A 461,373-nucleotide genomic window follows, 5' to 3' on the forward strand; every position below is an offset into this window, starting at 1 on the left:
CCGCTTCCGGGCAGGTCACGAACGCCGTGTTCGGCTTCACCTCGATGTTGATCAACCTGATCAAGGACCACCAGCCTGACCACATCGGCGTGGCCTTCGATCGTCCCGAGCCGACCTTCCGTCACGAAATGACGCCGACCTACAAGGCGCAGCGGGACTCGGCGCCCGACATCCTGCGCCAGCAGATGGGTCTGGTCCGTGAGGTACTCGACTCGCTGAAGATCCCGTCGATCGACATGGTCGGGTTCGAGGCCGACGACATCATCGCCACCCTGGCCACACAGGGCCGGGACCGTGGCGACGACGTCATCGTCGTGACCGGCGACCGCGACAGCTACCAACTGGTCGAGGACCCACACATCAAGGTCCTCTACAACAAGCGCGGCGTCTCGGACTACGCCCTCTACGACGAGGCCGGCATTCTCGAGCGGACCGGTGTCAAGCCGGTCGACTACGTCCAATACGCCGCACTCCGGGGCGACAACTCCGACAATCTCCCGGGAGTCCCCGGCGTCGGCGAGAAGACTGCGGCGAAGCTGATCAACGAGCGGGGCGGTATCGATGGCATCTATGCCGCGATCGACGAGTTGACCCCGAAACTCCGCGAGAGCCTGGCCGCCAACGAGGCCAATGTCCGCAACAACGTCGAGATGATGATCCTGGTGCGCGACGTCGACCTCGACGTCGGGATCGACGACCTGAACAAGGGCGAACACGACAGCGACGAAGTCCGCAAGCTCTTCGACTTCCTGGAGTTCCGCACGCTGCACGAACGACTCGTCGCCGCGGTCGGTGGCGAAGCGGGACCGGCCGCTGAGGTGCTCGAAGCAGAGATCACCACGTTCCCGACGGCCGACGAGGCAGCGGCGGCGCTCACGGCGGCCGGCGGTGGAAGCGGCGTGCTGGCGCTGGCCGTGCCCGAAGAGGGGATCGATGCCGGACTGGCGTTCGTGATCGACGGGAAGGCGGCCGAAGTGGGCTTCGTGCCCGGCAACGTGATCACCGACGAGAAGGTCCTCGACGCGTTGCGCGACCTCCTCGGTGCCGATGGCCGTCCGGTGGCGATGCACGGGGCGAAGGCGACCGCTCGCCGCCTGCTCGATTTCGACGTGGACATGCGGGATCTCCGGGTCGACACGCGGCTCGCCGCCTATCTGCTCAATCCGGCCGACAACCGTTATGACCTGGGCGAACTCCTCTATCAGTACGCCGGTCTCGAGCTGCCTGCGTCGGGTCCCCCCGACGGCCAGCTCGACCTCGGCGGCGACCAGGAGGACGTGGCGGCCGAGCCCTGTCGCGCCGCGCTGGCGGTCGACCGGCTCGTCGGGCCGATCACCGAGGCCATGACGGCGCAGGGGTCGGTGGCGCTGCACGACGACCTCGAGGTTCCTCTGGTGCGGGTGTTGGCCCGCATGGAACACCGGGGCATCGGTGTCGACCCCGAGGTCCTGAAGCGGATCCGCGACGAACTCACGGCGGAGACCGAAGGGCTGCGCGCAGCGGTGATCGCCGAGGCCGGTCACGACTTCAACGTCAACTCGACCAAGCAGCTCAGAGAAGTGCTCTTCGACGAACTCGGCCTCACGCCGGGAAAGAAGACGAAGACGGGCTACAGCACCGATGCGCAGTCGCTCGAGAAGATGCGCGGCGAGCACCCGATCGTCGATCATCTGCTCGCCTATCGCGAGATCGAGAAGCTCCGCTCGACCTACGGCGAAGGCCTCGTCGCCGAGGTGGGGGAGGGCAATCGGATTCGGGCGACATTCCAGCAGACCGTCGCCCGCACCGGCCGCCTGAGCTCGGATCAACCCAATCTCCACAACATTCCGGTCAGGTCCGAACGCGGACGCGTGTTCCGCACCGCCTTCGTCGCGCCCGAGGGGCACAAGCTCCTCATCGCCGACTACGACCAGATCGAGCTCCGTTGTATCGCCCATCTGGCCGAGGATCCGGGGCTGATCGAGGCCTTCGAGGCGGGCGACGACATCCACACGGCAACGGCAGCGAGAGTATTCGGGATCGACCCCGCCGATGTCCACGTCGAGGAACGTTCGAAGGCGAAGATGGTCTCCTACGGCCTCGCCTACGGCATGGAGGCCTACGGGCTGGCCCAGCGGCTCAACATCGCGGTGTCGGAAGCCTCGGAGATCCTCGAGTCCTACTTCCAGGCGTTCCCGTCGGTGAAGCAGTACATGGACGACACCGTCGAGGAGGCGCGAGCGCGGGGCTACACCGAGACGCTGTTCGGCCGCCGCCGTCAGATCCCCGAACTGTCGTCGGGGAACCGTCAGATCCGCCAGGCGGGCGAACGCCAGGCGATGAACGCCGGGATCCAGGGTCTCGCGGCCGACATCTTCAAGGTCGCGCTCGTCCGGCTCGACAAGGCCATCGACGACGAGGGGCTCGCCACGCGCATCGTGCTCCAGGTGCACGACGAGATCATCCTCGAGACACCCGATGCCGAAGTCGAGCGTGCGTCGGCGCTCACCCGAGAGATCATGCGCGATGCCTTCGACCTGCGGGTTCCTCTCGAAATCGACCTGAAGGTCGCCGACACCTGGGCTGACGCGAAGGCCTGAGCGGTCGTGGGTGATGCGCCGATGACGCCACCGGTCGACAGTGGCCGGATGAACATCACGCGCACGCGATCGGTGGGAACGGCGATCCTGGCCCTGTTCGTGGCGGTCTCGGCCGTCGCCGCCCCGGCTCGGGGCGGCGTCGCCGCTCCGATCGAGCAGACGATGCAGGGCTTCGACTTCGGGCAGAGCTTCACCGCGGAGCCCGTCGAGTCGGGGCTGTTCGACAACTTCACGAACTCGCCCACCGACATCGGCAATCCGATCATCGGGTACGGCGGCGTTCGCATCCCCGTCGACGCGTTGGCGGCCGACGGGCCCGCCATCGCCCGAGTGGCCGGACTCGACCTGGCGCTGACCCCGATCGACGGACTGAGCGAGGAGGCGACCCGGGAGGTCTACCTCGCCGGGTTGGCCGGGAACGTGCCGTACTCCGATCCGGGTGAGGTGCTGCCGTACTTCACGGAGCGGTCTGGCGGCGGTCCGTGGACCTACGGCGATCTCGTCGACCCGGCCCAGCCGTTGACGTCGGACGATGCCGAACTGCATGCCGTCTTCGATCGGTTCGCCGACCACCTCGTTCTCTCGGGCGACCCGACGGGCGGGGCTCCTCGCAGCGGTCGGCCGATCTTCGGTTTCGATTCACCCACCGCCTTCGAGGGCGACCTCGACGGCTACCTCCTGGTCGGCGACGGCGACATCGACCGCACCTTCCTGCCGGACGACTACGCGCAGGGCGCCGACGTGGTGGTCGTGCAACAGGCCGACCCCTTCCTTCCCGGCGGCGACGGCGGCCGGGCCGAGAACATCCTCCGCCTCCAGATCCCCGAGGCCGTCGTGCTGCCATCGGGTCAGACGATCGGGGGCGGGCCGATCTACAACGGCAGCTTCGCGGGCGACATCTTCAACGGCGCGAACACCATCCTCGGGATCCGTGCCCAGGCCGACCCGGCCACGGCCGAAGTGCGACACGAGACGTTCGGCTTCTCGTTCCAGAACGGCTTCTGGAGTGAGATTCCTCCGTTCGGCAACGTTGCCGTCGCGGATTCCGTGACCCTCTTCGAGCTGCCCCACCAGGTGCTCGATGGCGGATCGTTCGGGTTCGCCTCGTTCGTGCAGGAAGGCCCGCAGCAGGTCGAGGGCGCAGTGGGCAGCAGCGCCTTCCCGTCCTTGCCGGGCACCGTGCCGGTCGACGACCTCGCGACCTTCGTCCCGCGCCCGTTCGCCATCGACGCGCCGGCGCTGGCCCAGACGATCGACGACGCGTTCACGGTCGAGACGCCGCCCGACTCGACCCCGGTCGACGAGTCGCCGACGAGCGACGCCGTCGATTCGGTGGATGACGCGCCAACCGCAGATGACCAGACGGGGGCCCCGCCCGACACAGCGGATTCCGGCGACGACTCCTCGGTGCTCCCGTTGCTGCTGATCCTTCTCGGCGGAGGAGCGATCGCCGTCGGGTCGTGGCTGTGGGTCTCCAACCGTTCGGGTGGTGATCCCTGTGAGAAGCTCCGCAAGAAGATGGTCGCGGCCAAGGCAGCCGGCGATGCGGCGACCGGTGCGGCCGACAAGGCCCGGGCGGACTGTGCCGAGGCACGCCGCGCGACGACGGCGATCGAGGGCAAGCTCGCCTCCCTGAAGCGCTCGTGGCCGCCCGCGTTCGAGCAGGACGCGGGTGCCTGGGTCGAAGACGCCCAGGGCAACCGGGTCACGAGCACCGATCTCCATGCTCGGCGCCAGGCGCTCGGTCCGGTCTGGGACAAGTACCGTGCCGGCGAGCTGACAGCGGGGGAAGTCGAGGCGGAGTGGCAACGGGCCGACACGCCGGAGTTCCGGAGCGAACTGCGGGCCCGCACCGAGCGCAAGCGGACCGAAGCGACCGGGTTGGAAGCCGACCTGACGACCGCGCGGCGCGACGAGCAGACCACCTGCGCCGCGGTCGAGTCGGCCGAGGAGGCGGCGACGGCGGCTTGGCGAGCCCACGACGCGGCCAGGAAGGCGTATGAGGAATGCATCGGCCGGGCCGTGGCCGACGCCATCGCCTCGGCTGCGCAGGAGGCCGAGGATGCGGCCTCGCTCGCCTCCGCGGCGGCCGCCGCCGCAGCGGTCCCCGCCCCACCGGCCGTCACCCCCGAGCCCGCCCCCTCCCGGTTCATCGGGTCTCGCACGATGGAGATCGACAAGGCCGGCCTGTCGGGCGACGAACTGCGACGGGCCGAGTACCTCGACGAGATCTTCGCGAAGTGGCGGGGAACCGGCGATCTCGCCGGAGTCGCGGAGGCACTCCACGAGTTCCAGGCGTGGCATCTGGCCACGTTCGACGAGCCCTGGTTCGAATGGACGACGGCGACCGGCGCCGAGACGCCGACCAGCACCGCCGGACACATCGACGACTTCATGCAGACGCGCAAGATGGCGTGCTACGAGTTCGTGCACTTCTGCGCCTACATCGCCAGCGACCAGATCGTCCGCCAGCGCATCGGCGGCGACGACGGGGAGGAGTTCCTGGTGGACGACTACAGCGCCTCGTGGAACTTCGTCGACGAGATCAACACCGACACTTCGGCGTTCGACAGCGACACTGCCGTTCGCGGCGAGGTCATCACCGGCTCGAGCCGCGTCGACTCGTGGAACAACTCGGCCGGCTACTACCACACCGGCATCTACCTCGGTGACGGCAAGGTGCTCAGCCTCGGCGGGGGAGGGCTGCTCCTGGAAGACGCCACGGGCCTCGTCGACGCGACCTTCCACCGGTTCGGCTATGACGACGTGCAGAGCGGCGCCTACCGCTACGGATCGCTCAACGCCCCGCCGAGTGGACGCTGATGGACCACTGGTTCGAGGAGTTGGCCGACCACATGGGTCCCACCTATCTCCGCTACTCGTTCACCAAGGGGACGGCGCGGGAGATCGACACGTTGATCGCCCGGCTGGGCCTGGAGCCCGGTATCCGGATCCTCGACGTGGGCTGCGGGCCGGGGCGTCACGCCAACGAACTCGGCCGCCGGGGCTACGAGGTCCACGGCGTCGACATCAGCGACACGTTTCTCGACGTGGCCCGCGCCGACGCCCCTGACGGGGTGACCTACGGTCGCGAGGATGCCCGTGACCTGCCCTTTCACGCCGAATTCGACCTCGTACTGTCGATCTGTCAGGGCGCCTTCGGCCTCGCCGGTGGACCGGCCGCGGGGGATCGGCTCGACCCCGATCGCGAGATCCTTGCCGGCATGGCCCGAGCCCTACGGCCAGGCGGGACGCTCGTGTTCACCGCCTTCAGCGCCTATCTCCAGGTCGCCAACCTGCACGACGGCAACGAATTCGATGCCGTCCGGGGTGTGCACCGCGAAACAACGGAGATCCGCGATGGCGAGGGCACGGTGGCGGTCACCGACCTGTGGACGACGTGCTTCACGCCCCGCGAACTCCGCCTGCTGTGCGAGGCCGAGGGGCTCGACGTCCGCTCGATCGACGCCGTCGAGCCGGGCAGGTGGGAGCCCCGGGATCCCGATGTGTCATCACCGGAGTTTCTCGTGATCGCCACGGCTAGCCTTGCGGGGCTGTCTCCCTGACAGGGCACTGCGGTCCGATATCGCAGCGTCAGCTCGATTCCCGAGAAAAAGTACATGACCGACACCTCCCTCGAAGAGACCCAGTTCGGGACCTTCGATTCCGAAGGCAACTACACCCCTCGCCAGATCATCGACACCGACCTCGGTGGCGTCGACATCGAGGAGGCCTACACGAGCACCATGGTGCTGGTGGAAGACGGGCAGCTCGTCACGGGCACCGTCGTGCGGGTCGACCAGGACGAGGTCCTGCTCGACATCGGCTACAAGTCCGAAGGCGTGATCCCGAGCCGTGAGCTCTCGATTCGCAACGACGTCGACCCCAGCGAGGTCGTGTCGATGGGCGATTCGATCGAAGCCCTCGTCATCACCAAGGAAGACAAGGAAGGGCGTCTCGTCCTCTCCAAGAAGCGCGCCCAGTACGAGCGTGCCTGGGGCAAGATCGAAGAGATCAAGGAAGCCGAAGGCATGGTCAAGGGCCCGGTGATCGAAGTCGTCAAGGGCGGCCTGATCATCGACATCGGCCTGCGCGGCTTCCTCCCGGCCTCGCTCGTCGAGCTCCGCCGAGTTCGCGACCTCCAGCCCTACGTCGGCAAGGAGCTCGAGGCGAAGATCATCGAGCTCGACAAGAACCGCAACAACGTGGTCCTCTCCCGCCGGGCGTGGCTCGAGGAGACCCAGAAGGAACAGCGCGACGCGTTCCTCGACGATCTCAAGCCCGGCGAGCGCCGGACCGGTGTCGTCTCCTCGGTCGTCAACTTCGGTGCGTTCGTCGATCTCGGCGGCATGGACGGCCTCGTCCACGTCTCGGAGCTGTCGTGGAAGCATGTCGACCATCCCTCGTCCGTCGTCACCGTCGGTGACGAGATCGAGGTGGAGGTGCTCGAGGTCGATCTCGATCGTGAGCGCATCAGCCTGTCGCTGAAGGCAACGCAGCAGGATCCCTGGCAGGAGTTCGCCGGATCGCATCGCGTCGGCGAGCTCGTCTACGGCCGGGTCACCAAGCTCGTGCCGTTCGGCTCGTTCGTCCAGGTGGGCGACGGCATCGAGGGTCTCGTGCACATCTCCGAGATGTCGGCGCACCATGTCGACCTTCCCGAGCAAGTCGTCACGCCGGGCGAGGAGCTGTGGGTCAAGATCATCGATCTCGACCTCCAGCGTCGCCGCATCAGCCTGTCGATCAAGCAGGCCGCCGAGGGCGGTCAGGTGGCGGCCGAGTACCAGGAGCACTTCGGCGACCATGCCTACGACGCCGAGGGCAACTACATGGGCGACGAGAGCTCCGAAGGCCAGCAGGCCTGGGAGGAGTACTACGCCACCGCCGGTGAGGACGCACCCGTGCCGGGGACGACCGAGGTCGACGAGGACGGCAACGAGTACGAGTACGACTACGTCGAGGAAGAGGTCGAGGTCGAGGTGACCGACGAAGCCGCTGACGAGACGGTCGACGCGACCACCGACGAAGTGGCGGACGAGGAAGCCGAACAGGGCTGACCCCGTTCCGTCCGGGCCTTCGGGCCCGGTAGCACGTGCAGAAACGGGCGCCCCCCACCGGGGCGCCCGTTTCGCGTTCCCGGTCAAGAACCGGGGGCGAGACGCCGTTGATGGGGAAGTCCTCCGGACTTCGCACGCGCATCGGGACCCAAGTCCCGGGCCAAACGCCTCAACTACGAGGCGGTGCTTCCGACAGGGGGACCGCAGAAGGTCACTCTCTCACCAACGAGGTTCCCGTGAGTTCCCGGAAGACACTCATCCTTATCGCTGCGATCGGCGTCGGCATCTTTGCCGGCATCGCGTTGCTCAACTACGTACGAGGCATCGAACGCGATGTCTACGAGGACGCTCAGCCGGTCGAAGTGCTGATCGCAACGGCGGACATCCCCAAGGGGACCCCCGTTGCACAGGCCCTCGAACTGGTCGAGCGCAGCGAAGTGCCGCTGAAGATCCGCCCGTCGACGTTCATCTCGCCGGACAACACGGATCCGATCACCGGTCTCGTCGCCGGTGGCGACATTCCTCGCAACCAGATCATCGTCGCCGGTCTCTTCATCGACCCGACGGTGCTCACCCAGTCGCTGCGCGACCAGATCCCGTCCGGCAATGTCGCCTTCTCGATGGAGGTCGACACGACCCGAGCGGTCGGCGGCTACCTCCAGCCCGGCGACGAGGTCAACCTCATGGTCAACCACGCCGGTGGCTGCGACGACGCCGGCGACGCCGGCGACGCGCTGGCCGACGAGCTCGCCCAGGAGATCGAGTCCGCCGCACAGGGCGAGAACAACTCGTTCGGCGGCATCGTCACCGCAGAGGTCTACTGCACCTACACGCAGCCGGCCCGGTACGTCTACCAACGGGTCGAGATCCTCGCCATCGGTGCCCGCCAGCAGCTCCAGACCGGAGCCGACGGCACGACCACGGCACTCACCCCGCAGGGCGGCACGATCACCTTCATGGTCCCCAACGAGGCCGCGCAGATCCTCGCCTCGGTCGCTCCGGAGGACGTCTACCTGACACTGCTCCCGGACGACTACGAGCTCGAGCCGCTGCCCGCCCTCACCCAGGAACTCATGTTCAACCGCACGCCCGCCGAGATCTCCGGCTGTGGCACCCCGTACGGCCCCAACGGCTTCATCGAGGGTGACGCCGAGACGGTTGCCGACGACGCGGTCGATCCGTTCACGGACTTCATCCGTAACCACTGCGCCCCGATCTGGGCCGAAAGCGGAGAGTGACCCAAATGTCGAGCTTCTTCACCGACGACACCAGCGCCGACGCGGCCCCCGCGTTCGGCGGTGAGGGCGAATCGTTGGTCCCGGATGCCTCCACCTCGGTGGACGGACTCCTGGGCTCGACACCAACCCCACCCGTCAATCTCGTCGTCATCGATCCCGACGACGTCGCCCGCAGCCGCATCGTCGAGACGCTCGGCAGCGACATCTCCAGCTTTCCGATGGTCGAGGACCTGATCCCGTACCTCAACGGTGAGCCCATCGTGATGGTGCTCGGTCCGAGCTGTGCCGTCGACGGCACCCTCAGCTCGGTCGAGCGAGTCACCCACGCCCACCGAGAGATCGGGGCCATCCTCGTCACCGAGGAGCTGACCACGAACCTTCTGCAGCAGGCGCTGCGCTCGGGCGTCAAGGACGTCCTCGCGTCGCCGGCGGATGCACATCAGCTCAACGAAGCCATCGGGCGGGTCGCCTCGTCGCTGTCGGCATCGCCCTCCGCTCCGGCGGGCGCCGACGACATCTTCGAAGACGACGGAGAGCTCGGCAAAGTCATCACGGTCTTCTCGACCAAGGGTGGCGCCGGCAAGTCGATGATCGCCACGAACCTCGGCGTCACGCTGGCCGGACGTTCCGACAAGCCCGTGTGCCTCGTCGACGCCGATCTCCAGTTCGGCGACATCGCCGTGATGCTGAAGCTCTCGCCTCAGCACACGATCGTCGATGCCGTCAGCTCTCTCGACCGTCTCGACGCGAGCCTCCTGCAGAACCTGCTGGTGACGCACGAGTCATCGGGTCTGCTGATCCTCCCCGCACCGCTCGAGCCGGCGTTCGCCGACCAGATCGGGGCGACCGAGATGATGCAGATCATCGAGGTGCTCCGGCGCTTCTGCTCGTTCGTCATCGTCGACACGCCGGCCTACTTCAACGACGTGGTGCTCGGAATGATCGAGGTCAGCGACGAGGTGCTCCTCGTGGCCGGCATGGACATTCCGAACATCAAGAACGTCAAGATCGGCCTGCAGACGCTTCGCCTGCTCAACACCCCGATGGAGAAGCTCCATCTGGTGCTGAACCGGGCGAACTCGAAGGTGAAGCTCGACGTCACCGAGGTGGAGCGCACGCTCCAGGTGAGCGCCGACATCCTGATCCCGAGCGACATCGTCGTGCCGCAGTCGGTGAACCGCGGCGTGCCGGTGGTGCAGAGCGCACCTCGCTCGGGTGTCGCCAAGTCGTTGGAGGACCTCGCGTCGATGTTCACACCGGCGACGAGCGGCAAGGGACGCAAGAAGTAGCAGCACTATCTGGACCGGCGGACGGCGCCGGATCCACCTGAACATCGCAACACACGTTCACGGACGAAACCGTTCATGACCACAAGGTCCGGGGCTGCCCGGGAGGAATGCACACACCATGAGTCTCTACAAGCGTCTCCATGAGGTCCAGCAGGGAGCGGACGACAAGGCCGCCGCCACCCCTGCGGCGGCGGGCAGCCTCGCCGCAGCCACTGCGGCCGCCAAGGCCGGCGGTCCGGCTCGCCGCGACCCCGTGCTCGACGAGCTCCGTCAGCGCATCCACCACAGCCTGATCGAAGAGCTCGGCCCGATCCTCTACGACAGCCGCCTCTCCGAAGAGGACCTTCGCAAGAAGGTGCACGAGCAGCTGCACCAGGCGCTCGCCCTCGAGCGGGCACCGCTGTCGGCCTCCGACAAGGCGCAGCTGATCCAGGACGTCTCCGACGACATTCTCGGCTACGGCCCGATCGATCCGCTGCTGCGCGACGACGACGTCTCGGAAATCATGGTCAACGGCCCCGACTCGGTCTACGTCGAACGCAACGGCAAGCTGACGAAGGATCCCGTGACCTTCGTCGACGAGGCGCATCTGCGCCGCATCATCGACAAGATCGTCGGCCAGGTCGGCCGTCGTATCGACGAGTCCACGCCGATGTGTGACGCCCGCCTTCCCGATGGCTCCCGTGTGAACGCCATCATCCACCCGCTGACCATCGGTGGACCCTTCCTCACCATCCGGAAGTTCAAGGCCGATCCGCTCCAGGTCGACGACCTGATCCGCTTCGGCACGCTCGACGCCAACGCAGCCCGCTTCCTGCAGGCCTGCGTCGTCGGTCGCCTCAACATGATCGTCTCCGGCGGTACCGGTACCGGTAAGACGACGACCCTCAACGTGATGTCGTCGTTCATTCCCGAGACCGAGCGCATCGTGACGGTCGAGGATGCCAAGGAACTGCAGCTCCACCAGGACCACGTCCTGTGTCTGGAGACCCGCCCGCCGAACATCGAGGGACGAGGCGCCGTCACCATCCGTGACCTCGTCAAGAACTCGCTCCGCATGCGCCCCGACCGCATCGTGGTCGGTGAGTGTCGTGCCGGCGAGGCCCTCGACATGCTCCAGGCCATGAACACGGGCCACGACGGCTCGCTGACCACGGTCCACGCGAACACGCCGCGAGACACGCTCAGCCGTCTCGAGACCCTGACCCTGATGGCCGGCTTCGACCTGCCGGTGCGAGCGATCCGGGAGCAGATGGCCTCCGCCATCGACGTGATCGTGCAGATCGCCCGCCTCCGTGACGGTTCGCGCCGCATCACCCACATCACCGAGGTGCAGGGCATGGAAGGTGACGTGATCACCCTCCAGGACGTCTTCCTCTTCGACTTCAGCGCAGGTGTCGACGACAACGGCCGCTACCGCGGTGTGCTGAAGCCGACCGGAATCCGGCCCAAGTTCGCCGAGAAGCTCACCGCCGAGGGCATCCGCCTCGGTCCGGAGACCTTCCAGCCGAACGGCGGGGGCATGGTCGCACAGTGAGCCTCCTGCGGAATTCCTCATCGGGCCGGGCCCGGACCCGCGGTGTGGCGGCGCTCCTCTCGAGCATGCTCCTCGTCGCCGGGGTCCTCCAGGTTTCGGTCGCTGCTGCCCAGGACGACACCGAAGCGGTGCCGACCGCGCCGCCCGAGCTGCTGCTGGTCAACACCGTCGCCGATCCGTTCGTGATCGTACGGTCCGCCGCCGAGCCGACCGACGTCGCCATCACCATCGGTGGCACCGACGCCGAGGCCGGGCGACCCACTCCCGTCACCGACACGGACCTGCCGATCCAGACGGCCATCGTCATCGACAACAGCGCCGCTGCCGAGGGCAACCTCCCGGCGTTTCTCGACGCCGCCACCGCCTACATCAGCGCGGCCGGCGACAACGAGCAGATCCAGGTGTGGACGAGCGGCGGCGCGCCCCGTCTGCGCGTGGGTCTCAACAACGACCACGAGCGCACCGAAGGCATCGTCGACGGCATCGTGGCCGGCGCAGGCGCCAGCTTGATCTACGACTCGATCCGCAACGCGGCCCTCGACTTCGACGGCAGCGGACCCGGCACGACGAACATGATCGTCTTCGCGGGCGCCGTCGACGGCGGCTCCGCCGCGACGGCCGGCGAAGCACGCGGCGCGGTGCAGGCCGCCGACGCATCGGCGTTCGCAGTCGCCACGAGCGACTCCGTGGTCGGAACGATGCAGTCGTTGGTCAGCTCGACCTTCGGCGGCGCGTTCGCAGCCACCGAGGACCCGGCCGAGATCGCCGGCTACGGCGGTTCGGTGTCGCAGGTGGTCAACCACACCTGGGTCATCCCGTTCGCATCCGAGGAACTCGGCGTCAACAACCAGATCACCCTGGCGATCGACGGCACGACGATCCGCGCCACGTACACGCCCGGATCGACGTCGGCCGGCCGGGCGCTGGCACCGTTCGCCGATCTCGGTGCCACCGGTGTCCCCGGCTTCGGCTTCCTCTCCGGTGACACGGGCCGCCTGCTCGGGCTCCTCCTCGGTGCCATCGCCGCGGGGCTCGGCGCCTACTCGATCGTTCTCCTGTTGCAAAAGGACGAGTCCGAACTCAACAGCGTGCTCCAGGCGTACAACGATCCGTACGCGAATGCGGCCGCCGCCGAAGCCGACGAAGCATCCGCCCTGTCGAAGAACGCGATCCTGAAGCGGGCCGTGCAGCTCACGGAGGACCTGGCCGAACGCCGGGGCTTCCTGACCCGCCTCGAAGCGACGCTCGAGCGAGCCGATCTCCCGCTGCGCGGCGGCGAGGCGCTCACCGCCGCCGCAGCCATCACAGCCGGTTTCGCCCTGCTGGGTCTCCTGCTGATGGGTTCGATCCCTGGCATGCTGGTGTTCGCCCTGATGGGTGGGCTCCTGCCCGGCTTCCTCGTCCGGATGAAGGCAAGTCGCCGTCGCAAGGCGTTCATGACCCAGCTGCCCGACACGCTCAATCTGCTGTCGTCGACGCTGAAGGCCGGCTACTCGTTCATGCAGGGCGTCGAAGCCGTTTCCCAGGAGATCGACGATCCGATGGGCAGCGAGCTCCGTCGCATCGTGACGGAGGCCCAGCTCGGTCGCCCGCTCGAGGACGCGATGGATGCATCGGCCGAGCGCATGGACTCGCCGGACTTCGCGTGGGCCGTCATGGCCGTGAAGATCCAGCGGGAGGTCGGCGGCAACCTCTCCGAGCTGCTGCTCACCGTTGCGGAGACGATGACCGAACGCGAGCGCCTGCGCCGGGACGTCTCGACGCTCACCGCCGAAGGAAAGATGAGCGCCATCGTGCTCGGCGCCCTGCCGATCCTGCTGGGCATGGCCATGTGGGCCATCAACCCCGAATACATCGACACCCTGTTCACCGACAGCTTCGGCAAGGTGCTCCTGGGTATGTCCATCTTCGCCGCACTCGCGGGGTTCGCATGGATGAAGAAGATCATTTCCATCGACATCTGAGGGCATCGTGTTCGAACTGTCACCCCAAATTGCAGCCGCACTCCTCGGTGGCGGCGTCGCACTCGCCATCTGGGCGATCGCGTCGCAGGCCCACGAGAAGTCGGTCGTTCGCGAGTCGCTGCGAGCGCTCGACGACTACGAGGTCGAGTCCGTCCGGGACCAGGAGCTCCTGAACCCGCTGACGGAGCGAGCCCTTCTGCCGATCCTCGGCGCTCTCACCAGCATCGGTCGCCGGCTGACCCCGGTCGGCTATGTCGACGGCGTCCGCCACAAGTACGTCCTTTCCGGGCGGCCGTCGCAGCAGCAGATCGATCGATTCCTCGCCGTGCGCGTGGTCACCGTCGTGCTCGTCCCGGTCTCGATCTGGTTCTGGTACATCTGGAACCCGTTGGCCCGGCACGGCATGACCCAGCTCGGCGGCAACGCACTGTTCTGCCTGGCGCTCCTGGTCGGGCCCGACGCCCGTCTGAACCGGGCTGTGGAAGACCGGCAGAAGTCGGTCCTGCGAGGTCTGCCCGACATCATCGACCTCCTCGTCATCAGCGTCGAGGCCGGTCTCGGTTTCGAGCAGGCCCTCCAGCGCACGATCGCCTCGGTTCCCGGCGCGCTGAGCGACGAGTTCGCTCGCATGCTCGGTGAGGTTCGCGCCGGTTCGACCCGTTCGGAGGCCATGCGAGCGATGGACGCCCGTATCGAGGTCCCCGAGATTCGCAGCTTCGTGCTGGCGATCCTGCAGGCCGACACCTTCGGCGTCTCCATCGGTCGTGTTCTGCGCGGTCAGGCCGAGGAGATGCGCATCAAGCGCCGTCAGCTGGCCCAGGAGAAGGCCCAGAAGGCGCCGGTCAAGATGCTCATCCCGATGGTGTTCTGCATCTTCCCCGCGCTCTTCACCGTGGTGCTCGGTCCGGCGATCATCCGGATCATGAACAACTTCTGAGCCGGGTGCGTCTCGTCGAGAGCGTCTGGCAGTCGGGGCGAACATGACCATCACGGAATCCATCGACACCTCGCCGGGCGATGAGGTCGACGGCGACTCGTCGCATCGCGAACCGCGGCCGGCGCTCCGGCTCGATCTCGGCGTGTTCACGGGGCTCGCAGTCACCCTCGTGGGTCTCGGGTTCGGCGCCAGCCGGATCTCCGACAACAGCTTCCTGACCCATCTCGCGACGGGCCGGGAGATGCTCGACAGCGGCGTGGTCCGCAACGACGTCTTCACCTGGACCTCCGGCGGCGAGGGCGTGGTGGTCCAGTCGTGGCTCGCGTCGTTCGTCTACGCGGTGATCGACGACCTTGCCGGGTTCCACGGACTCCGGATCTTCACCGCGCTGTTGGCGGCGCTGTTGGCGGCGATGGCCTGGCATCTCACCCGGGCGTCCGACTCGATCGTCACCCGCGTCGCCATCATGGTGCCGTTCCTCGCCGTCGGCCACGTCAACTGGACCGAGCGCCCGCTCCTCATCGCGTTCGCCCTCTTCGCCGCGATGATGCTCGTGGTCGAAGGCGAGGGGCGACCCCGGTGGCTCCTGGTGGCCGGTGCGGCGTGGGTCAACATCCACGGAAGCTGGCCGTTGGCGCTGGTGTATCTCGCGTCGCGCGCCCTCGGCGGCGCGCTCGACCGCGACGACGTGCGCACCGAGGTGCGCACCTTCGGCTATCTCGGTGTCGGAATGCTCGTCGGTGGGGTCGTGAACCCGTACGGCCCCTCGATGCTGCTGTTCCCGCTGGATCTCCTGGGTCGCCAGGAGGTGCTGTCGAACATCGTCGAGTGGCAGTCGCCCTCGTTCGACAGCATGTGGACGAGGGCGTTCCTCGTGCTCGTGCTCGGTTCGGTGGCGGCGCTCATGCGCAGCGGGCGCTGGCGCGACGCCCTGCCGGCGATCGTCTTCATCGCCGCGGCACTCGTCGGCCGGCGCAACATCGCCTTGGCGAGCCTGGTGCTGCTGCCGGTTCTGGCCCACGGACTCCCGTCGATCGGGCGACTGACGGCGGCGCGGACCAGCGATGCGATCCGACTCGGATGCGCGGCCGTCGCCGTCATGTTGTTCGTCATCCCGATCGCTGCGATCAGCGGCCCCCACGTCGACGTCGAGCGCTATCCCGAGAACGCGTTCACGGCGATGGAGGACGAACTCGGACTCGTGCCGGGCAACACCCGGATCATCCACCAGGACTTCGTCGGCAACTATCTCGACATCCGCTACGGCGATGCCGGGGCGACATGGATCGACGACCGCTTCGAACTCCACGACGCGTCGCTGGTCGAGGACTACCTCACCCTGCTCGACGGCGGACCGGAATGGAACGAGGTCCTCGAACGATACGACGCGGAGGCGATCGTCTGGCCCCGCGAGGGCGTGCTGACCGAGCTCGCGACCGGAATCGCCGGTTGGAGTGAGGTGTGGAGCGACGACGACTGGGTCGTCCTGTGCGCGCCGGGTCACCCGTCCTGCTGACAGTTCGACCGCGACAACTCCTTGCCAATCCCGTGATGCTGCCGATGGGAGACCAGTGGACATCATGAGCGACCTGCAGACGCCCAACGAGGCGTCCGTGGCCGATGCGGAACGCCTGCGTCAGCCATCGCCTCACCGCTCCAACTCGTGGTTGCGGCCGCTGGCTCGCATGGGTCGGGCCAGCGACGGCTACGACGTCGCGAATCCCGGGCCGGGGATGACCGATCGCGTCGACCGCGTCGCCGCGTTCGCCCCCGCGATCCTCGCGATCCGGTGGGGCATGACCGCGGTTTCGCTGGCGCTCTCCGCCTCGGCGTTCGTGAACTCCGACTGGGAGATCGTGCTGTGGTGCATGACGCTCGTCAGCTACACGGTCATCCGTACCGTCAGTCCGCTTCGCTACACCGGTGACGTCCGCTCGCTGCTCCAGGTGGTGCTCGAGATCGCGCTCCACGTCGGCGCGGTCGCTGCGACCGACTATTGGGAGTCGCCGTTCGTCTTCTCTCTGATGACGGCGATCATCGTCGCGGGCTTCGCCCGTGGCTTCGGATTCGGTCTGCGTATCGCGATCGGCGCTGCGCTCGCGATCAGTCTCGGCGACGCAGCCCGTCCCAGCTACGAGTTGCAGGACCTCCGCATCACGCTCCAGTGGTCGGCGGTGCTGCTCCTGGTCGGCGTGGTCGCAGGCTACGCACGCCGCATCAGCGGCGAGGCGGACCGTCAACACTCCCTCGCGCTGGACCGCCTCGACCGACTGTCCGACGCCAACGCGCTGCTCTTCTCCCTGCATCGCGTCGCCCAGACCCTGCCGGCCTCGCTGGATCTCGGCGACGTCCTCGACACCACGGTCGCTCGTCTGCGCGGTCTCGTCGACTTCGATGCCGTCGCCATCCTGGTGTTCGACGACACCGATGCCAGCTGGCAGGTCATCCGGCGGGAGGGCGCGGTGCTGCCGGCTCGTCTCGGGCCGACCGAACTCCCGCGGCCGCTGATGGACGCGATGTCCAGCAACCGCCTGATCGAGGAGCCCGACCTGTCGCAGCCGCGCGGCCCGGGGATCTCACCGACGTCGTCGTCGGGCCTCTACACCGTCCTGCCTGCCCGCGGCTCCATCATCGGCCTTCTCGCCGTCGAGTCGCGCCAGCCGAATGCGTTCGGTCGCCGAGACGTCGAGTTGCTCAACGGGTTTGTCGAACCCGTCGCCCTCGCGATCGACAACGCTCGCTGGTTCAGCCGCCTGCGCACGGTGGGCGCCGACGAAGAGCGGACGCGTATCGCCCGAGATCTCCACGACAACATCGGCCAGTCGCTGGCCTACCTCGCCTTCGAGATCGACCGCCTGGTCAAGAAGGAGAGCGAGGGCGAGGAACTCGGAGGATCGCTCGAGCAGCTGCGCAGTGACCTCCGTGGTGTCATCGGCGAGGTGCGCGACACGCTCTACGACCTGCGCACCGACGTGTCGGACCAGCTCGAGATCGGCGAGGTGCTCGAACAGTTCAGCGCCCGGGTCATGGATCGCACCGAGCTCGACATCCGGGTCTACGCCGATCGGAGCGGATCTCGACTTCCGTTGCTGCAAGAGCGCGAGATGTGGCGCATCGCCCAGGAGGCGCTCGTCAACGTCGAACGCCATGCGGAGGCCCGCGGCGTCGCGGTTCGCTGGCGCTGCGACGGAGAGGCGGCAGCGCTCGAGATCGCCGACGACGGCAAGGGATTCCCGGTCGGGAAGGCCGGTCGTCTGGACTCGTACGGGATCATGGGAATGCGGGAGCGGGCGTCGTCGATCGGTGCCAGGCTGGAGCTGCATTCCGAGGAAGGCCGCGGCACCGTGGTGCGCTGCTTCCTCCCCGCCGATCGCAACGCCGGACGGCGTTCGTGACCGCGACGCGCCGGATCGGGGGCGCCCTTCGAGGGTCGATGCCTAATGAACTGGGCCGTTCGACCGATGGAATCCCGGGCCGGAGAGGGCCCTTTGCCAAACGGCGGTCATCCCGACCGCCGCAGTATCGAGGAAATCAGGCACGATGACCATTCGATTGATGCTCGCTGACGACCACCGGATGCTCCGGGAAGGCCTCAGCCGTTCCATGTCGGAGCACGGCTTCGACGTCGTGGGGGAGGCCCGCGACGGTGTGGAAGCGGTCAACATGGCCTACGCCCTGACGCCGGATGTCGTGCTCATGGACGTCTCCATGCCGGAGATGGATGGCGTGGAGGCCTGCCGCCAGGTTCGTCTCGCCGTCCCGGGCACCAAGGTCGTCATGTTGACGATGCACGCCGACCAGGACGTGCTCGCCAACGCCATCCGCGCCGGCGCCTGCGGCTATCTCGTCAAGGACTGTTCGACCGAGGAGATCGCCGGTGCGGTCCGCATGGCCTCCAACGGCGACACCGCCCTCTCCCCCCAGCTCGCCGCCTCGATGCTCAACGAGGTGCGCAAGCTCGACATGGCACCGACCCGTGAGGATCGTGTCGTCACCAAGCGCGAAGAAGAAGTCCTCCAGCTCATCGCCGACGGATGCTCGACGTCCGAGGTCGCCGAGCAGATGTACATCAGCCAGAAGACGGTGAAGAACCACCTCGCGTCGATCTACCAGAAGCTCGATGCCCGCGATCGCACCCAGGCGGTCCTCCAAGCCGTGCGGATGGGCATCGTGTCGCTCGAGTAGTCGCCGGCGCCTCCTCTCCAGAACGCCACGAGTGCCGCCCTCCGGGGCGGCACTCGATGTTTTGGGGGTCCGACGCCGGTGGTGGGTCGTACGGCTCAGGGCCCGGGACTGTGATGTGTCATGACATCGGAAACCCTCGAACCCTCAGGTTCGGGGGTTTCTCGGTTTTCCGGTGGGTTGGTAGGTGCGGTTTGGGTCGAGTTCGAGGTGGCGGAGGAGTTCGCCGGTGGCGGTGGTGATGATGCGGATGTCGCGGTCGGCGATCAGCATCGTGATGGCGGTGCCGGCGTGTTCGCGGCCGATGCCGATCTTGTAGAGCTTGGAGTTGTAGCGGAGGGTGACTTTGCCGTAGTTGTCGACGCGGTCTTGGCGGATCCGGTAGTCGATCTTGGGGCCGGTGGCGGGTCCGGTTTTGGGGAGCCGGGTGTAGGCGGCGGCGGGGGTGGCGCGGCCGAGGCTGGCGTGGGGTCGGTGGTGGTTGTAGTGGTCCACGAACTCGTCGAGCAGCGCCTGGAGCTCGTTGATCGTGGCGGCGGTGCGGCGGACTCGGAGCCATTTCTTCATGGTCTGTTGGAAGCGTTCGACCTTTCCGCATGTGGTGGGGTGGTTCGGTCGGGAGTGTTTCTGATCGATGCCGAGGTCGGTGAGCAGCGTTTCGAAACGGTTCAACCCCGAACGGCCGCCGCGGGCGAATCGGGCGGTGTAGTACATGCCGTTGTCGGAGAGCACCGATGCCGGATGACCGTGCTGGCCTGCGGTTACGCGGAACGAGGCGATCACCGCGGGGGTGGTGACGACCGAGAACGCGGTGACGGAGAGGGCGTAGCGGGAGTGGTCATCGAGCCAGGTCAGTACCTCGATGTCGGTGTTGTCGGCGAGACGGATGTGGGTCATGTCGGTCTGCCATGTTTCGTTGGGGAGATCAGCCTGGAATCGGATGTAGGAAGATTTCGGTCGTTTACGTGGTGCCGGCGTGACGAGACCGGCCGCGACCAGATGACGGCGGATCGTGGAGACCGACACGGTCTCGCCGTGATGTTGTTGCAGATGCCAGCGGATCGTTTCGGGGCCGGCATCGAGACCTTGTTTGGTGAGGGTTCGCCGCAACTCGACGATGAGTTCGATCGTGTCCGTTGGTGTCGCGTTCGGCGACGATTTCGGTCGACGCGAGGCCGGCTCGAACGCGGTGTCGCCCTCGGCTTGATACCGGGCGACGAGTTTCGAGACCCAGCCCCGTGACACGCCATACAGACGAGCGACGTCAGCCTGGCTCAGGCCCTCGAGCTCCACCGCCAAGATGATCGACCTGCGCTTCGACATCCACCACGATCACCCCCGCAGTGTTTCCGATGTCGCGACACATGTGTTTCCGATGTGCTGAACTCACACACTCAGGGCCCGGGACCTCTGCCGGAAGAGTTGAGGCGAACGGTCCATCTAGGCCGAACGCCTCAGCTGCCGAAATAGAAGGGGCCAGACACACTTCGGGAGTCCACCCATGAACCGTCATCACGGAAGTGACGACAAGCTCGACGCATTCCACACCTTCGACACCAGGGGCGCGGCACGCGGTGCCTCGCTCGTCGAATACGTCCTGATGCTCTCCCTCATCCTCCTCGTCGCACTCGCCGGCGTCTCGGCCTTCGGGACGAGCATCGGTGACAGCGTCGACGATTCCGCGAGCCGTGTCGTCACGGCCGGCGGAGGCACGTTCGGCGGCTGAGTCGCCGAGCCGCGTTCACGAGGCGGGGTGCCCTGTGACGCGACAGGGGCAGGATCGCCGACCGGCGGTCCTGCCCCGACGCTCGGGTCCTTACCCGTGCGGGTTCTCCAGAGACGCCGACGCGCGGTACCGTCGCCGCCGTGATCGAGATCGGACTGACAGGTGGCATCGGCAGCGGGAAGTCGACCGTGGCCGACGAGCTCGTCGCCCGCGGTGCGGTGCTGATCGATGCCGACCGCATCGTGCGTGAGCTCCAGGAGCCGGGCGCCCCGGTCTTCGAGGCGATGGTGCAGCGCTGGGGCGACGGGATCGTCGCGGCGGACGGCACCCTCGACAGAGCGGCGGTCGCCGCCATCGCCTTCGGCGACGAAGCCGAACTCACGGCCCTCAACGAGATCGTGCATCCCGCAGTGGGCAAGGAGATGGTCCGTCGACGCGCCGAGGTGGAGGGGACCGACGCGGTCGTCATCCTCGACATTCCGCTGCTGGTGCGGGCCGACGGGGAGTCGATCGCCGATCAGTACGCGAACCTGTCCGGCATCATCGTCGTCGATGTCGACCCGGAACTCGCGGTGAAACGGCTCGTGCAGTACCGGGGGTTCACCGCGAAGGACGCCCGTGCCCGGATCAGGAACCAGGCGAGCCGCGAGGCCCGAAAGGCCGTGGCCGATCGGGTGATCGACAACTCCGGCACCCTCGACGAGCTGCGCCCGCAGATCGACTTCGTGTGGTCCTGGATCAGGACCCTGCCGCATCCGAAATCGTGATCGACGCGTCGAGTGGCTGCGTGCGCTACTCGCAGATGTCGGCGTTGCGATAGCCCACGTAGTCGAACGGCGTGGTGCCGTCGAGCCCCTCGGCCCGATAGTCGGCTCCGTCGGTGATGATGAAGGTGATGCCGAAGATTCCGTCGTAGGTCTCCATGTCGACCCCGAGGACGGCGGCGACTTCCGCGCCGGTCTGGTTCCACGACACGCCGGGATGCAGGACGATGTCGTCCGGGCTCGGGCCGTCGGGGTCGAACGACCCGGCGGCGCCGCGCTGGTAGCGCCAACCGGCGAGCTGCGCGGGCTGCTCCCATCGATCGAAGCGCAACGACAGGTTCCCGAAGGAGATCCGGCGCTCGTGATCATCCGGCCCGCCGTCGAGCGGGCAACCGCCGTTCCAGCCGGTGTCGCTGTCGGGGGCGCCGTAGACAGCGGTCATCGCGTCGAGTACCTGCTCGAAGGGGCTGCCGATCTCGAGGCCGAGGACCTCGCCGCTGTCGGCGTCGGCGACCGGGGGAGGAGGCGCCTCGGTCGTGGTCGTCGGTGCCGCCGTGGTCGATGTGGTGCTCGAGGGCGTGGTCGAGGTCGACGTGCTGGTCGTCGAGGAGGCCACGGTCGTGGTGGAGTCGGCCGCCGAGGTCGTCGTCGATGGGGCACCGGCTTGGGTGTCGGGGTCGTCGTCATCGCCGGTGACGAGCACCAGAAGCACGCCGGCCACGATTCCGGCCAGAACCAGCACCGCTGCGGCCAGGATCTGTTCTCGACGCGTCATGTGCGCAGCCTGTCACACCCCCTCGGTAGGTTGGCGCGATGGCGCCCGTCACCGTTCCTTCGAATCGCACCCCGCTCAAGGTCGTCTCCGGGTTCCAACCCGCCGGCGACCAGCCGCAGGCGATCAAGCTCCTGTCCGAAGGCATCGAGCGGGGCGACCGGTTCCAGACCCTCCTGGGTATCACCGGTTCGGGAAAGAGCGCGACGATCGCGTGGACCATCGAGCAGGTGCAGCGACCGACGCTGGTTCTGGCCCCCAACAAGTCCCTGGCGGCGCAGCTGGCCAACGAGTTGAAGGAGTTCTTCCCCGACAATCGGGTCGAGTACTTCGTGAGCTACTACGACTACTACCAGCCCGAGGCCTACATGGCGGCGAGCGACACCTACATCGAGAAGGATTCGTCGGTCAACGACGAGATCGATCGGTTGCGCCACTCGGCGACCTCGTCGCTGCTGACCCGACGCGACACGATCGTGGTCGCGTCGGTGTCGTGCATCTACGGTCTCGGATCGCCCGAGGAGTACGAGACCCAGCTCCTGGTGCTGCGCACGGGTGAGGAACACGATCAGCGTTCGATTCTGCGCCGGCTGGTCGACCTCCAGTACGAGCGCAACGACATGAACCTCGTCCGGGGAAAGTTCCGCGTTCGGGGCGACACCATCGAGATCCATCCGGCCTACGACGAGACGGCGGTGCGGGTCGAGTTGTTCGGCGACGAGATCGAGCAGATCACGGTGGTCGACCCGCTCACGGGTGAGCGGCTCGAGACCCTCGAAGAACTCGTGCTGTTCCCCGCGACCCACTACGCCACCAGCGAGGAGCGGATGCAGGCGGCCATCGCCCGCATCCAGAGCGAGCTGACCGACCGGCTCCAGCACTTCGAGTCCGAGGGCAAGCTCTTGGAGGCGCAACGGCTGCGGATGCGCACCGAGTACGACCTCGAGATGATGCAGGAGGTCGGCTACTGCAACGGCATCGAGAACTACTCGGGTCCGATCGACGGTCGTGGTCCCGGCGAGCCGCCCTACACGCTGATCGACTACTTCCCCGACGACTTCCTCATGGTGATCGACGAGTCCCATGTCGCGGTGCCGCAGCTCCACGGGCAGTACGAGGGCGACCGTAGTCGCAAGCTCAACCTCATCGAACACGGGTTCCGGCTTCCGTCGGCGGCCGACAACCGGCCGCTGCGCTTCGAGGAGGTCATGGATCGGCTCAACCAGGTCGTGTTCCTGTCGGCCACCCCCGGGGCCTACGAGCTGGAGCGATCGAGCCAGGTCGTGGAGCAGATCGTGCGGCCGACGGGCCTGATCGACCCCGAGGTCATCGTCAAACCGACGAAGGGCCAGATCGACGACATCCAGGAGCTCATCCAGGGCCGGGTCGAGCGCAACGAACGGGTGCTCATCACCACGCTCACGAAGAAGATGGCCGAGGACCTGACCGACTATCTGCTCGAACTCGGGATCAAGGTCCGCTACCTCCACAGCGAGGTCGACACCATCCAGCGCATCGAGATCCTTCGCGACCTGCGCTTGGGCGAGTTCGACGTGCTCGTCGGTATCAATCTCCTCCGCGAGGGGCTCGACCTTCCCGAGGTCTCGCTCGTGGCGATCCTCGACGCCGACAAGGAGGGGTTCCTGCGCAGCGAGACCTCGCTCATCCAGATGATCGGCCGCGCCGCCCGCAACGTCGCCGGCCAGGTCGTGATGTACGCCGATCAGATGACCGACTCGATGCAGCGAGCCATCTCGGAGACGAATCGCCGACGGGGCGTGCAGGAGGCCTACAACGCCGAGCACGGGATCGATCCCACCTCGGTGCGCAAGGAGATCACCGACATCTTGTCGATGATCCGGCCCGCGGCCGATCGTGCCCCCGTGCCCGAGGCGCTCTCCGAACTCGGGGCCAAGCGCCGCGCCACCGAAGACCTCAGCGATCTGCCCGAAGACGAGTTGGAGCGCCTGATTCGCACCCTCGAGGGGGAGATGCGTGATGCCGCGATCGACCTCCGGTTCGAATACGCGGCGCGCCTGCGCGACGAGATCAAGGACCTCCGCCGCGAACTGCGCGAGATGCGCTGACTTCGCTCCACAACCCCCAGCCGTTGCCGATAGTCACGGGTGGGACAGACCATCGATCAGGCGTTCACAGGCGATCCGCTGCTCGGGACCGAAGCGGAGTCGAGCGACGACGTTCACTGGTGGCAGCGGACCCTGCCGTCGATCCTGGCCCTGACGATCGTGCTCTTCCTTCTCGCCCAGCTCACCGATCCGGCCGGATACCTGAGTACCGACGTCGGCGGGAAGACGGCGACCATCGAGGTCATCATCGAAGACGGCCCTCGAGCGCCCGATCTCGGCTACTGGGCCGAGGAGTTCGACGAGGACGGCAGCCTCTATCCCATGTGGTCGACCGGGAAGGTCGGCGACAGCTGGGTCAATGTGACGACGCTGCCGATGCTCTACGTGGCGGTGCCGCTCTGGAAGCTCGGAGGGCCCCGACTCGCAGTTCTGATTCCGGTGCTCGGCACCGTGCTCGCCGCAGCCGGGGCCGCAGCGCTGGCAGCCCGCATCGGTGGCGACCGACGTCAGCGAAGCATGGCGTTCTGGTTGGTCGGATTGGCGTCGCCCGCGACGATCTATGCCCTCGACTTCTGGGAACACAGCCTGGGGCTGGCGCTCATCACTTGGGGCATGGTCCTCGCGCTCGACGCCGGGAGCGACCAGCGCATCCGTTGGTGGGTGCCGCTGGCCGCAGGCCTGGCGTTCTCCGGCGCCGCATCCATGCGTCAGGAAGCCCTGATCTACGGCGTGGTCGCCGGCGTCGTGCTCGTGGGGCGGCTCACTGTCGGCGCAAAGCCGCTCACCGCAGTGCTGCGCGGTGGCGCGATGATCATCGGAACCGGTCTCGGGTTGGCGGCCAACGCCGCCTTCGAGTGGTGGGTGTTCGACACGACGCTGCGGGCCGGGCGTGGGGGCAGCACGGCGGCGGCGGCCGGCACCGATCTGATGGTGCGTCTCGAAGAGGCCGTGGTCACCGGCGTCGCCCCGATGGCGGGCACGAACGGTTCGGCGTTGCTCGTGGCCGGCCTGCTCTTCGCCCTTCTCGTCGCGCTCGGAGTCAAGGCGGACGCACCCGCGACGGAACAACGGATGATCTGGGCGGGCCTCGCTGCGGTCGCCGCGTTGACCGTCCTCGACCTGCTCATCGACGGTCTCCGCTTCGTTCCCGGCATGGCCGCGACCACGCCGCTTGCGGTGTTCGGGCTGGCACGGGGTCTGCGACGGGGGCCGGCACGCGCCGTCACCGCGATGGCGCTGGCTGCGTTGCCGGTGGTCTGGATGACACAGTTCGCCGGTGGGGCCTCCGCCCAATGGGGAGGCCGCTACATCCTGCCGTCGGGTCTGCTGCTCCTGGTGGTCGCGGTGGTCACCTACGACACGGGGCGAGCCCACGAGACCATGCGCAAGGTAGCGGTGGCGGGTCTCGCGATCACCATCGTCGGTCTGGCCTGGGCGATCGTGCGAACCCACGGTGTCGCCGATGCGGGTCGGGTCCTGGCCGACCGCCCCGAGGACGCGCTGCTGTTCCACGACCCGTTCCTGGCTCGCGAGCCGGGACCACTCGGGCTCGACGAGCGGTGGCTCGCGGCGCCCACAGCCGCTCTCGTCGCCGAGGCGGGCGAGGTACTCGCTGCCGCCGGTGTCGAACGGGTCGGCTACGTCGACTACGACATCGGTCGCGAGGTGCCGGACATCCCCGGCTACGTTCCGGTGGGGGAGTCGACGATCGGCCTGGTCAACGACCTCCGGCTGCGGATCGTCACGTTCGAACGGACCTCCTGACGAACACGTGTTCGAACGGTCGGCGCCGATAGAGTGCCGCGGTGGCTGATCGACTCATCATCCAGGGCGCCCGAGAACACAACCTCCGCAATGTCGATCTCGAGTTGCCTCGCGACAAGCTCATCGTGTTCACCGGGTTGTCCGGCAGCGGGAAGTCGTCGCTCGCGTTCGACACGATCTACGCCGAGGGCCAGCGCCGCTATGTCGAGTCGCTGAGTGCCTACGCCCGCCAGTTCCTCGGCCAGATGGACAAGCCCGATGTCGACTTCATCGAAGGTCTGTCGCCGGCGATCTCGATCGACCAGAAGAGCGCGTCGCGCAATCCGCGTTCGACGGTCGGCACCGTCACCGAGGTCTACGACTACCTCCGCCTGCTGTTCGCCCGCATCGGCGTACCGCATGATCCCGAGACGGGTGAGGAACTCGTCCGTCAGACGCCGCAGCAGATCGTCGACAAGATCCTGCAGATGGAGGAGGGCACCCGCTTCCAGGTCCTCGCTCCGGTCGTCCGCGGCCGCAAGGGCACCTACGACACGATGCTGCAGGACCTCGCGAGCCAGGGATTCGCCCGGGCCATCGTCGACGGCGAGCAGGTCGAGCTCGCCGAGGAACTCGAACTCGAACTGGAGCGCTACGAGACCCACGACGTCTCGGTCGTCGTCGACCGGCTCGTGCTGCGCGACGGCATCGAACGCCGCCTGACCGACTCGATCGAGACCGCGCTCACCCTCACCGGCGGTCTCGCCGAGATGCAGATCGTCCACAAGAACGGCCCCGACGAGACGATCGTCTTCAGCCAGCATCTCTCGCGGCCCTCCGACGGCAAGTCGTTCGAGGAGCTGGCTCCCCGCAACTTCTCGTTCAACTCGCCCTATGGCGCGTGCACGCATTGCGACGGCCTCGGCACGGTGTTCGAGGTCGACCCGCAACTCGTGGTCCCCGACCCAGAGCAGACGGTCGAAGGCGGCGCGATCAGCCCCTGGGCCGGCGGTCGCAGTCGCTACTTCTCGCGCCTCGTCGAGTCGGTGTGCGAGGAGTACTCGATCCCGCTCGACGCGCCGTGGGAGAAGCTCACCACCAAGCAGAAAGACCTCCTGCTCTACGGCAAGGGCGCCAAGGGGCGTATCGAGGTGCGCTACAAGAATCGCTACGGACGCACCCGTACCTACCAGGCGAAGTACGAGGGCGTGCTGCCGTACTTGATGCGTCGACACCAGGAAGCCGAGTCCGACGCCGCCCGCGAGGCCATCGAGGGCTACATGCGCCTGGTCCACTGCCATGAGTGCGAAGGGTCCCGGCTCAATCCGCTGTCGATGGCCGTCACGATCGACGGGCACACGATCCACGACCTGTGTTCGATGTCGATCGCCGACGCGGCGAAGACGCTCGGCGAGATGGAACTCGACGACCGTGACGCGATCATCGCCGAGCAGGTCCTCAAGGAGATCAACGCACGACTCGGGTTCCTGCTCGATGTCGGGCTCGACTACCTCAACATGAGCCGCAACGCGGCAACCCTGGCGGGCGGCGAAGCACAGCGCATCCGGCTGGCGTCGCAGGTCGGCTCGGGGCTGGTCGGCGTGCTCTACGTCCTCGACGAACCGTCGATCGGGCTGCATCAGCGCGACAACCAGCGCCTCATCGAGACCCTGTTGCGCATGCGCGACCTCGGCAACACCGTCCTCGTCGTCGAGCACGACGAGGACACCATGAAGGTGGCCGATCACGTGGTCGACATCGGACCGGGGGCAGGGGAGCACGGGGGCGACATCGTCCACTCGGGGACCTACAAGCAGCTCCTGAAGAACCCCAAGTCGATCACCGGCCAGTACCTGTCGGGCAAGCGCCGCATCGAGGTCCCCGGCGTCCGCCGGCTGGGCGACGGCAACACCGTCGTGGTGAAGGGTGCGCGGGAGAACAACCTGAAGAACATCGACGTCGAATTCCCGCTGGGCAAGTTCGTGTGCGTCAGCGGGGTGTCGGGTTCGGGCAAGTCGACGCTGGTCAACGACATCCTCCACCGATCGTTGATGCAACGGATCTACTCGTCGAAGGTCCCGCCGGGCCTGCACACCCGGGTCGAAGGAATCGAACACCTCGACAAGGTGATCGCCATCGACCAGTCGCCGATCGGGCGCACCCCTCGCTCGAATCCGGCCACCTACACCGGCGTGTTCGACCACGTCCGCAAACTGTTCGCCCAGACCCAGGAAGCCAAGGTGCGGGGCTACCTGCCCGGGCGCTTCTCGTTCAACGTGAAGGGCGGTCGCTGCGAGGCCTGCCAGGGCGACGGCACGATCAAGATCGAGATGCACTTCCTGCCCGACGTGTATGTGCCCTGTGAGGTCTGCAAGGGGAAGCGCTACAACCGCGACACCCTCGAGATCGACTTCAAGGGAAAGAACATCGCGGAGGTCCTCCAACTGCCGTGCGCGGACGCGCTCGAGTTCTTCGCGAACCAGCCGGTGATCGCTCGTCACATGCAGACACTGGTCGATGTGGGGCTCGGCTACGTGCGGCTCGGGCAGCCCGCCCCGACCCTGTCGGGGGGCGAGGCGCAGCGGGTGAAGCTCGCCAGCGAGCTCGCGAAGCGGTCGACCGGGCACACCATCTACATCCTCGACGAGCCGACCACCGGCCTGCATTTCGAAGACATCCGCAAGCTCCTGGGGGTGCTCGGCCGCCTCGTCGACCAGGGCAACACCGTGCTCGTGATCGAACACAACCTCGACGTGATCAAGACCGCCGACTGGGTGATCGATCTCGGCCCCGAAGGTGGCTCCGGCGGCGGTCAGGTGATCGTCACGGGCACGCCGGAAGACGTGGCGGCGACGCCCGAGAGTCACACCGGGCGATTCCTGGCCCCACTGCTCTGACCGCCTGACCTGCCGCGACGGGCCCGTTCGGCCCCTGAAACGGCGGCATATGGGCCTTGAGAATCATCCATGGATGCCGATGGGACTCCATGGAACGATGCCATACGGCCCGTGGGTCGTCGGAGCGCGGTGAGGCCGGCGTGTGCTGACCCGCCGTTTCGCGTTCCTCCTGTGCTACGCGGGCATCGCCGGGGTCGTCCTGGGCCTGTCCAAGGCCCACGCGACCTGGATCGCCGATCCGGCCTACGACTTCACCCGTACCCTCCGCCTGCCCTGGGCCCTGGTGTTCGTCGCCTACCTGTCGGCCGCCGCCTACTCGGTCGGACTGCCCGACGTGCCCCGCCGCGGTCGGCAGATCGTCGCGGCCGCGATCGCCGCCGTGACCGCTGCCGTCGGGGCCGTCTCGGCCTCACAGTTGATCGTGGGCAGCGCGCTCACGCCCCGGTTCGTGATCGTCGGCAGCGCGGTGGCGCTGGTGCCGTGGTTCGCGATGAGCGCCCTCCTCGCCAGCCGCGGCCATCAGCGGGCCCGGCGACTGGACCGGGCGCTCGTCATCGGGGCCCAGGAGGACAGCACCTCGCTGGTCCACGAGTTGGGCGAGTCGAGCGAACGGCCGGGTCGCGTGGTGGCCGTCCTGCACCCCGACGACGCGATCCCGACGAAGGAGAACCGGTTCCCGGTGCGCAGCCTCGTCGAGGCCCACGAGGCCACCGTGGTGGTGCTCGACCGCGATGCCCAGGCGAGCCAGGTGATCGTCGACCAGGTCGCGCTCCTGCACGAGCAGGGCATCCGCGTGCGGACGCTGTCGCTGTTCTACGAGCAGTGGCTCGGAAAGCTGCCGATCGGTGAGCTCGAACGGGTGTCGCTCATGTTCGACATCGGCGAGATCCACCGGCTGCGCTACGGCCGCCTGAAGCGCCTCGTCGACCTGTGCGTCGCCCTCGCGTTCCTGCCCCTGCTCGGCCTCGCGATCCCACTGGTCGTCGTCGGAAACCTGATCGGCAACCGGGGTCCGCTCTTCTACCATCAGGACCGGGTCGGCAAGGGCGGCAAGGTCTTTCGGATCCGCAAGTTCCGGACCATGCGGGCCTCCGTCGAACCGGCGGCACCGACGCCGTGGACCGACGTCGACGACGACCGGGTGACCCGGTTCGGTGCGGTGCTGCGGGCGACCCACCTGGACGAACTGCCCCAGCTGGTGAACATCATCCGGGGCGACCTCTCGCTCGTCGGCCCTCGGCCCGAGCAGCCGCACTATGTCGAGCAGCTGCGGGCCAAGCTGCCGTACTACGACCTCCGCCACCTGGTGCAGCCTGGGCTCACCGGCTGGGCCCAGGTCAAGTTCCGCTACGCCCGCTCCGAGGCCGACGCGCTGGAGAAGCTCCAGTACGAGTTCTACTACCTGAGGCGACAGGCGCTGGCCGTCGACCTCCGGATCCTCGTGCGCACGTTGCGCACGATCGTCCCCATGGGAGGCCACTGATGGCTGTCACCGACCAGGCCGTCGCACCGACCGCTCCGCGTTCGGCCGAGAACCGGGGGGACCGTCCGGCCGAACCCGTCGTCACGGTCGCGCTGCCGATGCTGAACGAGGCGAAGTACATCGTCGCCTGTCTCGACAGCTTCGCCGCCCAGGACTATCCGCTGCACCTCCTCGACGTGATGGTGATCGACGGCGGTTCCGAGGACGGCTGTCGCCTCGTGGTCGAGGCCTACGCCGATCGACATCCCTGGGTCCGTATCGTCGACAACCCGATCGGGACGGCCTCGGCCGCCTTCAACGTCGGCATGCGCGAAGCCAACGGGGAGGTCGTCTGCCTCTTCTCCTCGCACGGCGTCGCCGACCCGGACTACGTGTCTCGCAGTGTTGCCGCCCTGCACCGCTCCGGCGCGGCCGGGGTGGGCGGTTCGTACCGCCATGAAGGCCTCGACGCCGTCTCGAACGCGATCGGCGCGGCGATGGTCTCGCGGGTCGGGATGGCCTCGCCGCACCGGTTCGCCGACACGCCCCGAGATGTCGACACGATCTCCCATCCCGCCTACTGGCGCGACGCAATGCTCGACGTCGGCGGGTTCGACCAGGGCCTGATGCGCAACTCCGACTACGAGTTCAACTTCCGGATGCGCGAGGCGGGCCACCGACTGCACTTCGACCCCGCCATCGGGTCGGTCTATCGGCCCCGCCCGAACCTCAACAGCCTCTTTCGGCAGTTCTGGTACTACGGCAAGTGGAAGGCCAGGGTGGCCGAACGCCACCCGGCGTCGCTGCGCCCACGCCATCTGGTCGCTCCGGCCGCCGCCGCCGGAGCGCTCATGACCCCACTGTTGCTCGCCAACCGCCGGACACGGGGAATCGTCGGACTCGCGTGGGCTGCGTATACCGCGGTGATTGCCTTTGGAGTCGCCTCCGTCGACCGAAAGGAACGGGAGGTGTCCGTTCCGGCTCTCGCCGCTGCGTTCCCCGTCATGCACATGGCGTGGGGGGCCGGCTTCATCAAGTCCGTCGTCGAACGGATCCTGGGAGGGAAGCAGCAATGACCATCGGCGTCATCGTCGTCGGCTACGGGTACTGGGGAGTCAACCTCACCCGCAATGTCGCCGTCGCCTCCACCACGGAACTCATCGGGGTCGTCGATCCCGGCGCCGATCGGCGCCGACTCGCCCACGAGAACCACGCGGGCATCAGCACCTGGGAGACGATCGACGACGCCCTCGACGACGATCGCGTGCACGCGGTGGTCATCGCCACGCCGGCGAGCACCCATGTCGACCTGGCCCTCGCCGCGATGGCCCGCGGTCGCGACGTCCTCGTCGAGAAGCCCCTGGCCGAGACGAGTGCAGATGCCGAGAAGCTGCGCGACGTCGCCGCCGACAACGGCCTCGTGCTCATGGTGGGGCACACGTTCCTGTACTCGCCGCCGGTGCTGCGGCTCAAGGAGCTCGTCGATCGAGGCGACCTCGGCGCCCTGCAGTACCTGTACTCGCAGCGCCTGAGCCTCGGCCGGATCCGGCGCGACTGCAACGCCCTGTGGAACTTCGCTCCCCACGACGTGTCGATCATGCTCCACCTGCTCGAGGAGCCGGTCGTGGAGGTCACGGCGAAGGGATTCTCCTTCATCGAGGCGGGCATCGACGACATCTGCTTCGCCAGCCTGACCTTCGAGAGCGGCATCGGGGCCAACCTCCACGTCAGCTGGATCGATCCCCGCAAGACGCGGCTCATGACGGTCGTGGGCGACGAGAAGATGGCGATCTACAACGACGTGTCGGTGGACCAACCCCTGTGGCTCGTCGACTCGGGCGTGGCCAAGGACCGCGATCTCGGCGAGTACGAGAGCATGAGCGACTTCCAGTGGCGGACCCGCTCGGGTGACATCGTCATTCCCCGGATCGAGATGTCGGAACCGCTGAGGAACGAGATCACCGCGTTCGGCGACGCCTGCTTGACCCGCGACACCCCACTCACCGACGGCGCGCACGGCCTGGAGGTCGTGCGTGTGTTGGAGACGATCGATCGCTCGGCTCAGGCCAACGGCCGACCCATGGAGGTACAGCGATGAACGCCGCGATGCGTACTGCCGAACTGACGGGAGCGGTGCCGTTCCAGGACCTCGGCCGTCTGCACGAATCGATCGGCGACGAGCTCGACGAGGCGATCCGGGGGGTCATCCGCAGCTCCGGCTTCGTGGGCGCCGCCGCAGCCCGCTCGTTCGAGGAAGCCTTCGCCGCCGCGCACCACGTCGACCACGCGATCGGCGTGGGTTCGGGCACCGACGCGCTCGCCCTCGCCCTGAGGGGACTGGGAGTTGGCCCGGGCGACGAGGTGATCGTGCCCTCGATGACGTTCGTCGCTACCGCCGAAGCCGTCGTGCACGTCGGAGCCACGCCGGTGATCGTCGACGTCGACCCCACGACGCTGCTGATCGATCCGATCTCCGTCGCCGCGGCGACGACCGAGCGCACCGTTGCCGTCGTGCCGGTGCACCTCTACGGCCACGTCGTCCCGTTCGACGTGATCCGCGGCTGGCAGGCCCAGGGCCTCAGGGTCGTCGAGGACGCGGCGCAGGCCCACCTCGCCACCTGGCGGGGCCAGGGTGTCGGAACGGTCGGTGATGCCGCCTGCTTCAGCTTCTACCCGGGCAAGAACCTCGGCGCCTTCGGCGACGGTGGAGCGGTCGTCACCAACGACCGGGTCCTCGCGGCGCGTATCGCGAAGCTGCGCGACCACGGGCGCGAATCCAAGTACCTGCACGACGAGATCGGCTGGTGCTCTCGCCTGGACGGTCTCCAGGCTGCGGTGCTCGAGGTCAAGTTGCGCCACCTGGCGGACTGGACCGAGAACCGTCGGGTGCTGGCCGAGCGCTACCTCGAGCGCCTGGGAGACCGCTTGGTCCCGTGGGATCCCGGCGCCGTGCATCATCTCCTCGTGGCCCGGCCGGGGGCCGAGCGCCGCGACGCCCTGCAGACCGCTCTGGCCGAGCGCGGGGTCGGTGTCGGCGTGCACTACCCGGTCGCGCTCAGCCGTCAACCCTCGGTGGCCGGGTACGCGATGCCGTCGCCGTGCGCCGAGGCAGCGGCCGCCGACGTGCTCTCGCTGCCGATGGATCCGCTGATGAAGCTGTCAGAGGTCGAACTCGTGTGCGACCTGGTCGATGCCCTGTGGTGACCGCCCTCGGACTCCAACGCGGTCAGGCCCCGACCGGAGGCGACAGCCGCGCCTTCGTGCACGAATCCTCGTACGTCGACGATGGTGCCCTGATCGGCGACGGCACCCGCATCTGGCACTTCTCCCACGTCCTGCGAGACGCTCGGATCGGACACGACTGCAACATCGGGCAGAACGTGATGATCGGCGCCGGCGTCGTCGTCGGTGATCGCTGCAAGATCCAGAACAACGTGAGCGTCTACGAGAACGTCACGCTGGAGGACGGGGTGTTCTGCGGGCCGAGCTGCGTGTTCACCAACGTCATCAATCCCCGGGCCGAGATCGAGCGCAAGGACGAGCTCCGCCCGACCCGGGTCGGGCGCGGCGCCTCGATCGGTGCCAACGCGACGATCGTGTGCGGCAACGACATCGGCGACTACGCGTTCATCGCCGCCGGGGCCGTCGTCACCGAACCGGTAGCGGCCCATGCGCTGATCGTCGGTGTCCCCGGGCGCCGGGTCGGTTGGGTCAGTCGCGCCGGTCACCGGCTCGACGAGTCGTTCGTCTGTCCGGTCACCGGGGAGCGCTACGAGCTCACCGACGGCGGGTTGGTCCCGAGAGTCGCCAGGTGAACCTCCGCACCCTCCTCGACCGCCTCCCCGTCGGCACGCTGGTACGACGGGCGGCCACACTCGGCAGCGGCGCCGCGATCGGCCAGATCGCCGTGGTCGGCGCCACGCCGCTGCTCGCCCGGATGTACGAGAAGTCGGACTTCGGCGTGCTCTCGGTGGTCCTCGCCGTGACCGGTGTCGCCATCGTCGTGTCATCGCTGCGCTACGAGCAGGCGATCGTGGTTGCCGAATCCGACGAGGAGGCCAGCGCGGTCGCACAGACCTCAGCCGCCCTGGTCGTCGTCGTCGTGACGCTCACCTCGGTGCTCGCACTGGCGGGCGGTCACGCCCTCGCGAGCTTCACCAACAGCGAGGACCTGCAGCACGTCCTGTGGCTCGTGCCACCCACCATTGCCGCCGGCGGGATCAACCAGATCCTCGTCTCGTGGGCCACGCGGCGGGGCGACTTCGAAGCCCTGTCCCGCAGCAAGGCCGCCCAGGGCATCGGCATGGCGGCGACCCAACTCCTGTCAGGGTGGCTCTTCAACGGCCCGATCGGCCTCGTGGCCGGCATCACGGTCGGCTGGATCGTCGGCACGATCATGCTGCTCCCCTCGGCCGGCGACCTGCACCTGACCAGCCTCCGCCTGAGCTGGGCGGCCGCCGTGCGCTACCGGCGGTTCCCCCAGCTGGGCCTGCTCGCCTCGCTGCTCAATCGGGGCGCCCTCGAGATCCCTGCGGTGGCGCTCGCCGCGCTCCACGGACCCGAGGTCGCCGGGGCATTCCTCATCGCCAACCGTGTGGTCGCGACACCGACCCGGCTCGTCACTGAAGCCGCATATCAGGTCTACGTCAACGAGGCGTCGCGGCTGCAGCGGGAGACCCCCGGCGAACTCGGGGTGCTCTTCAACCGTTCGTTGCGGCGGCTCGCGCTGCTGTCCATCCCGCCGGCCCTGCTGCTGTCGACCATCGGCCCCTGGTCGTTCGGCCTGGTCTTCGGCGGCGATTGGAGCGATGCCGGTGACTATGTACGTCTCCTGTCGCTCGTGCTCGTCGCGATGCTCGTCACACAGCCGGTCGCGGCGACGCTGTGGATCCTGGACCGGCAGGACCTCCAACTGGTCCGCGAGATCGCCAGAGTGGTGCTCGTCGCCCTCGCTTTCGTCATCGCCGGTTGGTTCGATCTCACCCCGACGGCGGCGGTCTTCGCCTACGTGATCGCCATGAGCGCCGGCTACGGCCTGCTCCTGGCCATGTGTCGCACCGTCGTGCACGGAGTCGATTCGGCACCGGCCCGACCCGAACTGGCCGTCGCATGACCAGGGTCGCCGTCGTCGGGAGCAGCCCGCAGTTGCTGGTTTCGGCCATTCGGCGGGCCCGCGCCGGCGCGTCGGTCGTGGTCTTCGAGGGTCGTGACCGGCCCGGCGGCGCCTGGACCGTCACCGACTTCGCCGGCTACGAGCGGGTCGAGGTGGCCTGCCACCTCCTCGAACGTGACGCCGACGGCTATCGCGTGCTGCGCGAGTTGGGTGTGTCGCTCGCCCCGATGGACCCGCAACCGCGCACCGTGTTGCGGCCCGGCCTCAGCCGCCCCTACACCTCGCCGGTCACGGCGACGGCACAGCTGGCGTTCTACCCGGTGGCCCGAACCCTGCACCGCACCGAACTGACGCCGGGAGCGTGGCGGCGTCGTCGCCGTCTTGCCATGAGGGAACTCGTGGACGCGGTGACCGACCGCAGCCCGGTGCTCGGGCTCGTGGGCGGCGCCGGCGATCTCGTGGACCGTCTGGTGGCCACCGCCGAGGCGACGGACGTGGAGTTCCGCCTGCTGACCAAGGTCGACCGCGTGGCGGTCGACAGGGGAGAGACCGTCGTGGAAGCGGACGGCGCACTGGAGGTCTTCGACGAGGTGATCCTGTCGGCGGCGTTCGACCCCGGGGCGCTCGTGGTCGACGGCCATCCGACCACCGGCCCCGTGCGGCGCCGGTCCTACGCCCACCGGCTCCTGGCCATGCCGGCGGCGTCGATCACCCCGCACTCGTACCTGCGGTTTCCCCGCGATCCGGTCTTGCAGCGCTGCAGCGACGTCACCCACGCAGCGGTCGCCGCCGCACCCGAGGCCGATGCCGCCCTCCTGCTGGTGAGCGTGCGCTGCGACGACGACGGCACGCCGCTGCACGACACCGACGAGACCCTCGCCCGACTCCGGCGCCACGGCGTGATCGGGGCCGGCGAACCCTCGGCTCAGCGCCTGTTCCGCTATCAGGGCCGAGACGGCGCGGCGACACTCCGTGCCGCGGCCGGTCCCGCGTCCCCGGTGGTGGTGCTCGATTCGTTCGGCGACCTCACGCGGGCGTTGGCCGCCACGCCGGCCGGCGCGGTCGCACCGACCGGGGCCCACGCGTGAACGAGCCCTTCCTCTTCGTCGTCGGGTCGGGCCGCAGCGGGACCACCCTGCTGCGGGCCATGCTCGACGCGCATCCTGATCTCACCATCCCGGGGGAGAGCTACTTCATCGAGCAGATGGCGCGCCGTCGCGACGGCTTCCGGGTCGAAGGGCGATTCGACCGGGAGGCATTCGAGGCCGAGCTGTTCGCCGACCTTCGCTTCCAGGCCTGGAACCTGGCCCCCGACGCCGTGCGGGCCGAGCTCGACCGGCAGCCACCGGCCGACCTGGCCGACGCCATCCGAGGCACGTACCGGGCCGCGGCCCGGCGCATGGGGACGACGCGCTGGGGCGACAAGACCCCCAGCTACGCACTCTGCGTGCCGACCATCGCGGCGCTCCTGCCCGAGTCGGTCTTCGTGCACCTGGTGCGCGACCCGCGGGATGTTGCTGCGTCGTACGCGCGCGCCGGCTGGGGTCCGCGGTCGATGACCGCAGCCGGTCACGCATGGCGCAGTCGGGTGGCCGCGGCGACGGCGGCCGGCCGCGCGCTCGGCCCGAGCCGCTACCTGGAGGTGCGCTACGAGGACCTCGTGGCCGAACCCCGGACTCAACTCGAGGCGATCTGTCGTCTCGTCGAACTCGCCTTCGACCCCCGGATGCTCGACTATCGCGATGGGCCGGTCGTGCGCCGATCGCTGGGCATGGAGGCCGGGGCCCACACCGCGTTGATCGCGCCGCCCACGGTCGGGCTGCGGGACTGGCGGACGGATCTCACCGACGCCGAGGCGGCCCGCGTCGGCGCCATCACCGACCGCACCGCGACCGGGTTCGGCTACCCGCCGAGCCCCGCCGTGCGAGGGATGAACCGGTGGCGCTCCGGGGTCGAGCGGGCCGCCGGCACCGTCGAACGGGCGAGCCTGGCGTTTCGGCGGACCCGTCTCGCGAACCGTCTCCGCGGACCATGGCGCCGCCTGCGTGGCCGAGCGACCCTTGAACAGTTGGGCATCCCGGCCGAAGGAGTCACATGACAACGACCGAGACCGCCCCGAGCCGCTGGGCCGACTTCTGGGCCGCCCAGTCGAGCGCCCTGAACTCGGACCTCGCGACGACCCGCGCCGATCGGTACGGCGGGGAGCTGCGGCTCCTGTTCGGCGACGCGCCCGCGCGGCGGGTCCTGGAACTCGGCTGCGGGGACGGTGCGCTCTTCGATTCGCTCGGGTTCGGCCAGGCCGAGCGGTATCTCGGGGTCGACTTCTCGGCTCGGATGCTCGCCGAGATGCGTGATCGTCACCCCGACGTCGACGTGCGTGAGGCGGCCGGCCACACGTTCGAGACCGACGAGCAATTCGACCTGGTCTTCTCGGCCGCGACCGTGCAGTACTTCGACCGTGAGATGCTCGCCGCGCACCTCGAGCGAGCGGCGCGGATGCTTGCGCCGGGCGGACGGATCGTGTGCGCGTCGACACCGTGGCGCCGGATGCGCTGGGCGTACGCCCGCGGGGACGTGGCGCGGCGGGCCCGACGGCCGTTGGTACTCGCCCTCGCCGCCCACCTCAAGCGACTCGCCCGCGACAACATGGGCTACTGGCACGACATCCCCGAGGTCCGCGAGATGGCCGCGGCCCTCGGTCTCGATGTGGAGTTCTACGGGTCGCTTCACTACCCGTACCGGTTCCACTTCGTGCTGCAGCGTCCGTCGACGCCGGCCTGATCCTCAGCCGACCACGAACCCGGCCGCCTGCCAAGCCGGCAGGTCTCGACGGACCGCGGCTGCGCTTGTCGACCACTCGTCGCCGCGGGCCAGGAGTCGCTCGTAGAGCGGACCGACACCCCGCCTGATCTGCGTGTCCGACACGGTGGTGTCGTGCCACAGGATCGAGACGGTGCCGCCGTGGGCGGCAGCCTGGTCGAGGATGCCACTCGACCGCGACGCGCCGTCGGCCCCGCGCCCCACCTCTTCGCTCAGCGCGACGTCCATGATCACCAGCGGGACTTCGACCACCGTGGCGGGGGCACCGGTGGACGTGTCGAACGGGACGAACGGACGGGCGAGCCCGTGGCGGAACCCACAGCCGTCGGACCAGCCGAAGCTGGAGTCGTAGAGCGCGCCCGCCTTGGCGACCTCCTGGTAGAGCTCGGCACCGCCGTGCCGGAGCCAGTGCTGACGTGTGCCCGTGGCCGGATGTCCGGCGTTGCGAAGCTCCGTCATCTCCTCGGCGATCGCCCCGGGGGTCGATGCGCTCGTGTAGCTGGCGTGGAGGCCGATCTCGTGGCCGGCGCGGGCGAGCCCGTCCAAGGCGCGCCGGACCACGGGGTCTTCGAACGAGTACTCGGCGTCGCGGGCGTGGCGCCGGCGCACGATCACGTTCCAGGTCGACACGATCCCGTGCCGGCGCTCCATCTCGGCCACGGCGGCGATGCCCCCGAGGACCGGCAGGCGGGTGATCAGGTGGGATGCCGCGGCGGCGATGATCGAGCCGGCGAGACGAGGGTCGTGCTGCCCGAGCGTCGCGACCCCGACGTTGCGGAAGAGGCGGCGGGCGATCTCGGGCCTGCGGGTGGGGAGGAAGTCGATGTCGTGGCTGCCGAGCACGGTGACGCTCCGCGCCCGACGGTCGAGGGCGGCGGCGAGGCCCGGATGGCGGGCGAGGACGACGCGGTCGAACGCGTCGAGGTGGCGCTCGGCCCACGGCACGGCGGGATCGACACCGAGCACGGCAGCCATCGAGCCGTTCCGGCAGACCCGGCCGAGGTCGTCACGAGCGGCGTGGACTTCCGAGAGAGCGGCCGCCCACGCATGGATCTCGGCGAGATGGTCCTCGTTGTCACCGCCGAAGTACCAGGGCAGACCGCCGTGTCGCGAGGGCCGGGCGGTACGGCGGTTCGTGGCCGGCAACGCGTCGAGCGCGTCGCCGCCGTAGACGAACGCGGCGTCGGTGGCATGGGCGGGATCGACGACCCGTAGCTCCCTCGTCGCCGCCCACAGCCGGAACGCATGCTCGATCGGGGCCGTCCAGGCGAGGTCGACCGACGCGTCGAAGCGGATCGAGACGGACGGGCTCATCGGCCCCGGATCGCCTCGAGCAGCTGGTACGCCGCCCAGCCGATCCGCCCCCGACGGGAGAAGCGCATCGCGCCCAGATAGGTGTATTGCGTACCCCCGAAGCCACGGAAGAACCGTTCGACCCCAGGCACCATCGAACCCTCGAAGTCGAATCGTCGGGTGTGCGCGGCCGACATCTTGATCGCCTCCCACATCAGCAGTGAGAGTCCGGCCGACTCGCGACGGGTGGGATCGGCGCCTCCCACGAGGTAGTAGGCCCGGTCGTCGTCCCACACCACCAGCATCGAGGCGTGGACCATGTCGTCCTCGTCGACCGCGGTGAGCACACGACCCCGATCCCGGCCGATGGCGGCCTCGGCAGCCCGTTCGAGCACGTCGGGGGAGTAGGGGAGTCCGAGCGCCTGTCGCTCGAACGTCGCGGCCGCCATCGGCAGCAGCGACGCGACGCCTGGGTCGGTCCGCACGGCCAGCCGTTTCTCGGCCTTGCGCACGGCCCGACGGGTGCTGTCGCCGAATCCGTTCCAGACCTGCTCGACGTCGTCGAGCGCGTCGAGGACGTAGGTCACCCGCGGTGTACCGACGAATCCGTGTTCGGCCAGCACCGGCCAGTTCCGATGATCGAGCGGGAGCGTCGTCTTGTAGACGTCGTGGCGGGGGAGCTGCTCGACCAGCGCCGCCTGGAGTTCCCGGTCGCGCTTGAGCCGGGTGGCGGGTTTGCCGTCGCCGGGGTCGGTCAGCGGTCCGAGGTACGGCGTGAGCGGTGGCGCGCCGAGCACGACGATCCCGGGGCCGATCCGTCGGGTCGAGTAGGGCAGCACGGCCCGCGCCTGCCCGTCGACCTCGACCGTCACCTCGGCCCAGGACCGGGGCGCCACGGCGTCGAGCCACCAGGGCTCGTGGAAGATCGGTCGCTGCATCGTCTCCCATCGGCAGGAGGGCGCGAACCAGTAGGCCTTTCGCCCTAGTGTCGGACACAATGGTTCAGCGCCCTCCGGCGGGGTCGATTCCCGACGCCCCCGGCTCCTATCAGTTCAAAGATGCCGAGGGTCGGGTGATCTATGTCGGCAAGGCGAAGAGCCTCCGCTCGCGCCTGTCGAACTACTTCCAGAACCCACGCAATCTCCACAGCCGCACCCGTCAGATGGTGGAGACGGCCGAGACCGTCGAGTGGATCCAGGTGGCCAACGAGGTCGAGGCGCTGATGCTCGAGTTCTCGTTGATCCAGCGTCACAAGCCGCGGTTCAACGTTCGCTACACCGACGACAAGTCGTATCCGTTCCTCTGCCTCACCATGGTCGACGAATGGCCCCGGGCGATGGTGATGCGGGGGAAGCGCAAGAAGGGCAATCGCTATTTCGGCCCCTACGGCCAGGCCTACGCCATCCGCGACACGCTCGACCTGTTGTTGCGGACGTTCCCGATCCGCACCTGCACCGACAACAAGTTCCGTCACCACGAGAAGCTGGGCAAGCCCTGCCTCCTCTTCCACATCGAGAAGTGCGCGGGACCGTGTGTCGGCGAGGTGAGCAGCGACGACTACGCCGGCATGGTCGCCGACCTGGTCTCGTTCCTCGAGGGCGACACCGACGAGATCGTTGCGAAGCTCGAGGCGCAGATGCAGGCGGCGTCGGCCGAACTCGAGTTCGAGCTGGCCGCCCACCTGCGCGACCGCCTGTCGGCGGTGCGCAAGGCGGTCGAGAAGCAGCAGATGGTCTTCAACCACAACGAGGACGTCGACGTGATCGGTATCCACGACGACGAGCTCGAGGCCGCGGTGCAGGTCTTCTACGTCCGCAAGGGGCGCGTCATGGGACGACGCGGCTTCGTCGTCGACAAGGCGGAGGACCTCGATCGACCGGAGCTCGTGAGCCGGGTCCTCGAACGCCTGTACTTCGAGGACAACCCGGTCGGCTCGCCGAAAGAAGTGCTGGTTCCCGATCTCCCGGCCGACCCCGACCTCTACGAGGAGTGGCTCAGCGAGGCCCGCGAGTCGAAGGTGACGATCCGGGTGCCGCAACGCGGCGACAAGCGCTCGCTGCAGGCGACGGTCACGCAGAACGCCCAGGAGACCTTCAACCGTCACCGGCTCAAGCGCACCAGCGACCACAACAGTCGGGCCCGCGCCCTTCGTGAGCTGCAGGAACACCTCGAGCTGCCGATCGCGCCCCTGCGCATCGAGTGCTACGACATGAGCCACATCCAGGGGACCGACTATGTCGGTTCCATGGTGGTGGTGGAGGACGGCCTGCCGAAGAAGTCCGACTACCGCCGCTTCAAGATCCAGAGTGTGCCCGGCAACGACGACTTCGCCGCGATGGAAGAGGTGCTGACTCGTCGCTTCAGCGCCTACCTCAAGGAGCGCGACCTCCCGGTCGAGGAGCGCGAGGGTCGGTTCTCGTATCCGCCGCAACTGCTCGTGGTCGATGGCGGCAAGGGGCAGTTGAGCGTCGCCACCCGGGTCCTCGACGACCTGGGGCTGCGCGACGAGATCCCGGTCGTGTCCCTCGCCAAGCAGTTCGAGGAGGTCTTCATCCCCGGTCGCAGCGAGTCGATCAGGCTGCCGCGCCAGTCCGAGGCCCTCTATCTGCTGCAACGGATCCGCGACGAGAGCCACCGTTTCGCGATCACCTTCCACCGTCAGTTGCGTGACAAACGCATGACGAAGTCGGCCCTCGACGGGATCGAAGGGCTCGGTCCGGCCCGCAAGAAGCGGCTCACGAAGGAACTCGGCGGCGTGAACGCCGTGAAGCGGGCCGACCTCGACACCCTCAAGAACCTGACCTGGTTGCCCGACGAGGTAGCGGAGAACGTTTTTCGCAATTTGCACCGGGTCGAGGCCCGGGGTCGGCGTCCCCCACCCGCGGAGGACGCTGAGTAGTTTGGGTGTTCGCGGGTCGAGGAGTCTCCATGAACGACGAAACGCACGACAGCGAACCCGCCAACGAGACGGCCGGGAGCGTGCTCCGTCCCTTCGAGGCGCCTGCACCTCCTCCCTTGCCGCCGGTCGAGGCCTCCAAGGTGGTGCCCGAGCCGCCGGCGGCCACCGACGAGGTCGAGCCAGAACCCCCGGTCGAGCCGATCGCCGAGGATCTCTGGACCCACGACACCGCCCACCATGACGAGTCCGACGACGACGTCGACGATTTCGCTGATCTGCGTGATCACGACGAATCGACCGGTCCGGACGAGCCCGTTGTCGCCGCCCCGGTCGCCGCCGTTTCGGGCGCCGACACGGTCACCCTTCCGCGCAAGCCCTTCCTCGTCGGCGTCGGCGTGCTCCTGGCCGCGATCGCGGTGTTGGCGGCGCTGTGGCAGACCGGTGGCGACGACGGCGACACCGTCATCGACGCCACGCCGGTCTCACGAGATGTCGGCGACGAGCCGGCCGACGACGCGCCTGGCGACCGCGGCGATGTCGACGACACGGTCACTGCCGACAACACGTCGACCGCCGCGCTGGCCGACGCCCGCGCCGAGATCGCCAGCCTCGAGTCGGTCGTCGAGAGCCTGGAAGAACGGCCGCCGCCGGCCCTCGACGGCACGGCCCTGCGCCGCATCATCGTGGGTGCCGACGCGAAGTTCGTGAGCGCCCGCTCCGATTCGGTCGCCGTGGTCGGCGCCTTCGGCGGCGTCTCGCTGATCGATCCGGACAACAATCGCGTCGTCGCCAACGGCAACGTGGCCGACGCGGCGACGCGGGTCATGCGCACGTCGAGTTCGGTCTGGCTGACCAACTACGCCGACAGCCAGGTGCTTCGATTCGACCCGGCGACCAACGCCGTTGCGGCGACCTTCTCGTTCCCCGGACCCGACGGGATCGACAAGGACGGCGACACGATCGTCGTCGCGTCCTTCGACGGCGAGTTCGTCGCCCGGCTCGACCCCAACACCGGCGAGATCCTTCAGCGGGTCGACGTCGGCGGCACCCCGACCGCCGTCATCTCCCACCCCGACCACGGGCTGTGGGCCGCGGTGTTCGACACCGGTGAACTCGTCGAGATCGACCGCGACTCGTTCGAGGTCATCCAGCGTGTCGTTGTCGGCCAGGGCCCGGTCGGTATCACCGGTGCGTCGTCGCATCTGTGGGTGGCCAACCACGACGAGGGCACGATCGCGAAGGTCGATCCCGAAACCGGCGAGGTCGTGCGCACGGTCGTCGTCGGCGACGGCCCGACGGAGCTGGTCGTCAACAACGGCTCGGCCTGGGTCACGGTGACCGACGAGGGCACGCTCGTGCAGGTCAACGCCAACAACGGCGACATCGTGTCTCGTACCCCGCTCGGCGGTGCCACCGCCGGGGGTGGCCCGACCGGCATCTCCTTCGCCGACGGCACGCTGTGGATCGCCATGCAGGGCGAACAGTCCGTGGTGCGCGTCGACATCCGCTGAACCGCGGGACCGGGCCCGAAACCGGGCATCCTTCCGGGGTGACCGAACCGAAATGGGACGAACACGCCGACTGGTGGCAACGGGAGTTCACCGACGGCGTCGACCCGGAATACGTCGAGCAGATCATCCCGCTCGCCCGCGAGCACCTGGCCGGGTACCGCCGGGTCCTCGATGTCGGCACCGGCGAGGGCCAGATCGCCCGTGCGCTGGTCGCCGACGGCGCCGACGTCATCGGCCTCGACCCGACACGGTCACAGATCGAGGTGGCCGTCGGGCGGGGCGGCGGGCCCGTCTACGCGTTGTCGGGTGCCGACAGCTTGCCAATCGGTGACGGCAGCGTCGACGCGGTCGTCGTGTGTCTGGTCTTCGAGCACGTCGACGCGCTCGACGAGTCGTTGGCCGAGGTGGCGCGGGTGCTGCGCCCGGGCGGCCGCTTCGTACTGTTCCTCAACCACCCGCTCCTGCAGACCCCCGACAGCGGCATGATCGTCGATCACATGATCGAACCGCCGGAGACCTACTGGCGCATCGGCCCCTATCTGCGTGAAGCCGTGACGATCGAGGAGGTGCAGAAGAACGTGTTCGTGCGCTTCGTGCACCGCCCCCTGAGCCGCTATGTGAACGGCATGATCCGGGCCGGCATCGACCTCGCCGAGATGGTCGAACCGGCGCCGCCGCCGGGATTCCTGGCCAAGGCGCCCGAATACGAAGAGGACGTGGTCGTCACGACGCCGCGTCTGCTCGCCCTGATCGGCGACCGGCGCGGCTCAGACAGCTGACCGACCGGCCGATTGGGTGGACGGGAGCATCGTCGATGCCCCACTACGATCGGAAGTCTCGTGAGTGAACTGGTGGTGATCGCAGGGATGTCGGGCGCGGGGCGAACCGTCGCGGCCGACAACCTCGAGGACATGGGCTGGTTCGTCATGGACAACCTGCCACCGGCGCTCATCCCGAAGGTGGCGGAGTTGGCCGACGGCTCGTCGAGCGCCGGCGACCGACTCGCACTCGTCGTCGGGTCCGGTCGCTATCACGAGGAGATGGCACCTCTCGTCGCGGTGCTGCGCTCCAAGTTCAGCCGGGTCCAGTTGGTGTTCCTCGACGCCTCGACCGAGGTTCTGGTGCGCCGCTACGACTCGAGCCGCCGGGTGCACCCGTTCGCGACCCCCGGCTCGGGCACGATGGTCGAGGTGATCGAGGCCGAGCGCGTCGCCCTCGAGCCGCTCCGGGCCGAAGCCGATCTCGTGCTCGACACCACCGATCTCAACGTCCATCAGCTGCGTGACCGGATGGTCGACGTGTTCAGCGCCGGTGGCAGCGGTCATGTGATGCAGACGACGGTCACCTCGTTCGGTTACAAGCACGGCTTGCCGCTCGACGTCGACATGGTTTTCGACTGCCGATTCCTGCCCAACCCGCACTGGGTGGAGGAGTTGCGTCCGCTCACCGGTCTCGACGAATCGGTGGCGGACTACGTCCTCTCACAGCCCGTCACCGGCGCGTTCCTGGCCCGTCTCGAACGGCTCCTCGCGCTGATCCTCCCGTTCTACGTGCAGGAAGGGAAGTCGTATCTGACGATCGCGTTCGGTTGCACCGGCGGACGGCACCGTTCGGTGGCGATCGCCGAACGCATGGCCACGGTGCTCGAACAGCTCGGTCATGCGCCGGCCGTGGTCCATCGGGACGTGACGAAGTGAGCGCCCCGCGAGTGGTCGCGATCGGCGGGGGGCACGGCCTCGCCATGTCGCTCGAAGCGATGCGCGACCTCGCCGGCCATCTGACCGCAGTGGTCTCCGTGGCCGACGACGGCGGGTCGAGTGGTCGACTTCGCCGCGAACTCGGCATCATGGCGCCGGGAGACATGCGTCGCTGCCTCACCGCCCTCACACCCCCCGGGCTCGTGCGCGACGCCCTGGACCATCGATTCGAGGACGGCGCGCTCACCGGCCATCCGGCCGGCAACCTCCTGCTCGCCGCGTTGCTCGAGAACGCCGACGACCCGGTGGTCGCGATGGACGCGGCGGTGGCGATGGTGGGCGCGCGGGGGCGGATTCTCCCGGCCTGTCGGACCCGGGTCGACCTGTTGGCCGAGACGGGGCGGGGGGTCGTTCGCGGTCAGGTCGCCGTGTCGCGGTCGGGCGACATCAGGCGCCTCTACACTTCGCCGGCCGACCCTGCGGTGCCGCTCGAGGTCCAGGCCGAGATCGGCTCGGCCGATGTCGTGTTGATCGGGCCGGGCTCGCTCTACACCTCGGTCCTCGCCGCAGCGGTCCCCGGTGTGAGGCGGGCGATCGATGCGTCCGACGCGCTGGTGATCTATGTCGCGAACCTGGGTGGCGAGCCGGGGGAGACCGACGGCTACACGCTGGCCGACCATGTCGATGCGCTCACACGGCACGGCGTGCAGCCCGACATCGTGCTGGCCGACGTATCGCTCGAGGTCGACGACCGTATGCGCGACCTCGTCGTCAGCCGTCCGCTCTACTCCCACGAAGGCCTGGCCCACTCTCCGGAACTGCTCGCAGCAGCCGTCTCCGAGTTGGTCACCGGCGTCTGCGCCTGATCCTCTACAATCCTGCGTGGCCCGAGGGCCGAGAACTCAACCAGGGGAGACCCCAGCATGACCGTACGCGTTGGCATCAACGGCTTTGGCCGCATCGGCCGCAACTTCTTCCGGGCCGCGAAGGCCTCGGGGGCCGACATCGACTTCGTCGCCGTCAACGACCTCGGTTCACGCGAGACGATGGCCCATCTGCTGGCCAACGACTCCGTGCACGGCAAGTTCGGCGGCAAGATCAAGGCCACCCGAGACGGGATCAATGTCGATGGCGACGTCTTGAAGGTCCTGTCGGAGCGCAACCCCGCAGACCTGCCGTGGGGCGACCTGGGTGTGGATGTCGTGATCGAGTCGACCGGCTTCTTCACCAGCAAGGACGCCGCCTCGGGGCACCGCAAGGCCGGCGCACCCAAGGTCATCATCTCGGCACCGTCGGGCGACTGCGATGCGACCTTCGTGATGGGTGTCAACGAGGACACCTACAACGCGGCACGCCACCACGTCATCTCCAACGCGTCGTGCACCACCAACTGCTTCGTCCCGATGATCAAGGTGCTCGACGACGCGTTCGGTGTCCAGCAGGGCCTGATGACGACGACCCACGCCTACACCGGCGATCAGGCGCTCGTCGACGGGCCCCACAGCGATCTGCGGCGGGCCCGCGCGGCGGCGGTCAACATCGTGCCGACCTCGACCGGCGCCGCCCGCGCCACCGGGCTCGTGATGAAGAAGATGCAGGGCAAGCTCGACGGCACCTCGCTGCGGGTCCCGATTCCCGATGGATCGATCACCGACTTCACCGGCATCCTCAAGAAGGAAGCCTCCGTCGACGAGATCAACGCGGCGTTCAAGAAGGCGGCGTCGTCGGGTCGGCTCAAGGGCATCCTCCACTACAGCGAGGAGCCCCTGGTCTCGTCCGACATCGTCGGTTCGCCGGCCAGCTGCACCTTCGATTCGGGCCTGACGATGGCCCAGGGCTCCCTGGTGAAGATCTTCGGTTGGTACGACAACGAGATGGGCTACTCCAACCGCCTCGTCGACCTTGCGTTGCTCGTCGGCAAGAAGAAGGCACCGGCCGCGAAGCGTCCTGCCGCGAAGCGCACGGCGAAGAAGCCCGCCAAGAAGGCTGTTGCCAAGAAGTGAGCTCCGTTCCCCGGCTCGAGGACCTGGGCGATCTCAACGGGAAGTCGGTCCTGCTGAGGGCCGACTTCAACGTGCCGATCGTCGACGGTGAGATCACCGACGACCTGCGCATTCGTGCGGCGTTGCCGACCATTCGGTGGCTGCTCGAGCAGGGTGCGTCGGTCACTGCGTGCACCCACCTGGGCCGTCCGAAGGGCGCGCCCGACCCGGCGTATTCCGTCGAGCCCGTGCGCGCCAGGCTCGCCGAGCTCGTGCCGGGGGTCGAGCTGCTCGAGAATCTCCGCTTCGACCCGGGGGAGACCGCCAACGACCCGGCCTTCGTCGCCCGACTCATCGAGGGGCACGACGCCTACGTCAACGACGCGTTCGGCGCGTCGCATCGTGCCCACGCATCGATCGTCGGTCCGCCGCAGTTCCTGCCGTCGGCGGCCGGGCGGCTGCTGGAGCGCGAGGTCGAGGTCCTCGGTGGTCTGCGCGACAACCCTCGTCGGCCGTTCGTGGCCGTCATGGGCGGCTCGAAGGTGAGCGACAAACTCGCCGTGATCGAGGCGCTGCTCGAGTCGGTCGACTCGCTCATCGTCGGCGGCGGTATGTGCTTCACCTTCCTGAAGGCGAAGGGTCACGCGATCGGATCGTCGTTGTGCGAGGACGACATGGTCGACACCTGCGCCCGCCTGCTCGATCAGCCGAAACCGATCCACCTGCCCTACGACATCACGGCGCTGGGCCCGGGCGGCAAGCTGTTCGACCCCGAGGCCGGGGGAGAGGTCCGCCAGATGGGCGCCAACCTGCCCGACGGCTGGATGGGTGTCGACATCGGGCCGGGTTCGGCCGCACAGTTCGGCGATGTCATCCACGAGGCCGGTACGGTGCTGTGGAACGGCCCGATGGGCGTGTTCGAGGATCCCCGGTTCGGCGGCGGCACGGGCGCGGTCGCCCGGGCAATGGCCGAGACCAGGGCGTTCACGGTGGTCGGGGGCGGCGACAGCGCTGCTGCGGCCAAGCAGTTCGGTGTAGAGAAGGACATGGATCACGTCTCCACCGGAGGGGGCGCCTCGCTCGAGTTGATCGAGAAGGGCGACCTGCCGGGCCTGGAGGCGCTACGAGGAGCTCCCAATGCCAGCTAGTCGCAAGCCACTCATCTCCGGCAACTGGAAGATGCACCACAACCACTTCGAGGCGATCCAGACCGTCCAGAAGCTGGCATATGCGCTGACCAGCGACGACTACGACGAAGTCGATGTGTCGATCCATCCGCCGTTCACCGACATCCGGTCGATCCAGACGGTGCTGCAGGCCGACGACGTGCCCATCGCGCTCGGTGCCCAGAACGTCCACCAGGAGCCGAAGGGCGCCTTCACCGGTGAGATCGCCGCGGGGATGCTGGCGAAGCTCGACGTCACATACGTGATCGTCGGGCACTCGGAGCGGCGCGAGCTGTTCGGCGAGACCGACGAGATCGTCAACGCCAAGGCGATCGCGGTGCTCAAGGAGAACATGACCCCGATCGTGTGCTGTGGCGAGACGCTCGCCGAGCGTCAGGCCGGTCAGGCCGAGGCGCGGGTCGCGTCGCAGATCGCCGGTTCGCTCGCGAACCTCACCGCCGAGGTGGTCGGCGAGCTCGTGATCGCCTACGAGCCGATCTGGGCGATCGGCACAGGCGAGACCGCGTCGTCCGACGATGCGCAACAGATGTGCGCCCACATCCGTTCGCTCGTGAAGGACCAGTGGGGGACCGACGCCGCTGCGTCGGTGCGAATCCAATACGGCGGCTCCGTGAAGCCCGGAAACGCGCCCGAGCTCATGGCCCAGCCCGACATCGACGGTGCGCTGGTCGGCGGGGCGTCGCTCGACGCCGACGACTTCGCCCGCATCGTCAACTATCGCCTCTACCAGGCCTGACGGTTCCGCTCGCGGTCGCTGGTAGCCTGTCCGACGTGGTTTGGATCGTTGCACCTCTCTGGCTCGTCTCGGCGCTGATGCTGATCTTCCTCGTGCTGCTGCACAGCGGCAAGGGCGGCGGCCTGTCCGACATGTTCGGTGGCGGCGCCGGCGCCGCAGCGGCGGGCTCGACCGTGGTCGAGAAGAACCTCTCCCGGATCACGGTGGTCGCGGCAATCGTCTTCGGCTTCAGCTCCGTCGCCTACGCCCTCATCTTCTGACCCGCCACAGCGGTGTCAGACACCCGCTACAACGGCGAAGGCTGAATCAGGGCGGCATTCGGCCGATGGGGACAGATGCGCCGTGTCTGCCTTGCGTTCCTTGCCGTTCTCCTGCTGACGACTGCGTGCTCCGGCGAGCGCCCGACCCTGGACGACAGCGCCGCTCGTGAGGTCGAACCGCTCGATTCCGGCACGCCCGCGCCTGGCTCCGCCGCGGTGGCCGAAGCGGTCACCGTGCGCCTCGCAGTGCCGGACGGCTGGTCGCTCGATCCCGCTGACGCCGGCGCGGCCTCGCTGACCAACCGTGTTGTCGCCGACCTGCTCTACGAGGGTTTGACGACCACCACTGACGACGGCCTGCCCGGGCCCGGTCTCGCCGAGCGCTGGTTCGTCAGCGACGACCGACTGACCTGGACCTTCGTGCTCCCGGCGTCGTTGACCGACGGGGCCGGCGAAACCATCACCGCCCGCCACGTGAAGGCATCGCTCGAGCGGGTGGCGGCCCGCGGCCCCGCCGATCAGGCGGCGACGGCGCTGACCTCGATCAGCGGATGGACCGACCAGATGACGGGAAACGCAGGGGGAGTGGCGGGGATCGCTGCGCCCGACGACTTGACGGTGGTCATCCAGCTCGATGCGCCCTACGAGCTCCTGCTCGACGTGTTGGCCTCGCCGGCATTCGGCATCACGGGGCCCGACGACCAGGGTGGCCTGCGCACCACCGGCGCCTTCGCCGGCACCGACGAGCCGGACGTGTTCGTCGCCGTCGACCCCGCGGCGACCGTGAACCGCCTCGAGTTCGTCCACGACGGCGACAGTCCCGCCGCCGCAGTCGCAGCAGGAGATGCGGACTGGGCGGTTCTGGCCACCGGCGAGGATGCCGAGGGCCTCGATGCAGACGTCATTCGGCATCCACTCGAGCTCGACGTCGCCATCGTGGCGCGGAGCCCGATCGAGGCCGTCCGTCTCGGACTGCTCGGGTCGCTCGATCCGCTGACGCTGGCCGGTGCCGTCGACGGTCTCACTGCGCGCACGAACGCGAACCGGCCCGCCTTCGAGACGGCGCCCGAAGCGGCCCTCGTCGATGTGCCGGCCGGTGAACTGCAGGGCCTGGGCGAGGCCGTGGTCGATCAGCTGGAGACAGCTGGAATCACGGTCCTCCCGATCGCGTCGACGCCAGAAGAGTTCGCCGCCCGCGTCGCCGCCGGCGACGCGCTCCTCTTCCCGATCGTGGTGGCCGGCGGCACGGGTCCGGCCAGCGCCGTGCTCCGTTTCGGTGTTCCCGGCGCGACCGACGACATGTTCGGCCCGCAGAGCTCGGCCCGCGCCGAGCTCGCCGAGGCCGTCGTGACCGAGCTCGATGTCCAGCAGCGGGCGCTCTTCATCGAGGCGCTCGAGCGGACGCTCGTTGACGAAGGCCTGCTGTTGCCCGTCGGCCAGTTCGAGGTCAGAGTCGCCCTCAGCCACCGCCTCGACGGACTCCGGCACCGGAGTGACGGCACGCTCGATCTGTCGACAGTCGGCATCGCTGATCAGCCCTGAAAGAGGGTGTGGCTTGGCACCACGCCCGCTACGCTGGCGCTCTCATTCGGCTTGTCCGGATGGCCACGTCGGAGTGGCGGAATTGGCAGACGCGCCAGCTTGAGGGGCTGGTGCCCGAAAGGGTGTGGGGGTTCAAGTCCCCCCTCCGACACCACGTTTCCCCAGGCCAGAGGCCTGGGGATTCGCCGTTTTGTGTCGCTTGTCAGCGATTTGTCATCAGTTCTCCCGGATGCTCCTGGGCTGGCGTGGCGAAGGCCGGTTCGCACCTGACGTCCCGCCCCCCCTGGGGGGCTAACGCTCCGCTGCGGGCGACCTGCCTCTAGCAGCTTGACTTGATGCTCGCTCGTTGCGGCGCGGCGTGAAGAGGTTGCGCGGTCTTCGCCACCCTGCGCTCCGCCGCCTGCGAGTGATCTAGTGCGGACGTCGCCCCGCAATCCGGTCGAGCCCGTCACCAGGTGGCGCTACGGTGGTGTTGTTCGGCGAGCCCTGAGGAACCCAATGGCTGACTACCCCCCATACATGAATGCCTACGGGAACGTGACCAAGATCCTGAACAAGATCAAGGAGGCAAAAACGCCGGATCGCTTCTCCCAGGACTACCTGGAAACGGTTCTCGGCTTTTCGGGTGGGGGCGCTCGACCGTTTATCTCTCTCGCAAAGCGCATCGGGCTCCTCGGCACCGACGGATCGCCCACGGCGTACTACGGGCAGTTCCGAAACCCGGCTCAGTCGGAGCAGGCCATGGCGGCGATGATTCGGAAGGGCTACCCCGAGCTCTACAAGCGAAACGAGTACGCCCACGCGCTAGATGAATCGGGATTGACGGGGCTCGTCGTGGAAGTCACTGGCCTTGAGGACGGCTCGACACTTCGAGCCATCGTGAAGACCTTTCTCGCGCTCAAGGAGTTTGCCAACTTCGAACTAGACCCGACCCCGCCGGTGGTGGAGGAACCCCGCAGTGCGTTCGAGACGCCCGGGGTTCCGTCGGCTGCGGGTGTACCGAGTTCTGTGGGGGACGGTCTCACAGCTTCCGCACAGTTGGGCCAGGTACGCTTCAGCCACAACATCTACATCAATCTTCCCGACACCGACGATGTTGAGGTGTTCAACGCAATCTTCAAGGCTCTTAAGGAGAATCTGCTCTCGTGAGTTGGTTCGACGATTTGAAGCTCTTTCACATGAATCGAAGTCTCGTCAACGCCGAGCTACGTTCCCTTGCCGCCAGTCTGGATTTGGAGCTGATCCCGGCGAGTGGCGAGAAGTCGGACCGGGACCGTACCTTCTACCCTCAGTTCCCTGAGGTTCTTCGTGCTTCAGCTACTTCCATGGCGGAGCACTACGAGATCTTCTACTGTCTTGAGAACTTCATTCGCGAGATGGTCGCCGAGAGACTCGAGGAGGTATTTGGCATCGACTGGTGGGAAGCGGATGAACCCAAGGTTGTCGTCCCGATGTCAGTAAAGGAAAACGTCAAGCGGAATGTCGATCGCGAGCACGATGCTGCAGTCACCGCCCGGTCGTCGGCGCCGATTGACTACACGACTTTTGGTGAGCTGAGTACGATCATCGACTCGAACTGGGAGACCTTTGGCGATCTGTTCAACAGCAGGAAGGGCACGATCGGTGTACTCGCCCGATTGAATTTGCTGCGGGGACCGATTGCCCACTGCTCGGAGCTCTCCGAGGACGAGGTGCTTCGCCTGCGACTCACGCTCGCCGATTGGTTTCGCCTCATGGGTTGACATCCTCGCTCGCCGGGTGGCCCAAGGCGTCACCCTTCAGGATCAGTCCGCCGACGAGGTCGGCGGCGTCTCGTGCGATGGGCGGGGTGACGTGGCTGTAGACCTCGGCAGTGATGTGCGTGGTCGAGTGGTTGAGGCGGTCGCTGACGACCTTGAGCGGCACGTTGTTGGCGAGAGCGATCGTTGCCCAGGTGTGGCGAAGTCCGTGGAGGGTTAGCCGGGGTAGCTGGCCGTCGGGCTCGGCGGTGTTGTTGTGCTGTTGCTGCTTACGGAGGAATTCACGGCTGAACCGCTCGGGGTGGTAGGGGCGCCCGTCCTCGAGGCAGAACACGAGGCCGTGGTCCTGGTAGGCGCCTCCGATCTCGGTCCTCTCGTCGTTCTGTCGTGCTCGCCACTCGGCGAGGAGCTGGACAGTCGCGGGATCGAGGTGGATGACGAAGCTGTCGTGGGTCTTGGTCATGTCCTTGTGGACGATGCTGTGGTCTCGGTCGGTGGTGATCTGGTTAGCGATGGTGGCGGTTGCGCGCTCGAGATCGACGTCGGTCCAGCGGAGGCCGAGGATCTCGCCTCGGCGGCAGCCGCTGGTGGCGGCGAAGGCGAAGGGGTACCGGTAGCGGTTGTCGCCGAGCCAGTCGAAGAAGCGGTGGAGTTCGTCGGGTGTCCAGGTCTTGCGGGCGAGGTTGCGGACCTGCTTGGAGCTGGGCCGGGTCGCGGCCTTGGCGACGTTGCGGTAGACCCGGTTCCATCGGAGGGCGTCGGCGAGTGCCTTGGCGAGGATGCCGTGCACCATGAGGACGGTTCGGGCGGAGAGCCCGGCTCTGGGGTCGGGGGTGTCTCGGACCGAGGCGGCTTGGCGGCGGAGGATGCCGGCGACGGCGTGGCGGGTGAGGTCCTGAGCGCTCGGGTGGCCCTCGGAGCGGAGGAGGTCGGCGATGCCGGCGGCGGTGAGGCCTTCGGCTTTGAGGGTGAGCATGCGGTCGACGAGTTCGGGTGGGTGGCGTCGGCTGGTGACGGGGCCGTGGCGGCCGCCGGTGAGCAGCTGTTGGTAGAGGGTGTTGAGGTCGGTGGGGGTGAGCTGTTGGAGGCCGATGGCGCCGATGTGGGGGATGACGTGGAGGCGGATCTTCTGTTCGTAGCTCTGCCAGGTGGAGGGTTCGAGGTCGGTGCGTCGGGCGGGGAGCCATTCGTGGAGGAGGAAGTCGGCGACGGTGATGCGGTCGGGGGTGACGTAGTTGCCTTGGCCGATGTCGGTGAGGTGGCGGATGCGGTCGGCCTCGGCTTCGGCGATGGTGCGGAAGCCTCCTCGGCTGATCTGGCGTCGGGTGCCGTCGCCGGCGGTGATGTAGGCGTACCAGGTGTAGGTGTCGCCCCGTCTACGGATGTTGGGCTTGCTGGTCTTGCGGCTGCCGGCCATGGCGTGGTCCTCCTCGATGGTGATGGTCGTGTCGCCCTGTGACACGAACGGGCCGGGGTCCCGGCCCGTTGGCTGCCCAAGGGCCAGCGGCGGAGGCGGGGGCAAGTTGGAGCTGTCCCGGGGCGAACTCTTCGAGTTCGGGGACGAACGAGCTTGCGGTCGCTGAGCAGCGGGCCACTCAGTGGTGGCGGTCGGGTCAGTGGCTGCTGGGTGCGAGGTAGTCGGCGAGGCGGTCACGGACGATGAAGGTCCGGCCGCCGATCTTCACGGCGGGAAGCGTCCTGCCGTTCGGGCGCATGCTCGTGAGCAGGTAGCAGGTGCTCAGCGCGATGCGGAGGTACTGCGCCGTCTCGGCGACGGTCATCAGCTCGGGGTACTCCGCGAGCGGTAGTGGCGTGTTGGGTTCCATGCCCTCATCTGTGGCCCCGGCGGTTCGCCGATCGGGACATCTCTCCGTGGTTTCCGCCGAGGATTCTCGATGGAGAGATGGAAGAGAGATGAACGAGAGGTCCGAGCAGTCGGGTCCGAGTTCAGAGCTGGACCGAGACCTGCCAGGTGGTCGATCGGGAGCGAGTTGCGATCTCGCCGACGCTCGTCTGCAAAAGCTTGCCGGTGACGAGGTTCTGGAGGATGACGATGTGCCGGTCGCCGAGTTGGCGAGCGGCTTCGATCTCCTTCTCGGTGAGCGAGAAGAAGAACCCACCGAAGTCCTCACGAACGGACGGCTTCTTCGTCGACTTGATCTCGACGAAGGTGATCGACGGGAGGAGTCGCCTGACGTTGTCGGCGTCGAGGAAGTCGATCGTCGATCCGCTCGGGAGGAGGATTGCGTCGAACGACGTGCCGGCGATCGAGATGCCTGATCGTTCGAGTTCGCCGAGGAGGACTCGTAGCGCTGCGCCGCGTGGGCGTGGGATGAGGTCCTCGGTACTGGAGATCAGCGTCTGCTCGCCGCTCGACCCAGTCTGATTGGAGAGCCGCTCGAGATGGACCCGCCGGAAGGCTGCTTCGCCGACGAGACGTGCGATGCCTTCGTCGTCAGTGTTCGTGTCGCCGACCGCCACGTGAGCAGCCTGCCACGGCGCAGAGCGAAGGTGGTGGCTTGCCGGCGAGCGTTGCGGAGAGATGGTAGGCCATCTCTCCGCGGCGTCATCATCTGCAGGTCCGGCAGGACCTGCAGATGTGTCCGATGTTTGTCCGTTCCGACACATCAGCAGCGTGTCCCTGAGAGCGCTCTCTGGGCGGTTCCGCTGCGAGGGGATCGAGCCGCTTGGGGTGCGACGGAAACGGGCCTCGAATCGGAGAGGCGGGTCAGTCTTGGGAGTTCCACTCGGCAAGAAGTTGCTCGCCGCCTGCGTCCAGCCATCGCTGTTTGACAACGGGGTTGAAGAAGTCCGGGAGGTCAACTCGCGGCACTTCGCCGCCGGATGAGGGCTCGATCGTGATCGCTGGCTCGTTGAGCTTCTCCCTCGTCGGGGGAACGGTAGAGGGTTCCTCTGCGAGCTCGAGCGGCAGGATCAACTGTTCGAAGAAGCCGCGAAGCGTCAAGCTACGAGTAGTGAGCGCCAAATCAGAAGTGCATTCGATGATCGTCGGACCGAAGGGATCCTGTGATCCAACCAGGACATGGCGAGGGTCGAGGGGCAGGAGGACCATGCTTCCTCGAGGCGGGACGAATGCCGAGAAGCCCTGGGGAACCCGTCCCTCGGGATCGAACAGGGAAACCGGATTGTCGCTCGTGAAGAACGTGGGTTCCTCGGCGACGGCAATCTGCCATCCGAACCCAGCCAGATGACGTTCCAGAACGTCGGCATGCCACAGCATCGTGCGCAGGAGACTGTTCTTCTCCGACCGTCCCAGATCCATTCTGGCAAGTGCCTGGTGAACGCGACGGACCTCGGCTGCGCCGACGGCTTCCCCCACGACCTGCTCGCTCTCTCGCTGCGGATGGCAGGTACTCCCTGCGGGCCGCTTCGCAAGAGCACCGGCTTCCCCGACCTCGAGGTGGCGGCCGTTGTCGACGAGGTGCTCGGTCGCAGCAATTGATTGCCCGCACCCGCTCGTCAGGTTATCCTGACAGCCATGGGTGTGATCGTCACCGATGAGCTGCCGGCAGATCCGCTGGATGCGTTGCGGGCGTTGGCGCGCACTGAAGCCGAGCTCGACGAACTCCGCCGCCAGCAAGTCGCTGCAGCACGTGATGCCGGAGCGACCTGGGAGCAAGTCGGGGAGGCGCTCGGGATGAGTCGCCAGTCGGCGTGGGAGTACTACGCCGCCCGAGCACGTGCTGAGATCGCGGCGAATGTGGCCGCCAACGCCGATCTGTCCGACGATGACGCCACGGATCTCGCAGTCGAAGAGGTTCGAGCGGTGCGGCGTCGTCGACGCTCTCGCTGATCCGGCAACGGCATGAGGGTGGTGCTCGATGCCAACGTGTGGGTGTCGGCTGCGATCCGTAGCGGGCCGGCCCATCGGATCGTGCAGTCCTGGCTTGCCGGAGCGGCCGCGTTCGACGTCGTGATCTGCCCGGAACTCGTCGCAGAGGTTGAAGACGTCCTCACCCAGCGACCGAGGATGCGCAAGTGGATTCCGCTCGACGTCGCCGAGCGGTTCGTCGAAACGCTCCGGGTTCTTGCCGACGTCGTCCCAGACCCGATCGAGATCGAGGCAATCACCCGAGACATCGACGACGACTACCTTGTCGCCCTCGCCCGCGAGCACGGCGCCGACTACATCGTGACCGGTGACAAGGATCTGCTCGAGTGGCCCGACCAGCGCCCGGCGGTGCTGACGCCCGCTGCGTTCGCCGAGCTGGTGGGGGAGTAGGGCTGAGTATTGCTCGGCGGGCGGAATGCTCGCCGGAGCCAAGGGCGGCGAGCGGCTCCGGGGCGTCGACGCGACTTGTGTCGCTTGTCATCACCGTGTCATCAGAATCCTCGGAAATGGGCCTGAATCGACGATTTCAGCTGGAGTGGCTGGACGGCGAGAGTGGCTCTGAGCTGGAGAGACAGCGAATGCTCGACACGCAGCGGAGCCGCCGATGAGGGGTTCAAGTCCCCCCTCCGACATGTTTCGCGAAAGCCCTGGTCAGAGCGTCGTGCGCTCGGCGGCCGGGGCTTTGTCGCGTCCTCCTGAGGTCGGCTGCAGGGCTGTGACCTGCGGTTTTGTCTCCGTGTCGGAGCTGGGAGTCGAAGTCTCCCGTCCAAGATAGGAGAGCGGTGAAAGCCCAGGTCAGCCGGCTCCACCATGAGGTGTCGTCCTGCATATTTGGAACGAGGGCGAGGAGCATAGCTCCCGGTGCCGTGTCAACTGGGCGGAGCGACGAGCTCCGCAGAGAGGTCCCACAGCCTCCGTGCGGCTGCCTGGTCGAGAGCGGGGTCGCTGGGTTGTTTCGGCTTGCCGGACGCCCAATAGACGGAGGCTTCGAGTTCGTCGGGTTGGGCGGTGGCGAGCAGAACGCTGGTCGTAGCGCCCTTCTCGGGCGTGGCCAAGAGCGGCTTGAGCAGGGTCATCGCCAGACCCATCCAACGCGGACTGCCGGCTCCCTTGCCGAAGTTGGTGGCGACGACGCCGGGGTGAAGCGCACGAGCGATGACGCCGTCGGGCCCGAGGCGGCGGTCGAGCTCGACGGTGAACAAGATGTTGGCGAGTTTGGAGGCGGCATAGGCGCTCGATGGCGAGTAGCCGTGGGTCATCTGCAGGTCGTCGAAGGCGAGGCCACGCTTGGGGCCCCGGTGGTTCTCGCTGCTGACGGTGATCACGCGGGCGGGCGCACTGTGGATGAGGAGCGGGGTGAGGAGGTTGGTGAGGAGGTTGGTGAGAAGGAAGGGGCCAAGGTGGTTCACGGCGAGCGTCCATTCGAAGCCATCTTCTGTGGTGCGTCGCTTGCCTGCCATGGTCCCCGCGTTGTTGACGAGGATGTCGAGCCGGTCGTGGCGGTCGGCGTAGGTGCCGGCGAAGGTGCGCACGGCATCGAGGGACGCCAGGTCGAGTCTCGCTGGCTCGACCTGGGTGCCGGTGGCTGCGGTGAGTTCGTCGGCGATGCGCTGGGCGGAGGAGAGCGTTCGTGAGGTGATGGTCACTCGTGCGCCGCGGCTGGCGAGCTGGGCGGCGGTGGCGCGCCCGATGCCGGAGGTGCCGCCGGTGACGAGGACGTGTTTGCCGTTGATGTTCCAGGTCATTGCGGGTCCTCCCGTTTGGTGGTTACGGCGGCGAGAAGGGTGACGGTGACGTCATCGACGATGCGGGCGGCACGTTCAGGGGTTGCGGCGACGAGTTCGGAGACGCCGGTCAGCACGTGGCGCAGCAGGAGAGCAGTGATGTCGGGGTCGAGGTCGGGGCGGAAGTCTCCGTTGGCGATGCCATCGGTGAGGATCGAGCGGATTCGTTGCTCGAGTTCGGTGTCGAACGCCGAGAGCTGGTCTCGAAGTTCGGGCGGGAAGTCGTGGTGGGTCGCGAGGGTGTGTCCGTGGCTGGAGATGGCAGCGATGTGGCGGACGAGTTGTTCGATGGCCTTGGCCGGGGTGGAAATGACGCTCAGGGCCTGGGTCAGGCCGTCGATGGCGTGCTGGTTGTGGGCGGTGGCGGCGTCGGCCAGGATGCTGGGGATGTCGGGGTAGTGGTTGTAGAGGGTGGCTCGGGCCACGCCGGCGGACTTGGCGACGGCGACCATGGTGACGCCGGCGAGGCCGTGCTCGGAGACGAGCGTCAGGGCAGCGTCGATGATGCGCTCGCGAGCCGAGGTCATGACGCGTCCTGCGTGTACAGCCGTCTCGACAGGGGCGCGAAGATGGCGAGCACGCCGATCGTCCGGGCGCCGGTCAAGAACAGGTCGGTGTTGTTGGCCGTGTCCACGCACAGGCCCCGATCACCAGTGGTCATACTGTCCACCGTAGCATACGCTATGTCTCCCGCCGACGGCGATTGCTCGTCACTCCTGCACGAGGGTCGGCTCCGCCGCGTGACCGGGAATGTGCGCGTCGGCTGTGGGTTGCTCGCGCCCGGAACTCGTCGGTGAGGTGGTGGGCGCCGACGGGGTCGCCGATCATGTCGCGTTGGCCCATGAGGGCGAACATCTGGAGGTTGGCGCCGGCGTTGGGGTTGATGGGGCTGATCAGCCGTCCGAACGCACGGACCAGTCGGCTCGGCACCCGCGAGACGCGAGCGAGTCGGCCGGCGGCGTCGAAGGCAGCGGCGGTGAGGCCGTTGTCGTTACGAACGGCGAGGACGAGCGAATGCACGTGACGCGCGCTGACGGCTCGCTCGACGAGACGGTCGATCTCGAGCTGAAGGTCGTCGGTTCGTGGGGTGTGGGAGGTGGTCATGAGGTGGTCCTGACTCGGTCGTTGCGGCGGAAGAGGCTGGTCTGGTCGTCGGTCTCGTCGCCGTTGCGGATGTGGGTGATGTCGTCGAACCGGAACGGCAGGGATTCGCCGTCGCCGCGGCTGTAATCGTTGTTCGATTGCGGGGTGTCCTGGACCTGCAAGTGCAGGTGAGGTTCGAGGCTGAAGCCGGAGTTGCCGCAGGTCCCGACGAGGTCGCCGACCTCGACCTGGTCGCCGACCTCGACGGCGACCGAGCCGGAGCGGAGGTGGGAGAGCTGGACGTAGAGATCGGGTCCGAACTCGATGACCACGGTGTTGCCGGCGAGGTTCTCGCCCTCCTGAGAGCCGATGGGCTGGTCGGGGTGGATGTCCTCGGCAGCCACGACGGTCCCTGCGGCCGGGGCCAGCAGTGGCTGGTCCCAGCAGTAGTAGGAGGTGAGGTCGTCGGTGTCGCCGTCGTAGGTGCGTCCGTCGCGTTCGATGAAGAAGTCGACGGCGTAGTGCTGATCAGCTAGCGGGGTCCAGTGGTGGGTGACGAGCGAGCTCTTCCCGGCCGAGGGCACGTGCCACTCACCGTCGAACGGCGCCTGGATCGTGACGGCGTCCTCGGCGCTGGAGTTGTAGTGCACCTGGTAGAGCTGGAAGGCCAAGAACGCCGCGACGACACCAACGACTCCGTTGAGCGACCGCGACACCGTGCTCGTAGGAATCAGCTGGAGCGGAACGAAGACGAACAGCGGTCCCACGACGAGGAGCCACTGGGTGGTGGGGCTGGGGAAGCCACCGGCCTCGATGTCGAGCAGCGCGATGTCGGCAGCGGCGACCACGAGCACGGCGAGCGTGATGCGCAGGACGAGCTGTGCGATGGCCGGCCGGTTCGCCGGCTTCAGCGACGACGACAACAACGAGGTGTTGAGCCGACCCTGCTTGGCGGCGACGCCACGGTGCACGACGCTGCCGACCGCGATCGCGGCGGGTGCGAACAACAGCAGTTGGTAGACCTGGGCGATTGCCCAGGCGCCGACTGCGATGACCAGCATCGCAGCGGCGAGCACTCGTCGAGGCCAGGCCCGCCCTGCCTGCTTCACCGGCTCGTGCCGGGTCTCGCTTGTCGGCGAGGAGAGCGGTACGCCGGTTGGCGCCGGGGGAGTGGGGGTGTCGGTGGTTTCGGGGTCGAGCATGGCTCGGGTCCTTTCGTGGTGAGGTGGTGGTCGGTGCGCCGGCGGTCAGGTGGCGGCGAGGTGATCGATGGCGGCGGCGATGGCCTGGTCGAAGGGCGCTGGGACGTCGACGGGGATGCCGGTGGCCTCGTGATTGGCGCCGTCGAGGTCGGTGTAGTTCTCCATCGAGAGGGTGAACTCGGTGCCGTCGGGCAGGACCCAGTCGATGGCGTCGGAGAACTCACCGAACGAGGGGCTACCGACGACGGCAGCGTCGGCGACCTCGGTCATGGCGAGGGTGAAGACTTCGGCAGCGCTGGCGGTGATCGGTGACGTGACGACCGCAACCGCGCCCTCGAAGAAGGCTGCTTCGGGTTCGATGACGACGGTCTGGACGAAGGCGTCGGGCTGGGCGTGGGCCCACTTGCGATAGGCCGGGGTCGGATCGTCGACGAAGTAGCCGGCCGCGACGGCGGCGAGATCGTCGTAGCCGCCACCGTTGAACCGCATGTCCACGACCAATCGGTCGACGTCGTCGAGGTCGGCGATGGCCTCGTCGAGTGCGGTGCGCAGCGCAGCGAGATCGGCCGCGGCGTCGTCGTCCGCGCTGATGCCGTGGAAGGCGACCATCATCAGGTAGCCGGTGCCGGCGTCGAGGTGGCCCCAGGCCACCGAACCGGTTGCGTCGGCGGTGATGTCGTCGACCGATGCCACTGTGCGATCGAACTCGGTGCCGATGCCAGCCTCGAGTTCGCCGAGCGTCGTGACGCCCGTCAGGCCGAACGCGTCGACGTCGGGATCGATGTCGACGCCCTCGACGGTGGTGTGTCCGTCGCCCAGTTCGATCAGCAGTTCGGCAAACGCCGTTTCGAACGCGTCGGGGTCGCCCTCGACGGCGGTCCGGAGCTCGCTCATGGCGGCCGGCCAGTCGAAGCCGCGTTCGTCGAAGAAGGGATAGTGGGCGGTGAAGAGCTCGTCGAGGGCGAGGAGGGTGTCCGCTTCGCTGCTGTCGCAGTCGAGCGGCCCGGTGAGCGGCAGTAGCCGATAGTCGGTCGTCTGGCCGATGAGGTTCAGGGTGATGACTCCGTCGTCCTCTGCGTGATCGACGGGAAGTTCGTTTTCGACGGTACCGCCGACAACGCAGGTCGAGGTGGTGACGTAGTGCGAGGTGATGTCGTCGCCGTCGACGTGGAGCACCGTGCCGTAGCCGTCCATCTCGTACCAGCCGTCGGGGAGCCTGATGCTTTCGTCGGTGACCGAGTCGAGCGTGTCTCGATCGTCGGCGACGCTCGCGACCGAGACCGAAGGCGCCTCGATGTCGGGTTGGTCACCGATGGTGATCTCGGTGCCATCGCCACACGCAGCAGCGAGGAGGGCGGAGCTGATGCTCGCCGCGATGAACAGGTTGGTGGTGCGTTTCATGAGGTTGTCTCCTGGTGAAGGGGGATCGGGACGGGTCGAGTCGGGACCATGAGCAGCGCAGGAGCGGTGGTCATGGTGACGATCGTTCCGGTCGGCGATGGGCACGAAGCCACCGTCGCTGCCGGTGGTGTGACGCGTCATCGCACGCGGGGTGATCTCACCCGGGTGAGGTCAGCGTCCCCGACGCCCGGTGAGGGCGTGGTCACGCCCCCGCTGTTGCGACGCGCTCGTTAGAGCAGGCCGGCGTCGCGGGCGGCCTGCACCGCGGCTTTGCGATCGCCGGCTCCGAGCTTGCGATAGATCGCTCGGCAGTGCGTCTTCACCGTGTTGAGCGAGACGAAGAGCTCGCTCGCGATGTCGCGTTGTGACATCGGCGATGGGAGGTAGCGAAGGACCGCCATCTCGCGGTCCGTGAGGTCGTCGACCACGGTCGGTGTCGTGGTGGCCTCGTGGTCCAGCCGATGCCGAGCCTGGACGCGTGCGAGGTACGGGGCGACGATGCCCGGGTCGGGCAACCGCTGGAGCATCGACTGCGCCCGATCTACGAGGTCCGCTCCGTCGGCGACGTCGTGCAGGGAGAGGACGTCGCCCGCACTGGCGAGGGCGTAGGCGGCGGCGATCGGCATCACCGATGTGGCAGTGAGTGTTCTGCACGTCTCCGCGGCGACGAGCGCCTCGGCGGGATCGGTCGCGGTACGGGCCAGCACGGCGTGGGCAAGGGCGCCGTGGGTGCCCGCCGGGGCGCCTCGCTCGTCGATGACCGTGACCGTCTCGGTGGCGTAGCGACGGGCGTCTTCGAGGTTGTTGCGTTCCAACGCCACGATGGATTGCAGCGCCGGCACCCCGGAAAGACCGTACTGATCGCCGTGCTCGTCGGCGAGCGAAGCGGCTCGGTCGAGAAGCGGCTCGGCATCGTCGAAGCGGCCACCCCAGACGAACGCCTGGCCGAGGAGCAGCGTCTGGGTCGCGTCGGCGATCGGTGGAGCTGCCGACGCAGCCGCGATGGCTCGGCCGACGTTGCCCTCGTTGAGTCGGAGCATGACATCGAGGCCGGCGATGAGGCCGGACGCGAACGGATCCGGCGGATGTGACGCCTCGAGGACGCGGGCCTGGCGGAGCGAGCGGGCGGCCTCGTGCGCGTGGCCTCTCACTGCGTGGATCCAGCCCTGCGTGACCGAGCACAGCAGGTGGGTGTCGACAGTCGGCCCGAGGCGGGCGAAGTAGCCGCTCACGGTGTCGATCTGGCCGAGGTTGAGCAGGTCCATCGAGTGGGCGGCGATCACATCGGCCGCCTCGTCGAGATCGCCGGCGGCCAGGAGATGTTCGGCGGAGCGGTCGAGATCGCCATGCTTCCGGTGCCAGGCACCGGCGCGACGATGCCACTCGTCGATCGGTCCCGAGGCCTCGGCCTTCAGCCGAAGCATGTCGCGGAGAAGGTGGTGGTATCGGTACCACTCGTTCGAACGCCCGAGCCCCACCACGAGCTGGTTCCGATTGGCGAGGTCCGTCAGCCAGCTCGCTCCGTCATTGCTCCCACACACGGCGTCGACCAGCGGCCCCGACATCTCGTCGAGGACCGACGTGGCCAGGAGGCGGCGAAGCTCTTCGGGCTCGGTTTGGGCGAAGAGCTCGTCGCTGAGGTAGTCGACGACCAGCCGGTCGTCACCGCGGAAGGCTTCCACGAAGGCGGCGCGGTCGTGTGCTGCGGTCAACGACAGGCGCGCCAGCACCAGGCCGGCCGCCCAGCCCTCGGTGCGATCGCACAGCACACGGATCTGGTCGGCGAGCGCCTCGGCCTCGGTTGATGCGTGGCCGAGGAGGTGGGCGGCCTCGGATTCGAGGAAGCGCAGGTCTGTCGCCCTGACCTCGACCATTCGCCCCCCAACGCGCAGGCGCGAGAGACGAAGCGACGGATCCCAACGTGTCAGGAGCACCAGTGTGAAGTTGTCGGGAGCGAGCTCGATGAGCCGCTCGACGCCATCATCGACCGCCGGACTGGCGACGAGGTGGTAGTCGTCGATCACCATGGCGACCGGTTGGCCTTCGGCGAGGGCGTTGACGAGACCGTCGATCAAAGGCCCCGGGGCCGACGCAGAGTCGGCGATCAGCGATTCGATCTTGCCTTCGAGGGTCGGAGTGACCGTGGTCAGTGCGGCCACGACGTGGGCCCAGAACCGAGCGGCGTCACGATCGGCTGCATCGACCTGGAGCCAAGCGGTGTCCGAACGGTCTTGCTGCCAGGCCGCCGCCAGGATCGACTTACCGGATCCTGCCGGCGCACTGACCAGGACCACGCGAACCAATGGATCCGCCACGGCGGCGTCGAGCGTCTCGTCGAGACGGGAGCGGTCGACCAGCAGGCCCGGCAGGGTCGGCGGCGCCAGCTTCGTCGCCACCAGAGCCGTCTCACCGCCGGATCCCATGACCGGATACTAGGGCCGGTTCACCGTCGTCGTCGGCTCCGTACCGCGCGGTATCACCCGGGTGAGATCCGGCCGTAGGCGAGGACGAACCACACGGAAGTTTCGGATGGTGAGGGCATGAACGAGCCGATCACCTACCAGATCGTCATCCGCGGCCACGCCAGCGAGCGCCTCCTCGCCCGGCTCAGCGACGACTTCTCGATCGACACCATCGCTGGTCGCAATACCCGACTGATCGGCGAGATCCGCGACGCCGCCCACCTGCACGGCGTGATCAACCAGCTCGCGTCCCTCGCCATCGAGATCGTGAGCGTCATGCCCGCGGCCCCCGAATCCCCTGACCACCCAACCCAAGCAAAGGAAACACCATGACCACCGTGACGACCAACAACGCTGTGACCACACGGGCGACGACTCGAGCGGGCGCCATCGGCGGCCTGATCGCCGCCGCGACGTTCCTGTTCGGCATCGCCCTGTTCGTCACCAGCCTGAGCGACTACACCGAAGACGACGCGACCCCGGCCGAGTCCGTCGAGTTCCTCGTCGGCCACCAGTCGACACTCTTCGCGTGGTACCTGGTCATCTTCCTCGTATTCGGCGCGGCGATCATCCCGCTCGCCCGGGCGATGCGTCAGCGTCTCACCGACGTCAGCCCGCAACTCGCCGACATCGGCGCCATCTTCGCCTACATCTGGGCCGGCCTCATGTTCGCCACCGGCATGATCTCCAACATCGGCATCACTGCCGTCGCTGACCTCGACGAAAGCGATCCCGATGCCGCCGCAGCGCTCTGGTCGAGCATCGACACCGTCACCAACGGCCTCGGCGGCGGCAACGAGCTCGTCGGTGGCATGTGGATCCTGCTGGTGAGCCTCGCCGCCTGGGGCTCGGGACGTCTCCCCACCGGACTCAACGTGTTGGGCATCGTCAGCGCAGCCGCCGGCCTAATCACGCTCATCCCCGGCCTCTCCGACGTCGGGATGATCTTCGGACTCGGATCCATCGCCTGGTTTGCCTGGGCCGGCGTCGTCCTCCTCCGCAGCAAGACGACCGGCGAGGTTGCTCGCTGATCACCGCCGACGCCCTCATCGGCATCGACGTACTCGAAGGTGAACCGTCTTCACCCGGGTCCCGTTCGGCGGACCGGCCGGCTTCGAGCCGACTAGCGTAGGCGCATGGTGAACTCGACGAGATTGCGGTTGGTTGTCGCAGTGGCGCTCGCCCTGCTGCTCACCTCGTGCGGTGGCGACGACGGCGGTGGAGACGGGCCCGTCGGTGCTGCATCCGGCGAGAACGGGCCCGACGCGGCAGCCCCCGGCGACGGGGGCGGTGGCGCCGTGACGGGGGACTCTTCCCAGCTCGAGGCCACGGCCGAGGAGATGTTCGAGGCGTTCGTCGCGGGTGACGACGATGCCTGGTTCGACACCCTCTCGGCGGCGTGCCGGGACCGGCTCGGCTTCGGCGCGGTGCAGAGCCACCTCGACGGCCGCCGGTTCCGGATCGAGGCCGGTGGGATCGACCTCTCGGCCATGAGCGTGTCGGCGAGCACGGTGTCGTCGTTCGACGGTACGCAGGGCGAGGTGCTCCTCCTGCTGTCCGGCGCCGATGCGCCCTTCGTCGAGGAGCTCGCACAGACCTGGGTGCTCGAGAGCGATGGCTGGCACCTCGACGAGTGCGACGACATCGAGCCCGCCGACGGCCTCGATGGCTTCGGCGCCGATCGGTCCGATCCGGCCGACGTGGGGTTCGTCATCGACGCCGACGGGCTCCTCGTCGCCTTGCGCGATGTCAATCTCGACAACGCCGACATCGTCGCCGAGCTGGGCGGCGCCGGCCCCGTGAACGGTGGCGCGCTCGCGACCGCCCAGGTGACCGTTGATCACGTCGGTGCCGAGCCCTCGATCGTGCTGGGCGAACGGCTGACGTTCAGCTTCGTGGCGGGCGACACCGTCTACGGCGAGGAGAGCGATTGCGCAGGTTCCGGCGACGGCTTCCTCGATCCGGCGTTGGAGATCGAACGGGGCGGAAGCTCACCGTTCGCCTACCTCTGTCGCGAGATCGACCCGGCCGACGGTCCGGGTCTGCTCCTCCGCATCGAGTCTTCGGTGTCGGGCGACGACTGGTGGTTCACACTCGGCTGAAGCGTGGGCGGGCTCGGTCGGTCGTCTCCGTCGGCAACAGTGGACGGCCCTGCTCACCTGGGACGACGCGACCGGGCCGCCGGTCCTTCACGGGCGCTGCGGTGATCGGGTGTCGTGGTCTTCGTGGATGTGGGCGCGGTGGCCGTCGCGGTCGAAGATCATGATGACCTCGGCGTCGTCGTGGATGGCGGTGATGGCATGCGGGGTCATCGTGGTGAACTGGGCCGCTTCGCCCTGTTCGACGACGATGTCTCGGTCGCCGAGGGAGAGTCGAACGCGCCCCTCGAGGACGAAGAACCAATCGTGGCCGGGATGGACCTGCTGCTGCGGTCGGCGGGCGCTCGGACGGATGCGTTGTTTGAGGGCGATGGTCGAGCCGGTGGGCCGGCTCAGCATCCAGGTCGTGCGGTCACCGGACTGACTCGGTTGCGGCCGGATGACGACATCGTCGTCGTTGCTGAGATCGAGCAGGGAGTCGAGGTCGATCTGCAGCGCCGCGGCGAGGGGGATGAGGACGTCGAGGCTGATCGTGCGTTTGCCGGTTTCGATGCGGCTGATGGTGGATGCGCTGAGGTTGGTGCGTTCAGCGAGAATGTCGAGTGAGAGCCCCATCGAGGTGCGGAGGCTGCGCAACCGGGACCGTACGAGGTGCTCGATCTTGTCGAGATCAGTGATCATCAGCTCACTGCCGTCGACACGATCTTGCGAATACTGCAAGCCGACATCCTCTTCATGACATCCAGCGTACTGTCCGTGGCATGAGTGGTCATCACAACCGTGTCATCGAACGTCACTGCGATGTTCTCGTGGTCGGCGGTTCCGCCGCGGGATTGGCCGCTGCGCTGCAGCTGGGGCGACAACGTCGATCGGTGATCGTGGTCGACGCCGGGGAGCCTCGGAATGCGCCGGCCGCGGTCATGCACAGCTTTCTGGGTCGCGACGGAACCCCACCATCGGAGCTCACCGACCTCGGACGCGAAGAAGTGCGCAGCTACGGCGGCGAGGTGCTCGACGGACGGGTTGTCGACGTCACCCGCCACGGCGAGGCGTTCACGGCAGAGCTGGCGGGTGGGCATGCCGTGGTGGCCCGCCGGTTGTTGGTGGCGACCGGCTTGGTGGATGTGCTGCCCGACATCGACGGTGTGGCCGAGCACTGGGGGAGAGGTGTGATCCACTGCCCCTTCTGCCATGGCTACGAGGTCCGCGATCGCCGGATCGTGCAGATCGTCAGCCATCCGATGGGCCTCCACCCCGCCGCGCTGTTTCGCCAACTCACCGACGCATTCACCGTCGTCGTGCACGACGACGACGGGATCGGACCCGATCAACTCGACGCACTGGTGTCGGCTGGTGTGAGGGTTGAGCGAACGCGGGCGGCGAGGTTGACCACCGGCTCCGATGGCACCCTCGTCGGAGTCGAACTCGAGTCGGGGGATGTGGTGGGCGCAGACGCCGTGGTGGTCGGTCCGCGCTTCGAGGTGGCGACGGCCCCCTTCGCCTCACTCGGGCTCACGTCGGTGCCTCACCCGACGGGACTGGGCACGATCATCGAGACCGACGGGACGGGTGCGACGGCGGTGCCGGGGGTATGGGCCGCCGGGAACGTGACCGACCCGACCCAGCAGGTTCTCCAAGCCGCCGCCGACGGCAGCCGGGTCGGCGGGATGATCGCCGTCGGTCTCGCCCACGATGACCTGCGCGCCGGCGGGCGGCACTCGTCGAACCAGGCCGACTGGGACCGTCGCTACGCCGGGGACAGGATCTGGAGCGGCAACCCCAACGGAGCCCTGGTCGCCGAGTTCGACGGTGCCGCGCCCGGGACAGTGCTCGACGTCGGAGCGGGTGAAGGCGGCGACGCGATCTGGCTGGCCGAACGGGGCTGGGCCGTCACCGCATCCGACATCTCCACCACCGCACTCGCGGTCATCGCTGCCGAGGCCGAACGCCGCGAGCTGCACGTGGAGTGCCTCCACGCCGACGCCAATGCCCTCGACCCCTACGGCGGACGCCAGTTCGATCTGGTCACGGCCCACTACGCATCGATCCCGCGAACCGGCGACGGGCGCGCCATCCGTAACCTGCTCGGGGCCGTCGCTCCCGGCGGCACCCTGCTCATGGTCAGCCACGACACCGAACCCATGCGCCACCCGATCGACACCCGCACGACGAGCCGGGCCTTCGACCCCGACGCCTACGTCCGGGTCGACGACGTCGAAGTCGCACTCCGCAACGATCCGGCCTGGACGATCGACGTCGCCGAGAAGCGACCACGGCCACCCGGCGCCGCATCGGCATCTCTTCATGTCGACGACATCGTCATCCGCGCCCGACGCTCCACCACGAGTTCGGCGCGCTAGCGCCACGGACCCTGGCCGCTCGCACGGACCAGGGAGCGGCGTGAGGTCCGACCAACCTGCGGCCCGGCAGGCTCACGGGTCATCTCGGGATCGGTGCCGATGCAGCGAAAGGGGGCCGAGTGCAGTGGCAATCCACATCGCGAGGGGCCACGCGATCTGGCCGGTGTCGATCATGACGGCGGCCCAGATGATCGAGGCGGCGACGAACCCGACCGTGTGGCGATGGCGACGGAAGACCCGGTCCGCGGCGAGCCGGTAGGTGCCGGCGGTCATTGCCGGACCGTGATGACGGCCTTGCCGGTGAGCTCGCCGGCTGCCATGGCGGCGATCGCGGCCGGGACCTGGGCAAGGTCGAAGCGCCGACCGATGGTGGGGGTGATGGTGCCATCGGCGAGGTGGGCCGCGAGGGATTCGATGAACTCGAGTGATTCAGTGCTGATGAAGAACGCGAGACGTTGCTTGACGAAGGGGGAGAGGAGGGCGGCGCGGAGCTGGCGGCCGATGCCACCGGTGAACCGATCACCACCCTCGCCACCGACGATGACGAGGGTGCCGGTGGGGGTGAGGGCGCGGCGGAGTCGGGACAGGGGGTTGCGGCCGCCGATGTCGATGATGAGGTCGTAGCGCTCGTCCCCCTCGTCGATGTGTTGGGTCGTGTAGTCGATGACCCGGTCGGCGCCGAGGGATCGGACGGTGTCGAGCTTGGCGCCGCTGGCGACGCCGGTGACGGTGGCGCCGAGCGCCTTGGCCAGCTGAACCGTGAACGAGCCGACACCGCCGGAGGCACCGATCACGAGCACGTGCTGGCCCGATTCGAGCCGGCCGACCTTCGTCAGGGCCTGGAGTGCGGTGATCCCAGAGATCGTGGAGACGGCGGCTTGTTCGAAGCTGACCGAGTCGGGCTTGTGGGCCAGCTTGGCCTCCTTCGCGACGGCGAACTCGGCAAAGGTGCCGCGGCCGATACCGAACACCGCGTCTCCGACGACGAAGCGGCTGACTTCGTCGCCGACCTCGACGACGCGGCCGGCGACGTCCATGCCGAGCACCGGGTTCTCCGGTTTGGTGAAGCCGAAGCCCATGATCCGCATCAGGTAGGGCGTGCCGGTCATGAGATGCCAGACGCCGCGGTCGAGACCGGCGGCTTCGACTTGGATGAGAACCTCGTCTGCGCCGATGCCGGGCCGCTCCATGTTCGCCACGTGCAGCACCTCGGCGGAGCCGTACGTGCGTTGGGTGACGGCGCGCATCGTCGTGGGAGTGGTGGCGGACGACGGTGTGGCGGCCGGACTGCCTGGTGTGTGCTCGGTCGAGCGGTGCATGTCATTCTCCGTGTTCGTACTTAGTACTGGTATGTTGCGTACCCTAGTCGTACTTAGTACTGTTGGCAACCGGAACCCCGAATGGAGGAGCAATGGCAGCGTCCAGCACGCAGGAGCGGCCTCAATCGAAGCGGCCAAGGCTGAGTGCTGACCGCGTGCTCGACGGCGCGGTCGCGCTCGCCGACGAGATCGGGGTCGACGCGTTCACGATCCGCAAACTCGCCGATGCACTCGACACCAAGCCGATGACGATCTATCACCACCTCGACAGCAAGGACGCGATCGTCGACGGCATGGTCGATCGCGTCTTCGCCGAGATCGAACGGCCGCCGGCCGAACTGGGTTGGAAGGACGCGATGCGCCATCGCTGCGTGTCGGCCCGGGAAGTGCTGAGTCGGCACTGGTGGGCTGCGCCGCTGATGGAGTCCCGGACCAACCCCGGGCCCGAAACACTCGGCCACCACGACGCCGTGCTCGGCTGCCTACGGCGCGGCGGACTGTCGCTGGAGATGACCGCGCACGCCTACGCCTTGCTCGACAGCTACGTCTACGGGTTCGCCCTCCAGGAGGCGAACCTCCCTGCGACCGGCGGCGCCGAGATGGCCGACCTCGCCGGCGACATCATCGAGCCGCTCTCCGCCGAGACCTACCCCCACCTCACCGAGTTCACCACCGGCCATGTCCTCCAGCCCGGCTACGACTTCCGCGCCGAGTTCGACTTCGGGCTCGACCTCATCCTCGATGCACTCGAACGGATGACCTGACACCGCTCGACGGGCGCCGGTCACAGGATGAGGGCCGCGACGACGGCGAACCCCATCGGGGGTGGACTCGGCGGCGTGGCCGGCGTGGGTCGGTTGCCTAGTGCTCGAGGACGACTCGGTATCGGGCTTTGCCGTCCCTCAGATGGTCGACGGCTTCGTTGATTCGGTCGAAGGAGAAGGTCTCGGTCACGGGTCGGATGCCGTGACGACCGGCGAAGTCGAGCATCTTGGCGATGTCGGAGGGGCGGCCGGCCGGCGAGCTGCCGACCGAGCGCTGGGTCATCATCAACGACTGCATCGGGAAGGTGAGCGGTTCGGGCACGGCTCCGAGGACGTGAAGTCGGCCGCGACGCCTGAGTGTTGCGAGGAGTGCATCCCAGTCCAACGGGACGTTGACGGTGGAGATGAGGAGGTCGAGGGAGTCGGCGGCGCCGGCGATGGCCTCGGGGTCACGGGAATTCAGGACGTGGTGGGCGCCGAGTTCGTGCGCCTCCTCCAACTTGGCTTCGGTTGATGTGAACGCCGTGACCTCACAGCCCCACGCCCGGGCGAACTTGACGGCGAGGTGCCCGAGGCCGCCGATGCCGATGACGCCGACTCTGGCAGTAGGGGAGATGCCGAGCTGTGAGAAGGGGGTGAAGACGGTGATGCCCCCGCACATGAGCGGTCCCGCGGTTGCCGGATCGACTGTGTCGGGGAGCTTGAACGCCGCTGCGGCATCGGCGCGGACGACGTCGGCATAGCCGCCCGCACGGCCGATGAAGGTGCTCTGGGCAGTGGCGCACATGTTGTGGTCGCCCGTCATGCACTGGTCACATGACATGCAATAGCTGGAGTGCCAGCCGATCCCCACGACGTCGCCGGGCGAGAGATGCGTCACGTGTTCGCCGACGGCGCGAACCGTACCGACGATCTCATGGCCGGGGATCATCGGGTAGGGCGAGAAACCCCAGTCGTTGTCGATCATGCTGACGTCGCTGTAGCAGATACCGCAGTTCATGACGTCGACGTCGACTTCGACGGCGCCGAGCTCGCCGAGCTCGAACTCGACGGGTTCGAGTCGTCCTCCGGGTTCCTGAACGGCGTAGGCGTGCACAGTGGTCGTCATCGAAAGTTCCTCTCGGCGTGGCGGGAGACCCATCGTGCTCGTCGGGCCACACCGCCAGATGCCGAATCCTGCGGAACACCTGCCCAATCCTCCGATGCTTTGGCGGATCCGGGCAGTCCCGGCGCATCCCGCACCTATGCTCGGGAAATGACCGATGCGACTCGACCGATGATCGACCTCATCTCTCGGGTGCGCCGATTCGCAGACCTGGCGGTCGAAGTGGGAGGAGTCGTTCCGACCGGCGTCGAGGGTCTCGTCGTCACCCAGAGCAGGGCTCCGACCCGACTCGACGGGACCGTCTACGACCCGGTCGTCTGCCTGATCCTCCAAGGGGCCAAAGAACTCGTCCTCACCGAACGTCGGGTCAGCTGCCGACAAGGCCAGTCGGTCATCGTCAGCCACGACACCCCGGTCGCATCGCGGATCACCGACGCGTCGCACGACGCCCCCTACCTGGCACTGATCCTGCGCATCGATCCCACTGTCCTCCGCAGCCTGATCGACGACCTCGGCGACCCCGACACCGACGAACCGAGTTCGGCCTCGATCCAGGTCGGCGAATCCGACGCCGACCTCATCGATGCGATGTCCCGACTCTTCGCCCTTCGGGGTCGCGCCCGCGATTCGGCAACGCTCGCCCCGCTCATCAGCCGCGAGATCCACTACCGGTTGTTGGAAGCCGAACACGGAGCGTCCCTTCGTCGACTCGTGCGCCGCAACGGTCAGTCCGCCCGGATCTCGACCGCCATCGCCACGATCCGCAACGATCTGGCCCAGCCGCTGTCGGTCACCGAATTGGCTCGGCAGGCGAACATGAGTGCATCGACGTTTCATCACCACTTCAAGGCGATCACCGAGACGACACCACTCCAGTACCAGAAACAGCTCCGGTTGCTCGAAGCCCGGCGGCTCTTGTCCGAGGGGGAGCAGTCCGTCGCCGATGCTGCCCATGCGGTCGGCTACCGCAGCGCCACACAATTCAGCCGCGAGTACGCACGCACGTTCGGCGCGCCGCCACGAGACACCGCGAGACTCATCTCATCCCAGGCCTGAGCGGCGACGGTCGCCACTGCGTCGTCCCGACTGGCGGCGACGTGCCACACCACATTCGCCTTCATGGGCCGGACCGCCGCTGGGTAGGGTCGTGGCGTGAAGGGACTCGCAGGGCGCAGCATCGTGGTGACCGGAGGAGCCTCAGGCATCGGTTTGGCAACGGTCCGATTTCTCCAGGACGAAGGTGCGGCCGTGGCGATCATCGATCGCGACGCAGAGGGGGCCGAGGCCGTGGGCGTGCCCTGGGTCGAGGCCGACTTGGCCGACGCCGACGGCTGGCGCGCGGCGGTCCTCGATGCGGCCGGTGAGCTCGGCGGCATCGACGGCTTGGTGAACAATGCGGTGTCGGTCGTCGGGGGCCCCGCCTCCCTTTCCGAACAGAACCTCGACGACTTCTCGGCGACCCTGGCCAGGAACAGCACCAGTGTGCTGGCTGCCACCCAGGCAGCGGCCCAACTGATGCTCGGGCCCGGCGCCATCGTCAACATCGCGTCCCTTCAGGGAACGAACGCCTCGCCCGGTCTCTATCAGTACGGCGCAGCCAAGGCAGCCGTGATCCATCTCACCAAGTCCTTGGCCCTCGAGCTCGCCCCACGCCACATTCGGGTGAACGCCGTGGCGCCGGCCATGACACTGACCCCGGCGGTCATGCGCGGGGTGAGCAGCGAGCGCCGGGCCGCGAGCATCGCGGCCATCCCGCTCGGCTACGCGGGCGAGCCCGAAGACATCGCCGGCACGGTCGGCTTTCTGCTCAGCGACCTGGCCCGGTTCATCACGGGCCAGCTGCTGATCGCCGATGGGGGCCTCGGTCTCACGACAGCCCGTCCTCATCGAGGCGAGTTGCCGTAGAACTGGTCGCGCACCAGCGCGGTCGAGCGACGTTGAGCAGTGGGTCCAGATCTCGAGCCGCCACGTGGCCTCCCGCGGTTTCAGAGGTTCGTCGCGGTGTTGGGTCGAGTCGACCAGACGCCGGACACGGTTGGAACTCGGAGGATCTGACCAAGATCGAGCGGCGAGTCCGGGCCGACGTCGAACCGGGGACACATCAGAGTTCCACGAGCCTCGCGGAGGCTCAGAAGCGCACCCGAACCGATGTAGGATTTGGCGGTGCAGGGTCCCCATTCGACTGGCCGCCGGACCCAGCTGCAGGCGATCGCGGATCGTGAGCGGGCGTCTGGCCGCATCGTGCGAATGGACCGACATACTCCATGACCAATCGGCGCAGTGTATGGCGAGCTGCCAAGGTGTTGACGTTCCTAGGCGCGACCTACTGGCTGGCGCTGCCCCAAGTGGGCCGCGCGTGGAGTGGCGTGCGCTTGATGAACGATCGGGGCCTGTTCCTTCCCATTCTCGGTGGTCTTTTCGCTCTCGGGGCAGTCTGGGCGTACGCGCAGGTCACCCGGATGCTCTTCGAGAAGGACGAGAGGCCCGGCCCCTGGTTGACGCTGGGAATCGTCGTCGCCGGCCTGGGCGTCAACCGGCTGGTGCCGGCCGGCACCGCGGCGGGCAGCATCGTGGCGTTTCGGCTCTATCGCAGGTTCGGCGTCGGGCGGCAACGTACCGGATTCGTCATGGCAGCCCAAGGGCTGGGGTCGAATCTGCTGCTCGTCTTTCTCGTTGCCGTCGCGATGGTCATCGCGTTGCCGGTGCACGGAATCGCGCCGGGCTACGTCACCGCGGCCGTTGTGGGCTCCGGTCTGCTCGGGTCGGTGATTCTGGTGACTGATGGCGTCTGGCACGATCGCCAATGGCTGCACCGGCTGGTTCGCCGCGTCGGCCGGGGGCTGGAGCACTTCTGGTCAGGGCTCGGTCCCAACCGGCTCGACGAGCTCCTGAACTCGATCCGGCTCCAGGCCGGGCAACTGGCCGCGAGGCCGAGCGATGCCCGGTCGGCTCTCGCGTGGGGTACGGCAAACTGGTTGCTCGATGCCGCTTCGCTCTGGGTGTTCCTGTCGATCGCCGGGACAGACGTTGCGCCGCAGACGGCCGTGGTGGTCTTCGGTCTGGCGAACCTGGCCGGCTTGTTGCCGATGACACCCGGCGGGCTCGGAGTCGTGGACCTGACGATGACCGCCGCGCTCGCGGGTCTCGGCGCCCCTGCGGAGGCCGCAGTGATCGGTGTGGCCGGTTATCGGCTGAGTCACTACTGGTTGCCGATCCCTGCTGCGGCGTGCGCCTACCTGCTGGTGCGGCGACACCTGGCCCGACGCGTGCGAACAAGCCCGTGCCTCGCATGACCTCAGCAAGCCGATCCGTCGAGCGGGATGCCGTGCCGGAGACGCCCGAGGCGTGAGTGACGGGATGGGGAACGCGGTGCCCCCGGTGTCGATCGATCGGTCGGGCCGGTCGCAGCGATCGCCCCGAGCGCTCCTTCACACCGTTATCTTCCTTGCATGCTCGATCTTCTCGCCGTCGCTGCCAACCCAGGCGATGGTGGGGGATCGGGATCGCTCACCTTGCTGGTCGTCTACGTCGTCCTCGCCATCGGCGTCTCGTTCCTGTGCTCGATCATGGAGGCCGTGCTGCTCAGCGTCTCGCCCGCCTACATCGGCGCGCTCGAGGCGACGAAGCCGGCGGTGGCCGGACGACTCCGGGAGCTCAAGAACGACGTGGACCGGCCCCTGGCCGCGATTCTCACCCTGAACACCGTTGCCCACACGATCGGGGCCGCGGGCGCCGGCGCAGAGGCGGCCGGCTACTTCGGGAGCGGTGCGATCGGCGTCTTCTCGGCGCTCCTGACATTGGGCATCCTGGTGCTCAGCGAGATCATTCCGAAGACGTTGGGCGCGGTCTACTGGCGGGGCCTCGCTCCGATCGTGGCTCGCATGCTGAAGCCGCTCATCTATCTGCTGTATCCCCTCGTCGTGATGTCGCAGTGGTTCGCCAAGCTCCTCACCCGCGGTGAGCGCGAGGGCGATGTCAGCCGCGAAGAGCTTGCCGCCCTGGCCGACATCGGTGCCGAAGAAGGCGTGCTGGGCGACGGCGAGGTTCGTCTCTTCAAGAGCCTGCTTCGTTTCGAGAGTCTCAAGGTGTCCGATGTCATGACCCCGCGCACCGTGGTCGTCGCGTTCCCGGAGACGGCAACCGTCCAAGAACTGGTGGAAGCGAAGCGACCGTTCTCCCGGTACCCGGTCTATGCCGAGAACCGCGACGAGATCACCGGCTACGTCCTGCTGAGCGATGCGTTGGCAGAGGTCGCCGACGACGTCCACGGCACCCCGCTGCTCACGCTGCGGCGCGACCTCGTCGCGGTGCCGGCCGGGCGCTCGCTCCTGGCCGTCTTCGAAGACCTGGTGGAGGAACGAGTGCACATCGCCCTGGTGCTGGACGACTACGGCGGCACGGCAGGGATCGTCACCATGGAGGATGTGATCGAGACATTGATCGGTCTCGAGATCACCGATGAGACCGATCGGGACGAGGACATGCAGGTTCTCGCCAGGGAGCGCTGGCAGGCCCGCGCCGAGCGACTCGGCTTGCTCGACGACACCGAACGGGATGCCACCATCCGGTGGGGACTCACCGGCGGCGAACCGCCTCATCGCCACACCTGATCGCGAGACGATCCACTCGTCCTGCATGATCGCCCACGACCATGATCGCCCACGACGTCGCGCCGGGCCGGTCAGTAGCGTTCGATGACCCCGGTGTCGTAGGCCCGCTCGATGATCTCCAGACCGAGGAGCGAGAAGGCGAAGTAGACGATCGCGCCGCCGACGAGCGCCCACCCCCAGGTGAAGCCGAAGACGACCGCGACCACGCCGAACACACCGAACACCGGGGCGGCTAGGCCGCCGAACCCGAGGCTGATCTTCACGAACGACGTCGTGACCGGCGACCGTCGCCAGAGCCCCAACGACCACGCCAGCGTCGACAGGACCGACAGGCCGACGGCGAGCCAACTCATCGTGCCGACCCAGCGGTTGACGAGGCCGAACGAGGCGCTACCGAGCAGCATCAGGATCGCCAGCACGTTGAGATCGCCGGCTGCCGCGTCTCGCCGCTGCTCGTCGCTCAGATCCCCGACCACGATCGGCAACCTACCCATCGGGTGCGATGCCGGAAACCGTCACCGAGAACCCCGACGTGTGGGGCATGCCGGTGAGCGGATCGACGTCGTGGCTGGCGCTCGTGAGGCGACCGACCGGCGAGGCGGCACGGCCATGGGGGAGCGAGACGACTCCCTCGACGATGGCGTCGTCGATCCGCACCGTTGCGGCAACTCTGCCGTGTCGGCTCTTCACCTCGACCCGGTCGCCATCGGCCAGTGATGCGGTGAGGGCGTCGGCTGGACTCATCAGCAGCTCGGGCGGGGCCTCCGACTCGCCGAAGCGAACGGAGTTGCTCCACTCCATCTCTCGGCGCGGGACCAGTAGCAGGCCCGAGGACGACTCCGACCGGGCCGCCAGCCGTTCGATCAACTCGGGCGGAGCGATCCGCCACCTCCCGCCGGGCAACATGGTGGCCTTGACCCACCCGAAGTCGACGTCGACATCGGTGCCATGCGCACCGTTCGCCCACACCGCGGCTGGATCGAGCGGGCCTCGGGCCAACATCGAGGAGAGGAAGCTCGTCTCGGTCACGGCATCGGGATCGCTCCCGCCGAGGAGATCGACTCCACATCGTTGCCCGAGCGAAGCCATGATCCACCACGTCGGGCGACGATGGCCGACGGGAGGCACCACAGCGGCGGTCGCCTGGATCCCGGAGCGAAGCGACACGTTCTCGGCCAACGACAGGTCGGCTCGCTCGAGCTGACCGGTCGCGGGCAACACGTGTGTCGCCATATCGACGAGCTCGCTGTCGGCCACGTCGACGACGGCGAGCACCTGCAGCGTGGCGAGTGCGTCTCGCAGCCGATCGGGTTCGGGAAAGGCGTGCAGCGGATTGCCGCCCGTGACGACGAGGGCACGAACCTCCCCGGCCTCGATCTCGTCGGCCAGGGCCACCGCCGGCATCTGGCCGGCGACCCTCCGGAGTTCGGGTCGCGACCGCGGACCCGGGCCGGGCGCCCCGCCCTTCCGCGGCCGCAGGAGATTCACCGCTCCCCGGTTGAACCGCATCCCGTCCGACCGGTCGAGCGAGCCGGAGAGAATCAGCAGGACCCAGCGAAGCCACTCCACGAGCACGCCGTCGCGAGCCATGGTCGTCCCGGTCCCGCAGAACGCCGCGACACGGCCGTGATGCTGCCGGATGTCGTCGAGGAGTTCCACGAGGTCGCCTTCCTCGATCCCCGCGGCGGCCGCTGCCCGCTCGAAGGAGAAGGGCTCCAGTGCGCGCCGCAGGGCGAGAACCTCAGCCGGGTCACAGTGCTGCGTCAGCTCCGCCTCGTCGGCTCCCGACTCGAGCAGGGCCCCGCACAGGGCAGCCAGGATCTGCACGTCCGCCCCCGGCCGCACGCTGAGGTGGCGATCGGCGAGGGCGGCGGTTTCCGTCGTCCGCGGGTCGATCACCCACAATCGGCCGCCCCCTCGTCGATGGTCTCGGAGGTAGCGGACCGGATCGGGAAGCGTGGTGCCGTAGCCGTGGGAGACCACCGGGTTGCAGCCCACCACGAGCAGCAGACCATGACGATCGGGCTGCCAGACGGGGTTGAGCATCGGGTGTCCGGCGACGAGCTCGGCCGCCACGAGTACGGGAGCGTTGTCGACGGTCGCGGCGGAGTAGAAGGCGCTGCTCCCCAGCCCACCGAGCCACATCCCTGCGGCGACCTGGCCGGCGGAGTCGTAGGCCAGCCCGGTGGCGAGATAGAGCGCCACGGCGTCGGGTCCCTCTGCCTCGACGACCGAGGAGATACCGGTACCCAGGTCGTCGAGGATCTCGTCCCACTCGACGTCGACCCCCCGCAGCCGTGGGTTGTTCAACCGACCACCGGCGTGGTGCCACCTCGGCAGTGCCCGGCCCTTGGTGCAGGTGTACCCGCGCGAAACCGGATGGTCTCGGTCGCCGCGCACCCGCACGACAGTCTCCCCATCCGTGGTCACCACGATGCCGCACGCGGCCGCACAGATTCGGCAGAAGGTCTGGTGGTCGATCTCGCTCGAGGGCCGGTCCACCGACAGGTCGCCCTCAGTAGCGGTCGTTCGACTTCTTCTTCGGTGGAGCCTTGAACGGCGCCTCGATCAGCGATTCGAAGCGCGCATCGTCGGGCTGCCTCGGCTCGTTGAGCCGACGAAGATAATCCTTGAGCGCGGAGCGGGCCCCGGCCACGTGGTCGCCCTTCATCCCGACCGACCGGTTCAGGGCATCCTTCGCCTTCTCGACGCGCTCCTTGCGGGTGGCCTTCTCCTCGTCCGACCGGGTGACCGTCGTGCGGTTGTTCTTGGCCTCCTCAGCCGCCTTCCGGCGAGCCTCCGACTCCTGCAGTGGGGTGAGCTTCTTTGCGGCCACGACGGCTGATCTCCTGACAAGGGTGAACGGCAGAGCTTATCGGTTCACCGCGGGCGACCAGGAAGGTGCTCACGAGATGCGATCCACCTGCCAGATCCAGTCGCGGCCGTCGGCCGAGACCTCGAGCTCCCAACGCATCTCGTCGCCGGCAACGACCGCGATCGGCTCCGCCAGCGGCAAGAAGCCCTGGGACCAGCTCGAGTCGGTCCGCGGGGGCGAGTTGTCGACGGTGACCCCTGCGCACAGGAGCGCGTCGAACCAGCACGCCAGCCCGTGGAGCGTGCCATCCCGATCGATCCGCAGGGTCCCGGCCGAGACGGTCGTGGCATCGAGTGCCGTCATCAGGTCGATGTCGGCGGCCAGTTCCGGCTGACCGAGGAGGTGCGTCGGTGTGATGTCGGCGAACCAGAGGGTTCGAGCCGCCCGGCGATGCGCGGCGCCGTAGTCATACGGAAGATCCGGAGCCAGCCAGTCCGAGACCAGTGCGTGGTCGTCGAACGACTCGGCCGCGGCGACCCACAGGCGCAGCCGCTGGGGCAACATCGCCGCGCCGGGACGGAGCAACCGCTGCCGCGCATCGGACGTCCAGGCGATGATCCCCTCGTCGAGCCCGGCATTGCCGATGGTCTCGGTGATCAACACGTCGGCCGGTTCGGGGAGGCCGAGATCGACCGACCATCCGCCGAGGAACTCGATGCGGTCGGCGAACCCGTTGTCGGTGGCCAGCTCGCGGGCGGCAGCGATGACCGGGCCGCCCTCGATCGCATAGACCCGACTCGCGCCTGCTTCGCAGGCCATGAACGACAGCACCCCGGTCCCGCACCCGATGTCGACCACCACGTCGCCGGGCCGCACCGACGCCTGAATGGCCCGCCGGTAGGAATCCATGCGGGCGGCATCGAGCAACATGCTCAGGTGGTAGTCGAGCACCTGAGAGTGGGAGCCGTCACGCTGCCACACGGGGCTTCCGGGCAGGTGGAGCATGGCCCCGAACCTAGTGCTGTGATCTGCGCCAGTCGCGATCAGCGGCGCGGGCGGTCGGCCACACCGTCGGGCGAGCTGCGCTCCCCGCGCCGGAAACCTTCGACGCCGTGGAACACCTCACCCTCGCGCCCGTGCTCGAGGCAGTACCGGATCTCGACCTCGAGGCCGTCGGCGAGGGGGAGTTCCTCGGCGAGCCGCGCCAGCTCCTTCATCCGCCGCATCGCCGGCCAGTTGCGCCCGGCGAGCTCCCGAGCCAGGTCACCGACCACCGCGAGAAGATCGTCGTCGTCGGTCACCCGGCTCACCAGGCCCATCGCGAGCGCGTCGTCGCCCGTCAGCCATCGCCCGCTGAACAGAAGATCCCGCGCCTGCGGGCGGGGGAGCCAACGGGGCACGCGTTGGCTGCTGCCTCCACCCGGAACGAAGCCGCGCTGGGCGTGCTGGTCGCCGATCATCGCCGAGCGGGCGGCGACGATGATGTCGCAACCGGACATGAGCTCGAAGCCTCCGGCCAGGGCGACCCCGTGCACCGCCGCGATCACTGGTTGGGGCAACTGTTCGAAGCCGACGATGACATCTCGCAGTGCATGCAGGAAACCGCGATAGGCGAGTGGGTCACGGGCAATGGCCTCGATGTGGGCGAGATCCGCCCCAGCGCAGAATGCCCGACCCGAACCGGAGAACACGACGGCTCGCGCCTGCTCGGCATCGTCCATGAGCCGCAGCTGCTCGGCCCGGATCGTCCGCAACATGTCGGTGTCGACGGCATTGAGCCGCTCCGGCCGGGCGAGCGTGATCCAGCACACACCGTCGCGGTACTCGATCTCGACACCCGTGTCGGCCCCTGCTTCGTCGTCGGTTCCCGCGGTCATGTCGGTCTCGTCTCCGTCGTCGGCTCGTGCGGCACAACTATGTCGCAGGCACCGGTCGAGTGCGGACCCGTGGTGGTAGACCGATGTCATGGGGGAGAACCGGAGAGGGCTGATCCGCATGACGGCGGCCGAGATCGACGAGTACCTGTCGGCACCACGCACGGTCACCATGGCCACGATCGGATCCGACGGGCTGATCCACCAGGTGGCCATGTTCTATGCATGGATCGACGGCGAGATGTGGATCGAAACGAAGACCAAGTCACAGAAGGTGCAGAACCTGCGGCGCGACGCCCGCATGTCCATGCACGTCGAGGACGGCTCGGACTACCACGAACTGCGCGGTGTGAACCTCCAGGGGAGGGGCGAGATCGTCGAGGACGCAGACCAGTTGCGCCGGGTCGGGGTGAACCTCATCGATCGCTACCACGGCGGCTACGACGAGTCTCGCGAGCCGTTCCTCGAGAGCATCATCAACAATCGCGTCGCGGTGCGCATACTCCCGTCGAGGACCACATCGTGGGACCACCGCAAGCTGCCGGCCGACGTGCGCTGACCGGAGCGTGTCGGGCTCGGGATTCTGATCGACCCGTCGCGGCCGTCAGTTGCCCGAGCCCAGCATCGACCCGGTCGTCGCGATCGGCGCGCCTTGGCCGTCTCGGACGAAGCCGTAGCAGATGACCGTCCGTCTCCCGTCTCGCCAGCTCTCGGCATCGGGCCAGAAGCCCGCCACGTAGTAGGCGGAGAAGTTGTAGGGGATGCCGACGGCCTCGTCGAAGCGGGCAACACAGCCGGCGAGCAGTTCCTCGTCCGCCGGCAGCGTCGCCGTGAACGAGTTCCAGATCGCGTAGACCTCGTTCGCATGAAGACCGGCGCAGTCGAGCGGCTCGACGGTGGCGACCAGCGTGCTCTCGACCGGTCCGAAGCAGTCGCCGACTTCGAGGCTGAAGACGTCGACGCCCGTCGGGTCGGTGGCGGTTCCATCGGGAACCGAGACGGACAAGGGCTCGGATGCGGGTGGATCGCCACCGCCATCGTCGCCGGAAAAGGCCACCGCCAGCCCGATGATCGCGAGCACGACGACGACCGCGCCCGCAGCCAGGAGCCGCCGATCCGGACCGGGGCGACCCGGTTCGCCGGTTTCGGCCGGTTCGACAGCTTCGGCCGGTTCGACAGGCTCGACCGGTTCGACCGGGGTCTCCGCAGACATCACCGCCGCAGGCACGGGGGGCGCTGCCGGCACGGAGGCTTCGGGCTCGACCACCGCGGCCGGTGGCTCGTCCGCCGCACCCGTCGGTTCAGCAGCGACGACGCCACGGATCAGCTCGGCGAGATACGACGCGTCCGCCGCGAAACGGCGGACCGACACTTCAGCGGCGTGGAGATAGGCAAGCTCGCGGATCGACTCCGGAAGGTCACCCGGCCCCGGCATCGCCGCTCCCTCGACCAGCACCGGGATGGTCGTGGCCGACGACGCGAGAGCGGATTCGACCTCCATACGGTGAAGGTCGGCCTCGTCGGTGAGGCGGAGATTGCCCTCGTCGTCGGTGACATCGAGCCAGCGCGGGCCGATCATCACGAGCGTGACATCACACTGCGCGAGCGTGTGGGAGATGACCTCGCGAAAGTCCTGTCCGGGCCGGATCGAGTCGATATCGAGGAACAGCGGGATCTCGTCGCCGAGTAGTTCATGGAGACGGTCGGCAATTCGGCCGGTTGACCCCTGGGAGTCGTCGCGTCGGTAGCTGATGAACACGCCGCCCATGGCGGCAATGTTGCCAGACCCGACGCGGGAACGCCCAGTGGCTCAGGCCGACGATTCCTGACGAGTCGGCGTCAGACTGCCTGACCGAGCGTCTCGTGCATCGGGATTGCACAGGGCTCGGGTTGCCCCGATCAGGGATCGATGATGCTGCGGATCCGTTGGGTGAGCTCCGGGTCGATCACCGAGTCGGGATCCCGCAGCCGGCCGAGTTCGGCGTGGACACCCACGAGCGCGGCGTAGAGCGGCGGGCAGGTGGGACAGCTCTCGAGGTGCGTCTCGACGACGGTTGCGGTCGACGCGTCGAGGTCGCCGTTGAGGTAATCGCTGACGTGTTGACGAGCGTCCCAGCAGCGCATCGGGACCCCTTTCGTGGCGACACGGCGCTCGTGACCGCTTGCGAGCGCCGTGACGGTGGCCATACGGCCCCGGCGGAGGCGTTGCTTGGCGGCGGGCAACGAGATCTCGTGGATGGTTGCGATGTCGGCGACGCGAAGGCCCTCGATGTCGTGCAGCACGACCGCGGATCGATAGATGAAGGGCAGCCGCACGAGGGCATCGAGCAGCTCGTCTCTGGTGGTGGCCCGTTCGACGATCGCTTCGGCATCGACGCTGTAGGAGTCGTCGCGCCAGTTCTCCTCGACGTCGTCGACGGCGATCTCATGATGCGCTCGGCGGGCGCGGTCGACGATCAGGTTGTGCGCGATACGGATGAGCCAATGGCCCAGCGGCGCCTCTCGTCGGTACTGATCGGCGCGCTCGAGCGCGCGCACCACGGTGTCCTGGACGATGTCGGCGGCGAGATCGGGATCCCGGGTCACGCCCAGCGCATACCGCTGCAGCATCTCGAGCTGGTCGGCGAGGTCGTCTGCTTCGAGGTCCATCGTCACAGTCAACGCCCTGATCGAACCCTTGATCGCCCGACCGCGCCGACCGTTGCGGCGAGGGTCAGTGGGCGCCGGCGTCGGTGCGGGACTTGTCGGTGCGCACGCCGAGCAGCGAGTACAGCGGGCACCAGCCCGACAGACCCGTCAGCAAAGGCACAAGGGCGACGACGCCGACGATCGTGCCGCCGGTTCCGCCCATCACGCCGAACCCGACGATCAGCAACACGACTCCGACGACAATGCGAGCGATGCGATCCCAGCCTGCTTCGTTCCTCATGACGTTTCACCTTTCGGAAGGGGTCCTCCGATACGGGACCCGACACCGAGAAGACGGTCGAGGACGGCTGAGGGATACAAGAAATCGCGAAGCGGCCGAGTATTGCGCGAACACGCGTGCTGTTGCTCGCCGGTCCGTCCACCCTCCGGGTCTCGAACGTCATCGCATCGTGGCCAGGCTCCGGAAGCACCCCGAGAACGCCGCCACGACCACCGCGACCGACGATCCGGCAAGCACCGCCAGACCCATGGTCCGCGCATCGCCGGCGGCGGCTGTGTCCGTTGCCGAGACGATCATCGCGATCGCGGCGGCAAGCCACCCGAGCGCGGCGATCCGCAGCGAGACCCGTTCGACATGGGTCAGGTCGGGATCGTCGGCCACTGCGGTCGACGGGGCGCCGTCGTCACGCATCAGCGTCTCGATCCAACGAACCGGCGAGGTCACGGCAAGCACCACGATCGGTGCCCAGAACAGCACGACGGCGGCGAGGGCGACACTTCCCGTGACCGTCATGCCTTGGCCGGCGGCGAGGCCCGCGATGATCGCGTCGCCGGCATACACGGCCAGAGCGGTCGTCAACAGCGCCAGGAGCGCCTTCACGTAGCGCAGGACGAGTCCCCGCAGCCGCAGCACATGGCGGACCATGCCGTGTTCGACCTTCGCGACCTCTTCGAGCAGGGGGCGACTCGTCGACGCCGCCAGCGCGAACAGCCCCCGGGCCCGGGTGACGTCGTCATGACCCGAGTCGAGACCGGTGTAGACCTGCAGCTGCCGATCGACTCGCCGCCGCGACCGGTCGTTGGTCGGCACCAGCAGCTCGACGATCCGGGGATCGGTTCGACTCGCCGCGAGCTGCTCGCTCGCCGCGTCACCCAGTTCATCGGACGGGAGCCGGAGTGAGGTCAGCGTGAACCGGGGGGTGAAGACGTCGCGGCCGTCGCCGCCCAGGTGGTTCGCGTGGAAGTAGAAGCGGGTGAGGTCGGCGAACAGCAGCCACAGCGCGACCATCGGAACCGCGAGCATCGCGACGACCGCCACGACCAGCGCGAGGTCGGCGACGCCGATCCCGTCGATCAACAACGACCGCAGGACCCCGGACACCGAATCCCGGGCAACCACCGGCAACACCACCAGCAGCCCGGCCCCTGACAGCATTCCCACTGCGATGCGATGAAAGGTCGACAGTCGTACCTCGCAACGAGCCACGAAGGCGCGAGCCGCCGCGCGCTCGTCCGCCGTCAGGATCGGACCATCTTCGCGGGATTCGTTCATGGGCCAAGTATCACCACCCTGCGACACCACTCGGAGGATGGCTCGATGCTGGCGCTCAGTTGCAGGCCGCGCAGGTGCCGACGAGATCGAGGCGGTGGGTGTCGGCATCGAACCCGGCCCGACGGGCGGCCCGCTGGAGCGCCTTGTCGAGGGTGGTTTCCGTGCGGGGGTCGAGGGAGAAGTCGGCGACGTCGCCACAGCGAGAACAGATCAGGTGATGGTGGTGCTCGGTGAGGTGCTCGGCGAGTTCGTAGCGGCTGAAGTCGTCGCTCGTGACGATGCGTGTCACGGCACCCACCTCTTCGAGGATGGTGAGATTCCGGTAGACGGTCGACTGCGGGAGGCTCTCGTCGGCGGCGACGATCTGGGCGATGGTCATGGGTCCGCCGCCGGCCTCGAGCGCAGCGATGAGACGTCGTCGACCGCTCGTGTAGCGCTGGTCGGCCCGCCGAAGAAGGTCGGCGACCTCGTCGTCGATTTCATTGGCGGCCATCGGTTGTCACGGTAGCCGGAAACGAGAACCGCCGAGAACCGCTTCCGACGGCGCACCGTGATGCAAACCGGAGGTTTCAGGCGGATGGCTGCGGGGAACAACGCAGCCGACGACCCACCGGAGGTGCAGACGTGCTCGACATCATTGCCACTGAGGATGTTCGGAATCTGGTGGAGGTCGCGTCGCCGACGTGCCTTTCGTTCTACCTCTCGACCCACGCCTCGGGCCCCGGCGTCGCCGAGGGGCCGATTCGACTCAAGAACCTGATCGCTGAAGCCGGCCACGAACTCGACCGCCTCGGAGTGCGGTCCAACGACGCGGCCGAACTCCTCGGACCCGTCGATGCCCTGCTGGATGACGACGACCTGTGGGCCCACGCCGAATCCGGCCTCGCCGTGTTCCGCGACGAGCACGGGTTGCGGCGATTCCGACTCCCCGGCCCGGTCGAGAAGGCGGTCCTGGTCTCGGATCGGTTCTGGATCGCACCGCTCCTGCCGTTCGTCGCGCCGGGCGTCGACTTCTTCGTGCTGGCGCTCAGCGACAACGAGGTTCGGGTGCTGCGGTGTGACCGGTACGGCGCCGACGAGCTCGCCTTGGACGACATCCCGGCCAGTTCGGCCGAGGCACTCCGCTTCGACGACCGCGAACCACAGCTGCAATCCCACAGCGCCCGGCGCGGAGGTCACGGTCGCACATCGGCGGCGTTCCACGGTCATGATGTGAACGACCTCGACGATGTCGACAAGACCCGCTTCCTGCGACTGGTCGATCACGGCCTCCGCGAGGTGCTGGGGGACCGCTCGGAACCGCTGGTGCTCGCCGGTGTGGAAGACGTCGTGACCAGGTTTCGCAGCCTGAGCGACCAGCGCAACATCGCCGACGCGTCGATTCTCGGGAATCCGGAGCATCTCTCGCCGAAGGAACTCCATGAACGCGCTCTGCCACTGGTGGCATCGCTCGTGAACGCCGAACGTGCGCCCACCCACCATGCGGTCGGGTCGCCGGCGACAACGATCACGGACTCCATCGCCGCTGCGATCGCCGCCGCGACGACTGGGCGTGTGGAACGGCTGTTCATCCTCGCCGGCCGACGGATGTGGGGCTCAGTAGGTGCAGGCGACCAGCAGGTCGAACACCACGCCGATCGCCGCCCCGGCGATGTCGACCTGCTCGACGTCGCCGCTCGGGAGACCCTCGGCAACGGCGGAGACGTCGTTGCGCTGGACGCCGAAGACATGCCCACCGACGGGCCTTTCGCCGCCATCCTGCGGTACTGACCGGATCGGCCGCCGGCTCCCCGACGGCCCATTCGCTGGGCCATGAACGCACAAGTGATCACCAACATGAAGGAGGCCAACATGGCCGACGCAACCTATGCAGTGACCGAGATCGTGGGAACATCGCCCGATGGGGTCGACACCGCGATCAAGAACGGTTTGAAGAAGGCAGCCGAGTCGCTCCGGCATCTCGACTGGTTCGAGGTCATCGACATTCGCGGCCGACTGGGCACCGATGACGGAACAGTGCAGCACTTCCAGGTCACGCTCAAGGTGGGGTTCCGCTACGACGACTGAGCGAGGCGGCCTGCCGGCGGCGATCAGCCCTCGTTGCGAGCCTCGGCTTCCATCGCTGCGAGCCGCGTGTAGTAGTCGGGGATCTCGTTGAGGTGCGCGAGCGCGATCTTGCCGGTGGTGACGAGGTCATCGTTGGTGATGTTGGTGTCGGGATCACCGGCGCCGTGTTGCAACTCGACCCGCATGCCCCGGTGGAACTGGTCCAGGTCGTACTCGACGGCGGCGAAGTCGATTCGGAGGACGTCGGCGACGTCGGCCGCTTCCGCACGCGTGATGTCGGTTCTGGGCCTCATGGGATCTCCCTGCGGCCGTTCGGCCGGCGTGTTGGCGGGTCGGAGGTGGCGTTGGACGGCATAGACGGCGACGCCGCTGGTTGCGACGGCAGTGCCGAGGAGCACCGCCGTCGGTTCGAGCGAGGGAACGAGAACCGCAATCGTCGCCAGCGCCAGCACCGGGGCGACGGGGACCTTCCCGACCGTCCCCCGGATGGCGAAGGGTCGCCGACGCTTCGGCTGCCAGAACCGCAACAAGATGACGGTCACGTTGACGGCGACGAACACGAGATAGACGGAGAAGTCCCTGACGCTGGCGACCAACGACAGATCGCCGAGGCTCACGAACCCGGCCGCGACGACCGCCGACAACAGGACGGCCACCCAGGGCGCTCTCCGGCCGCTGGTTCGAGCGAGGACCGGCGCAAGCGCACCGGTGTCGGCCATGCCGTATTGAAGCCGGGACGACGCAGTGATCGCGAGCAGCGTGGTGTTCGTCGTCGCCAGCATCGCCACCACTGCGACGACGTCGGCACTGCGAGACCCGATGGCCGCTCCCATCACATCGGCCAGCGGTTGTTCCGATGCCGCCAGCGCGGTCGGCCCCAGGACGCTGATCCCGGCAATCGCCACCGCCACATAGAGGGCAGTGGAGATGCCGAGCGCAGCCAGGAGGGCGCGGGGTACGGTTCGAGCAGGGGCTGTCGTCTCCTCGGCCAGGGTGATCACCTCGTCGAACCCGACGAAGGCGAAGAACACCAGGGCCGCCGCGGAGACGACGCCGGCCGTCGACACCCCGCCGGTGAGACTCTCATCGCCGATGTGCGGCACTCCGATGGCCACGATGGACAGCAGACCGGCGACCTGCACCGTGCTCAACGCCACCGTGAGCCGGGCCGACTGCTCGATCCCGGCCAGAGCGATCACCGTCACCACTCCCAGGAGCAGCCACGCCCCCAGACGCTGGGGGACGTCGAAGAAGTACCGCAGGTAGCTGGCGAAACCCAGCGAGACCGCAGCGGCCGCGATCACCAGACCCAGGATCATGACCCAGCCGACGACGAAGGCCGCCCACTCCGGGGCGACGCGTCGGGTGTACTCGTACTCGGCACCGGCACTGGGATACATCGACGCCAACTCCGCGTAGCTCAATGCCGTCAGCGCGCTCAGAACCCCGGCGACCAGGAACGCGATCCAGACCCCCGAGCCGGCTTCGGCGGTCGCCGCGCCGAGCAACACGTAGATCCCGGCCCCGATGATGATGCCGACACCGCTGGCGGTGACCTGCCCGAAGCCGAGTGTGCGGGCCAGACCCGGCGGCGGAGTCCCTGGTTCGAGTGTCGCCATCGCGGCCGAGGCTAGCCCTGAGGGCTCAGTGCCGGTGGTGGGGGTCGTCGAGCACCAGGTCGTCTCCGACGCGGATGAAGTGTCCCCGGAAGGCGCGGCGCAAGTGTTCCGCGGTGAGCACCATCTGCGGCGGACCGGCTGCGATCGCAACCGTGTCGAGCAGGAGCACCTGGTCACACCGCCGAGCATCGTCGAAGTCGTGGGTGGTCATCACGACGGTCCGCCCTCCGGCGACCTCCTGGTCGACGACCTCGAGGATGATCGAACGTGAAACGATGTCGAGACCGTTGACCGGTTCGTCGAGCAGGAGAACGTCGGCGTCCTGGGCCAGACCCTGCGCCACCAGCACGCGCTGGCGTTGACCGCCCGAGAGATCGTGGAGTTGACGTCCGGCGAGATCGGCGATCTCCATCCTGACCAGAGCTCCTCGGACCGCATCGCGGTCGAGAGGGCGAAAGCGGCGGAACAGGCCGAGGGCGGCGTAGCGCGCCAGCGACACCGCTTCGTGCACCGTGATGGGCAGGCTCTCGTCGACGGCGGTCGACTGGAGAACCAGCGCCGGACCAGCCCCAGCGACGAACGTCGACCCGGACGATGGTTCGATCGTTCCGGCGAGCGCGCCGAGCAACGTGGACTTGCCGGATCCGTTGGGCCCGATCACGGCAAGCGACGATCCAGCGGGCACTTCCAGGTCGACGCCGGACAGCGCAACCGAGTCGCCGAAGCGAACCTCGAGGTCCTCGGTGGTGATGGCCGTCGTCACCCCCTCAGCCTACGCTAGGGATGAGAATCATTCCTATTCGGGGTTGTCCTGCCGGCGGGCGCCCCATAGGGTCGTCGAATGATAGTGATTCTCAATATGGACGGCTGCAGATGACTCTCTCGACGACCAGACTCCTCGCCTCGTCGGTAGTCGGTCTGGCGCTCGTGCTCGCCGGGTGCGGCGACGACGAGGGGGCTGCGGACACCGACGGCCGTGATCGGCCCACGGTGGTCGTCACGACGAACATCCTCGGCGATGTCGTCGAGAACCTCGTGGGCGACGCGATCGACGTGGTCACGATCATGCCGATCGGGTCGGATCCCCACGACTTCCAGGCGTCGGCGCAGCAGGTCGCCCAGATGGGCGGAGCCGCGGCGCTCATCGTCAACGGGGCGGGCTTCGAGGAGGGCCTCCTCGACGTCATCGAGTCAGCCGAGGCAGACGGTGTCCCCGTCTTCGAAGCGATGTCGGCCATCGAGGCGATCGAACACAGCGACGACGCCCATGCCGACGACGAAGACACCGACGACGAGCACGGCCACGACCATGACGGCATCGATCCCCACTTCTTCACCGACCCGGCTCGCATGGCTCGTGTCGCAGAAGGGATCGTGGGCTTCCTGCGCACCACCATCGAGGGCATCGACGCCACGACCCTGAACGCCGATGCCGCGGCCTACATCGCGGAGCTCGAGGCCCTCGACGACGAGGTCGAGACGCTGCTCGCGCAGATCTCCGCCGAGCGACGGGTCATGGTGACCAATCACGAGGTCTTCGGCTACTTCGCCGAACGCTACGGCTTCGTCATCGTCGGCGCCGTCGTGCCGTCGGGCAGCACCATCGACGGTACGAGCGCCCGAGACCTGGCCGAACTGGCCGAGGTGATCGAGCAGGAAGGTGTGACGGCGATCTTCGCCGACACGTCCTCGTCCGACGAACTCGCCCGCACACTCGCTGCGGAGGTGGGCGACGTCGACGTGATCGCGTTGTACTCCGAATCTCTCGGGGCCGACGGCTCCGACGGCGCGAACTATGTCGCGATGGTGCGCAGCAACGCCCAACGCATCGCCGATGCCCTCACACGCTGACGACGGGCCGAGACGATGGACTACCTCCTCGAGCCGTTCGAACCCGCGTTCATGCAACGTGCGCTCATCGGGAGTGTCATCGCCGTCGTCGCGACGTCGCTCATCGGGACCTGGGTGGTGCTGCGCGGCCTCTCGTTCCTCGGTGACGCGCTCGCGCACGGGGTGATCCCCGGGATCGCCCTCGCCATTCTGCTCGGCTTCAGTCCGATCATCGGGGCGTTGGGTGCGGCACTCGTGATGAGCGGACTCGTGAGTGCGGTATCGAACCGCACGGTGGTGCGCGAAGACACTGCGATCGGAGTGCTGTTCGTCGGGATGCTGTCGTTGGGCATCGTGATCGTCTCGCAGGCCGACTCGTTCTCCACCGAGGTCACATCGTTGCTCTTCGGCGATGTACTCGGCGTCACCCGAGGCGACATCCTCCGTCAGACCCTCGCAACCGCCGTGGTCGCCATCACGAGCGCGGTCCTGTATCGCCCGTTCCTCGCCCTCACGTTCAACCGGACCAAGGCCCAGACGCTGGGCATGCGCCCAGGGCTCGCCCACACGGCCATGCTGGCCCTCCTCGCGCTGAGCATCGTCGCGAGTTTCCAATCCATCGGCACGCTCCTGGTGTTCGGGCTGCTCGTCGGGCCGCCGGCCACCGCGTCGCTGCTGGTGCAACGGGTTTCGGCGATCATGGCGCTTTCCGCCCTGCTGGGGACGTTGGCCGTCGCCGCCGGGCTGGTGGTCAGCTTTCATCACGGCACCGCAGGCGGCGCCACCATCGCCGGGTTCAGTGTGCTGCAGTTCTTCCTCGTGCTCACCGCCCGCGAGACCACGCTGGCGACTCGCTGACCATCGTCACCGAGCGTCTCGCACACACGCAGCTGACGCGCTTCCCGACTGACTCGCACCGGGATTCATGCGCCCGGCGTCGGTCCGAAATCCTCCCAGCGCGGCTCGATCGGGCCGTCGTCGCCGGTCGCCGCAGGTCGAAGCACTGCTGCGGCGAGCGCCGTCGTGATCGGCACAGCCGCCACGAGGCCGATCGATCCGCACAGGGTGCGGACGATCTCGACGGCGATGAGCTCGGAGTTGGCGACCATGTCGAGGGACTGGTCCGACACCGCGAACAGAAGGATCAGCGGCATGCTCGCGCCGGCATAGGCCAACAGCAACGTGTTGACCGTCGACGCGATGTGGTCGCGACCGACCCGGATCCCCGAGGCCACGAGCTCCGAGGTCGGCAAGTAGGGGCTCCGGTGCCGAAGCTCGGCGACCGTCGCAACCTGCGTCACGGTCACGTCGTCGAGGGCGCCGAGCGCCCCGATCATCGCTCCACCCAGGAGAAGTGCACTGACGTCGAGGTTCTCCGCGATGAACGGCAACAGCAGCGCCTCTTCCGTCGCGAGGCCGGTGAACGCGGCGAGCTCGAAGAACAGCCACGACAATGCGAGCGTCAGTCCGAGCGCGGCGAGCGTGCCGGCCAGCGCGACCGTCGTCGTGGGTGTGAACCCGTGCGTGAGGTAGAGGCTGATGAACGCGATCGCTGACGCCGCTGTCACGGCAACGACGAGCGGATCGTTGCCATCCAGCACCGACGGAGCGACGAAGGCGACCAATACCACCAACGTGGCCGCCATCGCCACCAGGGCGAGCGCACCTCGGATCCGACCGAGAGCGATCACGACCACTGCGAAGAGGCCTGCGAGCCACAGGAGCGACGCGCGTCGGTCCTGGTCCGCGTAGAAGTAGAAGTTCGTCCGATCCTCATAGCCCAGGACGACCTGATCACCGACACCGAAATCGGGTATGGAGCGATCGAACGTCAGATTGATCTCCGGGAGCACCACGAGCGACCCGGCCTCCGGTCCCTCGTGGACAGTGACCGTCACGGTCCGACAGTCCTGCGGATCATCGCTGGTGGAGTAGCTGCAGCGGCGGTCGACCACCTCCTCCACCGTCGCGGTCAAGCGATCGGTGACCAGGCCGAGCTCGTCGGCGTTGGCGATCGCCGTGCGCCGTCCCTCTCCACTGGGCCAGAGCGCGACGACGCAGACGGCCGTCGCCACCGCAGCCAGAACGACCCCCGCCAGCACCACACGCAGGGTCGAATCGCCGGCCCACTCCTGCCAACCGCCCACGAGACCGTGCCCATGGCTGTGGGAGTGCCCGGAACCGGGCTCCGACGTGCTCAACGGCGAACGTCGCCGCGAATCGAGTCCGACCCTGGTCGTCGGCGCGCCCGTGGTGCCATCAGCCGAGGCTACGACAGCGCTCCTTCCGGCAGGTGGAGGACGGCTCCCGCCGTCGTGGCCGACCGACGCGACCGTCACCTCGAACCGAGCAGTGCCGCGGATCGGTGCCACAATGCGCCCGTGGATGAACTCGGACCAGCGAGAGCGGCCGTGGACCGGGGGGAGTGGCAACTCGCGATCGATCTTCTCGACGCGGTCGGTACGCAATCGGAGAGCGCGGCCGGACTCGAGCTGCTGGCCACCGCCGCCTACGGCAACGGCGACTTCGAGGCATCGGTCTCCGCATGGGAACGCCAGCATGCGCTCCTGCTCACCCACGGCGACGAAGGCGGGGCGGCGATGGCCGCCGCGATGGTCGCCATGTACCTGATGATGGACACCGGCTTGATGGCCCCGGTCCGCGGATGGCTGCGACGCGCCGAGCGCCTGCTCGAAAGCCACGGCGAGGCGCCGGCATCCGCCATCGTCGCGATGACCCGCGGCTACGAGCGATTCATGTGCGGCGACATGAAGGCAGCCGGCGAGAACGCCGCATCGGCGATCGAGCTGGGTTCCCGACTCGGGGTCCCGCCCGCAGTCGTGATCGGTCGCGTCTGCACCGCACGGGTGACGATCTTCGAAGGACGAATCGAGGACGGACTCGAGCTACTCGACGAGATCGCCATCGACCTGATGTCGGGCGAGATCGATCCGCTCACGACCGGCATGATGTACTGCGAGCTGATCTGCGCCGCCCAGGGGATGGCACTCCAGGATCGGGCGAGCGAGTGGACCGAGGTCATGGACCGCTGGCGACACGACGCCGCGATCGGAGGAATCAGCGGCCGATGCCGGGTGCACCGCGCCGAGATCCTGAGGATCTCGGGGACCTGCGAGGAGGCGGAGGCCGAAGCGCTCGCCGCATGCGATGAGCTACGGCCGTGGATGCGCCGTGAGTTCGGCTGGCCCCTCGTCGAACTGGGCAACATCCGGCTGCGCAGCGGCGATCTGGAGGGTGCGGAAGAGGCGTTCCTGGCCGCCCACGAACGCGCCTGGTCGCCCTATCCCGGACTTGCGCTGCTCCGGCTGGCCCAAGGCGATGTCGAATCGGCCACCAGGATGATCGCCGACGCGATCGCTCACCCGATGGACGTGCCGTCGAAGGAGCAGCCGCCCTTCGGCGACCTCCGGCTCGCACCGCTGTTCGATGCCCAAGCCGAGATCGCGTCTGTGGCCGGCGATGTCGACACCGTACGCGTCGCCGCCACACAGCTCTCGGCGATCGCCGGCTCCTACCCGAGTCGGTCCCTCGACGCGGGAGCCGCACTCGCGAACGCTCGCCTCGCGTTGATCGACGGCGACCTCGAGTCGGCGATGCACCAGGCGGCATCGGCGACTGCGGCGTGGGCCGACATCGGCGCACCGTTCGAGGCGGCCGCAGCCCGTATGGTCCTCGGCGACGCGCGACAGCGGTCGGGCGACGCCGCCGGGGCGCGGATGGAGTGGGAGGCCGCCCGATCCGCGTTCGACGTGTTCGGTGCGGCGCTGTGGGCGGAACGGGCCGAGCGCTTGGTGGCGGAACTCCCTTCCGTGGCCACCTCGAGTCGGGCCGACACGGGACCGACGGCATCGTTTCGCCGCGACGGCGACACACGGACGATCTCGTTCGGGGACCTCACGGTCCTGATGCGCGATCTCAAGGGCTTTCGCTACGTCGAGCAACTGCTGGATCAACCGGGCCGGGAGTTCCATGTGCTCGATCTCGTGGCGATCGACCGAGGCTCGCTTCCTCCCGGTCCCGACGCGATCCACGAGTACGACATGGCGGCCGTTGGAACCGGCGAGGGTCTCCCAGTCCTCGACGACGAAGCCCGTGCCGCGTATCGACGGAGGCTGGCCGAGGTCGACGACGACATCGAGGAAGCCACGCAGATGAACGATCTCGGTCGCATCGAGCTCGCCCGACGCGATCGGGAGTACCTGGTCGCCGAGTTGGCGAGCGCCGTCGGCCTCGGTGGTCGTCTCCGGTCGACCGGCGGCGCATCGGAGCGAGCCCGCACCAGCGTGACCCGTTCGCTCCGATACGCCCTCAGCCGATTGGGCGAGCATCATCCGGCCGTCGCGGCGCACCTCGACCAGAGCGTGCGCACCGGGACCTATTGCGCCTACGCCCCCGACTCGCTCGCCCCGATCGCGTGGGAGCTCTGATCCTCAGCCCTGCATCTTCTCGAGCATGTGGTCGAGAACCTGCGTGTGCTCGTGTTGCGGGCTGAAGAGGATCACCTCGGCGTCGTCGGTGACCCGGACGCTGTGCCCGGGAGGCCAGTAGAAGAGATCGCCGCCGGTGCAGGTGTCACTGGTCCCGTCGGTGTAGTCGACCACCAGGTCGCCGGAGATGATGTAGCCCCAGTGCGGCGCCTGGCACGCGTCCCCCTCGAGGCCCTGGAGCAACGGAGCGATGTCGGTCCCGGCACCCAGCGAGAAGTACTCGCCGGCCATGCCACCGAACCCGGTTGCGTCACCGAAGTCGGGGAGTTGGCGAGCGGTCGCGCCGGGAACGGCGAACTTGACCGGGATATCGGCCTTGGTGATGTGCATTGCGGTCAGCTTTCTGTTGGTTGAAGAGATGAAACTGTCGGAGTGGGTGCGGGCCGCGCGGGATCAGACGGTCCGACCGGTGAAGGCGACCAGCTGCAGCAGTTCGGTCGCGCCTGCGGGGGCGACGGTCGCAGCAGCGAACGTGTCGCCGTCGCGCATGTCGGCGCCGACGGCGTCTCTGGCGAACGCGTCGACCGCGGCGACGACATCAGCCGGAGGGTCGTAGGACAAGCCGGCCGACGTCGCCATGTCGTAGCCGTGGATGAGCCCGTCGAAGGCCACGAAGCGGGCGAACACCGAGCCGGGGACGTCGCCGAAGGGAGCGGACACCGTTCGCTCCATGGCCCCGGGACTGCGCACCGCGTCCAGCAGGTCGTCCATCGCCCGGCGGAACTCCGAGACGGGGACCGCTCCGGCGACACCAGGAGACGCTTCGGCTCCCGAGGGCTGCTCGCCCCGGAACGCCGGAGCGAAGCTCGTGGCGCCCCCGATCATGTGCTCCAGCACGTCGCGAAGCGTGAAGTTCGCGCACGGCGTCGGGTTGGCGAGATCGCCGGGCTCGAGTTGATCGACGAGTGCCGTGAGGCTGGGAAGAATGACGGCGAGTTGTTCGCTGGGATCCATTGTGGGCCTTTCGCTCAGATGACTGTGGGTGTCTGAACTCGAGGCGTGACAATCGTTGTCACAATGGAACACTTCGGGGGTCGGCGGGCGGCCGACGGCTACTTGGTGATTCGTGGCTCCGCGAAGACGGCTCGCAGCCGTTCCTCGAAGTGGGCGAGAGGCGGCGTCGGGAAGGCGGGGTCGAACGACATCTGGTCCCAGTCGTCGGCGAACGTCACGGCCAGGTCGAACCATGGTTCGTCTCGATGGGCCTCGCGTGCGTCGGGGTCCCAACCGAAGTGATGGTTGTACGCCGCGCCCTGGAAGACCTGATGATGCTGGACCAGTTGGTAGAGCTCGGGCCGTACGTAGGGCGCGAGAACCTCCGCCGACATCGACGCATGGTTCGCCGTCGACACGAACTTGCCGATGTCGTGACACAAGGCGGTGATGACCAGCTCGTCGTCAGCGCCGTCGGCTTCGGCGCGGGCTGCGGTCTGCAGCGAATGCGTCAGCTGATCGACGGCGTAGCCGTCGACGCTGTGACGGAGCCATTCGAGCATCGGGATGATCCGATCCGCGACCTGCTTCTGGCTCGCCAGCGTCAGCTCACGGATCTCCAGCCATTCCTCGGTCGAGCCCTCATCCATCCGCGTGAACATTGCGCCAGTATCGCCCATCCGTTGAGCAGCCGCAGTCCGTTCATTCGCGATAGTGGTCGACGACGAAGTTCTGTTCCTGGTGAGGAGGGCGCACGTAGGTCGCCTCCTGGCGAGGCGGGAGGACGAGCTCCTCGCCGACGTGATCGTCGTAGGGGACGGCCGCCAGGACGTGCTGGATGCAGTTGAGCCGAGCCTTGCGCTTGTCGTCGGCATTGATCACCCACCACGGCGACGCGCGCGTGTCGGTGTGCTCGAACATCACGTCCTTCGCCCGGCTGTAGTCGACCCAGTGGGCGCGAGACTCGAGATCGATCTTGCTGAGCTTCCACCGCTTGGCCGGGTGGGCGATCCGGTCGGCGAAGCGACGCTCCTGCTCGTCGTCACTCACCGAGAACCAGAACTTGATCAGGACGACGCCCGAGCGGATCAACATCCGCTCGAAGTCGGGACACGACACGAGGAATCGGTCGTACTCCTCGTCGGTGCAGTACCCCATGACCCGCTCGACTCCGGCGCGGTTGTACCAGCTCCGGTCGAAGAGGACGATCTCACCGGCCGAGGGCAGATGGGCGACGTACCGCTGGAAGTACCACTGGGTCCGTTCCCGCTCCGTCGGCTTGTCGAGCGCCACGACGCGCACGATCCGAGGATTGGTGCGTTCCACGATCCGCTTGATCGCACCGCCCTTCCCGGCGGCATCGCGACCCTCGAAGATCACGCAGACCTTGAGCCCGTTGCGTTTGACGTGATCCTGCAGCTTGACGAGTTCACGCTGAAGGCGGACGAGTTCCGGTTCGTAGACGGACCTCTTGAGCCGCTTCGGTCGCTTCCCGACCGGTGGGGAGTCGAGGCCGTCGGTCGTCACTGGGTGAACTTCCCTCGTCGGATGCGTTCGGCTTCCATCAGCTCGACCTCCCGCGCCCCGGACACGACGATCTCGGTGTCGGGCACGAAGTCGAGCGAGAGGTCACGATCCTCGTAGTCGACCGCGTCGAGCATGACCCTCATCGCGTTGATGCGGGCCAGGTGCTTGTTGCCGGACCGGATGATCGTCCATGGAGCGACGTGGGTGTGGGTACGGTCGAGCATCTCGAACTTCCGCTCCGTGAACTCGTCCCAGAGGTCTTGCGCCTGCATGTCGATCTCGCTGAGTTTCCAGCGTCGGAGCGGGTCGTCGCGTCGGCGATCGAAACGGCGCTTCTGCTCCTTCTTGGTGACCGAGAAGTAGAGCTTCACCAGGATGGTCCCTTGGCGGACGAGGTCCTTCTCGAATCCGACCACACCGCGGAGGAAGTCCTCGTGTTCCTTCGGCGTGCAGAAGCCGAACACCGGTTCCACCATCGCCCGGTTGTACCAACTGCGATCGAACAACACGATCTCGCCGGCGCGTGGGAACTGGGCGACGTATTTCTGCAGGTACCACTGGCCGCGTTGCTCCTCGGTCGGTTTGCCGAGCGCGACGACCCGATAGTGCTTTTCGTTCATGTAGCGGGTCACACGCCGGATCGTGCCGCCCTTGCCCGCTGCGTCGCGCCCCTCGAAGACGACGATCATCTTCTTGCCGTGGCGCTCCAGATGGCTCTGGAGTTTCAACAGCTCCACCTGGTACGGCTGCAGCTCGCGATCCCGGTCCTGCTGCTTGCGCAACCGTCGATACCGCTTGTTGACGGCACGAATCTGCCGTTCGAGCTCCTCGAGCGTCGCTCCCTGCCGGTCGTCTCGGTCCGCGTCCGAGCGAGACGTCGTCACTTCGTCGTCAGCGCTCTCGTCCACCGGGTCTCCTTGGTCACGACGAGCCACCAGTCTGCAACACGTCGGGCCGGCCGAACAGGGGCGAACGGCCCCCGAACCGGACCCGCTGCACGGGCGCGCCGACGGAGGCTCTCGCGCTTCGACGATGTCAGAGCGAACAGGTGACCGTGGCGATGAAGTCGATCGGGTCGCCCACGGCCCTGAGGCCGTCGCGGTACATCCCGAGGGTCATGGTCATGGTGGTGCCGTCGGAGACGGCCTCGCCCTCGACGATGGGGAAGAGGATGTCGTTGGCATCGTCGATGAACACGCCCGACAGCAGGTTCTCGGTCTTGGCCGGGTCCGCCGGCGTCGCCATGAGGACGGAGAAATCACCGCCGGTCGGCACCGTCGCGCCCGCACCCCACAGCTCGACGAACGCGCCCTCGTTGTCGGGCGAGTAGTTGCACTTGTACTGCTCGAAGCTCCACGACCGGCCGTCGTCGAGCACGATCTCGAGCGTGCCGCCACCGGCCGGCTCGGTCGGGGCGTCGACCTCGTCGTCGGGAGCCGTCGTGGGATCGGGATCGGTGGTGTCCGGTTGGCTCGAGTCGTCGACGACGGGCGAATCGCTGCCATCGGACTCGGTGTCGTCGCCTCCGCCGCACGAGGCGAACAGGACCGCCATGGTCAGCAACAACGCAATGGTGCGCAGGGTGTTCTTCACGTCGACTCCTCGGGTACTGCCCGGCCGCCGTTCCGCCGTGCCGTGGCTGCGTCCCCCGGGGTCGGTGACGCGACCCTCACGTTAGCTTGTCGAACGTCACCACCTGCCGCATCTCCGGCCACACCCGATGGACCCCATGACCCCCGATGATCGACATCCCTGCCTGATCGGCACGTCCCACCGCACCTGGCAGTCGGATGCCGACGCTCCCGAGCCGCTCGAGATGATGGCGGTGGTGTCGAGAGCGGCGGCCGAAGATGCGGCGGCGACCGTCGACCCTCTCGCCCACCTCGACGACCTCAGCGTCGTCCACTGCCAGTCGTGGACCTACGACGACCTACCCGGCCGACTGGCGGACCGGTTGGGAGCGGTCGGCGCGGCGAGGCACGAGTCGATCCTCGCCGGGACGTCGCCGCAACGCCTGATCGACGCCGCCGCCGAGCGAATGCTGGCCGGCGAGACCGAGGTCGCGCTCGTCGTCGGCGGTGAGGCGTTGCACACCCGCCGCCGCTACGCCCGCGCCGGTGCGACACCCCCGTGGAGCCACGCCCATTCTTCGCCTCCGGCGATACCCATCGACCTCCGCGAGTGGCATCTCCCGACCGAGATGGCGCACGGGCTCCTGCCGGCCTGGCTCACGTTCGCCCTGCTCGAGCAGGCCCGATGGGCAGCCCAGGGCGGGACAGCCGAGGGACGGGAGCGTCTCTTCGCAACGATGGCCCGCCTGAACGAGACCGCCGTCGTCAACCCCGACGCCTGGTTCCGCACTGCTCGCTCGGCACAGGAACTGGCGACGGCATCGCCCGACAACCGGATGGTTGCGCTGCCCTATACCAAGCACATGACGGCCTTCCCCGATGTCGACATGGCGGCGGCGAATCTCTTGGTGACCAAGGCCGTTGCCGATCGGTGGAAGATCCCCGACGACCGTCGGGTGTACCTCCGTGGGTGGGGGTTCGCCCGTGACTCGGTGCACATCGGCGCCCGTGCCGACCTCGCATCGTCGCCGGCGATGCGGGCCGCATCGTCGGAGGCGCTGGCCATGGCCGGGCTCGATACCGCCCAGATCGACGTCTTCGACTTCTACAGCTGCTTCGGCTCAGCGGTGCAGTTCGCCCAGGACGCGTTCGGGCTCGCGGCAGACGACCCTCGACCCATCACCCTGACCGGCGGACTGCCGTACCACGGCGGACCGAGTAGCAACTTCATGGGCCACTCGATCAGTCACACCGCCCAGTACCTCCGAGCGAACCCCGGCCATGTCGGACTCGTCACCGGCGTGGGGATGCACATGACCAAGCACGTCGCCGCGATCTGGTCGACGGCGCCCGGTGAGATCCGCCATTCGGGCGGGCGGCACGGGACCCAGCAATGGGACGCGCCGCCCCTCGTCCCCGACGTCGCCATCGTCGACGGCACCGATGGCCCGGCCACCGCGGTGGCCGCAACCGTGGTCCACCGTGGCGACGGTTCGGCGAGTCACGTCGTGGCCATCTGCGAACTCCCCGACGGCACGCGTTGCTATGCCCGCTCCGACCATCCCGACTCGATCGACGTGGTGGCAACCGGCGCCTGGGTCGACGAGAAGGCGCACGTCGAACCGGCCGGCGAGGGCCGCAACGAGATCCGCTGGTAGCCGTGCCCGCACGGCACGCCGTCAGCTGATCGTGCCGTCCGCCTTGCCGAGGGCCTCGGGGGGGGATGTCGCCCCCACCGTCGTGTTGGCGTGTGAGGAGTGCTTTGACGTCGGCGCGGAATGCCGCGGTATGGCGGGGTGATGGCTCGTGTACTTGAGTGGTGTGCACGTCGAGCCAGAGTGACGAGAACAAGGCAACCGTCGAGACGATGTGGGCGGCGCTCAGCCGGTTCGATTTCGACACCCTGAGGAGCTGTCTCCACCCCGAGATCCACTACGAGGACGTGCCGACCCCCGATGCGGGCGCCAACGGTCCCGACAACGTGGTCGCCCGCCTCTCCGTGGCGTGGGACCACATCACCGAACAGATCCAGACCACGCACCACATCGCCGCCGAGGGCGACGTCGTGTTCCTCGACCACACCGAGAAGTGGATCTTCACGACCGGGGAGACGGTCGAACACCGCTTCGCGACGATGCACGAGATGAAGGACGGCAAGATCGTGAAGTGGAGTGATTTCTGGGACATGAACAACTTCGTCGGCCAGTTCCCCCAGTGGTTCCTCGAGATCATGGCCGAGAGCCACGGCGCCGACTTCACGAGCTGAGGACGCCAGATGACACAGCGCGAGGTCGACTTCACGTCGAGCGACGGCACCACCTTGCGGGGCGTGCTCCACCTTCCGGCCGCGTCGGCGTCGGTACCCGGCGTCGTCATGACGCACGGCTTCTCTGCGGTCAAGGAGATGGGCCTACCACCCTTCGCCGAAGCCATCTGCGACGCAGGCATCGCGGTGCTGCTCTACGACCATCGGGGCCTCGGGGCGAGCGACGGCGAGCCGCGCGGGCAGATCAATCCCTGGGCCCAGATGCACGACATGCAGCAGGCCCTCACCTGGCTGGGGACCCGACCCGAGGTCGATGCCGGACGCCTGGGGCTCTGGGGGAGCAGCTTCAGCGGGGGAGAGGTACTGGTCCTGGGAGCGGTCGACGAGCGGGTGCGGGCGGTCGTCGCCAACGTTCCGTTCGCCGGCCTCCCCGGGGCGGACTACGAGACCGGCACCGACACCGTGGTCGCAGCGATCGCCGCGGCCCTCGACGACGGCTCTCTCGCCGACGGCACCGCCGCGACCGTGTTCGGCCCCATGGCGGTCGTCAACGAGGAGGGCACCGAGTTGTCGGCGTTCCTGGGCCAGCCCGAGTCGTCGGAATGGTTCCTCGCCGCCGGCGCCAGCACCTCGTGGCGCAACGAGGTCACCCTGGCGAACGCGTTCGGCACCGAGCCGCCGTTCGATCCGGGAGCATGTGCCGCGCATCTGCGCTGTCCGACACTGTTCGTGGTCGCATCCGAGGACCATGTCGCCGAGGCCGCGATCGCCCTCGCTGCCTACGAACGGGCGCCCGAACCGAAGGAGCTGCTCGTGATCGACGGCCACCACTTCACGCCCTACGCGGGTGCACCCCAGCGGGAGGCTTCAGCCGCCGCCGTCGCGTGGTTCGGAAGCCACCTCTTCGACTGATCACGCGATCGCCGGTCAGCGCGTCGGTCCATCCAGAACGCTTCGGTGGGCTTCGCGCAGCACGTTCTTCTGCACCTTGCCCATGGTGTTGCGAGGCAGATCCGTCGCGAACAGCACGCGTTTCGGCTGCTTGAAGCGCGCCAGGCGATCCGCCAGCGAGCCGAGGACGGCCGTTTCGTCGAGCTCGACCTCCGGCTCGAGCACCACCACGGCGACGACGCCCTCGCCGAAGTCGGCGTGCGGCACGCCGATGACCGCCGATTCGACGACCCCGTCGATCTCGTCGATCACGGACTCGACCTCCTTCGGGTACACGTTGAACCCGCCAGAGATGATCAGGTCCTTCCCGCGACCGACGATCGAGACGTACCCATCGGCGTCGAGCTGCGCCAGGTCCCCCGTCACGAACCAGCCGTCGGACCGGAACTCCTCGGCCGTCTTCTCTGGCATTCGCCAGTACCCGGCGAACACGTTGGGCCCCTGCACCTCGATGACGCCGACCTCGCCGCGCCGCACCTCGGCACCGCTGTCGGGATCACAGATCCGGAGGGCGACGCCCGGGAGAGGGAACCCGACCGTGCCGGCTCGGCGATCTCCCTCGTAGGGGTTCGAGGTGATCATGCTCGTCTCGGTCATGCCGTAGCGCTCGAGGATGTGTTGGCCGGTGCGAGCCGCGAACTCCCGGTGCGTCTCGGCAAGCAGGGGAGCGCTCCCGGAGACGAAGACCCGCATGTGCTCGGCGACCTCATGGGTGAAGCCGGGATGCGCCAGCAGACGCGTGTAGTACGTCGGTACACCCATCATCGACGTGGCCTCCGGCAAGCGGTCGACGACGGCGTCGGCGTCGAACGCCGGCAGGAAGATCATCGAGCCACCCGCCAACAGGGTCACGTTGACAGCCACGAACAGACCGTGCGTGTGGAAGATCGGAAGCGCATGCAGCAGCACGTCGGTGTCGGTGAACTGCCATGCCTCGACGAGCGCCCGGGCGTTGCTCAGAAGATTCTCGTGGCTGAGCATGGCGCCCTTCGAGCGTCCGGTCGTGCCCGAGGTGTAGAGAATCGCCGCCAGATCGTCGGCCGCCCGATCGACGGGTGCGAGTTCGGGAGCATCACGGGCCCGGTCGGTGAGGGTGCCCGACCCGTCGGCGTTCAACGTGAGCAGGATGGCGCCGTGGCGATGGGCGATCGACGCCAGTTCGGCCGCTCGTCCGCCGTCGCCGACGAGCGCCACCGGCTCTGCATCGCCGACGAAGTAGTCGACCTCGGCCGGGGTGTACGCCGTGTTGAGCGGAACCAGGGCGACACCGGCGACCACACAGGCGAAGTACAGCGCGAGCGCCTCGGGCGACTTCTCCACCTGGACGACGACCCGGTCGCCGGGCCTGGCGCCGAGATCGGCGAGGACGCCCGCCATCCGGCGGGCCAGCGACAGCGTTGCCCGGTAGGTCCACCGATCGCCGTCGGCGAGCAAGAGGAACGAGCGGTCGTCATCGGCCCCATGGGCCAGCAGCGCGTCGAAGAGGTGATTGCCCGCCAACGCCGTGGGCCGCGTCAGGGGGCCGCTTGCGCAGCCGCCAGGCGCCCGGAGATGTCGGCGCAGCTCTCGCAGACCGCCTCGGGGATGAGGCCGACGGACATCAGCCGGGCGAACACCCAGCAGCCGAGGCAGAACCCGATGAACGCCTCGAGGGAGGCGGCGGCGAGGATCGCGGCCACGAGGACGGTGGCGAGTCCGGTGGCCCCGAACCCGAAGTGGGCGACGGCCGCTGCGACCGACAGCGTGGCCCCGATTCCCTGGGCGAAGCGCTTGGGCGGGCCGGCGACGAGCCGCTCCTCGAAGGGCAGTGCCGGGGTGATGATCCGAGTGACCAGCTGCCCGAGCGGGCTGAGCGTGGGGCCCGTGAGCACACGGGCGACGAACCCGTAGGCCAGAACGGCGATGAGCCAGTGCTGGCCGCCCACGACCACCGCCGCGGTCATCGCAACGACACCACCGGCCACCAGGCGGGCCGAGATCTCGTTGACCGGATCGGGGAAGTCGAAGAGCGTCGATGTCTGCACGGCGAAACCCTATCTCGACAATCCCGATCAAACTACTCGGGTATCAACCCGTTCTTCAGGACGCTCCCGGAAGCACTCCGCCGGCGGCGATCCAGCGGGTGAAGACCGCCTGACCCGCAGCCGGGTTGTAGACGTCTTCCTGATACGACCACTGGCCGTCGCCTGCGTAGTCGAGGATCGTGACGCAACCGAAGCGGAACTCCTCGTCGCCACCGGTCGGATCCGGAAGACACTGCGCCGGGTAGAACACGACCCGGTTGCCCTGGATCATCGACCAGTCGACGGGGAAGTACATCTCGGACGGCGCCTGCGCCATCACCGAGGTGATCGCCTCGCGAATCGCCTCGCGACCCTCGAATCGACCGAGGTGGCACTCGTTCCAGATGCCGTCGACCGAGTGCAGGTCGGCCCATGCGTTCCAGTCGCCGCTGTCGCCGACGGCCACGAAGTGTTCGAACGCCTCTCGTACCTCACCGGAAGCAAAGGTCATCACCGCAACGTAGCCGACCGTCGCGTCGCGGCCGAGACGAGAAGGTGCGAGAGTGCGCCGATGGAATTCGACCTGACCCAGACCGACGCCCTGCTGTCCACCACCCGAGCCGTGCGCAAGCGCCTCGACTTCGATCGCGAGGTACCCGACGACATCCTGCTCGAATGTCTCCAGCTCGCCGTGCAGGCGCCGACCGGCTCCAATCAGCAGGGGTGGCGCTGGATGGTCGTGCGTGACCCCGCGAAGAAGGCGGCGCTCGCCGAGATCTACCGGCGGGCGGGGGGCGACTACCTCGCCGCTGCAGCCGAGGCCGCCGACCCCGCCACCCAGGGCGGCCGGGTGATGGACTCCGCGAACTATCTCGCTCAGCACCTCCAGGACGTCCCCGTGATGGTGATCCCGATGATCATCGGACGCCTCGACGAGATCGACGCAGGCAGCATCACCAACGCAGCGGCGGGCCTTCTCGGATCGGTGATTCCGGCGATGTGGAGCTTCCAGCTCGCGCTGCGCAGCCGCGGGCTCGGCAGCTGCTACACGACGCTGCACCTCGGCCTCGAAGCCGAGGCCGCGGAGCTCCTCGGCATCCCACCGCACATGACGCAGGCAGGCCTGCTGCCCGTGGCCTACACCAAGGGGACCGACTTTAAACCGGCCTCCCGCGGACCGGTCGAGACGATCACCTACCTCGACACCTACAAGAACCCCATTCGGTAGACGGCCCTGCGTTCACGCCATGTCGGTGGGGCCGAGCGGATCGCCGAGTTCGACTCGCCCGGCCAACTCGGCGGCGCGGTCCCAGTCGAAGATGGCGTGGCCCTTCAGCACCTCGACGTCGCGCTGGACGCGTTGCAGGGGCTGGTCCGAGAAGTAGGGGCGGGCACCCGCCCCTTCGCAGATGTCGTGGATGACCCGCCGCGAGTCGCGCACCGTTGCCGCGCCGACCAGCCGCATGCGCACCCGCAGCCGGTCATCGACCGCACCGGCATCGGCGGCCGCCTGCAGGTCGACGGTCGCCCGCGCCCAACGCGCACTGATCGCGTCCGCCGCGGTGATTGCCGCCGCGAGCCGGATCTGCCCGGCCGGTTGGTCCCTGGCACGATCGCCGAGCGTGTACGCCAGGGTGCGTTCTGCCAGTTGGGCCCGATAGATCTCGACGGCACGCTCGGCCGCACCGAGCGCGGGCGTCGCTGCCATCAGGGCGAGCACACCGACGGTCGGCATCCCGGCGAGTCCGTCGCCCTCGATCGGTACGCAGCCGCGCAGGAAGAGGCCCGAATCGAGCGTCAGCCCCTCCGGGACGAACACGTCGTCGACCCGCACGGTGTTGCTGCCGGTCGTCGCCATCCCCGATGTGTGCCACACATCGTCGACGGCGACGTCGTCCCTGCGCATGAGGGCGAAGCGCATCGAGAACTCCGGACCGTCCAGCAACCCGTGGACCAGCACCCACTCGGCGTGGGAGACGCCGGTCGCCCATTCCCAGGCGCCGTTCACGACGTAGCCGCCCTCGACCGGGCGGAGCGTGCCGGTCGGCGCGAGGGGAGCCGGGCACAGTGCGACCGGCCGCTCGGGACGCAGCACGCCGGCGGAGACCGCGTCGGGCAACTTGGCGACGAGCCAGCTGTGCATGATGAGGAAGCTGATGGTCCACGCGGAGGCCGGACACCCCCGCGCGAGGCGGCGCGTCACCTCGAGGAGGGTGCCGAGGTCGGCACCCTGACCGCCGAGCGAGGTCGGGACGACGAGGGGCCACAGCGGCTCGCACTCGGCGATGGTCTCGTCGTGGAGTCGGCGATGCGCTTCCGCGTCGGCCGCCCGCTCGTCGAGTCTCGGCGCCAGTTCGTCGGCGAGGGCCAGCGCCTGCGCCCCGTGGACCGTCGGGTCATCAGCCAAGGTCGTCGACCACCTTCATCGCGTCGAGCGACGCGCCCTCGGGAGCAGGGACCTCGGTGATCGGGTCGTCGACATCGTCGAACTCGAGCCGCAGCGCCCGGCTCATCGTCGCGTGCATGTCGTAGGTGCAGGTGATGTAGGTGAGCTCGAGGATCTCCTCGTCGGAGAGGTCCTGTCGGAGCGCGTCGAACACCGCATCGGGGACCCGGCCCCCCTGGAGGACCAGGGCATCGGCATAGGCGAGCACTGCCCGCTCGACCGGCGAGAAGCACGTCGCCACGGACCACCCCGGGATCGCCGCGATCTGTTCCTCGGTGAGGCCGACATCTCGGCACGCCTTGACGTGCTGGGAGAAGACGAAGCGGCTGCCGCGGGCGTAGCCGGCCCGGGTCTGCGCAAGCTCTCGGAGCGGCGCTGCCAGCTTGCGCTTCGGATCGCGATAGAAGGCGAAGCCACCCACGATGTGATCGAAGAGGTCGGGAACCAGGGCGGTGACGGTCCACCAGTTCCCCGGGCTCCCCGTCTCCGTCCCCGGGTCGACCACCGGATCGCGCTCGCCGAAGACCAGGTCGTACATGACCGTCGCCAACCCGTGGGCGTCGTCGCGCCCCACCTCGCCGAGGCGGGGCATCAGACCGACTCCGGTTCGTGGAAGCGAATCGTCGGTTCGTCGGCGCTGAGCGGTGGATCGTCGGCCTGGAGCAGGTCGAATGCCTCGGCCGCGTCGTCGTCGGTGAACGGCCGGGTCACGACGGCGAACTCGACGGCGATCCCGTCGGGGTCCTCGGTGTAGATCGACGAGATCCATCCGTGGTCGATCTCGACCACGGTGAGCCCCATGGCGAGCCAGTGATTCCGGCGTCGATCGAGGTCGTCGAGATCGTCAGCGGTGAAGGCCAGATGGTTGGTCAGCACGTCCAACCCCAGGTCACGGCATATGTCGGTAGCGAACTCACCGGCGTTCGGGTCATTCGAGAGATCCCAGAACGCCATCAGTTGATCGGTGTCGGAACCCGTCGAATAGAAGACGTGACGGACGAAACCGCCCTGCTTCGGGATGACCTCGGTCTTCACCAGCTCGAACCCCATGGCCTCGGTGTAGAAGCGGTGGGTCGCTCGGATGTCCTTGACGGCGATGGCGATGTGGCTCACACCCATACGTCAGTCCTCCTCCTGTTGCTCGTAGCGCTCCAGCCGGTCGTCGTAGTCATTCCAACCCACGGCCCGACGCATCTCGTCGAACGCGAGACGGTCACCCTCGCTGCGACCACCACGGAGCAGGACCGCAGCGTTCTCCATCGCACGGCCGGCGTGGAGGAGGAGCGACACCGGATAGAGAGCGACCGAGTAGCCGATCTCGCCCAACTCGGTGGGGTCGAGCCAGGGCGTTCGACCGTCCTCCACGAGGTTGGCCACCTTGTGCCCGGGCACCTCCGCGCAATACCGCGACATCTGATCGATCGACTGCGGCGCCTCGAGAAAGGTCAGATCCGCACCGACCGCAGCAAAGGCCGTGGCCCGGTGCAGCGCCTCGTCGAAGCCGACCGCGCCGGCGGCATCGGTGCGGGCCATGACCAACACGTCGAGACCGTGCTCGTCGCGCATCTCGACCGCGGCACGCACACGGGCCACCGCCTCCGTTCTCTCGATCACCCGCTTCCCGGTGGTGTGTCCGCACTGCTTCGGCCATTCCTGGTCTTCGATCATCACGCAGGCCGCGCCGGCGCGGGCGAAGCCGAGCAGGGAGCGTTGCGCGTTGATGGCGTTTCCGTAGCCGGTGTCGGCGTCGGCGATGACCGGGACTGCGGTGGCCGCAGTCACCGTCGTGAGTTGATCGACCATCTCCCCATAGCTCAGCAGTCCGACGTCGGGGAGCCCGAGGCGGGTGGCGGCCACCGAGAACCCTCCGCAGAACGCCGCCTCGTGCCCGGCGGCCTCGACCAGCCGGGCCGAGAGGGCGTCGAAGCAACCGGGGACGACGAGCACCTCGGGGCGATCGAGCAATGCTCGTAGGTCACCGGCGGCGCTTCGGGCGTGGGGAAAGAGATCGGCCATGGCGACCACAGCTTGGCCCATCGCGGCGGCGAGGGTCATCTCGCCGCGCCCACCGCCGGTGGTTGGCACTCGCGACGCCGGACGACCAAGCTCACACCATGACCGAGACACCCAATGGCGCCCAGGCCCTCATCCGCACGCTGGTCGATTCCGGCGTGGAGGTGTGCTTCACCAATCCCGGCACCTCCGAGATGCACTTCGTGGCGGCGCTCGACGCGGTGCCCGAGATGCGCGGCATCCTCGGCCTGTTCGAGGGTGTCGTGACCGGTGCAGCCGACGGCTACGCCCGGATCGCCGGCAAGCCCGCGGCGACGCTGCTCCATCTCGGCCCCGGGCTCGGCAACGGTCTCGCCAACCTGCACAACGCCCGCCGCGGGCACACACCGATCGTCAACATCGTCGGAGACCACGCGACCTTCCACAAGCAGTACGACGCCCCGCTGGAGAGCGACATCGACTCGATCGCCGCCGGCGTGCCGGGTTGGTTCCGCCGTTCGACGGCAGCCGACGAGGTGGCCGGCGACGCAGCCGCCGCGGTCGCCGCGTCGATGTCGGCCCCCGGTCGGGTCGCGACGCTCGTGCTTCCCGCCGACACCTGCTGGCTCCCGGCCCCCGAGGGTGCCGCCGAACCCGTCCCGCCCGTCGCCGCCGTCCCTGTGCCCTCCGATCGACTCGAGGAGATCGCGTCGCTCCTGCGTTCCGATGCCTCGTGTGCCGTGCTGCTCGGCGGTCGCGCCCTGACCGAGGAGATGACCAGGTCGGCGGCTCGGGTGGCGGCGGCGGTCGGCGCCAAGCTGTTGTGCGAGACGTTCCCCGCCCGGCAGCGACGCGGGGCGGGCATCCCCGGCGTGGAACGGCTCATCTACCTGGCGGAGTTCGCCCAGATGCAACTGCAGGGGATCGAACACCTGATCCTCGTGGATGCCGTCGCGCCGGTCTCCTTCTTCGCCTATCCCGACAAGCCGTCCCTGATCGCGGCAGACGGCTGCGAGATCCACACGCTGGTCGCCGGGTCCGACGATCCGCTGCAGGCGCTGACCGACCTCGCGGAGATCCTGGGCGCCGGCGATGTCGACGGCGTGGCCCCCCACATCCCCGAACGACCCTCGGGGCCACTCGACCTCAACTCGTTCGCCCAGGCCATCGCCGCGACGCTTCCGGCCGACGTCATCGTCGTCGACGAGTCGAACACCTCCGGTCTCGCACTGCAGCCGGCCACCGCCGGATGCGCCCCGCACGACTGGTTGTATCTGACCGGAGGATCGATCGGCATCGGGCTGCCGCTCGCGACGGGAGCCGCCGTCGCCGCGCCCGACCGGAAGGTCCTCGCGATCGATTCCGACGGTTCGGCGATGTACACCTTCCAGGCGCTGTGGACCATGGCGCACGAGGCGCTCGACGTCACCGTCGTCATCGCCGACAACGGCCGCTACGCCGTCCTCGACATGGAACTCGATCGGGTGGGCGCCGAGGCCGGTGGCCCCCGCGCCCGGGCGATGTTCGACCTCACCGGCCCCGACATCGACTTCGTGGCGCTCGCCGCCGGCCTGGGTGTCCCCGGCGTGCGCGTCGAAACCGCGGAGGACCTCGCCGCCGCGCTCGATCGGGCCTATGCCGAGCCGGGCCCGCACCTGGTCGCCGCCGTCATCCCGCCGATGGCGTTCTGAGGACGACATGCGTCTGGCCCACCCTGAACCGTTCACGCCCAAGTGGCGGGGCCGGTGGATCTGGTTCGAGCGTCCACGGATCGTCGCCGAGACCGCCACCCGGCCGGTCCTCGCCGATCCGTCCGGGAGCGTCGGACTGTTCCGCCGCGACGTCGACCTCGACCGCATTCCCCAGGCTGCGCCGTGTCGGCTGTGGGTCGACGGACGCTACGTGCTCCGGGTCAACGGTGCGGAGGCGGCGCGAGGCCCGGTGCGCAGCGACCCGCGACGGAGCCACTACGACGTCGTGGATCTCGCGCCGTTCCTCCGGCCCGGTCCCAACGTGTTCACATTGACCGTGCGCCACTTCGGCACCGCGACCTCCTGGTGGATGCCGGCGCCGCCGACCTACACGCTCGGCGCAGGGTCCGTCGCGTTCGAAGCGCTCATCGGTGACGAATGGGTGGTGAGTGACCGCTCGTGGCGAAGCGCGCGGGGAGAGGCGTGGTCGAATGTGCCGGTGCCGGGCGATGTGGCCTGCCTGCCGCTCGAATCGTTCGATGCCCGCAGTCACCCGCACGGCTGGGAAACCCCGGCGTTCGACACAGCGGGCTGGGGCCGCGCCATCGAGATCACGCCGATGCACACGGGTGCGAACAGCGAGCCCCGACCGTCGAGCGATCCCTTCGGCATGTTGCGCCCGCCGGTGCGCACGGCGTTCCCCGGCGGGGAGAAGCACTCGGCAGTCCATCGGGTGATCGGCTCACGCGTCGGCGCAGCGCCGACGGACGATCCCGTCGCCCAGGTCATCGCCGACGAGACCAGTGCCATCGGGCCGGGGGTCGATCTCCATTCCTTCGATCTCGGTTGCATCGCCGCGGGCAATGTCGAGCTCCGAGTGACCGGCGCGACACCCGGAACGATCATCGACCTCGCCGCATCCGAACACCTCGACGCCGACGGACACCTGGCGCCGCTCGGCCAGCACGCCGGTTTGCGCTATGTGTGCAGCGGCGCTGATGTCGAGCACTTCGACGGGCTGGACATCATCGGGACGCAACACTTCCATGCCTCGATCCGGGTTCCCGGAGGCGGACCGGCGCCCGATGTCGCACTCTGGCTGCACGACCGCCTCCGCCCTCGTCCCCTCGGAGCATCGTTCGAGTGCTCCGATCCCGACCTGCAGAAGATCTTCGAGATCGGCCTGCGAACCGTCGACCTCTGCGCGCTCGACGCCTATGTCGACTGCCCGACCCGTGAGCAGCGGGCCTGGACCGGCGACTCGGTGGTCCACCAGTCCGTCGACCTCGTGACGAACCCCGACTGGTCGATGGCCCGATGGCACCCCGAACTCGCCGCAGCTGCCCGCACCGACGGAATGCTGGCCATGGCCGCAGCGTCCGACTTCGCCCAGGACGACCGCTTCTTCGTGCCGGACTGGTCGCTCCACTGGATCCGGTCCGTCCACAATCTGTACCGCTACACCGGCGACCGGGAACTGGTGGCGGAACTGCTGCCGGTGGCAGAACGCACCCTGCGCTGGTTCGAGTCGTACCTGGCCGACGACGGCCTGCTCGAATGGGTCGACGGATGGCTGCTGCTCGACTGGGCCAGCGTCTACTCCCACGGCAAGTCGTCGATCCTCAACGCCCTCTGGGCCCGTGCGCTCGAGGACTTCGCCGAGATGTCCGACTGGCTCGGGAACCACGGCAACGCCGACCGGGCCCGCGCGCATCTCGACGTCGTGCGCGGTGCCTTCGACGTGTTCTGGGACGAGCGGCGGGGGGTCTACGTGGATCACGTGCTCGACGGAGCACCGCAGCCGGCGGCCTCCCAACCGGCGAACGCAGCGGCGTTGGCGGCCGGGCTCGTGCCGCCCGAACGTGTCGATCGGATCGTGGATGCCATCACCGACCGTTCACGGCTGCTCCAGCACGCGTGGTTCATGGACACGGTCACGGTCGAGGGACAGTCGTCGGGAGCGCTCTACATGGCGATCGGCTACCCGCCGCCGGACTGGGACACCGAGACCCGCATGGTCGAGTCGGAACCGTTCTTCCGCTATGTCGTGCACGACGCCCTGGCCCGCGCCGGCCGAGCCGACCTCGTCGCCGACATGTGCCGGGACTGGCAGCGCTTCGTCGAGCGAGGCGAGACGTCCTGGCCCGAGAACTGGGCCGGCGGCACCCGCTGCCACGGCTGGTCGTCGACCCCGACGCGCGACCTCATCGTCCACACGCTCGGCATCTCTCCCGCAGAGCCGGGCTATGGCGCGGTTCGTGTCGACCCTCGGCTCGGGGGACTCGACTGGGCGACGGCAACGGTCCCGACGCCGCACGGCTTCGTCACCGTGTCGGCGTGGGCCGACGGGCGTGTCGAGGTCGACAGTCCGGTGCCCGTCGTTCGGCCCTAGCGGGCGAACACCTGGCCATCGTCGGCGAACGCCTTGAACTCGAGCGCGTTGCCGCTCGGGTCGAGGAAGAACATCGTCGACTGCTCGCCCACCTCGCCTTCGAAACGCACGTGGGGCTCGATGACGAACTCGATGCCGGCAGCCGTCAGCCGATCGGCCAACCCTCGCCATTCGTCGGGGGAGAGCAGCACCCCGAAGTGGGGGACCGGTACGGCATCGCCGTCGACCGGATTCGTCCCGGCCACGCCCACATGACCCTCGACACGGTGGATCACCAGTTGGTGCCCGTACATGTCGAAGTCGACCCAGTGTTCGGCCGAACGTCCCTCCGAGAAGCCCAGAACCGCACCGTAGAACTCGCGCGCGGGGCCGATTTCGGCGACCGGAACGGCGAGATGGAATCGTGAGTCGGGCACCGGCGTTCACCTCACCGTGGATCGGATCGTCGAGAGAGTCTCGCAGCTCGGCGTCGCTAGGATGCGGCACTCATGACCGCCATCGCGATCGCCGCTGTGCTGCTCGGCACCTCTCTCGCCGCGGGACTCGCGCCACGGACATTCGCCCATCGCCTTTCCACCGGGCAGCTCGGAGATCTGACCGGCGCGGCGTCCGGGCTGCTCCTTGCCTCCGCGCTCCTCGTCGTCATCCCGGAGGGGTTCCACACGGCGGCTGAGGCCGCCCACGAGTCCGGCTCCGACGAAGCCTTCGCCTACAGCCCCGTCGTACTCGGCGCGGCGATCCTCGCCGGATTCGTGCTGATGCTCCTGCTGGAGGGCTTCGGCGTCGGCCATGCGGTCCACGAAGAGCATCACGACCACGCCGAAGGTCACGGACACGACCATGTCCATCACCCGACCTCGTCGACGGTGCTCGCCTTGGGCCTCTCGGTGCACGCGTTGGCCGACGGCCTGGCCATCGGTGCCGCCGCGGCCGCCGGCGACGCCGCATTCTCGCTGCTCGTCGCGGCCGGGGTGATCGTGCACCGCATCCCAGCAGCCCTGAGCCTCGGACTGTTCTCGCTGCACCAGAGCAATCGGCGATTCGGCGGGACCGACGGGGTGATCCTCTTCGCGATCGCGACACCGCTCGCGATCCTCGTCTCCTTCGCCGCACTCGACGGCGCCGACGAATCGCTGGTCGCCCTCGCGCTGCTGTTCAGCGCCGGCACGTTCCTCTATGTCGCGACGGTCGACACCCTCCCGCAGGTCCACAACCCCGAAACGGGCCGCCGGGCCGTGCGCAACATCGTCGTGACCGCAGGGCTGTTCACCCTCGCGCTGCTCGTCATCGAGAGTCAGGGCCTGCTCGACCACGGCCACTGAACCGGCGGCATCAGGCGCGCCGGTTTGAGTCTCGTGCCGTGCGGTGTGACGCTGTGCGGGTGAACCCCTCACGCGAGATCGACCGGGACGCCGTCCACGCCCGGTACCGGGCCGAACGCGACAAGCGCCTCCGCCCCGACGGCAACGACCAGTACCTCGAGGTCACCGGCGTCTTCGCCCACTATGTCGACGACCCCTACACCGAGCGGGTACCTCGGGAACCGCTGACCGACGAGGTCGAGTTCGCCTTCGTCGGCGGTGGGTTCGCCGGGCTGGTCACCGGCGCGGCGCTGGTGAAGGCGGGCCGCACCGACGTGCGGATCATCGAGAAGGGCGGCGACTTCGGCGGCACCTGGTACTGGAACCGCTACCCCGGCGCCCAGTGCGACACGGCCGCGTTCGTCTATCTGCCGCTGCTCGAAGAGACCGGCCACATGCCGTCGGAGAAGTACACCCACGCGCCCGAGATCTTCGAACACTGCCGCCGGATCGGGCGTCACTTCGGCCTCTACGACAACGCGGTCTTCTCCACGGAGGTCACCGACGTCCGGTGGGACGAAGCGTCCGAGCGTTGGATCATCCGCACCGACCGCGGCGACGAGATGCGGGCCAAGTACGTCGCGATGGGCACCGGGCCCCTGCATCGCCCGAAGCTGCCCGGCATTCCCGGGATCGAGACGTTCGAGGGGCACAGCTTCCACACGACCAGGTGGGACTACGACTACACGGGCGGTGATCCGGCCGGGGCACCGCTCACCGGGCTGCGCGACAAGCGTGTGGCGATCATCGGCACCGGCGCCACAGCCGTGCAGTGCGTGCCCCACCTGGCCCGCGACAGTGGCGAGTTGTTCGTCTTCCAGCGGACTCCTTCGTCGATCGACGAGCGCAACAACGTTCCGGTCGATCCCGAGTGGTTCGCGACCCTCGAACCGGGGTGGCAGCGCGAGTGGATGATGAACTTCACCACGCTGCAAACCGGGGGATTCGCCGACGAAGACCTGGTCATGGACGGCTGGACCGACATCGCGCAACGCATCCGCGACCGCGTGCTCGCCGACGGGGGCGATTTCAGCCCGGCGGCGATGCTGAAGGCGTTCCACGACTCCGACGACGACAAGATGGACGAGATCCGTGACCGGGTCGACGCGATCGTGAACGATCCGGAGACCGCCGAGGCGCTCAAGCCCTGGTATCGCCAGCTCTGCAAGCGTCCGTGCTTCCACGACGAGTACCTCGACGCGTACAACCGTCCCAACGCCCATCTGATCGACACCGACGGACGCGGCGTCGACGAGATCACCCCCCGCGGCGTCGTCGTGGGTGACACCGAGTACGAGGTGGACTGCATCATCTACGCGAGCGGGTTCGAGGTCGGGACCGAATGGACGCGACGAAGCGGCTTCGATGTCACCGGACGCGACGGCCTCACGTTGTCAGCCCACTGGCACGACGGCATGCGGAGTCTGCACGGTCTCCAGATGCACGGGTTTCCGAATGCCTTCATGGTCAGCCCCGCCCAAGGGGCGAACCTGATCTCCAACGTCCCGCACAACCTGGTCGAAGCCGCGGCGACCATTGCGGAGATCGTCCGTCATGCCGAAGCGGTCGGCGCCACACAGGTCGAAGCGACGGCCGAAGCGGAGCAGGGATGGATCGATCTGCTCCTCGGTGGGATGCGTCGCTTCGGCGGCGCCGCCGATTGCACGCCCGGCTACTACAACAACGAAGGCAAGCCCGAGGAACGGGCGGTGCTGGGCTCACTGGCGTATCCCGCGGGTCCGGTCGCCTACTTCGAGTACATCGAGCAATGGCGGTCGTCGGGCGATTTCGAAGGCGTGGAGTTCAGATGAGCGGGACCGAACACTTCGACGTGCTGATCGTGGGGGCCGGGATCTCCGGGGTCGGCGGCGCCTACCACCTGCGTGACCAACGCCCCGACACTTCATTCGTCGTGCTCGAGTCGAAGAACACCTTCGGGGGCACGTGGGAAACCCACCGGTACCCGGGCATCCGTTCCGACAGCGATCTCTACACCTTCGGCTATCGGTTCAAGCCCTGGACCGGCGCTCCGATCGCGACGGCCGACGAGATCCTTCGCTACATGTCAGAGGTCATCGAGGACAACGACCTCGATCGCCACATCCGCTACGGCCACACCATCTCGTCCGCCGTCTGGTCGACAGAGGATCGGCGTTGGACCATCACCGCCACCGGTCCGGACGGCGCGACGGTGGAGATCACCGCCGGATTCCTCTGGATGTGTCAGGGCTACTACCGCCACGCCGAGGGCTACACGCCCGAATGGCCGGGCATGGACCGCTTCGCCGGCCGGATCGTGCATCCCCAGACCTGGCCCGAAGACCTCGACTACCGGGGCAAGCGGGTGGTCGTCATCGGTTCCGGGGCGACCGCGGCGACGGTCGTCCCCGCGATGGCCGACGACGTCGAGCACATCACGATGCTCCAGCGCTCGCCCACCTTCTTCATCACCGGCCGGAACTCGAACGAGGTGGCCGACATGCTGCGCGGGCTCGACATCCCCGACGAGTGGACCCACGAGATCGTGCGCCGCAAGATCCTGCAGGACCAGGAGGCACTCACGGTTGCGGCGAAGGACCATCCCGAGTTCGTGCGGGCGGAACTCCTCAACGCGATCCGCGGTGTTTTCGGCGACGACTACGACGTCGACACCCACTTCAACCCCCGATATCGGCCATGGCAGCAGCGCCTCGCGTTCGTCCCCGACGCCGACCTCTTCGAGGGGATCAAGGCCGGAAAGGCATCGGTCGTCACCGACGAGATCGAGACGTTCACCGAGACCGGCATCGCGCTGAAGTCCGGCGTCGAACTCGAGGCCGACATCATCGTGACGGCGACCGGATTCTCGCTCAGCGTCCTCGGCGACATCGAGTTCACGATCGACGGGGAACCCCTCGACTTCGCCTCGACGGTCACCTACCTGGGCGCCATGTTCACCGGCGTTCCGAACATGGCGTGGGTGTTCGGCTACTTCCGCGCCAGCTGGACGCTCCGCGCCGACCTGCTGGCCGATCTCGTGTGTCGTCTCCTCGCCGAGATGGAGGCGCGCGGCGCCACGATGGTCGTGCCGCGCCTGCGACCCGACGAGACCGACATGGCCCTTCGCCCCTGGGTCGAGCCCGACGACTTCAACCCCGGCTACCTGACCCGGTCGATGCACCTCATGCCGAAGCAGGGCGACCACCAACCCTGGATCCACACACAGGACTACTGGATCGACAAGGACCTGCTGCCGTCGATCGACCTGGGCGACGGTGCGCTCGTCTTCGATTGAGCGCTTCCGTGTGGCGCGCAGCGACGGCTACCGTGTCGCCATGACCGATCTGCAGAGCCGTCCCGACGCCGGAGGATTCGTACCCGAGTTCAAGGATGTGAGCTTCCCCTTCCCCTCCACCCGCGACACCATCGAAGAGGAGCGGCTCTACCGCAAGCAGCGGCTCGCCGGCGGCCTGCGGATCCTCGGCCGGCTCCGTCTGGCCGAAGGCGTCGCCGGTCACGTGACCGTGCGCGACCCCGAGCACCTCGACCACTTCTGGGTCAATCCGTTCGGCAAGAACTTCAAGTACATGACGGTGAGTGACCTCATCTGTGTGAACCACCAGGGCCAGGTCGTCATCGGTGATCGGCCGGTCAACACCGCAGCGTTCGCCATCCACTCGGGCCTGCACGGCGCGCGCGACGACGTGATCGCTGCCGCCCACTGCCATTCGATGTACGGCCGGACCTTCTCCTCGCTGGGCAAGCCGCTGCGGATGCTCACCCAGGACCACACGATGTTCTACAACGACGTCGCCCTGCACGCCGACGGCGGGGGAGCGGTGGTCCTCGACCCGGCCGACGGGGCCAAGATGGCCGAATCGCTCGGAGACAAGAAGGCGCTGATCCACCAGAACCACGGTCTGGTCACGGTCGGCGGATCGGTCGATGCCGCCATCTGGTGGTTCGTCGCTCTCGAACGCTGTTGCCAGACCCAACTCGTGGCCGAGGCCGCCGGCGACCCGATCGACATCTCGGACGAGCTGGCGCAGGCCGGGTTCGAGCAGCAGGGCAACGACTTCGCCGGCTGGTTCCAGTTCCAGCCCTGGTGGGAAGAGCTCTTGCGCGAGGAACCGGACTTCCTCGACTGAGGTGACGATCGACGTCTCGACCGTCCGGGGCGTCGGCTGGCTCGTCTTCGATCGGCCCGACGCGGGCAACGCCATCGACGCGCAGATGTTCGTCGATCTGGAGAGCGCATGGACCCGGCTCGAGGCCGACCCCGGTGTTCGCGTCATCGTCAACACGGGCAACGGTCCCGCCTTCCAGACCGGGCTCGACGTCGTGCAACTGGCCCGCGACAAGGATGCGCTGCGGGCGAGTTCCCGCCAGACCCGAGACTTCGAGCTGCGGATGACGGGCTGGCACTGTGGCGTCACCAAGCCGATCATCGCGGCCGTCAACGGCACGTGCGCAGGAGGCGGGCTCCACTTCGTGGCCGATGCCGACATCGTCATCGCGAGCAGCGAAGCCACCTTTCTCGACCCACACGTGTCGGTCGGCCAGGTGTCGGCCTTCGAGACGATCGGCCTGCTGAAGAAGGCGCCCATGGAGGCCGTGACCCGGATGGCGTTGATGGGCCGACACGAACGAATCGACGCACGACGGGCGCGCCAGCTCGGGATCGTCGGAGAGGTCGTCGAGCCAGCGGCCCTGCGGGATCGGGCCCAGGAGTTGGCCGAGGTGATCGCCGGCAGCGATCCCGAGTCCCTCGCGAGGGCCAAGGCCGCGGCCTGGACTGCGCTCGAACACCCCTGACATCGAGGGTCAGGTCGGGATGTCCTTCCACGGGATCGCCTTGTCGACGCGAGGCTCCCCCGGGAGGCCGAGCACCCGCTCGCCGAGGATGTTGCGCATGATGTCGGACGTGCCACCCTCGATGGTGTTCGCCTGGCTGCGCAGGAACGACTTCGAGATCGAGTGGGCGCCACGCCCGAGACCTTCCTCGCGGCTGAGCGGATAGCCCGGTTCGTGCATCATGCCGTCGGCGCCGAGCAGATCCATGCAGGCGATCCAGATGCGCTGGTTCAGCTCGGCACTGGCGAGCTTGCCGACCGAGCCCTCCGGTCCGGGGTTGCCCACGGTGGCGTTGGAACGGGCGCGCAACGTCGTGAGCCGTCCGACCTCGGCTTCGATCCAGAGCCGGCTGACCCGGTCACGCATGACGGCGCGCTCCGCTGTGGGGAGATCGCCGCCGCGCTGTTGCCAGAGGTCCACGAGGGTCGCGATGTTGCCCGAACCGCGCGGCGAAGTGCTGCCGCCGAGTGCAACACGCTCGTTCATCAACGTGGTCGTCGCGACCCGCCACCCGTCGCCGACCTCACCGAGCAGGTCCGAGTGGGGGATGCGCACATCGGTGAAGAAGACCTCGTTGAACTCGGCGTCGCCGGTGATCTGGTACAGCGGCCGGATCTCGACGCCGGGGGCGTGCATGTCGAGGATGAAGTACGACAGGCCCTTGTGCTTCGGCTGGTCGGGATCGGTTCGGACGAGCAGCATGCCGTAGCGGGAGATGTGGGCGACGCTGGTCCACACCTTCTGGCCGTTCACCACCCATTCGTCGCCGTCGCGGACCGCCCGGCTGGAGAGGCCGGCGACGTCGGAGCCGTGGCTCGGCTCGGAGAACATCTGGCACCACCAGTCCTCGCCGGTGAAGATGCGCTTCAGGTACTTCTCGTGGTGCGCTTCGGACCCGTAGGTGAGGACCGTCGGAAGCCCCATGCCGATGCCGATCGTGTTGACCGCCAGCGGGTGGAAGGCCCGGCCGGCGCCACGGATCGTCTCCTCGACGGCACCCTGGAGTTTCGGCGAGAGGCCGAGACCTCCCTTTCCCTCGGGGAACTGCACCATCGCCAGCCCGGCATCCCACAGCGCGCCGCGGAAGGTGACTTCGTCAGCGTCGACGCCGACGTCGTCGATCACGGCCTGGGTGCGGTCCCGGATGTCCTGCTCGCTCAGCGTCATGGCGCGGACAGTAGCGAAGGAGCCCCTCGCCGGGCACATCCGGTTGCGCCCCAGGTGGCCTACTCGCGGGGGTCGTCGATCACGACCGCAGCAAGGCCGGGCAACTCGGCCCGCATCATGTCGAGGGCCACCGTCTCGAGGAACCGGCGGGGCATGACGCACTCTGCACAGGACGCGGTCTCGAGCACGAGCGTGAGCCGGACGGCATCGTCGGATGTCGAGGCGACGACGATGTCGCCGCCGTCGGCCGCGACCAGCTCCCGTACACCGGCGAGCGCCGCCTCGGCGCGTGCGTGGTCGATCATCGGGCGTTGGCCCCCTTCAGTTCGCCGGTGAGTCCCTCGTCGTTGGCCGGACGGCTGCGGGAAAGGAAAGCCCCGGCGTCGGCGAGGATGAACTGTCCGGTGATGCAGCGGGCGAGATCGCTCGTGAGGAAGGTCGCGAGCCGGGCCAGCTCGTCGTGCTCGACCCCCCGACGCAACGGCGTCGACCGGGCGATCTGCTCCATCCGCTCCTCGGTGAACGCCGCAGCCACCGTCTCGGTGAGGGTCGTACCGGGGGCCATCGCGTTGACGCGGATGCCCGACGGCCCCAACTCGACCGCCATCGAGGTGACGAGATGGTTGATCGCCGCCTTCGCCGCCGCGTAGATCGAGTTGTAGGGCGACGGGCGGGTCGTCTCCCCGGAGGTGACGAAGAGGATCACGCCACCGTCCGCGGCCAGCATCGCCTCGGCCTCGGCCCGGCCGCACAGCGCGGCGAGGGTCAGGTTCTGGTCGACGATGTCGCGCCAGTCGTCGCCCCGGTACTGCACGAACGGTTTCGGGGTGCGCCCGGGAGGGATCATGCCGATGTTGTTGATCGCGATGTGGAGACCGCCGGCCTCGTCGACGACCGTTGCCACCATCGCGTCGACCGCCTCGTCGTCTCGGCAGTCGGCCACGACGGGGAACGCCCGACCGCCCTCGGCCCCGATCTCGGCGACGACCGCCTCGGCGTGGCCGGCGCGGAGGTCGTTGACGGCCACGGTCGCGCCGGCTCGGGCCAGCCAGCGGGCGATCTCCCGCCCGATGCCCGCACCGGCTCCGGTGACGAGCGCCACCCGGTCGGCATGGTCGATCGTGATCGTCATGTCAGCGTCCTCCGGTGAGCAGTCGCAAGGCTTCCTCGACGGCGGCATCCGCCCAGGCCTCGACCGTCGCCTCGTCGGTACCGCCGAGCGGGTGGTCGACCTCGAGGATGCGGGCGTCGGGCTGACCGAGCGACGCCGCGACCTGATCGGTCAGGGCGCGGAACTTCGTGGTGGTCACCACCACGGTCGGTCGACCGGCCGCTTCGAGCTGTACGGAGTCGTGGACACTCCACGACGTGCAGCTGCCTCAATCGGCCGAGCCGGTCAGGACCAGCTCGACCTCCTTCGAGAGACGTTCGAGCACATCGTCGGGCGCGGCCAGCGCCGCGTTCTTCGTCTCGACCAACGTCACCGACGCTCCGGTGCGCTCGGCCAGTCGGATCGCCATGCGATTGAGCAGGACACCGGCGTTGGGCTTCGTGTTGTCGAGCACACCGATGCGGGCACCGGCCAGCAAGGGGAGCGGCGGCGCGAGGCTCACGGGCGCCGGCCCGGTCTCGCCGGCCGGGGAGTAGATCTTCACCATTCTGGGCTCCTTCGATTGCTCAGATCGCTTCAGGACGTTTCGACCGGGACGGTCGCACTCTTGGTCATCCCCCAGCTGGGGATGACGCTGCTGTGTTTGCCGGGCCCGCCGACGACGAACACCTTGATGTTGTCGGGGTGTTCGGTCATGGGCATCGGTTCGTCGTCGTCGAGCGTCTGGAGCCATGGCGCCCAGGCCCGGAGTTCGAAGGCCCGACGGAGGACGCCGGCCGGCAGTCGTGCCCGCTGGTGGAGATACGAGGCCACGTGCCGGCGAGTCCAGCCCGCGGCCGCGCACGCGGCAGCGTGCTCGGGGCAGAGGGCGACGAAGTACTCGCCCTGGCTGATCGGGGCGTTGTTCTGCCCGGTCGAGGTCATCGCCGAGGCCAGCTTGTCGAGGATCGCGGCGGGATCGCTCGACTCCATGTCGTGGGCGTTGTGCGGTGCTTCGCCACAGTGCACCGTCACCGCCGAGGGCGCATCGACGCCGGCGTCGATCGCGTAGCTGCCCCACGGCGACTCGTCGAGGTTCTCGGCGACGCAGAAGCTGTACTTCGCCGGCCCGCCCTGGGTCGCGACATCACCCGGGCCGGGTGTGGCCCCCGCGATGTGGAGCAGGATGAGCCGGAGGGCTCGCCCGGTCGCCGCGTTCGCCCGGTTGCCGGGCCCGAACGCCCCCACGCCGCTGTTGTAGCCACCCTCGACGGCGATCCGACCGTGCACGATGAGCAGGGGAGCGACCGGGTGGGTCGTGGCGTTGACACCTCGCAGGTTCACTTCCGGGCGAGCCAATGCCCGCACGGCGGCGACCAGCACCGGCAGGTGGACGGGCTCGCAGCCGGCCAGCACCGCGTTGACGGCGATCATGCGCCGGGTGGCCAGCCCCGAACGGGGCGGCAGCACCGCGATCACCTCGTCGGGGTCGGTACCCGATCGACCGAGCATCGCGTCGACCCGGGCTTCGGTGGGCGGAATCATCGGCAGACCGTCGCCCCAGCCCCGCGCGGCATACGCCTCCATCAACGCGACCGGGTCGTCGTCGACGTCGAACATGGCCGGCGCCACGGGTGCAGTGTCTGTTGCCATCAGTCTCCAGTCTGATACTGTTCGACACGCAACGCAAGTGAAGGGGTCGCGCATGGCCGCCCGAGCCGGACTCACCAGACATGACGTCGTCGGCGAAGCGCTCCGGATGCTCGACGAGGGCGGCCGGCTCGCCGACATCACCCTCGGGGAGCTCGCCCGCCGCCTCGGCATCCGCCCGCAATCGCTGTATGCCCATGTCGACGGCACCGACGGCCTCGCCAGAGCGGTTGCCGTTGCCGGCCTCCACGCACTCGCTTCCGACGTCACCGAGGCCGCCATCGGCGCCAGCGGGACGGATGCAGCGGCCGCAGTCGTGCGGGCCCATCTCTCCTTTGCCCGACGACGTCCCGGTCTCTACGAGGCCGCCATCCATCCGCCGGGCGACGACCCCGACCTGCTCCTCGCCATCGACGCCGCCGGTTCACCGCTCGAGCGGATCCTCACCTCCATGGGCATCGAGCCGGACGAGCGTGTCCACTGGACGCGGGTCTTCCTCGCGTCGGTGTACGGCTTCGCGGTCCTGCAGCAGGCGGGGCGATTCGCACTTCCCGTCGCCACCAGCGTCAGCGAAGACCGCCTGGTCGAGATGCTCACCGACTCCCTGCTGACCCGCACGGCCTGAGGCCGACGCTCCTCAGACGAAGCGCCCCGGTGGCGGTCCGTCGGTCGGGGGCCCGGCGAAGGCCTGGGCTTTCGCGAGCCAATCGACGGCGACGGCTCCCTCGACGACCAGCGAGACGTCGTCGAGATGGCGCCGCTGTGTGACCACGAGGCAGAAGTCCTCGGCCGGACCGTGCACGCGTGCCCCCGCGTCGTCGGGGCCCCACGTCCAGACGTCGCCCGAGGGACCGGTCAGGCGGACCTGCACCTCGCCGGGCGGTGCCGACTCGCCACGATTGAGATATGTCCAGCCCCGGGTGGCGTAGCCCATCTGGGCCACGTGGCGCAGACGGTCGGAGGGGGGCCGGGATGCCCCGACCGCGTCGATCACATCCTGGCCGTGGGCCCAACATTCCATCAGGCGCGCGGTCAGAAACGACTTCGCGCCCATCGACGGGCCGTACCACGGCACCCGGGTGTCGTCGGCGAGTTCCTTCGCCGCGTGCTCGAGGGCCGCACGGCCGCGAACCCAGGCCGCGTGACGCTCGCCCGGCGGGAGTTCCCTCACAGCCGTGAGCGTGAGCTCGTCGACACCGACATCGCCCCCGGCGCCGAAGAGCCGGTTCCGCTCCTCGTCCCACCGCTCGGGCGACGCGATGGCCACCGCGGCCTTCGCGTCGAAGAACGTCAGATGCGCGATCTGGTCGGTGACCGTCCAGCGCGGGCTCGCCGTGGGCGTGGCCCAATCCGCGTCGGACAGCGCCCGCACGATCGGATCGAGGGCGGCCTGCTCGTCGAGAAGATCGGCGAGGATGTCGCTGACGTGCACGGGGTGGCCCGAAGACGCCCGGTGCCGCGCTCGATCAGCGCTTCGCCAGGCGCCACGCCGCAGGCAGCAGCGCGCCGGCCAGGACCGCCTTCAGGATGTCGCCGACCACGAACGGGGTGACGCCGTAGGCGATCGCGCTCGGCTCGCCGAACTCGGCGGTGATCGGGATGTCCAGGTCGTAGGAGAGCCAGGCGACACCGAGGACGTAGATGATGACGCTGCCGGCGACGAACGCCGTGATCGACGTGGCGAGCTGACGATCCTGGCCCCGCTCGGCCAGCCAGCCGACCGCATAGGCGGCGACGATGAAGCCGACGAGATACCCGGCGGTCGACCCGGTGGCGACATCCCATCCGCCCTGGGCGTCGGTGTAGAAGGGCAGGCCGATGGCGCCCATCGCGACATAGAGCAACTGCGAGGCCGCTCCGAGCTGGGAACCGAGCGCGCCGCCGGCGAGCAGCACCGCGAACGTCTGCCCGCTGATCGGAACCGGGGTGAAGCCGAGGCTGAAGGAGACCTGCGCGGCGCCCGCGGTGAGGAGGGCGAAGCCGACAACCGCCACCACGTCGCGCACGACGGAACGGGGGATCGTGTCGATGAGCGTGGTCCGTGTGGGGATTGCCCCGATTGCAGTCACTGGTTGGCCTCCGAATGCGCCGAGTCGTGGTGAAGTTCGAAGGGACTCTAGTGAGAAAGCCCGCGACGCACGAAGTCGACGTTCAGTCGAACGGAAGATCCAGCAGCGTGATGGCGTTGCCCCGGGCGATCTTGTAGACGCTCTCGTCGTCGAGGTGGCCGAACAGGCGATGCGCGGTCTCCTTCGAGTGGGGGAAGGTCCCGTCGCTGTGCGGGTAGTCCGTCTCGAAGAGGACGTTGTCGACACCCACCTCGTCGAGCAGCTTCATCCCGGCCGCGTCCTTGAAGAAGCAGCTGTAGATCTGGCGGCGGTAGTAGTACGACGGCGGCTCCGGAAGCCGCTCCTCGCCCTGCGCCCATCGGTGCGTGTGGTAGTTGTCGTCGGCCCGCTCGAGGTAGTACGGGATCCATCCGATCTGACTCTCGGCGTACATCAGCTTGAGATCCGGATAGCGCACGAGCACGCCTGAGAAGAGGAAGTCGATCATCGACGCCGCACTGTTCGCCGAGATGAGCGCAGCCGTGACCAGCGTGGGGGCATCGTCGGACGGCTTGACGGTGCGCGTGCCGGAGCCGATGTGCATGCAGATGACCGTGCCGGTCTCCTGGCAGGCGGCGAAGAACGGGTCCCAGTAACCCGAATGGATCGACGGGAGGCCCAGCCAGGCCGGAAGCTCCGACCAGGCAACGGCCTTCACGCCGCGGGCGGCGTTGCGCCGGATCTCGGCCGCGGCCAGCTCCACGTCCCACAGCGGGACCAGACACAGCGGTAGGAGGCGACCGTCGGAGTCGCCGCACCACTCGTCGACCATCCAGTCGTTGTAGGCCTCGACACAGAGCTTGGACAGCTCCATGTCCTTGCGTTCGGCGAACAATTGACCGCAGAAGCGGGGATAGTTCGGGAAGCACAGCGACGCCTCGACATGATTCGCGTCCATGTCGGCGAGACGGGCCTTGGGGTCGTAGCAGCCGGGGCGGATGTCGTCGTAGGTGACGCCCTGCATCGTGACTTCCTCCGGCGGTGTGCCGGCGCAGGCGATCATCTCCTTGATCTGGTAGCGGTGATCCTCGTAGTGCCACCAAGCCGCCATCTTGTCGCCGTCGCCGGGCCGCTCGACCCAGGCGCCATCGACGAGGGACATCTCGCCCTGCGGCGCGATCACGATCCGCGGGCCGACGTCCTTGTACTTCTCGGGCAGTCGGTCCTGCCACACGTTGGCGGGTTCGACGACATGGTCGTCGACGCTGATGATCTTGGGGAACGAAGCCAGATCGGTCATGCCGACACCGTATCTGACGGTGTGTCAGGTTTCGGTACCGGCCGTCAGCTCGTGAGGTCGAACAGCAGGTGCTGGGAGAGATCGCCCACCTGGCGGACGAACATCACCCGCGTGTCGAACCACCACTCGCCGTCGATCTTCGCGAAGCTGTCGCGGTAGTGCCCGGTGATGATCGCCTGCAGGGGCAAGACATCGGTCGCCTGCATCACGCAGTAGTAGGTGCGGGCCGTCGCGCTGAGGCCGTCGTCGGCCACCTCGATCCGGGCGTTGGTCGTGATGTGGTGCGTCTTCGGCGTGCCGTCGTCGTAGCGCCGGGTGGTCGACTCATACAACTTCTTGACGCCGTCACGACCCTCGAAAACGGCCTCGGGCGGCGGGTCGTCCATCCCCCAGATCCGCCCGTGGGCGAAGAGGTCGGCGACGCCGTCGAAGTCGCCGGCATCGATGCGCGCCGCGTAGGTGTAGAGGAGGTTCTCGATCAGCCTGGCATCGTCCATCGCGCCGACGATAGGCGCCGACGCACTACTCGGCCATCAGCCCGGCAGCGACCGCCGCCCCGAGTTCCCACGCCTGTTCGACCATGCCGTCGTCGACCGGTCCGATCATCTCGAGCACCGGCTGGGCGGCCCGCCACTCGAGCCCGGTGGTGATCTTCTCGAGCGCCAGCGCCGCGCCGGTGGTGTCGGACTCGCCGTGGATCCACGCGCCGTAGGGACGACCCCTGGTCACACCGAGGCTCGGGTTGTAGACGACGTCGAAGAAGTGCTTGAGTGCGCCGCTGATGTAGCCGAGGTTGGCCGGCGTACCGAGCAGGTAGCCGTCGGCCCGGGCGACGTCGTCGGCGGTGGCACCGAGTGCATCGACCGCGACCACTTCGACACCGACGATGCCGTCCGCGGCTGCGCCCGACAGGACCGCATCGACCAGCCGACGCAGGCCGTCGCTGGGGGAGTGGTGCACCACGAGGAGCCGGGCCATCCCCGCAGCCTTGCAGACTCCGGGACGCGTTGACCTCCGTGCGGTGATCGAGCTCGTGCCCGAGCACGTGCGCGAGAAGTAGGGTCGCGGAATGGAGCTCGAGACGCACGAAGTCGGTTGGACCCGGATGGAAGAGGGGTCGGCGGAGGACTACCGGCGCCTGATCGCCCTCTACGACGAGCACGCACTCGGCGCCGTCGTCGACAACATCCTGACGATCCTCGAGAAGCTGAGGGGCCCGAATCTCGGCTACCAGGTCGACCGCTACGAGCACTCGCTCCAGTCCGCAACGCGGGCGGCGCGGGCGAACGAGTCCGACGACCTCGTGGTCGGCGCCCTGCTCCACGACATCGGCGACGTATTCGCGCCGCGCAACCACAGTGCCGCGGCCGCGTCGCTCCTCGCCCCCTATGTCGACGAGCAAACCGAGTGGATCGTCCGTCACCACGGCGTGTTCCAGGGCTACTACTACTTCCACCACATGGGCGCCGACCGCAACGCCCGCGATGCCTATCGATCGTCACCGTACTTCGACGCCTGCGCGGCCTTCTGCGCCGAGTACGACCAGAACTGCTTCGACCCGAAGTACGACAGTCTCCCGATCGAGGAGTTCGAACCCCTCGTTCGCGACGTCTTCGGTCGCCCGTCGCGTCTGCAGGGTGTCGCCCCGCGGCTCGCGTGAGCTGCAACACTGCCGACATGCTGACGCTCTACTACAACGCCAATTGAAGCAAGGCCCGCGGGGCGGTCGCCCTGCTCGACGAACGTGGTGTCGACTACACGATCCACGACTACATCGCCGATCCGCTCGACGAGCCCATGCTTCGAGAGCTCGTCACCATGGTCGGCGGTGACCCGGCCGCCATGGTGCGGGTCGAGCTCGACGACACGTCGGTCGAGGCCGTGGTCGCGCACCTGCTCGAGCATCCCGCCGACATGCAGCGACCCATCGCCGTCCTCGGCAGCCGAGCGATCATCGGCCGGCCGTCCGAGCTCGTCCTCGAACTCCTCGCCTGACTTCAGCCGATCCGGTCGAGCGCGGTTTCCAGACGGCCGACTGCGGCATCGACGTCGACGAGCTTGTCGAGGCCGAATAGGCCGAGGCGGAAGGTGGAGAAGTCGTCGCCCTCGTCGCACATGAGCGGCACGCCGCCGGCGATCTGTAGGCCCACTGCGCCGAACTTGCTGCCGTTCTTGATCTCCGGGTCGTCGGTGTACGACACGACCACGCCGGGCGCCCCGAATCCCGGCGCAGCCACGCTGACGAAGCCTCGATCGGCGAGCATCGCCCGCACGCGGTCGCCGAGTTCCTGCTGCGCTCGCTTCACGGTGTCGAACCCGATCGCCTCGGTCTCGGCCATCACCGCCCGAAACGACGTGATGGCATCGGTCGGCATCGTTGCGTGGTACGCGTGGCCGCCGGCCTCGTAGGCCGCCATGATCTGACGCCACTTGCCCAGGTCGCAGGCAAAGCTGGTGCTCTGCGTCTCGCCCAACCGCACTCCGGCCGCCTCGTTGAGCATCACCAACGCACCGAAGGGCGAGCCCGACCAGCCCTTCTGCGGGGCGCTCACGAGCACGTCGACGCCCAGCGCCTCCATGTCGACCCAGATCGTGCCCGACGCAATGCAGTCGAGCACGAAGAGTCCGCCCACCGCGTGCGTTGCCGCGGCGACCGTGCGCACATAGTCGTCGGGCAGGATCATCCCCGACGACGTCTCGACGTGGGGCGCGAAGACCACCGCCGGGCGTTCGGTCTCGATGGCGGCGACGACCTCGTCGATCGGCGCCGGCGAGAACGGCTCCGTCGACCCGGCCTCGGCCCGGCGGGCCATCAACACCGTGTGCGACGACGGGATCGACCCCATGTCGAAGATCTGCGTCCATCGGTACGAGAAGAAGCCGTTGCGCAGTACGAGACAGTGGCGGTCGGTGGCGAACTGACGGGCCACGGCCTCCATCCCGAAGGTCCCGCTGCCGGGGACGATCGTCGCGGTGGCTGCGTTGTACACCGTCGTCAGGGTCCGGCTCACGTCGGTCATCACCGACTGGAAGCTCTGGCTCATGTGGTTGAGGGCGCGGTCGGTGTAGACGACGGAGTATTCGAGCAGTCCGTCGGGATCGACGTCGGGGCGGAGACCGGGCATCAGGTTGCTCGCTTCGCGTGCGGGTGAGACCGGGCCACCATCGCAGATCGGCGCTGCTCCTGCCATCGCGAGAATTGTCCGTACATTCGTGGCAAGCTCTCCGGTCTGACGAGGGACTCAGGAAGGGGACAGGTGACCAGGCTTGGATTCCTACTCGACAGCGACTCGTGCATCGGCTGTCACGCGTGCACGGTTGCGTGCAAGAGCGAGCACGACGTGCCGCTCGGCGTCAACCGCACGTGGGTCAAGTACATCGAGACGGGCACCTTCCCGAATGTCAGCCGCCACTTCTCGGTCATGCGCTGCAACCAGTGCGACGACGCGCCGTGCATGTCGATCTGTCCGACCAACGCCCTCTTCCGGGCCGACAACGGCGTCGTCGACTTCAACGACGACAACTGCATCGGCTGCAAGGGTTGTATGAACGCCTGCCCCTATGACGCGCTCTACATCAATCCGGCGACCAACACCGCCCACAAGTGCAACTTCTGCAACCACCGCATCGAGCAGAACCTGGAGCCCTCCTGCGTGGTGGTGTGCCCGACCAACGCGATCAAGGTCGCCGACCTCGACGACCCACTCGATCTCGCGACGAGCATCATCGCCCGGGAGGATGTCGCCGTTCGGGCCCCCGAACAGGGCACGAACCCGAAGGTGTTCTACAAGGGCGCCGACCAGGCCTCGCTCAACCCGCTGCGCACCGCCATCGCCGCCGACGGCATGATCTGGGCCGACACCACACCGGCCCACCCGACCGTGCCGACCGCCAGCCCCGGGGTGGTCGCCCGAACCGCCTACACGACTGCGCACCAGATGACGTGGAAGGAGAAGGTCTCGGGCTATCTCGTCACCAAGGCCATCGCGTCCGGCGTGATGCTGATCACCGCCCTGTTCGTCCTCATGGGGTACAGCAACGAGCAGGCGGCCGTCGGGGTCGTGCCCCCGATGGTGGCCGGAGCATTCCTGGCGCTCACCGGCGTGCTCCTCGTGGCCGACCTGAAACAGCCCAAGCGCTTCCACTACCTGATCACGAAGGGAAGCTGGGAGTCGTGGCTGGTGAAGGGCGCCTACATCCTCGCCGGCTTCGCCGTCCTCCTCGCCGCGTGGTGGGTCGCCGGCCTCGCCGACATGCACCGCACCATCGAGGTGCTGGCGATCCCGACCGCGCTGCTCGCCGCGGGAACCGCCGGCTACACCGCCTTCCTGTTCGGCCAGTGCGAAGGCCGCGATCTGTGGCAGACACCGCTGCTCCTCCCGACCCTGCTCGCTCAGACCGTGGCCGCCGGCGGTGCCACCTATTCGATCATCGATCTCTTCATGGAGATCCCCTCGGCCGACGCGGTCCACTGGGCGTTCCTCGGCGGGACGCTCGCCACCCTCGCACTCATCTGGATCGAGGCCACCTCGAGGGCCACGCCCCACGTCGAGGCCGCCCTGCACCAGATGATGCACGGCGACCATGCCCGGCGCTTCTCCTTCGGCGTCGTGGGCCTCATGGCCGGCGGCGGCGCCGCGATCACGGCGCTGCTGTCCGACGACCCCGCCCCCGGCCCCGCGGCGGTCGGCGGAGCCATCGCCCTGCTCGCCCTCTGGGCCTACGAAGACGCCTTCGTCCGCGCCGGCCAGTCCGTGCCCCTCTCCTAGGAGCCGTTGATGCCCGATCTCCAGCCGTACCCGCCGCACGAGGACTGGCACGACGTCACCTCCCTCGACGCCAAGGCCTGGCCCGCCAAGGTCGAGCAACACCACTCGCTCGTCCCGACCACCTGTTTCAACTGTGAGGCCGCCTGCGGGCTGCTGGCCCACGTCAATCACGAGACCGGCGAGATCGACAAGATCGAGGGCAACCCGCTGCACCCGGCATCCCGGGGCCGCAATTGCGCCAAGGGTCCGGCCACCCTCAACCAGATCGACGACACCGAGCGGATCCTCCATCCGATGCGACGCGTCGGAGAACGCGGTTCGGGCCAGTGGGAACGCGTCACCTGGGACGAAGCCCTCACCGACATCGGCGCGCGCATCGCCACCGCCATGGATGAGGGCCGTCGAGACGGCGTGATGTACCACGTCGGACGGCCCGGCGAGGACGGCTACGCCGACCGTGTGCTCAAGTCGTGGGGTATCGACGGCCACAACAGCCACACCAACATCTGCTCGTCCAACGCCCGCATCGGCTACCAGAGCTGGATGGGCCACGACCGGCCCTCATCGGACTTTGCCAACGCCGAGGTGATCTTCTTGATCTCGGCCCACCTCGAGGCCGGGCACTACTTCAACCCCCACGCCCAGCGGATCATGGAAGCGCAGGGAAAGGGGGCGACGGTCATCTGCGTCGACCCCCGGCTGTCCAACACCGGATCGAAGGCCGATCACTGGTTGCCGGCGTGGCCCGGCACCGAACCGTTCCTTCTCCTCACCATCGCCAAGCTACTCATCGAGCGCGGCGACTGGCAGAAGGACTTCGTGCGTCGCTGGGTGAACTGGGAGACCTACCTCTCCGAGACCCGACCCGACCTGCCGCTCGAGTTCGAGTCGCTCGAGACGGCCCTGCTCGACGCGTATGCGGACTACACGCCGGAAGCCGCCGAGGAGATCTGTGGGGTGTCGGGCGACCAGCTTCGGGAGATCGCCGAGATCATCGGGGCCCATCCCACGAAGTTCGCGTCGCACAACTGGCGGGCCGCCGGTGCCGGCAACCTCGGCGGTTGGCAGACGGCCCGGTGCCTGTTCTTCCTGAACGTGTTGACCGGTTCGGTCGCCACGGTCGGCGGCACGAGCGGCAACGGGTGGAACAAGTTCAAGCCGGCCCAGCCGAAGGGCGCGCCCCCGCTCCACGAGTGGAACGAACTCTCCTGGCCGAAGGAGTTCCCGCTCTCGTACCACGAGATGTCGATCCTGCTCCCGCACTTCCTCAACGAGGGACGCGGCACCCTCGACGTCTACTTCAGCCGGGTCTACAACCCGATCTGGACCAACCCCGACGGGTTCTCGTGGATGGAGGCACTCACCGACGAGTCGAAGGTGAAGTGTCACGTCGCCCTCACCCCGACCTGGTCGGAGACGGCATGGTTCGCCGACTACGTGCTCCCGATGGGCGTCGGCACCGAGCGCCACGACGTCGCCTCGTTCGAGACCCACAACGGCCGTTGGATCGGGTTCCGCCAGCCCGTGATGCGTCGCTATGCCGAGATCCGGGGCGAGGAGCTCGGCCCCGACACCCGCACCCACGAGTTCAACAAGGGCGAGGTGTGGGAGGAGAACGAGTTCTGGATCGATCTCTCGTGGAAGATCGACCCCGACGGGTCCCGCGGCATCCGGCAATGGTTCGAGTCCGACGAGCGACCGGGCACCCCCATCACCGTCGACGAGTACTACGGCACGATGTTCTCCCAATCGGTCCCCGGTCTCGCCGAGGCCGCCGAGGCGGCCGGGAAGACACCGCTCGAGTACATGCGCGACGTCGGTTCCTTCGCCGTCCCCGGCGACATGGTCACCCCCTACGAGCGCATCATCGGCGCCGACGTCGTGGCCGATTGCGACAAGGGCGACGACGGCGTGTTCCGCAAGCCCGGCACCATCGCCACCTGGGACGGCACCAGGGAAGGCCTCGCCGACATCTCGCTGGCCGATCTCGGCGAGGGCTCACCGGCCGTCGAGGTCGACGGTGAGATCAAGGAGGGCTTCCCGACGCCCTCCAAGAAGCTCGAGCTGTTCTCGACCACGCTCAAGGATTGGGGCTGGCCGGAATACGCGACGCCCACCTGGATCAAGAGCCACGTCCACCACCAGGACCTCGACCTCGCCGGCAACGAGCGCATTCTTCTGCCGACATTTCGTATCCCGACACTGATCCACACCCGCTCGGCCAACTCGAAGTGGCTCAACGAGATCAGCCACCGCCATCCGCTGTGGATCCATCCGTCCGACGCCGAAGCGCTCGAGATCGAGGAGAACGGCCTCGTCCGCATCACCACCCGCATCGGCCACTTCGTGATCCACGCCTGGCGGACGGAAGGCGTGCGTCCCGGCGTCGTCGCCGCGTCGCACCACATGGGTCGCTGGCGCATCGAGGAGGACGAGGCCCGTTCGTGGGGCGCCGGCAAGGCGACGATCGACCGGACCGCCGACGGCAAGTGGAAGCTCACGCGCGACCACGGCATGCGCACCTACGACTCCGATGACCCCGACACCAACCGCATCTGGTGGAACGACACCGGTGTCCACCAGAACCTGACGTTCTCGGTGCAGCCCGACCCGATCTCGGGAATGCAGTGCTGGCACCAGAAGGTGACCGTCGGTCCGGCCGAGGCCGATGACCAGTACGGCGATGTGGTGGTCGACACGGCGAAGTCCCGCGAGGCGTACCTCGACTGGATGGCCAAGACCCGCCCGGCACCCGGCCCGGGAGGCCTGCGCCGGCCCCTGTGGTATGCACGACCGTTGAAGCCGGCTGCGCCGATGTATCACCTGGGCGACTGATCGATCGGATCGACCCGAGGCCGACAGAGCGGCCCGCACGGGCGCCGTCGCGTATGCTTCGCGCCATGCGCATCGGCTGCCCGAGCGAGATCAAGACCGCCGAACGCCGCGTCGGCCTCACCCCCTCCAGCGTTCGCGAGCTCGTCGTGCATGGTCACGAGGTGGTCGTGCAGAAGGGGGCGGGCGCCGGGATCGGGGCGTCCGACCTCGACTACACGACCGCGGGAGCCTCGATCGAGCCCGATGTCGAACGCCTCTGGGCGACCACCGACATGATCGTGAAGGTGAAGGAGCCACAGGCCGAGGAGCGGGCCCGGTTGCACCCCGACCAGATCCTGTTCACCTACCTGCACCTCGCACCCGACCCGGCCCAGACGGAGGATCTCCTCACCAGCGGGGCGACCTGCATCGCCTACGAGACCGTCACCGACCCCCACGGCGGTCTGCCGCTGCTCGCGCCGATGTCACAGGTCGCAGGACGCATGTCGATCCAGGCCGGCGCGTCCGCGCTCGAATCGCCCCACGGCGGCGCCGGACTGCTGCTCGGGGGCGTCCCCGGTGTTCCTTCCGCCCGCGTCGTGGTCATCGGCGGGGGAGTGGTGGGCGAGAACGCGATCGAGATGGCGATCGGGCTCGGCGCCCAGGTCAATGTCCTCGATCGAGATCTCGACGTACTCGGCCGCCTCGCCCGCCGCTTCGGCGCCGAACTGGAAACGGTGTACTCGACGACCGCCGCACTCGAGCACCTGGTCACCAACGCCGATCTGGTCATCGGTGCCGTGCTGCTGCGCGGGGCGCGCGCGCCCAAGCTCGTCACCGCCGAGATGGTGAAACAGATGCGTCCCGGCTCGGTCCTCGTCGACGTCGCCATCGACCAGGGCGGTTGTTTCGAGACCTCACGGCCGACGACCCATGCAGAACCGACGTTCGTCGTCGACGGCGTCGTCCACTATTGCGTCGCCAACATGCCGGGTGCGGTGCCGAAGACCTCGACCTACGCACTCAACAACGCGACCCTGCCGTTCACGCTCGCCATCGCCGACAAGGGCGCCCGCCAGGCGCTGGTCGACGACGAACACCTGCGCAACGGACTCAACGTCCACCGCGGCATGCTGACCGAGCGCGAGGTCGCCGACGCCCAGGGACTCGACTACACCGACCCGCTCGTCGCGCTCGCCTGACCGGACGGCCGCTCAGTCGGAGTACTGGTACTCGCACCGCACGCCGGTGACCGTTCCCGTATCGGTGTCGACCACCGCCCAGTGGTACAACCCGGGCTCGGTGAAGAACCCCGCGTCATCGAGTGGCGGGCAATCGCTGCTCAGCGCCGGATCCGCGAGCCCGGGGAGCACGTAGCGGATGGACCCCGTGTCGATGGTGTACTCGCCGCCGCCGACACCGACGAGTCTCCCGGCGATCAGTGTCTCGTCGACCGCGTCGACCGGAACCCAGAGTCCGTCGGGGTCCGGTTCCCAGGCCCCGTCGCTCCAGAGCTCGACCATCCACGCGGCGGAGCCGTCGGCGGCGAGTCCCACGAAGACGTAGCAGCCCCGCGAGTAGCCCGGGCGGCGGGTTCCCGGAGGAGACCGCACGGTGTCGACGATGACGAGGCAGTTGTCGCTGTACTCGGTGTCGGCGTCGACCACGACCTCGCGGTCGCCGACGGTGATCACACCGGGCGCGAAGTCGGGGGACACGGTCACCACGGGGTACTGGGTCGAGGTGGAGACGTCGAGGGTGTAGCGCACCAACCAACCCCGGACGTCCGGGGCGCGAGCCCGATCCACCGGCGGGGCTGCGGTGGTTGTCGTCTCCTCGGCCGGTGGCGCCGACGTGACCGGCACCGACGACTCGGACACGACGTTGACGTCGTCCGCGCATGCTGCGGCCGCCGTCGAGAGGGCGAGGAGGAGAACCAGGACGCGCATGGATCTCAGACGCCGACGGGCGGCGCGGGGTTCCCGGCGACTACTCGGTGATGCCGAAGCGCTGGAGACCGTAGGCCTCGATGGCGTTGCCGCGCAGCACCTTGTAGCACTCGTCGGCGTTCATGCCGACGGCCGCGAACATCGAGTGGGCGACCTTGCGCGAGTGCGGGAAGGTGCCGTCGCTGTGCGGGTAGTCGGTCTCGAAGAGGATCTGATCGATGCCGACGTCCTCACGCTGCTTGAGGCCGACGAGGTCGTCGAAGATGCAGCCGTAGATGCGGCCCTTCGCGATCTCGCTCGGCAGCGGCCCGGAGCCGCCGACGCCGCCGCGCCCCTCACGGAACACGGAATCCATGCGCTCGAGCTGGAACGGCATCCAGCCGACCTGACTCTCGGCGTAGGCGATCTTGATCTTCGGGAAACGCTGGAGCGTGCCCGAGAAGACCCAGTCGACGAACGAGCCCTCGGCGTTCTGCGCGTACAGCGACATCGACGTGGCCAGCGGTGCGTCCGGAGAAGTGGTCGGCATCGACGACGACGAGCCGATGTGCATCGACACCGTGACGTCGGCCTCTTCGCACGCCTGCCACAGCACGTCCCAGTCGCCGCTGTACATCGTGGCGCAGCCGAGTTTCGACGGGTTCTCCGAGAAGGCGATGGCGTAGCTGCCCTTGTCGGCGCAGCGACGCACTTCCTCGGCGGCCAGGGCCGGGTCCCACAGCGGAACGAGCGTCAACGGGATCAGGCGGCCCTTGCCTGCCCCGCCACCCCAGTCGTCGATGATCCAGTCGTTGTAGATCTTCAGGCACTGCAGCGCGAGGTCCTTGTCGTCTCGCTCGAGGAAGCCCTGACCGCAGAAGCGGGGGAAGATGTTGGGATAGTTGATCGCCGCCTCCACATGGTTGAGGTCCATGTCCTCGAGGCGTTCCTTCTGGGAGTACGTGCCGGGTCGGAGATCCTCGTAGACGGCGGCGACGTTGCGCTGCTCCTCGCGGGGCACCCCGGCAGGCCCGTGGAGGAAACCGGTGGGTGTGACACTGTCCTCGTAGAGCCAGACGTCGCACATCTGCCCGTCGGGGTCGTTGCGCTCGAAGCCGTAGTGGCCGCCCTCGAACTTCAGCCGGACCTTCTCCTGCACGACCCGGGGACCCCGATCCCGAAGGCTCGGTGGCAACTGCTGTTGCCACAGATCCTTCGGCTCCATCACGTGATCATCCACGGAGATCATCAGGGGGAGGTCTTCTTCGGCTGGTGTGACGTTCTCGATCGACCCGGTGCTCATGTCCCCAATCTAGCGACACCACTCCCATGAGCCAGAATGCGGGCATGACATTCGACGAACCCCGCCCGCTCCGCACCGCCGGGGATCCCGACACGATCACGATCTCCGGTGCCGTCGAGAAGACGTTCACCGTCGGACGACGACCGGGCCCCCTGGCGACGCTGCTCGGCGACGCTCACCCGCAGGGCGACCACGCGACCGTTCGCTCCGGCGACGGGCTCTTCCACGCGTCGATTCCGCTGAAGATCCTGCGCCACGGCCTGGTCACCGACGACGGCCGACTCGATCTGCCCAACCCACCGACCAAGTGCTGGCTGGTGAAGGACGTCCGCGTCATCGAGGTGACCGAAGGTCGCATGGCCGACAGCCTCCCGGACGAGGAGCGAGCCAAGACCTGACCCGCTACATCGGTGTCAGACACCCGCTACACGTGTAGCGGGTGTCTGACACCGATGTGGCGGGGGTCAGACGAGGGCGCCGGCGCCCTTCAGGAGGGCCTCGTTGGGTTCGGGCGGGAGCTCGGTCAGCGGCTCGGAGATCTCGGCGTGGGTCGGGCCGTACTTCTCCGCGATCGGGGCGAGCGCGTCCAGGTCGAACCCGTAGAGCTCGGCGCAGTTGGTGCCGACGACCTTCTGGATCTCGTCAGGGGTCATGCCGGCGAAAACCTGGCGCATGTGCTCGCGTGTGAACGGGAACGTGCCCTCGCGGTGCGGATAGTCGGAGCCCCACATGAACTTGTCGATGCCGAGCTCGAGCGCGGCCGCCGCGTCCTCCGGGCCGGGCTGGCTGACACCGAGCCAACAGTTCCGCTGGAAGTACTCCGTCGCCGACCTCGGCAGGATGTGGCTCTCGTCGTACTTCAGCTCGCCGGTCCGCCCGGTCTTGCGGATCTGTTCGAGCACGGAGTCCATCCGCCGCAACATCGGCGGCAGCCACGCCGCACCCTGCTCGGTCATCACGAACTTCATGCCGGGGAAACGCTCGAACACGCCACTGAGCAGGAACTGTCCGAACGGACGGTGTGAGTAGTGGCTCACGTCCATGATGAAGAGCAGGTCGGCCGCCGGATACGGGCCGTAGTCCGGTGCGCCGGTGCCGCCGTGGAGGTTGACGATGACATCGCGCTCCTCGCACGCGGCCCAGATCGGGTCGTAGACGGGGTCGTGGAGCGGCGCGAGCCAGTCGCAGTCGGGCGGCAGGTTGGGCAGGAGCATGCCGCCCCGTAGCCCGTTGTCGGCGATCCAGTGGATGTCCTCGACCGCATCGTCGATGTCGTTGAGGAAGATCTGGCCGATCCCGGCCCGCTGCTCCGGGAACCGCTCGCAGAAGTCCTTCATCCAGCGGTTGTGGGCTCGCACGCCGGCGAGCCGCTTGGGATAATCGTCCTCCCGTGGCGGCTTCGCGAAGAGCACGAAGCTCGGGAAGAAGGGCGGAATCGTGTTGGGGAACACGACCTCGCCGATGACGCCGTCGTCCCAGAGGTCCTTGTTGCGAGCCTCGTCATCCCAGTTGCGGATCCGCCAACCGTCCTGGAGGTCGCGCCACGCGTTCTTGTAGCCGCCCCGCCACTCGTCGAACTCGTCGTGCCAGACGGGGTCGAGATACTCCCGGTACTGGGCGTGGCTTCCCCCGGCATGACAATCGGCGGAGATGATCGTGTAGTGCTCGCTCATGCCTGCCATTTTCGCCGAACCGGCCAACGCGCACCATTCGGCGCCACGGATCAGGCCGCGGCGCGGGTGCGACGCAGAAGTGGATCGGCCAACGCCAGAGTGCGGTCGGCCACGCGAAGGACACGACCTGCCGCCCCGGGCGAGTCCGCGTCGACCAGGTTGCCCATCACCTGCAGGGTGATGTCGGCGATCTTCTGGGTGCCGACTGCGACCCGCAGCCCACTGCGCAACACGAACGGGTGGCCGATCAGGAAGCTGAACCGACGACCGGTGCGCAGGAAGGCATCGAAGCGCTCTCCGATCTGGCGGTCGTACTCCGACGCCGCCGTCGCCGGGTCGGCGAGGAAGAGATCCGCTGCCAGCATCCCCGACTCGAGGCCGTAGTCGATGCCCTCGCCGTTCATCGGGTTGACGAGGCCGGCCGCGTCGCCGATCGCAACCCACCCCGGACCGTGGCGTCGCTGCACACTCATCGGGAGGCGCCAGGCCCGCGGTCGCTCGAGGTTCTCGCCGAGATCCCAGTCGTCGCGGACCAGGTCGCGATAGTTGTCGAGCAGGTTGTTGAGGTTGAGCTTCTTGAAGCCCTTCATGGTCGACAAGGCACCGACGCCGATGTTGACCGTGCCGTCGCCGGCCGGGAACATCCAGCCGTAGCCCGGCACCGGGGTGCCGTGGTCGTCCTTCAGGGTGAGGCACGCCTCGAGATTGCGGTCGGTGTGGCGGGGCGATTCGGCGTAGGTGCGGATCGCGAGCCCGAACGGCTCGTCGTCGATGCGCTGCGCGCCGAGGAGGCGAGCGACGCTGCCCGGTGCGCCGGTCGCGACGACGGTCATGTCGGCGGCCCACTTGCGTCCACCCGCCTCGACGCCGACGACACGGTCGCCGTCCATCAGCGGCATCGCCTCGGCTTCCCATTCGACCTCGGCGCCGGCCAGCTGGGCAGCGGTCATCAGATGGGCATCGAGGTGACGGCGGGGCCACACCGCTCCGTTGGGAGCGAAGCGACCGTTGTCGGGCCAGGGCAGTTCCCGGCGTGTCCTTCCCGCGATCATGCGCAGGCCGTCGATCCGATGCGAGCCGCTCATGTCGATCTCGAGCTGGTTGAGCGCATGGACCGCCCGCGGTGTGAGTCCGTCGCCGCACACCTTGTCGCGGCCGGGCGCGGCCTTCTCGAACACGCGGACCGTGGCGCCCGCCCGTGCCGCGCGGATCGCTGCTGCTGCGCCCGCAGGCCCGGCACCGATGACGACGATGTCGCGGTGTTCCATGGGCGCCAGTCTCGCCGACCGCGGGGGAGAACCCTCTACGGGAGCTGACAAACGTGCGCGAGCGCCAGGCGCAGGAGTCGGTCGTGGCCGCCCGTCATCTCCTCGCGCACCTCGGGGCTCGCGGCCTCGGCCGGCGTGACCCAGGTCAGGTCGAGCGAATCTCTCGACGGCTGTGCTTCGCCCTCGATGGGCACCACATAGGCGAGACTCACGGCGTGCTGGCGAGGGTCGTGGTAGCCCGACACCGTCGGATCGGGGAAGTACTCGGCGACCGTGAACGGCGTCGGATTCGCCGGGATACGCGGGAATGCCATGGCCCCGAGATCCTTCTCCAGATGCCGCATCAACGCGTTGCGGATCCGCTCGCCGAACCGGATGCGACCGGTGACCAGCGCACGGCTCACGGTCCCGTCGGGCATGGCTCGCAGCAACAGGCCGATGTGGGTGACCTCGCCCAGGTCGTCGACGCGCACCGGTACCGCGTCGACATAGACCATGGGGACGCGGCCGCGGACGGTCTCGAGATCCTCGTCGGACAGCCAGGCGTTTGCAGTCTCAGTGATGTCGCTCACGGCGAGAGTCTCGCGCTCGCGAGGCGCCCGTACGGGGACCGATACCGGAGCGGCTACGCGTCGCGTTCCCGCACGCCGGTCGACCGTTGGTGACCGACCACATGGCCCCAGAATCCTCTCGGCGCCACCAGTTCGTCGATCAGGTATTCCATGCGGGGGGCATAGAGATTCCGCAGCGCCGCCGTGCGTTGTCGGGCCTCGGCGAACGGCACGAGGGCGAACCCGTGGTCGGCGAGTTCGCGGTACATGAGCGCGAACAGGCCGTCGCCGGTGCCATCGCCATCGTCGGGGTCCGTCTCCGCGGACACGAGCGCCGACTCGTAGCCCGTCAGGTCGTGGCCCTCGGTGAGTTCCTCGAAGAGCCGGGCGGACCGCCGCAGACACCAGTAGGGCTCCCGGTCGTCGGCCCCCTCGATGACCTGACAGACGAGCGCGGCGTCGCTGATGAGTCCGAGCGCGGTGATCCAGTTCTGCCCGGCGTGTTTGGAGCGGAACAGCATCAGCATGGGGAAGGCCGTGTGGGTCTCGATCACTCCTGCGATCCAGTCCTCCCACTCCTGGAAGTACGACCGCAGGGTGGCGACGTCGGCGTCGGGGGATCGAGCGATGATCAGGCTCTGCGGCGTGATCCGACCCTCGTTGCCGTCATCGAGCGTCATCAGCTTGCGCTCATGCTCGCTGTAGGCGCTGTAGAGCGCAGGCAGATAGCCGATGACCAGCGCCGTGGTGAGCACCCCGCTGAACGCCTCGATCAGTGCACCGAACCGGGGGATCTCCTCGGTGGGGACGACCTCGCCGAAGCCCAGCGTGAAGTAGACGACACCGGAGTAGTACATGTCGTCCACCAGCGTCTCGGCTCCGCTGATGCCTCCGAGACCCCACCAGATCAGACCGAAGCCGATGATCTGTTGCACGACCCACAGGGTCAGCAGCAGGAGTACCGACACCGGGGCGTAGACGCCGAGGAACTGTTCACGTCGGCGCTCGGTCTCGATCCGGAGCGCGATCGCCCGCACGATCTTCCACGAGCGCCCGTAGAGCTGCATCGTCAACCAGAAGCGCCGCCGGTTCGTCTGGGTCGCGACCAGGGTGTTGACGAGATCGGCAAGCACCGTGATGACAAGGATGATGCCGAGGACGATGGCGAGCGTGTGCATCCGGTCGCGATCCTAGAGCGTCTTGACCGCCGCCGAATATACGGCGTATATTGACGCCGGATGTCGACGACGACCGCACCGGCGACCGGCCTACAACCGGAGGAGATCGTCGAGGTCGCGCGCCGGCTGATCTCCGAGCACGGTCTGGAATGGTTCTCCATGCGCAAGCTCGCTGCCGCGCTCGATGTCAACCCGATGACCGTCTACCTGCGCTTCGACAGCAAGGACGATCTGCTCGACGCCGTGGCCCGCCAGAGCCTGACCGCCGTCGATCTGCCCGAGCTCGGCGACGGACCGTGGGAGGACCGGGCGACGGCATTGTGCGTCACGCTCCGGGCGCACCTCCTGGCCGACCGGAATCTGCTGTCCCTCTACGCCACCGCGAACCGGATGTCGGGCGCGGTGCTGCAGACGGTCGAGCGAGGACTCCTCCTCGTGGAGGAGATCGGGTACCGCGGCGACGACGCCGTGACCGCATTCCGTGCGCTGTTCTGGCACACGGTCGGGTTCACGCTCGTCCACCACAACCACGAGTCCTTCCCGGCCGACCGACCCGGCGGACTCGGCGACGTGATCGAATCCCTCGATGCGGCGACACACCCCGCGTTCGCCCGCCACCTGCTGTCGTTCACGGCCGTCGACGGTGATGCCCTGTTCGCCCATACCACCCGACTGGTGGTCGCCGGTCTGCGCGGCGCCGCCCAGCAATCAACGGAGAAGCCATGACCACGACGGAAAACCACGACACGGTCGAGGCCGGAACCTCCGATCCGGCCGGCAACGTCACCCCCGGACGGATCCACATCGAACGGTTCGGGATGTCGCTGGGTCCGTGGCTGCACCTCGCCGACGAACGCCATCGCCTCGCCAACCCGCAGTTCGACCACATCTCGGTCATCCCGCGGGGCGCAACCCTCGGGGCCGAGATCGGAGGCGTCGACCTCACCACCGACCTGTCCGACGCCCAGATCGCCGACATCGTCCGGGCTCTCGCCGACTACAAGGTCGTCTACTTCCGCGACCAGCCGATCACGTCGGCACAACACGTCGCCTTCGCCCGCCGCTTCGGCGATCTGGAGATCCACCCGTTCATCACCGGCAACCAGGACCACCCGGAGCTGGTCCGCTTCGAAAAGGGTGCCGACACCGGTGGCTTCGAGAACGGCTGGCACCACGACGTCACCTGGCGCGAGGTGCCCTCGATGGGTGCGATCCTCCACGCGATCCAGGTCCCGCCGACCGGAGGCGACACGCTGTTCTCCGACATGGGCGCGGCCTACGACGGCCTCACCGACGAGTGGAAGCAGCGCATCGAGGGGATGCACGCCATCCACGACTACATGCTCGCCTTCTCGGCCCAGGTGCCCGACGACAAGAAGGACGAGATGCGCGCCCGGTACCCACTCGTGCGCCATCCGGTCGTGCGGACGCATCCCGTCACCGGGCGCAAGCTGATCTTCGTCAACGGCTACTTCACGTCGCACATCGAGGGCCTCGACGACGCAGAGAGCCGCGAGGTCATCACCCACCTGATCGCGCAGGCCGGCGTGCTCGAGTACCAGTTCCGCCTGACCTGGGAACCCGACACCGTCGTCTTCTGGGACAACGCCGCCGTTCAGCACTATGCGGCAAGCGACTACTACCCCGACATCCGCATCATGGAGCGCGCGAGCGTCGTCGGTTCCCGTCCCGTCTAGCGTCGTCCGAATGGCGGCGACCACCGACTGGAACCCCGTCCTGCGAGGCGAGTTCGACAAGCCCTACTGGAGCCGACTCATGGAGTTCGTCGCGCGGGAACGGGCGAGCCACGAGGTGTACCCGCCCCACGACGATGTGTTCGCCGCGCTGCACCTGACCCCGTTGGCCGACGTCAAGGCGGTCATCCTCGGCCAGGACCCCTACCACGGTCCGGGGCAGGCCCACGGCCTCTGCTTCAGCGTGCGGCCCGGAGTCCGTGTGCCGCCCTCGCTGCAGAACATCCACAAGGAGCTCCACGACGACCTCGGCGTGCCGATACCCGACCACGGCAATCTCGAGGTCTGGGCCCGTCAAGGTGTCCTGCTGCTCAACACGACGCTCACCGTCCGTGCCCACGAAGCCGCCAGCCATCAACGCCAGGGATGGGAGACGTTCACGGACGAGGTCATCAACGCCGTCAACGCGAAGACCGACCGCGTGGTCTTCATCCTGTGGGGCTCGGCGGCGCGCAAGAAGGCGGCGCTCGTCGATCGCCGCCACCATGTGATCGAGTCACCGCATCCGTCACCGCTGTCGGCACATCGCGGCTTCTTCGGGAGCCGGCCGTTCAGCCGCGCGAACGCCGCCCTCGTGGAGGCCGGGCGGACCCCCGTCGACTGGATGATCCCGACGCGCTGAGCGACGCACGGAGCGCATCGCGTTCGCCGTCGGTCAGGGGCTGCCATTCGCCGGGGGAGAGGCCGTCGAGCCCGATCGGACCGATCCGCTCCCGCACCAGCCGCAGCGTCGGATGGCCGACCGCCGCCGTCATCCTTCGAACCTGGCGATTCCTTCCCTCGGTCAGCGTGAGCCGGATCCACCGGTCCGGAACGGTCTGACGAACCCTGATCGGGGGGACGCGTTCGGGCAGGTCAGGGGCATCGTCGAGCAGCTCTACGGTCGCCGGTCGGCTCCGTCCGTCCTTGAGATCGACGCCCCGTGCCAGCCGATCGAGCGCGGCGGCCGTCGGGATGCCCTCGACCTGGACCAGATAGGTGCGGGGATGCCCGATGTCGGGCCGCATCAACTGTGTCCGGAGGGCCTTTCCCCTGGTCAGGAGCAACATGCCTTCGCTGTCGCGGTCGAGTCGACCTGCCGCATAGACGTCGGGCACGTCGATGTGATCGGCCAGGGTCGCTCGTCCGTCGCGATCGGTGAACGCCGTCATCACCCCGTACGGCTTCCAGAACCGCAGCACGAGATCGGGGTCGACGGAGGTCACACGCCTCCTAGAAGTACCAGGGGAAGGCCGACCAGTCCGGCGGTCGCTTCTCCAGGAAGGCATCGCGACCCTCGATCGCCTCGTCGGTCATGTAGGCCAGCCGAGTGGCCTCGCCGGCGAACACCTGCTGACCCACCAGCCCGTCGTCGATGAGGTTCATGGCGAACTTCGCCATTCGCTGACCCGTGGGGGACTTGGCGTTGATCTCCGCGGCCCATTCGAGCGCGGTCGCCTCGAGCTCGGCGTGGGGGATCGCGGCGTTGCACATTCCCATCGCAACCGCCTCGTCGGCGGAGTAATCGCGCCCGAGGAAGAAGATCTCCCGCGCCCGTTTCTGGCCGATCTGGCGAGCGAGGTAGGCCGAACCGAAGCCGCCGTCGAAGCTGGCGACATCGGTGTCGGTCTGCTTGAAGATCGCGTGCTCGGCGCTGGCGAGGGTGAGATCGCAGGTCACATGCAGGCTGTGGCCACCGCCGACGGCCCAGCCGGGAACCACCGCGATCACGATCTTCGGCATGGTGCGGATCAGCCGCTGGACCTCGAGGATGTGGAGCCGGGCCGCCCTGGCGGGGTCGACCGTGTCGGCGGTCTCGCCCTCCGCGTACTGGTAGCCGGCCCTGCCACGGATGCGCTGGTCGCCGCCGGAGCAGAAGGCCCACCCGCCGTCCCTGGGCGACGGGCCGTTGCCGGTGAGCAGCACACACCCGACATCGCTGGTCATCCGGGCGTGGTCGAGGCAGCGATAGAGCTCGTCGACCGTGTGGGGACGGAAGGCGTTGCGGACCTCCGGACGGTGGAACGCGATCCGCACCGTCCCCTGGTCGACGGCCCGGTGATAGGTGATGTCGGTCAGATCGTCGAATCCGACGACATCACGCCACCGGCTCGGGTCGAAGGTCTCGGAAACGTCGTTCGCCGTCATGCGTGGTGCACCGTCATGGGGGTCGCCCTTCCTGCAGGTCGACACGGATGGCGTGCCGACTGCCGCCGCACGTTAGCGACGCTCAGGCGGCGATGCGCCCGAGGCGGCCGTCGAGGCGAGTGACCATCTTGTCCACGAGATCCCGCCCCCGAGCATCGCCCATGTCGAGCAACTCCACCGCGGTGAGCGAGCCGAGCACGACCATCAGGCCGTCCTCGTAGTCGACGAGGAACCGGTCGTACGGGTAGTCGTCGACGCCCGCGGCGACGAGTGCCGTGTGGTAGCGAGCCAGCAGCGCATCGACCTCGGACTCGGTGACCTCGGGCTCGACCGAGCCGGCGATGAAGTACGCCACGTCGACCACGGCCGGACCGATGCGGGTCAGCTGCCAGTCGATCAACGCCGTCACGTCGTCGCCGGCGAAGAAGATGTTGTCGAGCCGAAGATCGCCGTGCACGAGGCATTGCGGCAGGTCACGATGGATCCGGCGACCTCGCTCGATGCCGTCGATCCCCATCCGATCGAGCAGCGTCTTCATGTGCGGGCTCACGTGTTTGCCCTCGCTCTTCAGGAACTTCTTGCGGGTACCCAGGAAGCTCGCCTGGAAGATCTTCGGTGCCACGCCGCCCGAGACGAGCCACGGGCCCGGATCGGGCGCCTTGTCGCCCCATGTCGCGGCATGGACACCGGCGGCGGCTTCGAGCACCCGCCCGACTCGTTCCAGCGACGCGCCGGCGACCTGGTCACCGATCTCGGCGGGAGCCAGATCCTCGAGGAGCAGCACGCTGGCCCGTGGTGTGGGGGTCACGAACCGCTGGAGCACCCAGGTGACGAAACGCAGGAACCAGACGGGCAGCCGCTCGAGCTTCTCGATCGCGTCCATCTGCTTCTCCCAATCGGGATTCGCGTCGACGTCGGCGTAGTAGAGCGACGGCACCGGCGCGCCGAGGGCCGGCAGGACCTCCTGGTACATGCGGACCTCCCGTTCGTACACGCCGAGCAACTCCGAACCGCTGCGGTTGTCGTTGGCCGACGTGGGGATCTTGGCCACCATCGTCGCCGGACCATCGCCGCCTTCGTAGCGCACGGTGAGGCGGGCCAGATCCCCGGTGAAGCCTTCCCCGGTGCCGAGTACCACGGCCTCGCATGCGACCACCCTGGTTGCCGCGTCGATCACGGCGCCGGCCCGGAGCGCTCCCGTCAGCCAGTCGGGATGGATGTCGTCGAGACTCTTCGGAATCGTCCTGTCCATGCCGAGACCGTAGCCCCGAGTCGTTCCACGGGAAGAAGAGGCGCCAAGGCGATCCCGAGCAGGTGATAGGGGAACAGGATGGCCATGAACACCAAGATGGCGACATGGAAGGCCCAGGCCGCGCCACTCCAGACCAGCGCCACACGTCCCCGCATGAGGGCGAGCGGTGCCCCGAGCTCGACGAGCATCGTCATGACCGCCGCCGGGGCGAGCAACCACCCCTGCCGAAGGATCCATCCGGCGAAGGGCGACGCGGTGTCGCCCAGCACCTCCTTGCGCGCGTTGTCGAACGCGATCTGGTGCCGCAGCACATCGCCGTCGATCCACGCCGACCCGCTGATGCGCAGCTTTGCCACTCCCGCGAGGAAGTAGGTACCGACCGTGAGCACCGCCATTGCGTCGACCGCCCATGTGCGGTCGCGGTCGCGGCCAACGGCCCGCACGCGTGCGACGAACGGCGCCGCGGCAAGCACGGCGAGGTGCAACGCGACCAGGTTCTCGGTGTGGAGGAGGTGACCCCACGAGTTGCGGTAAGTCGTGAGGAACAAGAAGCCGGCCGCCGCGATCGGGCCGCTCACCATCTCCCGTCGACCCAACGCGAGCAGTGTCGCGGCAACAGGAGTGACGAGCACCGCGACGACCACGATCGGGTCGGCCACCGGGCCGTCGAGGAACGCCAGCGGACCGACCGGATCGAAGCGCCGCGGCGCGAAGTCGAACGTGTCGAACGCCGCCGGCCCCCGCACCAGCGCCCAGATCGCCGCATAGCCGGCGATCAGCACCCGCAGCACCGAGTAGCGCGTGAACTCACGCACCGCCACACTCCGCGTGGACCTCGATGGCGATCGGCGGTGCACCATCGGCGACGAGATCGATCACGTCGTGCAACTCCGTCTGCACCCGGGCCCGCCGACCTGCGCCCAGACGGTCGGCAACCTCCGCGCAGAGCGCATCGACCTGGCCGTCGCGCACCGCACGACTCACGGTGACCGCCGTGAGCACGAGCTCGTCGGTTCCGGCGATCAGCTCCGGCGAGAGGCGCGCCGTGGTCCCGTCGCCGAGAACCTCGACCACCGTCGGGATCCGGTGCTCGTCGCCACGATCCGTCGCGAACATCGGGTAGGTCGACAGGGGATAGGTGTCGCTCTGAGGAGACCGGACGAGCGGCGAGAGGACGACCATCGCGGCGAGGCCGAGGAGCAGCAGGCGAACGGACCGGGGCACGCCAGCATCGTAGGAGGTGGAACGCGGGCGCTAGGTTTCGGCCGTGCACGGGTTGGGGATGCGTCTCGCGAGAGCGGCGGCCGGGTGGATACTCGTCGCCGGCGTCGTCGCCGTTGCGGTCCACCCCGAACGCTGTCGGCGACCGACCGACGAGGAACTCCGCACCGCCGCCGGGCTCGCCGTCGACTGGTTCGCGGACAACATCGGAGCCGATGGACGCTTCGTGTACCGCTACGACCGCGATCGCGCCGTGGAGGAGCCCGGCTACAACGACACGCGCCACGCGGGCGTGATGTGGTCGCTGTGGCAGGCCGAGGCCGACGGCATCCCCGGCGCCGGCGACGTGGCCGAGAAGGCGTTCGACTACGTGTCGTCCCGTATCCAGGACACCGTCATCGGGCCGGTGTTCGGTGTCGGGAGTCGCCCCGGGAGCGGGTCGACCGGTCTGCTCGTCGCTGCCCTCGACGAGCGCCGCGTGGCGACCGGACGCACCGACCTCGACGAACTGCTCGTCGACCTCGGCCACACGCTGGTCGGTGTCGTCAACGACGACGGCAGCGTGAGCGCCGACATCGGCGTCGAGTCGGGGCCCGGCCCCACCCGGTCGCCCTTCTTCACCGGTGAGGTGATGTGGGCCCTCGCCCGGCTCCATCTGGGGTTCCCCGACGAGGGTTTCGACGAGCCGGCCCTTCGGGTCCGCCGCTATCTCGTGGCCGATCGCGACCGGGTCGAGTCGCCCTGGCCGCCGGTGTCGGACCACTGGGGCGCCTATGCCTTCGAGACCATGGACCGCTGGCCCGACCCGCCCGCGATCACCGCGGCGGAGGAGGAGTGGCGGTCGCGTCAACTCGGACTGTTCAGCCTCCAGGTCCGCTACGAGTCCCAACGCCAGGGGGGGATCACCCGGATGACGCGTGGGCCGATCGCACTCGCCGCCGGCGTCGGGACGCTGGGGGAGGGGCTCGGCAACCACATCCTGCAACTCCAGCGCAACGGTACGCGCACAGCCGACCTCAGCGCCTTGAGGGAGCGAGCCGATTGCGCCGCCGGGCTTCTCGTCGATCGCCAGGTGAGCCCACTCGACGGCGAGGACGACACCCACCCCGAGCGCACGACCGGTGCCTGGTTCCGGCTCGGCGACACACAGATGGACGACCAGCAGCACGCGCTCAGTGCGCTACTCCTGCTGCTCGACACCCGACATGGAGCCGACCCATGACCCTCACCCTGCTCGTTCTGGCGATGATCGCGGCGGCCAACCCGTTCCGAGCGTTGGCGGCCCGCCCTGCCGCCCCGAGGTACGAGGTCGTGGTCGCCGCAATGGCGACCACCGGCGCGCTCGCCCTCTTCAGCGCGGCTGTGTCCGACCCGCTCCTCGATCTCGTCGACGTGACGGGACCGAGTGCGCGCATCGCGGCCGGCATCGCGCTGTTGGTCGTCGCGCTCAAGGACGTCTTCGTGGCACCGCCGCAGGCCGAACCCGGCCTCCGGGGGAGGCGGGGCGGCGTGATCCCCCTCGCGTTCCCGGTCATCTTCAGCCCGGCACTGGCCCTTCTGGTGCTGGCCGGAACGGCCGAACGCGGGGTGGCGGTCGCCCTCGCAGCGGTAGCGATCGCGATGGTGCCGGTCGCACTGGTGCTCGTGTTCGGGTCCGCCCCGACCCGAGTACGGGCGATGACATCGTTCACCGGCGCACTCGGAGCCGGGGTCGCCGCGCTGGTCGTCCTCGACGGTGTCTACGCGATCTGAACGCCGCCGGAGTCAGCCGAACTCGGCGAGCAATGGCGCAGCCGCCGCCTGGTCCAACAGGAGCACGTCGGCGCCGCCGTCGGTGAAGAAGCGCGTGGTGGGAAGCGTCGCCGTTGCCGGGTCGGCGCCCCGGATCGTCAGACCCAGCGACATCACCGTCCGGATACCGAGATCGTCGTCGACTCGCACAGTCCCTGCGACACCGTCGAGCGCACCGAGCAACGTGAACGGATTGCGGGTGTCGCCGAGCTCGGCGAACACCGCCGACAGGAATGCCTGCTGCCGGGCGACCCGGCCCAGGTCGGCCGTCGGATCGCGCCGTTCGACCCCGTCGATGATCTCGGTGTAGGCGCGGGAACGGACATAGGCGAGCGCCTGGGAGGCATCGAGTTCGTTGATGCCCGCAGTCGGCAACGAGAGGCCCGACTTCGGATCGTACGCGGGATACGGCACGTCGATCGCGACCGTGCCCAGCGCATCGACGAGGGAGAGGAACCCTGCGAAGTCCACCTCGAGGTAGTGGTCGATGCCGATTCCCAACTGGTCCTGGACGGTGCGGATCAACAGCTCCGGACCGCCGACAGCGAACGCTGAGTTGATCCGGCGGTTGGTGCCGTCGACGGGTACCCACAGATCCCGGGGAATCGCGAGCAGGCGAACGTCGTCGCCGTCGACCCTGAGCACGGCGATCGTGTCGGTCCGTTCGCCCTCGGCACCGAAGATGACGCCGGCGTTCTCCACATCGGCATCGACACCCTCGCGGGAGTCGGTCCCGACCACGAGGTAGTTCGTCGCGCCGGTGCTCCCGACCATCACGTCCGACAGCTCGAGCTTCTCGACCCCGGCCCAGGTCCACCATGCGGACCCGGCGAGGTAGAGCGGCACGAGCGCCACCACGGCCAGCAGGCCCACGACCCACGGCCAGCGACGCCGCCGTGGGCGCGGGCGCGGTGGCGGGCCGGTCGGCGCGCCGCCGTCGGCGATCTGTGCGGGGGCGACGGATGCCGCGTCGGCGGGAACGTGGAACGACCGAGGGTCGAGCGCTGGGCCTTCCATCCCCACAGTCCACCACGAGCGGGCGCCGGATACGCCGCATGACGGTGACACTTCTGTCACAACGTGGGCGGGTACCCTTGCGTTCGCGTGCCGATCGGGCCAGGCCGCACGACTTTGCCATGCACCGACACCAGCCTTTCTCCTCCGCCCCACGATTCCGAGCCGGCCTCGTGGCCCTCGCCGTGGTGGCCACGATCGCGGTCGTGGCGCCGGTCGCCGCCCAGGACGACGAATCCATCGGCGACATCCGGCGGGAGCGGGAAGAAGCGCGCGACGCCGAGGCCGCGGCGCTGGAGGAACTCGAACTCCTCGAGCTGGAGGACGAACGCGTCGCGGAGATCCTCGCCGAGATCCAGGCCGCGGTCGACAACCAGGCCGCCCAGGTCCAGGCCGCTCGTCTGCAGCTGAGCGATGCCGAGGCCGAGGTCGAGGCCCGTACCACCGCTGCGTTGGACGCCGCCGATGCCATCGTCGTGACCCGAGCCGCCATCGAGGACCGAGCGGTCGACGCCTTCGTGGGCACGAATCGCGAGGCCGAGCCGTGGCTCACCTCGTCGGACCTGAACCGCACCGCCATCCGCCTGTCGATGCTCGACTTCGCCGCCGGCTCCGATCGGGATCTCCTCGACGAGCTGCGCACCATCCAGGCAGCCCGCGAAGACCACCTGAAGGCCGGTGAAGAGGCCCGGGCCGAAGCGGACCGGCTCCGTCTCGTTCTCGAGAGCGAGCTCGCCGAGCTCGAGGCCCGCCGCGAGATCCAGGCCGACATCCAGGCCGAGCTCCAGACGCGGATCGACGAGTGGCAGCGCGAAGCCGATCAGCGAGCCATCGAAGCCGAGGAGCTCACCGAACTCATCAAGGAGAAGCAGGCGGAGGCGCTCGGCTTCGAACCCGGCGACCCGGGGGCGGCCTCACTAGAGGGCTTCATCATGCCGACCCAGGGTTCACCGGGATCCGGCTTCGGCCTGCGCGTCCATCCGATCTTCAACACGACCCGCATGCACTCCGGTGTCGACATCGGTGCACCATCCGGGCAAGCGGTATGGGCGGCGAAGGAAGGCCGGGTGATCTTCGCCGGCCGCAAGGGCGGCTACGGCAACGCCGTGATCGTGCAGCACGAGGGCAACGTCGCCACCCTCTATGCCCACCTGAGTGCGTTCGAGACCAGCGAAGGCGACTGGGTCGACACCGGCGAAGTCATCGGTCTCGTCGGCTCGACGGGGTGGAGCACCGGACCCCACCTCCATTTCGAGACCCGGGTCGACGGCGTACCCAAGGACCCGTTGCTCTTCCTTCCGGGCTGACCCGGCGGCCGGGGTCGTCGCGATCCCAGCGTGCGAGGCGGGGCGGGCTCCCGGCTATGTTGCCGTCGTGCTTGTCTGCGTCGGCGATCTGCTCGAGGAGGTGCTCGTACGTCTCCGCGACGACCCCGTCCGAGGCGGCGACCGCGTCGTTCGCGCCGCTCGGGTCCGGGGCGGCAGCGCGAGCAATGTCGCCGCGCTGACCGCTGAGCTCGGGGGACGACCGCGTTTCGTGGGCCAGGTCGGCGACGACCACGTCGGCCACACCCTCGTCGAGGACCTCCGACGGCGCGGCGTCGCCGTCCATGCGTCGTTCGCCGGTGGCACCGGGGTGATCATCACGATGGTCGGACGCGGCGGACGGAGTCGGCTGATCGACCGGGGCGCCAGCCGTCGACTGTCGATCATCGAGCCCGAGTGTCTCGACGAGGCGAGCCAGCTGTACATCGCCGGGTCGGCCTTCACCGAGGATCCGTTCGCGAGCGCGATCGATCAACTCCTCGGCGAGGCCGCCGACGCCAGCGTCCCTGTCACGATCGGCGGCCCGTCCGTCACCGATCTCGAGAGTCTCGGTGCCGACGGCTTCCTGGCCCTGTGCGCCGCCGTCGAACCCGTGCACGTGGTGCTCGACCGCGCCGAACACTCGGCCCTCGGGCTCTCACCTCGAGAGGGCATCGTCGGTGCTGCGACCACGGTGGTCACGAACGGTCGCCGCCCGACCCTCGTGATCGACCGCGACGGCGCCCGCGCCGTCGAGGTCACGCCCGTCGACGATCTCCTCGACCGCACCGGTGTGGGCGACGGCTTCCTCGCCGGGTTCCTCCGGTCGCGTGCGTCCGGAGCGGATCCGGTCGCCGCGACCCACGCCGGCCACCGCTGTGCCGCCATGGTGCTCCGACACCTCGGCCCGACCACCGGGAGCGACACGTGACCCACGAACCCACCGCCCGCGAGGCGATACGCGATGTCCTCGCCGCGTACTGCCGCGGCATCGATCGCCGCGACCGGCCACTCGTGCGGGGGTGCTTCCTCGACAATGCGACCGACGACCACGGAACGGGACCGCGCTCGGTCGACGACTTCCTCGACTGGTGTTTCGATCTCCTCGACGGCTACGACTCGACATTCCACTTCCTCGGCCAGTCGTCGTTCGACTTCCGATCCGCGGACGAGGCGATCGTCGAGACCTACGGCATCGCGTCGCACCGGACCGAGGGCGGCCCCGACCATCGCAACCTCGTGACCGGGTTTCGCTACCTCGACACGTTCACCACCGACCCGCACACCACCGACGGCGCTCCGCGTTGGCGGATCCAGCGTCGCGTGTCGGTCACCGACTGGTCGCGCATCGACCGGGCGGGAGACTGGTGGCGCGTGCCGGACTCGATGTTGGCCGGCCGCGCCGGAACTGACGATCCGAGCTACCACCACTAGGTTCTCGCAGATGCGCGGCGCACTGCTCACCGGTCCGAATGCTCCACTCGAGATCGTCGACGATCTCGACATCGAGGAACCCCGAGCCGGTGAGGTGCTCGTCGGCGTGTCCAACTGCGGGATCTGCCACAGCGACGTGACCGTGCAGGAAGGCGGCTACGCCGTGCCCGCGGTGCTGGGCCACGAAGCCGCAGGAATCGTCGAGGCGGTCGGGCCCGGCGTGACCCATCTCCGGGTCGGCGACCATGTGATGCTCACCCCCCTCGCTCCCTGCGGCCACTGCCCGGCGTGTGCCCGTCACGAGGCGACCGCGTGCCCCGACGCCCTTTCGTTCTCCGCCAACACGCGACCCGACGGCTCCACACCGTTCTCGCGCAACGGTTCGCCCGTCTACCGAGGTCTCGGTGTCGGGGGCTTCGCCGAGCAGACCGTGATCAGCGCGAGCGGCGCGGTGAAGATCCCCGACGACATCCCACTCGACATCGCCTGCGTCATCGGCTGTGCCATGCAGACCGGCGTCGGTGCCGTGTTCAACACGGCGAAGGTCGAACGGGGGAGTTCCGTACTGGTCATGGGGCTCGGCGGCATCGGCCAGGCGATCGTGCAGGGGGCCCGCATCGCCGGCGCCACGACCATCATCGTGTCCGACCCGGTCGAGGCACGACGAGAGGCTGCGTCCGGGTTCGGCGCGACCCATCTCGTGGATCCGACCAGCGGCGAGCTCACGGCCGCGGTCGCCGATGCGACGTCGGGTGCCGGTGTCGACTACGCGTTCGAGGCCGCGGGCCGGGCTGCGCTCGTCGAGGAGGGCATCGCGAGCACGCGGGTGGGCGGAACAACCGTCATGGTGGGAGCGTCGCCCATCGAGGAGAACGTCACCATCAACGCAGCGGTGCTGTTCATGACGTTGCAGAAGCGACTCATCGGCAGCCTCCTCGGCCACTGCTGGCCCGACCGCGACATCCCGCTGCTGCTCGACCTCTACCGCAACGGCAGTCTCGACCTCGCCGGCATGGTCAGCCATCGACTCGGGTTGTCGCAGGTCAACGAGGGCATCGGCCTGCTCCACGCCGCCGACGGCATCCGCACCGTCCTCGACATCAGCGCCTGACCGCGGCCATCAGCGCGTCGACGATCGGCCCGATCGGCGGCGCCGGCGTGACGCCCAACGGTTCGAGAGTGAACGCGACCTCCGTCCCCGCGCCGGAGGTCGCCCCGACGGTTGCCGCGAGCTGCCCGACCGCCGGCGCCTCGCCGACGACGATCTCGAGGATGCCGCCGTGCGGATCGACGAAGACCACCTCACCCACGGCATGGCCGGCCTCGGCGAGACGAGCGAGGAGTTCGCCCGGCTCGACGTCGACTCGGTAGTAGCCGTCGACATCGGGTGGCCGTTCGGCCGACACCGGTGTCGGCCTCGGGGCGCGGGGACCGGCATCCGCGGGCGGAGGGGCAGCCGGATCATGGTCACGCAGCAGCGCCCACGCGGCGTTGACGCCGGCTGCGGCGGCCGCCGAGCCTCCGGCATCGGGGTGGGCGCGACGGATCTGGCGTCGGTGGGCGGCGCGCAGCGTCTGCTCGTCGGCGGTCGCGTCGACGCCGAGGATTCGCCGTGCCTCGTCGATCTCCACCTCGACAGTCTGGCCCACCCGGGCCAGACCGCCGCAGGCGGACGGCAGGGGAGCGTCAGATCTTTCCGCCGGCCCGTCGGGCGAGGGCGGTGTCGAGCGCGGCATCGGCACGGGCCGCCGCGGACGCAAGCCCTCCGGCACGCCGACGGATGCTGTAGGCGACGTCGACGTCGAGACCACACGACCGAAGGTCGCGATGCAGTTCACGCGCTCGGCGCGACAACGCCAGGGCACCATCGATCGGGACCACGACGACGCCCAACCGGCCGGGCGCGATGGCCTCGGATCGGTCGGTCCACCCGAGACGACGTTCGATGATCGACAACACCGCGGCCTCGGTGAGCGCTCGCGTGTCGTCGTCGACGTGACGCAGGAGCTCGCCGCTGAAGTTGATCACGAGCACGCCGGCGGCGAAGCCCTGCGCCGCTGCATGACGTTCCTCGCTCTCCAGGAGCTGTGCCCAGCCGCCGCTGACGACGGGAGTTGTCGGTGTCGCTCGTCTGATCGAGAGCATGGTGTACCTCCCGGTGCGTTCCGTCCATCGGATGTCCGTGGCTCCCCATCGGCGTTCTCCGTCCCGCACCCATGACGAGCCTGCGTTCGTTACGGGACCGTCACCAAAGTTCGACGCTGCGACATGATCACGAACACGCAGCGTGGGATCGGGCCGCGGACACGCCGTACGCCCTAGCATCGCGGGCGTGGAGGCCGAGCAGTTCACCTTCGTCGGAGGCGCCGGCGCCGAACTCTCCGCAGCCGTGCGACGTCCCGGCGGTCCGGTTCGTGGCAGCGTCCTGATGGCGCACTGCTTCACGTGCTCGAAGGACCTGCACACGATCACTCGGCTCGCGAGACGGATGGCCGAAGCCGGGTGGATCACCTTCACCTTCGACTTCACCGGCCTGGGGGAGAGTGCCGGCGACTTCGCGGCGTCGTCGGTGAGCACCAACGTCGGCGATCTCCGCCGAGCGGCGGTCGCGATGCTCGAGCGCGACATCGGACCCTGCCTCCTGCTCGGCCACAGCCTCGGCGGCACCGCCGCCGTGCTGGCCGCTTCGTCACTCCACACGGTCGATGCGGTGATCTGCATCGCGTCGCCGTCCGATGTGGACCATGTCCGCCACCTCCTGCCCGACGATGCCTCGGCTCACGACAGCCGATTCGCGATCTCGGTGGGCGGACGCCCGTTCGAGCTGGACCCGCAGTTCCTCGCCGACCTCGACGACCACGACGTCCTCGAGGCTGCTGCCCACCTCGGTCGCCCGATGCTGGTGGTGGAAGCGGGCGACGACGACGTCGTCGGACCGGAGCAGACGCAGGCGCTCGCGACCGCGGGAGCGGCCGACCTCGCTTGTGTCGAGGGGGCCGATCACCTCTTCTCGAATCCCGACCATGCGCGTCAGTTGGGCGACATCGTGGTGAATTGGGCGTCCCGCCACGCGACTGGATAGCGTGTCCCGGTCTTTGACGCGGCTCGCCACATCCGGCGAGCCGTTCCACGAGGCGACGAACAGGAGTATTCGTGAGCGCCGTTCCCTATCTGGCTCTGATCTCGGCATTGGCCGGGCTCGTACTGGCCGGTTTCTATTACAAGGCCGTCGAGGCCGCACCCCCGGGCAACGACCGGATGGTCTTCCTCATGGAGGAGATCCAGAAGGGCGCCAGGGCGTTCCTGAAGCAGGAGTACACCTGGGTCTCGGTGTTCGTCGTCATCATGATGATCCTGCTGGCGATCGTCATCACGCCGCTCGCCGCCGTGAGTTACCTGATCGGTGCGACCCTCTCGGCATCCGCCGGCTACGCCGGTATGACGGTTGCGACGATGGCCAACGCTCGCACCACCGAAGCGGCGAAGGACGGGCCGGGCAAGGCGCTCCCGATCGCCTTCCGCGGCGGTGCGGTCATGGGCTTCTCGGTGGCGGGTCTCGCCCTCGGTGGCCTGATGCTCGTGTACCTGATCTTCGTGGTCTGGGCCCAGGTCGACGATGCCTTCGAGATCGTCACCGCCTACGGGCTCGGCGCATCCTCGATCGCCCTGTTCTCCCGCGTCGGCGGCGGCATCTACACCAAGGCCGCTGACGTCGGCGCCGACCTCGTCGGCAAGGTCGAGGCCGGTATCCCCGAGGACGACCCGCGCAACCCCGCCACCATCGCCGACAACGTCGGCGACAACGTGGGCGACGTCGCCGGCATGGGCGCTGACCTGTTCGAGTCGTACGCCGGCTCGATCATCGCCCCGATCTCGGTGACCGCGTTCGCGTTCGCCCTCGTCGCAGAGGACGCCGACTCCGTCGGCATCGTGTCGCTGCTGACCTTCCCGATGGCGATCGCCTTCGTGGGCATGGTCGCCTCGATCATCGGATCCTTCCTCGTGAAGGGCGGCGAGAGCACCGACTCGAAGGCGCTGAGCAAGGCCCTGCACCTCGGCACCAACGTGGCCATGGGCATCACTGCCGTTGCGACGGTCGGTGTCGCCTACTGGATGTTCGGCGACAGCAACGACTTCGCCGAGGAGGCCCCGTACGGCCTCGCGATCTCCGTCATCGGTGGCCTCGTCATCGGTTGGGCCCTCGGCAAGACCGCCGAGTACTACACCTCCGAACACTTCGCCCCGGTCAAGAAGATCGCGTCCCAGTCCGAAACCGGCCCCGCCACCACGGTGCTCGCCGGCATCAGTGCCGGCATGGTCTCCGTGGCGTCGTCGGTCCTGCTCATCGTCGTGGGCGTCGGCATCGCCTACTGGGGCGGCGAGCAGACGCTCGGCAGCGAGCTGCCCAACGGCTTCGGCGGCATCTACGGCATCGCCGTCGCTGCAATCGGCATGCTGGCCACCACCGGCGTCGTCGTCTCCGTCGATGCCTACGGCCCGATCGCCGACAACGCCGGTGGCATCGCCGAGATGGCCGAACTCGATCCTTCGGTCCGCGAAGTCACCGACGCGCTCGATTCACTCGGCAACACCACCGCGGCAGTGGCCAAGGGGTTCGCCGTCGGTTCGGCCGCCCTCACCGCCCTGGCGTTGTTCAAGAGCTTCGAGTTCGCGATCGCCCAGGCCAGCGACGGCACGGAGTTCCTCGATCTCAACGTCGGCGAGGTCGACGTGTTCATCGGCCTGTTCATCGGTGCCGGTCTGCCCTTCCTCTTCGCCGCCCTCACCATCGACGCCGTCGGCCGAGCCGCCAACGCGATGATCGAGGAAGTTCGTCGCCAGTTCCGCGAGATCCCCGGATTGCGGGAGGGCAAGGAGGGTGTGGTCCCCGACTCCGCCCGCTGCGTCGCGATCTCGACCGAGGCGTCGCTGCGAGAGATGATCATTCCGGGCGCACTTGCGGTGGTCGTCCCCCTGATCACCGGATTCATCAGCGTCAACGCACTCGGCGGCCTGCTCGCCGGCGCCCTCGTGACCGGTTTCGCCCTCGCCATCTTCATGGCCAACGCCGGCGGTGCCTGGGACAATGCCAAGAAGTACATCGAGGCCGGTGCCCATGGCGGCAAGGGCGGCGATCCGCACAAGGCAGCCGTCGTCGGCGACACCGTGGGCGATCCCTTCAAGGACACCTCCGGTCCTGCGATGAACATCCTGCTCAAGGTGATGACCATCGTGTCGCTGGTGTTCGCCAGCGCCTTCGTCTAGCCCCAAGCGTTTCGCCACTCCGCGCGAGACGAGTCGGAACGGGGGCCCTCCGGGGCTCCCGTTCTGCGCGTTCGGGCCGAACGGCCCCTTCGAGCCGGGGGAAGTGGCCGATACCGTGCGAGCCGTGAGCGACACTGCCGCGGCCCGATCAACACTGCGCCTCGAACTGCGCCGACAGCGCGCCGACCTCGACGACGACGATCAGGCGGCCGCATCGATGGCCGTGATGGCCCGGCTGGCCCGGATCCCCGTGCTCCGGCGCGCCGGCCTGGTTGCGGGGTACCGCGCGGTGCGGGGCGAACTCGACATCGATGCGTCACTGATCCTGCTCGCCGAACGGGGCGCGTCGATCACCGTGCCTCGCGTCAGCGGCGAACACCTCGAGTTCATCCGATGGCGACCGGAAGACGCGGTGGTGCCCGGTTCGTTCGGTATCCCGGAACCGCTCGCCGGCGAACGTGTCCCACTCGGCCTGCACGATGTGGTGCTGGCGCCGCTCGTCGCGTTCGATGCGCTCGGCAACCGACTCGGCCAGGGTGGTGGGTTCTACGATCGCGCGCTCACGGCCTGCGGGCCCGATCGACCGGTCGTCATCGGCATCGCACACTCGTTCCAGCAGGTCACGGCGATCCCGTCGGAGGACTGGGACGTCCGAGTGGACGCAGTGGTCACCGAGGACGAGATCCTCGAGTTTCGTCCCGGCGCCCTCGATCCCGCCATCTGACCGCTTTCTCGCCCGACCGGCTAGAAATTCGCTGTGCATGTCATCGTCGTCGGTGCCGGAGAGGTCGGCTCATATGTCGCGGATCGTCTGAGTCGCGAGGGGCACGACGTGGCGATCATCGATCTCGACGACTCCCGGCTCCGTCAGCTGGCCGACGGCCTCGACGTGCTGACGGTGCGGGGGAGCGGCACCCACCCGCGCACCCTCCGCAAGGCCGGCGTCGAGCAGGCCGACCTGCTGGTCGCCGTCACCAGCAACGACGAGGTGAACCTGATCGCGTCACTGCTCGCGAAGTCCATCGGAGTCGAGCGGACCGTCGTCCGTATCGAGGCCGCCGACCTCCGCTCGCCCGAAGCGCAGGCCGTACGCGACGCATCCGGCGGTGATCTCGTCATCGATCCCGATGCCGAAGCGGCCGCAGAGGTCCTCGAATTGCTCGACTTCCCCGGGGCCGACGAGGTCGCCTACATGGCGGGCGGCGAGGTCATCGTGATCGGGGCGCGACTTCCGGCGGAATCGCCGCTGGTCGGGCGAACCCTGAAGGACATCGGCGAGGAGTTCGAACCCGACTGGGACTTCGTCGTCGGTTCGATCAGCCGCGGCGACGAAACGATCATCCCGCGCAAGGACCACGGTCTCGAGGCTGGCGATCATCTCCGGGTCGCGATCAAGCGACGGGCCCGGCGATCCGTGATGCAGCTGCTCGGGCTCGACCACGGTCGACTGAACCGACTCATGCTGCTCGGCGGCGGACGCACGGCCGAGATCCTCGCCGAGCGGCTGACCGCGCGGGGCGTCGAGGTGGTCATCGTCGAGCGGAACCCCGAGCGGGCCCGCACCCTCGCCGAGAACCTCGACGACGTCCTGGTGTTGGAAGGCGACATTGCCGACGCCGACCTCCTCGAAGAGGCCGACATCGGACGCTACGACATGGTCGTCGCCCTGACCGGCGAGGACGACGCCAACATCCTCGCCTGCCTCTACGCGAAGTCCGCCGGTGCCGGCGAGACCGTCGCGATGGTGCATCGCCTGGCACTGCTCACCCTGCTCGGCCAGGCCGGCATCGACGTCGCCCTTTCGCCCCGCACCGCCACGGCCAACGGGGTCCTCCGTTTCGTGCGCGGTGGCGTCGCCGCCGTCGCGACGTTCCTCCAGGGCGAAGCCGAAGTGCTGGAACTCGAAGTGGCGATCAACAGCCCCGCCGACGGTGCACTCGTGAAAGATCTCGGACTCCCAAAGGACGTGCTGATCGGTGCGTTCGTCCGTGACGGGAAGCCCCAGATCGCCCGCGGTCGCAGCCGGCTCCGGGGACGTGATCACATTGTCGTCTTCGCCATGCCGACGGCGGTCGACGAGGTCCACCGAGTACTGGGGTGAGCTACCAGCCCGCAAGGGTCCGGCGCGGGCCTCGCCAGGGGAGCAGCGGGTTCGGTCGGCCGCAGTCGTATTCCCGACTGGCGGTCACCGACGGCCTGCTCCTGCTCGGGATCGGCGCGATGCTGTCCGGCCTCGGCGGCGCATTCGACGATCGCGGCGATGCAGTCGCGCTGGTCATCACCGGGCTCCTGGCGACCGGCATCGGCGTACTCGGTCACCGCTCACTCGAACGCCGGCATCGACCGGCGCCGGGTCGCGTGCTCGGCGGACTCGCGCTCACGTGGCTCGTGCTCGTCGTCATCGGAACCGGCATCTACCTCGTCACCGGAGGGATCGGGCGAGTCGACGACGCCCTCGTGGAGTCGGCGGCCGGTTTCAGCAGCACCAACCTCACGACCGTGAACCACGACGAACTCTCGGTCGCGGTACAGCTCTGGCGTGCGGCGACACAGTGGATCGGCGGCCTCCTCGGGATCCTCGCCGGCGTCGTCGCGCTGCCACTCGCGCTCCGCGGAACGATCCGGACGAGCGACGACCCCCGCGACACCGGCGTGCGCATCGCACCCACGGCGACCATCGGGCGCCGACGCATCCTGACCATCTACGCGACATTGACCGCCGTTCTCGCGGTCGCATACGCGATCGTCGGCCTCAGCCCGCGCATCAGCGTGATCCATGCGCTGACCACCATCTCCACTGGCGGCTTCTCGTCGGAACCCGATTCGTTCGCCGGCCTCGGGACCGGGGCCCGTCTGGTCGCGGTCATCGGAATGACGATCGCCGGCACGAGCTATGTCGTGATGTGGTGGGCCATTCGCGGCCGGATCGAGCCGGTGTGGCGCAGCACCGAACTGCGGGCATACCTCGGAATCCTGGCAGGCGGCTCGCTCGTCGTGTTCCTCTTCGCCGACGGGATCGCGGCGACCGACGCGATCTTCACGACGGTCTCCGCCGTGACGACCACCGGCTTCGCCGTGAACGACTGGACCGTCCTCGACGGGTCCGTTCTCATGGTCCTGCTCATGCTCGTCGCCACCGGAGCGATGTCGGGCGGGGCGGGAGGGGGACTCCATGTCGCACGCGCCTGGATGCTCCTCGGTTTCAGCTCGAGAGAACTGCGTCGCCAGCTCGATCCCCAGTCGGTGGTGGTGGTCAAGCAGAGCGGCACGCCCATCGACGAAGGCACTCTCGAAGGAATGACGGGCTACCAGATCGCCCATCTCGGGTTGTGCGCGTTGGCGGCCGTCGTCCTCGCGGCGGCCGGGTTGGGCGTCATCGACGCGCTGTACACGGGCATCTCGGTGCTCTCGACCTTCGGGCCGGGCGTCGGCCCCGGTGCCTTCGGCGACCTCGGCGACTTCTCTGCGCCGGCCCGTGTCCTGCTGGTCCCGTTCATGCTGGCCGGAAGACTCAGCGTGCTCCCGCTGCTCCTGGGTCTCGCGTGGCTCGTTCGCGTCCGACGCTCCGTCCAGCGCCGATCGCGTCGACTGGCCCGGGCGGTGCGGCGATGACCACACCGCTCACCAGCGCCACGACGGTCGGCGCAAAGCTGTCGCAACCCGATCGCGGGCACCCGAGCACGCCGCTGCATCTGATCGGCATCTCGGTCGGCGTCTTCTCGGTCGGGCTCGGTCTGTGCACCCTGCTCGAGGCGCTGTCGACCAATCGCGACACCACACCGATGCTCGTGTCCACCCTCGTGTGCGCCACGATCGGTTTCACGCTCTGGCGCTTCACGACGACGGGGGGCGTGCGCAGCCGTGACGTCTTCGCGGCGGTCGGCTGGACCTGGCTCGCGATGACCGTGATCGGAGCGGTTCCCTACGTGCTGGCCGGCTCGTTCGCACTGCCGGGCGTCGATCTCGTCGAACAGATCGTCGACTCCCTGTTCGAGTCGGCGTCAGGCTTCTCGTGCACCGGGTCGACCGCGCTCATCGACTTCGAGACTCCCGGACGCGGCCTCATGATGTATCGCCAGTTCACCCAGTGGTACGGCGGCATGGGGATGGTGGTTCTCGCCGTCGCCGTGCTCCCGTTCCTCGGTGTCGGCGGACTCGACCTCATGACGGCCGAAGCACCCGGCCCGTCGTCGGATCGTCTCGCACCCCGGGTGTCGGAGACGGCACGCCGACTGTGGACCATCTACCTCATGTTCACCGTCGTGATGATCGTCGCGCTCTGGCTCACTCCCGGCCCGACGCTCTACGACAGTGTTGCCCACGCCCTCTCCGCCACGTCCACCGGCGGATTCTCCCCCTACTCCCAGTCGATCGGCTACTACGACAGTGTCGCGGTCGAGATCGTGATCATGGCCGGTCTCCTCTTCGGCGGGACCAACTTCGCGCTCCACTGGCGGGTCGCCCGGGGCGACCGGCGCGCCTACGTCCGTGACCCCGAGTTCCGGGGCTACGCCGTGATGGTGACCGTCGTCGTCGGCCTGGTGGCACTGGCGCTTTGGCTCGATGACGGACTCGCCTTCGCCACGTCGCTGCGATTCGGCGCCTTCAACGTCATCTCGCTGGCCACCAGCACGGGTTACGGCAACGCGACCGGTCCCGGCGCGCACGGCGACTTCGTCATGTGGGCTCCGGCGGCGCAGATCCTGCTGCTGTTCATGTTCTCCGTCGGCGCGTGTACCGGGTCGACGTCGGGCGGTATCAAGGTGATGCGCGTCCAGGTGCTCTTCGCCCATGCCCTGCGGTCGATTCGCCGCACCCAGCAGCCCCGGGGCGTCCTCGTCGTCAAGCACGGCACAACCCCCGTCGACGAGGACATCGTCTCCCGTATGGCCGGATTCTTCGTCCTCTACGTCCTGCTCGTCGTGCTCGGGATCGTCGTCGTCACGTCCCTCGGCGGCGACTTCGAGACGTCGGTCGGCAGCGTCGTCGGTTCGCTGGGCGGCATGGGTCCGGGATTGGGCGAGGCGGGACCCACTGCGTCCTTCTCCGATGCATTCTCGCAGCCCGCCCGGCTGGTACTCGCGCTCCTGATGCTGATCGGGCGGCTCGAGATCTTCCCGATGCTCCTGATGTTCGCGGCGTCGTATCGGGCGCTGAACGACCGCCTCAGGCGCTGAGCAGCTCCGTCAGGGCCGCCCGGAACCACCCCGGATCGTGGCTCCCGGCCATTTCGCGGGCCGAGTGCATGGCCAGCTGGGCACAGCCGGCGTCGACGACCGCGATACCCAGCTGACCTGCGGAAACGGGGCCGATGGTCGATCCGCAGGCCAGATCGGTGCGAGTGACGAAGCGCTGCATCGGCACCTCGGCCCGCTCGCACGCGAGCGTGAAGGCGGCTGCCGTCTCGGCATCGGTCGCGTAGCGTTGGTTCGCGTTGACCTTGAGTACCGGGCCGCCGTTGACCTCGACCATGTGGCCGGGCTCGTGCCGGTCGGCGTAGTTCGGGTGGGTTGCGTGGGCGCCATCGGCCGACACCAGAAGGCTCGAGGTCCTGCTCCTGGCCCGATCCTCGAGATCGCCGCCCAGCACCGCCCCGATCCGGTCGATGAGGTCACCGAGCAGGGGAGACCCGGCCCCGGTGCTGCTCACGCTGCCGACCTCCTCGTGGTCGAACAGGCACAACATGGGAATCGAGGGTCCGGGATCGTCGGCCACCGAGAGCAGCGCATCGAGCCCCACGAAGCACGAGAGAAGGTTGTCGATCCGACCGGAGGCGAGGAACTGCTCGTCGAGCCCGGTGAGCGCCGCTGGGGTCAGATCGTGGGCCATCACCTGCCAGGAGAGGACCTCGTCGGGAGCCACGTCGAGTTGTTCGGCCAGGTACACCGGGAACGCCGGGGCCTCGGGACCGGCAGCCCAGATGGGCACCATGTGGCGCTGCCGGTCGAGGAGCAGCCCCTTGTCGTTGATCTCGCGGTCGAGATGGACGGCGAGTTGCGGCACCCGCAGCAGGGGGCGATCGTCGCGAAACAGCATCGACCTCGCCTCGTCGCCGTCGCGGACGACGACGCACCCCGCCATTCCGAGGTCGCGATCCAGCCAGGAGTTGAGCAGTGCGCCGCCGTAGATCTCGACGCCCAACTGACGCCAGCGGCGATCCCCGGCCTCGGGCTGCGGCTTGATGCGCAGGTTGGGGCTGTCGGTGTGGGCACCGATCACCCGCACGGGGCTCGATGCCCGGTGGGCATCGTCGACGACCCACGCGACCAGGGAACCCCCGCGGCGGGTGAAGCATCGCCCCCGGACCGGAATCGGTGTCCCCGGCGTGAATTCGGCGAAGCCGGCGTCGGTCAGCTCGCGCGCCACGGTGGCGACCGCGTGGAACGGGGTGGGGGACTCGTCGAGCAGGCCGAGGAGCCGCCGAGAAATCGAGAGGTCGGGAGCACGCATCGGCCTATGATGACCCACCGGCGGCCCGAGTTGGTCGTCCCCAGCGGGGAATCGGTACGATTTCCCGTCCTGGCAGCCGGGCCAACGTCGTCCCTGCTCCATAGTGCACCGGGCAGTCATGCCCGGACGTTGGAGAACCCGAGGAGACCCCATGGCTGGCGATCTGCCACCCCGTCAAGGCCTGTACGACCCCCGCCACGAGCACGACGCGTGCGGTGTGAGCTTCGTCTGTGACATGCACGGCCGGGCCACCCACGACATCGTCATGACCGGCATCGGTGCACTGTGCAACATGGAGCACCGTGGCGCCCAGGGCGCCGACATCAACACGGGCGACGGCGCCGGAATCCTCATCCAGGTGCCCGATCGGTTCTATCGCGACGTGCTGCCGTTCGAACTGCCACCGAAGGGCGAATACGCCACCGGCATCGCCTTCCTCCCGCAGGACAAGGCCGTGGCGATGATCGCGGCGGAAGCCGTCGAGCGCATCCTCGACGAGGAGGGGCTCGAGGTTCTCGGCTGGCGCGACGTCGCCACCGACGAGTCGATGCTGGGTTCGGCGTCGCTGATGACGATTCCGACGTTTCGTCAGGTCTTCGTTCGCGGCTACGACGCCGACGGTGCGCCGCTCTCGGGCATCGCCCTGGATCGGCCGGCTTTCATCGCCCGCAAGCGCATCGAACACGAGATCTCCGTCCCCGCCGGCGCCGACGAGCTCAACGAAGCCATGGGCGGCGCCTCCGAGACCCACGACGGCGTCTACTTCCCGTCGCTCAGCAGCCGCACGATCGTCTACAAGGGCATGCTGACCACCCCTCAGCTGGCGGCGTTCTATCCCGACCTCACCGATGAGCGCGTCGAGAGCGCACTCGCACTGGTCCATTCCCGGTTCTCGACCAACACCTTCCCGTCGTGGCCGCTGGCCCATCCCTACCGGATCGTCGCCCACAACGGTGAGATCAACACGATTCAGGGCAATCGCAACTGGATGCGGGCCCGCGAGGCGCTGCTGTCCACGCCGAACCTTCCCGGGCTCGAGCGGGCGTTCCCGATCTGCACTCCGGGAGCATCCGACACCGCGGGCCTCGACGAGGCGCTCGAGCTGTTGGTCCTCGGCGGGATTCCGCTCGAAGAGGCCGTGCTGATGATGATCCCCGAACCGTGGGAACACCACGAGGAGATGGACGCCGGCCCCAAGGCGTTCTATCGGTACAACGCGACCCGGATGGAGCCGTGGGACGGCCCCGCCTCCATCGCCTTCACCGACGGTCGCGTCATGGGCGCGGTGCTCGACCGCAACGGACTCCGCCCATCGCGCTACTGGGTCACCGACGAGGGCCTCGTCATCATGGCGAGTGAGGTCGGCGTCGTCGAGATCCCCCAGAGCAAGGTGGTCGAGAAGGGCCGACTCCAGCCCGGTCGGATGTTCCTCATCGACACCGAAGAGGGACGGATCGTCCGCGACGACGAGATCAAGGCCCGCATCGCCGCGGCGCGGCCCTACGGCGAGTGGCTCGATCAGCACCTCGTCACGCTCCACGACCTCCCCGAGGGAACACCACGCCGCGGTGAGGAGGGGACACTGGTCCAGCGCCAGCAGACCTTCGGCTACACCCTCGAGGAGAAGAAGCTCCTCATCGCACCGATGGCAAGGGACGGCTACGAGGCGATGGGTTCGATGGGCACCGACACCCCGATCGCCGTGCTCTCGAAGCGTTCGCGCCAACTCGGCGACTACTTCCAGCAGCTCTTCGCCCAGGTGACCAACCCGCCGCTCGACGCGATCCGCGAGCGGATCATCACCTCGACCTTCGCCCGGATCGGTCCCGAGGGGAACCTGTTCGACCCACAACCCGACTCATGTCGCACGATCCACCTCGACAACCCGGTTATCGTCGACGAGGACCTCGCCCGCCTCGCCGCTCTCGACGGCAGCGACGGCCCGGACGGCTTCCGATCCGAGATCATCTCGACCCTCTATCCCGTGGCCGACGGCGCCGACGGCCTCGCCGCCGCGATCGAGCGGGTCCGGATGGAGGCATCGGCCGCGATCGCGGCCGGCGCCACCGTGCTCATCCTGTCCGACCGCGGAACCAACGAGACGATGGCGGCGATCCCGTCGCTGCTCGCCACCAGCGGGCTCCATCACCACCTCGTGCGTGAGCAGACCCGCACCCGGGCCGGACTCGTCGTCGAGACCGGCGACGTCCGGGAGTGTCACCAGATCTGTCTGCTGATCGGCTACGGCGCCAACGCGATCAACCCGTATCTGGCGTTCGAGACCATCGACGAGATGATCGCCAACGGCGACCACGGCCTCGACCCGTCGATGGATCGCGACACCGCCCACCGCAACTTCGTGAAGGCCGCCGGTACCGGGATCCTCAAGGTGATGTCGAAGATGGGGATCTCGACGGTGGCGTCGTATACCGGTGCACAGATCTTCGAGGCCATCGGCCTGCACTCGTCGGTCGTCGACGAGTACTTCACGGGCACCGTGAGTCGACTCGACGGCGTCGGCCTCGACGTCCTCGCCGAAGAGGTCGCGACCCGCCACCGGCTCGCCTTCCCGAGCAACCCCACCGAGCGGGCCCACCGCACGCTCGAGGTGGGCGGCGAGTACCAGTGGCGCCGCGAGGGTGAATACCACCTGTTCAACCCCGAAACCGTCTTCAAACTGCAGCACGCCACGCGTGAGGGCCGCTACGACATCTTCAAGGAATACACCAGCAGGGTGAACGACCAGGCCAAGAACCTGGGCACGCTCCGTGGCCTGTTCAAGCTCCGTTCCGCCGAACGCCCGTCCGTTCCGCTCGAGGACGTCGAGTCCGTCGAGTCGATCGTGCGCCGCTTCTCGACCGGAGCGATGAGCTACGGGTCGATCTCTGCGGAGGCGCACGAGACCCTCGCCATCGCGATGAACCGAATCGGGGCGAAGTCCAACACCGGCGAGGGCGGAGAGGATGCCCGACGGTTCTCGCCGGACGAGAACGGCGACCTTCGCCGTAGCGCCATCAAGCAGGCGGCGAGCGGACGCTTCGGAGTGACGAGCGAGTACCTCGTCAACGCCGACGACATCCAGATCAAGATGGCGCAGGGCGCCAAGCCCGGCGAAGGCGGCCAGTTGCCCGGCCACAAGGTGTATCCGTGGATCGCCGAGACCCGGCACTCCACACCCGGCGTCGGGCTCATCTCGCCTCCGCCCCACCACGACATCTATTCGATCGAGGATCTCGCCCAGCTGATCCACGATCTGAAGAACGCGAATCCGAAGGCCCGGATCCACGTCAAGCTCGTCGCCGAGGTCGGCGTCGGCACCGTCGCCGCGGGCGTCTCCAAGGCCCACGCCGATGTCGTCCTGATCTCCGGGCACGACGGCGGGACCGGTGCCTCCCCGCAGACCTCGATCAAGCACGCGGGCGGACCCTGGGAACTCGGCCTCGCCGAGACCCAGCAGACGCTGTTGCTCAACGACCTCCGCGACCGGATCGTGGTCCAATGCGACGGCCAGCTCAAGACCGGCCGTGATGTGATGATCGCGGCGCTGCTCGGTGCCGAGGAGTTCGGATTCGCCACGGCGCCGCTCGTCGTCATGGGCTGTGTGATGATGCGGGTCTGCCACCTCGACACCTGCCCGGTGGGCGTCGCGACCCAGAACCCCGAGCTGCGAGCGAAGTTCTCCGGAACTCCGGAGTTCGTGGTCAACTTCTTCGAGTTCATCGCCGAGGAAGTCCGCGAGCTGATGGCCGAGCTCGGCTTCCGCAACCTCGACGAGGCCATCGGTCAGGTCGAGGCGCTCGACGTGACCGATGCCGTCGAGCACTGGAAGGCCGACGGACTCGATCTGTCGCCGATCCTGTTCCTTCCCGAGATCGCCCGGGAGTCGCGTCGACACCAGTGGAAAGACCAGGACCACGGTCTCGAACGGGCCCTCGATCAGACGCTCATCCAGCTCGCCGAGGGTGCGCTCACCGACGGTCGTCCGGTGACGATCGACATCCCGATCCGCAATGTGAACCGCACCGTCGGCACCCTCCTCGGCTTCGAGGTCACCACGAGGCACGGTGGTGCCGGCCTGCCGAACGACACGATCGTCGTGAACTTCACCGGCTCGGCCGGCAACAGCTTCGGTGCGTTCCTGCCACGCGGGATCACGCTGCGACTGAGCGGCGACGCCAACGACTATGTGGGCAAGGGTCTGTCCGGCGGCCGCATCGTCGTGCGTCCGTCCGACGACGCGCGGTTCCTCGCCGAGGAGAACGTCATCGCGGGCAACGTGATCCTCTACGGCGCCACCGGGGGAGAGGCCTTCCTGCGCGGGGTCGTCGGCGAACGCTTCTGTGTCCGCAACTCCGGCGCGATCGCCGTCGTCGAGGCGGTCGGCGACCACGGATGCGAGTACATGACCGGCGGTCGAGCCGTCATTCTCGGCCCGACCGGACGCAACTTCGCCGCCGGCATGAGCGGCGGCATCGCCTACGTCCACGATCCCGATGGGGTCTTCCCCGCACGGGTCAACCACGAGATGGTCGATCTCGAAACCCTCGACGACGAGGACCTCGCGTGGCTGCGCGACCGGGTGGAGAAGCACCGTCACGAGACCGGCAGCGAGGTGGCGGCCCGGATCCTGGCCGACTGGGGCACCACGGCCGGCGAGTTCGTGAAGGTGATGCCCACCGACTACCGCCGGGTGCTCGAGGCCGCCGCTGCAGCCCGTGAGGCCGGAGAAGACGAAACCGAGGCGATCATGGCCGCCTCGCGAGGCTGAGGAGCAGACGATGGGCGACCCACGAGGATTTCTGAAGCACGACCGTGAGCTCCCGACCCGCCGACCCGTTCCGGTCCGGTTGCGGGACTGGAAAGAGGTCTACGACCCGTTTCCCGAGGAGAAACTGCGCGAGCAGGCCAGCCGCTGCATGGACTGCGGCATCCCGTTCTGCAACAACGGCTGTCCACTGGGCAACATCATCCCCGACTGGAACGATCTGACGTACCGGGGGCACTGGCGCGACGCGATCGACCGGCTCCACGCCACCAACAACTTCCCCGAGTTCACCGGCCGGCTCTGCCCGGCCCCGTGCGAGACCGCGTGTGTGCTCGGCATCCACGAACCCCCGGTGACGATCAAGCGCATCGAGGTCGAGATCATCGACCGCGCGTGGGCCGAAGGGTGGGTCAAGCCGGAGATCCCGGTCGTCTCGACGGGCAAGTCCGTCGCAGTGGTCGGGTCCGGCCCAGCCGGACTCGCAGCGGCCCAGCAGCTGACGCGGGCCGGCCATCGGGTCGTCGTCTACGAACGAGCCGACCGGCCGGGTGGACTGCTGCGCTACGGCATCCCGGAGTTCAAGATGGAGAAGCGCCATCTCGACCGTCGGCTCCAGCAGACGGAGGCCGAGGGAACCGAGTTCCGCTGCAACATCAGTGTCGGCGTCGACGTCTCGGCCGACGAACTGCGCGCCGAGCACGATGCCGTCGTGCTGGCCTGCGGCGCAACCCAGGCGCGCGACCTCTCGATTCCGGGGCGCGAGCTGGGCGGAATCCATCAGGCGATGGAGTTCCTCCCGATCGCCAATCACGTCCAGGAGGGCGACCTCGACGCCCCGACCCTCTCGGCCGAGGGCAAGGACGTCATCATCATCGGAGGCGGCGACACCGGCGCCGACTGTCTCGGCACCTCGCTGCGCCAGAACGCGGCATCGATCCACCAGTTCGAGATCATGCCCCGCCCGCCCGACGAGCGACCCGACGCGAACCCGTGGCCGACATGGCCGGTGATCTACCGGGTCAGTTCCGCCCACGAGGAGGGCGGCGAGCGGGAGTACGCCATCAACACGGTCGAGTTCGTCGGCGACGACGACGGGAACGTGGCGCACCTGCGGACGGTACGGGTCGAGCAGGTGTTCGAGGACGGCCGGATGAGCTTCGAGCCGATCGCCGGCTCGGAGCAGGACTTCCCGGCGCAGCTGGTGCTGTTGGCCATGGGCTTCACCGGGCCCGAGCAGGGTGCGCTGACCGAGCAGTTCGGCGTGGAGCTCGACGGCCGGGGCAATGTCGTTCGCGACGATTCCTGGGCCACCAACGTCGACGGTGTCTTCGTCTGCGGCGACATGGGACGGGGCCAGAGCCTCATCGTCTGGGCGATCGCCGAGGGCCGCTCCGCAGCCGCCGCGGTCGATACCTGGCTGATGGACGAGACCCAATTGCCGGCACCGATCCTGCCGACCGCGGCCCCGCTTCGGTAGCCGTCGCGGCCCGAGTGGGCCGAACGGACCAACTTCACCGGGCCGGAATCCTCGGAGACCTCAACTCTGCGCCCGGACGGCCGACCTGAGCCGGGAGGCACCACCACGGGTGCTCTGACGCTCAGAGGCCGTCCGCATGCTCAAGAGGATCAAGGTTCGAGGCAAGCTCCTGCTGCTGCTCGCTACGCCGCTCGTCGCCGTCATGGTGTTCGCATATTCCGGCATCGTCGATCGCACGGAGCGGACCGACTTCCAGGAGGGTGAGGCCCGCATCGCCGAACTTGCCGACGCGGGCGCCGATCTCTCCCTGTCGATCCAGATCGAACGCATCCGGGTCCTCGAACTCGAACGTGGCCTCGTCGAGGGCGACGACGTCCTCACCGCCGAGCGGGCGCAGACCAACGCCCAGCTCGCGCGATGGATCGACGCCATCGACAACGCCCGCGGGGAACTGTCCGATGCGCAGCTCGTCGCCGAGTTCGATGACCTCGCCGAACGACTCCCGACCACGCTGTCCACCGAACGCGGGTCCGACGCCGTCATGGGCACGCTCCTCGCCGGCGCCAGCCGTGCCATCGACGATGCCACCATCGCTCTGGCCGGCCAGGCCGGGGACCTCGACCTGTTGCGATCGTTGACCGACCTCAACGAGCTGATCCGGATGCAATCCGCCTATGCGACCATCACCTCCGTGGGTTCGGAGGCGATCTTCCAGGACCAGCTCAGCGCCGTTGCGGTGACCCTCATCTCGGAAGCCGAACGCAACGCCGAGAACAGCACACTCGCCTTCTCGGCCAGCGCCGACGCCGCCTACCTGACGAGTCTCGAGCGCCTGAAGAACAGCGGCGTCATCCCGAACGCACTCACCCGTATCGACACGGTCGCCGACATCCAGAGCTACATCGGCGGAACGACCGAGGGCGGCGCGCTCGCATGGCTCGAGCAGGGCGAAGCCCAGCTGCGGGGCCTCAACGACATCATCGGCGACCTGGCCTCGGACGCGACCCTGCGGGCCCAGGATGAAGCCGCGACCGCCAACGAGGAAGCCCAGTCGTTCCTCATCCTGGCGGGATCCGTGGTGCTGCTCGCCCTCGTCATGGCGGTCATCATCGGGCGCTCCATCAGCCGGCCCCTCATCCGTCTGACCCGGAGCGCAGAGCAACTGTCGGCCGAGGAGCTGCCCGCACTCGTCGAGTCGATGCGCAGCGCCGGTCGGGCCGAGGCCCCCGTGCTCACGCCGATCGAGGCCAAGGGGCGCGACGAGGTCGCCCAGCTCGCCCACGCCATCTCCGAGATCCAGCAGGTGACGATCGACGTGGCCGAGGAGCAGACCGATCTGCTCCGCCGAGGCATCGCGGACATCTTCGTGAACCTGGCCCGACGCAACCAGAGCCTCCTCGACCGCCAGATCGACTTCATCGACCAGCTCGAATCGCGAGAAGAGAACCCCGACCAGCTCGAGAACCTCTTCCGGCTCGACCATCTCGCCACCCGCATGCGCCGCAACGCGGAGTCGTTGCTCGTGCTGGCCGGCGCGGAGCCGACCCGTCGACGCGGCCGCCCGGTCGAGATCGCCGACGTGCTCCGTGTGGCCATGGGCGAGATCGAGGATTTCAGCCGTATCCAGCTCATGGATGTCGACTCCTCGACCGTGGCCGGTTCGGTCGCCGTCGACCTCGCGCACCTGATGTCGGAGCTGATGGAGAACGCGACACAGTTCTCACCCCCCGATGTCAGCGTCGAAGTCGTCGGCTACCGCATCGCCGACGACAGCTATCAGCTCACGCTGACCGACAGGGGCATCGGCATGAGCGCGGAGCAGATCGCCACTGCCAACAAGACCCTGGCCGAGCCGCCTCTCGTCGGCCTCGACCTGAGCCGTTCACTGGGCTTCACCGTCGTGTCTCGGCTCGCCCATCGACTCGGCGTCACCGTGCAGCTGGCCTCCGGCGCCGAGGGCGGTGTCACCGCCGTCATCACGATTCCGTCCGAGATGGTGGGTCGAGGCGACGAGAGCATCGACGCACCGACGGCCGATGAGATCGCCGACGTCGTCTCGGTGGAGGACCCGACCGACGAACCGGCATCCACGATGGACCCGGTCCCCTCGGAAGCGTTCGGCCTCGAAGCCCTCGCCGAGCCGACCCCGTTGCCGGACGAGCTCCAGGCCAACCCGTTCTTCGGTGGTCCACCGGTCTTCGACGCCCCCGCCGCGGCGGCCGAGACCCCCGACACCACACCCGAGCCGGTCGACGCATCGAACGACGGGCTGGCCAAACTGCCGACCCGCCAGCCGAAGACGCCCCAGGCTTCACCCGAGCCACAGACGCCCGCGGCGGCCGCACCGGCCGCACCGGCCGACGGCGATCTGTTCGCCGCCTTCGGCAGCCCGGCCGGCGTTCCCGCAGCCCCGAGCGATCCGGCCGCCGACCTCTTCGCCCCGATCGACGCCGGTTCGAGCTTGCCCCAGCGCACGCCGACGGCACCTGAGGCCGATCCGCCCACCGCACCTCCGCCGCTGCCGACCCGCGATCCCGCTGCCGTCGGGACCGTGTCGCCCCAGGTCACCAGCGCAGGGCTGATCCGCCGCACCCCCAAGCAGATCGATGTGCCCGAGGAGTCGAAGTACTCGCCGGGCGCGAGCTCGGCGACGTCACCGTCGTCGCAAATCGCACCTGCGGCCAACCGGTCGCCGGACGAAGTCCGCCAGATGCTGTCGCGATACCGCGCCGGTCTGCGCAAGGGACGAGCCCCCGAACCGGGCAACGATCAACCGAACCGACGGAGCTGAGGAGCCCCGATATGAGCAACATGAGCACCGCAGCGACGAACGTCAACTGGCTGGTGGCCAACTTCGTCGAGCGGGTCCCTGGTGTCAGCGAGGCCGTCGTGGTCTCATCCGACGGCCTCCCGATGGCGATGTCCGGCGGTCTCGACCGCGACGCCGCCGACCGGTTCGCCGCAGTCGCCTCCGGTCTGATCGGACTCGCCTACGGCGCGGCCGGTCGCTTCGGCGGTGGCCGCGTCAACGAGATCATCATCGAGATGGAGAACGCGTTCCTCTTCGTCACCGGGGTCAGCGACGGGTCCTGCCTCGCCGTGGTCGCCGAGTCGGACTGCGATGTCGGACTCGTCGGCTATGAGATGGCCGTGCTGGTCGACAAGACCGGTCCGTTCCTCACCCCCGAACTCCGCGCCGAACTCCAGAGCGCACTTCCCCGATGACCGACCAGCCCCGCGACAGCCGGCTGCGCGTACGCCCGTACGCGTTGACCGGCGGACGAGTCCGATCGTCGACCGAGCTCGCGCTCGAGACGATCGTGCGCGTCACGCCCCGGGGCGACGACGGTGCCGCCGATCTGCCGACCGAGAGTCGCCGGATCCTCGAGGTGTGCGCCGAGCCCACGTCCATTGCCGAGGTGTCCGCGCACCTCCATCTCCCCCTAGGGGTCGCCCGCGTGCTCGTGGGCGACCTGGTCACCGACGGGCTCCTCGATTCCCATGCCAACCCGGCATCGGGTCAAGAGGGTTCCCGCCCCGACCTCCGACTCCTCGAAAGGGTCCTCGATGGTCTTCAAGCGCTCTGAGAAGCACGAGGCCGCACCCAGCGGCAACGTCCCTCTTCCCGTCAAGATCGTCGTGGCCGGCGGCTACGCGGTCGGCAAGACGACCTTCGTGGGGTCGATCTCCGAGATCGAGCCCCTCACCACCGAGGCGTCGTTGACATCGCACAGCCAGGGCGTCGACATCGCCGGCGAAGCGGCGAAGAAGTCGACCACCGTGGCGATGGACTTCGGTCGGATCAGCCTCGGCGACGACCTCATCCTCTACCTGTTCGGTACGCCGGGGCAGGATCGGTTCCACTTCATGTGGGACGACCTCGTACGCGGTGCGATCGGCGCCGTCGTCGTGGTCGACACCTCCCGTCTGGAGGACTGCTTCGCCGCCGTCGACTACTTCGAGTCGGCCGGCATCCCGTTCGTCGTTGCGATCAACGCGTTCTTCGGCCGGATCCACCACTCGATGGCCGATGTCCGTGAGGCCCTGGCCATCCCGGCCGACGTGCCGATGATGGTCACCGATGCCCGCGACCGCGCATCGACCAAGGGCGTCCTGCTCGAACTGGTCCAGCACGCCCTCACGAAGGCCACGACGACCGTCTAGTCGCCCTCGGGCCTGACGATCGACGCGAGATACTCCGCGGCGAGCAGCAGCAGCGCAACGACCCCCCACACGTGGAGGTCGGCGAACTGCTGTGGCCAGCCGAAGTCGGGCGGGTACCGGAACCGCTTCTGCGCGACCATGATCGCGACGGAGGTCAGGCCGAGGACCAACGCGGCCAACGTGGCCGGACGAAGCCATCCGATACGCAACCGCAAGAGAGCGACGAGCGATGCCGCGACGACGAGGGCGAGCCCGGGCAGACGCGGGAGGTTCAGCCACGAGAACGCCGCCAGCACCGTGCCGGCGACGACCACCGCTCGCCAGCTCGCCTCCGGGCCGCGCCGAACCGGATCGATGAACGGCAGCAGGCGAAGCGTGGGCTGCTCCGGCCCGTCGGCCCGAGCCGGGACGAGGCTGTCGCCCGGCGGGCGGCGCCGCAACGCCAGGCCGAGCACGACCAGCACGGCCAGGGCCGACACCACGAGACTCCGACCAACGAGACGTTGCGGTGTCCAGTCGAGATCGACACGTAACGCGGGCCCTGCCGGCAGCAGCCAGCCATTGGCGAATCCGTCGATCACGACCGGTTCGCCCAGCGCCGCTCCGTCGACCGTCGCCTCCCAGCCGAGGTTGTGACTCTGCCCGAGCACGAGCCATCGCGGCGCGGTCGACGCGGGGACGTCGAGTGAGTAGTGGGTGTCGTCGTGACGGACCACCTCGACGGGTCCGGCCGACGTCTCGGCGACGGTGCCGTCGCCGTCGCTGAGCAACGTCAACTGATCGATGTCGAGGCCGACGTCGCGTCCGAGGGTCTCGACCGTGAACGCTCCGTTGGTCTCGATGGGATCTTCGCAGCCGCGCAGGTCGAGTTCGCGGCGTTCGACGGCGTCCTCGGCGGACCCGGTGACCCGCGCGGCGATCGGCACACCGTCGACGAGCACCAGCCCGACGCATCCGGTGTCGACGGGGGAGGGCGGGCCGAAGAGGGGAGCGCCGCCGATGCTCACCTCGGCCACCGACACAGGCATCGCGACGAAGTAGCCGGCGTACCAGTCGCGCGTCGGGCGCTCGTCGACCGCCGCGACTCGAATCACGATGCTCGACGCCGTACCACGCACGGGGACGACGACCGACGCCGTCGAGCCTCGCGGCCCACCGGTCGCCGTCAGCCCCGTCGGGTAGGTGCCGACCGGGTCGCCGTCGAGTTCGACGACGACCTCGGTGGGCACGGAATGCAGGTCGTCGACGACGATGTCGAGCCCGACGGAATCGAATGTCAGTGGCTCGTCGAGGTCGAAGCGGAGCCACTGTCCGGCCTGGGGTCCGAACACGCCGGTCCACGCCGTCGTCACGTCACCGTCGGAGGCGAACGACGCGATGCTCGCCACGTCGCCGGGCAGGGCGCCAGAGGACGCCGCCACTGCGCCGACACCACCGAGTGTTCGATCCCGACCCAACAGCGCATCCACGAGGCGCTCGTCGACCACCGACGACACCCGGACCGACCCCTCCAGCGCGAACTGGCGGGCCGAGGGCAGCTCGACGACCCGGCGCATCTCCGCCTCCGGGTCGCTGCGCACCGGCTCCTGAGGATTCGAACGCTCGCGGGTCATGACGACCGCCAGATCGTGACGGTCGAGATCTTCGCCGATCGTGTCGGTGAGGGCGACCGGCAGGCGCAGGAACTCCCGGACCGGGGCAGTGTCACCCATCCGGACCTCGGCGAAGCCGACGGGGGAGACACCGCCGTAGGAGGGGCGGCGACCGAGCGACAGATCGGTGAGCTCGATCTCGTAGACGCTTGCCGGGTCGTGGGCGGGGAGCGTGATGAGCTGACCGGTTCCGCGGCGCGACTCCTCGCCCAGCGCGACCACCGAGAGCACGCGCCCGTCGGCACGGATGGTGACCTCGGTGATGTGACGGTTCGCCTCGGCCTGTGACTGCAGGAGCGTGATCGTACGGAGGCTCGTGGGCTGCTCGTAGGCGAATTCGAGCCATTCGCCCCGAGCTTCGGCGAACGCCGCGACGACCCACGCCGTCGTCGGATCGCCGTCGATCGCCTGCGCCGGGCGGTCGTCGTTGGTGTAGGTGACCGGGTTGCCGTAGTTCGAGGCCCGCATCGCGAACGGGGCGTCCTGCCTGCTCACGGTCATCGCGTCGTCGGGATCGACACCGGCGTCGGCGAGCCCCGGGAAGATCTCGAGCCGGCTGTCGGTGGGATCATCGACCAGAGGGACCTCGCCGGGACGCTCGGTGTAGCCGAGGTTCTCGCGCAGTGTCCCCCAACGGCGCGCCCGCCGCTTGTTGGTGTCGGTGACGACGATCGTGGCCGCCTGGTCGAGCACCGTCGAGCGCAGTTCGTCGTCGGCCGCGAGATCGGCGCCGAACCAGATCGGGCGCTCGGGATCGATGAGACCCGCTCCCGCCGCGTCGACCAGGCCCGTCCCGTCGCCGACCACGACGAGCGCACCGTCGACCGACTTGGTCCGCACGATCTCGAGCGCATCCGGAACCCGATAGGTCTCCACGGCAGCCGGCGCCCGCAGTCCGGGATCGATCGCGAGGTGGACCTCGTCGAGCAGTGTCTGTTCCGGCCCGGCGATGTTGGCACCCACCGGGCCGAAGGCATCACCGGTCTCGAGGCCGGGGGTACGGTCGAGGAGATCGGCGGTCGGCTCCGGTCGGGGGGTCCGGAACCGCTCGAACGTCAGATCGGCCCGATGGACCACGTCGTCGACCGACATGAGCTGCGCCACGGGGACGATCGAGTCGAGATCGACCGAGTCCTCCTGGAACCGACGGTCGAAGGCGGTTAGCAGATCGGCCGACTCGGGAGAGCCGAACGGCACCAACTCGCGGGCGACGTAGCCCCGGTCGAGGAACGCCGGGGTGATGGGGTCGACGGTGTTGCCCCAGCGGTACGACGCGAAATCGCTTCCCGGCAGCTCCATGACCCGACCGTCTCGCCCGCTGTCGTTCAACGCGTCGATCGCCTCGATCCAGTAGTCGGGCAACTCCTCGTCCCGCTGGAGATGCTCCTCGATCATGCGCACGCGCCACATCGCCGGGTTGTTGAGCACCACTGCGGCCAGCACGACAACCGCGAACACGCGGGTGAAGCCCGGCCAACGACGGTCGAGCCCGTTGATCACCGTGCCGAGGAGGACCGACGTGGCCAGCACCAGCATCGGAAGTGCCCGAGGCGTCGAGCGCAGTGCGAGGCCCGCGTCGGTGGCCGTGAAGTCCTTGAAGAGCGAGCCCAACGGCGATGGCGCATCGAACGGATGACCCCCGATCGCGATGAACCCGGCGAGCACGATCAGCAGGACGAAGAAGCTCCGGTGCCGCCAGCGGACCAGTGCCGCGCCGAACAGCGACAACACGACGAGACCGAAGCTGATGAAGAGCAGCCAGACGCCCTGCGTGTACTCGACGCTCGGCTCGATCCACTGACCGAACTTGTCGTTGCCGTAGAAGAACCAGTAGCCGAGCCCACGGAACACCTCCGGCGCGGTCGAGGCCGAGGCGACCGTCTGGTACGTCTCCGTGTAGCGGGTGACGGGGAGGCTGTAGCCACCCTGGAGCACGAGGCCGGCGATCCACCACACCGACACGCCGAGACTCAGCAGCCCGATCCGGAGGGCCGCCGCCATGCCCTGACGGGTGGTGAGCGACCGCTCCGCGAACCGGGCGTGGACGAGCCAGGCGACGGGCGCGAGCCCCACCAGCAGCAGCGAGGTGGCGTTCACCGATCCGACGGTGAGAACCACCAGCGCGAACCATGCCGGATACCTCCAGGTCTGGGTCCGCGCTGCCCGGATGGTGAACGCGATCATCCAGGGAAGACCAGCCCAGGGGAGCAAGACCGCGGAGATCCGGGCGCTGTAGTCGAGCAGGTACGGGCTGAGCTCGTAGGCCAGCACCGCGACGAGCATGCCGCGTCCCTGCCAGTCGAGGGTGCGCAGGAGGTAGCGCACGCCGGCGCCGGCGGCGAAGAGCACGGTCCCCAGCCAGATGCGCTGGGCGAACCAGTCGGGGCTCCCCAGCGTCTCGAAGACCCAGTAGAACGGGCCCATCGGCCACAGGTAACCGATGTTCTGGTGCGTGACGGTGCCGAGCGCCACATCGCTGTCCCACAGACTCGTCGCGCTGCGGAGCACCCGACCCGGGTCGAGGTAGAGATAGGTCTTGGTGTCGGCCCCCACCACCCCCGGACTCGAGAACACCACCGGCAGGTAGGCGCACGCTGCGGCGGTGAGGAGAACGCCATGGCGGCGAACCCGGCTCAGGAGCGTGCGCAACATCGACGCGCCGTCAGCCGGATCGTCGAGAGGCATCGGCCGCCAGCACAGCCAGCGTCTCGTAGGCGGTGCGATCCCAGGTCAGTTCCTGGGCGGTTCGCCGGGCGCCTTCGCCGAGGCGCTCGCGGAACGAGGCATCGCCGAGGACCTTTCCCAACGCCGCCACGAACTCGTCGTCGGAATCGACCAGCACACCGCCGACGCCGTCGCTGACCGCATCGCGATGACCGGGGATCCGGGTCGCCACGGCCGGCGTCGCACACGCGGCCGCCTCGGTGAGAGTCATGCCCCAGCCTTCGCTGCGCGATGCGCTCGCGACGACCCAGGCCCGCTGGTAGTGCCCGACCAGTTCGTCGTCGTCGACCCGCCCGACGAGCTCGCACCACTCCTCGGCTCCGAGCGCGGCGATCTGACGTTCGAGTGCGTCGCGCTCGTAGCCCTCACCGACGATCACGAGCCGAGCCGGGATCTCCCGGCGGACCTCGTCGACCGCCGTGATCAGCGAGTCGAACGCCTTCGACGGCATGAGCCGGCCGACGGCGAGCACCGTCGGCTCGGGGGCCTTCGTCTCGGCGGGACGGAAGCGGGTGTCGATGCCCGGCGGGACGACGTGCACGTTGTGCGCCGGGAGCCGCAGGCGGGCCAGCAGGTGCTCGCGCGACGACTCACTCAGGGTGATGACCGGCGTCCGACGATAGAACGGTGGCGCGATGCGGCGCTCCAGGAGCTGACCGGCACGAGCGAGGCCGGGTGGCAGTACCAGCGGCCACATGTCCTCGTGGACATGGTGGAGCCAGGTGACGCGCGGGCCACGGGCCCACACCGGCGAGAAGAAGGGGACCCCGTTCCAGATCTCGACCAGGCCGTCGCGCCGACCGTGGCGACCGGCGATCTCCGCGGCCACGGCACGCGGGAAGACCAGATACCGCCCGGCCCGGCGAATCACCTTGTAGCCGTCGCGGACCGTCTCGGGAGGCGCACCCTGTGCGTAGCTGGTCCGCATCGTCACCTCGATGCCTGCATCGGCCCACCGCGACGCGACCATCGACGCGTGGAGTTCAGAGCCTCCGGCCTCGACATCGGCGAGATCGCGCCATGCCAGCATGTGGATGCGATGCAGGCCGGCCTCCGCCGCCAGATCACCGATCTTGCGCGACGCCGCGTCGTTGTCGTTGTCGCGTGGATCGGTGGACTGCACCGGCGCATGTTAGCGGCCGGGTTGCCGACCGATCACCACGAGGTGCACACTTCGCCCGCATGTCCACGCCACCCGTCACGGTCGTCGTCATCCATCGGAACCGCCCCGATGCCGTCGGGCGCACCGTGGCTGCGTTTCGCGAGCAGACCGTCGCCACCCGAGTCATCGTCGTCGACAACGGTTCCACCCCTGCAACGCAGACTGCGCTGGCGAGCCTGGTCGGCGATGCCGAGCTGATCCTCACCGGCGACAACCTGGGCTTCGGTCCCGGCGGCAACGTGGGCCTTCGCCGATTCCTGGCCGACGGCACGGGCGAGTGGGTCGCGCTCGCCCCCCACGATGCGCTCCCCGACAACGACACGATCGAGAAGATGCTCGCCGAGGTCGACCACCGTCCGTCGGTCGGCCTCATGAGCGCCGACGTCGGCGACGGCATGCGGCCCATCATCCAGCCCTATCTCGGCACGATCGACGCGGCGCCGACGGTCGAATCGGGGTTCGATCCCGCGGACTATCCGCACGGCACGCTGATGATGTGCCGGCGCGCCTGCCTCGAGGAGATCGGCCTGTTCGACGAGCGCTACTTCGCCTACTGCGAGGAGTCGGAACTCGCGATCCGGGCGGCGCGGGCGGGATGGGACTGCGGCGTCATCCGTGGCGCGATGGTGCGCAATCCGGGCATGAGCGCCTCGATCGAACGCGTGGCCTACCTCCAACTCCGCAACACACTCCTGATGCTGAAGGAGCACTACGGCCGCCGCAACGAATGGTTCCGGATCGGTGTCGCGCTCGTGCAGATCCCCATCGGCATGGTCCACGTGCCGTCACGCGGCCTGCACTGGTCGCCACGAGGACGGCTGAAGGCCATCCGCGATCATCTCCGCGGCCGTTACGGGCCGCCCCCCGACGACATCGAGGGGTGATCGCTCAGCTCGGAGCGACGGGTGTGGTCTTGCGCAGCTTCGGAAGAACGACGGGAGCCGGCTCGGTGGTGCCCACACCCGCCGGCGGCGTGTCGAGCGCTGCCGGCGCGGTCGAACCCGCCGTGTCGAACTGACGACTGAGCAGACTGGCGATGATCGTCGGCGGCTGTGGCTCGGAGAAGAAGTAGCCCTGCCCGAGCTCGCAACCGATCTCGAGGAGACGTTCGACCTGTTTGGCGTCCTGCACCCCTTCGGCCACGGTTGCGATACCGAGCGAACGGGCAAGCGAGGCGACATGGCGCACGATTGCCTCGTCGGTCTTGCGTTCCCCGAGGCCGCTGACGTACGTGCCGTCGAGCTTCAGGAGTTCGAAGTCGAAGTTCCGCAGATGGCTGAGCGACGAGTAGCCGGTGCCGAAGTCGTCGAGGGCCATGCCGACGCCGAGTTCTCGCGCCGCGGACAGTGCAGTCCACGCGGCCCGTGGATCGGCGATGAGCGACGTCTCGGTGAGTTCCAGGTAGAGCAGTGACGGATCGACCCCCGCGGTGTCGATCGCGCTACGGAGGTCGTCGATGAAGTCGGACTGTCCGATCTGGCGGGGCGAGACATTCAGCGTCACCCGCAGCGGTGTGTGACCGGAGGGTGTCTGCGCGGCCCAGACCGCGGCCTGGCGGCACGCCTCCCCGAGCACCCAGCGACCGACCGGAAGGATCAGGCCGGTCTCCTCGAGCGAGGAGAGGAAATCGCCCGGCGGGACCATCCCGCGCTCGGGGTCGTCCCACCGCAGCAGCCCCTCGCAGCCGACGATGCGGCTGGTCCGCAGGGCCACGATGGGCTGGTAGAGCAAGCGGAACTCCCCGTCGTCGAGGGCCCGCTGCAGTCGCTTCTCGGCGGTCGCGGGAGTGAGCCGGGTCCGCATGCTCTCGGAGAACACCGCGGTCCGGTTGTCGCTGTGCTTGGCGTCGTACATTGCGGTGTCCGCGTCGCGCAGCACATCGTCGGGATCATCGCTGATGTCGCCGTAGGCGACGCCGATGCTGGCCGAGATCCGAATCCGGTCAGCGCCGAGTTCGAAGGGCGTCTCGATGTCGCTGATCAGCTCGCGGGCGAAGCGGACGGTGTGGTCGAGCGTGGTGGGAGCGGGATCGATGATGACGAACTCGTCGCCCGCATATCGGGCGACCCAGCGATCCTCGCCCGCCGAACGCACCAGGCGCTCGCCGACCGCGACCATCAGCCGGTCGCCGACCTCGTGGCCGTAGGTGTCGTTGACCATCTTGAAACCGTCGAGATCGACGAAGAGCACGCCGGCCTTCGTGTGGAAGCGCTTGGCGTGGTGGAAGGCCTCGGGCAGCACCTCGCGGAGATGCCGACGGTTCGGCAACCCGGTCATGCCGTCGTGGAGTGACAGGTGCGTCAGTTCCCGCTGGGCGCCGACGGCGTCTCGGTAGCGACGAAAGGCGAACGCGGTGGCCCCCAGGGGAACCACGGTGGTCAGGGCGAGAATGCCGTTGACGTTGAGGCCGCTCGTGTCGGCAACGCGGTCGAGCACCGCGTCCGGTACGGCGAACGCGATGGCCAACACGCACAGGATCGTGCCGAACACGACGATCCAGGCGAGGTCGACGCCGGCCTTGTGCTCGGTCTCGACGAGATGATCGATCCGGAGCGGATGCGGCTCCGGTTTGGTCTTGCGAGCCATTGCGGACCACCTCCCCGTCGGCTGCCGTCTCGTCACGCGCCGGATGCGCGTCGAGTCGTTGCTCTTCCCGTCGGCGCGCGAGGGTCCGCTCTTGAGGCTCTCTCCGAGGAGCGAACGCCGTTCAGCGCCGAACCGGCGCGGCGCGGCGGGGTGATCCGAGGAGCGCGACGATGAGCCGGGCGTAGTGATAGGCGAGTCGGAACGGCCGCTGCGAAGGCACACCGCCCGCCCGCTCGCGCATCAGTGTCGGGACCTCGACGACGTGGTACCCGCCACGACACGCGTTGACGAGGGTCTCGACCGAGTCCATGTATTCGACCGGATACTCGGTGGCGAACACCCCGAGGAGTGGCTGCTGCACCGCACGGAACCCAGAGGAGGTGTCGCTGAAACGCTGACCGGTCAGGAGGCGCACCCCGACACGCAGCAGGCCCATCGCGAGTCCTCGACCCCGGCCGACCTCATAGCCGCCTGCGGCGAAACGGCTGCCGCAGGCCATGTGGGCGCCGTCGTCGAGGGCGGCGAGGAGCAGGCCGATCTGGTCGGCACGATGCTGGCCGTCGGCATCGAATTGCACCGCACGCTCGTAGCCGCCGTCGGCGGCATACCGGTAGCCGGCCCGGAGCGCGCCGCCGATGCCCAGGTTGAAGGGGAGCGAGACGCACGGGAGACCCGCAGCCCGCACGACCTGCGCCGTGCTGTCGGCCGACCCGTCGTCGACGACCACGACGTCGAGCTCGGGGACGATCTCGTGGAGTTCCCGGAGGACCGCGGGGAGCGACTCCTCCTCGTTGAAGGCGGGAATGACGACGATGGTGCGCACGTCAGACCCTGAACTCATCCGTCGGACCCGCTGATTTCCTCGTGGTACTCGGCCTCGACGTTGACCTCCCACACGTCGTGGGACGTTCCCTTGACGATGTTCTCCACCGTCAACATCGCGGTGTACATCGAATGGTCCTGGTTGTTGTAGCGATGCATTCCGTTGCGCCCGACCGGGTGCACGTTGGGGACGTTCTCGGCGAGCCAGGTCCGCAGGACCTCGACGTTCTCCTTGTAGGACGCGTCGTACATCGGATACGCCTTGGGCATCCGCACGACATAGCCCTTCTCCACCCTCCCGGGGGAGAGCAGGCCGAGCTGGACCATCTCGGCCTCGGCCTGGAGGATCAGATCGGCATCGTCCTTGACCCAGAGATGATCGCCCTCGTTGACGAAGTACTCGAGCCCGAGGCAGGTCTTGCCGGGGTCGGGGATCATCTGCGGCGACCACGACCCGAAGTTCTGGATCCGACCGACATGGACCTCGGGGGCGTGGATGTAGATCCAGTTGTCGGGGAAGCCGTCCTCTTCCGGGACCACCAGGGCGACCGTGAGGAAGTCACGGAACTGAAGGGCCTTCGCGGCCAGCAGCACGTCTTCGGGCGCCGCCGGGTCCATCGCCTGGACGAGCCGGGGAATCGGCATCGAGGAGATCACCTCGGTGCAGGCATGGCTCACCTCGCCGTCGGGAGTGGTCGCGACGACCTCGAATGCCGCCCCGTCGCGGTGGCGGATCCGCCCGACGGGCTGATGGAAGTGCACCTCGCTGCCCTGGGCTTCTACGAGCTCGTGGCAGCGCTCCCACATCATTCCGGGGCCGTGGCGCGGATACTCGAACTCCTCGATCAGGCTGGTGATGTCCTTCTGGTTGCGCTTCGGGGTGATCGCGTTCCAGATCGCTCCGAACAGGCTCAGGTTCTTGATTCGCTGTGCGGCCCAGTCGGCTTCGAGTTCATCGGCGGGAACGCCCCAGACCTTCTCGGTGTAGGTCTTGAAGAAGGTCCGGTAGAGGCGCCAGCCGAACTTGGCGGCCACATAGCCCTCGAACTTGGTCTGGTCCTTGGGCGGGTTGATCCGCGCCCACGCGTAGGACAGGACACAGCGGACCGCCTCGATGATCCCGAGGTTCCCGAGCGCGTTGAACGCCTTGAGCGGGTAGTCGTAGAACTTCCCCTGGTAGTAGATCCGGCTCATGCGCGGCCGCAGGAGGAAGTCCTCGTCGGGCAGGATCTCGTGCCAGAGCGCCGACACGGGCTTCACCTTCGTGAAGAAGCGGTGCCCGCCGATGTCGAAGCGCCAACCGTCTCGCTCGGCGGTCTGGGAGATACCGCCGACGACCCCCTCCGCCTCGAGCACGGTCGCTGTGCGACCGGCCTTTCCCAGCTGATAGGCGGCGGTGAGCCCTGCGGGGCCCGCGCCGATGATGACGGTTCTCGCCGCCGTCGCAGTGTTGTCCTGGTCGCCCATTCGACGCCCCCTCCCCGGGGCTGCGGGATCTTAACCGGATTCCGCTGTGGACCAGTCACCCGTGCGACACTGCGGTATGGACATCACCTGCCCCCGCTGCGACGCCGCCGTGACGGTCGATTTCTACGGCCCGTGCGACGCGTGCCGCGAGCAACTTCGGGCCACCATGGGGTCCGACGGCGGCGACGTGGCCGACGCGGTCGAGTACGAACCCAAGATGAACGTCACGCCCAACGCAGTCGCCCTCAAGGACGACTGAAACCCTTCGGGGTTTCTCCGAGTTCGGCTGCGCCGACTCTCGGGCAGGACACCGGAAAAAGAACAAGGCCCCGAGTAGCCTCCCGGCTTGCACCGGTCAACTCCTCGGGGCCTCGAATCGGCTCCTCACCCGGCCGGACGCCCCGTCGGAACGTCCTGCCACTGGAGGCGTGCCCTTGCGGGGCTCGCCCTGACTCCCGGATCCGTTCGTCTCGGTCCCAGTCGCCTGAATCGACCATCGGTACCCGGCGGTACCGGCCCGCTCCGACCCGTCGCCGCTCCCGTCGGAACGACTGCGTCTCGGTGCGACCCCGACACGTACCCGCCGTCGGGTTTGTTCCGGCTCCCGGCCTCACACCCCGCGGTGTGCGCCTGACGGTGACGGACCCTCCGGCCGGCGGTGTTCGTCCTTCACTTCCGAGTGGTCCCCGTCGGGAACCGTCCCGGTCGTTCCGGCCGTGCACCTCCGTGCCTCCGGTCGACCCGCCGGATCCCTCACGGGTTCCGGCCTGATCTTGCCGTGCCGTCGCATTCCCTTGCGCCCCGAGGAACCCGAGCCGTTCCTTCGGGACTCTCGTCCCTCCGGTCCGTTTCGGCATCCCGGAACGTTCGTTCCTGCGTCGACAAGTGGCATCCTGCGCTGGTCGTGCGGGCCGGTCAAGAGGCCGGAGCGAAATCCCCAGGAGATCGAACGAAACCCACCGGCAATCCCCAAGTCACTCGGGGTTCTCCACAGTTTCGGCCACAGGAGGCTCCTCCGGCAGTGGCTCGGGCAACTCGAATTCGGCGTAGCGATCGGCGTGGCCGATCACGTCGTTCACGTACTGCGTCGAGGTGTTGTAGCCGAAGTAGGCGGCACGCAGTGACGCCCGGGTCGAGAGATCCCCACCCAGGGCGCAGAGGTAGCGCCCGGCGCTGTAGGCGGCGTCGTAGAGGTTCTGGGGGTCGGCCCGGCCGTCGCCGTTGCCGTCACGGCCACGTCGCAACCACGTCTCGGGGATGAACTGCAGCGGACCGACGGCACGATCCCACTCGATGTCGCCGTCGTAGACGCCGTCGTCGGTGTCGACCATCGCCCGCACTCCGGGCCCGCCGTCGAGCGCGATGCCGATGATGGGCCGATCGACACGGCCGTCGGCCTGCAGGCTGCGGCCGCCGTAGCGTCCGTGGCGGCTCTCGATCCGCGCCACTCCCGCGATCATCCACCAGCGGAGGTTGCAGCCGCTCGCCGTCTCGGCCAAGAGCTTCTCTGCATTCAGGTAGGCGTCGAGGGCGACGACGGAGAGGTCGGTGCCCGGGATCGTGGCGCCCCACCGGGCCGAGCGCACGGCGTCGGTCGCGTTCTCGACCTCTGCGTCGAGGGCTTCGACCGCGGCGCGCCGCTCCTCGATGACCGTCTCGGTCGATCCGATCTCCGCACTCAACTCGACGGCGCGTCCGAGCAGATGACGCTGCTCGGCATCGGTGCGGGCCTGACGGTCGAGCAGTTCCGCCCGGGTCGAGAACTGCACCTCGTCGGCCCGCTGGGACAACTCGGCCGACCGTGCCTCGTCGGCGGCCTCGGCGGGATCATCGATCGCGAGCAGCGGATCCGACCCGAAGTTGACGAATCGATCGAGCGCCCGGGCCCGCAGCACGTCCTCGACTTCGGCGAGTCGGTGGACGAGTCCGTCGGCTTCGGCGACGACGGCGACCAGCTGGTCCCTCACGGCGGCCGACTCCTGATCGAGCTGGGTCAGTCGTTGCTCGGCGCTGCTCAGCCGGCGGGTGTTCTCGGCGCGTGCGAACCACGCGGCGTCGAGCCGGGCAACGGCTCGATCCCACCCTGTCCCGCTCAGATCGATCGCCGCGATGCGGGGATCGAGGCGCTCGTCGGGCACCAGCAGCGCGACGGACGCGATCGCGTCGGCCGCGAGCGCGGCGTCGTCGGCGGCGGCACGGTCCGGGGAGCCCGGACGGGTTGCGACCATGGCGGCGACGACGGCGACGACGACGCCCAGGACGACCGCACGACGGCCACGCGAACGCAGCCACCGGCCGCGGGGAGATCGGATGTCGAACACGGGAAATGCCACCTCGAGGGCGCTGCCGCCCCGGATCGCCCACGTGACCCGGGGAGTACTCTACTCAGCCCGACGAACGACGGGGTGACGGTCACTGCCGTGGCCGCAGGCCGTCACGAACCGCAATCACGAACCCGTCCACATCCCGCGGTCACGGAGCACGTCACGCAACAGCTCGGTCCGGTCGGTCATGATCCCGTCGACGCCGAGGTCGAGCAGACGATGCATCTCGTCGACCTCGTTGACGGTCCACACGTGGACGTGCATGTCGCGCCGATGAAGATGCTCGACGAAGCGTCTCGTCACCAACGGGACCCCCCGCATCGTCACGGGCACCTGGGCGGCATGCATCCACTCGGCCCGTACCCGCAGCCCGCGACTCTGGGCGACGAGCCGAGCCGTCAACCTGGGTCCGGCGCTCACGGCGAGTTCGGGGCCGACCAGGCGCCGCACCTCGGCGATCCGCGCGTCGCTGAAGGAGCCGACCATCACGCGGTCCACCGACGCCGTCGCCACGATCGTCTCGGCCAACGGCTCCACCGCACTGCCGTGTTTCGGATCGAGGTTGATGCGCGCGTCCGGAAACGTCTCGAAGAGCTCGTCGAGCCGCATGATCGGTTCGGTTCCGCCGACGCGAGCCTTCTCGACCTCCGCCCACGGCAACTCGGCGATCACGCCCGCGGCGTCGGTCACCCGGTCGAGCCGATCGTCGTGGAACGCGATCGCGACACCGTCGCGGGTCACGTGGACGTCGGTCTCGAGGTGGGTGTAGCCGAGCGAGAGGGCGTGACGAAACGCCTGCTCGGTGTTCTCCGGATACAGGCTCGTCCCGCCCCGGTGCGCGAACGCGATCGGTCGAGCGACGGCCAGGTAGGGATGGATGCTCGGCACGCGCCCACCGTAGTTGGCTACGGTCGCCCCGTGACCGCCGCCGATCGTCTGACCGCTCTGCTGTCGGGCAGCGACGCCATACCGCTCGACGAGTCGCTGCTGTTGCTCGCCGCCGCCCGTCCCGACTCGACGGCCGACGTCGACGCCGGCCTCGCCACGCTCGATCACCTCGCCGCCTCCTGTCCTGAGGCAACGGTCGACGCCCTGATCCGCCATCTCTTCGGGAGCGAAGGATTCGACGGCGACCGCCACGACTACCACGATCCCCGCAACAGCTATCTCGACCAGGTCCTCCAACGACGCGTGGGGATGCCGATCACGCTCGCGGTGGTGCTCGTCGAGGTCGGTCGACGGCTGGGGATCGAGCTCGTCGGTGTCGGCATGCCGGGCCATTTCCTCGTTCGCGAACGCAGCGACACCGACGGCTTCATCGATCCGTACCACCAGGGTTCGCGCATCTCGGCCTCCGCATGCGAGGCGCGCTTCCGAGCGCTCCACGGCGCCGACGCCGTGTTCGATCCGAGCTATCTCCAACCAGTGGCGCCCCGGTCGATCGTCCAACGGGTGCTCAACAACCTCACCGTGAGCTTCCGCTCGCGCAGCCCGAGAGATCTCGACTGGCTTCTCGCCATCCGCGTGCGCGTCCCCGCCGACCCACCCGACCTGCAGGCACTCGCCGAACTCTGCGAGCTGCGTGGACGCTACGACGATGCGGCGGATCTGCTCGAACGGGCAGTGGTCGGGAGTCCGGACCACCCGGCCGGCGGTCGAGTCCTCGAACGGGCAGCACGACTTCGCGCTCGCCTCAACTGAGGCTCCCACCACCGGGCGAGAGCACACGCACGCGTCCGGTGGCAAAGGCCGCGCGGCGCGCTGCACTACCATCCGAGCATGCATCGCCGTACAAAGATCGTCGCCACCATCGGGCCCGCGTCCCAGGACGAGGGCACCCTTCGGGAGATGATCCGCGCCGGCATGGACGTCGCCCGTATCGGGCTGGCCCACGGAACCATCGACGACGGACTCGAGCGGTTCCACCGCATCCGCAAGGTCGCCGCCGACGAGGGACGCCGTGTCGGCATCCTCGTCGACCTGCCGGGGCCGAAGGTGCGGGCCGCGTCATTCGGCGAGGACGGCATCGACATGCCCTCCGGTCACACCGTCGAACTGCGGACCGGGACCGACGCGTCCACCTCGGCGGTGATCGAGGTCGACTACGAGGGGATGCTCACCGACGTGCAGATCGGCGACCGCCTGACCGTCGGCGATGGCGGGGCGATCCTCGAGGTCACCGAGAAGTCGACCGACAAGATGCTGGCCACCGTGGTCCACGGCAGCCGCCTCCGCGGTCGACCGGGGATCCATGTACCGTCGGACCGCCTCCAGATCTCGACGCCGACCGACGAGGACTTCCTCGCCCTCGACGCCTTCGTCGACGTCGGGGTCGACATGATCGCGATCAGCTTCGTCCGCTCGGCCCACGACATCCGCCGCGTCGGCACCGAACCGCATCCGCGCGGACCGCTGCTGATCGCCAAGATCGAGACCCGCGCCGCGGTAGACAACCTGCCCGGCATCATCGAGGCCGCCGGGGCGATCATGGTCGCCCGTGGCGACCTCGGCAACGAGTGCAGCCTCGAGGATCTTCCGCACCTCCAGAAGCAGATCATCCGTGATTGCATCGCCGGCGGCCGACCGGTCATCACCGCCACCCAGATGCTCGAGTCGATGGTGACCAGCCCCGCACCCACCCGGGCCGAGGCATCCGACGTCGCCAACGCGGTGTTCGACGGCTCCTCCGCGGTCATGCTCTCGGGCGAGACGGCGATCGGAACAGACCCCGTCAACGTCGTGCGCACGATGAGTCGCATCGCGCGACGCGCCGACGAGGAGATGGACCACGAACAGTGGGCGCAGATGCTCGCCGACTTCCGCATGACCGACGAGGAGGCCGGTGCCGCGTCGGTCACCGACGCCATGACCATGGCGACCTGGCGGGCCACGCAGGAACTCGGTATCGAACACGTGTTGTGCATCTCCGGCTCGGGATTCACGGTGCGATCCATCGCCCGGTTCCGCCCGGAGGCCGAGATTCTCGGCTTCTCGGTCAACGAGGCGACCGTGCAGCAGCTGACCCTCAGCTGGGGCACGCTCCCGATGCTCATCGAGCCCCGCGACAGCAACGAGGACATGGTCGCCGAAGCCATCCGCCACGCGAAGGCGGAGGGTCACATCCGATCGGGCGAGACGGTCGCCGTGCTCGCCGGCTCCGACAGCCGCAGCCGATCGACCAACGTGCTGCGGATCGAGCGCGTCCCTTAGGCGTCGACCTCGGGCGGGACCCGGCATCCGACCTCGCCGTCACCGAGACGGACCCGGACGTCTTCGGGCAACTGCTCCCACGGCACCTCGACCGTCTGGCCGTAGAGGCTGCATTCGCACGTGCGGGCGCAGTCCTCGAGGTCCGTTCGCTGCACCCACAGCGAGAGCCCGATCCCGCCGAGCAGGACGAACAGCGTGAGCTTGAGCGCGATCCGATGCACGAAGCGCACCACGACGTACATCAGATAGAGCACGACCGCGATCACGACCAGGATGATCCACGTGAGGAGTTCGGGGTCGAGCCAGTCGGGGAGTGCGGCGAACATCACGACGAGATCGTAGGGCCGCCGCCCGACGCCACCGGGTCATGTCGGTAGGATCCCGGCCATGACCGACGTCAACCTGTACCGAGAGGGTCCGCCCGACACCGTGCTGGCGCCCGAACCCGACGAGGCGCTCGCCGCGCTCGACGCCGCGCTGGCGGCCGACGACAGGGTTGCCGCCGTCGGTGCCGTCTGCGCCCGCTGGCCCACCTTCCTGGCGGCATGGGCGTCCCTGGGCGATGCCGTCGACGAGCCTGCGCTGGCCTACGCGGCCTACCGGACCGGCTATCACCGCGGCCTCGATCGGCTCCGGGCCAGCGGTTGGCGGGGGAGTGGGTATGTCCGCTGGCGCAACGAGACGAACCGCGGCTTCCTGCGCGCCCTGAGCGGCCTCCAGCGCATGGCCGCCGCGATCGGCGAGACCGATGAAGACGAACGCTGCGCCCTCTTCCTCAAGCAGCTCGACCCCGAATGGCCGCCCGCAGAGTGAACCACGCGGCACCCGCGAAGCGAGCCGAGTCGTTCGGCGGGGCGGTTCTCGCCGGAGGACGATCCCGCCGCATGGGCACCGACAAGGCCCTGATCTCGCTCGACGGCCGCACCCTCGTCGAAGGTGCGGTCCAGGCGCTCGCCTCGGCGGGTGCCGATCCCGTCGTGGTGGTCGGCGGCAACCGGGCCGCGATCGAAGCACTCGGACTCGAGGCGGTCGGCGACCTCTGGCCCGGCCAGGGTCCGCTGGGAGGCATCCTCACGGCGCTGCAGTCCGTACCGACCGACCTGGTCGCAGTCCTGGCCTGCGATCTGACCCACGCGTCGGCGATCGCGGTCGGCAGCGTCGTCGATGCCCTCGGCAGCGCCGACGTCGCCGTCCCCGTCGTCGACGGCGAGATGCAATGGATGCATGCCGTGTGGCGCCGATCGGCGCTCGACACCTTGCGCGCTGCGTTCCTCGCCGGAGTGCGGGCCCCACGCGAGGCGGTCGGGTCGCTCACCGTCGCCCGCTTCCTCGGGGGCGACCCGCGCTGGTTCCGCGACGCCGATCGCCCGGAGGACCTGGACGGTGAGGGCCGGTGAGTCCTGTGCCGGCTCGCCTCGCTAGCATCGCCGAGATGGACTTGCCCGAAATCGACGTCGACGAACTCGAACGCCAACTTGCCACCGGAGCCCCGGTCTTCGATGTCCGCGAGGACGACGAGTGGGAGAACGTCCACATCGAGGGGGCGACGCTGGTCCCTCTCGGAACGGTGACCGCTGCAGTCGAACGCTTCCCGACGGACCGACCGGTCTACGTGATCTGCGCCAAGGGCGGCCGCAGCGCCCGAGCGGCGGAGTTCCTCCGCTCGCAGGGCATCGACGCCGTCAACGTCGCCGGGGGCATGGGGGCCTGGGTCGAATCCGGCAAGCCCAGCGTCTCGGGCGTCGGCGGCTGAGACGGGTGGTCGACTACCGCATCATCGACCGCCAGGACGACCTCGACCCCGTGGTCGAGGCGCTGCTCGAGCAACCTCGTTACGCGCTCGACACCGAGTTCCACCGCGAGCGGACCTATTGGCCCAAGGTCGCGCTGGTCCAGATCGCCTGGCCCGGCGACCTCGTGCTGATCGATCCCCTGGCCGTCGACCTCGCGCCGCTGCGAGCCGTGATGGACAGCGATGCGCTCGCAGTGCTGCACGCCGCGTCGCAGGATCTGGAGGTGCTCGAGCTCGCCACGGGGGCGGTCCCGAAGCGTCTGTTCGACACACAGATCGCAGCCGGGTTCCTCGGCATGTCCACCCCGTCCCTCGCCTCGTTGCACGAACGCGAACTCGGAGTCCAGCTCCCCAAGTCGAACCGGCTCACCGACTGGCTCGATCGTCCGTTGGGCAAGGCACAGCTCGACTACGCGGCTTCCGACGTCGACCGCCTGCTCGAGATCCACGACCGCCTCTCGGCCCAACTCGAGGAGCGGGGGCGGACCGAATGGGCCGCCGACGAATGCGAGATCATGCGCACCCGCTGGCGCGGCCCGCGCGACCCCGACGAGGCATGGCGCAAGATCAAGGAGGCCCGCCATCTCAAGGGCAAGGCGCTCACGATCGCCCGCTCGGTGGCTGCGTGGCGCGAGCGGCGTGCGGCCGAGATCGACCAGCCCGTACGCTTCGTGCTCTCCGACATCGCCGTCGTCGGCGTGTCCCAGGCCGCGCCGACCGACCTCGAGGGGCTCACCCGGGTGCGAGGCATCGACAAGGGTCTCGCCAAGGGGTCATTGGGGCCGGCCATCCTGGCGGCCGTCGCCGAGGGGATCGCGTCCGACTGGCAACCTCCTCGACCGCCCCGGCGACCCGCCGACAAGCAAGATCTCCGACCCGCGGTGGCGCTCGTCGCTGCGTGGGTCAACCAGGTCGCCCACGACCGGGCGTTGGACCCCGCGCTTCTCGCCACCCGTTCCGATGTCGAGGCGCTGGTCCGCGGCGACGACGACGCCCGCCTCGCCACCGGCTGGCGGGCCGCGGTCGCCGGGGGACCGATCCGTCGGCTCGTGTCGGGCGACGCGGCACTCGCATTCGAGAACGGGGCGGTCGTCCTCGAGGAACGATCCAAACGACCTGTCGTGTGACGTGGGCGCACGGCTCGAACGGGGCTACAATCGGTCGTCTTGACGTTGTCGAATGGGAGCTCATCAGGTGAAGAAGGGGCGACACCGGCGCTATGAGGAGGCCCGTGAGCTGAAACGCTCACATGACGGCGATTTCGACGCCCTCCTCGACAGCTTCAACGAAGACGACGATGGCGAGCCCAAGCCGGAGCACCTGGCATGGGCCGACGAGTTCGAGGACGCCGAGTCCGACGACGGCTGACCGGTCGGATCAGCCGCCGGTCTCGTCGAGAATCTCGTCGAGCTTGAGGATTTCGTCCTCGGTGACCACACCGATGAAGTGACCCTCCCCGTCGGTGACGGCGAGGACGTCGGTACGCGACGCATCCATCGCCGCGACCGCGTCGCGCAGCGTCCACGACGGGCGCCCGGTGGGGAGATCGGTCGCCATGCAGTCGCCCACGGTGGTCTCCTCCCAGAGATCGCGGTCGAGTTCGGAGATGTCCTCGAGGCGGGCCATGCCCTCGAACCGGCCACCGTCGACCACCGGGACGATCCGCTCGCGTCGACCCAGCACATGGACGTAGACGAACTCCGAGACCGTCGCGTCGGACGGCACGGTGAACACGTCGGTCGAGAGAATCGAGGTCAACGGCAACTCGAATCGCCGCTCGAGATGGCCGAGCCGCCGGGTCCGCTGGTAATCGGCGATCGACGACGGCCCGGCCACGACCTGGCTCACCGCCGCGGCGACGAGGGCGGGCACCACGAACGACCCGACACCGCCCGTCGACTCGGCGACGAACATCACCGCCGCGATCGGGGCTCGATAGCCCGCCCCGAGGAACGCGGCGAGACCGAGGATCGGGTAGAGCGCCGTGTCGTTCTTGCCGATCGCCGACCCCACGAACTCGCCGAGCACCACGCCGAGCGCGGCGAGCGGAATGAACATCCCGCCGACACCGCTGGCGAAGGCCGTCGCCATGGTGGCAGCGACCCGTAACCCGAAAAGGAGCGCGATGAGACCGAGCCCGTGCCCGCCGACGACCCAACCCATCGCCTGCGTGCCCGGGCCGAGGGTGAGCGGCTCGTCGAACGCTTCCTGGGCGATCCACGCGAGTGCGGCCATCGACGCGCCGGCGACGAGGAGCCGGGTCGGGAGCGGGACCGTCTTGGCGCCGGCCTTCGCCCGCCGGATCAGCCAGGCGAACCCACGACCCGCAAGCCCGGCCGCGATACCGAGGAGCAATGCGCCGAGCAGATCCGAGAGGTTGACCCCGAGCACCGACACGCTGCCCTCCTCCTCGAGCAGGACGCTGCCCTCGGCGAAGAACGGGATGACGGGCTCGGTACCCACCAGCGACACGAATGTCGCATAGCTGGCTGCCGCCGCGAGCAGCGACGGCAGCAACGCCTGCGGTGTGACGTCGTCGCGATAGGGCGCCTCCAGCGCGAAGATGACGCCCGTCGCCGGTGCCTTGAACACCGCGGCCACGCCAGCTGCGGCGCCGGCGGTCAGCAGCAGGCGCGCTTCGTCCCGACGCAGGAACCCACCGAATTTCTCGTGGGTCCAGAGTCCGATGCTCGACCCTGCGTAGATCGACGGACCTTCCAGCCCGACCGCGCCACCCATGCCGATCGTCGCGACCCCGGCGAGCAACTTGCCCGGGAGTTCGCCGATCGGGAGCCGAGGGTGTCGGTCGTGGAAGACCCGGATGTACTCGTCTGATGTCGACGCGGTCGTCCCCCGTCCGAGAAAGCGCAAGATCAGCTGGGCGGCGGTGAATCCGACCACCGGCGCGAAGACGATCACGACGAGCGACTGTTCGAGCAGCCATTCGAAGAGCACCGGCTGGGTGAGCGCCTCGAACATCGCCACGATGACCGCGACGACGACACCCGTCGCAACGGAGGCAGCCAGGAGTCGGAGGTCGTGGCCGCCGGCGACGGCAGCGAGATACTTCTTCACGCCTTCTCTTCCTACACCCGCGACGGGCGGCTCACACCGATGGGGAGCGACTCAGCCGCCTCGGGCCGCGATCACGGCGACATCGACGGCGTGGACGATGTCGGTCGGCTCGACGATCGCCACCACCCGTCGCCCGTGTGCTCGGGCTTCGAGTTCGAGCTCTGTGGCCCGACGATCGCGGCTCTTGAGCCGCTCCGGCACGTCGACCAGCACATTGCCGATGAGGATCCCGTGCAGCCGGGATCGATCGCCTCGCCGGCGAGGATGCACGAACTCGACCGGACCGGCGAAGAGCGATCCGCCCTCGGCGCGCAGGGCCGGTACCCGCATCCCCCGGGCCTCGAGTTCTTCGATGACCCCCACGAGCACGCCGTGCTGCACACGGGTGCGCTGGTCGCAGTAGGGCGAGAGCTCGTCGAGCGACAGCGGCTCGTTGACCCGCTCGAGCATCGCGAGCGCAGGCAGATAGGCGGCTCTCGACTTCCCACTACGGGTGCGCTTGATCGCACGGGCCGATGGCCGGCCGTCGACCCGCACCGCTTCGAGCGTGCGGTGGTCGAGGTAGCGCCGAGCCACCTTGGCGTTGTGGCGAGCGCGCCGAAGGCCCTCGTCCTCGTAGGAGTCCTGGTCGACGATGTCGACGCCGGCACCCGCTCTCGCCACGGCCTGCAAGGCGCCGACGAGGACCTGGTTCTCCTCGATGTCGTAGGCCCGGCGCGTCGAGGCGCAGACGTAGACGTCGCGGTTGCCGAGACTCGACGCCTGGGCCGCCAGGGTTTCGGACCACTGGATGGCACCGCGGAGCTCTCCCACACAGCGTTCGTTGTTCGATCCGACGGAGGTCTTCAGGGTCCGCAGGGTCCGAGGCATGTCGTGCAGGAGCGTCTCGGCTTCGTCGCACGTCGCGAGGAGCACACCCACGAGCTGCTCGACGACATCGGTCGACAGGCCGAGGAGTGCGTCGACCGTGTGGGCCATGTCGAAGGGACGGGCCAACCGGTTCCACAACTCGGCCGTGGGCTCGAGCGAGGCATCGAAAGGATCGAGCCGAGGGGTGCTCACACCACGAGCTCGACACCGAGGATGTCGCTGATCGTCCGCTGTGCCTCGAGCTGTTCCGGCGGATCGAGGTGTTCGGCCACGGTGCGGTAGAGGGTCATCGCCCGCCGTTCCTCCATGCCCTCGAACTGGGGCAGGAAGTAGGCGTAGAAGACCTCGTAGATGAGTCGCGACTCGGTGATGCCGTCGCGGGCACGGCGGGCTGCGTACTTGGCCGCGTCGATGTAGACGGCCGGGCCCAGATCGCTGAACGCCCGCAGGCCGAGCAGATGCTGGACGACCTCGCCCTTGCCCTGGAGCAGTTCGCGGTAGGCGCTCTCGGGCGGCGTTCCCACCTCGATGAAGGCGAATCGGCGCATGAGGGCGTACGACATCTCGAAGAGCAGGTTCTTGTCGAACACGTTCATCGTGGCGATGATGCGCCAGTTCGCCGAGACCCGGATGACGTCGGTGTCCTCGGGCGCTTCCACCCCGCTCGGCACGAGCGAGATCGGGTGGGGCTGGCCCTTGCGCTTGAACGGCAACACGACGGCGGATCCGGACAGCACGGTGAAGAGCTGGCCGAACGCCCGGTCGAAGTTCGACCGGTTCAACTCGTCGATCACGAGCCAGCGCCCCGTCTCGATGGCTTCCACGAACAGGCCGGGCCGGAAGATGAGTCCCTCGGCGGTGGGCTGCAGACCGCCGATCGTCTCGAACGTGGTCCACTCCGTCGTGGCCGTGGTCGGCAGGTAGCCGGTGCAGAACATCGCCTTGCGGGCGACCTCCGACGCGATGTAGGCGAGGGTGGTCTTGCCGGTACCCGGCGGGCCCGTGAGGATCACATGCTTGCCCGAGTCGATGGCCGCGACCAGTTGGTCGATCACGTAGGCGGGGAAGATCATTCCCGCTTCATCGGCCGCGGCGTTGAGATCATCGCTGGTAAAAGCAGTCACAACGCTCCTTTCGGCCGAACGAGGGCCTACCTGAGCGTCATGTCAGGGGATTCTCGTCGCGACGTCGGACCTGAGGGTGGGGGAGGAACACCGGGGCCTCGGGATGTGTGGCCTCGCGATGCACGAGATAGTCGACGAGCTTCTCGTAGGGACCCTGGCCGACGAGCTCGACGATCTCCTCGCGTAACGATCGCCACACGGGCCGATCCTCGTTGAAGGCCAGAGGATCGTCGGTGCACCACCAGGCGAACTCGGCGCCACCCTCACCCCAGTCGTGGCGCTTCCATTCCCGCAACAGGTAGGTGGTGACGCCGTTGTCGTCGGTCCACTGATCGAAGCGCAGCGGAACCTGCCAGCAAACCTGGGGTTTCCAGTCGAGCGGGCGCTCACCGCGGGCGACGGCGGCCTGGTGGAACGCGCAGCCCGCACCCTTCGCGAAGCCGGGCCGGTTCAGAAAGATGCAGGCATCGTCGACCGTCTGGGTCACCCAGTCGCCGTCGTCGTTCTTGTGGATGGCGCCGCCCATCTCCTCTGCTCGGTCGCGCAGCTCCCACTCGTCGGGCCCGAGCTCGGCCGCGCGCTTCGCGGTTGCCTCCCGGTCTGCCTTGTCGACGAAGTGTGCGCCATAGGTGCAGCAGCCGTGCTCGTACTCCGGAGCGAGCTCGGTGAACACGCCGGGACAGCCTCGGCCGTAGATGCAGCCGTAGTTGCTCATCATGAACGTGACGTCGAACTGCCAGCTGTGGCCGTCGTCGTCGGTGAAGGTCACCCATTCGTGCAGGTCGGCCGCATCCATCCCGGCGACGGTAGCCCTGTCGTCACCCGATACGGTCTCCTACGTGGCAGGAGAGTTCGACGAGATCAAGAACCGGCTGGAAGTGATCGCCGAGGACCTGGCCGACCTGGCCATTCAGCGACTGCGCGAATCGATCGACGCGGGCGGTACCGAACTCCCGGTCGACGAGAAGCGGCTCACCCGGGCCCGGCGCGCCGTCGAGAAGGCGATCCACCTCCTCGACGAACCCAACGACGACCCGTTCGCCTAGGCCGACCTACGACGCAGCGTTGAGGGCGTCGATCATCTGACGCACGCCCGCCCAACTCCGCTTGTCGAAGCGGAAGGCCAGCCGGAACAGGTCGACGTGGTCGTCGTCGCGTCTCTCGGCGTCGGTCGCGTCGATCCGCTCGATCCGCCCCTTCGCCACGATGTGGCCGAAGCGATCGTTGAGCGTGTCCAACTCCTCGTCGCCGATGTCGCGGTGGAGGCGTAGCACCAGGCGCGACCCGACCTGGCGGATGGAGTGGTAGGTGCGGTAGAAGTCGCAGATCTCGTCGACCGCCTCCTGGATCGAGTCGGTCACCCTGACCAGCGAGAGATCGTCCGGGGTGATCATTCCCTCGTCACGCAGCTCGATCTCGACGAACTCCTTCCATCGCTTCCAATAGGTCCCTCCCGGCGGATCGAGCAGAACGATGGGGGCCGGCGTCGACTTCCCGGTCTGTACGAGGGTCAACAACTCGAACGCCTCGTCCATCGTGCCGAAGCCGCCCGGCAACATGACGTAGCCGTGCGACTCCTTGACGAACATCACCTTGCGGGTGAAGAAGTACTTGAAGTTGATGAGTTTGGGGTCGTCGGCGATGACCGGATTGGCCTCCGACTCGAACGGAAGGACGATGTTGACGCCGAAGCTCTTGTCAGCGCCGGCACCTTCGTGGCCGGCCTCCATGATTCCCGGGCCGGCGCCGGTGATGACCATCCAGTCACGGGCGGCGATCGCTTCGGCGAAGTCGTGGGCGCACACGTAGGCAGGGTCGCCCACCTTGGTACGGGCGCTGCCGAACACGGTGCACTTTCGGATGCCCTCGTAGGGAGCGAAGACCCCGAAGGCGTAGCGAAACTCCTTCACGGCCGCCGCCACCATCTTCAGTTCACCCCGATCGACTTCCTCGCGAGACAGCCGGATCGCCGACACCATCAGTTCGAAGACGAATTCGCGATCCGCGGGGTCGACATGCGCGTCGAGCAGGGCGACCAGTTCCCGATCGAGGTCGTCGTCGCCGGTCCGATAGTTCGAGGGGAAGTCGGTCACCGTCCGAAGATAGCCGCCGTCAACTCCCGCGTAGTTCCTTCCGGACCACGACCTTGAGTCCCGACCAGTCATCGTCGATCGCGCAGACCTTCACGTCGACGAGCCCGTCGGGCAGCACGACCTCTCTGACCTGGTCCTCGGTCAGGTCGACGAAGCGCGGGCTCGACTTCTTCGGCCAACACACCCAGACCGACCGGTCGGGGAAGGCCAGCGTCCACAGCTGACGGCGGCGGCGATCGAGCGCCCGGCGGTCGGCGCAGAAGACGAGACTCACGTCCGGCTTCCCGCGGGCCGACTCGCGCAGCACCACACCGTCGGGGAGGGGAGCGAGCAGCGCTTCGAGGTGCCCCGGTGCGTCCAGCGCCGCGACGACATGGCCGGCCTTGATTCCCAACTTCTTCGGCAGCGGTGTGCCGCTGTAGCCCGCGGTCACGGCACCAGGTCCGCGACGCCGTTCTTGCCCTGGAGCGAGCCGCGCACGGCCACGGGCCGGAAACGGATGAACGCCGACTCGTGGTGGAAGTCCTTCCTCGCCTGCTCGGTCATCGCGTCTCGATGGTCGCCCGCGCCACGGACCGTCGCGTCCATCGCCGCCTGGTCGTGCCACCACGACACCGTGAAGAGTGTCCGCCGCTCCGGGGCGGCGAGACCGGTCGCCCAGGTCAACCCGGGTGAGGCGAGGATGTGTCGTTCGGCCTTGGCGCCGGCTCGGAAGAAGCGGGGCGCCTGGAGCAACCGGAGCCGTCCGATGGTGATGACCAGGACGGCGCCGTCGTGGAGTGGCTCTGGGCCGGTCGGAAGGTCGGTCGGCACACCCGGCCAGCTGCCGATGGCTCGCTCCGCGGTCGCGTCGATCCGAAGCCCCTCGAACTCACCGGATGACCATGGGCCGGTGATGCCCGCGTCGGCCGCCTCGGCATCGTCCCAGAACGCGACCAGCGTCGCTCGGCCGAACTGGGGGCGCGGGACACCTGTCCCGAGCGGCGCCGCCGTGGCGACGACCGAGTACCGCAGGCCGAGCGTCGATGCCGTACGTGGTGCTCCACGCCGCAGCGACAGTGACGTCCGGGCCGTTCCCCCGGCGATCAGGACGGTTGCATGCACGATGATCCCTTCTGCGCCCGGACCGGGTGCCAGGAATGGTCTAGTCTCTGCCCATGACCCTTCGCGTGCGAATGCTCCGACTCGTCAAGCGACTCCTGCGAATCGGCAAACCGGGCGACTCGTTCTACGCCAGTCGCTCCAGCCACAACGCCTCGGCCGACGCCGGGCGTGCGGAGTTCGACGCCGACACCCGCAGCATGCAGGGCCTCTAGGCGCCCGCCACCGGAATGGCGATCCGGGTGCGCCGGGTGGTCCGGAGCGGCAACGCATCGAGATCGGGCCGTCCGTAGAGCGTCGTGCGCTGGACGAGCCGTCGACCGAGCGGCTCCACGACCCGCCGGAAGTCGTCGGGAGTGACACCGGTGCCGTGATCGGCGCCGGCCGCCCGAGAGATGTTCTCGTCGATGAGCGTGCCGCCGAGATCGTTCGCGCCGGCCTGCAGCAGCTGGGCGATCGAGCCGAATCCGAGCTTCACCCAGGAGCCCTGGATGTTGTCGATCCGACCGCGGTAGGCGATGCGGGCGACAGCGTGCATCAGGAGCACCTCGCGCCAGGTCGGGCCCCGCCGAGCCATCCTGCGCAGATAGATCGGCGACGCCATGTGGACGAAGGGCAGGCCGACGAACTCGGTGAACCCGCCGGTCTCCTCCTGGAGCGCCCGGGTCCGCAGGATGTGGTGGACCCAGTGCTCCGGTCGCTCCATCGAGCCGAACATGATGGTGACGTTGGAACCGAGGCCCACCGAGTGCGCGACCCGATGGGCCTCGAGCCATTCCTCGGTGTTGATCTTGTCGGGGCAGAGCGTCTCACGGACCTCGTCGTGGAGGATCTCCGCCGCGGTGCCGGGCAATGAGCGCTGGCCGGCGTCGCGCAGACGGGTGAGGTAGTCGACCAGGGGCTCGCCGTTGCGCTTCGCCCCCTCGGTCACCTCGAGCGCCGTGAAGCCATGAATGTGCATGTCGGGTACCGCGGCATGGACCGCCCGGGCGACGTCGATGTAGTAGTCGCCGTCGAAGTCGGGATGGATCCCACCCTGGAGGCACACCTCGGTGGCCCCGAGTTCGGCGGCCTCGATCGAACGATCGGCGATGTCGTCGAGCGTGAGGAGGTAGGGGGTGCCGCGGAGGTTGAGCGACATCGGCCCCTTCGAGAAGCCGCAGAACCGGCACTTGAACGTGCACACGTTGGTGTAGTTGATGTTGCGGTTGGCGACCCAGGTGACGTCGTCGCCGACGATCTCGGCACGGAGCTCGTCGGCCACCTCGGCCACCGCCGCAACCTCGGGGCCGCGTGCCCGGAACAGCGTGAGGATCTCGTCGAACCCCACGTCCTGGCCGTCGCGCACACCCTGGAGGACCTCGGCGACCGCGCTCCCGGCGCGGGCGGAGACGCGGCCGGGCACGAGTACCTGCGGATCGCCGCCCGCCCCGACATACCACTGCGTCGAGAGGTCGCCGACGAGATCGAACTCGGCGCCGTCGCCGACCTTGGCCTTCTCCATCGTGCGTTCGGGCCAGACCGAGCCCGGATCATCGCGAGCGAACCCGTCGCTGTCGGAACGATCCATCACCGCGAAGCGCAGGCCCTCGTCGATCCAGGTGTCGGGATCACACGCGAAGCGTGAGTGGATCGTGAGCCGCGGCGCGAGCGTGTGGCCTCGCGCCTCCGTCACCTCGCGGAGACGATCGAGATCGGGCCACGGGCGCTCCGGGTTCACGTGGTCGGCAGTGACGGGCGAGACGCCACCCCAGTCGCTCACACCGGCGTCGAGCAGGTCCCCGAAGTCGTCGGAGAGGTTCGGCGGCGCCTGAACGTGCACGTCGGCGGGCAGGATCAGCCGGGCCAGCGCGATCGCCTCGAGATAGTCGGGGCGGGGACAGGGCGGCGCATTGTGCATCGCCGTACCGTCCTTGGGCAGGAAGTTCTGCACGATGACTTCCTGCACGTGTCCGTGGCGGACATGCGACGCGGCGATCGCCTCGAGCGCCGCCACCCGGTCCTCGCGGTCCTCACCGATGCCCACGAGGATGCCGGTCGTGTAGGGGATCTTCTGCTCACCGGCCCACTCGAGCGTGTCGAGTCGCCGTTGTGGTTCCTTGTCGGGCGCGCCCCGGTGACAGTCGAGATCGTCGCGCAGCGACTCGATCATCATCCCCTGGCTCGGCGAGACCGCCCGCAGGCGGGCGAGTTCGTCGGCGTACATCGCGCCGGTGTTGGCGTGGGGGAGCAGACCGGTCTCGTCGAGCACCAATCGTGCCATCGCGATCACATAGTCGACCGTGGTGTCGTAGCCGTGGCGTCGGAGCCAGTCCTTGGCCACCGGATACCGCTTCTCGGGTCGTTCACCGAGGGTGAAGAGCGCCTCGTGGCATCCCATCTCGGCGCCGCGCCGGGCGATGTCGAGCACCTGCTCGGGATCGAGGTACGGCGCGTCGAGCCGGGCCGGCGGTTGGGCGAACGTGCAGTAGCCGCACTTGTCCTGGCACAACATGGTGAGCGGGATGAAGACCTTGGGCGAGAACGTGACCACGGTGCCGTGGGCCTCGTCTCGTACCGCCCGGGCGCGAGCCATGAGCTCGTCGAGCGGAAGGGCCAGGAGATCAGGACGAGGCATGGACTGCTTCCTCGGGGGTTTGACGGCCGGGACCCGGTCGTGACGAGATCTGGGTGGGGGAGACGGGGAGATTGCACGTGGTGCACCACGGCTGGAGTTCGAGCCGGGTGCCACATTCGTCGTGCACGAGTTCGGTGGGCGCTCCGTCGTCGCTGCACCAGTCGTCGCCCCACCGCATCAACGCGAGCAGCGCGGGCGACAGGGCTCGGCCCTTCTCGGTGAGGCGGTACTCGTGGCGCAGCGGCCGGTCCTGGTAGGGAACCTTCTCGACGACCTCGGCCTCGACGAGAGCGGAGAGGCGATCGGTGAGGAGATTCCGGGCGATACCGAGGTCGTGCTGGATCTGCGAGAACCGGCGCACCCCGCGAAAGACGTCTCGCAGGATCAGCAGCGTCCAGCGATCGCCGATCACGTCGAGCGTGCGTTGGATCGAGCAGTCGCCGGTCGAGGACATCGTGCCGGGACTCTAAACCGGGTCAGTTTCGAATTGCAACCGACTCCGGGGGACGACCGGGCGTCAGGACGCGAACACGTGGGTGGCGTGCCACCCGCCGGAATCCGACCGCCAGAATCCGACCCCCACCGCCGTGTAGTGCGGATTGGTCATGTTGGCGTAGTGCCCCGGGCTGTTGACCCACAGTTCGTGCATCTTGTCGGCCGCCGCCTCGGGCGACGCGTATCCCGCACTCCACCATGCGATGTTCTCACCGTAGGGGAGATCGCTGTGATGGAAGTCGCCGGTCACGTCCATGGTCCGGGACCAGTCGCGGGCATCGGCATCCATCGACGCGAGGCGGACCAGCGGCGCGAGCCCGAGACCGGCCCGGAGCTCGTTGAGCCGATTGAACGACTGGGCCTCGGCGACCGCCAGTTCCACCTCGGCCGCGGCGGTCGCGCAGTCGCCGCCCGCGATGACATCGACGTCAGGGCTGCCGGCCGCCCGGTAGAGGAACGCAGCCACCTCGCCGCGGGTGACGTAGCGGGAAGGGGAGAAGGTGGTGGCGGAGGTACCGGTGGTGATGCCCTCGGCCACCATCCAGCCAACGGCGTCGGCGAAGAAGTCCGTAGCTGCGACATCGACGAACGACTCGCTGCCGCTGGCCGGCGACCCCGCAGCCCGGTAAAGGAACGTCGCCAACTCACCCCTGGTCACGAGCCGGTCCGGTGCGAATGTCATCGGCGTCGTCCCGGTCGTGATCCCGTCCTCGACCATCCAGCCCACCGCGTCCGCGTAGTACGCGCCAGGGGCGACATCGACGAAACCGGAGTCGCCGCCGGCGGGTTCTCCCTGCACACGATGGATGAACGTGGCGACCTGACCGCGCGTCGTCGCCGTTCCGGGGGAGAAGCAGCCCGGCGAGGTCCCGGAGGTGATGTCGTTGTCGACCATCCACTGCACGGCCTCGGTGTAGAACTCGTCGCCGGCCACATCGCCGAACCCGGCGACGGCCCCGGCGGGCATGACGCTTCCGAGCGTGACGACGAGCGCGCCGATGGCCACCGTGGCTGACCGAAGGCTTCGTCGCATGGTTCACCCCCTGTGGCGCGATTCGTCCAATAGGAGTCGACGCGTGGGCAACCCCGCTTTACCAGAATCGCAGCCACTGACGGTGGCGGCCCGCAATGACGCACCGTGAGGTCGAAAAAGGGGCCGGACGACCTATCCGTTCTCGGCCGAATCGTCGACTGCTTCGAGGGCGCCGGCGGCGGCGAGCGCGCCGGCGAGGAACGCGGCCCGCTCGTAGACGAGCGAGAACCAATGCTCGGCCGGCGTCTCGTTGCCGGTCAGCGGAGGGCGACCCAACGACGTCAGCACGGCACGCACGTCGGGGGAGTGCCGGATCCCGTCGATTCGATCGGGCAGGAGCTCGGGGTCGCCCCAGAACTCCCGCAGGTCGACCTTCGGTGCGTCCTTTTTCTGGGCGCCCTGACCCGACGCCGGCGCATTCGCGCCACCGCTGCGATTCCGCGAACGCGGTCGCTTGCGGCGGGACTGATTCCGCTCGTTCACGACACGACCTCCTCGGACGTGGTCGATTCTGTGATCTCACCCTCGACGTCGAGGAGCGCCGACGCATCGATGCCGAGCGCCATCTGCAGCTGGTTGGCATCGAGATCGCCGATCGAACTCGACTTCGGAAGGGTGAGGTTGGCGATCTGCCGTTTGCCGGCGACGACCTCCTCGACGCGCTCGTCGATGGTTCCCGGACACACGAGGCGATGGCAGATGACCGTGTTCTCCTGGCCGATGCGCCACACCCGGTCGCGAGCCTGATCCTCGACCGCCGGGTTCCACCATCGGTCGTAGAGCACCACATGGTTCGCTGCGGTCAGGTTGAGTCCGGTGCCGCCGGCCTTGAGCGAGAGCACCATGGCACCGGCGCCGGGGGACTTCTGGAACTCGTCGACGAGGCGGTCACGGGCGCCCCGGGCGAGGCCGCCGTGATAGCAGTGGATCGTCTTGCCGGTCCGCTCGCTGAGATAGCCGGCGAGGGTCTCACCCCAGGTGGCGAAGTGGGTGAAGACCAGCACCTTCTCGTTGGCTGCGAACACGTTGTCGATGATCTCGTTGAGCCGCACGAGCTTGCCGGATCGCCCCTCGATGCCCCGGTCGTCGGCCTGATAGTTCACCGGGTGGTTGCAGATCTGCTTGAGGGCCGTGATCGCAGCCAGCACGGCACCCTTGCGCTCGGGGGTCCCCGGCTCTCGCTGCTCGCTGTCGGCGATCAGCGTGTCGATCACGGCCTGGTAGAGGCCGATCTGCTCGGGGGTCATCGCGCAGTGCTCGAGCTCGTCGATGCGGTCGGGGAGTTCCTCTGCGATCGCCGGTTCGGCCTTGGTCCGTCGGTAGACGAGGATGCCGTTGAGCGCCCGCAGCGCCTGCTCACCCTCGTTGGACGCGTGGCTGTTCTGCTTCTCCGGTGTGAGCTGCGAGACGAAGGCGGCCCGCGGTCCGAGGAGTCCGGGATTGGCCCAGTCCATGATCGCCCAGAGATCACCGAGCCCGTTCTCGATCGGTGTGCCGGTCAACGCGATACGAGTGTGCGCATCGAGGCGTCGCAGCTCGCGACTGGTCTCGGCGGCCGGGTTCTTGATCGCCTGCGCCTCGTCGATCACGACCTTGCCCCACGAGAACTCGCTGAGCTCGTCCATGTCGCGCACGGCGGTGCCGTAGGTGGTGATGACGAGATCGGCCTTGCGGATCGCTGCACCGAGGGCGGGCCCCTTTGCCCGTGATGCGCCGTGGTGGACGAGGATCCGCAGATCGGGAACGAACGTGCGGGCCTCGCTGGCCCAGTTGCCGACGACCGCCGGCGGCGCGATGACGAGCGAGGTGCCGAGATCACGAGCCGCCAGCAGATTGGCGAGGGTCGTCGGCGTCTTGCCGAGCCCCATGTCGAGGGCGAGACACCCGCCGAGTCCGGCATCGCCCAGGAAGTTGAGCCACGCCAATGCGTCGGCCTGGTAGCTGCGGAGCTCGCCGTTGAACCCCTCGGGCGTGGTGTCGGGAGACTCCGGCAGCGCTTCGACGCTGCGCAGGAGATCCGCAGCCCAGCCGTCGCCGACGATGTTGATCCCACCGGCGAGCGGCGACCCCTCGAGGCCGAGGGCATGGCGGAGCATGTCGGCGCCCGTGAGCCGGGTCTTGTCGGCCCGCTCGGCGAGCGCCGCGGCCGCCTCGACGAGGTCGGCCCGGTCGATCTCGACCCACTGCCCGCGGGACTTCACCAGGGGTCGGGCCTCTGCGGCAAGCTTCGATATCTCGGCGGCGGTGAGTTCGACCTCGTCGAACACCGCCGACCAACGCACATCGGCCAGCTGCTGGGCCCCCACGACGCTTCCGTCGGCCTCGGAGGTCAGGCGCAGCGAGGCCGTGGCCTTCTGTCGCCGCAACTGGGGGACACGCACGTCGAAGCCGGCAGCCCGGAGGATGTCGCCCGATGTGGTCATGAGCTTCCACGCCTCGTCCTGCGACAAGATGACCTCACCACGGCGACGTCCGCCCAGACGCAACAGCTCGGGAAACAGTCGCTCGAGTCGGGCGAGCTGGGCGGCCGTCTGCTTGGCTCGGGTCTTGGTGCCCGTCGTGACGGCGACCTCGACCGGTTCGAGCTTGCCGTCGTCCGACGGCGCGAGGACGGCGACGTGCCACGCGTCCATCTCATCGGGCGGGTCGAGCTGCACGACGAGTCGACGCCCGACCGCACCCATCACCGGCTGGGCCCAGACGCCCATGCGGCGCACCAGCTCACCGCCGGACTTCGTCGGTGCGAGGAACGGCTCGCCGTCGAGCCGACAGAGGGCCGCCTCGGCCACGTCCTGCTTGGTCGTGACCTGGGGCGGCATGGCCGGGGTCTCGAGCTGACCGGCCGCGAACGACACGATCGCGTCGGTGAGATCGGTCAGCGCGGCGAGCGTGAACTTCTCCTTCTCCTGCTCACGACTGCCGAGCATCGCTGCACCCGGAACGGAAGCGACGAGCCCTTCGAGCACGGTGTCGTCGATGAGCGCCGGGCTCCAGCGCATCCGGAACGTGCCCTGATCCGGTGTGGAGGGATCCTTCCGGCGACGCTTCTGCTGGACCAGTTCGGGTACGTAGCGGCCCTGCATGACCATCTCGATGGCGGCCGCCGTGGCGATGCCCATCCATGTCACGCTCACGCCGACGCGCTCGTCGTCGGCGGTGCCGCCGAGTGGAGCGAGCCACCCCAGGACCTTCGCGATCGGGGCGGACACGGTCGCCACGCGACCGTTGCCGGGAATCTTGACCGTCGCCCGCTCATCCCAATCATCGACCACTCCGCCGAGATCGCGGATTCGTTGCAGCACCTGCTCGTCGGTCTCGGGCCGCTGCCCGGGTCCGGACGCCCAGGCCACGATCCGCCCGTCGGAGCGCGACAGATGGAGCTGGACCGTGCCCACGACCTCGGGTGGCGCCGCCGACGCGTGGCGTTCGTCCTCGGGCTGGAGGTCGGACGGATCAGGCTCGCCTTCGAGCTCGGTCAGCACTTCGTCGATGCGCCAGCAGTCCCGGTCGAGATCGGCGAGCACGAGCGCCCGTTCGGCGCCGCGCAGGTCGCGCCGCGCGGTGGTCAGCTTTGCCTCGGCCTCGTCGAGAAGCCGCCAGAGGCTCGCGGACCAGGCGGCGCGGCGCTGATTCAGATAGTCGGTCTCCTCGGCGGTCGCACGACCGTCGAGATGGGCTTGGACCAGACGATCGAGCTGGCTCGACGTCAGGACCGCCCCGTCGGTGCTGGTAACGGTTTTCTCCTACGGCAGGCGAAACAGGTGCTTCACGAGGAAGCGTTTCGGACGAGAACCACGCCTTCGTCGCCCGCAGGGGAGCGGCGCCTGACCTGGCCACCCGGCGTCGGTTCCGTGATCCGCGCCGGTATGTCCGTTGCATGCCCTTCGGCAGCAACACACTGGCGATGAGTGTACGCGAATCCGAGCGAGACCCACCCCTCAGGTTGGTCTGGGCTCCTTGGGCAGCCCCAACACCATCTCGCCGAGGATGTTGCGCTGGATCTGCGACGTTCCCGCGTAGATCGTGCCGGCGCGGGCGTTGTAGAACGCACCGAGCCACGACGCCGTGTTGTTGCCGGATCCGGGGAGATCTCCCCAGAACGAACTGCCGGCCGGCTTGCCCTCCGACACCATCGCCGCCGCACCGAGCACGTCGACAGCAAGCTCGGTGAGCCGCTGGTGATACTCGCTCCAGTAGATCTTGAACATCGACTCGGTGGGCCCGGGCACGCCGCCGGCGAGGAAGTTCGTCAGCGATCGCTTGCCGAGGTACCCCATGATCTCGACTTCGGTGTGCATCCGGGCGAGACGATCACGAAGCACCGGATCGGACGACGCGCCGGTCTGCTTCGCGAAGGCCAGCAGCTTCTCGGCTTCGGCCTTGAACATGATCGGCATGGTCGCGGCGGCTTCGCCGCGCTCGTAGCCGAGCAGGGTCATCGCGACGGCCCACCCACCGTTGACCTCGCCGATCACGTTGTCCCTGTGGGTCCGCGCGCCGGTGAAGAACGTCTCGTTGAACTCCGAGTCGCCCGAGAGCATCGCGATCGGACGGACCTCGACACCGGGCTGCTCCATCGGACACAGCACGAAACTGATGCCACGATGCTTGGGCGCGTCGGGGTCGGTGCGGCACAGCACGAAGATCCAGTTGGCGGTCATTCCCGCCGAGGTCCAGATCTTCTGACCGTCGATGACCCACTCGTCGCCGTCGAGACGAGCGCGACAACCGAGCCGTCCCAGATCGGATCCCGCGTCGGGCTCGGAGTACCCCTGGCACCAGACGTCGTCGCCGCTGATGATGCGGGGCAGGAAGTGGGCCTTCTGCTCCGGCGTACCCCACTGGAGGATGGTGTTGCCCACCATCTGGATGCTGAACGAGTCGTTGAGTCCACCGGTCGGGACACCGGCCCTCTGGAACTCCTCGGCCAGCACGACCTGCTCGAGCTCGCTCAGCCCTCCACCGCCGTACTCGGTCGGCCACGCAGGTGCGAGGTAGCGGTTGTCGGCGAGGGTCCGCCGCCAATCGGCGGTGAACCGATCCGCTTCGTCGCGCTCGAGCGCGCCGATTCCCTGCCAGTTCGACGGGAGCTTCTCGCCGAGAAACGTCCGGATCGTGTCCCTGAATGCCTCGGCCTCGGTGCTGTACGACGGATCCATCAGCCGAGGGCTTCCGCCTTCGTCGCGAGAACGCTCAGGAGCTCGTCGAAGCTCTTCTCGAATGCCGCGACACCCTCGTCCTCCAGGAGTTGGGTGACGTCGTCGATGTCGACGCCGACGGCAGCGAGGCGGTCCATCACGTCGCGCGCCTCGTCGAGGTCGGCATCGATGGTCCGCGCGACCGTGCCGTGATCCTCGAAGGCTTCGAGCGTGTTGTCGGGGAGGGTGTTGACGGTGTCGGGGCCGATCAGCTCGTCGACATAGAGCGTGTCGGGGTAGTCGGGATTCTTGGTCGACGTCGACGCCCAGAGCGGTCGCTGCACACGCGCGCCCCGTGCAACCAGGGCCTCCCAGCGCGAACCCGAGAAGGTCTCGCGGAAGAGGGCGTAGGCGAGCTTGCCGTTGGCCACCGCTGCCTTGCCCCGCAGCGCCAACGCCTCGTCGGTACCGATCGCGTCGAGCCGCCGATCCACCTCGACGTCGAGTCGACTGATGAAGAACGAGGCGACGCTCGAGATGTCGGACAGGTCCCCCTCGGCCCGCTCGAGACCGGTGATGTAGGCCTCCATCACCTCGGCGTAGCGGGCGAGCGAGAAGATCAGCGTGACGTTGATCGACCGCTTCTCGGCGATCATCTGCTCGATCGGCGCGAGGCCCTCTGCCGTCGCCGGGATCTTGACGTAGAGATTCGGCGAGTCCAACTGCTGGTCGAGCGCGCGTGCAGCGGCCTCGGTACCGGCGCTGTCGCGCGCCAGTCCCGGGTCGACCTCGACCGACACGTAGCCGTCGAGCCCGTCGGATTCGTCGTAGACGGGACGGAGGATGCCGAGCGCGGAACGGATGTCGCTGGTGACCAGCTGCCAGTACGACGCCTCGACGTCGAGGCCGCCCCGGATCGCACCGGTGAACTCCTCGTCGTACTCCTCGGAGCCCTGGATCGCCTTCTGGAAGATCGACGGATTGGAGGTGAGACCGCGAACCCCCCGCTGCACCCATGTCTCGAGCTCACCGCTCGTGATCCATCCGCGGCGGATGTTGTCGAGCCAGGGGCTCTGACCGTGCTCGGAATAGAGGTCGTGCAGGCGGGACATGGGTCCTCCGGGATCAGGGTGCGAGAAGCTCGCGGGCACGGGCGACGAGGTTGTCGGCGCTCATGCCGAGCTCGTTCAAGACCGTACCGCCCGGAGCCGACGCACCGAACCGATCGATGCCGACCACATCGTCGACCCAGCGGTGCCACCCCTGGGTGACACCGGCCTCGATCGCGATCGACGGGACCGAACGGGGGATGACGGTGGCCTGCACCTCGGCACCCGCCGCCTCGAAGAGCTCCCACGACGGCATCGACACCACGCGAGCCGCGACGCCTTCGACCGCGAGCCGGTCGGCGGCGTCGACGCACAGCGCCACTTCGGAACCGGTGCCGACCAGCGTGATGGCGGCATCGGCGGCATCACGCAGGACATAGGCGCCCTGGGCCACGCCGTCGGCCGAGGTGCCCTCGAGCACCGGCACGTTCTGACGGGTCGTGATCAACGCCGTCGGCCCGCCGGACCCGACGGCGACGCGCCATGCCGCTGCGGTCTCGTTGGCGTCCGCGGGCCGGATGACTCGCAAGCCGGGAATCGCGCGAAGCGATGCCAACTGCTCGACCGGCTGGTGGGTGGGGCCGTCCTCGCCGACGCCCACGGAGTCGTGGCTCCAGACGAAGAGCACGCGCGCCTGGGAGAGCGCGGCGAGCCGCACGGCGCCGCGCATGTAGTCGGCGAACACGAGGAACGTACCGACCACCGGGATCGCGCCGCCGTGCAGCGCCATCCCGTTGGCGATCGCGCCCATCGCGTGTTCGCGTACACCGAAGTAGATCTGGCGACCGCCCGGATTCGCCGCGGAGAACACGCCCTCGTCCTTGATGACGGTGCCGGTGTTGCCGGTGAGATCGGCGCCACCGCCGGTCAGCCCGGGGACCAGCGGTACCAGCGCCTGGAGCGCGACATTGCAGGCCTTGCGGGTCGCGATCGAGTCGCCGACGTCGAACGAGGGGAGCGCGTCCTCCCAACCGGGCAGACCGGTGCCGGCCAGTTGGGCCTCGAGCACGCTGCGGTCTCCGGTGAACGCGGCCACGCGTGATTCCCACGCCTCTCGGGCAGCGGCGCCGCGCGCACCCCGGATCCGGTACTCGTCGAGGACATCGCCGGGGACCTGGAACGACTCGTCGGGCGGCATGCCCATGACCTGCTTGGTCGCCGCGATCTCTTCTTCGAAGATTGCGTAGCCGTGCACCTCGGGGGTGTTGGCGGACTCGGTGGCGGGTGTGCCGATGATCGTGCGGATGATGACGAGCGACGGCTTGTCGGTGACCGCCATGGCCGCGCGGATCCCGGCCTCGATCGCATCGAGGTCTTCGCCGACCGCGCCCAGTTCGTGGACGTCCCAGCCGTAGGCGCGGAACCGGGCCGCCGCGTCGTCGGTGAGCGCCAGTTCGGTCTCGCCGTCGATCGTGATGTGGTTGTCGTCGTAGCACAGCACCAACTTGCCGAGCCCGAGGTGACCCGCCAGCGACGCGGCCTCGTGGCTGATGCCCTCGGACAGATCGCCGTCGCCGCAGATGCCGAACACGTGGTGATCGAAGATCTCGGCGCCGTGACGGGCGCGGAGTTGGGCCTCGGCGATGGCCATCCCGACCATGTTGGCGACACCCTGGCCGAGCGGACCGGTGGTGACCTCGACGCCCGCGGTGTGACCGACTTCCGGATGCCCCGGCGTCGCGGAACCCCACTGCCGGAATGCCTTCAGGTCGTCGAGCGCGAGGCCGAACCCGGCCAGGTGCAGGAGGGAGTACTGCAGGATCGACGCGTGGCCGGCCGACAGGACGAACCGATCGCGGTCGACCCAGTCGGGTCGACCGGCGTCGTAGTTCATGACCCGGCTGTAGAGCACGTGCGCGAGGGGCGCGAGCGACATCGCCGTGCCCTGGTGGCCCGAGCGGGCGGCGTGTGGCGCGTCCATGGCCAGGCCGCGAATCGTGCTGACGGCGCGCGCGTCGAAATCGGTCATTCGTACTCCCAGGTGACGGAACCCGACGGACCCTATCCGAGCGATCGCGACTCGGTTCGGATGATGCTCAGCCGTAGAACAACAGGATCGAGGCGGTCAGTCCGTGGACGTGGTTTCGCCCTTGCACCGGCCCCAGTTCGCCGGCGCAGAACATGCCCGCGACGGCGCCGCCGTGGACTGCGGCGTGCACCATCTCGGCGTCGTGGTCGGGTTCCCCGAACAGGCGCACGCCGCGCCCGTTGCACGTGAACACCAGCGCAGCATCGGCACCGACGGGTGCGAGCATCTCCCGGAGGTCCTCGGAGGCACTCGCTGCGTCTCGCACGTGGAACTGCAGCGTCGTGCCGACGGGCGCGTGGTCGCCGATCCGGATCGCACCGGCCTCGTGATCGGCCCCCAGCACCCCGCGGATCAAGAAGTCGCCTCTTCCGAACTCGGCCGCTCGTTCGTCGATCACGAGACCGACGTGGAGGCCGCGCGACAGCAACTCGCGCTCGTCGCCGTCGGCATCGTCGATCACGCCGCGCAGGCGTTCGAGGGCCGGCCGCGAGGCCAGCTCGTGCACCATGTTGCGGTCCGACGACGTGACGATGAGCGGGGTACCGACCGGCCGGCAACCCTGCGAGACGATCGTCGTGTCGTCGAGACCCTCGGGCAGCAAGATGCCGACCGCACCGTCGATGTGGGTCTCCCCCTGGACGACGAGACGATTCGCTCCCGGGCCACCCGCCGAGGCCATCCCGCCGACGATGGCGAGGCCGGGGTACTGCTCGTTGCCGGCCTGGAGGAACGCCTCGGTCGGGAACGAGTACGGCTCGGTCAGCAAGATGAGCGTGCGTCGACCGATCCCGGCGCCGTCGGGCATCCCCACCACGGCGGTTCCGTCGGGTGAGCGCACCACCTCGAGACGGACGGCCTCGGCCGGTCCGGTCCGTCCCGCCCAGACCGACACGGCGGGCACGTCCTCGGTCTCCGTGGGTCCGCCGATCACCCCGACGGCGGTCGATCCGATGAGTGCGCCCGGCTGGAGGATCGCGTTGACCGCCGACGCGATGTCGGTGATGGCGTCGGCATGCGCACCGGCGACGAACAGCAGCACGACGTCGGCGCCGGGACCGACCTGATCGAGCACGGCGCCCGCGGCTTCGGCCACGGCATGCGCGGGGTCTGGATGCTCGCTGATCGCGGCGCCGAACGTCGCGGCGCCGGCAGCGGTCACGCGGTCTCCACCGGCGGGAGGAGCGTGTAGGGGACGGTGGTGTGGGGGCCGTGACCGATCCGACAGCGGGCCTCGATCGAGCCGTAGTCGTCGAACTCGAGCTCGGCCCGCACCAGCCGGTAGGTGAACTTCCCGGGCTCCACGTCGAACGGTTGGACGTTGCGGGCGATCTGCTCCTCGCCACGATGGAAGGTCACCTCGAGCACGCCCTGCCCGGCCGCCTCGAGCGGGCAGCGGATGATCACGCAGAGATGCGGCGCCCAGGTCAGCGGCAACGGTGACGGGGCCGGCGCACTGAACTGGATGCCCTTGAGATCGATCCTGGTCGACGGTCCCGCCACGGGGCGGAGGTCGATCTCGTCGATGAAGAGGGCAGAGACGATCTGCATGTCCGTTGCTGCGTCGGTGGCCATGCGCGCACGCTATCGGGGGCTGTGTCGCTCGTCCCACTACGATGCGACCGGTGACGGGGACAACGACTGCCGACTCGGAGATGACGACGCGTGAGGCGATCGTCACCGCGTCGCGCCGCCTGTTCGCCGAACGCGGCTTCGACGGGACGTCGCTCAACGACATCGCCGCGGTCGTCGGCATCCGTCGCCAGAGCCTGCTCCATCACTTCCCGTCGAAGGAGGCGATGTACCGCGACGTCTTCGAACGGGCGCTCGCCGAGTGGTACCAGCGGGTCGAGTCCGCGGTGTCACAGTCGTCAGCGAGCGGGTGGGATCAGGTGGACTACGTGCTCACCGCCGGTTTCGACTTCTTCCGGGACAACCCCGACTTCGTCCGCATCGTCCGTCGAGAGGCGCTCGCCGAGGAGGGAACCGGCCACATCGAACTCGGAGTGGCCCTGCAGCCACTGTTCGCCCGGGCGGTCGAGTACTTCGAACGAGAGATGGACGCCGGGCGTTTCCGGCGCCACGACGCCGAACAGCTGCTCCTCACGGGCTACGGCGCACTCCTGTCGTACTTTTCCGACGTCGCCTTCATCGGCGATCTCCTGCTGCGCGATCCGCTCGACGATGCCTCGCTCGACGCCCGCCTGACCCACGTGCGCGAGCTGTTTCGAGCCGCGCTCGAACCCGCGGCGACGTGACCCTGAGGGGGGCGGCACGATCCGCGCCGTCCGGTTGCGTAACCTGACCCCACATGCGTCGGTTCCTCCTTCCTGCAGCGGTCCTCGCGGTCGCCGTGATCGCGTCCGTCCTGGCGGGCGGCGCCAACGACGCGGCCGCTCCCGACCAGGCGTCGACGGGCGAGACCGTCGACAGCCTCGCCACGCCGCTGTTCAGCGTTCGTCGCGCACCCGAGTGGCTGCGCCAGCCGACCACCGACAACCTCCTCGACACCGCGGTGCGGGCACCGGTCGAGGCGCTGGCCGGCACGGGGTTCGCGTGCCTGGCGGTTCACGTCAACGGCGAACCGGTCACCGAGGTGGCCAGCGATGTGCCATTGATCCCCGGCGAGGTCCAACGACTCCTGACCCTGGCCGCCCTCGACACCGTGGGCACCGGCGGCTTCACCACCGAGGTCGTTCGCTCGAGCGGTGCGGTGATCACCGAGGAGGGCGTGCTCGAGGGTGACCTCTGGCTGCTCGGCGGCGCCGACCCGGTGCTGTCGACCAACCCCTACATCAGCCGATTCGACGACGGACGGGCCTTCACCTCGCTGGAGGAGCTCGCCCTCACGACGATCGTCGCCCTCCGCGATGCCGGCATCACCGAGATCGGGGGCCGCATCATCGGTGTCGACACCAAGTACGAGGGCAGCCCCCAGGTCTTCAGCGACACCTACTGGACCGCGGCGGAACGACGGTCCGGGACCGTCGGTCTGACCTCCGGGCTGCTCGTCGACAACGGGTTCACATCGTTCCCGGCCGACGCCGGCGACCCATCGGCGAACGTGCGCTCCTCGGATCCCGTGGGGCACGCCGCGTCGACGTTTCGCGACGTACTCGTCGCGCTCGACATGCCCGTCACGGGTGGAGCCGAGGCGGGCGATGCGCCGTCGGCCGTGGATCGTGAGCCGGTCGCGCGCATCGAGTCGCCCGCCCTCGAGGAGATCGCGCAGCGGGCGCTCGCCGATGGGACCACCGCCGAGATGCTGTGGCGAGAAGCCGCGCTGAGGGGCGGCAATCCGGCCGATGGCCTCGGGGCGATCTTCTTCGTCAACGCCGCGATGGTCGAGCTGGGCCTCCTGGGTTCGGACGAGGCCGGCAACTTCCCGAAGGTCGACGGCTCGGGTCTCTCCCTCGAGAACCGGGCCCAGTGCGGGACCCTCGTCGGCGTGCTGGATCCGCAGACCGCCGGGCTCGCCGAGGCGGCGCTGCCCGCCGTGGCCGACTCACCGCTGGCATCGTGTGCGCCGTCGTCGCTCGCGTCGCTGCGCGTCACCGCCGCGGCCCGGCCCGAAGTCACGTCGATGGCGGGCATCGCAACGGCCGCCAACGGCGACCTCATCACGTTCGCCGTGATCGCCGACTGGCTACCCGACGCATCCGGCGCCTTCGGGCCGCAGGCCGTGTGCGACGGACTCCTGCCGGCCGTACTCGAAGCGATCGCCCAGCACCCGGCCGGGCCGGACCTCGCCGATCTGACCCCACTCGATCCGGTTCCCGCCGAGTAGCCGTGTACGAACTCCCGATGTTCCCACTGGAACACGCGATTCTCCCGACCTCGGTCATCCCGCTGCACATCTTCGAGCCCCGCTACCGGGCGTTCGCGGCCGACGTGACCCCCAGACCCGATCCCGAGTTCGGCATCGCGCCGATCGAGCGCGGCCGAGAAGTCGGTGGCGACGATGTCCGGGCCGATGTCGCAGTGGTCGCACGGGTGCTGCAGTTCGAGGAGTTCCCGGACGGCCGCTGGGCGGTGATCTCCGTCGCGACGCGCCGCATCCGCGTCGTCGAGTGGCTCGACGACGACCCGTATCCGCGCGCCATGGTCGCCGACTGGCCCGACGACGACGCGCTCGACTACCTCGACCAGCTCGGGGCCACGCCCCTCGCCGGGATCAACGAGTCCATCGAACGGATTTGTCGCGCCGCAGAACGCATCCAGCCCGACCGTCCGGTGCCGCCACCGATCCTGAACGAGGATCCGGCGGTTGCGACCTGGGAGGCAGCGGCGTTCGCGCAGCTCAATCCGTTCGACGCCATGAGCCTGCTCCGCGTGCCCGGAGCGGCCGCTCGCCTCGCCGCGGCCGGTCAACTCATCCGCGAGCGCGCCGAGGTACTGGAGGCTCTCGCCGATCAGGGCGGATAGGGTGGGTGGCCAGATGGCAGATCGAATGGGCCCGGGCGACTTCTTCGAGTTGGTCAAGGCATACGCGAAACAAGAAACCGTCGAGCCACTCCGAGGCGCCGGCCGATGGGTCGGATTCGGCGTCGCCGGCAGCTTCCTGCTCATGCTCGGCGGTGTGTCGCTCACGCTCGCCATGCTGCGGGTCCTCCAGGAGGAGACCGGCACCGCGCTCACCGGCAATCTCTCCTGGGTTCCCTATCTGGCCACGCTCGTCGCCGCCCTGGTCGTCATCGCACTGCTCGTATGGCGCATCACGAAGAGGAGCCTGTGATGGCACCCGACAAGTCGGCCGACCCCACACGTATCACCCGTGACGACATCGAGGCCGGCCTGCGCAGCGTCGTCGGTGAAGCGGAGCAGAAGGCGGAGGCGACGGCGAAGAAGATGCTGCCGGTCGCCGTCGGCGGGGTCCTGCTCGTCCTGTTCGTCGCCTACCGGATCGGCAAACGGGTCGGCACCACCAAGTCGACCGTCGTGGAGATCCGGCGGATCTGATGGCCGGTCGCGGCTTCGGGCCCACCTACATCAAGCGCACGGTGCGGATGAACAGCGTCCGCAAGGGCCTCCTCGGAGGCTCGCGGTTCTGGTTGGCGATCTTCGGCCTCGGCTATGTCGCCCGCTGGTCCGGCAAGGTCACGAAGCGGGGCGAGATGCCCATCCGCTTCTCCGAGCCACTCGCGCCCGGTGAAGAACTCGTGATCCGTCACACCCACGCCACGCGCCGGTCATCTGAGTGAAGGTCCTGCTCCGCAACCCCAGCCGAGAACTCGAGATGGAGGGCCCCGTGCAGGTCTCCGTGCTGCTGGCGCGGCTCGACCTCAACCGCGAATCCCACCTGGTGATCGAGGACGGACAGCTCGTGCCCGGCGACAAGACCCTGGCCAAGGACGCCGTCGTGGAGATCCGATCCGTGATCTCCGGCGGCGCCACGTGAAGCGGACGCTCCGATGAAGTGCCAGGTCTGCCGAGGTCCGGCCGTCATCGACGTCCGCCGACACAACGCGAACTTCTGTCAGGAGCACTTCCTGCGCCTCTGCCGCGACCAGACCAGGAAGGCCATCGACGAGTTCTCGATGCTCGACGCCGATGACCACGTGCTCGTGGCCGTCAGCGGCGGCAAGGACTCGCTGGCGGTCTGGGACATCCTCTGCGAGCTCGGGTACCGGGCCGACGGCTTCTACATCGGTCTCGGTATCGGCGACTACAGCGACGAGTCGCGGGGCTACGCCGAACGCTTCGCCGCCCAGCGGGGGTTGACGCTCCACGTCGACGATCTGCTGCGCGATCACGGGTTCGACGTCCCCCATGGCAGTCGCGCCGCGAAACGCGCGCCGTGCTCGGCCTGCGGCCTCTCCAAGCGCCATCTGTTCGACGAGGCCGCCCGGCGCGGCGGCTACGACGCCATCGTGACCGGCCACAACCTCGACGACGAAGCCGCCGTGTTGATGGGCAACGTGTTGCACTGGCAGACCGACTATCTCGGTCGCCAGTCGCCGCATCTGCCGGCCGCCAACGGCTTCCCGAAGAAGGTCAAGCCCCTGGTGCGCCTGACCGAACGCGACACCGCCGCCTACTGCCTGCTGCGTGGCATCGACTATCTCGTCGACGAGTGCCCGATGGCCGTCGGCAACAAGCATCTGTCGTACAAGGACGCGCTCAACGACATCGAGATCGACTCCCCGGGGGCCAAGCACGCGTTCTTCTTCGGCTTCCTCGACCGGGCCGCCGACCGCTTCGCGGCCCCGACCGGCGAGACTGGCGACGTGATCATCTCCCCCTGCGAGCGCTGCGGTTCCCCGAGCTCGAACGACGTCTGTGCGTTCTGCCGCCTGTCCGAACGGGCCACGCAGGCAGTCCCGATCGAGCTGGGGCGAACCCGCCGCCGGACCGGAGCCCGACGATGAGCGGCAGCGGACCCCTCCGCGCCGGCGAACCGGTGATGCTGATCGACCGGAAGCTGCGGCGGTATCTGATCGATCTCGCCGATGGGGGAGAGTTCCACAGCCATTCCGGCGTGCTCCCGCACGACGACATGATCGGCTCACCCGAGGGGACGACCTTCCGCTCGACCCGCGGGATGGTCTTCACCGCGCTGCGGCCCACCATCACCGACTTCATCCTGAAGATGCCGCGCGGCGCTCAGGTCATCTACCCCAAGGACATCGGCCCGATCCTGATCCTGGCCGACATCTTTCCCGGTGCTCGGGTGCTCGAGTCGGGATTGGGAAGCGGCGCCCTCTCGACCGGCATGCTGCGCGCCGGCGCCGAGATCACCGGCTACGAGATCCGCGAGGACTTCGAGGCGAAGGCACGCGAGAACGTCGGCCGCTTCCTCGGACCCGAATCGCTCGATCACTACCAGACCCACATCCGCGACGTCTACGAAGGCATCGACGAGACCGACCTCGACCGGATCGTGCTCGACCTTCCCGAGCCGTGGCAGGTCGTGCCCCACGCGGAGAAGGCGCTGCGGCCCGGCGGAATCCTCGTCGCCTACACGCCGAGCATCATCCAGGTCTCCCAGCTCCATCAGGCGCTCGACGAGTCCAAGCTCGGGTTCGCCGAGACGGTGGAGGTCCTCAACCGCGGCTGGCACGTCCAGGGAGCGGCGGTGCGGCCCGACCATCGCATGGTCGGGCACACGGGCTTCCTGACCCACGCCCGACTGCTGGAGGAATGACCACCCGGCCTCGGGATCGGCGCGCACCCGCCCGCTTCGCCGCGGCCGTGCTCGTGTTCGCCCTCATCGCCGGAGCCTGCGCCGACGACACCGAGTCCACGGCCGACACGCCGACCGAGCCGAGCGGGGTCCCCGACGACCACGGTCTGTCCGACGCCACCCTCGCCCGGGTGCTCCGATCGACCGTCGGCATCGACGGTGTCGCCTGTGGGCGGCGCGCCTCGGGGAGCGGGTTCGCCCTGACCGATCACCTCGTCGTGACCGACGCCCACGTGATCGTCGGCATCGACGAGAACCAGGTCCACACCTTCGACGGCCGTGCGCTCGCGGGCATCCCGGTGGCGTTCGACCCGGTGGCCGATCTCGCCATCCTCGACGTGAGCGGCGCCGCCCTCGCGCCACTCCCGTTGAGCGACGACGCCGAACCGGGGAGCACCGGCGTGGTCGTCGGCTGGGAATCCGGCCCCCCGGGCCCCGACCCGACCCCGTACCGGGTCGAGCGACGGGTCACCGTGCGGATCGAGGCGGTCGGCACCGACGAGCGCGTCGAGCGGCCGGCGTGGCTGGTCGCCGCCGACATCGAGGTCGGCGACTCCGGCGCTGCGCTCATCGACCCGACCGGCGAGGTCATCGGTGTCGCGTTCGCCACCTCGACCCAGGGCGAAGGCGTCGGCTACGCGGTGCGCAGCTCAGCGATCGAGGAGCTGCTCGCGGCCGGACTCGACGCCAACCTCACCATTCCACCCTGCTGATCCACCCCTGCTGATCCACCCCTGCTGATCCACCCCTGCTGAGCCCAGACGCGAAGCGAGGGAGGCCGAAGCCCCCCTCGTTCATGTCGTCTCAGCGCCGGGGAGTTCGACGCAGCCGAACTCCGAGGAACGCGAAGCGTTCCCGGTGCCTCAGACCTCGATGAAGATGCACTCGCCGGGGCACTCTTCGGCCGACTCGATGGTCGCCTCTTCCTGCCCGGCCTTGACCACGGCCAGACCCTCGGGACCACCGGGGTCGGAGAAGATCTTGGAGCCTTCCTTGACGTAGGCGAGACCGTCGTCGAGAAGGGTGAAGACGTCGGGGGCGATCTCCTCGCAGAGTCCGTCGCCGGTGCAGAGATCCTGGTCGATCCAAACCTTCATGAGCGGTGCTGACCTCACTGTGTTCGGCGGGAGAACCCCGCTCGGTCGTCGGATGTCCCGGATACGGGACCATTCACTGGTCGGCAGCATAACTGCCGTTCTGAAGGAAGACCGGCATCCAGCGGCGTGAAAATCGGGCACGCCGAACGCGCCACGGAGCGTGAGAAGCCTTGTGGATCGCCGCGAGGCGTCCGACGACAGAACAGGAGCGGCGTCTAGGGTGACGATCCGAGCAGAGCCAGCCGAACGCAGCCGACGAGATGGAGATGCCGTGGACGACCAGGACGCAACCGCCGAGATCAACCGGCTCCGCATGGTCGCCGCCGAACTCGAGGACGAGGTCACCGCGCTGCGCCGCCGCCTGCAGGACTCGCCCAAGCGGGTCCGCACACTCGAAGAGCGCCTTCTCGAAACGAAAGGCCAGCTCAGCAAGGCCATCTCGCAGAACGAGAAGCTCACCTACACCCTGCGCGAGGCCCGGGAACACATCTCGACGTTGCGAGACGAGGTCGACAAGTTGACCCAGCCGCCGTCGGGCTACGGCACCGTGCTCGGCGCCAACGACGACGGCACGGTCGACGTCCATGCCGGTGGCCGCAAGATGCGGGTGGCCGTACAGCCCGAACTCGCGGATCGACTGCAGTTGGGCCAGGAGGTCGTGCTCAACGAGTCCTTCAATGTCGTGCTCGCCCGCAATCCCGACCGCACCGGTGAGGTGGCGACGCTGAAGGAACTGCTCGACGGGGGCGACCGCGCGCTGATCATCGGCCGCGCCGACGAGGAACGGGTCGTCGAGGTGGGCGACGCAGTACGGACGCAACCGCTGCGCAGCGGCGACACCCTGCTGATCGACCCCCGAGCGGGCGTCGTTCTCGAACGACTACCCCGTCCCGAGGTCGAGGATCTCGTCCTCGAAGAAGTCCCCGACGTCTCCTACGACGATGTCGGCGGACTCGACTCCCAGATCGAAGAGATCACCGACGCGGTCGAGTTGCCGTTCGTGCACAGCGCGCTGTTCGCCGACTACGACCTGCCGGCGCCGAAGGGGATCCTCCTCTACGGCCCGCCCGGGTGCGGCAAGACCCTCATCGCCAAGGCCGTCGCCAACAGCCTGGCCAAGAAGGTCGCCGAGGTGTCGGGCGACAAGGAAGCGCGCAGCTTCTTCCTCAACATCAAAGGACCGGAGCTGCTCAACAAGTACGTGGGTGAGACCGAGCGCCAGATCCGTCTGGTGTTCCAGCGAGCCCGTGAGAAGAGCGAGGAGGGCTGGCCCGTCATCGTGTTCTTCGACGAGATGGAGTCGCTGTTCCGTACGCGGGGGAGCGGCATCAGCTCCGACATCGAGTCGACCATCGTTCCCCAGCTCCTGGCCGAGATCGACGGTGTCGAAACCCTGCGCAACGTCATCGTGATCGGTGCCTCGAACCGCGAGGACCTCATCGACCCGGCGATCCTGCGACCCGGCCGCCTCGACGTGAAGATCAAGATCGAGCGACCCGATGCCGAGGCCGCCGTCCCGATCTTCGCGCGCTACCTCACGTCCGATGTGCCGATCGACGAGGGGATGATCGAGACACAGGGCGGCGGCGACATCGACAAGGCGATCCAGGCCATGATCGAAGACACCGTCCGCGAGATGTATCGCGAAGACGACGCCAACCGCTTTCTCGAGGTCACGTACCAGAACGGCGACAAGGAGGTCATGTACTTCAAGGACTTCTCGTCGGGGGCGATGATCGAGAACGTCGTGCGGCGAGCGAAGAAGCTCGCGATCAAGCGTGAGATCGCCGGCGGTGATCGCGGCATCCGTACCGACGATCTCCTCGCATCGATCCGTCAGGAATTCAAGGAGCACGAGGACCTTCCCAACACGACGAACCCCGACGACTGGGCGAAGATCTCGGGCAAGAAGGGCGAGCGCATCGTCTACGTCCGCACCCTGATCCACACCAACGAGAACGCGTCCGGGGGCAAGTCGATCGACTCGGTCGCCACCGGCCAGTACCTGTAGCCCGGCCTGATCGAGCGACACATGCCCAACGGAACCACCGCCCGTCTCTACGAGGAGGCGACGGCCAATGTCGAACAGGCCGCCGAGGCCATCGACATGGACCCGAAGGTCCGCAGGATCCTGTCGTCGCCGATGAGCGAGCTGATCATCAACTTCCCCGTCCGCCGCGACGACGGCGACTACGAACTCCTGCAGGGCTACCGGATCCAGCACAACAACGTCCTCGGCCCCTACAAGGGCGGGATCCGCTTCCACCCCGGCGTCGACCTCCACGAGGTGCGGGCGCTCGCCACCTGGATGACCTTCAAGTGCGCCCTGCTCCACCTTCCCTTCGGTGGCGCGAAGGGTGGCGTGGCCATCGATCCACGCCAGTACAGCGACGCCGAACGCGAGCGGGTGGTCCGGCGCTTCACCCACTCACTCGGCGAGAACATCGGCCCGGAGTTCGACATCCCGGCGCCCGACGTCGGCACCGACGCCCAGACCATGGGTTGGATGATGGACACCTATCTCAACAGCCGTGGTCCCGGTGAGCGCCAGAACGCTCGTCGCGTGGTGACCGGAAAGCCTCTCGAGCTCGGTGGCAGCGCCGGCCGCGTCTCTGCGACGGGAAGGGGAGCGGCCTATGTGCTGCGCCATCTCTACGGCGAGTTCGACCGCACCCTCGCGGGCCAGACCGCCGCCGTGCAGGGGTCGGGCAATGTCGGCTCCCACGCCGCCCTCGCGCTGGCGGAGCTCGACATGGACGTCGTGGCCATCAGCGACGCGAGCGGCGGGATCCACGACCCCGCCGGCCTCGATGTCGAAAAGGTGCTCGCCCACGTGGCCGAATACGGCGGCGTGGCCGGCTACGCCGCAGCCGACGCGCTCACCTGCGAGGAATTCTTCGCGCTCGACGTCGACGTACTGGTCCCCGCTGCGCTCGAGGCACAGATCACGATCGAGAACGTCGACTCCATCCGTGCGTCCGTCGTCCTGGAAGCGGCCAACGGCCCCGTCACCGCCGACGCCTCCGCGGTGCTCGAAGCGGGAGGCGTTCATGTGATTCCCGACATCCTCACCAACGCCGGTGGCGTCGTCGTCTCGTACTACGAATGGGTGCAGAACAAGACGAGTGACCGTTGGACGGCCGCCGACGTCGACGCACGACTCCGCGATGCGATGTGGGAGGCCGCCGACCGGGTCGCGATCCGTCGCCAGCAGCGTGGCTGTTCTCGGCGACAGGCCGCCTACATCGAGGCCGCGGACCTGTTGCACACGGTCTACGGACTGCGCGGCATCTTCCCCTGAGCGGCCCCGGCCGAGGCTTCTCGGAGCGGCCACCGTGTGAACGCCGCGTGTCCATTCCCTGGCCACAATCGAGCCAATCGGACGGGACCTGCTGACAGACGGCCCTCGGGCGACTATTCTCGGCACTCCCGAATCCCGGGGATCAACTTGGAGGGAATATGCGAAAGCATTGGACACTGCGGCTCTTGGCCGTCCTATTCAGCTTTGCGCTGGTGGCAACCGCCTGCGGCGACGACAGTTCTGACGACAGCTCGAGCGGCGACAGCGGCAGCGACAGCACCGGTGACAGCGGCAGCGACAGCAGCGACGACACCGTCGACCTGGTGCAGGACGGCGGAAACACCGTCCAGACGATCATCGACCGCGGCGTGCTCAAGTGCGGCGTCAACGGCCAGCTGCTCGGCTTCTCGAACGTCGAGGACGACGGCTCGTACACCGGCCTCGATGTCGACTACTGCCGGGCCATCGCGGCCGCCCTGCTCGACGATCCCGATGCGGTGGAATACACCGATCTGACCGCCGAGACCCGCTTCACCGCCCTGCAGTCCGGTGACATCGACGTCCTCATCCGCAACGGCACCTGGACCTCGTCGCGAGACGGCGCCCTGGGCCTCCAGTGGGCCGCCACCACCTTCTACGACGGTGCGGGCATGCTCGTGAACGCCGACTCCGGCTTCGAATCGGTCGCCGACATGGACGGCACCATCATCTGTGTGCAGACCGGTACGACCACCGAGATCAACCTCGAGATCTACTTCGACAACCTCGGTATCAGCTACGAGCCGTTGAACGTCGCTGACGAGGCCGCGGTCACCTCGAACTTCTCGAGTGGAGCCTGCGACGGCTACGTGACGGACAAGTCCGGTCTCGCATCGTTCGCCGCGACCTACGACGGCGACGTCACCATCCTCGACGACACCATGTCGAAGGAGCCCCTCGGGCCGGCCACGCGTGAAGGCGACGACGATTTCTTCGACGTCGTCCAGTGGACGGTGTTCGCCACCTTCAACGCCGAGGAGTTCGGCATCACGTCCGAGAACGTCGGCGACTTCATCGGGAGCGAGAACGGCGCCATCGCGAAGTTCCTCAACGACGAAGAGTCGGGCCTCGCATTCCCGACGGCCGACTGGGCGGTCCGGATCATCGAAGCGGTGGGCAACTACCAGGAGATCTACGACCGCAACATCGCCCCACTCGGGATTCCCGAGGGAGTCAACCAGCTCTACACCCAGGGCGGGATCCTCTACGGACCCCCGGTCAACTGATGTCGGTCCAGGTCCTCTGACCTGAACTCTGCGAACGAACCGAGGGGCAGGGCTCCGGGCCCTGTCCCTCGGTCGTCGCCGGACTCACCCTGAAAGAACTTCCTTGACCGTCGTCGAGCAAGAGATCCACACCCCGACGAAGCCGCCGTTCTATCGCGACGTGCGCGTGCTGCGATGGCTGTTCCAGTTCGCCGTCGTGGGCGTCGTCGCCTACGCGCTCTACCGGCTCTACGACAACGCCATCACGAACCTCGAGGATTCCGGTCTGCCCACCGGGTTCGACTTCCTCGACAACCAGGCCCGTTTCGCCATCCCCGGCCTCGCCGACAGCGCCGACTACTCGATTCGCAAGGCCTACTGGGCCGGGTACCTCAACACGCTGCGGGTCATCGTCGTGGGCATCCCGTTGTGCACCGCGCTGGGCGTGATCATCGGCATCATGCGCCTGAGCGACAACCTGCTCGTGCGGGCCGTGGGCACCATCTATGTCGAACTCTTCCGCAATATTCCCGTCCTGCTCTGGATCTTCATCACCTACCTGGTGATCATTCTTCTGAACCTTCCCCAGATCACCGACGACGTCACCCCGTTCAACGCCTTCGTGATCTCGAACCGCGGCATCGGCATCCCCTGGTTCAACCCCGATGCGAGTCTCCTCACATTCCTGGGATTCGTCGGCATCGGCCTCATCGCCGTGGTGGGCGTCAACATCTGGCGCCGCACGGTCAACGAGAAGACCGGCCAGCCCTCGAGGGGCGGCCTCTACGGGCTCATCGCCTTCCTGATCGCACTGGCCATCGGCCACTTCGTGTCGGGCAAGGCCCTCTCGTACGAAGCGGCAGAGATCGCCGAGAACGGCCGCCAGATCGAGGGCGGGATGAACATCTTCCCGCCCTACATCGGCCTCACCATCGCGCTGGTCCTCTACACGGCGAGCCATGTCGCCGAGATCGTGCGCGGGTCGATCCAGGCGATCCACAAGGGACAGGCCGAGGCGGCGCAGGCCATCGCGCTCTCCACCTTCCAGCGCTACCGCTACGTCATCCTGCCCCAGGCGTTCCGGATCATGATCCCGCCGCTGGCCAGCCAATACCTCAACATCACCAAGAACTCGTCGCTGGCAGTCGCCATCTCCTACGTCGAGATCACGTCGATCTTCCAGCGGGTGTCGAACAACGCCACGCCCGCGTTGCAGGCGCTGATCATCCTGATGTTCTGCTACCTGACGTTCAGCATCGGCATCTCGCTGATCGCCAACTTCTTCAACCGACGACTGTCGCTGGAGACCCGCTGATGGCACAAGACGACCAGCCACAGCCGATCGGCGTCGTCGGCACCGACGAACCGAACCCGATCGCGGCCGAGCCACCTCCGCTCGTCGAGAGCGGGTGGGGACTGAGCGACATCCTCCGGAAGAACCTCTTCAAGGACACGAAGAACTCGATCCTCACCCTGGTCTTCGGTGCGGTCATCCTCTTCGTGCTCTACAAGACGTTCACCTACGTCTTCATCACGGCCCGCTGGGAAGTCATCTACAACGGCCCACTCGAGTTCTACATGGTCGGCAAGGACTTCGGCCGGACCGGAATCTCCTACGAGATGTTGTGGGCCGGCATCTACACGGCCGTGCTCGCCATGGGCATCGGGTCCGGACTCGGCTACAACGCCGAAGCGCCTCCGATGCGCCTCGGCGCTCGCGCCGCGATGATCGGCGGTCCGCTGGTCGGCATCGTCTTCATCCTCTCGATGACGCGCACCGTCATACCGACGCTGCTGACGCTCGGCGCGGTCGGGATGCTGATCGCGGGCAACCAGATCGGACGACGGGCGCCGGAGGGCATTCGCCGTCGATCCAGCTGGATCCTGCTGGCGATGACCTTCCTGGCCTTCGGGCTCATCACGGACTTCACGCCGTCCAACATCGACGAATTCGGTGGGCTGCTGCTCACCATCGTCGTGGCCTTTGCCGGCATCTCGCTGAGCTTCCCGATCGGCGTCGTCATGGCGCTCGCCCGACGATCGACCTTCCCGCTGATCCGTCCGCTGGCGGTCGGCTACATCGAACTCGTGCGCGGCGTGCCGCTCATCAGCCTGCTCTTCATGGGCCAGTTCGCTCTCGGGTTCCTCTTCCCTCCGAACGCGGCACTTCCCGGGCCGATTCCCCGAGCGATCATCATGATCACCCTCTTCTCGGGTGCCTACGTCGCCGAGGTCGTTCGCGGCGGTCTGCAGTCGGTCCCGGCCGGGCAGATCGAGGCGGGCAAGGCCCTCGGACTCTCGCCCTTCACCATCACCCGCCAGATCGTGCTCCCGCAGGCGCTGCGCAACTCGATCCCGGCACTGATCGGCCAGTTCATCTCGTTGCTGAAGGACGTCTCGCTGCTGGTCGTCATCGGCCTGCAGGAGATGCTCGGCATCGTCGACGTCGTCCTCGCACGCCAGGAATTCGTCAACCAGGGCTACGTCCCGGAGGCCTACGCATTCGTGGGAACCATCTACTGGACCTTGTGCTTCTCGATGTCACGGGCCGCACAACGTCTCGAAACCCGACTCGGAGTAGGAACGCGATGAGCGATCAGCCAACTGACCACGGAACTTCAGCCTCGACCTCGCTCACGGGTGCGGCCACCGTCGCCGGCGGCACCGGCGAGCCGATCATCACGGTGCAGGGGGTCGACAAGTTCTTCGGCGAGTTCCAGGCTCTGAAGAACGTCAACCTGGTCGTCGGCAAACAGGAGGTCGTCGTCGTCATCGGCCCTTCCGGGTCGGGCAAGTCGACACTCATCCGCTGTGTCAACCATCTCGAAGAGCACACGAACGGCACGATCATCGTCGACGGCGTCGAACTGACCAAGGACATCCGCAACATCCAGGAGATCCGCCGCGAGTGCGGGATGGTCTTCCAGTCGTTCAACCTCTTCCCTCACATGACGGTGCTCGACAACATCACCCTCGGGCCCCGCCGTGTGCGCAAGAAGCCCAAGGCGGCGGCGGAGAAGGCGGCGATGGAGCTGCTCGAGATGGTCAAGATCCCCGAGCAGGCCAAGAAGTACCCGGGCCAGCTCTCGGGCGGTCAGCAGCAGCGTGTCGCCATCGCCCGGGCACTCGCCATGGAACCCAAGGTCATGCTGTTCGACGAGCCCACCTCGGCCCTCGACCCCGAGATGGTCAAGGAGGTGCTCGATGCGATGCAGGACCTCGCCGAGTCGGGCATGACGATGATCGTGGTCACCCACGAGATGGGATTCGCCCGCGCGGTCGCGGACCGCGTCGCGTTCATGGCCAGCGGCGAGATCGTCGAGGTCGGCACACCGGAGCATTTCTTCACCAACCCCCAGGAAGAGCGGACCAAGCTCTTCCTCTCGCAGATCCTCTGAGCGACCCGTTTGTCGCAACGCTGGTCAGCCCTGACGTCGGGCTAGGGTCGCTCCGATGGCTATCCCGAAGACACTCGGCATCGAGACCGAGTACGGCATCGTCCACAAGGGGACAGAGGATCCGAATCCGATCGCGGCGTCGTCCGTGCTCATCAACGCCTATCTCTACGACGCCGGGTACCGCACCGACAGCCGCCACGAGTCGGTCCACTGGGACTTCATCGACGAGACCCCTGGCCTGGACGCGAGGGGCTACGCACCGACCGGCGCGATGCCACCCGACGTCGAGACCCATCTGGTCAACGCGGTGCTCACCAACGGCGCCCGCTACTACGTCGACCACGCCCATCCGGAGCTGAGCACACCCGAGTGCGCCGATGCCCGCGCCGTGGTGCTCTACGACAGGGCCGCTGAGCTGATCGCGGCTCGCTCGATGCAGGCCGCGGCCAATCTCTTGCCGCCGGGCGAAGAGCTCGTCCTCTACAAGAACAACAGCGACGGCAAGGGCAACAGCTACGGCTGCCACGAGAACTATCTCGTCGATCGGTCGACCCCGTTCGGCCGCATCGTCAACCGGGCGACCGCCCACTTCATCACCCGTCAGATCTACACGGGTGCCGGCAAGGTGGGTGCCGAGGCGCCCGGGATGCGCCTCGACGACATCGACTTCCAGCTGACACAGCGCGCCGACTTCTTCGAGGAGGAGGTCGGGCTCGAGACGACGCTCAAGCGCCCGATCATCAACACACGCGACGAACCCCACGCCGATGCCCGCAAGTATCGGCGGCTCCACGTGATCGTCGGCGACGCGAACCCGTCACAGGTCGCCACCTTCCTGAAGGTCGGCACGACCGCGCTGGTGCTCGCCCTCACCGAGGACGACGCCTTCACCAGGGACTTCACATTCCGCACACCCGTGCCGGCGATGCGCCAGGTCTCCCACGACATGTCGCTGCGCCAGACCCTCGAGCTCGACGACGGCACGACCGTCACCGCGCTCGAAATCCAGTGGGAGCTCCTCGACCAGTCGAAGAAGTACGTCGAGGCCCACGGCACCGAGAACGTGGGCGGCGACGTGGCCCTCGACGTGTTGCATCGCTGGGAACACGTCCTGACAGGGCTCGAAACCGACCCGATGTCGCTGGCCACCCAGCTCGACTGGGTCGCCAAGTACCGCCTCATCAACGGCTACCGGGAGCGCCACGACCTGGCGTGGTCCGACGCCCGCCTGCGGGCCATGGACATCCAGTACAGCGACATGCGTCCCGACAAGTCGCTGTCGGCGCGGGTCGGGCTCGAGACGATCGTCGACGACGACGAGGCGCTGATCGCGACCACCGAGCCGCCCCACGACACCCGGGCGTTCTTCCGCGGCCGGTGCCTGCAGAAGTTCCCTACCGCCGTCGTGGCCGCGAACTGGGACTCGCTGGTCTTCGATGTGGGCACCGACGCCCTCCGACGCGTGCCGATGATGGAACCATTGCGCGGTACCGAAGCCCATGTGGGTACCTTGTTCGATGAGTGCGACTCAGCGGCAGAGCTGCTCCGCCGTCTGGGCAACTGAGTGAGACCGAGAACGAGGAGACGCCATGGCCGAGCGTGAACAGATCCGAAAGCCTGCACCGTCCGAGCGCGAAACACACACGACCGACGCACCGTCGTCGTCGGAGCGGGGCGAGGAACTGAAGGCGGAACTCGACGACCTCCTCGACGAGATCGACGAGGTCCTCGAGACCAACGCGGAGGACTTCGTGAAGTCCTACATCCAAAAGGGTGGACAGTAGCCCCGTGAACCTCCCACTGTTCCGGGCCCACGACGACCCGGGCCCGAACTTCGCCGAACTCCTCCGACGCACCGGCTTCGGCGAACCCGTCTCCTTCGAGGGAACGGTCCCGGCATCGGAGTTCCGCCACGGCACCACCTGCGTCGCGGTGCGCTACGCCGACGGCGTGCTTCTCGCCGGTGACCGGCGGGCCACGTCGGGCCACTTGATCAGCCATCGCGGCATCGAGAAGGTCTTTCCGGCCGACCGGCACAGCGGCGTGGCGATCGCCGGCGCGGCCGGCCCCGCGATCGAGATGGTCAAGCTCTTCCAACTCCAGCTCGAGCACTACGAGAAGGTCGAAGGCGGCATGCTCAGCCTGGAGGGCAAGGCCAACCAGCTCGGCCAGATGATCCGCGGCAACCTGCCCGCCGCCATGCAGGGCCTCGCGGTCGTGCCGATCTTCGCCGGTTTCGATGTCGCCCGCGACGAAGGCCGCCTCTTCGAGTACGACGTCACCGGCGGCCGCTACGAGGAGACGGAGAACGCCAGCACCGGATCGGGCAGTCTCCACGCCGGCACCGTGTTGCGCATGGGCTATCGCGACGGGCTCGACGCAGCCGCCGTCACCGACCTCGCGCTGGAAGCGCTGTTCGAGGCGGCCGACCAGGATTCCGCCACCGGGGGACCCGATCCCGTCAGGGGCATCTATCCGATCGTCGCCCTCATCACCCGCGACGGCTATCGCCGCCTCGACGACGACGAACTGGCCGACCGCACCCAGGCGCTCATCGAGCGTCGCCGGAACCGCTAGGAGATCGCCATGAACATGCCGTTCTATGTTGCGCCGGAACAGGTGATGAAGGACCGGGCCGACTACGCCCGCAAGGGCATCGCCCGCGGCCGAAGCCTGATCGCCTTCCGCTTCGACGGAGGCATCGCGATCTGTGCCGAGAACACCTCGTCGACGCTGCGAAAGGTCAGCGAGATCTACGACCGCATCGCGTTCGCTGGTGTCGGCAAGTACAACGAGTTCGACCAGCTCCGTATCGCGGGTGTGCGCCACGCCGACCTCAAGGGATTCTCGTTCAGTCGCGAAGACGTCGATGCCCGCAGCCTGGCCAACCAGTACGCCCAGAGCCTCGGCCAGGTCTTCACCCACGAGATGAAGCCCATGGAGGTCGAGATCCTCGTCGCCGAGATCGGCCATGCCGAGGACGGCTCCGGCGACCAGCTCTTCCACATCCTCTACGACGGCACGGTGATGGACGAAGACATGTCGGTCGTGCTCGGCGGCGAAACCGAGACCATCTCCGACCGCTTCGGCGAGCTCGAATCCCCGCCGGGCCTCGGCGAGGGCCTGGTCAAGGCCGTCGCGGCCCTCGGCGGACCGGATCGACAGCTCGAGGGGTCTGATCTCGAAGTCGCGATCCTCGAACGCGGTATCGGCCGCCGCGCCTTCCGCCGACTCGACGGCGACGAGCTGGCCGGGCTGCTGGCCACCTGATCCACGCTGCCTGATCCACGCTGCCTGATCCACCCACTGCACCCGTCGGCCGTTAGGTTGTCGACGTGCAACGTCGGATCTTCGGTATCGAGAACGAATACGGCGTCACCTGCACCCTGCGCGGCCAACGGCGACTGAGCCCCGATGAAGTCGCCCGCTATCTGTTTCGCCGCGTCGTCTCGTGGGGTCGCAGCAGCAACGTCTTCCTGGGCAACGGGGCCCGCCTCTATCTCGACGTCGGCAGCCACCCCGAGTACGCCACGCCCGAGTGCGACTCCGTCCACGACCTGGTCGTCCACGACAAGGCCGGCGAGCGCATCCTCGAGCAGCTGCTGACCAGCGCCGAGGAGCGTCTCGGCGACGAAGGCATCCACGGCGACATCTACCTGTTCAAGAACAACACCGACTCGGCCGGCAACAGCTACGGCTGCCACGAGAACTACTGCACCACCCGCAAGGACGATTTCAGCGCCTACGGCGAGGTCCTGATCCCGTTCCTCGTCAGCCGGCAGATCTATGCCGGCGCAGGCAAGGTCCTCCAGACGGCTCGGGGCGCCATGTACTGCGTCAGTCAGCGGGCCGAACACATCTGGGAGGGCGTCTCGTCGGCCACGACCCGGTCACGGCCGATCATCAACACCCGCGACGAACCCCATGCCGATGCCGAGCGCTACCGACGCCTCCATGTGATCGTCGGCGACTCGAACATGAGCGAGTACACCAACTTCCTCAAGGTCGGCGCCTGCGCACTCATGTTGCGCATGCTCGAGGAGCCCCAGGTCGTCCTGCGCGACATGACCCTCGAGAACCCGATCCGGGCCATCCGCGAGATCAGCCACGACATGACCTGCACCCGCCGGGTCCGGCTCGCCAACGGCCGTGAGGTCTCCGCGCTCGACATCCAGACCGAGTACCTCAATCGGGCCATCCGTTTCGCCGAGCATCACGACCTCACCGATCAGGAGCAGATGGCGCTCGACATGTGGGAGCACTGCCTCACCACCATCGCCGACGATCCGCTGAAACTCGACCGCGAGATCGACTGGGTCATCAAGTACAAGCTCATCGAGAACTACCGGGAACGCCACGGCATCGAACTCAACGACGCGAAGGTGGCGCTGGTCGATCTGCAGTACCACGACGTCAGCCGCGAGCGGGGTCTCTTCTACCGGATGCAAAAACGAGGCATGGTGGAACGGATGGTCACCGATGAGGAGATCTCCCACGCGGTCGAGAACCCTCCGGAGACGACCCGCGCCCGCCTCCGCGGCGAGTTCATACGGCGAGCCAAGGAACAAAAGCGCGACTACACCGTCGATTGGGTCCACCTGAAGCTCAACGACCAGGCGCAGCGGACTGTGCTGTGCAAAGACCCGTTCAAGGCCCACGACGAACGCGTGGAAAAGCTCATCGCCAGCCTCTGATGGACAAGCTCGAACGCCTTCTGAACCTCACCGCCGCCCTCCTCGACGCCGATCGGCCCATGACCGCCGACGAACTGCGGGATCGCATCGGCGGCTACCCGGAGGCGAAGGCATCGTTTCGCCGCACCTTCGAGCGAGACAAGGACGACCTGCGCGCGATGGGGCTGCCACTCGCAGTCGAACCCGTGCCGGGGACCGACCCACCGGTCGACGGCTACCGGATGCGCCGCGCCGACTACTCCGGCACCGAGCTCCGCCTCGAACCCGACGAGCTCGCTGCGCTGCATCTCGCCACCAACCTCGTCCGCCTCGACGGAGCCGACACCGGGCTGCGCAAGCTCGGCGGAGGCACCGGCGACGCGGCCGACGAGGTCGGCTATGTGCCCTTCGACGACGCCCTCGCCGTCATGATCGCCGCCGCAGCCGACCGCAAGGCCGTCACGTTCACCTACAACGACACGCTGCGCACGGTCGAACCGTGGCGTGTCTCGTTCACCCGCGGCCACTGGTACCTCGCCGGATTCGACCGCACCCGCAACGACGAACGCCTCTATCGCGTCGACCGCATCACCGGGGACGTCGCGGTCGGCGACGACGCCACCGCGGAGATCGGCACCGTCAACGACCCCAGCGATCTCCGCGGTTGGGAACTCGGTGACGGTGAGCCGATCCGGGCACTCGTGCACATCGATGCCGTGCAGGCCGCACACGCCCGTCTTCTCCTCGGGACCGTGCAGGAACTCGACGACGGGGGAGTGGTCGCCGAGCTCTCCGTCCGCAACGAGGACGCGTTCCGTTCCTTCGTGCTCAGCTTCCTCGATCACGCCGAGATCCTCGAACCGGCCGAACTGCGCGAGGGTCTGATCCGCTGGCTCGAGGCCCTGACATGAACGCGAAGCTCACCGCCCGCGACCGGATGACCCGCCTGTTGGCGGTGATTCCATGGGTCGTCGAACAGGACGGCGCGCCGCTCGACGAGATCGCGGCCCGGTTCGACTATCCCCGTAAGCAGCTGGTCGACGACCTCACCGAGGTCGTCCTCTTCGTCGGCGTGCACCCGTTCACCCCGGATTCGCTGATCGAGGTCGACATCACCGACGATCGCGTACAGATCCGCTACGCCGACTGGTTCTCACAACCCCTGCGCCTCACCCCCGAGGAAGGCGCCCGGCTGCTGACGGCCGGCCGAACCGTCCTGTCGCTCAGCGACGACGAGCAGACCACACCGCTGCTCCGAGCGCTCGCAAAGCTCGGGATGGCGCTCGGCGAGAGCGCCGACAGCGCGGTCGACGTTCGCCTCGGCGATGCCCCCGAAGCCATTCTCCACACCCTGCGCCGTGCGGTCGGCGACGGCACCCAGGTGGAACTCGACTACTACACCTATGGACGCGACGAGCTCACGACACGACGTGTCGACCCGGCCCGAGTGTTCAGCGACCACGGCAACTGGTACCTCCACGGCTACTGCCATCGGGCCGAGGACGAACGGGTCTTCCGAGTCGACCGGATCCGCGATGCTCGATCGACCGGCGATCCCATCACCCATCCCCTCGAAGGGGGTGGAGTCTCGTTCTCCCCGGACGGTGACGATCCCCGCATCCGCATCCGGCTGCAACCCGGGGCGAACTGGGTCGTCGAGCAGTACCCGACCGAGGAGATCTCCGCGACCGACGACGGCCGGGTCGAGGCCGTGATGGCGGTTACCGCAGTCCCGTGGCTCGAGCGCTTGCTGCTGCGGCTCGGGCCCGATGTCGAGGTCGTCAGTGTCGACGAACCGCTCGACACCCGCCTGGCCTCCGCGGCCGCGTCGAGAATCCTCGCCCGCTACAGGAGCTGAGCACCAGGGTCGACGGCTCCACGCCGGCGGGCCGGTACCCTCGTGTTTCGTGACCGATTCCGGACTGCCTCCCACGAACCCCGGCGATCCCGGACCCGCCTCGATCGGGCCCCGACCGCGGGTGGGGGCCGGCACACCCCCGATCGAGCCGCCCGAGACCGACGACTTCTGGGACGGCGACGAGCCCGAACCGCTCCCGCCCCGCAGCCTCCAGAGCCAGATCCGCACCTCGATGGAGTGGGTCGCCGTCGCGATCGGCGCCCTCGTCGTCGCCCTGCTCATCAAGGCGTTCCTGCTCCAGGCCTTCTACATCCCGTCGGCGTCGATGGAGCCGACCCTGCACGAGGACGACCGCGTCCTCGTCAACAAGCTGAGCTACAAGATCGGCGACATCCAACGCGGCGACGTCATCGTGTTCGAAAAGCCCGAAGGGGTCGGCGGCGACATCGACGACTTCATCAAGCGCGTCATCGGCCTCCCAGGGGAAACGGTCTCGTTCAGCGGCGGCAGCGTCTTCATCGACGGCAGCGAGCTCAGCGAGAGCTACATCGACGGCGTACCCACCAACTCGGGCGCGGTCATGAACGGCTGCGCCAATGCCCCCGCGGTCGCCGACACCTGCGTCGTCCCCGAGGGGATGATCTTCGTCCTCGGCGACAATCGCGGGTCGAGCCAGGATTCGCGCTACTTCGGCCCGATCGACGACGACACGATCGTCGGCCGTGCCTTCCTGAAGGTCTGGCCGATCGGCGACATCGGGTTCCTCTGAACCCCGCAGGTCACTCGAACGTGGCGGCCACGGCGACCATTCGATCGACATGATCGCCGCTGACACCGTCGATCCCCATGTCGATCAGGCGGACCAACTGCCGTTCGTAGTGCGCGTCGTCGGCGAACGCCAGCACGTCGAAGCGGTGGAAGAGCGTCACCAGGCCACCTGACCAGTCGCCCTCGGGCAACGCAACCGCGTCGACCCGGGCCGCCGCCAACTCGGCGGCACGGCGCTCGGGCCCCATCGGAAGGGCCTCGACGGACGCGAGGTTGACCAATCGCACCAGCGGTGCCGCGTCGCGCCATTCGGCCAGCACGTCGAGGTCGGGGTGGACGAGCCAGACGCGATCCACGATGCCGCGCCGCTCGGCCGCCGCGACCACCGCCATGGCACTCGTGTGGTCCGCGGCGCCGACCCGAAGAGGGACGTCGTGGACCGTGTCGAACAGATCGTCGATCGTGACCATCGACGAGGCGACCTCAGCGTGGTCGACATCGGCGATCCGTCGCTTCGGAAACCGACGAACCAGTCCCGATCGATCGAGAACGACCACGCCGTCGCGGGTCGCCCACGCATCGACCTGGATCCCGGTCGCGCCCAGACGCAGCGCCAGTTCGAAGGCTTCCAGGGTGTGTTCTCGTTCGTTGGCCCGCGCTCCGCGGTGGGCGAACAGGATCGCTCGATCGAGCAGGGGAGGAAGTCGCGTCGCCATCCACTCATCGTCGCACCTGTGTCGCGTCCGGGCACACCTGGCCGTTCCCACACCGATCTGAGCCGAACGGATCACACAAACCGGGTCCGAGGGCCCTTTACCAGGCCTCTGGGAGTGCCGATGGAACCCAGCACACGGGTACACGAACGGGGCACGACGCACACCATGGCTACGATCCGAGCGAGTTGTGAAGACTGCGGCGACGTCGAATTGACGACCGCCGACGTGCGCGTGCGCGTCTGCATCAACGACAACCGCGGCGAGTACAGCTTCCGATGCCCGACCTGCGCGATGACGGTCGTGAAGGCCGCCGAGCCTCGCACCATCGACCTGCTCGTCGCCTCCGGGGTCGCGATGGACACCTGGTCGTTGCCGGCCGAACTCGAAGAGCTCAAGCACGGCCGACCGATCACCCACGACGACCTGCTCGAGTTCCACGACAAGCTCCACGACTCCAGCTCGTGGAACGAGGCGCTCGCCCACCTCCTCGACAACTGAGTCGCCATCGCTGTCCACCACGGCGAGGCTCGGTAGCGTCGTGTTCGTGAGCTGGACCCTCCTCGCCCCGGCTGTGGCCATCGTCAGCACGCTCTGTGTGCTCGCCTGGTCGATGCACCGGGTCGAACTCGAGCTCGCCGCGCTGCGACTGTCACTTCGGCGCAGTCGGGCCGCAAGCGTCGCGCTCCACGAGCTGGAGCGCGACACGAGCGCCACGATCGCCAACGCCCAGCAGCTCGGCCGGACCGCGCAGGCGAGGGCCGACCTGCGCCGAACCCGACGCCGACCGCAGCGTCGGTAGGCTGGGCTGATGTTCTCCAACATCGGAGGCCTCGAGGTCCTGTTCGTCATGGTCGTCGCGTTGATCGTGCTGGGCCCCACCAAGCTGCCCGAGGCCGCCCGTCAGGCCGGCCGCTTCATCAACGAGGCCCGCCGTATCTCCGCCGGATTCCAGAGGGAGTTCCGCGAGGCGGTGCAGGATCCCATCATCGAGGCCGAAGCCCGGGTCCGCGGCTCGATCGCGAATGCGACGAAGGCCGTCAGCGAGCCGTTCGACGAGATGAACAAGACGTTCAGCGCTCCCGTCGAGCCGTCGGAACCCGAGGCCGCCTCATCCGATGACCCGGAACCCACCGATGACTGACACCGAGGAGCGGCCCGTCAACGAGGCGCGGATGTCGCTCATCGAACACCTGACCGAGCTCCGCCGACGTCTGGTGATCTCGTTCGTGGCGATCGCGATCGGCGCCGTCATCGGCTGGTTCGCCTACGACTGGATTGTCGATCAGCTGCTCCGTCCGTACTGCAGCATCGTGGAGACCGACCAGGAATGTCGCGTCGTTGCTCGGGGACCACTCGAGTTCTTCAACGTGAAGCTCACCATCGCCGGCTACAGCGGCATCATCATGGCGATGCCCGTCGTGCTCTGGCAGGTGTGGCGCTTCGTCGCCCCGGGGCTCTACACCCATGAGAAGAAGTACGCCGTGCCGTTCATCGCGTCGGCGGTGGCGCTGTTCTTCCTCGGTGCCGGGCTCGCCTACTGGAGCGTTCCCAAGGCGCTCGACTGGCTGATCAGCCAGGGTGGTGAGAACTTCGAGGCACTGTTCGCCCCCGAGGAGTACTTCGGCTTCATCGTGAAGATGATGCTGGCGTTCGGCATCGGATTCGAGTTCCCGATCGCGTTGGTCTTCCTGCAGATGTTGGGCCTCGTCAAGAACGAGACGCTCCGCAAGGGTCGCCAGTACGCCATCGTCGGCATCGTCGCCCTCGTGGCGGTCCTCACGCCCAGCGGCGATCCGTTCACCCTCGCAGTCCTGTCGGTGCCGATGTATGTCTTCTACGAGCTGTCGATTCTGTTCGGACGTCTACGGATCAGGCGAGCCGACAAGCCGGCCGCGGCGGCGTGACCGGCCCGGCCGAGCGCACCTTTCGACTCGACCGGTTCCAGATCGAAGCGATCGAGCATCTCGACGCCGGTCGGTCGGTGATCGTGAGCGCGCCCACCGGTAGCGGCAAGACCGTCGTGGCCGAACACGCAATCGACCGGGCCGTCAGCGAGGGCCGGCGGGCCTTCTACACCACTCCGATCAAGGCGCTCTCGAACCAGAAGTATCGCGACCTGGCCGAGCGCATCGGCACCTCGCGGGTCGGACTGCTCACCGGCGACAACGCGATCAACCCCGACGCCGACGTCGTCGTCATGACGACCGAGGTACTGCGCAACATGCTCTACGAGGGGCGCGACCTCCACGAGCTCGCGTTCGTCGTGCTCGACGAGGTCCATTATCTCGAGGATTCGTTCCGGGGTCCGGTGTGGGAGGAGGTCATCCTCCACCTTCCGCCCCACGTCGCCCTCGTGTGTCTGTCGGCGACCGTCTCCAACAGCGACGAGGTGGGGGGCTGGTTGGAGTCGGTGCGCGGCCCGACCGGGATCGTGGTCGAAACGGCTCGACCGGTCGAGCTCACCAACCTCTACGCCGTCGGCGACCGCCGGGGCGACCGTCTCCACATCCTCCCGACCCTGGTCGACGGGCGCCCGAACCCGGAGGGCGATCGATTCGACCCGGACCTTCGTCGGGGGCGCAACCAGCACCCCAAGCAGAAACGACCGCCGTGGCGCGCACCGTCGCGACTCGAGCTCCTCGACGAGCTCGAGGACAAGGACCTCCTCCCGGTCATCTGGTTCGTGTTCAGCCGCAAGGGCTGCGACGAGGCCGCGGCAACGGTGCGCCGCGCCGGTGTTCGCTACACCGACAACGACGAGGCCATGCGCATCCGGGCGATCGCGCAGGACCGTCTCGCCGGACTCGATCCCGGTGATCTCGCACTTCTCGACACCGCCGGCTGGCTCGACCGTCTCGAACGGGGGATCGCGAGCCACCACGCCGGGCTCGTCCCCGCCTTCAAGGAGGCGGTCGAGGTCTGCTTCGCCGAAGGCCTCGTCCGGGTCGTCTTCGCGACCGAGACGCTCGCCCTCGGCGTCAACCTGCCCGCCCGCAGCGTCGTGATCGACAAGCTGACCAAGTTCACCGGCGAGCATCACGAACTGCTCACACCGGCCCAGTTCACCCAGCTCACCGGCCGGGCGGGCCGGCGCGGGATCGACGAGCGCGGCCACGCGATCGTGCCGTGGTCGCCGTTCACCCAGTTCGACCAGGTGGCGTCGCTCGCCGGGAGCCGGGCCTTCAAGCTGCGCTCGGCGTTCCAGCCGACCTACAACATGGCGGTCAACCTCCTGCAGCGTCACGAGCCCGACGCCGCACGGGCCCTGCTGGCCCGCAGCTTCGCCCAGTACCAGGCCGACGCGGGCGTCGCCCGGCTCGAGGCCCGTCTGGTGCGCGAGCGGGCGAAGCTCGACGACCTCCGCGCCGAGATCGCCGCCGAGTTCGGCGACGAGGCCGAAACGACGCCGGAAGAGGCCGATCCCACGGCCATCGCCGATGCCGTGTCGCGGCTCCGGCCCGGCGACATCGTCGTCGACGACAACGGCGACCGGCTGGCCGTCCTCGGGGTTTCTTGGCGAAAAGGGGGTCGGGCCCGCATCCGCCTGGTCAGCCAGAGCGCCCACGAGTTCCGTTGGGACCTGACCGATCTGGTCGAACCCCCGCTGACCATCGGCCACATCGATCTGCCCCAGCCGATGGCCGCGGAGCGGATCGATTACCGCCAGGAGGTGGCGACCAAGCTGCGCCGGAGCCGGGGCAAGAGCGGCGGGCGGGCCCAGCGACGGGTGCGGCAGCGCAACGACCCGCGCGCGACGCTCAGTCGGCTGGAACAGGAAGTGGTCCACCTCGAACGAAAGGCGCGACGCGACCAGGGATCCGTCGCTCGTCGATTCGACGCCATCTGCGAGGTCCTGCGCACCCGTGGTCTGCTCGACGGGTGGATGGTCACCGATCGCGGCGTCATGCTGGGGCGGGTCTACCACGAGTCCGATCTGCTCATCGCCGAGTCGATCAACGAAGGTCTGCTCGACGGTCTCGACCCCGCAGCCCTTGCATCGCTGGTGTCGTGCTTCACGTACGAGCACCGTCGTCCGTCCCCGCCACCGGAGCCCTGGTTTCCGTCCAAAGCGGCCAAGGAGCGGTTCCGCGACATCGACCGGCTGGCTCGCGAACTCGCCGCGTCCGAACGCCACAACGGTGTTCCCGAGACCCGGCCACCCGAAGCAGGGTTCGCCCCGATCGCCCACTCCTGGGCAGCGGGGGAAGAACTGTCCGTGCTCCTCGAGACCGATGACGACCTCACGGCCGGCGACTTCGTTCGCAACATCAAGCAGTTGATCGACCTGTTACGCCAGATCGCCGCTGTCGCACCCGAACCCGCCACCGCACGGGCCGCGCGCCACGCCGCCGACGCCATCCACCGAGGCGTCGTCGCCCTGTCGGGCTCCGTGGAGGTCGCGTGACGATCCGCAAGGGCGAGGACTGGGGCAGCTCCGAGCCCGTTCCCGACGACGCCGTGGTCGTTGCGTCGGACCGAGACGCCGCGGAGGTCGCCGCGTCCCACCGGCGGGCCAACACGCCCATACCACCCATGCTCCTGACCGGCGGCGATCTGGCCCGCACGTTGGGGGGCGGTGGCGCACGCCCGTCGGAGAGGCGCACCCATCTCGTCGTCGACCTGGGTGCGGTGCTCCTCGACGGCAAGCTGCAGTGGTTCGTGGCCCACCTCGTCGCCCGACGCTCGTGGCTGCTCGGCAGGGTCCTCGTCGTCGCCAACGCGGCGTTCATGGGGGAGTGGAACGTGGCGCCGCGGGCCCATCCCGGCGACGGCCGGCTCGACCTGCTCGACGGCGACCCGTCCTTCGGCGATCGCCTGAAGGCGCGCCGCCGCCTCCCACTCGGCACCCACGTCCCGCATCCGGCGATCGCCGTCCGGCGGACCGACGCCGCACAGATCGATCTCGAGTCACCGACTCCGATCCGTCTCGACGGGCATCCGGTGGGCTCCGCCCGTTCGATCAGCGTCCGCGTCGAACCCAGCGCGCTCGACATCTGGATCTGACGCTGCGGGCCCGACGCCGAAGGGGTCGGTAGCATGGCGCACATGGACGTGATCGAGGCCAAGCAGAGGATCCGCGACGAGATCGATCGTCTGACACCGACGCTGCTCGAGGTCTCCCATCAGATCCACGCGAATCCCGAGCTCAATTTCGAGGAGCACTTCGCCCACGAACTACTCACCGGCGTGCTCACCGACGAGGGACTCTCGGTCGAACAGGGCGCCTACGACATGCCCACCGCCTTCGATGCACGCGTCGGCACCGCCGGTTCGACCATCGCCGTCTGCTGCGAATACGACGCCCTGCCCGGTATCGGTCACGCGTGCGGCCACAACATCATCGCCGCCGCCGGACTCGGCGCCGGGCTCGCGGCGGCGACCGTCGCCGAGGCCCTGGGCGGTCGCCTCGCCATCCTCGGCACACCGGCCGAAGAGGGGGGAGGGGGCAAGGAGTTCATGATCCGCCGCGGCGCGTTCGACGATGTCGACGCGGCGATGATGGTGCACCCGGCCGACCACGACCTGCGCTGGATGCAGACGATCGCCATCCACACACTCGACGTCGAATACCACGGTCGGGCCGCCCACGCCGCCGCCGCACCCCAGAAGGGCCGCAACGCGCTCGACGCGGCCGTGCTCGGCTACAACAACATCGCGGCGTTGCGTCAACACATCCTGCCCGACGAGCGCATCCACGGCGTGTTCACCGAGAGCGGCGACAAGCCCAACATCGTGCCCGAGCGGGCCGCCGCCGAGTGGTACGTGCGCTCGACCGACATGGCATCACTCGAGCCGCTCAAGGCCCGTGTGTTGGCGTGCCTCGAGGCCGGCGCGATGGCCGCCGGATGTTCGATGCAACATCACTGGAACGATCCGCCGTTCCTCGACATGGTCGACAACACCCCGCTGCTCGACCTGTATTGCGCCAATGCCGGTGAGATCGGTCGGGCGGTGGCGGAGCCCGACCCCACATCGATCGTCGCCGGAAGCACCGACATGGGAAACGTCTCCCATGTCGTGCCCGCGATCCATCCGATGATCAAGGTCGCACCGCAGGGTTGCGCGATCCACACGCCCGACTTCGCCGGCCATGCCCGCAGCGAGGCCGGCGACCGTGCCGTGATCGACGGGGCCCTCTCGATGGCCCTCACGATCGTCGACCTCTGGGCCGACGGCGAATCCCTGCAATCGGTCCGCGACGCCTTCCCAGAGAACCAATAGGCTCACGGACCGATGACGGTCTACATCGCCGAGGAGTTCACCGCCGAAGAGGCCGACATCCTCCGCCGCTACTTCACGAACCTCGACCAGCCGGTCTTCGCTCTGGTCAATCTGCCCGAGGTCGTGAAGGGCGCGCTGTTCGCCCGCTACTCCCGTTCGCCGCTGAGCCTCCGCCGGCTGTTCCTCCAGGAATTCGTGGGCGACCTCGACATCGAGGGCGACCAGACCATCGACGCGACCGTCGGCCTGCGCCGGGCCGAAGAACTCTACGACAAGGTCTTCTTCGAGTACGGCGACGACAGCGTGGCTCAACTCGGCGGCGTCCACCTCGCCTGTGAACAGGCCAGCAACGTGCTCACCAAGGTGCTCGAGTGGGGTCGGCTCATGGCCTATCTCGAACAGAGCACCCGCTACATCGCCTACGACCAACGACTGGGCGGGCGCTATCGCTACTACCGCGACCCCGACATCCTCGGCAACTCCCTCGGTACCCGCTACATCGCCGACATGGACCGCATCTTCGACGCCTATTCGAGTCTCGTTCCGCAGATGCAGGAGTTCTTCAAGGCCACCACGCCCAAGGACCCCGCCGACAGCGACTTCGCGTACCGCACCGCCATCAAGGCACGCGCGCTCGACGCCATCCGCGGCATGTTGCCGGCATCGTCGCTGTCCAATCTCGGGATCTACGGCACCGGCCAGGCCTACGAGGCGCTGCTCCTGCGGATGCGTTCGCACCCGCTGCCCGAGAGCCGCGCCTACGCCGACATGATGCTCACCGAACTCCGCAAGGTCGTGCCCTCGTTCCTGAAGCGAGTCGACCTTCCCGATCGGGGCGGTCGCACCAGCGCGTACCTCGCCGACGTCCGGGACTCCATGGATGCAGTCGTCGACAATCTGTTCGGCGACGAGACCGGGGGAGCGGTCGACGACGATGTCGTCGAGCTCGTCGACTTCGATCCCGACGGCGAGATCAAGACCGTCGCGGCCATGTTGTATCCCCACACCTCGTTGTCGGAGACGACCATCGAGGCCCGGGTGCGGGCGATGTCGGTCGAGGACCGTCTCGACGTCATCAAGGCCTACGTGGGTCACCGTGAGAATCGTCGCCAACGCCCCGGCCGCGCGTTCGAGCGCACCGACTACCGCTTCGATGTCCTCTCCGACTACGGCGCCTTCCGCGACCTGCAACGGCACCGGATGCTCACCATCGACTGGCAGCCGCTGTCGCCCCGCCACGGCTACGTGTTGCCCGATGCGGTCCGTGCCGCCGGGGTCGAGGACGAGTTCCGGGGCGCGATGGAGCGCTCTGCGTCGCTGCACGACGCGCTGCTCGCGCAACACCCCGACCAGGCGGCCTACGCGGTCTCGTTGGCCTACCGGGTGCGCTACTCGATGCAGTTCAATGCCCGAGAAGCAATGCACATGCTGGAGTTGCGCACCACACCCCAGGGCCACGAGGCCTATCGCCGTGTGTGCCAGCGCATGCACACGGCAATCGCTGAAACTGCAGGCCATCGGGCCCTCGCCGAGGCGATGCGCTTCGTCGACCACTCCGGCGAGCCGGCCCTCGGTCGGCTCGATTCCGAGCGCCGCGCCGAAGAGCGTCGCCGCAGTCGCGATCTGGGCTGATATTCTTTCCCCGCACGCGGGCGGAGCCGTAGGAGGCTCCCCGTGTACCCCCACCACCAGATCTGGCGCCCGCTGGCGCTGATGAGCGCGCTGGTCGCTGCGACGGTGTTCGCCACGTCGACGATCACCGTCAGCCCCGGCGACACCCTCTCGGAGATCGCCGAACGTCACGACGTGACCGTCTCGGACCTGATGGACTGGAACGACATCGACGACCCCGATCGCATCGTCGCCGGGGAGACCCTCATCGTCTCGGCTCCCGAGGGCTCGTCGACGCCCGCCACATCCGGCACGGGCGCGGGCACCCACGTCGTCACGGCCGGCGACACCCTGTCGGCCATCGCGGCGCGGTTCGGCACGTCGATCGCCCGGCTGATCGCCGCGAACCAGCTCGCGAACCCCGACCGGATCTACGTGGGTCAGCGACTGGCGCTCACCACGGCAGCACCGACGACCACGACGCCCGCGCCCGCCCGCACCCACACCGTCGTCGCGGGTGACACCCTCGGTACCATCGCCGCCGCCTACAACGTGAAGACAGGGGTGCTCGCCGCCGACAACGGCATCGCGAACCCCGATCTGATCGTGGTCGGCATGGTGCTGACGATCGGCGCACCGGCTCCCACGACGCCGGCCCCCGTGTCGGCGCCGGCGCCGACGCCGCCATCGACACCGACGAACGCCCGTCCCGCCGACGAGGTGCTTCTGGCACCGATCTTCGCCCGCTGGGCAGGCGTCTACAACGTCCCCCAGGATCTCCTCGAGGCGATCGCGTGGAAGGAGTCGGACTGGACCCCCGGCGCCGTGGGGCCCAGCGGGCATCAAGGCATCATGCAGCTCAGCCCGGCGACAATCGAGCTGATCGAAGGTGGCCTGCTCGGTCGCGACATGGATCCCCTCGACGCCGACAACGGCGTCCAGATGGGTGCCCGCTTCCTTCGCTACCTGCTGGATCGCACCGACAGCGAACGCGAAGCAGTGGCCGCCTGGCGGCAAGGTCTGGGCAGCGTCCAGGCCAACGGCATCAACTCGACCGGAGGCGGATATGCCGACGCGATCGAGGAAATCCGCCGCCAACGGGGCTGAACCAGGCATGATCCCGGGGTTGATTGCAACAATTCGGGCGTCGACGTTGCGGTAGCCGCCGCAGTGTCTATGATCCGCCGCAACATCTGAGGCGCAGGAACCATGGCTGACGAAGATCCCCCAGAAGACGAGATCGAAGAAGCGGACCTCGACGACGACGAGATCGACATCGACATCGATGACGAGGAACTCGACGACGCCGACATCGACGACGAGTTCGCAGTCACCGACGACGACGTCGTGGACGACGACGACGAAGACGACGACGACGTCGTCACGCCGACGCGACCGGCGAGCGATGACGACGACGAGGAAGACGACGACGATGTCGAAGCCGATCTCGATGCGATCCTGAAGGACCGCATCGCGGCCGGCGATGACGAAGAAGAAGACGACGACGAGGACGACAACAAGCCGGCCAAGGTCGCGCCGACCCCAGCGGGAGATGCCGAGCCGATCCTGGCCCGCCAGGAGAACGAGTTCTCCTGCCCCCACTGCTTCCTGCTCGTCAACAGCCGCGCCGTCGTCGACAACGAGTGCCCGCACTGCGGCGGGCCGGTCGAGGTTCCGTGAGCGACGACGATCGTCTCGCGGATCAGGTGCTCGACCTGTTGGTCTATGCGCCGATCGGTCTCGCGCTCGAGGCCCGCGAGCTGATCCCGAAGCTGGCCGACCGCGGTCGCGGCCAAGTGGCGCTCACCCGCCTCGCCGGCAAGGTTGCCGGGCAGCGCGGCCAGGGTGAGGCGCGCAAGGTGATCGATCAGGTCATCGAGGTCGTCGGAACGGTGCTGGCCGGCGACGCCGGCGATCCTCCGATCACCGACGAGGAAGTCCTCGATCTGACCGAGGAGATCGACGGTCTGCCGATCGACGGCTACGACGACCTCACCGCTCCGCAGCTGCTGCCGTTCCTGTCGCCGCTGAGCGGCGACGACCTCGACACCGTCCTGCGCTACGAGCAGGCCCATCGCAGCCGGGCCACGGTGATCAACCGTATTCGTCAGCTCCAGGGCTGATCCGAATGGAGATCGCGGCGCGAACGGCCGGCGCCGACGACCTCGACGTCGTCACCGCGTTGAGCCGGGCCGGTACCGCCGAGCTCCGTCCCCACCGAGGAGGGGAGATCTGGAGCCAGTGGGAGGCCCGCCCGGAACCGGTCGATGCGGCCCTTGCGGAGCTTCTCGCCGGCGACGACGCGTCGATCCTCGTGGGGACCATCGATGGAGTCGTCGTCGGCTATGCCGTCGTGACGATCCAACGACTGCACGACGGCCGACTCATCGGGCACCTGACCGACCTCTATGTGATGCCCGACGCTCGCGGCGTCGGCGTCGGCGAGGCGCTCATGGAACGCACCACCGACTGGTGCCGCGACCACGACTGTGTCGGTATCGACTCGGTCGCCCTGCCCGGCGACCGGGCGACCAAGAACTTCTTCGAGACCTTCGGCCTGGTGGCGCGCGCGCTGCGCGTCCACCGAGCGCTGTAGGTCAGCGGCCCGTCCAGTTGGGTGCCCGCTTCTCGATGAAGGCTCTCGGACCTTCGGCATAGTCCGCCGTCGCGCTGAGGGCCACCATGGCCTGACCGGCGGCCCTCATGCCTTCGCGGTCGGTCTGCCCCGGGGCATCGAGGATCAACTGACGGCTCATCCGGACCGCGAGCGGCGCATTGGCGGTGATGCGGGCAGCCAGCGCCTTCGCCGCTTCGACGGATCGGCCGGGTTCACACAGATCGTTGATCATGCCGAAGTGGTGGGCCCGCGTCGCGTCGAGCGTGTCGCCGGTGACCGCCAGCTCCATCGCGATGGCGGGCGGGAGCACCCGAGGCAGACGAACGAGGCCACCTGCGGCGGCGACGAGCGACCGCTTCACCTCGGGGATACCGAACTTCGACGTGTGCGAGGCGACGCGGAGGTCGCACGCCAGGGCGATCTCGGTGCCACCGGCAACCGCGTGGCCGTCGACCGCCGCGATCAGCGGCTTGGTGCGTTCACGGGCCACGATCCCTGCGAATCCGCCCCGCTTCGTGGCCAATGCGCCGACATTGCCGGCTGCGATCTCCTTGAGATCGGCGCCGGCACAGAACACGGGCCCGTTGTGGGTCAAGATGCCGACCCAGAGATCATCATCGTCTTCGAGTCGATCGACCGCACCCTCGATCGCCTCGGCCATCGCCGCGTTGATCGCGTTGCGGGCCTCCACACGGTCGAGGGTGATGACGGCCACATGGCCGTCGACCTCGAAGGTGATCACTCTTCTTCGGTCCCGTCCCCGGCCGTCTCGACAGCCTCGATCGGCTCGACTGCCTCGATCGGCTCGTCAACCTCGATCGGCGCAGCGGCCTCGACGGGAGTCTCGACCGGTGCCGCAGGCGTCTCGACCGGTACTGCGGGTGTCTGGGCGGCGGGAGCCGGCACGGGCGGCGGCGGGGGAGTGGGCTTGCGGCCCTTCTTGCGCGGCGCAGGAGCTTCGATTCCGAACAGGGCGGCGATCGCCGGCACCTTGCTCGCGTGCTTGCGCACCGCAGACAGGAGTTGGTCGTTCGGCGTGGCCGGAACTCCCTCGGGAACGACCTGGCCCTTCACCGGCGAGAACGCGATGGCATCGAGCACCGTGGCCCAGCGATCCTGGGTGATCTCGCTGGTCAGCGAGGCCGACGCCGCGGCAGCGAGCCGCTCAGCCATGTCGACCGGAAGGGGAGCGCCGGCCTTGGGGGGCCGCGAGCTGTGGCGCAACGCACGGACGGTGCGGCCCTCCTGGATGTTCTCGGCCAGCTCGTCGAGCCACTTGCGGTGCTCGGCATCGACGCGAGCCGTGAGACCGTCGCGCAACTGATCGGCCAGGGCGCGGGACTCCTCGTCGCGGGCGCCGGTGTCGGCGGCGACCACGACACTACGAATGTCCTTGATGTCGATCTCGGTGATGCCGGCAAGGGCGGCCTCGGCCCGATCGCGCCACTCGGCGGCTTTCAGCGAGGGGGCCAGCTTCTCGGCCAGTGCCACCAACGGCTCGCTCTTGATCTTCGGCATGCCTTCGGCCGCCGCCTTCTCGTTCATCCGGTCGACGGCCTGACGCACGCCGGGCACGCCGCCCTTCAGCACTTCCTCGGCGAGGGGATGCTGGAGCTCGGGAAGCGCCTTGAGCGCCGCTTGGCGGTGGGTACGCCCCGGACGCAGGCGCGGTGCCTTCGGGCGGGCCGGCGCCTGCGGGCGCTCTCGTCGCTCGCCACGGGCGCCCTGGCCCCGCTCACCGCGCTCGTTGCGATTGCCACGACCGCCCTCGCGACCGCCCTCGCGACCACCCTCGCGACCACCCTCGCGACCACCACGGCCACCGTCACGGCCCCGACCACGTCCGCGATCACCGTCGCGACCACGACCGCCTCCGTCGCCGTCGCGGCCTCGTCCGCGACCCTTCGGCGCCAGAACCTGGGTCACGAGCGGTTCGTCGCGACCCGAGCCGAGGAGTTCGATCTTCTCGGGCTCCTTGCGGGCGCCCTTCGGCGGGAAGACGGTGGTGATCTCGAGGCCTTCGAGGTATGCCTCGGCCTCGACCTTCACGACGTCGCCGACGCCGACGCCACTCGGGATCAACGATCCGTCGAGCACGCCCTTCGGCTTCTTCGCCCCGGCGGCACGCCATGTCCAGGTGCCGTCGTCGCGAGTTGAGGTGAGTTCGATGTCCAGCCTGCGTGCCACGGAGCGCAACGGTATCGGCGTGCGCACCCCGAGGCGACTCCCCGGGGTGCGTTCACCCAGATTTCAGAGCTGGAGCGCCTTGGTCTGGAGGAACTCCTCGATGCCGTACGGTCCGTTCTCGCGGCCGTAGCCCGACTGCTTGTAGCCACCGAAGGGCGCCTGGATGTTGAAACTGCCACCGTTGATGTCGACCGCTCCGGTCCGCATGCGGCGGGCGACCTTCATGGCCCGCTCGTCGGAGCCCCACACGCCACCGGCGAGTCCGTAGAGGCTGTCGTTGGCGATGGCCACGGCATCGTCGTCATCGTCGTAGGCGATGATCGACAGCACGGGGCCGAAGATCTCCTCCTGGGCGATGGTCATGGAGTTGTCGACGTCGGCGAACACCGTCGGCTTGACGTAGTAGCCCGTCTCGAGCCCTTCGGGCTTGCCCAGGCCCCCGGCGACGACGCGGGCCCCCTCGTCGATGCCCTTCTGGATGTAGCCCTGCACACGGTCCCACTGGGCCTGCGAGATGAGCGGACCGAGGTGCATGCCCTCCTCGGTGGGCGACTTGACCTCCATCGCCGACGCGGCCGCGGCGGCGATGGCGACGCCTTCGTCGTAGCGCGAACGGGGGAGCAGCATCCGGGTGTGGGCGGTGCAGGTCTGACCGTTGTTGAGGTAGGCGGCGAAGACCCCACCACCGATGGCCGCCGCGTAGTCCTCGACATCGTCGAGGATGATGTTGGCCGACTTGCCGCCGAGCTCGAGGGCGACCCGCTTGACGGTGCCCGCCGCGACCTCGGCCACCCGCTTGCCGGCCCGGGTCGACCCCGTGAACGACACCATGTCGATGTCGGGGTGGGCGGCGATGCGCTCGCCGACTTCGGGCCCGGTACCCATCACCATGTTGAACACGCCGGCGGGCAGGCCGACGTCGTGGATGATCTCGGCGAGGATGTAGGCGTTGAGCGGCGCGACCTCGGTGGGCTTGAGCACGACGGTGCAGCCGGCGGCGAACGCGCCGCCGATCTTGCAGACGATCTGGTGGAGTGGGTAGTTCCACGGCGTGATGCAGCCGACGACGCCCACCGGCTCCTTGACGACGAGGCTGTTGCCGATCGTCTCCTCCCACTGGATCTCGCCGAGGAGGTTGGCGTAGCTCTCCATGTTCATCATGGGGAGACCGGCCTGGATCATCCCGGCCCAGGTGATCGGCATCCCGACCTCTCCGGCGATGACCTCGGCGATCTCACCGCTGCGGGCGGCGAGCCCCTCGTGGAGGCGGCGCAGGTACTTCTGGCGCTCCTCGACGTCGGTCTGGCTCCAGGCCGGGAAGGCGGCCTTGGCCGCGGCGACCGCCTTGTCGACGTCGGCCGCGGTGCCGTTGGGAATGCGGCCCATGACCTGTTCGGTCGCGGCGTTGATCACGTCGATCGTGCCGGAACCCTCGGAGGCGACCCACGCCCCGTCGATGTAGATCTGGTCGTATTCACGCATAGGGTGCCTCGTCTCGTGATGGGCGGATGTTCCCCACTCTGCCACGACGTCGGCGGGATTTCCCGGGTGTCGCTGGACACGTGTCCGTCTCGGCTCGTCATGAGGGCGATTCGTCCTGGCGAGGCCCTGACCGCCCCCGACCTCTCCCACGGTGGCAGACTCGACCGCATGAACACCGGTGAGCCGCGGGAGGGGGTGGACGATGTCGACCGGCCGCTGCCCTTCACGTACCGCAGGATCAAGGGTTCCTCAGCGTCGTTCGCGCTCGGCGCGGCGATGATCGCGGTGGGGGAGATCCTCGAACCGTCGAAGACGTCGGTCGACATCGAGATACCGGCCGACGACGAGCGCGGTGACGACGGGTTCGATCTGCGCTTCGGCTCGTTGCCCGACCTCGACTGACCGACCTCGCCGACCCCTCAGAGGTGACGGGGGGAGAAGGCCATGCTGTAGGTGTCGGTGGGCTTCTCGGCCAGGGGAGTGGCGACCTGCGCCACCGTCGGGCCGATACCGAGGGGCTCGAGCGCGGCGATGTCGAGGTCGTAGACCTCGGCGGCCGTCTGGCCGAGCACCTTGCGCAGGTCGGCCTCGGACCAGTCGTGGAACGTGTGTTGCAGCGATTCGAGCGTGTACGGGTAGGTGCCCTCCTTGTGGGGGTAGTCGCTGCCCCACATGACCCGGTCGACGCCGAGGCACAGGATGGCATCGGCTTCGTCTGGCGACGGCATGCTCGCGCCCATCCAGCAGTTGCGGTGGAAGTAGGTCGACGGGGCGTGGGGGAGGAGGTCGGCGGGTGCGGGCATCTCGCCCACCCGTCCGTTGTCCCGGAAGAGGCCCCAGTAGACGTCCATGCGGGCCAGGACGTCGGGGACCCAGCCGACGGCCTGCTCGGTCATGACGAACTTGAGGCCGGGGAACCGCTCGAAGACGCCACCGATGATCAGGTGCCACAGGCTCCGGTTGGCGAAAAAGGGCACTTCCATGAGCATGAGCATGTTGCGGCCCGGGGCGCCCTCGATGTCGGGGATGCCGGCGCCGCCGTGCTGGTTGATCGGTAGCCCCGTCTCCTGGGCGGCCGCCCAGACCGGGTCGTAGATCGGGTCCCACAGGGCCGGTACCCCGGCGTCGGGCGGGATGGCCGAGAAGAGGATGCCCTTCAGACCGTGTTCCTTGGCCCAGTGGATCTCGGCGACCGCGGCCTCCACGTCGTTGGGGAAAATCTGGGCGAGCCCGCCCCGCCGGCCCGGCAGCTGCGCACACCAGTCGGCCAGCCATCGGTTGTGCGCGGTCAACCCGGCCTGACGCTGCTCGTGTTCGAGCCCGCTCGCCGGCGGCCGCACGACCAGCTGGCCCGTGGGGAAGAAGGGCGGCACCGTGTTGGGGAAGACGATCTCCGCCGACTGCAGGTCGGCCTCGAGCTCGCGTTGGCGGTACTCGTTGTCCCAGTTGCGCACCCGGGTCGGATCAGTGAGATCCGAGAACGGGTTGACGTAGGCCGCGGCCCAAGCCTCGAAGTCGTCATGGTGGCGACTCGGCAGGTACGCCTTGTAGTCCGGGATGTCGGCGCCGGCGTGACAGTCGGCCGAGATGATCGTGTAGCGGTCCTGAGCCATGCCGCGGTTCTAGCGCAGCTCATGCCCACAATCACCATGGGCCGCCGGAAATCATCGTTATGTAAAGTTATGCCCATGAGTGGGGCACCCTCACGGAAGCCCCATCGACCGCTTCAGGTCGAGGCCGCGACAGCCGAAGAGATTACGAACCGGTTACAGTCGGACTCGCCGCGGGCGGGAGGACCTTCCAATGTCGCTTTCGCATCTGAAATGCCGAACGGTGATCGCCTCGGCGATCACCCTCGCTGTGTCGTTCTCTGCCGTCGTTCCCGCATCCGGCGCCGAGGCGGCGCCCGAGCAGGTCCTGTTGGCCCCGTTCGCCTGCGGAACCGAATGGCAGGGAACCACCTACTCCGGGCACGGTCAGGGAGATCTCACGCTCGACCTGAACCGGACGAGCCTGGTCTGGCCCGACCCGCTCCACGATCTCGGCCAACCCATCCTCGCCCAGGGCGATGGTGTGGTCGTTCATGTCGCCCAGGATGGCTGGAACAGCGGCGCAGGCACCTACGCCGAGGTCGACTACGGCGACGTCACCGCGGTCTATGTGCACCTGGTCGAGAACTCGATCGCCGTCGAGGTGGGCGACGTCGTGACGACGGGACAACTGCTCGGCCTGTTGGGCAACAGCGGCAACATCGTGAGCAGCACGGCCGAGAAGCTCGCCCACCTGCACCTCGCCTACTGGGACAGCACCGGAGTGGAGAACGCCCGCGCCTACCAACTCAGCACCCAGATCCCGGTTCGGATCAGCGGTGTCGACTATGTGGCAACAGCAAGCCCGCGGACCCCCTCCGCCGCCTTCGTGTCGACCAACTGTGAGGGCGAGACGTTCACTCCGCCACATCCGTTCACCGATGTCGACACCGAATCGTTCGCCTACGACGACATCGCCCTCTTGTACGAGCTCGCGATCACCCAGGGAACCGGAACGTCGAGCTACTCCCCCCACGAATCGGTCGACCGCGAGCAGATGGCCGCATTCCTGGCCCGCATCTGGCGACTGCTCGCGCCCGAGACACCGGTCCCCGAGGGCGAGTATCCGTTCGACGACGTCGATCCCGACTCGTTCGCCTACGACGACATCCACCTGATCTTCGAGCTGGGCATCACGACCGGGACCGGCCATGCCACCTACTCCCCCGACGACGAGGTCAGCCGGGAACAGATGGCCGCGTTCTTGAACCGCCTCCACGAGTTGCTCGATCCGCCGGTGGCCGCCAGTCCACCGAACCCCGACCCCGATCCGTTCCCGGACGGGCCGATCTATCCCTTCGACGACGTCGCCCCCAGCTCGTTCGCCTACGACGACATCGCCCGGATCCATCAGCTCGGGATCACCACGGGGACGAGCCGGTCGACCTACTCCCCCGCCGAGGTGGTCGACCGCGAACAGATGGCCGCATTCCTCGCCCGCGTCTATCGCCTTCTCGCTCCGCCCGTCGCCGACTGAACGCCGTTTGCCCCTCGCGCTTGCGGGTGTGATCATGGTCACATGCGCAACCTCACACGGTCAGTTTCGATTCCTCTCCTGCTGCTCCTCGCCGTGCTGGCGGCGGCGTGCACGGTCGACGTCGGGGCGACGTCGTTGACCGTTGTCCAGGCGCAGGAGGACGGCTTCTTCGAAAACGGTGACGAACCCTATGTCGCAGTCATCAAGTGGCGGGTCATCCCGGGCACGCCCGGATCCGCCTCGGCGGAGTTCATCGGCAATCTCACCGAGCTCGCCAGCGGCGCCGACGACGGTGCGGTTCTGGCCATTCCCTCGGCGATGGGTGCCGTCACCTTCGAGAACGTACAGAACTCGACCTTCGAGGACCTGCTCACGAAGGGCGTCGTGCCCGAACTGGTGGGCACGGTGATGGTGGTGATGGAGAGCGACCTCACCCCGTGGGGAACGATCAACAACCTCATGAACGATGTGGAAGCCGCGCTCGAGGCCGAACTCGTCAGCCAGGTCGAACCATTGACGATCGCGCAGCTCACCGACCCGCAAGCCGTCGCCGACGCGCTCTCGGCCGCCGCCGCCAACGTCGAAGCGGCCGTGACGCCCGGCGTGTGGGACTCGATCCTGTTGTTCCTCGGATCGCTCGGGAACCCCGACGACCCGATCGACATCGGCTTCACCGTCTGGGTCGCCGCCTACGGGCCTCTCGGACAGCTGATCGAGAACAGTCTGGTGTCGGCGCTGCCCGCCGGCGCAACCGGTGGCGTGTGGTGGAACACGGTCGACCCGATCACGACGACGATGCGATTCGCCGGCGACGGTGCGATCTACGACGTCTCCATCACTGCCACGACCGGCCTCTGAGCAGACCCGACACAACCGGCCGGAGGTCGTAGGGTCGACGCCATGACCGACCGCCTCCGGTTTCCCGACATCAGCCCGACCAGTTGGGAACACCCGACCGACCGCGCCGCGCTCAATGCGCTCCGACGCATCCCCGGTTTCGATCTGGTGTTGCGCAAGCTCGTCGGGATGTTCGGTGAGAAGTCGATCCGGCTGAGCTTCAAGGCCAACGCCGTCAAGGTCGGCGAGTCCCAGTATCCATGGATCCACGAGCGTCTCCTGCGAGTGTGCGACACGTTCGATCTCCACGAGATCCCCGAGCTCTACGTGTCGCAGACCCCGCTCGTCAATGCCGGAGCGGTCGGGTTCGACCACCCGTTCATCGTCCTCAACTCGTCGACGCTCGAGATTCTCGACCGCGACCAGGTCGAGGCGGTCATCGCCCACGAAGTCGCCCACATCATGAGCGGCCACGCCGTCTACCGGACGATGCTGTTCATCCTCATGCGCTTCGCACTGACCCGCTACCCGCTGGCGGGCGTGGCGGTCAGACCGGTGCTCTACGGCCTGCTCGAGTGGTCGCGCCGCGCCGAGCTGTCGTGCGACCGGGCCGCCCTGCTCGCCACACAGGACCCGGAGATCGTCATGGGTGCCCTGATGCGCATCGCCGGCGGCACCCGGGGCGAGGAGCTCGATCTCGAGGCGTTCATCGCCCAGAGCGACGAGTACCGAGACGACAAGGACACGCTTGCCGGCATCTACAAGGTGCTCGCCGCCCTCGGGGCGACGCACCCGTTCTCGGTGGTTCGCGTGGCCGAACTCCGCGACTGGATCGACGGCGGCGACTACCAGGCCCTTCTCGACGGCGACTTGCGCACCCCGTCGACCGACGACGAGACGTCCTACACCGAGGATGTGGGCGATGCCGCGGCGGGCTACGCCGCCGGCGCCCGCAAGCTGGTCGACGAGGTCGGCGCGAAGGTCGGCTCGGTCGCCGGCCGCGTCTCCACCGCGTGGCGCAACGAACGCGAGACGTCCGGCGAACCGTAGGCCCGGGGCGACTCAGGCGTCGCCGACCTCGGCGCCCTCGGCTGAACGGTGCGGTTCTCGGAGGTCGCTCGCCATGCCCCCCGACACGACACAGTCGCGCCCGCTCTCCTTCGCCTCGAGCAGGGCCGTGTCGGCCACGGCGAGGGTGCGTTGAAGCTCGGCCGGTCCGACGGCGACTCCGAGACCGACGCTCGCCGTCACCTCGAGGGGGCCGACCGTCGATCCGATCGGACTCTCGCCGATCGCCCGGTGCACCCGATGGGCGACTTCCAGTGCCTTCGCCGGGGTGGTCTCCCCGATCACGACCAGGAATTCCTCGCCACCCACCCGACCGGCGCGGTCGCTGCCGCGCAGCGCCCCCGCGATGCGCTGCCCCACCTCGTGGATGACCTCGTCGCCGACCTGGTGACCGTGGGTGTCGTTGATCGCCTTGAACCGATCGAGGTCGATCATGATGGCCGCATGCAGGTCGGCTTCCTTGGCGATCTGGGCGCCCTCGGCGAGGATTGCCCCCCGGTTCAGCAACCCCGTCAGCGTGTCGAGCTTCGCCCGCCGCTCGAGGCGAGCCAGTGGTCGCGTCGCCGGGAAGGCGACCACAGCCAGCAGCACGAATCCGAGCAGGCCGACCACCATCATCAGGCGCCGCTCGTCTCGGCGGGCGTCGGTGAGATCCCGCACCAAGGCGCCGTCCTCGGCGTGGACGGCGATCGTCCACTGCTGATCACCGACCGGGAGCGTCCGCGACGCGACAACGCCCGATGCCTCGTCGGTCTCGAAGCGGGTGGATGCCCGGTCGAGTTCGGTTCCGGCGCTGATCATCGACCCGATGACGGCCCGCGCCCGCGGGTCGTCGAGCTCCGATGCGGAGACCGTCTCGCTTGCGTCGCCCGCCCCGGCCTGCACCAGGGTCGCATCCGGATGTGCGATCACGGTGTCGGCCTGGTCCACGATGACCGCGCTGCCCGTCGGCCCGATGCGCAGCCCTGCCAACAACGTGGAGAGCGAGCCGAGCTCGATATCCGCCCCGACGACCACGAGCATCCCGTCGTCGGTCTGCACGGCCGCCGACGCGGTGACGCCGAGTTCCTGGGATGTGAAGAACACGTAGGGCGCGGTCCAGGACACATCGGTCGAGCCACCACGAGCCGCGTTCTGGAACCAGGGCCGGGTCCGCGGATCGAACGTGTCGTCGGCGAGCACCTCCGTCGGCCCCTCGACGCCGTCCGGACCGCGGTCTCGGACCGTGACCGTCCGACGGCCGTCGTCGTCGATGTCGATGGTCTTGACGCGATAGCCGTCGGCGACTCGTGAGACGAAGAAGAAGGTCCCGTCGTCACCGCCGAGATACACGCCCGACAGCTGCGGCGAGCGTTCGAGCTCACCGAGGAAGGCCCGCTCGAGCCCCGCGATGTCGACGGCTCCCCCATCGATCACGTCGGCGGTCGTGGCAACCAACGACGATGCGGGCGCGAGATAGTCACGGGTGTGATCGAGCGCTTCGAGCGCCGACGTCTGCAACAGTGCCACCGTGTGATCGGCTTCGGCGTCGGAGGTGAGGCGCCCCGAGACAAGGAGAATGAGGATGACGGTGGCGAGCTGAACAGCCAGGAGCCCGCCGACGACGAAGCGACGCGCCCTGGTTTTCATGCGCTGCCCGGTCCGATCATGGCCTCGAACCGTAACAGCTCGACCACCCGGAGTCCTCAGCGCAAGAACGAACCCGTCGCCTGCAGTTGCTCGACCAGGGCACGGCCGTGGGCGACCTGGGCCGTGTAGAGCGACCCGCCGAGGCTGATCCGGCGCGCACCCGCCTCGGCGACCTCGGCGAACCCGAGGTTCGATCCGAGCGGAACGAGCGCATTGATCGGTCCTCCGGCTTCCGCCGCCACCGTCCGAATGCTTTCGAGGTCCCAGGTCCCCGGGGCGTAGAGGCACTCGGCGCCGACCTCGGCGAACGCCTGGAGACGGGCAATCGCCTCGTTCATGCCACCGTCGAGACCGTAGAGCAGGACCTCGGTGCGGCCGGTGATGACGAACGGGCGGTCGAGCGCTCGAGCCGCTTGCACCGCCGCCTCGATGCGGGCGACGGCCAGCGCACGATCGTAGAGACCTCGCTCGGGGTCGCCCGACCAGTCCTCGATCCCCATTCCTGCGGCCCCCGTGGCCGCGAAACACCGCACCGCCGCCACCATGTCCTCCGGCTCGTGACCGTAGCCATTCTCGGCATCGACGTTGAGCGGCACCTCCGCCGCGGCCACGAGTGCGGCGGTGTGGGCGGCGTGTTCCTCCATCGACACATCGCCCGCGGCGTCGGAGCGACCGATCGTCTGGGCGTGGGCCGAGCTCGAGGTGGCGATCGCATCGACGCGGGCGTCGCTCAGCGCGGCGGCGGTGCCGGCATCACCCACGTTGGCGAGCAGGAAACACCCCGACTGGTGCAGTTCGCGGAACCGGGCGCCGAGGCGGGCGTGGCGTTCATCCGTCATGACTCCGGTCTACTCCACTGGGGCGCGGGCCACCTCTGGATAGCGTCACGGGGTGACCGTCGACCTCGCCGCCCTCCCCTCCCCCGGCGACAAGCGCATGGCGGTGCGACTCAGCAAGGACGCGATGCGCCATCTACGGCGTGGTCACCCCTGGGTCTACGACGAGTCGGTCACGTCGATGTCGCACGAGGGCCGACCCGGCGACCTCGCCGTGATCTTCGACGACGACCGCAAGTTCGCGGCGATCGGCATGTGGGATCCGGCCTCGCCGATCTGCATCAAGATCCTCCACGCCGGCAAGCCGACCACCATCGACTCGGCCTTCTGGGACCGCCGGGTGGCCGAGGCGATCGAACGTCGTCGCCCGCTGATCGACGACCCGGGTCACAACGCCTATCGCCTGATCCACGGCGAGAACGACGGGATGCCGGGCATCGTCGTCGACGACTACGACGGTGTGGCCGTCGCCAAGATCTACACCGACGGGTGGATCCCCCACCTCGCCACCCTCGTGCCGGTGCTGGTCGATCGCATCGAGCCGACGTCGCTCATCATCCGGTTCGCCCGGTCGGTGGAACAACGACCGGAGCTCGGCCTCGTGGAGGGCGCACCGCTCTACGGTCCGGCACCCGACGAGCCGATCATGTTCCTCGAGAACGGGCTCGCCTTCGAAGCCCACCCCACCACGGGACAGAAGACCGGCTACTTCCTCGATCAGCGCGACAACCGGGCGAAGGTGCGGTCACTCGCCGAAGGTCGACGAGTGCTCGACGTCTTCAGCTGCACCGGCGGGTTCTCCGTGCACGCAGCCGCGGGCGGCGCCCACGAGGTGCACTCGGTCGACCTCTCGCTGCCCGCCGTCGAAGCGGCCGCGCGCAACATGGCCCACAACTCCCATGACCCAAACGTCGCGGCCTGTCGGCACCTGGTGCACCACGGCGATGCCTTCGAGGTGATGGAAGGCCTGCTCAGACGCAATGAACGATTCGACCTGGTGATCATCGACCCACCCTCGTTCGCCCAGCGTCAGGCCAGCGTCGACGGTGCCCTCGCCGCCTACGAACGACTCTCGAAGCTGGGGCTCGCCCTCACCGTCGACGGCGGCACCCTGGTGCAGGCGTCGTGCTCGAGCCGGGTCACGGCCGACGACTTCTTCCATGCCGTGCACTTCACCGCCCGACGCGAGGGGGTCGAACTCGAGGAGTTCGACCGCACCGGCCACCCGATCGACCATCCGATCGGCTTCGCCCAAGGCGCCTACCTCAAAGCCCTCTACGCCACCGTCCGCCACTGACCCTGCCATGCGGTGCCGACGGCTACGTTGGGCCGCGTGGACGACGGCAGCCGAATCGAATTGACCCTCCAACTGTGGGGGACGGGCGCGCCCGACGCGCTCGAGGAGTACATCACCAAGCTCGTCGGCCTGCTCCCCCGCAACCGGGGAAGGCTCGAACGGCGGGTGGCCGAGATCGACGCGGGGCCGGCGCACCCCGACGTGCTCCTCGTGGTGTCGTTCCCCGACGCGGCATCGGTCGACGGCTTCATGCGAGACCCGCTCCGCACCGACATGGAGGAGCTCGCAGCCGCCGCCCTCAGCCACTCGCTCGTCGTCGACAGCCACCACCGCGACCAACCCGACCTCGATACCGTCGCCGACGTGGTGGCCTTTCCCCCCGACCACGATCACCACACGTGAGCGACCTCGTCGAGGCGCGGTCCTCGGAGATCCACGGCACCGGGGTCTTCGCCACCACCGCCATCCCCGAAGGCGCCCTGGTCGGCTCCTACGAGGGCGATCCGACCGACATCGACGGCACCCATGTGCTCTGGATCGAGGACGACGAGGGCGGTTCGTGGCGCGGCATCGACGGCACCGGCGTGCTCCGGTTCCTCAACCACAGCCGGACCCCCAACGTCGAGTTCGACGGGCCGGAGCTCTACGCCCTGCGAGACATCGCGCCGGGCGAGGAGTTGCTCTTCGACTATGGCGACGACTGGGCCCACGTTCCCTGAGCCCCGACGGCGACTACTCGCAGGTGAAACGGTGCGACACCGGGCCGACCGATCCCTGCGGACCAACGGTCCAATCGGCGCTGTCACCCAACTGTCCGGCGACGAACGCCTTCGCTCGCCGGGCCGCCGCCTCCAGGCCGTCGCCGAGCGCCAGGCCCGAGGTCATCGCCGCCGCGAAGGTGCAGCCGCTCCCGCGTACGTTGGCCGTCTCGATCCACGGCCCGAGTAGTTCCACAGTTGTCGCGTCGGGCCACACGAGCAGGTCCGTCGCGCCGGCGCCGCCACCGGTCACGACCACGAGGCCTGCGCCCAGTGCCGCCAGCGCGGCCGGGTCGGCTCCCAGCAACGCCGCCTCGGCTCGATTCGGGGTGAGCGCCGCAGCGCGCGGAAACAGCAGATCGCGGGTCGCCGCCTCGATCTCGGCAGCCACGAACCGGTCGCCACGCCCGTCGACCATCACCGGATCCACGACCGGGGCGGGCAGTCGCCCGTCGGCGATCCGCTCGGCGACCACTGCGACCTGAGCAGCATCGAACAGCAACCCGACCTTCACCGCCGCGACCGACGCAGAGGCGATGATCCCGTCGAGCTGATCGGCCAGGAGATCGGCCGGTGTCGCCACGACCCGCTCCACCGCGTCGAACCGTTGCGCGGTCACCGCGGTCACCGCAACCATGCCGTGCAGCCCATGGGCGGCAAAGGTCGTCAGGTCGGCTGCGATCCCGGCTCCGCCGAGCGGATCATGGGCGGCAATGGTGAGGACAACAGACGGCGTCACGATGTCGATGGTGCCACAGCACCAACCGAGCTCCCCCACACGCGAGACTGCACATGATGCACGAGTCCACACGAGGTCGACTGCTGGTGGCGACACCGGCCCTGCTCGATCCCAACTTCGAGCGCACCGTCGTCTTCATGTTGGAGCACAACGACGAGGGCGCCATCGGAGTGATCCTCAATCGTCCGAGCGAGCTCCCGGTGGCCACGACGATCGAGCCGTGGGCCGGGCGCACGGTTCCGCCCGGCGTGATCTTCCTCGGGGGTCCGGTGTCGCCGTCGTCGGTGATCGCCCTCGCCTCGGTGAATCTCGACGATGCCGGCGCGCACTGGAATCCCGTCCTCGGCCGCATCGGAACCGTCGACCTCGAGGTCGATCCATCCGATGTTCCCGGCCTCGACGAGGTCCGCATGTTCGCCGGCTACGCGGGCTGGGCGGCCGGGCAGCTCGAAGCGGAACTCATCGACGACGGCTGGTTCGTGCTCGATGCACTGCTCACCGACATCCACACCGACGACCCGTTCGAGCTGTGGTGGGAGGTGCTGGGCCGCCAGCCCGGCCCGCTGGGTCGCCTCGCCCAGTACCCGAGAGACCCGAGGGACAACTAGCTCAGCACGGCGAGATCAGCTCGCGAAGTCCCAGTACGTCGCGAGCTCTGCGAAGACCATGTCGGCGACCCACGAGGCAGCACTTCGCGTGAGATGGACACCGTCATCGATCCGGGCTCGGATCTCGTCGCCGTCCGGACCGGTCACACGTTCGGCGAACCCCGACTCGCCGCCGAAGAGCGGCCAGATGTCGATCGCGGAGACGAAATCCCGTTCCGCGATCACTGCGTCGGCGAGGTCGTTGATCTGGTCGATGCCTGCATCGAGCGCACCGTCGCGCATGGGCGGTTGGGTGACCCAGAAGATGTGACGGCCCGGCTGCTCGAGCAGGTCGAACGTGATCGCCAACCGCCGGCTCCACTCGAGCTGCCAGTCCTCGCTGCCCTCGACGAGCCGATTCCCTTCGGCGTCGGCCATGTCCTGATGGTCGTTGGCACCGATGAACAGCACAACCGCCTCCGGGTCCTGCTCCTCGTCGATCACGCGGAGCCGGGCTGGCCAGTTGAAGTAGTCGGGTCGAGCCAGGCTGGTGGAGATCTCATGCTGGGACTCGACCACCAGAGCGAGGTCGGACTCGGTGGTGACGGCCTGGGCGAGGTACTCGGCCTGACTGTCGCCCCCCACGAAGACCCGAAGTGGACTGTCGACATCGACGGAGCGGATCGGGCCGATCGGTGCGGCCGTCGTGGTCGTCGTGCTGGTGGTCGAGGTGGTGTCGGTCCCCGTCGACGAATCCTCGACCGTGTCGTCGACCTGAGCGATGTCGGGCACGTCGACGTCGAGGCCGAGATCGGCAGCGACGTCGTCGATGCTGTCGATCTGCTGGGCGGCGCTGTCGCCGACCCCGCGGATGTCGTGGATCAGGTCGTAGGGGCGGTTGAGCGAGAGGAAGTTGGCCACCCGATCGATGCCCTGGGCCACATCGAGCTGTCGGTCGCGCGTCTCGCCGAATTCCTGGCGGGCGGCGATCTCGACGATCTTGCCGGAGGTCAGCAGCGTCGCGAGCAACAGACACGTCAACGCGGCGATGACCGCCGAGCGCGAGTCGGAGGTGCGCTGACGAAGATCCTGCTCCCGGGCGTCCTTGAACTTCTCGTCGTCCCAGGTCTCCCCGATCTCACGGACCTCGGTCGCCCGCTTCAACGGATCACTGTGTTTCATCGCACACCTCCTCTCAGAACTGGAAATAGATGAACTCGGAGATGCCCTCGGGTCCGAGGGCGACCACCACCATGATCCACAATGCGAAGGCCACGGAGACCGCGACCGGGTGCACGACGGAGAACATGGCCGACCATTGGCGGGCCAAGAGTGGCGGCACGTACTGGGCGGCGATCGAAGCGGCGATGACCAGCACGACCAGCGGGTTCACCAATTCGGGCGTCTGCGTCCAACCATGGAAGACGGCCCACAACACGTCGCCGGCCCGACCGAGCGACTCGCTGTTGAAGATCACCCATCCGATGCAGACGAAGTGGAATGTCACGACGCGGCCGAGCCAGAGCGACCGCACCTCGAGCGGCGTGAACGGCACCGGCGACGACGGGTCCTCCCGCCACGCGTCGACAGCCGCGCCGGAATGGAGCCGGGCGATCTCCTTGATCCGCACGTCGCGCGAGTCGAGTGGCGTGTCCTTCTCGCCGCGCAGGTCGGAGATGAAACGCTCCCCCGCCATACCGAGGCCCTGGTAGAGGCCCCAGACGACGAAGGTGCCCGCGGCGCCGTGCCAGAGTCCACCCAGTCCCATGGTGATCAGAAGGTTCCGATAGGTGGTGAGGCGCCCCTTCCGGTTGCCGCCCAGCGGGAAGTAGAGATAGTCCCGCAGCCACCTCGACAGCGTCATGTGCCAGCGACGCCAGAAGTCCTGGACCGAGATGGCAGCGTACGGCCGATCGAAGTTCTGCGGGAAACGGAACCCGAGGAGCAGGGCGATGCCGATCGCCATGTCGGTGTAGCCGCTGAAATCGGCGTAGAGCTGAATGGCGTAGCCGTAGATCCCGAAGAGGATGTCGAGCCCGCCGTACTCGCCCGGCGTTCCGAAGGTGTTGTCGACGATCGCCCGCCCGAGGAAGTCGGCGATCACGACCTTCTTGAACAGGCCCCGACCGATCAAGACGACGGCCCGACCGGCCTCGACCTGGTTCGGGACGCGGTCGCTGCGTAGCTCGGGGAGGAACTCGACCGCCCGCACGATGGGGCCGGCAACGAGTTGCGGGAAGAACGACAAGTACACCGCGAAGTCGAGCAACGGCGCCGGCGGCGTGTCCTTGCGGTACACGTCGACGACATAGCTGATGCCCTGGAACGTGAAGAACGAGATCCCGATCGGCAACACGACATCGAGGGCCGGACTCGACAGCCCGAGGTTGCGATCGAGCGAGTCGGTGAAGAAGTCGTAGTACTTGAAGAACCCGAGCACGATGAGGTCGAGTGCCACGGCAACCGTGATCGCGGTCTTCCGGGCCGCTGCGTTCGTGCTGCGATGGACGGCGATCGCCGCGATCTCGTTGCCGACGGTCATTCCGGCGAGCAGGAACAGGAAGCGCACGTCCCAGTAGCCGTAGAAGTAGTACGAGGCGGCCAGGATGAAGAGCTTCCAGGCGGTGACGCGTTCCCTCAACATCCAGCTCACGGGGAGCACCACGGCGAAAAACGCCGCGAAGGTGAACGTCGGGAACAGCACGGAAAGTGGACCTCCTGTGGCCGCCCAGTGCGCAGGCTATCTCCGTCGGCCGCAGGCGCCGGGGAGGCTAGGTTCCACTTCCATGTCGGACGGGCACCCGGACCACGCTGCCGAACAGGCATACCTCCGCCGAGCCCGCGCCGCCCTCGATTCGATGGTCGAGCGCTCGCAGCGTGCCCTCGAGTTCGCCGACCAGCGCGTCCGCGACGAGGACTCCGCCGATGCCAGGATCGCCTGGGCCCACATGGCCGACCGGCGCAGCGCGGTCGACGTCGGCAATGTCGCCCTCTGCTTCGGCCGCATCGACGAGGACCCGGTCATCACCGCCGGCGACCATTGGTATGTCGGCCGCCGCCACATCGAGGATCGCGATGGCACCCCGGTGGTGGTCGACTGGCGGGCCCCGATCGCCATCCCGTTCTACCGGGCCACTGCAGTCGATGCGTTCGGGCTCGCCCGTCGACGCCGGTTCTCGTGCGAGGTCGACGAACTCGTCGCCATCTTCGACGAACACCTCGACGACCCAGAGTCGATCACGGCCGCAGGGATCCCCGACCCCGTCCTCGCGGAGATCGAACGGGGCCGCAGCGGCGAGATGTCCGACATCGTGGCGACGATCGCAGCCGAGCAGGACGAGATCATCCGTGCCCCGCTCGACGAATGTCTGCTCGTGCAGGGCGGTCCGGGGACCGGCAAGACCGCCGTCGGCCTGCACCGGGCCGCGTTCCTCCTGTTCGAACACCGGGCCGCGCTCTCGCAGAGCCACGTGCTCGTGATCGGGCCGAACCGGGTGTTCCTGCGCTATGTCGTCAACGTCCTTCCGTCGCTCGGTGAGACGGCCGTGAGCCAGGCGACGATCACTTCGCTGCTGAGCTCGCGGGTCCGGGTGCGGGCCGAAGATCCCCCGGAGGTCGCCGAGGTCAAGGGTCGAGCCGAGATGGCCGAGGTGATCCGCCGTCTGGCCGATGCACGTATCAGGGTCCCTGCCGATGAGCAGGTGGTCCCGATCGGGCTCCGGTCCGTGCGCTACTCCCCCGCGGTCGTCGCCACGGCGATCACGACGGCTCGCGACAACGAGCTCCCGCTCAACGACGCGAAGGGCGTGTTCACCGAGGTGCTCCTCCGTGACGCCCGACAGCAGCTCGTCGAGCGCGATGTGGCCCAGGAGGACCTGGCCCGACTGATCCCCGAGCTCCGGAAGAGCGACGCCTTCAGGAAGGTGATCGATCGGATCTGGCCCAGCCTGAGTGGCGCTCAACTCGTCCGATCGCTGCTGGGCAGCCCGACCAACCGCAAGAAGGCGGTCGACGGTCTGCTGTCGCCTGCGGACGCCGACCTGCTGCAACGTTCGTCGGCCAAGAAGATCGCCGACGAGGCATGGACGGCCGCCGACCTTCCCCTGCTCGACGAGGCGAACGCGCTCACGACCGGTGGCGGCCGACGCTACGGCCACGTCGTGGTCGACGAGGCCCAGGACCTGTCCGCCATGGCGCTGCGGGCCGCCGGTCGGCGGGCGACGGCCGGCTCCATGACGATCCTCGGCGACATCGCCCAGGCGACGGGCGTCGGCGCCCAGACCTCGTGGGACGCGGTCACCGCCGGCCTGGGAATCGACCGCTCGATCGTCCGGCGTCGGGAACTGACCGTGGGCTACCGGGTGCCGGGGCCGATCCTCGACTACGCCAACCGACTTCTTCGGGTGACGGCGCCCGACATCACCCCGTCGACATCGATCCGCAGTCGCGGCATGGGAGCGGAGCACCACACGGTCGAGGCACACGACATCGCGGCGACGGTCGCCGACCTGGCCGCAGGGCTCGGCGGCGACTGGTCCACGATCGGCGTGATCGCCATGCCCGATCGCATGGACGGGGTCCTGGCCGCCCTCGCCGAGGCGGGGGTCGACGCCGGCGACACCAGGGCAGCCGTCGCCCTCGATCACGCCATCTCCGTCGTCGACCCTCCCACTGCCAAGGGCCTCGAGTTCGACGCAACCATCGTGGTGGAGCCCGGCGAGTTCGTGCAGCTGCCCAATGGTCTGCGACTCCTCTACGTCGCGCTGACCCGCTCGGTCCAGCGCCTCCTGATCGTTCGGACGGGCCCCATGCCCGCGCCGTTGGAGTCGTCCACCTAGGGTCGGCTCCATGCAGCACAGTCCCCCGCGTGCCTCATCGAGTGTCGGCGACGTCGTCGACACGCTCGTCGACGAGCTGCCCGAGGGCGCGAACCTCGTCATCCCGATCGCCAACGGCGAGCCGGTCCACGTGCTCGACGGGCTCGAGGCCCGGGCCGACCGGCTCCGCCATGTCCACATCCACCAGATGCACGCGCTCCGCGATCGCCCCTACCTCCACGGGGCGTATGCCGGGCACCTCGAGCACGTCTCGTGGTTCCTCTCCCACGTGACCCGGCCCGCGTACCACGAGGGCGGATGCGAGTTCGCCCCGGCGAACTTCAGCGAGGTACCGCAGTTCATGATGGCCAAGCGACCATTCGCGGTGATCGCCGCGGCGAGCCCGATGGACCGGCACGGCTACTTCTCGCTCGGCGTGAGTGCCGGCTACTCGGCCGCGATGATCGGACGAGTGCCGTTCATCCTCGAGGTCAATCCGAACATGCCCTCCACCCATGGTGCGCATCGGATCCACGTCAGCGAGGTGCACCATTGGTGCGAGGCCGAGACCGCCCTGGTCGAGATGCCGCCGGCCGACATCGGGACCACCGATCGGGCTATCGCCGAGGCGATCGCCGACCGGATCCCGAACGGTGCCACCATCCAGCTGGGGATCGGTTCGATCCCCTCGGCCGTGGCCAACCTCCTCGTCGGCCATCGCGACCTCGGCGTCCACACCGAACTCCTCTCCGACCCGATCGCCGAACTCGCCCAGGCCGGGGTGATCACCGGCACCCGCAAGAAGACCAACCGCCGCCAGATCGTCACCACCTTCGCGCTCGGTTCGCAGGCCCTCTACGACTGGTGCGACGGCAACGACGCCGTCCAGTTCCTCCCCGTCGACGAGGTCAACGACCCGCGACGCATCGGCGAGGAGCCGAACTTCATCTCGGTCAACGCCACCCTCGAGGTCGATCTCTTCGGGCAGTGCGCATCGGAGTCGCTGGGCAGCCGCTACTGGTCGGGAAGCGGCGGCCAGGCCGACTTCGCCCGCGGCGCCCAGTACTCCGACGGCGGCAACGGCTTCGTGGTGTTGCCGTCGACGGCGAGGAACGGCACCATCAGCCGCATCGTGCCGACCCTCACCCCGGGCGCCATCGTGACGACCCAGAAGAACACCGTCGACAACGTCGTCACCGAGCACGGTGTCGCCGAACTCCAGGGTCGTACGCTGCGAGAGCGCGCCCGCGCGCTCATCGCTGTGGCCGACCCTCGGCACCGCGAGTCGCTCGAGCGCTCAGCCACCGAGATGGGGCTGCTCCACGGGCGAGCGACGGCCTAGGGGCAGGTTGCGGTGAACGTGCCCGGGATCTCCGCGAAGTCGTCGGAGGTGCCGTCCATGAACCCGACCTCCGCGGTCACGTCCTTGCCGTCGAGTTGGATGAACTCACCCGCACCGAAGGCCGAGGAGAGATCCACCGACGGGTTCTCGAAGTCCTTGATGTCGTTGAGCGAGAGGCTGTGGCCGAAGCTGTCGATCGACGCATACATCTGGAGCCCGTCCTGGATGCTCGAGAGGTTGAACACTGCGCCTTCCTGGCCGATCATCTCCTCGCCGAACGCACACAGCACGGAGTCGAACGTCCACGTCTGATCGCCGACGGTGAGCGTCGCCGAACCTCCGCCCTGGTCGGCTTGGACCTCGGCGAGATCGTCGGCCATGTCCTCTGCGAGATCTGCTGCGGCATCCTCTGCCGACTCCTCGGGTGTCGTGTCACCCTGGCTGGAGGCGTCGGATGCAGCGACGTCGGACACGTCGGACGACGCCGTGTCGGCGCCTCCGTCGTCTCCACAGGAAGCCGCCAACAGGGCAACAGCGGCGAACAGCGCGATGGTCGATCGTTTGAACATGGGAGACCTTTCGTCGAACCGAACGATAGCGCCACACACCACCTCGTCCAGGCGAAGGCGCACGACTACGGTGACATCGAGACGGCGGGGGGACGGCGATGCAACGAACCGAACACATGGTCAACGGCACCTTCGCCTACCGCTTCGAAGGACCCGACCCCGACCACGCCGTCATCGTGATCCACGGCATGGGCGGCCATGGCGGCATCTACGACGAGTTCTGCGCCCATCACGCCGAGAAGGGCATCGACGTCTGGTCGATCGACCTTCCCGGACACGGACGTTCCGCCATGGCGAGCCGCCAGGGCAAGTGGACCGTCGACCAGTGGGTCGACGCCTGCGCCGACCTCGCCGCCCACATCCACGACCTCACCGGTCTGCCGGTGTTCGCGAAGGGCTCCAGTCTCGGCGTCATGCCCGCCTACGCGGTCGTGGGAGCCTCCGAGCACGTCGTCGGCGCGGTCCTGATGGGCTTCGCGGTGCCGGGCACGGCGGCGGCATTGCAGTCGCCCTGGCGCACCGACGACGGCCGACGGATCCTCGCCGAGGTCGGCGAGACCGCCCGCTTCGACATCCGCCGCTTCATCGACCTCGACGAGGACTACGGCTTCAAGGGCGCGCTCGAGCAGAAGGAGACCGACCCGCTGAACACGTGGTTCTTCGACCTCGCCTCCTACGCCACGCTCTACACCTACGACCCCGTGGTCAGCCCGGGCGACAACACGAGCCCGATCCTGTTCACCGTCGGCGAGAACGATCCGATCGCGTCGCCCGACACCGTCCGTCTCGTGGCCGGCATGGTCGGTGGCCCTGTCGACGTCTACGAACACCCCGGCGGCGTCCACCAGCTCATGATGTTCCACACCCACGAGTACTCGCCGGTCGTCGCCGACTGGTGCCGGAGGCAACTGCAATGACCGTCACCCACCCCAACGGCGTCCATCACCTCGCCATCTCGACCGCCGACGTGAAGGCACAGATCGAGTTCTTCACCCAGGTACTCGGCGCTGAACTCGTCGCCCTCTACTGGATGCACGGTGTCGACGCCTGGCATGCGTTCGTCGAACTGAACGACACCTGCTCGATCGCGTTCGTCGAGATGAGGGCCAACCATGACATCGACCCGATCGCCGGCGTCACCCACTCGGGTACCCCCGCCGATGCCTCGGCACCGGGGACGATGCAGCACGTCGCGTTCAACACCGACACGCTCACCGACCTGCTGCGGATGCGTGACCGGATCCGCGGCGCCGGCGTCACCGTGTTCGGCCCGGTCGACCACGGGATGTGCCACTCGATCTATTTCGCCGGACCCGAGGGGATCACGCTGGAGTGCGCGACCTCGCCGGCGCCGATCCCGTCCGACAACTGGATCGACCCCGAGGTCGTCGCGCTGGCGGGCATCTCGGCCGCCGATCTCGCCCGCTACCGAAACCCGCCGGCCGACCCCGAAGTGGCGCCGGGTTCGGTGGCCCAGCCCGCGCTCGACGCGACGAAACCGGCATTGGGCTACCCCGAGGAGGTCCTCGCCATGATGGCCTCGATGTCCGACGACGACATCGCCGCCGCGATGAACTATCCCGACCCTCCGGTCCCGAACCCGCCGGGTTGAGCTTCAGGTCGCCTTGCTGCCGCCGCGGCCCGCGCCTCCGGCGAAACGGGCGGCGCCTTCCAGCGACTCGCCGCTGAACAGGGTGACCCGGCCGAGTTCCGACTCGCGGATGATGGCCTCGTCGATCGGCAGGTCCCACTGGTCCTTGGACGAGCGCAGGTCGTTGCGCATGCAGATCGGCGGGAGCTCGGCCAGCTCCCGCGCGAGCACCTTGGCATCGGTCAATGCCTCGCCCGGCGCGCTGAGCCGGTTCACCAGGCCCATGCGCAATGCCTCGTCGCCACCGACCCCCCGGCCGGTCAGGATGAGATCGTTGGCGTGCGACGCACCGATGAGTCGGGGCAGGCGGATGGTCCCACCGTCGACGAGCGGCACACCCCAGCGCCGGCAGTAGACCCCCAGGATCGCGTCGGTCGCGGCAACCCGCAGGTCGCACCAGACGGCGAGTTCGATGCCACCCGCCACGGCGAACCCCTCGATCGCCGCGATCACCGGCTTGTCGAGATTCAGCCGGGTCGGCCCCATCGGGCCGGGGCCATCGAGGTCGACACGGTTGCCGCCGCCCTCCGCGATCGCCTTGAGATCGGCGCCCGCGCAGAACGTGCCGTTGGCGCCCGTGAGGATGGCGACCCGCAGATCGTCGTCGGCGGCGAACGCCTCGAACGCCTCGAGCAGCTCGGTCGCCGTCGCCCGATCGACCGCATTGCGCCGTTCGGGCCGATCGATCGTGACGATCTGGACGGCATCCTCGATTTCCACATGCACAGCCATGGCCCCACCGTAGGCCGGGTGCGAGGCGGTTGTCATCGAACATCTGTTCGCCTAGAGTGCCGACATGGCGGCGCTCGGCTCCTACCAGACCACCCTGTTCGCCCAAGGCCGACCGGCTGTGGTCGCCGACGCCGCCGTCCAACGCATCACACTCGACGAGTGCAGTTGGGTCGACGTCAGCCGCAACTGGATGGACGGCGCCGACCAACTCCTCGAGAAGCTCGCCGACGATCTCGAATGGCGAGGGGGGAGACGGCCCATGTACGGCCGTCTCGTCGACGAACCCCGCCTCCACGGCCGGCTCGACCTCGATGATCCCGAGCAGGCCACCCTGGTCGATGCCATGCGGTCCTGGCTCGAATCCCGCTATGACGGGGAGATCAACCACAACTTCGTCAACTACTACCGGGACGGCAACGACTCCGTGGCATGGCACGCCGACCGCATCGGGCTCCTGCAGATCGACCCGATCGTCGCGATCTGCTCACTCGGCGGTCCACGGCGGTTCGGCCTGCGGCGCATGGGGGGCGGCGAATCGGTGCGCCTCACCCTCGGGTCTGGCGACCTGCTGGTCATGGGCGGCGCCTGTCAACACGCCTGGGAGCACTGCGTGCCAAAGATGGCCCACGCGGCTCCCCGGATGTCGCTCACGTTCCGCCACATCGACGACAACGGTGGCGAGATCGTCGGCCGCCGGACGTCCTCCGCACCAACGACGAACTAGCGCATCTCAACGAATCGCCTCCGAGCCACCACAGCAGGTCGGCGAGGCGGCCCGTTGATCCAGGCGATCACGTGTTGGAACCAGTATCGCTCCACCCCTGACAGGTGCCGCCGAGTGAGTTGCTCGGGGTTGAGACCGTCCGATGTCGATGCCCCAAGTCGCTATGGGTGCGCGCGGCCGCTGGACTTCGCGTGGCGCCAGCGACACTCGACTGAACCCGAAGTGGGGACGGCGAGCGACCTCGACTCGCCCCCTATCGCTTCTTGCCGTCGGCGAAGCGCCCGATGCTGCGTTCGATGCGTCGGGCTCGGGTCTCGGCGGTCTTGGCGTCGTTGATCATGTCGACGTGGTATCTCTGCAGGCTGTTCGACAGCGTGTCGAAGAACGCACGGGTTCCTGGTGCTGCGTCGAGCGCTGCGATGAAGTCGGCAGGCAGGTCGACCTCTCGTGGTTCAGTGGCGAGGGTCAGGGTGACGTCGATCGGGTCGCCGGCGGCGAGGCCAGTCTCGTTGCGGATCGCCTTGCTGACGCTGATGAGCGACTGTCCCTTCATCGAACCGACCGTGGACCGGTAGCGGTAGCCGTTGACGTCGACCTCGACGGCAGGGCGCTTGCCGGCTCCGAGCGTCTCGAGCGCGTCGGGTGGCACGACGATGCCGGTGTTGTTGCCGAATGCGGCGAGTTGCGCGTGGAACGTGGCCGAGGGTGACGACATGGGTCTACTGCTGGGACGGGTCGAACATCTGGCCGATCCTGATCGCGTTGCCGAACGGGTCTCGAATGCCGAAGTCGATCCCGTACGGCTTCTCGGAGGGTTCGTCGGTGATGTCGACCCCGCGCCCTTTCAGCGTCTCGAAGGTGCCACGGGCATCATCCGTCGTGATGCTGAGCCAGCCAGACATCGCTCCCTTGGACAAGAGCTCGCCCACCGCTTCGGCGGTGTCGGGGCTCATCGCCGGCGGCCCCGGTTTCTCCAGGAGGATCTCGCGTGCCGGGTCGTTCGGCACGCAGACCGTCAGCCATCGCATGAAGCCGAGATCCAAGTCGGTGACGACGTCGAATCCGAGCGTTCCCGTGTAGAACTCGAGCGCTTGGTCCTGGTCGAGGACGAACAGCGACGAGCGAGTGATCGCGTTGAACATGCCTCTACGCTACGTCGCCCGAGATGAGGGGACTTCTCCGAAACTGCTCGGTCTCGCCCAGGCCTTCACGAAACACGACGGGACCTCGGTGGGCATGCTTCGCGTACGAAACAGACCGGGAGACTCGCCCACGATCTCAGTGAATGTCCGCGTGAACGAGCCGAGACTGGAGAAGCCGACCGACATGCAGACGTCGGTCACGGATCGATCCGTCGTCCGCAGGAGGTACATCGCCCGTTCGATCCGCCGACGCTGCAGATAGCGGTGCGGGGTCTCGCCGAACACTGATTTGAACGTCCGGATGAAGTTCGACTCCGACACGCACGCCACGAGCGCGAGGTCTCCGATCGTGAGCGGCTCGGCGAAGTCCCGGTCCATCACATCGCGCGCTCGCAACATTCGGCGGTTCACCTGGACGGTGGTCGTCACCGAACAAGTGAATCACACGACCTCACGCCTTGTGCTCAGAACTCGCCAAGCGATTCGAGTACGACGAACCCAGCCCCGGCTGTGAGCGCCATCTCCTGGCAGCGCATCGGCGAACTGCTCGGCACATCCGCCCAGGCCACGCAGCAGCGATACGGCGCTGTCATCGAGACAAGCTGACGACGCTCGAGAGAACGCTCAGGACGTGCCGATCTAGGCGGGTCGATGAGCTGAGAGGGGGAACGGTATGCGTGGGCCGGTTCGGGTCCATGCGGTCGGCTGGGTGCGGCGCCGGGTTCAGTTGGTCGGGTCGTCGGGCAACGCGGCTGGTGGGCGGTGTCGCCGCGGTGCGGATGGTCGCATGGTCCGCCGAGTTGGCGGCAGGTCATCGTCTTCATCAGAACGTCTCGTCCCCGGGCAGTTGGGCCGCTTGGCGGATCCAGTCGCGAACCTGTTCGTCGTCGATCTCGTCGTCTTCGTGGATGTTCGAGTATCGAACCGCCGGATGCTTCGAACTCTCGGGTGGCTGCGGGTCGAGATCGCCCCCATTGAGCCAAGTGACTTTCACGTACTTCGTCATGCAGTGCATGCTCAGGAACCAGCCGTTGTCCTCGATGCCGTAGAACGGAGAGTTCCAGCGAACCGCCTGGGTCACGTCGGGCACCTGGTCGAGGATCAGCGCATCGAGATGGCGGCCGATCTCGCCCTTCCAGCCCGGCATCGCGTCCAGGTACGCCTGGACCGGTGCCCGCCCGTCACCCTTGGCGATCTGTGGGTTGCCGCCGGACAACAGCACCGTCCCGTCCGGCAACTCTTCCATCGGCATGTGATCACACTCCTCGCAGTGGGGTCAGGGCTCGGCATCAGGGGCGCTGCTGGATCCGGATCAGATTGCCGGCCGGGTCACGAACGGCGCAGTCCCGCAGGCCGTAGTCCTGGTCGAGAGGCTCTTGGACGACGTCCGCGCCGGACGCTTCGATCCCTCGCACGTCGCAACAACACGAGATCCTCAGCCACCTGCACGCAGACCAGTATCGCCGAAAGCTGCGGCAGAACCTGCGCGTCTTCCGTCCGCCGGCTGTCGACGATCAGAGCATCACACACCACCCGACCGCTACCCGTCCGCGAACCGGCAGTAGCGGGCGGTTCATCGTCCGACGAGACGCGCTCCGACCCACTGTCTCATCCACCGGTCCCGCTCCGTGTCAGTGAACACCAGAGGTGTCGTGGATCCTGCCCATGTGTCCAGGTGTTGACGCTTCGTGGTGGTGAGCGTCGTGTTGCATCGCGTCCCCGCGGGGACGTTTTCGCCGGCTGAACGATCCGCAGACCGAGGATGGCCCACGCGGCTCCCCGAATGAAACCTCACCTTGCCCTACGTCGACGACGGTCCGAGCGACGATCGGTGCGACGAGCCGGCTTCAGCGACTCGCTCCACCCCCTGGCAGGGCCGCGCTGCGGATGAAGATCCCTTCGGCTTCGACACACAGCGTGTCGCCATGGTGGATCGTGCCCTTGGCGAACACCTTGCGACCCTCGCTGCGGTCGTGCCATCCACGCAGGGTCAACGGCTGCGAGAGCGGCGTGGTACTGCGATAGACAACATTGAGCGTGCCGGTGAAGCCACCGAGCCCGTTCGTGACGCAGACGCAACCGAGCAGTTCGTCGAGGATCTCGGCGATCACACCGCCGTGCACACAGTCGGGCGGGCCGTTGTAGGCCGCACCGATCGTGGCCGAACCGTGGACCTCCCGGGAGGCCGCACCGTCGACGAGCCACATCTCGACGGGTGGCGCGATCGGATTGAGGCGGCCGACGACAGGGCTGTATGGGAAGAACTGGTTCGGGTCGCTCATGCCCCCGCCCTCGCTCGCATCTCCCGTCACGTCCTCGTACCTCAGCGCCGCCTGCATGCGCATGCCCTCGTGGCGGTGGGGCCGCAGAGCGGCCACCAGTGCTTCGATCGAGCGAACATGATCGTCGAGCTCGACGCCCTCGAGATCCGCGGTACGGACCATGTCGATCAGGTCTCGCAGGGCGTTGTTGAGGTCCTCGGCGCGGTAGGGCATCCGGTGAAGGTATTCGGTGGTTCGCCGGGACACGCAACCCACCGATACGCTCCGCGCCGTGAACCGCTTCGAAGGCAAGACCGCTCTGCTCACCGGCGCCGCATCCGGTGTCGGCCGAGCCACCTCCATCCGCCTGGCGTCCGAGGGCGCGCAGATCTACGGGCTCGACGTCAACGCCGACGGTATGGCCGAGACCAAGGCGACCGTCGAGGAGGCCGGTGGCACGATGGCCACCCGCGTGACCGACATCCGAAGTGTCGCCGAATGTCGTGCCGCCGTCGCCGACTGTGTGACCGAGTTCGGCGGGATCGACATCGTCGGCAACATCGCCGGCATCGCCAACCAACGCCACGTCCATCAGGTCACCGAGGAAGAGTGGGACGCGATGAACGACGTGAACCTGAAGGGGATGTTCTTCCTCACGCAGGCCGCGCTCCCCCACGTGCTCGAACGCGAGGGCAACATCATCAACATCGCCAGCAACGCCGGGCTGATGGGCCAGGCCTACACCGTGCCCTATTGCGCGACGAAGGGCGCCGTGGTCAACATGACCCGGGCCCTCGCCATGGAGTTCGTCAAGCAGCCGATCCGCATCAACGCGATCGCGCCGGGCGGCATCGACACGCCACTGGTCCACAACTTCGAGATCCAGGCCGACGTCGACTTCGCCCTCATGCAGCCCTACATGGGCTTCCGCAACGCCAGCACCCCCGAGCAGATCGCCGCCCTGTTCGCCCATGTCGCGTCCGACGAGGCCGGCAACATCCACGGGAGCATCATCAGCGCCGACGGCGGCCTCACGGCCAGCTGAAGGAGATGACCTCGATGGGACGATTCGACGGCAAGGTCGTCGCCCTCACCGGGGCGGCGAGCGGCATGGGCCGTTGCACCGCCCTGAGGATCGCGGCCGAGGGCGGAACCGTCTTCGGCATGGACATCAACCGCGATGGCCTCGACGCGGTTGCCACCGAGGTCGCCGACGCCGGCGGCCAGATGACGATTCGTGTCACCGACATCTCCGACCACACCGAATGCGCAGCCGCCATCCGGGAGTGTGTCGACACCCACGGCCGGCTCGACGTGCTCGGCAACTTCGCGGCCATCTCATGGATGCGCAACACGCACGAGGTGACCTACGACGACTGGCGTCGCATCTTTGCGATCAATGTCGACGGCACCTACTTCATGTGCCAGGCCGCGCTCCCCCACATCCTCGAGAGCGAGGGCAACATCGTCAACATCGCATCGAACGCGGCGTTCATGGGGCAGGCATATCTGGTCCCCTACTGCGCCACGAAGGGTGCGATCGCCCAGATGACCCGTGCCCTGGCGATGGAGTACGTCAAGCAGCCGATCCGCATCAACGCGATCGCGCCGGGCGGCACCGACACCCCGATGAACGAGGGGTTCACGCTGGCGGCCGACACCGACTTCGATCTGATGAAGCCGTCGATGGGGTTCCGTGGCTTCGGGGCGCCGGAGGAGATCGCGGCCTTGTTCGCCTTCGTCGCGTCCGACGAGGCCGGCAACATCCACGGCAGCATCATCAACGCCGACAGCGGCCTCACCGCTTCCTAGATCGCGTGATCGAGTCGTTCATTCTCGGCGTCGGTCTCGACGGCGTCTGCGCCGAGACCCCGCGTGAGGATTGCCGATACCGCGATCTCGCACCGGTCGAGGGCGCCGCCGAGGCGCTGTGGCGGCTGTCGGACGCCGGGGTATGGATCCGCGTGGTCACCAACCGACTCCATGCGAACTGGGGTCACCAGACGGCCGTGGTCGACACGGTCGAGTGGCTGGACCGGGCCCACATCCCCTATCGCGACCTCTGTTTCCTGGGCAGCAAGCCGCAGGTCGAGGCCGACCTCTATGTCGACGACTCCGCCGAGACCATCGCCGCGCTGCGCAAGGCCGGCAACGAGGTGATCGTGTTCGACAGTGCCGGCAACCAGGGCGAACGCGACCCGCGGGCCGCGAACTGGGCGGAGGTCGAGGAGATCGTGATGGAACGCTTCACCGAACGCCAGGGCGTCCACGGCGTGCAGCCCCAGCTCCCCGGCGTCGACGGAACCCTCGGCCGGCGGCTCGGTTCCGGCTGACGCCTCGCTTCGCCGCGCCTACTTGCGCTGGAAGTTGGGAGTGCGCTTCTCGGCGAAGGCCTTCGGGCCTTCCTTCGCGTCCTCGCTCGCCATCACCGCGCCCGTGTAGGTGTCCTCGTGGGCGAAGGCTTCCGCCTCGGTCATGCCCGGCGTGTCGTGGAGGGTCTTGAGCACGGCCTCGACCGCCAAGGGGCCGTTGCCGGCGACGATCTCCGCCACCTCCATCGCATGCTCCAGAGCCGTGCCGTCGGGCACGACCCGGCTGATCAGGCCCATCGCCTTGGCCTCGGCGGCGGTGATGTGCTTGCCGGTCAGGAGGATGTCGGCCGCCTCGGCGTAGCCGATCTGGCGGGCGAGACGCACCGCGGATCCGCCCATCGGATACAGCGACCACTTGACCTCGCTCACGCCGAACTTCGCCGATTCGGCCGCGATGCGGATGTCGGTGCCCTGCAGGATCTCGGTACCACCGGCGATGGCGACGCCCTCGACGGCCGCGATGACCGGCTTGGTCGGCCGCGATGTCTTCAACAGACCCTGCCAGATGAAATCGGCACCCTCGGTGGCCATCGCCCCTTCCACGTCCCAGTCGTCGGTCTCGGCCTTGTCGCCCGAGAGACCGCGGAGATCCATCCCCGCGCAGAAGTCGCCACCGGTGCCGGTGAGGACGATGCAACGGATGTCGTCGTCCTCCGACGCCTCCCTCCAGGCGTCGCGCATCCGCCCGAACATCTGGAGCGTCATCGCGTTCTTGCGTTCGGGGCGGTTCATGGTGGCGACCATCACGGCGCCATGGCGTTCGACAAGCAGATCCGGCATGAGCGCAGACCGTACGGCGCTTCCGACGAGATTCGCCAGTTGGCTCCATCTCGACCCATGAACGGCCGATGAGAAGACATGCGCACCAAGGTCGAGATCGTCCAGGTCAGGGTGGCCGACGTCACGAGCGGCGATGTCGTGAACAAGCGCGGCCCGGAGAAGAACGGCTGGATCGAAGTCGAACGCCTCGAGCAGCTCGAATCCGGCGACTATCTCGTCCACGACGCCCGCGAGATCGACAGCTTCACCGCGACGGGCTACGACCTCGTCTGGCTCCAGATCGTCGTGCGCCTCGATGCCAACAGCCACATGGCGTTCCACTGATCACCTCGGCCACACCGGCCACACCGGTCACACCGGTCAGCGGGTGCTGATCCGCCCCTGAGCCGGCCGCGCGGTGCGACCCTCCACCTCGCCGAAGAACTGTCCTGCCGTCTTCTGGATCGCGTACGACCAGGTCGGGTAGGCGTGAACGGTCTGGGCCAGACGCCCGGTGAACATCTTCGTGCGCATGGCCAGCGCCACCTCGTGGATCATCTCACCGGCTCGGGGCGACACGATCGTCGCGCCGAGCAGCTGCCCGCCGAAGGCGCGACGGGTGAGGGGCTTCGGTCCGGCGATGAGCTTGACGAACCCCTCGACGCGCCCGTCGGTGATGGCGCGATCCATCTCGGTCATCGGGAGCTCGGCCACCCGCCCGCCATGGGCGGCTGCCTCCTCCTCGGTCATGCCGATCCGGGCGACCTCCGGGTCGGTGAACGTCGCCCACGGAATCCAGGACGCCCGGAATCGCCCCCGCACACCCTTCTTGAGCGCATTCCCGGTGGCGAGCCGGCCCATCTCGTCGGCGGCGTGGGTGAAGGGCAGTTTCCCCGTGACGTCGCCGACGGCATAGACCCCACGCACGTCGGTCTCGAGGCGATCATCGGTGACGATGTGACCCCGCGCGTCGAGTTCGACACCGAGTTCCTCGAGCCCCATGCCAGCCGAGTTGGGCACACGTCCCACCGCGAGCATGAGTCGCTCGACGACCGTCTCGCCGTTCGCGGTGATCAGCGCGACACCCTCCGGGCGCGCCTCGACACGCTCGATCGCCGTACCCGTTTCCACCTGCACGCCCCGGGCGGCCAGCGCGGCCTCGACCACGGCCGACGCGGCGGGTTCTTCTCGCGACAGCAGGCGTGGGAGTCCCTCGAACAAGGTGACGGCGACACCCAGGCCGGCGAACGCCTGGGCGAGCTCACAGCCGATCGGTCCGCCCCCGACGATGCCGAGGCTGGTCGGTCGGGTCGTGAGCGAGAAGATCGTCTCGTTGGTGAGCACGTCGACGTCGTCGAGGCCCGCGATCGGCGGCACGCTCGGGCGACTGCCGGTGGCGACGATGATACGAGGGGCGCTGATACGTCGATCACCGACGACGACGGTGTCGTGGGTGACGAGACGGCCACGTCCTTCGGTGACCTCGACGCCCTCCCCACGCAGGACGTCGGCCGTCTCCGTCGCCGCGATCCGATCGACGGTGTCGCCCACCCGCGTCATCGCGTCGGCGAACGAGAGCCCTTGCGCCGACGCGGCCAACAGCGTCTTCGACGGCACACAACCGGTGAAGGTGCAGTCGCCGCCGAGCGGGCCGTCGTTGACCAGCAACACATCGGCCCCGGCCCAGCGGGCGGCGCGGGCGGCACCGAGTCCGCCGGCGCCTCCGCCGATGATGATCAGGTCATGATGCACGGAGCGGGGAACCGTCGCCGGCAGCTGCGCATTCCCCCATGGGCTCAGGCGTCGAGCGCGGCACGGAACTCGGCGACGAGTTCGGCCACGCCTTCGGGACCGCCGCCGTCGAGCATGCGTTGCACGATGGCCGAACCGACGACCACGCCGTCGGCGATCTCGCTCACCTCGACGGCCTGGGCCGGGGTGCCGACGCCGACCCCGACCAGCACCGGCTTGTCGGTCACCTGCTTCACCCGCCGCGCGATCACCTTGGCGCTGTCGGCCAACTCGGTCCGCACACCGGTGATACCGAGGAGCCCGACGGCGTAGACGAAGCCGTGGGAGCGCGCACAGATCCTCGGGAGACGCTCGTCGGGCGCAGTCGGGGCCGCCAGCATGACGGTCTCGATGCCGGCCTCGTCCGCCGCCTTCGTCCATTCCCCGCTCTCCTCGAGCGGAATGTCGGGCAGGATGCAGCCGCTCACGCCGGCGCCGACCAGCGTGTTGGCGAACCGGTCCCAGCCCATGCGGTACGCGATGTTGCCGTAGGTCATGACCGCGGTCGGGACGCCGATGTCGGCGCTGCGGACACGGTCGAGGATCGACTGTGGTGTGGCGCCGGCGGCCAGCGCCTTGTCGTTGGCGAGCTGGATCGTGGGACCGTCCATGACCGGGTCGGAGAACGGGATGCCGATCTCGATGGCATCGGCACCGGCCGCAGCGACCGCCTGCATCGTCTCGATCCAGTCGTCGCCGAGCCCGCCGGTCAGGTACGGAACGAGGCACTTGCCTCCCGACTCCCGTCGGGCCCGGAGCGCAGCCTCGAGCGCGCCGCTCATCCGAGGATGTCCATCATCTGGGCGACGTCTTTGTCGCCGCGACCGCTCAGGTTGAGCAGCACGGTCTTGCCGCCGAGTTCCTCGCGAGCCCGGCTGATCCACGCGAGGCCGTGGGCCGACTCCAGCGCCGGGATGATGCCTTCGGTGCGGGCCAGCAGCTGGAACGCCTCGACCACTTCCGCGTCGGTGACCGGCTCGTAGCGGGCGCGCCCGATCGCCGCGAGATGCGCGTGTTCGGGACCGATACCGGGATAGTCGAGACCGGCCGAGATCGACTCGGCTTCGAGGACCTGGCCCCACTCGTCCTGCATCAGATAGGAGAACGAACCGTGGACGATGCCGGGGACCGCCCGACCCACTGCGGCGCCGCCGGCCGGTTCGGCGCCGACGAGCATCGCATCGGTGTCGGCGAAGCCCGAGAAGATCCCGGCGGCGTTGGACCCACCGCCCACACACGCGACGACCACGTCGGGGACGCCGCCGAGGAGACGCTGACACTGCTCGCGGGCCTCGTCGCCGATCACCCGATGGAACTCGCGCACCATCCAGGGATACGGGTGGGGACCCATGACCGAACCCAGGCAGTAGTGGGTGCTCTCCACCACGGCAACCCAGTGGCGCATCGCCTCGTTGACCGCGTCCTTCAGCGTCTGTGAACCCGACTCGGCCGCTCGCACCTCGGCCCCGAGGAGCTTCATGCGGAACACGTTGAGCTTCTGACGCTCGATGTCGACCGTGCCCATGTAGACGATGCAGTCCATGTCGAAAAGGGCAGCCGCAGTGGCGGTGGCCACGCCGTGCTGACCGGCACCCGTCTCGGCGACGAGGCGGGTCTTGCCCATCCGCTTCGCCAGCAGGGCCTGGCCGAGGACGTTGTTGATCTTGTGCGAGCCGGTGTGGTTGAGGTCTTCGCGCTTCAGGAGCACCTGACAGCCGAGCTCCTCGCTCAGGTTGTCGCACACCGTCACCGGCGAGGGACGCCCCGCATAGTCGGTGAGCAGGCGGTGGAGTTCGGCCCGGAAGGTCTCGTCGGCCCAGGCCTCGCGGAACGCCTTGTCGAGTTCCTGGCATGCGGGCACGAGGGTCTCGGGCACGTACATGCCGCCGAAGTCGCCGAAGCGGCCCCCGTCGGTTGGGTCGGTCATCGCCATCAGAGGTTCCGTTCCATCAGAAATCGTCCTGCCAGTCGTAGGGGGCACCGTCGTCGTCGTAGTCCTCGGGACGGATCTCCTCGCCCGCGGCACGGGCGGCGTCGATGAACTCGCGCAACTTCACCGGATCCTTGCGTCCGGGCTCGCGCTCGACCCCGGACGAGACGTCGACGCCCCACGGTCGCACCTGACGGATGCCGTCGGCAACGTTGCCCGGATGCAAGCCCCCGGCCAGCAGCACGCGATGGCCGGCGCGCGGGGCGTCTTCGGCGAGGCGCCAGTCGAACACTTCGCCGCTGCCGGGCTTCTCCCCTTCGACCAGCACGATGTCGGCGCCGTACTCGGGGATGTGGGAGAGGCCGGGATGACCGGCCGGGAAGCCCTTGATCACCAGCGGCAGACGGCTGCGGACCTGCCGGGTGTGCTCGGCGCTCTCGTGCCCGTGGAGTTGCGCGGCGCCCAGGCCCGCCCGCTGCACGATCTCGACCACCCGATCCGGGAGCTCGTCGCGGAACACCCCGACGGTGAGGATCTCGGCCGGGAGACGACGGGCGATGTCGCGCGCCCGATCGACGGCAACCTGACGAGACGACGGCGCGAAGACGAACCCCACGGCATCGGCCCCGAGGGCGACGGCGAGCAGCCCATCGTCCTCGGTGGTGATTCCGCAGATCTTGACGAACACGCTGTGGACGCTACCGCCCGAATGGGGCGCTGATCGCCTGATTAGCGCCGGAACCCGGCCCGGAGCTCGGCCACGCCCTGCTCGGGATCACCGTGCTTGACCAGCGTCTCCCCCACCAGCACGGCGTGGTACCCGGCCGCACCGAGGACGCCGACGTCGTCAGCGCCGCGCACGCCCGACTCGGCCACCCGCACCACGCCTGCGGGCATGAGCGGCGCCATCCGCACGGCCCGCTCGGTGTCGACCTCGAAGGTCACGAGATCTCGCTGGTTCACCCCGATGAGCGTCGCGTCGACGGCCAGTGCCCGCTCGAGCTCGACCTCGTCGTGGATCTCGACGAGCACATCGAGCCCGACCTCGACCGCGAGTGCGTGCAACGCCGCGAGCTCGACATCGTCGAGCGCGGCGACGATCAGCAGCACACAGTCGGCACCCATGATCCTCGCATCGAGCACGTCGTGGGGATGGACGGTGAAGTCCTTGCGCAACACCGGCAGCGAAACCGCCGCACGGGCCGCCTGGAGGTCGGCGACGGAGCCGCCGAAGTGATCCTCGTCGGTCAGAACGGACAGGCAGCTCGCACCGCCCCGTTCGTACTGCTGGGCGAGCACGGCCGGATCGAGGTCGGGGAACAGATCGCCCTTGCTCGGCGAACGGCGCTTGACCTCGCTGATCACGGCCATGCCGTCGATGTGGGCGAGCGCGTCGCGAAAACCGCGACAGGGCGCGGCCGCGCGGGCGGCGGTGAGGAGTTCGGCCGTGGACCGGTCGTCGAGATCCGCCGCCGCCCGGTGGGCGGCGAGGATCCGATCGAGGTAGGTCGTGCTCAGCTCAGAGACCCTTGCCGGAGTGCGGCGTCAGGACGATCATGTCGGGCGCGCCGTCGAGGACGTCGCCGAGGGAGCCGATGAGCGCGGCCATCGCGTCCGACGAACTGTGGACCGTCATCGCCTCGGCGTCGGTGTAGAGCTCGTAGACCCAGGCCACGTTCTCGTTGGCCTGCTCGAAGTTGAGGATGTAGATCTCGGTGCCCGCCTCGTCGTTGACGGCCTCGATCATGCCGCCGAACTTCTCGACGAACTCGTCCTTCTTGTCGGCCTTCAGGGGGAGCTTTGCGATCAGGGAAACTTTTGACATCTCGTGACTCTAGGGCGGCCCGCGGGCGGCGCGGAAACCGGAATGGTCACGGCCGGGGATCGTCGCGCCGGCTCAGCGACAGCGCGACGAGCGGTGCGGCGAGGAACAACATGAGCGACAAGAGCACCGCGAGCATCCCGAACCGTGCCATCTCGTCGAGACCGACGAGGCTCCCGAAGATCAGCGCGGCCATGCCGAACAGCACACCGAGCGCCGGGCCGGTCTTGAGCCAGCTCGGGAGCTGGCTGTTGGTGATGGGACGGTCGTCGTGTTCGTCGAACCCGGCAACGGGACCGTCGTCGAACGGTCGCCACGGATCCGGCTCGTCGACCGCTCCGTGGCTGCGGGCGTGAAACGTCGGACCCGGTTGACCGGCGAGTCGCCGACGGTCGTAGGCCGACCGGGCATCGACGTCGCTCAGCACCGCCCAGGCCGCGTTGATCCTGCGCATACGCTCCTCGGCCCGGCGACGGTCGCCGTCGCTCCCGTTGTGGAAGTCGGGGTGCTCCTCGCGGGCCAGACGCAGGTAGGAGCGACGGATCTCCTGCATCGACGCCGACGGATCGACCCCGAGGACCTCGTAGTGCGCTGCGCCGTCGTTCGCCACCGTGGGAGGTTAGGTCCCCGAGTACCTCCACACGCCATCATGATTTCCTCACAGTTGTGAGCCAGCATCCGTTGTGAGAGATGAGCGGGCACCAGTGCCGACCGACCGAAACGAGGCAGTGTGAGCGAGGAGACCGTGGTGGTCATCGTCGAGGACGACCCCCACATCGCTGACCTCATCGAGCTCTACCTGCGCCGCGACGGCTTCCGGCCGTTCCAGGCGGGCACCGGGGAACGGGCGCTCGAAGTGATCGCCGAACGCCGCCCGAAGCTGGTACTGCTCGACATCGGCCTGCCCGGCGATCTCGACGGGATCGACGTGTGCCGGCTCGTACGGGCCGAGTCCGACGTGCCGATCATCTTCCTCACCGCTCGCGACGACGAGATCGACCGGGTACTCGGCCTCGAGCTCGGCGCCGACGACTATGTGACCAAGCCCTTCTCCCCCCGTGAAGTCGTCGCCCGGGTGAAGGCGATCATGCGCCGGGTCGAGGCGGCCAACGACCGGGGCAAACCGCCGGTCATCGACGTGGGCGAACACATCGTCGTCGACACCGGTCGGCGCGAGGTGCAGGTTCGCGGCCAGGCCGTCGCCCTCGCCACCCGAGAGTTCGATCTGATGCGCCACCTGGCCGAACGACGGGGCCTGGCCCTGTCGCGGCGCCAGCTGCTCGACGGAGTGTGGGGAGCCGACTGGATCGGCGACGACCGCACGGTCGACGTCCACGTTCGTCAACTGCGCAAGAAGCTCGGCGACGACCTCCGGCTGGAGACCGTCTGGGGCGTCGGGTACCGGCTCGACTGATGCGGCGTCGACTCGGGATCGCGTTGATCGGGCTGGTGACGGCCTCGTTGCTGCTGGCCGGCCTCGGCGCGATCCTTCTCGCCAGCGTCACCGACCGTCAGAACGACGAAGCGGATCTCCGCGAGCAGACCGATGCGCTCCGCGGGCTCCTGGCGGAGGTGACACTTGTCGGCAGCGGCAGTGCGACCGAGACGCGGCTCGAACAGGTCAGGCGTCTCAGCACCACGATGAGTCTCGAGGGCATCGGCATCGTGTTCGTGCCGGCCAACGGGCCGTCGCTCGGCTCGTTCCCCGCAGGGATCGAGGTCGCCGACCTCGACATGGATCTCATCCGGGCGGGCGGGGTCGACAGTGGCCACAAGGACGGACTCGTCTTCGCCGCGGGCGGGACCAACAATCGACTCGGCGGGCAGACGCTGCTGGTACTGACCCGGCAACCCAACCCCGTCATCCAGCCGGCCTTCCGATGGTTCCTCGTGGCCGGCCTCGCGACGATCCTCGTCGCCGTTCTCGTCACGGTGCGGCTGAGCCGTCGGCTCATCGAGCCGATCGTCGAGACCAGCGACGCGGCGATGCGCATCGCGGGCGGTGACATGACCGCCCGGGTCGACGACAGGTACGCCCAGATGGGCGGCGAACTCGCCGACCTCGTCGGATCCGTCAACCGCATGGCCGGCAGCCTGGAGCGTGGCCGGGCCCTCGAACGACAGTTCCTCCTCTCGGTCAGCCACGACCTGCGGACGCCGTTGACGAGCATCCGAGGCTACGCCGAGGCGCTCACCGACGGCGCCACCGACGATCCGGTTGCGGTGGGACGGATCATCGAGACCGAGTCACGACGTCTCGAACGGCTCGTGGGCGACCTCCTGCTCCTCGCCCGTCTCGAAGGCACCGACTTCGCCTACAACCTTGCCGACCACGACCTCGGCGTCATCGTCGACGACAACATCGACGGGCTGCGTCAGGAGGCCGTCGAGCGCGGCGTCGAACTGCGGGTCCGACGTCCTGACACCGCCATGAGGGCACGAGTCGACGTCGACCGCTTCGGGCAGGTCGTCGCGAACCTCGTCGGCAACGCGATCCGCTTCGCCGATCGCGAGGTGCTGATCACACTCTGGGCGGCCGAAGGCAGGATCCACCTGGCCGTCGCCGACGACGGCCCGGGCATCAGCGACGCCGATCTCCCCCACGTCTTCGAACGGCTCTACGTCGCCCAGCACAACCCCAAGGTGCAGGAGAGCGGCAGCGGTCTCGGTCTGGCGATCGTGCGTGAGCTGACCGAGGGCATGGGCGGTTCGGTCATCGCCCGTCGCGCCACCGGTGGCGGCGCCGAGCTCGTCGTCAGCTTCGACCCGTCACGCGTCTGAACGACGACGGCCTAGCCGACGATGGCTTGGCCGACGATGGCGGCGATGCCCCCGACCGCGACCGTCGTGCCCGGTTCGGCCTTGCGCAGGACCGGGGCCAGCGCGACCGACCCGGCGACCGAGGTGACACGGCCGATCTCCTGACCGTCGAGCACGACCTCGGCCCCGAGGGCCAACGGCTCGTCGGCGGTCAGCACCCGGACCGGCCGCGGCACGTTGCCCCCGCGACTGTCGATGCGGGCGACCAGTTCCTGGCCGGTGTAACACCCCTTGGTGAAGCTGACCGCCCGCTCGATGAGGGGTGCGCCGCCCTCGGCGGGGATCGTCTCGACGCCGAGATCGACACCGAACCGCGGTACCCCCGCACGAATGCGTGACGCCTCGAACGCCGAGGCATCGAGTTCGAGATCGGGATCGGGGGTCGATGGAGCCAACAGCACGTCGGTCCCCTCCCATCCCGGCCACGTGACCTCGGCGACCAGATCGCCCTCGGGCGCCGTCGCGCCGCCCCGAGTGCTGGCGAGACGCCAGCCGCTCTCGCCGGCGAAGTCGACCTTCGTGCGAAGCCTGAACCGTTCGAGCCGGGCGATGGTCGCCTCGGCCGCGCCGGACTCGAGATCGAACAGGAACTCGTTGTCGGCGATCCGATGGATCCGGAACCACGACACGAGCTTGCCGGTCGGGTCGAGCACGAGCGACCACGCCGATCCGCCCACCTCGATGCGATCGATGTCCTGCGAGACCTGACCCTGCAGGTAGGTCGCAGCATCCTCGCCGGTCACGCGGACGACGTCTCGCGGTTCGATCGTGGCGACCATCAGCCGACCTTTCGTCGTGCGGCGCTCATGCGGCGAGCCGCAGGAACCGCCGCGAGCAGGGCTTTTGCCTTGTTCTGGCACTCGAGGTGCTCGTCGGCGGCGACGGAATCGGCGACCACGCCGGCACCGGCCTGGATCGACGCACGATTGCCGCTGACCAGCATCGTCCGGATCGCGATCGCGGTGTCGATGTTGCCGGAGAAGTCGATGTAGCCCACCACGCCGCCATACGGACCCCGCTTGACCGGCTCGAGTTCGTCGATGATCTCCATGGCCCGCACCTTCGGGGCGCCCGACAGGGTGCCGGCCGGCAGGGTTGCCCGCAGCACGTCGATCGGTGTCTTCCCCTCGGCGAGCGCGCCGGAGACCTGTGAGGTCATGTGCATCACGTGGCTGTACTTCTCGAGCGTCATCATCTCGTCGATCTGCAACGAGCCGAACTCGACGACGCGACCCACGTCGTTACGGGCGAGGTCGACGAGCATGACGTGCTCGGCGATCTCCTTGGGATGCTCGATCAGCTCCGCAGCCAGCCGCTTGTCGTGTTCCTCGGTGGTGCCCCGCTTGCGGGTACCGGCGATGGGTCGCGAGATCACCCGGCCGTCGAGCAGCTGCACCATCGGCTCGGGCGACCCACCGACGATCTCGAGATCGCCGTGGCGCAGGAAATACATGTAGGGGCTCGGGTTGACCTGGCGGAGCACCCGGTAGAGATCGAAGGCCTCGGCGTCGAGCTGCAGATCGAACCGCTGAGCGAGCACGACCTGGAAGATGTCGCCCGCCAGGATGTAGTCCCGAGCCGCTTCGACGGCCGCGCAGTACACGGCCTCGCCCATGGTCGAGGTGACCTCCGGAATCTCCTCGTCACGGGTCGCCGGCTCGACCAGCGGCTCGTCGATCGACCGGGCGCCGTCGGCGGCCAGCGCGTCGAGACGGGCGAGCGCGTCGTCGTAGGCCGCGTCGATCGCTGCCGCGTCGGCATCGTCGGCGATCAGCGCGTTGGCGATCAGCACGACCCGCTGCTTCCAGTGGTCGTAGACGGCGAGCTCGCCGATCATCGACACGACAGCGTCGGGATAGCCGAGATCGTCCTCCGGCACGTCGGGCAGGTGCTCGACCTCGCGGACCACGTCGTAGCCCAGATAGCCGATCAAACCGCCGTGGAGCGGGGGAAGTCCATCGATCTCGGGCGCCCGATAGTGGTCGAGCAAGAGCTCCAACGCGGCGAGTATTCCCTGGTCAGAGGGTATGTCGATGCCGAAATCACCCTCGATCCGCAGGGTGCCGCCCTTCGACACGAGCGTTCCGTGGGGTCGACGGCCGATGAAGGACCAGCGGCTCCAACGGTCGCCGCCCTCCACCGATTCGAGAAGGAATCCCTCGCCGTCGCCGACCACCCGGGCGAAGGCCGCCACAGGAGTCGTCAGGTCGGCGAGCACCTCACGCCAGACCGGCACGACCCGATGGTCGGCGGCAAGGCGGCGAAACTCGTCGATCTCGGGGAGGACGGGCACCGGATCAGCCGAACTCGAGCGAATCGACGTCGGTCACCGTGCGGTAGTAGCAGGTCTGGCGGGTACCGCCGGTCTCGTCCTTGGTGTGGCAGACCCCGGTCCCGGCCTTGCGGACCCGGTAGAGCAGGCTGTTCTGTTCGCAGTTGACCCGCACGTCGACGAGCTCGAGCGTGTCGCCGCTCGTCGCCCCCTTGTGCCAGATCTCCTCGCGAGACGTGGAGTAGAGCACCGCCGACCGGCGCTCGAGCGTGAGCCGGTAGGCCTCCTCGTTGGCGTAGCCGATGAACAGCACGTCGCCGGAGTCGGCATCCTGCAGCACGACCGGCACGACCTGATGGCCGGCTCGGCCGATCTTCGCGACCTTGTCGAAGTCGAGCTGTTGGACAAGGCCCTCTTCGAGCGCGGCGTGATCGGTGGACGACGTCATGGCGCCCGATTCTACGGACACCTGACGCGCTCGCCGTGCCCTTTCGCCAATGCGGCGCGGTGGAGTCGTTCACTCCCCGACGATGCGCTGCGCGATCTCCTCGAGCACCGTCGATCCGGTGCCGTTCCCCCTGGCCAACGATTCGGCCAGGTCGGCGACGGCATCCGAGCGTGTCGCGGGGTGTCGGCTCAAGGAGACCCCGAGTCGCAGCGCCCACCCGTGTGCACCACGAGCCTCCACCAGGGCGCGACCCGAGCGGTACACCTGTCGAGCGGCATCGAGGTCGCCGAGGTCGAGCAGTATCTCCACTTCGGCAGCAAAGAGCTCCTCCTCACAGAAGGCTCCGCCGTTGTCCGCCGCGTTCCGACGCAGATCTCGCAGCAGTGCGACGGCCCGCTCGTGCTCGCCCGCTCGTGCGCGGGATCGGGCCAGCTCGGCGTTGCCGAGATAGCGGACGGTGGGTCCCGATCGAGGGTTGTACTCCTCGACCGCCGCCTCCAGTTCCTGGCCGGGCCCTGGGGACTGGTCGCGTCGCACACGAGCGATCGCAGCGAACACCCGAGCGCTCCACTGCAGCCACGCCACTCCCTGTTCGTGACCGAGCCGCAACGCCGCGTCGGCGTCCTCGCGCGCCTCGTCGAGATTCTCGGCGAGCAGGTGCACCCACGCTCGGTACAACAGGCTGACTCCGACCCCCTGCGGATCGGCGACACCGTCGCCGAACCGAAAGGCCGCGCCTCGGTCGGCGACGGCGATGGCCCGGTCCGGTTCGCCGACAGCCCAAAGGGCCAACCCCTGCGCTGCGGTGCACAGGTACGCGGGGTTGGTCACGGCTGCGGGGAAGGGATGGTCGACCTTCTCCAGGGCCAGTAACCCATGCTCGGCCGCCTCGATCGTCTCGCGATAGCTGGCGGCCATCGCACAGCAACCGCTTTGGACACTGCGCGCCGAGAGTTCGAGATACGGGATCCCGAGCTTCTCCGCTCGGTCGACCATCGCCTGGGACGACGAGATCGACCGCGTCGATTCACCGAGCGACATGTAGCGAGAGGCGATGTAGATCTGTGCGATCACACCACCGAGCGGATCGCCGACCCGATCGGCGACCTCCAGATAGCGATCCTGCACCGGCACCGCCGAGGGGTCGGCGTACCCCGACTCCGTGTGAATCGCGTTGAGCTGGATTGCGAGTAGTTCCATCTCTCGCCGGTCGCGTTCGGCGCCGGCGGGGAGATCCTGCAACAGCTCGAGCGCCCGACGGGCGAGCGAACCGGCCTCGGTTTGTGCATAGCGCTCCGCATGTTGCTGCGCGGCGGCGAGGAACAGCCCCACCGCCTCGTCCACGTCGCCCGCCCGCTCGTGGTGATGGGCGAACACTGCGGGTTCCCGGCTGCGAAGGTCGGGGAACTCGGCAGCGATCGATGCCATTGCCCGGCGGTGCAGCTCCTTGCGGCGCGACCGAAGCATCGACTCGTATGCCGCCCGTTCCATCAACGAGTGGGTGAACCGGAAACGAAGCCCGTAGGGGGAGTCGGACCGCTGCAGCACTCCCGCCGTCACGAGGGCGTCGAGTTGCTGTCGGAGCGCCGGGATCTCGGGTGCCATGCGCTCGATCACCCCCACGACGAACTCGCGGCCGAGGACCGATGCCGTTTGGGCGACGTCTCGCGCGTCTCCCAGACGGTCGAGACGCGCCATCAACGAGTCCTGGAGCGTGATGGGAATGGCAGCGAACCCGGATGCGGTACGGGCTTCGGCCACCCCTCGGCCGAACTGCTCGATGTAGAGCGGAATGCCTTCGCTCGCCCTGACGATGGCGAGGAGCTCCTCTCTGTTGAGCGCGTCATCGCCGACCGCCGACGCGAGCAACTCGCTCGCGGTTGCTTCATCGAGCCGCGACAACAGCACCGAAGTCGCCCGCAACGGCCGGATCGACACCGGGAGCGCGGCCTGACGGCTGGAGAACAAGAACAGCGCCCCGGTCGACCGCGCCTCTTCCTGCGAGCGGATGCGTTCGAGGACCTCGCAGGTCGACGAGTCGGCCCAGTGCAGATCGTCGACGAGGACGAGAAGCGGGCGTCGCTCGATCGCAGAGGTCAACCAGGTGGCGACGATCTCGATGAGTCTGGTCCGCCGACCCTCGGCACTGATCTCGGGAAGGCTGAACGCATCGTCGGCCCCGAGGCCGAACATCGTCGCGAGGAACGGGACGACCTCTGCGGGGTCGAGGCCGCGTTCGCCACACTCCGCTGCCAGGGTTCGCCGCACCGCATCGTCGGGTTCGTCGATCGACAACTCGAGCTCCTGGCGGACCAGCCGGGTGATCGGTCCGAACGCCGTGTGCTGCTGGCTCTCCTCGCATTGGAGTTCGATCCGCGCTCGATCATCGACCTCGAGCCGTTGGGCGGCCGCGTGGATGAGCCGTGACTTCCCGACCCCGGGCTCGCCCGAGACCACCACGACCTCGGCGGCGCCGCCCTTCACGGCCGCCCACTGCTCAGCGATCACGCCGAGCTCGACATCGCGGCCGACGAACGGGAGCACGTAGCGGCCAGACGCCTTCGGCCGGTCCGCCCGGAACACTTCGACCGGCTGGCTGATGCCCTTCAACTCGTGTGTGCCCAAGCTCGTCGACTCGAACTCGTCGGCGACGATCGATCGGACACCGGCGCTCATCACGACCTCGCCCGGTCGGGCCAACGACTGCAGCCGGGCGGCGATGTTGGGAGTGTCGCCGACGACGTCTGCTTCTTCCATCCGTTCGCCGTGGCCCATCTCGCCGACGAAGACCGTGCCCGCGTGGATCCCCACTCGGGCCGACAACGAGACCGGCGCAGCGCCGTCGGCGGCGACCTTGTCGGCGATGAGCTCGCTCACGCCGGCGGTGATCTCGAGGCTTGCCCGCACCGCCTGAGCGGCCGAGTCCTCCTCGGCTCGCGGATAGCCGAAGTAGATCAACACGCCGTCGCCCATGTAGCGGGCCACGTGTCCACCTCGCGCGGCGACGACCTCTCCGCAGTGCTGCTGGAACATCCGAAGGACGTCGCGCATGTCCTCGGGATCGAGACGATCGGCCATCCTCGTCGAATCGACGAGGTCTGCGAACAAGACGGTGAGATGGCGACGTTCGCCGCCGCCGACGCCCGACCTCTCGGCTGGAGCCTCCGGCGAGTCAGATCCGCTCGGCTTGGCCGCAAGGCCACACTCGGGACAGAACTTCGCCGCGGGTGGCAGGAGTGTCGCGCATCGCGCGCATGCTGCGTCGAGCGGAGCGCCGCACTCCATGCAGAAGCGGGCACCTTCCGGCGACGCCGCACCACACGCGGCGCACCCACCCGAAACGGGCGAATCCCGAGTCATCGCTCAGCTCGATTCGCCGAAGAGCATCCGAGTGAAGTCGTTGAGGAAGATGCCGTTGGGGTCGCACTGACGTCGGATCTCGTTGAACTGCTCCAGACGGTCCCCGTACCAGTGCTGCCAGACCGTCGGGTCGGTGAGCGGATTCCCCCACATCTTTCCCCAGTGAGGGCGTCCGCCGAGCTGGCGGAGCTTCAGGCCGAGCGCTTCGAAGAACGGTGCGTAGTGCGTGTTCGCTGCGCCCGTCGTCACCTCGAAATAGCAGGTGTGCTCATTGGTGTCGGGGGCCGTGGACAGGTAGGCCGACGACCCACCGAGGAAGCGACAGTTGAGCATCAAGCTCTGAGGGAACGTCGCGTCGGACGGATAGTCGAGCGGATCGATGCTGTTGCAGTTGCCGTACTTCGGCTTCGCGCTGTCGCACACGAGCGTGCGCGCGTAGCGCCACGCCGCTTGCACCGCGGAGAAGTCGCCGTCGGTGATCGGCAGCGCGTAGCAGAGGTCCCAGACCTTCGGATAGTCCATCTGCCAATGGAAGACCTCGGCCGAGGGCGCGATGGTCTCGTTGCCGTTGGTGGTGACGGTGTCCATGATCAGTCGGAGAAACGCAGGCGTCAGGCGCGGGTGCTCGGCGACGAAGTCGAGCCCGGCACTCCCGAACTCCTTCTGGGCCACGTCGTAGGGAATGCCGTGCACCGTTCCCTTGTTCGGCGTGTCCCAGGGAACCCTGTTCCACACCTTCAGCCATGCCTTCGGGTTGAACGGGAACCACGACATCTCGACGTACGGGTTCGCTGCGTCCGTGACGATGGACGGCATCTGATCGATCAGATCGTCGGTCTCCAGGATCGTGTCGACGGACCGCAGTTTGAAGCGGTCTTCGGCCCGGAAGGTTGCGTTGGTGACGATGCCGAGCGAGCCGAGGTGCACACTCGCCGCGTTCCACCCCGCGGGAGACACGTCACGGTCGTAGGTCCTGACGTGGCCGGTCCCCGTCACGATCTCGATCGACTGGAGCTGATCGCTCAGGGTGCCGAGATTCCACCCCTGACCGTTCGCGCCGACCGCCGTGGCTCCGCCGACCGAGATCCACGGAATCAGGGTGGTGGTCGCGAGGCTGAGACCCTGCTCGTTGGCCTGGTTCGACAGCTGCCACGTCGTCGCTCCCGGTCCGGCGCCTATGAGGTTCGTGCCGGGACGCCTCGTCACATCGGCCATGGCAGCGGTCTGCACGATGTGTTCGTTGTCGTTCGTCACGATCGGGCTGTACGAGAACGAGCCGCTCTCGAGTGCACCCGGGTGCGAGCCGCCGTTCGCGGCGCGTATCGTGCCACCCTGCGCCGTGATCTGCGCCACGAGATCGACCACCTCTTCCGTGGACGCCACATCGTGGATCGTTGCCTGGCAATGCTCGTTGCCCGCCCAGTTCTGCCAGTTCCCCATGTGCAACCCCCTGCGATGAGCGGAGACCAAGCTCCCGAGACGCGCGGCACGCCGCCGAGAGCCTCTCAGACGGGACCACGCGCGTCGAGCGCGCCCGTGTCCTTGATCGGGATCACAGCAGCAACGCAGCGCGACGCTCGAGACCCGTGGTTCCCGAGCCGCAGACGAGGTGAAGCGATGCGGCCACCGTCGGCTTGGCATCGTCGGCGAGCTCCGGGAATTCCGCAGCCGCCACCGCCAGCCGGAGCGACCAGGCCGGCGCCGAACGCGCCGCCGCGAGCTCCTGGCCCTCTCGGTGAAGCGCCGATGCCTTCTCGAATGCACCCTCAGAGGCATGGATGATGAGCTGCGATCGAATCAACTCCTCTTCGCAGAACGCCCCGCCGAGTCGCGCCGCATCGGCCCGAAGGAGTTCGAGCTGGGCGAGCGCTGCCCCAACCTCGCCGCGCCGATACATGCCCAGCGCCAATTCGGCATACCCGTGGTACCGGACCGATGGTCCGCTCGTCTCGTTGTACTGACCGACCACGTCGGCGAGTCGAGCATCTGCTTCGGCTGATGGCTCGAGCGCGCAGACGGCGATTGCACCGTAGACCTCGGCGCTCCACACCAACCACGCAATGCTCTGCTCCCGGCCGATCCGGAGCGCATCCTCGGCATCTCGTCGAGCGAGGGCATGGTCGTCATTGAGCAGGTGTACCCAGGCTCGGTAGACGAGCCCGACACCCAGGCCCTGGGGATCCGGCGCACTCGCGCCGAATCGAGCATCGACGCCCTCGTCAGCCGTGCGAATCGCCTCGTCGATCTCGCCCATCGCCCAATGGGCGAGCGACATCGAAGACCAACACAGACGAGCCGGGTTGACCACCCCCGCGGGAAACGGATGATCGACCAGCGAGAGAGCCTCGAGGCCTCGGACTCCCGCTTCGATCGTGGCCGGATAGTCAGCCGTCATCGCCAGGCACCCGGCCTGCACGCTGCGAGCCGCGAGTCGGAAATACGGGATTCCGAGCTCGTCCGCGCCCGCGATCATCGCCGCACAGGTCTGTCGCGACGGCTCGGCCTCACCCGTCGCCACGTACCGAGACGCGATGTAGATCAGGGCCACCGTTTCCGACATCTGGTCGCCGAGCCGGCGAGCAACGGCAAGGTACCGATCCTGCGCGGCGACGCCTTCGGGGTTGGCGTAACCGTGTACGGCGTTCACGGCCGCGACCTGTAGCGAGAGCAGGTTCAGTTCGGTCCGATCGCGCCCGTCACCTACCTCGAGCATCGCCAGGAGGTCCAACGCGCGACCGACAAGGGCGGCGGACTCCCCCATCGCGTGGCGGCTCGCGGCCCGGCGGGCTGCCTTTTCGTACATTGCGATCGCCGCTTCGTGGTCGCCGGCCTGCTCATGATGGCGGGCGACGACTTCCGGCTCCTGTTCCACCAGATCCGGTCGCAGGGCTTCGAGCGCCGCCACCGCCCGTCGGTGCAACCGAACCCGGGCGTCGCGGAGTTGCGACTCGTAGGCGGCCTGCTCCATGAGCGAATGAGAGAACCGGAACCGAGTTCCCGACGGGGTGTCGAGCCGCTCCAACAGTCCAGCGGTCACGAGACTGTCGAGCCCGACGTCGACCGCTCGGAGTTCGGGCGCCATGTGCCGAAGCACCTCGGGGTCGAACTCGCGGCCGAGGGCCGACGCAGCTTGCGCGACCGATCGCGCCTCACCGAGTCGATCGAGTCGGGCAAGCAACGAGTCCTGCAACGTGATCGGGATTGCCGCTCGGCCGGTGGCCGATCGAGTGTCGGCGACACCACGGGCGAACTGTTCGATGAACAGAGGAATTCCCTCGCTCGCCCGAACGATCGCAGCGATCTCCTCGCCGTTCAGTTGCTCGACTCCGGGCAGGCCCAGAAGCAACTCGGTCGAAACTCCACGATCGAGACGCGAGAGCGGCAATGTCGTCAACCGCGGTGGCTGCATCGACACGGGCAACGAGGGTTCACGACTGGTCAGCAAGAGCAGTGCCCCGCGCGGGGCCAGCACCACCCGAAGCCGATCGAGCACCTCAGCCGTCGACGTGTCGCACCAGTGGAGGTCATCGACCACAACTGCGATCGGTGTCTCGTCAGGCATCTCGTCCTGACCGGGACCACTCGTCGCCAGCCAGTTCGCGGCGGCCTCGATCATCCGTACCCGCCGGGCTTCGAGACTGACATCGGGCACGGGATACCGATCGGGAGCGACGCCGGCCATCAAACAGAGCCACGGGGCCGTGTCGTCGGCCGCGAGACCACGAGCGACACAGCTCGCTGCGATCTCCGCCTCGGCCAGACCGTCCGGCGCGTCGGACGCAATGCCGAGCTCTTCTCTCAGCACGCGCACGATCGGCGCGAAGGCAGTGTGCTCGCGGTTCTCCTCACCGCGCAGGTGCACGACCTCGGCGCGGGGTCCGCTTCGTTCGAGCGCGGTGCGGATGAGGCCCGACTTGCCGACACCGGGCTCGCCGGCGACGAGGACCACATTCACCTCACCGGCGACCGCGGCGGTCCAGGCGCGATCGATCACATGCAGCTCTGCATCGCGACCGACGAGGCGCGTGACTGGGGGCGCCTCGTCCACTGCCCGAACAACTCGAAAGACCGACACCGGTTCGGCGATGCCCTTGAGCTCGAACTCACCCAGGCTCTCGGCTTCGAAGCCGGCACCGACAATGCTCTTCACGGTGCTGCTCACCATCAACTCACCTGGTCGTGCCAACGCCTGGAGCCGGGCGGCGATGTTCGGAGTGTCGCCGACGACGTCGTCGATCTCGCGCCGTTCACCGTGACCCATCTCGCCGATGAACACGGTGCCGGCATGCACTCCGGCGCGGACCCGGAGCTCCGTCACGACAACGCTCGGGCGCGACCCGACCCTCGGCGATGGGTCGACGATCTCCAGCCCGGCTGCCAAGGCCCGAGCTGCGCTGTCCGGATGGGCGTGAGGAAAGCCGAAGTAGATCAGCACGCTGTCACCCATGTAGCGAGCGATGTGCCCGCCACGGCGTTCGACCGCTTCGGTGCAGCGTTGCTGAAACGCTCGCACCACATCGCGCATGTCCTCAGGGTCGAGTCGATCGGCCAGCATCGCGGCATCGGCGAGCTCGGCGAACATCACGGTGAGATGGCGGCGCTCTCCCGTCGGCGCCGGCGCGAGCGACGCCGTCGTCCCCTGGCCGCACTGAGGACAGAACTTCGCACCCCCAGGCAGGTCGGCACCGCAACCTTCACAGCGTGGAGCCACCGGTCGACCGCATTCGACGCAGAACTTCGCCATCGCGACGAGACCCGCACCACAGTCGCATCGCGTGGGTTCGGCTGGTGTCGCTTCGCCGCTCACAGGACCCGGGCCATTCGTGCACATCTCCCCCGCCGCGACTGACGGGGAAGACTAGCTCCACACCACTCTGGTCGCATTCCGCATGGCTTCCGACGTCAGATAGGTTCACCCGATGAGCGAACTCGCCCGTCATGATGCCGTCGGTCTCGCGGAGATGATCCGCAGCGGCGAGCTGTCGCCCGTCGAGTTGATCGACGACACGATCGACCGCATCGAGACACTGAATCCCCAGGTCAACGCGGTCATCCATCCCGCCTTCGACAAGGCTCGGGCGGCTGCGTCCGGCGATCTTCCCGACGGTCCGTTCCGCGGCGTCCCCATGCTCATGAAGGACCTGTGGCCGGCCGAGAAGGGGGAACCGTTCCACCAGGGCGTCCAGGGCCTGAAGAACGCCGGCCACCGGGCCGATGTCGACGCCAACATCGTGACGGCCTACAAGCGGGCCGGCTTCGTGATGAGTGGGCGGACCAACACCCCCGAGATGGGGCTGGCGGCCACGACCGAGCCGATCGCGTACGGGCCGACGCGCAATCCGTGGGACCTCGAACGGGGTTCTGGCGGGTCCTCGGGCGGCGCCGCCGCGGCCGTGGCCGCGGGCATGCTCCCGGCCGCCAACGCCAGCGACGGTGGCGGTTCGATCCGCATCCCGGCGGCCATGTGCGGCCTGGTCGGGCTCAAGCCGAGCCGGGGACGGATCTCGATGGGCCCCCAGCGCGACGAGTGGGGAAACTCGGTCCAACACGTGGTGTGCCACACGGTGCGCGACAGCGCCGCGATCCTCGACGCGACGGTGGCCCCGTTTCCCGGCGACGGGGTGATCGCCCCGATGCCGGAGAAGCCGTTCATCGACTATGTCTCGCTCGATCCCCGGCCACTGCGCATCGGCGTGCTCGACCGATCGATCCGCGACGGCATCCCCATCGATCCCGAGGTGGCTGCGGCGGTGCGCGATGTCGCTGACCAGCTGGAACGCCTCGGACACGAGGTGATCGAGAGCACTCCCCCGGCCCTCGACGACCAGGCCCTTATCGCCTCGTACGGCGCCCAATGGACGGCCGACGTCGCCGCCGCCCTCGACATGTTCGCCGAGTGGATCGGCCGCGATCTCACCGCGGACGATGTCGAGCCCATGACGTGGGCCCTTGCGACGAGGGGGCGAGCGATGGGAGCTGTCGAGTCCGCCAGAGCGGCCGGTCACGCCATGGTGTTCCGCCACCGGATGGCCGACTGGTGGGCGACGACCGCCGACGTCCTGCTGGCACCGACGTGCCTCCGGCCCGCTCCCCTGATCGGAGAGTCCTCGGGGACCGCTGACAACCCGTTCGCCAACATCCACGTGACGCTCGCGTATTCGACGCTCACCGCGCCGTTCAACAGCACCGGCCAGCCGGCGATCTCACTGCCGCTGGCTCGGTCGTCGTCGGGGCTGCCGATCGGGATCCAGTTCGTCGGCGCCTACGGCCGCGAGGATCTGCTCCTCCAACTGGCCGGTCAACTCGAACGGGCGACGCCCTGGGCCCACAACCGGGCACCGATGCACCCGTGACTCAGAGGTAGAGGCCCGTGCTGCCCTCGTCGAGGCGCTCCGCGGCCACGGCGTGGATGTCGCGCTCACGCAGGATGATGTAGTCCTTGCCGCGAACCTCGACCTCGTAGCGATCCTCGGGGTTGAACAGCACCTGGTCGCCCGGCTCCATGCTGCGGACGTTGGGCCCGACGGCCACCACCGCAGCCCAACTCAGACGCTTGCCCATCTGCGCCGTCGCAGGGATGAGGATGCCGCCCGTCGACCGACGCTCGCCCTCGGCCTCTCCGAGGTGCACCAGGATCCGGTCGTTGAGCATCTTGACGGGAAGGCCGTCGTCGGCACCGAGTGTCTCTGTCTTCGCCACGGCGGCTCACGCTAGCGGTAGCGTCGCCACATGGAACCCGTCGACGTGAGAGTCGTGGAATTCGAGAGCGCCGATGGCACCAGGCTCGAGGGCGACCTGCTCGCTCCGGCCGACGCGATCGGGAGCGCCGTCGTGTGTCACCCACACCCGCTCTACGGCGGCTCGCGTCACGACGCCGTGGTCGCCGCTCTGACCCGGGCGCTCGTCGGCGCCCGTCGGCGTGTCCTGCGTTTCGACTTCCGGGGTTCGGGCGGTTCCGGCGGCACTCACGACGGCGGCAGCGCCGAGCGAGACGACCTGCGCGCCGCGATCGATGCGGTCGACCCCGTCGCCGGCCCGCTCGCGATCGCCGGCTACAGCTTCGGGGCCGACATCGCCCTCAGCGTCGCTCATCCGGCCGCCGACCGCTGGATCGTGGTGGCCCCGCCGCTGGCGAGCGTGGCGGCCGATGATCTCGTCGCCCCCGCCGACCCCCGTCCGGTGACGGTGATCGCCGCGGGCCACGATCAGTTCAACTCGCCCGAGCAGCTTCGGCCGCGTATGGCCACGTGGACCAACGCCACGCTGCAGATCGTCGAGTCGGCCGACCACTTCTTCGCGGGCGCTCACCGGCAAGTGACCGATCTCACATCCGCCATAGTGCGCTGACGGCTCGATCCGGCGGCCACGGGGTCGCGAGCGCGCCGCCGAAATGCTCCGGTCACGTGCACCGACGGACCCTTCGCTGCCACACCCCCTCGGTAGGTTGGATCCTGCTCGGTCATCGGCCCTGATCGGGCGTGCGCGGTGCGCGCCGAACGGGCCACGAGCTGGTCCGTGAACGATCAGTCCGGCGGGCGGACCACCACGCCGGCGTCGAGGAGGACGCGCTTGGCCTCCGCCACGGTGAACTCCCCGTAGTGGAAGATGCTCGCCGCAAGCACGGCGTCGGCGCCACCCTCGGTGACGCCTTCGACCATGTGGGCGAGCGTGCCCACGCCACCCGACGCGATCACCGGGATGTCGACAGCTGCGGTGACCGCCGAGGTGAGCGGGAGATCGAAGCCGTCCTTGGTGCCGTCCCGGTTCATCGAAGTGAGCAGGATCTCACCGGCACCGAGGCGCTGGCACTCGACTGCCCACACCACTGCGTCGATGCCCGTGCGGGTGCGTCCGCCGTGGGTGTAGACCTCGAACCCGCTGGGCGTGTCGTCGCTGCTGCGAGCGTCGATGGCGACCACGCAGCATTGCGCGCCGAACTCGCGGCTGATCTCCGAGACGAGTTCGGGGCGTTTGACGGCCGCGGTGTTGATGCTGACCTTGTCGGCCCCGGCCCGCAGCAGGCGGCGGGCATCGTCGACCGTGCGGATACCGCCACCGATCGTGAACGGGATGAACACCTGCTCGGCGACGGCCCGCGCCATCTCCTCGGTCGTCGCGCGCTGATCCGACGATGCCGTGATGTCGAGAAACACCAGCTCATCGGCACCCTGCAGGTCGTAGCGGGCGGCCAGCTCGACCGGATCGCCGGCATCGCGGATGTCGACGAAGTTGACGCCCTTGACCACACGCCCGGCATCGACGTCGAGACACGGGATGATGCGGATGGATCTGGTCATCGGCCCGCTCCCAGGAGCGTCACTGCCGCCGAGACATCGACGTGCCCCTCGTAGATGGCCTTGCCGGCGATGACCCCGGACAACCGGCGCCCGTCGACCTCGATCGCGTCGAGCGCCTCGAGGTCTTCCATCCGGCCGACGCCTCCGGACGCGATCACGTCGACCGGCGTGGCGCCGAGCACGTCGGCGAGCCCGACGAGGTCGGGCCCCTCGAGTGTCCCGTCGCGGGAGATGTCGGTCACGACGAACGCGTCGACTCCGGCATCGGCGAACGAGCGGGCGACGTCGAGCACACTCCGGCCGCTCCCGACCAGCCAGCCATCGGTCGCCACTTCGCCCGACTTGGCGTCGAGACCGACCGCCACCCGGTGGTCGAGCGCCAGGGCCCTGACCAGGTCAGGGTCCTTCAGGGCTGCCGTGCCGATCACGACCCGCTCGACGCCGGCCGAGAACAGCGCGTGGGCGGCCTCGATCGATCGCACTCCCCCGCCGGTCTGCACCGGCACGTCGACGGCGCGGGCGATCGCCGCGACCACGTCGCGGTTCTCGGGGATCCCCGAGCGGGCGGCGTCGAGGTCGACCACGTGGATCCAACCGGCACCGGCATCGGCGAAGGCCCTCGCCTGAGCGACGGGATCGTCGCCATAGACGGTCTCCTGGCCGTAGTCGCCCTGATGGAGACGGACGCAACGTCCACCGCGAAGATCGATGGCGGGATAGAGGTCCATCAGTGCGCTCCTGCGGCGGTGACGAAGTTGCGGAGAATCCGGATGCCGTTGGTCCCCGACTTCTCGGGATGGAACTGGGCGGCCCACACGTTGTCGCGGGCCACGGCGGCCACGAGGTCGGTGCCGTAGTCGCAGGTCGCGACGACATCGTCGCCGTCGGCGGCAGCGTAGGAGTGCACGAAGTAGACCCACGCCTCGTCGGGCAGGCCGTCGAACATGTGGTGCTGCCCCCGGCGATCGAGCACGTTCCACTGCATCTGTGGCCGCTTGACGGTGTGGGGGATCTCGATCACCTGCCGATCGAAGACGCCGAGCCCGGCAACGCCCGGAGCCTCGTCGGAGCCGGCGAACATGAGCTGCATGCCGATGCAGATCCCGAAGAACGGCACGCCGGCCTCGATGCGCTCGAGTGCGATGTCGTCGAGACCGGTGCTGCGCAGCGCGGCCATGCACGGGCCGTAGGCGCCGACGCCCGGAAGAACGACACCGTCGGCCTCCTCGATCAGTGAGCGGTCGGCCGTCAGACGCGTGTCGGCCCCCGCGTGCTCGAATCCCTTGTGGGCCGAGTGCAGGTTGCCGATGCCGTAGTCGAGCACCGCGATGAGCGGGCGTCCCTGGTCTCCCGAGAAGCCCACGGTCAGAGCGTGCCCTTGGTCGACGGCACCGCGTCGCCCTCGACGCGTACGGCGTCGCGCAGGGATCGGGCCACACCCTTGAACGCGGCCTCGATGATGTGGTGGGTGTTGCGGCCACGCCGACCGACGATGTGGAGCGTGATCCCCGACGCCATCACGAAGGCCCGCCAGAACTCCTCGACCAGCTGTGGGTCGAACGGCGGGTCGCCCAGGATCTTCTCGCCCGGGAACTCGACCTCGTAGTGGAGGTACGGGCGCCCGGAAAGATCGAGCACGACCTCGACGGCTGCCTCGTCGAGCGGCACCACGATCGACGCGAATCGTCGCACACCCCGCTTGTCGCCCCAGGCGCTGCGGAATGTCTCACCCAGCGCGATGCCGACGTCCTCGACCGTGTGGTGGGCGTCGATCTCGAGATCGCCCGTCGCCTTCACCGTCAGGTCGAAACTGCCATGGCGGCCGAGCTGGTCGAGCATGTGATCGAAGAACGGCAATCCGGTACCGACGTCGGTGGTACCGGAACCATCGAGGTCGACGCTGATGTCGATCGACGTCTCCTTCGTGGCGCGGGACGTGGTGGCGCTTCGACTCATGTGAGGATCTCCCTGAGTGCGGTGAGGAATCGGTCGTCTTCGTCGGCCGTGCCGATGGTGACGCGCAGGCATCCGTCGAGGCGGGGCCACGACGAACAGTCTCGGACCAGTACCGACCGTTCGGTGAGCTGCTGCCACACCTCGCGTCCGTCGATGTTCTCGGGCCGGAACAGCACGAAATTCGCGCCCGAGGGCCAGATCTCGACCGGAAGTTGCGCCATCAGATCGACCAGGCGGCCTCGTTCTTCGACCAGCGCGGCGACCCGGGCGTTCATCGCGTCGAGGTGGTCGAGGGCGACGGTGCCGGCGATCTGGGTCATCGCGTCGAGGTGATACGGGAGGACGACCTTCTCCAGCTCGGCCACGACCCACTCGGGGCCGATCAGGTAGCCGAGGCGGGCGGCCGCCATGGCCCAGGTCTTCGAGTAGGTGCGGCTGACGACGAGCGGTGTCTCGGGACCGAGCAACGCGGTGGCCGAGTGGGGGGCGAACTGGCCGTAGGCCTCGTCGACACACAGCAGCCCGCCGGTTTCCTCGACGAGCCGCAACACCGCAGCGATCTCCTCGGCGCTGTCGACGACGCCGGTCGGGTTGTTGGGAGAACACAGGAACGTGATCGCGGGTCGGTGGGTGCGGATGACCCGCGCCACTTCGTCGAGATCGAGCGCGAAGCCGGGGCCGCGCTCCCCCTCCGCCACGGTCGTCGCCGTGATGCGGCTCAGGTGGGAGTGCAGCGCATAGGTCGGCTCGAACATCGCCGCCGTGCGACCGGGCCCGCCATAGGTCAACAGCAGGGTCTGGAGGACCTCGTTGGATCCGTTGGCCGCGAAGATCTGCTCCGGACCGACACCGTGGAGCTCGCCGATCCGGGTCCGGAGTTCCGTCGCAGCACGCGCGGGATAGCGGTGCCAGTCGACCTCGGCGACCGCAGCGGCGACTGCCGCGGCGAACTCGGCCGGGGGTGGTTCCGGGCTCTCGTTGGTGTTGAGTCGGACGTCGACGTCGATCTGGGGCGAGTGGTACCCGTCCATCAGCGCAACGGAGTCGCGGGGTTGCGGACGGCCGCTCACGACGTCGCCCCTCGCCGGATCCGGATCGACGCGGCGTGGGCATCGAGCCCTTCGGCTCCCGCCAGGGCCTCGACATGGTCGGCCATTGATTCGAAGCCGGCCTGATCGACGGTGACCACGTGGACGTCCTTCATGAAGTCGCGCACCGTCAACGCGCTGGCGAACCGGGCCGTGCCGTTGGTCGGGAGCACATGGCTGGGACCGGCGACATAGTCGCCCAACGACGCCGGCGACCAGGGCCCGCAGAACACGGCGCCGGCATGTCGCACCAGTGGGAGGAGCCCCGCAGGGTCGGCGGTCTGGAGTTCGAGGTGTTCGGGGGCGATGAAGTTGGAGACGGCGAGGGCCTGTTCGGGACCGTCGCACACGACGGCGTAGCCCGACTTCTCGAGCGTCGCCTCGATGTCGGCCCGCCTCGGGGCTGCGGCGACCAGACGCGAGATCGAGTCGGTGACCGCGTCGGCGACGGTCTCGTCCCAGGTGACGAGCCACGCGAGACCGTCGGGGCCGTGCTCGGCCTGGAGGATCACGTCGATCGCGGCGAACTCGGTCGGCGCCGAGCCGTCGGCCACCACCACCACTTCGGACGGGCCGGCGAACGACGACGGCACGCCGACCACACCTGCCACTTCCTGCTTGGCGATCGCGACATAGACATTGCCGGGTCCGACGATGACATCGACTGGCCGGATCGTCTCGGTCCCGTAGGCCATGGCGCCGATCGCCTGCGCGCCGCCGACCGGGATCACCTCGTCGACGCCGGCGACCGCGGCGGCAGCGAGGGTGACGTCAGGCACCCGCCCGTCCGGACCCGGAGGCACACACAGGACGATCTCGGCAACCCCGGCGACACGGGCCGGCACTGCGGTCATCAGCACCGTCGACGGATACACGGCCCGCCCGCCGGGCACGTAGCACCCGGCCCGTTCGACCGCCCGGTGCATTCCGGCGATCACGACCCCGGGGCGCCGGAAGTCGACATCGGCGGGCAGCTGGGCCTCGTGGTAGGCGGCGATCGATGCCGCGGCAGCTTCGAGAGCGGCGAGCACGTCGGCCGGGATCCGCGCCTTGGCGGCCTGGATCTCGGCCGGGTCGACGTGGGTGGTGACCAGGTCGACACCGTCGAAGCGCTTCGTGAAGTCGACGAGGGCGGCATCGCCACGAGCTTTGACCTCGGCCAGGATCTCGCGGACGGCGTCGACCGGCCCGTCGGCCGGAGCGGTCGGCCGGGGCAGACGGTCGGCCACGTCGCCGATGAAGCCCCGAAGGTCGATCCTGGTGAGCACCCGACCACGCTACCGGGCCATGTCAGTGGCTCCCGCCGCATTACGCGCCAGACTGCGGGCCATGAACTCCGATGCCGCCGAGCTGTCCTCGCTGACCACCGTCGTCGCCGACGTCGCCGCCCGCATCGGCAAGCTCGCCGAACGTCGGGGCGTCGACCCCGACGACCCGCTCGTCGGTCGCCTCCACGAGATCGAACGGGCGCTGATCACCGCGGAACGGCGCCTCCGATCCACCGCCCGCGAACTCGACTGACCACAGGACGACGCCACGATGACGGCCGCCTCCGAGCGTCGACGGAACTGGTCGTTGCGCCACCAGTTCCTGGCGCTGGGCCCATTGCTGTTCGTGTGGGTGTCGACGGCATCGCTGCTGTGGCTCTCGGCCGCGCAGGACCAGGTCCCCACGGAACGCCTGTTCCTCGACCCGGCGACATTGAGCGGGCAACCCTGGTACACCGGCCTGCTCCACGAGCTCGGCATCCTCGGCTGGACCGTGGGGGCGACCGCGGCGGCCGCCGGCGCGTGGATCGCCTCGCTCACCGGCCGACGCAGCGCGGCCTGGTTCCTCGCCTCGGGGTCGCTGCTCACCCTCACGTTGCTGAGCGACGAGCTCACCGGGTTCCACGCAGTCGTCGGCCCTCGGCTCGGCGCACCGAAGATGTGGACCATCGGCGCCCTGCTCGTGCTCAGTGCCCTGTGGGTGGTCGTCAACTGGCGTGAGATCCGGCGCACGCGGTGGCTGACCCTGGCGGTGAGTCTCGTCGCCCTCGCCGCGTCGGTGGCACTCGACTACGAGCGACGCACGTCGAGCTTCAACGTGTTCTTCGAGGACGCACCGAAGCTCCTCGGGATCGCCGGCTGGGCGACCTACTTCGTGTTCGCCACCGTCGACATCACGCGGTCCGCCGTAGGAAACCACGAGCGCGGCGTGCCCGCCTGACGATCACGAACCCGACGAGCGCGACCACGACCGGGAGTCGGACCCACCGGTTGCCGAGCAGGTCGACGAGTCCTCCACCGATCGTCGTGGCGAGCACGATGCCGGGGATGATCCCGAGCCCCGTACCGATCAGGAACGAGCGGAGCGGGACCGTGCTCACGCCGAGCAGCCAGTCGGCCGGGGTGAGCTGACCGGTGACCACCCGCAACAGGAACACCTGGGCGAGCCCACCCTCGGCGAGGCGCCGGTCCCAGCCCTGCAACCTGGTGGGCATGTGGTTCTGCCCAGTCGCGAGCGAGGTAGCGGGCCATCGCGAAGGCGATGGTCGACGCCCCCATGTTGCCGACCCACGACAACGCCATCGCCGTCGGCAGCGGCCACACGACGGCGGCGGGCACCATGAAGACCAGTCCGGGCACACCGGCCGGCTGGAGCACCCACATCGCCAGGATGAACACGATCGGTCCGACGGCGCCGCGTTCGGTGAAGAAGGCCTCCACCCGCTCGCCGTCGCTCACGAAGTCCCATCCGTCGAGGACGACGAACAGCACCCCGGCCACGATCACGAACGCCAGCACCAGCCATCGACCACGCACGGCGAGCAGTGTGACACGCAACGAGCGCTGCGCAGCACAGAAGCTCGGCAAAAAGACAGCGGCCGCTCCCGTGCACAGGAGCGGCCGCTAGACGACACAGGGCGGCGGATCCCTTATGCCGTCGACCCAGGCTGAGCGACAAGCGCACAGCCGGGAGTCTGAATATAGCCGGACAATTCATCCACACGCGACATCGACCCGTCAGAAATCTCCGCGACCGCCCACGACTCGGTCGCGGCCGAGCCGTCGGTCGACCTACACCCGACTCGACGGACAGAAGTCGTTCAGCACGCAGTCCTCGCACTGGGGCCTTCGGGCGAAACACACGCGCCGTCCGTGCAGAATCATGCGCAGACTGAACTCACCGCGCTCCATGGCGGGCACCATCGGGTTCAGCTCGAGCTCGATCTTGACGGGATCGGTCTCGGTCGTGATCCCCAGCAGGTTGGACAGCCTGATCACATGAGTGTCGACGGGAAGGCCCGGCTGGCCGAGGGCGACGCTGCGGACCACGTTGGCGGTCTTGCGGCCCACGCCGGGCAAGCGCACGAGGTCCTTCATCGCGCTCGGGACCTGGCCGTCGTACTCGTCGACCAGCATGCGGGCCATGCCAACGAGGCTCTTCGACTTCTGTCGGAACAGTCCGATCGTGTCGACATAGGGCTCGACCTGCTCCGGCTCGGCCTCGGCCAACGTCCACGGATCAGGGAACCGCGCGAACAGTCCCGGTGTCGCCTTGTTGACGCCGACGTCGGTCGCCTGCGCCGACAGGATGGTCGCGGCCAGGAGCTCGAACGCATTGCGGTGATCCAGCTCGCACACGGCGTCGGGATACTCGAGAGCGAGGCGTTCGTGGGTCCGCTGCGCGCGTCCCTTCGGCGTCCGGGGCTTGGCCATCCGGCGACACTAGCTACGCTGACCGCGTGGAACTGACCGTCGAAGGACCGAACCCGGGTGAGTTCCGTTGGACGATCCTCGTCGACGACGCGTCGGCTGCGCTCGAGGCCGACCTGCGTCGAGCGCTCGAACGCCACCCCGACGGCACCGTCCAGCTCTGGATCAGGCAGGTCGACGAGCGAAGCGACGACGTCGCGACCGGTCTCGGGTTCGTCGCCTACCGGGACCTCTGGCAGCTGCGATGCCCCCTCCCCAACGAGCCATCCGGTCTCGACACGCGGGCCTTCACCGATGCCGACATCGACGACTTCGTACGGGTCAACAATCGGGCGTTCCACTGGCATCCCGAGCAGGGCGGTCTCACCGCCGATGCGGTGCGAGCCACCATGACCGAACCGTGGTTCGATCCCGAGGGGTTCCGCCTGCGCCACGACGGCGACGAGCTCATCGGCTTCTGCTGGACGAAGGTCCACGCCGACGTCGATCCACCACTCGGCGAGATCTACGTGATCGCCATCGACCCGAGCCGGCACGGACGGGGCCTGGGCAAACCGATGACCCTGGCCGGCCTCGAATGGTTGAGCGCCCAGGGTCTCGAGCACGGCATGCTCTATGTCGAGTCCGACAACGACCCGGCCAACGCGACCTACGCCGCGCTCGGGTTCACCCGACACCACACCGACCGCGCCTATCGGCTCGACCGATGACCGCCGACGACACGCCTGTCGCGGCCGGACGAGCCAGCCGCACCGCGCCCACGCTGCGCTACGACCTCGACCGCCAGGAGTTCGCCGCCCTGCTCGCCGACGAGCCCGGCTACCGACTCGACCAGGTGTGGGAAGGCATCCACCGGCGTGGCACCGAGCTCGACGAGCTGACCAACGTCCCCAAGGCCCTCCGCCAGAAGCTCGCCGACCTCCTGCCGCTCGGGTTGACCCCCGACACCGAGTCGATCAGCGACGGCGGCGAGACCGTCAAGTGGCTCTGGGAGCTCCACGACGGCCATCGCATCGAGACGGTGCTCATGCACTACGACGACCGCACCACGGTCTGCGTGTCGTCACAGGCCGGTTGTGCGATGGGCTGCGGCTTCTGCGCCACGGGCCAGAGCGGGTTCGACCGCCATCTGTCCGTCGGCGAGATCGTCGAACAGGTGATCCGGGCCCGACGGACCTCCGAACCTCGCCGGGTGAGCAACATCGTCTTCATGGGAATGGGCGAGCCGTTCGCGAACTACGACCGCACCTGGGCCGCCGTCGAACGGATCCACGCCGACCTCGGCATCGGTGCCCGCCACATCACCATCTCGACCGTCGGTGTCGTGCCCGGCATCGAGCGTCTGGCGCAAGAGGCGCTGCCGGTCAACCTCGCCGTGTCGCTCCACGCGGCCAACGACGACCTGCGCGACGAGCTGGTACCGATCAACCGTCAGTACCCCCTCAACCATCTCGTCGATGCGTGCGAGCGTTATCTCGACGCCAAGAACCGGCGGCTCTCGTTCGAGTGGGCGCTCATCGACGGGGTCAACGACCAGCCCGTCGATGCCCAGGAACTCGCCGTGCTGTGCCGCCGGCTGCGCGCCCACGTCAACCTCATTCCCCTGAACCCCACCCCCGGCTATCTCACCCGGGGCACCCCGCCGGCCCGGGTCCGGGCCTTTCGCGACCAGCTCGAGAACTACGGGGTCAACACGACGATCCGCAACACCCGCGGCAGCGAAATCGACGCGGCGTGCGGGCAGCTGCGGGCCAGCCGCCAGCTCGTCGACCCACCGCGTCGCCGATGAACCACTCCATACTGGGGGCGTGAACAACCAGGTCTGGATCAACAACCGGCAGCCGCAGACGCTCTACATCGCGCAGATCCTCCTCTACGTGAGTGCGGTCGGCGCGCTGATCTTCCACAACACCGGTGCCGGGGTGATCGACAACTCCCTGGGCCAACTCGTGGTCGTGTTGCTGTTGACCTTCGGCGCCGCCGGCGGGGCGTTCGGGATCGCCAACGAGCGGAAATGGGGCTACCGACTCGGGATCGCCGCGGCGATCGCGCCGTTCATCGTCCGGCTGGTCGTGTGGCGGCGATTCGGCCTCGACGATGCCATCCAGAGGAATCTCTTCGGCCTGGTCTTCGACGTCGCCGCCCTCGCTGCGCTGCTGCACCGCATGAGCGGCGAGTACCAGCGGATCTACTTCCGGTGAACGAGCCCGGCCCGAGCGACCCCGACGAGACGATCCGGCAGGGCGGCGTCACCCTCGACCCCGAGAACCTGCCGCAGGGCGAGGAGAAGCGCGAGGCGGTGCGCTCACTGTTCGACACGATCGCCCCCCGCTACGACCTCGTCAACCGCATCATGACCTTCGGACTCGATGTCCGGTGGCGGCGCAAGGCCCTCACTGCGCTCGCCCTCCCGCCCGGGTCGCGGATCCTCGACCTCGCCTGCGGCACGGGCGACTTCTGCCGCGAGTCGGCCAAGGCCGGCTACCGGCCGATCGGGATCGATCTCTCGATGGGAATGCTCGCCGCGGCCCGCACCGATGCCCCGCTCGTCCACGGCGACATCCTCGCCCTCCCCCTCGCCGACGGTGCCGCCGACGGCGCGACCTGCGGCTTCGCCCTGCGCAATCTCGTGGAGCTCCCCGGCTTCTTCGACGAACTCGCCCGGGTGATCCGGCCCGGTGGGCGGATCTCGCTCGTCGATGCGGCCGAGCCCGAGAACCGTCTGCTGCGGTGGGGCCACGGCATCTACTTCGGCAAGGTCGTCCCCCGCATCGGTGGGCTCCTGTCGGACCGGACGGCCTACGCCTACCTGCCCAAGTCACTCGCCTACATGCCTCCGTGGGCCGAGATGAAGGCCCGGCTCGCCGAGGCGGGTTTCACCGACATCGAGCGCAAGGTGTTCGTCGGCGCCCATCTGATCACCGCGACACGGGGCCGGTAGGGTTCGCCGATGACCACCGACGACCGCACCGACATGTTCACCAAGGGTGTCCACCACGTCTCCGTCAATGTCGACGACGTCGAGGCGAACCGGGCGTTCTATGTCGACACCCTCGGCTTCGAGCAGATCGACCGTCCCGATCTCGGAATCGGCGGCGTGTGGCTCCAGATGGGTCCGCAGCAACTTCACCTGGTCGAACTCCCGCTGATGGAGGGGTTCGGTCCCCACTTCGCGATCCGGGTCGACGACATCCGCGAAGCCCGCGCCGTGTTGGTCGAACGCGGTGTCGAGGTCAGCGAACCGAGTCCGATCGAGGGCGTCTGTCTCCAGGCGTTCTTCCGCGACCCGGCCGGCAATCAGATCGAGCTCAACCAGCCGCTGGCCTCCGCCGAGCGGGTCGCCACCTGACTCGGGACTAGCCCGTCAGAGCGAGACCGAGGGTCATGCCCAGGCCGCCGAGCATCTGCGCCCGAGCGGTCGCACCGAGCACGGCGATGAGGGCGGGTCCCGACGCACCCGCGCGCACGTCGCGGATCGCACGCCACGCCATCGGCGCGGCGGCCAGCGCCCCGACGGCACCCACCCGCGATGTCGCTGCGGCAACCAGCGCCACGCCGAGCGCGACGACATGGAGCAGCACGTAGGCGTCACGCGTCTTCGCGTCCCCGAGGCGCACGGCCAGCGTCCGCTTTCCGGCGACGGTGTCGCCGGGGATGTCGCGCAGGTTGTTGGTCACCATCAGGGCCGTGGCCCACAGGCCGACGGTGACACTGCACCAAACGGCCAGCGCGTCGACCCGTTCGAGAAGGACATAGGTGGTGCCGACGGTGGCCACCAGCCCGAAGAACACGAAGACGAAGACCTCGCCGAGCCCGAGATAGCCGTAGGGCCGGGGGCCGCCCGTATAGGTCCATCCGGCCACGAGACACAGCGCGCCCACCACGAACAGCTCCGGACCGACGAGCAGGGCGAGCACCGCGCCGAGGACACCGGCGACCGCGAACGAAGCGGTCGCCGCGAGCTTCACCTGCCGGGGCGGCACCAGACCGGAGCCCACGAGGCGGAGGGGCCCGACCCGTTGCTCGCCATCGGTACCGCGCACACCGTCGGAGTAGTCGTTGGCGAAGTTGACGCCGACCTGGAGGGCCACGGCGACCACCAGGGCGAGGCCGCCTCGCCACCATTGCGTGTCGACCCCCTGCCCCACGGCAACCGCCGTGCCGACCGCGACGGGGACGATCGCGGCCGGAAGGGTCCGCGGGCGGGCACCGGCCAGCCAGAGCGCCACGCCGGAGGGGACCGTCGACGCGGTCACGATGCCACCAGATCGGCCACTGCCGCGACGAGCAGTTCGTGCTCGAGGGCGTGGATCCGTTCCTCGAGACGATCACGGGTGTCGCCGGGTCGGATCGGCACCTCGGCGCTACGCAGCACCGGGCCGTCGTCGACGCCTTCGTCGGGCACGAGATGCACCATCACACCGGTGCGATCGAGCCCGCGCTCGACATGGGCCGCCCACGCGTCGTCGATCGCGTGGGCGCCCGGGAACTCGCCGGGAAGGGCCGGGTGAAGGTTGACCACCGGCGCGTCCACCTCATCCAGGAAGGCACAGGTGAACAGATGCATCCAACCGGCGCACACGACGGCATCAGGTCGGTCGGCGTTGATCCGTACGGCCAGATCGCGGTCGTACGCCTCGCGACCGGCCCGCTCGTCGCCGGCCTCGTCGAGATAGGGCCGCATCGGCACGAAGTCCTGCGGAATCCCGGCATCGTCGGCCCGGGTCCGGGCGAGGGCGGAACGACGGTTCACGTAGACGGCGACGATCTCGGCGTCGAGCCTGCCGTCGCCGATTGCGTCGATCAGCGCTTGGAGGTTGGACCCGGACCCCGACGCGAGGACGACGAGTCGTCCCGTCACCGCCACCCTCCGACGAGGGCCACCCGCTCGTCGCCGTTGCGGGCCCGGAGGCGGCCGATCACCGGCAGGCCGGCGTCGAGCACCGCACCCCGCAGGTCGGCGGGCACGACGACGACCATGCCGATGCCCATGTTCCACACCCGGAACGCCTCGTCGTCGGGGATCTCGCCCCACTCGACGAGCGAACGGAAGTGGGCGGGGACGTCCCAGCTCCCGAGCTCGAACTCGGCAGCGAGGTGCGACGGCAACACCCGAGGCACGTTCTCGAAGAGACCGCCACCGGTGATGTGGGCCAGCGCCAACGGCTCGATTCCGCCGGCCTGCATCTCCTCGATGTGGGTGATGTAGGGCTGGTGCGGGGTGAGGAGCCAGTCGAGCATCTCGGCGCTGGGTTCGTGGTCCTCCAGCAGCAAGCGGATCAGCGAGTAGCCGTTGGTGTGGGGGCTGCGACTCGCGAGACCGACGAGGAGGTCACCCTCGGCCAGATCGTCGGTGCGGGGCCACAGCGACGCACGGTCGGCCACACCCACGATCGTGCCGGCGATGTCGACCGCGCCCGGCATGTAGACCCCTGGCATCTCGGCGGTCTCACCGCCCAGGAGCGCACAGCCGACGGCCTGACAGGCCTCGGCCATCCCGGTCACGATCTCGGCGACCACCTCGGGAACGAGCGATGCGGTGGCGATGTAGTCGAGGAAGAAGAGCGGTCGCGCGCCCTGCACGAGGATGTCGTCGACACAGTGGTTGACCAGGTCGGCGCCGACACCACGCCAGCGCTGGTGTCGGGCGGCGAGCTCGACCTTGGTGCCCACGCCGTCGGTGGAGGCGACGAGCACCTTGCCGGGGCCGAGGTCGTCGGCCGCGAACAGGCCACCGAACGCCCCCAACTCGGACAGCACCGACGGCGTGTTGGTCGCCTTCACCGCATCGGCCAACAACTCGACGGTGCGGTTGCCGGCGTCGATGTCGACCCCGGCGTCTCGATAGCTGGTCATTGGCGTACCTCGGCGGTCGCTCGGGCGATGTCGGCGCGGTGTTGGGCGCCTTCGAAGTCGATCAGGGCCACACCGGCGTGGGCGGCATCGGCTGCTGCGCCGAGCGACTCGCGCACCGCGGTGACGGCCAGGACCCGGCCTCCGGCGGTGTGGGGGATGCCGTCGACGGCGGCCGTGCCGGCGTGGAAGACGGTGCAACCGACATCACCGACCGACTCGAGGCCGGTGATCGGGACGGGCGAACTCCCGCTGACGGGATAGCCGGCGCTGGCCATGACGACGGTCACCGCAGCCTGCGCGCTCCAGCGGACGTCGGTGCTCGCGAGCGTGCCGTCGATGCACGCATTGCACACGTCGACCAGATCGGATTCGAGCAGCGGGAGGACGACCTGCGTCTCCGGGTCGCCGAAGCGACAGTTGAACTCGATCACCTTCGGGCCATCGGCGGTCAGCATCATCCCGGCGTAGAGCACACCCCGATAGGGACGACCTTCATCGATCATCGCCCGCAGGGTGGGGGCGATGACCTCCTTGCCGACCCGTTCGAGCAACGCCTCGTCGGCGATCGGCGACGGGTGGAACGCCCCCATTCCCCCGGTGTTCGGACCGACGTCGCCCTCGCCGAGGCGCTTGTGGTCCTGGGCGGCGGGCATCACGTGGAAGTCGACGCCGTCGCAGAACGCGAGGATCGACACCTCCGGTCCGTGGAGACGCTCCTCGAGCAGCACCTCCGCGCCCGCATCGCCGAACGTGCGGTCGACCAGGATCGCGGTGATCGCAGCCGCCGCCTCGTCGCGGGTCTCGGCGACGATCACGCCCTTGCCGGCGGCGAGGCCGCTGGCCTTGATCACCGGGACGGCATCCGAGGCGTCGAGGTGGGCGAGTGCCGCCGCCGGGTCGGTGAACGTCGCGGCTGCCCCTGTCGGGATGCCGTGGCGCAGCAGGAAGTCCTTGCAGTGGGCCTTGGACCCCTCCAGCTGGGCGGCGGCGGCCGAGGGACCGAACGCGCGGATCCCGACGGCGGTGAGACGATCGACGAGGCCGGCGACGAGCGGGTCCTCCGGCCCGACGATCACCAGGTCGACCTGCTCGGCGAGCGCCAGTGCGACCAGCGCCTCGAGATCCGCAGCACCGACATCGACGTTGCGGCACTTCGATTCCCGCGCCGTGCCGGCATTGCCGGGCGCCACCAGCACCTCGTCGACCTGCGCAGAACGGGCCAACGTCCACGCCAGCGCGTGTTCGCGCCCGCCGCCGCCGACCACCAGCACCCGCTGACCCACCGTTCAGTCTCCCCAGACCTGGGCGAACTGTTCCTTCGTGGTCAGTTGCAGCTGCACGAATCGCTCGGACTCGAACGGGTAGACACCGGTGAAGCACGCATTGCAGTAGCCGTCCTCGGCCCCGAGGCCGCGCATCATGGCGTCGATCGAGAGATAGGCGAGCGAATCGGCCCCGATGTGGGCGCAGATCTCCTCGACGCTCATCTGGGCGGCGATGAGCTCGTCCTGCGACGCCATGTCGACGCCCATGTAGCAGGGATCGGTGATCGCCGGGCACGCGACCCGGACGTGGACCTCCGTCGCCCCGGCATCGCGCAGCATCTGGACGAGCGGGCCCGAGGTGGTGCCCCGAACGATCGAGTCGTCGACCATGACCACCCGCTTGCCGAACAGGTTGTCGCCCAGCGGGTTGAATTTCATGGCAACGCCGGCATCACGCAGCTGCTGGGTCGGCTCGATGAATGTCCGCCCCACGTAGCGGTTCTTGATGAGACCCTCGGTGTAGGGGATCCCTGCCTCCTGGGCGAAGCCCACGGCATGCGGCGTCCCCGAGTCGGGCACGGGCACCACCAGGTCGGCTTCCACCGGCGCTTCGCGGGCGAGCTCGCGGCCGAGGCGCTGACGGGTGGAGTGCACCAGGCTGCCCGTGTGCACCGAGTCGGGTCGTGAGAAGTAGATCTGTTCGAACGTGCAGAACGACTTCTTGCGCGTGACGGCGCCCTGCTCGATGTAGAGACCGTCGTCGTCGATCCTCACGATCTCGCCGGGCTCGACCTCGCGCACGAACTTCGCGCCGATGGCCGAGAACGCACACGTCTCCGATGCGAGCACATAGCCGCCGTCGATCTCTCCGATGACGAGCGGGCGAAACCCCCACGGGTCGCGCACGCCGTAGAGCCCGTCGCGAGTCAGGATCGTGAGCGCGAAGGCTCCCTCCGCTCGGCTCATCAGCACCCGGATACGGCTGAGCCAGTCGCCGCCCGCCCCGGTGAGGAGGTGGACCATGACCTCGGTGTCGCTCGAGGTCTGCAGGCCGACGCCGCGCTCGAGGAGCTCGCGACGCAGCAGGTTGGCGTTGACCAGATTGCCGTTGTGGGCGACTGCGAGCGGACCGTCGATCGTCTCGATCACCTGCGGTTGCGCATTGCGGATCCCCGAACCACCGGTGGTCGAGTATCGGGTGTGGCCGATCGCCAGGCCACCGCGCAGCGTCGAGAGGTTGTCCTCGTTGAAGACACTCGACACGAGTCCCTGACCCTTGTGGACATGGGCCACGCCCTTGTCGACACTCACGATGCCGGCCGCCTCCTGTCCGCGGTGCTGCAACGTGTAGAGGGCGAAGAAGGCGAGACGAGCCGCGTCCTGCCCGGGAGCGTGGACGCCGACGATGCCACACTCCTCGTGGAGATCATCACCAGTGGGAAACACGGATATCACCGTCCGGAGAGCGCGACTCGGGCGTCGACCGCTCTTTGTAGCGTGTCGGCGGCGTTGTCGCCCACACAGGTCAGATGTCCCATCTTGCGGCCGGGCCGTGCGTCGGCCTTGCCGTAGAGATGGAGATGGATGGAGGGATCGCGCAACGCCGCGATCCAATCGGGTTCACCGTCGGTCCACAGATCACCGAGGAGTTGCACCATTGCCGCGGGGCGACAGGTGCCGTCGCCGAGCGGGAGGCCACAGACGGCCCGCAGTTGCTGTTCGAACTGGCTCGCCGGCGCGGCCTCGATCGTGCAGTGGCCGGAGTTGTGCGGTCGCGGTGCCACCTCGTTGACCAGCAGGTCGGATCCCGTGTCGAAGATCTCGACGCACAGCACACCCACCAGCGCCCACGAGTCGGCGATCCGATGGGCGAGTGCGCGGGCCGCCGCCGCCCGCTCGGGATCGATCGCCGCCGGCACCATCGTGGTGTCGAGGATGTGATCGACGTGATGGTTCTCCATCACCCCGTGGTCGACGATCTCGCCCGCAGCACCGCGAGCGACCACCACCGAGAGCTCTCGTTCGAACGGGATCACCGCTTCGACGACGAGTCGTTCGCGGCCCAGCGCCTCCCAGGCGCCATCTGCTTCGGTGGGGTCGGTGATCCGCACCTGGCCCTTGCCGTCGTAGCCGAACCGGGCCACCTTCGCGATGACCGGCGCGCCGAGCGCCAGCACTGCGGCGCGCAGTTCCGCGATGGTCTCCGCCGGCATCCAGGGGGCGACGGCGACACCGGCCGCGGCGAGTGCCCGCTTCTCGCGCTGGCGATCCTGGGCGTCGGCGATGATCTCTCCGGACGGATGGACGGGCACACCGGCCGCCGCGGCCGCCGCAGCGAGCGACGGATCGACGTTCTCGAACTCCCAGGTGACGACATCGACCTCGGACAGGAATCGCTCGACGCCCGTCTCGTCGTCGAAGGGCGCCGCGATCTCGATCTCGGCCACGCCTCCGGCGGGAGTGTCCTTCGCTCCCCCGGTGAGCACCGCGACCCGGTAGCCGTGCTGGTGCGCCACCTGCGCCAGCATTCGTCCGAGCTGCCCGCCGCCCACCACGCCGATCGTGGAACCTGGGAGGAGCGGGCCGGTCACCGTCAGTGGTCCAGCTCGATCGAGCGGACCTGGGCGTTTCGCTGGGCCCGGTAGGCGTGGAGGGCGTCGGCGAGTGCGTCGTCGTGACGAGCCAACATGGCGACCGCGAGGAGGCCGGCGTTGGTCGCCCCGGCAGGACCGATCGCCATCGTGGCAACCGGGACACCGCCGGGCATCTGGACGATCGACAGGAGCGAGTCGATCCCGTTGAGTGCCCGGCTCTTGATCGGGACACCGATCACCGGGACGATGGTGTGTCCGGCGACCATGCCCGGCAGATGCGCGGCGCCGCCGGCGCCGGCGATCACCACCTGCAGACCGCGGGTCTCGGCCGTTTCGGCGTAGTCGACCATCAGGTCGGGTGTGCGATGGGCGGAGACCACCCGGGCCTCGAAGGCAACACCGAAGTCGCGGAGGATGTCGGCAGCCCCGCGCATCGTCTCCCAATCGGAGTCGCTGCCCATGATCACGCCGACGAGCGGATCGTCACTCACGCGGTCGTCCTCCCGAATTCCCCGACCAGTCTGCATCCTCGCGCGCCATCACCCACCCGCGTTGGATGACTTCCGGGCCGCGAACGCGGTGGTCGTTGGTCACTGCGACGCAGCCCGGATCGCCGCGGCGACCCGCGGCGAGGCCGGATACGCGGCCGGTACCAGTGGCGCACCGGTCAAGGCGGCGAACGCTTCCTGGTAGACGCCGGCTGCAATCACCGCCAGGTCGCGATCGAGCGGCGGCGGGTCGCCCTCGCCCCGGTACCCGCGCTCGGCGTAGACGAGACGCACGACCTCCTTGTCGAGGTTCTCGGGTTCGCGGCCGTCGGCCAGCCGCTCCTCGACCGTCGATGCCCGCCAATAGCGCGAGCTGTCGGGGGTGTGGACCTCGTCGATGATCGTGAGCCGACCCTCGTCGTCGATCCCGAACTCGTACTTGGTGTCGACCAGGACCAGACCCGCCTCGGCCGCGAGCTCGCTCCCACGATCGAAGATCGCCAGCGCCGTCGTGCGAACCTCGTCCCATCGCTCGGGCGCCACGAGCCCCCGCTCGACGATTCCCGCCTCGGTGATGGGCTCGTCGTGGCCACCCTGCTCGGCCTTGGTGGTCGGGGTGATGATCGGCGCCGGCAGCGGATCGTTCTTGCGCATGCCGTCGGGGAACGTCAACCCGTAGATCTCACGCTCCCCCGCCGCGTACTTCGTCCACAGCGCAGTCGACGTCGAACCGGACAACCGGCCGCGCACGACCACCTCGACCGGCAGCGTCTCGCACTTCCGCCCGATCGTGACGTTGGGATCAGGCACGGCAACGACATGCGACGGAACGATGTCGGCGATGCGTTCGAACCACCATGCCGCGAGCTCGTTCAGCACCTGCCCCCGGTAGGGAACGGTGCCGAGCACCCGGTCGAAGGCCGAGATCCGGTCCGTCGCCACCAATGCCAGCCGGTCGCCCAGGTCGACGATGTCGCGGACCTTGCCCCGGATCAGGGGGCCGAGAGCCTCGAGGCCTTCGCCATCGATGCCGTCGAAGGGCGATTCCAACGCCGGCGTGAGATCGATCGTCATCCCGCCGCCCCGACGAACGCAGCGAAGATGGGGAGACCCGACCCTTCCTCCGGGCCCGACGGTCGCTGCCACCACAGCACGTGGTCCTCCGGGTGCGGCATGAGCCCGACAACGGAACCCGACGCGTTGCAGAGTCCGGCGATGTCGCGCACGCTGCCGTTGGGGTTGGCCGGATACGCGCCGTCGGCCGGGCGGAGTGGATCCTCGATCGGGGCAGCGCCGGTGTGCATGTAGCGGAACGCGACCTGGCCGGCGGCGTCGAGCTTCGATGCGACCCCGTCGTCGAGCACCGCGACCCGACCTTCGCCGTGTGCGATGGGGCAGCGCACGACCGCGTCCTTCGCCGCCGACAGCCAGCTCGACGACACGCCGACCTCGACCCGCAGGGTCACCCATCGGCACTCGAAGCGACCACGGGCGTTCTCGGTCAGGGTCACCGAGCGGTCGGTGCCGGCCGGGCCCGGCAACAGACCGGCCTTGACCAGCACCTGGAACCCGTTGCAGATACCGAGCACCGGCTTGCCCGCATCGACGAACGCGGCGAGCTCGTCGGCGAACCAGGTGCGCAACTCGAGTGCGAGCCGACCGCCGGCACCCAGGGCATCACCGTAGGAGAAGCCGCCGGGCAGCAGGATCGCCGCGTGGTCGGCGATCTTCACGCGACCGCTGCGCAGCTCGTTGATGTGGGCGATGCGGGCGTCGCCACCGGCGAGCGCAACCGCCTGGGCGGCCTCACCGTCGCGATTGGTGCCCGACGCGTGGGGGATGAGGATCGGTGGTCGACTCATCTCGAAACCCCCGTGAACGCGGCTACCGCATCCTCGATGGACACCTCGACGATCGTGGCGCTCGCACGCTCGAGGCCCTCGGCATCGTCGGGAGCGTCCGGCACCCGCAGCACGATCCGTTCGTCGGCCATGACTTCGCCGATGCGTCGGCCGTGGGCACCGAGGGTGTCGGCCACCGCGTCGCGGTCCGACGGGCTCGCCGCGAGGACGATCCGACCCGGCCCTTCGTTGCCGAGCGCCCGGAAGGGGTCGAGGCCGTCGGCGGGAACGACCACATGCACACCGCATCGCGCCGCCAGCGCCATCTCGGCGATCGTCACGGCGATGCCTCCGTCGCTGCAGTCGTGGGCGGCACGGACGAGACCGCCGGCGATGGCGGCGTGGACCGCCCGGTACCGCGGGAGAGGATCGTCGAGCGGTGCGGGCGGATCGGTCGCGCCGAGTCCGAGGAGCGTGTCGGCGAGGGAACCGCCGAGCGCAGCGCTCCCCTCGCCCACCAGCCAGAGGTCGTCGCCGGGCGACATGCCGGCACTGTCGATCGCCCGGTGCAGATCGGGGACGATCCCGACCGCGGAGATCAGCAGGGTTCCGGGAATCGCGGTGCCGTCGAACTCGTTGAAGAGACTGTCCTTGCCCGAGATGAACGGCATCCGATAGCGCCGGGCGCCGTCGGTGCAGCCCTGCACCGCACGGACGAGACCGCCGAGGCGGTCGGGTTTCGTCGGGTCGCCCCAGCAGAAGTTGTCGAGCACCGCGACGCGGTCGGGGTCGCCGCCGACGGCCACGAGATTCCGCACCGCCTCGTCCATGGCGAGCAGTGCCATCGCCCATGGATCGAGCAGACCCACGCGCGGACAGATGCCGTTGCTCACCACCGCGGCGATGTCGTTGTGCGACGTGCCCAGCGGCTTCAGTACTGCGGCATCGGCCGGGCCGTCGGCCGCGGGTCCGACGAAGGGCCGTACGACGGTGCCGCCGCGCACCTCGTGGTCGTAGCGCCGGACGATGTCCTCCTTCGACGCCACGTCGGGGTGACGGAGCATGTCGAGCAGGAGGGCCGCATCGAAGACCGGGGTGGTGATCTCGACGGGCGCCGGGTCGGTCCACGCGCCCACCATCTCGCGCCGTGGCAACCCGTCGTGGAGAAACTCCATGGGCATGTCGACCACACCGACGGCGCCGTGGGTGACGACGAGGCGCTGGTCGCCGGTGAACTCGCCGAGATCGGTCAGCTCCACGTCCCAGTCGTCGCAGAGTTCCCGCAATGCCGACAGGTTGGCCGGCGGCACGGCCATGACGATGCGCTCCTGCGCCTCCGACAGCCAGATCTCCCACGGCTGCAGGCCGGGATACTTCAGCGGCACGCCGGCGAGATCGACCCGCACCCCGAGGTCTTCGCCCATCTCCCCCACCGCCGACGAGAACCCGCCGGCCCCGCAATCGGTGATCGCGGTGTAGAGCGCAGCGTCGCGAGCCCGCTCGACGACCTCGATGCACCCCTTCTCGGTGATCGGGTCACCGATCTGCACGGCGGACCCGACGTTGTCGACCGTCGAGGCGTCCATGCCGGCCGACGAGAAGGTCGCGCCGTGGATCCCGTCACGGCCGACCCGGCCCCCGATCGAGACGACACGATCGCCCACGTGCGCCCGGGTCGGGTGCGAACCGTGCGGCAGCAGGCCGAGCGCTCCGCAGTAGACGAGCGGATTGCCGACATAGCCCTCGTGATAGATCACCGCGCCGTTGACGGTCGGCAGGCCGAGCTTGTTGCCGTAGTCACCGATGCCGGCCACCACGCCGTCGCGGATCCGCCGCGGATGCAGCACCCCCGTGGGCAGGCGGTCGTCGGGAAGGTCGCTCGGGCCGAAGCACAAGACGTCGGTGCACGCGATGGGGCGGGCGGAGACGCCCAGGATGTCGCGCACCACGCCGCCGACCCCGGTGTTGGCTCCACCGAAGGGCTCGAGCGCCGAAGGATGGTTGTGGGTCTCGACCTTGAAGGCGAGATCGAGACCCTCGTCGAACGCGATGATCCCGGCATCGTCGACGAAGGCCGATCGCAGCCACCATGGAGCGAGCTCCTCGGTCACCTCGCGAAGCGCGGGCAACAGGCCGTCGTGTTCGGACACGGTGATCGTGCCGTCCGACGCGGTGTGGGTCAGCTCGATCCGGGCCCGGAAGGTCTTGTGCACGCAGTGCTCCGACCAGGTCTGCGCCAACGTCTCGAGTTCGGCGTCGTTCGGTGCGCGACCCTCCGCGTCGAAGTGCGCCTGGATCACCCGCATCTCCGCCACGTCGAGCGACAGCACCCGCGCCCGGCTGAGGGCGGCGAGTTCCGCGTCGGCCAGGCCGGAAAGGACGACGGTCTCGACGGTGAGGTCGACGACCGCCGAACCGGCGAACGACGGCGCGAGCTCGCCCTCTGCGGAACGTTCGATGGTGTCGTTGGCGAGCAGACGGCGGGTCAGCAGTGCCACGTCGTCGTCGCTCAGCGAGCCGATCAGGTCGTAGCGGCGAGCGGTGGAGACCTGGATCGGCGGGAGACCGAGCTCGACCGCCGCCCGTTCGAGTTCACGAGCGTCGGGATCGGTCACACCGGGCATCGGTGCGACCTCGACGGCGCGCCCTTCGGGAGCCGGCGTGGCACCGATCGTGTGGCGATCGACCACCGGATCGACCAACACTGCCGCACACAGCTCGTCGATCTCCGTCGGGTCGATGTCGCCGGCGACGTGGTACACCCGGAAAACCCTGCAGGCCTCGAGGCCCTCGACCCCGACGAGAGGGGCCGCGCTCACCACCCGGGCGCCGTCGGGGTCGTCGGTAGCGATCACGTCGATGCGTAGCGTCACTGGGCCGAACCTAGACGCGCGTCCGAGGGCCCGCGCGCATCGCGCGACCTGCGTCGTCGACGAGTTCTCAGCCCGGGACCCGCAGGGTCCGGCGGAGCAACGCACCGATCGTGTCGACCCCGAGCGAGAGGACGACCAGTGCCCCCACGACCCCGAGCACGGCCGGAAAATCCCTCGCCGCGAGGTGTTCCTGCGCGAGCCGCCCGAGACCACCGGCCCCCACCACGCCCACCACCACGGTCTCTCTCAGGATGACCTCCCACCGGTAGAGACCGATCGACACGAGCCTCGGCCCGGCGGCCGGGAACGTGGCGTAGGCGAACCGTTCCGTCGGCGAGGCGCCGGACACGGCGAGTACGCGGGCGGGCGCCGGATCGGTGTCCTCGAAGGTCTCCGCGAACAGTCGGCCGACGACGCCGAGGTTGTAGATGCCGAGCGCGACCGCGCCGGGCCACATCCCGGGAAACAGGACGAGCACGAACACGAACGCCCACATCGGTGCCGGCACGGCCCGCAGCAGCAACAGCGTCGTCCGGACGACCAACCGTGAGACCCGCCCGGCCAGGGTCTCGCCGTCGACGGACGAGCGTGGACGGCTCGCCACCGTGCCGAGCAGCACGGCGCCGCCGATCGCGATCGTGGTGGCGAGCACCGACATCGCCAGCGTCTCGATCGACGCGGAGAACAGCTCGCCGAAACCTCCCGGACCGAGCCGCGGCGGCAGGAGATCACGGCCGAACTCGACGGCCAGCCGACGGGTTCGCTCGGACCACAGCGATCCGGGGTCGATGCCGGTCCATCGCCACGAGAACGGAACGAGAACCGCCACTACCACCATGGACCATGTACCGATCCTCATGCCGGTGCCATGACGCACCCGGGCCGACCAGCCGTCGGCAAGACCCGACAGGACCATCAACGCGGCGATGAGCGTCCAGATCTCGCCGTACCGAAGCGACTGGAAGCTGAGGTCGAGCTGGAACCCCAGACCACCGGCGCCGATCACGCCGAGTACGGCCGCCGAGCGGATCGCGCACTCCAGGCGGTAGAAGCCGTACGAGATCAGGTCCGCCTTGACGTTCGGCACGATGGCGAACGAGAGCGCCGCCAGGCGACTCGCACCACTGGCCCGCAGCAGGCGGTACGGACCGGCATCGGCGTCGTCGATCGTCTCGGCGAAGACCTTCGCCGTGACCGCACCGAACGGCACACCGATGGCGAGCACCGCCACCATCGGGTCGAACCCGAGGAACTGGATGAGCAGCAGCGCCCAGAGGACCTCGTGCACCGCTCGGGGCAGCGTGAAGAGCGCGCGGAAGAACCATCGGCCGCGTCGCCCTTCCCAGAGCAGTTCGGAGAGCACGAGACCACCGAGCGACCCGAGGACGAGGGCGAGCACCGTCCCGAGCACGGCGAATGCCAGTGTCACGCCGGCCGCCTCGATCGTCAGCCGAACGAACGTCCCCCCGAGCTCCGGAGAGGCGATGGCGCCCCAGAAGCGGCGAAAGCTCGGCCAACCACCCGAGTTGACGATGTCATCGCCCACGCCTGCGGTCTGCACCGCCCAGGCCAGCGCCGCGCACAGCCCGATCAGGATGCGACGGCGGGTCGTCGCCGACGCGGGTCGCGATGCGCTCACGCCGGTTCGGCGCGATACAGATCGGCGAGGTCGTCGTCTGTGACGGCGGCGGCCGGCTGATCGAACGCGACCCGCCCACTCCGAAGGCCGATGATCCGGGTCGCGTGGCGCCGGGCCAGCGCCGGCTCGTGGAGGCTGACGACGGTCGTCCACGCCGCGGACGGATCACAGAGCAGCGCGAGAACGTCGTCGCTCAGGCGGGGGTCGACGGCCGAGACCGGTTCGTCGGCCAGCACCAGGCTGGGTTCCTGTCGCAGCACTCTCGCCACCGCGACGCGTTGTTGCTCGCCGCCCGACAACGTCCCCGTCGGCTTCGCGACCACATCGTGCAACCCGACCTGACGCAGGACCTCCTCGGCCTCCTCGATGCCGTCCGGCCGGATCAGCGACAGCAGGGACCTCGGGGTGGAACGCCGACCGAGCCGACCCGCGTTGATGTTGTGGATCACCCGCAACGACCCGGGAAGATGCAACTGCTGGCTGACGATTCCCACCTGGGTCCGATGTGCACGCAGGCGCCGGCCGCGCAGCGATTCGAGGTCGGACCCCAGCACCGTCACCGAGCCCTCGGTCGGCGTCACGAGCCCGGCGACGATCGACAGCAGCGTCGACTTCCCCGCACCACTGGGGCCCACGAGCGCGACCCGCTCGCCGGACGTGACCGAGAGGTCGACGCCGGCGAGCGCAGCGATCGCACCGTGACGAACCGTGACCCCGCTCAGGGTCGCGGCGTCGCCCGTGGTGGTGCCGGGATCAGGGGCGCGTCGCCGAGGCTCAGCGGATGAGTCCGACGGCACGACCCACTGCCTCGATCGCGTCGTAGTTCCCGTTCTCGGTCCGGATGAACCCACCCGCACCGAACAGGTCGAGAATCTCCGCGTCGGCGGGATCGTCGGCGTCGAGTGCGAGCAGCGCCTCGACGAACGCCTCCGTCGCGCCATCGCCGAGCCGATCGTCGATGTCGGGCCGAGCGACCCAGTGGTAGTCGTAGTAGGTCGGGGTACGGAAGACCTCGATGACCTTGTCCGCGTCGACCACGCCCTCGACCGACCGATCGTCCCAGACCTGGGAGTTCAGGGCCCCGACCTCATAGGTCCCGGCGCTGACGACCTCGATCGTCGCGTCGTGGGAGCCGGAGAAGCCGACCTGACCGGCGAAGCTGGAGTCGATGTCGAGACCGGCCTCGCCGAGGAAGTACTGCGGCATGAGCCGACCGGACGTCGACGACTCCGAGCCGAAGGTCAGCGAATGGCCGCTCAGCGCGGAGAGCCCGTCGACATCGGCGATCGGGCCGATCCCGGAGTCGGTCGACGCGATGAACACCGTCGTGAAGGCTTCGTCGATGTCTCGCTGTGCGATTGCCTGTGCACCGTCGACCTCGAGTCTGGCCTGAACGCCGGTCAGACCACCGAACCACACGATGTCGAGATCACCGACACGGAACCCGGTCACGGCGCCCTCGTAGTCGGTGACGGGCACGTACTCGACCGTCACGCCGGGCATGGCCGACTCGACATGGTCGGCGAGGATTCCGTACGTGCGTTGGAGTCGCTCGGGATCCTGATCGGGAATCGCCCCGATCGTGAGCGTACCCTCGAAGCCGTCGACGGATCCCGTGTCGTCGGGCGGCTCGGATGTGGACGTGTCGTCGCCGCATGCTGCGGAGAACACGGCCAGAACCAGTGTTGTTGCGATCAGTGCCCGCCAACTGGCGTGCCGACGTCGAGCCTTCATGCTCGTCCTCCTTGGTATGACATCAGGACCTCCGTGGACCTGTCGTGATGGATGTCGGGCGGGCACCTGTCGGAGTCCGCTCGGCCGCAGGACCCTAGTCCGCCCGGCCGGGCAACGGGAAAGACCGCGGCGCGTCGTGTCGCGGTTGGACCACCCGCAGATCGACGGTGACCTCGTCGATGGTGGCGACCCGCGCCGCGATGGTGTCGACCACCGTCCGCCACCGTCCCCACGGACTCCGGCTCTCGACGAGCCCCTCCATCGCCATCAGCAGGCCGAGCATCGCGCCCGACCGACCCGGCCCGAGGTGTGTGCCGATCGGCTCACCGTCGGCGGGGTCCACCAGCGGCCAGGCGCCGACCCCGACCGCCTCCTCGACGACGGCTCGCAGTTGGGCCAGATCGTCCGGGCCGGACACGACGATGCAACGGGAGGGATCCCATTCACCCGGCTCGTATCCGAGCCGGAGGTCGAGGGCACCGGCGGCGAGCAGGACCGCGGCCGGATCGTCGCCACCCAGGAGCGCGACATACGCGCGACGGGCACGGTCCCAGCTCCCGGAGGAGCCGGGCCGTGCCCGCAGCGGATCGTGCATGTGGGTTCGGGGCTACAGACCGGACTTCTCGAGCACGTGGATGCCACATGCCGAACCGAGCCCGATCACATGGGCCAAGCCCACCTTGGCCCCCTTGATCTGGCGATCGCCGGCCTCACCGCGCAGGTGGGTGGCCACCTCGTAGATGTTGGCGACACCGGTGGCCCCGATCGGGTGGCCCTTCGAGATGAGGCCGCCCGACACGTTGACCGGCGTCGAGCCGTCGCGGAACGGCGCGCCGGAATCGATGAACTCGCCGGCGCCACCCTTCTCGCAGAGCCCGAGGTTGTCGTAGTGGATGAGCTCGGCGGTGGCGAAGCAGTCGTGGAGCTCGACGAGGTCGAGGTCCTTCGGGTCGACACCTGCGGTCTCATAGGCCTGCGTCGCGGCATTGCGAGTGAGCGTGTTGACGTCGGGCTGGACCTGCGCAGACTCGGTGTAGGGGTCCGAGGTCAGCACGGAGGCCGAGATCTTCACCGCTCGCTTCTGCACCGCCTTCGGCATGCTCTTCAGGCGCGAGCCCGAGACGAGCACCGCGGCCGCCGCGCCGTCGCCCGTGGGGCAACACATCAGCAAGGTGTTGGGATAGCTCATCGTGGGCGCACCCATGATCTCCTCCATCGAGAACTCCTTGCGGTACTGGGCAAGGGGGTTCAGCGTGGAATGGAGGTGGTTCTTGTAGGCGACCTTGGCGAACTGCTCGAAGCCGACGCCGTCGTACTCGTTGGCGTACTCCATGCCCGCCTGGGCGAACACGCCGGGCATTCCCTCGGTCCCGATGTAGCCGTCGACACCCGTCACCGCGCCATAGCGCCCGTCGGGCTCGTAGACGTTGCTCTCCTTCTTGGTGGCACCGGTGAGCATGCCCATCTTGCCCATCTGCTCGACGCCGAAGGCCAGACCCATGTCGGCCTCACCGGCCTTGATCGAGAGATAGACCGTTCGGATCGCCGTGGCACCGGTCGCGCACGCGTTGGCGACGTTGAACACCGGGACGCCGGTCTGGCCGATCTGCTTCTGCACCCGCTGGCCCATGCCGGTCGACGCCTGGAACAGGGTTCCGGCGCCGATCACGTCCATGTCGTGGATGGTGACACCGGCGTCGTCGAGGGCATTCATCGACACGGTCGCGGCGAGATCGACCGCGTCCTTGTCGGGGTACCGACCGAATGCCGTCATGTCGGTGCCGATCAACCAGACACTGTCATCGTCGATCTTGGAGGCCGCCGTCTTCTTGCGGGCCGGGGCCTTCTTTGCGGGGGACTTCTTCGTTGCGCTCTTCACTGCCATGTTCAGGTGCCTTTCTGCGCCGTCAGACGGGTTCGTAGCCGAACGCGATGGCTTCGGTGCCCTCGTCGTCCTTGCCGATCGGATAGGTGGTCAGCTTCAGCTTCATCCCGAGGCTGACGGCCTCAGGCGTGGGTTCACAGTTCACCACGTTGGAGCGAACGGTGGTGCCATCGTCGGTCTCGACGATCGCCGAGACGTAGGGCGCCGGGATACCGGGGGCCGCGCGATGCACGATCGTGAACGCCTTGAGCTTCGCGCCGTTGCGCACACGGGCCTTCTTGAACTCCCGCTTTCCGCAGTTGGCGCAGGCGTTGCGGCGGTCGAAGAACCGGGCGCCGCAGTTCGTGCACTCGTTGGCCGAGAGGTAGGGCCGCTGGCCGAGGCGCAGGTAGTCGACGAGGGGGACCTGCGGCGTCGCCTTCGCAGGCGCTCGCTTCGCAGCCGGCTTCTTCGCCGCCGCCTTCTTCGCGGGTTTCTTCGCGGCCATCGTGCCTCCGGATTCGGGGAAAGGGTGAACGATGCCGAGGGTAACGGCGCAGGCCGCATTCACACCAACCGCCCGTCCCATCGAGTCCGTCCCGGCCTGCGCCGGTCTCACGAGCGGGCGGTTCACCACGTGCCGCGATGGACCACCGCGTCGAGAGACGGTCGCGGTCGACCCGCCGAGGCCGACGGCCGGTCCGGGGCACGGTGGCCGATGGCGATCGCACCCACGGCCCGCCGGTCGGCGGGCACCGCGAAGCGTTCGCGGACGGCGTCCTCGTGCTCGAAGAGACCGAACAGGAGCGCCCCGAGGCCCTCCGCCTCCGCGCCGAGCAGCAGCGACATCACCGCAGCACCGCCGTCGACGAACCAGTACGGGACCGTCCAGTCGTCGATCGAACTGCCGAGGCCCGTGCGGGCTTTGTCGGGTTCCGCGTAGCGAGCGACATAGGCGGCGGGCGCCACCCACGGGATCACCAGCACGGGCGCATCGAGCAGCTGCGGCCACGGAAACGTCGCGCGCCGCGCGTCGGGCAGCGTCGTGCTCCAGTAGGCGTCCACCGACGCCGGCTCGTCGAGCACGAGGAACTCGATCGCCGCGGTGTTTCCGGCCGAAGGCGAGCGCCGCGCCCCATCCAGGAGACGGTCGATGGTTTCGGGCGCAACGGCGGTCGGCAGAAACGCCCGCGTCATCCGTCGACGGCGGACGACTTCGGCGAATGTCGGGCGGAGCCGATCCGGCCCGTCGCCTCCGCGAGACGTGTGGCTCAGAGGAGCTTCTCGAGGTCCTCGGCCATGGCCCAACCGAACGCGATCAGCGTGTCGCCCGCGGCGATGTCGAGTGCGTCGAGCTGGGATGCCACATCGGCATCGATCTTCTCGGGCTTGGCGCTGGCGTGGTCGAACAGCACCGGCTGCGCCCCGCCGCCCCGCACGACGAACTCACGGTCTTCGTAGTTGGCGGAATCGATGCCGAAGCGCTTGGCCAGGCGACGGCCCCACGCGCGTTCCTCACCCGATGCCTTGTGGCCGGGACGGGGCACGATGTCGTCGAGCGCCTTGTAGGCCTCGAACGCGCCGGCGTCGTTGATCTGGGCACCGACGAGCACGTCCTCGTCGGGGAAGGCGAGGACGCTGCGCCGGAGTTGGTCGGTCATGATCGCGCGCAGCACCGTGTCGCGCTTGGTGTTGCGACACACGTGGCCGGCGCCGATCAGGATGCTGGGCGTGCCCCCGATGCGCTCCAGCGTGCAGAACGAGAACCCGCGGATCTTGCCGGCCTCGCTGGCGACCGTGACGAGGACCCATGCCTCGCACTGCTTCGACAGCAGCCCGACCTCGAACGCGTTGGGCGACTCCGCACAGAGATCCGCCATTTCCGCGAGTTCGGCATCGCTGACCGCCGTGCAATCCTTCGTTTCGACTTCAATCGCCATCGGCTGCCGGGCCCCCACTCGCGTACTTCGGACCCCGTCAGTTTTCAGGGTGAACGCGCGAATCGCAACCTCACGGTCGGTGAACGTGCCGCGCCGCTGCGTCGACCTTCGCTCAGACGAGGATCGAATCGGGCCCGAGCAGCACCCGGAGCTCGGCCACCACGCCGTTGGCGTTGTTGACCGCGTAGTCGTCGGGCAGGCGGATCACCCGACGGTCGCTGAGGTGCAGCTCGACCGGCGAGTCGCCCGGGTGCGCACTCAGGATGCTCTTCAGTTCGGCGATCTTGCCCTCGGAGCCGCCGGACGGGTCGAGCCGCACCCGCACCGGCTGGTTGTCGGACAGGTCCTCGATGATCTCGATGTCCTGGGCGAACAGCTTGGGCAGATCACCGTCGTTCTCGAGCCGTCCCCGCACCAACACGATGGTGTCGTCCTCGAGCTTCGGACCGTGCTCCTGCATCGTGCGCGGGAAGACCATGACCTCGACGGACCCCTCGAGGTCCTCGAGCTCGAACACCGCCATCAGGTCGCCCTTGCGCGTCCACTTGCGCTGCAGGTTGGTGATGACGCCGCCGACCTTCTTGATCGCGCCGTCCTCGCCTTCGGCCAGCTCCCCGATCGAGCAGTCGACCTTGCGCCGGACGTGCTGTTCGAACCCGAGCAGCGGATGATCCGAGATGTAGAGGCCGAGCATCTCCTTTTCGTGCGCGAGCTTCGGCATCTTGTCGAACTCGACATCGGGCACCTTCGGGCGCTCGTCGAACGAGGGGCCGTCGTCGAGCTCACCGAACAGCGACATGACGCCCATGTCGTGTTCCTTGCGGCGCTGGACCGTCAGGTCGATGATCTGTTCGTGGACCTGGAGCAGGCCCTTGCGCGGATGACCGAGTGAATCGAACGCGCCGCCCTTGATCAACGACTCGATCGTGCGCTTGTTGAGCGCATCGAGGTCGACCCGCTCGACGAAGTCGACGAACGACTCGAACGGACCGTTGGCGTTGCGTTCCTCGAGGACCTTCTCGACGAACCCGACCCCGACGTTGCGGATCGCCGACAGCCCGAAGATGATGCTGCCCGGCGTGAGCTTGCGATCGGCGACGTCGGCCGGTCCCCACTCGAGGTTGGGCACCGGCGTGAAGTCGGATTCCGACCGATTGATGTCGGGAACCTCCACCTCGATGCCCATGAGCCGGCACTCGTTGAGATACACGGCCGCCGATTCGAGCTTGGTCTTGACGCTCGTCAACAGCGCCGACAGGTACTCGACGGGATAGTTCGCCTTGAGATAGGCGATCTGGTAGGCGACGTAGCCGTAGCCGTAGGAATGGCTCTTGTTGAACGCGTAATCGGCGAACTGGGCGATGATGTCGAACATCTCCACGGCGAGCGAGTGCTCATAGCCGTTGGCGACGACGCCGTCGGTGAACTTCTGGCGCTCCTTCTCCATCGCTTCGCGGATCTTCTTGCCCATGGCCTTGCGCAGGGAGTCCGCTTCGGCGAGCGAATAGCCGGCGAACTTCTGCGCCATCCGCATGACGCTCTCCTGATAGATCATCAGGCCGTAGGTGTCGCCGAGCAGTTCCTCGGCATCGGGATGGATGTATTCGACGGGCTTGCGGCCGTTCTTGCGATCGGCGTAGTCGTTGTGCATGTTGGCCGCCATCGGCCCGGGCCGATAGAGCGCCACGAGGGCGGCGACGTCGTCGAAGGAATCGGGTGCCAGGGAACGGATCAGCGCCCGCATCGGCCCGGACTCGAGCTGGAAGACGCCGATCGTCTCGCCCTTCTTCAACAGGTCGAACGTCGGACCGTCCTCGAGGGTCACCGCGTCGATGTCGAGGTCGATGTGCTGGGTCTCCTTGATCAACGCCAGGCAGTCGGAGATCACATCGAGGTTGCGCAGGCCGAGGAAGTCCATCTTGAGCAGGCCGAGGTCTTCGACCCCGTGCATCTCGTACTGGGTGACGACCGGGGCTTCGTCGATCGACTTGCCGGCTTCGGGCTTGCGCTGGATCGGCAGGTACTCGGTCAGCGGTTCGTTGGTGATCACCACGGCGGCGGCGTGGATGCCGTCCTGTCGACGCAGGCCCTCGAGACCCTTCGCGACCTCGACCACCCGGCTGATGTCGGCGTCGGAGCTGACCATGTCGCGCAGTTCGCCGGCCGCCTTGTAGCCGTCGAGGTACTTGGGATGCTCCTCGAAGCAGTACTTCAACGGCGTGTCGCGGCCCATGATGAGCGGCGGCATCGCCTTCGCGACCTTGTCGCCGACCGCGTAGGGGTAGCCCAGCACCCGGGCGGCATCGCGCACGGCCGCTCGGGCCTTGATCTGGCTGAAGGTGACGATCTGGGCGACATTGTCGCGCCCGTACTTCTCGGCCGCGTACCGGATCATGTTGTCGCGGTAGCGAGTGTCGAAGTCCATGTCGATGTCGGGCATCGACACGCGCGAGGGGTTGAGGAACCGCTCGAACAGGAGGTCGTACTTGATCGGGTCGAGATCGGTGATCCACAGCGTGTACGCCACCGCACACCCTGCCGCGGACCCACGGCCGGGGCCGACTCGGATGTCGTTGTCGCGGGCGAACTTGATGAGATCCCAGGTGATCAGGAAGTACGCCGAGAACCCCATGCTGTCGATGACACCGAGCTCGTAGTCGAGGCGTTCGACGATGTGCTCGGGCAGATGCTGACCCCACCGCTTCCGCGCCCCCTCATAGGTGAGATGACGCAGGTACGCCGTGTCGGTCTCGAACCCCTCGGGGAGCGGGAACTCGGGGAGCTGGGGTTGGCCGAACTCGATGGTGACGTCGGCGCGCTCCGCGATCCACAGCGAGTTGTCGCACGATGACGGCACCTCGGCGAACAGGCGGCGCATCTCACCCGCACTCTTCAGATAGTGCTGATCGCCGTGGAACTTGAAGCGATCGGTGTCGCTCAGCAGCGAACCCGTCTGCACACACAACAGGGCATCGTGGGCCTCGGCGTCGTGCTGGTGGGTGTAGTGGCTGTCGTTGGTGGCGAGGACGGGCGCCTGGATCTTCCTGGCGATCTCCAGGAGCATCGGGTTGGTCTGGCGCTGCTCGGGGATGCCGTGGTCCTGGATCTCGATGAAGAAGTTGTCGCGCCCGAAGATCTCCTGGAAGCGTGCCGCCTGCTGCAACGCCACCTGCTCCTGGCCCTGCATGAGGCTCTGGAGCACGTGACCGCCGAGGCAGCCTGATGTGATGATCAGGCCTTCGTGGTACTTGTCGAGCAGCTCCCAGTCGGCGCGGGGCTTGTAGTGGTAGCCGGTGAGGAACGCCTGACTCGAGAGCTGGATCAGGTTCTTGTAGCCGACGTCGTTCTCGGCGAGGAGGATCGCGTGGTAGTAGAGCTTCTGGCCGCCGCCGGTGTCGCCGCCGGAGTCGTCGGCCTTGCCCCGCCGGTTCGGGCGCTCCTCGCGTGACTCGTGGGCGAGATACACCTCGGTGCCGATGATCGGCTTGATGCCCTGGTCGCGACATCCCCGGTAGAAGTCGAGAACGCCGTACATGTTGCCGTGATCGGTGATGCCGAGGGCCGGTTGTCCGTCGACGACGGCGGCATGGATGACATCGTCGAGGCGCGACGCACCATCGAGCATCGAGTACTCGGTGTGGACGTGGAGATGGGTGAACGAATCCCCCACGGACTCCCCCGTGTTTCCCGCTTGTGGACCGGCCTGTGGACACCGTGTGGACAAATCACACGGCTGTGATTCGACCCTATCCGCGCGGCGCGGGAGTGCGCCACCCCTCGACTAGAGGTATGTGCCGGGTCGCTCGTCGGGCGCGGGCCGGCCGTCGGCTCCCGGAGGGCCGAGCTCGGCTCGCATCGACTGCAACTGCTGCTGCGCGGCCATCTGCTGGGCGAACAGCATCGCCTGCATCCCCTGGACGAGACCCTCGAGCCAGCCGACGAGCTGGGCTTTCGCGATCTGGAGTTCGGCCGCGGACGGGACCTCACCGTCGGAGAACGGCAACGCGAGACGGTTCAGTTCACCCCGGAGGTCAGGCGACAGCGCCGAGCCGAGTTCGGAGATCGAGGTGTCGTAGATCTCGCGGAGGCGATCGCGCGACGGCTCGTCGAGGGTGGCCACCCGCACCTCCTCCAGCAACTGCTTCATCATCGTGCCGATGCGCATCACCTTGGCCGGATGATCCACCGTCTCGTCGAGGTCGTCGTCAGGCCCGTCACCGGCCTCGAGCACCTCCGGGCGCTCGAGCAACTCCGGGGTCAGGGGTCCCGCTCCGTCGCCGTCCGTGGCGTCGGACTCCTGCTCGGCGACGGGTTCGGGTACTCGGTCGGTCACGGGATTCCTCGACTCAGCTCGCGAAGGTCAACATCGGGACGAACATCTCGTCCGCCGTCAGTGAACCATGCCGCCCGACCAATTCGACACGCGGCGAATCGGCCGGGTCGAGGAAGTAGTGGCGGCCCCGGGCGACGATCGCGACGTCGCCGAGCCGCCTGCGGGCCGCGTCGGTCACCTCGGGTCCGAACCAACCGTCGTCGATGATCTGCTCGACGGACCGCACCCAGGCGACATCACCGTGGACGGCGCTCGCGGTCTCGAGCAGATCACGGTGGTGGCCGGGCTCGGCGTGGAGCCACCGGAACCGTGCCTCGCCGCTCTGGCGCTCGACATGACGCTCGACGTCGTGGGTGAGCGACACCCCGTGTCCGAGGCAGTCGACGATGCCGTGGTCGGCCGTCACCACGATCGCCGTGCCGCGAGGCAGCGACATCATCAGCTCCTCGACCATCCGGTCGCACGCCGCGAGCTCGGCGTCGTAGTGCTCGGCGAAGCCGTGCACGTGCGCGGTCTTGTCGATGCCGTCGTAGTAGGCGTAGACGAACGGTTCACCGGCCGCGACGGCCTGGCGGATGTTGACCGGGAGCCCCGGGAGTGTGTGCCACCCCCTATGCCGCACCCCGGCGAGGTGGGCCATGGTGAAGCCGGTCCCCTCGAAACCGGCCATCGTGATCACGAGCGGCCGTTGACCGAGGAACGCCGGTTCGGGTTGGAAGTCGCCGGGAACGATCCGCTCCCGGGCATCGCCCCGCGGCGTTGTCCAGCGCAACGCGTTGAGCACCTCTCCGTCGACGTCGATTCGGTAGCCGACGACGCCGTGCTGTCCGGGCGTGGTACCCGTCGAGATCGATGTGAGCGCCGTCGCCGTGGTCGAGGGGGCGACCGTGGTGACCGGTCCGCCCGCCATCGATGCCAGCGTCGGCGCGATCGAGGCCCGCTCCCGGAGCTGATGCCATCCCAGCCCGTCGAGCACGAGCACCACCACCGACGACGCCTCGACGATCTCGGGACCGACGATCGGCTGCGGCCCCGGTTCGTCGGCCGGTTCGAGAAGCGCAGGGATCAGATCGGTGACGCAGCCCCGGCGGTAGGCCGGCAGGATCGGTTCGTCATCGCTCATCGCGTCATCTTCCGTAGCGCTCCGGTTCACCCGCATCGGCGGGACCTCCCCAGTCTCGCAGCCATTCGGGTCGGACCACGACCCCTGCGTCCGTCGGATCGGCGACGAACGATCTAGGCTCGGACCGATGCGTGTCTCGACCAGAGGTGACTATGCGGCCCGGGCGTTGTTGTCGCTCGCGCTCCACACCGAGGCTGCCCCCACCTCGGTCCGCGAGATCGCCGAACGAACCGGACTCCCTCAGCCCTACCTCGAACAGATCCTGCTCGCCCTCAAGGGCGCAGGCCTGGTGCGCTCGAAGCGAGGGGTCGGGGGCGGCTACGTCCTCGCCCGCGAGCCGGGGACGATCCGTCTCTCCGAGATCGTTCGAGCGGTCGACGGCCCGATCACGGCCGGCGACTTCGGCGAGCCCCACACCGACGGCGCCTGCGATCACGAGGGCCAGTGCGTGCTCCTGACGATCTGGGGCGCTGCGGGCACCCACATGCGTACCTTCCTCGACTCCTTCACGCTGGCCGACATCGCCGAAATGGCCGGCGGGCGGGCGCCGTGGCCGGCGCTCGAGGAGAGCTGACGGTTCAGCGCCCGCGACCCCCTAGGAGCGGCACTGCCCGAGACACTCGACGAGGTCGGGAGGGAGGGGAGTCTCCACGGCGATCGACTCGCCCGTGGCCGGATGCACGAAGCGCAACGCGCCGGCGTGCAGAAACGGTCGCCCCGGGTCGAGACCGGGCCGACCACCGTCGTACTCGCGGTCGCCCACGATCGGATGGCCGATCGCACGCAGGTGCACCCGGATCTGGTGGGTCCGACCGGTCTCGAGGCGGCACGTCAGCAGCGTGGTGTCGCGAGGAACGGAGAACCGTTCGTCGACGCGATAGTGGGTCACGGCACGGCGCCCCTGATCGCTCACCGCCATCCGGGTGGGATGACGCGGCGACCGCCCGATGGGGGCGTCGATCGTCCCGCTGTCGCTCTCCAGATGACCCCAGACGAGGGCGGAGTAGATGCGTTCGGGCTCATGAGCCGACATCTGTCGCACGAGCTCGTCGTAGGCCGCCGCGGTGCGGGCGACGACCAGCAGGCCCGAAGTCCCGCGGTCGAGGCGATGCACGATCCCCGGTCGGTGCGCCTCGCCGACCTCTGCGATCTCGGGGTAGCGATGGACGAGACCGTGGACCAGCGTGGCCTCGGCGTGACCGGCACCCGGATGGACCACGAGTCCGGCCGGCTTGTCGACCACCACGACGTCGTCGTCCTCGTAACGGATCGAGAACTCGACGCTCGGGTCGGGTAGCGGCCGCGGATCGACGGGTTCGGGCAGATCGACCTCGAGTAGCTGACCTTCACGCACCCGAGACGACGCACTGCGGACCGGCACACCGTCGATGCGCACCGCTCCCTCACCGATCAGCCGGGCGACGACGGATCGACTGATGTCGCCCACCAGCGCGACCGCGCGGTCGACACGCTCGCCATCGAGCACGGCCGGGATCGTCTCCTCTAGGTGGTCACTCATGGCAGAGGCCACCGACGGACGCGGCTCAACGCCGTCCGAGACCGCCGACCTTGTATTCGACGCGCTCCGCCGCCCACGGAATGGCGCGGAGCCGCTCCTGGGGAATCGGCAGGCCCGACATGACGCACACGCCGTAGGTTCCGGCCTCGATACGCAAGAGGGCATCGTCGATCTGTTCGACCGCAGCGCGTGCCTGCGCCGACAGTGCGAGGTCTCGTTCGCGTTCGACGGCGAGCGTGTCGCCTTCGCCCGACTCCTCGTCGAACTGGACGTCGCCGGGCTCACGGCCCTCGATGAGCGCCTCCGCCTCGGCCCGGTACTCCTCGGCCGAGTGGAGATACTTGGCGCGCTCGTTGATGAGTCGCTCCTTCATCTCATCGACGAACTTCTTGCCGAAGGGCGACTTGGCCGCCTTCTTCACCGGCTGGGTCACAGATGCCTTCTTCGTGGTCGACTTCTTCGCCGGCGCCGCCTTCTTGGCGGCCGCAGCCCGAGGGGCGGCCTTCTTCGCTGCTGACTTCTTCGCAGGCGACTTCTTCGCGGCGGCGGTCTTCTTCGCGGCCGACTTCTTCGTCGCGGTCTTTGCTGCTTTCTTTGCGGTCGCCATGCTGCAAGGCTCCTTGCCCCAACGAAACGGGGCCGTCACCCCGGTTCGAAGCGCAGAGTCTACGCAGACTTTCGTTGGATGTCGCGCACCCTCGGGCCGAGGGGCCCGATCAGGGGTCTCAGCGACGGCGACCGAACCAGGACCGACCGGCGTCGTCGTCCTCCTGGTCGAAGAACGCACTCAGCGCTTCCTCGTCGCGTTCGGGCATCGGCTCGCTGCCCACCGCGTCACGGAGCTGCGCGAGGAAGGGGTCGTCGTCGATCTCCGGCTCGGCGAACAGCGAGCCCTCCGGCACGATCGGCATCGCCTCTGTGGCCGGGCCGGCATCGTCGTGGAAACGGTCGACCGTCGACGTCTCGAAGCCGAATCGGCCGGCCGACGCGGTCGAGCGCTCGAGGTCGGCCGCAGTGACCAGCCGCTGCGGTGCAGGCGCTTCGGCGAACGTGCTCTCCGCCATTCCTGCGAACGCCGGTTCGCCGCGGCCCCCGAGGTCGGGCTCGACCGGCGACCCGGGATCGGTTTCGGGCTCGGGTTCGTCGAGACGGATCTCGGTGGGGACCACCTCGTCGGCCTCGTCGGCGGACCACCCGTCGTACCCTGCGTCGGGGGTCGGTTCGGGCCCGGCCTCGGCGGCCACGAGATCGATGGTGTGGTGCTGCTCCTCGGGCTCGAACACGGGCGCAGGCTCGAAGACCGGCGCGGATTCGGCCGCTTCCTGGGCGGTCTCTTCCGGCTCGATCTCCTCGGGCTCGATCTCGTCTCGTGCGATCTCGTCTCGTGCGACCGCGAGATCGTCGGCTACGACATCGTCGACCGCGGCCTCCTCGTTCGCCAACAGGCGATCGAGGAGATCGGTGTCGATCTCGACGCCACTCGTCGCGGGGACACGCGCCGCACGGAACGCTTCCGGGGACTCGAGCAGATCCGTCAACGCCGACAGCGACGCCGTGAGCTGATGGCGCTCGTCGGCCAGGTGGCGCTCGAGGATCTCGATGTCGTCGGCCAGGAACGCTCGGTACTCGTGCAGCTCCGCCACCTCGACGGCGAGGCGCTCACGCTCGGCCGACGCGGCCTCGCTCGCCAACGCTTCGGCCTCGGCCACCATGACGCGGCGGTCGGTCTCGGCCTCGGCGAGAATCAGCCCGGCCCGGTCGACGGCATCCTTGACCGTGGCCGTCGCCTCGGCGTGGGCCTCCCGCAAGGACAGTTGCGCCTCGGCCTCGGCGGCCGACAGGATCGCCTGCGCGCTCGTTGCGGCATCGGCGGTCAGGCGATCGGCTTCTTCACGCGCCTCCGCGATCGCGGCATCGGCCGTGCGCTGGGCGAGCACCAGCGTGCGCGTCAACGTTTCCTCCGTGTCGGAGGCGGTTGCCGAACCACCACGGGCCTCGGCCGCCTCGACCCGCTCGTGCAGTTCGCTGATCCGTCCGCGCATCACCGCGGCAGCACGTGCGACACGGTCCACGAACGCGTCGACCTCATCGGGGTCGTAGCCGCGGTAGCGCTCGTGGAACTCGATCTCCTGGAACAAGGGTGAGAGTTCGTCCATGGGCAGATCGTAGACGCTCACATCCGCGGGATCGGGGAGCCTCTGCCACGGGCCGAGGGTCGCTCAGCAGACCACGCCCTGGAGGATCTGGAGGCCGATGAGGACGATGATCGGCGACAGGTCGAGCGCAACAGAACCGAGCCGGACCGGTGGCAGCGCCCGGCGGAGCGGACCGAGCACGGGGTCGGTGATCACGAACAGGAAGCCGGCCACGGTCGCCATGGCGCCGTTCGGGTCCAGCGGGAACCAGGTGAGGACGATCCGAACCAGGATGACCAACATGTAGATCGAGATCGCGAGACAGACGATTCCCATGAAGCGGCGCGATCGCTCAGTCGAGGGCGCGGCGGGCGTCGTCGGACGACACCTCGACATCGGCCGGCGTCAACAGATACACCTGATCGGCGACGCGGTCCATCTTGCCGCCGAGCGCGTAGCAGAGCCCGCTGGCGAAGTCGACGAGCCGGCGACGCAGGTCGCGCTCGACGCCCTGGAGGTTGACGATCACGGGTTGCCCGACCTTGAAACGATCGCCGATCGACTGCGCCTCGTTGAAGCTCGTGGGTGTCACCGCGTGGGGCTTGGTCGGTGCGCTCTCCACGATGCGAATCGCCGACGCGCCGTCGATGCTGGACGGGCCGCCGGAGCGCGAGCCGGGTGCCGCCGTGCTCACGCGATCGCGCACCGGTGCGGGCTCGCCTGCGGGAACCACACGCACCGTCGACGGCTGCGAGTTCGTCGGGATGGGCCGCACGGTCGAGCTGGGAGGTCGACTCGTCGGCTCTGCGACGGCGCGCACCGTGGGCCGGTCGACCTCAGCGCCGCCGGCGGCACCGGCGGGTGCGAACTCGTCGTACTGCTCGTATTCCTCGTCGGGACCGAGCCCGAGATAGATCAACGCCTTCTTCAACATGCTGATGCTCCTGCGCTTGGCATGAGGCTAGCCGCCCATGGGGAGGGATTTCCCGCATCCCCGCTGGTCACGCCATATACGTCCTGCCTGCGAGGATCAGTGGCGCGGCGGACGGGGGCCGAACAGCGCCGTTCCGACCCGGATCATGGTGCTCCCCTCCTCCACTGCGACCTCGAGATCACCCGTCATCCCCATCGAGCACTCCCGGAGGCCGAACCGGTCGACGAGGGAGCGGAGCTGTCGAAAGCCGGGGCGGGAATCGCCCGGATCTCCCAACGGGGCGATGCCCATGAGCCCGACCACGTCGAGGCCGGCGGCTCGTGCGTGCTCGAGCAGGGCGGCAACGTCGTCGGGTGAACACCCGCCCTTGGTCTCCTCGCCCGAGATGTCGACCTGCAACATCACCGGCGCGCCCGGCGCGCGCAACGCGATCTCGTCGGCGAGCTCGGGCCGGTCGACGCTCTGCCACACGTCGACGATTCCGGCGAGCTTGCGGACCTTGTTGCGTTGCAGCCCGCCGATGAAGTGCACGGTCGCGGCGACGTCTCGACCCCCCAGCTTCGCGACGGCCTCCTGGGCGTAGCTCTCACCGATGTCACGAATCCCGCACGCCACGGCAGCGTCGACGGCATCGATGCCGAATGCCTTCGTGACCGCCACTACCCGAACGTCGTCGCCTCCGGCTGCGTGGAGTCGGTCCTGCACCGCGGCGAGGCGCTCCCCGACCTGTTCGGGCCCGATCATGGATGCCCCTCCTCCGACGCTGCCACCGTCTCCAGCCATGCCACCGTCACCTGGCGTTCCCGGTCGCCACGCACCCGGTGGGAGAACCAGCCGGAATCGGCGGTGTCGGCATCGAGCATCTCCACGATCCCCACCCTCTCACCGGCGAGCACCGATCGCACGGCCGCCGTCATGTCGAGCGCGGGTTCGCCGTCGTGGGTGATCGAGCGCACACCCTCACCAGCCACCGCGGCCACCGCATCGAGGTCACGCGCACCGAACGCGTAGCGCGAAGCACGGATGTGGGGTCCGACGAAGGCGGTGATGTCGCCCGACGCACGCGAGCGCAACGCAGCGGTCGCGGCGGGAATCACACCCTCGACGACGCCACGCCAGCCGGCATGCACCACGGCGAACGCGCCATCGGCGCTCATCACCACGGGGACACAGTCGGCCGTCTGCACCGCCAACACGGCACCGACGACGTCGGTCACACCGGCGTCGGCGTCGGCGCCCGAACCGCCGCCGGGCTCGGTGACACAGACCACGGTCGAGCCGTGGACCTGACGAAACCACGTCCACTCCCCTGGCGCGAACGCCTGTCGACGCGCGGCGAGCTCATCGGCGGGCAGATCGACGTGGAAGTCGCCGTCGGCCCGCTGACTGCAGCGCACCCTGACCTGGTGACACGGCCCCGCAGGGAGGAGCCGCTCGAGCATCGGCTACTTCAGGAAGGACGGGACGTCGAAGTCGTCGTCGCCGAGATCGAGATCGTCGTCGTCATCGCTGGCGAAGACGTCGGCGATCGGGACCTCGCCCGTCGGTTCACCGGGGTCTGACCGCCGAGCGCTGGCACCGGACGACGCCGATCGCGGGCTGTCGTCCCAACGGTCGAATCCGGCGGCGATGACCGTGACCCGGACGTCGTCGCCCATCTCGTCGTCGATCACGGCCCCGAAGATGATGTTGGCGTCCTGGTGGGCGACGGCGTGGATGATCTCGGCTGCCTCGTTGACCTCGAGGAGACCGAGGTCGGGACCGCCGCTGATGTTGAGCAGGATGCCGCGGGCGTTCTCGATGGATGCCTCGAGCAACGGGCTGGAGATGGCGGCGCGGGCGGCAGCCACCGAACGCCCTTCGCCACTTCCCTGGCCGATGCCCATCAGCGCACTGCCGGCATCGGTCATGACCGTGCGGACGTCGGCGAAGTCGGTGTTGATCAGGCCCGGTGTCGTGATGAGTGTGGTGATGCCCTGCACGCCCTGGAGGAGGACCTCGTCGGCCATCTTGAAGGCGTTGAGCACCGAGGTGTTGTTGTCGGCCACCGTCAGGAGGCGATCGTTCGGGATGACGATCAGGGTGTCGACCTTCTCCTTGAGCTTCTGGATGCCCTGCTCGGCCTGCACCGAACGGCGGCGACCCTCGAAGGCGAAGGGGCGGGTGACCACGCCGATGGTGAGCGCACCCTCGGACTTGGCGACCTCGGCGATGACCGGGGCGGCGCCCGTGCCCGTGCCGCCACCCTTGCCGGCGGTGATGAACACCATGTCGGCGCCGCGAATCGCCTCGCGGATCTCGTCGATGTGCTCCTCGGCGGCCTGGCGACCCACCTCGGGGTCGCTGCCGGCACCGAGGCCGCGGGTGAGATCCCGGCCGATGTCGAGCTTCTCGTCGGCATCGCTCATCAGCAGGGCCTGCGCGTCGGTGTTGGCAGCGATGAACTCGACGCCCTTGAGCCCGGCGTCGATCATCCGGTTGACGGCGTTGACACCGCCGCCGCCGACGCCGATGACCTTGATGACGGCCAGGTAGTTCTGCGGATCAGACATCGGAAACGAATCCTCGTTTGGTGAGCGGTTGGAGAGCCGACCGCCGCACGACGAACGTGCGAATCAACGACCGACGGTATACGAGTGAACAGCGGTTTTGGCGGACTGTCGGTGCGATCGCGACGTCACCCATCGACGCCACCCTCGCACGCTTCGTCGCGAGTCGTGACCGGACTGTCGGCCACCGCCACGTCGATCACGTCGAGACACGCGAGCTCGACCCGTTGCAGGACGGCCCGCACGGCGGCGAGCTTGTCGTCGATGAAGTCGCCCGATCCGAGGACGGCCTCGGCCGATCCGATCAGGTCGAGACCCAGATGGACGGGTTCGCCGGACCCGCCGTCGATCGTGACGGCGTCGACCCACGGCCGCAGGTCGTCGGGCACCGCGATCGCGACCTCGATCGCGGGCAGCGCGTCGACCTGTGTGCCGCCGAGACCGGCCGTCGGCTCCACCGCGACCCTGGGCAATCCCGAATCGGGACTCGCCGGCCGGATCAGGACCCCGTCGACGTCGGCCAGGAACGCCGGACCCGACCCGGCGCCGACCACCGCGACCGCTTCGCGGGCTACGACCACGATCCGGACGGTGCCCGGCCAGTCACGGCTGGCCGTCGCGGACGAGACCCAGGGCAGTGCCATCAGGTCACGCTCGACGCCGCCGAGATCGAGATCGAACATCGCCGTACCCGGCTCGAGTCCGGTCGTTGCCGCGACTTCCGCCGCGTCGGCGTCGGCGACACCTTCGTAGCGGACGTGGTCGAGATCGAGCAGCGGTGTGCGGGTCAGCCCCCACGCGGCCACCGCGAGCGCGATGAGACCGACCGCGCCGAGGAGGAATCGGAGTCGACGGCGACCCTCCTGGCGACGAACGGCGACCCGACGGGCGCGTATGCGGGGATCAATCGCCATCGTCGAAGCCGACCAGATGCGTCTCGGCGTGCAGCACCACGCCGGTGCGGTCGAGAACCCGGCGCTGGATCTCGCGCATCAGCGCGAACACGTCGTCGGCGCGACCGTCGACATCGGCCTGGATGAAGTTGGCGTGCTTGTCCGAGACCTCGGCCGTGCCGACGCGCAGACCCTTCAAGCCCACGTCGTCGATGATCCGCCCGGCGCTGTCGTCGGCCGGGTTGGTGAACACCGAACCTGCGTTCTGCCCGCCCGGCTGATTGTCGCGACGCCACTGCACGATCTCGGCCATCTCGAGCTTCCCGGCCGCGGCGTCGCCGGCGGCCAACTGCAGGCGCATACCGAGAACGAGATCGTCGCGGCCGACGGCGGACGTCCGATAGCCGAACCCCAGATCGGCGTTGTCCCGGGTGGCGAACACCGCGCGGCGCAGGTCGAGGATGTCGACATCGAGTACGGAATCCTTCATCTCGGCGCCGTGTCCGCCGGCGTTCATGCGCACTGCGCCACCCGCCGAGCCGGGCACCCCGACCGCCCACTCGAAGCCGGTGAGGCCGGCCTGGACGCTCGCACGGGCAACCACCGGCAACTTGGCCGCCGCGCCACAGGTCACGATTGCGGCCTCGTCGTCGATCTCGATCCCGGCGAGACCGGACCCCAGGACGACGGCGATGCCGTCGAATCCGCGGTCGCTGACGAGCAGGTTGCTTCCCCGACCGATCGCGACGACGGCGACGTCCCGGTCGACGATCGTCTCGGCCAGAACCGCCGCGTCGGCACGACTCTCGACGGTGACGAGCGCCGCGGCCTTGCCCCCGACCCGGTAGGTCGTCAACTTGCCGATCGGCGCATCGACCTGCACACGCCGCGCGAGCGGACCCGCCCGCAGCGCAGCGATGGTCGCCGCCAGGTCCGTCGTCATCCGGCGAGCCGGTCGGCGATCACGGCGTCGGGAACCGCCGTGAGATCGCCGGCGCCGAGGGTGAGGCAGAGATCGCCGGGCGCGAGCCGCGCCGCGAGCCAGGTCTGCACGTCGTCGAGGCGGGGCATGTAGGCGACATTGGCCCACGGATGGGCATCGAGCACGGCGTCGACGAGCAGCTTGCCGCTCACGCCCGGGCGCGGGGTCTCGCCGGCGGCGTAGACGTCGGTGATGACCAGCTGGTCCGCTGCGGTGAACGAGTCGGCGAAGTCCCGCCAGAGCGCCGCCGTCCGGCTGTAGCGGTGCGGCTGGAACACGCAGACCACCCGGTTCCAGTCGCCGTCGCGGGCCGCCTGCACGGCGGCGGCGACCTCGGTCGGGAGGTGTGCGTAGTCGTCGACGAAGACGACGCCGTCGGCCTCACCGCGGAACTCGAAGCGACGGGCAACCCCACCGAAGCGACCCAACGCCCGGATCGCGGCGTCGATCGGCGCGCCCAGCAAGAGTCCGGTGACGACGGCCGCCGCGGCGTTGCGGGCGTTGTGGAGACCCGGCGTGGGCAGCGTGATCCGTCCGAGTTCCTCGCCGTCGTGGGCGAGCGTGAAGGCCACCGACGATCGACTTCGCGCCACGTCGAGCATCCGATAGTCGGCCTCCTCGCTGGTTCCGTAGGTGACCCCGCCGACCGCACGAGCGAGGGCGGCCGATCCCTCGTCGTCGGCGCAGAGGACTCGGATCTCGGCCGCGCCGGCGAACTCCTCGAAGGCGCTCCGCAGCACCGCCGGGTCGTTGCCGTAGGTCTCGAGGTGGTCGGGTTCGACGTTGGTGACGATCGCGACCTCGGCCCCGAGCGCGAGGAACGTCCGGTCGGACTCGTCGGCCTCGATGACGAACCACTCGCCGTCGTCCCAGACTGCACCGGACCCGATCTCGTTGACGTCGCCGCCGATGACGAACGACGGTCGCAGCTCGGCCTCGACCAACACGAGCGCGAGCATCGAGCTGGTGGTCGTCTTCCCGTGGGTGCCGGCCACCGCGATCGTTCGGCGTTCCGCGGCGATCGCCGGAAGGATGTCGCTGCGACGCAGCACCGGTAGCCCCCGGTCGAGCGCGGCGACCACCTCGACGTTGTGATCCGGGATCGCGGTGCTGATGGCGACCAGCTCGGCATCACCGATGTTGGCGGCGTCATGACCGATGGCGATCGCGATGCCGTCGGCCCGGAGACGGTCGGCCACCGGCCCGTCCTTCAGGTCGGATCCGGTGACGGAGTGGCCCATCCGGTGCAGCACCGATGCGATCGCTCCCATGCCGGCACCTCCTGCGCCGATGAGGTGGATGCGTCGCGGGGCACCGAGGTCGGGGGTCATGAGTCGCTCCGGGGAAGGGGATCGCGGGCGTGCCGCTCGACGAGATCGACGATGGCGGCGGGGGCGTCGGGCCGGCCGATGGATGCCGCCGCCGTCGCCATCCGATCCCGACGATCGCTGTCCGACAGAAGTATCTCGACTTCCCGGCGCAAGCGGTCACCGTCCAGTTCATCATCGACCACGATCGTCGCGGCGTCGATGTCGGCGAGAACCCGCCCGTTGGCGGTCTGGTGGTCGCTCGGTGCGCCGGGCAACGGGACGAGCACCGATGCGAGGCCGACGACGGCGATCTCGGCGACCGAGTTGCCTCCCGCCCGGCAGAGCACGAGGTCCGCGGCGGCATACACCGAGGCCATGTCGTCCTCGTATGCGACGAGGCGGTAGTCGAGCGCGTCCTCCGCAGAGATCGGCACACGCGCCGCAAGCTCGTCGTGATCTCGCCGTCCGGCGATGTGGTAGACGCACAGATCGCTGCGGTCACGCCAGGCGGGCAGGGCGTCGTAGAGCGCGTGATTGATCCGGCGGGCGCCCAGCGAGCCGCCCATCACGAGCAGCATCAGTCGGTCGGCGCTGATGCCGAGCCGGGCGCGGGCACCGTCACGCTGCACCGACCGGTCGACGGCGACGATCGCCGGCCGCACGGGATTCCCGGTCCATGTCGCGTGCCGCAGCGCGGTGTCGGGAAATGGTGCCGCGCTCGCCTTGGCGAAGCGGCCGGCGAGCCGATTGGCGACCGAGGGCACCGCGTTCTGTTCCGTCAGCACGATCGGGACCCGCCACAGCACGGCGGCGATCACGCCGGGCACCGAGGCATAACCTCCGAGCGCGACGAGCACCGAGGGGCGGCGGCGAGCGAAGCCCGCGATGGCGCGCGCGATCGCGACGAGCAGCCCGAGGACCGAGACGATGTTGACGGGAGTCAGACGGCGCTGGATGCCGCGACCGGGAAGTGCCTGCAAGTCGAAGCCCGCCTCCGGAACGAGGCGCGCCTCGAGTCCGCGGGAGGAACCGATCCAACGGATGTCGCGACGATCGGCGCCGCGGGCGACGATCTCCTCTGCGATGGCGAGTCCGGGCGACACGTGGCCCGCGGTCCCGCCGCCGGCGATGGCGGCCCAGGGTCGACGGGCGCTCACGGCGTTCACCGTCCTTGACGAGCGACGTTGAGCAGTACACCGACTGCCGCCATCGTGACGACGAGCGAGGTGCCACCGAACGACAGGAACGGCAGGGTCACGCCGACCACCGGCACGAGCTTGGTCACCGATCCGATGTTGAGGAATGCCTGCGACACGATCCACATCGTGATGCCGAGGGCGAGCAGCATGCCGAACCGATCGGGAGCCCGAAGGGCCACCACCACACCGACGAAACCGATGGTGATGAACAGCCCGACGACTGCGCCGGCGCCGAGCAGACCGAGCTCCTCGGCGATGATCGCGAAGATGAAGTCGGAGTGGGCGAAGGGCAGGAACCCCCACTTGGCCTTGCTCGCGCCGAGACCGACGCCGGTCAACCCGCCGACGGTGATCGCATGGAGCGACTGGAGCGGCTGGTAGCCGAGCCCCGCCGGATCCCGCCACGGATCCATGAACACGTTCCAACGATGACGACGCCACGGGGTGCCGGCGATGACCGCGACCATGCCCATCGCGCTCACGATCGAAAGACCGCCGAGGTGCAGCAGCGGGGTGCCGGCCAGGAACAGCATGCTGCCGACCGCGATCGCGATCACCACGGAGTTCCCGAGATGCGGCTGCAGCATGAGGAGACCGATGAAGAGTCCGGTCACTGCGACGACGGGGCGGAGGGTGGCGGCGGTGTTCTCGATGTCGCGAGACGGGCGGCTCAACAGATCCGCGGTGAAAAGCACCAGCGCGAGCTTGGCGACCTCGGACGGCTGGAAGGAGAACGGGCCGAGGCGGATCCAGCGGGTCGCCCCGTAGACGTTGACACCGAAGCCGGGCAGCAAGACGACGACGAGCAGCACGAGCGAGCCGACGACCGCCGGCATGGCGAGCACCCGGAGTCGCCGATAGTCGACGCGCATCACGACGAGCATCACGACGGCTCCGAGCGCCGTCCACATCAGCTGCCGCCGGAACAGGCTCCAGGCGCTGTCGGAGGTGTTGATGCTCACGACCGCCGAGGCCGAGAGGGTCATGACCATCCCGAGGAGTACGAGGGCGGTGACCGAGAGGAACAGCACGAGGAACGGCCCGGTGCGACGACCCACCGGGCGCTTCGGTCCGCGACCGTCGGGCGCGACGCGCGACGCCGGATGGCGGCCACGGGCGGCGACCTTTTGTTGACGCCGCGGTCGGTTCTCGGTTGCCGTCATGATCCCGTCTCCAACGCCCGCACCGCTCGGGTGAAGTCGTCGCCTCGTTCGCCGTAGTTGCGGTACCAGTCAAATGATGCACACGCCGGACTCAGTACGACGGGACACCCACCGATCGCGAGAACCCGTGCCGCCGCGACCGCCTCGTCCATCGAATCGGCGCGCACCACCGTGTGGGTGGGTGCGAACACGGCAACAATGTCGTCGGCCGCCTCGCCGATCGCGACGACGGCGTGGATGTGCGCACCGCCCTCCGAGAGCTCGCCGAGATCGATCCCCTTGTTGCGACCGCCGGCGATCAGCACCACACGGTCGAACCCCCGCAACGCAGCGACCGTGGCATGCGGTGTCGTCGACTTCGAGTCGTCGAAGTACATCGACCCGTCGATCTCGGCGACAGGCGTCACGCGGTGCGGCAGACCCGAGAACCTCTCTGCGGCCGCCGCGACGGCGGAGACCGGCGCACCGAGCGCGACGACCGTCGCCGCCACCGCCAGGAGGTCCTCGATGTCGTGCGGAAGCGACCGCCACATTCGGTCGGTTGTGGTGAACGGACCGTCGGGGCCGACGAGCTTGTCCCCGGCCTGGTGCCAGTCGGCCCCAGGACTCCCGAACGTCACCACGGTCCGATCGGTCGGCAGATGGCGCATCACGGTCGGATCGGACGCATTCGCCACCGCCGTGCCGCCGGGCGCGATCCGGGCGAACACCTGCGCCTTGGCCGCCTCGTAGGTGGCCAGGTCGCGATGGATGTCGAGATGATCGGGAGCGAAGTTCAGCCAGGTGCCGACCTGCGGCGCGAAGCTCTGCACCTGCGCGAGGCGAAACGACGACGCTTCGACGACGAACACGTCGATGTCGACCTGATCGATCGCGGCGACGAGCGGCACATCGGTGTTTCCTGCTGCGATCGCCCTGATCCCCGCCTGTTCGAGCGCGGCCACGCACAGCTCCACCACAGTGGTCTTGCCGTTGGTTCCCGTGATCGCAGCGATCGGGCGTTTGTCCCAGGCGGCGGCGAGATCGAGCTCGCTGACGACGGGCAGCCCCAGGGAGAACGCGACGTGGGACTCGGGCAGGCCGGGAGCCGGGACCACGAAGTCGGCGTCGACGGCGAGATCGCGCAACGTCTCGGTGGACGGCGACTCGACGAGCTCGAGCCCGAGATCGGCCGCCGCGGTCCGCAGCTCGTCGTCGACTCGATCGTCGATCGCGACGATCCGGTGGCCGCGCCGGAGCAGCGCGCCGGCGACCGCTCGATTGGTGATGCCCATGCCGACGAGAAGGGCACGCAGCGGGCGGGCGTCGGACCCGGTGGCCTCGAGACGGGCGACGAGCTCGCTCATCAGGCGATCCCCTGCGCGATCGAGTCGGCGTAGAAGAGACCGAGTCCGACCGCTGTGCACAACCCCGACATGATCCAGAGGCGGATGATGACCGTCGTCTCGGGCCACCCGCTGAGCTCGAAGTGGTGATGGACCGGTGCCATCCGGAACAGCCGGCGTCCGTTGAAGCGGCGGAAGACGAGGACCTGCAGGATCACCGACACCGTCTCGACGACGAAGAGGCCGCCGATGATCGGCAGGAGCAACTGGGTTTCGGTCGCGAGCGCCAACGCGGCGAGGCCGCTTCCGATCGCGAGCGAGCCCGTGTCGCCCATGAAGATCTGGGCCGGCGCCGCGTTCCACCAGAGGAACCCGATGATGCCGCCCACCATCGCCGCCGACACGACGGCGAGGTCGAGCGCAGCCGTGTTGTTGTAGACGTCGAAGTGGCGGAACTGCCAGAACCCGATCATCGTGAACGCCGCGAAACAAAACGCCGCCGCTCCGGCGGCGAGCCCGTCGAGTCCGTCGGTCAGATTGACGGCGTTGGTCGTCCCGGCGATCAGGAGGACGGCCCATGCCATCCAGACCCAACGACCGACATCCCAGTTCGGGTTGTCGTAGCGGGTGAACGAGATCGTGTAGTTGATCTCGGTGAACTGCGACATGAGGAACGCGAACCCGACGGCCACGACGAGCAGACCGAGCATCTTCGCTCGCTTGTTGAGACCGAGGTTGCGCGCAGCGACGACCTTGATCCAGTCGTCCATCAGGCCGACGGCCCCACCACCGATGATGGCGAGCACGACGAACATCCCGCGGAGTGTGAAGATGCCGCCGAACACGTCGGAGACGACATAGCCGGCGACGACCCCGAAAACGAGGGCGATCCCGCCCATCGTGGGCGTGCCGGCCTTCACCTGGTGGCCCTCGGGCCCGTCGTCGCGGATCGGTTGCCCGATCCGGTGCTCGGTCAGCCAGTTGATCAGCGCCTTGGTGCCGAAGAGCGAGACGCTCATGGAGATCGCCGCAGCGATGAGGAGACGGGTCACGGACGTCGTCCTCCCAGCCGCCGCAGCTCGTCGCGGGCGACGTCGCGGTCGTCGAACTCGGTGACCTCGTCACCGATGGTCTGTGTGGATTCGTGACCCTTGCCTGCGATCAGCACGACATCACCTTTGCGTGCGCCGGCCAGTGCGTGGCGGATCGCGGCGCGACGATCGACTTCGACCAGCTCCGGTGGTCGCTCCATCCCCGACACGATGCCGGCGATGATCGCCTCGGGAGACTCGCCCCGGGGGTTGTCGCTGGTGACCACGACACGGTCGGCGAGGCGGCGTGCCACCTCGCCCATCTGGGGCCGCTTCGACCGGTCGCGGTCGCCACCGGCGCCGAACACGACCACGAGTCGCCGTTCGGTGATCTCACGAGCAGCCGCCAGTACGGCCTCGAGCCCATCGGGCGTGTGGGCGTAGTCGACCACCACGACGAAGTCCTGGCCCTCCTCGATGGTCTCGAACCGGCCGGGCACCGTTGGCGCCCGGGCGAGCGCGCCGGCGATCTCGGCCGGGCCGAAGCCGAGGCCGTGCACGATCTCCGCGGCCATGATCGCGTTCGCGACGTTGAACATGCCGGCGAGCGGGAGGTCGACCCTGACGCCTCGCCACTCGAACGTCGACGACAGTGGACCGGTCTCGGCACCGACGAGGTGCGCGGCGTCGATGGTCACGTACGGCATCTCGAGACCGTCGGCCAGGGAGCGTCCCCAGACGCCGCGAGTGTCGATGACCGCCAGCTCGCCGAAACCGTCGGTGAAGAGCCGGCGCTTCGCCGCGAAGTAGTCGTCGATCGTGCCGTGGTGGTCGAGGTGATCGACACCGAGGTTGGTGAAGCCGACGACCCGGAAATGGGTGCCGTCGACGCGATACTGATCCAGTGCGTGCGACGACACCTCCATCGCCACGACCTCGTCGCCGGCCCGCCGGGCATCGGCGAGGATGCGTTGCAGCTCCGGCGCCTCGGGGGTCGTCCTCGCTCCGGTGAGTGTGCCGATCTCCCGAGCCCGGACCCCGAGTTCGCCGAGGATCGCGGTGACCAGCCGAACGGTGGTCGTCTTGCCGTTGGTCCCGGTGACTCCCACCACCGAGATCGCCCTGCTCGGGTCACCGTGCACGAGGGCGGCCGCCGGTCCCATGGCGCGCCGGACGGACGGCACCACGATCTCGGGTACCCCCAGACGCAGCGGACGTTCGACCAACAGTGCGACGGCACCGGCCCGCACGGCGGCGGGCGCATGGTCGTGTCCGTCGGCGTGGACGCCGGGCACGCAGCAGAACAGGGCATTCGGACCGACGTGACGGGAATCGTGGTGGACGTCGTCGACCACCACGGCCGAGTCGCGCGCCGGGGGTTCCACATCGAGACGCGCCGCAACGGCATCGAGCCGTGCGCTCACGGCTGTCCCGAGCCGTTGCCTTCGTCCACGCCGGTGCCGGGCAGCGCGGCAGCCGGCGCGCGGACTCGGTCGTCCGATCCGACACCGTCGGAGAGCGGCGGGACGCGCATCTGCTGGAGTGCGTATTCGGCCAACTCGGCGAAGACCGGCGCAGCAACCGAGCCGCCACCTGCGTACGCATCGGCGAGGTGGTCGACGACGACGATCGCGCTCAATGCGGCCCCATTGTCGTTCGACACGATGCCGGCGAAACTCGCGGTGCGATGCTTCGTGCCGTCGTCGCACACGTAGCCGTGGTCGCAGGCCTGCCAGGCGGTGCCGGTCTTGCCCGACACCGTGTAGCCCGGGATCGCGGCGCGATGCCCGGTGCCGTCGACGACCACCTGGGTCATCATGCGCATGAGGGTGTCGGCGGTCTCCTCGGAGAGCACTCGCTCCGCCGGAGTCTGCCCGACCTGATCCCTCACGACGACGGGATCGACCTTGATGCCGCCTGCGGCGAGGGTGTTGTAGGCGACCAGCATCTGGAGCGGCGTCACCGCGATCCCCTGGCCGATCGCTGCGTTGCTGAGCTCGAGCCGGTGACTGTCGAGTGTGTCGAGGATCCCGCTCGCCTCGCCCGGAAGATCCAGCGCCGTGACCTCACCGAGCCCGAGGTCGACGAGCGTCTCGTAGAGCGCGTCGGGACCGAGCTCCTCGGCCATGAGGATGGTGGCGTTGTTCGAGGACTTGCGCAGCGCCCATGTCGGCGTGTGGGACTCGGTGCCACTCGCGACGTTGGGGTCCTCGAACCAGAAGGTTCCCTCCGCCCCGAGATCGATGGGCAGCCGGTGGGGCACCTCGATCGGATAGGACTCCGGCCACGCGTCGTTCTCGAAGACCGAGGCGAACGTGAGCGCCTTCATGATCGAGCCAGGCTCGTACGCGTTGGCTGCGGCGAGGTTGGTGGTGGTGCAACGGGCGAGGCCTGTCTCCTCGTCGCGCACGACGTTGGCGATGGCGAGGATCTCGCCGGTGTTGGGGTCCGACACCACGGCGATCGCGTGATCGCCGCCGGCGGCGTCGAGCGCCTCGATCAACAGTTCCTCCGCCCGCAGCTGGATACTGCGATCGGTCGTGAGGACGACATCGGCGCCCGGCGTCATCTGCTCGACCACCTGGAAGCCGCCGGGGATCTGCACGCTGCCACCCGCCTGGGTCTGGCGGACGGCGCGTCCCGGCGTGCCGGTCAGCACCTCGTCGAAATCGTGCTCGATGCCGGAGATGCCGACCTGATCGACGTTGACCCGTCCGACGAGAGAGATCCCCGAGCAAGCGCCGTGGGGGTGTTCGCGACGCTGCTCTTCGATCAGGTACACGCCGGGGATCGACAGCGCCTCGACGGCGTCGCCGACCTCCTGGTCGACCTGCCGGTCGAGGTTCACGAACGCCCGGTCGGCGCTGAGTCGCTCTCTGATCACCTCGGGCTCCGTCGACAGCAGCGGCGCGAGGCGCTCGACGGCGTCGGTCAGGAGATCGGTCGTCTCGTCGGCGATGTCGGCGGCCTGGAGTAGACGGGGATTCGCCACGACGGTCGGACGCGGCAGCGAGAACGCGATCGGACGGCCGTAGCGGTCCAGGATCTGGCCACGAGGCGCGGGGATCTCCGACTCCGTGACCCGACTGCCGACATCGCCGGCCAGGGCGGCATCGGGAGTGAGCTGAAGATCGACGAGCCGCCAACTGAACGCACCGCCGACCACCGCGAGCATCACGAGCAGCACGAACACACGGGACTTGCTGACCGTCGGTCGAGCCGCCACGACCCTCTTCCCAGTGCGGTTGCCGGAGCGGTTGCCGGCGCGCGTGCGGGCCCGGCGGTGAGCGTCGGTCACCGCGTGGTCCCGTCGGGCTTGCCGGCGAGCGCAGCGCTGCCGGCCAGCGGCGCGCTCGACCCGACCGGAGCGAACGGGTCGACATACTGCGGGGCACTGAGCTCACCCGGGGCGACCGGGGTCAGGATGATCGCCGAGTCGGCGGCAGGGACGAGCCCTGCGGCGAGGGCCGTGGTCTCGAGTCCCACCGCGGAGTCGGCCCACGCGAGGTCGGCGAGTCGCATCACCCGCTGCTCCTCGAGCGAGGCGATGTCGGCGTTGACCCCGTCGAGCTCGGCCTGGGTCTGCACCACGACGGCGTGGAGTCCGGCGAGGGCGAACAGCACGACGAAGAAGAACGACGCCACGATCGAGCTGATTGCGCCAACGGTCCGGGCGCGGTCCTCGGCACGGACCACGCGCAACTCGGCGTTCCGGGGCGCCGGCTTCGGTGCCGACTTGCGGACGGGGCGGGCGACGCGACGCGCCGTGCTGGACTGGGCCATCAGGCCGCCGCCAGCTTCTCGACGGCGCGGAAACGCGCGGCCTCGGCGCGGGGGTTGCGCGCGATCTCCTCGGCCGACGGCTTGCGGGCGCCACGCCACAGGAGCCGAACTTCCGCGACATAGTCCGGCGGTGGCGGCAGATCGGGGCGCGGCGGCGGACGTTCGCCGGCGGCATCGCGGAATCGCCGCTTCACGATGCGGTCCTCGCCCGAATGGTACGACAACACCGCGCAACGACCCTCCGGCGCGAGCAGCGCAAGCGCCTGGGACAGCGCGTCGTCGAGGATCTCGAGCTCCTGGTTCACCTCGATGCGGATGGCCTGGAAACTGCGACGAGCGGGATGTCCGCCCTTGCGTCGAGCTGCGGCCGGCACCGCATCGCGGATGACGTCGGCGAGTTGTGCGGTGGAGGCGATCGGTCGAGCGGCAACGATCGCCCGGGCGATCCGACGGGCGTGCGGCTCGTCGCCGTGGCGCCGCAGCAGCGATGCCAGCGCGCCCTCGTCGAGGCCGTTGACCAGATCGTCCGCCGACACGGCGGCCCGCTGGTCCATGCGCATGTCGAGTGGGCCGTCATTGCGGAAGCTGAAGCCCCGGTCCGCGAGATCGAGCTGGGGCGAGGACACGCCGAGATCGAACAGGCAACCGGAGAGTCGATCGATCCCCAGCTCACGGAGGACGTCGGAGATCCCGTCGAATCGACGGTGGCGGAGGGTGACCCGGTCGCCATGGGGAGCGAGCCGGGTACCGGCGGCGTCGAGCGCCATCTGATCCTGATCGAGACCGACCAGTGAGAGGCGCTCGTTGGCCGCGAGAAGCGCAACGGCATGGCCGGCCCCGCCGAGGGTGGCATCGACCACGTACCCATCGGGAACGTCGGTGAGCACGTCGACCACCTCCGACAGCATCACCGGATCGTGCAAGAAGTCCGCGGCGGTCGGACCAGCGGCAGTGGGGTCGTCCATGACGAAAATCGCCAAATGCCAACGAGGCCGACTCAGGGGTCGACATCGGTCATCTGCAGTCTCCCGACCGACGGCGCTCGCCGGGATTTCTCCCCGGTCGAACTAATGGCAAGCGGGCGGAGTACGGGTCTTCCATTTGTCGGTCGGAAGACTGCAGATGATCGAGTCGTCGAGGTCAGACCTGGAGGTCCGGCGCGCTCCTTTCCTGGCTCGGGGAAGGCACGGGAAGCGACAGGTGCGAGATCACGGGCGAGCCGCCAGACCGTGCCCACGCTCGATGGCGTCGGCCAGCTTCTCGGTGCCCTCGGGCGACACGTTCGCCCATCGTGCGGGGTCCCACACTTCGATCCGACGCAGCGCGCCGGTCACCACGACCGCCCGGTCGAGACCGGCGATCTCGCGAAGGTGCGGCAGCAGGCGCACACGGCCCTGAGCATCGGGCACGACCTCGTCGGCCTGGCTCGCGAATGCCCGTAGCGCGTTGACGTTCACTTCGCCGGCAGCCACTCGCTCCTCGAGCGCATCGGCCATCCGGTCGAACTCGGCTGCCGGGAGAATCGCCAGGCAGTGGTCGAGCGGCGTCACGAACGCCCCTTCGGCCAACTTCGCACGAAACGAGGCCGGAAGGATGAGGCGACCCTTGTCGTCGAGCGTGTGCTCGAAGTTCCCGACGAATCGTGCGTTGCTTCCCGACATCGTCGCCACTGTGGTCCCCCTTTCCCCTCGGCACTCCCTGGCCCTCCATGTCGCTCCACACTACTCCCATTCACACCACATTCGCAAGCGTTTCCTCCACAGGGAGCGCGAACGAACGCACGTTCGGTGACATTCGCGCCCGCGGCGCGTCGCGGCCTGCGGTCGACCACGCAAGGTGTGAACCCCGGTCCGGGGCCGGATTCAGCGCAGACGAGCGAGCGCGTGGTCGACCGCGGCGACCACGTCGCGGCCGCCGATCCCGGCAACCCGGTCACGCCACGACCCACCGGCGAGCCCCGAGCCGGGGAGCGTCAACAGGCCGAACGTCGCCTCGGCGTCCCACCGACGATGGACGAGACACTGGAAGCGGGCCCACTCCCGCGTGCGCCGCTGGCTGATCCCGACCAGCTTCCGGCCCTCTGCCGTCACCTCTCCGGGGCCGAGGCCGGCGAAGCACACGTGCGGCGACCAGCTGGTCGACTCCATCGGACCGTGATGGGCCTCGAGCCCGATGATCCCGAGCCCGTCCAGGGCGTCGACCCACACCTCGGCGAGCCAGTCGGCGGCCCTGCTCACGTCGTCGACCCACAGCGGATCGCCTGCCGGAAGCCAGACATCGAGCCACACGTGCTCGTCGGGCACGAGGAGCACCGCTCCCCCGCCGCTGCGTCGACGCACCACCGAGATCCCACGCGATGCCGCGACGGCGGTGTCGACGTCACCCTCCGACTGGCTGCTCCCGAGCGCGACCGCGGGCGCATCGACGACCATCTCCTGCACGGTGCGCCGCCGGACCGACGGCGGTGTCGTCTCGTGCAGAACGGAGGCGGGACCGTGCCTCGTCTCCCATGTGAACACGGCCGCGGACGTCACGCGCTCCGACGGTCTGCGGTGAGGTACCGCGCCCACACATGCGGCACGGAGCCTGCGGCCACCTCGATCCATGTGCTCGGTGGCGGTGGCCCGGGCCGGCGGGTGAGCCGCATGGTGGTCTCCCCGAGGAGACGATCACGCTTGGTCCCGTTGCAGCGATGGCAGGCGGCGACGACATTGTCCCAGGTGTGCCCCCCACCACGACTGCGCGGCACCACATGGTCGACCGTCTCGGCGTGGACACCGCAGTACTGGCAGGTGTGCGCATCCCGCACGAGCACGCCACGACGGTTGGGAGCACGATGCGTCGGGTACGGCACGTGGACATAGCGGCTCAGACGCACCACCGACGGCTCGTCGAGCGCGAGACGTTCGGAGCGGATGCGCCGACCCGAGGCGTGGAGCAACTCGACCTTCTCGGCGAGGATCAGACACACCGCTCGGCGCGTGGGCACGACCGACAGCGGCTCGAACGTCGCATTGAGAACGAGTACCCCGGCCATCCGCAGAACCTACCGAACCGAGCGACGCCGGTTCTCGGCTTTGCACCACGACAACCAGGCGATCAGATCGTCGGGTTCGAGTGGATGGGCGGGATCGCCGTATTGCGTGGTTGCCCGAAACGCGAGCATCGCAGGATCGGGCACGGGAAGGAAGGGCCGGCGTCGCCACCAGCCGTCGGGGATCATCCGCCGGAACTGGACGAGAGCGGTGACCCAGAGGCCGGGTTCGCGCACGACGGCGGCGGCGGCCCGGCGAACCTCACCCATCGATCGTCGCATCCGTCTCGTTGCCCAGCACATCGATGCCCAGGCCGACGAAGCCGACCGCCGCCGCCCCCACCAGTGGCCCGTCGGCGCCGAGCGCGGCCGGCCGGATCACGGTGCCCATCGAGTGCTGAAGTGTCGCAACTCGATCGATCTCCGCCTGCGCCGCGGCGAAGAAGATCTCGCCATAGCCGAGGGCGACCGAACCGGCGACCACGGCGAGTTGGAGGTCGAGCAGGTTCGCGACCGAACCGACCGCTCGGCCGACCATCGTGCCGGCGCGGATCCGTTCGTCGTCGTCGGCCTCCTCGGCGGGCGCACCGGTTCGAAAGGCGATACCCGTCCCGCTCGCCTCGGCCTCGAGCACGCCCTGCACGTGGCCGGGCAGCGACGTGCCGTTCGGCTCCACCACCATGTGACCGATGTGACCGGCATTGCCCTCGTTGCCATCGAGGAGGCGACCATCGAGCACGATGCCGCCACCCACACCGGTCGAGACGACCATCCCGATGTAGTTGCGCACGCCCCGCGCCGCGCCCTTCCAGCCCTCGGCCAGTGCCAGTGCCTTCGCGTCGTTGTCGACGAAGGTCGGGAGTCCGGTGAGGTCGGCGATCCGACCGTGGAGGGGAAAGTCCCGCCAGGCGGTGATGTTGAGCGGCGACACCGCCACGCCGCCCGCCCGCATCGGACCCCCGGACCCGACGCCGCACACGTCGACACCCGAGAGGTCGATTCCGGCGATCAGCCCGGCCAGACGGTCGAACAACTCCTCGCCGTCGGTGGCACCGGTCGACGCGACCCGCGCCCGGTCGCGTACCCGTCCGTCGATCCCGACTAGGGCCACCTCGAACTTGGTGCCTCCGATGTCGATCGCGAGCGCGGTGTCGGGAACGTCTGCTGCCACCCGCTCAACATACGGCCTCACGCCATCGCGGTGGTGTCCCGCCGCCCGCACCACCACGATTCGTCCTACGCTCTACGCCGACACGACCGCGTGCGGAGGCTCTGTGACGACAACCGATGAACACCCCGAGGCGGCCCGGGGCGGCCACGCGACCTCCCACGGCGCCTGCGAAGGGTTCGCCGAACGGTTCACATCGATTCGTCACAACGTCGAACGCGTCGTGCGGGGAAAGACCGACGTGATCCACCTGATGGTGCTCGCGCTCGTGTGCGACGGGCATGTGTTGGTCGAGGATGTGCCCGGCGTGGGGAAGACCAGCCTGGGAAAGGCGTTGGCCCGCAGCGTCGACGGCAAGTTCGGCCGCGTGCAGTTCACCCCCGACCTCCTGCCGACCGACGTCACCGGGGTGTCGGTGTGGAATCGTTCGCAGGACGCGTTCGAGTTCCGTCCCGGCCCGATCTTCTCCGATGTCCTGCTCGCCGACGAGATCAATCGGGCCTCGCCGAAGACCCAGTCGGCCCTGCTCGAGGCGATGGCCGAGCGACAGGTCACCTCCGACGGCGTGACCCACCTCCTCGGATCACCGTTCATGGTCATCGCCACACAGAACCCGATCGAGCACGAGGGCACGTATGCATTGCCCGAAGCCCAACTCGATCGGTTCCTGATGCGGCTCAGCATCGGCTATCCCGCCCGCGAGGCCGAGGCGACCATTCTCGAATCCCAGGGCGGGACCACACATCTTGCCGACACGCTTCCGCCGGTCGTGACCGCAGCAGAAGTTTGCGAGATGTCGGAGTCGGTCGAGAACGTCTATGTCGCTCCGGCGTTGCGTTCGTACCTGCTCGACCTCGCCGAGGCGACCCGTCGGCACGGCTCATTGTCGCTCGGCCTCTCCCCGCGCGGGGTACTCGCCCTTCAGCGCGTGGCCCGGGCCCAGGCCGCGTCGCAGGGGCGGACCTATGCGACACCCGACGACGTGAAGGCACTCGCTCGCGTCGTGATGCCGCACCGCCTCCTCGTGACCCCGGAGGTCCGCATGCGCGGTGTGAAACCCTCCGACATCGTCGCCGAGATTCTCGACGGCGTGCCCGTGCCGCGGCCCGAGTCGAGCTGACATGCCGACCCGGGCCGGCTGGGGGGTGCTGACCGCGGGGATCGTGATGCTCCTCGCGGGCCGCATCGTCGGCGGGCTCGAATTCATGGTTCCGGGCGCTGCCGCGATCCTCGCGGTGGTCGGGGCCGTCGTGGTGCGGCGCCTCCGCCCGTCCCGCATCGCGATCGCGAAGCAGCTCACCCCGCCGCGCGTGCCGGCGGGCGACCCGGCCCGCGTCGATCTCGAGATCATCAATCGCTCGAAGCATCGGTCACCCTTGCTGCGGCTCCACGACGAGGTCACCGGCACCCGCGGCGTCCAGCTCTCCATCGCCTCCCTGCCCGGCGAGGGATCGGCCCGGGGCGCCTACCGGCTGCCGACGACCCGCCGGGGGGTTCTCGCATTGGGACCGACCCGGATCGACGACGTCGACCCGCTCGGCCTGGCCCGACGATCACACGTGCTCGAGTCGACGGTTCGCCTGATCGTGCACCCGCTGATCGAGGCGATTCCCGTCCGCCGGGTGCCGTCCGGCGACGACCCTCTGCTCGGCGAAGAACTCCGGCGCTCGTTGGGCCTGAGTGACGAAGAGTTCGACGGACTCCGCCCGTACTCCCCGGGCGACGACCTTCGCCGGATCCACTGGGCCTCGTCGGCACGGCAGGACGAGCTGCAGGTTCGTCAGTTCCGACCGCCGCGCCACGGGCGACTGACGGTCGCGATCGACACCCGCCCGCCGGGCGACTCGCCCGAGGCACTCGACATCACCACCTCGATCGCCGCGTCGATCACTGCCTCGGTGCTCGCGGCGGGCGACGCCACCCGGGTCGAGACCACCGATGGCCGATCGACTCCCCTCGTCCACGGCAACGCCCAGCTCGATCACATCCTCGAGTTCCTGGCCCTGCTCGAGGACGGCAGCCCCACGGTCCATCCGGCGGTGCCGACCGATGCCGGGACCGTCGTGGTCGTCACCACCGACGCCACGATCGCCGCCGACCGGGCCGCCCGCCAGACGTTGGCCCAACGGCTCCGGGCCCGAATCGTGATCACGTGCGATGCCACGGCGTGGGGTTCGGCGGACACCGGCCACTCGTCGGGCGACTGGATCCATCTCACCGGCCCCGGCCAGCTCGCCGCGCTCTGGCGACTCGAGCACCACCGCAGCGCGGCCACCCTCTGATGTCGCTGCGTCGCAACGTTCTCCTCGCCGCCGAGATCGCCCTGGTCGCCTTGACGATCGTCGCCTCGATCTCGCTCGAGCGGCTGTTCGCCGACACGTCGTTCCTGCGCGACCTGCTGATCCTCGCGGTCGGCTCCCATACCGTCGCCGCCGTTTGCCGTCGGGCCCAGCTGTCGATGATCTGGGCGACGGTGATCAGCGGCCTCTCGCTGGTCGTGCTCGCGACGGCGGTCTTCTATCCCGACAACTCGGCGCTCGTGTTCCCGACGGCGGAGACGCTGCGCCTGCTCGGCGACGATCTTCGCGAGGCCTGGCGGGTCTTCGGCGAAGACGCCGCCCCGGTACCGCCGCTGCGGGGGTTCCTCGTGACCACGTCGGTGCTCACCTGGTACGGCGTGTTCCTCGCCGACTGGGCCGCGTTTCGGCTGCGCTCGCCGCTGGAGGCCGTGGCGCCGGCCACGGCATTGTTCGTCTTCGCGTCGCTGATGGGCGTCGACCGCAACGAGATCGCCCACGGCATGCTCTTCGCCGGCGGAGTGTTGGCGGTGTTGCTCACCATGCGGGCGGAGCGGCAGGTCCGTGAGGAGGTGTGGGTCGCCGGCGGAGCCTCCGCCGGCGTGCAGTCGACGCTGCGGATCGGCGGGGCCGCCGGCGTCGTCGTCGTGATCCTCGCCGCCCTCGTCGCACCGCAGGTCCCGGGGGCGACGGCGCAACCCCTCATCGACATCACCAGCATCAATGACGGCCCGGAGACCCGCTCGGTGTTGAGCCCGCTCGTCGAGGTTTCCGCGTCATTGGTGAACCAGCGTGACGTCGAGCTGTTCTCGGTGCGGGTCGACCGCGACCGACAGGACTACTGGCGCATGATGGCGCTCACGAGATTCGAGGACGAGATCTGGCGCCGGAGCTCGAACTTCGACGAGGCCCGTGGTGCCGTCGACAGCAACATCGATGCGACCGTCCCGACCAACCCGGTGATCCAGGAGTTCACGATCACCGGACTCGGCAACATCTATCTGCCGGCCGCCTACGAACTGAGCGAGGTCATCGACAACGGCGGCATCGACCTCGAGTACGAAGTGGCCACCGGCGCCCTCGTGGTCGAGCGGGGGCTCGACCAGATTCCCCGGGGTCTCACCTACACCGTCGAGTCACAGGTCCCCGACTACTCCCCCGGCGATCTTCCGGCCGACGCCACCGAGGGGCTGAGCCGGGGCTTCGTCGAGGAGCACACCCAACTCCCGCCATCGTGCGCCACCGGCGAGTCGACGCTCGACACGGGGTGCTGGCCGACCGAGGTGAGTGATCTGGCCGCCGAGATCGTGGCGGACGCCACCACCGACTACGAGCGGGTGCGTGCCCTCCAGAGCTTCTTCCTCGACCCGGCCCGCTTCACCTACGACATCGACGTGGCGTTGCGTCACGACATCAACTCCATGACCGAGTTCCTCGACCGCGGGCGCGGCTATTGCGAACAGTTCGCCTCCACGTTCGCGGCGATGGCCCGCTCCCTGGGGATCCCGTCCCGCGTGGCGGTCGGGTTCACGTGGGGCGAGTGGAGCCCCACCCGCAACGAGTTCGTGGTGCGGGGGGAGCACGCCCACGCGTGGCCCGAGATCTACTTCGCCGGTGTCGGCTGGGTGATCTTCGATCCGACACCCGGTCGCAGCCGCGGCCTCGACGGCGACATCACCGGCCTCGACACGCCCCAGCAGACGGGCCCCCAGGACGATCCGAGCTTCGTCGACGAGACCCCGACGACCACCACCGAGCCGGCGACACCCGACCCGAACGCAGGGGACTTCGGCCTTCCCCCCCGCAGCACCACCACGCTCGCTCCGAACACCGCAGCCGGCGCCGGTCCGGCGGCCACCCCGCCCGGCGACAGCGGCGGCTCGTTCCCCGCGGCCGTCGCCGCGGTCCTCCTCGGCATCGTCGCGCTCGTCGGGTTCGTCCCTGCGGTGCAGTTCCTGCGTCGACGTCGCCGACTCGGTCTCGTCGCCGCCGACCCCGTCGGGCGCGGCGAAGTCGCCTGGGACGACGCCGTCGGGGCGTTGCGCCTGCTCGGACTCACCGGCTCCCCCGATCAGACCCCGCACGAGTTCGCGTCGATGGCCGAATCGCGGCGCCGCGAGATCGGTCCGATCCGGCTCCTGGCGGATCAGGTCACCGCATTGCGCTACTCCGAGGGGGCCGACGCCGTCACCCACGCACTCGCGGCGCAGGAGTCGGCGGCCGAGATCGTGGGCCGCTGCCGACGCCAGGTGGGTCGGACCCGCCTGCTCGGCGAGGCACTCGATCCCCGCACACTTCTCAGACCGGCTCCGGCGCCGCTGTCGCTGCGGGCGGCGGGAGGCTGATCAGTCGAGATCGTCGGGCCGCTGGAACCGCTCGCGCATCCGCGAGCCCGCACCGCCGAGCGCATCGCCGAACCCGCCGCCGCGAAAACTCTGCGTCATCTGCTCGAGGCCGACCCGGCCCAGCTTGCGGGCGTTGTTCTCGAACCAGAGCAGGCTGGCGAGCATCAAGAGGAAACCCCCGAAGGCGAGAATGAACGAGGTCGACAGCAACGCCACCATCAACACGGCGCCGACGACGAACCCGAGCGACGCCCACTTCAGGTTGCGGAACGCGTGGGTGTAGACGGTCGTCTGCGCGACCTCGCGAGCGAGCGCGGGATCGGACTCATACAAGTGATCTTCGATCTCGCTGAGGATGCGTTGTTCGTCCTCGGAAAGCGGCACCGACCTACTCCTCCAGCCCTGACCTTCTGGCGTCCAGTGTCGCACAGCGCCCACCCTTGGACAACGCGCGTGCCCGTTCGATTTCCCGAATCCTCGAATCGGGTTCGCGCGCAGCACGTCGGATGATCACGATGCCGACGTCGTCCCCGGTCCCCATTGCTGCTGTCCGACCTCGAACCGGCGGAGTCCCTCGCCCTTCGCGGCGAGCGCTGCCGGCCCGATCGCGCTCGAACCGAACCTCTCCCGTATCTCGTCGACGACGCTGTCGGCGTCACTCCAGGCCGGACCGGCCACCTCGTCGAGGGTCAACTGCCGAACGGATCCGTCGACCAGTTGCGACAGGCTCACGCCGAGCAGGCGAACCCCCGGGGTCGGGTCGAGCCGGCGAAGCATGGCCTCGGCCTCGATGCCGATGGCTCGGGCGCCGTCGAGCGGTTCGGGCGTCGTGACGGAGCGGGTGATCGTCGTGAAGTCGGCGAACCGGACCTTGATGGTCACCGTTCGGCCCATCACGGCGGCGGAGCGAAGCCGACCTGCCACGGCGTCCGCCATCCGCATCAGTTGGGGACGCAGGTCGTCGTGGGTGCACAGGTCACGGGCGAACGTCTCCTCGTGTCCGATCGACTTCAGTTCCTGATCGACCACCACCGGTCGGTCGTCGCGCGCCTGCGCCAGTGCGTGGAGATGGGCACCGGCCGCCTTTCCGACACTCGCCTCGATCCGGCGACGGGGTTGGGCAGCGAGGTCGCCGACCGTCTCGATCCCCAGGCTCGAGAGACGACGCCCTGTCGCAGGGCCGACCCCCCAGAGATCACGCACCGGCATCGGATGCAGGAAGTCGAGTTCGGAACCCGGCTCGACGACGTGGACACCGGAGCCGAAGACGGGACCGCGCCGCGATGCCGTCGGCTTCGCCCGCTCGGTCGCCAACTTGGCGAGGAACTTGTTGGTGGCGACGCCGACCGAGCAGGTCAGATGCTGCTCAGCCAGCACCCGCGCCCTGATGGCCGCCGCGATCTCGGCCGCGCGCTCCTCCCCGTGCAGGGCGCCGCGCACATCCAGGAAGGCCTCGTCGAGCGACAGGGGTTCGACCCACGGCGTGACGTCGCGCAGGATCGTCATGACCTCACGGCTGACCTCGGCATAGTGCGCGTGGTCGCCGGGAAGGAACACCGCATGGGGGCACAGCCGGCGAGCCCTCGTCGACGGCATCGCCGAACGGATCCCGAAGACGCGCGCCTCGTAGCTCGCAGCGGCGACGACGCCGCGATCGCCGGTGCCTCCGACCACAACCGGCTGACCCCGCAGCTCGGGCCGCCTCCGGAGCTCGATGGACGCGAAGAATGCGTCCATGTCGACATGGATGAAACCGAGTGTGCCGTCGGGCGGGCGACCGGCCGTGCTCACGGCTGGATGCGTTCGGCGGACATCTCGGCGGGCACCCGTCCGAGCGCTCGGTACGCGAAGTGTCGGCTCTCTCGCCATGGTTCCGCGATCCAGCGACGCATCGGCTCGGCGACCCAGGGCGGGCTGGCGCCGAGGCGGTCGTGGACCGTCGCCGCGTCGAGGAAGTCGGCCTCGATCACGATGCCGTCCGGATCGTCGACGACGATGTCGCCGAGGTAGGCCTCGGCGAGATGCACCTCGACCTCGAGGTGCATCTCCAGATCGACGAAGTGCACCTCGGTCGTCCAGCACAACTGTGACCAGGTGGCGACGGCCAGACCGGTCTCCTCTTCCACTTCGCGGCTCAGCGCGCCGAGCAGCGTCTCGCCGGCATCGACGACACCGCCCGGCGTCGACCAGTCGATCCGGCCGTCGCGACGACGGTTGGCGACGAGAAGGAGACCGTCGTCGTTGGTGATCAGGCCGCCGGCCACCTTCCATTGCCGCATGCCCTCAGCATGCCAGCCACAGCCCCGCCGGGGGCGTTCAGCTGTCCGCGTTGAACTCCACCGCGCCACCGGCGCCGAGTTCGGTCTGCACCGGCGCGATCTCGATGGCGGGCGTCGAGATGCGAGCGGCGCCGAGTTCGGTCGACACCCCGACCGGCGCCGCGGGCGGCGCGTCCCGGTCGGCGACGAGGACCAGTGTCCCCATACCGGTCGCGGCGATGACGACGCCGACGAGCGGAAGCAGCAGCTGGCGCCGAATCCGCCGCTGGTCGGCCGCGACGTCGGACCCTGAGTTCATGAGGCGGCGGAGTCGGGCATCGACGTCGTCGCCGGCGAGGGACAGGGCGACGGACAGCACGTCGACGTCGACATCGCGCAGCTGCAACGGTGTGCCGACCGACAGATCCCGCAGGCGGTAGACGAGTGCCAGGTAGCGGGTCAGGATCGCGTCGGGTCCGAAGCTCGGGTCGACGTCGATGTCGGTGCGGTTGACGGCGATGCGCCCCTCGTCCAGGTCGATGACCAGCTGCGAGCGTTCGGGTACCAGTCCGGCGCCGGCGATGCCGTAGGCGTCGACCAGGGCGGCCAGCATCGGCTCGTCGAGATCCCGACGACCGTGCTCGACGTCGTCCAACTCCACGACCGAGAGGCCTGCCCCCGACGCGAGATCGGCCAACTCCCGACCCGCGGCCAGGCGAGCCTGGCGGAGCAGAGCGCCGAGACGGCGCGGCGGAACGAGACTCGTGGTCGTGCTCATACCCTCACGGGTCGGCAGTCAGCGGCGGAATCTGAGCAGGCGGTCGCGCACGCCCCACCAGGTGACGAGCACGAGTGCCTCGACCACGATCCGGCTCGACATCTTCGAGGTGCCACGCACCCGGTCGACGAACTGGATCGGCACTTCCTCGACCGTGCCGCCGCTCTGCAGCACGCGATGGGCCATCTCGATCTGGAAGCCGTAGCCGTCGGCGCGCACCGTCTGGAAGTCGATCTTCGCGAGGGCGCTCGAGGCGTAGGCCCGAAAGCCGCTCGTCGCATCGTTCACACCGATTCCGAGCACGCGGGATGCGTAGCGGTTGCCCCATTTCGACAATGCACGACGATGCCACTTCCAGTCGGGAATGGACCCACCTGCGATGTAGCGGCTGCCGATCGCCAGGTCGGCGCCCGCCTCGACCGCGGCGAGCAGCGACGGCAGCGCCGCGGGATCGTGCTGGAGGTCGCTGTCCATCTCGACCATCACGTCGAAGCCGTGGATCAGGCCGTGGCGGAAGCCGTCGCGATACGCGGACCCCAGACCGGACTTCGACGGTCGCCGCATGACTTCGACATTGCCGATCTCGGCATCCATCGACTCGGCGATGTCGGCGGTGCCGTCGGGCGAGCCATCGTCCACCACGAGCACGCTGGCATCGGGGCATGCGGCGCGCAGCAGGCGAAGCACCTCCCGGATGTTCGCCGCCTCGTCGTATGTGGGAAGAACTACCAGGGCACGCACCGCCGGGAACTCTATCCTGGGGCACCGGAGGGGCGCGCCGCCTCGGTCCGTGCCGTCTCGCGTCGGTAGGCTGCGGCCGTGGCTTCCTCCTCCCCCAACCCGTCGACCGCCGGGTCACCACAGACCGCCGCGCCACCGCTGCTGGCTCGGGTCCTCGCGATCATCTCGATCCTCATCGGCGGACTGTGCGGCGGCCTGATCGGCTTCGCGGTGACCGACGTGTCGTGCACCGACGGGTGCACGACGACCGCCGGCGTCGTCGGATTCGCGAGCGCGATCGGCTGTGCGCTCGGGGTCGCCGTCGTGGCCGTGCTCGCGCTACGAGCAATGGCCGAGTGGGACGAGAAGGAAACCCGCCGCCGAGCCCACGAAGAATGAGCGCCCGCCCCGACGAGCCGCTCGCGCACGGGTTGCTCGCGCTCGCGGATCGTGCCATCGACCTGGTGGTACCCGGCCTCCGCGAGGCCCTCCACACGATGGACCTCGATGCCGGCACGAAGTCGAGCCAGACCGACCTCGTGACCGAGTTCGACACCTGGTCCGAACGCACGATCGTCGATGCGATCACCGCGGCTCGACCCGACGACGGCTTTCTCGGCGAGGAAGGCGCCCGCGTCGAGGGGTCGACCGGCGTCGTCTGGCTCATCGACCCGATCGACGGGACGACCAATTTCGTCTACGACCTCCCGGGCTGCTCCGTGTCGATCGCCGCGTCGGTCGACGGTGTGATGACGGTCGGTGCGGTCCACGACCTGGTACGCGACGAGCGCTTCCGGGCGACGCTGGGCGGTGGCGCGACCCGCAACCACGAACCGATCGCCGTGAGCCGGCGGCGCGACCTCGCGACCTCTCTCGTCGCGACCGGCTTCTCCTACGACGCCGACCGTCGCAGAGCCCAGGCCGCCGCCCTCACGATCCTGCTTCCCCAGGTGCGCGACATCCGCCGTCTCGGCGGTGCCGCCGTCGACCTCTGCGCGCTGGCGTGCGGACGTGTCGACGCGTACTACGAGCGAGGACTGCAACCGTGGGACTCGGCCGCCGGGGCCCTGATCGCCACCGAGGCCGGCGCGGTGCTCGAGGATCGATCCGCCCTCGACGGCGCTCTGGTCGGCGCGGCACCGGGCATCTCCGAAGATTTCTTTTTGCTCGTTGATGCGGCAGGAGGCCACACCGCCTGAGCCGATTCGCCGTGTGGTCGCCATTCGCGGCCGGAATCTGGCACGATCATGCATCGTGGGAAGCCGAATTCTTACCGTTGAGGACGACGAACGCATCCGCACCTCGGTTCGCCTCGCCCTCGAGGACGAGGGATACGACGTCGTCGAGGCCGAGTCGGGCGAGGACGCGCTGCTCGCGTTCGGCCAGAACCCGGCCGACGTCGTACTGATCGACATCATGCTCCCGGGCATGGACGGCTTCGAGGTCTGTCGGGCCATCCGCAAGATCTCCGACGTCCCGATCGTCATGGTCACCGCACGAGCCGACACCCACGATGTGGTGGCCGGACTCGAAGCCGGCGCCGACGACTACCTCACGAAGCCGCACGCGCCGAAGGAGCTGTCCGCTCGCATCCGGGCGTTGCTGCGTCGAGTCCGACCCGCCGAACCCGGCGCTCGCCACCTCGTGTTCGGTGAACTCGAGATCATCCCCGACGAGGGCGTGGTACGCGTCGGGACCCGAGAGGTCCACCTCACGAAGACCGAGTTCCGGCTGCTCGTCGAACTCGCATCGAACGCCGGCCGGGTGTTCTCCCGCGAGGTGCTGCTGGAGCGGGTGTGGGGCTACGGCTACTTCGGCGACGGTCGCCTCGTCGACGTGCACATCCGACGACTCCGCACGAAGATCGAGCCGGATCCGGCCAATCCGCGCCATGTCGTCACCGTTCGGGGCCTGGGCTACAAGCTCCAGGCCTGATCCGCCATGAAAACGCGGTGGGAACGACTCGGCCTCCGCGCCCGCGTCGCGCTCCTCTTCGCGCTCGGCGGTCTGCTGCTGTCGGTCACGATCTCGCTCGTCACGCTCACCTTCAGCCGACAGTCCCTCCTCGAGCAGCGCGAGGACGCGGCGCTCGAGAACTTCAACTTCAACGCAAAGATCGTCCAGGAACAACTGACCGAGGAATCCGACGCCGTCGCCATTCGCGGCATCATCGAATCGCTCTCGACCCCACGGGGCGAGTTCCCCCTCCTGCGTGTCGACGAGCTCTGGGACGGTCGCAACACCACGCGTTTCAACCAGGACAAGCTTCCCGAGTCGCTCGTCAGCGTGGTGGGGCTGGAGGGAGGCAACGCGGCGATGATCCGGGCCGAGATCGACGGAGTGCCGGCCATCATCAGCGGCATCCCGTTGTCCAACAACCCCCGGAACGCCAACTACTACGAAGCCCTGCTGCTCGACGACGTGGAGGACACGCTGTCCTCGCTCGGCGCCGTCGTCGCCGGCGCCAGTGTGGTGACGACCCTCCTCGCTGCGGCGATCGGCGTGTGGGCGGCGCGGCGGGCCCTGTCGCCGGTGAGCGATGTTCGCCGTGCTGCGGAGTCGCTCGCTGCCGGCGAGCTCGACACCCGCCTCGACATGCCGGCCGACCACGACCTCGCCTCGCTGGCCTCGTCATTCAACGAGATGGCCACCTCGCTCGAGGACCGGATCGAGCGCGACGCCCGATTCGCGTCCGAGGTCAGCCACGAACTCCGTTCACCCTTGATGACACTGAGCGCGTCGATCGAGGTGCTCAACAACAGTCGCGAGTCGCTTCCCGAACGCAGCCAACAGGCCCTCACCCTCCTCAACGACGACGTCACCCGCTTCACGCAGCTCGTCGAGGACCTCCTCGAGATCAGCCGGTTCGACGTCGGCACGGCGTCCCTCCAGATCGACGCGCTCGACCTGGTCGAATTCGTGCGCCAAGCCGTGGAGCACTCGAGCCGCCCCGACGCGATGCTGACGGCGTCCCACGACGTCGAAGGCCTGGTCATCGCGGCCGACAAACGGCGGCTCGCGCAGGTGATCGCCAACCTCATCCAGAACGCCGACAAGTACGGCGACGGCGCCATCGACGTCCTGATCTCCGTCGACGACGACACGGTGCTGCTCGCAGTGCAGGACGAGGGCCCGGGGATCCCCGAGGCCGAGCGGTCGGTCATCTTCGACCGCTTCAGCCGAGGGTCCGCCGGCGGCCGCCGCGGCTACGACACCGGCACCGGCCTGGGGCTCTCGCTGGTCGCGGAACACATCGGATTGCACGGGGGTACGGTCTGGTGCGAAGACCGGCCCGACGGAAGGGCCGGGGCCCGCTTCGTGATCGCGATCCCGGTGGGCGACGTGTCATTGGAGGAACTCGCATGAAGCGCTTCATCTCGGTCCTCGCGCTCGCGCTCCTGGCCGTCGGTTGCTCCCTGCCCACCGACGACAGCGCCCAGGTGATCCCCGAAGCCGAACTGGCGCCGTCGCTCCAGAAGGTCCCCACCACCACGACGGCGCCGCCCCCGGAGTTCCAGACCCGCGACTTCGCCTACTTCCTGCTCGAGCAGAAGCCCGAAACCGAGCAGCGCGTGGTCCGCCAGGTCGTCGTCCCGATCCCGGTGGGTTCAGGTTCGTTGTTCGATGCCATCGAGCCGATGGAGATCGACGGCTTCAAGGAGACGATCGGCGCGGATGCGGCGTTGATCAACACCGTCAACCAGTACGACATCGTCGCCGTCGAGATCAACGACGACATCGCGACGGTGTTTCTCGAGTCGCTCGGCAGCGAGCCACCCAACGTTCCGGTGCTCCGCGACGTCGCCGCCCAACTGGTGTGGACGCTGACCGGCGACGGGCAGGTCGACGGTGTCCTCTTCAACGTCGACGGCGCGCCGCAGTCGATCCCCACGTCTGCCGAGTCGGTCGATCGGCCGGTCGACATCGACGACTACGCGACCTACAACGAGCAGAACACAGGCACCACCACGACCCTCCCGACGGGCTCGACCACCACGACGACGACCGTGCCCCCCGACGACTCGGTGCCCCCGACGACGACTAGCTGAAGAACGTCCGGTTCGCGTCGAGCAGCTCCGGGTGGGTGTATTTCAGCTCGGAGATGCACTCGGCCAAGGGGGCTCGAACGACCTCGCCGTTGCGGAGGGCGACCATCGTCCCGAAGTCACGGTCGTGGGCCGCCTCCATCGCTGCGACCCCGTACCAGGTCGAGAGCACCCGGTCGAAGGCCGTCGGTGTCCCCCCGCGTTGCACGTGGCCGAGGATGGTCACCCTCGTCTCGAAGCCGGTCCGGGCCTCGATCTCGGAGGCCACGACGTTGACGATGCCGCCCAGACGTTGATGCCCGTACTCGTCGATCGAGGGTTCGGGGATCTCGATGGTGCCCGGCGCCGGCACCGCACCCTCGGCGACCACCACGATCGACGCGAAGCGACCGCGATGGTGACGACGGAGGATCGAATCGCAGACCGCCTGGATGTCGAACGGTTCCTCGGGGACCAGCGTCACGGTCGCCCCGCCGGCGATCCCGGCCCATGTGGCGATGTGGCCCACATGGCGCCCCATCACCTCGACCACCATGACCCGGTTGTGCGACTCGGCGGTGGTGTGCAGCCGATCGATCGCGTCGGTGGCGATCTGGACGGCGGTGTCGAACCCGAACGTCATCTCGGTGCCGCCGATGTCGTTGTCGATCGTCTTCGGCACACCGATCACGGGCACGCCGTCTTCGACCATCAGGCGGTTGGCACACGAGAGCGTGCCCTCACCCCCGATCACGATCAACGCCTCGACCCCGTTCTCCGCCATCGTCGCCTTCACCCGCTCGACCCCGTCGTCGACCATGTAGGGCGTCATCCGGGTCGTGCCGATGATCGTTCCGCCCCGCGGAAGCAGCCCTCGGCATGCCTCGACATCGAGCGTCCGGAATCGGTTCTCGAGCAGACCCTGATAGCCGTCGAGGAAGCCGACGACCTCGTCGCCGTAGTCGCGTTCGGCCTTGCGGACCACGCCGCGGATCACGGCATTGAGTCCGGGGCAGTCGCCGCCACCGGTCAGCACTCCGACTCTCATCGCATCTCCTCGGGTTGGACGGGATGGTAGCGACCGACGACCCACCACCGCCGGAGTATCGTCGCCGGGCATGGGAATCGTCATCGCCATCGACGCAGGAACCACCGGTGTCCGTTCGTTCGCCATCGACGAGCACGGGGTGCCGCTCGGCTTCACCTACCGCGAGTTCACGCAACACTTCCCGCGCCCGGGGTGGGTCGAGCACGATGCCGATGAGATCTGGGACGCCGTCGTCGCGACGCTGGCCGAGCTGCTCGCCACACTCGACCGACCGGTCGCAGCGATCGGCATCACCGACCAGCGCGAGACGGTCGTCGTCTGGGACAAGCGGACCGGTCGCCCTCGTCACCGTGCCATCGTCTGGCAGGACCGCCGTACCGCGGCTCGCTGCGAACAGCTCGAGGCCAACGGCGCACTCGATCTCGTGCGCTCCACCACCGGCCTCGTGCTCGACCCGTACTTCTCCGGCACCAAGCTCGAATGGCTGTTGGGCGAGGGCGGTGTCGAGGCCGACGACGACCTGCTCTTCGGCACCGTCGATTCGTGGCTCGTCTGGAAGCTCACCGGCGGAGTGCACGCGACCGACGGCTCGAATGCGAGCCGCACCATGCTCTACGACATCCGGACCAACGACTGGTCGGCCGAGATGTGCGAACTGCTGCACATCCCCATGCGCATCCTTCCCGAGGTACGCCCGTCGTCGGGCCGATTCGGCGTCACGACCGCCGACCTCCCGACCGGTGCCGGCATCCCCGTCAGTGGGATCGCCGGCGATCAGCAGGCCGCGCTCTTCGGGCAGGCGTGCTTTTCTCCCGGCCAGGCCAAGAACACCTACGGCACGGGTTCCTTCGTGCTCATGAACGTCGGCACCGCGTGTCCTGAACCGGTCGAAGGCCTGCTCACCACCGTTGCCTGGACGCTCGACGGTCCGAGCGGCCCGGAAACCACCTACGCGTACGAGGGGGCGATCTTCGCGACCGGTGCCGCGATCCAATGGCTGCGCGACGGGCTCGGCATCATCGCCGCCGCCTCCGAGACGGGCCCCCTCGCCGAATCGGTGGCCGACAGCGGCGGGGTCGTCTTCGTCCCTGCGCTGGCGGGCCTCGGCGCCCCGTACTGGGACCCGCGGGCCCGGGGCACCATGCTCGGGCTCACCCGCGGGACCGGCCGGGCCGAGATCGTGCGGGCGACCGTCGAGGCGATCGCTTACCAGAGCCGCGATGTGGTCGACGCGATGGCCAGAGCGGCCGGCCGAGGGGTGACCGAACTCCGCGTCGACGGTGGTGCCTCGGTCATGGATCTTCTCCTGCAGCTGCAGGCCGACCAGCTCGGCGTGCCCGTCATCCGCGCATCCGTGCCCGAGACGACGGCGCTCGGTGCCGCGTACCTCGCCGGTATCGCCGAGGGCGTCTGGGACGGCACTGCCGACGTTGCGGCCAACTGGTCCGCCGACCGGACGTTCTCACCGTCGGCCGACCGGACCCGCGCCGACGCCGACTACGCCCGCTGGCGCCGCGGCGTGGAACGCTCGCTCGACTGGGACCTCGACTGAGCGTCGCCGTCAGCCCAGGCGTGTGAGGGCCCGGCCCAGATTGCGGGTCGCCTGATTGATGCGCTGTTCGTTCTCGATCAGCGCGAACCGCACGTGGCCTTCCCCACCGGGACCGAATCCGACGCCGGGCGACAGCGCGACATCGGCTTCACGCACGAGCATCGACGCGAACTCGACGCTGCCCATCTCGCCGTACTGCTCGGGAATCTGCGCCCAGGTGAACATCGTCCCCCGGGGCGGTTCGATGTTCCAGCCGATCCGGGCGAGGCCGTCGATCAGGGTGTTGCGCCGACTCTCGTAGATCGCCCGCGCCAGATCGGGGTATTCGGGCGCCTCGTTCAGCGTGACCGTCGCCGCGATCTGCACCGGCTGGAACGTGCCGTAGTCGAGATAGCTCTTGAGCTTCTGGAGCGCGGCGACGATCTCGGGGTTGCCGACCATGAACGCCACTCGCCAACCGGCCATCGAATAGCTCTTCGTCATCGAGTACAGCTCGACGGCGACCTCCTTGGCCCCTTCGGCTTCGAGGATCGACGGCGGCATGTAGCCGTCGAAACCGAGATCGGCGTAGGCGAAGTCGTGCACGAGGATGACGTTCTTCTCGCGCGCGAAGTCGACGACCTTCTGCATGAAGTCGAGATCGACACACATCGTGGTCGGGTTGTGCGGGAACGAGAGCACGATCACGCGGGGCCGCGGCCACGAGTACTCGAAGCGCTCCCTGAGCGTGTCGAGGAAGGTGTCCTGGTCGTTGGTGACCGGCATCTCGCGCACATTGGCGCCGGCGAAGAGCGGCGCGAACAGATGGATCGGGTACGACGGCGCCGGAACGAGGACCGAGTCGCCGGCCTCGAGCAACACCCACATCAGGTGGCTGAACCCCTCCTTGGCACCGATCGTGTTGATCACCTCGGTGTCGGGGTCCAACGAGACGCCGAAACGACGGTCGTAGAGGGTCGCCACGGCTTCACGCAGCTTGGGGATGCCACGGCTCGAGGAGTAGCGATGGTTCCGCGAGTTCCGCGCTGCCTCGACCAGCTTCTCGACGGCGATCTCCGGTGATGCCAGATCGGGATTCCCGAAGCCGAGGTCGATGACGTCTTCGCCTGCCCGACGGGCTTCGATCTTCAGCGAGTCGATGATGGTGAAGACATAGGGCGGCAGCCCGTTGATTCGACGGAAATCCATCGTGACAGGCTAGCCAGCCGATGTCGTGGCTAGACCAGAGTTCCCGCGTCGATCTCCGCTGCGGTGGCATCACCATTCGTGTCGATCCACTCGCGCATCCCCAGTCCCTCACCGATCACGAGGATCTGGACGTCGTCGGGGAAGATGGCGAGTCGATCGAGCGTCGACGCCGGGGCGTCGCCCATGACGACGACCACCGGAATCGGGCCGGCCACACCGCGCGGGACCCGATCGGCCAGGGCAGCCGCGGCGTCGGCACCGGCCCGGCCTTCCTTGCGCCGGATCGCCAGGTCCAGGAGGACCTCCGCGCTTTCCCGCTGAACCAGGCGATCGTCGTGTTCCTCGGCGAGATTCAGCTCGGTCGCGGCCAGCATGTGCAGTCGGAGCCGCGCGTCGACCACCCGGCGGAGCGCGTCGCGGCTCTGTGCAACGGCCACCTCGGCTTCGTGCACCGCAGCGCGCTCCTCGTCGAGCCGATCGACCCGCGAGCCGTCACCGAGACCCTCGAGCGCTTCGAGTTCCTCCGCCGCCCGTTCGCGATCTCGCAGCAGCCGCACCGCGAGGTCGTCGGCAGCCATGAGGACGTGGAGCCACGAGTCGCCGAGCGCGACGATCGCGGCATCGCTGGTCAACGAGTCGTGGCCGGCGGCGCCGGCCGCCGCCAATGCGTCGCGGAGATGGGCGGCAGCGGCTTCGCGGGCCACACCGACCGAGGCGGCGTCGACGGTGACCGCTTGCAGCGCCGCCATGACCGGATCATCGGTGTCATCGTCGGCTTCGGACTGTGGATCGAATCCGAGCAACTGGGTCGCGTGCTCGAGGGCGCGGTCGATGCCCGACAGCACGTCCTGGAGCTCGGTGTCGCGCTCGATTCGGGCCATGAGCATCGCGAGTTCGAGCTCGGCGGCCTCGAGTTCGGCCTGCGCCTGCTCGTGTGCCGCCAGCGCTTCCGGAGGAACGGCCGCCATGCCGTTGCCCATCCGGTACGCCGCCCACGTGGGATAGCCCAACGGATCGAGTGCGTCGTGGAACTCTTTCGCGGCCTTGTCGAACGCGTCCTTCGCTGCGCCGCGGCGCACTCCACGGCTGGCCTTCTGTTCGGCCTGGATCATCTTCTCGTGGAGCTCGCCGAGCCAGTCGGACTCGTCCTGGGAGATCTTGCGGGGGACGGCCGCGTCCTCGGCACGTCGGGCGACGCGGCGGGCCTCGTCGAGTCGGGCGGCGACGGCTTCGGTGCCACCGCCGGCCGCTTCCATACGCGACTCGAGTCCGCGGAGCCGTTGGTGCAACGACGACCATGCCTGTGCGAGCGCCATGGCCTCGGGGCTCGGTACCTTGCCGGTCACCAGGCTGGCCCGAGCCGTGGCGACGGCGGCGGCCAGCGCGGGTCGGTCGCCGGAGGGAAGGCCCGCCAGCATCCCGTCGAGTTCTTCGACCTTCGCCCTCAGCTCCTCGATGCGCTCCGGAACGTTGCGCATGCCCGTCCACGGATCGGGACGGTTGGCCAGGCGAGCCGCTCTACCGAGCGCGCCGTCGGCCTGGTCGAGCACGTCGAAGGCCGACGCGTCGACCTGGGCGAGGGCCGAGGTGAGGTCGGCCATCATGTCGGCGCGTACCGTGCTGCTCGCTGCGAGCTCCTCGGCAAGGCCGGCGATCCGCGCGTTGAGATCATCGAGCCGTGCGGTCGCGACCTCGAGGCTCGCCTCCTCGTCGACCGGATGGTCGTCGGCCGAATCGTCGACGTCCTCCAGATCGAGCGAGACGGCGGCGGGAAGACTCGCTGCGTCGATGATCAGTGCCGAATCGGCCGTCTCGCCGATGCGGGCGAGCGCGTCGACGAAGTCGGACTCGACCCCGTCGATCTCGACGGTGCCGTCCCAATCCGGCACCTGACCGAGGGCGGCGTCGTGCGCGAGGCCGACCACCGTCACACGGGCGGCCGGATCGAGGCCCTTGAGCCACGTGATTCGGGGGTGGAGGCGGAGCGGTGATCCCTCGGGTGTGGGCCGCAGTTCGACGAAGCGCATCGGGCACCTATCGGCACCGCCACCGGGCGATAAAGCCCGTCGAGTCAGCTTTCGGAACCCGGTGTTTCCGGCCTGGTCGGCGGCGCCGCGGTTTCGTCCGTCTCGTTCGCCTCGTCGGTCTCGGTCGGGGCGGTGAAACCTCCGACGAACGCCTCGACGACGCTGCGCCCACCGTCCACGATCTGGGAGAACGTCTCCGGGTCCTGGACCACCCGTTCCGTGGCCTCGATCAGCTTCTTGAGCGACGCGATGACGTCGCTCGCCGCCGCACGGACCTCGTCGAACGAGGCATCGTCGTGCGCGGCATCGTCGGGTGTGCTCACCCGGCCCGCGACTCCCCGGCGCGCGACTCCACGTACCGGGTGAAGTCGTCGAGCGCGGTCCGCACGATCCGGGCCTCGGCCCGCCGCTTCACGAAGCCGGGGAGCGGGACCGAGAGATCGACGGCGAGGTGATAGACGACATCGCACGCGCCCGATTCGGACACGACCGGAAGGAACTCGTATTCGCCGTCGAGGCGACGGGTCACGTCGCCCCGTTGGAGACGCCAGGCGAGCCTCAGCGGGTTCGAGCCGTAGAAGTAGCGCAGGGTGTAGGTGGTGCTGCGCCCCATGGCCGCGGCGCGGAACTCGACATCGACGGCACGGCCGTCGTCGTCTCGTGACAGGACACGCGCCATCTTGATGTCGGACGCCCATTCCGGATAGCGCTCGAAATCGACCGCCGCCTCGTAGCAGGCATCGGGGGGCGCCATGATCGTCGTCTGCTCGGTTGTCTGATCGACCATCGGGACCTCCCCATCAGCGGCGCGGTGAGACCCTACCGGGCCGCGTCGGCGCGGGGTGCGAACTCCCCGTGGCGCGCGCACCAGAGCCCGGCCATTCCGAGCCCCCACACCGGTACCAGGATGCCGAACGCGAGACTCGTGAAGACCCGAATGGACGCGGTGACGAGGGCGACCGCGACCTGGATCGCCAACGACGCCATGAGGTGACCCTGCACCCGCTTCGGCGCCGATCCGGCCCCGAAGTAGAGGCCGCCGATGCCGATCGCGACCTCGCGGCTGCGTTGCACGGCGATGAGGAACGCCCAGAACATCGCCACGCTTCCCGCCGCGAAGAGCACCAGCGAGACGACGACGGCCGGCGCTCCCAACGAATCCGGATCGATGGTGGCGATGAGCGCGACGACGGTGAAGACCGCGGTGCCGACCCAGGAGGCCGTGATGATGCCGGAACCGTCGCGGGTCACGCCGACACCATCGCATCGATCGCGACCCGGAGGCGGTCGGCCAACACGTCGTAGCTGAACTCCTCCACCGCTCGCCGTCGGCTCGCGATCGACATTTCGGCCCGCCGGGCATCGTCGTCGAGCAACGTGGCCAGTGCGTCGGCGACCGCGGCATCGTCGGTCGGATCGTCGACCACCAGCCCGGTTTCCCCATCGGCGACCGCCTCGTGCGCTCCCCCGCTACGGCCTGCGACCTGGGGCACTCCCGCCGCCGCCGCCTCGACGAACACGATGCCGAAGCCCTCCTGTTCGAGTCCTCCCCAGCGGGTGCGGCACAGCATGGCGAACACGTCACCACACGCGTAGAGCGCCGGCATGTCGACGTCGGGCAGTCGTCCGAGGAGGGTCACCGGCGCGCCGAGTTCGGCGACCAGACGCTCGAGCCGACCGTGATCGCGCCCGCCACCCGAGACGGCGACGTGGACGTCGGGGTGACGCTCGCGCAACCGGACCGACGCCCGGATCAACACGTCCATGCCCTTGCGCGGCACGAGGCGACTGGCCGACGTGACCAGCGGGCCGTCGACCGGAAGGCCGAGGTGCGCCCGGGCGGCCCGCTTCTGTGCCGGGTCGAGCGGCACGATGCGGTCGGTGTCGACGCCGGGGGGCACGATCGTGGTCGGCAACGAACGCCCGAGCGACCGCTCCCCCTCCGCCGCCGGATACCCACCCGCGGCGATCACGCCGACGGCGCCGCCGAGCACCCGGTTGAGCAGCGTGTGGGTGACCGGGAGCCGTCCCGGAATCGTGACCTCGGCACCGTGCAACACGACGCCGTAGGGCACATCGAGATGCGGACCGATCAGGCCGACCGGCACCGCCGGATCGAGGATGACCAGCTCGGCGCCGTACTCGCCAGCCAGGGCGTTGACCCGACGGGTCAGCACGGGCTGGGGCAGCAACCATGGTTCGCGGCTGCGCACGATGGTGAACGCCTGGTCGGCGTCGAATGCCGCTGTGCCCTCGTAGGGCGTCGTGTGCACGATCACGTCGTCGGACGGCAGCCGGCGCCACAGCTCCCAGAGGTAGCTCTGGATGCCTCCGACCTTGGGCGGAAAGTCATTGGTGACGAGGAGGTGACGCACCACAGCGGCGGACCCTACGCCGTCGCGGGCCCGGACGGGACGTCGGCGAGCGGCACGTGAGGGCGCTCGAGCTCACGCCGAACATCGAGATCGGGGTCGTCGACAACCGCGGCGAGCAGGCCATCGAGGCCGAGTCGACGCGCCGCCCACACGCCATGGGCCCGCACCAGCGGCCGCTCGTCGCCGAGCGCGGAACGCACCGCGGCGACGACCCGGGGGTCGCGTGAGTCGCCGATGTTGGCGAGTACGACGAGCAGATTGCGGCGCAGGTAGACGGGATCCCGATCGGGGATGTACCAGCGTCCGAGCCGCTCCATGAGCCGGTCGTCGGGGAGGGCGAGCGCGTCGAGCAGGGGCACCCAGGCCCCGTCGTCGCCGGCGTCGGACGGGCGACGACGACGGACCTGGTTGGGCGGGCACACGTCCTGGCAGTCGTCGCAGCCGTAGAGCCGGTCACCGAGTGCCACCCGGTAGTCGACGGGGAACGGGCCGTCGGTCTGGAGCAGCCACGCGAGACAACGGGCGCCGTCGATCACCCCCGGCTCGATGATCGCGCCGGTCGGACAGCCGTCGAGGCACTTGGTGCAGGAACGGCACCCGTCGTCGACCATCGGTGCCGGTGGGACCACGACGGGTGCATCGGTGAGCACGGAGCCGAGCACGACGAGGCTGCCCACACCGGGCACGAGCACGTTGCTGCTCTTGCCCCACCACCCGATGCCGGCACGATGCGCCGCGGCGCGGTCGACCAGATGGTTCTGATCGGCGAGCACGATGGCCCGGTATCCGGCCGATCGCAGCACCGCCGCCATGGCATCGAGCCCGCGCCGCAGCTCGGCGTAGTGATCCTCCCAGGAATAGGCGGCGACGCGCCCGACCGGGCCGCGGTCTGGGCGAGGGGGCTCGAGGCGTTGATAGTCGTAGGCCCCGACGATGAGTGTGGTGGCGCCGGGCAGTGAGCGCGCGGGGTCGGTGGACCGGGCCGGATTGCGATAGGTGAACTGCATCCCGGCATCGAGACCCCGCGCCTTGCGCGTCTCCAGATCACGGAGCGTCGCGGGAAACGGGTCGGCGGTCGTCGCGCCGACGGCACACAGCCCGGCATCGAGACCGATCGTTTCGAGTTCGGCGAGGGTCGCGACCACACGGCCATCGTGGCACGACTCTGCGGTCGCGCAGCGGTGGACGGCTCACGCGACGCCGGGGCGCGGGGTGAAACGGCTTGCCGGCACGAGCCCCGCATCGGCCAACAGCTCCACGGCCCGCTTCTCGTCGGCGTCGAGCACGACGGGAGTGCCGATCTCGTGGCCGACGAGATAGCTCACGACACAGTCGTCGCACGCATCGGTCTCTCGGACCTCGCACACCGCACAGTCGATCGTGAGGGCGGGAGGGGCGCCACGGTGCTCGGTGGAATCGAGACAGTCGACGCCGGTGGGAACCAGGCGGAGGTGGGAAGTGTGTGCCATGTCCCGACCCTACGGATGGGGTGTGACACCACTAGATTTCCCGCCGTGCCCGTTTCCCGCCGCGATGCCCTCCGACTCGGTTCCGGCGGTGCCCTGGCCCTCGTGATCGGTGGTGGCGCCGGCTTGCTCGACCGCCGCAACGGCGACGACGTCACGACCGACCCGATCGCACCGCCCGGTTCCTCCACGACCACGACGACGAGCACGACGACCACCACCGGGGCGCCGGTGGTCATCCCCGATCTCCCCGACGCCGTCGATCCCGCGATCGTCGCCCTCGGCGAGCGGGTCATCGCCACCACGGGCGAGAGCGACCTCACCGCCCTGCTCGCAGCCCTTCCGGGGGTGAGTGACGACCCGCTGGTCGACGCCGCCGCGGTCGTGCGCGCCGAGTTCGCATCGAGCGACACTGTCGACGTCGACGGCTGGATCCTCGCCGTGTCGGAAGCCCGAGCCGCCGCCGTCATCGCCCTGCTCTGCGCGACCGCCGAATGCTGACCGACGCCCGTTCGCTCGACTCCGGCACCCGCCGCGAGGTCGACATCTGTGTGATCGGCGCCGGCGCGGCCGGCATCACGCTGGCGCTGGAACTCGACGGCAGCGGACTGTCGGTGCTGGTGCTCGAGTCCGGCGGTACCGACCTCGAGCCGGCCACCCAGGACCTCCACGCCGGCGAGGTCGTCGGCCGGCCCCTCACCACGCTCGACAGCACCGTGCGCCTCGATCAGACCCGGCTCCGGTACCTCGGCGGCACCACCAACCACTGGGCGGGCTTTTGCCGGCAGTTGCATCCGATCGACTTCGAGGAGCGCGACGGGCTCCGCCTCTCGGGCTGGCCGATCGCCCACGCCGACGTCCTTCCCTACTGGGACCGCGCGACCGAGTGGGTACGGATCACCGACAACGACTTCCGCGTCGAGACCTGGGAAGAACGGCTGGGTCTCCCGGCGCCGACCCTGCGCACCGACAAGGTCGAGCCATTCGTCTTCCAGACCACCTACCCGACCGTGTTCGGGCGGCTCTATCGCCGAGAGATGGAGGCCAGCGAGAACGTCGAGGTGATGCTGCACGCCAATGTCGTCAACCTGGCGACCGACACGGGGAGGTCCGTACGGGCCGTCGACGTCCGCACCCTCGAGGGAACCGCCCTCGAGGTCACCGCGTCGGCCTTCGTGCTGGCGACGGGCGGGATCGAGAATGCCCGCATCCTGCTGTCGTCGACCGATGCCGATCCGGGCGGCCTCGCCAACGGCACCGACCAGGTGGGCCGGCACTTCGCCGAGCACCTACAGGTCTACGCCGGCTTCGGTGTCGCCGCCGACGGCCCCGAGGAGCTGGCCGGGCTCACGGGCGGCGAGGTGGCGATCGAGTCCGGACGCCACGCCGGCGCCCGCCACGGCGTCAAGTACGCGATCGGGCTGACCGACGACCATCTGCGATCGACCGACACCACCGGCGTCGAGGTCCAGATCCTCGCCGGCGACCTCGCGACGGCGGGCCCATTCGAACCCGAGGACGCCATCGACACGACCGACGTCGGCGCGCTGCTCGGCCACCAGTCCACGCCGCCGGGCAGCGCGATCTACCTGCAGGCACTCGCGGAGCAGGAACTCGACCCGGAGAGCCGGGTCGGTCTCGGCGCCGCCACCGACGCCCTGGGCATGCGGCGTGTCGAGCTCGACTGGCGCTACAGCGCCGCCGACCGGGCCCGCATCGTCGACGGACTCCGCACGATCGCCGAGGCCGCCGGCGAGACGGGGTGGGGCCGGATGCAGCTGCTGCCGGGCGGCGTCCACGCCGACGCGGTCGACAACATGATCCGCGGCGAGTTCCTCACCGTCTACCGCTCAGCGCCGTCAGAACGCGATCTCGAGAACTTCCCGATCGGTATCGGCTACCACCACATGTGCACGACGCGGATGTCCACCGATCCCGCGGTCGGTGTGGTCGATGCCGACTGCCGAGCCCACGAGGTCGACAACCTCTGGATCGCCGGAAGCTCGGTCTTCGGCACTCCCGGGGTCGCGACACCGACCTTCACCATCGTCGCTCTCGCCATCCGGCTGGCCGATCATCTGAAGGCGGTCCTCGCGTAGCGGCCACTTGACGGCGAACGGACGTTCGACCATCCTGGACCGATGCCCGAACAGACGTTCGTCGAGTCACAGCGCAGTTTCGACGACCTCGGCACCGCATTGCACGAGGTCACGTTCGTCGTGATCGATCTCGAGACCACCGGCGGGTCCGCCACCGACTGTGCGATCACCGAGGTCGGCGCCGTGAAGCTGAAGGGCGGCGAGTGCCTCGGCACCTATCAGACACTCGTCGACCCGGGCTGTGCGATCCCTCCCCAGATCACGATGATCACCGGCATCACCGAAGCGATGGTGATGCGGGCGCCGAGGATGGAAGCGGTGATGCCGTCGTTGCTCGAGTTCATCGGCGATGCCGTGATCGTCGGCCACAACATCCGCTTCGACCTCGGATTCCTCAACGCCGCCCTCGAGCAGCAGGGACGCCCTCGGCTCGCCCACCGCTCGATCGACACCCTCGCGCTGGCCCGTCGGCTCCTGCGAGACGAGGTGCCGAACTGCAAGCTCGGCACCCTGGCCGACCGGCTGCGTCTGTCACACGCGCCGAGCCATCGCGCGCTCGACGACGCCCTGGCCACCGGCGATCTGCTCCACCACCTGCTGGAGCGGGTCGGGTCGCTCGGTGTCACCGGGCTCGACGACCTCCTCGTGCTGCCGAAGCTGGCCGGGAGTGCCCAGGCCCGCAAGCTCCCGCTCACCGACGGACTCCCCCGGGAACCGGGCGTCTACCTGTTCGTCGATGCCCGCGGCGAGATCCTCTATGTCGGCAAGGCCGCCAACCTCCGCTCCCGGGTACGCAGCTACTTCTCGACCGACGAACGCCGCAAGGTCGGTCAACTCCTGCGCGAAACCGCCCGCATCGACCACCACGTCTGTCGCAACGGGCTCGAGGCCGCCGTGCTCGAACTCCGCCTCATCCACCGTCATCTCCCCCGCTACAACCGGCAGGGCACGAAGTCGAGCACCTACCCCTACGTGAAGCTCACGCTCGACGAGCGCTACCCGCGGCTCTCGGTCGTTCGGGTCGTGAAGGACGACGGTGGGCTCTACCTGGGCCCGGTCTCGTCGACCAAGCGGGCGAAGCGCATCATCGAAGCGATCGAATCGGCCGCACCCATCCGCCGCTGCACCGCACGATCGAGCAGTGCACTCAGTCGTCCCACATGTGCCCCGGCCCAGATCGGCGTTGCCGCGTGCCCGTGCTCCGGTGCGATCTCCGACGACGACTACGCCCGTGTGGTCGACGACCTGGTCGACACGCTCACGCGCGATCCCGCGCGTCTGCTGGCCCCCCTCGGCGAACGCATCGAGATGCTGGCCCGAGATGAACGCTACGAAGAGGCGGCCGACGTCCGCGACCGGGCCGAGGCGCTGGCCGGAGCGCTCCGACGCACGCGTCGCTTCGACCTGCTCCGCCGAGCCGGCGACGTGCGCGTGTCGATCGGCGATGCCTGGGTCGAGCTCCACCACGGCCTGCTGACGGCCTGCGGGGCCGAGGGCGAGACCGGTTCACTCTGGGGCGACGGCCTCGCGGTCGATCCTCCGACCGCGTCGAGCAGTGGCCCGGGCCGACTCCCCGTCCCGGGCCGCGACGAGGCCGACGAGTTGTTGACCATCGCCGCGTGGCTCGACCGCAACGCCGCCAAGATCCGCCTCGATCACGTCAGTGGTGTGCTCGTCGAGCCGCTCCCACGCATCCCGTCCTACGCACCGCAGGGCAAGGGACCGGCCCGCCGCACGACCGAACGAACCGGGGTCGGCGCACCCGCCGGGCATCGGCGACGCGGTCGGATCCCGGTGCGGCGGGTCTAGCGCGACCCGCTCCCTCAGCCGGCGAGTGCGGCGACCTTTGCTGCGGCGCGGCCGTCGTCGATCGCTGCTGCAGCGGCTTCGATCCCGGCGCCGAGGTCGGCGACCACGCCGGCGGCGAGCAGGCCGGCCGCGGCGTTGAGCACGACGATGTCGCGCTTCGGGCCCGGCTCTCCGGCGAACACCGCCCGGGCGATCTCTGCGTTGCGCACTGCGTCGCCACCCGCCAGGTCCTCGGGCGTCGCCGGGGCGAGGCCCAACGCAGCGGCGTCGACGGCGATCTCGGTGATCTTACCGCCGTCGAGCGAGAGCATCTTCGACGGCCCGGTGGTCGTCAGCTCGTCGAGGTCGCCTTCGCCGTGGACGACCAGTGCCCGCTGCGACCCGGTCGCCTGCAAGACCCGGATCATCCGGTCGGCGATCGCCCAGTCGGCGACGCCGATCACCTGGCGGGTGAGGCGCCCCGGGTGGCTGAGCGGACCGAGGATGTTGAACACCGTCGGGATGCCGAGCTCGGCCCGCACCGGGCCGACGTGGCGCATCGCCGGATGGAAGGTCCGGGCGAAGGCGAACCCGATCCGATGGTCGCGCACCTGGGCCTCGAGGGCCTCGGGGGCCACGTCGACATCGACCCCCAACTGTTCGAGCAGATCGAAGCTCCCGGATGTCGACGACGCCTTGCGATTGCCGTGCTTGCAGACGGTGGCACCGGCGGCCGCGGCGACGAACGCGGCCATGGTCGACACGTTCAAGGCGTGTTTCCGACGGGTCGGCGCGCCGCCCACCCCCACGATGTCGATCGTGTTCTCAGGCACCGAGAGCGGCGTGGCGGCGTCGGTCATCGCACCTTGGAGGCCGGTCAACTCCTCGACGGTCTCGCCCTTGATCCGCAGACCGACGATGAACGCGGCGATCTGCGCATCGGTCGCGTCGCCGGCGAGGATCGTGCCGAGGACTGATCGGGTGGCATCGGAGGTGAGGTCGTTGCCGTTCGCCAGGGTGCCGAGTATCCCGGGCCAGCCACCGTGGGCGTCGAGTGTGCTCATTCGGAGGACCGTAGCGCGCCGCTAGCATTCGCCCCGTGCTCGATTCTCTCAACCGGTCGGTGATCTTCGCAGGGGCGATGATGACCCTGCTGATCGCCGTCCCAGCGGCGATCGTGACCGCGTGGCTGTCCGACGACGGCGCGACCGACGAGTCCAACTGGACACTCCTCGCCCTTCTCGCCATCGTGATCGCCTATCTACTCGGCGGCGCGCTCGCCGGCCGTGCCGTGCCGAGCGCACCCTTCACCAACGGGGCGGCGGCAACCCTGCTCGCGTTCCTCATCGTGCAGGGCATCGGCATCGTCCTTCGCCTCAGCCGCGGCGACGACATCAACCTGATCGCCCTCGTCTTCAACGGCCTCCTGGCCGCGTCGTTCGGCACGTTCGGCGCATGGTTCGGCGCCCGCTGGGCCGCTCGGCATCCCCACCCCCTAGCCTGAGAGCGGTGGCGGGGAGCCGGCTGGATGGCTGCGGCCCACTTCGGTGGGTCGAGGAAAGTCGGGGCTCCGCAGGGAAGGGTGCTGGCTTGCGCCAGTCGAGGTGACTCGCAGGAAAGTGCCACAGAAAGCAGACCGCCGATCGGTTTCGCCACCGGTCGGTAAGGGTGAAACGGTGCGGTAAGAGCGCACCAGCATCCCGGGCGACCGGGATGGCTCGGCAAACCCCACCCGGAGCAAGGTCATACAGGGAGAGGGCGTCCCGTCCGCAGACACTCCCGGGTAGACCGCACAGATGGATGGTCATCCACGGAGACATCGGCTTCCACCCGGTGTCTCCCGGACAGAACCCCGCTTACAGGTCGACTCCCCGCCACCACCAGCCGAAACCCATGAGAACAAAGGGAATCTCCGCCATTCAGCCAGCCGAGATGCGGCCGCTATGGAACAAATCTGGAACAAGAGCTGAAACCCGCCCATGTCTGCCGAGCCGACCAGCAGCCGCGATCGCTTGAGCGCAACGCCGGACGATCGTCTTCGCAGAGCCCCGGGGCGGGCAAGACGACCATGTCCGCGGCACTCGATCCGATGCTTCGAGTCGTCGTGGCCGAGGCGGTCTTCGAGACCGACATCCCGCTAGTCAACGTCTCATACACACCATGCAGTCGAGCTATCGCCTAATCCAGTTCCATATTGCGGGTTGAGAGTGGGGTGGGTTCGCCGCCGTTGCGCGTGCTGCTGACACACTGCGAGTTATGGGTCGAGTCTGGTCGTGGGCTTCGTCAGCCGGCGAGGTGGAGGAACGGAGAGCGGAGGCTCGGGCACTTGTTGGCGAGACTCTGTCGGAGGTCCGGTACTTCACGCTCGACTACAAGCGGGACGAGCTGGCGCGAGATCACTCGGGGCCACGGCTCATCACCAGTGACTTCGAGTGGTCTGACCCCTGCTGGGCCTCCGAGGCGTGCGACAGCCTCGAATTCGGCGTCGAGCTGCAGACCGCCGACGGAGTGACCTTCTCCGTGACCTGGGACCCGCCGGGAGTACAGGAAGGCATCGGCATTCAAGCCCAACCCCTGGGTACCACGCTTCATCCTGAGGCGGAGATCGCGATGTGGGAGGTTGGTGTACGAAGCCGGTGGTTCTCCGCTATTGGCCAGCGGGTCGCCGATGTGGACCTTCACTACATCCCGTGGACACGAGACGGTGGCGACTTCTGGTGCCCTCGAATCACCGTCACGTTCGGCGACGTTCCCGTCGTCTTGATGCTTGGTGAGGCCAGCGAGGATGGAGGAATCGGTCCTTCGGCGGACAACGTTGCTGTCCTGTTCGAACCACATGCCGTGCCGGACTGGGCGCTGCGGTTGCCATTCACCGCCTAACCACGCGTGAGCCCCGCGGAAGCGTGGCGAGTACACCCGGGCGCCACGCGCGAGAACGGCACATGGAGCGGGTGTCAGCCTAACCAACGTCACTCAGAGCGTATGCAACCCGGAACCTGGGCTCTGTCACGCCCCCTTGTCAATCCCATCCGTGTTGTTGGACAGACTGACTAACGCTGCTGGCAGGCGATGCAGCGTGAATTCGAGTGATAGCTCGTCTCGAACGAAGCCGCGGTGGACCGCGAAATTCCCGTCGTCTCGAACAGCGCTGAAGCAGTCGCGCGTGGCCGCGTGACTCAAGGGCTCCACCTTCCAATGCTTCGGTCTGACCGTCTCAAACAACTTCTGTATCAGGCGCGCGAGGTTGGAGTCGGCGTCATCGTCCCCCATCGCTAGCGCTGCTCTGACCGCCTGCTCGACGGCTGCCCGAAGGACAACGGCGGCGGCGACATTCAGGCCGGCCCACCGCGCCTCTCTCGCCTGGAAGTACAGCGATCGAACCTGCTCCCATTGGATCTCGTCGAGGTTCGCCAGGCCCGTTCGCTCGCTGCGCTGGTCAAGGAGCTTCTGCTTCGCCATCACGAATCGCGGAACCCGGAACTCGACAACGTACGGCTCGGTCGCTGGCGGCCACCCCATCGTCTTCCAGAGTTCCCGCGTGAGCCATGTCTTGCTGCCGTTCTCCAGATCGATGCGAATTAGTCCTTCGGAGTGGAGCTCCTCCAGCGCCTCGACGGCCAGGTGCTCGACCTCTGCGAGCTCGTTGAACCTGGGATGCGCGGCGACCCTGCCACGGTCGACGTCCTTGATACCCGCGAGCGCTTCCGCAATCTCCAGAATGAGGCCCGCCCCCTCGACCGGCTTGCCAGGCTCCAATCGGCCCGCCACGAACTCCTTCGCCGCAGCGATGCGAGCGCGCCAAGTCGAGGTATCGAACGTGCTCGGTCCTACGTCGCTAGCCACCGCGCAGACCGTAGCCGGTTGAGTCAAGTGGGCCGCCACGCCCCGATCGTCGAGCAGAAGCAGCCGCTGCCCCCGAGTGGCCGGGGCCAGCGAGGCCGCGACCCGTGGAGAGTAGGGTCGGAGTGATGATCCCCGGGTTGCCGTCGTTGGCTGGAACGCAGCGCTACCTAATCTACGGCTACGCGCTCCTGCTCTCGGGCTGGCTTGTCGCCGAGCCATTCGACTGGTCGACATCTTCGGACCGGCACCCAGTGAGAATGGTCGGAGATCTGCTCTCCTCGATGTCCGGCACCGCTACGTTCGCAGCGATCTCGTCGCTCGCGTTGGTCGTCGGGTCCGTTGTCGCTGCCGTGCTTCCATCCGACTTCCTTGCCGATTTTTTCCTCGGACGGATGGCCGGGGATGAGGAAGAGGTCGACTCGATGGCGAAGCTCGTAGACGTACGCAGTGAACTCATGGCCCAAGGGCTCACTACACGCTGGGATGGCGGAATGGAGTTGACCCGGTTCGGTGGACACGGGCTTCTGTCAGTTGATCATGCCGCCCGGGAGGCGGTGTAGGTCTCATCCGGGGTGCGGTGGCCGAGGCGGGCTTGGTGTCGGCGTCGGTTGTAGAAGGTCTCGATGTAGTCGAACAGCACGGTGCGGAGCTGGGATCGGGTCATGTGTTCCCAGTCGCCGTGGATGTGACGGATCTCCTTCTTGATCGTGGCCCAGGTGCTCTCCATGGCGGCGTTGTCCCAGCACACTCCGGTGCGCCCGAACGACGCGGATACGTCGTGGTCGGCCATCGTCAACGCGAGGTCTCCGGAGACGTATTGGCCGCCCCGATCCGCGTGGTGGATGACGTCGCCGTCGGGCTGGCGTCGGGCGAGCGCCATGACGAGGGCGTTGACGACGATGTCGGCCGTGGCTCGGGTTGCCATTGACCAGCCGGCCAGACCCCGATCGTGGAGGTCGAGCACCCCTGCGAGGTGCAGCTTGCCGTCGCGACACTTGAACTCGGTGATGTCGGCAACCCATCGCTGGTTCGACGCCTGCGCGGTGAAGTCTCGGCCGATCAGGTCCGGCCCCGGGGCAGCACCGGCCTTGCGGCCTCGGCGCCATTTCTTGCGGCCGTGCACCCCGACGAGGCTGCACTCGGCCATGATCCTCGCGAACCGTTTGCGACCAACGGCGATGTTGCGATGCTGAAGCTGCCCCAGCACCCGAGGGGTGCCATAGGTGCGCTGCGACGCGACATGAATTTCGTAGATCTCGTTCGCCAGCTCAGCGTCGGTCACGTAGCGCTCTGACAACGGCCGGCTGCGCCACGCGTAGAACCCCGACCTCGAGCACTCCACGAGCTCGCACAACCGCTTCACCGGATAGCCGGCCTGATGGTCTTGGACGAACCGGAAGCGGGTCACCGGGTCGTCTCCCTGGCGAAATAGGCGGCCGCCTTGCGGAGGATCTCACGATCCATCCGAAGATCCGCGTTCTCCTTGCGAAGCCGCGCCAGCTCGGCCCGCTCGTTCGCATCGAGCGCCCCCGGCTCGTCCGCCGCGTCAGCCTCCTTGACCCACGCCGCCAACGACCCATCGCTAATCCCGAGCGACTCCGCTACCTGGCATCGAGGACGATCCGAGCTGCGATACAACTCCACGGCTTCACGCCGGAACTCCTCGGGATACTTCGATGGACGACCCATCCGGGCCTCCTTCCCCTCGACTCACGTCAAGGATCAGGTGTCCACCGAACCGGGTCAACTCCACATGACGTATCAGCCACTTGTTGGTACACAGCCACAGTTGAGCCATCGGCGACAAAGGCCTCATGCGCGTCATCCGAGACATAGAGTTCGCGCTGCCCCTCGACAAAGCCTGTGAATCGGGCGTCCTCGATCAGGTCAAGTCCGCCAGTTTCGCCCGTGGGAACGAAGCTCGCCCTTGGCGGACCCTCTGAGCTAGGGCGGTCAGTATCGAGTGCGACCTGGATCCAAAAGCGGTCGGCCGGGCTGCAGCGCGCCTCGATAATGACGAGGAAGTCGGCGCATGACCCGTCGGCGTTTTGCCACCGTATCGCCTCGACACCGAAACCCTCGGCGCTGCATTCGCCCGCGATCCGGGGGGGGCGAATCGGTCTGATCGGACGCGCAGCCGGAGCCGACCAGTAGGAGCCACGCTAGTGCTGCGAACGTGGAGCGGCTTCCGTTAGTTCGCAGCCGCAAGGCCGACGATCTCCTCGACCAGCTCGCCGAGGCTGGCGTGGCTGAAGATGCGCGACTCGCCCGAGTGCTCGCCCAACACCAGGAGGTTGCCTGTTTGACCGTGGCTATGGTCCTCCTCGCCCGTGTGTTCGTGCAGGGGATCGGAAGAATGGGACTCCATCAACGCACCCTCGTATCCTGTCAGCACATAGACCGACGGCTCGTCGAATCCTTCAATAAGGCGCGCTGGATCCATCAGGAACAGCACAGCATCAGAATCACCAGCGTCCGGAAGAAGCGAGGTCAGGGATTCGACGTCCTGGTTCGACGGAAGCGGATACTCGAGCTTCACTTCGCTCAGCTCTCCGTCCGCTTGCCCAGCAAGCACCTCACTCACATCGAAGTGAAGGTAGACAAACGCAACGGACCGGTCTACATCTGCATCCACCTGGACACTTGGCCCGAGAGATACCCGAGAAAGACTTGCTCGAACCACTACGTCGGACTCTGCGATGTACGCGTCAAGCGAGTCCCGCTGGAAAGTAGGGTCACCGTGAGTGCCCCACCCCAATGCCGATGAGAACGCGTCGACACCGCTGCTCACCGCTGTGGACTCTGCCCCGGAGTCGCTCGCGGATCCAGATTCTGAGCAGCCTGTTGCTGCGAGGAGAGCGGCGACCAAGCCTGACCATACCAATCGAATCACTCGTGCCGGAGGCACGCAATCGACTGCTGCTGCCATTGGGAGTTGGCCTTTCGACAATGTTCGGGAGCGCCTTCGGAAGCCCGAAGAAGCCTCCCTTTGACACCTTAGTACTTCGCGTTCACATGATCGATGTCGTGGGTCGCAAGCTGGTTGCTCGTCCGGCCATCTGCAGCTGTAACCATGCAAGACGATGCGAGGAGGTGATGCTTGAGGCCGACAGTGTGGCCAACCTCGTGGCATCCGAGTTCCTTCAGCTCGTGAGAGGACCAGCTCACCTAGTTGACCGTCTCCTCGATGTACCGGATGAGCGACTTGGAATACTGGCCGTCCGTGGCCTCGAGAAGATGTAGGCGTGCCGGTGAGTCGGATCGAAGTGCTTCGGCGAAGATGAGAAAATGGCGCAGGATCTTGGGGCCGACTGACTTGAGCCAGATGTTCCACTGGAACGGATCTTTGGTGGATGCGTCGAGCCGGTCCAGTCCAATATGAGCCAATCGGCTATGGATAGCGTCCACGCTGACACCATCGGGTAGCGGGATGGCCCAATCCCGCAGACAGTCGCGAGCACCGACCTGGTCGCTCTTAGGTCTCTCTGGCTTCAGGAAGTACACGAGATTTCGAAAATGCGTGAGTGCGGCTTCGAGGGCGCTCTGCTGAGCGAAGTTGTCGAGAGGCGGGGGGAGTTCGCTGCACCAGCCATCGTTGCCGTACCTGATGAAGTCGGTCGCACGACGTGCCTCGTAGCCGACGTGTCGGAGCATTCCATCGAGGACCGCCGGGTCGTTCTTGTCGGCAAGCGGATTCTCGACATTGTCCATTGAGCGATTCTCGCATGGCACGTCGTACGTGACACGGGCGCCGCAGACCCGTCGTGGACCGCTCTCTCATGAGATGGCGCGGCCAGAGAACGACGGGAAAATCCATCCCCGTAGATGCGACTCGGCTTGCTCTCGCGGTGAGGGCCGCCAGCGCTGAGCAGCGAGCCAGGTCGCGGCGTAGTCGCCGAGCGGGCCCCGGCCGGCGGTCCGGTCGGTCCAGAGTCCGCGGTCGGCGTCGGTGGCGAGCGACCGCGCCCATGCATCGGCGTCGGCCTTGCGATCGAACAGCCTGGTCCGCCGGCGATGGTTGGGCATCTGCACTGCCGCTCACCAGCGCCGGCCGTGTCGGTAGATGGAGGCCATCAGCCGACGTCCTCGCAACTCACGACGTCGGTTGTGAGCGGGCCACCCGGAAGTGTGCGCTCCCAGATGATGAGGTTCTTGTTGGTCAGGCGGTCGCACTACGCAGCAATCTCGGCGTTGGTCGGCCCGCACGACAGCCCCGTGTCGATCTCGTCGCACACCTGCCGCTCGACGAACGGGCTCGGTACTCCGTACGTAGTGGTGCCTAGGAGAGCCAGTGTCGCGGCGGCCGGGACTCCGAGGAGGACTCCGACGCCGAGGAGTGGTCGCGCTCGGCTGGACCGCTTCCAGACCACTAGAGCGCCCGCGAGGAAGGCCAGCGCTGCACAGCACACCGCAACTGCTACGAGGGTCATCGTCGGGTAGCGTTCGAATCCGTCGACCTGGCTACTCGCGATCAAGCTTGCTCCCGTGTGCAGAGACGCTGTCACTTCTGGACCGCAACATCCGCCGGGTGGACCGCGACGAGCGGAACATCACCCCAGCGAGGTTCGAGGTGGGCGCGTCAGTGCGAGTCGAAGGCCTCGCGGGTCGATGGTCGCCACGGTCGGGACTCGAGCCAGCCACCGTCACGGGTGACGTAGCGGCCGACGGTGAGTTTCCGATCAGCAGCGGTGGCCGATACCCCGGCGTCGAGGTCGGACTCGATGCGGCGGCGCTCGGCGTTGGCGTCAGCCTTCGCGGCGAACGTCTGTGATGACTGCCACTTGCCGTCGATGCCTCGCCACTTCACCCGATAGCGGCCGCTGGGAGCTTCTCGATCGACGCCATGGCTATTCGATCTCCCGCTTGGCACGACGCGCCGACACGAGTCTGGGTAGCCCGACTCCGCCGACGATTGCGCCAACGATGTCGCCGATGGTGTCGGCTGTGCTGTCTCTCACTCTGTCGAGGTCGTCCGTCCCGACATCACCGCGGACTATCTCGGGCACGAGCATGACGCCCCACACCACATAGTTGGCGATAAGCATGCCGAGGAAGGCGCCCACAAGGACGAGCCCGGCGATCTTCAGCGTTCGGGTGATCTGCATACAGAGGCTCCCACCTGGAACAAACGCGGAACGACAGTAGCGCTGTATGGGGTAGTTGTGCGCAGACTGTAGGTGGGTTGACCTGCGGTTTTCTGCGGTTCTTGCTCAGGTACAGGCCAGTCGGCCTATCGCCCGCTTACAGGTCAACTCCCCGCAACCCCGCCGATCCAACCACCTCGAGTATCGAGAGGCCGAAGATAGCCGCCGCGGCGATGTCCGCGCGCCATACCGCGCCGGCGACCGGCTGGCCGCCCAGATGCCGGCGCATCGGTCGCCGCGGCGCCATCAGAGTCCATCGAGAACCTCAACAAGCAGCAAGATCCATGAGAGAGCAGTGAATGCCAGCAGTCCCCAGAACTCCCGACTACGTGGCGCTGTCAGCGCGAGATGGACGAGAGCCACGGTGACAGCCAGGCAAAACACCAGCACCCAGGCTGCTGGATATGGGGTATCCGGAAACCGCTTGCTCGCGAACAAGGCGATTATGGGAAGTCCGACTTTCATGCTGGACTTCCCCGCCTAGGAGATCCACCAGGCCGTTGGCGGGGCGAGGTACGGAGGTAGATACGTTCAACGAGAGAGACCACACGTACCTCATCGACGGCTGGCAAGGAACTGGCTTCCGGATGTTGGATTCTCCCATGGACTTCTGGCCGTTTCCGCCACCAACGCATCCGATCACTACGCCGGCCGACCCGACTGGAACCTCCTCGCCACCATCAGACCCCGCTGAAATCCGAAGAGCCGGTTGTTTGGTTGGCGGCGGCCAGGCGGTCGCCGTAGTGGATGGTCAAAGTGTTCAGGATGGACTTCCATCCGTTGATTCGTCCAGTGGGGTTCTGGCGGTTCTTCCGCCGTTCGATCGCGGTCAGGGAGAGCACCTTCAGCGCAGCGTGCTCGGAGGCCGTCAGCACCGAACCGGCGGCGACCTGCCCGGAATCCTCGATCCAGTGTCACACCCCCGTCGTAGATTCGGGTCATGGCACTGGCGGAGTTGGACGATCTGAGCGAGGCGATACGGCTGGCCGCGAAGGTCGACTATGCGCTGCTTCCCAGCGGCGAGGCGCAGGCGGCGGCCGAGAAGGTGCAGCGGCTGAAGGCGCAGCTCGTGGCGCTCGAGGCCGAGGCGTTGGGCGCCTACGACGCGTCGATGGAGTGGACGGTCGGCGGCCACCGCTCCCCTGCGGGAGCGCTGCGCCATCGGTGTCGGCTGCGGGGCAGTACCGCACGTGCTGCGGTCTCGTTGGCCCGCAAGCTCCGATCGATGCCGGCGACGTCGCTGGCACTCCACGACGGAGCCATCTCCGAGTCACACGCACGGCGGCTCTGTCTCGCCGCCACCCGTCCTGAGTTCGCCGAGGCCGAGGCGTTCCTCCTGCGCAAGGCTGCGTCGCTGTCGTATGCCGACTGGGACCGGGCCGTCAGCTACTGGGAGCAGGTGGTCGACGAGGCCCGCCGAGGTGATGATCCCGAGCCGCCCGACCCTCAGGAGCAGGACCGTGCCTTCCACTCGTCGAAGACGCTGGCGGGCATGGGGAGACTCGACGGATGGCTCGATCCGATCGGCTTCGACGAGTTCTCCGAGGGACTCCACCGCATCGAGCAGGAGATGTTCGAAGCCGACTGGCAACAGGCCAAGGCCGCCCACGGCTCGCGGACCACAGCCGAGCTGCTGTGGCGATCGCCGGCGCAACGGCGGGCGGATGCACTGGTGGAGATGGCCCGACGATCGATGACGGCACCAAAGGACGGGAAACAACCCCGCCCACTGGTGATCGTCCACGTCGACCACGACACCTTCGAGCGGGCGCTCGCCCAACTCGCCGGCGAACCCGCCCCGGAGCCCTTCGGCACCGATCGGCGCTGCGAACTCGACGACGGCACCGTGATCTCCCCCACCAAGATGATGGAGCTCGGAATCGTCGGCGACGTCCGACGGCTCGTCTATGCATCCCCCGGTGTGATCCTCGACTACGGACGCAAGGTTCGCCTGTTCACCGGTGCCCTGCGCGAGGCCATCTGTGCCCGCGACCGCTTCTGCACCCACCCGGGGTGCGAGATCCCGGCCCGTCGGTGCGAGATCGACCACGAGATCGACTGGGACCACGGTGGACCGACGAATCACCGCAACGGACGAGCCAAGTGCTCGTTCCACCACCGCCGCCACAAATACGGCGCCGGATAGCGGGAATCGGCAGGTCAGCCGACAGTGGCGTAGGCCCGCACGGTGAACGTGCCCGCGCCTTCGATCTTCGGAGGCACCGCCGTGAAGGTGAAGCCGCTCGGCCCGAGCGCGTCGAGGTTGGTGAGATGCTCGATGATCGGGATGTCGGCGGCGAGAAGGATGCTGTGGACGGGCCGTTGGCCGTCGTCGGTGGCGTCGATGTTGAGCGAGTCGATGCCGACGCAGGCGACGTCGGCCGCCACCAGGGCCTCTGCCGCGGCGGCGGTGAGATGGGGGTGGTGCTCGGCGTAGGCCGGCGTACCGAAGAGCCGGGAATGGTCGGTCCGGACCAGCACCGCATGGCCGGCCAGCGACGACAGATCGGTCTCACCCAGGTCGATGGCAGTCACGCCGAGCGCATCGAGACAGACCGCAGGCACGGCGGCGACACGGTCGAGTGCCAGCTCAGCGAGGTCGTGACCGTGCGCGTAGCGATGGAACGGCACGTCGATGTAGGTCCCGGTGTTGGTGCAGATCTCGATCATGCCGATGTGGAACGTGATGCCCGGGCCATACGCCTGTTCCGCCGCCTCGCGGGACAGATGCGTGCCGATCACCGGCGCCGGAAGCCCCGGATAGGTGTCCATCCCATCGGTGATCCGATGGCTGAGGTCGATGTGCTGGGGGCCGGCGTCGCTCATCGGGCGATCCTACGGACCCCGGCGCCGGCGACGCCGAAGATATTCACCGCATCGCGTCTAGGGTCGGGTTCAATCGACGCAGGGCACCTGATGAACGATCCACACGATGGCGCAACCGAGACGACCGGGACCGTGCACCCTCCGGACCCACTGCCGGTCGAGGCGCTTCGCTGGCTCGAACACATCGCCGTACTCGAACTCCACGCCGGCCGACTCCCCCGCCGTACCGGCCAGGTGGCCACCGCGCTGGTCTTCCTCGATCGCGACCTTCCGATGAGTTCACGCGAGATCGCGAAGTTTGCACGAGCGGGGCACGAGACCGTCCGCCGCTCGGCCGATGCGCTCGAAGCCGAGCGCCTCATCGACCGTCACCGCCGGCCGCTGTATCAGGCTCGAGCACCGCTGACCGGCACGCTTCGCTGACCCGTACGGCTCACTCCTCTGTCGACGGTCGGCGCCGTTGTCGCTTCACATCGCCGCGCTTGCGCTTGGCGTCGAGACGCCGACGCTGACTCCCCCGGGTCGGCTTCGTGTCCCTGCGGGGACGTTCCACCTTCGCCGCCGCATCGACACGGGCCTGGATCCGCTCCAGGGCGAGTTGGCGATTGCGGTACTGGGACCGTTCGTCGTCGACGGTCACCCGAATGACCTCGCCGAGCTTGGCCGACACCCGTTCTTTCAGAAACGCCGGCATCGACGTCGATTCAGCGATACGGAAGACCGCCTCGACCTTGGTGTTGGACCGGTTGGCGTGCTGACCGCCGGGTCCTCCCGACGCCATGTAGCGCAGCGTCACCTCGTCCTCTGGAACCGTCCAGCGTGACGACATGCGACCACTCTCTCATACCAGGTGGTGCACCTCGTTGAAGCTGTGCAGCGACGGTGCCGGTCCTCCCACCGCGATGCGGGAGATCGACGCCTGTTGCACGAAGCACCGCCACTGGGATTCGATGCCGATACCGAGCGCCCACGCCACGGCGGCCTTGATCGGCGAGACATGGCTGACGACCGCCACATCACGGGTCGATGCCTCGGCGATCAGATCGGTCAGCGCCGGCCAGACACGAGCGGCGAGGTCGTCGAGGCTCTCCCCGGCCTCGGGGCGCCAGCCGGTGTCGGCCCGCCAGGCCGCCCACGTCGACGCGGGCACGTCGGCCACCGGGGTTCCTTCCAGCGCGCCATAGTCGAGCTCGATGAATCGCTGGTCGGTGTCGACCGGGAGGCCGATCGCCTCGGCGGTCTCCTGGCACCGGCGCAACGGGCTCGAAATGACCCGATCGACTCCTTCCAGCGCGCGCCCGATCGCGGCGGCCTGGAGACGGCCCGTCTCGTCGAGACCGGGGTCACGACGGCCCAGAAGCTCGCCCGAGGCATTGGCCTCGGTGCGGCCGTGGCGGACCAGGATCAGCATCAGGACATCCTCGGGAGTCGACCGGTGCGTCGGAGCTCGGCGAGATGCTCCGGTCGGGTCAGATCGAACCGACGCACCAACCACACCAAGGCTCCGATCCCGACGAGTTCGAGCAGCACGAGCACGACCGGGGCACGGTCGAACTCGGGAAGCGGACGTTCGGCGATGCCGTCGAGGCCGCCGACAGGCCACCAGAAGAGGTCACGGCGGGTCCACGTGCCCGCCGCGACGAGGAACACGAAGGTGCCGATCGGAATGCCGAGCAGTCGCCGTCGGAGAATGCGGCGGCCCACCGTGAGCGCCATCACGACCGCCATCAACCCCACTGATCCGAGCAGCGTGTGGAGGAGCAGGGGTCGGCCGCTCAACGCTTCAGCCAGTGGCAACACGCCGCCGAGCGCGACGAAGCGATAGTCGATCGCCGGGCTGTCGAAGACGAACAGCACCGCGAGCACTGCGGCGGCCACGAAGAAGAAGAACAACGAACAAACCGATCCGACGCGTCAGGTGATGACGATGCGACCGCACTCGTTGCAGCTGAGCACGGCCCCCGCGTCGGCATGCTTCATCCGGTCGAGTTCCATCGCCGGCATCGTCGACGGGCAGCCGACACAGTTGCCACCATCGAACCCGACGACCGTCGCCGAACCGAAGCCGGGCCGAAGGCGTTCGTACTCGGCGAGGTCGGCCTCGCCCACCTCGGCGACCGCGGCCGCGCGCGCGGCGACGACATCGGCCAGCAAGGCGTCGACTTCGGCTTCGCTCGACGCCAACTCCGCTTCGAGCGTGGTGATCCGGGCGGCGACCGACTCGAGCGCTGCCTCGGCAGTCGCCTGTTCATCGGAGAGCGACTCGGCCTCCTCCATCGCCTCGAGCGCACGGTCCTCGAGTTCGGCCTGCCGTTCGCGAAGACCCTTGATCTCCTCCTGCAGCGGCTGAAGGTCCTTCATGCCGACCTCACCGCTGTAGAGCCGCTTGTCGTCCTGGTCGGCTTTGGTCGCGAAGATCTGCGCCTCGTCCTCGAGCCGCTTCTGACGCGTCGCGACCTCGACCCGAGACACGCCGAGGGTTTCGATCTGGCGCTCGAGCCGGAGTCGCTCGTCGGCCGCTTCGGCGAGCGCCTCGCGTTCGGGAAGCGTCGCGTGGCGGTGCCGGAGCTGGTCCCCTTCGGTGTCGAGTCGTTGGATGTCGAGGAGCGGGTGTGCGGTCATTCAGCCTGAGGTCGTCGTGGTCGGTGGAACCGTCGTCGTAGTCGTCGGTGGTTCCGTTGTTGTTGTCGTCGTCGTGGTGGTCGAGGTCGTCGTGGGTGGATCCGTCGTCGGTGGCGGTTCCGTGGTCGTCGTCGTGGTCGTCGTGGTCGTCGTGGTGGTCGGCGGAATACAGGTGTCGAACTTGCCGTCGTCGTCTTCGTCGAACGGCACCAGCAGTGTCGGGCACCGTCCGATCGAGGGGTCGAAGACGAAGCCGGAATCCTCGCAGAAATCGACGACCCCGTCCTCGTCCTCGTCGACCTCGCTGGAGCTGTCGCCACACGGGCTGCCGACCAGCTGCTTGTAGCGGTCCTCCTCGTCGTCGGTCCGCAGCCGTTCGCCAGGCCTCGTCGGCGCCGGAGCATCGAACGATCGGGGTTCGAGATCGGCATGGTAGAACTCGTTGAACGCCTGCCAGATCGCGGCCGGAGCCGAGCCGCCGGTCACGCCGCTGCGGTAGCCGAGCTCGGGAATGCGAACGCCTCGCATCTCCACCTCGGCCAACGGATTCCCCATCCACACGGCCGTTGCGAGATAGGGCGTGTAGCCGACGAACCATGCGTTCTTGAAGGACTGGCCGGTACCGGTCTTGCCGGCCGCCGTCTGGCCCGGGATCTGTGCGCCGGTGCCGGTGCCGCCGCGCACATTCGCCTCCAGTACCGAGGTGACGAGCCGGGCCGATTGGGTCGAGATCGCCCGAGACGGGTCCGGCTCGTTGACGAAGACGATGTTGCCGGATCGGTCCTCGACCCGCTCGATGAAGATCGGGTCGACCTGAAGGCCGTCATTGGCGAACGTGGCGTACGCGGTCGCCATGTCGAGCGGTGTGATGTCGAGCGGCCCGAGCGGCATCGAGATCGGGAGCGACGAGAGATCGGCGGTCACGCCGAGCGCCCGGGCGGTGTCGGCCACGTTCGAGAGGCCCACGATCTGACCGAGCCGGAGATAGGCGCAATTCGACGACGACAACGTCTGACTGCGGACCGTGCGGACCGAGCCGGAGCTGCCTCCACCGAAGTTCGTGGCTCGATACGGATCGGGACTCCCGCCCGGATTGTCGAACTCGCACGGGCCGGCGCCGTTGATCTGATCGGACGGAACGATCCCCTTCTCCATCGCGGCGGCCAGAACGAACGCCTTGAACGAAGAACCTGTCGGTCTGCCGCCCTGGGTCGCGATGTTGAACTCACCGAAGCCCGGCACATCGAACCCCGGCCCCCCGATGATGGCCCGGACCTTCCCCGTTCCCGGTTCGACCGATGCCAGCGCGGCGACGAAGCCCCGGTCGTCGTCGGGGGTGAAGCGGTCGACGGCCGCCCTCGCCGCGTCGTAGGCGGCGGGGTCATAGGTCGTGTAGACCCGAAGGCCGCCGCTGAACAGGGCCTCGGCCCGCTCCTCGTCGGTCGTGCCGAGACGCGGGTCCTCCAGCAAACGACGGCGAACCTCTTCGATGAAGTAGTTGTCGGGCTGCCACTCGGACGGCACGAAGCGGGTCGTCGGGACAGGCACCGCCCGATAGCGCTCGGCATCTTCCTCGGTGATGTCGCCCGTCGCCACCAGACGACGAAGCGCGACGTCGCGCCGGTCGCGTGCCGCGATCGGGTTCAGGGTCGGATCGAAGCGCGACGGGTTCTGGATGAGGCCGGCGAGCATGGCCGCCTGCGGATAGTCGAGCTCGGCCGGGGTGATGCCGTAGTAGATCTCCGCCGCGGCGACGACGCCGTAGGCGCCGCCGCCGAAGTAGACGGTGTTGAGGTACTTCTCGAGGATCTCGTCCTTCGTGAACTGGCGTTCGAGTCGCCGTGCCAGCGCCGCCTCGGCGATCTTGCGATCGACGTCCTGGTCGTCGCCCACAACGGCGTTCTTGATCAACTGCTGGGTGATCGTCGAGCCGCCCTCCTCGATCCCGCCGGCGTTGACGTTGCGGATGAACGCACGGGCGATCGCCTTCGCATCGATGCCCGTGTGCTCGTAGAACCCCTCGTCCTCGACCGCGATGACCGCCTCGATCATTGCCGCGCTCACGTCGTCGAGCTCGACGAGCTGTCGATTCTGCTCGCCGTACAGCACATCGAACTCGTCGCCGTTGGCGTCGTAGACGATCGTGCGCAGCGCCAACTCCTCCAGATTGATCTCGACGGCGGTCGACTCGTTGGCGCCGTAGATCTCGACGATGCGGGGCCCGAGGGCGGCGAGCGTGAACGCAACGGCGATGCCGCCGCCGATGATCACCGTTGCGAATCGGAGGAGACCGATGAGCCCACGCACCGCACCAACGGTACTGGCCGCCTCCGCGAGACGGCGGTCAGGGCATCGAGGTGCGAACATGTCGACGTGACCAGGATCGCGATCGTCGGCGGGGGGCGGGCCGCCACACTCCACGCCGAGGCGGCGATCGCCGTACCCGGCGTCGATCTGGTCGGTGTCGGCGGGCGCCCGGGAAGCGCCGGCCCGCTGGCGGAGGCGGCGCGGGTACCCGACCTCGATCTGGCCGAGATGGTGGCGCGGGCCGACGGTCTCGTGATCGCCGTCGACCCCGACGCGGCCCCGGAGATCCTCGATCGAGTGCCGGAGGATCTGCCTGTCCTCGTCGAGTCACCCGTGCGGGTGACCGCCCGTCGTCCCAGGGCGATGACGGCCGTCAACCTCCTGCACGCCCCCACCGTGAAGAAGGGGTTGCGGGCCATCGCCGACCTCGGCGATGTCCACCACCTCGCGCTGCGAGGCCGGGCGATCCGCCGAGATCACGTAACAGACCTCTTCTCCGAACCCTTCGCCGGGGCGTGGCCGGTACTACTGATGGCGGGCGGCGCAGCTGCGCTGTCGGTTGCCGCGACGCTCCACGATGCCCAGGCGACGGCCAGCGTCACCCTGACCGACGGACGCACGGTGACGGCCGCGCTGGAGTGGGTCGGATCAGACCGCGACGAGTACACCCCGGACGCATTCACCGAGCTCGAGGCGGCGAGTGCCACGGGGGTGGCAACCATCGGGCTGTGGCCGCTCCCCACCCTCGAACTCGACGGCCGCGCCGTGGCCACGAGCGACGAACACCCGCTCGTCGCGCTCGGCTTCGTCGAGCAGATGCGGCGCTTCGCCGCCGTCTGCGACGGGCGCAGCGAACCCTGGCCGTCACTCGACGTGGGACTGGGCGTGACCTCGCTGACCCGGGCGGCCGGACGGAGCGCCGCCGCCGGCGGATCGCCGGTCGACCTCTGACCTCAGCCGTAGGCCGCCTCGTGACGCCCGAGGGCGACGAGCCGCCGGTCGATCGTGAGGAACTCGATCACCGGATCGAGTGGCGCGTCGGTCGGGTCGTCGAACGCCAACCCGAGCCGGACGCCCCCTTCGGGGTCGGCATGACGGTGGGCGATCCGGACCAGCGCCGAGACGTTGCGCCACGCGCCGTCGGCGTCGGGAATCCGGAACGCGACGGTGGTGACATCGTCGACATCCGGGATGCTGTCGGCGGTCGCGGGCACGACGATGCCGGCACCGCCCGTCGACAGGTCGACGAGTTGACCCTCGATCTCCTCGATGCGGCAGGTGACCAGGCCGAGCCGCACCCGCTGGTTCGACCGCCGCTGGTGACGGACCACGGCATCGAACAACACCTCCATCGCGACGGCGAGGAATCCGAGGGTGAGGGCGAAGGCGATCACGGCAGCGGACACCGGAAGACGGTTCGTCCAGTCCCGCCACACGGAGACGGCCCCGATGATGACGGCGACGTCGAGCACCAGAATCATCGCGACGAGTGCCCCCAGCCCGGCTCGGTTCGCTCGATGGCTGAGGTTGCCGAGCGGCATGAGATCGACGCCGAGCGAGCGCAGGTCGCTGCGCAGGATCGACAACGGTCCCAGACGGCCCCGGCCGAACTGACGGTGTGCCCACCACCGAAGCAGGTAGCTCGGGCCGGCCAGCGCGGCGAGAACGGGCACCGACGCGTGCATCGGCACCCGGCCGAACGCCAGGGTGAGGACTGCGCCGGCGACGAGGAGCACCCGCTGCAGGGCGGCGATCGTGGGCACGAGGGCCTCGAGGTGGGCCAGCTGCGCCGGGCGCGGAATGCCCCGGAGATCGTTCGGACCGAGGGCCCGCAACGCCCGGGCGGCTCGGCCATGGCGTCGGGCCAGGCTCTCACCGAGGCCGTGCGGCCCCCGCACCCGGGCGAGGGTCAGCGGCAGGTGGGTCACGATCATGCCGCTGCGGATCACGTCGAGCCCGACCCTTCGTGCATCGTCGAGCATGTGGCCCGCGCCGACCGAGTCCAACCGGGCGAGCGCGCTACGCCGCACCAGCACCGGACCGTCGCCGTACCAGGGAACCGATCCCCGGGCGGCGAGCCGCGGCCGGACGACCTGCTGCTCGAACGGCTCGAGTGACCAGTGCCCGTCGGGGTCGTACTCGAAGGACGTGGGATCGGCCTCTTCGATCCCCACCTGGATGACGGCGATGTCGGGCGACGAGCAACGCGCCGCGGCAACCGACACGAGGTCCGGCATCGGAAGGTCGCCGGACCGCAGGAGGAGCACCCAGCTCGTCCCCGAGGACATCACCGCTTCGTCGAACCCGGTCGACGGGTCGACCACGGTCGCGTGGAGACGCTCGGCGACGGTACGCAGTCGCCGCGAGTCGTCGCCGTCGACGACCGACACCCGATCGATTCCGGCGACACGACGCAGGGCGACCAGGGTGGTGCGGAGCTCGTCGACCGATGTCCCGGTCGCGTCGATGACTGCCGCGATGTCGGGCATCGGTGCGCCGGGCGACACGACGACCTCGATCGGCTGGTCGCGAGCCGAGTGGACCCGTGCCGCGAACACGACGACGGCGAGAACCTCGGCCGTGAACAGGACGGCCGCGGTCGGTGCGTCGGCGCCGCCGAGGGTGAAGACGGCGCGCCACAGCAGATAGACGACAGACCACGCCAGGGCGACACGGGCAGCGAGGTCGACGACACGTTCGTCGGTCGAGCTGGTGCGCGCGAAGGGATCCACGACCATCCCGTCGGAAGCGACGGGTCGAAGTGAAGGACCGTCGCCGCCGGTGTTGTCCGCGACCTCGGCCGAGAACGAGAACGGCACCCCGGACCGGGGTGCCGTTTCGTACCTTCGAGAGGCGGACGATCAGGTGCTCAGATGACCTTCACGCCGAGGGCTTCGTCGCCCTTGCGGCCCGGACCGACCTCGAATTCGACCTTCTGGCCCTCTTCGAGAGTTCGGAAACCCGAGCCGTCGATGTTGGAGAAGTGAACGAAGACGTCGTCGCCGTCTTCCCGGGAGATGAACCCGTATCCCTTCTCGTTGTTGAAGAACTTCACTGTGCCCGTCGGCATTGGGCATTCCTTTCGATTACCGCCGGACTCAAAGTGAGCCTGGCGTCGTCAGCCTAGAGAAAATCGGACACGAACCGGCATCAGGTCGTCTTGGAACGCGAGTCGACCCTCCGCGAGACTCCGCGCGATGGACACCCACGCCGCAGCTGCGCCCTCCGACTGCACGATCGTCGAGCTGCGGGTCGCCGTCGGCGACGAGGTGGCCGCCGGCGACGTGCTCGCGGTGGTGGAGGTGATGAAGATCGAGCAGATGGTGAACGCGGACGCCGATGGGATCGTGGCGACGATCGAGACCGAGGTCGGTGACGTCCTTGCCAAGGGTGCCGTCATCGCCACGGTGACCGCCGGCGCGATCACGCCGCGGTCGCCGACCACCCGCCGCGCCGACCCCGACGCCGACCCCGACACCGACCGGGAGCGTGCGGATCTTGCCGAGCTGCGGGAACGACGGGCGATGCTCGACGACACCGCCCGACCCGACGCCGTCGCGAAGGTCCACGCCCGCGGGCGACGCACCGCTCGCGAGAACCTCCGTGACCTGGTCGACGAAGGCAGCTTCGAGGAGTACGGCTCGTTCATGTACGCCGCGCAGACGGCGCGTCGTGAACGCGACGACCTGATCGCCAACACGCCGGGCGACGGGATCGTGGGCGGGATCGGCCGGATCAACGGCGATCGGTTCCCCGACGAGACGAGCCGCTGCGCCGTGATGTCCTACGACTACACCGTGCTGGCCGGCACCCAGGGCTACCGGGGCCACCAGAAGAAGGACCGGCTCTTCGACATCTGTGAACGGCTGCGGCTCCCTCTCGTCTTGTTCGCCGAGGGCGGCGGTGGTCGACCCGGCGACACCGACATCCCGACGGTCGCCGGGCTCACCGTCCCTTCGTTCGCGGCGATCTCACGGCTGAGCGGGCTCGTCCCCACCGTCGCCGTCGTCTCCGGACGCTGCTTCGCCGGCAACGCGGCACTCGCCGGAGTCTGCGACGTCATCATCGCAACCCCCGACGCCAACCTCGGCATGGCCGGGCCGGCGATGATCGAGGGCGGCGGTCTGGGTGTGTTCGCTCCCGAGGAGATCGGACCCGTCGACGTGCAGACGGCCAACGGGGTCATCGACGTGCTGGTCGACGACGACGCCGCGGCCGTCGCCGCGGTGAAGCACTATCTGTCGTTCTTCCAGGGCCGGGTCGAGACGTGGGACTGCGCCGACCAGGCCGAGCTGCGCGACGTCGTTCCGGAGCGCCGCAAACGCGCCTACGACGTCAGGGAGGTCATCCGCGTGATGACCGACGTCGGCTCGCCGCTCGAGCTCAGGCCCACATTCGGTGAGGGCATGATCACCACGCTGGCTCGCATCGAGGGCCGGCCCGTCGGCATCCTCGCGAACAACCCGTTGCATCTCGGCGGAGCGATCGACGCGAACGGCGCCGACAAGGCATCGAGATTCATGCAGCTGTGCGACGGACACGGACTGCCGCTCCTCTTCCTCTGTGACACGCCCGGGTTCATGGTCGGTCCCGAGGCCGAGAAGCAGGCGCAGGTGCGCCGTTTCGGGCGCATGTTCGTGGTCGGGGCAAGCCTCCGCGTCCCTTTCGCAACCGTGGTGCTGCGCAAGGCGGTCGGACTCGGTGCCCAGGCGATGGCGGGCGGCAGCTTCCATGCCCCGCTGATGACGGTCGCCTGGCCGACCGGCGAGGTGAGCGGCATGGGCATCGAGGGCGCCGTGACCCTCGGGGCGCGTCGCGAACTCGAGGCCATCGAGGATCCCGACGAGCGGGCGGCGGCATTCGACGCGCGCGTGCAGGCGATGTACCAGCGATCGAAGGCCCTCAACGCCGCTGCGCACCACGAGGTCGACGACGTCATCGACCCGGCCGACACCCGCCGCCGGATCGTGAACCTCCTGCGGAGCACACCCGCCGACCCCGAACGGATGCCCCGCCCCCACATCGACACCTGGTAGCGGTCGGCGACGACTGTCAGGTGGCGGCTCGGAACGCCGCCACCATCTCCGCGATTCGTTCCTCGGCGTCGGCCGCATCGGGCGCGAGGCGCAGCATCGCCCGGAAGTCGGTGACTCCAGCCGCGGCGAGATCGCCGACACCGGCCATCGAGCCGGCAAAATCGGGAACACCCGCATCGTCGGTCGCGATGGGCAGGTTGGCGACGACCTCGATGTCGTCGGGATCGCGACCCTCGGCGGCCACGGCGGCCCGCATCTTCTCGATGCCGGTAGGGAGATCGGCGGCGTCGGGGCCCCACGGGATCCACCCCTGTCCGAACCGGGCGAGGCGCCGCATCGAACGGGGATTGACGGTGCCGCTCACCCAGATCGGGACACCGCCGGGCTGCACGGGCTTCGGCATCTGGTGGATGCCGTCGAACGTGAGCCGGTCGGAGCTGATCGATGCCCGTTCCTCACGCCACAACGTCTGGATGACCTCGAGGGTGTGATCGAGCTGGGCGCCGCGGTCGGCGAAGTCCAGACCGGCCGCCTCGTACTCCTCGGCCTGCCACCCGACCCCGACGCCGAGGTCGAGACGGCCGCCGCTGAGCACGTCGATCGTCGACGCCATCTTCGCGAGCACGACCGGGCGCCGCAGCGCTGCCAGGAGGATGTTGGTCGTGAAGCGCAGGCGCGTCGTCACCGCGGTCAGATGGGCGATGGTCGTGAGCGGTTCGAGCCAGTGGCCGTCGGGCCCGGTCGGCTGCTTGCCACCGGCCGTGCCCCCCGCTTTCGGGTCGCCATAGGCATCGAGTCGCTCCCCGAACGCCACATGATCCGACACCGCGATCCGGTCGAGCCCGGCCGCGTCGGCCGCCTTGACCCGGGCGGTGAGGTGCGCCCACCCTCCCGGGTCGTCGGCCGAGAAGGTGACGAGGGTCATCGAGATCTTCGGTGTGACAGAGATTCTCGGTGTCATGCGGACACATCCTGTGTGAGAGAGACGCGGCGGGTGTGACGCCACACCAGCGCCGCGAAGACGAACTGAACCGGAAGTCGGACGAGATTGCGCGTCCGGACGCCCTCGGCGTTCTCGACCCGCTCCATGCGCCCGTCGTCGCCCGGTGACATGTCGACATCGTGGAGATACATGTCGACGTTGGCGGGAAAGACCCCGGCCAGGATGCCGAGGAGCCCGAACGCCGCCCATCGGCGGGTCCGTCGGGGGAACATTGCCAAGCCACAGACGATCTCGGCGGCGCCCGAGGCCTGGTTGGCGAACTTCGGATTCGGGAACCAGCGGGGAACGATCGCCTCGAAGAAGTCGGGTCGCGCGAAGTGCGCAGACCCGGCCCCGGCGAACATCGCGCCGATCACCCGTGCGGAACGGTCGGATGCGGTCATCGGCCCATCATCGCGAACGCGCCACCGTCGAGCAGACCCCGGCGGATCGGCTTGAGGAGTTCCACGAAGCGCCGGGCCTCGTCGACACCCACGGCATCGACCATCGGGATGCACGCCACGTTGGTCCGGTGCTCGATGTCGTCACGAAACGCCCGACCCTCATCGGTGAAGCGCTCCTCGGCATCGACGAGTCCGCGGGATCGGAGGCGAGCCACACCGGCAGCCCAACGGTCGTCGGGCCACTGCCTGGTCGACACCAGCGTTGCCCGGGGCACCTGATCGGTGGCGGCATGCAGGATCAGTGCCTCGACCGCGTCGACCGGCGCCGCGGTCAGCGCGGCGACGTGCACGTCACCGCGCCACTCGCGCAGGATCGTGATGCGTTGCCACAGGAGCGCCCACGGGTCATCCGGCTCGGAGACGGCCCGATTGGCGCCGGCCAGCGGCTTCCCCTCGTAGCCGAGCGGGGCGAGCATCGCCGCGGCGAGTTCGCCGGCCTCGGCCACGGCGGCCGCCTCGACGGATGCGCAGCATCGGGCCAGCACGGCCGACGCAGCGCGCATGCGGGCGTCCTGGATCGCCGCAGGCGACGCCGACTCCCACGCAGCGGGAATCGCGTGCCGCACCATCTCCGGGTTGAAGTTGAAGAAGGTCGCGATCACCACCTCGGCGGGGACCGGGCCCATCGGTGCGGCCCGACTGGCGAAGTACTGGTGCTCCGGCGCCAGACCGAGCGCCGCGTACTCCGTCGCCGCTTCGGGCGCGAAGTAGATGAAGCCGTGGACGAGATTGGTGATGGCGCCGAGCGACGCTGCGAGTTCGAGCTCCGATGACACGAGTGCACCGTAGATCGAAATGGCTCGCACCCCCGGATCCTGATCGGCAAGGATGGCGCCGATGAGCAACCACCCAGTTCCCGACACGCCGGTTCCTGACACACCGGTACCTGATGAGAAGGACTGGACCTGGGTCCTCCACACTCCCTGCGCCGAATGCGGGTTTTGGGCCTCCTCGGTCGATCCCGTCGGCGTGGGTGCGATGATCCGGGAGAACACCGAACAGTGGCTCGAGGTCCTGCGGTCGGCCGACGTGCGGACGCGCCCGGCACCGGCGGTGTGGTCGCCGCTCGAATATGCCTGCCACGTGCGTGACGTCCACGTGCTCTACCTGGCCCGGCTCGAGATGATGCTCACCGAGGTCGACCCGCACTATCCGAACTGGGACCAGGACGAGACCGCGATCACGCAGCGCTATCACGAGGCCGACCCGGCGGTGGTCGCCGAGGAACTACTCGCGGCGTCGACTGCGCTGGCCGATCGCTTCGATCAGGTGCAAGGCGACGAGTGGGACCGCACCGGAGTACGCAGCGACGGCGCCGAGTTCACGATCGCGAGTTTCGCCACGTACCTCATCCACGATCCCATCCACCACCTGCACGATGCGGGGGTGGGCGCCGAGTAGGTCAGCCGCGACGCCGGCGAGCGCGGCGGGCGGCGCCGTCGCCCGAGGCGCGTTCGGGAGCGAGCGCGACCTCCACGTCGGGAACCGGGATCGTTCCGTCGAGCACACCGCGGATCGCCGCGACGTGCGCCGGAGAGTTGCCGCAACATCCGCCGATGATCTCGATGCCCGCGGAGCGCACACGATGCGCATGGGCGCCCATGACCTCCGGAGAGCCGCTGTAGGACAGCTCGGCACCGTGCCACTCGGGAATGCCCGCGTTGGCCTTGGAGATGACCGGCACGTGGGTCGCAGCACGGATCTCGGCGAGGGCGGCTTCGGTCTCGGCGAGGTTGTTGCCGCAGTTGGCACCGATCGCGGCGACACCGAGCTCGGTCAGCCGCTCGGCGGCCAGTGTGCCGGTGACCCCCATCATGGTGCGCCCGGCGGTGTCGAAGCTCAGGGTGACGGTGACGGGGAGGTGGCTGACCTGACGGGCGCCGGCAATCGCGGCTTCGATCTCCTCGAGCGAGCTCATGGTCTCGATCCAGAGCAGATCGGCGCCGCCCTGAGTGAGTCCTTCCGCCTGTTCGGCGAACGCAGCCTGCGCGTCGGCCGGCTCGAGCGAGCCCAGCGGGACGATCAGTTCCCCGGTGGGCCCCATCGATCCGGCCACGAGCACGCGGCGTTCGGCTTCGTCGGCGGCGGCACGGGCGTTGCGGGCAGCAGCCGCGTTGATCTCGACGACCCGGTCGTCGAGATCGTGGAGCGCGAGCCGGAACTTCGTGCCGCCGAAGCTGTTGGTCAAGATGATGTCGGACCCGGCTTCGACATAGGCACGGTGGACCGCCTGGACGGCCTCGGCCATGTCGAGGTTCATGCGCTCCGGCGCATCACCAGGGGGAAGGCCACGAGCGAAGAGCTCGGTTCCCATCGCTCCGTCGATCACGAGGTGACCGCGCTCGGCGATCAGCTCGTCGAGAACGTTGCCCGCCGCGACGGGGGTGGTGTCGGATCCTGTCGTCACGGATGGTGATGGTACTCGCCCGCCACCGCTGCCGGGCACTGGCAATTCGGCCCACACGGCCCCGGTCGAAGGGCCTACGCCACTGCGGAACCCGACATGGTCTGGCCCGCACAAACCGATCATGGAAGAGTGACGCCCGTGCAGTCCCATCCCTGGAACGTCGACTTCGCCTGGACCAGGGCGGAGACCGCTCCGTGTTTCCTCACCATGCCGGAGATCGACCAGTTCCACGAGGAGGGCTGGCTCGTCGTCGCGGACCTCATCGACGACGACACACTCACGACGGTGACCGCCGAACTCGACGCGATCGAGGCGGAGGTCGACGCGGCCCTGAAGACGCTCCCCGACGAACGTCTCTCGATCGCCGAGTCGGGGGCGATCGTCTTCGCGCCGCATGCGGTCGCCCGGTCCGCGGCGGCACGGGCACTCAGCGCCCACCCCGCGATCGCCGGGCTGTGCCACGACCTCATCGGCCCGGATGTCCGCCTCTACTGGGACCAGATCGTCTACAAGAAGCCCGACAAACCCCGACGGTTCCCGTGGCACCAGGACAACGGGTACACGTTCGTCGAGCCACAGCAGTACCTCACCGTGTGGTTGTCCCTGAGCGATGCGACGGTCGAAGCCGGCTGCCCGTGGGTGGTTCCCGGCCTCCACCGCGGCGGCACCCTCCTCCACGACTATGTCGACCCGCTGGGTTTTCAGTGTTTCGCCGACCATGCCGATGCGATTCCGGCCCCCGTCGGTCGGGGCGGGGCGGTCGTCTTCTCCTCGCTGACCCCCCATCTCACGGGCCCGAACACGACCGACGCCGTCCGCAAGACCTACATCCTCCAGTACGCCCCGGACGGCGCGGTGAAGCTCGACGGCGATCCCGCCGCCGGCGCCGAACCGGTGCGCATCCCGCAGGACGATCCGCATCGGCAGTACGTCGTCGTCGAACAAGGGGTGCCCGTCGCGTGAACGTCCCGTCGTTGCCCGACCGTCTGCAGGAGCGTGTCGGCCCCATGGTCGCGACACTCGGGCCGGCTGCAGCGGTCCTGGCGGTACAGACAGTGCTGTTCCGCACCGATCTCGGGTTCATCCTCCAGGGCGCCACGATCGGCCTGTTGACCGCGTTGATCGCGGTCGGCATGGCCCTCATCTATCGGGCCAACCGGGTGCTGAACTTCAGCCAGGCCGACCTCGGCTACATCCCCGGTCTGCTCGGCGTGATGCTGGTGGCCGTCACCGGGCTCAACTACTTCCTCGGCTTCTTCGCCGGACTCGCGGTGGCGATCGTCGGTGGGGCGCTCGTCGAACTCATCGTCATCCGGCGCTTCTTCCGATCGGCCCGGCTGATCCTCACCGTCGTCACCCTCGGTCTGAGCCAGCTGCTCGTCTTCCTCGCGTTCTGGATGGCCGACCTCTGGGACGCCGAGTCGCGTTCACAGAAGGTGCACTTCCCCGTCGAGTTCAAATTCCAGGTGGAGTCGATCATCTTCCGCGAGGACGACGTCGTCGCCTGGGTGGTCGCCCCGCTGGCAATGGCCGCCGTGGCCCTCTTCCTTCGCGGCACGGTCATGGGCACGGCGATCAGGGGCGCAGCGGAGCGCGCCGATCTCGCCGGCCTCCTGGGCGTGCCGGTGCGCCGACTCCACACGATCGTGTGGTCGATCGCCACCACGCTCGCGTTCATCGCCATCTGGCTCCGGGCGGGCATCCTCGGGTTGCCGGTCGGCGCCGCCCTCTCGTTCGGTGTTCTCCTCCGCGCGCTGGCGGCGCTCACACTCGGCAACCTCACGAATCTCCCGGCCATCGCCACCAGCGCCGTCGCGCTCGGTGTCCTCGAGACCAGCATGGTCGCCAACAATCGCAGTCCGGCCGAGAGCGGCGCAGTGCTCGCGGGGGTGATCATCGTCGCCCTCCTGGTGCGTTCGCTGGTCGGCCGCAGCGACAGTCGGGCCGATGCCGACGACACCTCGACCTGGCAAGCAGCCGAGGAGATCCGAGACGTACCGCCGGAGCTGCGTCGCGTGCCGGAGGTGATGGCGACCAGGGCCGCGCTGGCCCTCATCCTCGCCGCGGGCACCCTCTCACTGCCCCTCTTCCTCGGCACCGCAGACCTCATCAAGGCCACCGCGGTCGCCGTGTTCGGGATCATCGGCGTCTCGGTGATCGTCCTGACCGGGTGGGCGGGCCAGGTGTCGCTCGGGCAGATGGCGTTCGTGGCGGTCGGCGCCGCAGTGACGTCGAAGCTCAGCCACGAGTGGGACGTCGACCTGATCCTCGCGCTGCTCGCCTCGGCTGCCGTCGGCGCGGTGGTGGCGGTCGTCGTCGGGCTTCCGGCGCTGCGACAACGGGGCCTGTTCCTCGCGGTCACCTCGCTCGGTTTCTCGCTGGCGACCACCAGCTACTTCCTCAACGACGAGTTCTGGGTCGGCTCCTGGGTCCACGACAGCCCGTTCCAACGCCTGCCGCTCTTCGGCCGGCTCGACATCGACAGCCCCACCCGCATGTACTACGTCGCCGTTGTCGGGCTCGCGGTTGTGCTCGTCGCCGTTCGCGGCGTGCGCCGCACCCGAACGGGTCGGGTACTCCTCGCGCTACGCGAGAACGAGGCGGCCGCGCAGACCTTCGGGATCAGCCCGCTGCGGGCCAAGCTGACCGGCTTCGCACTCTCGGGGGCGGTCGCCGCGGTGGCCGGCGGGCTGTACGCCTACACCCTCAAGATCTACACCGCGACGAGCTTCGAGCCCAACGACAGCATCGAGGTGTTCGTGATGGGCGTGATCGGCGGCCTGGGCAGTCTGTCGGGCGGCGTGATCGGCGCCGTCTACCTCCAAGGCATGGGCTGGTTCCTGCCGGGCGAGTGGGTGTTCTTCGCCACCGGGGTCGGCGTGCTGGTCGTACTCCTCGTGGTGCCGTCGGGCATCGGCGGCCTCCTCTACTGGCTACGGGATCAGTGGCTGCGCTGGGTGGCCACGCAGCGCGGCATCATCGTGCCGAGCCTGCTGGCGGACGTCGCGCCGACGAAGGCCGAGGAAGCGGCCGTCCTCGGCGTCGATCCACTGCCGGACACTGAGGAGCCGACATGAGCCGTATCGGCCCGATCGCCCGCGCCATCGCGCATCCGGCCCGGACCCTCGACGGGATCACCGGCGGCGGACCCGTCTATCCGTTGCTGATCCTCTTCGGCCTCAACGCGGTCGACGAGCTCGATCGCACCGCGTTCAGTGTGCTGCTGCCGGAGATCCGTGAGGAGTTCGGCCTCAACCTCACCGGCGTGCTCGGCATCGTCGCCGCAGTGGGTGCCGCGGCACTGGTTCTCCAGGTCCCGATCGCCCAGCTGGCCGACCGAGGCTCGCGAACCCGCCTGACGCTCATCGGTGCCGCCATCTGGGCCGTCTTCTCCTTCGTCACGGGGTTGGCATGGGTGTTGTGGGCCCTGGCCGTCGCCCGAGCGGGATCAGGGATCGGCAAGGCCGTCGTGGACCCCACCCACAACTCGCTGATCGCCGACTACTACGCGCCCGAGCACCGCAACAACGTCTTCGCGTTCCACCGTGCGGCCAATGTGGTCGGCCAGATCGTCGGCCCGATCGTCGCCGGCCTCGTCGCCTACCAGTTCGGCTGGCGCTGGCCGTTCATCATCTTCGCCATTCCGACCATGGTCCTCGTCCTCCTCGGCCTGCGGATGAAGGAACCCATCCGCGGCGCCCACGAGCGACGCGCCATGGGGGCGAGCGACGAGGCCATCGCCACCGAGGAGGACGCACCGTCCTATGCCGAGGCGTGGCGGATGATGTGGAAGATCGAGAGCCTGAAGCGGATCTGGTTCGCACTCCCCTTCCTCGCCGCATCGCTGATCGGCTTCGGCACGTTCGCCTCGCTGCTCTACGACGAGGTGTTCGGCTTCGACGAGCGGGCCCGAGGTGTGCTTGCCGCCGCGGTCGAGCCGGCGGGCCTGATCGGGCTCGTCATCGGCGCCCGCATCGGCACACGGCTGATGGCCCGGGACCCGGGCCTCGTCCTTCGCTTCCTCGCGGTCACAGCGTTCTTCAACGCCGGGATCATGGTCGTCTTCGCCAGCGCCCCGGTCTGGTGGGTGGCCACCGGTGCGGCGGCCGTCGCCTCACTCGTGAACGCGATGTTCGTCCCGACGATCTTCGCGGTCCTGTCGATGGCGATCCCACCGCGGGCCCGTGCCCTCGGTTTCTCGATCGGTTCGCTGTGGATCCTGCCGGGTCTCATCGTGCTTCCGTTGATCGGGGCGATCGGTGATGCCTGGGGCATCCGCTGGGGCATGGGCATGATGGCGCCCGTCTATCTCATCGGTGGACTGGTCATCTCCACCGCGGGACTCGTGATCAAGGACGACATCGCCCAGGTCTGGCAGACGGCAGCGGCGCGGGCCGAGGTCGCCAGCGAGCGGAGAGCGGGCCGCAGCAAGCTGCTCCTGGTTCGCGGGCTCAACGTGTCCTACGGCGACGTCCAGATCCTCTTCGACATCGACTTCGAGGTGGAGGAGGGTGAGATCGTCGCCCTCCTCGGCACCAACGGGGCCGGCAAGTCGACCCTGCTCAAGTCGATCTCGGGCGTCGTCGAAGCCGACCGCGGCGCGATCATCTTCGATGGCCGGGAGATGACCTTCGCGCCCCCCAACGAGGTCGCCCAACGCGGGGTGATCCAGGTCGCCGGCGGGCAGGGAGTCTTCCCGTCACTCACCGTCCAGGAGAACCTCGACGTCGCCGGTTGGCTCCGTCGCCGCGATCCGGAGGGACTCGCGGCCGAGGCCGCACGCGTCTACGAGCTGTTCCCCGCGCTCGACACGCGACGCGAGGAACCCGCGGCGAATCTGTCCGGAGGTCAGCAGCAGATGCTGGCGATCGGCATGGCGCTGCTCGGCCGACCTCGCCTCCTGATGGTCGACGAACTCTCGCTCGGGCTCGCGCCCGTGATCGTCGAACAGCTCCTCCCGGTGTTGCGCCAGCTCGCAGACGAGGGCGTCACGATCATCCTCGTCGATCAGTCGGTCAACGTCGCCCTCACGATCGCAGAGACGGCCTACTTCATGGAGAAGGGCGAGATCCGCTTCCACGGACCCACGGCCGAGCTGCTCGACCGCCCCGACGTGCTGCGTTCTGTGTTCCTCGAAGGCGCGGGTGCCGCGGTCGGCCAATCGGTCGGCAGGACTCACGATCGGCCTCGCCGCGCCACCGTCGACCCCTCGCCCGGCTTCGATGCCGACGCACCGCCGATCCTCGAGACCATCGAGCTCTCGCGGAGTTTCGGCGGCATCCGAGCGGTCGACGACGTCAACCTCCGAGTCCAGCCAGGCGAGATCATCGGCCTGATCGGTCCGAACGGCGCCGGGAAGACCACATTCTTCGATGTGGTCACCGGATTCACGCCCGAAGACGACGGCCAGGTGATCCTCGACGGTCGTGACGTCACCGGCCTCGCACCGTTCCAACGAGCCCGACGGGGGTTGGGGCGGTCGTTCCAGGACGCCCGACTGTTCCCGTCGTTGACCGTCGCCGAAGCGATGGCCGTTGCGCTCGAACAGGAGATCGAGGTTCGCAGCGCACTCGCCGCGATGCTCTATCTCCCCAACGTCCACGACGCCGAGGAGAAGGTCCGGCTGCGAGTCGACGAGCTCATCGAACTCCTCGGGCTCGGCGCGTTCCGCCACAAGTTCCTGCGTGAACTGTCGACCGGCTCACGACGAATCGTCGACCTCGCGTGTGTCGTCGCTCATGCGCCGCAGGTCGTGCTGCTCGACGAACCGTCGAGCGGGATCGCCCAGCGCGAGACCGAAGCGCTCGCCCCGGTGCTCACGCGTATCCGTGACGAGCTCGGTGCTGCGATGCTGGTCATCGAACACGACATGCCGCTCGTCTCGGCCGTCGCCGACCGGATCATCGCGCTGGATCAGGGCGCCGTGATCGCCGACGGCACGGCCGACCATGTGCTGCACCACCCCCAAGTAGTGGCGTCCTACCTCGGAACGAACGAGGATGTGATCGCCCGTTCGGGGGAACGGGGTACGTGACGACATCCGATGACAGTGGGGGAATGACATGACCGACGTCGAAGAAGCCAATCTGGGCCGACAACTCAGGCGATGGGGGCCACTCGGTGCGATCGCGTTGATCGTCGTCATCGTCGTGGCCGTGCTCGTACTGTCGGGAGGCGACGACGGCGACGGCGACGTGCAGACCGATCCCGACACCACCGACCCCGACACCACCGACCCCGACACCACCGATCCCGACACCACCGATCCCGACACCACGACGTCGGGTCCCGTCTCCGGCGATCCGATGGAGGCGATCACGGCCGACGGGCGGGTCTCGTGGACCGAGGCCGACGCGGTCGGTCTCACCGGGGAATTCGACTGGGGCGACAAGTGCGACACCGACCGGGGCACCTATGCGTACCCCGACTTCTTCGCCGGTGAGTGCGTCGTCCCGTGGGAGGGCGACAACGGCGGCGCGACCGAGACCGGCGTCACCGCCGACACGATCACGATCGTCGTGTACACCGCCCCTGAGGTCGATCCCGTGCTCGACTACATCACCGGCCCCATCGCCAACGACGACACTCCCGAGGAGGTCTTCGACACCCATGTGGGGCTGGCCGAGTTCTACGGTTCGTTCTTCGAGACCTACGGCCGCGATGTCGAACTGGTCCGCTACGCGGCGACGGGCACGAGCGACGACGAGGTCGCAGCCATCGCGGACGCCGAGACGATCGCCCGCGACTACCAGCCGTTCATGGTGTGGGGCGGTCCCACCCTCCAACTCAACGTCTTCGGTGAGACCCTCGCCGCCAACGGCATCATGTGCAACTGCCTCGGCGGCGCGACCGCGCAGGAGAACTACCCCTATCTCCACACCGTCACGAAATCCGCCGAACAGAGCCGGATCCTGTTGGCCGAGTACATCGGCAAGCGACTGGCAGGCCGCAACGCGATCCACAGCCCGGACTTCGCCGACCAGGAACGCTCGTTCGGCTACCTCTACCTCGAGACCGACGACGTCTCGACCCAGGTGGCCGAGAACTTCCGGGACCTCCTCGCCGAGGAGTACGGCGTCACCCTCGACCCGTTGATCCCCTACAAGCTCGACCCGTTGACCCTCCAGGAGCAGGCGACCACGATCATCGCGTCGTTGAAGAGTGCCGGCGTCACCAGCATCGTGTTCGCCGGTGATCCGATCGCGCCGCGCGACTTCACGATCGCGGCGACCGAACAGGAGTACTTCCCGGAGTGGGTCCTGTCGGGCACGACACTGGTCGACACCTCGGTGTTCGGCCGCACCTACGACCAGCAGCAGTGGGCGCACGCGTTCGGGATGAGCAACACGTCGGTACCCATCGCGCGTGAGGTGGGTGGCAACTACTTCCTCTACGAGTGGTTCCACGGGGAGCCGCCTCCCGCCGGCGACACCATCGGGATCCAGTGGCAGGCATCGCTCACGTTCGCCCTGCTGCAGGGAACCGGGCCCGACCTCACCCATGAGAGCTTCGCCGACACGATGATGAACGCCGCGCCCACGCGACGGGGAGCGATCACCGCACCCTCGATCTCCTTCGGCAGCGACAAGGGGCTCTGGCCCGACGACATCCTTCCCGACGTCAACGGCATCGACGACGTCTCCGAGGTGTGGTGGGATCCCGACACCATCGGCACCGACGAGCTCGACCGGGAGGGACCCGGTGTCTACCAGTACGTCGACGGCGGCATCCGCTACCTGCCCGGCGAGTGGCCCGACACCGACTCGAAGGTCTTCGATCCCGAAGGGGCCATCGATCGCTACGTGACCAGGCCGGAGTCGGAGGACCCGCCGGACTATCCGAGCCCGGCCGGCTGAGCCTCGGTCGGGGTGCCGGCGCTCCAGGTGACCTCCACCTGGAGCGCGTCGGTGAGCGCCACGAGATCGGCTCGACGACCGGGGGTGATCGACCCCCGGTCGTCGAGCCCGAGCACGCGAGCCGGGTTCGTCGAGGCCGCAGCCAGTGCGTCGACGAGAGCGATCCCCACGACATCGACGCAATAGCGAACGGCGGCGTCCATGCGCAGGGCGCTTCCGGCGAGGGTTCCATCGGCGAGCCGCGGGGCACCGTCGACGAGCGCGACCCCCGCGTCGCCCAGACGACCCGCCCGCCACCCCGTCGCGTCGGTGACCAGCACGATCCGGGACGGCCCCTTGGCCCGCCAGGCGAGGCGGAGCACCCGTGGGTCGACATGGATGCCGTCGGCGATCAGGCAGATGGCGAGCCGGTCGTCACTCAGCGCGACACCCAGCGCGCCGGGCTCGCGTTGGTGCAGCACGCCCGACGCGTTGAACGCGTGGGTGAACAGCCGTGCGCCGGCATCGATCGCCCTCTCGGTCTGGCCCGCGTCGGCGGTGGTGTGGCCGAGTGAACAGACGACTCCCCGACCGTCGAGCCGTGCGATGGCATCGACGACTCCCCCGCACTCGGGGCCGAGGGTCATGAGGCGGACCGAGGTCGGCAGCGCGTCCAGCCAGGCGAGGTCGACATCGATCGGACCGTCGGCGGGGTGGGCGCCGCGGGCTGCGCCGAGGAACGGGCCCTCGAGATGGATGCCGACCGGATCCGGACCCGCGTCGACGGCCATGAAGCCGCGCAGACGTTCCACTCGCTCGCTGAGCACCTCCAACGGCGCCGAGATGAGGGTCGGCAGCCACGACGTCACGCCCTGTTCGAGCAGGAGACCGTTGATCCGGCGCCACCCGACCTCGTCGGCCGTGGCGAGGTCGACGTCGTCGTGACCGTTGACCTGGAGATCGATGAACCCGGGCGCGACCAGATGGTGCTCGGGCCGGGCGCGGCAGGGCCGGACGTCGACGATCGTCCCGTGGTCGACCACGACCTCGTGGTCGACGAGGACGCCGTCGGGCGTGACCAGGCGACCGGCGCCGATGACGTCGATCAGTTGTCCCGATCTCTGAGTTCGCGGCGCAGGATCTTGCCCGACGCGCTCTTGGGGATGACGTCGATCTCTTCGAGCAGACGGATCTGCTTGTAGCTGACCAGGTGCTCTCCGACGAACGCCTGGACCTCTTCGAGGCTCAGCGATGCCCCGGGAGCCAGCGTGACGAACGCCTTCGGGAGCTCGCCCACCGCATCGTCGGGCACGCCGATCACCGCGACATCGACCACCGCCGGGTGGGTGATCAGGAGGGCTTCGAGTTCCGCCGGCGGCACCTGGAAGCCGTTGTACTTGATCAGCTCCTTGATCCGGTCGACGATCGAGTAGTGCCCGTGGTCGTCGATGATGGCGACATCGCCGGTGTGGAGCCACCCGTCTTCGTCGATGGTGGCCGCGGTCGCCTCGGGGTTGTTGAGATAGCCCGTCATGACCATCGGACCACGCACCCAGAGTTCGCCCCGCTCGCCGACCGGCTGGTCCTCGCCAGACTCGGGATCGACGATGCGACACTCGACGTTGGAGATCGCCACCCCGCTGGTGCCCGGTCGTCCCTGCCCCTCGACGGTGCTGTGGGTCACGGGGCTGAGCTCGGTCATGCCGTAGCCCTGGATGACCTCGACACCGATACGGGCGCCGGCCTCGTTGGCCAGCTCGGCGCCCAACGGAGCTGCGCCGGAGAAGACCTGCTTGAGCGATGACAGGTCGTAGTCGTCGACCTGCGGCGCCTTGGCGAGCCCGAGGACCATCGGCGGCACCGCGAAGAAGCGGGTGATCTTCTCGTTCTGCACGAGAGCGAGTGCCTGATCGAGATCGAAGCGGGGCATCGTCACCACCCGAACACCATTGGCGATCAGCCCGTTCATCAGCACCTGCATGCCGTAGATGTGGAAGAAGGGCAGGGCGGCCAGCCCGGCCTCGTCGTCGCCGTAGTCGAGGACGTGCTCCATCTGGCAGATGTTGGCCACGAGGTTGTAGTGGGTGAGCATCACACCCTTGGGCAGGCCGGTCGTACCCGACGAGTAGGGCAGCACCACCACATGGGTCCGGGGGTCAACCTCGACCTGGTCGATCGGGTCGGCGAAGAGCGACGCCATGGGGGTCGCCCCCTCGGCCTCGCCCATGACGAACAGCTCCTCGACGTCGGTTCCTTCCATGGCCGTGGTCGCCACGTCGGCGAACATCGGCACGGTCAGCAGCAGCGACGCGCCCGCATCCTGCAGCTGGAAACGGACCTCTTCGGCGCCATACGTGGGGTTGATGGTGGTAATCGTGCCGCCGGCGACGGCGACGGCATGGAACACGATCGCGTATTCCGGGACGTTGGGCGCCATGATCCCGAGCACGGAACCCGGCCCGAAGCCACGGGCCTGCAGGCCACCGGCCATGCGGTGCACGGCCTCGCGCAGCGCCGCGAACGTGTAGCCCGACGAGTGGCCGTCGGTGATCGCGATCTTGTCGGGCGTGGACGCCGCTCGGCGCAGCACGAACTCGGTGACCGGCATCACGGGGATCTCGACGTCGGGCAGAGGGCTGGTGTGGATGATGGGCATGTCGGGACCTTTCTCGCGGCGGCGAATGGTAGCCCAGTTGGGTCGAACGGCACTTTCCCCTGGGCCGAACGAATTGCGCCTCTTCCCTGCCATCGTTGCGAGTCGTACCGTGAGCTGCATGGGAATCGAAGCACCACACATCGACCGGCTTCTCCCCCGTCACGATCCCGCGATCAATCTCGATCTCTCGTGGAACGTGCGAGTGGAACGGAGCGGCTTCTTCAAGCAGCACCGTGAGGAGGTCTCGGCGGCCGCCTGGATCCGTGACATCTCGCTCGAGGGTGCCCTCGTCGAGGTCCCCGACAGCAACGTCCACGCCGTCGGCGACCACGTCAACGTGCGCTTCCGCGGTATCGACGGCCGGGCGATGATCCGTCATTGCCGGCAAGGCAACGACGGCATGCTGCTCTATGGCGTCCGGTTCCTCCCCGTGCCGATGTTCAAGGAGGCCATCGACGCGGTCGTCGGCGATCTCCGGGGCCACTCCGCCGAGCTGAGCACGGCCTGGCAGCGCCAGAACTGACAACACCAGCCCGAAGAATTCAGGCGGCGGCGTCGAACTCGGCGAGCACCCGATCGGCCTCGGCGTGCGTGGCGATCCGCTCGAGCAGGATGCGTCGCGACTCGTCTGCGGCGAGCGCCGGTTGGTCGACGGTCGCCCATCTCACGAGTCCGTCCCAGAATCGATCGATGATCTCGGCTCCGGAGACGGACCCACCGTCGAGGGTCCTGAACCACACGGACCGCATCTCGCCCAGGTAGAGGTTGAGCGACCGCACGTGGATCGACTCGTCGGTGCGGATCCGCTCGACGATCTCGGCCGCGAGTTCCGCCTCGTCGCGGCGATCGAGGAAGAGATCCGGGGTGCGGAGCACCTGCTGCGTGTCGGCGAACCCGAGCTCGGCCCGGAACTCGATGATCAGCAGGTTGGCGAGGAACGAGACCATGCCCTCGATCTCGGGCGCGATCTCCGGCACGTGGCGGGTCCCGGCATCGGCGCGGCCGATGTTCTCCGGCGGATCCACGTCGGGAAATGCCCCGGCGCCGAGCGCAAGGTCGCGGGCGGCGAACCACATCGCATCGTGACCCCCGATGCCCTGGTCGGGGAGTCCACCCTCGTCGAGACCGTGGGCGAGCAAGAGGCCCTTGTTGAGGTGTCCGATCGCCATCTCGGAGATGTCGTCGACGATCGCGTCCTGAAGATCGGGGAACGACATCTCGGCCAAGAGTCGGCCCCGAGCCTCGATCTTGCCGATGACGGTGAGCGAGTTCCAGAACGGCAGCCCGAGGCCGTTGCGCAGGAGCACGGCCTGCTGCTCCGCGTTCGGGATCCGCAGACCTTCGAGCAGGTCGGCCGACGCCCCGAACGGTTCACCTCCCCGAGAGCGCAACGCGGCTTCCCATGCGGCCAGCGCCGGCTCACGGACCAATGCCCGCGGCGGCTGGTAGGTGCCGTCGGCCAACATGCCGCCGTGGAGGCGCTGCCCGAGGACCACGTGGGGATCCGCGTAGTCGTGGTCGGCGAGGAGTTCTTCCTGGCTGTAGGTCAGGCGAGCAGACATGTACTCAGCCTAGGTCGACAGCCAATTCGTCGAGGCCTCGCAGATTCATCCGACCGTTCCACACCGGATCGCCGATCACTCGGGCGCTCGGGAACCGACGGAGGAATCCACCGATCGCCACCTGCCCCTCGAGCTTCGCCAGCGACGCGCCGAGGCAGTAGTGGATCCCGCTGCCGAACGACACGTGCTGCCCCGCGTCGGCCCGGCGAATGTCGAGCTCGTCGGCCGAATCACCGAACTTCTCGGGATCACGGTTGGCCGAAGCCAGCCAGGTCTGGATGAAGCTCCGCGCCGGAATCTCGACGCCTCGCAGCTCGAAGTCGGTGACCGCGATACGCCGGGAGAACTGCACCGGGGAGATGTAGCGGAGCAGCTCGTCGACTGCGCCGGCATCGAGCGACGCGTCGGCCCGCAACTCCTCGCACTGCTCGGGGTTTCGCAGCAGCTTCCAGATGCCGGTGCCGATGAGATTCACGGTTGTCTCGTGTCCGGCCACGAACAGGAGCGAGACCTGGTCTCGCAGTTCCTTCGCGGTGAGTCGATCACCGTCCTCCTCGGCCTCGATCAGGGCCGTGAGCAGGTCGTCGGCCGGGTTCGCCCGCTTCCACTCGATGACCGCGTCGAGGTGTTGGTTGAGCGCGGAGTTGGCGGCGAAGGCCGCCGACAGCTCGTCTTCGCTCAGGATCGGATCGAGCGTCTTCACGATCGCGCCCGACCAGTCGCGGATCTGGTCCTTGTCCGCTTCGGGCATTCCCAGCATCTCGGAGATCACGTCGAACGGGAGCGGAAAGGCCAGCCGATCGATGACGTCGGTGATGCCCTCGGCGGCCATCGTCTCGAGTGCGCGGTCGACCATCTCCTCGACGCGCGGGCGCAACGCCTCGATGGTCCGTGGAGTGAACGCCTTGCTCACGAGTCGGCGAAGCCTCGTGTGATCGGGCGGATCCATGCCGAGGATCGACTCGAACTCCTCGAACTCCGCCAGCCCCTCGCGCAGATCACCTCTGGACATCTCCCCGAAGTCGGCGTTGGCGTCGTCGACGCTCAGCGACGGGTCGCGCAGCACGGTGAAGACGTCGTCGTAGCGGAACAGCGAGAAGCCGCCGATGACCAGTGGATGCACCGGGTCCGCGGCACGCATCTCGGCCAGATGTGGCCACGGGTCCTCGGCGAATCCGTCGTGGAACGGGTTGAAGATGGGGCCGGTCATGGTCCGACGCTAGCCGGGTAGCGTCAGCCGCATGGATGAGGTCATTGCCCCTTGGGACGGTCGCCGGGTGCCGGTGACCCTGCTGGGCGGCTACCTCGGATCCGGCAAGACGACGATCATCAATGCCGTCCTCGCCAGGACCGATCGCCCCATCGCCGTTCTCGTGAACGACGTCGGCGCCGTCAACATCGACGCGTCGCTCGTGCGGCGACGCCACGGTGACACGATCGAACTGACCGACGGTTGTGTCTGCTGCAGCCTCGCCGGAGGGCTCGCCGCGGCGTTCGACAGCCTCCGAGCCCGCCCCGAACCTCCCGACCATGTCATCGTCGAACTGAGCGGAGTGGCCGACCCGGCGAGGGTGGCCCCGTGGGCCGGCAGCGACGGCTTCCGCCTCGATGGCATCGTCGTGCTGATCGACAGCGAGCAGTTCGTGGAACGACTCGACGACCCGACCACCGGGCCATCGGTCCGCCAACAGATCGAGGCTGCGGATCTCTTCGTCCTCTCGAAGCTCGACCTCGCCTCCGCCGATCGACGACAGGAGACCGAACGCCGCCTGAGCGACCTCGCGCCGACGGTGCCGATCCTCGACGCCGCAGACGCGATCGCCACCGCATCGTTCCTCGATCTCGCGACCCGCCGACCGGGAGGTGTGGCCACCACTCCCCCGCCCGAGCTGTTCGACGCCCACGACGTCCACCTCCTCCCGGTTCCGCACCCGATCGACCGGACCGATTTCGAGGGCATCGTCGCGTCGCTGCCGGCATCGACACTGCGCGCCAAGGGCATCGCCGTCACCCCCGACGGGACACGCCTGCTCGCCCAGGTCGTGGGTCGCCGCCGCACGGTGACCGAACTCCCCGATGCCGAGGCTCAGCCACCCACCGATCTGGTCGTGATCACCCCTCGAGGGGCTCCGGCTCCGTGAGGTCCTCGAACCAGGGATCGACCGGCGGACCGTCAGCGCTCCGCACGAGCGCCCGGCCGGCCCGGCGACGCCGCTCCGCAGTCACGGTGCGACCTCGGCCTCGAGACGATCGAGGAAGGGCAGCATCCCCTTCACCAGCTTCTGTCGAGCGTCGTCGAGCCTCATCCACGCCGCCCGATCGACCTCCGGGAACACCTCGGTGCGGCCGGACTTCGGCGGCCACTCCATCTCGAAGGTGTTGCTGACGACCTGCGACGCGTCGAAGTCGGCCTGACGGGCGAACACATGGTTCGTCTTCCGGCCCGCCCGGCAGGGACCCAGATCCGTGGTGGGACCGTCGGCCGGCGCCGAACCCATCTCCTCGGCGAACTCCCGCAGAGCGACTGCGAGAAGGTCGTGGTCGTCATCCTCTCGGAGTCCTTTGGGAATCGTCCACGCGTGGTCGTCCTTCGTCGACCAGAACGGCCCACCCATGTGCGCGAGCAGCACCTGCAGATCGCCGTCGACCCGGCGATACAGGAGAAGTCCGACGCTCAGGAGCGGTGTGCCCATCGGTCCTCACCGTAGGTCGTGGCGACGTGGCGGGAGCGCGAGACCCGCCCGCGCTTCATTTCCCGCCGTCCGGCTGCCGATAGAGGTTCCGTGACCTCCACCGCGCGTCGCGCCACCTCCGCTCCGCACTCCGGTGCCGACTGGCAGCCGATGGGCTTCGTGCCAGGGCTCGACGGCATCCGGGCGATCGCCGTCATCGTCGTGGTCGCCTATCACGGCGGCTGGTTCGGGCTCCACGGAGGGTTCGTGGGCGTCGATGTCTTCTTCACGCTCAGCGGATTCCTGATCACTCGCCTCCTGCTCGACGAGCACCATCGTCGCGGCGGTGTGTCGATGAAGAACTTCTACATCCGGCGCGGCCTTCGTCTCCTCCCGGCTCTGTTCGCCCTCGTCGCCGGCGTGTGGCTCGCCGCCGCGCTGCTCGACGTGCCCCGTATCGAGGACCGGCTCGGGGAGCGGAGCCTCTGGGCGCTGTCGTACGTCGCCAACTGGCGCGACGTGGTGACGGGAACCCACGGCGGACCGTTCAGCCACCTTTGGTCGCTCAGCGTGGAGGAGCAGTTCTACGTGGTGTGGCCGGTCATCGTCGTGGTGATGCTCCACCGCCATGGTGTCGACGCCGTTCGTCGGCTCGCCGGAGGACTTACCGTCGGCCTCGCCCTCATGACGGTGTGGCGGCACTGGAGCGGCGCATCCGGATTCGACATCTACTTCGCCACGCACTCCCACGGCGGCATCCTCCTGCTGCTCGGGGCGTGGCTGGGATGCTCCGTCGACCTGGTGGCGAGAGTCGGACGTGACCTCGGCCGCCGCCTGACGATGCTCGGGGTGACCGGCATCCTCGTGATCTCGTTCGTCCCCGACCGATTCGGCGACCTCCACGCCGGATTCGGCTATCTGCCCATCGCCGCAGCCTCGGTAGCGGTCATCGTGGGCGCGGTGGCCGACGACCGCCACTCGCCGCTGACCTGGGCTCCTTTGTGCCGGATCGGCAAGTCCTCCTACGCGATCTACCTGTGGCACATCCCGATGTTCGCGATCTCCGCGGCGATCGTCCCCGACGTGGATTCCCGGATCCGCATCGTCATCGGCACCGCGATCGCGGTCGCGATCTCCCACTGGCTCGTCGAACGACCCGCTCTCAAGCTGAAGCACCGCTGGGCGTGATTCCGCGGTCGGACGAGCGGGCTGCGAGAGACTGCACCGATGGGATCCCTGCTCGTCGGCGATGCGATCTTCTCCTTCCTCGCCGAGGGCCGGATACCGCCATGGCTTGTCGAGTCGCACGATCGGAATCGTGTGGTCGCCGACGCCTGCGGGCCTGAAGGCGGGCGCTTCTGCGCATCGAGGATCGACCCCCGCCCTGTCGTCGAGACGCGTCGTACCGACGGCGCCGTGCGGGTCGTGCGATGAATCGGCGGATCGTCGTTCTGGCGGTCCTCCTCCTCGTCGCCATCGGTGTGTGGTGGTCGCTCCAGGAACCCGAACGGGTCGAACGCACTCCCGCCGAGGTGGGCGCGAGCGTGCAACGAGACATCGCGTACGGCCCCCACGAACGCAACCGCCTCGACGTCTACACGCCCGATCTCCCGGGCCCCTTTCCGACCATCATCTGGCTCCACCCGGGCGGCTGGACCTCGGGCGACAAGGCCCGGTCGATGCCCGTGTGGGACTGGACGGAGCGGGGCTACGCGGTGGTGGCGGTCGATTACCGCTACGCGATCGCGCCCGACACCGTCGCCGACTCCGTCGACGATGCGCTCGCCGCCGTCGGCTTCGTCATCGACCATCACGCCGACTGGAACCTCGACTCCGACCGCATCGGTGTCTACGGCTTCTCCGCCGGCGGTCATCTGGCGGCCATGGTCGGCCATGCCGACCTCGCCGTCGCCGCGATCGCGATCGCCGGCGCCCCCACCGACTTCGACCCACTCCTCGACCCCGGTGTGACCTTCTTCGACGGCAAGCGCGGACCCGCCGTCGTCGATGCCGCCCGGGCGCTGCTGGGCTGCACGGCATCACCGGGCACCTGCGACCGCCTCGCCACCGAGTCGAGCCCCGCCCAGCTCTCTCCAGGATCGGCCGACCTGTTGATCGTGCACGGCGACCGCGACCCCATCGTCGACATCGACCAGGCATACCGCCTCCACGACCATCTGGTCGCCGAGGGAGCGGCACCCCTCCTCGTGATCGTCGAGGGCGGCAGTCACGAGCCCCACGTCACCGAGGGTGGCATCGACGTGTTCTTCGACGAGCGGCTGCTCAGCTGACGTCTTCGCGGCGCCCGTCGGCGTGGATCGCGAAGCGGTCGGCATCGGTGCCGTGATCCGGCGACGGTGACGGCCACGGCCAGCCACCGAACTGTGTCGCCTGGTAGTCGGCGTAGGCCTCGCGGATCTCGTCGTCGGTGTTCATCACGAACGGTCCGTAGCGGGCCACGGGCTCGGCGATCGGCGTGCCCTGGAGGAGCATGCAGTCGATGCCGTCCGGCCCGGCCACGATCGGGAGGTCGCGATCGGCGCGAATGTGGGCGCCGGTTCCCGCCGGGAGCGGTTCGCCGCCGTCGATGCGGATCGTCGAGCCCTCGAACGCGTAGAGCACCCGCTGCGTCTGCTCCCCGAGCGCCCGGGGAAGGGTCCACGCGGCCTCCGGTTCGAGCCCCAGGTGCCAGATCGCCACGTCGGCCTCGGCCTTGGATGCCCAGGAGTCGGGCGGTGGGGTGGGCCCGGACTGCTCACCGATCCGACCGGCGATGATCGTGATCTCCGTGGTCCGCCCATGTTCGTCCGTCGCGAGGTGGCGGGGCGTGCGATGGTCCCAGAGCATGGTGAAGTAGGGGTCGACCATCTTGTCGGCGGCGGGCAGGTTGATCCAGATCTGGAACAGCTCGAGCGGATTCGGCGCATCGGTCCGCACGAGCGGGAACATCTCGGCGTGTTGCACGCCGGCGCCGGCGGTCATCCACTGGGTGTCGCCCCGGCCGAAACGGGCGGTCGCACCCAACGAATCGGCATGATCGACCAATCCCTGGCGGACATAGGTGACCGTCTCGAACCCGCGATGGGGGTGCTGCGGAAAGCCGGGCACGTCGGAGCCGTGGTACATGCTCCAGCCGTCGGTGCCCGAGAAGTCCTGACCGATCGACCGACCGCCCAGCGACGCGTCGGGGCCGAGCGCGCCATCACCACGTGGGTACATGTCGTGGTGGTGGGCGACGAACAGGAACGGATCGATCGTGGGCCACTGGGGACCGAGCGGAAAGGTCTGGAGCACGGCGTCGGACACGTCCCCAGGGTAGAGCGGCCGCATCCGCCACCCTCGGCACCACCTCGGCGGCAGGGTCACGGCGGAGCGGCCGACCGCCGGCACGTAGAGTCCGTGGCATGGAGATGCACTTCGCCACGATCTGGGAATCGATTTCGGACCGGATCGGTGACCGGCCCGCCATCACGCACGGGTCCGACACCCGCACGTGGGCCGACTACGACGACCGGGCCGCTCGAATCGCCGCGGCCTATGTCGCGGCCGGCCTCGGACGGGACTCCAAGGTCGGCCTCTTCCTCTACAACTCCAACGAGTACATGGAGGCCCAGTACGCAGCGATGAAGATGCGGGGCGTCCCGATCAACATCAACTATCGCTACATCGACGAGGAACTCCGGTACCTCCTCGAGAACTCCGATGCCGAAGCCCTCGTCTTTCATTCGTCGCTCGGCGATCGGGTCGCCAACGTGATCGATCGGCTTCCCAAGTTGAAACTCGTCATCGAGGTCGACGACGGCGGGGCCGGTCAGGTCGCCACCGCCCGCCGCTACGAGGAGATCGTCGCGTCCCACGATCCACTCCCTCGGGTCGAGCGCGCCGAGGACGACACCTACATGCTCTACACCGGTGGCACCACGGGCATGCCCAAGGGGGTCATGTACGCGATCGGTGGCCTCACCGCCGGCCTCGCCTCCGCCGCGTTCCCGCTGCTCGGGCTGCCGGCGCCGACGAGCGCCCATGATGTCGCCGACGCGGCCGCGGGCACCGATGGATCGCTCGTGTCGGTACCGTGCGCGCCGCTGATGCACGGCACCGGTCTCTGGCTCGGCTGCTTCATCCCCCACCTCCTCGGGTCCCACGTGGTCACGTTGACCAACCGGAGCCTCGATCCCCACGAGGTCCTCGACACGGTCGAGCGCCATCGTGCGAGCTCGGTGACGATCGTCGGCGACAGTTTCGCCAAGCCGCTCCTCGGCGCGATCGACGAGGGTCGTCCCGACGGATCCCCGTACGATCTCTCCTCGATCGCGATCATGCAGTCATCGGGGGTCATGTGGACCTCCGAAGTGAAGCAACAGCTCATCGAACGCATGGAGCAGGTCATGCTCGTCGACGCCATGGGTTCGACCGAGGGTTCGATGGGCACCCAGATCACGATGAAGGGGTTGGCGCCCGAGACCGGCACGTTCACCCAGTCACCGACCACGAAGGTGTTCACCGACGACGACCGGCTGGTCGAGCCGGGCTCCGGCGAGGTCGGCATGGTGGCGGCCGGCGGCAACGTGCCGTTCGGCTACTACAAGGACGAGGAGAAGTCGGCCAGGACGTTCCGGGTCATCGACGGGGTTCGCTACTCCTTCCCCGGCGACCTCGCGATGGTCGCAGCCGATGGGACGCTGATCCTGCTCGGCCGTGGCAGCCAGGTGATCAACTCCGGTGGCGAGAAGATCTTCCCCGAGGAGGTCGAAGAGGCCGTCAAACGGGTCGACGGCGTCGTCGACTGCCTCGTGGTCGGTGTCGACGACGACAAGTTCGGTCAGGCAGTCAGCGCGGTGGTGAGCACCACCCCCGGGGCGACGGTCGACGAGGCCACGATCATCGCGTCGGTGAAGGGCGAGCTCGCCGGCTACAAGGCACCGAAATCCGTCGTCTTCGTCGACGAGGTTCCCCGGGCCCCCAACGGCAAGGCCGACTACACCCGCGCCCGTCACTACGCCGTCGACGCGCAGGGCTAGCAGGAGCGGCCGGCGGGGCGCTCAGAGCCCGGCCCAGAATTCGCGGATCAGCGCCGCAGCGTCCTGCGCGCCCGTGGTCATCCACCAGTGGCCGTGCTCGGGAAGCACTGCCGACCGCGCGCCGGTGCGGGCTGCGAATGCGGCGGCGGAGCCGGGCGAGCGGAACGGATCGAGCATGGCCTCGATCGCGAGGATCGGGATGCTGATCTGGTCGATGCCGGGGCCCCATTGCGGGCCGATCTCGGTCGCCGAGCGGTAGAGCGCGAGGATCGCGTCGGCCATCACGGCGTCGACCTCAGGGCTCAGCCGCGCCGCGGTCGACGGCTCGATGCCGAGACCGCCGAGGAGCTCGGCCCGTTCGCCGTCGGACATACCGAGGATCGTGTCCATGAACGCCTCGCCCTCTCCGGGCGTCTGCCAGGTACGGGCGGTGTCGTGCCACTCGAAATCGGCGTCGAGGTTTCCCATGTCGGTGACCCACGAGCGCACCAGCGAGGGATGCTGCGCGGTCACGCGCGTCGCCAGCAGCGCACCCCAGTCGTGGCTGACCAGGTCGATCGGACCGTCGATGGCCGCGAGCTCGTCGCTCAGCCAATCGGCGTAGCCGTCCATCGTCGGCTCGAATCCGGCGGGCAACGCGCATCCGAACCCCGGCAGGCGGAGGAGGATCGCATCGGGCTCCGAGAGCGCGTCGATCAGCGGACCCCAGATCACCGGGGTCTCGGGTACACCATGGACGAACACGATGGGCATGCGCGGACCGTACCAGCCCGTCGATGCAGTCAGCCGAGGACTGCGTCCTCCACCGGGGCGAAGAGCTGCTCGGCCAGTCCCTGGCCGAGGATCGATGTCGCCTCGATCACCAGGTAGGCGCCGTAGCCATCCTCGAGATCGAGCCACGGGACCGTCCCGAACGCGCCGGCATCGGAGATGCGTCCGGACTCGCGGTCCACCCACCAGCCCATCCCGTACCCCGGATTGTCGATGGCCGCGTCGCCCGCATAGGCCTCGGCGACCCGGTCGCTGTGCATCCGGTCCAGTGCATCGGGGCTCAGCACCTGCGTGTCACCGCACATTCCGTCGCGCAGGTGCAGCAACAACAACCCGGCGTAGTCGCCGGTGGTCGTGTAGGCACCGCCTTCCATGTTGGGGTTGTCGACCGGAGCGAGCGTGGTCGGGTCGCCGTCGAACGCCGTCGGGTACGAGAACCCCGCAACCCCCAACTGCAGGAAGGGGTTGTTGTAGGCGAGCGTCCGGAGGCCGCACGGCTGGACGAAGATCTCGTCGACCAGCTCGTCCCACGACATGCCCGAGGCGGCCTCGGCGACGGCGCCGGCGACCTGCCACTGGGCCCCGCCATAGCGGAACTCGGTGTCGGGAGGGATGACATCGGCATCGTCGTCGGGTGTCGTGAAGATCGACTCGCCGCACGCCTGGAGCGTGGTGGTCGGCGAGAACTGGCACAGGTACGGCACATACCCGGTGTTGAGCAGGCCGACCAGGCCGGAACTGTTCGAGATCAGTTGGGCCGGTGTGATGTCGGGGTTCCCGCTCCCCCACTCGACGGCATCCGCCACCGGGGCATCGATGTCGAGCACACCCTGATCATCGAGATGGAGGAGGACGCCGGCGGTGATCATCTTCGTCGACGACGCGATCAACGAGATCCGGTCGGCGCTGAACTCTCCCCAGTAGTCCTCGTGGACGACACCGTCTTCGCGGTCGACGACGATCAGCCCCGCACCGTTGAGCCCGTGCTCGTCGATGTACGCCTCGACGATCGGCGAGATCGCCGAGAAGTCGCGCTCGGCGGGCGGCGACTCATCGCCGACATCGGGTGCCGCGGTCTCCGTCGGCACGGTCTCGGCGGGCACGGTCTCAGCGGGCACGGTCTCAGCGGGCACGGTCTCAGCAGGCAGTGCATCGGATCCGCCGTCGTCGGCGCATCCGGAGGACGCGAGCACCGCAAGCCCGATGACGCAGGTGAGGAGTGATTTCAGAGTCGAGCCCATCCGCGCGACGCTAGCTCCGATGACTTCTGCTCCCTTGCCCACCTACGAGACCCTGTTGTACGAGATCGAGAACCGGGTGCTCACGATCACACTCAATCGCCCGGATCGCCTCAACGCGTTCAACCCGCAGATGGCGAAGGACCTCCTCGACGCGCTCGACCACGCCGACGCCGACGATGACGTTCGTGCGATCATCTTCACCGGCGCCGGCCGCGCCTACTGCGCCGGTGCCGACCTGAGCAGCGGTGGCGACACCTTCGATCACACGGCGCAGGGCGCCTCGGGCGCGTCGGATCGCGTCCATCGCGACACCGGCGGACTCGTGAGCCTGCGCATCTACGACTGCCTCAAGCCCACCATCGCCGCCATCAACGGCCCGGCCGTGGGTGTCGGCATCACGTCGACGCTGCCGATGGACATCCGCATCGCCAGCGACAACGCCCGCTTCGGTTTCGTCTTCGCCCGCCGCGGCATCGTCCCCGAGGCCTGTTCGTCGTGGTTCCTTCCTCGTGTGGTGGGGATCAGCCGTGCCGCCGAGTGGTGTTACACCGGTGAGGTGTTCGATGCAGCCGAGGCGCTCGACGGTGGCCTCGTCCGGTCGGTCGTGCCCGCCGACGACCTGCTGCCGACTGCTCGCGCCCTCGCCGAGAAGATCGCCGACAACACGAGCGCGGTCTCCGTGTCGCTCACCCGGCACATGTTGTGGCGGCTGCTCGGCGCGGACCACCCGATGGAGGCCCACAAGCTCGACAGCCGCGGTGTGCAGTACATGGGGAGCACGGCCGATGCCCGCGAGGGCGTCGAGTCGTTCCTCGAGAAGCGCGAGCCCGACTACCGACTGTCGCCCACGACCGACATGCCCGACTACTTCCCCTGGTGGGTGGACCCCGAGTTCAGCTGATTGACTGACCCCGTGACCGGCAACCCGCAGCAGGAGATCTTCCGACGACTCAATCGGGTCGTGAAACCGCTCGTGAAGGCCGGTCTGGGTTCGCCCCTCCCGATCGGTCTGGGCGCGGTGGTCCTCGAGAGCACCGGCCGGGTCAGCGGTCTGCCTCGCGAGGTACCGGTGCTGGGATTCCGCGTCGGCGATCGGGTTGTCGTGTCGACCGTGCGCGGCAATTCACAATGGGTCAAGAACCTCGAGGCCGACGATCAGGCCGCCGTCTGGTTCGGCGGCAAGCGCCACGAGGCGACGGCCACGGTACGGCGGGGTCCGCTCAACGTGGTCAGCCTCGAGCGTCGCTGACCACGACGTCAGGCCTGTTCCGACCAGCGCCGCAGCGCCTCGAACGGGTAGATGCCGGTGGAATGGCCGTCGCTCCAGGTGATGTTGAGGCCCCATGCGCCGTGCAGGCGTGCATCGGCGATCCGCAACGGCGACATCGGCGACGGCGACCAGACCGGTTGTTCTCGATCTCGTAGGGCACGACAGGTGGCGCACGGGCACGCGAGGCGGAGTTGCTCCAGTCCGAAGGTCGCCACATGTCCGTCGGCGAACGACGCCGTGACGCTTGCTTCCCTCTCGACGACCAGATCGACGAGTTCATCCCGCGGCTCCATTCCCCCACCCTCCCACGGTTGACCGCGTCCGCTAGGGCAGATGTCGCCCCCACTCGTTCGGCACCACCTCGTGGAACGGCGCGGCCAACAGCGGACGCGCCCCATGCTCGTGCCAACGCGCCTGAAGCGGCGCTCGCAGACGTTCGGCGACCGCGACCGGATCGTCGTCGAGGAACAGATACGTGAGCTGGAGTCCCCGATGATCCGTGTCGAAGGGCGCCGGACCCTCGCGCCCGTCGAGCCACCACGCACCGGTGACGCCCGGGGTGTCGACCAACGTCACCGGCGAACTCCCGCCCTCCTCGATGAGCAGGTAGGCGCCGGTGGTCGGTCGCCACGGCACCACGTCGGCTCCGACGACGACCCTGGGCGCCGCGACCATGCCGGCCCGTTGGAAGACGCCGAGCTCGACGCTCGGGAGCCGGAGCGGCATCCGACCGCCCAGCCGCAGCGCGGCGCCGAGCGCCGCGAACGGAGCGAGCGCGGCATCGTCGGCGAAGAAGTAGCTCATGACGTGGTCGACGGCCGTGAAGCGAGGGTCGTCGGCCGCTCGGGCGGCTCGGCATGCGGGTGTCGACACCAGCCGTTGGGCGTGACGGAGCCCGGCCACGCGGTACTGCTCGGGCCGGTGATCGAGCGAGTGCCACTCGATGTAGTCGGCGTCCCGGCCGTCGGCGGCGCGTGCGGACAACGAGACGAAGACCGTGCTCACGTCGGTCGTCCCCGTGGCGAGGACCTCCGGGAGATCGTCGGACGGCTTCCCCGAGAACACCATCGCCATCAGCAGTTCCCCTCTCGACCCACCCATGCTGGCACGACCCGGTGGTACGACCATGCCGGCCGCGAGGCCGACGGATCGGTCTTGATGGAATCTTGCCCCGAACAGAAGTACTGTAAGCGGTTGCATCGCCGCACACCTGGGGGGACACGTGGCCGAAGTCAAGCTCGAGGGCATCGAGAAGAGCTATCCGAACGGGTTCAAGGCCGTCACCGACCTCAACCTCGACATCGCCGAGGGCGAGTTCCTCGTGATGGTCGGTCCATCGGGCTGCGGCAAGTCGACGACCCTGCGCATGATCGCCGGCCTCGAGGAGATCAGCGGCGGCAAGCTCTACATCGGCGGCGAGGTGGTCAACGACCTCGATCCGCGCGATCGCGACATCGCGATGGTCTTCCAGAACTACGCCCTCTACCCGCACATGACGGTCGGCGAGAACATCGGGTTCTCCCTGAAGCTCGCTCGACGACCCAAGGCCGAGATCGTGGAGCGCGTCAACGAAGCGGCCCGAGTACTCGAGCTCGGTGAGCTCCTCGACCGCAAGCCGGGCGAACTGTCGGGCGGCCAGCGCCAGCGGGTCGCGATGGGTCGGGCGATCGTTCGTCGTCCGAAGGTGTTCCTGCTCGACGAGCCGTTGTCGAATCTCGACGCCAAGCTGCGCGTCCAGATGCGAGCCGAGATCACGGACCTCCAGGAGAAGGTCGGGGTCACCACGTTCTACGTGACCCACGACCAGGTCGAGGCGATGACGATGGCCGACCGGGTCGCCGTGATCAACCGCGGCATCCTCCAGCAGGTCGCGCCACCCCAGACGCTCTACGACGATCCCGACAATCTCTTCGTGGCCGCCTTCATCGGATCGCCGTCGATGAACCTCATGGAGGGAACGCTCACCCGCGCCGGCGACGATTTCTCCGTCAGCGTCGGGTCACAGACGCTCACCGTTCCCCGGTCTGTGCTCGACAGCCGCCCTGCGCTCGAGCGCTACCTCGACCGACCGTTGGTGGTCGGCATCCGCCCGAAGGAGCTCGAGGACGCGAGCATCGTGCCGGACCATCCGGCCGATCGCCGGCTCCGGTCCACGATCGAGAACGTGGAAGCTCTCGGCTTCGAACGCATCGTGCACTTCGGCATCGATGCCGTCCCGGTCGTGTCGGAGGATGCGCTCGATCTTCCCGAAGACGTCGCCGGCACGACACTGGGCGGCTTCGACGACGTCCGTCGCGAACACCCGTCTCGGATCGCGGCCCGTTTCGATGCGCACAGCACTGCGGCCAAGGGCCAAACCGTGGAGATCGCGGTCCGCACGGATCGCCTCCACTACTTCGACACCGAGTCGGGCCTCGCCATCCGGTCCTGAGAACGGCCCCGGTCTCTCAGCCCTTGACCGACCCCGCCAGCGGGCCTCACGCCGTGCTTCTGCAGGGCGAAGAACACGATCAGCGGCAACAACATGACGATGAAGGCGGCGGGGAACAGGGCTGGAACCCGTCGCCGAACTGACCGACCATGTTGACCAGGGTGACCGTCAGCGGTTCGTTGTCGTTGAGGAACACCGAGGCCACCAGGAAGTCGTTCCACGTCCAGAGGAACTGGAACACTGCGAACGCCGCCAGGGCCGGCTTCGACAGCGGAAACGCGAGACGCCAGAAGATCGTGAAGTGGTTGGCGCCGTCGATCCGTGCGGCTTCGAAGATGTCCTTCGGCAGCTGGCTCATGTAGTTGTGCAGCAAGAAGATCGCCAGCGGCAACCCCGGGCACGATGTGGGTGAGCCACACCGCAGCGGCGGTGTTGCGAAGGCCCAACTCGGGGAACAGCACGAAGGTCTGGCCGCCGAGCGTGATGTGGGCGCCGTTGTTGAACAGCTGGAGCAGCGGGATGAAGGTCATCTGGTTCGGCAGCGCCAGCATCGAGACCGTGGCGATGAAGAGCCAGTTGCGGCCCTTGAAATCGATCCACGCGAATCCGTACGCCGCGAAGGCGGCGATCGCGATCGGGATGACCGTCGCCGGTATCACGATGGCCAGCGAGTTGACGAACGACTCCGGTATCGACGCGACGCCGGAGCGCTCGTCGAACACGTCGACATAATTCTGGACCGTGAAATCGCCCCAGTTGGCCGGGTTCAGCGCCGTCCACCACCCGCTCGTGTTGATCGCCTCGACCTTGCGGAACGACGAGACGAACAGGCCGAATGTCGGGATCGTCCAGACGATACGATCATCCACAGGATCCAGCTCGGCAGGCCGCCGAGGGTGAACTTCACCCGTTCGCCGACAGGCTGCGACAGCTTGGCGAGCGCCTCGTGCTCGGGTGTGCTCAGGCGGGCGGCGTCGTGGTGGCCATCAGGAGATCTCCTGTTGCGTCCGACGGATGTTGTAGATCATCACCGGGAGGGTGAGGACGAAGATCAGCACGGCGAACACTGGAGAGCGAAGTTCGCGTCTAGAAGCTGGTTGAACATGGCGTTGGCCAACACGTCGGTGTTGTTGTTGCCGTTAGTCGTCGCCTTCACGAGGTCGAAGACCTTCATGACGATGATGATCAGGGTGGTGAGCACCACGAGGATCGTCGAGGTGATCTGGGGCACGATGATCCGCCAGAACGCCTGCACCTCGTTGGCGCCATCGACCCGGGCCGCTTCGAGCAGATCGTCGGGCACCGCCTTGATGCCTTGAACAGCACGACGAGGGCCGAAACCGGTCTGGATCCAGATCATGATGATCATGATGAAGATGTTGTTCCAGGGGATCAGCGACGCGTTGATGAAGAAGCCGCGGGGCTCGAACCCGAGGCCCTGGAGGATGGCTTGAAGAGGCCGATCTGATCGTCGCCGGGGCGGGCCGTGTAGACGTAGTCCCAGATCACGGCCGCACCGACCATCGAGATCGCCATGGGCATGAAGATCATGGTCTTGGCCCACTTCTCGGTGGGCGAACGATCGGCCAGCATGGCCAGGAGGAGGCCGAGCACGGTCGACAGACCCGCCACCGTGACCACCCACCAGAGGTTGTTCCAGATGAGGGCCTGCAGCGTCGACAGCGCCGCGAACAACATCAGGATCACGCCGACGACGATCACGAGCGACGACGAGGGGGAACTCCAGTCGAGTTCGGCCATCTGGTCGTCGGCGGTCGACGGACGGAGGCGGAGGTAGACCAACCCGACGAGAAGGAGCGCGGCCACGATGACGATCACGCTGAGCGTGATCCGGCTCGACACCAGAACGGTGAGCCAGTCGTAGATCGTCGACCGGTTGGGCTCGCGCACCACACCCTCGACGAAACCGACGACCGCGAGCACTTTGATGCGCGACCCCGGTGATGCGCGCATCAGGACGGTGGCGTTGCGGGCCTACGTGCCGTGGAAGCGCTGGGTGCTCGCCGCGGCGAGTACGGCGAAGACGATGGCGAAGAGGCCGACGATGAAGAGTCGGCTGGGTGAAGATGTTGCCGAACCCCTCGACGCGTTCCAGAGATCGTCATCGGTGAAGATGGTCTCGTACTGGTCGAGGCTGAAGCTACCGTCGCCCCGCTTGCCCTCGCGGAACGACACATTGATCGTGCGGATCGAGGCGCCACGAGCCCGAAGAAGACGAACAGCACGGCGGGACCGACGAAACCGGCCGAGTAGACGGCCCTCCATCGAGTCCTGGATGCCAGATCGGGCTCGAACAGCCGGCGTGGGAATGGCAGCCGCAGTGAGGGCGACGACGCCGATGACGATGCCGATGATGCCACTGGGCAACCATCCGTTGTGCTGCAGCACGGCGCCGACGATCACGCCGAAGGCGCCACGGGCTCGTTACCGTGGGCACCGACCAGCGGGGGTCAGGCCTGATCGACGAGCAGGTTGTAGCCGATGAACAGGCCGGCCGCCAGGTCCGCCCACGACGCTGGCCACCATGAGTAGCAGCTGCTCCACGATCCCCTCACGGTCCCCGACCGTTGTTACTTCGGCCGTGCTGCGGGTAGCGGACCAGAGCCTGCACCCGCGGCACCACTCCTCCACCGGGTCAGCTGTCGGCGCGACCCGGTCTTCCTCGATGTTGTCGAGCATCTCGGTGAGCGTCTGCGCACCCGAGACGTAGTCGATCGCTCACGCCAGAAGGGCGCCGGAACCGATCTCGCCCGGCACATCGGTCGCCGCCGTCGTAGCGGGCCACGTCGGCCCCGACGAAGGAGTTCGACGGCTTCTCGAGCTCGTTGGTGTAGAGGCTGGTGTCGTGCGTGGTGTTGGCCGACAGGTAGCCGCTGCCCTGCGCGACGATGCGGGCGTTGGCGGCCTCGGCGGTGGCAGGCTGTCGACGACGGCGTGCGACGCCGGGGTGTCGGTGTAGAGAGCCACGGCGTGGGTACCGGCCGTCAGCTACCGCGTTACCGAACTCGTCGGTGATGAGCGGCAGCTTGAAGGCGTTGTGGGTGCCCTCGGCGCCGACCACGCCACCGTTCTCGGTGATGGGAGCGCCGTAGAAGCTGGCCTGCTGCACCATCGCGCACTCGCCGCTCACCAGCAGGATCGCCGCATCACGGAAGGAAGTTGGTGGTCGAGATCTGGTCGGTGCCGCCGAACGGCGCCGTCACGGAACCAGATGTCGTCGATCAGCTCGGCGGCGGCGGTGATCTCCAGGCCGTTGAACGGGATCTCGTGGGCGACCCACTGGTCGTAGACGTCGGGACCGGCCTGACGCAGGACGACGTTCTCCATCCAGTCGGTGTAGACCCAGCCGGTGGCCTGCGATTCCATGGCGACGCACACAGCGGGGCGATGCCGTCGGCGATCATCTGGTCGATGAGGGCATCGAAGGCGTCCCAGGTCTCGGGGATCTCGTAGCCGCCGTTCTCGAAGACCTCGATGTTGTACCAGACGAGGCCCTTCACGTCGCCCTTGATGGGCAGGCCGCGAACGGTGCCGTCGAGGCGGCGCGATCTCGAACCAGTTGGCGTCGTACTCGTCCGCCAGAGCGGTCGAGGCCTGCTGGCACACCGATCGCGTCGCCGTCTTCGCAGAACACCTGGGTGCGGCCGGGCTGCGGGACGACCACGACGTCGGGCGGATCGCGCCGGCCTCGAGGTTGAGCTCGGTCGTCGCGTCACGAGTCGAGTTGAAGTTGATCTCGACGCCGGTGGCGTCGACGAGCGGCTGGAGGCTGGCGAGGAAGCCGTCGGCTTCACTGGCGGTCTCCGGGGTCAGGATGTTGACGGTCTGACCCGACAGGTCGAGCGCCATGATGTCGCCGGCGTCGGCGCCAGCAGACCGGCCCGCTACCGCTGTCGCCGCTGTCGCCAGCGTCGCCGCCGTCGTCGCTGTCATCGCCACAGGCCGCCGCGAGCAGTCCGAAGACTGCGAGCAGGGTGATGGACTGAGCCATCGAGATCTACGCATGGCTGTTCCTCCAGGAATTCCGTAGGTCGCACAGCCGACTGCCGCGTCTTAGCGCTTACAACGCTCCGTACGACATTAGGCAGTGTGTCGGCGATGAGTCAACGACCGCGTATCTGAATGCGGCGCCGCTGTCGTTCAGCGAGGGCGTCCGCGACTGGGTCACGCACCATCAGCTCGACCGGCAGGTCGACAGCCGGCTCCGCGGGCTCGTCGCCGGCGATCAGCCGGAGGAGCAGTTCCGCGGCGGTCGCCCCGAGCAACGCGACCGGCTGCCGCATCGTCGACAGGCCGACACTCTCGGCGATGTCGTCGTCGTCGAACCCGACGATGCAGAGATCACCCGGCACGTCCATCCCCCGCCGGCGGGCCTCGTCGAGCGCACCGAGACCGCGGTCGTGCAGAACACCGCGGTCGGGGGATCGTCGAGTTCGAGAAGCTTCGACAGACCCGCTGCGCCGCCGGCGACCACGAATCCGCCGTTGAAGACCAGCGCCGGATCGGCCGGAAGACCGGCCTCGACGAGCGCCGAAGCCCAGCCCTGCCGTCGACGTTCGGGCACCGGCGACGAGCGTGTTGTGCTGGACACCACCGATCAGGCCGATGCGGGTGTGTCCGAGATCGAGAAGATGACGCGTGGCCGCGGCTGCCGCCGTCTGGTTGTCGACGCTGACCGAGGGCCAGCGACCGAGATCCTCACCAACCGACACTGCGGGCACCCCAAGGGCGGCAAGTCGGTCCAGCTGATCGCCGCCGGCGTAGAGATCGATCAGGAGCGCGCCGTCGATCCGACGTCCGAACGACCGCGCCCGCCCCAGGAACAGCTCCAGCGCGTCGACATCTCGCACCGAGGTCACCAGGAGGTCGTAGCCCTCCCGGGAGAAGACGCTCTCTGCGCCGACCACGACCTGATCCGCATACCAGAGACCGAAGAGCGGGGCGACGAGACCGATCGTCATCGTCTTGCCGGTTGCGAGCCCGGAGGCGTGCGGATCCACTTCGTAGTCGAGCGCGAGGGCCGCCGCCTGCCGCACTTGCGCGTCGCGGGAGCAACGTTGGGCAGATCTTGCAGGGCCCGCGAGACCGTCGCGACCGAGACGTTCGATGCGGCGGCCACGTCCTCGATCGTGGGTCGGCTGCGGTACGGACTCACGGTGCCACGAGGTAGACGGAGGTCTCCGGTCCCACGGTCACCGCACCGGTCCCCACCTCGACGGCGCCCGGTGACGAGGAGAAGACGAGGTCATGGGATCGGTCGAGATCGATGGTCAACGATTCGCCACCGAGGTTGGCGATGACCGTGACGCTCCCTCGGCGCCCCACCACCGCGTCGTCGCGGTCGACTTCTGCCCATTCGGCGGGGCTCGATGGAATCGAGGTGAGCACGGCGCACGGCGATCAACTCACGGTAGGCGTACAGCGACGAGCCCTCCGTTTCTCGCTGGTGCACCACCGAGTCCTCGGGCGGCCGCTCCGCGGCCGGCAGCCACGGCGTGCCCGTGGTGAAGCCGTTGTTCGGTCCGTCTGTCCAGGGCATACCGCCGCGCGACCCGTCGCGACCCACTTCGTTTCCCTCGTTGCGGGTGAAGATCCGGGTCGGCAGTCACTCGCCGAGCGGCATCCGAGAGGCCGAGTTCCTCACCCTGGTAGAGGAACGGCACCCGCCGGCGCGAACTGGAGCGTGGTGACGGCTTGGGAAGTGAGCGGCGACAGCCCATATTCCCCCGCCGTACCGGGTCACACTTCGCGAGGTGTCGTGGCTGTTCATCGTCCATGACACGCCGGTGGGGTCAGCATCGTGCATCGCCCGCAGCATGGCGATGAGCGCCGCCGGCTGCCAGTCGGCCCAGGCCGGCTTCAGGAAGAAGACGGTGTGGGCGCGCCCATAGCGGTGCCAGCGGGCAGGCGTTCCGGCGAGCGGACGTTGACCTCACCCACGAGCATCGCGTCGTAGGGAAGCGGTGACGTCACGCCACCGACGGAAGATCTCACCGTTGGAGGCCTGGTCGAGATCGTGATCGTGATCGAACGATTCGAAGATCGCCGTGGGTCCGGCGTCGGGCGACCGGATGCGGCTGGGGGTTGTCCCGCAGGGCCGGGTCCTTGCGCAGGGAATGGGCGACATCGATGCGGAAACCGTCGGCCCCTCGTTCACACCAGAAGCGCAGGATGTCGTCGAACGCCCTCCACCACTGCGGGATTGGCCCAGTGAGATCGGGCTGCTCGGGAAGGAAGAGGTGGCAGTAGTACTGCCCGGAAGCCTCGTCGAGCACGACCGCACCGGCCCTCGAAATAAGCTGGCCCAGTTGTTGGGGAGTCCGCCATCGAGGCGCCGGATCGCCAGACATACCGGTCGCGATGTGCACTGTCGGGGCCGCTGACTGCATCGACGAACCAGGGGTGCGACGAACTCGTGTGGTTCGGCACGAGATCGACCAGAACCCGCAGCCCCAGCTCGTGGGCCCGGGCCACGACCCTCTCGAAATCGGCGACCGTGCCGTGGGTGGGGTCGACGTTGCGATAGTCGCTGATGTCGTAGCCGTGGTCGAACCCGGGCGAGGGCATGAACGGAGTGATCCAGACGATGTCGGCACCCAGCCACGCGATGTGATCGAGGTGTGCCTCGATCCCGGCAAGATCACCGATGCCGTCGCCGTTGCTGTCGGCGAATGACCGAATGTAGATCTCGTACCCGACTGCCCCGTCCCACCACACGGAGTCCGCCCCGTAGCTGTTCGAACCCTCTGACACGCAGATCCCCTCGATGAAAGCGCTTGCAGGTGGACAATAACCGCGGTCGACCATCACACCGTGATCGCGGCTCGCGCCGCTCGACGGGGGCACGAGACCGACGGGGTCGTCGGCTACTCGCCGGTCGGCGAGACGTCCGGATCGAGCCAGTCCTCGAGGCTCGCCTCGTCCCAGCCGGGCGGACCGTAGACGGTGCCCGGCAGCGGCGTCATGACGTGGGTGTCACCCCCGGTGACGTAGCCCGCCGAGATCCGGTCCCAGGCGACGAGACGCTCGTCGGCGACACCGCTGTCGTCGAGCCCGAGCGCCGTGTCGCGGGCGGCCTGCAGCGCCACCCACGCCTCGACCGACGTGGCCCAGATCATCACGACCTCGTGGGCGTTGTTGGTGACCTGCCAGAGCCCGGTCGCATCCACACCGTGCTCGGCCAGCAGCGGGCGTCGCTCGTCGACGACCGCGGCGAGGAACTCGAGCTGGGATCCCGGCCGGACGGTGAGCACCTCGTTGACGAAGAGCGTTCCCGTGATGCCCCGTTCGGCGATCTCCGCCGTCGCCGGCGAGCCCGGCACGCCGGCGCACACCCGGTCGAAGCCACCGGTTCGCCACGCGGCGGCCTCGTCCCACCAGTCGCCGTAGAACGCTCGCCGCCGCTTGAGGTTGAGCCGGTCGAGATTGCGGCCCCACCCGTGCCAGCCGTCGTCGCCGCAGTCCCAGATGTTGACGACCTGGGGCCAACGGCCACCGCCGAAACCGAGCACGTAGAACGAACCCTGCAGCGAGGTCATGTCCGGCATCCGCAGTACCGGATCCTGCCAAAGGTGTTCCATGTAGTCGTACTGGCCCTGACCGACGATGTCGATGGTCTCGTGGACGAAGACAGGGCGGGGCATCGCTTTCGAGGCTAGCGGCCGACCCGGACTAGGTTCCGGACGCAACCGACCGCTGCACCCGGGAGAACCGACATGACCACCTGTCGAGGCGTCGTTTTCAACGGCGACGGCAGCTACGAGACACGGAGCTTCCCCATCCCCGATCCGCTTCCGGGCGGGGCCGTGCTGAAGGTCGAGGCGGTCGGGCTCTGCGCCAGTGACGTGTCGCAGCTGCACGGCCACAAGCACGTCCCCGGCGAGGTGTGCCCGGTGGTGCCGGGCCACGAGATCGTGGGGCGGGTCCACGCGCTCGCCCCCGACGCGGCGCTCGGTGTCGAGGTCGGTCAACGGGTCGGCGTCGACCTCGTGGTCATGGGCGGGCGAACGGGCAGCGGCCTCGACATCTACGGCTACACGATGGGCCCCGACCTCGACCACGGTTTGTGGGGCGGCTACGGCGAGTACATGGGCGTGCTTCCCGGCACCCACCTCGTGCCACTCACCGACGACGTGCCGGCCGCCGAACTCAGCCTCTTCGAGCCACTCGCGAGCATCGTCAACTGGGCCGAATCGCTCGGCCTCCACGAACGCGACCGCCTCGTGATCCAGGGCCCCGGACACATGGGCCTCATCGCGGCGGCGTATGCCGCCAGCCAGATCGGCGTGCGGCAGATCATCGTCACCGGCACATCGAACGATGCCCTACGGCTCGAGGCCGCGACCGCGGTCGGCGCCCACGAGGTCGTCAACGTCGACGAGCACGACGATCTGGTCGGTCACCTACGCGACCTGACCCGCGGCGGGCCGAGCGCGGTGATGGAACTGACCGCGCTGGCCACCAAACCCGTGTCCGATGCGATCGAGATGGCGAACTTCGGGGGACGGGTCCTGCTCGCCGGGCTGAAGGACGAACGCCCGGTCGAGATCGTCAGCGACCACATCGTGTTCAAGTCGCTCCGGCTGGTCGGCGGTTCGGGCTCGACCCCGGCGACCATGGATCGGGCCGGCGAGGTGCTCAACAGCGGGACCTTCCCGACCGCCGCGCTGGTGGGCGAGACCTACACGCTCGATCAGCTCGACGAGGCGCTGCAGATGCTGCAACGCCGCATCCCCGGCCGCGACGCCGTACGGGTCGGACTCGTTCACCCCTGAGCTGTTCCAGTCCGTGGGGAACTAGGCCGGCTGCGGCTCGCGGTCGATCTCGTGGCACGTCTGGGCGGCGGTCCACGCGGCGTCGGCGTCGGCCTCGCCTCCGCCGGAGACCGTGACGCCATGGTCGCGAAGGTGATCGACGAGGACGTCGACCACGGCCGTATCCAGGTGGGACCCGCGACTGGCCACCACGTGGGCGAGTGCCTCTTCTTGGCTCATCGGATCGCGGTACGCCCGCCGCGACGTCAAGGCATCCCAGACGTCTGCGACAGCGACGACGCGAGCCTCGAGCGGGATGTCCGTGCCGGAGAGACCATCGGGATACCCGGCGCCGTCGAGCCGTTCGTGGTGGTGGAGGATGACCGGCAGGACTTCGTTCAGCGACTTGACCACCGAGGCCATCTCGTAGCCGAGACGAGGGTGGGTCTCGATGACGGCGCGCTCGTCGACGGTGAGGCGGCCCGGCTTGTTGAGAATCTCGTCGGGGATCCCGATCTTGCCGAGATCGTGGAGGTACGCGCCCCGAGCGATCACCCGGAGCCGATCGGCTCCGAGCCGCATCCGCTGACCGAGCTCCACCGCGAGTTCGGCGGTTCGCGCACTGTGACCATGGGTGTAGGCGTCCTTGAGTTCGACCGCTCGCACCATCGACTGGAGCGCCTCCGGATAGCCGGCGACGATGACCTCGAACGGGTCGTGCTCGAACGTGCTGGCCAAGATGTCCGTGACCGCTCGCGCCCGCCGTCCTCTCGTCCACAGGGCGTAGGCCGTGCAGCCGAATCCGGCCAACAGATATGCGTGATAGTCCCACCACGACAGATGTGCGAAGACACCGTGTTCGAACGCAGTCAGGGCGGCAATGCACATCGCCGCCGCGAACACGAGCGCCAGTTGCACCTCGTCCTTGCCCAGGAGCCAGCGTCGCCAGTGCACCCCGATCACGGGTATGAGGAGAACCACACACCCGATTGCCACCACATCGAGGATGACTTCCTCGCCCGGCACGCTGCGGTCCCCCCACACGAGGCGAGGATCCGCGGCGGTCACCACAACCAGAGCGGCCAGGGGAACGGTCACCGCGGCAAGGGCCGATTTCGGTCGGGATGCCAGGAGGCGGTTGACCGCCCACCGTGGTGACGTACTTGCACCGACCAGGCTCACCGCCAGCGCCGCCATCGCGATGTAGGGAAAGCGACCGACCCAGAGGTTGAAGTCTTGGCGTCCCCACACCCCGGGTGTTGTCAGACCGTGCCCGACCATGGCCACGCCCACCACAACGCATCCCGCTGCCAACCACACGACGCCGTGCTTCGCCAGTCGGATCCCGATGAACGTCGATACGGCGGCGACTCCGAGCGCGCAGGCGGCGATGGTCGAAACCACGAACAGATGGCCGTACGCCGAGAACCAACGAGGATCGAGCCCGCGGTTCGCGCGGAGAACGACCAAGACCGCAAGCGGAAGCGCGAGCATCCCCAGCAGAAGCGACGAGCGCCGGATCCCATTCATCGAGATCCTCATCGGCGCCCAGCAACCCGACTTGAGCGGGCCGGGTGGCCGGGCGGCCGCGTTGCTCAGCGGCGGGTGACGGTGACGGGGAGGTTCGTGTAGCCGTGCACGAACGAGGAGAAGGTCCGCTCGGGCTCGCCCTGGATCTCGATGCGCGCGAACCGCTGGAGAATCTCCTCCCACAGCACCCTCAGCTGGAGCTCGGCCAGACGGCTGCCCATGCAGTAGTGGATGCCGTAGCCGAACGAGAGTTGGCGATCGGCGTTGTGGCGCTCGATGTCGATCGCGTCGGGGCTGTCGAAGACGTCCTCGTCACGGTTGGCCGACACGTACCACATCAGCACCTGATCGCCGGCGAGCACCTTCTTGTCGCGGATCTCGCAGTCCTTCGTCGCGGTTCGGCGCATGTAGGAAAGCGGCGTCTGCCACCGAATGATCTCGGGGACCATTCTCGGAACGAGCCCGGGGTCGGCCATGAGCTTGTCGTACTGCTCCGGGAAGGTGTTGAGGCCGTAGACACTGCCCGTCATGGTGTTGCGGGTCGTGTCGTTGCCGCCCACGATCAGCAACAGCAGGTTGCCGAGGTGGGCCAGCGTCGGCATGTCCTTGGTTGCCTCTCCGTTCGCCAACATCGAGACCAGATCGAAGCCGGGGTTCTCGCGACGCTCGGCCCAGAGCCCCTCGAAGTAGCCGACGCACTCCATCAGCTCCTCGACCTTCTGCTGCTGCGACTCGACGATGCCACCGGGTTCGGGAATGGCGAAGACGATGTCGGACCAGCGAGTGAGCTTGCGCCGGTCCTCGAGCGGGAAGTCGAACAGCGATGCCAGCAGCAGCGTCGTGAGTTCGATGGAAACGGTCTCGACCCAGTCGAACGTCTCGCCCTCGGGCAACGACTCCAGCACATTGATCGTGCGTTCCCGGATCACCGGTTCGAGGTTCTTCAGATTGCTCGGCGCCGACACGGCCCGGACGGTCTTTCGCTGTTCGGTGTGCTTCGGGGGATCCATCGAGATGAACGACTGCAGCCGCGCCAGCTGAGCATCGACCTCGGGGCTGGGGCGAAGGCCGAGGGTCATGCCACGGGCCGACGAGAAGGTCTGCCAATCGCCGTCGACCGCCCGCACGTCGTCGTACTTCGTGACCGACCAATAGCGACCCGAGGTCTCCAGCTCGTTGAAGTGCACCGGATCCTCGGCCCGCAAGCGGGCGAAATGGTCCTGCCAGCGATCCTCCTTGAAGAGGTGGGGATTCGCAGGGTTGATGTCGTCGAGCTCCATGTCGGCCGCGGCGGGCACGCCGGCGCCGAGCTCGGCCATCTCCATCTCGGGGGTCCGGAAGTCGGCGTTCAGGTAGGTCGCCTTCTCGTCGGTCGCGTCGCTCATCGGGCTACTCCTCGGTAGGCGTTCAGTCTGGCGTATGGAACGGCCCCGATGCGACCACCGCCCGACGGTGCCCGTCAGCGCGCCCGAGTCGTGGCGATGACCGCCAGCCGGTCGTCGCGGCCCTCGTCTCGGACCACGACGTTGCCGAGACCGTCGCGCACCTCTGCCACCGCGACCGCAGGGCCCGTGCGTACCGGCGACACGAACCGCATCGTCATCGACTCGAGCGGTCGGCCGTCGCCGCCGGACAGCGCGGCCTCCTCGACCGCGAGTGCGAGGAGGCCACCGTTGAGCGTGCCGGCCGCGTTGAGCCCGTCGGGGCGCATGGGGATCTCCACCACGCCCGGACGCCGCGGTTCGCACCCGGCCCGCTCGGCGAAGGGCACCGTAAGCCGCGCGGGGTGCGGTTCGAGCAGACCCTCGTCGCTCACCACCGTCGGCATCTTCAACGATGGATTCGGGGCCGCCATGAACGTCGCGTGAGCGAACCCGATCGCCGAACCGTCGGCCTCGATGTCGACACTGAGCACCGCGACCGACCGACCGGCCTTCTGGGTTCGGCCGACCATCCGGACCACTCCGACGCCGACGGCCTGGTGGTGGAGGTGGACATCGAGATCGAGGGTGACCGGCACACTCGGCGTGAACAGATCGATGGCGAGGTGTCCCGCGACCATGTCGACCCAGGCCGCGAGGATTCCCATGCGCACCGCCTCGGAACCCGGGACCCACATCTCGGGCACCACGCGGGCCGATCCGTGCATCTCCTCGCCGACGAGACCCACGCTGAAGCCGAGGTCGCGCATGATGTGGTGATCGATGTCGCCGGGGTGGGGCCGCTGCTCCATCGACACGTCCTACCACCCACGCGCGCCACAGAGCATGACTATTGTCGGTGCCTCATGACCACTCCTCCGACCGGCTCGGTCGAGACCGAACTCGCCAAGGAACGCACGTTCGGCGGCTTGGGGGTCGACGTCGAGCGCGACATCCGTGTCATCGACATGTCCGACCCGACGATGACCCGGGCCGAGCTCGACGACGCCATCTGGCGTGCCGCGTCCGACACCGGGTTCTTCCAGGTGACCGGGCACGGCATCGCCCAAGCCGACATCGACGCCGCCTTCTCGATCACCGAACAGTTCTTCGACCTGCCCGCCGAGGTCAAACAACGCAGGGCGATGCCACCGCGAACGAACAGCGGGTGGGAGTTCAAGTCGCAGAAGCGCCCCTCGACGGGCACCTACGACCACAAGGAGACGTTCCAGGTCACGATCTCACGGATGGACACCTACGACCTCTGGCCCACCGATGTCGAGATCGCCGGATTCCGGCGCATCCTCGAGTCGTTCGAGGCGGCCAACCACGCACTGGCGATGCGCATCCTGTCGTCGTTCGCCCGCAAGCTCGGCCTTCCCGACGCCTTCTTCACCGAGCGCCACGATCGCACCTCACCGGAGTACCAGTCGACCCTGCGCATCCTCCACTACCTGCCGCTCGAGGCTGTCGACCTGCAGCCGGGCGAGTGGCGGGCGGGCGCCCACACCGACTACGACTGCCTCACGCTGCTCCATCAGCGCGATGGGCAACGGGGCCTCCAGGTCTGCCCCGGAAGCGACGCCGCCGCGAGAGACTCCGACGCGCCGCTCGGCTGGACCGACGTCGAGCCCACTGCCGGCACCATCACCTGCAACATCGGCGACATGCTCATGCGGTGGAGCGACGATCAGCTTCCCTCGACCCTCCATCGTGTCCGCATGCCACGCCCCGACGAGATCGACGGCGACCATGTCGAGCCCCGCTACTCGATCGCCTACTTCGCCCAGGCCGACTGCGACACGCTCATCGAGAGTCCGAGCGGCACCCATGCCCCGATCACCGCGGCCGACTATCTCGCGCAGCGCATCGCCGCGAACTTCGCCGGATAGCGAACACCCCGGAACCGGAGGAGACGCCCGTGACCACACTGACCGATCGCCCGTCCACCGGCCTGCTCGTGATCGACATGCAGAACGATGTCGTTCGCGACTCGCCGAACCGAGACGCCGTGGTGGCGAACATCGCGACCCTGGTCGATCGTGCCCGTCGAGAGGGCATCGTCGTGGTGTGGATCCAGCATCACGACGAAGGACTGGTGCCCGACAGCGACGGCTGGCAGTACGTGCCGGAGCTGGTGCGCATGGAGAACGAGCCCCTCGTCCACAAGAGCTACGGCGACTCCTTCGAATCGACAACCCTGGAGACCGTGCTCGCCGACCACGCCATCGGTCATCTGGTCGTCGCCGGCGCGCAGACCGATGCCTGTGTCCGTTCCACGCTGCACGGCGCATTCACCCGGGGCTACGACGTCACCCTCGTGAGCGATGCACACACCACGGAGGACCTCACCGAGTACGGCGCACCACCACCCGACCAGGTCATCACCCACACCAACCTCGACTGGGGTTTCCAGAGCGCCCCCGGCCGCACCGCGAGCACCGCGGCGACCGCCGAGATCGAGTTCGGTCCGGCCGTAGCCGGGTAGCAGTACCTCGACGCGTCAGTCGCTTCGATGCACTGCCGCGTGGAAGCCGTCGAGGCTCCGCACCGCCCCCGACGTCAGCGCTCGAAGACGTATTCGCTCGTGATGGTCACGTCGGTCTGATCCATCTCGAGCATCTTCGCGACGGTGTCGACCATCCGCCCGATGTTGGAGGAGAACTTCTCGTCGTCGCCGACGGCGTCGAAGAACACGTAGGGATCGCTCATCGCCTCGATGGGGAACGACTCCTCCACGATCGCCGCCCACGGCGGAGCCGAGCCCGACAGGGGGCGGACGATCTCGTTGCGGACGTACTGGAAGGTCGATTGCGTCTCGATGGCGCAGGGGCGTTGCTCCTCCTGCCAGATCCGGATGAACTCGTCGTAATCGAGTCCCTCCTTGCGCACGATGCCCGTGACCTGCACCATCCCCGGCGTCCGCTCCCCGAGCGCAGCGACGGACTCGGTGTTGACGATCGGCCGTGACTCGACCACCAGGAACGACGCCAAGCTCGCCACGCGCGGCGACAGCACCGCCTCGATGGGCCCGCGGTCCTCGCTGCACTCGACCCAGTACGACACGATCCCCGACTTCGGCGGCGGTGCCGCGTTCATCCGCAATGCGTCGCCGTCGACATGGTCGTCCTCGACACAGACCTTCAGTTTGCGGGCGCCGAGCCCGACCATCTCCGGAGCAGCGTCGTGCAACAACACGTCGGCGAACTCCTGCTTGCTCATCCCGTCCGGCTTCCACAGCACGGTCACGATCTTCTCCACGACGAGGCCTCCTCTGGTGGCGAGCGAGACGCTAGGTGCGGTCGCTGCGATAGCTGCTGAACCGCGCGGTCAGTTGATCGCGCAGCTCGACGGACGACAGGGCATCGGGGCCGGTGGCGGCGATCGGTTCGTCGATCACTTCGGCGAGCCGATCGAGCGCGTCGGCCAGACCGATGCCGCCCACGCCCGCCTGCGCCGCGTCGGCCGAAGCGCCGTCGGCATACACCTTGGCCTTCCACGACAACGACAGGCGAACGTTGAGATCGTCGAGCCGCCCGAGCTCGGCCCCCTCGTCGGTGACGACCCAGTCGGTGCCGTCGTGGTCGAGCAGCGAATCGATCGACAGGCCCTGGACCGGCACGGCGTCGGGCTGGCCGACCTTCTCGACCTGATGGTGCATGAAGTCGTTGTCGCCCATCACGCCGGTGTTCCACATGTCCTCGTGACGCACGCTCGGTGCGTCACGCCCGTCGGGCCAGTAGCGGAAGTAGCCCCGGTCGCCGCGATGGAACCAGCACACCGCCGTGGCGATGTTCTTGCGCACGTCCTCGAACTGGCCCGAGACCCCCATGGCCGACAGGAACCAGCCGGGCGCGTTGGATCGGTCGATCCCGACGAACTCGGGGATGTCGGTGTGACTGAACGAGTCGCCACCGCGGGGTCCGGTCAGGTTGACGAACAGCTGCTCGGGACGCACGACCTCGGCATCGAAGAGCTGCCGTGCAGCCTCGATGAAGACGGTGGAATGCAGCAGCTCGTCGGCACCGTCGATGCGGGCTTCACCACCGATCGCCCAGTCGCCGCGCCATACCGGACCCGTGACGCCGGGCGGCACGTTGCCGTGCTTCAGGATGGTGCCGTCGGCCGCGGCGTGCGCCGTGGCGCCACCCACGAGGTAGCGCCCCGGCATGAAGTAGGGACCGTTGCGTTCGGCCATGGCGCGGACCCCGTCGGGATCGTCCACGACCCGCTCGATCGTAACCGGAGGCAGGCAGCCTGCGGAGCGCACCACGGTCATCGTCATGGGCCGGACGATACGGCAGCGGCCCGCTGGGAAGCCAGCTCGCCCTCAGGCCATCGTCTGACCGGAGGCCCGGAGCAGGGCGCTGTTCGGCTCGGCCGGCAGCTCGGTCAGCGGCTGGGAGATCTCCTCCGGAGTCGGGCCGTATTGCGCAGCCAGAGGCGCCAGCTTCTCGAGGTCGAAACCGTAGAGACGGGCTGCGTTGTTGGCGAGGATGTCGCGCATCTCCGGTTCGGGGACCTCGGAGAAGACCTGGCGCAGGTGCTCGCGGGTGTAGGGCGGGGTGCCTTCGTCGTGGGGGTAGTCGCTGCCCCACATGAAGCGATCGTGGCCGAGCACCTCGCGTGCCTCCAGGTCCTTCGGGCCCGGGAAGCTCGCACCCACCCAACAGTTCTGGTGGAAGTACTCGGTGGCCGAACGGGGAAGGCTGTTCTCCTCGGTGTACTTGAGCTCGCCGATCTCGCCCTTGCGGATGTTGGCGATGATCTGGTCGAGCTGCGCCAGCAGCGGCGGCAGCGACGCGGCGGATCCCTCGGTGAAGACGAACTTCAGACGCGGGAACCGCTCGAACACGCCGGAGAGCAGCATGTGCACGAACGGTCGCACGCCGTAGAACGGGATCTCGCTGATCATGATGGCCGGCACCGAGGGGAAGCGGCCATAGTTGGGCGATCCCGTGCCGGAGTGGAGGTTGACCACGAGCTCGAGGTCCTGGATGGTCGCCCAGAGCCGGTCGTAGTCGGGGTGGTAGAGCGGCTTCACCCAGTGCACGTCGGGTGGGACGTTGGGCAGGAGCACGCCGCCCCGCAACCCGTTGTCGGCGATCCAGTTGACGTCCTCGATGGCATGGTCGATGTCGTTGAGGAAGAACTGGCCGATCCCGGCCCGCTGGTCGGGCTTGCGGTCGCAGAAGTCCTTCATCCACCGGTTGTGGGCGTGGATGCCCGCCCGACGGCGCTCGTACTGCTCCGGCTCGGGCGGGCCGGCGAACAGGACGAACCCGGGATAGAACGGCGGCACGGTGTTGGGAAAGATCACCTCGGCGACGACGCCATCGCTCAGCTGGTCGGCGTCTCGGCGATCGTCGTCCCAGTTGCGCACCCGCAGATCGGTGTCGCGCAGGTCCTTCCAGGGGTTCTTGTACTCCCCGCGCCAGGCGTCGAACTCGGCCTGGTAGCTGGGGTCGAGGTACTCGCGGTAGGTCTCGTGATTGGCGCCGGCATGGGTGTCGGCGGAGATGATCGTGTAGCGCTCGCTGGTTGCAGGTGCCATGGTTCCTCCCGAGAGATGGCGTTGGTGCGATCCTAGAACTAGATTCTAGTCTTTGTCACATCCAGCGCCAGGATCCTGCCCCCATGCCCCGCCATTCGACCCGACCCCGATCCGCCCCGGAGCGACAGATTCCCGATGCCGACGCGCTCCCCCGCGACCAACGCGCCCGACGCGACGCGATCGTCGCTGCCGCGGTCGCACGGATCGCCACCACCGACTACGCCGACATCTCGGTGAAGCAGGTGGCCGAAGAGGCGGGCGTCGCCCTCGGCACGCTCTACCGCTACTTCAGCTCGAAGGACCACCTGATGGCGTGCGCGCTCCTCGCCTGGGCTTCGCGCTTCGACGAGGGAATCGAGCGCGAATCGGCCGTGCCCCGCAGCGCTCGGCTGGCGGCCATCTATCGGCGGGCGGCGCGGGCGTTCGAGCGCGAACCCCGCGTCCACGACACCCTGCTCCAGCTGCAGGCGAGCCGAGACCCCCACGCCATGGCGGCATTCACCCGATTCGCCGAGCGCCAACTCGCCAGCTTCGAATCGGCCCTCGGCGACGCGCCGGAAACGACCCGCGCCGATGTCACCATGATCATGAGCGCGGTGCTCTCGGAATCGCTTCGCAGCTGCCAGTCCGGCTCGTGTTCGCGCGCCGAGGTGTATCGCCGAATCGACCGCGCCGCCGAGCTGGTCACCGCGGGGGTCGACGGGTGAGCGACGTGGCTTCCGATGACGTCGGTGGCATCGTGAGCCCATGAGCACGCCAAGACGCCCTCGAACGCGACGACGCGTCGCCCTGATCCTCGCGGTGACGCTGGCGTTCTCCGGATGTGGGAGCGGCGACGGCGAGGCCGTGACGGAACTGCCGGTCATCGGACTCGCCGAGACGAGAGCGATCGGTGCTCCGTCGGACCTGCCGAGGGTCGTGAACCTGTGGGCCACGTGGTGCGCCCCCTGTCGACGGGAACTACCCGAGTTCGATGCGTTCGCTGCCGCGAACGGCGACGTCGTCGAGGTGATCGGAATCAACGTCGGAGAGGACGAGGCTTCGGCACTGGGACTGGTGCGGGAACTCGACCTCGGGTTCACGCAGCTGCTCGATGTCGACGCAACGCTGTCGGAACGTTTCGCCGTGGTGCTGATGCCGTCCACGGCGTTTCTCCGATCCGACGGTTCTGTCGCGTTCGTCCAGGCGGGCGCGCTCGACCGCGAGGGGCTCGCCGAGTTGACCGTCGAGCATCTCGGGGTCGATGTCGACGGGTGAGCGGCCGATCCGGGCCCGGTGGCGACCTACGAGTCGGGGCTCGGCTGCGGACGACCGATCGCGAACAGGTCGATCAGCGAAACCACGGCGACACCGAGACCGACTGCGGCCGCGACGGCGATGCCCAGTCGGTCGAGGAGCTCCGGCGCGTTCGACGGGATGATGGCCGACCGGATGGCGTCGCGCCGCGAGAGCCCCCAGAACAGCAACTCTGAGCCGGCCAGGAACACGAGGGCCGCACGGACGAGCGCCGCACCCACCGTGGATCGGGCCCGGCTCGCGGCCGCCGCGGCCAGTGCGATGAGTGCGATGAGCGGGAGCAGCCACAGCGAACGCGGCGGGCCGGTCTCGGCCGGTACCGATTGATACGCCACGAGTCCGAGCCCCAACGCACCGACACCCACCCCGGCGGCAATCCCCCAACGCCACACGCCACGGGCGACGAACACACCGACCAGGGCGACGAGCGCGGTGCCGAACACGAGCGTTGTCGACCAGGCTCCCGGCGCCGGCAACCAGTACGACGCGACTGCGATGTCGACATCCTGTCCATCGATCACCAGCGGCACGACGGCCTCGAGGATCTGATCGCCCGGCGACGCAGCCGGAGGTCTCGCTTCGTTCATCCAATGGGTTCGATGGTCATGCCACGCGTACCGGCCCGCCGAGCCGACGGCGCTCCACTGCGGCTCGGCGTCGGCGTCGGCAGCAGCGGGGATCTCCACGGCGGCGAAACGGTCCTCGTTCAGGTAGCGAGTCGGCGACGCAGTGTTCTCCCACACCGTTCCGTCGGGATCGAAGCGAAGATACGGCTCGCCGTTGTAGCCGAGCACGAGGACCTCGTGGCCCTCCTCGACGACGAGTTCGATGAAGCTGTCTCCGCCGATGAACGCCACCGAGATCACATCGGTCGTCGGCGAGATCGACACGACTCGCGATTCGTAGTCGGTGGGTCCCGGCGCGTCGGCGGAGGCCGGCGTCGCGACGGCCAGCAGGATGCCGATCATGCCGAGAAGCGACGCGGGGAAACGGATGATCCAGCGGCGGATCACGACACGACGACGACGATCTGGCCGCTCGGGTGCACGGTGCAACCGCCGATGAACTCACCCTTCGTCGTGAATTCCTGACGAAGGACCTCACCTTCGCCCACGAAGAACGGGCCGATCAGATGACCGCGGTCGTCGTCGTTGCGGATCTCGATGACGTCACCGACCGACACTTCGAGTCGCGCCGGAAGGATCTCGAGCGGGTCGCCGGCGTCGAACGCCTCGCCCGCTCCGGCCGGCACCACGAACATCAGGTCGGGATCGGCTTCGAGAAGGCCGGCCTCGCCGGTGCGAAATCCGGGATCGTCGCCACACGCCGTCACGACGAGTGCAGCGGCGAGAAGGAAGGGAAGGATGAGAAGAACGGCCGGTCGACGCATGCGATCTCACGCCCCCACGGGGCTCGACTCCAGGTTCGCCGATGCGTTGTCCCTGCTCATCATCCACAGGACGACGAGAGCGAGCACCTCGGGGAGATGCAGGAACTCGGTGGTCAGGCTCACGGTTCGGTCGATCACGTCGATGATCGCCGACAGCGCGAGCGCAGCGACGAGGACCTGCCCGACTCCCAACATCGTTCGGGCCCGGGCCGGGCGGCGGGCGACCAGCAGCAATCCGACGCCGTAGGCGGTCGCGAAGGCGCCGAGGTGGCGCGCGTCGTGAGGCGTCGTCGACGTCGTGTCGACGAACAGCAGCGCCGGCGCGGCGAGGACGATGATCTGCAGGCCGAACAGGACGAGGGCGTAGCGCAGAATCGTGTCGTGTCGGCTCTGGTCCTCACGCACGGCGGCTCGGCGCACCGAGGCAGCCAACGTGCCGGGTCCCATGGCGGTGATCGGCCCGCGCCCCTCGAGGGTGCGGCGGTACTCCCGGCAGTCCGGGCACTGCCGGACGTGGCTGTCGAGAAGCGCCGGCTCGATCGAGGCGTCGGCGCCAACCGCGATCGCCGTCATCTCGTCGACCCACGACGTGCAGTCCATGGAACCATTCTCGTGGAGGCCGGAGCCGGACCGCCAGTGACCGTTGTCTCGACGTCTCATCTTTCCGGTCACGCGAGTTGGCGCTCCCGCTCGCCGGGGCAAGACTCGATGGCATGGAGGATCCGCTGCGCCGAGTCGTCGAGGCCGCTCGCGAGGGCGACGACCGTGCCCTCGAGTCGTTCGTCACGGAGACCCATTCGGCAGTCCTGGCCGTCTGCCTGCGCTTGGGGACCGACGGCGAGGTCGACGATCTCGTGCAGGACGTCTATCTCCGCGCCGTGCGTGCACTCCCCAACTATCGAGGCGATGCTCCGGTCCTGCCGTGGCTGCTCACGATTGCTCGCAACACCTGCGCCGACCACGTCCGGCGCAACCAGCGCGACCGTCGCATCGTCGAACGGGTGAAGGGCGAGCCCGCCGCGAACGCGGTGGCGCCGCAGTTCACCGACGACATCCTCGACACGCTCGACCCGGAGCGGCGCGACGCATTCGTGCTGACCCAGCTCCGCGGCTACTCCTACGACGATGCGGCCGAAGAACTCGGATGCCCGGTCGGCACCATCCGCTCGCGCGTCGCTCGTGCCCGTGCCGATCTGCGGTCGTCGCTGGCCCGCGAGGCCTCCTGACCGAACGCGCCGCGCCATCAGGTTCACGCTTGATCGAGCAAGAGCCCGATGTCGTGCTGGTAGTCGGCGGCGGGCACTCCGAAGGGCCAGGTGAGGACGAGCCGACCAGTGTCGTCGACGGCGTAGAGGAAACCCGTGTGGAAGACCTCGGGCTCGCCGTCGTCGTTGATCTCGACCCCGTAGGACGCGCCGAAGGCGTCGGCGGCGGCCCGGAGGCGTTCGTCGTCGGTGGTCACGAGCGCGTGGGCGTCGGGGACGAAGGTCTGCACGTAGCCGGTGAGCACCTCGGCGCTGTCGCGGGCCGGGTCGATGGTGGCCATGGCCAGGCTCACGCGTTCGGCGTCGGCGGCGTCGAGCCCGCCGATGGCCCGCTGGACGTCGGCCATCGTCGTCGGGCACACGTCGGGACACGAGGTGTAGCCGAAGTAGACGAGCAGCAGCTCGCCGTCGGCGGCTTCGAAGGTGAAGTCGGCGCCGTCGGCCGTCACATCCGGCAGGGAGAACCCGGACACATCGGGCGCAGGGGTGCGCACGATCCCGCGGAGGCTGTCGGCTTCGCCGTCATCTCCGCAGGCGACAGCGATCGATGCGACGGAGATCCCCAGGAGCAGGAGTCCCGAGCGGAATTGATGTTCGAGGGCGGGCATGGTCAGCGTCCTCCGATGTAGGCGACGACGGCTTCGGCCTCGTCCTGGGTGAGATCGTTCGGCGGCATGCGCAGGTTGTAGCCCGCGACGAGATCGGCTGACGGGTCGAGGATCGAACGAAGCAGGTAGGCCTCGTCGGCGACCACCACGGAACCGTCGGCGAGCTCGACCTCGGAGCCCGCGAGACCGGTCCAGGCCGGACCTGCCCCGCCTCGACCCTGATCGCCGTGACAGGACTGACAGCCCTTCGCCTCGACGACTCGGAGTCCTTCGGCCTCGTCCGGGGTGAGGTTCGCCGCCGGATCGTACTGCGCGCCACAGCCGACCACGGCGAAGGCGAGAACCGCGGAGAAGAACAGCCGGCACAGAGATGTCACGTCTGGGTAGTCGCTGCGGCACCCATTCCAGTTCCCCGATTCCGCGCAGCCGGAAGATTCTCGGGAACCAGAACCCCCGCAGCACCGACTAGCTCCGCATGAAACGCATTCCCTTCCTCGCCCGTGTTCTCGTCGCCGTTGCGGCCGTCGGCTTGTTGGCCGGCGCCTGCGGGGACGACGACGAAGCCACCGACAGCAGTAGCGAACAACCCGCGAGCGAACTGCTCACCATCACCGATCCCTGGTCGCGTCAGCCCGCCGACGGTCAGACGGCGACCGCCGTCTACGGCGTGCTCTCCAACCCGAGCGACACCGACGTGCGGGTGGTGTCGGCCGCGTCCCCCGTCACCGGGACCGTGGAACTCCACGAGACCCTCATGGACGATGACGGCGTCATGAGCATGCAGGAAGTCGAAGAGGGCTTTGTCGTTCCTGCCGGTGGCGAGTTCACCTTCGAGCCGGGCGGTCCCCACATCATGCTGCTCGGCATCGATCCGGCGACCTACCCGACCACCGTCGAGATCACGCTCACGTTCGATTCCGGCGATCCGCTGACCTTTTCCGCCGAGGTCCGAGAAGTCGAGAGCTCCATGGACATGGGCGACAGCGACATGAGCCACGACGACATGGGCGACAGCGACATGAGCGACAGCGACATGGACATGGACATGGACATGGACGAGGCCGGCTGACGCCGATCGACGTCGCCCGCTACCATCGGGCCTCGATTGCCGTCAGAGCTGCACGGAGGACTGTGCGATGGGAACGCTTCGTTTGCGCCGCCTCGCGGTCACCCTCGCCGTGGGCCTGTTGGCCGCCGCGTGCAGCCAGCCGATCGAGATCATCGGGCAGGGCGACGTCGTGTCCGAGAGCGGCGCGCGGGACTGCTCGTTCGAGGACCACCAGACCGGCGCTCCCAACTGCACCGACAACGTCATCACCGGTGCGTACGACGAGACCTACCGGGCCGAAGCCCGTCCGGGCTGGCACTTCCACCGGTGGGCGAGCTACTGCACCGAGGCGACCGACAACACCTGCAGCTTCGACATCTCGGCCGATGTCGTCGCCCAGGCCTTCGGTCAGAGTGTGCCCCCGCTCGTCGCGGTGTTCCGGCCCGACGTCGTCACCGGGTTCGACTCACTGTTCATCGGGCACAGCTTCTTCGTCCCCTTCGCGGACGGCATGGCGATCCACGCCCCCGATGCCGGATTCACGGACCACACCCAGTCGGTCGTCTTCTCGGGGGTGCGTCGGGAGCGCCCGAGGCGCTGTGGAACAACACGACGAAGCGGACGCAGATCCAGGGGATCCTCGAGGGCGGTGACGTCGAACTGTTCGGCATGACCTACCACCCCGACTACCCATCGCTCACCGGGTACCGCAACTGGAT

Annotated in this window: 466 protein-coding genes, 1 tRNA gene and 1 other RNA gene (2 of these 468 cut by a window edge); 217 read left to right on the forward strand and 251 right to left on the reverse strand. The window is 68.3% G+C overall.

Features of this window, described 5'->3' with window-relative positions; all coding sequences use genetic code 11:
* From polA to R2707_03205, 12 genes are all read left to right on the forward strand, one after another.
* Nucleotides 1-2,579: the 3' portion of a DNA polymerase I gene (gene polA, locus R2707_03150; protein MEZ5244067.1), read on the forward strand. It extends 76 nt beyond the left edge of the window; only the last 2,579 of its 2,655 coding nucleotides appear in the window; its start codon lies off the left edge, out of view; its stop codon occupies nt 2,577-2,579.
* A 48-nt stretch (nt 2,580-2,627) separates the two neighbouring features.
* Nucleotides 2,628-5,402, forward strand: coding sequence for a hypothetical protein (locus tag R2707_03155; GenBank protein ID MEZ5244068.1), 2,775 nt, complete (start codon nt 2,628-2,630; stop codon nt 5,400-5,402).
* On the forward strand, nt 5,402-6,145 hold the full coding sequence (locus tag R2707_03160) for a methyltransferase domain-containing protein (protein MEZ5244069.1): 744 nt from the start codon (nt 5,402-5,404) through the stop codon (nt 6,143-6,145). Before R2707_03155 ends, R2707_03160 begins: the two co-directional genes overlap by 1 nt.
* Nucleotides 6,146-6,199: 54 nt before the next feature.
* Nucleotides 6,200-7,636, forward strand: a complete 1,437-nt coding sequence (gene rpsA, locus R2707_03165) for a 30S ribosomal protein S1 (protein MEZ5244070.1) — start codon at nt 6,200-6,202, stop codon at nt 7,634-7,636.
* 236 nt (nt 7,637-7,872) lie between these two features.
* The gene (locus R2707_03170; GenBank protein MEZ5244071.1) at nt 7,873-8,874 is read left to right on the forward strand and encodes a hypothetical protein; all 1,002 of its coding nucleotides are present in this window, start codon (nt 7,873-7,875) and stop codon (nt 8,872-8,874) included.
* Nucleotides 8,875-8,879: 5 nt separating this feature from the next.
* Nucleotides 8,880-10,163 (forward strand): P-loop NTPase, encoded by a 1,284-nt coding sequence (locus tag R2707_03175; protein ID MEZ5244072.1) that lies wholly within the window; start codon nt 8,880-8,882, stop codon nt 10,161-10,163.
* Between the two features lie 118 nt (nt 10,164-10,281).
* Nucleotides 10,282-11,700, forward strand: a complete 1,419-nt coding sequence (locus tag R2707_03180) for a CpaF family protein (protein MEZ5244073.1) — start codon at nt 10,282-10,284, stop codon at nt 11,698-11,700.
* Nucleotides 11,697-13,664 (forward strand): type II secretion system F family protein, encoded by a 1,968-nt coding sequence (locus R2707_03185; GenBank protein MEZ5244074.1) that lies wholly within the window; start codon nt 11,697-11,699, stop codon nt 13,662-13,664. The genes R2707_03180 and R2707_03185 overlap by 4 nt, the downstream gene beginning before the upstream one ends.
* Nucleotides 13,665-13,671: 7 nt before the next feature.
* Nucleotides 13,672-14,601, forward strand: a complete 930-nt coding sequence (locus R2707_03190) for a type II secretion system F family protein (protein ID MEZ5244075.1) — start codon at nt 13,672-13,674, stop codon at nt 14,599-14,601.
* A 43-nt stretch (nt 14,602-14,644) separates the two neighbouring features.
* Nucleotides 14,645-16,117 carry a hypothetical protein gene (locus R2707_03195; protein ID MEZ5244076.1) on the forward strand — a complete coding sequence of 491 codons (1,473 nt, stop codon included), beginning with the start codon at nt 14,645-14,647 and terminating at the stop codon, nt 16,115-16,117.
* Nucleotides 16,118-16,181: 64 nt separating this feature from the next.
* On the forward strand, nt 16,182-17,996 hold the full coding sequence (locus R2707_03200) for a GAF domain-containing sensor histidine kinase (GenBank protein ID MEZ5244077.1): 1,815 nt from the start codon (nt 16,182-16,184) through the stop codon (nt 17,994-17,996).
* A 160-nt stretch (nt 17,997-18,156) separates the two neighbouring features.
* Nucleotides 18,157-18,786, forward strand: a complete 630-nt coding sequence (locus R2707_03205) for a response regulator transcription factor (protein ID MEZ5244078.1) — start codon at nt 18,157-18,159, stop codon at nt 18,784-18,786.
* Nucleotides 18,787-18,930: 144 nt separating this feature from the next.
* Here the strand turns inward: R2707_03205 and R2707_03210 are convergent, their stop codons facing one another.
* Complete coding sequence (locus tag R2707_03210) at nt 18,931-20,106, reverse strand: IS481 family transposase (GenBank protein ID MEZ5244079.1); 1,176 nt, start codon at nt 20,104-20,106, stop codon at nt 18,931-18,933.
* Nucleotides 20,107-20,284: 178 nt separating this feature from the next.
* Here R2707_03210 and R2707_03215 point away from each other — a divergent pair, with 178 nt between their 5' ends.
* Nucleotides 20,285-20,509 carry a hypothetical protein gene (locus R2707_03215; protein ID MEZ5244080.1) on the forward strand — a complete coding sequence of 75 codons (225 nt, stop codon included), beginning with the start codon at nt 20,285-20,287 and terminating at the stop codon, nt 20,507-20,509.
* A gap of 140 nt (nt 20,510-20,649) precedes the next feature.
* Nucleotides 20,650-21,276 carry a dephospho-CoA kinase gene (coaE, locus tag R2707_03220; GenBank protein ID MEZ5244081.1) on the forward strand — a complete coding sequence of 209 codons (627 nt, stop codon included), beginning with the start codon at nt 20,650-20,652 and terminating at the stop codon, nt 21,274-21,276.
* Between the two features lie 25 nt (nt 21,277-21,301).
* Here the strand turns inward: coaE and R2707_03225 are convergent, their stop codons facing one another.
* On the reverse strand, nt 21,302-22,048 hold the full coding sequence (locus tag R2707_03225) for a hypothetical protein (GenBank protein MEZ5244082.1): 747 nt from the start codon (nt 22,046-22,048) through the stop codon (nt 21,302-21,304).
* Between the two features lie 38 nt (nt 22,049-22,086).
* Here R2707_03225 and uvrB point away from each other — a divergent pair, with 38 nt between their 5' ends.
* The 12 genes from uvrB to R2707_03285 all read left to right on the forward strand — a co-directional run bounded on the left by uvrB (nt 22,087) and on the right by R2707_03285 (nt 38,128).
* Nucleotides 22,087-24,132, forward strand: a complete 2,046-nt coding sequence (gene uvrB, locus R2707_03230; protein ID MEZ5244083.1) for an excinuclease ABC subunit UvrB — start codon at nt 22,087-22,089, stop codon at nt 24,130-24,132.
* Nucleotides 24,133-24,171: 39 nt separating this feature from the next.
* Entirely contained in the window at nt 24,172-25,896 is a 1,725-nt protein-coding gene (locus R2707_03235; GenBank protein MEZ5244084.1) for a hypothetical protein, read from the forward strand.
* A 41-nt stretch (nt 25,897-25,937) separates the two neighbouring features.
* On the forward strand, nt 25,938-28,772 hold the full coding sequence (uvrA, locus tag R2707_03240) for an excinuclease ABC subunit UvrA (protein ID MEZ5244085.1): 2,835 nt from the start codon (nt 25,938-25,940) through the stop codon (nt 28,770-28,772).
* 142 nt (nt 28,773-28,914) lie between these two features.
* Nucleotides 28,915-30,255 (forward strand): sugar transferase, encoded by a 1,341-nt coding sequence (locus R2707_03245; protein ID MEZ5244086.1) that lies wholly within the window; start codon nt 28,915-28,917, stop codon nt 30,253-30,255.
* Nucleotides 30,255-31,310: a glycosyltransferase family 2 protein gene (locus tag R2707_03250; protein MEZ5244087.1), complete on the forward strand. Its 1,056-nt coding sequence runs from the start codon at nt 30,255-30,257 to the stop codon at nt 31,308-31,310. The genes R2707_03245 and R2707_03250 overlap by 1 nt, the downstream gene beginning before the upstream one ends.
* Nucleotides 31,307-32,332 carry a Gfo/Idh/MocA family oxidoreductase gene (locus tag R2707_03255; GenBank protein MEZ5244088.1) on the forward strand — a complete coding sequence of 342 codons (1,026 nt, stop codon included), beginning with the start codon at nt 31,307-31,309 and terminating at the stop codon, nt 32,330-32,332. Before R2707_03250 ends, R2707_03255 begins: the two co-directional genes overlap by 4 nt.
* An 8-nt stretch (nt 32,333-32,340) precedes the next feature.
* Nucleotides 32,341-33,438 carry a DegT/DnrJ/EryC1/StrS family aminotransferase gene (locus tag R2707_03260; protein MEZ5244089.1) on the forward strand — a complete coding sequence of 366 codons (1,098 nt, stop codon included), beginning with the start codon at nt 32,341-32,343 and terminating at the stop codon, nt 33,436-33,438.
* On the forward strand, nt 33,435-34,049 hold the full coding sequence (locus R2707_03265) for an acyltransferase (protein MEZ5244090.1): 615 nt from the start codon (nt 33,435-33,437) through the stop codon (nt 34,047-34,049). The genes R2707_03260 and R2707_03265 overlap by 4 nt, the downstream gene beginning before the upstream one ends.
* A complete protein-coding gene (locus tag R2707_03270; protein MEZ5244091.1) occupies nt 34,046-35,347 on the forward strand; it encodes an oligosaccharide flippase family protein in 1,302 nt (433 codons plus the stop codon). Before R2707_03265 ends, R2707_03270 begins: the two co-directional genes overlap by 4 nt.
* A complete protein-coding gene (locus R2707_03275) occupies nt 35,344-36,435 on the forward strand; it encodes a hypothetical protein (GenBank protein ID MEZ5244092.1) in 1,092 nt (363 codons plus the stop codon). The genes R2707_03270 and R2707_03275 overlap by 4 nt, the downstream gene beginning before the upstream one ends.
* Entirely contained in the window at nt 36,432-37,445 is a 1,014-nt protein-coding gene (locus R2707_03280) for a sulfotransferase (protein MEZ5244093.1), read from the forward strand. The genes R2707_03275 and R2707_03280 overlap by 4 nt, the downstream gene beginning before the upstream one ends.
* On the forward strand, nt 37,442-38,128 hold the full coding sequence (locus R2707_03285) for a class I SAM-dependent methyltransferase (GenBank protein MEZ5244094.1): 687 nt from the start codon (nt 37,442-37,444) through the stop codon (nt 38,126-38,128). Before R2707_03280 ends, R2707_03285 begins: the two co-directional genes overlap by 4 nt.
* 3 nt (nt 38,129-38,131) lie before the next feature.
* Here R2707_03285 and R2707_03290 read toward each other — a convergent pair whose 3' ends face one another.
* Both R2707_03290 and R2707_03295 read right to left on the reverse strand, forming a co-directional pair.
* A complete protein-coding gene (locus R2707_03290; protein MEZ5244095.1) occupies nt 38,132-39,481 on the reverse strand; it encodes a hypothetical protein in 1,350 nt (449 codons plus the stop codon).
* On the reverse strand, nt 39,478-40,398 hold the full coding sequence (locus tag R2707_03295) for a GNAT family N-acetyltransferase (protein MEZ5244096.1): 921 nt from the start codon (nt 40,396-40,398) through the stop codon (nt 39,478-39,480). The genes R2707_03290 and R2707_03295 overlap by 4 nt, the downstream gene beginning before the upstream one ends.
* A 59-nt stretch (nt 40,399-40,457) precedes the next feature.
* Here R2707_03295 and uvrC point away from each other — a divergent pair, with 59 nt between their 5' ends.
* The 13 genes from uvrC (at nt 40,458) to R2707_03360 (ending at nt 53,016) form a co-directional block, all read left to right on the forward strand.
* Nucleotides 40,458-42,359, forward strand: coding sequence for an excinuclease ABC subunit UvrC (gene uvrC, locus R2707_03300; GenBank protein ID MEZ5244097.1), 1,902 nt, complete (start codon nt 40,458-40,460; stop codon nt 42,357-42,359).
* 29 nt (nt 42,360-42,388) lie between these two features.
* The gene (locus tag R2707_03305; GenBank protein ID MEZ5244098.1) at nt 42,389-43,870 is read left to right on the forward strand and encodes a YncE family protein; all 1,482 of its coding nucleotides are present in this window, start codon (nt 42,389-42,391) and stop codon (nt 43,868-43,870) included.
* A gap of 38 nt (nt 43,871-43,908) precedes the next feature.
* Nucleotides 43,909-44,649: a class I SAM-dependent methyltransferase gene (locus R2707_03310; GenBank protein MEZ5244099.1), complete on the forward strand. Its 741-nt coding sequence runs from the start codon at nt 43,909-43,911 to the stop codon at nt 44,647-44,649.
* Between the two features lie 60 nt (nt 44,650-44,709).
* Nucleotides 44,710-45,567: an RNase adapter RapZ gene (gene rapZ, locus R2707_03315; protein MEZ5244100.1), complete on the forward strand. Its 858-nt coding sequence runs from the start codon at nt 44,710-44,712 to the stop codon at nt 45,565-45,567.
* Entirely contained in the window at nt 45,564-46,433 is an 870-nt protein-coding gene (gene yvcK / locus R2707_03320; protein ID MEZ5244101.1) for a uridine diphosphate-N-acetylglucosamine-binding protein YvcK, read from the forward strand. Before rapZ ends, yvcK begins: the two co-directional genes overlap by 4 nt.
* Nucleotides 46,434-46,490: 57 nt before the next feature.
* Entirely contained in the window at nt 46,491-47,570 is a 1,080-nt protein-coding gene (gene gap / locus R2707_03325; protein ID MEZ5244102.1) for a type I glyceraldehyde-3-phosphate dehydrogenase, read from the forward strand.
* Entirely contained in the window at nt 47,567-48,697 is a 1,131-nt protein-coding gene (locus R2707_03330; protein MEZ5244103.1) for a phosphoglycerate kinase, read from the forward strand. The genes gap and R2707_03330 overlap by 4 nt, the downstream gene beginning before the upstream one ends.
* Nucleotides 48,687-49,472 (forward strand): triose-phosphate isomerase, encoded by a 786-nt coding sequence (tpiA, locus tag R2707_03335; GenBank protein ID MEZ5244104.1) that lies wholly within the window; start codon nt 48,687-48,689, stop codon nt 49,470-49,472. Before R2707_03330 ends, tpiA begins: the two co-directional genes overlap by 11 nt.
* 35 nt (nt 49,473-49,507) lie before the next feature.
* Nucleotides 49,508-49,732 carry a preprotein translocase subunit SecG gene (secG, locus tag R2707_03340; protein MEZ5244105.1) on the forward strand — a complete coding sequence of 75 codons (225 nt, stop codon included), beginning with the start codon at nt 49,508-49,510 and terminating at the stop codon, nt 49,730-49,732.
* A gap of 75 nt (nt 49,733-49,807) precedes the next feature.
* Nucleotides 49,808-51,274, forward strand: coding sequence for an ABC transporter substrate-binding protein (locus R2707_03345; protein ID MEZ5244106.1), 1,467 nt, complete (start codon nt 49,808-49,810; stop codon nt 51,272-51,274).
* 67 nt (nt 51,275-51,341) lie between these two features.
* Nucleotides 51,342-51,428: transfer RNA gene (locus tag R2707_03350), tRNA-Leu, on the forward strand.
* Nucleotides 51,429-51,772: 344 nt separating this feature from the next.
* Nucleotides 51,773-52,423, forward strand: a complete 651-nt coding sequence (locus tag R2707_03355; protein MEZ5244107.1) for a DUF5343 domain-containing protein — start codon at nt 51,773-51,775, stop codon at nt 52,421-52,423.
* On the forward strand, nt 52,420-53,016 hold the full coding sequence (locus R2707_03360; protein MEZ5244108.1) for a Swt1 family HEPN domain-containing protein: 597 nt from the start codon (nt 52,420-52,422) through the stop codon (nt 53,014-53,016). Before R2707_03355 ends, R2707_03360 begins: the two co-directional genes overlap by 4 nt.
* Here the strand turns inward: R2707_03360 and R2707_03365 are convergent.
* The 4 genes from R2707_03365 to R2707_03380 all read right to left on the reverse strand — a co-directional run bounded on the left by R2707_03365 (nt 53,006) and on the right by R2707_03380 (nt 56,296).
* Nucleotides 53,006-54,475 (reverse strand): site-specific integrase, encoded by a 1,470-nt coding sequence (locus R2707_03365; protein MEZ5244109.1) that lies wholly within the window; start codon nt 54,473-54,475, stop codon nt 53,006-53,008. The genes R2707_03360 and R2707_03365 overlap by 11 nt on opposite strands.
* 151 nt (nt 54,476-54,626) lie before the next feature.
* A complete protein-coding gene (locus R2707_03370; protein MEZ5244110.1) occupies nt 54,627-54,839 on the reverse strand; it encodes a helix-turn-helix domain-containing protein in 213 nt (70 codons plus the stop codon).
* A gap of 121 nt (nt 54,840-54,960) precedes the next feature.
* On the reverse strand, nt 54,961-55,494 hold the full coding sequence (locus tag R2707_03375; protein ID MEZ5244111.1) for a hypothetical protein: 534 nt from the start codon (nt 55,492-55,494) through the stop codon (nt 54,961-54,963).
* A 247-nt stretch (nt 55,495-55,741) separates the two neighbouring features.
* On the reverse strand, nt 55,742-56,296 hold the full coding sequence (locus R2707_03380) for a DUF4238 domain-containing protein (protein ID MEZ5244112.1): 555 nt from the start codon (nt 56,294-56,296) through the stop codon (nt 55,742-55,744).
* Nucleotides 56,297-56,311: 15 nt separating this feature from the next.
* Between R2707_03380 and R2707_03385 the strand changes: the two genes are divergently transcribed.
* From R2707_03385 to R2707_03395, 3 genes are read left to right on the forward strand one after another with little or no spacing between them, the layout of a single operon-like run.
* Nucleotides 56,312-56,476, forward strand: a complete 165-nt coding sequence (locus tag R2707_03385) for a hypothetical protein (protein ID MEZ5244113.1) — start codon at nt 56,312-56,314, stop codon at nt 56,474-56,476.
* A gap of 36 nt (nt 56,477-56,512) precedes the next feature.
* Nucleotides 56,513-56,827 (forward strand): hypothetical protein, encoded by a 315-nt coding sequence (locus R2707_03390; protein ID MEZ5244114.1) that lies wholly within the window; start codon nt 56,513-56,515, stop codon nt 56,825-56,827.
* Between the two features lie 12 nt (nt 56,828-56,839).
* Nucleotides 56,840-57,256, forward strand: coding sequence for a putative toxin-antitoxin system toxin component, PIN family (locus R2707_03395; GenBank protein MEZ5244115.1), 417 nt, complete (start codon nt 56,840-56,842; stop codon nt 57,254-57,256).
* 479 nt (nt 57,257-57,735) lie between these two features.
* Here the strand turns inward: R2707_03395 and R2707_03400 are convergent, their stop codons facing one another.
* The 7 genes from R2707_03400 to R2707_03430 form a co-directional block, all read right to left on the reverse strand.
* On the reverse strand, nt 57,736-58,611 hold the full coding sequence (locus R2707_03400) for an SDR family oxidoreductase (GenBank protein ID MEZ5244116.1): 876 nt from the start codon (nt 58,609-58,611) through the stop codon (nt 57,736-57,738).
* Nucleotides 58,608-59,177: a TetR/AcrR family transcriptional regulator gene (locus R2707_03405; protein MEZ5244117.1), complete on the reverse strand. Its 570-nt coding sequence runs from the start codon at nt 59,175-59,177 to the stop codon at nt 58,608-58,610. Before R2707_03405 ends, R2707_03400 begins: the two co-directional genes overlap by 4 nt.
* Nucleotides 59,174-59,311, reverse strand: coding sequence for a hypothetical protein (locus R2707_03410; protein MEZ5244118.1), 138 nt, complete (start codon nt 59,309-59,311; stop codon nt 59,174-59,176). The genes R2707_03405 and R2707_03410 overlap by 4 nt, the downstream gene beginning before the upstream one ends.
* A gap of 20 nt (nt 59,312-59,331) precedes the next feature.
* A complete protein-coding gene (locus R2707_03415) occupies nt 59,332-59,754 on the reverse strand; it encodes a hypothetical protein (GenBank protein MEZ5244119.1) in 423 nt (140 codons plus the stop codon).
* A complete protein-coding gene (locus R2707_03420) occupies nt 59,751-60,935 on the reverse strand; it encodes a M23 family metallopeptidase (protein MEZ5244120.1) in 1,185 nt (394 codons plus the stop codon). Before R2707_03420 ends, R2707_03415 begins: the two co-directional genes overlap by 4 nt.
* 45 nt (nt 60,936-60,980) lie before the next feature.
* Entirely contained in the window at nt 60,981-62,336 is a 1,356-nt protein-coding gene (locus tag R2707_03425; GenBank protein ID MEZ5244121.1) for a S41 family peptidase, read from the reverse strand.
* A 230-nt stretch (nt 62,337-62,566) separates the two neighbouring features.
* Nucleotides 62,567-64,759 carry a LuxR C-terminal-related transcriptional regulator gene (locus R2707_03430; GenBank protein ID MEZ5244122.1) on the reverse strand — a complete coding sequence of 731 codons (2,193 nt, stop codon included), beginning with the start codon at nt 64,757-64,759 and terminating at the stop codon, nt 62,567-62,569.
* A gap of 117 nt (nt 64,760-64,876) precedes the next feature.
* On the opposite strand from R2707_03430, the gene R2707_03435 reads away from it, so the two are divergent.
* The 3 genes from R2707_03435 (at nt 64,877) to R2707_03445 (ending at nt 66,900) form a co-directional block, all read left to right on the forward strand.
* Entirely contained in the window at nt 64,877-65,131 is a 255-nt protein-coding gene (locus tag R2707_03435) for a hypothetical protein (protein ID MEZ5244123.1), read from the forward strand.
* On the forward strand, nt 65,128-65,829 hold the full coding sequence (locus R2707_03440; protein MEZ5244124.1) for a DUF4386 family protein: 702 nt from the start codon (nt 65,128-65,130) through the stop codon (nt 65,827-65,829). The genes R2707_03435 and R2707_03440 overlap by 4 nt, the downstream gene beginning before the upstream one ends.
* A gap of 105 nt (nt 65,830-65,934) precedes the next feature.
* The gene (locus R2707_03445) at nt 65,935-66,900 is read left to right on the forward strand and encodes a hypothetical protein (GenBank protein ID MEZ5244125.1); all 966 of its coding nucleotides are present in this window, start codon (nt 65,935-65,937) and stop codon (nt 66,898-66,900) included.
* A gap of 87 nt (nt 66,901-66,987) precedes the next feature.
* Here R2707_03445 and R2707_03450 read toward each other — a convergent pair whose 3' ends face one another.
* Nucleotides 66,988-67,617 carry an XRE family transcriptional regulator gene (locus R2707_03450; GenBank protein MEZ5244126.1) on the reverse strand — a complete coding sequence of 210 codons (630 nt, stop codon included), beginning with the start codon at nt 67,615-67,617 and terminating at the stop codon, nt 66,988-66,990.
* Nucleotides 67,618-67,658: 41 nt separating this feature from the next.
* On the opposite strand from R2707_03450, the gene R2707_03455 reads away from it, so the two are divergent.
* A complete protein-coding gene (locus tag R2707_03455; protein MEZ5244127.1) occupies nt 67,659-69,257 on the forward strand; it encodes a bifunctional NAD(P)/FAD-dependent oxidoreductase/class I SAM-dependent methyltransferase in 1,599 nt (532 codons plus the stop codon).
* A 72-nt stretch (nt 69,258-69,329) separates the two neighbouring features.
* Here the strand turns inward: R2707_03455 and R2707_03460 are convergent, their stop codons facing one another.
* Together R2707_03460 and R2707_03465 are read right to left on the reverse strand one after the other, a co-directional pair.
* On the reverse strand, nt 69,330-69,530 hold the full coding sequence (locus R2707_03460; GenBank protein ID MEZ5244128.1) for a hypothetical protein: 201 nt from the start codon (nt 69,528-69,530) through the stop codon (nt 69,330-69,332).
* A complete protein-coding gene (locus tag R2707_03465; protein MEZ5244129.1) occupies nt 69,527-70,576 on the reverse strand; it encodes an NAD(P)-dependent alcohol dehydrogenase in 1,050 nt (349 codons plus the stop codon). The genes R2707_03460 and R2707_03465 overlap by 4 nt, the downstream gene beginning before the upstream one ends.
* A 155-nt stretch (nt 70,577-70,731) precedes the next feature.
* Between R2707_03465 and R2707_03470 the strand changes: the two genes are divergently transcribed.
* Complete coding sequence (locus tag R2707_03470; protein ID MEZ5244130.1) at nt 70,732-71,340, forward strand: TetR/AcrR family transcriptional regulator; 609 nt, start codon at nt 70,732-70,734, stop codon at nt 71,338-71,340.
* A 97-nt stretch (nt 71,341-71,437) separates the two neighbouring features.
* On the opposite strand, the gene R2707_03475 is transcribed toward R2707_03470, so the two are convergent.
* A complete protein-coding gene (locus tag R2707_03475; protein MEZ5244131.1) occupies nt 71,438-72,448 on the reverse strand; it encodes an NAD(P)-dependent alcohol dehydrogenase in 1,011 nt (336 codons plus the stop codon).
* 147 nt (nt 72,449-72,595) lie between these two features.
* On the opposite strand from R2707_03475, the gene R2707_03480 reads away from it, so the two are divergent.
* The 4 genes from R2707_03480 to R2707_03495 all read left to right on the forward strand — a co-directional run bounded on the left by R2707_03480 (nt 72,596) and on the right by R2707_03495 (nt 77,055).
* Nucleotides 72,596-73,501 carry an AraC family transcriptional regulator gene (locus tag R2707_03480; protein ID MEZ5244132.1) on the forward strand — a complete coding sequence of 302 codons (906 nt, stop codon included), beginning with the start codon at nt 72,596-72,598 and terminating at the stop codon, nt 73,499-73,501.
* 96 nt (nt 73,502-73,597) lie between these two features.
* Complete coding sequence (locus R2707_03485) at nt 73,598-74,350, forward strand: SDR family oxidoreductase (protein ID MEZ5244133.1); 753 nt, start codon at nt 73,598-73,600, stop codon at nt 74,348-74,350.
* A gap of 359 nt (nt 74,351-74,709) precedes the next feature.
* Entirely contained in the window at nt 74,710-75,738 is a 1,029-nt protein-coding gene (locus R2707_03490) for a YbhN family protein (protein ID MEZ5244134.1), read from the forward strand.
* A 156-nt stretch (nt 75,739-75,894) separates the two neighbouring features.
* Nucleotides 75,895-77,055, forward strand: coding sequence for a hemolysin family protein (locus R2707_03495; protein ID MEZ5244135.1), 1,161 nt, complete (start codon nt 75,895-75,897; stop codon nt 77,053-77,055).
* A gap of 71 nt (nt 77,056-77,126) precedes the next feature.
* Here R2707_03495 and R2707_03500 read toward each other — a convergent pair whose 3' ends face one another.
* From R2707_03500 to R2707_03520, 5 genes are all read right to left on the reverse strand, one after another.
* Entirely contained in the window at nt 77,127-77,531 is a 405-nt protein-coding gene (locus tag R2707_03500; GenBank protein MEZ5244136.1) for a hypothetical protein, read from the reverse strand.
* 10 nt (nt 77,532-77,541) lie between these two features.
* On the reverse strand, nt 77,542-79,365 hold the full coding sequence (locus R2707_03505; protein ID MEZ5244137.1) for a molybdopterin-dependent oxidoreductase: 1,824 nt from the start codon (nt 79,363-79,365) through the stop codon (nt 77,542-77,544).
* Nucleotides 79,366-79,570: 205 nt separating this feature from the next.
* On the reverse strand, nt 79,571-79,891 hold the full coding sequence (locus R2707_03510; GenBank protein ID MEZ5244138.1) for a hypothetical protein: 321 nt from the start codon (nt 79,889-79,891) through the stop codon (nt 79,571-79,573).
* 69 nt (nt 79,892-79,960) lie between these two features.
* Nucleotides 79,961-80,875, reverse strand: coding sequence for a 50S ribosomal protein L11 methyltransferase (locus R2707_03515; protein ID MEZ5244139.1), 915 nt, complete (start codon nt 80,873-80,875; stop codon nt 79,961-79,963).
* Nucleotides 80,876-80,913: 38 nt separating this feature from the next.
* Nucleotides 80,914-81,747 carry an enoyl-CoA hydratase/isomerase family protein gene (locus R2707_03520; GenBank protein ID MEZ5244140.1) on the reverse strand — a complete coding sequence of 278 codons (834 nt, stop codon included), beginning with the start codon at nt 81,745-81,747 and terminating at the stop codon, nt 80,914-80,916.
* An 88-nt stretch (nt 81,748-81,835) separates the two neighbouring features.
* Between R2707_03520 and R2707_03525 the strand changes: the two genes are divergently transcribed.
* Nucleotides 81,836-82,303: a PPOX class F420-dependent oxidoreductase gene (locus R2707_03525; GenBank protein MEZ5244141.1), complete on the forward strand. Its 468-nt coding sequence runs from the start codon at nt 81,836-81,838 to the stop codon at nt 82,301-82,303.
* A gap of 45 nt (nt 82,304-82,348) precedes the next feature.
* On the opposite strand, the gene R2707_03530 is transcribed toward R2707_03525, so the two are convergent.
* From R2707_03530 to R2707_03550, 5 genes are all read right to left on the reverse strand, one after another.
* Entirely contained in the window at nt 82,349-83,512 is a 1,164-nt protein-coding gene (locus R2707_03530; protein MEZ5244142.1) for a TIR domain-containing protein, read from the reverse strand.
* A 131-nt stretch (nt 83,513-83,643) separates the two neighbouring features.
* On the reverse strand, nt 83,644-84,393 hold the full coding sequence (locus tag R2707_03535) for a sigma-70 family RNA polymerase sigma factor (protein MEZ5244143.1): 750 nt from the start codon (nt 84,391-84,393) through the stop codon (nt 83,644-83,646).
* A gap of 64 nt (nt 84,394-84,457) precedes the next feature.
* Complete coding sequence (locus R2707_03540) at nt 84,458-84,673, reverse strand: DUF2892 domain-containing protein (GenBank protein MEZ5244144.1); 216 nt, start codon at nt 84,671-84,673, stop codon at nt 84,458-84,460.
* 159 nt (nt 84,674-84,832) lie between these two features.
* Entirely contained in the window at nt 84,833-85,945 is a 1,113-nt protein-coding gene (locus tag R2707_03545) for a hypothetical protein (GenBank protein ID MEZ5244145.1), read from the reverse strand.
* Between the two features lie 55 nt (nt 85,946-86,000).
* Nucleotides 86,001-86,438: a Fur family transcriptional regulator gene (locus tag R2707_03550; GenBank protein MEZ5244146.1), complete on the reverse strand. Its 438-nt coding sequence runs from the start codon at nt 86,436-86,438 to the stop codon at nt 86,001-86,003.
* 131 nt (nt 86,439-86,569) lie between these two features.
* Between R2707_03550 and R2707_03555 the strand changes: the two genes are divergently transcribed.
* Nucleotides 86,570-87,715, forward strand: a complete 1,146-nt coding sequence (locus tag R2707_03555) for a hypothetical protein (GenBank protein MEZ5244147.1) — start codon at nt 86,570-86,572, stop codon at nt 87,713-87,715.
* A 42-nt stretch (nt 87,716-87,757) separates the two neighbouring features.
* On the forward strand, nt 87,758-88,012 hold the full coding sequence (locus R2707_03560) for a dodecin family protein (GenBank protein ID MEZ5244148.1): 255 nt from the start codon (nt 87,758-87,760) through the stop codon (nt 88,010-88,012).
* Nucleotides 88,013-88,035: 23 nt separating this feature from the next.
* On the opposite strand, the gene R2707_03565 is transcribed toward R2707_03560, so the two are convergent.
* Together R2707_03565 and R2707_03570 are read right to left on the reverse strand one after the other, a co-directional pair.
* Nucleotides 88,036-89,631: an amino acid permease gene (locus R2707_03565; GenBank protein ID MEZ5244149.1), complete on the reverse strand. Its 1,596-nt coding sequence runs from the start codon at nt 89,629-89,631 to the stop codon at nt 88,036-88,038.
* Nucleotides 89,632-89,656: 25 nt separating this feature from the next.
* Nucleotides 89,657-90,394, reverse strand: coding sequence for a metal ABC transporter ATP-binding protein (locus tag R2707_03570; GenBank protein ID MEZ5244150.1), 738 nt, complete (start codon nt 90,392-90,394; stop codon nt 89,657-89,659).
* 110 nt (nt 90,395-90,504) lie between these two features.
* On the opposite strand from R2707_03570, the gene R2707_03575 reads away from it, so the two are divergent.
* Both R2707_03575 and aztB read left to right on the forward strand, forming a co-directional pair.
* Entirely contained in the window at nt 90,505-91,482 is a 978-nt protein-coding gene (locus tag R2707_03575) for a metal ABC transporter substrate-binding protein (protein ID MEZ5244151.1), read from the forward strand.
* Nucleotides 91,483-91,497: 15 nt separating this feature from the next.
* A complete protein-coding gene (aztB, locus tag R2707_03580) occupies nt 91,498-92,319 on the forward strand; it encodes a zinc ABC transporter permease AztB (GenBank protein ID MEZ5244152.1) in 822 nt (273 codons plus the stop codon).
* A gap of 65 nt (nt 92,320-92,384) precedes the next feature.
* Here the strand turns inward: aztB and R2707_03585 are convergent, their stop codons facing one another.
* Nucleotides 92,385-93,662 carry a YibE/F family protein gene (locus R2707_03585; GenBank protein ID MEZ5244153.1) on the reverse strand — a complete coding sequence of 426 codons (1,278 nt, stop codon included), beginning with the start codon at nt 93,660-93,662 and terminating at the stop codon, nt 92,385-92,387.
* Nucleotides 93,663-93,842: 180 nt separating this feature from the next.
* Here R2707_03585 and R2707_03590 point away from each other — a divergent pair, with 180 nt between their 5' ends.
* On the forward strand, nt 93,843-95,909 hold the full coding sequence (locus tag R2707_03590; protein MEZ5244154.1) for a hypothetical protein: 2,067 nt from the start codon (nt 93,843-93,845) through the stop codon (nt 95,907-95,909).
* A 3-nt stretch (nt 95,910-95,912) separates the two neighbouring features.
* On the opposite strand, the gene R2707_03595 is transcribed toward R2707_03590, so the two are convergent.
* The 6 genes from R2707_03595 to R2707_03620 all read right to left on the reverse strand — a co-directional run bounded on the left by R2707_03595 (nt 95,913) and on the right by R2707_03620 (nt 100,022).
* Nucleotides 95,913-96,299 carry a hypothetical protein gene (locus R2707_03595; protein ID MEZ5244155.1) on the reverse strand — a complete coding sequence of 129 codons (387 nt, stop codon included), beginning with the start codon at nt 96,297-96,299 and terminating at the stop codon, nt 95,913-95,915.
* A 63-nt stretch (nt 96,300-96,362) separates the two neighbouring features.
* On the reverse strand, nt 96,363-96,923 hold the full coding sequence (locus R2707_03600; protein MEZ5244156.1) for a TIGR03086 family metal-binding protein: 561 nt from the start codon (nt 96,921-96,923) through the stop codon (nt 96,363-96,365).
* A 98-nt stretch (nt 96,924-97,021) separates the two neighbouring features.
* Nucleotides 97,022-97,552, reverse strand: coding sequence for an HD domain-containing protein (locus R2707_03605; protein MEZ5244157.1), 531 nt, complete (start codon nt 97,550-97,552; stop codon nt 97,022-97,024).
* Between the two features lie 52 nt (nt 97,553-97,604).
* Entirely contained in the window at nt 97,605-98,429 is an 825-nt protein-coding gene (ppk2, locus tag R2707_03610) for a polyphosphate kinase 2 (GenBank protein ID MEZ5244158.1), read from the reverse strand.
* Complete coding sequence (gene ppk2 / locus R2707_03615; protein ID MEZ5244159.1) at nt 98,426-99,337, reverse strand: polyphosphate kinase 2; 912 nt, start codon at nt 99,335-99,337, stop codon at nt 98,426-98,428. Before ppk2 (R2707_03615) ends, ppk2 (R2707_03610) begins: the two co-directional genes overlap by 4 nt.
* Before the next feature lie 127 nt (nt 99,338-99,464).
* Entirely contained in the window at nt 99,465-100,022 is a 558-nt protein-coding gene (locus tag R2707_03620; GenBank protein MEZ5244160.1) for a hypothetical protein, read from the reverse strand.
* A 136-nt stretch (nt 100,023-100,158) separates the two neighbouring features.
* Between R2707_03620 and R2707_03625 the strand changes: the two genes are divergently transcribed.
* From R2707_03625 to R2707_03635, 3 genes are all read left to right on the forward strand, one after another.
* Entirely contained in the window at nt 100,159-101,658 is a 1,500-nt protein-coding gene (locus R2707_03625; protein ID MEZ5244161.1) for a hypothetical protein, read from the forward strand.
* A 161-nt stretch (nt 101,659-101,819) separates the two neighbouring features.
* The gene (locus R2707_03630; protein ID MEZ5244162.1) at nt 101,820-102,266 is read left to right on the forward strand and encodes a nuclear transport factor 2 family protein; all 447 of its coding nucleotides are present in this window, start codon (nt 101,820-101,822) and stop codon (nt 102,264-102,266) included.
* Nucleotides 102,267-102,275: 9 nt separating this feature from the next.
* A complete protein-coding gene (locus R2707_03635) occupies nt 102,276-103,178 on the forward strand; it encodes a CocE/NonD family hydrolase (protein MEZ5244163.1) in 903 nt (300 codons plus the stop codon).
* A 15-nt stretch (nt 103,179-103,193) separates the two neighbouring features.
* Here R2707_03635 and R2707_03640 read toward each other — a convergent pair whose 3' ends face one another.
* The 3 genes from R2707_03640 to R2707_03650 are packed head-to-tail and all read right to left on the reverse strand — an operon-like array spanning nt 103,194 to nt 105,731.
* Nucleotides 103,194-104,717, reverse strand: a complete 1,524-nt coding sequence (locus R2707_03640) for a malonyl-CoA synthase (protein ID MEZ5244164.1) — start codon at nt 104,715-104,717, stop codon at nt 103,194-103,196.
* Nucleotides 104,718-104,731: 14 nt separating this feature from the next.
* Nucleotides 104,732-105,241 (reverse strand): DUF4395 domain-containing protein, encoded by a 510-nt coding sequence (locus tag R2707_03645; GenBank protein ID MEZ5244165.1) that lies wholly within the window; start codon nt 105,239-105,241, stop codon nt 104,732-104,734.
* 55 nt (nt 105,242-105,296) lie between these two features.
* The gene (locus R2707_03650) at nt 105,297-105,731 is read right to left on the reverse strand and encodes a nuclear transport factor 2 family protein (GenBank protein MEZ5244166.1); all 435 of its coding nucleotides are present in this window, start codon (nt 105,729-105,731) and stop codon (nt 105,297-105,299) included.
* Between the two features lie 60 nt (nt 105,732-105,791).
* Here R2707_03650 and R2707_03655 point away from each other — a divergent pair, with 60 nt between their 5' ends.
* Nucleotides 105,792-106,448: a nitroreductase family protein gene (locus R2707_03655; protein ID MEZ5244167.1), complete on the forward strand. Its 657-nt coding sequence runs from the start codon at nt 105,792-105,794 to the stop codon at nt 106,446-106,448.
* Between the two features lie 12 nt (nt 106,449-106,460).
* On the opposite strand, the gene R2707_03660 is transcribed toward R2707_03655, so the two are convergent.
* The 4 genes from R2707_03660 to R2707_03675 are packed head-to-tail and all read right to left on the reverse strand — an operon-like array spanning nt 106,461 to nt 109,751.
* Nucleotides 106,461-107,627 carry a hypothetical protein gene (locus R2707_03660; protein ID MEZ5244168.1) on the reverse strand — a complete coding sequence of 389 codons (1,167 nt, stop codon included), beginning with the start codon at nt 107,625-107,627 and terminating at the stop codon, nt 106,461-106,463.
* Nucleotides 107,620-108,258 (reverse strand): carboxymuconolactone decarboxylase family protein, encoded by a 639-nt coding sequence (locus R2707_03665; protein ID MEZ5244169.1) that lies wholly within the window; start codon nt 108,256-108,258, stop codon nt 107,620-107,622. The genes R2707_03660 and R2707_03665 overlap by 8 nt, the downstream gene beginning before the upstream one ends.
* Complete coding sequence (locus R2707_03670; GenBank protein ID MEZ5244170.1) at nt 108,258-108,785, reverse strand: VOC family protein; 528 nt, start codon at nt 108,783-108,785, stop codon at nt 108,258-108,260. Before R2707_03670 ends, R2707_03665 begins: the two co-directional genes overlap by 1 nt.
* Before the next feature lie 3 nt (nt 108,786-108,788).
* Nucleotides 108,789-109,751 carry an isocitrate lyase/PEP mutase family protein gene (locus tag R2707_03675; GenBank protein MEZ5244171.1) on the reverse strand — a complete coding sequence of 321 codons (963 nt, stop codon included), beginning with the start codon at nt 109,749-109,751 and terminating at the stop codon, nt 108,789-108,791.
* Between the two features lie 29 nt (nt 109,752-109,780).
* On the opposite strand from R2707_03675, the gene R2707_03680 reads away from it, so the two are divergent.
* Nucleotides 109,781-111,349 (forward strand): acetolactate synthase large subunit, encoded by a 1,569-nt coding sequence (locus R2707_03680; GenBank protein ID MEZ5244172.1) that lies wholly within the window; start codon nt 109,781-109,783, stop codon nt 111,347-111,349.
* Nucleotides 111,350-111,356: 7 nt separating this feature from the next.
* Entirely contained in the window at nt 111,357-113,741 is a 2,385-nt protein-coding gene (locus tag R2707_03685) for an alpha-L-rhamnosidase C-terminal domain-containing protein (GenBank protein MEZ5244173.1), read from the forward strand.
* Here the strand turns inward: R2707_03685 and R2707_03690 are convergent.
* On the reverse strand, nt 113,738-114,157 hold the full coding sequence (locus tag R2707_03690; protein ID MEZ5244174.1) for a VOC family protein: 420 nt from the start codon (nt 114,155-114,157) through the stop codon (nt 113,738-113,740). The two genes, R2707_03685 and R2707_03690, sit on opposite strands and share 4 nt — an antisense overlap.
* Nucleotides 114,158-114,229: 72 nt before the next feature.
* On the opposite strand from R2707_03690, the gene R2707_03695 reads away from it, so the two are divergent.
* The 5 genes from R2707_03695 to R2707_03715 are packed head-to-tail and all read left to right on the forward strand — an operon-like array spanning nt 114,230 to nt 119,896.
* Nucleotides 114,230-115,063, forward strand: coding sequence for a ZIP family metal transporter (locus tag R2707_03695; GenBank protein MEZ5244175.1), 834 nt, complete (start codon nt 114,230-114,232; stop codon nt 115,061-115,063).
* A 59-nt stretch (nt 115,064-115,122) separates the two neighbouring features.
* Nucleotides 115,123-116,913: an NAD(P)/FAD-dependent oxidoreductase gene (locus R2707_03700; GenBank protein MEZ5244176.1), complete on the forward strand. Its 1,791-nt coding sequence runs from the start codon at nt 115,123-115,125 to the stop codon at nt 116,911-116,913.
* Nucleotides 116,910-118,376: an NAD(P)/FAD-dependent oxidoreductase gene (locus tag R2707_03705; GenBank protein ID MEZ5244177.1), complete on the forward strand. Its 1,467-nt coding sequence runs from the start codon at nt 116,910-116,912 to the stop codon at nt 118,374-118,376. The genes R2707_03700 and R2707_03705 overlap by 4 nt, the downstream gene beginning before the upstream one ends.
* 40 nt (nt 118,377-118,416) lie before the next feature.
* Nucleotides 118,417-119,229 carry a class II aldolase/adducin family protein gene (locus tag R2707_03710; GenBank protein MEZ5244178.1) on the forward strand — a complete coding sequence of 271 codons (813 nt, stop codon included), beginning with the start codon at nt 118,417-118,419 and terminating at the stop codon, nt 119,227-119,229.
* A 1-nt stretch (nt 119,230) separates the two neighbouring features.
* On the forward strand, nt 119,231-119,896 hold the full coding sequence (locus R2707_03715; protein ID MEZ5244179.1) for an enoyl-CoA hydratase/isomerase family protein: 666 nt from the start codon (nt 119,231-119,233) through the stop codon (nt 119,894-119,896).
* A 9-nt stretch (nt 119,897-119,905) separates the two neighbouring features.
* Here the strand turns inward: R2707_03715 and R2707_03720 are convergent, their stop codons facing one another.
* The 6 genes from R2707_03720 to R2707_03745 all read right to left on the reverse strand — a co-directional run bounded on the left by R2707_03720 (nt 119,906) and on the right by R2707_03745 (nt 123,845).
* Nucleotides 119,906-121,102, reverse strand: coding sequence for an acyl-CoA dehydrogenase family protein (locus R2707_03720; protein ID MEZ5244180.1), 1,197 nt, complete (start codon nt 121,100-121,102; stop codon nt 119,906-119,908).
* 59 nt (nt 121,103-121,161) lie between these two features.
* Nucleotides 121,162-121,407 carry a hypothetical protein gene (locus R2707_03725; protein ID MEZ5244181.1) on the reverse strand — a complete coding sequence of 82 codons (246 nt, stop codon included), beginning with the start codon at nt 121,405-121,407 and terminating at the stop codon, nt 121,162-121,164.
* Nucleotides 121,404-122,234: an SDR family oxidoreductase gene (locus tag R2707_03730; GenBank protein ID MEZ5244182.1), complete on the reverse strand. Its 831-nt coding sequence runs from the start codon at nt 122,232-122,234 to the stop codon at nt 121,404-121,406. The genes R2707_03725 and R2707_03730 overlap by 4 nt, the downstream gene beginning before the upstream one ends.
* Nucleotide 122,235: 1 nt before the next feature.
* The gene (locus R2707_03735; protein ID MEZ5244183.1) at nt 122,236-122,412 is read right to left on the reverse strand and encodes a hypothetical protein; all 177 of its coding nucleotides are present in this window, start codon (nt 122,410-122,412) and stop codon (nt 122,236-122,238) included.
* Nucleotides 122,413-122,481: 69 nt separating this feature from the next.
* Nucleotides 122,482-122,760 carry a hypothetical protein gene (locus R2707_03740; GenBank protein MEZ5244184.1) on the reverse strand — a complete coding sequence of 93 codons (279 nt, stop codon included), beginning with the start codon at nt 122,758-122,760 and terminating at the stop codon, nt 122,482-122,484.
* Nucleotides 122,761-122,789: 29 nt separating this feature from the next.
* Complete coding sequence (locus tag R2707_03745) at nt 122,790-123,845, reverse strand: hypothetical protein (protein MEZ5244185.1); 1,056 nt, start codon at nt 123,843-123,845, stop codon at nt 122,790-122,792.
* Nucleotides 123,846-123,897: 52 nt separating this feature from the next.
* Between R2707_03745 and R2707_03750 the strand changes: the two genes are divergently transcribed.
* Nucleotides 123,898-124,467 carry a TetR-like C-terminal domain-containing protein gene (locus R2707_03750; GenBank protein ID MEZ5244186.1) on the forward strand — a complete coding sequence of 190 codons (570 nt, stop codon included), beginning with the start codon at nt 123,898-123,900 and terminating at the stop codon, nt 124,465-124,467.
* A gap of 12 nt (nt 124,468-124,479) precedes the next feature.
* Here the strand turns inward: R2707_03750 and R2707_03755 are convergent, their stop codons facing one another.
* From R2707_03755 to R2707_03775, 5 genes are all read right to left on the reverse strand, one after another.
* Nucleotides 124,480-125,274: a TIGR03084 family metal-binding protein gene (locus R2707_03755; GenBank protein MEZ5244187.1), complete on the reverse strand. Its 795-nt coding sequence runs from the start codon at nt 125,272-125,274 to the stop codon at nt 124,480-124,482.
* Between the two features lie 34 nt (nt 125,275-125,308).
* Nucleotides 125,309-125,911: a biotin transporter BioY gene (locus R2707_03760; GenBank protein MEZ5244188.1), complete on the reverse strand. Its 603-nt coding sequence runs from the start codon at nt 125,909-125,911 to the stop codon at nt 125,309-125,311.
* A gap of 82 nt (nt 125,912-125,993) precedes the next feature.
* Nucleotides 125,994-127,190, reverse strand: a complete 1,197-nt coding sequence (locus tag R2707_03765) for an amidohydrolase family protein (protein ID MEZ5244189.1) — start codon at nt 127,188-127,190, stop codon at nt 125,994-125,996.
* Nucleotides 127,191-127,234: 44 nt separating this feature from the next.
* Nucleotides 127,235-127,687, reverse strand: a complete 453-nt coding sequence (locus R2707_03770) for a nuclear transport factor 2 family protein (GenBank protein ID MEZ5244190.1) — start codon at nt 127,685-127,687, stop codon at nt 127,235-127,237.
* A gap of 25 nt (nt 127,688-127,712) precedes the next feature.
* Nucleotides 127,713-128,168: an NAD(P)H-dependent oxidoreductase gene (locus R2707_03775; protein MEZ5244191.1), complete on the reverse strand. Its 456-nt coding sequence runs from the start codon at nt 128,166-128,168 to the stop codon at nt 127,713-127,715.
* Nucleotides 128,169-128,259: 91 nt separating this feature from the next.
* On the opposite strand from R2707_03775, the gene R2707_03780 reads away from it, so the two are divergent.
* A complete protein-coding gene (locus R2707_03780) occupies nt 128,260-128,850 on the forward strand; it encodes an HD domain-containing protein (GenBank protein MEZ5244192.1) in 591 nt (196 codons plus the stop codon).
* Nucleotides 128,851-128,987: 137 nt separating this feature from the next.
* Nucleotides 128,988-129,185 (forward strand): ArsC/Spx/MgsR family protein, encoded by a 198-nt coding sequence (locus R2707_03785; protein MEZ5244193.1) that lies wholly within the window; start codon nt 128,988-128,990, stop codon nt 129,183-129,185.
* 2 nt (nt 129,186-129,187) lie between these two features.
* Here the strand turns inward: R2707_03785 and R2707_03790 are convergent, their stop codons facing one another.
* Nucleotides 129,188-130,381 carry an aminotransferase class V-fold PLP-dependent enzyme gene (locus tag R2707_03790; GenBank protein ID MEZ5244194.1) on the reverse strand — a complete coding sequence of 398 codons (1,194 nt, stop codon included), beginning with the start codon at nt 130,379-130,381 and terminating at the stop codon, nt 129,188-129,190.
* 66 nt (nt 130,382-130,447) lie between these two features.
* Here R2707_03790 and R2707_03795 point away from each other — a divergent pair, with 66 nt between their 5' ends.
* The 3 genes from R2707_03795 (at nt 130,448) to ald (ending at nt 135,975) form a co-directional block, all read left to right on the forward strand.
* Nucleotides 130,448-131,959 (forward strand): 4Fe-4S dicluster domain-containing protein, encoded by a 1,512-nt coding sequence (locus R2707_03795; protein ID MEZ5244195.1) that lies wholly within the window; start codon nt 130,448-130,450, stop codon nt 131,957-131,959.
* A 9-nt stretch (nt 131,960-131,968) separates the two neighbouring features.
* Entirely contained in the window at nt 131,969-134,794 is a 2,826-nt protein-coding gene (locus tag R2707_03800; GenBank protein ID MEZ5244196.1) for a molybdopterin-dependent oxidoreductase, read from the forward strand.
* Between the two features lie 65 nt (nt 134,795-134,859).
* Nucleotides 134,860-135,975 carry an alanine dehydrogenase gene (gene ald / locus R2707_03805; protein MEZ5244197.1) on the forward strand — a complete coding sequence of 372 codons (1,116 nt, stop codon included), beginning with the start codon at nt 134,860-134,862 and terminating at the stop codon, nt 135,973-135,975.
* Between the two features lie 12 nt (nt 135,976-135,987).
* On the opposite strand, the gene R2707_03810 is transcribed toward ald, so the two are convergent.
* Nucleotides 135,988-136,722, reverse strand: coding sequence for a hypothetical protein (locus R2707_03810; GenBank protein MEZ5244198.1), 735 nt, complete (start codon nt 136,720-136,722; stop codon nt 135,988-135,990).
* Between the two features lie 40 nt (nt 136,723-136,762).
* The gene (locus tag R2707_03815) at nt 136,763-138,004 is read right to left on the reverse strand and encodes an amidohydrolase family protein (protein MEZ5244199.1); all 1,242 of its coding nucleotides are present in this window, start codon (nt 138,002-138,004) and stop codon (nt 136,763-136,765) included.
* 44 nt (nt 138,005-138,048) lie between these two features.
* Between R2707_03815 and R2707_03820 the strand changes: the two genes are divergently transcribed.
* Complete coding sequence (locus R2707_03820) at nt 138,049-138,402, forward strand: hypothetical protein (GenBank protein MEZ5244200.1); 354 nt, start codon at nt 138,049-138,051, stop codon at nt 138,400-138,402.
* A gap of 66 nt (nt 138,403-138,468) precedes the next feature.
* Here R2707_03820 and R2707_03825 read toward each other — a convergent pair whose 3' ends face one another.
* Genes R2707_03825 through R2707_03840 form a run of 4 tightly spaced genes read right to left on the reverse strand, consistent with a single transcriptional unit; the run spans nt 138,469 to nt 142,674 of the window.
* Entirely contained in the window at nt 138,469-139,677 is a 1,209-nt protein-coding gene (locus R2707_03825; protein ID MEZ5244201.1) for an amidohydrolase family protein, read from the reverse strand.
* A 50-nt stretch (nt 139,678-139,727) separates the two neighbouring features.
* Nucleotides 139,728-140,945 carry a geranylgeranyl reductase family protein gene (locus R2707_03830; GenBank protein MEZ5244202.1) on the reverse strand — a complete coding sequence of 406 codons (1,218 nt, stop codon included), beginning with the start codon at nt 140,943-140,945 and terminating at the stop codon, nt 139,728-139,730.
* Nucleotides 140,946-140,980: 35 nt separating this feature from the next.
* Nucleotides 140,981-141,517 (reverse strand): NUDIX hydrolase family protein, encoded by a 537-nt coding sequence (locus R2707_03835; protein MEZ5244203.1) that lies wholly within the window; start codon nt 141,515-141,517, stop codon nt 140,981-140,983.
* A 53-nt stretch (nt 141,518-141,570) separates the two neighbouring features.
* A complete protein-coding gene (locus R2707_03840; protein ID MEZ5244204.1) occupies nt 141,571-142,674 on the reverse strand; it encodes a potassium channel family protein in 1,104 nt (367 codons plus the stop codon).
* 60 nt (nt 142,675-142,734) lie between these two features.
* On the opposite strand from R2707_03840, the gene R2707_03845 reads away from it, so the two are divergent.
* From R2707_03845 to ung, 3 genes are read left to right on the forward strand one after another with little or no spacing between them, the layout of a single operon-like run.
* Nucleotides 142,735-143,400 (forward strand): TetR/AcrR family transcriptional regulator, encoded by a 666-nt coding sequence (locus tag R2707_03845; GenBank protein ID MEZ5244205.1) that lies wholly within the window; start codon nt 142,735-142,737, stop codon nt 143,398-143,400.
* Nucleotides 143,397-144,371: a TauD/TfdA family dioxygenase gene (locus tag R2707_03850; protein MEZ5244206.1), complete on the forward strand. Its 975-nt coding sequence runs from the start codon at nt 143,397-143,399 to the stop codon at nt 144,369-144,371. The genes R2707_03845 and R2707_03850 overlap by 4 nt, the downstream gene beginning before the upstream one ends.
* A gap of 10 nt (nt 144,372-144,381) precedes the next feature.
* Entirely contained in the window at nt 144,382-145,050 is a 669-nt protein-coding gene (gene ung / locus R2707_03855; protein ID MEZ5244207.1) for a uracil-DNA glycosylase, read from the forward strand.
* Here ung and R2707_03860 read toward each other — a convergent pair.
* The 5 genes from R2707_03860 to R2707_03880 form a co-directional block, all read right to left on the reverse strand.
* On the reverse strand, nt 144,980-145,633 hold the full coding sequence (locus R2707_03860; protein ID MEZ5244208.1) for a pseudouridine synthase: 654 nt from the start codon (nt 145,631-145,633) through the stop codon (nt 144,980-144,982). The two genes, ung and R2707_03860, sit on opposite strands and share 71 nt — an antisense overlap.
* A gap of 7 nt (nt 145,634-145,640) precedes the next feature.
* Nucleotides 145,641-146,555, reverse strand: coding sequence for a 1,4-dihydroxy-2-naphthoyl-CoA synthase (locus R2707_03865; protein ID MEZ5244209.1), 915 nt, complete (start codon nt 146,553-146,555; stop codon nt 145,641-145,643).
* 82 nt (nt 146,556-146,637) lie between these two features.
* Nucleotides 146,638-147,807 (reverse strand): phosphotransferase, encoded by a 1,170-nt coding sequence (locus R2707_03870; GenBank protein MEZ5244210.1) that lies wholly within the window; start codon nt 147,805-147,807, stop codon nt 146,638-146,640.
* The gene (locus R2707_03875) at nt 147,756-148,622 is read right to left on the reverse strand and encodes a hypothetical protein (protein ID MEZ5244211.1); all 867 of its coding nucleotides are present in this window, start codon (nt 148,620-148,622) and stop codon (nt 147,756-147,758) included. The genes R2707_03870 and R2707_03875 overlap by 52 nt, the downstream gene beginning before the upstream one ends.
* Nucleotides 148,615-149,031, reverse strand: a complete 417-nt coding sequence (locus R2707_03880; GenBank protein ID MEZ5244212.1) for a hypothetical protein — start codon at nt 149,029-149,031, stop codon at nt 148,615-148,617. Before R2707_03880 ends, R2707_03875 begins: the two co-directional genes overlap by 8 nt.
* Before the next feature lie 58 nt (nt 149,032-149,089).
* Between R2707_03880 and R2707_03885 the strand changes: the two genes are divergently transcribed.
* Nucleotides 149,090-150,250 (forward strand): hypothetical protein, encoded by a 1,161-nt coding sequence (locus R2707_03885; GenBank protein ID MEZ5244213.1) that lies wholly within the window; start codon nt 149,090-149,092, stop codon nt 150,248-150,250.
* A complete protein-coding gene (locus R2707_03890; protein MEZ5244214.1) occupies nt 150,247-150,780 on the forward strand; it encodes a hypothetical protein in 534 nt (177 codons plus the stop codon). The genes R2707_03885 and R2707_03890 overlap by 4 nt, the downstream gene beginning before the upstream one ends.
* 12 nt (nt 150,781-150,792) lie before the next feature.
* On the opposite strand, the gene R2707_03895 is transcribed toward R2707_03890, so the two are convergent.
* Entirely contained in the window at nt 150,793-151,836 is a 1,044-nt protein-coding gene (locus R2707_03895) for an LCP family protein (GenBank protein MEZ5244215.1), read from the reverse strand.
* A 119-nt stretch (nt 151,837-151,955) separates the two neighbouring features.
* On the opposite strand from R2707_03895, the gene R2707_03900 reads away from it, so the two are divergent.
* The 4 genes from R2707_03900 (at nt 151,956) to R2707_03915 (ending at nt 155,682) form a co-directional block, all read left to right on the forward strand.
* Nucleotides 151,956-153,140, forward strand: a complete 1,185-nt coding sequence (locus R2707_03900) for a peptidoglycan DD-metalloendopeptidase family protein (GenBank protein ID MEZ5244216.1) — start codon at nt 151,956-151,958, stop codon at nt 153,138-153,140.
* A 67-nt stretch (nt 153,141-153,207) separates the two neighbouring features.
* Nucleotides 153,208-154,068, forward strand: coding sequence for a carbohydrate kinase family protein (locus R2707_03905; GenBank protein MEZ5244217.1), 861 nt, complete (start codon nt 153,208-153,210; stop codon nt 154,066-154,068).
* On the forward strand, nt 154,065-154,571 hold the full coding sequence (locus tag R2707_03910) for a nuclear transport factor 2 family protein (GenBank protein ID MEZ5244218.1): 507 nt from the start codon (nt 154,065-154,067) through the stop codon (nt 154,569-154,571). The genes R2707_03905 and R2707_03910 overlap by 4 nt, the downstream gene beginning before the upstream one ends.
* 10 nt (nt 154,572-154,581) lie before the next feature.
* Nucleotides 154,582-155,682, forward strand: coding sequence for a Zn-dependent alcohol dehydrogenase (locus R2707_03915; protein ID MEZ5244219.1), 1,101 nt, complete (start codon nt 154,582-154,584; stop codon nt 155,680-155,682).
* Here R2707_03915 and R2707_03920 read toward each other — a convergent pair.
* Together R2707_03920 and R2707_03925 are read right to left on the reverse strand one after the other, a co-directional pair.
* A complete protein-coding gene (locus R2707_03920; protein ID MEZ5244220.1) occupies nt 155,672-156,202 on the reverse strand; it encodes a J domain-containing protein in 531 nt (176 codons plus the stop codon). The genes R2707_03915 and R2707_03920 overlap by 11 nt on opposite strands.
* Before the next feature lie 55 nt (nt 156,203-156,257).
* Nucleotides 156,258-156,716 (reverse strand): hypothetical protein, encoded by a 459-nt coding sequence (locus tag R2707_03925; protein MEZ5244221.1) that lies wholly within the window; start codon nt 156,714-156,716, stop codon nt 156,258-156,260.
* A 187-nt stretch (nt 156,717-156,903) separates the two neighbouring features.
* On the opposite strand from R2707_03925, the gene R2707_03930 reads away from it, so the two are divergent.
* From R2707_03930 to R2707_03955, 6 genes are all read left to right on the forward strand, one after another.
* Nucleotides 156,904-157,653 (forward strand): alpha/beta fold hydrolase, encoded by a 750-nt coding sequence (locus R2707_03930; GenBank protein MEZ5244222.1) that lies wholly within the window; start codon nt 156,904-156,906, stop codon nt 157,651-157,653.
* 71 nt (nt 157,654-157,724) lie between these two features.
* Nucleotides 157,725-159,836: a sodium-translocating pyrophosphatase gene (locus R2707_03935; GenBank protein ID MEZ5244223.1), complete on the forward strand. Its 2,112-nt coding sequence runs from the start codon at nt 157,725-157,727 to the stop codon at nt 159,834-159,836.
* Nucleotides 159,837-159,960: 124 nt separating this feature from the next.
* Nucleotides 159,961-160,560: a 5-formyltetrahydrofolate cyclo-ligase gene (locus R2707_03940; GenBank protein MEZ5244224.1), complete on the forward strand. Its 600-nt coding sequence runs from the start codon at nt 159,961-159,963 to the stop codon at nt 160,558-160,560.
* Nucleotides 160,561-160,593: 33 nt separating this feature from the next.
* A complete protein-coding gene (gene trkA, locus R2707_03945; GenBank protein ID MEZ5244225.1) occupies nt 160,594-161,937 on the forward strand; it encodes a Trk system potassium transporter TrkA in 1,344 nt (447 codons plus the stop codon).
* Nucleotides 161,934-163,448 carry a potassium transporter TrkG gene (locus R2707_03950; protein ID MEZ5244226.1) on the forward strand — a complete coding sequence of 505 codons (1,515 nt, stop codon included), beginning with the start codon at nt 161,934-161,936 and terminating at the stop codon, nt 163,446-163,448. Before trkA ends, R2707_03950 begins: the two co-directional genes overlap by 4 nt.
* A complete protein-coding gene (locus tag R2707_03955; protein ID MEZ5244227.1) occupies nt 163,445-165,013 on the forward strand; it encodes a TrkH family potassium uptake protein in 1,569 nt (522 codons plus the stop codon). The genes R2707_03950 and R2707_03955 overlap by 4 nt, the downstream gene beginning before the upstream one ends.
* Here R2707_03955 and R2707_03960 read toward each other — a convergent pair.
* A complete protein-coding gene (locus R2707_03960) occupies nt 165,003-166,286 on the reverse strand; it encodes a M18 family aminopeptidase (GenBank protein ID MEZ5244228.1) in 1,284 nt (427 codons plus the stop codon). The two genes, R2707_03955 and R2707_03960, sit on opposite strands and share 11 nt — an antisense overlap.
* A gap of 151 nt (nt 166,287-166,437) precedes the next feature.
* Here R2707_03960 and gltB point away from each other — a divergent pair, with 151 nt between their 5' ends.
* The 6 genes from gltB (at nt 166,438) to R2707_03990 (ending at nt 176,692) form a co-directional block, all read left to right on the forward strand.
* Complete coding sequence (gene gltB / locus R2707_03965) at nt 166,438-171,054, forward strand: glutamate synthase large subunit (GenBank protein MEZ5244229.1); 4,617 nt, start codon at nt 166,438-166,440, stop codon at nt 171,052-171,054.
* A 10-nt stretch (nt 171,055-171,064) separates the two neighbouring features.
* Nucleotides 171,065-172,528, forward strand: a complete 1,464-nt coding sequence (locus R2707_03970; protein MEZ5244230.1) for a glutamate synthase subunit beta — start codon at nt 171,065-171,067, stop codon at nt 172,526-172,528.
* A 136-nt stretch (nt 172,529-172,664) separates the two neighbouring features.
* Nucleotides 172,665-175,319 (forward strand): ATP-binding protein, encoded by a 2,655-nt coding sequence (locus R2707_03975; protein MEZ5244231.1) that lies wholly within the window; start codon nt 172,665-172,667, stop codon nt 175,317-175,319.
* 11 nt (nt 175,320-175,330) lie between these two features.
* Nucleotides 175,331-175,753, forward strand: a complete 423-nt coding sequence (locus R2707_03980) for a roadblock/LC7 domain-containing protein (protein MEZ5244232.1) — start codon at nt 175,331-175,333, stop codon at nt 175,751-175,753.
* Nucleotides 175,750-176,115, forward strand: coding sequence for a DUF742 domain-containing protein (locus tag R2707_03985; GenBank protein MEZ5244233.1), 366 nt, complete (start codon nt 175,750-175,752; stop codon nt 176,113-176,115). The genes R2707_03980 and R2707_03985 overlap by 4 nt, the downstream gene beginning before the upstream one ends.
* A complete protein-coding gene (locus tag R2707_03990) occupies nt 176,096-176,692 on the forward strand; it encodes an ATP/GTP-binding protein (GenBank protein ID MEZ5244234.1) in 597 nt (198 codons plus the stop codon). The genes R2707_03985 and R2707_03990 overlap by 20 nt, the downstream gene beginning before the upstream one ends.
* Here R2707_03990 and R2707_03995 read toward each other — a convergent pair.
* Nucleotides 176,689-181,029: an alpha-(1->3)-arabinofuranosyltransferase family protein gene (locus R2707_03995; GenBank protein MEZ5244235.1), complete on the reverse strand. Its 4,341-nt coding sequence runs from the start codon at nt 181,027-181,029 to the stop codon at nt 176,689-176,691. The two genes, R2707_03990 and R2707_03995, sit on opposite strands and share 4 nt — an antisense overlap.
* Entirely contained in the window at nt 181,007-182,191 is a 1,185-nt protein-coding gene (locus tag R2707_04000) for a glycosyltransferase family 4 protein (protein ID MEZ5244236.1), read from the reverse strand. The genes R2707_03995 and R2707_04000 overlap by 23 nt, the downstream gene beginning before the upstream one ends.
* Nucleotides 182,192-182,250: 59 nt before the next feature.
* Between R2707_04000 and R2707_04005 the strand changes: the two genes are divergently transcribed.
* Nucleotides 182,251-183,114, forward strand: coding sequence for a glycosyltransferase (locus R2707_04005; GenBank protein ID MEZ5244237.1), 864 nt, complete (start codon nt 182,251-182,253; stop codon nt 183,112-183,114).
* Between the two features lie 4 nt (nt 183,115-183,118).
* Here R2707_04005 and R2707_04010 read toward each other — a convergent pair whose 3' ends face one another.
* The 3 genes from R2707_04010 to R2707_04020 all read right to left on the reverse strand — a co-directional run bounded on the left by R2707_04010 (nt 183,119) and on the right by R2707_04020 (nt 187,105).
* Nucleotides 183,119-184,816 carry an EAL domain-containing protein gene (locus tag R2707_04010; protein MEZ5244238.1) on the reverse strand — a complete coding sequence of 566 codons (1,698 nt, stop codon included), beginning with the start codon at nt 184,814-184,816 and terminating at the stop codon, nt 183,119-183,121.
* A 121-nt stretch (nt 184,817-184,937) separates the two neighbouring features.
* Nucleotides 184,938-185,639 (reverse strand): glycosyltransferase family 2 protein, encoded by a 702-nt coding sequence (locus tag R2707_04015; GenBank protein ID MEZ5244239.1) that lies wholly within the window; start codon nt 185,637-185,639, stop codon nt 184,938-184,940.
* A 14-nt stretch (nt 185,640-185,653) separates the two neighbouring features.
* The gene (locus R2707_04020) at nt 185,654-187,105 is read right to left on the reverse strand and encodes an NAD(P)/FAD-dependent oxidoreductase (GenBank protein ID MEZ5244240.1); all 1,452 of its coding nucleotides are present in this window, start codon (nt 187,103-187,105) and stop codon (nt 185,654-185,656) included.
* 76 nt (nt 187,106-187,181) lie between these two features.
* Here R2707_04020 and R2707_04025 point away from each other — a divergent pair, with 76 nt between their 5' ends.
* Nucleotides 187,182-187,364, forward strand: coding sequence for a hypothetical protein (locus tag R2707_04025; GenBank protein MEZ5244241.1), 183 nt, complete (start codon nt 187,182-187,184; stop codon nt 187,362-187,364).
* A gap of 715 nt (nt 187,365-188,079) precedes the next feature.
* Here the strand turns inward: R2707_04025 and R2707_04030 are convergent.
* Both R2707_04030 and R2707_04035 read right to left on the reverse strand, forming a co-directional pair.
* Complete coding sequence (locus tag R2707_04030) at nt 188,080-189,426, reverse strand: lytic murein transglycosylase (GenBank protein MEZ5244242.1); 1,347 nt, start codon at nt 189,424-189,426, stop codon at nt 188,080-188,082.
* Nucleotides 189,427-189,552: 126 nt separating this feature from the next.
* Complete coding sequence (locus R2707_04035; protein ID MEZ5244243.1) at nt 189,553-190,317, reverse strand: glycerophosphodiester phosphodiesterase; 765 nt, start codon at nt 190,315-190,317, stop codon at nt 189,553-189,555.
* A gap of 30 nt (nt 190,318-190,347) precedes the next feature.
* On the opposite strand from R2707_04035, the gene R2707_04040 reads away from it, so the two are divergent.
* Both R2707_04040 and pyk read left to right on the forward strand, forming a co-directional pair.
* Nucleotides 190,348-191,130 (forward strand): transglutaminase-like domain-containing protein, encoded by a 783-nt coding sequence (locus tag R2707_04040; GenBank protein MEZ5244244.1) that lies wholly within the window; start codon nt 190,348-190,350, stop codon nt 191,128-191,130.
* A gap of 78 nt (nt 191,131-191,208) precedes the next feature.
* Entirely contained in the window at nt 191,209-192,639 is a 1,431-nt protein-coding gene (pyk, locus tag R2707_04045; GenBank protein ID MEZ5244245.1) for a pyruvate kinase, read from the forward strand.
* On the opposite strand, the gene R2707_04050 is transcribed toward pyk, so the two are convergent.
* Nucleotides 192,636-192,968 carry a hypothetical protein gene (locus R2707_04050; protein ID MEZ5244246.1) on the reverse strand — a complete coding sequence of 111 codons (333 nt, stop codon included), beginning with the start codon at nt 192,966-192,968 and terminating at the stop codon, nt 192,636-192,638. The two genes, pyk and R2707_04050, sit on opposite strands and share 4 nt — an antisense overlap.
* A 58-nt stretch (nt 192,969-193,026) precedes the next feature.
* On the opposite strand from R2707_04050, the gene R2707_04055 reads away from it, so the two are divergent.
* Genes R2707_04055 through R2707_04075 form a run of 5 tightly spaced genes read left to right on the forward strand, consistent with a single transcriptional unit; the run spans nt 193,027 to nt 195,799 of the window.
* Nucleotides 193,027-193,452, forward strand: a complete 426-nt coding sequence (locus R2707_04055; GenBank protein MEZ5244247.1) for a DUF3151 family protein — start codon at nt 193,027-193,029, stop codon at nt 193,450-193,452.
* Complete coding sequence (locus R2707_04060; protein MEZ5244248.1) at nt 193,434-194,036, forward strand: molybdenum cofactor guanylyltransferase; 603 nt, start codon at nt 193,434-193,436, stop codon at nt 194,034-194,036. Before R2707_04055 ends, R2707_04060 begins: the two co-directional genes overlap by 19 nt.
* A gap of 35 nt (nt 194,037-194,071) precedes the next feature.
* Nucleotides 194,072-194,392: a rhodanese-like domain-containing protein gene (locus tag R2707_04065; GenBank protein ID MEZ5244249.1), complete on the forward strand. Its 321-nt coding sequence runs from the start codon at nt 194,072-194,074 to the stop codon at nt 194,390-194,392.
* A gap of 5 nt (nt 194,393-194,397) precedes the next feature.
* Complete coding sequence (locus R2707_04070) at nt 194,398-195,558, forward strand: ribonuclease D (GenBank protein MEZ5244250.1); 1,161 nt, start codon at nt 194,398-194,400, stop codon at nt 195,556-195,558.
* A 52-nt stretch (nt 195,559-195,610) separates the two neighbouring features.
* On the forward strand, nt 195,611-195,799 hold the full coding sequence (locus R2707_04075; GenBank protein ID MEZ5244251.1) for a hypothetical protein: 189 nt from the start codon (nt 195,611-195,613) through the stop codon (nt 195,797-195,799).
* A 9-nt stretch (nt 195,800-195,808) separates the two neighbouring features.
* Here the strand turns inward: R2707_04075 and R2707_04080 are convergent, their stop codons facing one another.
* Genes R2707_04080 through R2707_04095 form a run of 4 tightly spaced genes read right to left on the reverse strand, consistent with a single transcriptional unit; the run spans nt 195,809 to nt 200,296 of the window.
* Nucleotides 195,809-197,506, reverse strand: a complete 1,698-nt coding sequence (locus R2707_04080; GenBank protein ID MEZ5244252.1) for a chloride channel protein — start codon at nt 197,504-197,506, stop codon at nt 195,809-195,811.
* A 51-nt stretch (nt 197,507-197,557) separates the two neighbouring features.
* On the reverse strand, nt 197,558-198,568 hold the full coding sequence (locus tag R2707_04085; protein MEZ5244253.1) for a hypothetical protein: 1,011 nt from the start codon (nt 198,566-198,568) through the stop codon (nt 197,558-197,560).
* Entirely contained in the window at nt 198,565-199,500 is a 936-nt protein-coding gene (locus tag R2707_04090) for an AAA family ATPase (GenBank protein ID MEZ5244254.1), read from the reverse strand. The genes R2707_04085 and R2707_04090 overlap by 4 nt, the downstream gene beginning before the upstream one ends.
* A 37-nt stretch (nt 199,501-199,537) precedes the next feature.
* A complete protein-coding gene (locus tag R2707_04095; protein MEZ5244255.1) occupies nt 199,538-200,296 on the reverse strand; it encodes a hypothetical protein in 759 nt (252 codons plus the stop codon).
* A 43-nt stretch (nt 200,297-200,339) separates the two neighbouring features.
* Between R2707_04095 and R2707_04100 the strand changes: the two genes are divergently transcribed.
* Nucleotides 200,340-200,546 carry a hypothetical protein gene (locus R2707_04100; protein ID MEZ5244256.1) on the forward strand — a complete coding sequence of 69 codons (207 nt, stop codon included), beginning with the start codon at nt 200,340-200,342 and terminating at the stop codon, nt 200,544-200,546.
* A 6-nt stretch (nt 200,547-200,552) separates the two neighbouring features.
* Here R2707_04100 and R2707_04105 read toward each other — a convergent pair whose 3' ends face one another.
* From R2707_04105 to R2707_04115, 3 genes are read right to left on the reverse strand one after another with little or no spacing between them, the layout of a single operon-like run.
* Nucleotides 200,553-201,593, reverse strand: a complete 1,041-nt coding sequence (locus tag R2707_04105; protein ID MEZ5244257.1) for a TIGR00730 family Rossman fold protein — start codon at nt 201,591-201,593, stop codon at nt 200,553-200,555.
* A gap of 19 nt (nt 201,594-201,612) precedes the next feature.
* Nucleotides 201,613-202,026 carry a DUF3052 domain-containing protein gene (locus R2707_04110; protein MEZ5244258.1) on the reverse strand — a complete coding sequence of 138 codons (414 nt, stop codon included), beginning with the start codon at nt 202,024-202,026 and terminating at the stop codon, nt 201,613-201,615.
* Nucleotides 202,023-202,697, reverse strand: a complete 675-nt coding sequence (locus R2707_04115) for a hypothetical protein (protein MEZ5244259.1) — start codon at nt 202,695-202,697, stop codon at nt 202,023-202,025. Before R2707_04115 ends, R2707_04110 begins: the two co-directional genes overlap by 4 nt.
* A gap of 53 nt (nt 202,698-202,750) precedes the next feature.
* On the opposite strand from R2707_04115, the gene R2707_04120 reads away from it, so the two are divergent.
* The gene (locus R2707_04120; GenBank protein ID MEZ5244260.1) at nt 202,751-202,909 is read left to right on the forward strand and encodes a hypothetical protein; all 159 of its coding nucleotides are present in this window, start codon (nt 202,751-202,753) and stop codon (nt 202,907-202,909) included.
* Here R2707_04120 and cofH read toward each other — a convergent pair.
* The 10 genes from cofH to R2707_04170 all read right to left on the reverse strand — a co-directional run bounded on the left by cofH (nt 202,906) and on the right by R2707_04170 (nt 216,687).
* A complete protein-coding gene (gene cofH, locus R2707_04125) occupies nt 202,906-205,311 on the reverse strand; it encodes a 5-amino-6-(D-ribitylamino)uracil--L-tyrosine 4-hydroxyphenyl transferase CofH (protein ID MEZ5244261.1) in 2,406 nt (801 codons plus the stop codon). The genes R2707_04120 and cofH overlap by 4 nt on opposite strands.
* Complete coding sequence (locus R2707_04130; GenBank protein ID MEZ5244262.1) at nt 205,298-205,765, reverse strand: helix-turn-helix domain-containing protein; 468 nt, start codon at nt 205,763-205,765, stop codon at nt 205,298-205,300. The genes cofH and R2707_04130 overlap by 14 nt, the downstream gene beginning before the upstream one ends.
* A 63-nt stretch (nt 205,766-205,828) precedes the next feature.
* Nucleotides 205,829-206,839 carry an S-layer homology domain-containing protein gene (locus tag R2707_04135; protein MEZ5244263.1) on the reverse strand — a complete coding sequence of 337 codons (1,011 nt, stop codon included), beginning with the start codon at nt 206,837-206,839 and terminating at the stop codon, nt 205,829-205,831.
* A 132-nt stretch (nt 206,840-206,971) separates the two neighbouring features.
* On the reverse strand, nt 206,972-207,322 hold the full coding sequence (locus tag R2707_04140) for a hypothetical protein (GenBank protein MEZ5244264.1): 351 nt from the start codon (nt 207,320-207,322) through the stop codon (nt 206,972-206,974).
* Complete coding sequence (locus R2707_04145; protein ID MEZ5244265.1) at nt 207,319-210,363, reverse strand: DEAD/DEAH box helicase; 3,045 nt, start codon at nt 210,361-210,363, stop codon at nt 207,319-207,321. Before R2707_04145 ends, R2707_04140 begins: the two co-directional genes overlap by 4 nt.
* A gap of 414 nt (nt 210,364-210,777) precedes the next feature.
* The gene (locus R2707_04150) at nt 210,778-211,998 is read right to left on the reverse strand and encodes an acyl-CoA dehydrogenase family protein (protein MEZ5244266.1); all 1,221 of its coding nucleotides are present in this window, start codon (nt 211,996-211,998) and stop codon (nt 210,778-210,780) included.
* Entirely contained in the window at nt 211,998-213,089 is a 1,092-nt protein-coding gene (gene tal, locus R2707_04155) for a transaldolase (protein MEZ5244267.1), read from the reverse strand. Before tal ends, R2707_04150 begins: the two co-directional genes overlap by 1 nt.
* 13 nt (nt 213,090-213,102) lie before the next feature.
* Nucleotides 213,103-215,055: a transketolase gene (tkt, locus tag R2707_04160; protein ID MEZ5244268.1), complete on the reverse strand. Its 1,953-nt coding sequence runs from the start codon at nt 215,053-215,055 to the stop codon at nt 213,103-213,105.
* A gap of 67 nt (nt 215,056-215,122) precedes the next feature.
* The gene (locus tag R2707_04165) at nt 215,123-216,274 is read right to left on the reverse strand and encodes an FIST N-terminal domain-containing protein (GenBank protein ID MEZ5244269.1); all 1,152 of its coding nucleotides are present in this window, start codon (nt 216,272-216,274) and stop codon (nt 215,123-215,125) included.
* Entirely contained in the window at nt 216,271-216,687 is a 417-nt protein-coding gene (locus R2707_04170; GenBank protein MEZ5244270.1) for a hypothetical protein, read from the reverse strand. Before R2707_04170 ends, R2707_04165 begins: the two co-directional genes overlap by 4 nt.
* A 50-nt stretch (nt 216,688-216,737) precedes the next feature.
* Between R2707_04170 and R2707_04175 the strand changes: the two genes are divergently transcribed.
* From R2707_04175 to R2707_04220, 10 genes are read left to right on the forward strand one after another with little or no spacing between them, the layout of a single operon-like run.
* The gene (locus R2707_04175; GenBank protein ID MEZ5244271.1) at nt 216,738-217,370 is read left to right on the forward strand and encodes a TetR/AcrR family transcriptional regulator; all 633 of its coding nucleotides are present in this window, start codon (nt 216,738-216,740) and stop codon (nt 217,368-217,370) included.
* A 53-nt stretch (nt 217,371-217,423) separates the two neighbouring features.
* Entirely contained in the window at nt 217,424-218,899 is a 1,476-nt protein-coding gene (locus R2707_04180; protein MEZ5244272.1) for a D-alanyl-D-alanine carboxypeptidase, read from the forward strand.
* Between the two features lie 17 nt (nt 218,900-218,916).
* Nucleotides 218,917-219,537 (forward strand): LON peptidase substrate-binding domain-containing protein, encoded by a 621-nt coding sequence (locus R2707_04185; GenBank protein MEZ5244273.1) that lies wholly within the window; start codon nt 218,917-218,919, stop codon nt 219,535-219,537.
* A 13-nt stretch (nt 219,538-219,550) separates the two neighbouring features.
* Nucleotides 219,551-219,847: a hypothetical protein gene (locus R2707_04190; GenBank protein MEZ5244274.1), complete on the forward strand. Its 297-nt coding sequence runs from the start codon at nt 219,551-219,553 to the stop codon at nt 219,845-219,847.
* Nucleotides 219,847-220,071, forward strand: a complete 225-nt coding sequence (locus tag R2707_04195) for a hypothetical protein (GenBank protein ID MEZ5244275.1) — start codon at nt 219,847-219,849, stop codon at nt 220,069-220,071. Before R2707_04190 ends, R2707_04195 begins: the two co-directional genes overlap by 1 nt.
* A complete protein-coding gene (locus tag R2707_04200; protein MEZ5244276.1) occupies nt 220,071-220,313 on the forward strand; it encodes a hypothetical protein in 243 nt (80 codons plus the stop codon). The genes R2707_04195 and R2707_04200 overlap by 1 nt, the downstream gene beginning before the upstream one ends.
* Nucleotides 220,310-220,510, forward strand: coding sequence for a thiamine biosynthesis protein ThiS (locus tag R2707_04205; protein ID MEZ5244277.1), 201 nt, complete (start codon nt 220,310-220,312; stop codon nt 220,508-220,510). Before R2707_04200 ends, R2707_04205 begins: the two co-directional genes overlap by 4 nt.
* A gap of 13 nt (nt 220,511-220,523) precedes the next feature.
* On the forward strand, nt 220,524-221,480 hold the full coding sequence (locus R2707_04210; protein ID MEZ5244278.1) for an ATP-binding protein: 957 nt from the start codon (nt 220,524-220,526) through the stop codon (nt 221,478-221,480).
* On the forward strand, nt 221,477-222,256 hold the full coding sequence (locus R2707_04215) for a tRNA (adenine-N1)-methyltransferase (protein MEZ5244279.1): 780 nt from the start codon (nt 221,477-221,479) through the stop codon (nt 222,254-222,256). The genes R2707_04210 and R2707_04215 overlap by 4 nt, the downstream gene beginning before the upstream one ends.
* Nucleotides 222,253-223,008 carry a trypsin-like peptidase domain-containing protein gene (locus R2707_04220; GenBank protein ID MEZ5244280.1) on the forward strand — a complete coding sequence of 252 codons (756 nt, stop codon included), beginning with the start codon at nt 222,253-222,255 and terminating at the stop codon, nt 223,006-223,008. Before R2707_04215 ends, R2707_04220 begins: the two co-directional genes overlap by 4 nt.
* A 150-nt stretch (nt 223,009-223,158) precedes the next feature.
* On the opposite strand, the gene R2707_04225 is transcribed toward R2707_04220, so the two are convergent.
* Nucleotides 223,159-223,392: a ferredoxin gene (locus R2707_04225; protein MEZ5244281.1), complete on the reverse strand. Its 234-nt coding sequence runs from the start codon at nt 223,390-223,392 to the stop codon at nt 223,159-223,161.
* Between the two features lie 271 nt (nt 223,393-223,663).
* Here R2707_04225 and arc point away from each other — a divergent pair, with 271 nt between their 5' ends.
* The 14 genes from arc (at nt 223,664) to lepB (ending at nt 238,635) form a co-directional block, all read left to right on the forward strand.
* Nucleotides 223,664-225,403: a proteasome ATPase gene (gene arc, locus R2707_04230; protein MEZ5244282.1), complete on the forward strand. Its 1,740-nt coding sequence runs from the start codon at nt 223,664-223,666 to the stop codon at nt 225,401-225,403.
* A 21-nt stretch (nt 225,404-225,424) separates the two neighbouring features.
* Nucleotides 225,425-226,693: a Glu/Leu/Phe/Val dehydrogenase gene (locus R2707_04235; GenBank protein ID MEZ5244283.1), complete on the forward strand. Its 1,269-nt coding sequence runs from the start codon at nt 225,425-225,427 to the stop codon at nt 226,691-226,693.
* Between the two features lie 212 nt (nt 226,694-226,905).
* Nucleotides 226,906-227,958 carry an amino acid ABC transporter substrate-binding protein gene (locus tag R2707_04240; protein MEZ5244284.1) on the forward strand — a complete coding sequence of 351 codons (1,053 nt, stop codon included), beginning with the start codon at nt 226,906-226,908 and terminating at the stop codon, nt 227,956-227,958.
* Nucleotides 227,959-228,061: 103 nt separating this feature from the next.
* On the forward strand, nt 228,062-229,252 hold the full coding sequence (locus R2707_04245) for an ABC transporter permease subunit (protein MEZ5244285.1): 1,191 nt from the start codon (nt 228,062-228,064) through the stop codon (nt 229,250-229,252).
* Nucleotides 229,252-230,529, forward strand: coding sequence for an amino acid ABC transporter permease (locus R2707_04250; protein MEZ5244286.1), 1,278 nt, complete (start codon nt 229,252-229,254; stop codon nt 230,527-230,529). Before R2707_04245 ends, R2707_04250 begins: the two co-directional genes overlap by 1 nt.
* The gene (locus R2707_04255) at nt 230,526-231,335 is read left to right on the forward strand and encodes an amino acid ABC transporter ATP-binding protein (protein MEZ5244287.1); all 810 of its coding nucleotides are present in this window, start codon (nt 230,526-230,528) and stop codon (nt 231,333-231,335) included. The genes R2707_04250 and R2707_04255 overlap by 4 nt, the downstream gene beginning before the upstream one ends.
* A 55-nt stretch (nt 231,336-231,390) precedes the next feature.
* Nucleotides 231,391-232,899 carry a depupylase/deamidase Dop gene (gene dop, locus R2707_04260; GenBank protein MEZ5244288.1) on the forward strand — a complete coding sequence of 503 codons (1,509 nt, stop codon included), beginning with the start codon at nt 231,391-231,393 and terminating at the stop codon, nt 232,897-232,899.
* 25 nt (nt 232,900-232,924) lie between these two features.
* Complete coding sequence (locus R2707_04265; protein ID MEZ5244289.1) at nt 232,925-233,119, forward strand: ubiquitin-like protein Pup; 195 nt, start codon at nt 232,925-232,927, stop codon at nt 233,117-233,119.
* Between the two features lie 4 nt (nt 233,120-233,123).
* Nucleotides 233,124-233,912: a proteasome subunit beta gene (gene prcB / locus R2707_04270; protein ID MEZ5244290.1), complete on the forward strand. Its 789-nt coding sequence runs from the start codon at nt 233,124-233,126 to the stop codon at nt 233,910-233,912.
* Between the two features lie 9 nt (nt 233,913-233,921).
* Nucleotides 233,922-234,605: a proteasome subunit alpha gene (prcA, locus tag R2707_04275; GenBank protein MEZ5244291.1), complete on the forward strand. Its 684-nt coding sequence runs from the start codon at nt 233,922-233,924 to the stop codon at nt 234,603-234,605.
* Between the two features lie 65 nt (nt 234,606-234,670).
* Nucleotides 234,671-236,029 (forward strand): Pup--protein ligase, encoded by a 1,359-nt coding sequence (gene pafA / locus R2707_04280; GenBank protein ID MEZ5244292.1) that lies wholly within the window; start codon nt 234,671-234,673, stop codon nt 236,027-236,029.
* The gene (locus R2707_04285; protein ID MEZ5244293.1) at nt 236,029-236,919 is read left to right on the forward strand and encodes a WYL domain-containing protein; all 891 of its coding nucleotides are present in this window, start codon (nt 236,029-236,031) and stop codon (nt 236,917-236,919) included. Before pafA ends, R2707_04285 begins: the two co-directional genes overlap by 1 nt.
* A complete protein-coding gene (locus R2707_04290; protein ID MEZ5244294.1) occupies nt 236,916-237,866 on the forward strand; it encodes a WYL domain-containing protein in 951 nt (316 codons plus the stop codon). The genes R2707_04285 and R2707_04290 overlap by 4 nt, the downstream gene beginning before the upstream one ends.
* Nucleotides 237,867-237,915: 49 nt before the next feature.
* Entirely contained in the window at nt 237,916-238,635 is a 720-nt protein-coding gene (gene lepB / locus R2707_04295) for a signal peptidase I (GenBank protein ID MEZ5244295.1), read from the forward strand.
* Nucleotides 238,636-238,645: 10 nt separating this feature from the next.
* Here lepB and R2707_04300 read toward each other — a convergent pair whose 3' ends face one another.
* Nucleotides 238,646-239,350, reverse strand: a complete 705-nt coding sequence (locus R2707_04300; GenBank protein ID MEZ5244296.1) for a glycerophosphodiester phosphodiesterase — start codon at nt 239,348-239,350, stop codon at nt 238,646-238,648.
* A 165-nt stretch (nt 239,351-239,515) separates the two neighbouring features.
* Between R2707_04300 and R2707_04305 the strand changes: the two genes are divergently transcribed.
* The 12 genes from R2707_04305 to R2707_04360 all read left to right on the forward strand — a co-directional run bounded on the left by R2707_04305 (nt 239,516) and on the right by R2707_04360 (nt 249,779).
* Nucleotides 239,516-239,848 (forward strand): hypothetical protein, encoded by a 333-nt coding sequence (locus R2707_04305; protein MEZ5244297.1) that lies wholly within the window; start codon nt 239,516-239,518, stop codon nt 239,846-239,848.
* A 46-nt stretch (nt 239,849-239,894) separates the two neighbouring features.
* Nucleotides 239,895-240,149, forward strand: coding sequence for a hypothetical protein (locus R2707_04310; protein ID MEZ5244298.1), 255 nt, complete (start codon nt 239,895-239,897; stop codon nt 240,147-240,149).
* Nucleotides 240,150-240,158: 9 nt separating this feature from the next.
* Entirely contained in the window at nt 240,159-240,491 is a 333-nt protein-coding gene (tatB, locus tag R2707_04315) for a Sec-independent protein translocase protein TatB (protein MEZ5244299.1), read from the forward strand.
* Entirely contained in the window at nt 240,484-241,254 is a 771-nt protein-coding gene (gene tatC / locus R2707_04320; protein ID MEZ5244300.1) for a twin-arginine translocase subunit TatC, read from the forward strand. Before tatB ends, tatC begins: the two co-directional genes overlap by 8 nt.
* Complete coding sequence (locus R2707_04325; protein ID MEZ5244301.1) at nt 241,251-243,755, forward strand: DEAD/DEAH box helicase; 2,505 nt, start codon at nt 241,251-241,253, stop codon at nt 243,753-243,755. Before tatC ends, R2707_04325 begins: the two co-directional genes overlap by 4 nt.
* On the forward strand, nt 243,752-244,354 hold the full coding sequence (locus R2707_04330; GenBank protein ID MEZ5244302.1) for a hypothetical protein: 603 nt from the start codon (nt 243,752-243,754) through the stop codon (nt 244,352-244,354). The genes R2707_04325 and R2707_04330 overlap by 4 nt, the downstream gene beginning before the upstream one ends.
* A 42-nt stretch (nt 244,355-244,396) precedes the next feature.
* On the forward strand, nt 244,397-245,572 hold the full coding sequence (locus tag R2707_04335; protein ID MEZ5244303.1) for a M20 family metallopeptidase: 1,176 nt from the start codon (nt 244,397-244,399) through the stop codon (nt 245,570-245,572).
* A gap of 12 nt (nt 245,573-245,584) precedes the next feature.
* On the forward strand, nt 245,585-247,204 hold the full coding sequence (locus R2707_04340) for an FAD-dependent thymidylate synthase (GenBank protein ID MEZ5244304.1): 1,620 nt from the start codon (nt 245,585-245,587) through the stop codon (nt 247,202-247,204).
* A gap of 42 nt (nt 247,205-247,246) precedes the next feature.
* On the forward strand, nt 247,247-248,290 hold the full coding sequence (locus tag R2707_04345) for a LysM peptidoglycan-binding domain-containing protein (GenBank protein ID MEZ5244305.1): 1,044 nt from the start codon (nt 247,247-247,249) through the stop codon (nt 248,288-248,290).
* A gap of 102 nt (nt 248,291-248,392) precedes the next feature.
* Complete coding sequence (locus R2707_04350) at nt 248,393-248,863, forward strand: hypothetical protein (protein ID MEZ5244306.1); 471 nt, start codon at nt 248,393-248,395, stop codon at nt 248,861-248,863.
* Nucleotides 248,860-249,306 (forward strand): hypothetical protein, encoded by a 447-nt coding sequence (locus tag R2707_04355; protein MEZ5244307.1) that lies wholly within the window; start codon nt 248,860-248,862, stop codon nt 249,304-249,306. The genes R2707_04350 and R2707_04355 overlap by 4 nt, the downstream gene beginning before the upstream one ends.
* A 5-nt stretch (nt 249,307-249,311) precedes the next feature.
* Nucleotides 249,312-249,779, forward strand: a complete 468-nt coding sequence (locus R2707_04360; protein ID MEZ5244308.1) for a GNAT family N-acetyltransferase — start codon at nt 249,312-249,314, stop codon at nt 249,777-249,779.
* A 1-nt stretch (nt 249,780) separates the two neighbouring features.
* Here R2707_04360 and R2707_04365 read toward each other — a convergent pair whose 3' ends face one another.
* From R2707_04365 to R2707_04375, 3 genes are all read right to left on the reverse strand, one after another.
* Entirely contained in the window at nt 249,781-250,542 is a 762-nt protein-coding gene (locus R2707_04365; protein MEZ5244309.1) for a crotonase/enoyl-CoA hydratase family protein, read from the reverse strand.
* Nucleotides 250,539-251,987 carry a hypothetical protein gene (locus R2707_04370; GenBank protein ID MEZ5244310.1) on the reverse strand — a complete coding sequence of 483 codons (1,449 nt, stop codon included), beginning with the start codon at nt 251,985-251,987 and terminating at the stop codon, nt 250,539-250,541. Before R2707_04370 ends, R2707_04365 begins: the two co-directional genes overlap by 4 nt.
* Nucleotides 251,988-252,050: 63 nt before the next feature.
* A complete protein-coding gene (locus tag R2707_04375; protein MEZ5244311.1) occupies nt 252,051-253,469 on the reverse strand; it encodes an aldehyde dehydrogenase family protein in 1,419 nt (472 codons plus the stop codon).
* A 168-nt stretch (nt 253,470-253,637) separates the two neighbouring features.
* Here R2707_04375 and R2707_04380 point away from each other — a divergent pair, with 168 nt between their 5' ends.
* Nucleotides 253,638-253,871 (forward strand): hypothetical protein, encoded by a 234-nt coding sequence (locus R2707_04380; protein ID MEZ5244312.1) that lies wholly within the window; start codon nt 253,638-253,640, stop codon nt 253,869-253,871.
* A 17-nt stretch (nt 253,872-253,888) separates the two neighbouring features.
* Here the strand turns inward: R2707_04380 and R2707_04385 are convergent, their stop codons facing one another.
* Nucleotides 253,889-255,082, reverse strand: coding sequence for an amidohydrolase family protein (locus R2707_04385; GenBank protein MEZ5244313.1), 1,194 nt, complete (start codon nt 255,080-255,082; stop codon nt 253,889-253,891).
* Nucleotides 255,083-255,272: 190 nt separating this feature from the next.
* Between R2707_04385 and R2707_04390 the strand changes: the two genes are divergently transcribed.
* Genes R2707_04390 through R2707_04400 form a run of 3 tightly spaced genes read left to right on the forward strand, consistent with a single transcriptional unit; the run spans nt 255,273 to nt 258,422 of the window.
* On the forward strand, nt 255,273-256,535 hold the full coding sequence (locus tag R2707_04390) for an S-layer homology domain-containing protein (protein ID MEZ5244314.1): 1,263 nt from the start codon (nt 255,273-255,275) through the stop codon (nt 256,533-256,535).
* A gap of 42 nt (nt 256,536-256,577) precedes the next feature.
* Entirely contained in the window at nt 256,578-257,393 is an 816-nt protein-coding gene (locus tag R2707_04395) for a hypothetical protein (protein MEZ5244315.1), read from the forward strand.
* 42 nt (nt 257,394-257,435) lie between these two features.
* Entirely contained in the window at nt 257,436-258,422 is a 987-nt protein-coding gene (locus R2707_04400; protein MEZ5244316.1) for a M48 family metallopeptidase, read from the forward strand.
* Nucleotides 258,423-258,434: 12 nt separating this feature from the next.
* Here R2707_04400 and R2707_04405 read toward each other — a convergent pair whose 3' ends face one another.
* The gene (locus R2707_04405; protein ID MEZ5244317.1) at nt 258,435-260,069 is read right to left on the reverse strand and encodes a diguanylate cyclase; all 1,635 of its coding nucleotides are present in this window, start codon (nt 260,067-260,069) and stop codon (nt 258,435-258,437) included.
* A gap of 56 nt (nt 260,070-260,125) precedes the next feature.
* A complete protein-coding gene (locus R2707_04410; GenBank protein ID MEZ5244318.1) occupies nt 260,126-260,908 on the reverse strand; it encodes an isocitrate lyase/phosphoenolpyruvate mutase family protein in 783 nt (260 codons plus the stop codon).
* 52 nt (nt 260,909-260,960) lie between these two features.
* Between R2707_04410 and R2707_04415 the strand changes: the two genes are divergently transcribed.
* The 3 genes from R2707_04415 to R2707_04425 are packed head-to-tail and all read left to right on the forward strand — an operon-like array spanning nt 260,961 to nt 262,921.
* Nucleotides 260,961-262,202, forward strand: coding sequence for a class I SAM-dependent methyltransferase (locus tag R2707_04415; protein MEZ5244319.1), 1,242 nt, complete (start codon nt 260,961-260,963; stop codon nt 262,200-262,202).
* A gap of 36 nt (nt 262,203-262,238) precedes the next feature.
* Nucleotides 262,239-262,604: a hypothetical protein gene (locus R2707_04420; protein ID MEZ5244320.1), complete on the forward strand. Its 366-nt coding sequence runs from the start codon at nt 262,239-262,241 to the stop codon at nt 262,602-262,604.
* A complete protein-coding gene (locus R2707_04425; protein MEZ5244321.1) occupies nt 262,601-262,921 on the forward strand; it encodes an SET domain-containing protein in 321 nt (106 codons plus the stop codon). Before R2707_04420 ends, R2707_04425 begins: the two co-directional genes overlap by 4 nt.
* Nucleotides 262,922-262,934: 13 nt before the next feature.
* On the opposite strand, the gene R2707_04430 is transcribed toward R2707_04425, so the two are convergent.
* Nucleotides 262,935-263,699, reverse strand: a complete 765-nt coding sequence (locus tag R2707_04430; protein ID MEZ5244322.1) for a hydroxymethylpyrimidine/phosphomethylpyrimidine kinase — start codon at nt 263,697-263,699, stop codon at nt 262,935-262,937.
* Nucleotides 263,700-263,755: 56 nt separating this feature from the next.
* Between R2707_04430 and R2707_04435 the strand changes: the two genes are divergently transcribed.
* Nucleotides 263,756-264,307 carry a YqgE/AlgH family protein gene (locus R2707_04435; protein MEZ5244323.1) on the forward strand — a complete coding sequence of 184 codons (552 nt, stop codon included), beginning with the start codon at nt 263,756-263,758 and terminating at the stop codon, nt 264,305-264,307.
* Between the two features lie 15 nt (nt 264,308-264,322).
* On the opposite strand, the gene R2707_04440 is transcribed toward R2707_04435, so the two are convergent.
* Nucleotides 264,323-265,468 (reverse strand): DUF459 domain-containing protein, encoded by a 1,146-nt coding sequence (locus R2707_04440; protein MEZ5244324.1) that lies wholly within the window; start codon nt 265,466-265,468, stop codon nt 264,323-264,325.
* Between the two features lie 13 nt (nt 265,469-265,481).
* Nucleotides 265,482-266,990, reverse strand: coding sequence for an MBOAT family protein (locus R2707_04445; protein ID MEZ5244325.1), 1,509 nt, complete (start codon nt 266,988-266,990; stop codon nt 265,482-265,484).
* Between the two features lie 82 nt (nt 266,991-267,072).
* On the opposite strand from R2707_04445, the gene R2707_04450 reads away from it, so the two are divergent.
* Both R2707_04450 and R2707_04455 read left to right on the forward strand, forming a co-directional pair.
* Nucleotides 267,073-269,124, forward strand: coding sequence for an AAA family ATPase (locus tag R2707_04450; GenBank protein ID MEZ5244326.1), 2,052 nt, complete (start codon nt 267,073-267,075; stop codon nt 269,122-269,124).
* Between the two features lie 10 nt (nt 269,125-269,134).
* On the forward strand, nt 269,135-270,445 hold the full coding sequence (locus tag R2707_04455) for an acetyl-CoA hydrolase/transferase C-terminal domain-containing protein (GenBank protein MEZ5244327.1): 1,311 nt from the start codon (nt 269,135-269,137) through the stop codon (nt 270,443-270,445).
* Here R2707_04455 and R2707_04460 read toward each other — a convergent pair.
* Nucleotides 270,442-271,014, reverse strand: coding sequence for a hypothetical protein (locus tag R2707_04460; protein ID MEZ5244328.1), 573 nt, complete (start codon nt 271,012-271,014; stop codon nt 270,442-270,444). The genes R2707_04455 and R2707_04460 overlap by 4 nt on opposite strands.
* Nucleotides 271,015-271,112: 98 nt before the next feature.
* Between R2707_04460 and R2707_04465 the strand changes: the two genes are divergently transcribed.
* Together R2707_04465 and R2707_04470 are read left to right on the forward strand one after the other, a co-directional pair.
* A complete protein-coding gene (locus tag R2707_04465; GenBank protein MEZ5244329.1) occupies nt 271,113-271,931 on the forward strand; it encodes an alpha/beta fold hydrolase in 819 nt (272 codons plus the stop codon).
* The gene (locus R2707_04470) at nt 271,928-272,626 is read left to right on the forward strand and encodes a VOC family protein (protein ID MEZ5244330.1); all 699 of its coding nucleotides are present in this window, start codon (nt 271,928-271,930) and stop codon (nt 272,624-272,626) included. Before R2707_04465 ends, R2707_04470 begins: the two co-directional genes overlap by 4 nt.
* Nucleotides 272,627-272,629: 3 nt before the next feature.
* Here R2707_04470 and R2707_04475 read toward each other — a convergent pair whose 3' ends face one another.
* Complete coding sequence (locus tag R2707_04475) at nt 272,630-273,397, reverse strand: crotonase/enoyl-CoA hydratase family protein (GenBank protein MEZ5244331.1); 768 nt, start codon at nt 273,395-273,397, stop codon at nt 272,630-272,632.
* Nucleotides 273,398-273,461: 64 nt separating this feature from the next.
* Between R2707_04475 and R2707_04480 the strand changes: the two genes are divergently transcribed.
* Nucleotides 273,462-274,121, forward strand: a complete 660-nt coding sequence (locus R2707_04480; GenBank protein MEZ5244332.1) for an alpha-ketoglutarate-dependent dioxygenase AlkB — start codon at nt 273,462-273,464, stop codon at nt 274,119-274,121.
* Between the two features lie 253 nt (nt 274,122-274,374).
* On the opposite strand, the gene R2707_04485 is transcribed toward R2707_04480, so the two are convergent.
* The 5 genes from R2707_04485 to R2707_04505 all read right to left on the reverse strand — a co-directional run bounded on the left by R2707_04485 (nt 274,375) and on the right by R2707_04505 (nt 277,758).
* On the reverse strand, nt 274,375-274,836 hold the full coding sequence (locus R2707_04485; GenBank protein ID MEZ5244333.1) for a YdeI/OmpD-associated family protein: 462 nt from the start codon (nt 274,834-274,836) through the stop codon (nt 274,375-274,377).
* A 4-nt stretch (nt 274,837-274,840) separates the two neighbouring features.
* Complete coding sequence (locus R2707_04490) at nt 274,841-275,263, reverse strand: VOC family protein (protein ID MEZ5244334.1); 423 nt, start codon at nt 275,261-275,263, stop codon at nt 274,841-274,843.
* Nucleotides 275,264-275,272: 9 nt separating this feature from the next.
* Entirely contained in the window at nt 275,273-275,692 is a 420-nt protein-coding gene (locus R2707_04495; GenBank protein MEZ5244335.1) for an AraC family transcriptional regulator, read from the reverse strand.
* A gap of 394 nt (nt 275,693-276,086) precedes the next feature.
* On the reverse strand, nt 276,087-276,515 hold the full coding sequence (locus tag R2707_04500) for a DUF1801 domain-containing protein (protein ID MEZ5244336.1): 429 nt from the start codon (nt 276,513-276,515) through the stop codon (nt 276,087-276,089).
* Between the two features lie 595 nt (nt 276,516-277,110).
* On the reverse strand, nt 277,111-277,758 hold the full coding sequence (locus tag R2707_04505; protein MEZ5244337.1) for a PaaI family thioesterase: 648 nt from the start codon (nt 277,756-277,758) through the stop codon (nt 277,111-277,113).
* Nucleotides 277,759-277,816: 58 nt separating this feature from the next.
* On the opposite strand from R2707_04505, the gene R2707_04510 reads away from it, so the two are divergent.
* From R2707_04510 to R2707_04520, 3 genes are read left to right on the forward strand one after another with little or no spacing between them, the layout of a single operon-like run.
* Nucleotides 277,817-278,569, forward strand: coding sequence for an SDR family oxidoreductase (locus R2707_04510; protein MEZ5244338.1), 753 nt, complete (start codon nt 277,817-277,819; stop codon nt 278,567-278,569).
* A 14-nt stretch (nt 278,570-278,583) separates the two neighbouring features.
* Nucleotides 278,584-279,336 (forward strand): SDR family oxidoreductase, encoded by a 753-nt coding sequence (locus tag R2707_04515; GenBank protein ID MEZ5244339.1) that lies wholly within the window; start codon nt 278,584-278,586, stop codon nt 279,334-279,336.
* A gap of 5 nt (nt 279,337-279,341) precedes the next feature.
* Nucleotides 279,342-279,857 carry a hypothetical protein gene (locus tag R2707_04520; protein MEZ5244340.1) on the forward strand — a complete coding sequence of 172 codons (516 nt, stop codon included), beginning with the start codon at nt 279,342-279,344 and terminating at the stop codon, nt 279,855-279,857.
* An 18-nt stretch (nt 279,858-279,875) separates the two neighbouring features.
* Here R2707_04520 and R2707_04525 read toward each other — a convergent pair whose 3' ends face one another.
* On the reverse strand, nt 279,876-280,676 hold the full coding sequence (locus R2707_04525; protein MEZ5244341.1) for a crotonase/enoyl-CoA hydratase family protein: 801 nt from the start codon (nt 280,674-280,676) through the stop codon (nt 279,876-279,878).
* Nucleotides 280,677-280,754: 78 nt separating this feature from the next.
* Here R2707_04525 and R2707_04530 point away from each other — a divergent pair, with 78 nt between their 5' ends.
* Nucleotides 280,755-281,000 (forward strand): hypothetical protein, encoded by a 246-nt coding sequence (locus R2707_04530; GenBank protein ID MEZ5244342.1) that lies wholly within the window; start codon nt 280,755-280,757, stop codon nt 280,998-281,000.
* 36 nt (nt 281,001-281,036) lie between these two features.
* On the opposite strand, the gene R2707_04535 is transcribed toward R2707_04530, so the two are convergent.
* Genes R2707_04535 through R2707_04565 form a run of 7 tightly spaced genes read right to left on the reverse strand, consistent with a single transcriptional unit; the run spans nt 281,037 to nt 286,808 of the window.
* Nucleotides 281,037-282,407: an FAD-dependent oxidoreductase gene (locus R2707_04535; GenBank protein MEZ5244343.1), complete on the reverse strand. Its 1,371-nt coding sequence runs from the start codon at nt 282,405-282,407 to the stop codon at nt 281,037-281,039.
* 44 nt (nt 282,408-282,451) lie between these two features.
* Complete coding sequence (gene trpA, locus R2707_04540) at nt 282,452-283,228, reverse strand: tryptophan synthase subunit alpha (GenBank protein MEZ5244344.1); 777 nt, start codon at nt 283,226-283,228, stop codon at nt 282,452-282,454.
* A complete protein-coding gene (gene trpB, locus R2707_04545; GenBank protein ID MEZ5244345.1) occupies nt 283,225-284,373 on the reverse strand; it encodes a tryptophan synthase subunit beta in 1,149 nt (382 codons plus the stop codon). Before trpB ends, trpA begins: the two co-directional genes overlap by 4 nt.
* Nucleotides 284,374-284,395: 22 nt before the next feature.
* The gene (locus tag R2707_04550) at nt 284,396-285,064 is read right to left on the reverse strand and encodes a phosphoribosylanthranilate isomerase (protein ID MEZ5244346.1); all 669 of its coding nucleotides are present in this window, start codon (nt 285,062-285,064) and stop codon (nt 284,396-284,398) included.
* Between the two features lie 41 nt (nt 285,065-285,105).
* Nucleotides 285,106-285,894, reverse strand: coding sequence for an indole-3-glycerol phosphate synthase TrpC (trpC, locus tag R2707_04555; protein ID MEZ5244347.1), 789 nt, complete (start codon nt 285,892-285,894; stop codon nt 285,106-285,108).
* Nucleotide 285,895: 1 nt separating this feature from the next.
* On the reverse strand, nt 285,896-286,201 hold the full coding sequence (locus R2707_04560; protein MEZ5244348.1) for an antibiotic biosynthesis monooxygenase: 306 nt from the start codon (nt 286,199-286,201) through the stop codon (nt 285,896-285,898).
* Between the two features lie 46 nt (nt 286,202-286,247).
* On the reverse strand, nt 286,248-286,808 hold the full coding sequence (locus R2707_04565; GenBank protein MEZ5244349.1) for a DnaJ domain-containing protein: 561 nt from the start codon (nt 286,806-286,808) through the stop codon (nt 286,248-286,250).
* Between the two features lie 120 nt (nt 286,809-286,928).
* Here R2707_04565 and R2707_04570 point away from each other — a divergent pair, with 120 nt between their 5' ends.
* Both R2707_04570 and R2707_04575 read left to right on the forward strand, forming a co-directional pair.
* Entirely contained in the window at nt 286,929-287,612 is a 684-nt protein-coding gene (locus R2707_04570) for a response regulator transcription factor (protein MEZ5244350.1), read from the forward strand.
* Nucleotides 287,612-288,979, forward strand: a complete 1,368-nt coding sequence (locus R2707_04575) for a HAMP domain-containing sensor histidine kinase (protein MEZ5244351.1) — start codon at nt 287,612-287,614, stop codon at nt 288,977-288,979. The genes R2707_04570 and R2707_04575 overlap by 1 nt, the downstream gene beginning before the upstream one ends.
* An 11-nt stretch (nt 288,980-288,990) precedes the next feature.
* Here R2707_04575 and R2707_04580 read toward each other — a convergent pair whose 3' ends face one another.
* From R2707_04580 to R2707_04605, 6 genes are all read right to left on the reverse strand, one after another.
* Nucleotides 288,991-289,797 carry a hypothetical protein gene (locus tag R2707_04580; protein MEZ5244352.1) on the reverse strand — a complete coding sequence of 269 codons (807 nt, stop codon included), beginning with the start codon at nt 289,795-289,797 and terminating at the stop codon, nt 288,991-288,993.
* On the reverse strand, nt 289,797-291,311 hold the full coding sequence (gene trpE / locus R2707_04585) for an anthranilate synthase component I (GenBank protein ID MEZ5244353.1): 1,515 nt from the start codon (nt 291,309-291,311) through the stop codon (nt 289,797-289,799). The genes R2707_04580 and trpE overlap by 1 nt, the downstream gene beginning before the upstream one ends.
* 4 nt (nt 291,312-291,315) lie before the next feature.
* Nucleotides 291,316-291,738, reverse strand: a complete 423-nt coding sequence (locus R2707_04590; GenBank protein ID MEZ5244354.1) for a phosphoribosyl-AMP cyclohydrolase — start codon at nt 291,736-291,738, stop codon at nt 291,316-291,318.
* Nucleotides 291,739-291,807: 69 nt separating this feature from the next.
* Nucleotides 291,808-295,098, reverse strand: coding sequence for an adenylate/guanylate cyclase domain-containing protein (locus R2707_04595; GenBank protein MEZ5244355.1), 3,291 nt, complete (start codon nt 295,096-295,098; stop codon nt 291,808-291,810).
* A 3-nt stretch (nt 295,099-295,101) separates the two neighbouring features.
* Nucleotides 295,102-296,538: a D-arabinono-1,4-lactone oxidase gene (locus tag R2707_04600; protein ID MEZ5244356.1), complete on the reverse strand. Its 1,437-nt coding sequence runs from the start codon at nt 296,536-296,538 to the stop codon at nt 295,102-295,104.
* Between the two features lie 112 nt (nt 296,539-296,650).
* Nucleotides 296,651-299,929 carry an adenylate/guanylate cyclase domain-containing protein gene (locus R2707_04605; GenBank protein ID MEZ5244357.1) on the reverse strand — a complete coding sequence of 1,093 codons (3,279 nt, stop codon included), beginning with the start codon at nt 299,927-299,929 and terminating at the stop codon, nt 296,651-296,653.
* Between the two features lie 88 nt (nt 299,930-300,017).
* Between R2707_04605 and R2707_04610 the strand changes: the two genes are divergently transcribed.
* Nucleotides 300,018-301,451 carry an amidase gene (locus tag R2707_04610; GenBank protein MEZ5244358.1) on the forward strand — a complete coding sequence of 478 codons (1,434 nt, stop codon included), beginning with the start codon at nt 300,018-300,020 and terminating at the stop codon, nt 301,449-301,451.
* Between the two features lies 1 nt (nt 301,452).
* Here the strand turns inward: R2707_04610 and R2707_04615 are convergent, their stop codons facing one another.
* Nucleotides 301,453-301,797, reverse strand: a complete 345-nt coding sequence (locus R2707_04615) for a co-chaperone GroES (GenBank protein MEZ5244359.1) — start codon at nt 301,795-301,797, stop codon at nt 301,453-301,455.
* Between the two features lie 30 nt (nt 301,798-301,827).
* Between R2707_04615 and R2707_04620 the strand changes: the two genes are divergently transcribed.
* Complete coding sequence (locus tag R2707_04620) at nt 301,828-302,445, forward strand: alpha/beta hydrolase (GenBank protein MEZ5244360.1); 618 nt, start codon at nt 301,828-301,830, stop codon at nt 302,443-302,445.
* A 176-nt stretch (nt 302,446-302,621) separates the two neighbouring features.
* On the opposite strand, the gene hisF is transcribed toward R2707_04620, so the two are convergent.
* The 6 genes from hisF to hisD are packed head-to-tail and all read right to left on the reverse strand — an operon-like array spanning nt 302,622 to nt 307,707.
* Entirely contained in the window at nt 302,622-303,395 is a 774-nt protein-coding gene (gene hisF, locus R2707_04625) for an imidazole glycerol phosphate synthase subunit HisF (protein MEZ5244361.1), read from the reverse strand.
* Nucleotides 303,392-304,123, reverse strand: coding sequence for a 1-(5-phosphoribosyl)-5-[(5-phosphoribosylamino)methylideneamino]imidazole-4-carboxamide isomerase (gene hisA, locus R2707_04630; GenBank protein ID MEZ5244362.1), 732 nt, complete (start codon nt 304,121-304,123; stop codon nt 303,392-303,394). Before hisA ends, hisF begins: the two co-directional genes overlap by 4 nt.
* Nucleotides 304,123-304,758 carry an imidazole glycerol phosphate synthase subunit HisH gene (gene hisH / locus R2707_04635; GenBank protein ID MEZ5244363.1) on the reverse strand — a complete coding sequence of 212 codons (636 nt, stop codon included), beginning with the start codon at nt 304,756-304,758 and terminating at the stop codon, nt 304,123-304,125. Before hisH ends, hisA begins: the two co-directional genes overlap by 1 nt.
* Nucleotides 304,759-304,760: 2 nt before the next feature.
* Entirely contained in the window at nt 304,761-305,351 is a 591-nt protein-coding gene (hisB, locus tag R2707_04640; GenBank protein ID MEZ5244364.1) for an imidazoleglycerol-phosphate dehydratase HisB, read from the reverse strand.
* A complete protein-coding gene (gene hisC, locus R2707_04645) occupies nt 305,348-306,421 on the reverse strand; it encodes a histidinol-phosphate transaminase (GenBank protein MEZ5244365.1) in 1,074 nt (357 codons plus the stop codon). Before hisC ends, hisB begins: the two co-directional genes overlap by 4 nt.
* Nucleotides 306,418-307,707: a histidinol dehydrogenase gene (gene hisD, locus R2707_04650; protein ID MEZ5244366.1), complete on the reverse strand. Its 1,290-nt coding sequence runs from the start codon at nt 307,705-307,707 to the stop codon at nt 306,418-306,420. Before hisD ends, hisC begins: the two co-directional genes overlap by 4 nt.
* Before the next feature lie 61 nt (nt 307,708-307,768).
* On the opposite strand from hisD, the gene R2707_04655 reads away from it, so the two are divergent.
* Both R2707_04655 and R2707_04660 read left to right on the forward strand, forming a co-directional pair.
* A complete protein-coding gene (locus R2707_04655; GenBank protein MEZ5244367.1) occupies nt 307,769-307,960 on the forward strand; it encodes a hypothetical protein in 192 nt (63 codons plus the stop codon).
* Between the two features lie 18 nt (nt 307,961-307,978).
* Nucleotides 307,979-308,647, forward strand: a complete 669-nt coding sequence (locus R2707_04660) for a hypothetical protein (protein MEZ5244368.1) — start codon at nt 307,979-307,981, stop codon at nt 308,645-308,647.
* On the opposite strand, the gene R2707_04665 is transcribed toward R2707_04660, so the two are convergent.
* Nucleotides 308,601-308,921: a hypothetical protein gene (locus tag R2707_04665; GenBank protein ID MEZ5244369.1), complete on the reverse strand. Its 321-nt coding sequence runs from the start codon at nt 308,919-308,921 to the stop codon at nt 308,601-308,603. The genes R2707_04660 and R2707_04665 overlap by 47 nt on opposite strands.
* Nucleotides 308,922-308,968: 47 nt before the next feature.
* On the opposite strand from R2707_04665, the gene R2707_04670 reads away from it, so the two are divergent.
* The gene (locus R2707_04670; GenBank protein MEZ5244370.1) at nt 308,969-309,334 is read left to right on the forward strand and encodes a hypothetical protein; all 366 of its coding nucleotides are present in this window, start codon (nt 308,969-308,971) and stop codon (nt 309,332-309,334) included.
* Nucleotides 309,335-309,498: 164 nt separating this feature from the next.
* Here R2707_04670 and nth read toward each other — a convergent pair whose 3' ends face one another.
* Nucleotides 309,499-310,140: an endonuclease III gene (nth, locus tag R2707_04675; GenBank protein MEZ5244371.1), complete on the reverse strand. Its 642-nt coding sequence runs from the start codon at nt 310,138-310,140 to the stop codon at nt 309,499-309,501.
* 26 nt (nt 310,141-310,166) lie between these two features.
* On the opposite strand from nth, the gene mshD reads away from it, so the two are divergent.
* The 5 genes from mshD to R2707_04700 are packed head-to-tail and all read left to right on the forward strand — an operon-like array spanning nt 310,167 to nt 313,486.
* Nucleotides 310,167-310,847 (forward strand): mycothiol synthase, encoded by a 681-nt coding sequence (gene mshD / locus R2707_04680; protein ID MEZ5244372.1) that lies wholly within the window; start codon nt 310,167-310,169, stop codon nt 310,845-310,847.
* Entirely contained in the window at nt 310,844-311,926 is a 1,083-nt protein-coding gene (gene rlmN, locus R2707_04685) for a 23S rRNA (adenine(2503)-C(2))-methyltransferase RlmN (protein MEZ5244373.1), read from the forward strand. Before mshD ends, rlmN begins: the two co-directional genes overlap by 4 nt.
* A 19-nt stretch (nt 311,927-311,945) precedes the next feature.
* Nucleotides 311,946-312,338: a hypothetical protein gene (locus R2707_04690; protein ID MEZ5244374.1), complete on the forward strand. Its 393-nt coding sequence runs from the start codon at nt 311,946-311,948 to the stop codon at nt 312,336-312,338.
* Nucleotides 312,335-313,078 (forward strand): ubiquinone/menaquinone biosynthesis methyltransferase, encoded by a 744-nt coding sequence (locus R2707_04695; protein MEZ5244375.1) that lies wholly within the window; start codon nt 312,335-312,337, stop codon nt 313,076-313,078. Before R2707_04690 ends, R2707_04695 begins: the two co-directional genes overlap by 4 nt.
* A 9-nt stretch (nt 313,079-313,087) precedes the next feature.
* Nucleotides 313,088-313,486 (forward strand): VOC family protein, encoded by a 399-nt coding sequence (locus R2707_04700; GenBank protein ID MEZ5244376.1) that lies wholly within the window; start codon nt 313,088-313,090, stop codon nt 313,484-313,486.
* Between the two features lie 7 nt (nt 313,487-313,493).
* Here R2707_04700 and R2707_04705 read toward each other — a convergent pair whose 3' ends face one another.
* The 21 genes from R2707_04705 to R2707_04805 form a co-directional block, all read right to left on the reverse strand.
* Nucleotides 313,494-314,393 (reverse strand): 1,4-dihydroxy-2-naphthoate polyprenyltransferase, encoded by a 900-nt coding sequence (locus R2707_04705; protein MEZ5244377.1) that lies wholly within the window; start codon nt 314,391-314,393, stop codon nt 313,494-313,496.
* A complete protein-coding gene (gene purN, locus R2707_04710) occupies nt 314,390-314,998 on the reverse strand; it encodes a phosphoribosylglycinamide formyltransferase (protein ID MEZ5244378.1) in 609 nt (202 codons plus the stop codon). Before purN ends, R2707_04705 begins: the two co-directional genes overlap by 4 nt.
* Nucleotides 314,995-315,993, reverse strand: a complete 999-nt coding sequence (purM, locus tag R2707_04715; GenBank protein ID MEZ5244379.1) for a phosphoribosylformylglycinamidine cyclo-ligase — start codon at nt 315,991-315,993, stop codon at nt 314,995-314,997. The genes purN and purM overlap by 4 nt, the downstream gene beginning before the upstream one ends.
* Entirely contained in the window at nt 315,990-317,276 is a 1,287-nt protein-coding gene (gene purD, locus R2707_04720; GenBank protein MEZ5244380.1) for a phosphoribosylamine--glycine ligase, read from the reverse strand. Before purD ends, purM begins: the two co-directional genes overlap by 4 nt.
* Before the next feature lie 3 nt (nt 317,277-317,279).
* Nucleotides 317,280-318,704: an amidophosphoribosyltransferase gene (purF, locus tag R2707_04725; protein MEZ5244381.1), complete on the reverse strand. Its 1,425-nt coding sequence runs from the start codon at nt 318,702-318,704 to the stop codon at nt 317,280-317,282.
* Between the two features lie 5 nt (nt 318,705-318,709).
* Entirely contained in the window at nt 318,710-319,849 is a 1,140-nt protein-coding gene (locus tag R2707_04730) for a 5-(carboxyamino)imidazole ribonucleotide synthase (GenBank protein ID MEZ5244382.1), read from the reverse strand.
* A 2-nt stretch (nt 319,850-319,851) separates the two neighbouring features.
* Nucleotides 319,852-320,343: a 5-(carboxyamino)imidazole ribonucleotide mutase gene (gene purE, locus R2707_04735; GenBank protein MEZ5244383.1), complete on the reverse strand. Its 492-nt coding sequence runs from the start codon at nt 320,341-320,343 to the stop codon at nt 319,852-319,854.
* A gap of 99 nt (nt 320,344-320,442) precedes the next feature.
* Nucleotides 320,443-321,414, reverse strand: a complete 972-nt coding sequence (locus tag R2707_04740) for a phosphoribosylaminoimidazolesuccinocarboxamide synthase (GenBank protein ID MEZ5244384.1) — start codon at nt 321,412-321,414, stop codon at nt 320,443-320,445.
* Complete coding sequence (gene purQ / locus R2707_04745) at nt 321,411-322,202, reverse strand: phosphoribosylformylglycinamidine synthase I (protein MEZ5244385.1); 792 nt, start codon at nt 322,200-322,202, stop codon at nt 321,411-321,413. The genes R2707_04740 and purQ overlap by 4 nt, the downstream gene beginning before the upstream one ends.
* Nucleotides 322,199-325,054, reverse strand: coding sequence for a phosphoribosylformylglycinamidine synthase subunit PurL (gene purL, locus R2707_04750; protein MEZ5244386.1), 2,856 nt, complete (start codon nt 325,052-325,054; stop codon nt 322,199-322,201). Before purL ends, purQ begins: the two co-directional genes overlap by 4 nt.
* Nucleotides 325,055-325,121: 67 nt before the next feature.
* Nucleotides 325,122-326,693: an ABC transporter permease subunit gene (locus tag R2707_04755; GenBank protein MEZ5244387.1), complete on the reverse strand. Its 1,572-nt coding sequence runs from the start codon at nt 326,691-326,693 to the stop codon at nt 325,122-325,124.
* Nucleotides 326,690-327,490, reverse strand: a complete 801-nt coding sequence (locus tag R2707_04760) for an ATP-binding cassette domain-containing protein (GenBank protein MEZ5244388.1) — start codon at nt 327,488-327,490, stop codon at nt 326,690-326,692. Before R2707_04760 ends, R2707_04755 begins: the two co-directional genes overlap by 4 nt.
* Nucleotides 327,468-328,427 (reverse strand): putative selenate ABC transporter substrate-binding protein, encoded by a 960-nt coding sequence (locus tag R2707_04765; GenBank protein MEZ5244389.1) that lies wholly within the window; start codon nt 328,425-328,427, stop codon nt 327,468-327,470. The genes R2707_04760 and R2707_04765 overlap by 23 nt, the downstream gene beginning before the upstream one ends.
* 94 nt (nt 328,428-328,521) lie before the next feature.
* Nucleotides 328,522-329,022 carry a hypothetical protein gene (locus R2707_04770; GenBank protein ID MEZ5244390.1) on the reverse strand — a complete coding sequence of 167 codons (501 nt, stop codon included), beginning with the start codon at nt 329,020-329,022 and terminating at the stop codon, nt 328,522-328,524.
* Nucleotides 329,023-329,034: 12 nt separating this feature from the next.
* Nucleotides 329,035-330,312 (reverse strand): thiolase family protein, encoded by a 1,278-nt coding sequence (locus R2707_04775; protein ID MEZ5244391.1) that lies wholly within the window; start codon nt 330,310-330,312, stop codon nt 329,035-329,037.
* 22 nt (nt 330,313-330,334) lie between these two features.
* Nucleotides 330,335-330,799, reverse strand: coding sequence for an OB-fold domain-containing protein (locus R2707_04780; GenBank protein MEZ5244392.1), 465 nt, complete (start codon nt 330,797-330,799; stop codon nt 330,335-330,337).
* Between the two features lie 122 nt (nt 330,800-330,921).
* Nucleotides 330,922-331,599 (reverse strand): nitroreductase family protein, encoded by a 678-nt coding sequence (locus tag R2707_04785; protein MEZ5244393.1) that lies wholly within the window; start codon nt 331,597-331,599, stop codon nt 330,922-330,924.
* Nucleotides 331,563-332,231, reverse strand: a complete 669-nt coding sequence (locus R2707_04790; GenBank protein MEZ5244394.1) for a hypothetical protein — start codon at nt 332,229-332,231, stop codon at nt 331,563-331,565. Before R2707_04790 ends, R2707_04785 begins: the two co-directional genes overlap by 37 nt.
* Before the next feature lie 112 nt (nt 332,232-332,343).
* Nucleotides 332,344-335,901 (reverse strand): DNA polymerase III subunit alpha, encoded by a 3,558-nt coding sequence (gene dnaE / locus R2707_04795; protein ID MEZ5244395.1) that lies wholly within the window; start codon nt 335,899-335,901, stop codon nt 332,344-332,346.
* Between the two features lie 111 nt (nt 335,902-336,012).
* Complete coding sequence (locus tag R2707_04800) at nt 336,013-336,564, reverse strand: proteasome activator (GenBank protein ID MEZ5244396.1); 552 nt, start codon at nt 336,562-336,564, stop codon at nt 336,013-336,015.
* Nucleotides 336,565-336,577: 13 nt separating this feature from the next.
* On the reverse strand, nt 336,578-337,687 hold the full coding sequence (locus R2707_04805; protein MEZ5244397.1) for an alkaline phosphatase family protein: 1,110 nt from the start codon (nt 337,685-337,687) through the stop codon (nt 336,578-336,580).
* Nucleotides 337,688-337,814: 127 nt separating this feature from the next.
* Between R2707_04805 and R2707_04810 the strand changes: the two genes are divergently transcribed.
* On the forward strand, nt 337,815-338,261 hold the full coding sequence (locus R2707_04810; GenBank protein ID MEZ5244398.1) for an Rrf2 family transcriptional regulator: 447 nt from the start codon (nt 337,815-337,817) through the stop codon (nt 338,259-338,261).
* A gap of 21 nt (nt 338,262-338,282) precedes the next feature.
* Here R2707_04810 and R2707_04815 read toward each other — a convergent pair whose 3' ends face one another.
* The 24 genes from R2707_04815 to R2707_04930 form a co-directional block, all read right to left on the reverse strand.
* Entirely contained in the window at nt 338,283-339,206 is a 924-nt protein-coding gene (locus tag R2707_04815; protein MEZ5244399.1) for an RluA family pseudouridine synthase, read from the reverse strand.
* A 25-nt stretch (nt 339,207-339,231) separates the two neighbouring features.
* Nucleotides 339,232-339,813, reverse strand: a complete 582-nt coding sequence (locus tag R2707_04820; protein MEZ5244400.1) for a hypothetical protein — start codon at nt 339,811-339,813, stop codon at nt 339,232-339,234.
* 118 nt (nt 339,814-339,931) lie between these two features.
* Nucleotides 339,932-341,362: a DivIVA domain-containing protein gene (locus tag R2707_04825; protein MEZ5244401.1), complete on the reverse strand. Its 1,431-nt coding sequence runs from the start codon at nt 341,360-341,362 to the stop codon at nt 339,932-339,934.
* 63 nt (nt 341,363-341,425) lie between these two features.
* Nucleotides 341,426-341,677 carry a YggT family protein gene (locus tag R2707_04830; protein MEZ5244402.1) on the reverse strand — a complete coding sequence of 84 codons (252 nt, stop codon included), beginning with the start codon at nt 341,675-341,677 and terminating at the stop codon, nt 341,426-341,428.
* Between the two features lie 16 nt (nt 341,678-341,693).
* Entirely contained in the window at nt 341,694-342,275 is a 582-nt protein-coding gene (gene sepF / locus R2707_04835; GenBank protein ID MEZ5244403.1) for a cell division protein SepF, read from the reverse strand.
* Between the two features lie 96 nt (nt 342,276-342,371).
* Nucleotides 342,372-343,019: a YggS family pyridoxal phosphate-dependent enzyme gene (locus R2707_04840; GenBank protein MEZ5244404.1), complete on the reverse strand. Its 648-nt coding sequence runs from the start codon at nt 343,017-343,019 to the stop codon at nt 342,372-342,374.
* Nucleotides 343,016-343,717, reverse strand: a complete 702-nt coding sequence (locus tag R2707_04845; protein MEZ5244405.1) for a polyphenol oxidase family protein — start codon at nt 343,715-343,717, stop codon at nt 343,016-343,018. Before R2707_04845 ends, R2707_04840 begins: the two co-directional genes overlap by 4 nt.
* A 3-nt stretch (nt 343,718-343,720) precedes the next feature.
* Entirely contained in the window at nt 343,721-344,827 is a 1,107-nt protein-coding gene (gene ftsZ / locus R2707_04850) for a cell division protein FtsZ (protein MEZ5244406.1), read from the reverse strand.
* Between the two features lie 125 nt (nt 344,828-344,952).
* Nucleotides 344,953-345,738: an FtsQ-type POTRA domain-containing protein gene (locus tag R2707_04855; GenBank protein MEZ5244407.1), complete on the reverse strand. Its 786-nt coding sequence runs from the start codon at nt 345,736-345,738 to the stop codon at nt 344,953-344,955.
* The gene (gene murB, locus R2707_04860) at nt 345,728-346,660 is read right to left on the reverse strand and encodes a UDP-N-acetylmuramate dehydrogenase (GenBank protein ID MEZ5244408.1); all 933 of its coding nucleotides are present in this window, start codon (nt 346,658-346,660) and stop codon (nt 345,728-345,730) included. The genes R2707_04855 and murB overlap by 11 nt, the downstream gene beginning before the upstream one ends.
* On the reverse strand, nt 346,657-348,030 hold the full coding sequence (murC, locus tag R2707_04865; protein ID MEZ5244409.1) for a UDP-N-acetylmuramate--L-alanine ligase: 1,374 nt from the start codon (nt 348,028-348,030) through the stop codon (nt 346,657-346,659). Before murC ends, murB begins: the two co-directional genes overlap by 4 nt.
* The gene (gene murG, locus R2707_04870) at nt 348,027-349,166 is read right to left on the reverse strand and encodes an undecaprenyldiphospho-muramoylpentapeptide beta-N-acetylglucosaminyltransferase (GenBank protein MEZ5244410.1); all 1,140 of its coding nucleotides are present in this window, start codon (nt 349,164-349,166) and stop codon (nt 348,027-348,029) included. The genes murC and murG overlap by 4 nt, the downstream gene beginning before the upstream one ends.
* Nucleotides 349,167-349,171: 5 nt before the next feature.
* The gene (ftsW, locus tag R2707_04875; protein MEZ5244411.1) at nt 349,172-350,371 is read right to left on the reverse strand and encodes a putative lipid II flippase FtsW; all 1,200 of its coding nucleotides are present in this window, start codon (nt 350,369-350,371) and stop codon (nt 349,172-349,174) included.
* Complete coding sequence (gene murD / locus R2707_04880) at nt 350,368-351,717, reverse strand: UDP-N-acetylmuramoyl-L-alanine--D-glutamate ligase (protein MEZ5244412.1); 1,350 nt, start codon at nt 351,715-351,717, stop codon at nt 350,368-350,370. The genes ftsW and murD overlap by 4 nt, the downstream gene beginning before the upstream one ends.
* Nucleotides 351,717-352,748, reverse strand: a complete 1,032-nt coding sequence (gene mraY, locus R2707_04885) for a phospho-N-acetylmuramoyl-pentapeptide-transferase (protein ID MEZ5244413.1) — start codon at nt 352,746-352,748, stop codon at nt 351,717-351,719. The genes murD and mraY overlap by 1 nt, the downstream gene beginning before the upstream one ends.
* Nucleotides 352,745-354,151 (reverse strand): UDP-N-acetylmuramoyl-L-alanyl-D-glutamate--2,6-diaminopimelate ligase, encoded by a 1,407-nt coding sequence (locus R2707_04890; GenBank protein ID MEZ5244414.1) that lies wholly within the window; start codon nt 354,149-354,151, stop codon nt 352,745-352,747. Before R2707_04890 ends, mraY begins: the two co-directional genes overlap by 4 nt.
* A complete protein-coding gene (locus R2707_04895; GenBank protein ID MEZ5244415.1) occupies nt 354,148-355,953 on the reverse strand; it encodes a penicillin-binding protein 2 in 1,806 nt (601 codons plus the stop codon). Before R2707_04895 ends, R2707_04890 begins: the two co-directional genes overlap by 4 nt.
* Nucleotides 355,954-356,021: 68 nt before the next feature.
* On the reverse strand, nt 356,022-356,510 hold the full coding sequence (locus R2707_04900; protein MEZ5244416.1) for a hypothetical protein: 489 nt from the start codon (nt 356,508-356,510) through the stop codon (nt 356,022-356,024).
* Complete coding sequence (rsmH, locus tag R2707_04905; GenBank protein MEZ5244417.1) at nt 356,510-357,475, reverse strand: 16S rRNA (cytosine(1402)-N(4))-methyltransferase RsmH; 966 nt, start codon at nt 357,473-357,475, stop codon at nt 356,510-356,512. The genes R2707_04900 and rsmH overlap by 1 nt, the downstream gene beginning before the upstream one ends.
* 243 nt (nt 357,476-357,718) lie before the next feature.
* Nucleotides 357,719-358,171 (reverse strand): hypothetical protein, encoded by a 453-nt coding sequence (locus tag R2707_04910; GenBank protein ID MEZ5244418.1) that lies wholly within the window; start codon nt 358,169-358,171, stop codon nt 357,719-357,721.
* A gap of 201 nt (nt 358,172-358,372) precedes the next feature.
* On the reverse strand, nt 358,373-359,044 hold the full coding sequence (locus R2707_04915) for a hypothetical protein (protein ID MEZ5244419.1): 672 nt from the start codon (nt 359,042-359,044) through the stop codon (nt 358,373-358,375).
* Nucleotides 359,041-359,547 carry an HNH endonuclease gene (locus R2707_04920; protein ID MEZ5244420.1) on the reverse strand — a complete coding sequence of 169 codons (507 nt, stop codon included), beginning with the start codon at nt 359,545-359,547 and terminating at the stop codon, nt 359,041-359,043. Before R2707_04920 ends, R2707_04915 begins: the two co-directional genes overlap by 4 nt.
* A gap of 9 nt (nt 359,548-359,556) precedes the next feature.
* Complete coding sequence (locus tag R2707_04925) at nt 359,557-359,814, reverse strand: hypothetical protein (protein ID MEZ5244421.1); 258 nt, start codon at nt 359,812-359,814, stop codon at nt 359,557-359,559.
* Nucleotides 359,807-360,715 (reverse strand): ROK family protein, encoded by a 909-nt coding sequence (locus tag R2707_04930; protein ID MEZ5244422.1) that lies wholly within the window; start codon nt 360,713-360,715, stop codon nt 359,807-359,809. Before R2707_04930 ends, R2707_04925 begins: the two co-directional genes overlap by 8 nt.
* A gap of 103 nt (nt 360,716-360,818) precedes the next feature.
* Between R2707_04930 and R2707_04935 the strand changes: the two genes are divergently transcribed.
* Genes R2707_04935 through R2707_04945 form a run of 3 tightly spaced genes read left to right on the forward strand, consistent with a single transcriptional unit; the run spans nt 360,819 to nt 365,354 of the window.
* Nucleotides 360,819-361,832 carry a MoxR family ATPase gene (locus R2707_04935; protein ID MEZ5244423.1) on the forward strand — a complete coding sequence of 338 codons (1,014 nt, stop codon included), beginning with the start codon at nt 360,819-360,821 and terminating at the stop codon, nt 361,830-361,832.
* Nucleotide 361,833: 1 nt separating this feature from the next.
* A complete protein-coding gene (locus R2707_04940; protein ID MEZ5244424.1) occupies nt 361,834-362,994 on the forward strand; it encodes a DUF58 domain-containing protein in 1,161 nt (386 codons plus the stop codon).
* A complete protein-coding gene (locus R2707_04945; GenBank protein ID MEZ5244425.1) occupies nt 362,994-365,354 on the forward strand; it encodes a DUF3488 and transglutaminase-like domain-containing protein in 2,361 nt (786 codons plus the stop codon). Before R2707_04940 ends, R2707_04945 begins: the two co-directional genes overlap by 1 nt.
* On the opposite strand, the gene R2707_04950 is transcribed toward R2707_04945, so the two are convergent.
* The 5 genes from R2707_04950 to R2707_04970 form a co-directional block, all read right to left on the reverse strand.
* Nucleotides 365,355-365,738 carry a DUF3040 domain-containing protein gene (locus tag R2707_04950; GenBank protein ID MEZ5244426.1) on the reverse strand — a complete coding sequence of 128 codons (384 nt, stop codon included), beginning with the start codon at nt 365,736-365,738 and terminating at the stop codon, nt 365,355-365,357.
* Between the two features lie 126 nt (nt 365,739-365,864).
* Nucleotides 365,865-367,145, reverse strand: coding sequence for a DNA polymerase IV (locus tag R2707_04955; GenBank protein MEZ5244427.1), 1,281 nt, complete (start codon nt 367,143-367,145; stop codon nt 365,865-365,867).
* Nucleotides 367,142-367,633 (reverse strand): NUDIX hydrolase, encoded by a 492-nt coding sequence (locus R2707_04960; protein MEZ5244428.1) that lies wholly within the window; start codon nt 367,631-367,633, stop codon nt 367,142-367,144. The genes R2707_04955 and R2707_04960 overlap by 4 nt, the downstream gene beginning before the upstream one ends.
* 37 nt (nt 367,634-367,670) lie before the next feature.
* Nucleotides 367,671-368,390 (reverse strand): helix-turn-helix transcriptional regulator, encoded by a 720-nt coding sequence (locus tag R2707_04965; GenBank protein MEZ5244429.1) that lies wholly within the window; start codon nt 368,388-368,390, stop codon nt 367,671-367,673.
* Nucleotides 368,391-368,408: 18 nt separating this feature from the next.
* Nucleotides 368,409-369,131 (reverse strand): polyprenol monophosphomannose synthase, encoded by a 723-nt coding sequence (locus R2707_04970; GenBank protein ID MEZ5244430.1) that lies wholly within the window; start codon nt 369,129-369,131, stop codon nt 368,409-368,411.
* A 78-nt stretch (nt 369,132-369,209) separates the two neighbouring features.
* On the opposite strand from R2707_04970, the gene R2707_04975 reads away from it, so the two are divergent.
* Genes R2707_04975 through R2707_04995 form a run of 5 tightly spaced genes read left to right on the forward strand, consistent with a single transcriptional unit; the run spans nt 369,210 to nt 373,159 of the window.
* On the forward strand, nt 369,210-369,509 hold the full coding sequence (locus tag R2707_04975) for a hypothetical protein (protein MEZ5244431.1): 300 nt from the start codon (nt 369,210-369,212) through the stop codon (nt 369,507-369,509).
* The gene (locus R2707_04980; protein MEZ5244432.1) at nt 369,506-370,309 is read left to right on the forward strand and encodes an inositol monophosphatase family protein; all 804 of its coding nucleotides are present in this window, start codon (nt 369,506-369,508) and stop codon (nt 370,307-370,309) included. Before R2707_04975 ends, R2707_04980 begins: the two co-directional genes overlap by 4 nt.
* A gap of 55 nt (nt 370,310-370,364) precedes the next feature.
* Nucleotides 370,365-371,045 (forward strand): response regulator transcription factor, encoded by a 681-nt coding sequence (locus tag R2707_04985; GenBank protein MEZ5244433.1) that lies wholly within the window; start codon nt 370,365-370,367, stop codon nt 371,043-371,045.
* 6 nt (nt 371,046-371,051) lie between these two features.
* A complete protein-coding gene (locus R2707_04990) occupies nt 371,052-372,476 on the forward strand; it encodes a HAMP domain-containing sensor histidine kinase (GenBank protein MEZ5244434.1) in 1,425 nt (474 codons plus the stop codon).
* Nucleotides 372,473-373,159, forward strand: a complete 687-nt coding sequence (locus R2707_04995; GenBank protein ID MEZ5244435.1) for a GerMN domain-containing protein — start codon at nt 372,473-372,475, stop codon at nt 373,157-373,159. Before R2707_04990 ends, R2707_04995 begins: the two co-directional genes overlap by 4 nt.
* On the opposite strand, the gene R2707_05000 is transcribed toward R2707_04995, so the two are convergent.
* A complete protein-coding gene (locus R2707_05000; protein ID MEZ5244436.1) occupies nt 373,152-374,183 on the reverse strand; it encodes an ATP-dependent 6-phosphofructokinase in 1,032 nt (343 codons plus the stop codon). The genes R2707_04995 and R2707_05000 overlap by 8 nt on opposite strands.
* Before the next feature lie 70 nt (nt 374,184-374,253).
* Here R2707_05000 and glpK point away from each other — a divergent pair, with 70 nt between their 5' ends.
* Entirely contained in the window at nt 374,254-375,735 is a 1,482-nt protein-coding gene (gene glpK / locus R2707_05005; GenBank protein MEZ5244437.1) for a glycerol kinase GlpK, read from the forward strand.
* Nucleotides 375,736-375,744: 9 nt separating this feature from the next.
* On the opposite strand, the gene R2707_05010 is transcribed toward glpK, so the two are convergent.
* From R2707_05010 to R2707_05045, 8 genes are read right to left on the reverse strand one after another with little or no spacing between them, the layout of a single operon-like run.
* Complete coding sequence (locus R2707_05010; GenBank protein MEZ5244438.1) at nt 375,745-376,923, reverse strand: aminotransferase class I/II-fold pyridoxal phosphate-dependent enzyme; 1,179 nt, start codon at nt 376,921-376,923, stop codon at nt 375,745-375,747.
* Nucleotides 376,924-376,952: 29 nt separating this feature from the next.
* Nucleotides 376,953-378,950, reverse strand: a complete 1,998-nt coding sequence (locus tag R2707_05015) for a hypothetical protein (protein ID MEZ5244439.1) — start codon at nt 378,948-378,950, stop codon at nt 376,953-376,955.
* Nucleotides 378,951-378,994: 44 nt separating this feature from the next.
* Nucleotides 378,995-379,273, reverse strand: a complete 279-nt coding sequence (locus R2707_05020; protein ID MEZ5244440.1) for a hypothetical protein — start codon at nt 379,271-379,273, stop codon at nt 378,995-378,997.
* Entirely contained in the window at nt 379,270-379,737 is a 468-nt protein-coding gene (locus tag R2707_05025; protein MEZ5244441.1) for an SRPBCC family protein, read from the reverse strand. Before R2707_05025 ends, R2707_05020 begins: the two co-directional genes overlap by 4 nt.
* Before the next feature lie 32 nt (nt 379,738-379,769).
* On the reverse strand, nt 379,770-380,201 hold the full coding sequence (locus R2707_05030) for a hypothetical protein (GenBank protein MEZ5244442.1): 432 nt from the start codon (nt 380,199-380,201) through the stop codon (nt 379,770-379,772).
* Entirely contained in the window at nt 380,198-381,328 is a 1,131-nt protein-coding gene (locus R2707_05035; protein ID MEZ5244443.1) for a glycosyltransferase family 4 protein, read from the reverse strand. The genes R2707_05030 and R2707_05035 overlap by 4 nt, the downstream gene beginning before the upstream one ends.
* Before the next feature lie 11 nt (nt 381,329-381,339).
* Complete coding sequence (queG, locus tag R2707_05040) at nt 381,340-382,470, reverse strand: tRNA epoxyqueuosine(34) reductase QueG (GenBank protein MEZ5244444.1); 1,131 nt, start codon at nt 382,468-382,470, stop codon at nt 381,340-381,342.
* Nucleotides 382,471-382,515: 45 nt separating this feature from the next.
* Nucleotides 382,516-382,794, reverse strand: a complete 279-nt coding sequence (locus R2707_05045) for a hypothetical protein (protein MEZ5244445.1) — start codon at nt 382,792-382,794, stop codon at nt 382,516-382,518.
* A 45-nt stretch (nt 382,795-382,839) separates the two neighbouring features.
* Here R2707_05045 and R2707_05050 point away from each other — a divergent pair, with 45 nt between their 5' ends.
* From R2707_05050 to R2707_05060, 3 genes are read left to right on the forward strand one after another with little or no spacing between them, the layout of a single operon-like run.
* Entirely contained in the window at nt 382,840-383,292 is a 453-nt protein-coding gene (locus tag R2707_05050; GenBank protein ID MEZ5244446.1) for a hypothetical protein, read from the forward strand.
* Nucleotides 383,286-384,890 carry a GMC family oxidoreductase gene (locus tag R2707_05055; GenBank protein ID MEZ5244447.1) on the forward strand — a complete coding sequence of 535 codons (1,605 nt, stop codon included), beginning with the start codon at nt 383,286-383,288 and terminating at the stop codon, nt 384,888-384,890. Before R2707_05050 ends, R2707_05055 begins: the two co-directional genes overlap by 7 nt.
* Nucleotides 384,891-384,932: 42 nt before the next feature.
* Nucleotides 384,933-386,699, forward strand: a complete 1,767-nt coding sequence (locus tag R2707_05060) for a DEDD exonuclease domain-containing protein (GenBank protein MEZ5244448.1) — start codon at nt 384,933-384,935, stop codon at nt 386,697-386,699.
* Between the two features lie 14 nt (nt 386,700-386,713).
* Here the strand turns inward: R2707_05060 and trpD are convergent, their stop codons facing one another.
* Nucleotides 386,714-387,742: an anthranilate phosphoribosyltransferase gene (gene trpD, locus R2707_05065; protein ID MEZ5244449.1), complete on the reverse strand. Its 1,029-nt coding sequence runs from the start codon at nt 387,740-387,742 to the stop codon at nt 386,714-386,716.
* 35 nt (nt 387,743-387,777) lie between these two features.
* Between trpD and R2707_05070 the strand changes: the two genes are divergently transcribed.
* The 3 genes from R2707_05070 (at nt 387,778) to R2707_05080 (ending at nt 389,558) form a co-directional block, all read left to right on the forward strand.
* On the forward strand, nt 387,778-388,182 hold the full coding sequence (locus R2707_05070; GenBank protein ID MEZ5244450.1) for a TIGR04086 family membrane protein: 405 nt from the start codon (nt 387,778-387,780) through the stop codon (nt 388,180-388,182).
* Between the two features lie 12 nt (nt 388,183-388,194).
* Nucleotides 388,195-388,553, forward strand: an RNA gene (gene rnpB / locus R2707_05075) — RNase P RNA component class A.
* Between the two features lie 381 nt (nt 388,554-388,934).
* Nucleotides 388,935-389,558 (forward strand): hypothetical protein, encoded by a 624-nt coding sequence (locus R2707_05080; GenBank protein MEZ5244451.1) that lies wholly within the window; start codon nt 388,935-388,937, stop codon nt 389,556-389,558.
* Nucleotides 389,559-389,684: 126 nt separating this feature from the next.
* On the opposite strand, the gene R2707_05085 is transcribed toward R2707_05080, so the two are convergent.
* Nucleotides 389,685-390,521, reverse strand: coding sequence for a DUF4145 domain-containing protein (locus R2707_05085; GenBank protein MEZ5244452.1), 837 nt, complete (start codon nt 390,519-390,521; stop codon nt 389,685-389,687).
* Between the two features lie 125 nt (nt 390,522-390,646).
* Here R2707_05085 and R2707_05090 point away from each other — a divergent pair, with 125 nt between their 5' ends.
* Nucleotides 390,647-391,081, forward strand: a complete 435-nt coding sequence (locus tag R2707_05090) for a hypothetical protein (GenBank protein MEZ5244453.1) — start codon at nt 390,647-390,649, stop codon at nt 391,079-391,081.
* On the opposite strand, the gene R2707_05095 is transcribed toward R2707_05090, so the two are convergent.
* The 8 genes from R2707_05095 to R2707_05130 form a co-directional block, all read right to left on the reverse strand.
* Nucleotides 391,057-391,929: an IS3 family transposase gene (locus R2707_05095; GenBank protein MEZ5244454.1), complete on the reverse strand. Its 873-nt coding sequence runs from the start codon at nt 391,927-391,929 to the stop codon at nt 391,057-391,059. The genes R2707_05090 and R2707_05095 overlap by 25 nt on opposite strands.
* The gene (locus tag R2707_05100) at nt 391,926-392,210 is read right to left on the reverse strand and encodes a transposase (GenBank protein MEZ5244455.1); all 285 of its coding nucleotides are present in this window, start codon (nt 392,208-392,210) and stop codon (nt 391,926-391,928) included. The genes R2707_05095 and R2707_05100 overlap by 4 nt, the downstream gene beginning before the upstream one ends.
* Nucleotides 392,211-392,712: 502 nt before the next feature.
* On the reverse strand, nt 392,713-393,105 hold the full coding sequence (locus R2707_05105; GenBank protein ID MEZ5244456.1) for a hypothetical protein: 393 nt from the start codon (nt 393,103-393,105) through the stop codon (nt 392,713-392,715).
* A 584-nt stretch (nt 393,106-393,689) separates the two neighbouring features.
* Entirely contained in the window at nt 393,690-394,232 is a 543-nt protein-coding gene (locus R2707_05110) for a hypothetical protein (protein MEZ5244457.1), read from the reverse strand.
* Nucleotides 394,233-394,298: 66 nt separating this feature from the next.
* Nucleotides 394,299-394,547, reverse strand: coding sequence for a hypothetical protein (locus tag R2707_05115; GenBank protein MEZ5244458.1), 249 nt, complete (start codon nt 394,545-394,547; stop codon nt 394,299-394,301).
* A gap of 553 nt (nt 394,548-395,100) precedes the next feature.
* On the reverse strand, nt 395,101-395,328 hold the full coding sequence (locus R2707_05120) for a hypothetical protein (protein MEZ5244459.1): 228 nt from the start codon (nt 395,326-395,328) through the stop codon (nt 395,101-395,103).
* A 40-nt stretch (nt 395,329-395,368) separates the two neighbouring features.
* Nucleotides 395,369-395,626 carry a hypothetical protein gene (locus tag R2707_05125; protein MEZ5244460.1) on the reverse strand — a complete coding sequence of 86 codons (258 nt, stop codon included), beginning with the start codon at nt 395,624-395,626 and terminating at the stop codon, nt 395,369-395,371.
* Between the two features lie 719 nt (nt 395,627-396,345).
* The gene (locus tag R2707_05130; protein ID MEZ5244461.1) at nt 396,346-396,540 is read right to left on the reverse strand and encodes a hypothetical protein; all 195 of its coding nucleotides are present in this window, start codon (nt 396,538-396,540) and stop codon (nt 396,346-396,348) included.
* A 65-nt stretch (nt 396,541-396,605) separates the two neighbouring features.
* Here R2707_05130 and R2707_05135 point away from each other — a divergent pair, with 65 nt between their 5' ends.
* Nucleotides 396,606-397,811 carry a DUF222 domain-containing protein gene (locus R2707_05135; protein MEZ5244462.1) on the forward strand — a complete coding sequence of 402 codons (1,206 nt, stop codon included), beginning with the start codon at nt 396,606-396,608 and terminating at the stop codon, nt 397,809-397,811.
* A 14-nt stretch (nt 397,812-397,825) separates the two neighbouring features.
* On the opposite strand, the gene R2707_05140 is transcribed toward R2707_05135, so the two are convergent.
* On the reverse strand, nt 397,826-398,491 hold the full coding sequence (locus R2707_05140; protein MEZ5244463.1) for a cyclase family protein: 666 nt from the start codon (nt 398,489-398,491) through the stop codon (nt 397,826-397,828).
* A 90-nt stretch (nt 398,492-398,581) separates the two neighbouring features.
* Here R2707_05140 and R2707_05145 point away from each other — a divergent pair, with 90 nt between their 5' ends.
* A complete protein-coding gene (locus R2707_05145) occupies nt 398,582-398,914 on the forward strand; it encodes a hypothetical protein (protein MEZ5244464.1) in 333 nt (110 codons plus the stop codon).
* Between the two features lie 10 nt (nt 398,915-398,924).
* Here the strand turns inward: R2707_05145 and arfB are convergent, their stop codons facing one another.
* The 5 genes from arfB to R2707_05170 are packed head-to-tail and all read right to left on the reverse strand — an operon-like array spanning nt 398,925 to nt 403,420.
* Nucleotides 398,925-399,320 (reverse strand): alternative ribosome rescue aminoacyl-tRNA hydrolase ArfB, encoded by a 396-nt coding sequence (arfB, locus tag R2707_05150; GenBank protein MEZ5244465.1) that lies wholly within the window; start codon nt 399,318-399,320, stop codon nt 398,925-398,927.
* A gap of 12 nt (nt 399,321-399,332) precedes the next feature.
* Complete coding sequence (locus tag R2707_05155; protein MEZ5244466.1) at nt 399,333-399,902, reverse strand: histidine phosphatase family protein; 570 nt, start codon at nt 399,900-399,902, stop codon at nt 399,333-399,335.
* Nucleotides 399,902-400,384, reverse strand: a complete 483-nt coding sequence (locus tag R2707_05160) for a hypothetical protein (protein MEZ5244467.1) — start codon at nt 400,382-400,384, stop codon at nt 399,902-399,904. The genes R2707_05155 and R2707_05160 overlap by 1 nt, the downstream gene beginning before the upstream one ends.
* Before the next feature lie 21 nt (nt 400,385-400,405).
* Nucleotides 400,406-401,113, reverse strand: a complete 708-nt coding sequence (locus R2707_05165; GenBank protein ID MEZ5244468.1) for a hypothetical protein — start codon at nt 401,111-401,113, stop codon at nt 400,406-400,408.
* Complete coding sequence (locus R2707_05170; GenBank protein MEZ5244469.1) at nt 401,114-403,420, reverse strand: transglycosylase domain-containing protein; 2,307 nt, start codon at nt 403,418-403,420, stop codon at nt 401,114-401,116.
* Between the two features lie 66 nt (nt 403,421-403,486).
* Here R2707_05170 and R2707_05175 point away from each other — a divergent pair, with 66 nt between their 5' ends.
* Nucleotides 403,487-404,371, forward strand: a complete 885-nt coding sequence (locus R2707_05175; protein MEZ5244470.1) for a hypothetical protein — start codon at nt 403,487-403,489, stop codon at nt 404,369-404,371.
* A gap of 2 nt (nt 404,372-404,373) precedes the next feature.
* On the opposite strand, the gene R2707_05180 is transcribed toward R2707_05175, so the two are convergent.
* Both R2707_05180 and R2707_05185 read right to left on the reverse strand, forming a co-directional pair.
* Nucleotides 404,374-406,152, reverse strand: coding sequence for a PilZ domain-containing protein (locus tag R2707_05180; protein ID MEZ5244471.1), 1,779 nt, complete (start codon nt 406,150-406,152; stop codon nt 404,374-404,376).
* 137 nt (nt 406,153-406,289) lie between these two features.
* Entirely contained in the window at nt 406,290-406,490 is a 201-nt protein-coding gene (locus R2707_05185) for a cold-shock protein (protein MEZ5244472.1), read from the reverse strand.
* A 127-nt stretch (nt 406,491-406,617) separates the two neighbouring features.
* Between R2707_05185 and R2707_05190 the strand changes: the two genes are divergently transcribed.
* A complete protein-coding gene (locus R2707_05190; protein ID MEZ5244473.1) occupies nt 406,618-408,456 on the forward strand; it encodes a carboxyl transferase domain-containing protein in 1,839 nt (612 codons plus the stop codon).
* Nucleotides 408,457-408,472: 16 nt separating this feature from the next.
* On the opposite strand, the gene R2707_05195 is transcribed toward R2707_05190, so the two are convergent.
* Genes R2707_05195 through R2707_05205 form a run of 3 tightly spaced genes read right to left on the reverse strand, consistent with a single transcriptional unit; the run spans nt 408,473 to nt 410,678 of the window.
* A complete protein-coding gene (locus R2707_05195; protein MEZ5244474.1) occupies nt 408,473-409,417 on the reverse strand; it encodes a TIGR03619 family F420-dependent LLM class oxidoreductase in 945 nt (314 codons plus the stop codon).
* On the reverse strand, nt 409,414-409,842 hold the full coding sequence (locus R2707_05200) for a hypothetical protein (GenBank protein MEZ5244475.1): 429 nt from the start codon (nt 409,840-409,842) through the stop codon (nt 409,414-409,416). The genes R2707_05195 and R2707_05200 overlap by 4 nt, the downstream gene beginning before the upstream one ends.
* A complete protein-coding gene (locus R2707_05205; GenBank protein MEZ5244476.1) occupies nt 409,839-410,678 on the reverse strand; it encodes a hypothetical protein in 840 nt (279 codons plus the stop codon). The genes R2707_05200 and R2707_05205 overlap by 4 nt, the downstream gene beginning before the upstream one ends.
* 61 nt (nt 410,679-410,739) lie before the next feature.
* On the opposite strand from R2707_05205, the gene R2707_05210 reads away from it, so the two are divergent.
* Nucleotides 410,740-411,303 (forward strand): DinB family protein, encoded by a 564-nt coding sequence (locus R2707_05210; GenBank protein ID MEZ5244477.1) that lies wholly within the window; start codon nt 410,740-410,742, stop codon nt 411,301-411,303.
* A gap of 1 nt (nt 411,304) precedes the next feature.
* On the opposite strand, the gene bmt is transcribed toward R2707_05210, so the two are convergent.
* Entirely contained in the window at nt 411,305-412,309 is a 1,005-nt protein-coding gene (bmt, locus tag R2707_05215; protein ID MEZ5244478.1) for a betaine--homocysteine S-methyltransferase, read from the reverse strand.
* Between the two features lie 138 nt (nt 412,310-412,447).
* On the opposite strand from bmt, the gene R2707_05220 reads away from it, so the two are divergent.
* The 4 genes from R2707_05220 to R2707_05235 are packed head-to-tail and all read left to right on the forward strand — an operon-like array spanning nt 412,448 to nt 420,165.
* Nucleotides 412,448-413,272, forward strand: a complete 825-nt coding sequence (locus R2707_05220; GenBank protein MEZ5244479.1) for a phytanoyl-CoA dioxygenase family protein — start codon at nt 412,448-412,450, stop codon at nt 413,270-413,272.
* A gap of 44 nt (nt 413,273-413,316) precedes the next feature.
* Nucleotides 413,317-415,386, forward strand: coding sequence for an ABC transporter permease (locus R2707_05225; protein ID MEZ5244480.1), 2,070 nt, complete (start codon nt 413,317-413,319; stop codon nt 415,384-415,386).
* Nucleotides 415,383-418,343, forward strand: coding sequence for an MFS transporter (locus R2707_05230; GenBank protein MEZ5244481.1), 2,961 nt, complete (start codon nt 415,383-415,385; stop codon nt 418,341-418,343). The genes R2707_05225 and R2707_05230 overlap by 4 nt, the downstream gene beginning before the upstream one ends.
* A 28-nt stretch (nt 418,344-418,371) precedes the next feature.
* A complete protein-coding gene (locus tag R2707_05235) occupies nt 418,372-420,165 on the forward strand; it encodes a hypothetical protein (GenBank protein MEZ5244482.1) in 1,794 nt (597 codons plus the stop codon).
* Here R2707_05235 and R2707_05240 read toward each other — a convergent pair.
* Nucleotides 420,144-421,187 carry an amidohydrolase family protein gene (locus R2707_05240; protein ID MEZ5244483.1) on the reverse strand — a complete coding sequence of 348 codons (1,044 nt, stop codon included), beginning with the start codon at nt 421,185-421,187 and terminating at the stop codon, nt 420,144-420,146. The two genes, R2707_05235 and R2707_05240, sit on opposite strands and share 22 nt — an antisense overlap.
* 62 nt (nt 421,188-421,249) lie before the next feature.
* Nucleotides 421,250-422,800, reverse strand: coding sequence for an AMP-binding protein (locus tag R2707_05245; GenBank protein MEZ5244484.1), 1,551 nt, complete (start codon nt 422,798-422,800; stop codon nt 421,250-421,252).
* A gap of 118 nt (nt 422,801-422,918) precedes the next feature.
* On the opposite strand from R2707_05245, the gene R2707_05250 reads away from it, so the two are divergent.
* On the forward strand, nt 422,919-423,323 hold the full coding sequence (locus tag R2707_05250; GenBank protein ID MEZ5244485.1) for a PilZ domain-containing protein: 405 nt from the start codon (nt 422,919-422,921) through the stop codon (nt 423,321-423,323).
* 19 nt (nt 423,324-423,342) lie between these two features.
* Here the strand turns inward: R2707_05250 and R2707_05255 are convergent, their stop codons facing one another.
* Nucleotides 423,343-424,362, reverse strand: a complete 1,020-nt coding sequence (locus tag R2707_05255) for a hypothetical protein (protein MEZ5244486.1) — start codon at nt 424,360-424,362, stop codon at nt 423,343-423,345.
* A gap of 4 nt (nt 424,363-424,366) precedes the next feature.
* Nucleotides 424,367-425,572: a cytochrome P450 gene (locus R2707_05260; protein ID MEZ5244487.1), complete on the reverse strand. Its 1,206-nt coding sequence runs from the start codon at nt 425,570-425,572 to the stop codon at nt 424,367-424,369.
* Nucleotides 425,573-425,603: 31 nt separating this feature from the next.
* Between R2707_05260 and R2707_05265 the strand changes: the two genes are divergently transcribed.
* Entirely contained in the window at nt 425,604-426,503 is a 900-nt protein-coding gene (locus tag R2707_05265; GenBank protein ID MEZ5244488.1) for a CobW family GTP-binding protein, read from the forward strand.
* Between the two features lie 81 nt (nt 426,504-426,584).
* On the opposite strand, the gene R2707_05270 is transcribed toward R2707_05265, so the two are convergent.
* A complete protein-coding gene (locus R2707_05270; GenBank protein MEZ5244489.1) occupies nt 426,585-427,055 on the reverse strand; it encodes an NUDIX domain-containing protein in 471 nt (156 codons plus the stop codon).
* A gap of 90 nt (nt 427,056-427,145) precedes the next feature.
* Here R2707_05270 and R2707_05275 point away from each other — a divergent pair, with 90 nt between their 5' ends.
* From R2707_05275 to R2707_05285, 3 genes are read left to right on the forward strand one after another with little or no spacing between them, the layout of a single operon-like run.
* Nucleotides 427,146-428,222, forward strand: a complete 1,077-nt coding sequence (locus R2707_05275) for an acyltransferase (protein MEZ5244490.1) — start codon at nt 427,146-427,148, stop codon at nt 428,220-428,222.
* 39 nt (nt 428,223-428,261) lie between these two features.
* Nucleotides 428,262-428,468, forward strand: coding sequence for a hypothetical protein (locus tag R2707_05280; protein ID MEZ5244491.1), 207 nt, complete (start codon nt 428,262-428,264; stop codon nt 428,466-428,468).
* Complete coding sequence (locus tag R2707_05285) at nt 428,465-429,325, forward strand: alpha/beta hydrolase (protein MEZ5244492.1); 861 nt, start codon at nt 428,465-428,467, stop codon at nt 429,323-429,325. The genes R2707_05280 and R2707_05285 overlap by 4 nt, the downstream gene beginning before the upstream one ends.
* On the opposite strand, the gene R2707_05290 is transcribed toward R2707_05285, so the two are convergent.
* A complete protein-coding gene (locus R2707_05290) occupies nt 429,318-430,340 on the reverse strand; it encodes a pirin family protein (protein MEZ5244493.1) in 1,023 nt (340 codons plus the stop codon). The two genes, R2707_05285 and R2707_05290, sit on opposite strands and share 8 nt — an antisense overlap.
* Before the next feature lie 98 nt (nt 430,341-430,438).
* On the opposite strand from R2707_05290, the gene R2707_05295 reads away from it, so the two are divergent.
* Nucleotides 430,439-432,055, forward strand: coding sequence for an AMP-binding protein (locus tag R2707_05295; GenBank protein ID MEZ5244494.1), 1,617 nt, complete (start codon nt 430,439-430,441; stop codon nt 432,053-432,055).
* A gap of 21 nt (nt 432,056-432,076) precedes the next feature.
* Here R2707_05295 and R2707_05300 read toward each other — a convergent pair whose 3' ends face one another.
* Entirely contained in the window at nt 432,077-432,808 is a 732-nt protein-coding gene (locus R2707_05300) for an alpha/beta hydrolase (GenBank protein MEZ5244495.1), read from the reverse strand.
* Between the two features lie 29 nt (nt 432,809-432,837).
* Nucleotides 432,838-434,067, reverse strand: a complete 1,230-nt coding sequence (locus R2707_05305) for a serine hydrolase (protein MEZ5244496.1) — start codon at nt 434,065-434,067, stop codon at nt 432,838-432,840.
* Between the two features lie 19 nt (nt 434,068-434,086).
* On the opposite strand from R2707_05305, the gene R2707_05310 reads away from it, so the two are divergent.
* Nucleotides 434,087-434,968, forward strand: a complete 882-nt coding sequence (locus R2707_05310) for a crotonase/enoyl-CoA hydratase family protein (protein MEZ5244497.1) — start codon at nt 434,087-434,089, stop codon at nt 434,966-434,968.
* 12 nt (nt 434,969-434,980) lie between these two features.
* Nucleotides 434,981-435,316 (forward strand): nitroreductase family deazaflavin-dependent oxidoreductase, encoded by a 336-nt coding sequence (locus tag R2707_05315; protein ID MEZ5244498.1) that lies wholly within the window; start codon nt 434,981-434,983, stop codon nt 435,314-435,316.
* Nucleotides 435,317-435,324: 8 nt separating this feature from the next.
* On the opposite strand, the gene R2707_05320 is transcribed toward R2707_05315, so the two are convergent.
* Together R2707_05320 and R2707_05325 are read right to left on the reverse strand one after the other, a co-directional pair.
* On the reverse strand, nt 435,325-435,630 hold the full coding sequence (locus R2707_05320) for a DUF971 domain-containing protein (protein MEZ5244499.1): 306 nt from the start codon (nt 435,628-435,630) through the stop codon (nt 435,325-435,327).
* A 31-nt stretch (nt 435,631-435,661) separates the two neighbouring features.
* Entirely contained in the window at nt 435,662-436,411 is a 750-nt protein-coding gene (locus tag R2707_05325; GenBank protein ID MEZ5244500.1) for a hypothetical protein, read from the reverse strand.
* A 148-nt stretch (nt 436,412-436,559) separates the two neighbouring features.
* Here R2707_05325 and ugpC point away from each other — a divergent pair, with 148 nt between their 5' ends.
* Nucleotides 436,560-437,768 carry a sn-glycerol-3-phosphate ABC transporter ATP-binding protein UgpC gene (ugpC, locus tag R2707_05330; GenBank protein ID MEZ5244501.1) on the forward strand — a complete coding sequence of 403 codons (1,209 nt, stop codon included), beginning with the start codon at nt 436,560-436,562 and terminating at the stop codon, nt 437,766-437,768.
* Between the two features lie 79 nt (nt 437,769-437,847).
* On the opposite strand, the gene R2707_05335 is transcribed toward ugpC, so the two are convergent.
* On the reverse strand, nt 437,848-438,159 hold the full coding sequence (locus R2707_05335; GenBank protein ID MEZ5244502.1) for an ABC transporter permease subunit: 312 nt from the start codon (nt 438,157-438,159) through the stop codon (nt 437,848-437,850).
* A gap of 17 nt (nt 438,160-438,176) precedes the next feature.
* Here R2707_05335 and R2707_05340 point away from each other — a divergent pair, with 17 nt between their 5' ends.
* Nucleotides 438,177-438,500, forward strand: a complete 324-nt coding sequence (locus tag R2707_05340; protein ID MEZ5244503.1) for a hypothetical protein — start codon at nt 438,177-438,179, stop codon at nt 438,498-438,500.
* A gap of 319 nt (nt 438,501-438,819) precedes the next feature.
* Here the strand turns inward: R2707_05340 and R2707_05345 are convergent, their stop codons facing one another.
* The 9 genes from R2707_05345 to R2707_05385 all read right to left on the reverse strand — a co-directional run bounded on the left by R2707_05345 (nt 438,820) and on the right by R2707_05385 (nt 445,432).
* Nucleotides 438,820-439,137: an ABC transporter permease subunit gene (locus R2707_05345; GenBank protein MEZ5244504.1), complete on the reverse strand. Its 318-nt coding sequence runs from the start codon at nt 439,135-439,137 to the stop codon at nt 438,820-438,822.
* A 23-nt stretch (nt 439,138-439,160) separates the two neighbouring features.
* A complete protein-coding gene (locus R2707_05350) occupies nt 439,161-439,742 on the reverse strand; it encodes a hypothetical protein (protein MEZ5244505.1) in 582 nt (193 codons plus the stop codon).
* Between the two features lie 21 nt (nt 439,743-439,763).
* A complete protein-coding gene (locus tag R2707_05355) occupies nt 439,764-440,177 on the reverse strand; it encodes a hypothetical protein (GenBank protein ID MEZ5244506.1) in 414 nt (137 codons plus the stop codon).
* A 247-nt stretch (nt 440,178-440,424) separates the two neighbouring features.
* A complete protein-coding gene (locus R2707_05360) occupies nt 440,425-440,919 on the reverse strand; it encodes a hypothetical protein (protein ID MEZ5244507.1) in 495 nt (164 codons plus the stop codon).
* Complete coding sequence (locus R2707_05365) at nt 440,916-441,722, reverse strand: hypothetical protein (GenBank protein MEZ5244508.1); 807 nt, start codon at nt 441,720-441,722, stop codon at nt 440,916-440,918. The genes R2707_05360 and R2707_05365 overlap by 4 nt, the downstream gene beginning before the upstream one ends.
* A 170-nt stretch (nt 441,723-441,892) precedes the next feature.
* The gene (locus R2707_05370; protein ID MEZ5244509.1) at nt 441,893-442,825 is read right to left on the reverse strand and encodes a LacI family DNA-binding transcriptional regulator; all 933 of its coding nucleotides are present in this window, start codon (nt 442,823-442,825) and stop codon (nt 441,893-441,895) included.
* 115 nt (nt 442,826-442,940) lie between these two features.
* Nucleotides 442,941-443,177: a hypothetical protein gene (locus R2707_05375; protein MEZ5244510.1), complete on the reverse strand. Its 237-nt coding sequence runs from the start codon at nt 443,175-443,177 to the stop codon at nt 442,941-442,943.
* Nucleotides 443,178-443,942: 765 nt separating this feature from the next.
* Nucleotides 443,943-444,542: an alpha-amylase family glycosyl hydrolase gene (locus R2707_05380; GenBank protein ID MEZ5244511.1), complete on the reverse strand. Its 600-nt coding sequence runs from the start codon at nt 444,540-444,542 to the stop codon at nt 443,943-443,945.
* 113 nt (nt 444,543-444,655) lie between these two features.
* Nucleotides 444,656-445,432 (reverse strand): hypothetical protein, encoded by a 777-nt coding sequence (locus R2707_05385; GenBank protein ID MEZ5244512.1) that lies wholly within the window; start codon nt 445,430-445,432, stop codon nt 444,656-444,658.
* A gap of 72 nt (nt 445,433-445,504) precedes the next feature.
* Here R2707_05385 and R2707_05390 point away from each other — a divergent pair, with 72 nt between their 5' ends.
* Nucleotides 445,505-446,563 (forward strand): zinc-binding dehydrogenase, encoded by a 1,059-nt coding sequence (locus R2707_05390; GenBank protein MEZ5244513.1) that lies wholly within the window; start codon nt 445,505-445,507, stop codon nt 446,561-446,563.
* A 21-nt stretch (nt 446,564-446,584) separates the two neighbouring features.
* Here R2707_05390 and R2707_05395 read toward each other — a convergent pair whose 3' ends face one another.
* The 3 genes from R2707_05395 to R2707_05405 all read right to left on the reverse strand — a co-directional run bounded on the left by R2707_05395 (nt 446,585) and on the right by R2707_05405 (nt 450,305).
* On the reverse strand, nt 446,585-448,072 hold the full coding sequence (locus R2707_05395; GenBank protein MEZ5244514.1) for an HD-GYP domain-containing protein: 1,488 nt from the start codon (nt 448,070-448,072) through the stop codon (nt 446,585-446,587).
* Nucleotides 448,073-448,137: 65 nt separating this feature from the next.
* Nucleotides 448,138-449,457, reverse strand: coding sequence for a cytochrome P450 (locus R2707_05400; GenBank protein ID MEZ5244515.1), 1,320 nt, complete (start codon nt 449,455-449,457; stop codon nt 448,138-448,140).
* A gap of 74 nt (nt 449,458-449,531) precedes the next feature.
* The gene (locus R2707_05405; GenBank protein ID MEZ5244516.1) at nt 449,532-450,305 is read right to left on the reverse strand and encodes a hotdog domain-containing protein; all 774 of its coding nucleotides are present in this window, start codon (nt 450,303-450,305) and stop codon (nt 449,532-449,534) included.
* Nucleotides 450,306-450,359: 54 nt separating this feature from the next.
* Between R2707_05405 and R2707_05410 the strand changes: the two genes are divergently transcribed.
* Both R2707_05410 and R2707_05415 read left to right on the forward strand, forming a co-directional pair.
* A complete protein-coding gene (locus R2707_05410) occupies nt 450,360-451,385 on the forward strand; it encodes a 2-oxoglutarate and iron-dependent oxygenase domain-containing protein (protein ID MEZ5244517.1) in 1,026 nt (341 codons plus the stop codon).
* Nucleotides 451,386-451,414: 29 nt separating this feature from the next.
* Entirely contained in the window at nt 451,415-451,981 is a 567-nt protein-coding gene (locus R2707_05415) for an isochorismatase family protein (protein MEZ5244518.1), read from the forward strand.
* Between the two features lie 74 nt (nt 451,982-452,055).
* Here R2707_05415 and R2707_05420 read toward each other — a convergent pair whose 3' ends face one another.
* From R2707_05420 to R2707_05430, 3 genes are read right to left on the reverse strand one after another with little or no spacing between them, the layout of a single operon-like run.
* Nucleotides 452,056-452,754, reverse strand: coding sequence for an EthD domain-containing protein (locus R2707_05420; protein ID MEZ5244519.1), 699 nt, complete (start codon nt 452,752-452,754; stop codon nt 452,056-452,058).
* Between the two features lie 31 nt (nt 452,755-452,785).
* The gene (locus R2707_05425; GenBank protein ID MEZ5244520.1) at nt 452,786-453,778 is read right to left on the reverse strand and encodes a hypothetical protein; all 993 of its coding nucleotides are present in this window, start codon (nt 453,776-453,778) and stop codon (nt 452,786-452,788) included.
* Between the two features lie 45 nt (nt 453,779-453,823).
* Nucleotides 453,824-455,047, reverse strand: coding sequence for an amidohydrolase family protein (locus R2707_05430; protein ID MEZ5244521.1), 1,224 nt, complete (start codon nt 455,045-455,047; stop codon nt 453,824-453,826).
* A gap of 83 nt (nt 455,048-455,130) precedes the next feature.
* On the opposite strand from R2707_05430, the gene R2707_05435 reads away from it, so the two are divergent.
* Together R2707_05435 and R2707_05440 are read left to right on the forward strand one after the other, a co-directional pair.
* On the forward strand, nt 455,131-455,754 hold the full coding sequence (locus R2707_05435) for a helix-turn-helix domain-containing protein (GenBank protein ID MEZ5244522.1): 624 nt from the start codon (nt 455,131-455,133) through the stop codon (nt 455,752-455,754).
* Between the two features lie 40 nt (nt 455,755-455,794).
* A complete protein-coding gene (locus tag R2707_05440; protein ID MEZ5244523.1) occupies nt 455,795-456,304 on the forward strand; it encodes a TlpA disulfide reductase family protein in 510 nt (169 codons plus the stop codon).
* 26 nt (nt 456,305-456,330) lie between these two features.
* On the opposite strand, the gene R2707_05445 is transcribed toward R2707_05440, so the two are convergent.
* From R2707_05445 to R2707_05455, 3 genes are read right to left on the reverse strand one after another with little or no spacing between them, the layout of a single operon-like run.
* Nucleotides 456,331-457,356, reverse strand: coding sequence for a hypothetical protein (locus R2707_05445; protein ID MEZ5244524.1), 1,026 nt, complete (start codon nt 457,354-457,356; stop codon nt 456,331-456,333).
* On the reverse strand, nt 457,353-457,733 hold the full coding sequence (locus R2707_05450; GenBank protein MEZ5244525.1) for a hypothetical protein: 381 nt from the start codon (nt 457,731-457,733) through the stop codon (nt 457,353-457,355). The genes R2707_05445 and R2707_05450 overlap by 4 nt, the downstream gene beginning before the upstream one ends.
* Before the next feature lie 6 nt (nt 457,734-457,739).
* On the reverse strand, nt 457,740-458,333 hold the full coding sequence (locus tag R2707_05455; GenBank protein ID MEZ5244526.1) for a hypothetical protein: 594 nt from the start codon (nt 458,331-458,333) through the stop codon (nt 457,740-457,742).
* 113 nt (nt 458,334-458,446) lie between these two features.
* Here R2707_05455 and R2707_05460 point away from each other — a divergent pair, with 113 nt between their 5' ends.
* Nucleotides 458,447-458,959: an RNA polymerase sigma factor gene (locus R2707_05460; GenBank protein ID MEZ5244527.1), complete on the forward strand. Its 513-nt coding sequence runs from the start codon at nt 458,447-458,449 to the stop codon at nt 458,957-458,959.
* Between the two features lie 23 nt (nt 458,960-458,982).
* Here the strand turns inward: R2707_05460 and R2707_05465 are convergent, their stop codons facing one another.
* On the reverse strand, nt 458,983-459,606 hold the full coding sequence (locus R2707_05465) for an SCO family protein (GenBank protein ID MEZ5244528.1): 624 nt from the start codon (nt 459,604-459,606) through the stop codon (nt 458,983-458,985).
* 2 nt (nt 459,607-459,608) lie between these two features.
* Nucleotides 459,609-459,983 (reverse strand): cytochrome c, encoded by a 375-nt coding sequence (locus tag R2707_05470; protein MEZ5244529.1) that lies wholly within the window; start codon nt 459,981-459,983, stop codon nt 459,609-459,611.
* A 98-nt stretch (nt 459,984-460,081) separates the two neighbouring features.
* On the opposite strand from R2707_05470, the gene R2707_05475 reads away from it, so the two are divergent.
* From R2707_05475 to R2707_05485, 3 genes are all read left to right on the forward strand, one after another.
* A complete protein-coding gene (locus tag R2707_05475; GenBank protein ID MEZ5244530.1) occupies nt 460,082-460,675 on the forward strand; it encodes a copper chaperone PCu(A)C in 594 nt (197 codons plus the stop codon).
* Between the two features lie 67 nt (nt 460,676-460,742).
* A complete protein-coding gene (locus tag R2707_05480) occupies nt 460,743-461,327 on the forward strand; it encodes a hypothetical protein (GenBank protein ID MEZ5244531.1) in 585 nt (194 codons plus the stop codon).
* On the forward strand, nt 461,324-461,373 hold the 5' end (the start) of the coding sequence (locus tag R2707_05485) for a hypothetical protein (GenBank protein ID MEZ5244532.1). Its footprint extends 484 nt past the window's final position; only the first 50 of its 534 coding nucleotides appear in the window; it begins with the start codon at nt 461,324-461,326; its stop codon lies off the right edge, out of view. Before R2707_05480 ends, R2707_05485 begins: the two co-directional genes overlap by 4 nt.

This window comes from Acidimicrobiales bacterium, assembly GCA_041394245.1.
GTDB lineage: Bacteria > Actinomycetota > Acidimicrobiia > Acidimicrobiales > Aldehydirespiratoraceae > JAJRXC01.

Coding starts and splice junctions, on each gene's coding strand:
- R2707_03155 (MEZ5244068.1), top strand. CDS start 2,628: ATGAACATCACGCGCACGCGATCGGTGGGAACGGCGATCCTGGCCCTG.
- R2707_03160 (MEZ5244069.1), top strand. CDS start 5,402: ATGGACCACTGGTTCGAGGAGTTGGCCGACCACATGGGTCCCACCTAT.
- rpsA (MEZ5244070.1), top strand. CDS start 6,200: ATGACCGACACCTCCCTCGAAGAGACCCAGTTCGGGACCTTCGATTCC.
- R2707_03175 (MEZ5244072.1), top strand. CDS start 8,880: ATGTCGAGCTTCTTCACCGACGACACCAGCGCCGACGCGGCCCCCGCG.
- R2707_03180 (MEZ5244073.1), top strand. CDS start 10,282: ATGAGTCTCTACAAGCGTCTCCATGAGGTCCAGCAGGGAGCGGACGAC.
- R2707_03195 (MEZ5244076.1), top strand. CDS start 14,645: ATGACCATCACGGAATCCATCGACACCTCGCCGGGCGATGAGGTCGAC.
- R2707_03200 (MEZ5244077.1), top strand. CDS start 16,182: ATGAGCGACCTGCAGACGCCCAACGAGGCGTCCGTGGCCGATGCGGAA.
- R2707_03205 (MEZ5244078.1), top strand. CDS start 18,157: ATGCTCGCTGACGACCACCGGATGCTCCGGGAAGGCCTCAGCCGTTCC.
- R2707_03210 (MEZ5244079.1), bottom strand. CDS start 20,106: ATGTCGAAGCGCAGGTCGATCATCTTGGCGGTGGAGCTCGAGGGCCTG.
- R2707_03215 (MEZ5244080.1), top strand. CDS start 20,285: ATGAACCGTCATCACGGAAGTGACGACAAGCTCGACGCATTCCACACC.
- R2707_03225 (MEZ5244082.1), bottom strand. CDS start 22,048: ATGACGCGTCGAGAACAGATCCTGGCCGCAGCGGTGCTGGTTCTGGCC.
- uvrB (MEZ5244083.1), top strand. CDS start 22,087: ATGGCGCCCGTCACCGTTCCTTCGAATCGCACCCCGCTCAAGGTCGTC.
- R2707_03250 (MEZ5244087.1), top strand. CDS start 30,255: ATGGCTGTCACCGACCAGGCCGTCGCACCGACCGCTCCGCGTTCGGCC.
- R2707_03255 (MEZ5244088.1), top strand. CDS start 31,307: ATGACCATCGGCGTCATCGTCGTCGGCTACGGGTACTGGGGAGTCAAC.
- R2707_03260 (MEZ5244089.1), top strand. CDS start 32,341: ATGCGTACTGCCGAACTGACGGGAGCGGTGCCGTTCCAGGACCTCGGC.
- R2707_03275 (MEZ5244092.1), top strand. CDS start 35,344: ATGACCAGGGTCGCCGTCGTCGGGAGCAGCCCGCAGTTGCTGGTTTCG.
- R2707_03285 (MEZ5244094.1), top strand. CDS start 37,442: ATGACAACGACCGAGACCGCCCCGAGCCGCTGGGCCGACTTCTGGGCC.
- R2707_03290 (MEZ5244095.1), bottom strand. CDS start 39,481: ATGAGCCCGTCCGTCTCGATCCGCTTCGACGCGTCGGTCGACCTCGCC.
- R2707_03295 (MEZ5244096.1), bottom strand. CDS start 40,398: ATGCAGCGACCGATCTTCCACGAGCCCTGGTGGCTCGACGCCGTGGCG.
- uvrC (MEZ5244097.1), top strand. CDS start 40,458: ATGGTTCAGCGCCCTCCGGCGGGGTCGATTCCCGACGCCCCCGGCTCC.
- R2707_03305 (MEZ5244098.1), top strand. CDS start 42,389: ATGAACGACGAAACGCACGACAGCGAACCCGCCAACGAGACGGCCGGG.
- gap (MEZ5244102.1), top strand. CDS start 46,491: ATGACCGTACGCGTTGGCATCAACGGCTTTGGCCGCATCGGCCGCAAC.
- tpiA (MEZ5244104.1), top strand. CDS start 48,687: ATGCCAGCTAGTCGCAAGCCACTCATCTCCGGCAACTGGAAGATGCAC.
- R2707_03345 (MEZ5244106.1), top strand. CDS start 49,808: ATGCGCCGTGTCTGCCTTGCGTTCCTTGCCGTTCTCCTGCTGACGACT.
- R2707_03355 (MEZ5244107.1), top strand. CDS start 51,773: ATGGCTGACTACCCCCCATACATGAATGCCTACGGGAACGTGACCAAG.
- R2707_03370 (MEZ5244110.1), bottom strand. CDS start 54,839: ATGGAACCCAACACGCCACTACCGCTCGCGGAGTACCCCGAGCTGATG.
- R2707_03380 (MEZ5244112.1), bottom strand. CDS start 56,296: ATGGATCTGGGACGGTCGGAGAAGAACAGTCTCCTGCGCACGATGCTG.
- R2707_03390 (MEZ5244114.1), top strand. CDS start 56,513: ATGGGTGTGATCGTCACCGATGAGCTGCCGGCAGATCCGCTGGATGCG.
- R2707_03395 (MEZ5244115.1), top strand. CDS start 56,840: ATGAGGGTGGTGCTCGATGCCAACGTGTGGGTGTCGGCTGCGATCCGT.
- R2707_03400 (MEZ5244116.1), bottom strand. CDS start 58,611: ATGACCTGGAACATCAACGGCAAACACGTCCTCGTCACCGGCGGCACC.
- R2707_03405 (MEZ5244117.1), bottom strand. CDS start 59,177: ATGACCTCGGCTCGCGAGCGCATCATCGACGCTGCCCTGACGCTCGTC.
- R2707_03410 (MEZ5244118.1), bottom strand. CDS start 59,311: ATGACCACTGGTGATCGGGGCCTGTGCGTGGACACGGCCAACAACACC.
- R2707_03415 (MEZ5244119.1), bottom strand. CDS start 59,754: ATGACCACCTCCCACACCCCACGAACCGACGACCTTCAGCTCGAGATC.
- R2707_03420 (MEZ5244120.1), bottom strand. CDS start 60,935: ATGCTCGACCCCGAAACCACCGACACCCCCACTCCCCCGGCGCCAACC.
- R2707_03425 (MEZ5244121.1), bottom strand. CDS start 62,336: ATGAAACGCACCACCAACCTGTTCATCGCGGCGAGCATCAGCTCCGCC.
- R2707_03430 (MEZ5244122.1), bottom strand. CDS start 64,759: ATGGGATCCGGCGGTGAGACGGCTCTGGTGGCGACGAAGCTGGCGCCG.
- R2707_03435 (MEZ5244123.1), top strand. CDS start 64,877: ATGAACGAGCCGATCACCTACCAGATCGTCATCCGCGGCCACGCCAGC.
- R2707_03440 (MEZ5244124.1), top strand. CDS start 65,128: ATGACCACCGTGACGACCAACAACGCTGTGACCACACGGGCGACGACT.
- R2707_03445 (MEZ5244125.1), top strand. CDS start 65,935: ATGGTGAACTCGACGAGATTGCGGTTGGTTGTCGCAGTGGCGCTCGCC.
- R2707_03455 (MEZ5244127.1), top strand. CDS start 67,659: ATGAGTGGTCATCACAACCGTGTCATCGAACGTCACTGCGATGTTCTC.
- R2707_03460 (MEZ5244128.1), bottom strand. CDS start 69,530: ATGACCGCCGGCACCTACCGGCTCGCCGCGGACCGGGTCTTCCGTCGC.
- R2707_03465 (MEZ5244129.1), bottom strand. CDS start 70,576: ATGCACCGCTCGACCGAGCACACACCAGGCAGTCCGGCCGCCACACCG.
- R2707_03475 (MEZ5244131.1), bottom strand. CDS start 72,448: ATGACGACCACTGTGCACGCCTACGCCGTTCAGGAACCCGGAGGACGA.
- R2707_03480 (MEZ5244132.1), top strand. CDS start 72,596: ATGACCGATGCGACTCGACCGATGATCGACCTCATCTCTCGGGTGCGC.
- R2707_03490 (MEZ5244134.1), top strand. CDS start 74,710: ATGACCAATCGGCGCAGTGTATGGCGAGCTGCCAAGGTGTTGACGTTC.
- R2707_03495 (MEZ5244135.1), top strand. CDS start 75,895: ATGCTCGATCTTCTCGCCGTCGCTGCCAACCCAGGCGATGGTGGGGGA.
- R2707_03515 (MEZ5244139.1), bottom strand. CDS start 80,875: ATGCTCCACCTGCCCGGAAGCCCCGTGTGGCAGCGTGACGGCTCCCAC.
- R2707_03520 (MEZ5244140.1), bottom strand. CDS start 81,747: ATGACCGCGGGAACCGACGACGAAGCAGGGGCCGACACGGGTGTCGAG.
- R2707_03525 (MEZ5244141.1), top strand. CDS start 81,836: ATGGGGGAGAACCGGAGAGGGCTGATCCGCATGACGGCGGCCGAGATC.
- R2707_03530 (MEZ5244142.1), bottom strand. CDS start 83,512: ATGGGCGGCGTGTTCATCAGCTACCGACGCGACGACTCCCAGGGGTCA.
- R2707_03535 (MEZ5244143.1), bottom strand. CDS start 84,393: ATGGACCTCGAAGCAGACGACCTCGCCGACCAGCTCGAGATGCTGCAG.
- R2707_03540 (MEZ5244144.1), bottom strand. CDS start 84,673: ATGAGGAACGAAGCAGGCTGGGATCGCATCGCTCGCATTGTCGTCGGA.
- R2707_03545 (MEZ5244145.1), bottom strand. CDS start 85,945: ATGAACGAATCCCGCGAAGATGGTCCGATCCTGACGGCGGACGAGCGC.
- R2707_03550 (MEZ5244146.1), bottom strand. CDS start 86,438: ATGGCCGCCAATGAAATCGACGACGAGGTCGCCGACCTTCTTCGGCGG.
- R2707_03560 (MEZ5244148.1), top strand. CDS start 87,758: ATGAACGCACAAGTGATCACCAACATGAAGGAGGCCAACATGGCCGAC.
- R2707_03565 (MEZ5244149.1), bottom strand. CDS start 89,631: ATGGCGACACTCGAACCAGGGACTCCGCCGCCGGGTCTGGCCCGCACA.
- R2707_03575 (MEZ5244151.1), top strand. CDS start 90,505: ATGACTCTCTCGACGACCAGACTCCTCGCCTCGTCGGTAGTCGGTCTG.
- aztB (MEZ5244152.1), top strand. CDS start 91,498: ATGGACTACCTCCTCGAGCCGTTCGAACCCGCGTTCATGCAACGTGCG.
- R2707_03595 (MEZ5244155.1), bottom strand. CDS start 96,299: ATGCACATCACCAAGGCCGATATCCCGGTCAAGTTCGCCGTTCCCGGC.
- R2707_03600 (MEZ5244156.1), bottom strand. CDS start 96,923: ATGGATCCCAGCGAACAACTCGCCGTCATTCTTCCCAGCCTCACGGCA.
- R2707_03605 (MEZ5244157.1), bottom strand. CDS start 97,552: ATGGATGAGGGCTCGACCGAGGAATGGCTGGAGATCCGTGAGCTGACG.
- R2707_03625 (MEZ5244161.1), top strand. CDS start 100,159: ATGACCCCCGATGATCGACATCCCTGCCTGATCGGCACGTCCCACCGC.
- R2707_03635 (MEZ5244163.1), top strand. CDS start 102,276: ATGACACAGCGCGAGGTCGACTTCACGTCGAGCGACGGCACCACCTTG.
- R2707_03650 (MEZ5244166.1), bottom strand. CDS start 105,731: ATGACCTTTGCTTCCGGTGAGGTACGAGAGGCGTTCGAACACTTCGTG.
- R2707_03655 (MEZ5244167.1), top strand. CDS start 105,792: ATGGAATTCGACCTGACCCAGACCGACGCCCTGCTGTCCACCACCCGA.
- R2707_03665 (MEZ5244169.1), bottom strand. CDS start 108,258: ATGCCCCGCCTCGGCGAGGTGGGGCGCGACGACGCCCACGGGTTGGCG.
- R2707_03670 (MEZ5244170.1), bottom strand. CDS start 108,785: ATGGGTGTGAGCCACATCGCCATCGCCGTCAAGGACATCCGAGCGACC.
- R2707_03680 (MEZ5244172.1), top strand. CDS start 109,781: ATGACCGAGACACCCAATGGCGCCCAGGCCCTCATCCGCACGCTGGTC.
- R2707_03685 (MEZ5244173.1), top strand. CDS start 111,357: ATGCGTCTGGCCCACCCTGAACCGTTCACGCCCAAGTGGCGGGGCCGG.
- R2707_03695 (MEZ5244175.1), top strand. CDS start 114,230: ATGACCGCCATCGCGATCGCCGCTGTGCTGCTCGGCACCTCTCTCGCC.
- R2707_03705 (MEZ5244177.1), top strand. CDS start 116,910: ATGAGCGGGACCGAACACTTCGACGTGCTGATCGTGGGGGCCGGGATC.
- R2707_03710 (MEZ5244178.1), top strand. CDS start 118,417: ATGACCGATCTGCAGAGCCGTCCCGACGCCGGAGGATTCGTACCCGAG.
- R2707_03720 (MEZ5244180.1), bottom strand. CDS start 121,102: ATGACGCTGAGCGAGCAGGACATCCGGGACCGCACCCAGGCCGTGATC.
- R2707_03725 (MEZ5244181.1), bottom strand. CDS start 121,407: ATGATCGACCACGCACGCGCCGAGGCGGCGCTCGCCGGTGTACGGGAG.
- R2707_03730 (MEZ5244182.1), bottom strand. CDS start 122,234: ATGACGATCACGATCGACCATGCCGACCGGGTGGCGCTCGTCACCGGA.
- R2707_03740 (MEZ5244184.1), bottom strand. CDS start 122,760: ATGGTGAAGATCTACTCCCCGGCCGGCGAGACCGGGCCGGCGCCCGTG.
- R2707_03745 (MEZ5244185.1), bottom strand. CDS start 123,845: ATGGCAACAGACACTGCACCCGTGGCGCCGGCCATGTTCGACGTCGAC.
- R2707_03750 (MEZ5244186.1), top strand. CDS start 123,898: ATGGCCGCCCGAGCCGGACTCACCAGACATGACGTCGTCGGCGAAGCG.
- R2707_03765 (MEZ5244189.1), bottom strand. CDS start 127,190: ATGACCGATCTGGCTTCGTTCCCCAAGATCATCAGCGTCGACGACCAT.
- R2707_03770 (MEZ5244190.1), bottom strand. CDS start 127,687: ATGGACGATGCCAGGCTGATCGAGAACCTCCTCTACACCTACGCGGCG.
- R2707_03775 (MEZ5244191.1), bottom strand. CDS start 128,168: ATGGCCCGGCTCCTCGTGGTGCACCACTCCCCCAGCGACGGCCTGCGT.
- R2707_03780 (MEZ5244192.1), top strand. CDS start 128,260: ATGGAGCTCGAGACGCACGAAGTCGGTTGGACCCGGATGGAAGAGGGG.
- R2707_03785 (MEZ5244193.1), top strand. CDS start 128,988: ATGCTTCGAGAGCTCGTCACCATGGTCGGCGGTGACCCGGCCGCCATG.
- R2707_03790 (MEZ5244194.1), bottom strand. CDS start 130,381: ATGGCAGGAGCAGCGCCGATCTGCGATGGTGGCCCGGTCTCACCCGCA.
- R2707_03800 (MEZ5244196.1), top strand. CDS start 131,969: ATGCCCGATCTCCAGCCGTACCCGCCGCACGAGGACTGGCACGACGTC.
- ald (MEZ5244197.1), top strand. CDS start 134,860: ATGCGCATCGGCTGCCCGAGCGAGATCAAGACCGCCGAACGCCGCGTC.
- R2707_03810 (MEZ5244198.1), bottom strand. CDS start 136,722: ATGCGCGTCCTGGTTCTCCTCCTCGCCCTCTCGACGGCGGCCGCAGCA.
- R2707_03815 (MEZ5244199.1), bottom strand. CDS start 138,004: ATGAGCACCGGGTCGATCGAGAACGTCACACCAGCCGAAGAAGACCTC.
- R2707_03820 (MEZ5244200.1), top strand. CDS start 138,049: ATGACATTCGACGAACCCCGCCCGCTCCGCACCGCCGGGGATCCCGAC.
- R2707_03825 (MEZ5244201.1), bottom strand. CDS start 139,677: ATGAGCGAGCACTACACGATCATCTCCGCCGATTGTCATGCCGGGGGA.
- R2707_03830 (MEZ5244202.1), bottom strand. CDS start 140,945: ATGGAACACCGCGACATCGTCGTCATCGGTGCCGGGCCTGCGGGCGCA.
- R2707_03840 (MEZ5244204.1), bottom strand. CDS start 142,674: ATGCACACGCTCGCCATCGTCCTCGGCATCATCCTTGTCATCACGGTG.
- R2707_03845 (MEZ5244205.1), top strand. CDS start 142,735: ATGTCGACGACGACCGCACCGGCGACCGGCCTACAACCGGAGGAGATC.
- R2707_03850 (MEZ5244206.1), top strand. CDS start 143,397: ATGACCACGACGGAAAACCACGACACGGTCGAGGCCGGAACCTCCGAT.
- ung (MEZ5244207.1), top strand. CDS start 144,382: ATGGCGGCGACCACCGACTGGAACCCCGTCCTGCGAGGCGAGTTCGAC.
- R2707_03865 (MEZ5244209.1), bottom strand. CDS start 146,555: ATGACGGCGAACGACGTTTCCGAGACCTTCGACCCGAGCCGGTGGCGT.
- R2707_03870 (MEZ5244210.1), bottom strand. CDS start 147,807: ATGGACAGGACGATTCCGAAGAGTCTCGACGACATCCATCCCGACTGG.
- R2707_03885 (MEZ5244213.1), top strand. CDS start 149,090: ATGCGTCTCGCGAGAGCGGCGGCCGGGTGGATACTCGTCGCCGGCGTC.
- R2707_03890 (MEZ5244214.1), top strand. CDS start 150,247: ATGACCCTCACCCTGCTCGTTCTGGCGATGATCGCGGCGGCCAACCCG.
- R2707_03895 (MEZ5244215.1), bottom strand. CDS start 151,836: ATGGAAGGCCCAGCGCTCGACCCTCGGTCGTTCCACGTTCCCGCCGAC.
- R2707_03900 (MEZ5244216.1), top strand. CDS start 151,956: ATGCACCGACACCAGCCTTTCTCCTCCGCCCCACGATTCCGAGCCGGC.
- R2707_03915 (MEZ5244219.1), top strand. CDS start 154,582: ATGCGCGGCGCACTGCTCACCGGTCCGAATGCTCCACTCGAGATCGTC.
- R2707_03925 (MEZ5244221.1), bottom strand. CDS start 156,716: ATGCTCTCGATCAGACGAGCGACACCGACAACTCCCGTCGTCAGCGGC.
- R2707_03955 (MEZ5244227.1), top strand. CDS start 163,445: ATGACCACACCGCTCACCAGCGCCACGACGGTCGGCGCAAAGCTGTCG.
- R2707_03960 (MEZ5244228.1), bottom strand. CDS start 166,286: ATGCGTGCTCCCGACCTCTCGATTTCTCGGCGGCTCCTCGGCCTGCTC.
- gltB (MEZ5244229.1), top strand. CDS start 166,438: ATGGCTGGCGATCTGCCACCCCGTCAAGGCCTGTACGACCCCCGCCAC.
- R2707_03970 (MEZ5244230.1), top strand. CDS start 171,065: ATGGGCGACCCACGAGGATTTCTGAAGCACGACCGTGAGCTCCCGACC.
- R2707_03975 (MEZ5244231.1), top strand. CDS start 172,665: ATGCTCAAGAGGATCAAGGTTCGAGGCAAGCTCCTGCTGCTGCTCGCT.
- R2707_03980 (MEZ5244232.1), top strand. CDS start 175,331: ATGAGCAACATGAGCACCGCAGCGACGAACGTCAACTGGCTGGTGGCC.
- R2707_03985 (MEZ5244233.1), top strand. CDS start 175,750: ATGACCGACCAGCCCCGCGACAGCCGGCTGCGCGTACGCCCGTACGCG.
- R2707_03990 (MEZ5244234.1), top strand. CDS start 176,096: ATGGTCTTCAAGCGCTCTGAGAAGCACGAGGCCGCACCCAGCGGCAAC.
- R2707_03995 (MEZ5244235.1), bottom strand. CDS start 181,029: ATGCCTCTCGACGATCCGGCTGACGGCGCGTCGATGTTGCGCACGCTC.
- R2707_04005 (MEZ5244237.1), top strand. CDS start 182,251: ATGTCCACGCCACCCGTCACGGTCGTCGTCATCCATCGGAACCGCCCC.
- R2707_04010 (MEZ5244238.1), bottom strand. CDS start 184,816: ATGGCTCGCAAGACCAAACCGGAGCCGCATCCGCTCCGGATCGATCAT.
- R2707_04020 (MEZ5244240.1), bottom strand. CDS start 187,105: ATGGGCGACCAGGACAACACTGCGACGGCGGCGAGAACCGTCATCATC.
- R2707_04025 (MEZ5244241.1), top strand. CDS start 187,182: ATGGACATCACCTGCCCCCGCTGCGACGCCGCCGTGACGGTCGATTTC.
- pyk (MEZ5244245.1), top strand. CDS start 191,209: ATGCATCGCCGTACAAAGATCGTCGCCACCATCGGGCCCGCGTCCCAG.
- R2707_04055 (MEZ5244247.1), top strand. CDS start 193,027: ATGACCGACGTCAACCTGTACCGAGAGGGTCCGCCCGACACCGTGCTG.
- R2707_04060 (MEZ5244248.1), top strand. CDS start 193,434: ATGGCCGCCCGCAGAGTGAACCACGCGGCACCCGCGAAGCGAGCCGAG.
- R2707_04065 (MEZ5244249.1), top strand. CDS start 194,072: ATGGACTTGCCCGAAATCGACGTCGACGAACTCGAACGCCAACTTGCC.
- R2707_04075 (MEZ5244251.1), top strand. CDS start 195,611: ATGGGAGCTCATCAGGTGAAGAAGGGGCGACACCGGCGCTATGAGGAG.
- R2707_04095 (MEZ5244255.1), bottom strand. CDS start 200,296: ATGGATGCGGCCGACCTGCACGAATGGGTGACCTTCACCGACGACGAC.
- R2707_04120 (MEZ5244260.1), top strand. CDS start 202,751: ATGACCCTTCGCGTGCGAATGCTCCGACTCGTCAAGCGACTCCTGCGA.
- cofH (MEZ5244261.1), bottom strand. CDS start 205,311: ATGCCTCGTCCTGATCTCCTGGCCCTTCCGCTCGACGAGCTCATGGCT.
- R2707_04130 (MEZ5244262.1), bottom strand. CDS start 205,765: ATGTCCTCGACCGGCGACTGCTCGATCCAACGCACGCTCGACGTGATC.
- R2707_04135 (MEZ5244263.1), bottom strand. CDS start 206,839: ATGCGACGAAGCCTTCGGTCAGCCACGGTGGCCATCGGCGCGCTCGTC.
- R2707_04150 (MEZ5244266.1), bottom strand. CDS start 211,998: ATGGATCCGTCGTACAGCACCGAGGCCGAGGCATTCAGGGACACGATC.
- tal (MEZ5244267.1), bottom strand. CDS start 213,089: ATGTCCCGCCTGCACGACCTCTATTCCGAGCACGGTCAGAGCCCCTGG.
- tkt (MEZ5244268.1), bottom strand. CDS start 215,055: ATGACCGATTTCGACGCGCGCGCCGTCAGCACGATTCGCGGCCTGGCC.
- R2707_04170 (MEZ5244270.1), bottom strand. CDS start 216,687: ATGGCCACCGACGCAGCAACGGACATGCAGATCGTCTCTGCCCTCTTC.
- R2707_04180 (MEZ5244272.1), top strand. CDS start 217,424: ATGCGTCGGTTCCTCCTTCCTGCAGCGGTCCTCGCGGTCGCCGTGATC.
- R2707_04185 (MEZ5244273.1), top strand. CDS start 218,917: ATGTTCCCACTGGAACACGCGATTCTCCCGACCTCGGTCATCCCGCTG.
- R2707_04190 (MEZ5244274.1), top strand. CDS start 219,551: ATGGCAGATCGAATGGGCCCGGGCGACTTCTTCGAGTTGGTCAAGGCA.
- R2707_04195 (MEZ5244275.1), top strand. CDS start 219,847: ATGGCACCCGACAAGTCGGCCGACCCCACACGTATCACCCGTGACGAC.
- R2707_04200 (MEZ5244276.1), top strand. CDS start 220,071: ATGGCCGGTCGCGGCTTCGGGCCCACCTACATCAAGCGCACGGTGCGG.
- R2707_04210 (MEZ5244278.1), top strand. CDS start 220,524: ATGAAGTGCCAGGTCTGCCGAGGTCCGGCCGTCATCGACGTCCGCCGA.
- R2707_04215 (MEZ5244279.1), top strand. CDS start 221,477: ATGAGCGGCAGCGGACCCCTCCGCGCCGGCGAACCGGTGATGCTGATC.
- R2707_04220 (MEZ5244280.1), top strand. CDS start 222,253: ATGACCACCCGGCCTCGGGATCGGCGCGCACCCGCCCGCTTCGCCGCG.
- R2707_04225 (MEZ5244281.1), bottom strand. CDS start 223,392: ATGAAGGTTTGGATCGACCAGGATCTCTGCACCGGCGACGGACTCTGC.
- R2707_04235 (MEZ5244283.1), top strand. CDS start 225,425: ATGCCCAACGGAACCACCGCCCGTCTCTACGAGGAGGCGACGGCCAAT.
- R2707_04250 (MEZ5244286.1), top strand. CDS start 229,252: ATGGCACAAGACGACCAGCCACAGCCGATCGGCGTCGTCGGCACCGAC.
- R2707_04255 (MEZ5244287.1), top strand. CDS start 230,526: ATGAGCGATCAGCCAACTGACCACGGAACTTCAGCCTCGACCTCGCTC.
- dop (MEZ5244288.1), top strand. CDS start 231,391: ATGGCTATCCCGAAGACACTCGGCATCGAGACCGAGTACGGCATCGTC.
- R2707_04265 (MEZ5244289.1), top strand. CDS start 232,925: ATGGCCGAGCGTGAACAGATCCGAAAGCCTGCACCGTCCGAGCGCGAA.
- prcA (MEZ5244291.1), top strand. CDS start 233,922: ATGAACATGCCGTTCTATGTTGCGCCGGAACAGGTGATGAAGGACCGG.
- R2707_04285 (MEZ5244293.1), top strand. CDS start 236,029: ATGGACAAGCTCGAACGCCTTCTGAACCTCACCGCCGCCCTCCTCGAC.
- R2707_04290 (MEZ5244294.1), top strand. CDS start 236,916: ATGAACGCGAAGCTCACCGCCCGCGACCGGATGACCCGCCTGTTGGCG.
- R2707_04300 (MEZ5244296.1), bottom strand. CDS start 239,350: ATGGCGACGCGACTTCCTCCCCTGCTCGATCGAGCGATCCTGTTCGCC.
- R2707_04305 (MEZ5244297.1), top strand. CDS start 239,516: ATGGCTACGATCCGAGCGAGTTGTGAAGACTGCGGCGACGTCGAATTG.
- tatB (MEZ5244299.1), top strand. CDS start 240,159: ATGTTCTCCAACATCGGAGGCCTCGAGGTCCTGTTCGTCATGGTCGTC.
- tatC (MEZ5244300.1), top strand. CDS start 240,484: ATGACTGACACCGAGGAGCGGCCCGTCAACGAGGCGCGGATGTCGCTC.
- R2707_04335 (MEZ5244303.1), top strand. CDS start 244,397: ATGGACGTGATCGAGGCCAAGCAGAGGATCCGCGACGAGATCGATCGT.
- R2707_04340 (MEZ5244304.1), top strand. CDS start 245,585: ATGACGGTCTACATCGCCGAGGAGTTCACCGCCGAAGAGGCCGACATC.
- R2707_04350 (MEZ5244306.1), top strand. CDS start 248,393: ATGGCTGACGAAGATCCCCCAGAAGACGAGATCGAAGAAGCGGACCTC.
- R2707_04360 (MEZ5244308.1), top strand. CDS start 249,312: ATGGAGATCGCGGCGCGAACGGCCGGCGCCGACGACCTCGACGTCGTC.
- R2707_04375 (MEZ5244311.1), bottom strand. CDS start 253,469: ATGCGTGAATACGACCAGATCTACATCGACGGGGCGTGGGTCGCCTCC.
- R2707_04380 (MEZ5244312.1), top strand. CDS start 253,638: ATGAACACCGGTGAGCCGCGGGAGGGGGTGGACGATGTCGACCGGCCG.
- R2707_04385 (MEZ5244313.1), bottom strand. CDS start 255,082: ATGGCTCAGGACCGCTACACGATCATCTCGGCCGACTGTCACGCCGGC.
- R2707_04390 (MEZ5244314.1), top strand. CDS start 255,273: ATGTCGCTTTCGCATCTGAAATGCCGAACGGTGATCGCCTCGGCGATC.
- R2707_04395 (MEZ5244315.1), top strand. CDS start 256,578: ATGCGCAACCTCACACGGTCAGTTTCGATTCCTCTCCTGCTGCTCCTC.
- R2707_04400 (MEZ5244316.1), top strand. CDS start 257,436: ATGACCGACCGCCTCCGGTTTCCCGACATCAGCCCGACCAGTTGGGAA.
- R2707_04405 (MEZ5244317.1), bottom strand. CDS start 260,069: ATGAAAACCAGGGCGCGTCGCTTCGTCGTCGGCGGGCTCCTGGCTGTT.
- R2707_04410 (MEZ5244318.1), bottom strand. CDS start 260,908: ATGACGGATGAACGCCACGCCCGCCTCGGCGCCCGGTTCCGCGAACTG.
- R2707_04435 (MEZ5244323.1), top strand. CDS start 263,756: ATGCACGAGTCCACACGAGGTCGACTGCTGGTGGCGACACCGGCCCTG.
- R2707_04440 (MEZ5244324.1), bottom strand. CDS start 265,468: ATGAAACACAGTGATCCGTTGAAGCGGGCGACCGAGGTCCGTGAGATC.
- R2707_04450 (MEZ5244326.1), top strand. CDS start 267,073: ATGTCGGACGGGCACCCGGACCACGCTGCCGAACAGGCATACCTCCGC.
- R2707_04455 (MEZ5244327.1), top strand. CDS start 269,135: ATGCAGCACAGTCCCCCGCGTGCCTCATCGAGTGTCGGCGACGTCGTC.
- R2707_04460 (MEZ5244328.1), bottom strand. CDS start 271,014: ATGTTCAAACGATCGACCATCGCGCTGTTCGCCGCTGTTGCCCTGTTG.
- R2707_04465 (MEZ5244329.1), top strand. CDS start 271,113: ATGCAACGAACCGAACACATGGTCAACGGCACCTTCGCCTACCGCTTC.
- R2707_04470 (MEZ5244330.1), top strand. CDS start 271,928: ATGACCGTCACCCACCCCAACGGCGTCCATCACCTCGCCATCTCGACC.
- R2707_04475 (MEZ5244331.1), bottom strand. CDS start 273,397: ATGGCTGTGCATGTGGAAATCGAGGATGCCGTCCAGATCGTCACGATC.
- R2707_04480 (MEZ5244332.1), top strand. CDS start 273,462: ATGGCGGCGCTCGGCTCCTACCAGACCACCCTGTTCGCCCAAGGCCGA.
- R2707_04485 (MEZ5244333.1), bottom strand. CDS start 274,836: ATGTCGTCACCCTCGGCCACGTTCCACGCGCAACTCGCCGCATTCGGC.
- R2707_04490 (MEZ5244334.1), bottom strand. CDS start 275,263: ATGTTCAACGCGATCACTCGCTCGTCGCTGTTCGTCCTCGACCAGGAC.
- R2707_04500 (MEZ5244336.1), bottom strand. CDS start 276,515: ATGCCGATGGAAGAGTTGCCGGACGGGACGGTGCTGTTGTCCGGCGGC.
- R2707_04505 (MEZ5244337.1), bottom strand. CDS start 277,758: ATGCCCTACCGCGCCGAGGACCTCAACAACGCCCTGCGAGACCTGATC.
- R2707_04515 (MEZ5244339.1), top strand. CDS start 278,584: ATGGGACGATTCGACGGCAAGGTCGTCGCCCTCACCGGGGCGGCGAGC.
- R2707_04525 (MEZ5244341.1), bottom strand. CDS start 280,676: ATGCCGGATCTGCTTGTCGAACGCCATGGCGCCGTGATGGTCGCCACC.
- R2707_04530 (MEZ5244342.1), top strand. CDS start 280,755: ATGCGCACCAAGGTCGAGATCGTCCAGGTCAGGGTGGCCGACGTCACG.
- trpA (MEZ5244344.1), bottom strand. CDS start 283,228: ATGAGCGGCGCGCTCGAGGCTGCGCTCCGGGCCCGACGGGAGTCGGGA.
- trpB (MEZ5244345.1), bottom strand. CDS start 284,373: ATGACCGACCCAACCGACGGGGGCCGCTTCGGCGACTTCGGCGGCATG.
- R2707_04560 (MEZ5244348.1), bottom strand. CDS start 286,201: ATGTCAAAAGTTTCCCTGATCGCAAAGCTCCCCCTGAAGGCCGACAAG.
- R2707_04575 (MEZ5244351.1), top strand. CDS start 287,612: ATGCGGCGTCGACTCGGGATCGCGTTGATCGGGCTGGTGACGGCCTCG.
- R2707_04580 (MEZ5244352.1), bottom strand. CDS start 289,797: ATGGTCGCCACGATCGAACCGCGAGACGTCGTCCGCGTGACCGGCGAG.
- R2707_04590 (MEZ5244354.1), bottom strand. CDS start 291,738: ATGACGTCGTCCACCGATCACGCCGCGCTCGAAGAGGGCCTTGTCCAA.
- R2707_04595 (MEZ5244355.1), bottom strand. CDS start 295,098: ATGACTCGGGATTCGCCCGTTTCGGGTGGGTGCGCCGCGTGTGGTGCG.
- R2707_04600 (MEZ5244356.1), bottom strand. CDS start 296,538: ATGGGGAACTGGCAGAACTGGGCGGGCAACGAGCATTGCCAGGCAACG.
- R2707_04605 (MEZ5244357.1), bottom strand. CDS start 299,929: ATGTGCACGAATGGCCCGGGTCCTGTGAGCGGCGAAGCGACACCAGCC.
- R2707_04610 (MEZ5244358.1), top strand. CDS start 300,018: ATGAGCGAACTCGCCCGTCATGATGCCGTCGGTCTCGCGGAGATGATC.
- R2707_04620 (MEZ5244360.1), top strand. CDS start 301,828: ATGGAACCCGTCGACGTGAGAGTCGTGGAATTCGAGAGCGCCGATGGC.
- hisF (MEZ5244361.1), bottom strand. CDS start 303,395: ATGACCAGATCCATCCGCATCATCCCGTGTCTCGACGTCGATGCCGGG.
- hisA (MEZ5244362.1), bottom strand. CDS start 304,123: ATGGACCTCTATCCCGCCATCGATCTTCGCGGTGGACGTTGCGTCCGT.
- hisB (MEZ5244364.1), bottom strand. CDS start 305,351: ATGAGTCGAAGCGCCACCACGTCCCGCGCCACGAAGGAGACGTCGATC.
- R2707_04655 (MEZ5244367.1), top strand. CDS start 307,769: ATGAACTCCGATGCCGCCGAGCTGTCCTCGCTGACCACCGTCGTCGCC.
- R2707_04660 (MEZ5244368.1), top strand. CDS start 307,979: ATGACGGCCGCCTCCGAGCGTCGACGGAACTGGTCGTTGCGCCACCAG.
- R2707_04665 (MEZ5244369.1), bottom strand. CDS start 308,921: ATGCCCACCAGGTTGCAGGGCTGGGACCGGCGCCTCGCCGAGGGTGGG.
- R2707_04670 (MEZ5244370.1), top strand. CDS start 308,969: ATGGTCGACGCCCCCATGTTGCCGACCCACGACAACGCCATCGCCGTC.
- nth (MEZ5244371.1), bottom strand. CDS start 310,140: ATGGCCAAGCCCCGGACGCCGAAGGGACGCGCGCAGCGGACCCACGAA.
- rlmN (MEZ5244373.1), top strand. CDS start 310,844: ATGACCGCCGACGACACGCCTGTCGCGGCCGGACGAGCCAGCCGCACC.
- R2707_04700 (MEZ5244376.1), top strand. CDS start 313,088: ATGACCACCGACGACCGCACCGACATGTTCACCAAGGGTGTCCACCAC.
- purM (MEZ5244379.1), bottom strand. CDS start 315,993: ATGACCAGCTATCGAGACGCCGGGGTCGACATCGACGCCGGCAACCGC.
- R2707_04740 (MEZ5244384.1), bottom strand. CDS start 321,414: ATGACGATCGATCTCACGCCGGCGTTGGAATCGCCCTTCGACGGCATC.
- purQ (MEZ5244385.1), bottom strand. CDS start 322,202: ATGAGTCGACCACCGATCCTCATCCCCCACGCGTCGGGCACCAATCGC.
- R2707_04765 (MEZ5244389.1), bottom strand. CDS start 328,427: ATGAAGGCTCGACGTCGGCACGCCAGTTGGCGGGCACTGATCGCAACA.
- R2707_04770 (MEZ5244390.1), bottom strand. CDS start 329,022: ATGCACGATCCGCTGCGGGCACGGCCCGGCTCCTCCGGGAGCTGGGAC.
- R2707_04775 (MEZ5244391.1), bottom strand. CDS start 330,312: ATGGCAGTGAAGAGCGCAACGAAGAAGTCCCCCGCAAAGAAGGCCCCG.
- R2707_04780 (MEZ5244392.1), bottom strand. CDS start 330,799: ATGGCCGCGAAGAAACCCGCGAAGAAGGCGGCGGCGAAGAAGCCGGCT.
- R2707_04790 (MEZ5244394.1), bottom strand. CDS start 332,231: ATGGCGATTGAAGTCGAAACGAAGGATTGCACGGCGGTCAGCGATGCC.
- R2707_04805 (MEZ5244397.1), bottom strand. CDS start 337,687: ATGAGCGATGACGAACCGATCCTGCCGGCCTACCGCCGGGGCTGCGTC.
- R2707_04810 (MEZ5244398.1), top strand. CDS start 337,815: ATGCGTGTCTCGACCAGAGGTGACTATGCGGCCCGGGCGTTGTTGTCG.
- R2707_04815 (MEZ5244399.1), bottom strand. CDS start 339,206: ATGAGTGACCACCTAGAGGAGACGATCCCGGCCGTGCTCGATGGCGAG.
- R2707_04820 (MEZ5244400.1), bottom strand. CDS start 339,813: ATGGCGACCGCAAAGAAAGCAGCAAAGACCGCGACGAAGAAGTCGGCC.
- R2707_04825 (MEZ5244401.1), bottom strand. CDS start 341,362: ATGGACGAACTCTCACCCTTGTTCCAGGAGATCGAGTTCCACGAGCGC.
- R2707_04830 (MEZ5244402.1), bottom strand. CDS start 341,677: ATGGGAATCGTCTGTCTCGCGATCTCGATCTACATGTTGGTCATCCTG.
- sepF (MEZ5244403.1), bottom strand. CDS start 342,275: ATGTTGAAGAAGGCGTTGATCTATCTCGGGCTCGGTCCCGACGAGGAA.
- R2707_04840 (MEZ5244404.1), bottom strand. CDS start 343,019: ATGATCGGGCCCGAACAGGTCGGGGAGCGCCTCGCCGCGGTGCAGGAC.
- R2707_04845 (MEZ5244405.1), bottom strand. CDS start 343,717: ATGCTCGAGCGGCTCCTCCCTGCGGGGCCGTGTCACCAGGTCAGGGTG.
- ftsZ (MEZ5244406.1), bottom strand. CDS start 344,827: ATGTCTGATCCGCAGAACTACCTGGCCGTCATCAAGGTCATCGGCGTC.
- R2707_04855 (MEZ5244407.1), bottom strand. CDS start 345,738: ATGGCGATTGATCCCCGCATACGCGCCCGTCGGGTCGCCGTTCGTCGC.
- murB (MEZ5244408.1), bottom strand. CDS start 346,660: ATGACGACGGACCTGGCGGCGACCATCGCTGCGCTGCGGGCGGGTCCG.
- murC (MEZ5244409.1), bottom strand. CDS start 348,030: ATGACCCCCGACCTCGGTGCCCCGCGACGCATCCACCTCATCGGCGCA.
- ftsW (MEZ5244411.1), bottom strand. CDS start 350,371: ATGACGGCAACCGAGAACCGACCGCGGCGTCAACAAAAGGTCGCCGCC.
- murD (MEZ5244412.1), bottom strand. CDS start 351,717: ATGAGCGAGCTCGTCGCCCGTCTCGAGGCCACCGGGTCCGACGCCCGC.
- R2707_04900 (MEZ5244416.1), bottom strand. CDS start 356,510: ATGGCCCAGTCCAGCACGGCGCGTCGCGTCGCCCGCCCCGTCCGCAAG.
- rsmH (MEZ5244417.1), bottom strand. CDS start 357,475: ATGGACGACCCCACTGCCGCTGGTCCGACCGCCGCGGACTTCTTGCAC.
- R2707_04910 (MEZ5244418.1), bottom strand. CDS start 358,171: ATGTCGGGAAGCAACGCACGATTCGTCGGGAACTTCGAGCACACGCTC.
- R2707_04920 (MEZ5244420.1), bottom strand. CDS start 359,547: ATGGCCGGGGTACTCGTTCTCAATGCGACGTTCGAGCCGCTGTCGGTC.
- R2707_04925 (MEZ5244421.1), bottom strand. CDS start 359,814: ATGGGTGAGGTTCGCCGGGCCGCCGCCGCCGTCGTGCGCGAACCCGGC.
- R2707_04940 (MEZ5244424.1), top strand. CDS start 361,834: ATGCCGACCCGGGCCGGCTGGGGGGTGCTGACCGCGGGGATCGTGATG.
- R2707_04945 (MEZ5244425.1), top strand. CDS start 362,994: ATGTCGCTGCGTCGCAACGTTCTCCTCGCCGCCGAGATCGCCCTGGTC.
- R2707_04960 (MEZ5244428.1), bottom strand. CDS start 367,633: ATGCGGCAATGGAAGGTGGCCGGCGGCCTGATCACCAACGACGACGGT.
- R2707_04965 (MEZ5244429.1), bottom strand. CDS start 368,390: ATGAGCACGACCACGAGTCTCGTTCCGCCGCGCCGTCTCGGCGCTCTG.
- R2707_04980 (MEZ5244432.1), top strand. CDS start 369,506: ATGAGCGCCCGCCCCGACGAGCCGCTCGCGCACGGGTTGCTCGCGCTC.
- R2707_04990 (MEZ5244434.1), top strand. CDS start 371,052: ATGAAAACGCGGTGGGAACGACTCGGCCTCCGCGCCCGCGTCGCGCTC.
- R2707_04995 (MEZ5244435.1), top strand. CDS start 372,473: ATGAAGCGCTTCATCTCGGTCCTCGCGCTCGCGCTCCTGGCCGTCGGT.
- R2707_05000 (MEZ5244436.1), bottom strand. CDS start 374,183: ATGAGAGTCGGAGTGCTGACCGGTGGCGGCGACTGCCCCGGACTCAAT.
- glpK (MEZ5244437.1), top strand. CDS start 374,254: ATGGGAATCGTCATCGCCATCGACGCAGGAACCACCGGTGTCCGTTCG.
- R2707_05010 (MEZ5244438.1), bottom strand. CDS start 376,923: ATGGATTTCCGTCGAATCAACGGGCTGCCGCCCTATGTCTTCACCATC.
- R2707_05015 (MEZ5244439.1), bottom strand. CDS start 378,950: ATGCGCTTCGTCGAACTGCGGCCCACACCCGAGGGATCACCGCTCCGC.
- R2707_05025 (MEZ5244441.1), bottom strand. CDS start 379,737: ATGGTCGATCAGACAACCGAGCAGACGACGATCATGGCGCCCCCCGAT.
- R2707_05045 (MEZ5244445.1), bottom strand. CDS start 382,794: ATGGCACACACTTCCCACCTCCGCCTGGTTCCCACCGGCGTCGACTGT.
- R2707_05055 (MEZ5244447.1), top strand. CDS start 383,286: ATGCTGACCGACGCCCGTTCGCTCGACTCCGGCACCCGCCGCGAGGTC.
- R2707_05060 (MEZ5244448.1), top strand. CDS start 384,933: ATGCCCGAACAGACGTTCGTCGAGTCACAGCGCAGTTTCGACGACCTC.
- trpD (MEZ5244449.1), bottom strand. CDS start 387,742: ATGAGCACACTCGACGCCCACGGTGGCTGGCCCGGGATACTCGGCACC.
- R2707_05080 (MEZ5244451.1), top strand. CDS start 388,935: ATGGGTCGAGTCTGGTCGTGGGCTTCGTCAGCCGGCGAGGTGGAGGAA.
- R2707_05090 (MEZ5244453.1), top strand. CDS start 390,647: ATGATCCCCGGGTTGCCGTCGTTGGCTGGAACGCAGCGCTACCTAATC.
- R2707_05100 (MEZ5244455.1), bottom strand. CDS start 392,210: ATGGGTCGTCCATCGAAGTATCCCGAGGAGTTCCGGCGTGAAGCCGTG.
- R2707_05110 (MEZ5244457.1), bottom strand. CDS start 394,232: ATGGACAATGTCGAGAATCCGCTTGCCGACAAGAACGACCCGGCGGTC.
- R2707_05115 (MEZ5244458.1), bottom strand. CDS start 394,547: ATGCCCAACCATCGCCGGCGGACCAGGCTGTTCGATCGCAAGGCCGAC.
- R2707_05125 (MEZ5244460.1), bottom strand. CDS start 395,626: ATGCAGATCACCCGAACGCTGAAGATCGCCGGGCTCGTCCTTGTGGGC.
- R2707_05135 (MEZ5244462.1), top strand. CDS start 396,606: ATGGCACTGGCGGAGTTGGACGATCTGAGCGAGGCGATACGGCTGGCC.
- R2707_05140 (MEZ5244463.1), bottom strand. CDS start 398,491: ATGAGCGACGCCGGCCCCCAGCACATCGACCTCAGCCATCGGATCACC.
- R2707_05145 (MEZ5244464.1), top strand. CDS start 398,582: ATGAACGATCCACACGATGGCGCAACCGAGACGACCGGGACCGTGCAC.
- arfB (MEZ5244465.1), bottom strand. CDS start 399,320: ATGTCGTCACGCTGGACGGTTCCAGAGGACGAGGTGACGCTGCGCTAC.
- R2707_05155 (MEZ5244466.1), bottom strand. CDS start 399,902: ATGCTGATCCTGGTCCGCCACGGCCGCACCGAGGCCAATGCCTCGGGC.
- R2707_05165 (MEZ5244468.1), bottom strand. CDS start 401,113: ATGACCGCACACCCGCTCCTCGACATCCAACGACTCGACACCGAAGGG.
- R2707_05185 (MEZ5244472.1), bottom strand. CDS start 406,490: ATGCCGACGGGCACAGTGAAGTTCTTCAACAACGAGAAGGGATACGGG.
- R2707_05190 (MEZ5244473.1), top strand. CDS start 406,618: ATGGACACCCACGCCGCAGCTGCGCCCTCCGACTGCACGATCGTCGAG.
- R2707_05195 (MEZ5244474.1), bottom strand. CDS start 409,417: ATGACACCGAGAATCTCTGTCACACCGAAGATCTCGATGACCCTCGTC.
- R2707_05200 (MEZ5244475.1), bottom strand. CDS start 409,842: ATGACCGCATCCGACCGTTCCGCACGGGTGATCGGCGCGATGTTCGCC.
- R2707_05210 (MEZ5244477.1), top strand. CDS start 410,740: ATGAGCAACCACCCAGTTCCCGACACGCCGGTTCCTGACACACCGGTA.
- R2707_05225 (MEZ5244480.1), top strand. CDS start 413,317: ATGGTCGCGACACTCGGGCCGGCTGCAGCGGTCCTGGCGGTACAGACA.
- R2707_05230 (MEZ5244481.1), top strand. CDS start 415,383: ATGAGCCGTATCGGCCCGATCGCCCGCGCCATCGCGCATCCGGCCCGG.
- R2707_05235 (MEZ5244482.1), top strand. CDS start 418,372: ATGACCGACGTCGAAGAAGCCAATCTGGGCCGACAACTCAGGCGATGG.
- R2707_05245 (MEZ5244484.1), bottom strand. CDS start 422,800: ATGCCCATCATCCACACCAGCCCTCTGCCCGACGTCGAGATCCCCGTG.
- R2707_05250 (MEZ5244485.1), top strand. CDS start 422,919: ATGGGAATCGAAGCACCACACATCGACCGGCTTCTCCCCCGTCACGAT.
- R2707_05255 (MEZ5244486.1), bottom strand. CDS start 424,362: ATGTCTGCTCGCCTGACCTACAGCCAGGAAGAACTCCTCGCCGACCAC.
- R2707_05260 (MEZ5244487.1), bottom strand. CDS start 425,572: ATGACCGGCCCCATCTTCAACCCGTTCCACGACGGATTCGCCGAGGAC.
- R2707_05265 (MEZ5244488.1), top strand. CDS start 425,604: ATGGATGAGGTCATTGCCCCTTGGGACGGTCGCCGGGTGCCGGTGACC.
- R2707_05270 (MEZ5244489.1), bottom strand. CDS start 427,055: ATGGGCACACCGCTCCTGAGCGTCGGACTTCTCCTGTATCGCCGGGTC.
- R2707_05280 (MEZ5244491.1), top strand. CDS start 428,262: ATGGGATCCCTGCTCGTCGGCGATGCGATCTTCTCCTTCCTCGCCGAG.
- R2707_05285 (MEZ5244492.1), top strand. CDS start 428,465: ATGAATCGGCGGATCGTCGTTCTGGCGGTCCTCCTCCTCGTCGCCATC.
- R2707_05295 (MEZ5244494.1), top strand. CDS start 430,439: ATGGAGATGCACTTCGCCACGATCTGGGAATCGATTTCGGACCGGATC.
- R2707_05300 (MEZ5244495.1), bottom strand. CDS start 432,808: ATGCCCATCGTGTTCGTCCATGGTGTACCCGAGACCCCGGTGATCTGG.
- R2707_05305 (MEZ5244496.1), bottom strand. CDS start 434,067: ATGGGCTCGACTCTGAAATCACTCCTCACCTGCGTCATCGGGCTTGCG.
- R2707_05310 (MEZ5244497.1), top strand. CDS start 434,087: ATGACTTCTGCTCCCTTGCCCACCTACGAGACCCTGTTGTACGAGATC.
- R2707_05320 (MEZ5244499.1), bottom strand. CDS start 435,630: ATGGAGCCGCGGGATGAACTCGTCGATCTGGTCGTCGAGAGGGAAGCA.
- R2707_05325 (MEZ5244500.1), bottom strand. CDS start 436,411: ATGGCGATGGTGTTCTCGGGGAAGCCGTCCGACGATCTCCCGGAGGTC.
- R2707_05345 (MEZ5244504.1), bottom strand. CDS start 439,137: ATGATCATCATGATCTGGATCCAGACCGGTTTCGGCCCTCGTCGTGCT.
- R2707_05350 (MEZ5244505.1), bottom strand. CDS start 439,742: ATGCGCGCATCACCGGGGTCGCGCATCAAAGTGCTCGCGGTCGTCGGT.
- R2707_05365 (MEZ5244508.1), bottom strand. CDS start 441,722: ATGACAGCGACGACGGCGGCGACGCTGGCGACAGCGGCGACAGCGGTA.
- R2707_05385 (MEZ5244512.1), bottom strand. CDS start 445,432: ATGCCCCGCCCTGTCTTCGTCCACGAGACCATCGACATCGTCGGTCAG.
- R2707_05390 (MEZ5244513.1), top strand. CDS start 445,505: ATGACCACCTGTCGAGGCGTCGTTTTCAACGGCGACGGCAGCTACGAG.
- R2707_05395 (MEZ5244514.1), bottom strand. CDS start 448,072: ATGAATGGGATCCGGCGCTCGTCGCTTCTGCTGGGGATGCTCGCGCTT.
- R2707_05400 (MEZ5244515.1), bottom strand. CDS start 449,457: ATGAGCGACGCGACCGACGAGAAGGCGACCTACCTGAACGCCGACTTC.
- R2707_05405 (MEZ5244516.1), bottom strand. CDS start 450,305: ATGGAGCAGCGGCCCCACCCCGGCGACATCGATCACCACATCATGCGC.
- R2707_05410 (MEZ5244517.1), top strand. CDS start 450,360: ATGACCACTCCTCCGACCGGCTCGGTCGAGACCGAACTCGCCAAGGAA.
- R2707_05425 (MEZ5244520.1), bottom strand. CDS start 453,778: ATGACGATGACCGTGGTGCGCTCCGCAGGCTGCCTGCCTCCGGTTACG.
- R2707_05430 (MEZ5244521.1), bottom strand. CDS start 455,047: ATGGCACCTGCAACCAGCGAGCGCTACACGATCATCTCCGCCGACACC.
- R2707_05435 (MEZ5244522.1), top strand. CDS start 455,131: ATGCCCCGCCATTCGACCCGACCCCGATCCGCCCCGGAGCGACAGATT.
- R2707_05440 (MEZ5244523.1), top strand. CDS start 455,795: ATGAGCACGCCAAGACGCCCTCGAACGCGACGACGCGTCGCCCTGATC.
- R2707_05450 (MEZ5244525.1), bottom strand. CDS start 457,733: ATGCGTCGACCGGCCGTTCTTCTCATCCTTCCCTTCCTTCTCGCCGCT.
- R2707_05455 (MEZ5244526.1), bottom strand. CDS start 458,333: ATGGACTGCACGTCGTGGGTCGACGAGATGACGGCGATCGCGGTTGGC.
- R2707_05460 (MEZ5244527.1), top strand. CDS start 458,447: ATGGAGGATCCGCTGCGCCGAGTCGTCGAGGCCGCTCGCGAGGGCGAC.
- R2707_05465 (MEZ5244528.1), bottom strand. CDS start 459,606: ATGCCCGCCCTCGAACATCAATTCCGCTCGGGACTCCTGCTCCTGGGG.
- R2707_05475 (MEZ5244530.1), top strand. CDS start 460,082: ATGAAACGCATTCCCTTCCTCGCCCGTGTTCTCGTCGCCGTTGCGGCC.
- R2707_05480 (MEZ5244531.1), top strand. CDS start 460,743: ATGGGAACGCTTCGTTTGCGCCGCCTCGCGGTCACCCTCGCCGTGGGC.